This is a genomic window from Haloterrigena sp. H1, assembly GCF_005938085.1.
Classification (GTDB): domain Archaea; phylum Halobacteriota; class Halobacteria; order Halobacteriales; family Natrialbaceae; genus Natrinema.
This window is the reverse complement of record NZ_SMZK01000001.1, coordinates 2,246,881-2,695,820: the sequence shown is the minus strand read 5'-3', so window position 1 is coordinate 2,695,820 and position 448,940 is coordinate 2,246,881. Positions and strand designations below refer to the sequence as shown.

Sequence of the window (448,940 nt, the reverse complement as noted above, 5' to 3'; positions counted from 1 at the left end):
TCGGGGAGGAGGATTCGCCGGAGATCAGGGTGGCCGTCGTACTCGATGCCGACGAGGTCGAACGCTTCGCGCTCGTGCCAGTCGGCGGTGCGAAAGACGGGTTCGGCGGACTCACAGACTGGCTCGTCGATTGGCAGCGGAACGACCAGCGTTACCTCGTGGGTTCGCTGGTCGTATTTCGTCATGTGGATGAGCGACTCGTAGCGGTCCTCGTACTGCTGGGACGTGAGACAGGAGAGGTGATCGAACCCTGCCTCGTCGCGCAACAGACGGACCACCTCCTGGACTTCGTCCGGGCGGATCACGAAGGCAGGCGCATTTTCGTGGTCGTCCCGGCCGATCGCGTAGTCGGAAAGCAGGGCCTCGAGTGCCGTCTCGTCGACGCCCTCCTCGCGCCGATGGTCGTACTCCGGATCGATACGCTCGCGCTCGGGTTCGGGCTCGGTTGTCTCGCTCATTGGGCCGGACACCACGCCGACGGCCGGCGTCCCCGAAGGCTACAGGTGACGCGGAAATGAGGGTTTTCCCGCGTTGCGGTGACTCTCTCTTCTGGTGACCCGATCGCCGGCGTGACCGACACAGGGCACAGCCGGCTCACGGAAACCGTTTATGTACCTCGTCGCCCGTAACCTGAAACATGTCTCGAGGGATCGGCTGGTTCGACTCGTTTCGTTCGGTCGCCCCCGAGTGGAGCGTCGTCCTCCTCGGGCTGGTGACCCAGCTCGGCGACGTATGGTTTCTCGGACTCCTCGTCGGCACCGTCTACTGGGCGGCGACGCCGGCTCGACGGGACGAGGCCGCGGCTGTCTTCGGACTGATGGTGGCCGGTCTCTCGCTGATCACGGGACTGAAAGAAATCTTCGCGCTCTCGCGGCCTGACCGAGTGCTCGCAGCGATCGAGACGCTGCCGGAGACGGTCCACCCGCTGTATCGGGCCACCGCGACGGCGACTGGCTACGGGTTTCCGAGCGGCCACGCCCTGATGTCGACGATCGTCTACCTGAGTCTGGCCGAGTACCTCTCGGTGGGCACGCGCCGACAGCGGTACCTCGCGGCGGCCGGGATCGTCACCGCCGTCAGTTTCTCCCGCGTCGGGCTCGGCGTCCACTACCTCGTCGACGTCGTGGCCGGCGTCGTCGTCGGGCTAGTGTTTCTGGCGCTCGTAGCTGCCCTCTTGGACCGGTATCCGGACCACCGTGGCACGATCGGATTCGCGATCGCGGTCGGCGTCGCTGTGCTCTCGCTCGTCCCGGCCCGGACGGACCCCGACGCAGTCCTGTTGTTCGGGGCGTCACTGGGCGCGTTCGCCGGCTGGCAACTCGCCGTCCTCGTTCGTGACCTCGAGGCGGGTGCCGGCCCGATCCGGGCCAGCCGATCGCTGACCGCCAGAGCCACCGTCGCCACGCTCGTCGTCGTCACGCTCGCTGCCTCCACGATCTCATACTGGACCGCGCCAGTGATCGCCGGGAGCGGCCTTCTCGGACTGGCCGCCGCCGCGTTCGTCACGGCACCGGTCCTGTATCGTTCGGATCACGTCGGCGGTCTTGGCCGGCGGTCCCCCGCCCGATCGCAATAGTTCGGAACCGCTGGCGTTCGCGGTTACTCGTTGTCCTCGGACTCCTCGTCGTCCGCTGTGTCCGTCTCGTCTGCAGCCGACTCTGATTCGTCCGTGTCCGGCGGATCGACTTTCATGTGCGAGGCGTCCTCCGCGGGGCTCTCGTCGGGTTCCGTGTCTTCGGTCTGGGTCGGCTCGGCCTGTCGCGGGTCCGGACCCGTCGCCTCGCTTTCCTCGTCGGCCATCGCCGCGTCGGAGATATCGATCGCGACCTCGTCGTCTTCGGTGTCGCGCCGCGGATCTTGCTCCGCCGCGCCGAGATCGGGTCTGGATCGGGATGGATCGTCGTCCTGCTCCTCGGTGAACTCGACCTCGGACCCCTCGTCCCGCGTCTCGTCGAGTTCGGGTTCGCCCGCGATCTCGCCGTCGGGCTGGACCTCGGACACCCGGCCGGCATCGACGCGGTTGGCGGCGGCGCTGGCCTCGTCCGACGTCTCTTTCCCTGGTGTCCCGCCCTCGACATCCGGGACGCCCTCACCCGGCTCGAACTCGTCGCTCGAGCGGCGAGTCCGGAGCCCGAGCCCGACGAGTGCGCTCCCAGCGATGCCGAGCGGGATCGCCCGTAGTCGGTTCGCGGCCAGCGATCGGATCGCCGCCCCGAGCATGAGTCCGCCGCCGACCAGCGGCAGCGTCCCGCTCTCGAGCGCATCGGCTGTTACCGAGGTAACTCGCCCGATCGGCGTGTCCAGTTGTTCGAGGTTCTCGACCTCGCTCGGCGAGAGATCCGTCGTCGCGTCGTGATCGGTGTCTGTAGTCATTGGAACGCTGTCGGCCGTAGGCGCTACGGCGGGATGAATATTCGACCGGCAGATGACTACCCACTGTGCCGACGGTGGCGAATACCAGAGCACGTGATCCGATGGCGACTGCGGACGGAGCTGCTCGATATCATACACTGCCGAGATCGTCGGTTTCCGCTCCGGTAACGGATGATTTCTTCGGTTTCCGCCCTGCATGCTCCGGGCTGAGGACCTTCCCTGTCTGTCGTGGAGTACTCTCCTATGTCGGAATACAACGGACGTGACGACGAGTCACATAGCACTGTGCGGAACGTCGTTTTCGTCGTTCTCGATACCGCCCGGGCGAAAAGCGTCGATGCACAACTGATGTCGACGCTGACGGACCTGGCCGAGGCGGGAACCGCCTTCGAGAACGCCTTTGCGCCCGCACCCTGGACGCTTCCCTCTCATGCATCGATCTTCACCGGGACGTACCCCTCCGAGCACGGCACCCACGGCGGACACACCTATCTCGACGGCGACCTGCGAACGCTACCTGAGGCGTTCGCCGACGCGGGATTCGAGACGGTCGGCGTCTCGAACAACACCTGGATCACCGAGGAGTTCGGCTTCGATCGCGGGTTCGACGACCTTCGCAAGGGCTGGCAGTACATCCAATCCGACGCGGACATGGGGGCCGTGGTTCGCGGCGAGGACGTTAGGGAGAAGCTCGCGGCGACGCGAAACCGACTTTTCGACGGCAACCCGCTGGTCAACGCCGCCAACGTCCTCTACAGCGAACTCCTGCAGCCAGCCGGCGACGACGGCGCCGACAAGGCGACCGACTGGATCGCCGACTGGCTCGTCGGTCGGGACGACGAGCGGCCGTTTTTCCTTTTCTGTAACCTCATCGAACCTCACGTCGAGTACGACCCCCCAAAGGAGTACGCCGAGCGGTTCCTCCCCGAGGGGACCAGCTACGAGGACGCGACCGCGATCAGGCAGGATCCTCGAGCCTACGACTGCGAGGACTACGACCTCTCGGATCATGAGTTCGCCATGCTTCGGGGCCTCTACCGTGCGGAACTGGCCTACGTCGACCACCAGCTTGGCCGGCTCCGGGACGCGCTCGAGGCCGCCGGCGAGTGGGAAGACACCCTGTTCGTCGTCTGTGGCGACCACGGCGAGCACGTCGGCGAGCACGGCTTCTTCGGTCACCAGTACAATCTCTACGACACGCTGCTTCACGTCCCGCTGGTCGTCCACGGCGGCCCCTTCACTGACGGCGGGCGACGAAACGATCTCGTCCAGTTGCTCGATCTCCCCGCGACGCTGCTCGAGACGGCCGGGATCGACGATCCCGATCTGCGCCAGCAGTGGTCGAGCCGGTCGTTCCACCCTGCCTCGAGCGACGACGCCCGCGACGCAGTCTTCGCGGAGTACGTCGCCCCCCAGCCCTCGATCGACCGGCTCGAGGACCGCTTCGGTGAGGTTCCCGAGCGCGTCCGAACGTTCGATCGGCGCTTGCGGGCGGTCCGCACGGCCGAGTACAAGTACGTCCGTGGTGACGACGGCTTCGAGCGCCTCCACCACGTTCGGACCGACCCGCTCGAGCGGACGGATATCAGCGACGACGAGCCCCAGCGAGTGCAGGCACTTCGGCGGCGACTCGCGGAGCGCTTCGAGCCGCTCGAGGCGACCGACGCGTCAGCAGAGGGTGCATCGGCGGGCGCGGACATCGAGATGCAGGCAGGGACGAAAGAGCGGCTCGCGGATCTGGGCTACCTGTAACGACGGATGCTGTGTTTCGAAAGACTGTCGAGACGAACGGTACGTACGCATACGTGATCATCGCGGTTAGTGGTTCGTTAAGCCTGCCTTTGCGGGTCGAACCGATCGCGGCTATCTGGTTCGACTTGCACGTCGACGCGTGACGGAGTACTAGACCAGTGAGATCAGGAGAACGGTACTCCCGGAGATGCCAGCAAGCATACCGACCACGCGCGCCAGTTTCTCACCCCACGCAACCGACCGTTCGAGCGAGAGTACAACGGCGATGAGCGCCATCCAGACGATATTCATCGAACCCACGACCACCATGAACGCGAACAGCGCCCAACAACAGCCGACGCAGAAGACGCTGAACTGCCAGCTCATTCGAACAGCGCCACGCACCCCTGGCTGGTGATGGCTCAGAAGAAACCCAAGCGGTGACCGGCAATTCCGCAGACACCGATATTTGTACGGTGAGAGCTGGTACACAGATAAGAGCAGCAACGACCCACCCATCAGCAGCCCGCCGTGGGCGTTCGCGAGGCTACCGATCGGCACGAGCGCATTGACGACAAGCGGGACGATTCCTGTCAGCGTCCACACGAGCGCGTACGTCCCGATAAATGCTCCAACTCGCGTTGCTTTCCCCGCCGGCGTCGTCCCCTCGAGTGTCTCGGCGTACAGTCGGAAGAGCGGGACCGACGACGGATACATCATGGCGACCATCATCACCCCCCAGATGAGAAGGTACAGGCTGATGCCAGTCATCCCGTTCGAGAGCGCCATCGCCTCCGGTGCTCCCGGATCAGACATGTGCATCTGCATATCCATCTGTCCACCAGGCATCGGGAACCAGCGACCGATGACCGCCGCCCACGCGAGCAACGCGATCACGTAGGTGACAAGCGCGACAATCGGGAGACGCTGGCGACGGATTCGATCCCGGAACGAGTCCTGTGTCCCCATGGTAGATCGTCTGTATCGCTATTCGTCTCTCTTCAGGAGTTCGCTAGTTCGAAGTCCCCAAGGTAGGCGTTGTTTCCCGAAACATCCCACGTGAATTGGTCGTCGTAGGAGACGGTGGCCGTGGTCGACTTGCCGGTCTGTACCTCGAGACTCTTCGTCAGCGGGTGGGGCGAGACCGTACCGACCTCCTCGTTGAACCCGACCGCGCCGCTCGCGTCCATTTCGATGGCATCTTCGATCTCGACTGAGAAGTCCGCCCCGTCCCGCGAGAACCTGATCGGAACGGTTGCAACGTCGGCGGACCGGACGTGTGTGTCAGCGACGGGCGCCCAGATACCACCGGCGCGGCCGAAGTAGATGTCCTCGATGGCATCGCGCTGGTCGGTGTCGGCTGTCTCGTCGACGAGTAACACGACGTCCCACTCCGTCTCGGGGTCGAACATGACCCCCTCATCGGTCGAAATGAGCATGCCGACGTCTACCCCACTCAGGTCGACGTCGCCGTAGCTGCCCTCCTTGATATGCCACGCCAGCGAGACGGTACAGACGTCCTCGTCTGGTGGTTCCATCCACACGCACTGGCAGGCAACATCGCAGTTGCAGGCTTCGACGTAGTCGCCTTTGATGGACCATTCTTGTGCCATTGCTGAACACCATGTGGTATGGCACCAAGACACGGAATAAAGCTATCTGGTGAAAATAGACCACCCGGTGAAACCGTTGGAGTGACCTCCCTATTCGTCTGTGCGACGATCTACAGGCAGGGCAGGCCCACCGCGGCGCCAGTGTGACACCGCACGTCGAATCTTCGATGTCCAGCAGACGACGATATCAAACGGACACCTGTACATGCGGAGACGTTTCCGACCGTCGTCGGAACCTGGAGCCATGTCCCCCGCTTCGCCTCCCGAAACGACGTCGTTTCCGTTCCCGACACAGGTCGTTTACGACGGCACCGCTGACAGGCTTCGCGTCACCGTCGATGTCGATCCCCTTCCCGCCGACGACGTGACGGTCAGGGCCGGTGCGCGTCGCCTCCGGATCGCGGTCGATCGCGACAACGGCGTCGTGAAACGAACCATCACGCCACTCCCGCCCGGCCTCGTTTTCGGCGACGATCGCGAGGCCGTCTACAACAACGGCGTCCTCACCGTCTCGCTCGAGACCCACGCGCCACCGGTCGCAGGGGACGACCGGTAATCGCCGGTATTCGCCTGCTCCACGTTGATCCTGCGGGTCCGAATCGCGACCACAGCGATGAGCGACGACTACTACACGAAAGACGATTTCGCGGACGACCTCGACATCGACGAGTCGCGCTTCGACCGAGAGCCCGACGAGGAAACGATCACGGCGGTCGTCTCGAACGGTGAGGACCGGAACATCGCGGTCGACGTCGTCGGCAAACTCGTCTCCATGGAGTACGAGCGGATAGACGATCGGACACGGCTCGTGTTGGTCGACGAGCCACACGGCTTCTGATACTGTCAGACAGAACTCAATACGAAGTCGGTCGCGAATTCGTGGCCGTCTCCGGGTGAGACGGCCGCAGTAGCGCGATCGATCGTCACGTCGTTCTGTCGGAAGTATGTCTTTGAAAGGTAGTATCGGCCGCTACACGCGGTTACGGCGTGCCTGCAGCACGCTTTTGCTCGCCGGCCGGATACTGGACGGACGCTGTCGATTCGAATAATGGCTACTCACGATGGTTCGTCCGGCGACGGATTCGTCCCGTTCTTTCGCCGCTACGCGCAGACGTGGGTGCATGCGGTCGCGGCGGCCGGCATGACCGCCTTCGGGACGCTGACGATCGTCCACCGTGGGTTCGCCGTCCTCGCGCTCGCCGCCTACGTCGTGCCGCCGATCGTGCTGTACCTCCGGCGGCCGTCGACCGACCGGGCCGAGAGCGACGCCACTCCCGACAGCGCGGAGCCGGTGGCGACCGGCGACGGTTCGACGGACGCGGAGCCGGCGTCGCTCGAGCGGCCAGCCGACGCGACGAGTCCCGAACCCGAGCGCGCCGGCACCTGGACGCTCGTCGACGCCACGACAGAGGCGACGCTCCGGGACGTCTGTGTCACCGCGGCCGGCGCGGTCCACGCGGTGGGCGAAGACGGGCTGGTTCTCGCTGGAACGGGCCCCGACAGCACGGACCGTGAGTGGTCGATCGCGCTCGCGGACGGGCCGGCCGCCGCGGGCGAGGACCTCCACGGAGTCGACGCCACGGCCGACGGAGCGGCCGTCTGGGTCGCCGGCGACAGCGGCACAGTGGGTCGGCTCGAGGCCGAGACCGGACGCCACACCGATTACACGGCACCCGCGGAGATCACAGACAACTGGCTTGGGGTCGCCGTCGGCGGGCCGGCCGGCGACGAGACGGTCCTGTTGATCAACGGCTCCGGTGCCGTCCTCAGAGGGTGTTATCGCGATGGCGACCTGTCTTGGAACGAGCCCGTCACACCCGGCAGCGGCTCGAGTCTGAGCGGTGTTGCACTGGCCGACGAATCGGTCGGCTACTGCTGTGATACGAACGATGGCGTCTTCGAGACGACCGACGGCGGCGATTCGTTTGCTCGCGTCGGGCCGGTGGGTGCCGACGGGACGCTCGAGAACCTCGCGACGCTGGGGAAGGGCGATTGTTTCGTAAGTGCCGACGATGGTGTCGTCCACCGCTACGACGGGGGAACGTGGACGCCCGAACGGGTCGGTGAGGAAGCGATCTGTGGTATCACACGACGCGAGGGGGAGACGATCGTCTGCGACGCGGATGGGGCGATCCACGAGCGGACAGCGATGGCAGCGTGGACTCGAGCTGACACGTTCGCATCCGAGTCGCTGCTCGCCGTCTCGGTCGCTGGCGACGGCCACCGAGCGGTCGCAGTGGGCGAGGACGGGACTGTCGTCGAACGGTGGTGATGGACTCACCCGTGGACGATAGTTTGGCGGCCGTCGAAATCGGCCACTGTTATTGCCGTCGAACGCACAGCCACTAGCGTGAGCGATCGACGCGCGGGCGACGACCAGTTCGACCGCTGTCGACTGTGTGGGTCGCCGCTTTCGACGAGTGACGAGCGGGCGGCGAGTGGCTTCTGCTCGACGGGCTGTCGTGACATCGCTGCCGAGTTCGACGCGAGCGATGACGGCGACATGCGAGTCGGGAACGGAGTCGACGCCCAACCCGAACCGGGAACCGACAGAGAGCAGGCGGCCACCGGACGTGCGGCCGCGGACGACCCGGACACCGTCCGTACGTTCCTCCGGGTCGACGGGATGCACTCGGCGACTTGTGAGGCGTTCCTCGAGGCCGTCGCGGAAGACCACGACGGCGTCACCGACGCCGAGGCGAGTTACGTCACCGAGACGGTCCGGGTCGACCACGATCCGAATCACGTCTCGGCGGGCGACCTCGAGGACGCGCTGAGCACGGTCGGCTACACAGCCTATCTCCGGGAGGAGGCGACTGCAGACGACGAGACCGGCGGCACGCGGCGCTCGCGGGAGATGACCGGCATCCGGAAACGCCGCGCGGAAGACATGCTCGAGATGCGGTACGTCGTGGGGATCGTCTTCGGCTCGTTCCTGTTGTTACCGTTCGTGGCCGTCTTCTACCCGATGTATCTCACCGAGTTCACGGACTGGGGCGCGATCTCGCACTTCGAGAGTGCCTTCACCGGCTTCAGCGGCCCGCTGTACCTGCCGCTGTTTCTGATCATGACCGGGGCGATCCTCTATCTGACCGGCGGCCCGCTGCTCCGGGGGGCGTACGTCAGTCTGAAGCTCCGGCGGCCGACCACGGACCTGCTCGCAGCGCTGACGATCGTCAGCGCGTACGTCTTTAGCATCATCGTCTCCGGACTCGGGCGCAACGACATCTACTTCGACCTGACGATCGTCGTGGCCTCGATCGTGATGGGCGCGACCTACTACGAGGCGACGGTCAAGCGCCGCGCGACCGACCGGCTGACCGACCTCACCGTCTCGCAGGTCGACACGGCCCGCTTCTACGCCGATGACGGCTCGACGACGGAGATTCCCGTCGCCGACCTCGAGTCCGGCGATCAGGTCCTCGTCCGTGAGGGCGAGCGGATTCCCGTCGACGGGACGCTGGCAGACGGCGAGTGTGCGGTCGACGAGGCCGTGGTCACCGGCGAGTCGCTGCCAGTCACGAAACGCGAGGGCGATCCGGTGGTCGGCGGTTCGATCGTGACGACCGACGCGGCGATCATCGACGTCGGCGAGCGGACGACCAGCAGTATCGACCGGCTCATGCGGGTCGTCTGGAACGTCCAGAGCGCAGACCACGGCGTCACGCGCCGGGCCGACGAACTCGCGGCGCGACTCGCACCGGTCGTCCTCGCGGCCCCGGTTGTCGTCGGCGTGGGGTCGATGCTGCTCGGAGCGAGCGCATTGACGACCGCGCTGGCCGTCCTCATGACACTCATGGTCGTCAGCCCGTGGGCGCTAGGTTTTGCGACGCCGTACTCCGTCGCGACGAGCCTCGAGGAAGCCCTCGAGCGCGGTATCGTCGTCTTCGACGAGACGGTCTTCGAGCGCCTGCGTGCGGTCGACGTCGTCGTCTTCGACAAAACCGGGACGCTGACGACCGGCGAGATGTCCGTCCTCGAGGCCGACGCGCCCGACGAACTCCTGACTGCTGCTGCCGCGCTCGAGCAGCGTGCGGCCCATCCGGCGGCGACGGCGATCGCCGAGACGTTCGATGGCGGCAATGGTGACGCCGATGGAACCGACGCCGACGGCGCGCCTCGCACGGACGGCGGGACGGCGACGGGCGGCGGGCTGACCGTAGAGGAGTTCCATACCCACGCTACTGGTGTCGAGGGTATCGTCGACGGCCAAACGGTGCTGGTCGGTCACCCTGATCTCTTCCGAGAGCGTGGGTGGACGGTTGGCGATGACCTCGCGGCGCAACTCGAGCGGGCACGCGAGGGTGGCCGGCTCCCGGTCGTCGTTGGGCGAGAGGGAACGGCAGAAGGAGTCGTCATCGTCGGCGACGAACCTCGCGAGGCGTGGGGCGAGAGGGTCACGGCATTGGACGATGCAGGGGTCGACGTCGTGGTGCTGACCGGCGACGACGGACCGGCGGTCGACGTCTTCGGCCGGCATTCGGGCGTCGATCACGTCTTCGCCGGCGTCTCGCCCGAGGGGAAAACAGCAGCTATCAGGCGGATGAAAGCCGACAACCGGGTGGCGATGGTCGGCGACGGGACGAACGACGCGCCGGCGCTCGCCGCGGCCGATCTCGGGATCTCACTGGGCAGCGGCACGGCACTCGCCGCAGACGCGGCCGACGTCGCGATCGTCGACAACGATCTGGCCGCCGTCGAGCAGGCGTTCGCGCTGGCACAGGCCGCACGCGATCGGCTCCGGCAGAACCTCGCCCTTGCGTTCGTCTACAACGCGATCGCCATCCCGCCGGCCGTCCTCGGCCTCGTGAACCCGCTCGTAACGACCGTTGCCGTCGTGGTGGGTTCGATTCTTATCGCCGCCAACGCGGAACGATCGCTCATCGACGACTGAGACGGTCCGCTGTCACTATTTACCGGAGTCCGTATGAAACGACGGGTTGCTGTCTCGAGGGACGACGCTATCGAGTCGAATACGCCGGGGCTGGGGCTGTTGGCGTCGGCCGCCCGCGTCGTCGCGGTCGCTGAGGGTGTGTTGCGGTATCGGTACGACGAGACCTAGAGTCACTGACAGTCGTTGCACACCTGCTCGCACGAGGACGTGTGATCTGTGGATCGGCGACACCGACCGCTGCGATCAGCCCTCGGTCGACTCCTGACGTGTCGGCGGCGTCGTCGAGAGATACGTCCCTAATCGATCGCGGTTGTTCGCGGCCCACCGATAGGCACGCTCGCGGTACTGGTCGTAATCCTCGAAGTGCCGGAGGAACGCGATGACCTCGTCGACAGGGCCGACAGCATCGGCGCGGACGAGTGCCTCTTCGATCGACGCCCCACAGGAATAGACCGCATCGTCGGTCACGAGGTGGGCACACTCCTCGTAGTCATCCGGCAAGCGCTCGCGCAGTTCGTCGGTGAGCTCGTGAAAGCCGACGATACGGAGGTCAGACCGCCCATCGAAGAACTCAGCCCACCACGTACAGAAGCCGCAGTCGTCGTCGTAGACGAAGATTTCCTCGGTCATAGTTGTTCGAACGTACTCGAGCTACAAACGCTTGACTCGATGGCTGTTCGGTCGACCTGTCACCAGAACAGTCATGCCACCGCTGGCAAATGATGGGTCATGAGCAGTGCGGCCGACTCGCTCTCGGAACCGCAGGTACTGGCCCACACGAAGCGGCGGCTCTTTCCGGATACCGACGAGTCGACCACGTACGCGGTGGCAGACACGCAGTTTGCGAAAGACGAGTGGCTCCCCGGCCAGCCCGTCGAGCCTGCGATCCGCGAGCGACTGGCCCCGTTCAACCACGTCCGGATCGGCGGCGGGTATCCCGACCTCGTCGGCGTTCGAACCCTCGAGTCCGACCTGCTGGCCGTCGACCGCCTCGGCGACGAGCCGCCGTTGATCGCCATCGAAGCGAAGGGGATGACGAACAGCGGCGTCGATACGCAACGCGGGATCGTGCAGGCCTATGATCGACTCCACGAGGCGAACGCAGCCTATCTCGCCGCGCCGTCAGCTGCCATCTCCGAAACCGACCGGACGCTCGCGCGGGAGTTGAACGTCGGCGTCCTCGGCGTGGATGCGACAGGGACGGTTGCGGCGCTCGAGGTGCCCCGCGTCGTCGGCAACCGGACGACGAGCGAGGCAACGGCGCTGCGGTTTCAGGCGAGCACACAGGGGGTCGCGGACGCATCGTTCGGGTTGAACCATCCGAAGAACTATCTCGGCTATCCACTCGCCCACTACGCCACGGGGGACACTGCGACACTGCTCTCGGAATACAAGGTCGTGAGTGCCGTTACGGATGCCCGGCGTGGAGCGGCGTTTCTGGGCCTGATCAAAGACGGTGTGAGTGCTGAGGGCGTCGAACTAACCTCGCTCGGTGAGGAAGTCATCCGCTTTGCGAAGGCACGCTACGGGTCCGTCGACGCGGCGCTCGCGGCGTTCGAAGACTGGTATCGATCATCAAAGCGGTTCGTCGACCTCGCGCCGGCGTGGGGACGGCTAGCCCGACGAGTCGTCTTCGCCTACCCGGCGACCGAACTGCTGGTCACGGAGTTGCAAACGATGTACGAGGACGGGATCACGGAGCCGTCGCTGGTCGATACGGTCGAGTATCTACACGAACTCCATCCCTCGTTTACCGTCGAACTGTTCGTCCGGGGCGACGACGGGGTTCGACGTGAGGTGTTGACCGACGACGGCGAACTTCGACCCTCGGCGCTCGCGGACGGTTCCGTCTATCACTCGCCGACGGTCTTCCAGTTGAAGGCGATGCTGTACCACACCGGGATTCTCGCCGAGCGGGGGGCAGAGCCGAGCCGGCTCGAGCCACTCGAAGATAGCTGGGCCCTTCGAGAGCCCGTGTGATGCCCAATGTCTATGGTCGAGCCAGAGCCGGTTACGGGGATTCGAACCCATGCCGTTCGCGATGTGCGGCGAGGAATTTCGCGTGCGGCCGATGTTCCGTCTTCGTGGGGAGCGTGAGTGACTCGTTCTCGAGCGGTGCGAACTCTTCGTAGCCCTCGAGATCGGGCCGATCGGCGACCAGGATTCGGTAGTCGTCGGCCACCGCGAGCCAACCGCTGTCGAACGCCCAGTGGTGGAGCCGACAGAGGGCGAGGCCGTTTCGAACGGTATCGCGCCCGTTCTCTCGCTTCGGGTAAATGTGTGCAGCCTCGATGTCGATCGTCCCGTCCGGTGAGTCACGCGATTTTCCACAGATGGCACACTGGGCGTCGTAGGCGGCTTTGACCGTTTTCGGGAACGCGCTCAAGCGGACCCGACGCTGGACTTCGGTGAAGTCGTCTTCGTCGTCGGTCAACGGCGGCTCGTCGTCCTCGCTACTCCCGGCAACCGACTCCGAGAGCGCCTCGAACTGGGCCGGGCCGATCTCGAGGTGCTCCATCGTGAATTGGTAGACGAGCCGGCCTTCCCGGCGGACGTACTCGGCATCGACGACATCGACCAGTCCCTCGTACCGGAGGGAGTCGCTATCCGCTGGTTGATAAAAGAAATACACCGGGACAGTCGAACGCTCGGCCTGCTCGAGAAGGGCGCTGTTGGCACCGGTCAACTGCTGGTCACCTTTCTCGGGCACGCCCTCGCCGATGTAGGTGAAGCGCGCCCCGTCGATCTCGTCGTTGTAGGGGCCGTCTTCGCGGGCTTTGACGATAATATACGACAGTTCTCCCTCGTCGGTCGTTCGAGGATTGATTCCCTTGATGTACGAGCCGAAGCTGGTGTCGAAAGCGTCCTCGAGAGCGGTCTGTGCGTAGTACTCGCCTTGCTCGAGATCCGGGTATCTCGATGTCTGTCGCCGGGCCAGTTCCCGGCCGCTGTCCGTCAGCGAGTTCACCCCATCTGACCGCTTGACGTAGCCAAGGCTTTGCAGCCAACCCCGGTGCTGAGCGGGTCCAGAGGCATCCTTCCAGCCGAACCCGGGATGAGCAGCTGCGATCGACTCACCTAACTCGGCGTCTGTCTTCGGACCATCGAGCAGCGCCTCGAGTATCGTCTCGAAGCCGCGGACGTTCCTCGAAAGCAGATCGTAGAGCACTGCCGGATCGGTCTCCGAGAGCCACGTGAGCCCCTGTTGGGTGAGCCGAACACGCTCCGTGTCGGTCTCGAGCAACTCGATGCCCTCGAGAAATGTCAACCGCCGCCGTATTCCGCCATCACTCGTCGCTCGCGTATTCGATTTGACCCATTCGAGAACTGCTGCTTCGGTCGGATTCTCGGTGAGGATGAACGCACAGAGTCGTTCGAGAACAGCTGTGTAATTCCCTGCACCGCCGAAAAACCGGACTGCGATGTTTCGTTTTTCTTCTCCCATCGATGACAGTCAGTACGACTGTTATTGTGCCGGCGGAGAAATAAAACGAGCGGCAAGCGACCGTTCGACGTGCGACAGCGCGGCCGACCGAGTTGGATTCAGTCTCTCACGATCAACCTGTCTATCTGCACACCATCGCTGCAAGTGAACTGGTCGGCGACACACCACTGTTTCATGTGAACGGGACACACTAACGATCGCTCGAGTTGGATCCGATCCCCACGGACACCACTCTTGCACGTGAACATGTGCCGACTCGAGCCCGGATCGATCGGCCTACCGACTGAACTATCAGTAAACGATGGTCGGTGACGCACCACCGATACAAGTGAAACCGGCGGTGGCATCGGCATCACTACGACTCGAGTCGGGTCGACCGGCGTTCACTCGCAACGGTGGTGTGAGCCGGTCCAGGCTGTCCGACAGTCTCATACGGTCTACTGTAAGTCATTGCCGGTGCAACCGCAGGGCGATCGCGGTTGCACTGGGAAATCGTCACAGCAAACCGTATCAAACGACGCTGTTCATGCGAGCGATGTCACGGATCGTCTCGATCTCCGCATCGAGATACAGCACGTCGGCCATCGCGTCGACAGCACTCGTAAAGGGTACGTCGAGTTCGTAACTGTAGTAGTTGCCCCGAGAGCCGCTGCGGTTTTCCTTCGCCGAGAGGATGCCGAGCATCCGGAGATCGGAGAGGTGGTTGTGGACTGACCGCTGGGCGAGCGAGTCGGTTCCTGCCGACTCACACAGCGCCTCGTACTCCTGATAGAGTTCCCGCGTCCGGCAGGGTGTCGACTCCTTGGCGGCTTTCGAGACGACTGCCAGCAAGGCGAGACGGCCGTGGGTCGTCAGTTCCCGCATCCCCTCTTCGACGCGCTCCTGCTCGAGTTTCGAGCGCGCCTGATCGACGTGGTATTCCTGAATCTCGTCGTCGTCGTTGTTCTCCGCGACCTCCCCGGCCAGCCGGAGTAAATCCAGCGCCTGCCTGGCACTCCCGCTGTCGCGTGCGGCGAGTGCCGCACAGAGATTGAGGACGCCGCCAGCACAGCTGTCGTCTGCGATCGCGACCTCGGCTCGCGACTCGAGGATGTTCGTCAGTTCGGACGCTTCGTAGGGTGGAAACTGGAGTTCACGTTCACAGAGCGTGTCCTGGACCCGGGGATCGAGCTGTTCGCGGAACTTGAAGTCGTTGCTGATGCCGATGAGACCGACTTTCGTCGCCTCGAGATAGCCGTTCGAGCGCGCCCGTGGGAGTTCGTACAGGAGTTCGTCGCGGTCACCGATCGAATCGATCTCGTCGAGAACGATGACGACCGTGCCGCCGAGTGCCTCGAGTTCGCTGTAGAGTTTCTTGAAGACGGTCTGTTGGGGATAGCCGGTCGTGCTGATTTCGGCACCGGCCGGTCGAAGGGTGTTGACCAGTTCGACGGCGACCTGATACGACGAGTTGAGCGTCTTGCAGTTGACGCTGAGCACGGAGAGGTCGACGTCGTCGTATTTGGTGACGTCCTCTTGGAGGACATCGAGGAGGTAGTCCGTGACGGCAGTCTTGCCGACGCCCGTATTTCCGTAGAGAAAGATGTTGTTCGGCTCCCAGCCGTCGATGATGGGCTGGAGCGCGTCCATATACGCCTCGATCTCGTCGTCGCGCTCTTCGATCCGTTCGGGCTGGTACGACTCCCCCAGGGCGTCCTTGTTCCGGAAGATGTTCTGCTTCCGCTCGAACCGAGGCATATCCGTATCAAGCGAGATGTACTATTTAAAGCCACTCTTTCATCTGATGCAAGTGAACTCACACACACCACTCTTTCATGTGAAGACTAGTCTAGTGGAAGTGCTAGAGAGAACAGTCCGCGATTTCGTCTAAAGCGTTGACATATAATGGCAGATCGACCATACGACTCGAGCAGGCGTATCCACGATCGTTCCGGTTAGCGGCCGCTCACGGCCTTTCGTTTGGGGGTGCCGACTCGAGCCAGAACACACGGCGATCACCCCCTTCCCATGTTCTGGGCTTCACTTGCAACGGTGGTGTGTCTCTGTCGATGCCGGTTCCTGACTGTCGCTTGCGATCAATTGCTGACAGTCGCCAGAGGTAATTCAGAGAGCCTGTTGAACCCCTCTGCGAACGATAGGACTGGCCTGCTGACTATAGAGGATGTAGTCAGCAGCGAGGTCGAATACCACACCGAAAATATTGTCATCTCAGCGAAAGAACAACCAACCAATGGGCGACGATACTACCCTTCAGTCCCGACTCGGAGTTTCAGAACTGTCGCTAGCAGGCTTCGGCCTGACGTTGTCAGGGTTCATCGGGTTAATGGGTATCATCACCGCAGAAGTCCTCTACCCGAACTATTCGACGAGACAGGACATCAGCGATCTGGGCTCGACCCGCCCACCCAATCCAGTGATTCACGAACCGTCAGCGACCATCTTCAACACGACGATGCTCGTGACAGGGGCCATGGTCATGATCTCGGGGTACCTCCTCTACCGCGCTGTAGACCGCCGGGGATTCCCGCTTGCGCTCGCCGTCTTCGGATTCGGTGCGTTCGGCGTCGGCGTATTCCCGGGGAACGTGACGCCGTGGCACGGCCTATTCGCGCTGCTCACGTTCTTCACCGGGGGTATCACGGTCGTTCTCTCTTCTCGAGTCGTTTCCAGACCGTTCTCCATTCTCTGTGGTCTCTTCGGCGGCATCTCCCTGCTCGTCCTCGTCAGTGTCTTTTTCTACGGGTTGGTTATCCGTGGCCCTCACCCACTCGAGTTCCTCGGTGGCGGTGGAATCGAACGGTGGGTTGTCTATCCACTTATCCTCTGGTTACCCGCGTTCGGTGGCTACTTAATGGCGACTTCTCGTGATTCGGCTGGCACGATTACCGACTAACGGACGTTCGAGGGCGTTCCAGCCGCGTTTTGACCTGCGATTCCTTATCGGCGGGTGTGGCCGATACGCGCCTGTATTCGGCACGGCCTCACCAAACTGTCAGCAACTGCTGGTTTCAACAGAGCCAGTTCAGAATAGGTTTCGAAGTCGTTTCACGAATCCACTGTCTGTCTTATCGGGCGTTCGACGAAGTCGATCCCGAACGTCCTGTCCGATTTTGGGATGATCTTGCAGATATTCATCGAGAACCCATTGTGAGCCGCTTCGTTGATACTCGAACAGTGCCTCGAGGCCATATTCATCGGCTAAGTGCTTCCCGCGCGCAAGTGCATCGACTTGTGTTTTCTCTGTCCCACCCTGATTCTGCCCCTTATTGGCAGTCACGTAGATTCGATACCCTCCAGAGTTAGGCATTTGTTGTACGATTACCCCACCTTCTCGAATGCTCTCAAAATAACCACGGCAGTCATCACAGTATGGATAGTCTCCCTCTGCAGGATTGTCGGTGAACGCACTACACCGTGCACATTCGACCATGGAGTGAATATTTCGATTATGTGAAAGTAAGCGTTTGGGAGAACCAGTAGTATCCCTGTAGCTTCGATGTACGTGATGTCTCTCGAGAGCGTTGGAAAAGAACTCTCAATCAGCCAGACGCGGGAGGGATTTGAACTCCAGCTGGCACTTCCTGCTCGCTTCGCTGCGCGGGAGGTGCCAGCAACGTCACGCTCGCTGACACTCGCGTGACCCCCCGACATCTTGGTCCGGAACCAAGGACTCTGTCCACTGAGCTACGCGCCCTCGAGCACGTCTATAGTAGCCACAGCGGAGACATAACGGTTCCTCTTTCTGCGACAGTTACGGTCTCGAGCCCTCAGTCGACGATTCGGTGTCAGTGAGCGTGACCGTCGACCCGTCGGCCGACGTGCCGGGGCCCACAACCGAGACTGTCGTCCCGTCGTCGGCTGCCGTGACAGCAACGGTGTAGCCCTGGTAGACAAACTCGAGGCTGGCAAAACCGTCCGCGTCAGGCAACGAATCGAGGAGGTCGGGATCGATCGCGTCGTACAGCGGCTCGAGGGCGACCGGATCGGTGTCCTCGGCTTCGGCGACGCGTTCGACGACGGTCATACTAAGCGGGGCGTCAGTTCTGGAGGTGGGCGGCGGTGGCGATTTCATGACTCTAGATGAGCGACCGAGAGTAAAGAGGATAGCTCAAGATTTCCGCGGCGCGACGGTGGAGAAAACACGAGCCCACCATTGCAGCGTCGGCGCGGCGTCTCGCCCATCTCGGTCGACAGTGTCCCACCCGAACCGAGACACGCCGGTCATGGCCGTCGTGCGATCAGGACCGCTGTAGTCGCGCTGTTCGTCCCGACGGCCACTGACTGGTGGGTCCCGGGGCGATTACTCTCGGCGCGGCACCTCGTGACGGCCGAACCCATAGCGGAGTCGGTTCGCGAGCCGTCGCGAGAACCGGCCGTCGTCGGCCCGCGAGCCGAACCGTTCGGACAGCGCCGTGTAGATCAGCGGCAGGGGAACTTCCTGCTCGAGGCCCTCCTGGACGGTCCACGTGCCGGTCGACCCACCTTCGATGCGATCGGCCACCGTTCCGAGGTCGGTACCCTCCTCGCGGAAGGCTTCCTCACAGAGTTCGAGCAGCCACGAGCGGATCACCGCGCCGTTGTTCCAGACCGAGGCGACGTTCTCGAGGTCGAGGTCGAACCGGCCCTCGTGGAGCAGCTCGAAGCCCTCGCCGTAGGCCTGCATGAGCGCGTACTCGACGCCGTTGTGGATCATCTTGACGTAGTGGCCCGACCCGGTGGGACCCATCCGCTCGTGGCCGTCGGGGCCGGTCGCGACGGCGTCGAAGACCGGCTCGAGTTCGTCGTAGGCCCACTGGGGGCCACCGATCATCAGTGAGAAGCCGAGTTCGGCACCAGCAGGACCGCCGGAGGTGCCACAGTCGAGATAGGCCGCGGGACAGGACTCGGCGCGGCGCACCGAATCCTCGAAGTAGGAGTTGCCGCCGTCGACGACGACGTCGTTGCTGTCGAGGTGCCCCTCGAGTTCCTCGAGCGTGACGTCGACCGCCTCGCCGGCGGGAACCATCAGCCAGATGCGTTTGTCCGATCCGAGCTGGTCGACGAAGTCAGCGAGCGAGTCGGCGGGGTCGGCACCGGCGTCGGCCGCCGTTGCGACGGCGTCGTCATCGAGGTCGAAAGCGACGACGTCGTGGCCCGCTGCGAGGGTTCGGTCGACGACGATCTGTCCCATCCGTCCGAGTCCGATCAGGCCCAGTTGCATGGATAGGCGTCGGGCGGCCGCGGTGGTAGTGGTTGCGATTCGGGGCGGTGGACGGTCGTCGACGGTGCCGAGCGTAGCGCGGCGGCTCGTGACGATCGCCGACTGTCCGAGAACCGAAGCCTGTGACCGACCACCCGGAGCGATCGGTGTCGTTACTGGATCGGCTCCTCGAGCCGGGCCCAGCCGATCGCATCGAGGACGACGATGCGGTCGTTGTACCGGACGTAGACGCCGTTGTAGGCGTCGGTGTCGGACTCGTAGTAGGGCAGCGACTCGCGAATCCGGTCGACGATCGACCAGGCACCGTCGCGCTCGAGCGTGATGTGTTCCCATTCGTCGCGCGCGCCGCTGCGGACTGCTCGATCCAGTGCGCGTCGCGCACCGGGGATTTCGCCGAGCCGTCGTGCGGACGCGTCGACCACTGTCGCGTCGGCCGGCACGTCGGCCGGGCTGACGAGACGGGCACCGAGGTCAGCCTTCGATCGCGACGTGGCGGTCCGTGATCGGTCGGAGCGGAGGACGTAGCCGGCCACGGCAGCCGTTCCCACTGCGAGAAGCGAGAAGACCATCTCTTTACCCCTGATCATTAGCCAGTATCTTACAGTAACTGATTAAGTATCTTTCGTAAGAACGTCCGCAGCCAACTGTCAGCGCCGCGAATTCTACAGCAGCCGTGCGACGTTGGCCGAGAGCAGTCCCGCCACGACCAGCAGTCCGACGGCGGCGACGGCAGCAGCCCAGAACACCGGCATCGCTTCGCGTGCCGGCTCGCGAATCTTCTTCCCGGTGAGGCCGGCCTCGAAGCGCTTCGCGCCGATTTCGACGAGCGCAGTCAGGACCAGCCAGAGTCCGACCATCGCGAGCACCAGCCATCCGTTGACCGTTCCGAAGAGGCGCTCGGCAGTGTAGGTGGTCCCTGCGAGGTGACTTCCCGAGAGGAACAGAACGAGCGAACTCACTCGCGAAACAGTGGTAAGCCTGCCCGAGATGACCTCGAGCGGGCGGGTCGTGTTAAACGCGCCGTCGCGTGCCAGCGGCAGGACGACGGCGGCGACGAAACAGACGCTACCGGCCCAGAGTGCGGCAAATACCAGATGTGTCGTTCTGGCGGCGAGCTGGTCGACCATACTGAGCCGCTCGGCCAGCGCGCGTATCAGCGTTCCGACTTCGGCTCGCGAGACAGTCGTCGCGTCTAACGGGTCACTCGAGCCAGTCGGGCGTCCACGCGACGAGTCGCCGTCGGAGGAGCGCGTAGCACAACGAAACGGCCACGCCGCCGGCGATGACGGGCGTGAGCCAGGCGTCGAAGACGACTAGCGCCGGGATCGCGAGCGCGACGGCGACCACGGCGTCTTCCGGTGCGCCGTCGTAGCGAATCCAGCGCCGCGGACGGATCCACTGGCTGCGGACGTGATTGTACACGGCTCGCTCGGTACGGTCGTTCCAGGGGTCCATTTCTAGACCGCCGCCGATCGCGTCGCTTGCGGCGTGGAGCCAGGCCGTGACGGCGAATGCGGCGACCGCGACGGTCACGCTCGAGGGGGTAATCGCCGCGAGAGCGACGGTCGGACCGGCGACGGCGAGCCCGATGACGGGAAAGTGCAACGTCCGTCGGTGAGCGAAGACGAGATCGAAATCGGGGGCGACGCCGCCGAGGATCGCGCCGACGGCGAGCGCGGTCGCGAACTCGGGGAGGGCGTAAGCGAGCGGCGCGACGATCGCGAGGCCGGTAAACGCGTGGGTAGTCGCCATCATCGGGGCTCGCTTGAGGGTAGGTCGGGGACCGCCAAAACGGTATGCGAACCGGTAGGCGAGATGACGATGTCGTCAGCGCCAGTCGTCGGTCACTCGAGGTTCTCGCCCTGATAACTGCCGTCGTAGACGTCCTCGTGGTCGGCTTCGGCGAAGACCAGCTGGGCGATTCGGGCACCGCGCTCGAGTTCGATGTCGTGGTGGACCTGCAACAGGCCCTCGCCACGACCTTCGTAGCCGGCGTCCCACACCGCCGTGTTGAGCATACAGGAGTTGCGCATGAGCGACGACCGGGGGTAGACGAAGCCGATGTGACCCTCGGGGATCGCGATCCGCTCGCCGTAGCGGACCACGTAGGCTCCCTTCGGTAGGTAGTAGGTGTCGGGATCTTTCTGCTCGAGTTCCTCGAGTGGGCGGGCGATCCGCTCGCCGATTTCTTTACTGTCCGTGCCGATGCGGCCCGGTTCCAGTTGCTCGAAGACGACGTCAGCAGTGAGGTCCACGCCGTTGGGTTGGATCTGCGCGTCGGTCGTCGGCGAGACGTGGTCGGCGACGAACACACCGGAACGGAACATACGTGTGCTAACGCCGCGGCGACGAGAAAAGCATGTCCGTTCACGGCCTCTCGAGGTGTCGGTACCAATCGACACGCCACTCGCGAGGTTGAACGAACTCGTGTTGGGTGATCTCTCACCACACGAGTTAGTTTCATGCTACTCTTTGAGATACTCTCATGATGGTTACGTTTCGTAGAAACACGCTGGTTTTATCAGGGTAGACGGCCCATTTCGGTGTGCTATGGGACAGACACTCACCGAGAAGATTCTCGACGACCATCTCGTCGAGGGCGAACTCGAGACCGGCGAGGAGATCGGGATCGAGATCGACCAGGTTCTCACACAGGACACGACCGGAACCATGGTCTGGCTCCAGTTCGAAGCGATGGGGCTGGACGAGGTCCAGACCGAAATCGCCGCACAGTACTGCGACCACCAGACCTACCAGTTCGACTTCAAAAACACCGACGACCACCGTTTCCTCCGCTCTGCAGCCGGTACCTACGGCGCCTATTTCTCTCGCCCCGGCAACGGCATCTGTCACAACGTCCACCGCGAGAACTTCGCGGCCCCCGGCAAGACCCTGCTGGGTTCGGACAGCCACACGCCAACCCCCGGCGGCCTCGGCGAACTCGCCATCGGCGCTGGCGGAATCGACGTCACCGTCGCCATGGGCGGTGCCCCCTACTACATCGAGATGCCCGAAGTCGTCAACGTCCGCCTCGAGGGCGAACTCCCCGAGTGGGCCACCGCGAAAGACGTCATCCTCGAGCTCCTGCGACGGCTGACCGTCAAAGGCGGCGTCGGCAAGATCCTCGAGTACACCGGCCCCGGTGTCGAGAGTCTGACCGCCCCCGAGCGGATGACTATCACCAACATGGGCACCGAGCTCGGTGCGACCACGTCGATCTTCCCGACCGACGAGCAGACCCAGGATTACCTCGAGCGCGTCAACCGCGGCGACGAGTATGTCGAACTCCAGCCTGACGACGACGCCGAGTACGACGACGAGATCGTCGTCGATCTCTCCGACCTCGAGCCGCTGATCGCTCAGCCCTCGATGCCGGACAAGGTCGTGCCCGTCAGCGAAGTCGCTGGCCAGTCCGTCGAGCAGGTCATCGTCGGTTCCTGTACCAACGGTGGCTACGAGGATATCCTCCCGGCCGCGAAGATGCTCGAGGACCGCGAGGTCAACCCGACGACCGAGATGATCGTCGCGCCCGGCTCCAAGCAGGCCTCCGAGATGCTCGCCCGTGAGGGGTGGGTCGCGGAGATGATGGCCGCTGGCGTCAACTTCTCGGAAGCGACGTGTGGTGCCTGTATCGGCATCGGTCACGTCCCCGCCTCCGATTCGGTCTCGCTGCGGACGTTCAACCGCAACTTCGAGGGCCGCTCGGGCATCGAGGACGACAACGTCTTCCTCTGTTCGCCGGAGGTCGCCGCCGCCGCGGCGATCAAGGGCGAAATCATCGACCCGCGCGACCTCGCCGACGAACTCGGCGACCTCGAGGCACCCGGCATCGAGCTGCCCGACGAGTACGACGGCTCGAAGACCGACCTCATCACGCCCGACGAGGCCCCCGACGACGAGCTCGTCAAGGGCCCGAACATCGGTGACGTCCCGCTGAAAGATCAGTTGGGATCGAACATCGAGGGCGATGCCCTCCTCAAGATGGAGGACAACATCACGACCGACCACATCATCCCTGCGACGCAGGACATCCTGATGTACCGGTCGAACATCGACAAGCTCTCGGAGTTCACCCTTAGCCGCGTCGACGAGACCTTCGCCCAGCGCGCCGCTGACGCTGACGGGGGCTTCCTCGTCGCTGGCGAGAACTATGGCCAGGGCTCCTCGCGTGAGCACGCTGCCATGTGCCCGATGTACCTCGGTATCGAGGGCGTCCTCGCACAGAGCTTCGCGCGCATCCACCGTGCGAACCTCTTCAACTTCGGTATCGTCCCGCTGACGATCGACGAGGACACCTACGAGAACATCGAGCAGGGCGACGAGATCGAGATCGTCGACGACGTCTACGACGCCGTCACCTCCGGTCAGGAAGAGTTCACCGTCCGCGTCAACGGCGAGGACGAGTACACGGCGACGCTCGGCGCCTCCGAACGCGAGCGCGCAATCCTCGCAGCCGGCGGCAAGCTCTCCTGGACCAAAGAGCAGGCCCAGGAAGGCTCCGGCGCTGCACCTGCCGACGACTGATCGGGTCGACTGACGACCAGGCTGCCACTTCCATCTCGAATTCTCCACTTTTTCGCGTCGCCCGAGTGGCAACGCGGTCACTGACTCGAGGCGAACGCACACGCCGTCTCGATCCGCTGTGAGGACCCGACTGCAAAGCGTCGCCACCCACAGCCGTCGAACAACGCCATCGTCATACCGCTTCGCCCGATAGCATGATCGAATGCACTCCGGCGGACACGCAAACGCGGGCTACCGACGCCTGTTCGACCACGACGGCCTGACCTTCGGTGCCGGCTTCCCGCTGACGGGCACGAACCGCTCGCAACCGGATATCAACGCCGAACTGCACCTTGCCGAACATGCCGAGGCGGTCGGTTTCGACGGCCTCTGGGCGCGTGATGTCCCAACCTATTGGCCGAAGTTCGGCGACGCCGGCCAGACGTTCGACACCTGGCCGTGGCTCTCACACGTCGCGGCCCGGACCGACGACATCGCGCTCGGCACCTCGAGTGTCGTCCTCACGCTTCGCCATCCGCTCCACGTTGCCAAATCCGCGGCGACGGTCGATCAGCTCTCGGACGGGCGGCTCGTCCTCGGGATCGCCTCCGGCGACCGCGACCCCGAGTACCCTGCCTTCGACGTCGACCCCGACGACCGCAGCCGGCTGTTCCGCGAGAGCGTCGATGCCATCCGGACGGTCTGGCGCGAGGACTTTCCGGACCTCGAGGGCCAGTGGGGATCGCTCGAGGGCGACCTCGACGTCGTGCCGGAACCGACGACGGAGACGATTCCGCTGCTCCCGACCGGCCACGCCCGCCAGTCCAAGGAGTGGATCGGCGAGCACGGCGACGGCTGGCTATTCTATCACCTACCCGAGCGCACGCTCGAGAGCTACCTCCATGACTGGCGCGACCGCGCCGGCGAGAAACCGTTCGCGATCGCAGTTCGCGTCGAGTTGGCCGACGACCGAACGGCCGAGCCCGAACCGCTGCATCTGGGCTTCCGGGCTGGCGTCGAGTGGTTCCGGGAGTACTTCGGCCGACTCGAGGAACTGAGCCTCGATCACGCTATTATCGGGATCCAGAATGACGACCGAGAGGCGGCGCTGTCGACGTTTGCCGACGAGATCATCGACCAGCTGTAGCGTCTCGGTCCATGACCGACGGAACCGCGGCCGGCTGCAACGCGGCGAACTCGAGTGTTGGATCGAGTAACAAATCCGTCCATTGTAACGATATCCCGCCCCACAACTGACCGTTCGTTTCCTCCGGTTCTCAGAGGTTTATCCGCCTGTCGCCCGCAGGAGTAGTATGAAAGCGATCGAGGTAACAGAATACGGCGACAGCGATCGACTCGCAGTCATCGACACGGACCGTCCAGAGCCGGGCCCGGGCGAGGTCCGCATCGCCGTCGAGGCGGCGGGGATCAACTTCGCGGATATCATGCAGCGTCGTGGCCTCTATCCGGGCGGTCCCGAGCCGCCGTACGCTCCTGGGATGGAAGCCGCAGGGCGGATCGATGCGGTCGGTGACGGCGTCGAGGACGTCTCGGAGGGCGACCGCGTCGTCGCGATGGTCGAAACTGGCGGCTACGCCGAATACGCGGTTGCGAACGCCGAGATGCTCTTTCCCGTGCCGGAAGCGATGAGCTTCGAGGAAGCCGCCGGCTTCCCGATTCAGTTTCTCACCGCGCATAGCTGTCTGTTCGCGTGGGGTGGCCTCGAGGAAGGCGAGTCAGTGCTGATCCAGGCCGCCGCGGGCGGGGTCGGCACGGCTGCGGTTCAGCTGGCGTCGAACGCCGGCGCGGAGGTTTTCGGCACTGCAAGCTCCCAGGAGAAACTCGAGCTTGCGGCCGAATTAGGCTGTGACCATCCGATCGACTACACCGAGACGGACTTCCGCGAGGTCATCGAGGAGGAAACCGACGGTGAGGGCGTCGACCTCGTCTTAGAGAGCGTCGGTGACGACGTCTTCGAGCGCAGCCTCGACGCGATGGCCCACTTCGGCCGGATGGTTACCTACGGCGTCGCCAGCGGCGTCCCCGCCGAGGTCAGCAACCGGCGGTTGCTCTTCGAGAACAAGACCGTCAAAGGCTTCCACCTCGGTCAGGCCGCCACCCACGACCCGAGCAGCGTAATGCAGGCGGTACCCGACCTCACGGAGGGACTCGCGAGTGGCGATCTCGAGGTCGTGGTGGGCGAATCGTTCGCACTCGAAGACGCCGCCGACGCCCACCAGTACATCGAGGACCGGAAGAGTTCGGGCAAGGTCGTGTTGAAACCCTAACTCGACGGCCCCGCCGCTCGAGCACTCACACCGAACCGTCCCACTCGAGGTCGTGCTCGACGAACTCGGCCTCGTCTAGGGGCTCGCCACCTTCGAATCGGAACTCGCCGACGACTGTCCGCCCCTCGAGTACGCCGGGGAGCCACAGGTGATCGTCGTCCCACATCCGGTCGTAGGGCACGTCCTCGATGGGGACCCATTCCGGATGGGCTTCGTCGGACGCGGTCGACTCGCCGGTAAACGAACGCGTCCGGAAGACGTGACAGACCGAGTGTGTGTCGTCGTCGAGCAGGAAGGTGAGTTCACCGGCTTTCTCGAGGTCTGTGACCTCGAGGCCGACTTCCTCGCGCGTTTCACGGACGGCACACTCTCGCGGCGTTTCGCCGGCTTCGCATTTCCCGCCAGGACCGTTGTACCAGCCCTCGCCGAGCCCGCGGCGTTTCTCGATGAGGAGCACTTCTCGCCCCGCGTTGGAATCGCCGTCCCGAAGCGGGAAACACAGCGTCGTCTCGAGCATATCGGTCGGTTCGCGTGCAGCGAAAAAAGCGTGTCCGCTCGCTCGAGTCGAGTGACTCCGTTCGGAGAGTGTCGCTGCCGATAGAGCCATGCTGCTATCGTAATGATTGGGAACCCACACCCTCCCCAACCGATTCACTCACTCGCGTTCGCTCGCTCATCCCTCGCGTGCGTTCGAGCCACAGTTCGCTGCCCGCTCACTGTGGCTCAGCACACGCCACCGCACTACATCGACAAGTGGCTGACGGGCCCGTTTACCCGTTGGCGTTCGAAAAGACGAACTCCCGGACGAGTTTGGCCGCTAAGGCGGCCGCCTGCCCGTCGTCGCGGTCGTTGACTTCGACAACGTCGAAGCCGTCGGCGTGGGGTGCCACCGTGTGGACGATGTCGCGGAGTTCCCGTGGCTCGAGACCGAACGGTTCGGTTGTCCCGGTGCCTGGCGCGAAGCCGGGATCGGCGGCGTCGATGTCGACGCTCAGGTAGACGTCGCGATCGGCGAGTCGGTCGCCAGGGTCCCAGCCTGCGACGTCCTCGGGTGGCACCACGGTCACGTCGTCTGCCGCTGCCCGTTCCCACTCGGCTTCGCTGCCGGTGCGCGCGCCGAGGATAATCGCCTCTTCGACCGCGTCGACGTCCTCGAGAATCCGTCGGGTAACGGCAGCGTGGGAGAGCGGGTTACCGTCGTAGGCCCTGTAGAGGTCGAGGTGGGCGTCGAGGCAGACGAATACGTCAGGTTCGACCGCGCGTGCGCCCGCGAGCGAGACAGTGTGTTCGCCCCCCAGGAGCAGTGGGACGGCGTCGTTCCAGACGGCCTCGCGCAGCGTACTCGTCAGGTACTCGAGGTAGTCCGGAACGTCGTCCCACGCACGGACATCGCCGCGGTCGACGACGCCCAGGTCGGAGAAATGCTGGCCTGTTCGGTGATCGTAATCGTCGAACGGTTCGGCAAAAGTGCGGATCCGCTGGGGCCCGAATCGGGTCCCCGGTTGAAAGGTCGTCGTGGCGTCCAGCGGCGCACCGACGACCACGAAGTTCGCGTCTCCACGGTCGGCATCAGCCGCCGCGTCGGTCCCCTCGCGTTCGTCAGCCGCCCCAGGAAACATTAGACGATCTTTCGCTGGTCTTCCATCTCGAGGTACTCGATGTTCTCGTCGGGGGAGACGTCTATGTCCTCTGGGACGCGCATCGTGATCGTCTCGTAGGTCTCGAGGTCCATGACCTGCATGTCGTTGCCGTCTACCGAGACGACCTGCCCGTTTTTGCGCTCGATGATCGGGACCCAGATCTTCGCGTCGACGGGCTGAGAGAGCGAGCGTTTCTTGCCGTCGAAGACGCCCTCGGCCTCGACGCGAGCCTTGGCGCTGCCGTGTTTACCTGGCTTGGCCGTCGAGTAGGCGTTGATTTTACACGGCGTATCGTCGATCATGACGTAGCTGCCTTCCTGGAGATCGCGAACTTCGGTCTGCTGTTTCGCCATGTCCCGGCGTAATCAACCGACGGCCATAAACCGTTTGGAATGGCCGCTGGAGCCTGTTCGGTGTGCTAACAGGACTATCTCCGCCACTTTGATCTCGAATCCGGCCGACTCGAGCCTACAGCGAGCGTGCCGGCCGGCGGGTGACGAACCCCCAGCTATTTTACAGCGGACTCGAAACCCGTGGAACGTCCGGGAAAAACTCACATCCAGGCTGGACCGCAGCACTCACATCCATCCAGTCCACCCCGGACTTCTCAACCTTGTCACCGTCCCGTAAAGTGTTGGTGGCCGAACAGACGTTCGCCTCTCAGCGAAGCTGCAGCCAGGTGAGGTATTTCTGGATCGAAACCAGTAGACACACCGAACCGATGACGAGGTAGCCGAGCGCACGGCGTCCGAGACGGCGGATAACCGCTGCTTGCTCGCCCGCGGTGACGTGTGTTGCCAGCGATCCGTCGTCGATCACTCGCCCCTCGGCGTCGACGTCGCCGACGACCGTGACGGTGTCGCCGGGCGCGACCACACCCTCGCTGTATCGGTGGTCAGTGCCGCCGACGTCGGTATCCGCCAGTCGCTCGAGGCGGCCAGGTGCTGGGTCATCTGGCGGCTGGATGGTCGAATCCGACCGCGCGATGTCGACGTGTGCACTGTCGGGATCGACCATTACGTCGCTGTATTCGGCGTCTCGTTCGACGCGGAACGGAACGCCGCCCGAGCCCGATCGGGCCATCGTCCACCCGCTATCGCCGCCGAACCGGTCGTTCGCCTCGAGCGTCCAGGCCCAGCAGACGGCCGGCCGCTCGAACACGGGACTCGGCTCTGGCTCGCCGTCAGCGGTCGGGACGGCGCGGCCGGTCGCAACGATTTCGCCCGGCGGTTCGCACTTGCCAGTCCGAAGCCGGTGGACGCGGCGGCCGACGAGGAGGCCGCCGACGATGGCGGCACAGCCGACGGTCGTCCCGCCGACGAGCAACGTTCCGACGAGGCCGACCGCCCGAACCTCGCGCCGTCCCATCGAGGCCTCGAGCGGCAGGTCTCCCACGGCGGCCAGGAGGACACACGCGAGGAGCGCCGCCGTCCACGTAATCGCGAGTGGCCGCATCGGCACGTGAAAGCGCCGGCGAAACGTCCGCCGTCGGTGGTCGACGAAAAGCGGAGCGAGCGCGAACACCACGACGTGAAACGCCACCAGTAGCGCGACGAGGCCTGTGAGTCCGTCCATCGACGTCGCCGAGACGTTCCGCTCGAGTGATTATAATCCTGTTGTCATGACGTGGCTAAACGGGCCAGCCGCTACCAGCGGAATCCGACGGACTCGCCGGCTGGCTCGAGCGGACTCACCGGCAGCCCGTCACCGACTGCGGGCTCGTTGTACGCCCGCGGGGCAACGTCGTTGGGGCTGTCGGGATAGCACAGCGAGGCAAGCGTCTGAATCTGTCCACGACCCACGCCGAGTTCGAACTGCCCGCCGCCGTACAGTCGAATTCCGCGCTCGTTGCAGTAGGTAATCGTCTCGAGCAGCGATTCGAGTGAGCCAAAACGCGACGGTTTGATGTTTACCCAGTCGGGCTCCCATGGCAGCGACTCGACGTCGTCGAGCCCGTGGATCGGGGCGTCCCAGGAGACGCGTGATCGAACGTCGGGGTCCTCGAACAGCGGCCGCGTCTCGTCGGTCAGCGCCGGATCCTCGATGATGGCGTGGGGGAATCCCTCGAGGACGAGGTCGTACAGCTCGGGGTCGGCCGGCACGTCGACCTCGGTGCCCTCGTACTGGCCTTTCAGATCGAGGATGCGGACCGCGTCGGTGCCCACCGGTTCGTCGATCGCCGCGACGAGGTCGGCGTCCCACTCGGGCGTCGGATCGAGCTTGAATTCGAGGTCGGGAACCTGCTCGCGCAGGTCCTCGAGTCGGTCGGTCGTCGGCGGCTCGCCGAGGCGGGTGCTCGCGACGAACCGGACCGGCTCGAGCGAGCGATCGAGCACGCTGGCGAGGTCCGTCTCGGCCTGTCGCAGAGCGAGGTCGAGCGCCGCGCTCTCGATGCCCCACCGCCGGTAGTTGCGAAAGACCTCGCGGTCAGGCTCGCCGCCGGGAAAGAGATCCAGCGTCGCAAGCCGCTCGGAAAACGACCCGAACGTGTACTCGCCGGCGAGTTCCGGCAGGCCGGTCTCCGCCAGCCGGTCGTGATCTTCGGTTTCGTAGGTCACGTCCTCGCCACGTCCCGTAACCGTCCCGTCGCCGTTCGGTGTCGGTCCCGAAAGCGCGAATTCGGTCGTCACGCGGGTAAACTCGCTCGAGGTCTCGCGCTCGCGGCGCTCGCTTGCGACCGACTCGATCGTCAGCGACAGGTCGGCGACTCGATCGTAGTCCATGGTCTGTCTTCGACCCAGCGCGGAAAGAAGGTTGGCCGCCGTCACTCCTCGCCGCGGCGCTGGCGGAGGTTCTGGCGGGTAAACTGCGGTCGCGCGCCGATCGACTTTGGCGAGCGGAACGACCGGTAGAGTTGGATCAACACGATCACGGAGAAAACCGCTGCGACGATCGATCCAGCGGGGGCCTCGAGCGCGTAGAGCACGCCGGTCGAGAACAGCGACATCGTGAGCAGCATGCCGTAGATAATGCGTTTGGCGAACTTTTCGAAGACGCTCTCCGAGTCCTCGACGCCGATGCGGACGTAGAGGTCGTCGCGGTCGAGCCGGTCGAGTACGCGCTCGGTCTTGGGCGCGAGTCGAGTCAGCGACTCGCCACTGCGGCGGAGCTGTTGGCCCGTCTCGTCGATGTAATTGCGGATGGTTTCCTCGCGATATCCTTCCTCGGTCAGGAAGTCGGTCGCCGTCGCGATGAAGTCGAAGTCCTCATCGAGAGTGACACAGACGCCCTCGACGACGGTCGCGACCCGGAGGACGAGCGCGAGGTTTTTGGGGAGTCGGAAGGGGAACTCGTAGATCGAGTCCTCGATCTGGCCGACGATCTGGTTGACCCGGTACTGTTCGACGTCCTCCCCGCGGGCGTCCTGGATGGCGATCTCCATCACTTCGGACATCACGCCGCGGTCGGCGTCGGGGGACAGCGTCCCGATCTCGACCAGTGCGTCGAGGATGCCGTCGATATCTTGGTTGGCGACGGCGACGTAGAAGTCGACGATCTTCTCCTGAATGAACGAATCGACCCGCCCCGACATCCCGAAGTCGTAGAAGACGATCTGCCCTTCGTCGGTCACCGCGAGGTTCCCGGGGTGGGGATCGGCGTGGAAGACTCCGTCGTCGATGATCATCTGGAGATACGACCGCTCCAAGTTCTCCGCGACCTGCGTTCGGTCGATCCCTTTGCGCTCGAGTTCCTCGAGATCGTTGATCTTCGTTCCCTCGATGTACTCCATCGTGAGCACGCGCGGGTCGGAGTGGCTCTCGATCACGTTGGGGATCAGAAAGCGGTCGTCGTCGGCGAAGTTCGAGCGGATCTCGGTGAGCATCTCGGCTTCGCGCTCGTAATCCATCTCCTCGCGGATCGTCTTCGAGAACTCGTCGGCCAGGTTCTCGAGCGAGAACGCGCGCGCTTCGCCGACGAAATACAGCAGGATGGGAAGTGACCACTTGATGACCCGTAGATCGGCTTTGACGAGCGATTCGATGTTCGGACGGCGGATCTTCACGGCGACTTCGCGACTGACTCCGTCGGTCGGTTCGGCCCGCGTCCGCTCGGTCTCGGGATCGAGTCGCGCCCGATACACCTGTCCCAGACTCGCGCCGCTGATCGGCTCGGTGTCGAACTCCGCGAAGCGCTCGTCGACGGGGCCGAGTTCGTCCTCGAGCACCTCTTTTGCCTCGGGCCAGGGGGCCGGCGGCACGTCGTCTTGCAGCGACGCGAGGGTGTCGATGTACGCCGGCGGAAGGACGTCAGGGCGGGTCGACAGCAACTGGCCGAGTTTGATAAACGTCGGCCCCAGCGTCAACAGTGACTCGAGCAACCGCTCGGCCCGGCGACGATGGGTCTCGTGGTCGACCTGCCGGGGGCGGCCAAACAGGAGAAAACGCCGCCGGTCACGGGCGTAGGCGAGCAACAACGGCAGGAACTGCCACGCGACGATGACGAAGCGCTTGTATGCGCGAAGAGAAGCCAGTCTCACTCACCCCGTGTTAGGCGTCCTCGTCGACGATCTCGATCGTCGTCTCGTCGCTGGCGCCTCGTTTCGGCAGGACTAACTCGAGGACGCCTCGATCGACCGTCGCCTCGGCGTTGGCATCGGATGCGTCGTCGGGCAGCGGGAGGTCGACATCGAGAAAGAGCGAGCGGTTCTCCTCGATGTACTGGTAGTCGTCGGTCGGCTCCTTGTCCCGAGTGGCATCGATGGAGATGCGACCGTCCTCGATCGCGAGGTCGAGCGACTCGGCGGAGACTCCGGGGACATCGAGGACGAGCAGGTAGGCGTCCTCGCTCTCGAGCAGATCGAAAAAGATGTCCTCGGAGAGATCCCGCAACGCGTCGCGGAGCGCTGACATGGATACAGGTTCGAACGCCGATACGAAAAACCCCGCGGTCGCGGCGATTTCCTGCCCAAATAGCCCCCCACGCTTTTGCCGTCCGGCGACTCGAGTCACGGTATGGAAGGTGCCGACCGCGAGCGTACGGAGGCCGGGTTCAAGATGCGGACACCGGTCGACGAGGCGCGCCGAATTCTCAGAGAGGCTGTCGCAGACCGTGGGGACGCCGACGTGCCGTGTGGGACCGAAACCGTCGACGTCGCGCGTGCGGACGGTCGGGCCCTCGCTGCGCCCGTTACGGCCGCCCGAAACGTCCCCCACTATCGGCGGGCGGCGATGGACGGCTATGCCGTCCGGGCCGCGGACACGTTCGGGGCCAGTGAGCGCTCGCCCGAAGTGTTGCGACTCGTCGAGCCCGATGACGCGTCCGATGACCAGCACACGACTGCCGACCGTATCGAGCCGGAAACAGCCGCGCGGGTTCACACCGGCAGCGCCCTCCCCGAGGGTGCCGACGCCGTCGTTATGATCGAACGCGTTACCGAACGCGAAGCGCTCGGCGAACTCGAGGTCGAAGACGCTCTCGCGGAGGGCGAAAACGTCGCGCCGATCGGTGAAGACGTCGAGGAAGGTCAGGCACTCTACGAGGCTGGCCACCGGCTTCGGCCGTCGGATCTGGGCCTGCTGCGGTCGGCGGGGTACGGACAGGTCGCAGTCGCCCAGCGACCCACGGTCGGCGTGATTCCGACCGGCGAGGAACTGGTCGAGGCCGAGCCCGATCCCGGCGAGGTGGTCGAGACCAACGGGCTCACCGTCTCGCGGCTGGCCCAGCGCTGGGGCGCTCGCGCCACGTACCGCGACGTGGTCACCGACGACCCCGAGTCACTGCGCGTGGCCATCCAGCGCGACCTGACGAAGGACGTGGTCGTCACGACCGGGGGCTCCTCGGTCGGCGAGCGGGACCTACTACCGGAGGTAATCGACGACGTAGGCGAGGTGCTGGTCCACGGCGTCGGGCTCAAACCCGGCCATCCCGTCTGTCTGGGGATCGTCGAGGACACGCCCGTGCTCGCGCTGCCGGGGTATCCCGTCGCCTGTATCATCAACGCCGTCCAGTTCCTCCGGCCGACGCTGCGCTGGCTCGAGGGCACGACGCCCGATCCCCACCCGACGACGCAGGCTCGACTCGAGCGCAAGATCCCAAGCGAACCCGGCACACGGACGTTCGCACGGGTGCGCCTCGAGGCCCGCGATGAGGACGACCTAGAGCGCGACGAACCCGCGTACACGGCGATTCCGACACGGGCGAGCGGGTCGGGCGTGCTCTCGAGCGTTGCGCTGGCTGACGGCTGGGTCGTCGTCGACGACGACCGCGAGGGGATTCCGGCCGGCGAGACGGTGGCCGTCGAGAACTGGGAAGTCAATCCGTAACACCCCTCGAGAGGGGTTCGTTCTTCCACAACCTTGATATCGACATGTGTTGCCAACCCTCATTGAGGGATCCAAATGACAACGACTGACGACGTACTCGACCACCACCTGACGGCATTCGGCGAGCAAGACCTCGAGGCCGTTATGGAGGACTACACCGACGAGTCGGTAATCGTGACGAACATGGGGACGTTCCGTGGCCTCGAGGAGATCGAGGGGCTCTTCGAGGACCTCTTCGCGGAGTTCGATCACGAGGAGGCCACGATCGACATGCAACAAGAGACCGTCGAGGACGAGTTCGCCTACATCGTCTGGGAAGCCGAAACCCCCGAGAACGTTTACGAGTTCGCCACGGACACGTTCTACGTTCCCGAGGAGACGATCCTGTTCCAGACTTTTGCCGGGCATCTTTCGTCGAAGGCCTGAGACGGTCTGCTGGACCGACGGTCCGGCATTTCTACACGACAGGTCGGTGACTGTGCCGAACGTGATCGACAGAAGTCCGGATACTTACCGCAGCGCAAGCCGAACGGCATCGGCCAGCGCGTTCACCCGGGCGAGGTGTTCGTAGGTGCCGTCGCGGACCCCGTTGGTAACGTACGCAAAGCCGATGTTCTCCTCGGGGTCGGCCCAGCCGACGCTGCTCCCGAGGCCAGCGTGGCCGAAGACGTGCTCGGGGGAGAGCGAGCCGTAGGGTGCGACCGTCGTTCCGCCTTTCCAGAAGCCGAGCGCGAACCGTGCCTCGCGGTCGAGCGTCCCGTCGGATTCCGTCTCGGCTGCGAGCCGGGTCATCCGCTCGACGGTCTCGGACTCGAGGAGTCGGGTTCCTTCGAGTTCGCCGCCGTTGGCCAGACAGGCATAAAAGCGGGCCATGTCCCGCGCGGTGCCGACCCCGTTGGCTGCGGGGACCACCGCCCGGTGGACCTGTTCGGCGTTGAACGGGGCCGCGACCGCGGCGTTGTCGCCGAGTCCTTCACCGGGGTCCCGACAGCGGTCGAACGGCTCGAAGCCGACCACCGTCGCCACGTCGTCGTCCTCCTCGTCCCGGAGGCCGATACCGGTGTGGTCCATCTCGAGTGGCCCGAAGACACGATCGGCGGCAGCACGTTCGATCGGCGTGCCGGAGACGCGGCGGACGAGTTCGCCGACCAGCCAGCCGAACGTCAGCGCGTGATAGGCCGGCACCTCGCCCGGCGGCGAGAGCGGGTCCTGTTCCTCGAGCGTCTCGATGACGGCGTCCCAGTCGCTCCAGGCGGTCGGCCGGCCGTCGATCGTGCTCTTTTGTAGGCCCGCCGTGTGACTGAGCACCTGTCGAACGGAGATCTCGGCCTTGTCGGTGCCTGCGTCGGCGAATTCGGGCCAGTGGTCGACCACCCGATCGTCGTACGCGAGTGCGCCCTCCTCGACTAGCGAGTGCAGCGTCACTGCGGCGTAGGGTTTCGTACACGAAAAGAGAACGTGACGCGTTTCGTGGGTCTCTGCGTCGCCGTCGGGACCAGTCGTGCCGCCCGCGAGGTCGATGACGAGCTCGCCGTCGACGAAGACGGCCAGCTGTGCCCCGTGGTGGAGCCCGACCTCGAGGTGGCGCTCGAAGAGGGCGGCGATGCGCTCGCGGTCGGATTCGGCAAGCCGTGACATACCAGGTGCAACCAGCAGCGGGATTGTAATCGTTCCGCCCGAGACAGCTAGCAGTTAGTCGCCCGCCGACGAATCGGGCCGATACGCACGGCTGATGGTCTTCCAGCGGCCGGTCGTAAACCGGTAGTACGTGACCGCGGCGGGGACGAACGTCTCGAGGAGCAACGCAGCGTAGAGCGCGCCGATTCCGAGCGGCGTCACGGCCTTGAGGTACGGAACTGGAATCGAGACGGCACCGACCAAGGCGACGGGAAGCGCGAAGCCATACAGCCCGAGTACCTGCCCGTAGAACGGCCAGCGGGTGTCGCCGCTGGCGCGGAGCGGCCCGGTCGCGCCGCCGCTGATGCCGCGGAAGACGACGCTGACACACGCGACGGCGATAAAGGCTGTCACGAGCGGCAGAATCGATGGATCGGACACGAACAGGCGACCGACCCGCTCGGCGAAGACGAGGACGAGCGCCCCGCTGACGAGGTAGACGCCGGTACCAAACCAGAGCACCTCGCGGCCGTAGGCGTCGGCGTCCCCTTCGTCACCGGTGCCCAGTTCCTGGCCGACCAGACTGCTCGAGGCAAGCGAGAACCCCCAACCGGGCGTGTCCATCAGGTCTCGGACGCGCCGGGCGACGACGTAGGCGGCGAGGACGTTCGGGCCGAAGAGCGCGACGATCGCGAGCATCGGGAACTGGGCGGCCCGCCGTGCGACGTTGGTAAACACCAGCGGCGTCCCGATGCTGAGTACGTCGCGGATTTCACCGACTGTCGCGAACGGCCACGCGATACTGACCGTGACGGGGAACGTACCGATCAGCGGCAGTCGGCCGAACGTGAAGCCGACCGCGAACGCCGCCAGCACGAGGCCGTTCGCGACGACCGTGCCGATTGCCGCGCCGACGACGCCCAACTCGAGGACGAAGAGCAACACCGCGTTGAGCGCCACGTTGACGACTGCGCCGCCCGCCCGGAGCACCATCGGCGTCCACGCGTCGTCCGCACCGACGAGTGTCCGACTAGCGATGAGGTTCAGCCCCGCGAGCGGGACGCCGACGGCGACGACGCGGAGGTAGTCCGCGCCGAAGGCGATCGCAGTGGGATCGTTGCCGATGACCCCGATCAGTCTCTCAGCGCCCATCCCGTAGACGGCAGCGAGCGGCAGTAAGACCGCGGCGACGATGATGCTACTCGTCGTCACCGCGAGCGAGAGTCCCGCGGCGGTCCCGCCACTGTATCGCTGGGAGACCAGACTGATGGTCGCACCGGCGACACCGCCACCGACTGCAAAGGCAAGCCCCCAGTACGGCGTCGCGAGCCCGACGCCGGCGATCGCTGCCGGGCCGAGGGCGATCCCGACCATCGCGACGTCCGCCGCGGACTTCGACATCCGCGCGATCCCCGTGACGATGCGGGGCCAGGCGAGGTCGGTCGTCCGCTCGGCGCGTCGCCGGTCGATCACACCGGCCCGTGCCAGCAGGTAGCCCACCGCGAGCAACAGCCATCGGACGGGATTCGGGATATCTCTCGAGCGAACAGCCACGAGGGTCCGTTCGTGATTCGGCACTAAAGGCGCTCATATGTCGGGACGGCTCGGTCAGAATGCACCCCTCTCTGACGCAGTAGACCGAATCCGGGTACCATCTTCCGAGCTTCGAGTGTTCCGCCTAGCTCGAGTCGCGATCTGACGCCGATCGCACTCGCGGTCGGTAGGTTCTCCACCGCTCATTGACGCCGACTCTGCGTGCTGCGACGTAGACGAGTGCGGCTCCGAAGAAAGTGAGCGGCGTCAACGTGAGATGCCACAGGAGCGTGCTTCGAATTCCATAGCCTAGCACCTCCAGCGCCTCACCGATCCGCTGCAGCGGGTATAACACCGCGGGGTGGGCGATATAGATACCGACGGCATAGTTTCCCCACGACGGTAACGGCGTCGACCGTCCGAGCTCCGGCCTCGAGAGAAGGAACAGAAATAATGACAAGGTAAACAGTGCGGTTCCGATCGTATAACTCGCCGTGTAGACCCCCTGAGCGAACGTCTCACCCGTGAGAACGTATCCGAGGACGTATCGTTCACCGAGATGGAACACGCCGAACATGACGGTTGCCACAAGATAGTGCGTGCTCCGCTCGGGATCTGGCTGCCAGTCGCGCGAGTAGATTGCGTAGCCGAGGCTCGTGTAAAAGAACCCGAAGAATAGCGCATCTCTGATCTCGAACGGGATGTCCACGAACATCGTATAACTCGCACCCAAAAGTCCGATCACGTGGAATACGAGCGAAATTGGAACCAGATAGTCCGTCTTGTCGATCCGAACGAAGAGTGACACGAACGTGAGCGAGAGAAGGAGGGCCGGGAGAAACCAGAGGATCTCGGATACCGACGTCCCGTAGTATAGTAGCGCGGGCGGAGACACGAATTCGGTTAGTTTGAGCGCACTGCTACGGATGATATCCCTGTTTTCGGCGCCTGCACGCACAGCCGTTCCCGCGAGGAAAACTGGCGCGGAGAGCAACAGCCCGGCCGCGTATAGCGATGTGATCGTGGTCACTCGATCGGTGAAATAGTCGGTCAGTTCACGACGGGCGGTTTTGCGGGCGAAAAAATACCCTGATGTCATGAAGAAGAACGGAACCACGAATCGTGCAACCGAGTCGATCAGAAAATTCACCATGTTCCCGGTCGCTCCGAGCCCCCTGAACGGGTCCGTGTGAATCGCAACGACGAACGCCATTGCGATTATTCGCACCGAATCGATGCTGTAGATGCGATCAGTCATCACTCGAGCATCCCTCGGTTCCGCGATCGACCACCGACTCGCCGCCCACCGCAGGCCATTGTGCTCCCATCGCTCGAGCACGCAAACGTCCAGTCTCGGCCGTTTTCACGGCGCGGAGAGAGGTCCGTCGACCGCGTTTCTCCATACCTCCCCTCCAGCAACCGATGCCGTTACTATACGTACAGTAAGCCCATTTCGGCACCCTTCCCCATCTGACATACGTGTTTCAGCGGTGCTATTGCGCCGTTATCGCCAGCCCTGCGGGTCGATGTACGATGTAGTCGGACTACTGTCTTTGAGTCAACTGTTGCACCATCCAGAACTCCCATTGACGATCCGTTCAGTGTCCAGGAGAAGTGGCGCGCTAGGTACGGTAGCGGACTCCGCACGCAGGTCTCAGACTCGGGAGACCGACGTTTTTACCCCCGGCACGCGAAGTGCCGCTATGAATCGCAAGGAGTTTCGTGATCTCGCCACCCCCGCAGAGGCACGCGAGGCGATCGACTCGCTGGCCCTCGAGGCCGGTATCGAACGCGTCCCGCTCGCGGAGGCGCGAGGCCGGGTGCTGGTGGCGCGACTCGACGCCGAACTCGACGTCCCGGGGTTCGACCGGGCGAGCCTCGACGGCTACGCGCTCCGGGCGCGAGACACGTTCGGCGCGGACGAGGCCGATCCTGCCCGGCTCGAAATCGTCGGCGAGGTCCACGCCGGCGAGGAACCGGACGTCGCGCTCGAGGAGGGGCAAGCCGCCGAGATTTCGACCGGTGCAGTGATGCCCGACGGTGCCGACGCGATGGTCCCGGTCGAGCGCACAGACATGGATCCGGAGGGTGACGATGTGCTGGTCCGGACCGCGGTCGCCCCCGGCGACAACGTCATGTTCGCCGGCGCGGACGTCGCCGCAGGCGAGCGCGCGCTCGGTCCCGGGACACAGATCACGCCCCGTGATATCGGCCTGCTGTCGGCGCTGGGGGTCGACGAGGTGCCAGTCAGAGCCAAGCCACGCGTCGGCATCGTCTCGACCGGCGACGAACTCGTGCGACCGGGCGAGGCCCTCGCGAGCGAGCGCGGGGAGATCTACGACGTCAACAGCTACACGATCGCCGCCGGGGTCGAGGACGCGGGCGGCGAGGCCGTCCTCTATCCCCACGCCGGCGACGAGCAAGACGAAATGGAGCGGATCCTCCGCGAGGCCGCCGCCGAATGTGACCTCGTGCTCTCCTCGGGCTCGACCAGCGCGAGCGCGGTCGACGTCATCTACCGCGTCATCGAGGAGCAAGGCGAGTTGCTGCTCCACGGGGTGAGCGTCAAGCCGGGCAAGCCGATGCTGATCGGCCGGCTAGACGACTCAGCCTACGTCGGCCTTCCGGGCTATCCCGTCTCCGCGATGATGGTCTTCCGAACCTTCGTCGCGCCGGCGATCCGCGAGGCGGCCGGCCTCTCCGAACCCGCATCGGCGACCGTTGCCGGCCGCCTGGCCCGACAGGAACGCTACGAGGAAGGCCGTCATCGGCTCATGCCCGTCGGCCTCGTCACCGACGGCGACGGCGACACGCTCGTCTACCCTGTCGACAAGGGCAGCGGCGCGACGACTAGCCTCGCCGACGCCGACGGCGTCGTCGAAGTCGGTCCCGAAACCGACTACCTCGAGGCGGGCGAACCCGTCACCGCCACGCTGTTCTCGCCGGACGTTCGGCCGCCGACCCTGTTCGGCGTCGGCGAGGACGACCCGACCGTGTCGCGCGTGCTCGACGGGCTCGCAAACCCGCGCTACCTCTCGGTCGGCACTCGGCCCGGCCTGCGACGGCTCCGCGAAGGCGTTCCCGACGTGGCCGTGGCCGCGGGCCCGCTCGAGGCCGACGTCGAGACGACCGAACTCGGCCGCTGGGAGCGCGAGTGGGGGCTGGTCGTCCGCGCCGGCAACCCCGACGAGATCGAGGGCCTGTCCGATCTGATCGATCGCGACCTGCGCGTTATCAATCGGACGACCGACTCGGGGCTGCGCTCGAGTCTCGACGCGGCGATCGCCGATCTCGCGAACGACCGGGGAACGACCAGACGCGAGCTAACCGACGCGATCGATGGCTACGATCTCGGGTTGCGCGCCCACGAGAGCCCCGCCCGGAAGGTCGTCGCGGGCGATGCCGACGCCGGCCTCGGCCTGCGCGAGACGGCCGACCGGCTCGATCTGGGCTTCGTCTCCCTCGGCGAACAGCCGGTGCGGGTGCTGGCGAACCCCGATCGGACGGGCAAGGAGGGGGTTCGCGAACTCGAAGCGGCGCTCGCGGACGTGCAGTGATCGATGCCCTCGCCCGCGGGTGGCCTCGAGTTCCACGGCGACGCGACGAGAGCCGACCGATCGCCCGAACCTACTCTTCGGCGTCGCCGGGCTGAGTCGCTTCCTGCCACGACGAGGCGTCGAAAAACGACTGGAGCGCCATCAGTACGCCGACGTACGTTCCGAACGCGACGATGACGAGCGGGACGAGGACTGCAAGTACCAGTCCGCCGAGGGGGTTCGCACCGAACAGCTGTAAGAGGGCTGCCATACCCTCCACAGGGTGGACGGATATGATATATCGTTCGAACGCGTCCGCGTTCGCGAGCGCCCGTTCGAGCAGAAGTGGTTGCGAGACCGGATCTCCGACGAGGCTGCTTTTGGTCGCCCGCCCCCTACGAGGAGCCATGCGAATCGTCACGACGCTCCCCTCGGCAACCGAGATCGTCGCCGCGCTGGGACTCGAGCCTGTCGGTGTCTCCCACGAGTGCGACTACCCGCGGCGTGCCGCGAGCGCCCCCGCTGTCACTCGGTCGCGAATCGACGCCGACGCGTCGGCCTCGAGCGCCGAGATCGACCGGCAAGTTCTCGACGTCGCTGAGACCGAAGACGGCGTCTACGAGATCGACGTCGAGACGCTCGATGATCTCGAGCCGGACGTGATCGTCACACAGGGAATGTGTGACGTCTGTGCGGTCGACGAGGCCGTCGTCGCCGATGCCGTCGACCGGATTTCGGCCGATCCCGAGGTCGTCCCGACCGATCCCCACAGCGTCGGTGACGTGTTCGACGATCTCGAGCGGATCGGCCGCGCAGTCGGTCGCAAGGGCCGCGCGGCCGAGGTTCGACGCGACCTCGAGTCCCGCATCGACGCCATCCGCGAGCGAACTACCGATATCGACGCGGTCGACCGCCCGCGCGTGGCGATCTTCGACTGGACCGAGCCTGCCATGATCGCGGGCCACTGGACGGCCGAACTCGTCGACTGGGCCGGCGGCGCGTACGGACTGGCCGACGTCGGCGAGCGCTCGCGACCGCGCGAGTGGGACGAGATTCGGGCGTACGATCCAGAACTCGTGGTCGTCGCGCCCTGTGGGTTCGGCCTCGAGCAGATCGCACGGAACACCGCAGATCTCACCGAGCGCGACGGATGGGACGAGCTGACGGCAGTTAAGGAGAGCCGCGTCTGGGCGATGGACGGCGACCACTACCTTAACCGGCCCGGGCCGCGGCTGGTGGACACGCTCGAGGCACTGGCACCGATCGTCCAGCCCGACCGGTTCGACGGCCCCGATCCGGACGTGGCGGTTCCGTTCGATGACCTCGCAGGGCTCGAGCCGACGGCTGCTGGCTCCGAGACGCGTCCCGAGGCCGACTCGTCACCGTGATCGTTCTCCCCGCTGCCCTCCGAGACGCGATCCGCGAGCGCGCCCGCGAGGGACGCCCCGCGGAGATCTGTGGCGTCCTCGGTGGCGCGTACGAGCCTGAGGGGACGAGTCGCGTCCGGTCGCAGTATCCAGCTGACAACGTCGCCGCGAACCCGCGGACGCGGTACGAGATCGACCCCGAACAGCAGCTGGCGATCTTCGACCGCCTCGAGGATCGCGGCGAGGAAATCGTCGGCTTCTATCACTCCCATCCCCGTGGCCCGGCCCATCCCAGCGAAACCGACGCCGAACTGGCGACGTGGCCCGATCGGTCATACGTGATCGTCTCGCTCGAGCCCCGCGAGATCGGGTCGTGGCGCTGGCGGACCGAAGCCGAGCACGGCGACGACGAGAAGGGGACCGCTGGGCAATTCGAGCGCGAACGGCTCGTCGTCGACTGACCTGGCTCATACGGACTCCTGTCAGTCAGTGCCGGTGTAACCGCGACCCGTTCTGCGGGCCCACCGGGACATCGTGACAGCAGACCGTATCAGTCGTCCGCGTCGTCCTCGAGTTCGTCGGCTTTCGCTCGTGCCGCCGCTGCTTTCTCGCGGAACTCTTCGATCCGCTGGTTGAGCTTCTTCCCGGCGGTGTATTTGAACTCGTCGGGCATCATCCCGTACTCGATATCGAGCGTGATCATCGTGTCACAGCCCTCGACGATCTCGGGGGCCCAGCTCCCCTGCGCCAGCTTCGACTCGTCGGTGACGACCGCCTCGCCGTCCTCGACGTCGATGAAGGCGGTCACGATGTTCCAGATGTTCGGGTTGCTCGAGCTGGCCTCGTCGAACAGCCCCTCGAGTCGCGATCCCTTGACCTCCTCGTCGCGGAGTTCCTCGAGGAGGTCCTCGAGGGCGTCGGCTACGTCCTCGTGTTCGGCGGCTTCCTCGCGAAGCTCGGCCGGTGACTCGTCGCCACTGTGTTCTGTCATCGGCTCACCCTCCGTTCGTCGCTGTCCGCGATCATAGACGAGGGTAGCCGCTTCGGAACCGTAAACGTACGCTTCCGTCCCGTGATCGGCTGGTCATCTCGGATCGCAGCTACGACGCGTCCTCGAGGACGCCGGTCACCCAGATACGGTTTGGATCGTCGGTCTCGTGCATCCAGTCGGCCAGTCTGGTTCGCATGGCTCCTCGCACGTCCTCGTATTCGGGGTGGTCGATCAGATTGTGGAGCTCTGCGGGGTCGGCCTTGAGGTCGTACAGTTCGTCGATGTCGGGGCCGTTGTAGACGTACTTGTATTGGTCCGTCCGGACCATCCGCTGGCTGTAGAGGCCGAACTCGTCGCCGTGGTACTGGGAGAACGTCGATGTCGCCCACTCCATCTCGGCCGGCACGTCGCCCCCGTTCTCGAGGATGGGGACGAGACTCCGCGAATCGAAGCGCTCGGGGACGGAGACGTCACCGATCTCGAGGAAGGTCGCCGCGAGATCGTGTAAGTGGACCGGCGCGTCACAGGCTGTGTCTGCATCGACGACGCCGGGCCAGCGCACCTGCAGTGGAATCCGGTAGGTGTCGTCGTACATTATCGGGCCCTTGTTGAACTGACGGTGGCTTCCGGCGAAGTCGCCGTGGTCGGAGGTGTGGACCACGACCGTGTCGTCAGTCAGCCCATGGGCGTCGAGTGCGTCGAGGATGCGCTCGAGTTGGTGTTCGATGAGCGTCATAAAGCCCCAGTACTTCGCGATCGCTTCCGCCCATAGGTCCCAGCCGAAGCCGTCGACGCCACGGTAGGCGAGGTAGTTCTCGTGGACGCGGGGCTTGCCGTCGTAGGTCTCGGCGTAGCTGTCGGGCCGCTCGATGTCGTCGGGGTCGTACAGCGAGGCGTAGGGCTCCGGGACGACGTAGGGGTGGTGCGGGCCGTAGAAGTCCGTCCGGTGGAAGAGGGGGCCGTCCCGGTCGCCGTCGGCGTGGGCCTCGATCGCGTCGATCGTCCGTTCCGCGAGAAAATAGGCCCGCGTCTCCTCGATGTCGATCGGCGTTGTCGCGGCGACGAACGTCCCATCGTCGCCGTCTCGCGGATCGTCGCCCGTATAGATCTGATTTTCGAGTTCAACGTCGTCGACGGGGGTGCCACGCTCCTCGCGATACTCGCGGAACGCCTCGTCGATGTCGTCGTGATGTGTGTCGCTGCCGCCGAGATACGAGAACCCGAAGTCTCCGGGCGTCCGATCCCGGCCGGCGTGCCACTTCCCCGTGTAGCTGAGGTCGTAGCCAGCAGCGACCAGTTCCTCCGAGAACGTCGGCAGATCCGCGGGAAGGTTCGGCTGGATGGCATCCGGCTCGTGGCAGTTGTTCAACATGCCGTGGCCGTGGGGGAACTGCCCGGTCAACAACGACGCGCGCGCGCTCGAGCAGATGCTGATCGGCGTGACGGCGTGGGTAAAGCGGAGCCCCTCGTCCGAGAGCCGATCGCTTCCCGGGGTTTCGACCGGCGGGTCGTCGGGTGCGCTGGCGTCGTATCGCTCCTGATCAGTCAGGATGAGCAAGACGTTCGGGCGACTGTCGGCGTCAGCATCGGCCATCGAGCATCGTACACCCACTCTGTAGTTAATGGTATAACCTGCATGTAGCCACTCGACAGGGCCCATAAGATGACGCCGTATGAACCCAACCGTTGATTTATCAGCCGTTCGATGGGCAAGGCGTGCCGAGTGCGTACTGTGGTGAGTGTGGGTGGCAGTATCGAGCCGATGGGGACGACGCGGCTGCACTCAGCCGCGCGATGATCGACCACTTCGTCGAGACGGGCCACTCGCCGGTCGAGCGGTGTGACGCGACGGATCGCTCGTCGACTGACGACTCGCTCGAGCCATCGGAGCGGACAGCGGCGCGCACGCGCGATCGGTGATCGGCCCGTCTCGCGGTGTCGCTGAACCAGTCAGCCAGCGGCCATCACTGGCTAAATTTCACACAATGTGACCGATTGTCAACCAGTGCCGGTCGACAGCATCCCCTAACTGACTGTTTGTCCACTACAATTCGGAAACATACTTTGGTCTCGAGCAAAAAGGGAATGGCAGCCAGCGATTTGGCGTGCTATCATCCGACACCGACCAAACGATAATACTTTTCCATTAGGGTCCGAAATCCCTGAGTATGTCTGACGACCTCAAGAAAGGGCTCGAGGGTGTGTTAGTCGCTGAATCGGGACTCAGCTCGATCGACGGCGATGCGGGCCGGCTGATCTATCGCGGCTACACGATCGAGGACCTCGCGCGCGGCGCGAGCTACGAGGAGGTTCTGTACCTGCTCTGGAACGGTCACCTCCCGACCGAAGACGAACTCGAGCCGTTTACGGACGCGCTCATGGAAGAACGCGAGGTCAGTGAGGACGTCCTCGCGACGATGGAACGGCTCGCCGCGGCCGACGAAGAGCCGATGGCGGCGCTGCGAACTGCGGTCTCGATGTTCTCGGCCACTGAACCCGAAAAAGACGCCGATCCCGAGGATCTCGAGGCGACGCTTCGGAAGGGGCGTCGCATCACGGCCAAGATCCCGACCGCGCTCGCAGCCTTCGAGCGCTACCGACTCGGCGAGGAGCCGGTCGATCCTCACCCTGACCTCGGGCTTGCGGCGAATTTCCTCTACATGCTGACCGGCGAGGTGCCCGACGACGTCGCCGCCGAGACGTTCGATCAGGCGCTCATCCTCCACGCCGACCACGGCCTGAACGCCTCGACGTTTACCTCGATGGTCATCGGCTCGACGATGGCCGACATCTACAGCGCCGTCACCGGCGGCATCAGCGCCCTCTCCGGACCGCTCCACGGCGGTGCGAACCAGGACGTCATGGAAGTCCTCATCGAGATCGACGAAAGCGATCTCGATCACCGTGCGTGGGTCGAACAGGCAACTGAAGAAGGCCGGCGCATCCCCGGCTTCGGCCACCGCGTCTACAACGTCAAAGACCCCCGCGCGAAGATCCTCCAAGAACGTAGCGAGGAACTCGCGAACAACGGCGAGGACAAGTGGTACAAGTACACCACCACCATCGAACAGTACCTCTCCGAGGAGAAGGGCCTCACCGAGAAGGGCATCGCCCCCAACGTCGACTTCTACTCGGGCTCGGTCTACTACCAGCTCGGCATCCCGATCGACATGTACACGCCCATCTTCGCCATGAGCCGCGCCGGTGGCTGGATCGCCCACGTCCTCGAGTACCAGGACGACAACCGTCTCATCCGCCCGCGCGCCCGCTACACCGGCCCAGAGGACCAGGACTTCGTCCCGATCGAAGAACGGTAACGCCGTTTCCGTCGCGTTTTCTGTCTTCGATTTTCGACCGTTTCATACGGACTCCTATCAGTCAGTTCTGGTTGGACCGCGACCCGCACTGCAGGCCCACAGGGACCTCGTTACAGAGACCGTATCAGTCCGTGTAAGCACCGCCACTCGTTGCAGGCGACACAAACGACAGGACGGTTTGATTCCCGCTCGCAGCCGGTCACTTCAGCTCGCGAACGAGCAGCGAGATGCCGATCAGTGACGTCAGGAGGACGGCGAGGTTGAACGCGGCGCGGATCGGCGGCTGGAACTTGGGATCGACCCAGAGCTCGATGGTGCTGGTAACGCTCCCGTAAAACTGAAACAGGGCCAACACGGCCACCAGCGAGCAGACGGCGAGTGCGCCCCAGGCGAGATAGCGGTGGATCTCGTTGGAGCGTGGATCGAATCCGCTGATGGCGTTCGATTTGGCTGCCGTCTGAGCGCCATCGCGCTGGTGTGTCTGTTGCTCGGTCGGCTGGTCAGCGTCGGTCGTCGGCTGTGTCGATGTATCAGTCATTGGAACCTCCGTGCGAGCGCGATCGTAGCGAGGACTGCAACAGCGGTGACGGCGATCCCGAATCCAGGTGTTCCGTCCCCGCTCGATTCAGCACTTGCGTCCTCACGTTCGCCATCGCTCTCACGCTCGGTGCTGCTGTCGGCTGCCGCGCTGTAGGCGTCGGAACTGCTGGCAAAGTCGCTTACTTCGAGCCCGGTTTCACTGGCTGTTTCGTTGACGGACAGCGACCCGGGGCCGAGGTTGGCAGCCGCGCGGTTCGTCCGGACGATCGTGCCGTCCCGCCAGAGGATCGCATCGAGGTAGTAGTCGTACCCCTGCGGGACATCGAGCCCAACGGTCGGTGATGCGGTTTTCCCGGGCTTGATCGTCGACAGCTCGACGGTCGCGGAGTCAGCGATGACGTTCGACGCTGCCTGGCGGGCGTTCACTTCGAGCTCGAGGTCACGTTCGGCGTCGTCGCCGGTATTGGTGAGATAGCTGCTGACCTCCAGCGTGGCTGTGTCGGGAGTCGTCGAGTCAATCGAGTAGCCGATCGCGGGGATGTCCGCGGGGCTCCCGCCAGCGTCGCCGCCGAAGCGGTGGAACTCGACGTCAGTGGCAGCGTACGTGGGCGTCAGCGCGTCGACGCCGTCGACAGTATGGCTGGTCGACTCGGTACGGGTGCCGTTTCGATAGACGAACGTCTCGATCTCGTAGCTGCTCTTGCGGGGGACCGACACTGTATCCGTGACGACGACTTCGGAGCCGTCAGCTAGCGTCTCGACGTCCCGTTCGGTGGTGCCCTCGACGAGACCGGTCTTGGTGTCGGTCGCGCGATGGACGACGGTGACGTTCGTGACGGGACCGCCACGATGCTCGAGGTACGTATCGACGGCTAGGGTGGCGGTGCCGCCGGTAACCTCGTCAGCGCTGATCGTGATTTCGGCCAGCGACACGTGGCCGGTGTGCTCGACGTCGGCGGCCGTCTCGGGCTCGCTAGGATCGGACACCGCCCCAGTGAGCGCGAGGGTCGTGACCGCCCCGGTCACGACCACGAGTGTCGCAATGGTCAGGAGGGACTCGCGATTCATATCATCGTGCGCACACCAGTTGTATAAGTGCTTTGTGTAGTAATGATAGAATGACTGTTCGCGTGCCGAGACTGGAGCAGTACGAGCAAGGCGCTGGCGCTGAAACCGACCACCGTGTTCGTCTTCGTCTACGGAACGCTGACCGATCCCGAGCAAGTCGCGACCGTCCTCGGTGACAGCAGCCAGTACGAGTTCGCTGGCCGCGCAACCCTCGAGGGGTGTCACCAGGTCGACGGCCGATATCCGACGCTCGCACCCGGGGGCAGCGTCGACGGACGGCTACTCGCGGTCGACGACGCGGGCCTCGAGCGCCTCGACCGATACGAGGGTGTCGACAGCGGACTTTACGTGCGCGTCGCGGTGGCAGCCGGAAGCGGTGTGGAAGACGCGGACGATCGCTGCTGGGTGTACGTCGGCGACCCTGAGAGACTCGCCGTCGACGTGACGTGGCCGGGGGATGGCCCGTTTCGCGACCGCGTCCGACGCGTCGTTTCACGGCGGGTCGTCGTGGTCCGGGAGATCGAATGACGTCTGTCTGTCCTTCGTCTGACGTCTGCTCTAACCCGCCGCTTGCTTGCGGTTTCACTTTCGCCGTGGGTGCATGAGATTTATATACTCTGGGTCCCCTTGTCCATTCGCACGTCACACGCCGTGCATTCCCTGTATTCCCTGTCGTGCTACGTCCTGTAGCACATCCCTGTTGGGGGACGACGGTGGGCCCGGAACGGCTCCCCGCTCTCCGACAGTAATCCTTACACCCCACGCCGAGTAGACAGGTGTATGCTCGAACTCGCGGATATTCTCGAGGCGCGCGAACGGGTCCGGGAGACCTCTCGACAGACGCCCCTCGAGCATTCACATACCTATTCGGCGATGACCGGAGCCGAGATCTATCTCAAACTCGAGAACTTCCAGCGGACGGGGGCGTTCAAGATCCGCGGGGCGACCAACCGGATCGCGACGCTCTCCGAGGAACAAAAGGAAGCCGGTGTCGTCACCGCGAGCGCTGGCAACCACGCACAGGGAGTCGCGCTTGCGGCCACACGGTCGGGCGTCGACTCGAAGATCGTCATGCCCGAATACGCGCCGATCTCGAAGGTCAAAGCGACCAAAAGCTACGGTGCCGAGGTCGTTCTCGCGGGCCGGGACTACAACGAGGCCGCCGACCGCGCCCACGAGATCGAACGCGAGGAGGGGCGGACCTACGTCCACGCCTTCGACGACGAGTACGTGATGGCCGGACAGGGGACGATCGGCCTCGAGATCGTCGAGGACTGCCCCGACGTCGAGACGGTCGTCGTTCCCATCGGCGGCGGCGGGCTGATCAGCGGCATCGCGACCGCGATCAAGGAGCAAAAACCCGACACGCGTGTCATCGGGGTGCAGGCCGAAGGGGCCTCGAGCGCAGCGCCGTCGCTCGAAAAGGGCGAACGCGTCTCGATCGACGCGGTCGATACGATCGCCGACGGGATCGCAACCCGCAGTATCGGCGAGCAGACCTTCCCCCACATTCAGGAGTACGTCGACGAGGTCGTCACCGTCTCCGATCCCGAGATCGCCGTCGCGCTGGTTTACCTGCTCGAGCGCTCGAAAACCCTCGTCGAGGGCGCGGGCGCGGTTCCGCTCGCGGCCGTCCTGTTCGAGACGTTCGACTACGACGAGGACGAGGTCATCGTCCCCGCACTCTGTGGGGGCAACATCGATCTCAACACGCTCACCAACGTTATCGTCCGCGGGCTGGTCGAGACTGGTCGCTACCTGAAGATCCGAACAGTGCTCAAAGACCGGCCAGGCGCGCTTGAGGACCTGCTGGACATCTTCACTGCCCACCGAGCGAACATCTACGCGATCCACCACGATCGGACCTCCCGCGAGGTCGAAATGAGCGACACCGAAGTCGAGATCGAACTCGAGATGCGCGGCCCCGACCACGTCGACGCGTTCCTCGCCGACCTCCGTGAGGCGGGCTACGAAGTCGACGTGCTGGCCTGAGTGCGGTCCCTGTTCCACCCCGTTTTAAGCCGGCGCCGACCGAGACGTGGGATATGAAACGCGTCATCGACACCGACGACGCCCCCGCCGCGGTCGGTGCGTACAGTCAGGCGACCAGCAACGGCTCACTGCTCTTTACCGCCGGCCAGATCCCCCTGACGGCCGACGGCGAACTGCTCGACGACGAGCCGATCGCGGCCCAGACCGAACAGGCCCTCTACAACCTCGACGCCATCCTCGACGAAGCCGGTGCGTCGTCCGACGACATCCTCAAAGTCTCCGTCTTCCTCGCGGACATCGACGACTTCGAGGCGATGAACGAGGCCTACGCCAACTACTTCGACGACGAGCCGCCGGCCAGAAGCGCCGTCGAAGTCGGTGCGCTCCCGAAGGGTGTCGGCGTCGAGATCGAAGCGATCGCGAGCCTCGAGTGAGGCGGTGACTGGTCCGTGACCGGCTCGTTTTCGGCGCTGCTCGGACTCGAGGCCCGCGTCACGTCGGCCCTGCTGTGGGGACTCGTCGGCTGTCTGTCGGTGCTGGTTTGCGTCCAGGGCTACACGCTGCTCGTCGACCCCCTGGTGCCGATCACGCAGGCACTGGCGTTGGCGCTGGTGGTCGGTTCCGTCGCAGCTGGTGGGGCGTACGTGCTCGAGCCACGGCTTGCAGCGTGGGCGGCCAACCGCACGACGAAGTGACCGTATCTCGTAAGGGTTAAACCACGGACGCGGTTAGGATGACGTGAGCCAGGATGGCCGAACGGTAAGGCGCACGCCTGGAAAGCGTGTTCCCTTTGGGATTCAGGGTTCAAATCCCTGTCCTGGCGTTTTTCGAATCTAACACTCGCGAGCGGCGCGTAGCGACGCGAGCGATCCGGATTCGAAAAACGCCACACGCAGGATTTGAACGAGAGACGACGCAGCGATCGAACGGAGTGAGATCGACCGTCTTCGCGTGGTTCAATCCCTGTCCTGGTAATCTTGTGATTCAACACCTGTTGAGCGACGCGTCGCTGGTGTGCCCCAATCTGTGACCGGTGCGACGCAGTGCCAACGCTGGTGTTTGCCGTGCGAAAGGGTAGGGGTACGCGAAGGAGGCGCTGGATTACTGCTCGAGTTCCACGGGGGAATCGGTCGCGATCCAGCAGTGGGGGTCATCCGGATCTCTGAGTTTCAGTCTGCCGCTTTGACACACCACCATTTCGTATCTGTCGTCCATGATGACCCCGACGCCAACTCTACTGTGATGTGATATCGTAACAGGGTCCGTACCACCTCCGTACCTGGTGGTAAGGACTGCCTACCGACCGTTTACCGACCGATGTCGGCCCGACTTGTCTCGAGCGGACGACCTTTGCCGTCACGGCCCGAGAGGTCGGATATGTGTGGTCGCTACACGCTCGTCGTCGAGCAGGACGACCTCGAGGCGCGGTTCGATGCCCGGTTCAGCGAGGACGAGGCCGAGTCGGGTTTCGGCCCGCGCTACAACATGGCACCGGGACAGTCGCTACCGGTGATTACGAACGCCGAGCCGGAGACGATACAGCGCCTCGAGTGGGGCCTGGTGCCGTCGTGGGCCGACGACGACAGCGGCGGGCTCATCAACGCGCGAGCCGAGTCTGTCACCGAGAAGCCGAGCTTTCGGGAGGCGTACGAACGCCGACGGTGTCTCGTTCCCGCGGACGGGTTCTACGAGTGGGTCGAGGCCGAGAACGGGAAACAGCCCTACCGAGTAACCTTCGAGGACGATCGGGTGTTCGCGATGGCTGGTCTCTGGGAACGCTGGGAGCCGGAGACGACCCAGACCGGCCTCGATGCCTTCGGTGGCGGCGTCGCCGACGGGACCGATACCGGACCCCTCGAGACGTTTACCATCATCACTACGGAACCGAACGACCTCGTCGCGGACCTCCACCACCGGATGGCGGTAATCCTCGATCCTGACGCCGAGCAGCGGTGGCTGACGGGCGAGGTCGGCCACGACGTACTCGAGCCGTCCCCGGCCGCCGAGATGCGTGCCGAGCCGGTATCGACGGCAGTGAACGATCCGGCGACGGACGAGCCGTCGCTGATCGAGCCGGTCGAAACGGTCTGATTGACTCCGGCGCGGTCCACGACGGGGGACTCGTCCCGTCGTCGACGACCGTTCCGTTCCAACGAATATATGGTTTAGGCTTACCTAATCTTCGCCAATGAAGCTGACCAGGCGAGACGCGGTTGCCGCGCTGGCCGCACTCGGTGTCGGTGGGACGCTGTCAGGCTGTGTAGCCCCACCCGGATCCGAGCCGGTCGACGTCGATCGGCTCCGTGAGACGCTGGTCGCGGCCGCCGATGTCGTCTATCCGAGCGAGATCTCCGGCACGGCGACGTTCGTCGAGGCGTTCCTCGAGGGCCGACTCGAGGACCCGACACACGTCGCCGGACTGGACGAGACGGTCACGGAGCTGGACGACAATGCGACGTTCTGGTACGACGAGTCGTTTGCGGCGCTGTCGGTTACGGATCGCGAGCAGGTGCTTCGGAATCTCGATGTAGACACCGCTGACGAGGATCCAACCGGAACGACGAGCGAACGAGTCCGCTACTACGTGGTCAACGATCTCTTGCTGGCGCTGTATGCCTCGCCGACGGGCGGGGAGCTGGTCGGCATCGAGAACCCGCAGGGACATCCCGGCGGGCTCGAGAGCTACCAACGGGGGCCGAACGCGTGAGTTGGGATCGGCCGCCCGCCGAGTCGGCGGCGCCAGCGACCGATACAGACGCCGACCGAACCCCCGTCGGGGACGCCGATGTCTGCGTGATTGGCGCGGGGCCCGCGGGCGGACTCGTCGCGGATCGCCTCGCTGAGGCCGGCCGCGAGGTCGTCGTGCTCGAGGCCGGATCGCGGTTCGACTCGGCCGATAGACTCGCCAGACAGGAGCGGGCGATCCGGCCGGCCTACGATCGGCCCGCCGTCTGGGACAGCGATCCGGAGCGCGACGCCTACGAGAACTCGGGGGAGTGGTTCTACCCGCTGAACTACGCCCGTTCGAGGGGTATCGGCGGTTCGACGCTCCACTGGCAGGGGATGGTAATGCGGCTCCACGGGGCCGATTTCAACTCGGCTAGCGTCCGCGGCGTCGGGACCGACTGGCCGATCGACTATCGGGACCTGCGGCCGTACTACGCCGCCGCGGAGCAAGAACTCGGCGTGGCCGGGGCCGACGACAACCCGTTCGCGCCGCCCCGCGAGGAGCCCCATCCGATGCCCGCCTTTCGGCCGTCCTACAGCGACTCGCTGTTCGCCGAGGCCTGCGACGACCTCGAGATCGCGATGCACTCCGTCCCCAATGCCCGCAACTCGGAGGCCTACGACGGCCGCAGCGCCTGTGTCGGCTACGGCACCTGCCAGCCGGTCTGTCCCTCGGGCGCGAAGTACGACGCCACCGTCCACGTCGAGCGTGCCGAGCGCGCGGGCGCAACGGTGATCGACCGCGCGCCAGTCCAGCGCCTCGAGCACGGCCCCGATGCGATCGAGGCGGCCGTCTACGCGACGCCCGGCGGCGAGGAGTATCGGCAGGAAGCCGACGCCTTCGTGATCGCCTGCGGCGGCGTGGAGACGCCACGCCTGCTCTTGCTTTCCGAGTCGAGTCACTATCCCGACGGGCTGGCCAACTCGAGCGGCCTCGTCGGTAACTTCTTCATGGATCACCTGTTCGCCGGCACAGGTGGCGTTCTCGACGAACCCACCCGACAGAACCACGTCGGCTTTCTCACGAGCGAGTCCCACCAGTTCTACGACGAGGCCGATGAGGAATACGCCCCGTTCAAACTCGAGTTTTTCAACTACGCTGGCCCTTCCCCGGTCGGGATGGCGCTGACGGGCGACGACTGGGGCGACGACTTGCTCGCACGGCTCCAGTCGGAGTACGGCAATCACATCGGGATGGGCGGCCTCGTCGAACAACTCCCCCGCGAGGACAGCTACGTCGGGCTCGACGCGTCGACGACAGACGATCACGGCAATCCGGTTCCGGACGTCCACTGGAACGTGGGTGAGCGAGCGTTGCGAACCATCGAGCGCGTCAACGGGATTCAGGAACGGATTCTCGACGAACTCGGCGCGGAGATCACCTGGCAGGTCGGCCCCGAGAACACGGGTCCGGCGTATCACCACATGGGGACGACTCGGATGGGTGACGATCCGACGGAGAGCGTCGTCGGACCCGACCTCCGCACCCACGATCTCGCAAACTGCTGGATCGCCTCGAGCAGCGTCTTCCCGACCGGCGGCGCGATGAACCCGACGCTGACGATCGCGGCGCTGGCGCTGAAGGCTGCGGATCACGTCCTCGAGCGACTGTAGCGTCCATCGCTTGCGACCCATTCTGTTTTAGGCAAACCTAAAACTATAAATGTGGTCGGCGGCGAGTACCGCCAATGAGTACCGGGGAGCAGCCCGAGATGATGGACAGCCACGAGGACGAGTACACCTTCGACGACGTCAGCGTCGTCATGGGAACGTACAACGAAGAGGAAGCGATCGGCAAAGTACTCGCGGACATCGACGAGGTCACCGACGGGAAGGCAGAGGTCGTCTGCGTCGACGGCTCGTCCGATCGCACACCCGAGATCGCTCGCGAGCACGGCGCGACGGTCATCGAGCAACAGCCACAGGGGTACGGCGTCGCCGTCCACGCAGCGATCACGGAACCGGACCGGCCGATCGTCGTCACCACTGACTGTGACGACACCTATCCGATGGAGCAACTGCCGGAGTTCCTCGAGTTGATCAACCAGGGCCACGACGTGGTCAGCGGTGATCGGCTGTACCACGGTGCCGAGGCGATGCCGGCGTTCAACCGCTTTGGCAACCACGCCTTCGCCGCGATCGCGAGCCTGCTGATGGGGACTCGCGTCCACGACACCACCACTGGGATGCGCGCCTACCGGCGCGAGGTGATCGAGTCGATCGAGTGGACCGAAAACACCGGCCTCTCGGCCGAACTGCTGATCCGACCGCTGATGAGAGGGTACGACATCCGCGAACATCCCATCGAGTACCGCGAACGTGCCGGCGAGACGAAGCTGGATCCGTTGCAAGGCGGTGCCGAGATCGCTAGGTCGATCGTCAAAGTCTCGCTCGAGGAACGACTTCGAGAACTCCCCCACGAGCCGACACAGCAGTAGTCGACGATCGTCTTTCGTTTTCGAAGGGTGGCGACAGTTCATCGCGTCCCCGCTGAGCCGCCGATCGAATCTATCCGTTCGCGTCCGGAACGGTGAGTTCGGTCCGGACGAACAAGCCATCCGGGGACTGATCGGGAACGTACCCCGCTTCGCCGCCACAATCCCGAATGGAACTGCACCGTTCGACTCTGGGTGTTAGTGCCCGGACGGTGTCTCCCTCCGTGCGAACCGGCAGCTCGAGTCGGTAGCTGAAACTGCTGCCAGGCCCTTGATCGACGAACACGTCTACGACGATGTCGTCCCGGTCGTCGATGGGGAGCGACTCGTTGCCGTCCCAGGTTGCCCCGTGGACGCGCACGGTGCCGTCGGTGACGGTCAGTCGAACGGGTGTTCGTTCCGAGACGTTCGCAGCGACGGCGGTGGCGCTGTCGTCGTCAGTCGTGACGGTCATCGTAACCCCCCCGGCTGTCGGCGGGACGCCGACTGTGGTGTTCAATTCCACCGCAGAGCCGGCGACGTGGTCGACCCGCTGGAGCCGCGACGCCTGTGGCGAATCGGCATGGGGTGCCCAGGCACCGCGATAGGCGAGGCGGTACAGCGACCGATCGGGATACGCGTCGACGACGGCGAACGGCCGCTCGTCGAGGGCGTACACCCGTTGGCCGTCGATGTCCGGATCGTTACGAAGCGCCTGGAACGGGTGGGCGAGCCAGTCGCCGTACGGCGTCGGGAGGAAGACGACCGATCGCTCGGACGGGCCGTCCTCGAGCGGCGCGTAGACCTCCTCGTAGGTGTCGGTCACGGCCGCGTTCCGATCGAGTTTCTCGTCGAAGCTTGCCGCCGTCACACCGCCGATCGCGAGTCCGCTCACGAGCAGCGCCGCGACGAACACCACGCGTGCGGGCTGCGGTTCCAGCCGCTGGTCGGCCAGTCGGCGAGCCCCGGTGGCCAGCGCCAGCGCGCCGACGGCGGCGAAGGCCGCGACCGGCACCAGCAGATCGAAGTGGTAGTACGGGCCGTGGGTGGCGATCAGGCCATCGCCGGCGCGCTCGAGGTCCCCGAGGATGTTGATGTTGCCCCAGAAGTAGACGTTGCCGACGGGGACGGTGACGAGCAGCCCGGCGAGGATGGCCTCGCGAGGCGAGAGCCCGCGCCGGACGGTGACACCGACCCCGACGGCTGCGACGGCCATGCCGAGGACGCCGCCCGCGATCCACTCGGTGGCGAACTGCGTGAGCACCCGCGCGTTCGCGCGCAGCGCCAACTCGATCGTATAGTCGATCTCGTGGTCGAGGATCCGGCGCTGCCCGAAGCCGAGCCCGTCCAGCGGTGCGAACGCCTCGTAGGGGAACACCAGCGGCGAGCCGGTTACGGTTGCGTTGTAGGCCAATGCAAGCCCGACGCCTGTCAGTCCGAACGCCGCCGTTGCGAGTTGTCTAGGGGGGGCGGCTCGCGACTCCCGAACGAGTGTCCAGCACGCGTGGACGATAAACGGCGTCGCGAACAGCACCGCCGTGTACGGCCGCGCGAAAAAGGCCAGGCCGATCGCTGCGCCAGCCGCCCCGGCAACGCGCCAGTCGCCCGTCCGGTCGGCGCGGAGGTAGCCGTAGGCAAACGCCAGGTTGAGCATCGTCGTCGGCGCGTACGGCAGGAAGACGGCCGAGTCGATCAGGAATAGCGGCGAACAGAGCATGATCACGGCGGCCGCAATGGCGGTCCGCCGATCGAACACCTCGCGAACGACCAAGGCGACGAGCGCGAGCGTCGCAGCGGCGACACCCACGAGCGCGAGTCGAGGGGTGCCGACGAGTTTCCCGAGCGCGAAAATGGCCGCGGGGACGGGCGCGTATTTCGGATAGAGCCGGCCGCCGTCGTCGACGAAGAACCAGGGACGAAAACTCTCCTCGACGGGTGGCCGGATGAACAGTTGCCCCTCGAGCAGCATCGCTGCCTGCTGGAGATAGACGCCCTCGTCGTGATTGAGCGAGTGATACGGAAACGTTCGCGTCGCGAGCAGCCAGACGGCGAGGGCGCCGGCAAGCGCAATGGCGACGACCGCTGCCCGCCACGTTCGTCGTCTCATGGGTCAGTCGTCACAATCATCACCGGCCATCCTGTGCGAGCATGACGGCCATCGACAGGCCCGAGATGGCGACCAAGACGAGCGCTGGAACCGCTGCCTGTCCGTACAGGCCGGCCTCCTCGACCTCCCAGATGTAGGTCACGAGCGTCTCGAAACCGAGCGGGCGCAGCATCAGCGTCGCGGGCAGTTCCTTCATCGTCGTGAGAAAGACGAGCGCGGCCCCCGCTGCCACTCCCGGCAGGATCAGCGGCAGCGTCACCGTTCTGAACGTTCCCAGCCGTGACCGCCCCAGTGTCCGGGACGCTTCGACGAGTTCTTGATCTACCTGCAACGTCGAGGTCTTGATCGAGCCGATCGCCTGGGGCATGAAGCGAACGACGTACGCAAAGACCAGCAACGGCACCGTCTTGTAGACCGCCGGCAGGACGTCGAGGCTGAAGCTGAGCAACGCGATCGCCAGGACGATCCCGGGCGTCGCATAGCCAATATAGGGCGCGCGGTCGGCCAGTTCCGCGAGCCGTGAGTCCGAGGTGGCAGACGCGAGCGCGATCGGCAGCGCCACGAGGATCGAGACGCCAGCAGCGAGCACGGCGACGTACGCCGAATTGAAGCCGTACTCCCAGCTGAACGCCAGTCCGCCGCCCTGATAGCCCGGCCCACCTGCCGTCAGCCACGTCGCGAAGATGGCGATCGGGAGCACGATCGCCAGCAACGCGATAGCGGCCGGCAACAGCAACACCACGTATCGCCACCTCCCGAGATCGAGGTTGGCGTTCCCGCGATGGCCGCTGCTTTCGTACGCTCCCGACTCGTCGACGCCGATCCGTGACTCGAGCGCGAGGACGAGCGCCGTCACCGTCAGCAACTGCAGCGACAGCAACGCCGCGTAGTCACGGGCGAAGGCGTTGTACCGGGCATAGATGAACTGCGTGAACACCTCGACGCGCATGATGTTTGGCGTGCCGAAGTCCGCGAGGGCATACAGTGCAACGAGCAACGCCCCGGCAGTGATTCCCGGGAGGATCTGCGGGAGGGTGATCCGCCGAAACGCCGTCCAGCGGCCGGCGTTGAGCGTCCGCGCTGCCTCCACGAGCGAGCCGTCGAGTGACAGCAGCGACGCTCGCGTCGTCAGAAACACGTACGGATACGTATACAGCGTCAGGACGAACGCCGCGCCAGCGAACCCGTAGACCGACGGGATCGACTCGATGCCAAGCGGCGCGAGGAGATCAGCGAGTTCGCCCTGCGGCCCGAACGCCGACACGAACGCGAACGCACCGAGATAGCTCGGCACCGCAAGCGGCAGCGCCGCGAGGACGGTCCAGAACCGGGGGAAGGGAATCGATCCCTGAACCGTTATCACCGCGAGCGGAACGCCGACGAGGACGCTCGCGCCGGTGACGATCGCGACGAGGGCAACGCTTCTCACCAGTACCTCGAGCGTCTGGGGGGCGACGGCGAGCTCGAGTGCTCGATCGCCGAGTCCGACGGCGTCGATGACCAGCCAGGTCAGCGGCAGTACTAGTACGGCTGCGATGGCCGCAGCGAGCAGGGTGAGTCCGACGTCTGTTGCCCCGCCGTCGTCGCCAGTTGCGCGCCCGATAGTCCGTGCAACCAAGCCGCGGATCGTCATCCTGAGACGCCAGCGTCGTCCATCAGGTCAAGCGTCGGTTCCAGGTTCGAGAGCTCCGCGAGATTGATGTCCGGTGGACTCAGTTCGTCGATCGTTGGGAGTCCACCGACCGGAGCGACGCCGCTGATCATCGGGTAGGCGAAACTGACCGTCGCGAAGAACTCCTGTGCCTCGGCGGAGAGCAGGTGACGGACGAAGTTGTCGGCCAGTTCTCCCCGTTGGGTCCCCTTGACCTTCATCGCACCGGCGACGTTGATAAGCGCGCCGGCGTCGCCTTCGGTAAAGGCCAGATCGATCGGCGCGTCCGGTCGTCCGTTTTTCACACGCATCGCGTAGTAGTGGTTCGCGAACCCGGCCGTCAGCGCCTCGTCGGCGACCGCCTGTGAGACGGCGAATTCGTTCCCGTAGCGCTCGGTGCCGGCCTCTCGCATGTCGACGAGCCACTGGCGGGTCGCATCTTCGCCCTCGATCAGCCGCATGGCCGTCACGAACGATTTGAACGCGCCGTAGGTCGGAGCCCACCCCATCGTTCCCTGCAGGGCACTGGTCTCGGGGAACGCCTGGACGGTAGACGGAATGTCCGACGCACTCAACTCGTTCGTGTTGTACGGGACGGCACGTGCACGCCCGGCGACGCCGGCCCACGCGCTGTCGTCGCCGACGAACTGGCTGTTGCCCACCGGCTCGACCGCTGCATCGGAGAGCGGTTCGTAGGCGTCGTTGTCCGCAACGAACCCGAGCGAGCTGGCGTCGATCGACCAGAACACGTCTGCCTCGGTCGCACCGGCATCGACTTCTTCGACGATCGTCTGGGCCAGCGACGACGACGAGTTGGAGTTGGAGTGGACAGTGAAATCGGGATAGATGTTCTGAAGCATCTCCACGAAGTCGTAGTAGATGCCACCTTCGCCACCGCCGATATAGAGGGCGAGGTCTCCGGAGAGATCCGGAAGCTCCTCGATGGACGTCCCACCCGGTGCGGGACGCCCTTCGACCAGTGTACCCGAGCCCCGAAACTCCGACAGCGACGGAACCTCAGCGTTCTGCTCGTTGTCGAACAGTCCTAAACAGCCCGCAAGCGAGGCGACGCCGAATGCAGACCCTGCTCGCAGTGCGTTCCGGCGTGAAACCACGCTGTTTCCGTTATCGTCTCTATCGTCCATCATAGTGGATTTAGGCCAACCTAAAAACTTATAGCTGACGGTTCAATCGTCGGCGACGACGTGTGCGCGGTCGGCCTCGAGGCCGGCCGCCGACCGGAGCGTCGACAGACACTCGAGCCACTCGAGCATGTATTCGCCGACGTAATTGAAGAACGCACCGTTGTTGTATGCCGACCAGTCACCGTCGGCGAGTTCGTGGGCCATCGCCTCGAAGACGGCGGCGTAGGAGTCGGCGTCTGCACCTGCCTCGTCGATGATCCGCCAGAGGTGTTCGTTGAGCTCGAGGCCGGGCACCTCGTTGTTGAGGTCGTCGAAGGTGCTGCGTGGAGCTTTGTTGTGCTCACACAGCGGCGCGCCGTTGTAGATCCGCGTGCCGAGCACGTCGCAAGCGCGTTTGAGGAAGACGCCCGACCAGATGTCGTCGAACCGGCCCACGTCCCACTCGTTGTCGTCCATCGGAAGCTGGTAGAACGCGGGGATCACTTCGCGCCGGAAGGCGAGGTTCATCGAGCAGACGGTGAGGTAGTTGTCCCGTGCGGCGACGAAGTCGTCCCCGAAGTCGTCGGACGTAGTACGGGTCTGGGCCTGCCCCTCCAAGTCGCCGTCCATCAGAATGCGGACGGCATCCAGGTCGGGGACATTGGTCCACAGCCCCTGCGAGGCGACGACCGTGCCGCCGTCGATCTCGGCCGTGTCGGTCTCGACCGTCTCGTCCATCGCCGAGTAGGGATAGCCACGCGGGTAAAGACCGTGTTCGTCGGCGTTCTGGTAGAGAACGTTGACCCACTGCTCGTCGGAAGAGACTTCCTCGATCTCGCCCGCAAAGGCGAGGTTCTCCATGTGCGTGCCGAAGAAGTCCTCGTCGTCGTGGGGGAGGGTGTCGTCGTCGATGAAGAAGCCGTAGTCGAACTCGTCGTGGACCCACATGTAGAGCAGGCCAAAACTCGTCTCGGCGTGGCTCGCCGCCGGCACGACGTGGCTGTACTCGGCGACGCCGTGGTCCTCGTACCACTCCTCGCGGCGGGAGCCGTCGAAGACCTCGCCGGAGACGCCTTCTTCCTCGAGCATCGCTTCCATCGCGTCGGTCTCACAGAAATCTTCGGTGACGAGCACGACGTGGAGCCGCGAGAGGTCGAAGCCGTGCTCGCGGGCGTTCTCGAAGTACGAGCGCATGCACTCGTACTCCCGGATCGTCGGGACGATCACACAGATATCCTGACTCATTGGTCCTCTATTTTTTAGGCTCGCCTAAAACACTACCGGTTTCTCGCGTCGCCTCCGACCCCGCCGTCGCGTCTGATAGCGATAGCCCGAGCCAGGTACCCGCTGCTGTCCCACCGACCAGCGTCACCCCGTTTTTCAGCGCGTGATCGACGATCGCGGCGGCCAGCGCCACGCTTGCACCGATGGGCGTCAACCCGACCACGAGCGCCGTAAACGCCGCTTCGTAGAGTCCGACGCCGCCCTGAGAGAGCGGCAACACCTTCGCGAGGTTGCCCACGCTGACCGCCAGCGTCCCGACCGAGAGCAACGCTCCGATCGAGAGCCCGCTGTCGAGCGCCGCGAGGACGAGCACTGCCGTGAGCACGTCCAGTGACCACACCAGCAGGCTCCCGGCCCCGATCACAGCCAGCGCACGCGGCTGGCGGACGACGATTTGCACATCACTTGCGAATTGGACTGCGGCCTCGAGGATGCTCTCGAGTCGCGGCCACTCTCGTCCCTGTGCGCGGAGCCACGCGCCGAGTCCGTGATCGGCCCGCGCGGACGTGACGACGACGGCACCGACGCCGACAGTCGCCGTGCTCACGGCTGCCGCGGCCAGCAGGGCGGTCCGCGCGCCGCTGGCCTCGGCGACGAGCTCGAGCGGGCCGGTCTCGCCGCCGATCACGAGCCACGCCGTCGCGAGCACCCCGAGCGTCGCGATCGTCGCCAGGTCGAACAGTCGTTCGACGGTCAACGATGCGAATCCGGCAGCGTAGGGGACGTTCCGCCGGCGGTTCATCACGTATGCACGCACCGCGTCACCTGCCCGGGCCGGAATCGCGAGGTTGGCCGTCTGGCTGACGAAGACGGCGACTGTCGCAATGGTGGTACCACTGCGATGATCCATCGCAGCGAGTACGTCGCCGTACCGTCGCCCACGAAGCGGCCACGAGATGGCGTAGACGACGACTGCAGCCCCGAGGACGACCGGATCGGCGCTCGAGATTTCGGCGGTGATGGTCCGAATATCGAGTTCCCGGACGGCGACGAACAGCCCGGCCAACACGAGAACCGTTCCAGCGATCGTCAGGCGGCGGCGAGTCAGCAATTCGGCAAGTCCGCTGCGTTCCGAGCCACTGGCAGCGGTCCCGAGCGGTGGCTCGTCACCGTTCCGTACGCTCGCCCCGGCGTCGGTATCCTGCGAGCCCGATTGCTCGCCCCCATCGTTCATGCACGAGTCCTTCGAGCCCAGATATTTAAGCCCACCTAAAACACGACCGGACGGGCTCGATGGTTGCTCTCGAGGCCGTTTCTGCAGAAGTAAACCGTCCCCAATCCCTGCGCTCAGCGTAGTTCGTCGATGAGCTCGCGGGTTGAACGGCGCACCGCCTCGTCGCTCGAGCGGCGTGGCTCCCAGCCAAGCGCCGACAGCTTCTCGATCGAGAGGCGCATCTTCGGGACGTCGCCGGTCCAGCCTCGTTCGCCGCCGGTGTACTCGCGTTCGGGGTCGACGCCGAGTTCCTCGGCGACGATGGTCGCGATCCGGTCGACCGAGGTCGTCGTCCGTGTCCCGAGGTTGTAGGTGTTCATCGTGTCGTCGGCGTTGTCGACGACATGGAGCATCGCATCCAGACAGTCCTCGATGTGCAGGTAGGACTTCTCCTGGCGGCCGTTGCCGAGGATTGTCAGCGACTCGGGGTCGTCTTCCAACTTCTCAATGAAGTCGGGGATCACCGCGCCGCGCAGTCGCGGGCCGACGACGTTCGCAAAGCGGAAGTTCCAGACGGTCAGGTCGTGGCTGTGGGCCCGCGCCGAGAGCAGCCCCTCGTCGGCCAGTTTGCTCGCCCCGTAGGCGCTGATCGGCTCGAGCGGCGCGTAATCCTCCGGCGTCGGCCGCGGTGCCTCGCCGTAGACCGTCGAGGAGGAGGTGTAGGCGATCTCGGTCACGTCGGCGTCGGCCATCGCCTCCAGAATGTTGCGCGTCATTCGCGTGTTGTCGTCGAACTGGCCGTGTGGCCGGTCGGTGTCGACGTGTTTCGACGCCGCGAGGTGAAAGACGAGGTCGATATCGTCGAGGTGGCCCGCCAGGGCGTCGGGGTCGGTGAGGTCGGCCTCGAGAAAGTCCGCTCGGTCCGGGATGCGATCGCGGTCGCCGTTCGAGAGGTCGTCGACGACGGTCACGGCCGCGCCGTCGGCGAGCAGGCGCTCGGTCAGGTGCGACCCGATGAATCCGGCACCGCCCGTGACGAGTACGTGTCGGCTCGAGAGAGACATGGTCGATGGTTTGCTGACGGGATGTTAATCCTGTTGAGTTCCGTCAGCGAGCAGCCGGCGCTCGTAAGAACGAAAGAGCGGAGGATGTTGGAGCCGTTTACACGCCGGTCGAGTACCGCAGAATGCCGGCGAAGCCGCCGAAGGCGTTGTAGAGCTGTTCGCCCTTCTCGAAGTCCGTCGAGATGAACTTCGTCTCGGTGCCGCGCTGTTCGGCGATCTCGATGAGGTGGTCGATGGCGTCCTCGCGGTCCTCGTCGGTCGCCTCGACCTCGGTACCACACTCGCTGCAGGTGTGATCGGGCGTCGACTTGCGCCGATCGATCACTTCGCGATCGGTATTGCCACACTCGGGACAGTCGTAGGTGACGACGTCCTTCCGGAGGTCCTCACTGATCAGCAGCCGGTCGACCGCGCCCATCATCAGGTTTCGGCGGGTCTGCTCGAAGCCGTAGGTCGCCAGGTCGCCGGCGTTGAGTTCCTCGAAGAACTCTTCCATCTGCTGTTTGTCCTTCATCACCTCGGCGTCGGCCAGCGCGTCCTCGGCGTTGTCGACGAGGTCTTTCAGGCCGGACTCGTCGGTGTAGGCGACGTCGAACTTCCCGATGACGTTGTCCTGAATCTCGTGGTGGAGGTAATCGCCATCCAAGAACTCGTCTTTCGTTGGCGAGGGACCGCCGACGAGGATCCCGTCGAGTTCGTGGCGCTTGGGAACGAACAGGTCGTTTGCCATCCCCGCGACCTCCTGATAGAAGTTGTCGATCGCCTCGAGGCGCAGGCGAGCGAATCGCTGGGCGGACTGGCCACCTTTGCGCTGCTTGCCGGGGACGAGTGAGGAGGCTGACTTGACCGGTTCGATGCGTTTGCCTTTCAGCCAGCCGACGTTGGCCTCGCGGCGGTCGAGGACGATGAGGCCGTACAGGCCCTTGTCGGCGAGCATCTCCTCGAGCGGCTCGGTGAGAAATTCCGAGTCACAGTGGTACCGGAAGGACTCGACGGGCTGGGGCGGACTCTCCAAGACCTTCGTGACCATGTCAGTGCGACCGCCGCCGGAGTCGACAGCACCCGAAAACAGCACCATCCCGTTGTCCGGCGGGTAGGTGTCGTAGTAGCGCAGTCGATCCTTGATGCTCGTCAGCGCGTCCTGGACGGCCGTTCGCGTCTGTTTTGACTTGATGTTGGCCGCTTCGCTGTGTTCCTGCGTGACGTGCTGGACGACGTCACTGACCTGTCTGTCCTCTGGAACGTAGATCGTCACGAGCTGCGTTCCGGAGCCGTCGTAGTCTTTGAGATCCTCGAGAACCTTCCGGAACTCGTATTTTTTCCGGTCGGATTGCTCCTGCTCACCCTCCTGGCTCATTAGCCGTCTAAAACAGTGCTGTGGGTAAGAATCCTTTGACACACCTGTCGACCGACACCGAGTGGCGGTCGCTGCCCTCACCAGCCACATGTTGGCTCCTTGTCCTGTGGTGGGGGGTGTGGTCACGATTTAAGGGGGTGCCGTTCTAGGATCCGAACAGTATCCGACTATGTCTAATGAGACGGTCTACGCCATCGCGAGTGGAAAGGGCGGCGTCGGGAAGACGACGACGACGGTGAACCTCGGGACGGCCCTCGCGGAGGCCGGCGAGCGCGTCGCCATCGTCGACACCGATCTCGGCATGGCGAACCTCGCCGGGTTCGTCAGCCTCGCCCCCGACTCGACCACCCTCCACGACGTGTTAGCCGGTGCTGCATCGACCGACGACGCTACCTACCGACTGACGGATAACATCGTCGCCGTCCCGAGTGGCACGAGCCTCGACGACTACGCCGAAACGTCGCCCGAAGGGCTGCGCGAGGTCGTCGACGATCTTCGTTCACAGTTCGACTACGTCTTTCTCGACGTCGGAGCGGGCATCAGCCACGAGACGGTCCTCCCGCTTGGCCTTGCCGACGCCGTTGTCCTCGTCTCGACGCCCGAACCCGCTGCCGTCCACGACACGAAGAAGACGATCGAGCTGACCGAACGATCCGGCGGCGACGTCGCTGGGCTGGTTCTGACCCGCACGCGACCGGAGAGCGATATCTCCCACGACGACCTCGCCGACCGCCTCGAGACCCCCCTGCTCGGGACGATTCCCGAAGACGCTGCAGCCCGCGAGAGCGTCTACGCCGGGACGCCACTGGTCGTCTACGATCCCGATGGCCCCGCCGCAGTCGCCTACCGACAGCTCGCGGCGGAGCTGACTGGCGTCGAGATTCCAGCCCCGGACACGGCCGATGGCGAAGCGGCAGCCGACGACCCATCCGCGACACAGACACAGGCCGTCGTCGCCTCGAGCGGCACCGAGTCGGACGACAACGACGACGAGCAGGAGGCAGCACACGACGACGTCTCGAGTGCGATCACGGAAGCCGAGTCCGATCCCTGAGTGTGGCTCCGCCTCGCGCCCCCCGTCGAACAGGGGCCGAACGCAACGGTAAGCAGTGCTTTCCACCGTCGATTCGCCGCTCGACGCAGTCGGTGCTATCGAATGCTGTGATTACCACCGGTTTGTGACCGTCAAGACTGGAAGATAGTCATTTCCAGAATTTAGTCCGGCTCAGGACGAACGACGGCGGTTTGCGATCGGTTTGGCAGTTGTTTCCTGCTCCGTTTCAGTGCTCGTCCCCGGGCGAAGCTATCGACCATGACGACAGAAACAGCAACGAACTGATTACTAATCATGACTGTTCTCGATGGCTCGTCCATGGAGCGACGAAAGATCCTCCTCGGCAGTGGCGCAGCACTCGCAACCGTACTCGCGGGGTGTTCCAGTGACGAGACTGGCTCCGATTCCGAGTCCAATGACGACGAACCGCTCGACGATGACAACGGTGAAAACGGTGATGACACCGACGAATCCGATGTCCCAGGCCTCGACCGCGACAAGCTCGAGCTCGACAGCGAGAAGATCTCGATCAAAGATGTCAACAAAGACGGCGACGAGGTCGACATCGTCGCGACGACGACCACAACCGATCCCGAGATGCTGGCCAGCGAACTCCAGTCACTCGGAGAGACCATCTCCGCGGCGATCACGGACCCCGAGGCATTCAAAGCCGAGATCAACAGCGTCACCTGGGTGCTCGAGAACGACGGTGCGATGGTGATGTCGTTCTACATCGACGTGCAGTGGGCGATCGCGTACATTAACGGCGAGATGAGCGAGGACGAGTTCGTCCAGACCGTCCTCGATACCGCCGACGAGACGCAGTAAGGGCGATTCCGGCGGCGCTGGCAGCGTTGTTCTTTCGGTCACGACGACGAGCAGCCGCGGGACCGGCACGACAAAACCGACCGCGACAGCGATCCCCGACGGCTTACATCGACCGCGGCGCGGCCACGCCCAGAATCGACAGGGCGTTGGCGACCGCGTGTTTCGAGGCCGCAACCAGCGCGAGCCGCGCCTCGCGGACGTCGGCATCGACGTCGTCGGCGAGCACCGGACACTCCCGGTAGAAGGCGTTGAACCGGTCGGCGAACTCGCGCGTGTAGGTCGCGATCCCGTGGGGCTCCAAGTCGTCTGCGGCCTCGTCGACGACCGCCGGGAAGCGCGCGATCGTCTCGAGGAGGTCTCGTTCGGCCTCGGTCTCGAGCAGGTCGGCGTCGACGGTGGTCTCGACGTCGTCCATGCCAGTTTCGGGGTCGATCCCCGCTTCCTCCAGAATCCCACAGCAGCGTGCGTGGACGTACTGGACGTACGGCGCAGACTGGGCCTCGAAGTCGAGCGCGCGGTCCCACTCGAAGGTGATCGCCTTCGTCGGCTGCTTGGAGACGATGTCGTAGCGGACCGCACCGATCCCGACCTGGTGGGCGATGCGCTCGATGTCGTCCTCGTCTAAGTCGTCGTCGCGGATGCGGTCGTCGAGCCGGTCTTCGACCTCGTCGCGAGCGCGATCGATCGCCTCGTCGAGCAGGTCGTCCAGATCGACGCCGGTGCCACGGCGCGTGCTCATCTTCCCTTCGGGGAGGTTGACGTAGGAGTACAGCACCTGCTGGAGGTCGTCGGTCTCGTTGCCCAGTAACTCGAGCGTGGTGCGAAGCTGTTTGGCCTGCAGTTTGTGGTCCTCGCCGAGTACCGTCACGGCGCTGTCGTAGTTGTCGAACTTCCACTCGTGGTGGGCCAGATCGCGGGTCGCGTACAGCGAAGTGCCGTCCGAGCGCAGGAAGACGAGGTTCTTGTCGATCCCGTGGTCGTCGAGCTCGAGCTGCCAGGCGTCTTCCTCGTAGACCGATTCGTCGAGGTCTTTCAGGCGAGCGACGAGGTCGTCGGTGTCGCCGTTGCGCATGAATCGCGTTTCCTTGACGAACTCGTCGAACTCGGCGGGCAGGCGCGCGAGACATTCCGTCATCCCGCCCAGAACCTGATCGACGACCTCGCTGACGCGCTCGTAGGCCTCGTCGTCGCCGGCCTCGAGTCCCTGCATGATCGACTCGATCTCGGCTTCGGCCTGCTCGACCTCGCTCTCGGCGGCGTTCTCGAGGTAGGCGTTGCCCTTGCGGTAGTACCGAACGAGGTCGTACTCGATGCGGTCGCGTTCGCGCTCGCTCTCTAAGTCTTCCTCGTCGAAGGTCTCGTAGGCCCAGGTGAAGACGGCCATCTGCCGGCCGGCGTCGTTGACGTAGTAGTGACGATCGACGTCGTAGCCGGCGAAATCCAGGAGATTGCAGACCGCGTCACCGATGATCGGGTTCCGTGCGCGGCCGACGTGGACTGGTCCTGTCGGGTTCGCGCTCGTATGCTCGACGACGACGGACTCCTCGCGATCCGGCAGAGTGCCGTAGTCGTCGGCGGTCGCGTCGGCGAGGGTGTCGGCGAGATACGCGTCGCTCGGCAGGAAGTTGAGATACGGCCCCTGCGTCTGGATCTCGGAGACGTAGGTCAGCTCGTCGGCGTCGATCTCGTCGGCGATCTGTGCGGCGACCTGCGGCGGCGCTGCGCCGGCCTCACCGGCCAGCCGGAACGCTACGCTCGAGGCCAGCACGCTCTCGACGTCGTCCGGCGGTTCTTCGATTCCGAGATCGTCCGTCGGGAAGTCGAGTTCGGCAAGCGCCCCCTCGAGGGCGTCTTCGACCTCCGCGCGTAGGGAGAGGAACATACCCGCCCGTATTCAGGGCTCGAGTAAAGGAATGTCGGGTTTCGTTTCGGCGGCTCGTGGCCGACTGCAGTCGCGACGCGTCCGTCACTCGAGCAACGCCGCGGCCTCCCGAAACCGCTCGTAATGGACCGGCCGAAAGGTCTCGCCGGAGGCGTCGAACCCCGCTGGCGTCCAGAACCGGGCGGCCGTGGCGTCGCTGCCAGCGATCGGTTCGCCGTCGGCGTCGGCCCAGTCGGCCACGTAGTGGACTGTCACGACGTGTTTACCCGTCCGCGGCGGCATCGCCGACGCGGCCAGGATCTCGAGGTCGGCGGGATCGACGGCAACGCCGGTCTCCTCTGCGAGTTCGCGGGCGGCCGCTTCGGGCGGTTCTTCGCCGGTTTCGATGTGGCCGCCGGGGATCGTCCACTCGCCGACGCCCGGCGGAATCCCGCGTTCGACACAGAGCACGGCCGGGTCGGGCCGGGCGCGGTCGACGACCGCGACGCCGGCACACGGCACGGGATTGTGCCAGACGATCGCCTCACAATGCGAACAGCGCATGCGCTCGCGGTCGTCGGCTACTGTCGACTCGAGGCGGCTTCCACAGTCGGGACAGAACGTCGGCGGTCGGCTGACCATCTATGAACCCGTCAGCACTGACGGATCATAGGGTTTTCAATCCGCTGCCGGTCAGCGGAACGACGACGTCGGCGTCTTCGTCGAGGACGCCACGCTCGCGGTAGCGCTCGAGGGCCGCCGGCGCGACCGCACAGGTCGGCTCGACGTAGAACCCGCTCCGGTGGAGACGATCCAGTGCGGACTCGATCAGGTCACTGTCGAGTGCAATCGCGTCGCCGTCGGTCGCCTCGATCGCCTCGAGGATTTCGGTCCCGCGTGCGGGTTCGGTGACCTGAATCCCGTCGGCGATCGTCGTCCGCTCGCCGTTTTCGGCGGTGGTTTCACCGCCGAGTGCACCGACGATCGGTGCGTAGCCGGCTGCCTGTGCGCCGAGCAGGCGAGGCATCCCGTCGACGATGCTGGCCTCGTTGAGCAGCGAAAAGCCCCGATACGCGCCCAGAAAGAGCGTCCCGTGGCCGATCGGGAGGACGACGGCGTCGGGGACGGTCCAGCCCTGCTGGGCGGCTACCTCGAACGCGAAGGTCATCGTCCCGGCGTAGAAGGCGGGATTCCAGGCGTGGCTTGCGTACCAGCCCTCGCCGGTCTGGAACGGCGCGTCGCGCTCGTTGGCCTCGGCCTCGGTATCGCTCGCATCGCCTTCGACGGCCTCGAGACAGGCCGCCGTCACGTCTTCGCGGGTCCCCTCGATGCGAACTGGCCGGGCGTCGGCTCGCTGGATCGCCATCAGTTTCGACTGGTTGACGTCGGCCGGGACGTAGATGTCCGCCTTGAGCCCGGCCCGGGCCGCGTAGGTCGCGATCGACGCGCCGGCGTTGCCCGACGAGTCCTCGATGACTTTCTCGACGCCGAGTTCGACGGCTCGCGAGAGCGTCGTCGTCGCGCCGCGGTCTTTGAACGAGCCCGTCGGGAACACGTACTCGAGTTTAAACTCCGCGTCCCACTCGGGAGCGTCGACCAGCGGGGTAAACCCCTCGTAGAAGGTGACGTGCTGTTCGATCGGGAGGAACTCGAAGAACGTCCACAGCCCCTCGCTGGTATCGAGGCTGTGCAACGGCAGCGGGTCGCCCTGCGGATGTGGCCGTTCGGTAAACTCCAGCGCGTGGCCACAGCCACAGCGCCACGGCTCGTCCGGTCCGGCCGCGTAGACGGCCCCACAGTCGGGGCAGGTGAGATCGGACGCCATCTCAGTACTGGCCGATGTCGGTGCCGACCGAGCAGACGTACTCGCCGGTCGCGACCTGCGGGAGGCGTCGTGCACGCCAGAAGATCCCGCCGCTGTCGGCCGTTACCTCGGCTTTCGGTTCGCCGAAGGGGGTCGTCACCTCGAAAATCGTCTCGCTGGGGCGGACTCGGTCACCGAGTTCCTTGTGCATCGTCACCAGTCCACCTGCAGGCGCGCCGTACTGTTCGAAGCCGCTGGCGCGAGTCTGGGTCTCGAGGGACTGCTCGCCGCCAAGGAAGCCGTAGTACCGCAGGACGTTGAAGACGCCCTCGACGCCCTTCTGAATGCTCGCTTCGTCCCAGCCGACTGCCCCGCCGAGTTCGGGGTCGATGGTCGGGATTCCTTCGTCGGGGCCTGTCCGGGCGAGTTGGCCGTCCGGTCCCTTCTGATCTAAGACGTAGCCACAGTCGAAGGCCTTCGCCAGTTCGAGACACTGGTCGTGGAGCCGGTGGCGTTTCCCACAGCGGACGCGAACCTCGTCTAGCATCTGGCTGGTCGACCCCTGGTGAAGGTCGAGGATCAGATCCGCCCGGGTGGCGGCGTCGAAGGTCGCGGCTGCGATCCGCTCGCTCGAGGTGCCGGTTTCGTTGCCCGGGTAGGCACGGTTCATCTTCGTATCGTCGATCGGGTTGCGGTGTTCGGCGACCTGAAACGCGTGGTAGTTGACGATCCCAACGATCAGGATCGTCCCGGAGATTTCGGCGGGATCCAGGCGCGGGACGACGCGCTGGATGACCCCGACGCCGTTGAGTTCGTCGCCGTCGCTTGCCGCCTGCATGTAGAGCGTCTTTCCCGAAGAGGCTCCGTTTACCACCGCAACGGGTAGTCCAACCGAACTCCCGTCCCGGGTTTCGCCGACCTCGAGACGGCCCGTATCTATCTCGCCGGGCCTCGCGCTCGCCGTTCCGAGCGTCGTCGTCATATGTCCCAGACGATGAACCCGCTGGCCTTTATACTATCTGTTGTTCTCCACGATTCTATATAGGGGCACGGAGTGAACTGAGCGCCGAGCAACACGAGGGGACACAGCGGAGACACGCCAATCCGCTCGCTGCCCGACCCGGGCTTCATACTGCCGGACAAAACGGTTCATACATCGATCGGACTCGAGACGCTGTCACTGACAGCGACAGCCGTCGAGACGCGATCGAGTATTCACTGACTGTTGTCCGGTAGTATCAACTGCGTGTCGAAGACGTGGACCGAGTCGGTCGTCTCGAACCGACAGGCTACGTCTCCGTCGCCACCTCCTCGAGAACGGACTCGTCATCGGGTTTTGGCTCCTGCTTGCCGATCAGGCTCGGTCTCGGCCACAGGTATCGCCACATGAGACCCGCAGCGATGCCGCCGAACGTCGACGCGATCATGAACATGACGGCATCGAACGGTTGGATTCCGGCGATTCCGGACGTGAAAACGCGAGCGAGAGCAACCTGCGGGTTGAAAAACGCGGTCGAGGCCGTTCCGATAATTCCCATACCGACGGTAAAGCCCACCGCGAGGCCGATCCACTCGCTGTCCTGACGGATCAGCGAGATGATCGCCGATGCGAGCAACATCGTTCCGAGGAACTCGGCCAGCCAGGTGGATGCAGGGCGCTCGACGGCGGAGATCGCGAACACCTCCCACCCGATCGTGCTCACGAAGGTGAGCCCTGCCAATCCGACGCCGACGAGTCCGCCAAGGAACTGGACCGGAACGTACTGCCGTGCGGTCTTCATGTCCGTATCACCGGTCACGAGCAGTGCAACGGTGACTGCCGGGTTGAGGTGGGCCCCGCTGATTGGCCCGAGCATCTGGACGAGGACGAACAGCCAGCCGGCCGTCGCCAGGCCGATGAACAAGACGCCGATACTCGGTGACGCCTCGAGCATCCCGTCGGCGAGCAGCCCCGACGAGACGATGACGAAGACGAGCGTCGCGGAGCCAAAAAACTCCGCGAGAAGTTTCTGTGTGCTGGTGAACTGTTCGGCAGACATTATCTAGCGTAAACGTAGGAGGCGTATATCCTCATGCCCTAACCGCCCGATTGCGATACTGTCTGGCGTTGCGGACCTCGTCGGGGCCTCCACAATCATGTGTCTGCCGGCCCCATTTCAGCTCTGTAGCACGGCCCGCAGCGCGAACCGAAGATTATCCGTCCCCTCGGTCATCCGCCGGTAGAAGTAGGATTTCCACCGCTCGCCGTAGGGGACGTACTGCCAGACCTCGTACTCGTCGGCCAGATCGTACTGGGCGTCCTCGCGCACGCCCATGAGCATCTGGATCTCGAAGTCGGTGCCGTATCGCTCGTGGAGCGCTTTTGCATGTTCGATCATCGCCGGATCGTGACTGCCCACCGCGATGCCACCGTCGTAGTGTTCGAACGCGTACTCGAGCAGGGTCCGGTACTCCTGATCGATCCGCGCACCGTCCGTGTAGGCGATGTCGGGCGGCGGCTCGTAGGCCCCCTTGACGAACCGGACCGTGCCGGGCACGTTCGCGAGCCGTCTGACGTCCGTTCGCGTCCGGCGGAGATTCGCTTGCACGCAGACGCCGACGCCACCGCCGTGCTCGCGGGCGACGGTCTCGAAGGCGTCGAGCGTCGCGTCAGTCGTCGTGTGGTCTTCCATGTCGATCCAGACGAAGACGTCGCGCTCGGCCGCCGCGTCGACGATAGCCGTCAGCTCCGAGCGAAAAACGTCCTCGCCGATGTCCAGCCCCAGTTGCGAGGGTTTGACGGAGATGCAGGCCGCGAGTCCCGAGCCAGCGATGTCATCGACGAGCCGTCGATATTCGGCGGCGTCGGCGGCGACGGCCTCGCGGTCGTCGTAGTGCTCGCCCAGCAAGTTGACGATCCCCTTCACGTCGGTGTCGTTCAGCCGGCGGACGTGCTCGAGCGCTTCCGCCGGCGATTCACCCGCGACGAACCGGTCGGCGATCGGCGGGAGCATAGCAGAGAGACAGGGCGCCACGCGTAAGGCTGTTCCTCCGTTTCTCGCACAGCTAGTCGCGTCTGTGGCAAGCGACAGCGCAAACGGAGGAACAGAGCCTATTCGTCTTTTTTGAGCCCCAGCAGGCGCTCGCGTAGCGTCCGCTTGCGGGCCCGTTCGGCGAGCAACACCGAACACTCGACGTCGTCGAGGACGTCGAGCACCAGCGAGCCGCGGACGAGCCGCGAGAGCAGTCCCGTCTCGGTCGCGCCGATCACCAGCAGCGTCGCGTCCGTCGCCGCGTCTTCGATGGCGGTCTCGACATCGCGGTCGTCGACGCGCAACTCCGCATCGGCCAAGCCGTTCTCGGCGGCCCACTCCTCGAGGAACTGCTCGCCTTCCTCGCGGGACTCGTCCTCGCTGACGGCGTGTAACAGCGTCACGCGGGAGTCGAACTCCTCGCGGAGCAAGCGGACGACGTCCGCGCCGAGGACCGAATCGGGGCCGCCGGCGGTCGGCAGCAGGATGTGTGCGGGATCGAAGCCTCGGTCTTTCAACACCAGGAAGTCACAGGGGAGGTCGTGGGTCAGCTCGTCGAGACGCGACTCGGCGCGGCCGTGGGCGGTTGGCCCCCAGCCCATGACGACCTGATCGGCCTCGAAGGTGCGCGCGGCGTCGAAGATCTCCTCGAACGAACGGTGTGAGAGCACCGTATGGGTCTCGACGGCAGCGCCGAACGTCTCGGCGTCCTCTCGTGCCTGCTCGAGTAACTGCTGTGACTCGGCGTCGATCCGCTCGGTTTGCTCGGCACCGCGCTCGAGCGGCGTCTGGTCGGGCACCTGCACGATGTGGACCGCGTGAACCGTCCCCGCTCGTTGTTTGGCGATCGCGCCGGCGAGCGTGATGAGTTCGGTCTCGGTACGCGGATTCGCGAGCGGCACCATCACGCGGAAGTCACCGCCGTCCGTGCCCGCGACGCCCGTGGCGGCCTCGGGACGAACCGAGTCGGCTGCGGCCACCGCAGCGTCGGGCATCTCCTCGGAGCGCTCGAGGATCCAGTTGACGAACACGCCGGCGCTTTCGACGCGCTGGCGAGCATAGAGCAGGTACCAGACACCAGCGAAGACGACGAGCGCCGCCGACAGCAGGATGACGAACGGCTCGATGTACGCGATCAGCGCGAACGAGGAAATCGCCCCGATGATCGGGACGAACGGATACAGCGGCACCTCGAAGTCGGGATCGTATTCGGCGGGCTCGGCTTCCCGCATGACGATGAGCGCGATGTTCAACAGGCCGTAGACGATCAGGTGCAACACCGAACCAGCCGTCGACAGCAACTTGAGGTTGCCAAACAGCAGAAAGGCGATGATGAGTCCGCCCGTGATCAGGATCGACTTGAACGGCGTCCCGAAGCGCTCGTGGATGTCGTTGACCGACGGCGAGAGGATCTTCTCGCGGCCCATCGCGAAGTTGATCCGCGAGGACGAGAGGATCGACGCGTTCGCACTCGAGGCCGTCGCCAAGAGTCCCCCGAGTAACAACAGCCCCCAACCGAGCCCGCCCAGTCCGATGCCGAAGACGCTGTACTGACCGAACAGCAACTGCGCGGCGTCGACGACCGCCGTGTCGTTGTTCGCCACCAGTTCGTTCGGGACTGCCGCCAGCAAGACGACGAGGAACAGCGCGTAGACGACCGTGACGATGACGACCGAGCCGATGACGGCAAGCGGGAGGTTCCGGCCAGGGTCTTTGATCTCTTCGGCGACGGACGTGATCTGGACGAAGCCGAGATAGGAGACGAAGACGATGGCCGTCACCGGAAGCACCTCACTGGTCGTTCCCTCGGGTGCGAGCGGTCGCAGCGACTCGAGCTCGGCGTTGAACAGGCCGATAACGGTGAACAGGCCGAGAATACCGAGCAGCGTCAACACGATGGCGATCTGGAGGCCGCCGGTCTCCTTGGCACCGACGTAGTTGATGGCGATGAACAGCGCTGCGCCGACGAGTCCGATGGTCTGGGCTGCCGATATCGTCACCGGCCCGAGCGCGAGCGCCGGCGCGCCGACGAGTTGGTTGACGTACTCGCCGAACCCGTACATGTAGAACGCGGAGGCAAACGCCAGTCCGAGCCAGTTGGCCCAGCCGCTGATCGAGCCGAACAGGGGGCCGAGCGCGCGGTTGACGTAGAAGTAGGCACCGCCGGATTTGGGCATCGCCGTCCCCAATTCCGAGGCCGACAGGGCGGTAAACAGCGCGGTCACGCCGCCAATCACGAAGGTCGCGGCAGCGAGCGGCCCCGCTCGCGCCACGGCCGTCCCCGGGAGCACGAAGATCCCCGCGCCGATCATCGTCCCGATCCCGATCGTGATCGCCGAGAGGAGTCCGAGGTCCTTCGCGAGTTCCTCGTCGGCGCTCATGCGGCGTCACCCCATCGACACACCCGCTCAGTCGGCGACCGTGGCGGACAGGTCGCGTTCGCTACCGACCGGACCGGTGGACCGCGTACCCGATGTCGAGCGTTCATTGCGTCGAGATTGTAGCGGTACCGATGATAAATCCCGTGATTATATTGTCGAATCCGTATAATCGTGAGTGTATATTGACGTTCCGCAAAAATAATCATATATGTGACTGGTGGTCGGCCAAGATCGGAACACTGTATGAGGACGGATTCGAGACCTCGAGATATGGAGCATCGGCTCGACGAGATCGATCGGCGGATCATCAATGCGCTGATGGACGACGCGCGGAACATCTCGGCACCGACGATCGCTGAAGAAACGAACGTGTCACCCGGCACGATTCGGAATCGGATTGCACGACTGGAAGACTACGGCGTACTCACTGGCTACCATGCGACCGTCGACTTCGAGCGCGCGGATGGCCGGCTGACGAACCTGTTTATGTGTAACGCGCCGGTCTCCGAGCGGGAAGTGATCGCTCGCCGAGCGCAAACCATTTCGGGCGTGATCAACGTCCGCGAACTGATGACCGGCCGCCGGAACCTCCACGTGCTGGCCGTCGGCGAGGACACCGCCGATCTCCGGCGCATCTCCCGTTCGCTGTCGGACCTCGGCGTCGAGATCGAAGACGAGGTCCTCGTCCAAAACGAGGTCTGGCAGCCGTATGCACCGTACGGCGCCGACGAGAGCGCCCGGTGTGAGTCGATTACCGATTTCGTCAGCCTCTCGGGCGAGGCCGAAGTCGCCGAGGTCACTGTCGATCCCGGCGCACCGATCGCCGAGACGACCCTGGAACGGGCCGTCCGTCAGGACGTTCTCGACGACGACGCGCTCGTGATCGCGATCGAGCGCGACGACACCGTCCTGACGCCACACGGCGACACCGAAATCCGGGCCGACGACATCGTCACCGTCTTCTCGCGCGACGGGATCGACGACGCGATGCTCGAGGCGTTCCGCACCGACGCCGACGGCGTATAATCCCCGCTGTCTCGATTCTCGCTCGAGCCCCTTCTTCGCCGACGATGAACCGTCGTACCAGTGTTACATCCGCGCTCGGCGTCGCTGTCTGTGACGGCCAGTGAAACGACTTCTGTAATCAGTAACTATGTACGCTCCATATGGTTACTGTGGACAAGTTATTTATGGATGTTCCACCTTCCCACACCCATGACGCGAGGACCGCCGATCGACGAACTCCACTTCGCGGACGCACCGTCCGTCGATACCGTTCCGGGTCCGAACACGCAGGCGCTACTCGAGAAACAGCGCGAGATCGACAGTAACGCGGTCGCCTATCCGGAGGACATCCCGATCGCCTTCGAGGAAGGCAAGGGTGCGACGGTCCGGGACGCCGACGGCAACACCTACATCGACCTCTTCGCGGGGATCGGCGTGTTAAACGTCGGCCACTCGAACCCCTACGTGCTCGAGGCCGTCCACGAGCAGGCCGACAAGTTCGTCCATACGGTCGATTTCCCGACCGAGGCGCGCCTTGAGCTGATCGAGAAACTCGACGAGATCGCGCCCGAGGGCCTGCAAGGCCAGAACAAGGTCGTCTTCGGGGGCCCGACCGGCAGCGACGCCATCGAGGCCTCGATCAAGCTGGCCAAGTACAACACCGGCGGCGACGGCCTCATCGCCTTCCGCGGGGCCTACCACGGCGCGACGAGCGGCGCAATGAGCGTCACGTCGAACAAGAAGTTCAAGGGCCACTACACGCCCTTGCTCTCCGATGTCGTCCACGCGCCGTACCCCGATCCGTTCCGGCAGGACAAGACCCCGGAGGCGGCAGTCGACCACGCGCTCGAGGAGGTCCAGGCCATCGTCGAGGACCCCTACGGCGGGCTGGCCAATCCGGCGGGGATCATCGTCGAGCCGATCCAGGGTGAGGGCGGGATCGTCACCCCACCGGAAGGATTCTTACAGGGGCTGCGCGATATCGCCGACGACAACGACGTGGTGCTCGTCTTCGACGAGATCCAGAGCGGTCTCGGCCGCACCGGGCAGTGGTGGGCAAGCGACTGGGACGGTGTCGCACCGGACGCGATGACCTCCGCGAAGGCACTCGGTGGTGTGGGCTTCCCGCTGTCGGCGACGATGTACCACGAGGAACTGGACACGTGGGGCTCGGGCGACCACGCCGGCACTTACCGCGGCCACGTCGTCGGTATGCGCGCCGGCACCCGCGCGATCGAGTACATCCAAGAGCACGACCTGCTGGCCCACGCCCGCGACCTCGGCGAGTACATCCGGGAACGGCTCCGCGACGCTGCCGACGGGAACAACCGGCTGGCCGACGTCCGCGGCAAGGGGCTGTTCATCGGTGCCGAGTTCGTCGATAGCGATGGCCAGCCCGATGGCGACCTCGTCGACGCTATCCAACAGTATTGCTTCGAGCACGGCGTCCTCGTCTGGACCGCCGGCCGCCACGGCAACGTGCTCCGACTCCTGCCGCCGCTGGTGCTCACCCACGACCTGGCCGAGACTGCACTCGACATCGTCGTCGAAGCGATCGAGGACGTGACCGCCGAGGCGAAACAGGCGGCCTGAGATCCACACGTTATGTCCGACATCGATCCCATCGAAACCGACGACGCACCGAGCAACGACAACCCCTACTCGCAGGGCGTCCGCGCCGGCGACACGCTGTACGTCTCCGGCTACGGCCCCGTCGACCCCGAAACGGGCGAGGTCGTCGACGGCGACATTCAGGACCAAACCGAGCAGGTCCTCGAGAACATCGCTGCGGTCGTCGACGAAGCTGGCGGCGACGGGCTTACGGATGTCGTCAACGTGACCGTCTACCTGACCGACCTCGCAGACTACGACCGCCTCAACGACGCCTACGGCGCGCAGTTCGGCGCGGACCCGCCGGCACGCGTCTGCGTCGAGGTCTCGCGGCTTCCGGAGGACGTTCGCGTCGAACTGGACGCGACCGCGTACCTGGGCTAATCGCGGTCGACGGACGCCTCGAGCCCCTGCTCGCAGCTCGCTCGTCTCCGACGCGCCAGTCGCCCAAATCGGAACGGAATCCGGACTCGACGGTGATGTTTTCCACCGAACGTCGGAAACAATATACGATCATTGGCCACGATTAAGTAGCTCCTCGACCTTGTTCCGAGAACCCATGTCATACGAGGTTCGAAACAGGCTCCAGCGACTCCGGCGGGACTTCCATCGGCTTCCCGAACCGGGCTGGCGCGAGTTCCGAACGACCGCTCGAGTGGTCGAGGAACTCGAGCGCCTCGGCGTCGACGAGATCGCCGTCGGCCGCGAAGCGCTGGCGACCGACGAGCGCATGGCCGTCCCCGCCGAAGCCGAACTCGAGCCGTGGCTCGAACGCGCTCGCGAAGCAGGGGTTCGATCGGACATCTTGGAGCGGACCGCCGACGGTCACACGGGCGTGATCGGCGTGCTCGAGTGCGGTGACGGGCCGTGTATCGGACTGCGCGTCGACTTGGATGCGATCTCGATGCGGGAATCCGACGAGGACGACCACCGGCCAGCTTCCGAAGGCTTTCGCTCCGAACACGACGGCTACATGCACGCCTGCGGCCACGACGCGCACCTCGCGATGGCGATCGGGACGCTCGAGGCGGTCAAAGAAAGCGACTTTTCGGGCACGTTGAAGGTGTTTTTCCAGCCCGCCGAGGAGATCTCCGGTGGCGGGAAAGCGATGGCCGAAAGTGGCTATCTCGATGACGTCAACTACCTACTTGCGCTCCACGTCGGCCTCGATCACCCGACCGGCGAGATCGTTGCGGGCATCGAGAAGCCGCTGGCGATGGCTCACCTGACCGCGACGTTCGAGGGGGCGAGCGCTCACGCCGGGAAAGCGCCGAACGAGGGGGCAAATGCCATGCAAGCAGCGGCGGCGGCGATCCAGAACGCCTACGGCATCCCTCGCCACGCCGACGGGATGACCCGGGTCAACGTCGGCCGTATCGAGGGCGGCACCGCGAGCAACGTCATCGCCGAGGAAGTCACGATCGAGGCCGAAGTCCGCGGCGAGACCACTGCGCTGATGGAGTACACGCGCACGGAACTCGAGCGGGTATGCTATGCCGCCGCCGAAATGCACGACTGTGACGTGACGCCGCGGGTGATCAGCGAGTCGCCACGCGTCGACAGCCATCCCGCCCTCCGCGACCTCGTCGGCAACGTCGCGTGGGAGGTCGACGGCGTCGAGCGCGTGATCCCGACCGAGGAGTTCGGCGTCAGCGAAGACGTGACCTACCTCATGCAGCGTGTCCAGGACAACGGTGGGCTCGCCTCGTACGTCCTCATCGGCACCGACCACCCGACGAGTCACCACACGCCGACGTTCGACATCGACGAGGGGAGCCTCGAGATCGGGGTCGCGCTGCTGTCGGAGACGGCCGTCGAACTCTCGAGGCGACGACCGTAGCGTGGCCGAGTGTACTGGTCTGCGTTCGACGGATGGGAAACGTTAATCCGCGCGGTCTCTGTGTATCCCCTATGAGCCAGGACGACGTGCCGGAGTCGCTGCAGGCGGCAGCGGACTCGGACCGCCCGCGCGGAATTTTGACTCCCTCCGACCGCGATTTCCTGCTCGGCCGGAAAACCGACTACACCGACCACTCGAAGAAACAGAAGCGAAACCGGATCCGACGCCGGGTTCGCAACGCGATCCTGGACTTCAGCATTCTCTTCGAGTACATGGAAGAACGCGACCGGGAGACGGTCTTCGACCCCGATGATCAGGACCGTGATGCCTACACCCAGGGCATCACCGACATGCTCGCCTTTCTCCACCTCGGGACGATGGGCTATCACACCCCGTTCAAGGACATGCTCTCGGAAGGCGTCGGCAAGGCCGAACAGCGCCTGGCCGGCTCGAACTACCGGATGGTCAACGTCGAGTTCAACGTCGAACCGGTCGGTCAGATCGATGTCGACGCGGTCGTCGATAAACTCGAGCACGAGGAGTTCGCCCAGCTCACCGACGAGGAACTGCGCGCGTTCGTGCGCCTGCTGACGATGTCCGACGCCTTCTCGCCGGCTGACACCCGCGAGGAGATCAAAGACAGCGTCGACGAGTTCGCCGAGCGGATAGCCGAAAGCGCCGCGGCGCGCGAGCGCACGCTCGAGGAACTGACGAACTGACACGCCCACTGTCACCGAAACTCGGGGTCGTGTGCTCGAGTCCGGCCCGACCCAACTCGACTCCATGCAGATTATTCTCCTGAGACCGGTCTCGAGGCGCACCGCCGACATCGCCGTCGCGTTGACTGCTGTCCGAGTATCGCGGCATTGTCACCCGCACAACAGTCAACCGGCGAGACGACCTGCCGGAACGAACTCATCTTGATGCGCGTAGTCCGGCAGCACGCGGTGAATCGTCTGCTGTGTTTCGACAGCGGCAGTCGACCGGGCATATGCAGCCACTGTGTTCTTGTCTCTCCGAGTAGGGGAAGGGTAAACGCAATCTGTAGATAAAATCGCAGTCTGAGAAACACTTATTGTGTACGCTGTTGATGGTCACGGTATGGCGACACACAGCATGGAGGAAGGGCGGCTGACTCGCATCCAACCATCACGCTGTCGTCCGAGTTCGGAGGTGAGACGAGATGAGTGGCGCTGAGAAGGGGATGGTCGACGAGTTCCGTGAGGAGATCGACACGACGGTCTTCCTGTTCGGCGCGCTGTTGACCGTCGGAGTGATCGCGGCGTTCTTCGTCAGTCCGAGCACTGTCGAGAGCGGCATCTCGGCGCTGAACGATCAGATGCTTGGCGCGTTCAACTGGGCGCTGCTGTTGATCGTATTCCTGATTGTTATCTTCCTGTTGTTCCTGATCGTCGGGCCGTGGGGCAGAATCAAGATGGGAGATGAAGATCCGGAGTACAGCTTCCTGTCGTTTTTCGCGATGCTGTACTCCGCTGGGTTCGCGGCGGGCGTCGTGTTCTGGGGGCCAACCGAGGCGCTGTTCTACTACGATAACCCCTCGCCGCTGTTCAGCGGCGTCGAGGGCGGGTCGGCCGCAGCGATGACTGTCGCTGTCCAGCAGACGCTGTTCCACTGGGCGCTGCCCCAACTGGCGGTGTTTACGATCATGGGGATCGCGATCGGCTACTTCGCGTACAACTACGAGAACGTCCCGCTGCGGGTGTCGTCGGCGCTGACGCCGATCATCGGCGCTGAGAATCTCGATGGTCCGTTCGCGAAGGTCGTCGACATCCTCGCCGTCTTCGCGACAATTGGGGGCGTGGCGACCTCGCTTGGCTTCATCGGCAGCCAGTTCATTACCGGACTGGACTACCAGTTGGGCATCAGCATGGGGAACATTGGCATCCTCCTCGTGGTGACGTTCATGACGTTGCTGTTTACGACCTCGATGGTGCTGGGGGTCGACAAGGGGATCCGCCGGCTCTCGAACTTCAACATGATCCTCTTCGTCGTCCTCATGATGGCAACGTTCATCGTTGGCCCGACGCTGTTCCTGATCCTGCTGGGTACGCAGGCCGTCGGCGGGATGTTCAGTGATTTCGTTTCGATGAGCCTCTTTACCGGTGCTGGTGCCTTCGGAGCGGGGAGTCCAGAAGCCACGAACTGGATGAACGCCTGGACCGTCTTCTACTGGGCGTGGGCACTCTCGTGGTCTCCGTTCGCGGGCCTGTTCATCGCCCGCATCTCCAAGGGACGGACGGTTCGCGAGGTCGCGTTTACTGGGATCGTCGCGACGTCCGCGGCCACTATCCCGTGGTTCACGTTCGTCGGTGGCACCTCCGTCTGGGCCCAGCACAACGGCATCGCCGACTTCAGCGCGGTGATGGCCGGCGAAGCTGGTGCAGAGGTTTCCGGGTTCATCCTCTTCGAGACGTTCCCCATGGGGTCGCTCTTCATGTTGGCGTTTATGATCCTCGTGACGACGTTCTTCGTCACCTCGGCGGACTCCTCGACGCTGGCCGTCTCCATGATGACCACCGGCGGCAAGGCGCGTCCGTCGACCATCAACCGGATCTTCTGGGGTGTCGTCCTCGGCATGACCGCCGCGATCCTGATGATCCTCGGCGGGACCGGCAGCGCGAACACCCTCCAGCAGGCCGCGATCATCACTGGGACCCCCTTCGCGTTCGTCTGCTTCCTCTCGATGCTGGCCCTGATCAAGGACTTCGGATCGAACTACGGCCAGGTGTTGCTCCAAGACGAAACCGTGCTCATCGGCTCGAGCAGCCAAACCGAACCCGAGTCCCCGGCTGGACCAAGCGGGCCCGTCGAGTCGGACGACGACTGAGCCGGGCTGTCGTCGGTCAGTGCTGGCGCACCTCGACAGATCGCGGGTGCGCCGGGAACCAGAAGCCTGTGTGTGATGGCTGCTGGCCGCGATCGGACCGATCGACGATCCGTCTCGACGTCATGCTGTCTCCTTTTCTGCGGTCGGGAAGCCGACCACGCCCCGTTCACCTCGCTAACCCATAACAAGTTTTAATGTATGTTGTACACATAAACTGTGTATGGATAGGGACACGGCGGAACCCGACGCTGACGCGCTTCCGGGTCCGAACGCCCAGCAGTGGGTGAACTTCCACCAAGAGTACTCCGCGCCCAGCGAGTACTCACACGAGTTCGTCTGGGACGTGACCCAGGAGGCCGACGGGCCGTTCGTCACCGACGTCGACAGCAACGTCTTGCTCGATTTCACCTGCCACATCGGTGCGGCCCCACTCGGCTACAACAACGAGAAAATCCTCGGGAAGGTCCGCGAGTTCGACCTCGTCGAACCGCTGAAAATCGCCGGGCAGGACATGTACTTCGGCGCTGGCCCCTCCCCCGAGGAATCGACGGTGCCGGGCTCGAGCCACCTCATGGAGAAACTCACCGATGTCTCGAGCCAGTACGGCATGGACACCGTCTTCCTCTCGAACTCCGGCGCGGAGGCTATGGAGAACGCGATGAAGATCACGAACGACTTCCGCGCGCCCGCGAAGTACGGCGTCGCTTTTTCGGGCAGTTTCCACGGTCGTACCCTCGGGACGCTGTCGATCACCAAGTCCAAACCGGTGTACACGCGCCACTACCCCGAAATAAGCGGGATCGAGACGGTGCCGTTCTGTGCGGATCGCGGCTGTGACGCGGCCAGTTGCGACTGTGGCTTCTTTGCCGACCCTGGCTCCCAGCTTCGCAGCATGCTCGCGCCCGAAGGCGGCCACGTCGACCCCACCGAGATCGCCTTCCTCGCGCTCGAGCCGATCCAGGGCGTCGGCGGCTACCGCTTCCCGAGCGAGGCGTTCATGGGGGAGGTCGCGGACGTCACCAACGAGTACGACATCCCACTGGTCGTCGACGAGATTCAGGCCGGGATCGGTCGTACCGGCGAGATCTGGGCTTCCGATCACTACCCGATCGAGCCGGACGTCATCGCCAGCGCGAAGGCCCTGCGTGTCGGCGCGACGATCTCCCGCTCCGAGGTCTTCCCCGACCAGAAGAACCGGCTCGGATCGACGTTCGGTGGCGGCGACATGCTCGGCTCGATGATGGGCGCGTTTACGCTCGAGGCTATCGACGAGTACGATCTGCTCGACAACGCGACCCGGCGCGGCGAGCAGGCAAAAGAACGCGTTCGCGACGACGCGCCCGACTCCGTCGTGGACGTCCGCGGCAAGGGGCTGATGCTCGCCGTCGAGTTCGACACGGCCGAGCGTCGGGATGCCGTGGTCGAAGCCGCCCTCGAGCGCGGGCTGTTGACGCTCGGCTGTGGGACGAAGACGATCCGGCTGCTTCCGCCACTGGATGCGACCGAGCGCGAGATCGAGTTGGGAATGGGGATTTTTCTCGAGGCGATCGCGGCTGTCAGCCCGAGCGCGACGGTTGCGTAAGGACCTCTCTTGACAATCGATTTTCGTTTCTATACTCGGTTCGGTGGCGGTCGGTGACGTTCGCTCGCCGGTGCGATACACAGATATTGATTCACTGCACCGCGCTACTTCGTCGCCTCGAGTGACGTGGACGCGACACGTAATAAACGCTCCAGCGGCGAGAGCAGCAGTCGCTTACCCCAGAAGTGACAGTACTCCCGCGAGGAAGATGAGAATTGCTGCCACCACAGAGAGCCAGATGGACACAGGATCAAGATCGACGCGGTCGATGTTCCCATTCAGGACGTGGTAGCCGTTTCCGACCAGAATTCCGACACCGCCGACGATCATCAGCACCGAACCAATGGACAACCTGACACCGTCGGGAGTTCCCGACAGAAGATTCGAGACTGCGATCATCGCGAGGCCGCCACCGACGACCATCTGCGAGACGTGATAGAGGAGGGATCGATCCACACACAGATCTGTTGGATAGCCATCTAAATTATTTTGGTGACATCTTCGCTGCGGTAATCGATCACCGATCGCCGGACACGGCCAGCAATCACTCGAGCGACCGCTCGATGACCGACACGCCCTCGAGTCCTGCCAGCGCCTCGAGCACGCCGTTCAGATGCGCAGGGCCACTTCCCTCGAGTCCGATCCTCGCCGGCGTCCGGTTGGGATGATCGTCACCCGTTCGACGCGCGCGCTCGAAGACGTCCAGTTCGGCCCCCTCGGCTTCGACCACCTCGACCACGTCGCCAACTGTGGTCGGCCACCCCTCGAGCGCCAGCCTCACTTCGGTATAGCGCTCGAGTTCGTGCAATCCCGTCCGCACGAGTTCGGCGTGCTCGGTGAGGTTCACGTTCCCGCCTGAGATCACGACGCCGACGTGATCGCCATCGAGACTCAGGTCGTCCGACAGGGCGGCAGCCAGCGGGGCAGCCCCGGCGCTTTCGGCGACGGTCTTCGCGCGCTCGGCCAGCAAAGTCACCGCGGCGGCGATCTCTCGATCGCTCACGCTGACCACGTCATCGACGACCTCGCGAGCGATCGCGAAGGTCGTCTCGAGCATGCGCGTATCCGCGATTCCCTCCGCGACGGTGTCGACGCTCTGGAGTTCGCGGATCTCGCCGCCCTCGAGCGACGGTTTCGCGTGAGCGGCTCCCGCTGGCTGGACCCCGATCACCCGGACGTCCCTCTCGGCAGCCTCCAGGACCGTCCCGATCCCCGAAATCAGTCCGCCGCCGCCGATGGCGACCAGCACAGTGTCGAGGTCGGGGTACTGCTCGAGCAACTCGAGGCCGATCGTCCCCTGGCCGGCGACGATGGCCGCGTCGTCGAAGGGGTGGACGAACGTCTCGTCGGTCTCTGCAGCACGCTCGAGCGCGAACTCGTAGGAGCGCTCGTAGATGTCTCCCTCAACAACTACGTCGGCCCCGTAGCCGCGGGTGGCCTCGATTTTCGCGGCTGGCGTCACCTCGGGGACGACAATCGTCGTCTCGATATCGAGTAAGTCGCCGGCCAGCGCCACGCCCTGCGCGTGGTTGCCTGCGCTCGAGGCAATGACGCCTGCCTCGCGCTCGTCGGGCGAGAGCTGCGCCATTTTGTTGTAGGCCCCGCGGATCTTGAACGACCCCGTCCGCTGGACGTTCTCGAGTTTGAGCCCGACCGAGGCCGCGTTGCTCATGTCGGCGAACGTCCGCGAGGTATCGAGTGGCGTCCGATGGACGACGTCCGCGATGCGTGCCTGGGCGTCTTCGACGTCTGCCAGGGTGACCGGCGGCTCGCTTATCTCGCTGCCCTCGTTCATTCGTCGTCCTCTCGTGGAACTGGATGCCGACGCTCGAGTTCCCGGATCGTCTCGACGAGCACGTCGACGCCATGCTCGAGGCTGCGCTCGTCGACGTCGAACGTGGGGGTGTGGTGGCTCGTCGGGTGGTCGGTGCCGACGATCAAGTATGAGGCGAGGCCGCCGTCGTCCTGGACGCGCTCCATGAGGAACGTCGCGTCCTCGCTCGCGCCGAAGTCGGCGGCGGGCAGGACGCGCTCGGTCCCCGCAACGTCGCCCGCGACCTCGCTGACGAGCGTCTGCAGTTCGGGGTCACTGTCGGCGCGGGGCGACTCGCTGACCACATCGACCTCGGCGCGACAGCCGTGTAGCTCCGCCGCCGATCGGATCGTGCGCTCGAGACGCCGTTTCATGAACTCCATCAGTTCGGTCGTCTCGCCGCGGGCTTCGGCCTCCATGTGAGCGCGCTCGGCGATGACGTTGCTTGCAGTGCCCGCCTCGGCCTTGCCGATGTTCACCCGCGTCATGCCGTCGCTGTGGCGGGGAATCCCGTAGGCGTTCTCGATCGCCGTCCCCATGGCGTGCATGGCGTTTGCCCCCTCGTTCGGTGCTTTGCCCGCGTGCGCGGACGTTCCTTCGATCGTCGCGTCGACGTGGCACATCGCCAGCGGTTTTTCGATGCCCGCCACCACTTCGCCAGTCGGGTGGTCGAGGCCGACGTGGACCGCGAGCAGGTAGTCCAGTCCGTCGGCGTACTCGCTTTTCGCCATCGGACAGCCCCCGCCGCCGGTCTCCTCGGCAGGCTGGAAGAAGACGACCAAGCGTCCCGAAAAGTCGCTCTCGGCGATCGCTTCGAGCGCGGCCAGCCCCCAGGTCATGTGGGCGTCGTGGCCGCAGGCGTGCATCGTGCCGTCGATCTCCGAGCGAAAGCCCTCCGCGGCGGGGACGTGTTCGTCGTCGGTCGATTCCTCGATGAACAGCCCGTCGATGTCGACGCGCAGGCCGATCGCCGGTCCCTCGCCGCGCTCTAAGACGGCGACCGCGCCAGTGGTGCCGCCGGCCAGCTGCTCGAGCAGCTCCTCATTTACACCACGCTCGTGGGCGCGCTCGCGCCATGGCTCGAGGTCGGCGTCGGGAACGGCCATTCGGTCGGCGGGGTCGTAGGCGTCGGGGCCGACGGCGAGTTCGTCGACGCCGATCGCGCGGATTTCGTCGACGAGTCTGGCAGTGGTGGTAAACTCACGCCATGCGGGTTCGGGGTGGCGGTGGAGACGCCGTCGAACGGAAACGAGTCGATTCTGCACTGGTTCACTCATGTGGGCTGATGACGTGGCCCACCATCTTAATTGTACACAGTTGTCGTTTACGACGGGTACACAAAAAGGATAAGTCAACTGCAGACAATCGTCGGACAACGCGTCATTGAGGCGCGAGGACGATCCATATGCACACGAATCCAGACATCGTCGTTCTGCGAGAGGGGACGGAAGGACTGTCGATGGAATCGTACGCCGACACGCTGCGCGAGCGGCTACCCGATCACACCGTCGCGCTCGCGCGGACGCCGAAGGAGGAGCGCGAACTAGTCCCGCAGGCGCGGGTCGCGACCGGCATCACGATCGAGGCGGACCTCCTCGAGGGTGCCGACCGGCTCGAACTCTTCGCGTGTACCTTCGCCGGCACCGACCACGTGCCACTGGACGCGCTGGCCGACCACGGCGTCGCCGTCACGAACGCCGGCGGCATCCACGCACCCGGTATCGCCGAGCAGACGATCGGCAACATGCTCGTCTTCGCACGCCGGCTCCATGAAGGGTGGCGACGCAAGCAAAACGGCGAATGGCGTCACTTCCAGTCCCACGAGTTCACCGACAGCACCGTCACGATCGTCGGTCTCGGCTCGATCGGCCAGGAAGTCGTCAAGCGCCTCGAGGGATTCGAGGTCAAGACGATCGGGGTCCGCTATACGCCCGCAAAGGGTGGCCCGACCGACGAGGTGCTCGGTTTCGACGAGGACGACATTCACGAGGCGTTTTCCCGCAGCGACTACGTCGTCCTCGCCTGTCCGCTGAACGACCTGACCCGCGGACTCGTCGGCGAAGAAGAGTTAGCGACGCTTCCCCCGAACGCGGTCGTCGTCAACGCGGCCCGCGGCGGCATCGTCGATACCGATGCGCTCGTCTCGGCGCTGCAGTTCAACGGCATCCGCGGGGCCGCTCTGGACGTGACCGACCCCGAACCGCTGCCGAACGATCACCCGCTCTGGGACCTCGAGAACTGTCTGATCACCCCACACACTGGCGGTCACACGCCGAAGCACTGGGATCGGCTGGCTGACATCGTCGCGCATAACGTCGAGGCGCTCGAGACCGGCGGCGACCTCGAGAACGCGGTGGTCCGGCCCGACTCGAGCTGAGACCGGTGTGACCGATCACTCCTTGTCGGGCGTCTCGGATCGGTCCGACTGGGTGGCCAGTTGTGGATGCGTCGACTCACCGAACCCGCCGCTCAGGACCCGCGCGAGCACTTCGTCGACGCGCTCGTCCGTTTCAGTAATGCGGTCGTCCTCGGCTTCGACGACGAATCCGGAGGAGATGTTCGGTGCCGTCGGAATGAAAAGCACTGTTCGGCCGTCGCTGGTCGTGTGTCCGGTCTTGAACGCCGGCAGCTCCTTTCCGTCCCAACTCTCGACTCTGACGGGTTCCTGGAGAGCCTGTTCCTCGCCGATCGTGGTTTCGGCGGCGATCTTCGATGCGTTGTAGAGGACCCGGAGTCCCGGGAGGCGGTTCGCGACGCCGTCGACGCCGCGGGCGAAGAGATCACCGACCGTCGTCCGGGTCAGGGTGCCGATTACGATCGTCACCAGCACGAAGACGGTCAGCGAGATCGAAAGTCGAAGGACGTGGGCGACGACCGCTCGACTCGATTCGTGGCCGATGAGACCCTGCAGGGCCTGTGCATCGACCACGGCCGTCGGCGTGAGCCCCGCCACGATCGCGTAGGCCCGATACACGACGTACAGCGTGACGAGTATCGGCCCGATGAGAATGAGCCCGCTCGCGAAGACTCGCTTCCACGACGCCATTGTCCGATCATATAGTCGATGGGACATGAGCCCTTTCCTTTCCTACTGGACAACAGGCCGGAACGACTCGAGTGTATCTCGAGTGCGGTCGGTATCTGCCCGTGTTTCCCGACCGCATGCGCTTTGCAACCGGCGTGACGGCGACCCGCTCGAGGCGAGGTGTTGCAGACGGTTACGGCCAGAGCCCGCGGGTCTCCTTCGCCTCGGCGACCCGGGATAGTGCCACCACGTATGCAGCGTCGCGCCACGTCAGCCCGTCGTCGCCGACCGCCGCGCTGACGTCCGCCCAGGCGTCGAGCATGTGGTCTTCGAGTTCCTCGTTGACGCGTGCGAGCGTCCACTGGCGGCGGTTGATGTCTTGGAGCCACTCGAAGTAGCTCACCGTCACGCCGCCCGCGTTCGCGAAGATGTCCGGAATCACCGGGATGTCGCGTTCCTCCAAAATGGCGTCGGCGGCGAACGTCGTCGGCCCGTTCGCGCCCTCGACGACGATGTCGGCCTGGATCGCATCGGCGTTGTCGGCGGTGATGACGTTGCCGACAGCCGCGGGGATCAGGACGTCGACGTCTAGCTCGAGCAGGTCCGCATTCGAGAGTCGGCGAGCGCTGTCTCCGTCGGCGAGCTCGGTCGCGTAGCTCGTGACGGCTTCCGGCTCCTCGTCGTGGGACGGGATCGCGTCGACATCGATCCCGTCGGGGTCGTAGATCGCGCCGTTGACGTCGCTAACGGCGACGACGGTCGCACCCCAGTCCTCGAGCAGGCGGGCGGCGTTGGCCCCGACGCTGCCGAAGCCCTGGACGGCGACAGTCGTGTTCGACAGTTCTCGGTCGTAGTAGTCGATCGCCTCTCGCGTGGCGATCGCGGTCGATCGGCCGGGGGCTTCCTCGCGGCCGTAGGAGCCGCCGATGACCGGCGGTTTGCCGGTGACGACACCCGGGATGGTCTCGCCCTGTTGCATCGAGTAGGCGTCCATGAACCAGGCCATCGTCTGGGCGTCGGTGCCCATGTCCGGGGCCGGAACGTCTTTGGTCGGCCCGACCATGTTGCGCAGTTCCTCGGCGAACCGGCGGGTGAGCCGTTCGGTCTCGTCGTTGCTCAGTGACTTGGGATCGACGGCGACGCCGCCTTTCCCGCCGCCGAAGGGCAGATCCATCACCGCACACTTCCAGGTCATCCACATCGAGAGGCCGATACACTCCTCGGCGGTCACCTCCGGATGGTAGCGCAGCCCGCCCTTGTAGGGCCCGCGAACGTCGTCGTGTTGGGCCCGATACCCGGTAAACACCTCGACGGAGCCGTCGTCGCGCTCCAAAGGTACCGACACTTGCTGGACTCGCGTCGGATATTTGAGCCGCTCGACGACGCCGGGATCGACGTCGACGTGGGTCGCCGCACGCTCTAACTGCCGGCGAGCGGTGACCAGCGCCGAGTCGAGCTCGTCGTCCGATACTGCCTCGTCCGCAGCTGGTGGCGTGCTCATGTGTATCCCTGACGACGTTACGTCGTAAACAGTTGTCGCGGAAACTCGGCCAGCGTCTCGGCACCAGTGCTGGTGACGTGGAACGTCTCGCTGATCTCGACGCCGAGTTCGTCGGTCCAGATGCCCGGAATCATGTGGAACGTCATATCCTCTTCGAGCACCGTCTCGTCGCCCGGGCGCAGGCTCGCGGTGTGTTCGCCCCAGTCCGGCGGGTAGCCAAGGCCCATCGAGTAGCCGATCCGATCCTCCTTCTCGAGGCCGTACTGGGCGATCGTCTCGCGCCACGCTTTCTCGACGGCCTCGCAGGTAACGCCGGGTTCGGCGGCGTCGAGCGCCGCCTCGAGTCCCTCGACGACGATCTCGGCGGTCTCCGCGAGTTCCGCTGGCGGATCACCGACGAACGTCGTGCGAGCCAGCGGCGAGTGATACCGGTGGCGACAGCCCGAGAGTTCGATGATGACTGGATCGCCGTCTTCGAAGGGCCGATCGGTCCAGGTCAGATGTGGCGTGCCGGTGTGATCGCCGGATGGCATCAGCGGGACGATCGATGGGTAGTCGCCGCCGTACGCCTCGGTGCCGGTAATGAGCGCGTCGTAGATCGCGGCCGCGGCCTCGTACTCCGGGACGCCCTCCTCGATGGCGTCGAGCCCCGCCTGCATCGCGTGCTCGGAGATGCGGGCAGCCTCGCGCATGTACGCGAGTTCCTGTTCTGATTTCTTGATCCGGACCCAGCCGACCAGCAGCGTCGCGTCCTCGAATTCGGCGTCGGGGAGGTTCTGCTGCAGTCGAGTGTAGGACTTCGCCGTGAAGTAGGAGGCGTCCATCTCGAGGCCGATTCGGCCGTCTGCGACTCCGAGGTCCTCTAAGACGCCCGCGACGTAGTCCATCGGATGGAGGTCGTACGGCGAGTGGACGTGGTCGTCGCTGTAGGATCGAATGCTCTCTTCGGAGAGGTGCGTCGTCGCCCGCGCGCCGTTAGCGTCCATCCCACGGCCGATCCAGACTGGTTCGTCGCGCTCAGGCGTGACCACGACGGCTTGGTGAACGTAGAACGACCAGCCGTCATACCCCGTCAGGTAGTTCATGTTCGCCGGATCGGCGACGACGATCGCGTCGAGGTCGTCCTCGCGCAACCGGTCTTTGGTCCGGGCGACCCGTCGCTCGTACTCGGCTTCGTCGAAAATATGCTCTCGTGGCATGTTACCAAGCGCTCTACAAGAGCTATCTCTCAGCAGCGCTAAAAGTTTTTCGTGGACACTAGATACGGATATTGTTTACAGAATTGGGGCGGCTAGCGAGCACGACCACGGTTCGTGCCTGCCGTCCTCCTCGAGTCGTCCTGCCATCGTTCCGCCGAACCACCGCCGGTTAAGACACGTCGGTTCGTCCCGGCGGATATGGCAATACTCGAGACTATCGTGGTCGCGTTCTGGGCGATGTTGCCCGCGTACGTCCCCAACAACGCCGCGGTGTTGGCCGGCGGTGGCCGGCCCATCGACGGCGGTCGGACGTGGGGGGACAGGCGCGTGCTTGGCGACGGAAAGACGTGGCGTGGGACGGCGATGGGAATCGTCGCTGGCGTTGCACTCGCGGCCGTCTTGACCGTCATCGAGCCGACTGTCAGTGATGCTCTCGGCTTCGACGTTCCGCGATTCGAGCCCCTCGCGGCCCTCGGGCTTGCCGGCGGCGCGATGCTCGGCGACATCCTCGCCTCGTTTCTCAAGCGCCGGAGCGGCCGCCAGCGCGGTGCGATGTTTCCCGGCCTCGACCAACTGGATTTCGTCGTCGTCTCTCTGCCACTGACCGCGCTGCTGGCGACCGACTGGTTCCTGGCCTGGTTTACGCTCGAGGTCGTCCTCGTCGTCGTCGTCCTGACGCCGATCCTGCACGTGACGACGAACGTGATCGCCTACAAGCTCGGGCTGAAGAACGAACCCTGGTAAGAGTACTACGCGCGCGTTCGGCGTCCCGTTTCACACCGCTTATTTCAGTTGGGACCGCCTTCTCGAGTAATGACGAACCAAGCGCTCATCGACGCCCTACGTGGGGCCGACGCCGTCCAGTTCGGCGAGTTCGAACTCTCCCACGGCGGCACCAGCGAGTACTACGTCGACAAGTACCTCTTCGAGACCGATCCGGGCTGTCTCGAGTTGATCGCCGAGGCCTTCGCCGAGCGACTCGCCGATGACGACAAACTCGGCGGCGTCGCGCTGGGCGGCGTCCCGCTTGCCGCCGCGACGAGCGTCGCGGCCGACGTTCCCTACGTCATTGCGCGCAAACAGCGCAAGGACTACGGCACCGCGAACCTGGTCGAGGGCCGACTCGAGGAGGGCGAGGAAGTCGTCGTCCTCGAGGATATCGTGACGACGGGGACGAGCCTCGTCGACGCGATCGAGGCACTTCGTGACGCCGGCGCGACCGTCGAGCGCGCGCTGGTCGTCGTCGATCGGCAGGAAGGCGGCCGCGAGAACGTCGAGGACGCAGACGTCGAGATGGAGGCGCTCGTCACCGCCGAGGAGCTGCTGGCCGATCGGGATTAACGACGGAGTCACCGCGTCGTGACTCACGTGCGGGCACTGTACCGACGGTACACCACGACAGCGACGACCAGCGCGAGCCCACCGCCGATCGCGAGCGCGCCGCCGCCGACCCACTGGCTCCGAAATCCGATCAGCATCACGCCGAGGCTCGCGCCGAAGAGCCCGGCATGAACGAGCACCGCGACGACGACGAACGCGAGCAGCGTCGATCGTGAAATCTCGCTGAACGTCCGCTCTAGATCCTCGTTGCCACCGCTCTCGTCTCCGATCGGGTCCTCGAGTGGATCGTTCGCGAACGGATCCTCGAGCGGATCATCTCCGAACGGGTCTTCGAACGGATCGTCGTCCCCCGGCGGATCGAAGCCCACGACGTGACGTAGCCGGCCTGGAGCGAAAACCGTTCTGCCGGTGGCGCCCCATCACAATGCTTTTATCCCGCTCGAGACTACGCGTAGCCACGATGGTAGGTGTCCGCTTTACAGGGGCGTTTGCCCGTTTCTAACTCCCACCTACCGTGTATTGTGTCGGCTCCGGTCGACCAGTGTGCGGGATACGGCGCGGACACGCCACCGGGATTTTCACCACATCCACAGCCATGTCAGAATCAGATTCACAGCAGCAGATAGCGGTCGTACTGCCCGACGGATCGGAACTCGAGGTCGACGCCGATGCGACGGTCGAGGACTGTGCCTACGAGATCGGCCCCGGTCTCGGCAGCGACACGGTCGCCGGCAAACTCGACGGCGACCTCGTCGCCAAAGAGGAACCGGCCTACGACGGCGCGGAACTCGAGATCATCACGGACCAGTCCGACGAATATCTGCGCGTGATGCGCCACTCCGCGGCCCACTGTCTCGCGCAGGCCGTCGAACGGCTATACGACGCCGAGGAGGTCAAACTCGCGATCGGCCCGCCGACGGACGAGGGCTTCTACTACGACTTCGATAACTTAGATGTCGACGAGGAGGATCTCGCCAAGCTCGAGGCCGAGATGGAAGAGATCATCGACGAGGACTACGACATCGAGCGCGAGGAGGTTTCGATCGAGGATGCAGAGCAGCGGCTCGCGGACGAGCCCTACAAGCTCGAACTCCTCGAAGAACTCGCCGAGGAAGACGAGACCGTCACGTTCTACAGCCAGGGCGAGTGGGAAGACCTCTGTGCCGGCCCACACGTCGACTCGACGGGCGAGCTCGGCGCGATCGAACTGCTGGAGATCGCCGGCGCGTACTGGCGCGGCGACGAGGACAACACGATGCAGACCCGGATCTACGGGACGGCCTTCGAGGACGAAAGCGACCTCGCGGACTTCTTAGAGCGCAAGCAGGAAGCCGAGAAACGCGACCACCGCCGGATCGGCAACGAAATGGATCTCTTCTCGATTCAGGACGTCACCGGCCCCGGCCTGCCGCTGTATCACCCCGCCGGAAAGACCGTCCTGAAGGAACTCGAGGACTTCGTCGAGACGCTGAACAAGGAGGCAGGCTACGACTACGTCGAGACGCCCCACGTCTTCAAGACGGATCTCTGGCACCGGTCGGGCCACTACGAGAACTACCAGGACGACATGTTCATCTTCGACGTCGGCGACGACGAGTTCGGCCTGAAGCCGATGAACTGTCCCGGCCATGCCGCCATCTTCCAGGACCACTCCTGGAGCTACCGCGACCTCCCCATTCGGTACGCCGAGAACGGGAAAGTCTACCGCAAAGAGCAGCGCGGTGAACTCTCGGGGCTCTCGCGGGTCTGGGCGTTTACGATCGACGACGGCCACCTGTTCATTCGTCCCGACCAGATCAAACGCGAGGTCGAGGAGATCATGGACATGATCACGGACGTCCTCGAGACGTTCGACCTCGACTACGAGATGGCCCTGGCCACGCGCCCCGAGAAGTCGGTCGGCTCTGACGAGATCTGGGAGCGCGCAGAAGAGCAACTCGAGAACGTCCTCGAGTCCCATGGCCACGAGTACGAGATCGAGGAGGGCGACGGCGCGTTCTACGGGCCGAAGATCGACTTCGCGTTCGAGGACGCCATCGGGCGCTCGTGGGACGGCCCCACGGTGCAACTGGACTTCAACATGCCCGAGCGGTTCGACCTGAACTACGTCGGCGAGGACAACGAGGAACACCGCCCGGTCATGATCCACCGCGCGCTGTATGGCAGCTACGAGCGGTTCTTCATGATGCTCATCGAGCACTACGAGGGCCGGTTCCCGCTGTGGCTCGCGCCCGAGCAGGTCCGTGTGCTGCCGATCTCCGACGACAACCTCGGCTATGCCCACCGCGTGGCAAACGAGTTCGACGACTTCCGCGTCGAGGTCGACGGCCGCGACTCGACCTTAGAGCGCAAGATCCGTGCCGCCCACGACGACCGCGTGCCCTACCAGATCATCGTCGGCGACAACGAGGAAGAAGACGGGAACATCTCGGTGCGCGACCGCTTCGAGGACCAGGAGTACGACGTTGAGATCGACGAGTTCCGCGCACACCTCGAGGCCGAACGCGACGAGCAGCGGACCGAACCCGACTTCCTGCAGGACTGAGCAGTTCCTCGACCCTGTTTTCGCGCTGACCGACGCCTGATTCGGGATCGTCGGTCGTCACGTGGCGGTATTGCTCGAATGTGTGCCATGTTCGTGCTGATTCTGCACTTCAAATCTGATCGTAATATCCATAGTTGCGGAATCGTGCATATCTGTATGAACAGAGCCGAGAAGGCAGCCCTCCAGCTGCGGGCCGTCGACGTGTTGCGGATGTTGAAGGAAACGCGGACCTACGACGAGCTCGCCGAGACGACGGGGCTTCCTGCAGGCGATCTCAACCGGTACGTCAACGGGCACGTCCTCCCCGGCACCGATCGCGCACGCGAGGTCGTTGAAGACCTCGGCCGGGAGGCGTTGGCAGCGGAACTGGACGCACGCATTCGCGTCGATGACGACGGGTATGTCGACAACTCCGCGACTGTCTTCGACCAGCCGTTCCTCGATCTGGCTGCGCCGGTCGTGGCCAATGGGTTCGACTTCGAGCGCCCCGACGTCGTGCTCACTGCCGCGACCGACGGGATCACGCTCGCGGCCGCGCTCGCGAGCTATTACGGCGTCCGCTGTGCCTACGCGAAAAAGCGCAAGGAGACCGCCGTCGAGGAGTTTATCGAGGCTCGCCAGCGCTTGCAATCCGGGATCGAACTCACCTACTATTTGCCTGCCTCCGCAATCGACCACGGTGAGTCAGTGCTGGTCGTCGACGACCTCATCCGGTCGGGCGAGACTCAGGAGCTCCTACTGGACATCGCACACACTGCCGAGGCCGATGTCGCGGGTGTCTTCGCGCTGATCGCGGCTGGCGAGGACGGCATTCGGCGTGCTCGTGACCATACGGACGCGCCGGTTGGCGCGCTTACGACCGTCTAAGCGACTGTCTCCCACTCTCCTCGTACTACGCCTCTTCGAAGAGCGGCTGCACTTGCTATCCGTTCTGTCGTGAGTGTGTTTCGGCCGGACTTCCACTTGGGACCCACGTGAGGAAACCATGTGAATGAGTACCACATTATTAATCATTAGGTTTATAGTGGTGCCCGCAGTTTGTGGTGATACGCACATGACGAAGTCAGTCATCCTCGGCGTGATCGGGTCCGACGCTCACGTTGTCGGGATTACCATCCTGGAACAGGCACTGGAGGCAGCCGGATTCGACGTCGTCAACCTCGGGGTGCAGACTTCCCAGGAAGAGTTCGTCGAAGCCGCGTCCGCCAACGACGCCGAGGCTGTACTCGTCTCATCACTCTACGGCCACGCGAAACAGGACTGCGAGGGCTTCCACCAGCGCATCGCCGATGCCGACCTCGACGTGACGACTTACATCGGCGGTAACCTCGCCGTCGGACAGGACGACTTCGAGGAGACCCGCAAGTTCTTCCGCGAGATCGGCTTCGATCGGGTCTTCGACTCCGAGACCGACCCCGAAGAGGCCATCGAGGCTCTGCGGGCAGATCTGGACATTCATTCGACCGAACAGGAGAGTCAGACCGTCTCGGCGTAATCGCCGTGACGCCACCGTTTTCGCGAGTTTCGATCCGCCAGCGACCGCTGTCCGCAACTAATCTTCTGTGACGAATCTCCCCGTTACCGGACGATCGTCACCGGCACCGGCGAGCGACGAGCGACCGTTTCGGCGACGCTGCCGAGAAGAATCCGGCTCGCTCCGGTCCGGCCGTGGCTGCCGACGACGATGTGATCGACGTCGTTGTCGGCAGCGTAGTCGACGATCGACCGCGAAACACTGCCGACGACGTGGTCCGTTTCGATCTCGAGGCCGTGGTCGGCGGCCTGCTCGCTGGCTTCTTCTAGAATCTGCTCGGCTCGCTCCTCGTGGTGGCGTTGTATCTCGTCATAGTTCGCCATTGCCGTCCCCTCGACCCCGCTTACCGCGTAGAAGTCACCCGGATCGAGGACGTAGAGCGCAGTGATCGTCGCATCCGGATACTCCGAGCAGGCGAACTCGAGCGCGTCCGTCGATTGCGCCGAGTCGTCAACTGCCACGAGAACGTGCCGTGCCATACGCAGCGGTACGTCGGCCCGTGGAATAAGTCCATCTCTTGGCGTAACCACGCGGGAACGCGTCTCCAGGCTGGCAGACGGTGGGTCGTGATCGATGCGCGTCGCGTCGGCTCAGCTGCGGCTGTTGTACGCGCTGTGTTCGACTCGACTCGCAGAAAAACCGACGCGAAATCGGGTGGTCGCGTGTTACTTCGCGCGACCCTGGCCGCCGGTGTTGGACGGGCGGACCTTCTCGGCACCTTTGCCGCGGTTGTTGAGCCCACGGTTTGCCGTGCCGGCGTTGGTGAGCCCGCGGAACGCGCGGTTGGTGTGGTCGTCGCTGCAGATCCAGTTGAGGTCGTCGTCGTTCTCGATCGCGGGGTGGTTCGGATCGACGAGGATCACTTCGAACCACTTCTGCGAGCCGTCTTCACCGACCCAGTAGCTGTTGAGCACGCGCAGGTTGGGGTACTTCCGGGAGACGCGCTCTTCACCGATGCGCTGGATGTTTTTGCGCCGCCCGATGCGGTTGACACCCTGGCGCTTCGTTCGGCGGCCGGCCGTGAATCGCTCCTTCCGGGCGGTCCCTTTGCGGACCGACACGCGGGTCATGACGATGCCCTGTTTGGCCTTGTAGCCGAGTTCGCGCGCTTTGTCGAGTCGCGTCGGGCGGTCGATCCGTTCGATCGCGCCCTGCTTGCGCCACTCCTGTTTGCGCTGCCACTGCAGTTCCCCGAGCTTGCCGTCGTCGGGGTCTTTCCATGCGTCCTTGATGTGGGAATAGAAGCTTTTTGCCATCGTATTCACCCGCGGGCGTTTCCTGGTTCAATCCTGGCCGGGGCACATGCCCCGCGGATCACATCCCGACCTGTGGCACGTCACCGTGCAGGTGCCCGCTGATGCCCGCGAACCAGCGAGTCTACCGGACCTACCCAACTCTCGAGTATAAGGGCTTCGAACTCCGCGAGCGGGCTACCGCACCGGCACGCGCTCGCGGACGCCGTGCGGTGCGATGCCGTTGATCGTCGCGAAGACGGCACCCAGGACCAGCCCGTACACGAGGTGGCCGAGTCCGAACACGAGCGCACTAACGAGCTCTGCCGTGGGCCCTGGACCCGGGACCGGCAGGAACGGCATCGGTAACGCGGCCACGCCGGCCCGCTCCATCGCGATCGGGAACACGACGCCACCGGCGAAGAGCCCGATGATCGCACCGAAGGCGAGGCCTGCGATGACGTAGTCGCTGAAATCGCTCACCTGCTGCTGGATCCAACCCCGCGAGAAGATGGCGGCGAACACCAGCCCGAACGCGATGCTGATCATCAGGTGGATCGCCCACCCGGCACCGACTGCGAGTTCGGGTTCCACTGCGAGACCGCCCAGCAGTTCGATCTGGTCGCCGCCGAAGTGCAGCACCAGCCCCATGGCGATACCGGCGACCAACCCGCCCGTGACGCCGCCGCCCCACACACCGACGCCGTCGAGATCGTGTGTCGTGCTAGCACTCATATATAGGGCTACGGATGCGAGGCAGATTAATTCAAGCATTCACCGATGACAGTGAGTGTGACGTACATCAGTAGTTCCAGCAGTGTGACCGATCGGCGCTCGAGCGGATCGAATACCGGACAAATGCGTGACCTCGACCGTCCGTCGTGGAACGAGTGGCGGAGCCGCCGAGCTATGACTGAAACACCTGTATTGGTAATTCGAACTCTGTACTCGAGCGAGCCTTCGATCCCCAACGAGCCCATTTACGAACTCGTATGACAGTACGAGTATATCTACTTCGAGCGCGTATCTTGTCACATGACCTTTCGCATTACCGACGCGATGTCAGACGGATTTTCCCGTACCACCGAGCGAAACGGACTCACCTTCATCGCCGTGTTCGCCGCCCTCGCACTCCTGAACGCACTCGTGACGTCCGCTGGGTTCGACCCCGCGGCCGGGACAGCGCCTGCATCCGGGGCGGTCGGGCTCGTCACCGGCCTACTCTCGCTGGTGATCGGGGTTGTGACGGTCGCAGCTGCCATCGTTGCGCTCCGGACGTTCGCGTCGGCAGAAACCGAGACGATTCCCCGCGAGTTCCGCCGCCACCGGATCGGAATCGCCACGCTCAACGTTTTCGTCGGCACGATCGTCTATGTGTTGCTCGTCGCCGTCGGTAGCGTCTTCCTGCTCGTGCCGGGGCTGTTCGTGCTCGTCAGCCTCTACTACTGGAGCGTCTTCGTCGCGGTCGATGACCAGAGCTTCATACAGGGCTTTCGCAGCAGCTGGACGCTGACCGGTGGCCGTCGCCTTCGGCTGTTCGGGCTCGGTGTCGCCGTCCTGTTCGTCGGCATCGCCGTCAACGGAGCCGCCGGGATTCCGGCGATTTTCCTCGGCGGTGCCGCCGGGCTCGTGCTCACGCAACTCGTCGCTGCGGTCGTCACGGTCTACACGCTCGCAACCACCGCTCGCGCGTACGACCAGCTTCGGAGCCTCGAGCCACCCGTCGACGCCGACCCCCGACCGGGCTCCGCCGGGATGCCCGCCTGAGCCTGTTCCTCAGCGGTCCACGCTTCTGGGATGTAGAGTGTCTACAAACGAGCTTCGGAGGAATCAAATAAAATCCGAGTGGAACTCTCTCGAATCCTATGTCGCAATTCTTGGTTCGCTAAGCAAGATGTGCTGAGCAGCGTCCAACACGCGATTTAGGAGATAGAACGCGAGTCCTGCGGCTTGCCGCAGGCGAGCCACACCGAGTGCTTTCCGCTTAGCCACCTTGTCGGAGTGATTGACTGACCGCCCGGACGAATGTCCTGGCGGTCACGACCGGCGGCGATCTGATCTCGCGATCTGTTCCGAGCTTCACCAAGTAATCGGTAAGCTTCCAGAGATTGTACAACAATGCTGCGAACGTGAAGCTGAACAACCGAACACGGTAGTCCTTCGAGGACGTCTTGGGAAGAAATGCTTTCACCGACTTGTACTGATTTTCGATATCCCAGCGTCGGCTGTAGCTGTTGGTGACGTGTATGATCTCCTCGGGAGCGACGTGATCACGGTTGGTCACGAACACGGCATAGCTTCCTTCAGCTTCCTCATCAGTCGCTGGTGCGTACAGGAACTCTGCGGTGTGGTGGAGTTCGCCATCAATGGCGAACGGAACATCGTTCTTGACAGCGGCGTCAACTCCTTCTTTGCTCTTGATTTTCCCGATTGCCTCATAATCGTCTTCATACTTCGGCACTGGCGTCATGTACACAAGCCCGCGGTCGTGAATCGTTGCGTACACCTCGTTACTGTAGAATCCCCGGTCTAGGAGCACTTCGTCGAGATCGACGTACTGCTGGGCTGTGTCCAGCAGTACGTCAACCACATCCGCCTTCGAATCGGCTGGCGCATCTTCTGGTTCCCATGCAGAGCGTTCCTTGACTGGCTCGATACCCAGGATGATTGGGACATCGTTCCCGACGATCGTGATCGTCGCGAACGTATACCCGTGCTTGATTTCACCGTCTTCTTTGTACCCGCTGACCATCGGCGGATACTCTGCTTTCGGGATTTTCTCGTCCTTGTCGATCCACGGCCAGACGTGGTAGGGGACGTGTGTGAAGTCGACGGCCGCCACAACGTGGCGGTCGTCGAAGGGATCCTCGTGACGAATCGTCTTGAGAATATTTTCGGTCGCCGCGTTGAACGAGGCCATCACAGCCTCTCGATACAGCTCAGTGAACGCGACGATATCCTCGATCTGCAACTCCTGAACGGAGCGAGTTACTTCCTCGTCGGATGGCGTCGCAAACTGCTTGATTACTCGGAGAAACGTCGAGTCGTCACAGATCTCGTTCTCTTCAAGGAACCACCCAGCTTCTCCCTCTGAATGAGCGCTCCCCTGCGTGAGGCACGCGTTGGAGAACAGATCAAGGATCTGTTCGTCCTCATATACCCTGTTGTCGGCTCTATCGGAGTCGAACTCGGCGAAGCCGTGTCGGCGAGCGAGTTCGACGACCTTACTCCCGTGCTCGCGCACGTGTGCGCGAGACACTGTCGAATCGGATTTATCGTCGTTCGTTTCCTTTTCATCTAGGTTAATTGGAATGAGTGCCTCCGAAATAACGTCGTGATCACGGGCTTCACGAGCTATTCCCTTCGCAGCGGCCTCAAGCGTGGTCTTGGTTTGCTCGCTGAATTGGTTCCAAGCGTATGAGAGATTCTGCTGAGTCGGCACCCTGTTCAAACCTAGCTGTTTCAGCAGTGCTGGACGGTTCTCAAGCCGATCTGCGACCTCGCTTTGGGCGAGGTCGTAGATCGTCTGGTAGATGTAGACTCGTGCCATTGACTCGGTTCCGAACGAGACTTTGTGCTGTTGTCGAGTGTCTGTTAGTCCATCCACGGGAATCGAGACGTCTCCAAGTACACGCCAGAGATGATCAGCTGTTTCACAGACTTTCTTGGCGTGGATGACGATCGCCCCCGCCAAAGCGGGGGCATCGTCATCAACTGCAGGAGTGATGTTAGATGCCATTAACAGTCAGTCCAGATACTGAAACCGAAGGAGAGACTCCCCATTAGGGCACCTCATTTGGACCCACGCCGAACGGTTATTTACGCACCAAGAGCTACTTGGAGTATGGCTCAAGATGGATCCCTTGTTGAATCGCTTCCAGACCGCCCACTCAAGGATACTGAGCGTGACTCACTCGAACGACACGAGAGCATCCAGTCAATAATGCCTCAGACGACGAAATTTGATCCGGAACACGGGATGGTTATGGACACCGCGATGTTCATTGGCTACGACTGGGTGACAGCCGTGACCTACGAAGCAGGTCACGGCTGGAGGGTTGTCTACGAGAGCGGTATGGAAGATAACATCCTCTCAGATGGGTTTCTGCGAAGCGAAGAGCTCTACGAAGAGCATCCGATTCAGCAAGGAATGGACGCTATGAGCGCTGTTGCCTCGGAAGACGAAGAATAGTTTCTTTTTCAAACAGCTTCTCTGAGGGCGATCGTAACGGGTGTCAGCTGTATGGTGGTTTGTAGAATTTGAGATCCCGAAGTTGTGGCGGTCACCTAACCTCGATTTTATATATCGATATATCCTGTATAGTGTGGCGACTGCCGCGCTCCACCTATGGACAGTCTCGAGGCTGGTAGCGTCGAGTCTACCGAGAAACGGTACGGTCGCAGCGAGACTGGTGGGGTTTCATCCGCGATTCGATCCTGTGACGGCCGCATTGCTGGATCGCGATCGAGGGCAGCTTCGAGCGTGGGTGCGACGCAGGGAATACCCATTCGACCTCACGCTGCTCGAACGAGCGTCGATGAAACCTGCTGCGATCAGATGAAGTCGGTAACCGACTCGAACGAGTCGGCGGTGATCGCATCGGCCACCTCGTCAGTGGGGAGGTCGTCGGGCACGTGCTGGGGGTACTTGCGGCGGAAGTAGCCCACGATGTTGGTCAGGTCCCGCCGGAGGAACTCGTCGGCGTTTTCGTGATCCGTCGGGACGGCTTGGGGCCAGTCGAAGATCTTCACGCCCGCCTCGTTGACGAAGACGTTGTACTCGCTCATGTCCGCGTGGACGTATCCGTGCGCGTACGAGCGGTCGATTTCAGAGATCAAGAGATCGAGCACGCCCAGTACCTGGTCGTCCTCGAGTCGGGTTCGTGAGAGCTCGACGCCGTCCATCTTCTCCATGACGATGGCGTGGCGGTTCTGCCCGATCGGCTGGGGAACCGCGACGTCAGGGTAGAGTTCCTCGAGAATGTCGTGCTCGCGTTCGGCGGCTTTTCGGGCGGTGTACATCCAGGAAACGTGCTCGTTGTCGGACGTGTAATCGCGTTCCTTGTGGACTTCCCGGAAGTTCGTATAGCCCTCGCGGTGATATTTCAGCGCGAGCGGTTTGTACGATTTGACCTCGTAGACGTCGCTTTCCTTGCCGACGCCAAGGGGCGAGCCGAACTCCGAGATGGTGTCCTGTTCGACGAGTGCCCGCAACGCGAGGACGTCGTAGCCCTCGAACTGCAGCGTGTAGCCCTCGTACTGGATGGTCTTTTTCTCGATCAACCCGCGTTTGAGACAGCGCTCGAGGCGATAGTCGACCTCCTCTTCGGTCAGATTGGCAAACTTCGGGAGCTTCTCGCGCTGGACCCATTCCGAAAAGCGCATCCCCTGTTCGACCCCCGAGAGGAGATAGAAGTCTTCGTCCTCGAGTTCCGGAAGCAATCCGGCGACGTTTCGCACCATAGCCATCGATAGCCAGTGAGTACGTAAAAACGGCGTGACGGACGGCGGTCGGGTCGCCGTCGCTGTCGGACAACCCGATTCGGTCGCCGATCGTACCGTCCATCGTCGTTGTGGCGACGAGTCGTGGGCCCGATCGAGTACCGGCGACATGCACCGTCGCGACTGCCGTGTGTCGACTCGAGACGCTCGTTCTACCCCTCGTGAACCACATATCGATATACAGAATCGAGTCACTGCCGGAATCGCTTTGCGTCTCGTCCGTGTTGAGTCGTACATGACAACGCTTGCCGATCGGGACTGGCGACTGATCAGGGACGAACCCCGCGCAGGCGCGACGCAGATGGCCCTCGAGGAAGTCGCCGCGCGAACGGCACTCGAAGACGACCTGCGGACCGTCCGCGTCTACTCGTGGGAACCGAGCACGCTCTCGCTTGGGTATCGCCAGGACGTCGAGACCGTCGACTGGGACTTCTGTGACCGCGAGGGAATCGACGTCACACGTCGCCAGACTGGCGGCGGTGGGATCTACCACGACCGCTATGCCGACATCTCGTACACGATCGTCGCGCCAGCCGACGAGGTGCCGGGCGACCTGATGGACTGTTACGAACTGTTCTGCGAGCCGATCCTCGAGGCGTTCGACCGGATGGGCGTCGACGCCGCCTTCGCGTCGGCCGAACAGGACGCGATCTACCAGCCCTCGTGCTATCTACGCGATATCAATCCGGCACACGACATCGTCGCGTCGGCGGATGCGGGCGCGGACGCACAGAAGATCAGCGGGAACGCCCAGTACCGCCAGCGTGACGTCGTCATCCAGCATGGGTCGATCAGTTATGCCCTCGAGCCGCGCAACCATGTTGGCGTCTTCGATACCGACATCGCGGAATCGACGTTCACCGATCGAGTGACGAGCATTCGCGACGAGGCGGGAATCGACCGCGATGTGGCTGTCGACGCAATCGCAGGGGCGCTGGGTGACTGGTCGGACGCCACGGAATCGACGTGGCACGACGACGAACTCGACGCCGCCCGCGAGCTGGCTGCTCGGAAGTTCGGCAGCGATGGGTGGATTCGCGACCGGGAGGTTCTCGCGGCGGACGAGCAGTAATCGAGCGACAGCGAGACCTACTCGAGACGCTCCGAAGTACCTATCACGGCCCGGTACTGACGGGAATCCATGACGATGAAGGTTGGCGCACACGTTTCGATCTCCGGATCACGTGTCTCCTCCGACGAGGAGACGCCGCCGTACGACGACATCCGCAACGCCGTCTGCCGGCAAGTCAACTTCGGCGGGAACTGCGGCCAGATCTTTACGACGTCGCCGCAGGTCTGGGCCCAGCCCGAGATTTCTGACGAGGCCGCCGAAGGCTTTCGTGAGGAAAGCGACGCCAAACTCGAGGGGCCGTGGGTGATCCACTCCTCGTATCTGGTCAACCTCTGTACGCCAAAGGAGGACCTCCGACGCAAGTCGATGGAGAGCATGCAGGCCGAACTCGATGCGGCCGCAAAGCTGGGTGTTCCGTACGTGAACGTCCACCTTGGGGCCCACACCGGCGCTGGCGTCGAGGGTGGACTGGATAACGCCGCGAGCGTCATCGACGACCTCGAGGTGCCCGAGGGCGTACAGATCCTGATCGAATCCGACGCCGGCAGCGGCACGAAACTCGGCGGCGAGTTCGACCACCTCGCGGGGATCATCGACCGCACGGAAACGGACATCGGGATCTGTATCGACACGGCACACACGCTCGTCGCGGGCAACGACCTCACGACGCCCGAGGCGGTCGACGAGACCGTCGGTCGGTTCGACGACGTGGTTGGCCTCGAGTATCTCGAGTACCTCCACCTCAACGACTCGAAACACGACGTGGGGACTCACAAGGACGAACACGCCCACATCGGCGAGGGGTACATCGGCGAGGACGGTATGCAGGCGATCGTCAACCACCCGGATCTGCGGGACCTGCCCTTCGCACTCGAGACGCCGACGGAAGACGGGCGTGGCTTCGCGTGGAACATTCAGACGGTCAAAGAACTGCGCGACGACGAATAGGGGTCTAGATCGACTCGTTTTTACTCGAGACGCCGCTACCGTGGGCCGTGCGCGAGTTCTCCGAAGACTATCTCAGTCGGACCCGCGAGGGGATGTGGGCTGACTCCCGTGACGCCCTCGAGCCGCTTGGCCTCGACTCCCGCGAGCGGATCCTCGACGTGGGCTGTGGCACCGGCGAGTTGAGTCGCGTCCTCGCGGCGGAGTCGCCCGGTGAGGTGATCGGCTGTGATGCCGATCCGGACCTGCTCGCGGCCGCCGCCGAGTACGTCCCTGCCGTCGCTGGTGATGCCTATCAGCTGCCGTTTCCCGACGAAACGTTCGATCTCGTCGTCTGTCAGGCCTTGCTGATCAACCTGCCCGAGCCCGCGGCCGCGCTGGCCGAGTTCGCCCGCGTCTCGAGGGACCTCGTCGCGGCCGTCGAGCCCGACAACGCCGCGGTCGAGATCGACTCGAGCGTCGATGCTGAAGGCCCCCTCGAGCGCCGTGCCCGGCGGGCCTACCTCGACGGTGTCAGTACGGACGTGGCGCTCGGGGCCGACGCCAGCGAGGCGTTCGAGGACGCAGGTCTCGAGGTACTCGCGACCCGACGGTACGACCACGTTCGGACGGTCGAACCGCCGTATAGCGACGCCGCGTTACGGGCTGCTCGTCGGAAGGCGACCGGCGACGGGCTGGCCGACGACCGGGAGACGATGCTCTCGGGTGCGCTGACCGAACGCGAATACGACGATCTCCGGGGGTCGTGGCGTGAGATGGGGCGGGATGTCATCGAGCAGATGCAAGCCCGCGAGTACCGCCGCGAGGAGATCGTTCCGTTCCACGTGACCGTCGGTCGGACTCCGGAGTCGTAGCGCTTGCTGGCGAGACGCTGTGGCCATCCGACAGGCCCACTACAAAATTGACGACCAGTACGTTGTCGAACAGATGATGGGCGTTATGCTGTGAGCGGACACTGACCCCGACGTTTTTCTGACTAATATCTCGCGACGTGGAAGTACTCGTCACACCGATATGTCTTCCCCGTGAATCGAGCGTATGGCCGCGATCGAACTCGAGGGGCTGACAAAAGATTACGGCAACGTCCTCGCAAACGACGACGTTACCTTCGACGTCGAGCGCGGCGAGATCTTCGGCTACCTCGGCCCGAACGGTGCGGGGAAGACGACGACGATCCGGACGCTGCTCGGGTTACTCTCACCGACTGCGGGGACGGCCCGAGTGCTGGGCCAGGAGATCACCGACGAGGGACAACTGCTCGAGGCCAAACAGCGGCTCGGCTACCTCCCCGACAATCCGGCGTTCGACGAGACGGCGACCGGCCGGGAAGTCCTCGAGTTACACGCCTCGATCAAGGGCGACGAGCGAAGCGAGGAGTTACTCGACCTGTTCGATCCACCACTCGACCGCGAGATCCGGGAGTATTCGCGTGGGAACGTCCAGAAGCTCGGGCTCGTCGCGACGTTCATGCACGATCCCGACTTGGTGATCCTCGATGAACCGACCAGCGGCCTCGACCCGCTGTTACAACAGCGATTCAACGAGTTCGTCCGGGCCGAACGCGACGACGGCCTGACGGTGTTTTTCTCCTCGCACATCTTGAGCGAGGTCCGAAAGCTGTGCGACCGCGTCGGGATCATCCGCGACGGTCGGCTCGTCACAGTCGAGCCGGTCGAATCGCTGCTCGATCGAAGCGGGAAGGTCGTTCGCGTACACGCCGCGGAGTCGATCCCCCGACGGGCGCTCGAGCTCGACGGCGTCCACGGGCTCACGGCCGACGCCAGCGCAGGCGCGAGCGACGGAACGGAGTACGTCTTTACGTTCACCGGTGACGTCAACGACCTGCTCGAACGACTGCGGGAGTACCGACTGCTCGATCTGTCGGTCGAGGAAGCGCCGCTCGAGGAGGTCTTCATGCGGTTTTATGATGACGAGGCAGTCGACGGGGACAGCACGTTCGACGGGGCCGATCGCGTGGTTGCCGGGAACACAGGGGGTGATGGCGGTGTTTGAACTGACGCGATACGACGGCCGCCGTCGGATCCGCGGGAGCCTCTATCTCTCGATCGGATTGTCCGCTCTCGCCGCGATGGTCATCTGGGTGTATCCGTCGTTCAAGACCGAGGTCGATCTGGATCAGCTCATCGCGGCGTATCCCGAGCCGATCGTGCAGGTGATGGGGGTGCAGACGATGGCGAGTCTCGGCGGCTTTCTCTCGTTCGAACTCTACACGTTCGGCTGGATCATCCTGCTTGGCCTGTATCTGGCTTACAGCACCGCGGGGACGATCGCCGACGATGTCGACCGCGGCCGGATGGACGTGCTGTTGTCGCTGCCGATCTCCCGCCGGCGGCTGCTCGGTGAACGCTTCGTTGCGATGGCCGTCCCGATCGTCGGTGCGAACGTCATCCCGCCGGTCGTCGTCTACGTCGGCGCACGACTGATCGACGAACCGCTCGCCGCCGCCGACGTACTCGCGGTTCACCTGCTCTCGATCCCCTACCTGTTTGCCTGTGCGGGCATCGGGCTGCTCGCGTCGGTCGTCTTCGACCGGGCGGGCATCGCCCAGCGCGTCGCCCTCGGCGTGACGTTCGCGCTGTTTCTCTCGGAGTCGTTGCTGTCGGGGACCGACGCCGAGGCGGTCGGCGCGATCGCACCGATGCGCTACTACGATCCGAACGAAATCTTGCTCGAGGGGACGTACGAACTCGCCGATGCGGGTATCCTCGTCGCGATGACTGCCGTCTTCTTCGTCGCTGCGCAGTTGTGGTTTACTCGCACTGATATCGCCTGACTGCGAGTGCGCTCACTTACGTCCGGGTGTCGTTCGGGTACACGGTGTTTTCGATGAGGGTTTTGGTGCCGCGACGAAACCGTTCTGACGCCGCGTTCGACGAAATGCCAAACTGCGTCCCGAGCTCGGCAAGCGAACACGAGCGCGGAATGTCGAGATACCCCTCGTCGACGGCGGCGACGAGCACTTCGTGCTGTCGGTCCGTCAGTCCGAATCGAGACTGCGCGCTGTGTTTTGGCCTCCAGTCTTCGTACAGTTGCTTGAGTTCGATATCGAAGCCGTGGCCGCGAAAGAAATCGTGATACTGCTCGAGTGACTCCTCGTCCGGAAGCGCAGCGCGGATGTCCCACCCGTCGGCAGTCGCGATCGCCTTCTGGAGGAGTGCCCCCATCTCGACGACTGTCGGGTAGACGCTGGCTTGACGTCCCTCGGCGGTCAACTCGAGATGGTAGAGCCGTTGGTCGTCGAATTCGATAACCCGAACCGGCGGCTTGAGGGTTGGGTCCGCTTCGATGCCGGTCTCGAACGCACCGAACGCGGGACCGTCCACCCAGACGAGCATTCGATGTGTCCCATTCCCGATGAGGTCTGACCGTTCCCACGTAATCTCGATGTTGGGTGCATGTGATAATGCCTCTCGTAGAATGGGATAGTCGATCCGGAACGTTGTGAGTAGCATACTAATAGTTGGTACCGTTACGGACCCGCTCCCCTTTGCGCGTTTTGGTCCACACCTAATCAATAATCATTATGGACTATATAAATGGCGTGAATACTTACGCCACATCACTATCCGACAGACTAGTCCATTATCGAACAATGTCTGACCGGAACGCGGAGGGGAATCAAGGATCTACTTCGATCGACGCGTGGTTCGACGTTTTGAGCGACCCGCGTCGTCGATTCCTCTGTCGGTATATGTTGCAAACGGAAGCGGATATCGTGACACATGAGGATCTCATCGACTTCGTTATCGAGCGCGATTCGACTCTCTCTGACGAGGTATCCGATCGGCAGAGCGTCGCGATGGAGCTTCGCCACGTTCATCTGCCGAAACTCGACAGCACCGACGCCGCTGATTACGAGCCACGAGAAGAGCAGGTTTTCATTGATTCTGCGACACTTCTGGCGCAACTCGAGACCGTCCAATCGACGGTCGAAGACATACAGCAGGCCGACGGATAACGACCGCGTCAGACGACGTCCCCACGGACGGTCACGCCGTCTTGTCGGTCACGCCAGGCGTGCAGTTCCCGGGCAGCGTCCGTGGCCTCGTCTGCGTCCAGTCCGAGCATCTCGAGTGCGCGCGACAGCGTCGGCAGCGCCAACTCGCTGTCGCGGAGTTTTCGGAACGCGTCGTCGCTTCTGGTGCCGTCGGCCCAGAGACAGACCCCACGGGGATCGAGCAACTGCGTGTAGTCCTCACGCAGTTGTGCGCCACGGAGCCGCTGGGTGACGTTGTCCTCGAACGGCGCGTTACAGACCTCGAGGTGGATGGGTTCGTCGTCCTCGAGGAGGTGCGCGGCGAGACACTTCTCGGGTGCAGCGTGGCCGTTGGCGTTGGCTCGCAGATAGTGGGGGTACTCGCGAGCCCAGTCGGCTCGGACGGTCTTGCCGACGCCCTCGATGCCGTGAGACTCGTGAAACTGGCTGTCCGGGTCCGCGTCGTCATCGCTTGCGTTCGCAGTCGCCGGCGCGCTGTCGTCACGCATGAGGATGTCCTTCGTGAGGTAGACATCCAATCGATCGACGGGGTCGAGCCCCAGCGCCACGTCGCCGACAGCCCACACCTCGCGAACGGGGACCGGTAGCCGCTCGTCTTCGACAGTGTCGACCAGTCGCTCGAGGCGGTCGGCCGCCGCGTCCCGGGCGAATCCACTCATCGTGCGGTGGTGGGCGCTCGAGTCGCAAAACGGTTTCCCGTCTCTCGGCGTCGTGCCCGGGAGTGGGCTGTCAGTGGCGACGAGAGCGTCGTGCCGTCATGATCGATGGCACATCGGCCCCGGGCGTCGCCCCGCTGGCTGCCATCGTGTCACGCATGCAGATTTTTACCACCGCCCGATGTACGGGCCCGTATGCGACACCGGATCTTCAACGACGACGGCGACGAGGACCTCGTCTTCGTCATGGGCTGGGGCAACCGCTGGACCCACGAGAACGTCAGCTGGCTCCTCGGGCAGCTGACCGAGGCCGGCTATCGGGTTCACGCGTTCGAACTCCCCACGGACATCGACGATTTCAAAGCCGACTGGCTCGAGCCGGTCGCCGAGTACGTCCGCGATCTCGAGGGCTACCAGTTGCTCGGCCACAGCGCGGGTGCGCTCATCGCGCAGGCCCTCGATGGCGCGGACAACCACGTCTACCTGAGCCCGTGGTGGGGCTACGGCGATACGTTCCCGGAACCGGTGCTCGAGGCGGTCTCGCTGGTGCCGACCACGTTCCCGTGTCTGCCCGTCGGCGGGATGGACCGCGAGGCACTGGGCGAGCGGGCGACCGACCACCAGCTCGCGACGCTGCCCTCGTGGGTCTCGCCGGCGTTCGTCCGGGAAACCCGCCGCGCACAGCAGGACTTGCTGACGATCGACCACGACGCCGTCGTCTTCTGCTCGCTTCGCGATCCCGTCATCAGCCTCCGGCCGATCGGCGAGCGCGTCCCCGCCGCTCACGTCGTCCTCTACGACGGCGGCCACGAACTGTTCTCCACTGCCGCCCGCGGTCGGTACATCGATCTGGTCCTCGACGCCCTCGAGAACGGGTCCGACGCCGTCGAGGAGCGACCGACGGTTCCCGCCTGACGACCGGCGCTCGGCTCGACCTACCGGCAGTTGCTGGGCTCGGAGAGACGAAACGGACATACGCGTCCGACGGCAACGCTTTCGCGATGGACTGCAACCGGTGCGACGAGGAGGCGATCATGCACGCCGCCTACTCCGGGGCACACCTCTGTGCGGATCACTTCCGCGAGTCGGTCGAAAAGCGGGTTCGCCGCCGCGTGCGCCGGGACGATCTCGTCCCACACGACGTGACACCCGAGAACCCACAGACCTGGGTGATCGGCCTCTCCGGGGGCAAAGACAGCGTCGTCCTCACGCAGATCCTCCACGACACCTTTGCTGAGGATCCCCGCATCGAACTCGTCGGCCTGACGATCCACGAGGGGATCGAGGGCTACCGCGACAAAAGCCTCGAGGCCTGCGTGGACCTCACTGACGACCTCGACATCCGCCACGAAGTCGTCAGCTACGAGGAGGAGTTCGGCGTCCGAATGGACGACGTCGTCGAGGACGACCCCGAAAACATGGCCGCCTGTGCCTACTGTGGGGTCTTTCGCCGAGACTTGCTCTCGAGATACGCCGACGAACTCGAGGCCGACCTTCTGTTGACGGGCCACAATCTGGACGACGAGGCCCAGTCGGCGCTGATGAACTTCCTCGAGGGCGATGTCGAGCAGATGGCGAAACACTTCGACGCCAGCCTTGGCCCGCTCTCCGAACGCGACGAGCAAGACGAGTTCGTCCCGCGTGCGAAACCGCTACGCGACGTTCCGGAAAAGGAAGTCGCGCTCTACGCCCACGTCAATGACCTCCCCGCCCACATCACGGAGTGTCCCCACTCGAGCGAGGCCTACCGCGGCGAGATCCAGCAACTCCTCTACGGACTCGAGGAGAACCACCCCGGCACGCGTCACTCGATTCTCTCGGGGTACGAGGAACTGGCCAACATCCTGTCCGACGAGTTCAGCGGCGACGACGGGGCCGACCTCCAGGAGTGTGTCGAGTGTGGCTCGACGACCACTCGCGAGGTTTGTCGGAAGTGTTCGTTACTCGAGTCGCTCGTTTAACTCATCGGAACGCCAACACTGGGGGTGACGCGCTGTCGGACACACTGCCTTCGTCCTCGAGTATTCTACAGACGGTATGACCGAGTCACGCCTGTATACGTCCGTAAACATGGCTCTCGGCAGGTATCGAAGATGAGTTCATCATCGGCCCGACTGTCGGTGGATCGATACAGCCGCTGCTGATACGGGGAGTCTCGGTATCAGGTCGCGCAAAAAGCGGATCCGACCGGTGAACGGTGGGTCGTCGGAGATCCGATGGTGTGTCAGGTGCCGCGTGCGGCGGTGGTGTGTCAGGTGCCGCGTGCGGGTTACCGGATCACGTCGACGCCGTTCTGTCGCTCGACCTCGCTGCGGCCGCCGTCGCTGTGAGCACCGCGTCGGGAGCCGCCGTCCTCGATATGGTTACTCGCGTCGAAGTCGGTATCGCTGACGCCTTCGATGCTCTGACGGGACTTGTCGGCCTGCTTCTGGGTCGTCGGGCCGAGTACCTGCGCACTCTGGACGCCGGTCATGATCGCCATGACGCGGACCTTGCCCTTGTAGTTGTCCTGAATGCGGGCTCCCCAGATGACGTTCGCGCTAGCCTCGAGACGCTCGGTGATGTTGTCGGCGATGCCCTCGGCCTCTTTTAGCGTGAGGTCGGGGCCGCCGGTGATGTGGACGAGTCCTCCCGACGCGCCGCGGTAGTCGACGTCCAGCAGCGGGTGGTTCATCGCGTCTTTGACGACCTCGTCGGTCTTGTTCTTGTCCTGAGTCTCGCCGACCAGCATGACGGCGACGCCACCCTGGTTCATGATCGTGGACATGTCGGCGTAGTCCAGATTGATCAGCGAGGGCTGGGTGATCGTCTCCGAGATGCCTTTGACGGTTTCGGCGATGATCTGGTCCATCACCGAGAACGCCTTGCCGATCGGGAGATTCGGGACGTAATCGAGCAGCCGGTTGTTGTCGAGGACGATGATCGAGTCTGCCTGCTCGCGCAGTTTCTCCAAGCCCTCTTCGGCTTTGACCGTCCGGGCACGCTCGACGTTAAACGGCGTCGAGACCATGCCGACGACGATCGCACCCTGCTCTTTGGCGATCTTCGAGACGACGGGGGCGGCACCCGTGCCGGTACCACCACCCATCCCGGCGGTCACGAACACGAGGTCCGCGTCGCCGAGGACCTCCTTGATCGTGCCTTGGGCCATCTCGGTCGCACGCTCGCCCATCGACGGGTCGCCGCCAGCGCCGAGTCCGTTCGTGAGCGACTTGCCGACGAGGATCTTCGTGTCGGCCTCGATCATCTTGAGGTGCTGTTTGTTCGTGTTGATCGCGACGGTGTCGGCGCCATCGACGCCGATGTTGTACAGCCGGTTGATGGTGTTGTTGCCAGCACCGCCACAACCGACGATCACGATTCGGGGGTCCCCGAACTCGTCATCGTCCATCGAGGCGTCCATCTCTCGGGCCTCTTCTTCTGCGTTCTCTAGGGCGTCTTGGACAATATCTTGCATTGTTACACCCTCGCCCAGTTACGTTTGCCGGACTGCTCGGTGGGGCCGTCCGCCTGTTCGTTGATCATCTCACGGACGGCCGACCGGATCGCCTCGCTCCGGTTCGGGAACTCGCCCGAGTCGACCAATTGCTCTACTTCCTCGATCTGCTGCTTTGGGATTCGCAGTGTCACACGCTCCATGGTTGTATTCCCCGTTGGGTAAGACGGTGGCGCGCCCCTGTCAGACGCGGCGTGTCTTACGTTCAAACCACCCGTCTTCGGGCGATTTTCCGTCTTGTCGACGAGTGTAAGACAGTCCGTCTTACGCGAATAAGTCGATGTTTGTCTTGGACAATAAAGTTTTCGCCGATCGTGACTTTCAGCGTCTTACATCGATCAGTATTGCGTACTCTCTGACTCGAGAACGTCTGCTGCGGGCGTCCGACGGCCGCAGCAGGGACAGAACGACCAGTCCGATCGGATCTCGTCGCCACACTCACAGAACAATCGCCGCGACGCCTTTTCGCCGCAATTGGGGCAGTAGACGTGATCACCCTCGAGGCGGTCGCCACACTGGTTGCACTGTACACCGCCGTCACGTGGCTGGGACGCTGTCGACTCGTGTGATTGCGCTGGTTGCTGGTCGTCACCCGCGGTCTCACGCGTCCGGTCGACATCGACCGCACCCCGTTCGTCGGACGTGTATGTCGGCCCGTCGAGCGAGATCGAGATAGTGAGGTCCTGTGGCGATATCGATCCGCGCGCCCGCGTGCTCGCGCGATCGAGTCCTAACTCCCGTAATCGCGTATCGAGTCGATCGTCGACGCGATCGCGCACGAGGTCGTCGATCGCACCCGCGTGCTCCCGTTCCGCATCGGAGCGTGCGTCGCTTCCCCGAGTCACCTCGTCCTCGAGGTACGCACGTAGTGCCTCCCGCATGGCTTCGCTCTTGGAGGCCTCGAGAGCCTCGAGTTGCGCGACGAGGTCGTCGTCGGCACGGAACGTGATCTTGCTCATCGGTGAATTGCGCTGGTGTTATCACGCCACCTATATCAATCATGGTGCCACTCACGACAGCTGACACGTTATCACCGTCTCGAATAATAACCCTTATGTGCACTACGGCGGCTACGTTTGACTGCGAAGTGCCCGCCCTTAGCTCAGACTGGTAGAGCAGTCGACTGTAGATCGACTTGCCCCCCGTTCAAATCGGGGAGGGCGGACTACATTTCTTGTCGATTCGCAGCAGACACCGAAGAGCCCGCCGTATTGCGATTTCACCCCGCTCGAGACGGCCGCAAATTCTGATTGGAACCTGTCTCAAAACGCGGCCCCGCGCCCTCTGGCGAATTCCATAGCAGAGACGTGGCACGTGCGTCGTCACTCTCCGGACTGTCGTGGCCGTATGACACGTGTGGTATCGTCTGACGGACACCTCCGTCGCGTTTGTGAGTATGGCTCACACAATCTGTTGGAGGTGTCTCGAGGCCAATGAGCGTCTTCCCAGAACCTACTGCCGGCGGGCCGGTGGATCCTCTCGGAGAACGCGGCGGCGACATCGGGTCGTGGACTCGAGCACGAGGGTACGCGCGACGAGGTCATGAGCGGATTCCTCGGTTCAGTAGCAGGCAGGATAGGACCGTTACCGCAATAGCTACCACCAGCCGGGCGATGAGTCGCTTTATCCAACCCAGTATCGCTTCGCAGGGTTCGTCTGAGGAAGTTTGGACGATCGTGTTGCATTTACGCCATATGATAGCTTTATATCCGTGATTGACGTGCATCTCTTCGATCATGGCAACAGCAGAAGCCCACCAGATCCAAGTCTCTGACATGATGTGCAACGGTTGCGAAGACACGATACAGCACGAGCTGCGCCACGCCGACGGTGTCAAGCGCGTCAGCGCAAACTACATCGAGGGAACAGTCGAAATCGAGGGTGACGATCACCTCGACCCCAAGAAACTGGTCGACACAATCAACGACCTCGGGTTCACCGCCGAATAATCGGCTCACGGTCACTCTCGTCTTTTCGGTCGATGATGCGAGCACCGGAACGTCGCGACTACGGCTGACGAGCCGAGCACAACTCAGAGCGCGAAAATGCGGTCCATCTCCGCGTCGGTCAGTTCGAAATCGAAGATGTCGATGTTCTCGCGGAGGTGCTCGCGGGACGACGCTTTCGGAATCGCCGACACGTTCTCCTGTTGAAGGAGCCAGCGAAGCGCCACCTGTGCTGCCGTCTTCTCGTAGCTCGCACCGATCTGGGCCAGCGTCTCGTCGGTAACGATTTCCCCCTCGGCTAGCGGACTGTAAGCGGTCAGCATGATATCGTTATCGCGGCAGCACTCGAGCAGGACCGACCGATCGCAGTAGGGATGGTACCGCACCTGGTTCGTCACGATCGGCGTCTCGGAGGCGGCTATCGCGTCTTGCAACTGCGCGATCGAGAAGTTGCTCACGCCGATCTGTCGAACCAATCTCTCGTCCTGCAGCTGGTTCATGACCGCGATCGTCTCTTCGATGGGGACGGCCGGGTTCGGCGCGTGGATCAGCAACAGGTCCACGTGATCGGTCCCGAGGCGCTCGAGCGACCGCTGAAACGACCCAAGCGCGTCGTCGCGTCGCAGGTTCTCCCGGCGGAGTTTCGTCGTCACAAAGACATCGTCACGATCGACGCTCGAGTCGGCGATCGCCGCCCCGATCGCGTCCTCGTTGTCGTACATCTGGGCGGTATCGACGTGTCGGTAGCCGAGTTCGAGCGCGGTCGTCATCGCTCGCATGCACGGCTTCCCTTTCATCGGCCACGTACCGAGACCGAGCGCCGGAACGTCGACGTCACGAACTGAAACGTGTTCCATAGAGTGTTTAGCACGACTTCGGTAGAAAAAGATGCAGTCGAAATCGACCAGGTGCGCCGAACGGCTCGCGACCGATGAACAGGACGTGTGCGGATATCGGCGACCAGCGTGCGCCCGGTGACGGCAAGAGACTCGAGCGAAGTACCGGCACCCGAACGCAGCCGAGAGGATGCCGACTGGCGGATGGACTGTCGGCCGTGTGACGCTGGCGAGTCATCGTCTCGATGCTGACTGACTACGCCACTGAATGTGGGAGAGATTCTAGTGAGATGTTCTACGAACTCGACGCTGATCTCCGTCCGACTTTGGAAAATGTACATTGCTATCGTTGGCCACACATAGGACGCGATGCCCAAACACGAAACGCGGCGGCGACTCCTCGCAAAGACCGGCACGCTCGGCCTGGCGCTGATGGCGGGCTGTGCGGGGAGTGGATCGACCGCCACTGACGGAACGGGGGACACAACAGATCCCGCGACCGCCCCGCGGACCAGAATCGACCGCTTCAGCGATGCGGCCGGCACGTTGATGGTCCGATCCGAAGGGAACGAACTCCCCGGACCGAACGAGCCGATCGACTTCGATCAACAGCCGTTCGTGACGGAGGGACTCGGCCCCGATGGCGAGGTGGTTTCCTACTACAATTTCGATGTCCAACCGACCACCCCGGCGCCGATCTACGCGCTCTTCCGTGAGGGCGAAGAGACGCCGGTCGAGGGCCAACGCAACATCATCGACGTGATCCCCGGTGATGAGGGGTACAACGACTTCTGGCACGTCCACGAGGTGACGGTGCCAGCGGACTACGAGGCGAACACGGCGACCAGCGTCCAGGACTTGCAGGACAGTGGGTACGAGATCACGGCGATAGATGTCCTGAAGAACTGCCCGGTCGTCCCCGACGGATCGACCGCGTCGCTGCGCTACGGCGAGGGCGATACGGGTCTCGTCGAAGGCTGGTACGATGGCCAGATCGTGAGCTACTTCCTGTTCGAGGAGACTCCGCTCACGGTGACCGACGGGTCCGTGCCCGTGTCACCCATCTACGTCACGTTCAACGAGAACCCAAGCGAGGACGGGGGCGGGCCGCCATCCGGCTTCGTGACCGAAAGCGGGAGCGATCAGACTCACAACGTGGTCGCCACGGTTCCTGACGACGACGGCTACTCGCCGCTGTGGTCGATCCACATCTACGACAACGCCGACTTCGACAGCGTCTCCGATCTCGAGTCGGCCACGGCGGCGACACTGCTTGAGTCGGACGCGGCGACGGTCAACTGTCCGGTTGTCTCCGTTGGGACGGAGTAGCGACTGTCGAGTGTCATCCAGCATCACCCGTCACGGGCGGCGGTTTCGTGGCGGTGCTCGCTGGGTGCTGGACGCTCCCCGTCAGACGGCAAGTCCCTTAGAGCCGCAATCGTCCACCCGGAGCGACGAGGTGCAGTGTCCGGACTCTCGGTGGGTGACTAGATATATAGCGTCGTTCGATGAAAGCCCGACCACCGTCAGATGGAGAAGGCGCTCTGGTACCTGCTGGTCGGCACGCGCGGCGGCGAAAACCGGGTGCGGATCATCCGCGCGCTCTCCGAGCGCCCTCAGAACGCGAATCAGCTCAGCGAGACACTCGACCTCGAGTACAATACGATTCGGTATCACCTCGAAAAGCTCGTCGAGCACGATATCGCGGAAACCGGTGGGGACGAGTACGGCAAGCTCTACTTCCTTACTGACCGATTCGAACGCCACGAAGCGGAATTCGAACGGATAATCGATCAAATGGAGAACTGACCGATGGTGATGGAACCCACACTCGCGATCGCGACCGTCCTGTCCAGCGTGAGCATCCTGCTGTTACTCGGTCTTACCGCCGTCTGGATACGCAACTATCGGATGTTCGGGTCGTCGATGATCCTCGGATTGCTGGCCTTCGGCGTCGTTCTCTTGGCCGAAAACGTACTCGCTCTGTACTTCTTTTTCAGTACGAACATGCTCTATACGGGCGATCCGTTCGCACAACGGATGCTCCTGGTGCTTCGGACCCTCCAGCTATCCGCCATTGCGTTTCTCGCCTACGTGACGATTAAATGATAGCTACCAACGTGTTGACCGGTTCTTGCGACCCCGAGAGACAGATCGACGATGACGGCGACTCCTCCTGCTGGTGTTCGTCTGCTTGAGCACGGAAGAGCGATCTCATGTCGGCCACATTTCAAGTACGACCGACGATATCGATTTCTGGTGTTAGTGTTCGACATCGATTCGGTCGGATATCGCCTGCAGACTACGAACAACGTTCACGGCATGGAAATGTACTCGATCACTAACGTGTACGTCTCCGTTTCAGGCTCGGGTCGGGTGACAAGGCGTCCCTACCCCTCGTCGACTGCGTCTTCAACTCCTAAACGGCCTGAAACGGGAGCGACAGTGGCTGAGCCGCACGTGTCGGTGCCGACTACGAACGATTGTCTGCAGCGGGACCGCGAGTAACAGCCGTCTTGTATGGTAAACCGGATCGAAACAATGAGTCGGTGTCCCATCGTCCTGTCGTGAGACTCCCGTGAGGATGTTCAATCGATCTGCGCAGGGTTCGGGATGGTCGGCGACCGAGGCGGGCGATCGCGACTCGACGATGGCCGTTCGCCTCGAGGGTGTCACCCACCAGTACGGAGCGAGCGGCGGCCGCTTCCGGTCTGGCGACGAGCGGACGGTGACCGCTCTCCGGAACGTCTCGTTCGATGTGCCGATGGGGTCGATCGTCGGACTCGAGGGGCCAAGCGGGAGCGGGAAGTCGACGATCTTGCACGCGATTGCGGGGCTGTTGGTGCCGACCGACGGCAACGTGACCGTCCGCGAGACCGATCTCACGGCGCTGTCCGATGCGGAACGAACCCGGATGCGGCGGCGCCATATCGGGATCGTCTTCCAGCAGTTTCACCTCCTGCCGTCGCTGTCGGCCCGCGCGAACGTCGCGTTGCCGCTCGTACAGGCCGGCATCTCACGCTCCGATCGGCGAGTGCGTGCGACGGCGCTGCTCGAGGCGGTCGGGCTTGGCGATCGCACCACGCATTTGCCCGGCGAGCTCAGCGGCGGTGAGCGCCAGCGGGTCGCGATCGCCCGGGCGCTGTCGACGGACCCGGACGTGATCGTCGCCGACGAGCCGACGGGCGAACTCGATACGGCGACCGGAAAAGACGTTCTCGAACTGTTGACCGATATCGGCCGCGATCGCGCGGTGGTGGTCGCCTCCCACGACGCGACCACGCTGTCGGTCGCGGATCGCGTTATCACCCTTCGTGATGGACAGGTAGACGATGCCCGATGAGACCGACGAATTGCCCGCGGGCGGCGAGACACGACGACACAGTCGGTGGGCCGGACTCATCGGGCTGACAGTCTCGCGATGGTGGAAGCGGGCGACGGGGACGACGGCGGGCCGGATTGTCTCGACCGTCGCCGCCGTCGCGTTGACGATCGCGTTCCTGCTCGTCGTGACGGGGATCGCGCTGGCGCTGGCCGATGGCGGTGTGACGGCCACTGACGACGCGACGGTCAGTATTACACCGGAAGAACAGAGTACGTTATCGTCCGTCGATGGTGTCGAGGGGCCGCGTCTCGGGGCGACCAACGAACGAGCCAGTGAGATCCGCACCCACGACGGCGTCGCACACGCCTCACCGGTGCTGATCGAGACAGGCAGACTCGAGGCGGCCAACGGTGACCCACAGACCGTTCGGCTCGTCGGTGTCGTCCCCGACGACGAGCCGCGGACCGTCGCGGGGTTGCCGACAGATCGTCTCGAGGCGGGCGATACACACTACGCGAACGGCTCGTACGACGGTCCGCGGGCGGATAGAATCGTGCTCTCTCGGACTGCCGCAGACCGCCTCGGCGCGTCCGCTGGCGACGAGTTGGCGGTCTCGCAGGGGCCAATTGAGTCGACCGAGCCGTCGGTAACGGTGACGGTAACGGCGGTCACCGAGATCGAGGGCGGCGGGTCAGGCGTGCCGGTGGCACTCGTCCACGCCAGCGAACTCCAATCGCTGTCAGGGGCCGCTGATGGGGAACTGGCCGATCGGGTGGTGATCTGGGGCGAGCCCGACGCCGCGCGGTCGGCTGCTACGGACGCCTATCTCGACGCATCGGTCGCAGTCGCCGGCACGACCGATCCGACCGCGCTGTTCGAGGATGGGCTGGCGTTTGCGACCAGCGTGATCGCGCTGGTGGTCGGCGTGACGATCTGTGCGTCGTTCGTCGCAACGACGATGGGGATGACCGTCGACGAGGATCGACGGATGCTCGCCGTCCTCGAGTCAATCGGTATCGCCACTCGTGGCCGACTCGCTGTGATCGCGATCTCGACGGGGATTACCACGCTCGTCGGGTCGGTCGTAGGTGTCGGCCTCGGCGCGGCGGCGATCGCCGGCGTCAACGCGGTCGCCGGCATGACCGTCGCGCCGGGCGCGGTCGCGCAGTTCCATCCGCTGTTCGTCCCCTACGGAATCGCCGTCGCTCTGCTGTCGGGCCTCGTTGCCGTCCCCTACCCGCTTGCCGTGGCCGCACGAACGTCCGTGCTAGCGGAGGTGGGCCGATGAGCGTGAGCCGCACGGTCGTTCGGACACGAGCCGTCATCGGGCTCGCACTCGCACAGCTCCGGCGCTCCCCTGGCCGGACCGCCTTGACCGTGCTCGCGGTCACGCTGGCGGTGCTCTCGGTGACGGTGCTCGCGAGCCTCGGGGTCGGCGTCGTCGAGAAGGGCGAACAGGGACTGGACAACGCCAACCGGGATATCTGGATCTCGCGGTCCCCCGTCGAACCAGGCGCCAGCGGCACGGAGAACCCGATCGTCGGCGCACACGGCGTGGCGGCCGAACTCACTGCGCGGGACGACATCGCGTCGGCGTCCCCGATCGCGATGTACGATGTGTACATTGGCTCGAATCCGTCCGACCTCGAGCGCCGGCCCGCGGTCGGCGTCCAGGAGACCCACGACGGGTTCGACTTCGAGGCAGGGCACGGGTTCGTCACCGACGCAGAAACGGCCGCCAGTCCCCCGCCCGACGATCCGCAGCGCCGCGAGATCGTACTCGATCCGCAGGTCGCTGACGAGCTGGGCGTCTCGGTCGGTGACACGATTTACATCGGGACCAGCCGACACACCGCGGCGACAAACGAGTTCACAGTCATCGGCATCTCGGGGTACTACTCGCAGTATCTGGGCTCGCCGACGGTGACGGTCCCGCTCGGGGACTTGCAGGCCGTCGCTGGAACGTCAGGCACCGACCGAGCGACGTTCATCACCGCCAACGTGGCCGCAGACGCCGACCGCGACGCCGTCGCAGCCGACCTCAGCGAGCAGTATCCCGAATACGACGTCCGGACCAGTGACAATCAGGTGCAGTCGATGCTCGAGGAGCGCTCGATCGTCCTCGCGAGCGGCGCGACGCTGGTCGGGCTGGCCGTTCTCGGCGGGATCGTCCTGACGGCCAACCTGTTTGCGCTCGTGGCCCACCAGCAACGCGAGGAACTCGCGGCGTTGCGGGCGATGGGGCTCTCGCGCGGGCTGCTCGCTGGCACGATCGGCACGCAGGGGCTCGTCATCGGTCTGCTCGGTGGCTTTCTCGCCGTCGCGGCGACGCCACTTGCCGTGCTCGGCTTGAACCGCTTCTCGGCGTCAGTACTCGGCTTCGAGCGACTCCTGCAGACACCACCGGCGGTCTACGCCGGTGGGTTCGCGCTCGCACTCGTCGCCGGTACTATCGTCGCGATCGTCGCCGGCTGGCGGGCCGGCCGCTACGCCCGGATCGAACATCTCGAGGCCTGACACAACCGGTTGGAACCGTCATAGACTCCTGTGCTCGAGCGAGCGAGTCCGCTCGAGTCCTTCCGGTGCTGGCTTTTGCACGCCAAACCGACTTGTCACCGGAGTCCGTATCGGTCGTGATGCGACTTCGACAATCCGATTGCGAGCGATCGAACCCCGCCGAGACGGAGTCGACGGCCGGCACGTCGTCCGTGAGCCAACTCGTCAAACACCTTCTGACTGCTGTTGGCGTGCTCGCGTTCACCTACGCCGTGTTACGCGTGCTCGGCCGGCGGGACGACGTGCCGGCCCAGTCCATCGACGAGGTGCAAGACGAGATCGCAGACACCGTCTCCGACGAGCTCCCGCTCGCGACGATACAGGATCGAACCAGCGACACCGTTCCTGACAGTAGTACGGATGGTCCGCGAAACGAGGCGGCCGAGAGCGGTACCGATCTCGAGCCGTCGACCGACAGCGCGGACGCCGAGCGCGACGACCCCGCCGAACCGGGGGACGAGGGTGGTGGCGACGTGCTCGACGAGTCGGAGACGCGTGCCGACTACACCGACGACCGCTCGGACGCGGAAATCGCAGAACGCGCCGAACCCGACGTACAGGACGAGCCGGCCGAACCGGGCGAGATGGCGGTCGACGAGGACATCGCAACGAATCTCGCCGCCGACGACACCGACGCTGAAACGGAACCGGGCGGCGAGGCCGACGCCGACGACGACTCCGAGGAGTGAGCTGCCCTCGAGTTCACCGGAAACGTGGCCCTTATGCGCCGTTCGTCCCTACCGTGGCTCTATGACTGACGGGGACGTCGCGGCGTTTACCCACCTCGGCGAGACGGTTCGCGGGGCGCTCTCCGAACGCGGCTTCTCGCAGCCGACAGCACCGCAGCGACTGGCGATCCCGCCGCTTGCGGCCGGCGAGAATACGCTCGTGATCGCCCCCACCGGAAGCGGGAAGACCGAGACGGCGATGTTGCCGGTCTTCGATCATCTGGTCGCCGGTGAAGGGGCCCCCGAGGGCTTCGGCGCGCTCTATATCACGCCGCTGCGGGCGCTCAACCGCGATATGCGCGAGCGCCTCGAGTGGTGGGGCGACTATCTCGACCTCGCGGTCGACGTCCGCCACGGTGATACGACCCAGTACCAGCGGGGCAAACAGGCAGAGAACCCGCCGGACGTGCTGATCACGACGCCCGAGACCGTCCAGGCGATGCTTACCGGCGAGCGGCTTCGCGAGGCCCTGGCAGACATCTCTCACGTCGTGATCGACGAGGTCCACGAACTCGCCGCCTCGAAGCGGGGGGCGCAGCTCTCGGTGGGTCTCGAGCGGCTCCGGGACCTCGCGGGGCCGTTCCAGCGGATCGGCCTCTCGGCGACCGTCGGCGACCCCGCCGAAGTCGGTCAGTTTCTGACCGGCGGTCGCCCCTGCGAGATTCGGGAGATCGACGTGGGAAGTAACGTCGACGTAACGGTTCGTCAGCCGGAGATTACCGACGAGGACGAGCGGTTGGCAGGCGAACTGATGACCGAGCCGGATACGGCTAGTCACGTCCGGCTGATCCGCGATCTCGTCGCGACCCACGAGTCGACACTGATCTTCGTCAACACGCGTCAGACGGCGGAAGCGCTCGGCTCGCGATTCAAAGAACTCGAGTTTCCGATCGGCGTCCACCACGGCTCGCTCTCGAAGGAGGCCCGGATCGACGTCGAGGACCGGTTCAAAGCCGGCGAGCTCGACGGCCTGCTGTGTACGTCCTCGATGGAACTGGGCATCGACGTCGGACAGGTCGATCACGTGATCCAGTACAAGAGTCCCCGACAGGTCACGCGGCTCCTCCAGCGGATCGGTCGCGCGGGCCACCGGCAGGACGCGGTCTCGAGCGGAACGATCGTCACGACCCGGCCCGACGACACGCTCGAGGCGCTGGCGATCGCTCGCCGGGCCCGCGACGGCGAGGTCGAACCAGCGGCGATCCACGAGGGGAGTCTGGACGTGGTCGCGAATCAGTTGCCCGCGATCGTCCAGAGTCGCGGTGATACGCCGGTCGATGAAGCCGTCGAGACCGTCACGCGGGCGTATCCGTTTCGGACGGTTCCCGAAGCGACGATCCGCGAAATCATCTCGGAACTGAACCGGAACCGAATCCTATGGTTCGACGAGGGCGACGACCGCATCGAGACCACCGGCGGCACCTGGAAGTACGTCTACGCCAATCTCTCGATGATCCCCGACGAGGAAACCTACGAGGTCCACGACATCGCCTCGGGAGGCCAGATCGGGACCTTGGACGAGCGGTTCGTCGTCAACTTCGCCCAGCCGGGCGAGGTGTTCATCCAGCGCGGCGAGATGTGGCGGATCGCCGAGATCGACGACGAGGAGGCTCGGGTCAAGGTCAGCCCGATCGAGGACCCCGCCGGCGAGGTGCCCTCGTGGATCGGCCAGGAGATCCCCGTCCCCGCCGCGGTCGCCGGCGAGGTCGGCGAGATCCGGGCTGTCGCCGAGCCACAACTCGAGACGGGGGCCGACGCCGCTGCAGTCGGCCGCGAACTCGCTGGCCGGTATCCGTCCGACGAGTACACGCTCACCGAGGCCTGCACGCAACTCGAGCGCCAGGTCGACGCCGACGCACCGATGCCGACGGCCGATCGACTCGTTCTCGAGCGCCAGGGCCGGACCGTCGTCCTCAATGCGCCCTTCGGCCGCATGGCAAACGAGACGCTCGGCCGGCTGCTCTCCGCACTGTTGGGCCAGCAGGCCGGCTCGTCGGTCGGCCTCGAGACCGACCCCTACCGGATCGAACTCGAGGTGCCGACGTCGATCGCGACCAGCGACGTACTCGAGGTGCTCGAGGAGACTGACCCGGATCATGTCGAGGCGATCGTCGAACTCGGGCTCAAGCGCTCGGATGCGCTTGCCTTCCGGCTCGCACAGGTCTCAGCGAAGTTCGGCGCGCTCAAACGCTGGCAAAACAGGGGGTCGGGCCGCATCTCGAACGACCGGCTGCTGGCAGCGCTCGAGGACACCCCGATGTACGAGGAGGCGATCCGGGAGGTGTTCCACGAGGATCTGGACGTCGAGCGTGCGAGTGCGGTGCTCCAGCGGATTCAGTCGGGCGAGCTCGCGGTGGTGACCCATCGCGGTCGCACGCCGGTCGGACAGGGTGGCCGGTCGTCGGGCGGTAAGGAACTGCTTGCGCCCGAAAACGCCGACGCGAGCGTGATCGAGACGGTCAAAGAGCGGATTCGGGACGATCGCGTCATCCTACTGTGCACCCACTGCACGGAGTGGAAAGTGAAGACGAAGGTCAAGCGGGTTCCCGACCAGCCCGAGTGTCCCGAGTGTGGCTCGACTCGGATCGCGTCGCTGAACCCCTGGGCCGACGAGGTCGTCCAGGCGGTGCGCGCCGAGGAAAAGGACGACGAGCAACGCGCGATGACCGAGCGTGCGTTCCGGGCCGCGAGTCTCGTCCAGAGTCACGGCAAGCAGGCCGTCATCGCGATGGCCGCCCGCGGCGTCGGCCCGCACAACGCCGCCCAGATAATCAACAAGTTGCGTGAGGACGAGGCCGAGTTCTACCGCGATATCCTCTCGAAGGAACGTGAGTACGCCCGAACCCAGTCGTTCTGGGATTGATACGGACCCCTCTCAGCCACCACTCATTGGACGACGAACGAGTCTTCCATGTCTTTTGGAGTAATCACCTCGAGATCGCCAGCGGACTCTAACTCGTTGAGGTAGCTGACCGTCTCTCGGAGCACCGACTGGGAACTCCCGTCGAGTCGGGTGAAAGTCAGCGACGTGATGCCGCCCAGCTCGGCGGTGAGGTCGAGCGCCGTCCGCGCCTCCTCGACGCTGAGACCGGTGACTCGCGAGGAGAGCTGTGGGTTCATCGCAGCGCCTTGCGATGGGTAACGACCGGCGAACGCGAGACTGTGGTTTTCCGAGACGGCCTCTAAAACCTCCTCATTGTAGCTGCCGACCGGGTAGGAGAAGTAGCGCGCACCGTCCTCGTAGCCGTTGTCCTCGAGCCACGCTTTCGCGTCGCTGACCTCCGTTGCCGGGTCACGGCCCGAGAGGGTGGTGAGATCGAGGCCGTGCATCGAATGACTGCCGATCGTCCAGCCGGCGTCGGACAGTTCCCCGATCTGGTCGGTGAGAAGGTGGTTGCCCGTCGCACTTTCGTCTTCGCGAACCCGACCCGGGACGATAAACGACACCGCGGGATACCCATACTCGTCGAGAATCGGGAATCCGTGCGTGTAGATGGACTCGTGGCCACCGTCGAAGTGTACCATGACCTTGCCGAGGTCCGGCGTGGGGGCAAACCGGAGGTCGTCCACCCAGACCGATCCCTTGTCGTCGTCGGCGGTCCAGCGGATGATCTGGACCTCGGTGATCGCGCTCAGGTCGGGCTCACCGTCGACGGTATCGACGCCGAAATTGTTGTGGACGAGCGGCGTGTCGCTGTGCATTCGCTGTCTGAAGACCATCCGATTCTCGTCCTCGTCGAGCAACTGGACGACCATATCGGCCTCGTGTTCCGTCGCCATCGCCATGGTCGGTCGCATGCCCGAGAAATCCTGTGGCTCGTCCAGTTCCCGGACGATCCGGAACTGGTTGTCGGGCCCCGACTCGAGTCGTGCGGACTGCGAGCCGGTGTACGAACGCTCTCGATCGGCCGTAAGCGTACCAAGTGGCACGTTCCACGCGTCCAAGTTCTCGAAATCGTCGAACAGTTGGGCCGTTGGCTGGTCAGAGTTGGGGCTGTCGTCCGATTCTTCGGACGTCGAGCAGCCGGCGAGAGTGGCTACGAGGGCGGCGCTGAGATAGGTGCGTCGTTTCATTGTTGGCGACCGCTTGCGCCACGGTGCGATATATTGTTATTCTCGGTTGTCAACAGTATCTTATACGTCATAACGCCGGGAAAACCCGGCTCACATAGCATGCCCGTGGTGAACGCATCGATTCTCGTGATCGACCACCGCCGTCCGACATAGCCTTCCAATACACGAGTCACAGGGCTGCCGTATCGATCGCCGACGCCAGACGGGCTCCGAGCGACCTGCATGCGTTTCGTAACCCACGCCATACGAGACCGGTAGGTCCGGATTGTCGTAGCCCGTGAACGGCGGTGTGATCGACCGAGAGCCACGTCGACGGGTTGTCGATCCGTAACGGCCATACGAGTCGCTCTCGTTTCCCCTGCTATGAAATTCGCGCCGGGGGCCTGGAAGTACGCGATCGTCCCGCTGCTCGCTGCGCCGTTCGCGCTTCTCTATAGCGCTACGGTCGCGCTCGTCGCGCTCGCGCTCGGTGCGAGTACCCTCGCGTTCTTTCGCGATCCGGAGCGCACACCGCCGGCGACCGGTGTCGTCTCGCCGGCCGACGGGACCGTCTCCGTCCTCCGCAAGGAAGGCGATCGAGTCCGGCTCGGCGTCTTCATGAACGTCTGGCACGTCCACGTCGTTCGCGCACCCTTCGCGGGCCACGTCACCGATGTCGAACACGTCCCCGGCGCGAACCGGCCCGCGTTCTCGAAGGAATCCGACAGAAACGAACGCGTCCACGTCCGTCTCGCGTCCGACTCGGCGAACCTGCCGTCGGCACCTGCCGAGGCAGCGACGAGCGTCGACACCTCGAGTGCGGACAGCCCGGACCACGATGCTGCAGTCACGCTGATCGCCGGCGCGTTCGCCCGTCGCATCTATCCCTACGCCGACTCCGGCGACGACCTCGCGCGCGGCGACCGCATCGGCCACATCGCCTTCGGCAGCCGCGTCGATCTGCTCTTTCCGCCGTCGGTCGACCGTGAGGATATCGCCGTCGACATCGGGGACTCGATGACTGCCGGGGAAACCGTCGTGCTCGAGTCGTCACCCCACACGACGGCCGATCGAACCGGCCACGAACCGTGACCTCGAGAGAACGCGACTATCACGTCTTTGCGGGAGACCCGTCTTGCTGACAGCCGACTGTTTCGATCGATAAACGCCTCGTTCAGCACAGCAGATCCCGTTGAATCCGTCGTAACCGATCGAAACTGTCGCATCGCTATTTTGGATAGCGGACGAACGGAATGGCATCCACTGATCCCGATGGCCAGTCCACCTTCCATCCCCGACCAGCGATCCGCTGGCTCGAGTTCGACGAGCGAGGGGAGTGACGACGCCCACGGCATCCTCGAGCGAGTCGCACCGGGGCTCGTCACCTCGATCCGCGCGGTCGGATTCTGGACGGCCATCGCCATGCCGTTTCTGTACCTCCCCCTGCTCGCGACCGGACTGTCGTCCTCGTTCGATGCCGTTCTGTTCGTCTGTCTGGTCGTCGGGAACTGCCTCGCGTTGTACGTCGGCCATCCCCACTACCGATAGGTGCTCCGCATCGACTTCGGGCAGAGTGATCGTTGGCCGATCGAGTCCCTGCTCGTGCTCGACGAGACGTTCGGCGAATTCGCGATCTCGACTGATAGCCCTCAGAAGAGTTCCCGGCGGATCGCCCGACGCTTGACGAGGACGAAGCCGACCGCGATGAGTCCGAACCCGGCCAGCGTCACGACATCGGCGGTCTCGTCGAGATAGAGCCAGCCGACGATCGCGGTCACGATCGGGGCCACGTACGAGACCATGTTGATCTCGACGGCACCCAGTCGCTCGAGCAGGTCGAAGTAGATGAGAAAGCCGACCGCGCTCGCGCCGAACGCGAGGACGGCGAGCGCGCCGATCGCTTCCGGGTGGGTCCACGTGGCTGGCTCGAGCGGTTCATCGAGCGCGAGGCTCACGAGATGGAGGACGACCGCGCCGCCGAGCATCGACCAGGCCTCCATCGTCTCGATCGGGAGGGCGGCATCGAGACGGCGAGTGAGGACGCTACCGAGCGCGAACGCCGCTGCCGCACAGAAAACGAGCCCTTTCGACACGGCGTCCGCTGCGAGCAGATTCGACGGATCCGGCTGGACGATCACCGCGACGCCGGCGAGTCCGACGAGGACGCCGACCATGCCGGCCGGTGAGAGCGCGTCGGCGGGAACGAGCAGCCGAGCGAAGCCGGTACTCAAGACCGGTGAGAGACTCACCAGAATGGCTGCGGTCGCCGCCGGCGTGCGCTGTTGGCCGACGAAGAGAAACGCGTGATAGGCCGCGATCAACAGCACGGCACCGACGGCGACCTGTGCCCACTCGACCAGGTCTCGAGGTCGCCACTGCTCGACGACAACCGCTGCATAGCCGAGCATCAGGAGCCCGGCGATATCGTACCGAAACGCCGCGAACAGGAGCGGCGGAAAGTAGTCAAGTCCCACACTGATCGCGACGAACGCACCACCCCACAGCGTCGCGAGCGCCACGAACAACCCGAGATTTCGATACCGGATCACAGCGGCTCTCTCGGGTGCGAGCCACCCTTGGGGTTTCGATTCTGCCCGATCGGATGTCGACTCAAGGGCGATACGGCTCTGGCAGCGCCAGGCCGGTCAGCACGACTGCCGTCCGGCAGTGGCGACCGCGGCTTGCCGTCTCAGAGCGGCGGCCGTTCGCGAATCTCGGGGTCGTCTTCGGTCGTCCGGAACTGCTCGAGTAGGGGCTTGATGTCGTCGAACCCCTCCGCCAGGACGATGTCACCGCTTCGGAGGTCGTACTCGATGATGCCGTAATCCGCGAGCCGCGGCAGGTGGTTGTGGACGAGCGAGACGTAGACGCGCTGTCTGGTCTCCTTGTCGAGCGCGTGGGCGCTGACGTCCAGTTCTAAGGCCGCGATCTGGGTGACGAGGTCCTCGAGGTTGGCGGTCCGGTTGTCCGCGAGCTCGTAGAGCAGTAACCGCCGCTCGGACTCGGCGAGCAGGGAACAGGCCGCTTCCATCCGGCTGGCGTTCGTCGGGCTCATACCCTTTCCAGACACCCAGTGGTATTACACCTGCTGCCAACACAGATTGGGTCCCGATCGACCGACCTCATCGATCGAATTCGGTATCCGTCGAACGTGGCTGTTTTGGCGCCTGTCGGAGCCAGTGATGCCAACATAGTTAGTACAAACGACTGTTCATGCTGGGGGTCTGTATGACTGTGGTCACTACTGACAGCCACTACACATCCGATCGCCGACGGCCCTGCGATCGGTTGTGAACCGTTTGGTACGAGAGCTCACTCCGGAGTCGACTAGAGGTCTCCCGAGACGTACTGTGTCATGTGTTATCTCGGACGACATAACTAAGTGGCGGACCGACATACTCGTTTGTATGGCCGCTCACGGCCGGTCCGCACTGCGGGACCTGTTCGACGAGTCGCCCACACCTCACATCGCCCATCCCCCGCGGACCCACCACCGTGATTTCTACGTCGCTACCGACGGGTCCTTCCGGGAGTCGGGCGGTGGGCTGGGCGCCGTTATCGAAACGCGCGACGGCACCCGCGTCGCACGCGTCGCGACGACGGACACGCCGCCGGACAACAACGTCGCCGAGTATCGGGCACTGCACCTCGGGCTCGACGTGCTCGCCGCGCGAGCGCCACAGGACGCCGCCGTCGGCGTCCTCATCGACCACGACGCGCTCGCCAGCAACGTCAACAACGCCATCCTCGCGGCCCAACACCCCGACGGGAAATCTCCCCGCCCGATCTCCGTCCCAGCCGCGACCCGGTATCACTGGCGGGGCATTCAGGCCCGCCTCTGTGGGTTCGACGAGGTTCGAGCCGCTCGAATCGACAGCGATCAAAACCCTGCCCACTCCCTTGCAAACGCACCGGAGCAGTACCGACACGTCAACCGGAACGCCGACCGGTGTGTCCTCCCCGAGACGCCCGAGCCGACGGCTCCTGCCGAGTTCCCGCCACCGTCTCGAGCCGACCGCAACGGCACCGGCGGCGGTCGTGCCTCGGACTGAGCACCCGATAGCAGCCGTATTCGGCGACGAGGGCCGGCCCGAACCGTCATCGTTTTCTCACCGCTCGAGCAACTCCTCCCCGATGAGTCTCCGCGTCGCGGTCGCCGCCCCGTTCATCCAGCACGGCACGCGTCGCCTCAAGGAAAACGAGTTCGTCGTCGCACTCTCGCTCGACCGGGACTGGTTTTCTCCCGACCAATCGAAGCGATTGATCGACGTCGCCACCAAAGAAGGGCTGCTCGAGCGAACCGACGCCGGCCTCGACGTGACCTTCGATCCTGCCGAGGTGACGGTGCCCGAGGAGTTCACGCCCGATGAGGATCTCCTCCAGGAGCGGTCGGCGTTCGAACGCGTTCTCGACTCGCTGGTCGCCGAGGGGATGGAAAAACACGAGGCTGTCGGCGCGATCAACTCCCTGCAGGGGGAGCTCGGCCTCACGATCGAGGCTGCGGCGGTCGTCTACGCCCGCCGCGAGGGGTTCGCGGTCGACGACCTCGTTCCGATCGCCCGTACGGCCGTCCGCGACACCGAAGACAGTTAGTCCCGACGGCCTGAGCCACGCGTATGGTCGAGGATCGGATCACCGATGGGAGACGAATCGCCGAACTGCTCTCGAGCGAACTCGACGGCCGCGAGGATGGCGGCCTCGCAGCCGTTGCCGTGACAAATGCCGACCGCGATGTCGAGCCGACGGCCGACGGCGCGCGCGCCTACGACGTCACCCGCGGCGACGACCGCCTCGCGCGCGTACTCGTCCACGACGACCGGGCACACCTCGAGTTCGAAACAGCACAAGACATCGCAGCCGAGACTGCGTCGGACGCTGACCTCCGGGTGCGACCGAAGGCGACGACACCGCCGCGCACGCTCGTCTTCGTCGAGAGCGGCGCGGACGTTAAGCGTGCCACGGACGTGATACAGGCCGTGAGCCGTCGGCTCGAGGACGAAGACACGTAATTACAGTGGGAGCAGGGCGAAACCCCAGCGCTTCAGCGTGAATGAAGCCCGGAAGCGTGATTCGAATCTTGTCCAAAAATTGGATGGCAAGTCCGAGGCAAGCCCACCAACACCGCTGTCTCGGTCAGAGACCGTATTGGCTCGGCCCGAACCCCTGACCGGAGGACCTCTCCACGTGGGATGCCCGGCCGTACCGGGTGCTGGTCCATATCTAGCAGGACCCACGATGTCTGCTGTGGGAGCAGTCGGATCTCTCGAGGACACGGAAATATTGAGTTTCTAAGCATAACTGGCCTCGAGCTGATCATACTTTTGTTACAGTACGCGTGGTACTCACTCTCTTTGAAGTCTCGGTTCGTAGGCCTTAAGTAGCGGTCAGCGATTGTGATTATATACGAAGAAGCAGGCGGCGTGAATGACACGCGCCGTCGGCTCGGACGATTCAGGTCCGAAGGGGTTATGTACCCCTGATGGCCTACGAATACGTCCGACGAAAATGAGGATTCCACCCCTGCGGTCCGCCGTACAGATGGGATCTGATGTTAGCCTTGGTAGTTCGGTGACGCCCGATCGGTCGTTCGATCTGCGTCAGCGAACGTGTGGACCCATGTGTGAGTGTATTTACATTCACCGCCAACTCCCCCAGCTTCGCTGGGGAAGAGCATTACATTCCGGTTGATCCTGCCGGAGGTCATTGCTATTGGAGTCCGATTTAGCCATGCTAGTTGTACGAGTTTAGACTCGTAGCAGATAGCTCAGTAACACGTGGCCAAACTACCCTATGGATCCGGACAACCTCGGGAAACTGAGGCTAATCCGGAATACGACTCTCAGCCTGGAAGTGGCGAGAGTCAGAAACGCCCCGGCGCCATAGGATGTGGCTGCGGCCGATTAGGTAGACGGTGGGGTAACGGCCCACCGTGCCCATAATCGGTACGGGTTGTGAGAGCAAGAGCCCGGAGACGGTATCTGAGACAAGATACCGGGCCCTACGGGGCGCAGCAGGCGCGAAACCTTTACACTGCACGAAAGTGCGATAAGGGGACTCCAGGTGCGAGGGCATATAGTCCTCGCTTTTGTGTACCGTAAGGAGGTACACGAATAAGTGCTGGGCAAGACCGGTGCCAGCCGCCGCGGTAATACCGGCAGCACGAGTGATGACCGCTCTTATTGGGCCTAAAGCGTCCGTAGCTGGCCACGCAAGTCTATCGGGAAATCCGCGCGCTCAACGCGCGGGCGTCCGGTGGAAACTGTATGGCTTGGGACCGGAAGATCCAGAGGGTACGTCCGGGGTAGGAGTGAAATCCCGTAATCCTGGACGGACCACCGGTGGCGAAAGCGCTCTGGAAAGACGGATCCGACGGTGAGGGACGAAAGCTCGGGTCACGAACCGGATTAGATACCCGGGTAGTCCGAGCTGTAAACGATGTCTGCTAGGTATGCCACAGGCTACGAGCCTGTGGTGTGCCGTAGGGAAGCCGTGAAGCAGACCGCCTGGGAAGTACGTCCGCAAGGATGAAACTTAAAGGAATTGGCGGGGGAGCACTACAACCGGAGGAGCCTGCGGTTTAATTGGACTCAACGCCGGACATCTCACCAGCATCGACAATGTGCAGTGAACGTCAGGTTGATGACCTTACTGGAGCCATTGAGAGGAGGTGCATGGCCGCCGTCAGCTCGTACCGTGAGGCGTCCTGTTAAGTCAGGCAACGAGCGAGACCCGCACTCCTAATTGCCAGCAACACCCTTGTGGTGGTTGGGTACATTAGGAGGACTGCCAGTGCCAAACTGGAGGAAGGAACGGGCAACGGTAGGTCAGTATGCCCCGAATGTGCTGGGCGACACGCGGGCTACAATGGCCACGACAGTGGGATGCAACCCCGAAAGGGGGCGCTAATCTCCGAAACGTGGTCGTAGTTCGGATTGAGGGCTGAAACTCGCCCTCATGAAGCTGGATTCGGTAGTAATCGCGCCTCAGAAGGGCGCGGTGAATACGTCCCTGCTCCTTGCACACACCGCCCGTCAAAGCACCCGAGTGGGGTCCGGATGAGGCCTCGATTCCGAGGTCGAATCTGGGCTCCGCAAGGGGGCTTAAGTCGTAACAAGGTAGCCGTAGGGGAATCTGCGGCTGGATCACCTCCACAGACCGGGACCAGGCCGTCGCGCCTGGCCCACCTTAGCGGTTTTCCGCACGTTCGATCGACCACCGAGTGGCCGATCGGGCACCTTAGAACTACCAAGGCTAACACAATCTCTGTCCACCCGATTGTGGGTGGACGTGGGCCCATAGCTCAGTGGGAGAGTGCCTCCTTTGCAAGGAGGATGCCCAGGGTTCGAATCCCTGTGGGTCCATGCTTCGTACTCGATCGACGAAACCGTGCCCTTAAGTGGGAGACGGAACTTCGATTGAGTACGACCGAACCGATGCACCAGCCCGCGCAAGTGTGGCTGGGAAGGGTTAATGCAGGCCAGCTGTCTACTGGCGTGCAGATGAGACCGTGTGTACGTGTAGTCCAGGCGTCCACTGGACCCGTTCCCGGGTCACGATGTTGCGACTTTGTCGCAACGCCGATCCGATGAACGTGGCTACTGTGCCAGCTGGTGGATCGCTCGGCTTGAGAGCTGAAGAAGGACGTGCCAAGCTGCGATAAGCCTGAGGGAGCCGCACGGAGGCGAAGAACTCAGGATTTCCGAATGGGAATCCCCACCGCAATTGCTTCGCGCAATGGGGAACGTCGAGAATTGAAACATCTTAGTATCGACAGGAAAAGAAAGCAAACGCGATGTCGTTAGTAATGGCGAATGAACGCGATACAGTCCAAACCGAAGCCGTCAGGCAATGTGGTGTTCGGACTGACGATCACTTCCCGAACGTCGACACGAAGTCTCTTGGAACAGAGCACGAAACAGGGTGACAGTCCCGTATTGTCGACAAGTACGGAACGAGTCAGCTCCAGAGTATCGGGGGTTGGATATCCCTCGTGAAGATCGCGGGCATCGACCGCGAAGACTAAACACTCCTCAAGACCGATAGCGAACAAGTAGCGTGAGCGAACGCTGAAAAGCACCCCACGAAGGGAGGTGCAATAGGGCGTGAAATCAGTTGGCGATGGAGCGACAGGGCACACAAGGTCCCGGACATAATGAATCAGGTGCGAACCTGTAGTAAGCAGTTTGGGAAGCCGGTGTTCTGTCGTACGTTTTGAAAAACGAACCAGGGAGTGTGCCTGTTTGACGAGTCTAACCCGATCATCGGGGAAGGCGCAGGGAAACCGATATGGTCGCAGTGCTTTGCACCAGGACCACCGTGTTCAAGCGCGGGGAGTCAAACGGGCACGACCCGAAACCGGACGATCTAGGCGTGGACAAGGTGAAGCGTGCCGAAAGGCACGTGGAGGCCTGTTAGAGTTGGTGTCCTACAATACCCTCTCGTGATCTACGTCTAGGGGTGAAAGGCCCATCGAGTCCGGAAACAGCTGGTTCCAACCGAAAGATGTCGAAGCATCACCTCTGCCGAGGTAGTTCGTGGGGTAGAGCGACGGATTGGGGGACCGCACTCCGAGAGGAGTGCGCCCCCCTGTCCAACTCCGAACCTACGAACGCCGTTCGACGCAGGGAGTCCGGTGCACGGGGTAAGCCTGTGTACCGTGAGGGAGACAACCCAGAGCTGGGTTAAGGTCCCCAAGTGTGGATTAAGTGCGATCGAAGGTGGTCTCAAGCCCTAGACAGCCGGGAGGTGAGCTTAGAAGCAGCTACCCTCTAAGAAAAGCGTAACAGCTTACCGGCCGAGGTTTGAGGCGCCCAAAATGATCGGGGCTCAAATCCACCACCGAGACCTAGCGGCGTGTGTCACAACACGATCCCGTAGGTTGGCGTTCTGTTCGGGTGGAAGCACGGAAGAGATTTCGTGTGGACCGTTCAGTAACGAAAATCCTGGTCATAGTAGCAGCGTTAGTCGGGTTAGAACCCCGACGGCCGAACGAGTAAGGGTTCCTCAGCAATGCTGATCAGCTGAGGGTTAGCCGGTCCTAAGTCAGCCCGTAAGTCGAAGCTGACAACAGGGAAATAGGTTAATATTCCTATGCCAGTGTGCACTCAAAGCCGACGCTTTGGGGCCGCCTGAGCCGGGCTTTCGCCCGGTCGAACTGTCGAAGTTCGTGGAAGCCGTAATGGCACGAAGCGACCGAATGGCAGGATAGCGCAAGTCAGGTCAACCTAGAGCCCGTGAAAAGGCAAGCACACTGTCCGTACCGAGATCCGACACAGGTACTCGTGGCGGCGAAAGCCAAGGTCTGTCGGGAGCAACCGACGTTAGGGAATTCGGCAAGTTAGTCCCGTACGTTCGCAATAAGGGATGCCTGCCCCGCAATGGGGCAGGTCGCAGTGACTCGGGCGCTCCGACTGTCTAGTAACAACATAGGTGACCGCAAATCCGCAAGGACTCGTACGGTCACTGAATCCTGCCCAGTGCAGGTATCTGAACACCCCGTACAAGGGGACGAAGGACCTGTTAACGGCGGGGGTAACTATGACCCTCTTAAGGTAGCGTAGTACCTTGCCGCTTCAGTAGCGGCTTGCATGAATGGATCAACGAGAGCGCCACTGTCCCAACGTTGGGCCCGGTGAACTGTACGTTCCAGTGCGGAGTCTGGAGACCCCCAAGGGGAAGCGAAGACCCTATAGAGCTTTACTGCAGGCTGTCACTGAGACGTGGTCGCCATTGTGCAGCATAGGTAGGAGGCGTTACACAGGTACCCGCGCTAGCGGGCCACCGAGCCAGCATTGAAATACTACCCGATGGTGACTGCGACTCTCACTCCTGGCGGAGGACACTGGTAGCCGGGCAGTTTGACTGGGGCGGTACGCGCCTGAAAAGATATCGGGCGCGCCCCAAGATTTCCTCACCCGTGTCAGAGACGCGGGGAAGAGCGCAAGAGCATACGGAAGTCTGACAGTGTCCGGCACAACGACGGACGCTGACGCGAAAGCGTGGTCTAGCGAACCAATTAGGCTGCTTGATGCGGCCAATTGCTGACAGAAAAGCTACCTTAGGGATAACAGAGTCGTCACCCGCAAGAGCACATATCGACCGGGTGGCTTGCTACCTCGATGTCGGTTCCCTCCATCCTGCCCGTGCAGAAGCGGGCAAGGGTGAGGTTGTTCGCCTATTAAAGGAGGTCGTGAGCTGGGTTTAGACCGTCGTGAGACAGGTCGGCTGCTATCTATTGGGGGTGTTACGGTATCTGACGGGAACGTTCGTATAGTACGAGAGGAACTACGAATGGGTGCCACTCGTGTACCGGCTGTCCGAAAGGGCACGTGCCGGGCAGCGACGCACCACGGGGTAAGAGCTGAACGCATCTAAGCTCGAAACCCACCTGAAAAAGAGATACCACCGAGGCCACTCGTAGAAGACGAGATCGATAGACTCGGGATGTACGCACCAAGGCAACGAGGTGTTGAGTCCGCGAGCACTAACCGGCCAAGCCACACACTCATACTACAATCGCATTGGATCCGTGACGCGCGAACGGGTCCGGACGCAAACTGGACTACACGTATACTACGGTCTTGGACACACCACCGATATTGGAATGACGGCGGTTCGATTCCGCTGGTCGGCGTTACGGCGGCCACAGCGGCGGGGTTCCTCCCGTACCCATCCCGAACACGGAAGATAAGCCCGCCTGCGTTACGGTGAGTACTGGAGTGGGCGACCCTCTGGGAAACTCGTTTCGCCGCCTCCACTCATACTCGATACTTTCACCCCCACAGAGCAACTGCGTTTACAGGAGCTGTGTGGGGTTTTCTGAATCTAATACTCGACCACTGCATAGGATAGTGCCGACATGTTCAGCGACCGATCAAGTCGACCAATCAGGATTGCATGGTCGCCCCAAATCAGTACGCTACCCCTATATCAACAGCGAAAGCTGCGTCAGCGCCACGCTCAATCAGAGATCATATCTCACTCGAGGCTCGCGACGAGGTCCGGAATCGCCGTTGCAATCTCGCGCTGTTCGACATGCGCAACAGCACGTGGGTCCGGTTCAGGGCCGTCCTCGAGCAGTACCTGCACTGCGGCCAGCCCAGCCTCGGTCGCGCCCCGGATGTCAGCCTCGATTTCGTCGCCAATGTAGACTGCCTCGGCGGGCGCAACGTTCAGTTCGTCGGTGATCGCCTCGAATGCACGGGGATCAGGTTTCCCAGCCTCGAGTTCGCCGGTGACGAGCGCAGCGTCGAAGGCCCCCTCCCAGCCCAGTGTCTCGATCTTGTCTCGCTGGGCGCGGACGGGGCCGTTCGTCAGGAGTCCGACCTGATAGTCACCGCGCAGGTCGGCGAGCATGGCTTCGACGCCCGGCAGCGGCTCGAGGGCGTCGGCGATCGTCTTGCGGTATGCTGTCGCGACGGCGGCCGGGTCGGCGTCGCTGTCGGTGCCCTCGAGCAGGTCGGCAAAGATCGGTTCGCGCGTCTCAGTGGTGAGGTTCCGTCGATGGGCCGCGAGATATGCCTCGCGCGATAGCGACGGCGCACCGGTAATGGTCGTGGCCTCTTCGAGGATGGTCGCCCGATCGCGCTGGGGAACAGCGAGCGTGTAATCGAGATCGAAGACGACCGCCTGTGGCATAGCCATGAGAGGGGGCTCGAGCCCGTTGAAGCTTTCCGTTCTGCCGGGTCGACGTCAGTCGTCGCTCGTTCGGCTAGTCCGGCTGCGTCCCCGCTCGAGTGCGGAGACAAAGACGGGTTCGAGTCGGCTCGAGTGCTGCATGAGCGACGTCCCGAGGACGCTCATGACGAGGACGTAGCCGACGGCGACGGCGTAGATCGTCTCCGCCGTCTCGGTTGGCAGTCCGCTGCCAGCGCCGGTGAGCGCGACGCTCGCGATGATTAGCGAGAACTCGCCGCGCGTGGCCATGCCGAACCCGACGCGCAGCGAGCGGCGGTCGTCGAGGTCGTAGATCCGCCCGCCGAGGTAGCCACTGACGAGCTTCGGCGGCGTCGTCACGATCACGGCGGCGACGATAATCGCGACGACCGAGAGCGTAAACAGCCCCGGATCGGTGACGAGCCCGATCCAGAAGAAAAAGATCGCCGCGAAGGCGTCCCGGAGGGGCTCAAGCAACCGTTCGAGGTCGTGGACGTGATCGGTCCCGGAGAAAGCCATGCCGACGAAGAAGGCAGCGACGGCCTCGCTGACGCCCAGCGCGAGCGCGATGCCGGCAACGAGGATCGTAACGCCCAGCGCCCGGACGACGACGAACTCGTTGGTGTCGGCATCGAGAAAGCGCTGGAAGAAGTCGGTCCCGTACGTGACGAGCGCGAGCAACGCGAGGATGACGGCGATCGCGATCCCGATCTGGCCCGCCGCCGCACCGAGGTCGCCCCCGCCGAGGACGAGCGCGGAGACGATTGCCAGGTAGACGGCGATAAACAGGTCCTCGTAGACGAGCGTCCCTAGCATCGGTTCGGACTCGGCGTTTGCGATCCACCCCAGGTCGAGCAGCGACTTCGTGATGATGGCGCTCGAGGAGATGTAGACGACGCCGGCGAACAGGACGGCCGCAAGGACATCGCCGAAGACCAAATAGCCGAACAGTAGTCCGATCCCGAAGTTGAGAGCGAGATCTACCGTCCCCGCCTTGCCGATCCGATCCTTGCTCGCGAGCAGCCGTTCCAGATTAAACTCCAGTCCCAGAAAGAACAACAGGAGGACGATCCCGAGTTCCGCGCCGACGACGACGAAGTCCGTATCGCCGAGTGCGACCCCGCCGAGTGTTGCTAGAAGATCGACGCCGCCGACGGCAACCTCGCTGCCGGCGAGGTCAGAGAGTTCGCCGAGGACGTTCGGTCCCAGTACCATTCCGGTGATAATGTACAATGGAATGACGGACTGATTGATTCGATTCGCGACGACGCCAGCGAGTGCGACCGCGGCAAAGAGTATTCCCACGTCGACGAGTGCCGTCTCAGTTGCCACTCGCGGTCACCTCGAACGGAGACATTCGTTCAGATCACTCCTCGAGTCCGTCGCCGAGCAGGTCTTCGAACCGGGCACAGTCCTCGCTGTCGCCGATGACGACTACCGTGTCACCGGTCTCGAGGACCGTCTCCGGCGTCGGCGGTGAGACCAGCTCGTCACCGCGCTGGATGGCGACGATCGAGACGCCTGTTCGATCGCGGATGTTCGCTTCGGCGAGGCTCTGACCGGCGATCTCAGCCGACGCCGTGACGGTGTACCACTCGAGGTAGGTCTCGTCGGAGAGCATCGTCTCGACTGCCTCGGCCTCGACTGGCTGGAAGTATGCCCCCTCCAGAATCGTACCGATCTTTCGGGCGAGCCGATCCGAGACTTCGAACAGCTTGTCACCGTCGGCGTCCGCGTTCGGTTTCAGGAACACCTCTCGTTTCCCCGTGTTGTGGGTCACGATGACGAGCCGGGAGTCGTCCTCGAGTTCGACCTCGAATTTCTTCCCGACACCGGGGAGGTCGCTCTCGTAGATGGTCATACAACAACGAGTGGACCGCGCGCCAATAAATGGCATGACCCGTTCACTCTGTCGGACGTGGCCTTTCCTGGAGGTCAGTCAGTCGCTACTCGGCCAATCCCTCGATGAGAAACGTCGCGGAGGCGAGATTCGTCGCCAGTGCCGTATCTCGCACGTCACAGATCCGCAACAGCGCCGAGATATCCGGCTCGTGGGGCTGGGCTCGCAACGGATCGCGAAGGAAGACGACGCCATCGAGGTCCCCCGCTGCGACTTCGGCGCCGATCATCAGGTCGCCGCCGTGGGGGCCGGACTCCATGCGCTCGACCCCGAGGTCGGTCTCCTCGCGCAGCCGCTTTCCCGTCGTTCCCGTCGCGATCAGGTCGTACTCCCGAAGTTGTGACTCGTGGGTCTGTGCAAACTCGATGAGGTCCGGCTTCTTCCGATCGTGGGCGATCAGCGCGATGCGCGTCATATCGGTCCATCAACCCCGTGGAGAATAAACGAACCGCTGGTTCCAGCGAGAGACACTGGCTCGTTCGGATCAGTTCGAGCGGTCTTTCCCATCGGAGACGGACACTTCGTGGTGGTCAGAACTCCTCGACGTGTGGCCGGAGATCGAGCTCGAGCGTCCACGCCGACCGATCTTGCGTGACCAGCTGCCAGTACGAGTCGGCGATCGCGTCCGGATCGAGGAACTCGGCCCTATCCCGATCCGGCTGTGTCTCACGACGCTGCGGGGGCTCGATCTGGCCGTCGATCACGACATGGGCGACGTGGATCCCCTCGGGACCGAGCTCGCGGGCCATCGATTCGGCCATCCCACGGGCGGCGAACTTGGCCGCGCTGAAGCCGAGCGCGCCGCCGCGACCGCGAACCGCCGAGGTTGCGCCGGTGAAGATGATCGTTCCACCATCGTCGGCGAGCATGTCATCGACGGCCTCCTGTGAGCACAACAACCCTCCCTGTGCTGAGACGCGCAACGTTTGTTCGAACTCGTCCGGCGAGATGTCCTGGAGTCCCTTCCAGGTGCCGCCACTCGCGTTATTGACGAGCACGTCGACGGGGCCGAACGCGTCGCGAACCTCGCGAAACCCCGCTTCGACGGCTTCGGGATCGGTGATATCGGTCGGGACGGCGAGCGCGTCGTCACCGAGGTCTGCTGCGAGTTCCTCGAGGAAGTCCGCCGACCGGGCGAACAGCCCGACCTGACACCCTTCGGTGACGAATTTTTTGGCGATCGATGCGCCGAGTCCGGGACCGACGCCGGCGATGACGGCAGTTCGTGCCATGATGTGGTCGACGGTGGCACAGTACAAAACCGTGGTCGTGACCTTCTCGAATCCGATCGAAGCAGACGGATGAGTGGCGGCAGTCTCGATACTGGACGCCAGCGTGACCGTCAATCTGACGTGACAGTCTCGGAGCGAGCACACCGCATTGGTGTTCAAGACGGGCACTTTTGCTACCCAATCCCGTGAAATTGAGCATGGGTGTTTTTCGCGGCCGTGACGGCAAGCGCCTCGTCTGGACCATACTGGGGCTGATCATCGCGGCGCTGATCGGACTTGCCCTCTTCCGGTACGTCGGGACACTACTCTTTGCGATCTTCGTCTACTACGCAACGCGGCCACTCTACCGCTGGCTCGACCGCTACATCGACCACCCGAACGTGACGACAACGATTACGATCCTGTTCGTCATCATCCCGATGGTGGCCATCATCGGCTATGCAGGCATCGTTGCGCTCAGGGAACTCGATCAGTTTCTCGCCGCGAGCAACCTCGAGGCGTATCGGGCGCGCTTCCAGCCGTACCTTCGATTAGCCCATCAGGGAAACATCGAGCAACTGCTCGAGTCGTTCAGGTCTGGCACTGGTAGCTCGATTACGGAGGTACTCCGCCAGGGCCTCCCGAGTGCCGTCCAGCAGGTGGCGTCGATCGCCGGCTTCGTCTTTTCGGTCCTCGCCCGGCTCTTCCTCATGCTCACGATCCTCTTTTATCTCCTGCGAGACGATCACCGATTACGGCAGTGGTTCTACGACAGCATCGACCACGAGCAGCGGATCGTCGACTACGCAAACGATGTCGATGACGACCTCGAGACGGTCTTCGTCGGTAACCTCGCAGTCATCCTGGTGGCGGCGATCGTCGCCGTCGCCACGTACTACGGTCTCAACTTCCTCGCCTCGGGCGGGCCCGTCGTTGGAACACCAGTGTTGCTTTCCCTGCTTATCGGGATCGGGACGCTGATCCCGGCCGTCGGAATGAAGATCGTCTACGTCCCGTACGGCCTGCTCTTGCTGGGGCTCGCGGTGACGACACCGACGCCGCTTTGGCACCCGATCGCGTTTTTGATCCTTACGTTCGTCGTCGTCGATACCGTCCCCGACTTCTTCGCCCGGTCGCTCCTGTCCGCCCGCAGTGGGATCCACATGGGGTTGGTCCTGCTGGGATACTTCCTCGGAACGCTCGCGTTCGGCTGGTATGGCCTGTTTCTCGGTCCGATCGTCGTCGTTCTCGCGACCCACTTCGCCGACAAGATCTTTCCCGACCTCATGGACGATCTGTTTGCGAACTGACCTCAAAACGTCCGCGGCCGGCGCTCGAACCACAGAGAACACACGGCGTCGTCGCGCAGACGAACGTTTTTCGTCGGTGCAGCGTCGATTCACGACGGATGACCGAACTCAGCGCACACCACGTCGGTATCACTGTCACCGATCTCGAGGAGACACTCGCGTTCTACCGGGACGTGCTCGACCTCCCAGTTGCAACTCGGTTCAGCGTCGGCGGCGAGGCGTTTTCCGACGCGGTCGGGGTTGAGGGTGCAAGCGCCGACTTCGCCCACCTCGAGGCCGACGGCGTCCGGATCGAACTCGTCGAATACGACCCCGAGGCGCGGAGTTCGCCGGCGGCGGGGCTCAATCAGCCGGGTGCGAAACACGTCGGCCTCTCGGTCGACGACCTCGAGTCGTTCGCTGCGTCACTTCCCGACGACGTGCCGACGATTAGTGAACCCCGGACAACAGAGAGCGGGACCACGATCATGTTCCTGCGGGACCCCGAGGGGAACCTGATCGAAATTCTTGAGGCCTGATACGGTCTGCTGTCACAATGTCCCGGTGCACCCGCAGTGCGGGTCGCGGGCGGGCCGGACCTGACTGACAGGAGTCCGTATGAGTCGAGCGAGAACACGTGGTCTGATCGAGCAGACGTGTCACGGCCCTCGACAGGCCAGCGTCGATCGCACTTCTTCGACATCGCCATCACACTGCGAACACCTGCGTTTTTCCGCGGCGATATAGACGATGCGACACCGCGAGCAGTGAAAGAGGTTCCCAGCTGACGTCGAGACGTTGGTTCCCGTTTCGCCGCCGTCTCGAGGTGTCTCGGTCTCCGTTGTATCTCGTTTGTTCAACAGTGCCGATCGGATCTGGTCGTGAAGACGGCGTGTGATCGTCGTCGCGTTCCGTCGGATTCCCATACCGTAGGCAACTAGAACACGAATGAAGTAGTTACTGTCAAAGATATTTGGATGCAGACCTGACGGACCTAGTCTCACTCGCATTGTGGCTGCGTCGCAGCGTCGGCGCGAGCCGATCGACTGGCCCGTGGATAGCAACCTTTTCGACCGTCCCGAGGCCAGTTCCGGCATGAACTTCTTCGACCGCTTGCACGACCGTATCCGAATGGTCGACAGCGTCGTCTCCGTCGGCCTCGATCCCGACCCGTCGCGCATCCCCGACCACCTCAACGAGTACGACCTCCCCCGATGGGCGTTCAACCGACGCATCATCGATGCGACTCACGAACACGCCGCCGTCTACAAACCCAACGCGGCCTTCTACGAAGATCCCGACGGCTGGCGCGCACTCGAGGAGACCATCGCCTACGCCCACGGCAAGGATGTGCCCGTCCTGCTGGACGCCAAGCGAGCCGACATCGGGAACACGACCCGGCAGTACGCCCAGATGCTCGAGAAAGTCGACGCGATCACCGTCAATCCCTACATGGGCCGGGACTCGCTGCAGCCGTTCCTGGCCGACGAGGAGTCCGGCGTCTTCGTCCTCTGCCGGACGTCGAACCCGGGCGGTGCCGACATTCAGGACCTCGAACTCGAGACGGGCGAGCCCGTCTACGAGCGCGTCGCGGCGCTGGCAGACCTCTGGGACGAAAACGACAACGTCGGACTCGTCGTCGGTGCGACCCAGCCCGAAGAACTCGAAGACCTCCGCGAGCAGGTTCCAGATCTCCCCTTCCTCGTCCCCGGCATCGGCGCACAGGGTGGCGATGCTGAGGCAGCCGTCGAGTACGGGCTGGCAGACGGCGTCGGGCTCGTCAACTCCTCGCGCGGGATCATCTTTGCGGGAGAGGATGACGGCGAGGACTTCGCCAGTGCCAGCGGTCAGGCCGCAAAGCGGCTCAAGAAGCGGCTCAATCAGTACCGCGATAGCTAGATCGCCGCTCTTCGCGTTTTCCACCGAGCCGGTCGGCTCGGTCGACGCTCAAAACCGGTTGATATCAACGTCGTCTCGCTGTCCCGGCTGAGCCTGCGCGGCGCAGTCGGCACACAGCCCCAGTTCGTCGTCGTAGTGAACGTCGCAGGCGAGCGTGCCGCAGTTTGGACATCGCTGCTGGGCGGGGCGCGATTCGCAGATCTGACAGAGACCGCTGACGCTCATAGCGTGGGGTACACGCTCGAGGGGCTTGAAAGCGCGCCCGGAACACACGCAATGTCGACTCCCCGCTCGGGAGCCCTACTGTGTCAGACTGTGGCAATCCACGGGAAGCCTTTTGCTGTGTGGGACTCTAACGGGGCACATGAGCCGTGACCGGGCTCTCCTCGAGCGAGCCCTGGACCGTGGCGAACAGGACGGTGGCAACGTCGAATTCAAGGAACGACTGTCACGAGACGTCCACCTCGAGGGTGGACGACGCGAGAGTCTAGCTGCACAGCTTCGACACCGCCTGCTGTCCGGTGATGGCGAAGCGACGTACGTCGTCGGCGTCACCGACGACGGCGGCCTCGCCGGCATCGATCCCGACACCTTCTCCGAGACGATGGACGTCCTCTCCCTGCTGGCCGAGGAAGCGGATGCACACATCGAGGACGTCCAGACGTGGGGCATCGCTGACGGACTGGTCGGCGTCGCACAGGTACGGGAGGGTGGCGTCCTCGAGACCGACGACGAACACGTCGTCGTGGGGACGGCGGGCCACGTCGACCACGGGAAGAGTACGCTCGTGGGCTCGCTCGTGACGGGCAAAGCTGACGACGGCGACGGAGCGACGCGAGCGTTCCTCGACGTCCAACCTCACGAGGTCGAACGCGGCCTCTCGGCCGATCTGTCCTACGCGGTCTACGGCTTCGACGAGGAAGGACCGGTCAGAGTTCGAAATCCGAATCGCAAGGCAGACCGCGCCGAAGTCGTCCAGGAGGCAGACCGACTCGTCTCGTTCGTCGACACCGTCGGCCACGAACCGTGGCTCCGAACGACGATCCGCGGACTCGTCGGCCAAAAACTCGACTACGGCCTGCTGGTCGTCGCCGCCGACGATGGCCCGACGCGGACGACGCGTGAACACCTCGGTGTGTTGCTCGCAACCGAGCTCCCGACGATCGTCGCGATCACGAAAACCGACGCCGTCGATGCCGAACGCGTCGAGGAGGTCGAACGCAAGGTCGAACGACTCCTCCGCGATGTCGATAAGTCGCCGCTGCGGGTCAGCCGTCACGGCGTCGACGCCGCCGTCGAGGAAATCAGCGAACGCGTCGTCCCCATCGTCGAGACCAGCGCGATCACGATGGACGGCCTCGAGACGCTGGACGAACTGTTCGACCGACTTCCCAAGACATCCCAAGATACCGGCGAGTTCCGGATGTACGTCGACCGCAGTTACTCGGTGACCGGCGTCGGCGCGGTCGCCTCGGGCACCGTGATGGCCGGTGAGGTCGAGGCTGGCGACGAACTCCTGATCGGTCCCATGCCCGATGGCCGCTTCCAGGAGGTCGAGGTCCGCTCGATCGAGATGCACTACCACCGGGTCGATCAAGCACAGGCAGGCCGGATCGTCGGCATCGCGCTGAAAGGGATTAAAGAAAGCGCCATCGAGCGCGGTATGGTCCTGTTGCCTCGGGATGCCGACCCCGACCCGGTTCGAGAGTTCGAAGCCGAGGTCATGGTGCTCAACCATCCCACCCGCATCGGCGAGGGCTACGAACCAGTGGTCCACCTCGAGACGATCGGCGAGGCCGCCGTCTTCCACCCGGAGAACGGCCGCCTCCTGCCCGGCGATACGGGCATGACCACCGTCGAGTTCAAGTTCCGGCCGTATCTCGTTGAAGAGGGCCAGAAGTTCGTCTTCCGTGAGGGCCGCAGCAAGGGCGTCGGCACGGTCACCGACGTCTCACCGATGGAGTGACCACCGGTATCGAGTTTGGTCGCCGCCCCTGTGAGCGCGCGTCGATCGATCCCGCCAGATTTTGCTCCGTAAACCGTATACATTAGACGAGGCTAATCCATACCATGGTTGGCGGCATCAGCGAGATTATTGCCTATCCGTCGTTGCGGTTGCTCGATCACTCGAGCGATCGAACAGCGGTCGCTCGGTCCGTCCGACGATGTGAACGACTGCGCGCTCTCGCTGCGCTCGAGCCATGACCGGCTGGCTCGAGATTCTCGTCGTCGCGTTCGTCCTCCAGTTGTCGGTGCTACCTGGCGAGAAGGTGCAGTTCATCATCGCAGGCCTCTCGACACAGTACGACCCGCGGATCGTCGTCGCCGCTGCAGGGAGCGCCTTCGCCGGGTGGACGGCCCTCGAGATTCTCTTCGGTGCGGCGATCAGGGGCACACTGCCGCCGATCTACCTCGATGCGATCACGGCAGGGCTGTTCCTGCTCTTTGCGGTGTTGCTCATCAGGTCGGCACCCGAGACGAGCGCTCAGTCAGTCGCGACCAACGGCGGGACGGTGATGGGCGACGTAATGGATATCTCGATTTTCGGGTACGATATCCCGCCGTATCTCCGCGGGTTCGTTCCGATCTTCGCCCTGATGGCCGTTGGGGAATTCGGTGACAAGACCCAGCTCGTCACGATCGGACTCGCAGTCAAATACGGTGCCAATCCCGCGATCTGGGCCGGCGAGATGCTCGCGATCATCCCCGTGAGTGCAATTAACGCGTACTTCTTCCACCGTTTCTCACACCGCTTCGATGCTCGACTGGCCCACTTCGCTGGCGCGGCGCTGTTTCTCTTCTTCGGGCTCGATACGGTGTTGCAGATCCTGACTGGGTTCTCGATCTGGGAGACGATCGTCGACGGGATCGCGACCGTAATTCTCGGCCTCGTCTAACCCGCGCCGCCGGCAGAGCGAAACCAAAGTTGGTATGTCCGCCTCGGTTCCTGGGCTAGGGTAAGATGGTACAGACGAGCGTTATCGGTTGTGGCAACATGGGGAGCGCCCTGATCAAGGGGCTCCATCGGTCGGGGAATCACACGGTGACCGCGTGTGACCTCGATCCCGACGCACTCGAGGCGGTCGCCGACTACGTCGATCACACCACGACGGACGTTTCCGAGGCGGCCGAAGCTGATGTCGTCGTCGTCGCCGTGAAACCGGATATCGTCGGCGCGGTCCTGGACGATCTCGATCTCTCGCCCGCCCAGACACTGGTCTCTATCGCTGCGGGCGTCTCCACCGACTACGTCGACGCACGAACCGACGCGAACGTCGTCCGGATCATGCCGAACCTCGCGGCCGAAACCGGGGACATGGCTGCGGCGGTCACCGGCGACGACGTCCCCGACGAGGTCCTGGAACTGCTCGACGACGTCGGCGAGTTCGCCGAGATCGAGGAACGCAAGATGGACATCGCGACTGCCGTCAACGGAAGCGGCCCTGCCTTCGTCTTCTATCTCATCCAGGCGATGAAGGAGGCAGGCGTCGAGGGCGGCCTCGAGCCAGACGACGCCGAGACGCTGGCCGCCCAGACGTTCAAGGGCGCTGCCGAGACGGTCCTCCGTTCGGACGAGGACCTCGACGATCTGATCGACGCCGTTTGCTCGCCCAACGGAACGACCATCGAAGGGATGGAAATCCTCTGGGACAGCAACGCCAACGAAGACGTCGCTGCGGCAGTCAAAGCGGCCGAAGACCGCTCTGCGGAACTCGCCGGAGAGGTCACCGATGAGTAAGGGACTCGAGGACGCGGCCGTCGACGAAGCCCGACAGCTCGCAGCCGACGCCGACCGCGTGATCGTCAAGGCCGGAACGAACTCCCTAACCGACGACGAGTCGAACCTCGACGACGAGAAACTCGACAAACTCGTCGACGATCTCGAAGACCTCCTCTCGCGGGACAAACAGGTCATCCTCGTCTCCTCTGGTGCGGTCGGTGCCGGCACGGGCCGGATCGAGCAATCGAGCGGGACCGTCGAGGAAACACAGGCGCTGTCGACTGTCGGCCAGAGCCACCTCATGCACCGCTACACCGAGAGCTTCGCCCGCTACGACCGGAAGGTCGCCCAGCTCCTGTTGACCCAGCACGACCTCGAGAATCCTGAGCGCTTTACGAACCTCCGGAACACGATCGAGACGCTGTTGGACTGGGGTGTTGTCCCGATCATCAACGAGAACGACGCGGTCGCCACCGAGGAGATCCGAATCGGCGACAACGACATGCTCTCGTCGGCGGCAGCGATCGGCGTCGACGCCGACCTGCTGGTCACGCTGACCGACGTCGGCGGCGTCTACACCGGCAACCCGAAACGCGACGACGACGCCGAACGGATCGAGGCCGTCGGGGCCAACTACGACCAGGTCCAGGAGATCATTTCCGAGACCACCTCTGAGGGGTTCGGCGGCATCCAGACCAAAGTCGAGGGCGCACGCGATGTCAGCGAACACGGCACCCCGGCGGTCATCGCGAAATCCACCGAGCCCGATGTCCTCGAGAAGATCGCTACTGCCAAACCCGTGGGAACCATATTCATCCCCATCAACGGTGTGAGCGATGACTGAGACCGATATCGAACGCGACGTCGAGGAGGCACAGACCGCGGCCCTAGAGCTTGCGAAACGCTCCGACGAGGACCGCAGCGCGGCCCTCCACGAGATCGCCGACGCGCTCGAGGCCCGAACCGACGCGATCCTCACGGAAAACGAGAAAGACGTCGAAGAAGGCGAGCGGCTGCTCGAAGAGGGCGAGTACACGCAGGCGCTCGTCGACCGGCTCAAACTCTCCGAATCCAAGATCGAGGACATCGCCGAGATGGTCCGCAGCGTCGCCGGACAGGACGACCCGCTTGGCAAGACGCTCTCTGCACGCGAACTCGACGACGATCTCGAGCTCTACAAGGTCGCCGTGCCGATCGGCGTCGTGGGGACCGTCTTCGAGTCCCGGCCCGACGCGCTCGTCCAGATCGCTGCGCTCGGCCTGAAATCCGGAAACGCCGTCATCCTGAAAGGCGGCAGCGAGGCGCTGCATTCGAATCGCATCCTCTTCGAGATCATCGAGGAGGCCGCTGCCGAGGCGGGCATCCCCGACGGCTGGGCCCAGCACATCGAGGCCCGCGAGGACGTCACCGCCTTGCTCGAGATGGACGACGCGATCGACCTGCTGATGCCCCGCGGCAGCTCCGGGTTCGTCAGCTACATCCAGGACAACACGAGCATCCCGGTGCTCGGCCACACGGAGGGAATCTGCCACGTCTACGTCGACGACGAGGCCGACCTGTCGATGGCTGAGGACATCGCCTACGACGCCAAGGTCCAGTATCCCGCCGTCTGTAACGCCGTCGAGACGCTGCTGGTCCACGAAGACGTCGCCGACGAGTTCCTGCCGGCTATCGCCGACCGCTACGAGACCGCCGGCGTCGAGATGCGCGGCGACGAGGCAACTCGCGAGATCGTCGACGTCGAGGTGGCGACCGACGACGACTGGGACACCGAATACGGCGATTTGATCGTCTCGATCAAGGTCGTTGACTCGCTCGAGACCGCGATCGACCACATCACGGTCCACAGCTCCAAACACACCGAGTCGATCGTGACCGACGACGCCGACCGTGCGAGCACCTTCATGCGCAGCCTCGATTCGGCGAGCGTCTTCCACAACGCCTCGACCCGCTTTGCCGACGGCTACCGGTACGGCCTCGGTGCCGAGGTCGGCATCAGCACGGGCAAGATCCACGCCCGCGGCCCCGTCGGCCTCGAGGGACTGACGACCTACAAGTACCACCTCGAGGGCGACGGCCAGCTCGTGGCCACCTACGCCGGCGAGGACGCGAAACCGTTCACCCACGAGGAGTTCGACGGCGAGTGGACGCCCGGCCGGCTCTCCGACGAGTAGAATTCGTCGTTTTCGTCTCGCTTCTTCTCCGTCTCCGGATTCCGCGCCCACGCGGGCGCGAAGTCACAAATATTCTATACGCGACCTCGAGCCGCTCAGAGATCGAAAGAGTCGACGAGCAGGTCTTCGTCCGTCTCGCCGTAGACGTACGTCGGCCCGCCGAGCACGTCGATCGTCACCGTTGCGGGCGCGAAGAGATCCGACGGGACTTCCTCGAACTCCCAGTCGAGGTCGTCGAAGACGTCGCCGAACGGGCGGCCGTGATCTTCGGCGGCGGTCGACGGCACCGAGTCGAAGAAATCGGCGTCCTCCCGGACGGTGAGGTGGGCCCGCCCGCCGTAGGCGATCGCGTCGTTCGTCCGCGCGATGGCCGTCCGTTCATCGCCTGCCACGGGCGCGACTGGGGCGCGACCGGTCGCCGAGACGATGTCGAGGGGATCGTAGCCCAGTTCGGCGAGCCGGAAGGTGGCGAGTTCGGCTGTCCGGGCGGCGTTCGTGATGCTGCCGACGAGGCTGGCGGTTCGGTACGCGAGCAAGAAGACGCTACTCGTCTCGACTTCGGCGAGGTCAGCGACCTGCTCGGCCGCAGCTTCGGTCGGCTCGAGTTCGGTCTCGACCGCCAGCGCAGTCAGATCGAACGCATCGGTGTAGCCGACGCGGCGAAACTCCTCTTCTTCGGCCACGAGCGCCCGCGCGGGACCACTGCCAAGCCCTTCGAAGTCCTCCGTGGTCAGCTCCCAGCCGGCCTTCTGGGAGCACAACAGCGAGAGCGCGGGCTGGTCGGTCGACAGTTCCACGTAGGGGATCGAGGCGTCGCCGAGTTCGCCCAGTTCGTAGCTCGGCGTCGCCATCCCGGCCGTCTGGATCTCGGTCAACAGCAGCCCGGCCTCGATCCCGCCGTCGAACTCGAGTCCGAAGTCGAGTACCGTCGCGTCGTTCGCAAGGTCGTAGCCGCCGATGTTCAGCTCCTCGGCGTAGTCGAGGGCCTCGTCGACCAGCTCGATCGCCATCCGATTGAGACTTTCCATGCGACGGGTTTCAGCCTCCGTGGTAAAACCGTTTGTCAGTTCGTCTCCGCCCGACTGCCGACGGTGCTGCGCTGTGTCTCGGCTCGCTACTCGTCGACGCTGTATCCCGCATCCTCTATCATCTTCGCTACCGACGCTGTATCGACGGTCGACGCGTCGTGTTCGACTCGCACCACGTTGCGCTCGTGATCCGCGCGGACGGCTGCGACTCCTTCGAGGGACTCGAGGGCGGTCGTCACCGTTCGTTCGCCGTCGGCATCGATCAGCTCCCTGACGGTGAGTGTCGTTTGGTCCATATCCGTCGTAGTCGCTCCGCTGGATCGTGTGTTGAGCCTGCTACTCCAAGCATCCTGACGCGGGTTGCTCGGCCGACGGCTCACGCCTCGCGATTTCGGGCTGGCCGGCCGAGTCGCTCTTCGACGACATCGACTTTCTCGGATGCGTCGATATCCCGCGTCCGCTTGTCGTCGATCTTCAGGACCGTACTCACGCGGTCGGCGTCGACCGCGTCGTGGGCCGCCTGTGCGGCCGCGAAGAGTTCATCTGTCGTCTCGGCTTCGATCACCGTCCCCATCGGGTTCGTCTCGTAGCAGACATCGTAGTCCTCGAGTGCGTCGACCGCCTTCGCGACCTCGCCAGCCATACTGTCTTCGATTACCGGTGCAACGCTCAGGAGCGCGACTACCGTCATACGACCGAGCAACGATCGATGGCTCCCTAAATCCGTGCAATCCGGCGGGTTTCTCTGAGAGAGGGGTGGCGGGTTGGCCGCGGCGCTCACGAGACGGGACGGTTTCGAAAAACGATCAGCGCGGTTGCGTATGGATACCCGACCCGCGGTCAGGCTCTTGTCGGCGTTCGCGGCGTCTCCGCCGGTGGGTAGATGATCACGTCTCCGTTCGCGTAGACGTACACCTCGTGTTCGAGCGCGGTGAACGCGACGTGGCCGCCCGTCCGCTCGGTGCCGTCCGATTTCGTGGCGAAGATGCGCTCGAGCGCGTCCGGGTCGACGCTATCGTACAGGGAGAACTCTCCCTGCGAGACGTCGGTGTCCGCGATCGACGCCAGCGCGTGGACGATCGTCGTGGTGATCGTCGCCGTCCCGTCCGTGTCGTGGTGGAAGACGTAGCGGTCGTTAGGCTGGTCGTACTGGAGGTCCGTCGTGCCGTCTGCAGGTGAGAAGTCCGTCTGCATTGCTAGATCTGATCGTTCAATCGTTCACCGTTCAGTACCCTCTCATAGTATAAAAGTCACTCGCAGCCAGTAACGGCACTCAAATGTGAAATACACTCAGATACGAATTCGTTCTTTGAACTGTGGTGGTCTCCGTTTCGGACCTACCCGAAAGCCGACGTGGAGTCGCCGGACGACTGTCCGAATATGACGGCTCTCGCTCGCTTGCCACGGCCACCCCCGACTTTATCGACGGGGAGGGCTAACCGACGGTATGGCATCCGACACAACAACCGCACTCAGCGAAGACCTCGAGGCACTCGAGGACGACCTCCCCGCCACGGTCGACGATGGGGCGATCGAGCGAATGCGGTTCGTCGCGCACGCACTCGACGAGGGGATTCGAGTCCCGGGAACGGACGCTCGAGTCGGGCTCGATCCGATCCTCGGGATCCTCCCAGGGGCTGGCGACACCGCAGCCGCGGCCGTCTCGCTATACGTCGTCGTCGAAGCCGCGCGCATGGGCGTCTCCAGCTCGACGCTGCTTCGCATGCTTGCAAACGTCGGCGTCGACGCCATCGTCGGCTCCGTCCCCGTCCTCGGCGTCGTCTTCGACGCCTTCTGGAAGGCAAACACGTGGAACCTCGAGCTGGCGCTCGAGGATCTCGCTGCGGAATACGAGTAACCAGAACGCGATGCTCAGAGGACCTCAGTCACATTCACATCCAGAACGAATTTCGCTACATGGACGATTCGCTCGTCGAATTGAATTCAGAGAAATGCGCTGGCTGGGATTTGAACCACGTCCAGACGTGCTCGTTTCACTGCGCGCGTCTGGCCTTATTCAAACCCAGAACGATTCCTCCGAACACGGATACTCGCGTTGCTACGCAACGCTCGTGAATTAGTGTTAGTGTTCGGAGAAATGCGCTGGCTGGGATTTGAACCCAGGTTGTGACCATGGCAAGGTCACGTGATACCACTACACTACCAGCGCCCTCGACTGGCATCGGTTAGCCAGTTCGTCTCGAGTGCAAGTAGACAAATGTGCCATTCCTATTTATAACTGACGAACATCGAAAGTGGAATTTCACCAACAAATTAATCTCGTGGTCCTGTGAGAGTTGAGTGGCGGTGGCTCGGGAACACTTCCAGAGCGCCAGTGTACGAATGAGCTGTCGCCCAAATCGATCGCGGTCGCTTGCAGGACCGAGTTCAGCGAGACGCGCTGGCTGGGATTTGAACCCAGATTGTGACCATGGCAAGGTCACGTGAGACCACTCTGGCGGGAGTGACAGAAAGCGACTCCCCCTTTGCAGCCAAACCCTCGATTCTTGACTCATCACCGCACAATAACCTACGAATATATTAAAACCACCATTTCATCATAATTTTCTTTTGTTTAAGAAAACATATCTAATTGGAATTAAGCATTCGCCGCATCGGGCGAGGTAAGAATAAGGGTATCAACGACAATGAAATCACATCTCACCCATGATCTTTATTGTTCTTTGATATACCTCGAGATAATGGGGAGAAACGACATAGGCAGTGAAATCATTACTATGCTAATCATCGCAGTTGTACTCATGATGGGTGTATACGTAGTATCAAATACTGCTCAACTGACGACAGTCAGCCCCGAACTAAGCAGGGGTGTGTCGAGTTTTCAGCAAGGGTGGGTGAAGGCCTTAGGTATAGTAGCATCCGTACTACTCGGAGTAACCGGTTATCTCATCAGTGCCTTTTCTTCTGATTGACTTCATCAACTCGGATTCCGGCCTTTTACTCGCTAATGTTGACTACGAATGCAAGAGACGACACGAAGCAAGCTGCTGACCGGCGCACATGACCGTGATCGTTCTCCTGCGAGGCTGTTACCGGAAATGACCGACTACATTGTAATCTCGTTAGGACAACTGCTGAGTTCAGACACATTGAGGGGTGTGAATCAGCACTCCTCAAAACACTCGAGAAATTTACATAAGTGCTACGAAGGTGGAAGGTGTAGTGTTACGTATCTCTAATGACAGATATTATACAAGTTGAAATCGGAGGGAGAACGCTCGAAACACCCGTATGCGCTGGCTGGGATTTAAACCACGCCTGAGAACCTGCCCGCTGCGCTCGCAGAACCTCAGTCTATCTCAACTCAGAACGAGTTTTGCTGAACGGGCGGTTCGCTGCGCTTGTCGTCGTTGTTTCAGCGAAAAGTGCGCTGGCTGGGATTTGAACCCAGGTTGTGACCATGGCAAGGTCACGTGATACCACTACACTACCAGCGCCCTGTTGCATTCGTACATACTGCCGTATGGATGTATAAGGGTTGCGAATCGGCCCGCCTTCGGCATGCCCAAGCATGCCGATTTTGCGACCCACCAGTAGCGACACCTTCTCTAATACCAGCAATATCATCTGCATTTACGGTTGGTGTCTGCGACCAGTTGCCGAACGTGAGTGTGTGCCCGTTCGGCACGAATTCGGGGGTGTGAGCGGTTGACAGCCGGGATCGAATCCGCTATTCTTTTAAGACCCTCTCCGCAATACATCGCTACAGTCTAGTGACGCGGCGCCGAAGCGTCTCGGCATGACCATCAGCGTACTCGTCCCGTCGTCACTCACCCGGGAAGCCGAAGACAAACGCGAGGCAACTCGCAAAGTTGGATACGTCGCCCGCGCGGCGACGATCTTCCGGGCCGATCGCCTCATCGTCTATCCCGATCGGGACGGCGAAACGGGGCGATTCGACGGCGGGTTCGTCACAACCGTCTTACGGTACGCCGCAACGCCCCCCTACCTCCGCAACGAGGTCTGGGGGATGCGGGACGAACTAGAGTACGCGGGTGTCTTGCCGCCGCTCCGCGCGGTGTCACAGACCGGCTCCGAATCGAACGGTTCGGGGTCGTCAAGACAAGGGATCGTGACCGAGGTCGGACCTGAAGGGCGCGTCCGGGTCAATTGCGGACTGCAACACCCGATCTCCCTCAATACGCCTCCTGACATGGAGGTCGAGGAGGGAGAGCGCGTAACCGTCAGGATCTCTTCGCGACGACCGGTCCGGGCGAAGCTCGTCGACGAGCCCCTTCCGGGGCTTTCAGTCGAGCGGACGGACCTTTCGACAGCACTCGGCCGTGAGGATGCCGGCGTCTGTATCGCAGCCTCCCGATTCGGTGAAGAACTCACCGTCGGGCGGCTCGAGACGCTGGCCGGCCGCGTCGAGGGCGACGGAATGACTGTCGCCTTCGGGGCGCCCGAACGAGGGCTGCCGGATATCCTCGGAATCGAGGCATCCGCCGTCGGGGCTGTCCAGGAGACAGCCACGGACGGGGATGACGGAGTCGAACCCACTGCCGATCCGGGGTTCGACCTCTGGCTAAACACGGTTCCGAATCAGGGAAGCGAGGTCGTGAGAACGGAGGAGGCTCTGTTCGCGACTCTCGCTCCCCTCTCACTCAGAGAGTGATTGCATGCCACAAGCAAATAGACCACGCAAAGGCTCACTCGGGTTCGGCCCACGAAAGCGTGCGACCAGCGAGGTCCCACGGTTCAATTCGTGGCCGGACGACGACGGACAGCCGACGCTTCAGGGGTTCGCGGGCTACAAGGCCGGCATGACCCACGTCGTCATGGTCGACGATAAATCGAATTCGCCGACCGAAGGGATGGAGCAGACCGTCCCTGTGACGATCGTGGAGACGCCGCCGATGCGCGCCGTATCCCTGCGAGCGTACGAAGACACGCCGTACGGTATGAAGCCACTGACCGAGGTCTGGACCGACGAGTTCGTTCCCGAACTCGATCGCGTCCTGGACCTTCCCGGTGACGATTACGACGCCGACGCAGCCACGGACGAGCTCCGTGGCCTCCACGAGGAGGGCCGCGTCGACGACGTTCGCGTCATCACCCACACGGTACCGTCGGACGTTCCCTCGGTACCGAAGAAGAAACCGGACGTGATGGAAACGCGCGTCGGCGGCGGTTCCGTCGACGAACGCGTCGACTTCGCCCTCGAGCTGCTCGAGGACGGCGGCGAGCACGTCATGAACGACGTGTTCCGCGCCGGCGAGTACCTCGACGCAAGCGGCGTCACGAAAGGGAAAGGGACCCAGGGTCCCGTCAAGCGATGGGGCGTCCAGAAACGCAAGGGCAAACACGCCCGGCAGGGCTGGCGTCGCCGCATCGGCAACCTCGGCCCCTGGAACCCATCCCGCGTCCGCTCGACGGTCCCCCAGCAGGGCCAGACCGGTTACCACCAGCGGACGGAACTGAACAAGCGCCTCGTCGACATCGGCGACGGCGCAGACGCGACGGTCGACGGCGGCTTCGTCAACTACGGCGAAGTCGACGGCCCGCACGCGTTGATCAAGGGCTCGCTCCCCGGGCCACAGCAGCGTCTCGTACGCTTCCGCCCGGCGATCCGACCCGGAGACCAGCCGCGCCTCGATCCCGAGGTGCGCTACGTCTCCACCGCATCCAACCAGGGATAACACATGGACGCAACAGTACGAAACCTGGACGGCTCCGAGGCGGGTACGATCGAGCTCCCGGCGGTCTTCGAGACCACCTACCGCCCGGACTTGATCGGCCGCGCCGTGCGTGCCGCACAGGCAAACCGAAAACAGGACTACGGTGCCGACGAGTTCGCCGGGCTGCGAACGCCGGCCGAATCGTTCGGTAGCGGCCGAGGCATGGCTCACGTCCCACGACAGGAGGGTCGCGGTCGACGCGTTCCCCAGACCATCAAAGGACGCAAGGCCCACCCGCCGAAAGCCGAAAAGGACCAGTCCGAATCGATCAACACGAAAGCAAAGAAACTGGCCGTCCGCAGCGCCATCGCTGCGACGACCGACGCCGAACTCGTCGCCGAACGCGGCCACGAGTTCGACGACGACGCCGAGATTCCGGTCGTCGTCGCCGACGAGTTCGAGGACCTCAAGAAGACCAAGGAGGTCGTCGAGTTCCTCGAGGCCGCCGGCCTCGAAGATGACATCGAACGCGCCGACGAGGGTCGCAGCGTCCGCTCCGGTCAGGGGAAAGCCCGTGGCCGCAAGTACAAGACGCCGACGTCGATCCTCTTTGTCACCTCGAGCGAGACCGGCCCGTCCCGTGCAGCCCGCAACCTCGCGGGTGCCGACGTGACGACGGCCGCCGAGGTCAACGCGGAGGATCTCGCCCCCGGCGCACAGCCTGGACGGCTCACCGTCTGGACCGAGAGCGCACTCGAGGAGGTGGCTGACCGATGAGTTCCATCATCGAACACCCGCTCGTGACCGAGAAGGCGATGGACGACATGGACTTCGAGAACAAGCTCCAGTTCGTCGTCAACCCGGACGCGACCAAGCCCGAAATTCGGGACGTGGTCGAAGAGCGCTTCGAGGTCTCGGTCGAGAAGATCAACACGCAGGTTACGATGAACGGCAAGAAGAAAGCGGTCGTCCGCCTCTCCGAGGACGACGACGCACAGGAAGTCGCTTCGCGAATCGGGGTGTTCTGAGCATGGGACGACGTATTCAAGGACAACGACGCGGTCGCGGGACCTCCACGTTCCGTGCCCCGTCGCACCGGTACAAGGCGAAGCTCGACCACAAGAAAGAGGAAGACAACGACATCGTGCGCGGGACAGTCGTGGACATCGAACACGACCCGGCCCGATCCGCACCGGTCGCCGCCGTCGAGTTCGACGACGGCGATCAGCGACTGATCCTCGCGCCCGAAGGTATCACCGTCGGCGAGGAGCTACAGGTCGGCGTCAGCGCGGAGATCAAGCCCGGCAACACGCTCCCGCTCGCGGAGATCCCCGAAGGGGTTCCGGTCTGCAACGTCGAAGCCAACCCCGGCGACGGCGGTCGATTCGCCCGCGCCTCGGGAACCAACGCAGACCTGATCACCCACGACCGCAACGCTGCGGTCATCCAGCTTCCAAGCGGCGAGGTCAAGCGCCTCGATCCGCAGTGTCGTGCCACGATCGGCGTCGTCGCCGGTGGCGGTCGCACGGAGAAGCCGATGGTCAAGGCAGGGAACAAGTACCACAAGATGAAGGCCCGGGGCACCAAGTGGCCTCGCGTCCGTGGTGTGGCAATGAACGCCGTCGACCACCCGTTCGGTGGCGGTGGCCGCCAGCACCCCGGCAAACCAAAGTCCGTCTCGCGGGACGCCCCGCCGGGACGGAAGGTCGGTGACATCTCGTCCCGACGCACCGGTCGAGGTGGCAACAAATGAGTCAGGAGTACCGAACCGGCCGTGAAGGTGAGTTCACCTACCGCGGCTACACGGTCGAGGAGCTGCAGGACATGGAGCTCGACGAGGTCGTGGAACTGCTGCCCGCACGACAGCGGCGAAGTATCGAACGCGGTCTCTCCGTCGAGAAGCAGAAGCTGCTCGAGGAGGCCCGCGAGAAGGACGAGGAAGAGACGGCGAACGCGCCGATCCGAACGCACCTGCGGGATATGCCGATCCTGCCGGAGTTCGTTGGTCTGACCTTCGAGGTCTACAACGGACAGTCGTTCGAGCGCGTCCGCGTCGAGCCCGAAATGATCGGCCACTACCTCGGCGAGTTCCGGCTCACCCGGACCTCCGTCGAGCACGGTCAGGCCGGTATCGGCGCGACCCGATCGTCGAAGTTCGTCCCACTGAAGTGATCCACGCATGGGAATCAACTACTCAGTCGACGCCGACCCCGACACGACGGCGAAAGCCATGCTTCGGGAGCGTCATATGAGCCACAAGCACAGCAAGGAGGTCGCCCGCGAGATCAAGGGCCGCACCGTTGCGGACGCGCAGGCGTACCTCCAGGACGTCATCGACGAAGTACAGTCGGTTCCGTTCAAGTCCCACAACGCCGGCGCGGGGCATCGCTCCGACGTCGACGGCTGGGACGCCGGCAAATATCCCGAGAAGGTCTCGGGCGAATTCCTCGACCTGCTCGAGAACGTCGAAGCCAACGCGGACAGTCAGGGCTTCGACGGTGCGTCCATGGAGATTGCCCACGTCGCCGCCCACAAGGTCGGCGAGTCCGTGGGCCGCAAGCCCCGCGCGATGGGGCGGGCGTCCTCCTGGAACACGCCGCAGGTCGACGTCGAGATCATCGTCGAGGAAGTCGACGAGGACGAGGAAGGTGATAGCTAATGGCTGACGAACACCAATTCATCGAGAACGGCCTCCAGCGGTCCCAGATCGACGAGTTCTTCCAGGAAGAACTCGGCCGCGCAGGCTACGGTGGTATGGACGTCGCCAAGACGCCGATGGGAACCCAGATCGTCCTCAAGGCCGAAAAGCCCGGGATGGTCATCGGCAAAGGCGGCGAGAACATCCGGAAGGTCACGACGGCCCTCGAGGAGCGGTTCAACCTCGAGGACCCCCAGATCGACGTCCAGGAAGTCGAGGAACCCGACCTCAACGCACGGATCGTCGCGGACCGACTGGCCAACGCACTCGAGCGCGGCTGGTACTTCCGGAAGGCCGGTCACACGACGATCGACCGGATCATGGAAGCCGGCGCACTCGGCGCCGAGATCGTCCTCTCCGGGAAGGTCACCGGTGCGCGATCGCGCGTCGAGAAGTTCAACCGCGGTTACATCAAGCACAACGGCGAGCCCGCCGAAGAGGTCGTCGACCACGGCCAGGGCGTCGCGGTGATGAAACTCGGCACCATCGGTGTCGACGTCAAGATCATCCCGCCGGGAGCCGAACTCCCCGACGACTTCGAAGTCAACGAGGACATGGATCCCGAAGAGCTCGTCCCCGACGCCGTCGAGGCCAACGAGGCCGAGGGTGTCGAGGAACTCCTCGAGGGCGAACCCGAGGAAGCTGAAGCCGCTGCTGCTGCCGCCGACGCCGAGGCCGAGGCCCCGGCGACGGAGGCCGACGAGGAAGCACTCGACGAGGACGTCGTCGAGGAAGTCATCGAAGAGGAAGTCGAGGCCGACGCCGACGCCGACGAGGAGTTCGAAGAGGTCGAAGTCCCCGGCGGCGACGAAGACGTCGAAGAAGAACTCGAGGAACTCGAGGAAGACGTCGAAGCGGAAGCCGAAGAACTCGTCGAGGAGATGGAAGCGGAAGACGACGAAGACGAGGGAGGTGACGCCTGATGGCGATCCTTCACGTCGAAGAGATCCGCGACATGACGCCCGCCGAACGGGCAGAAGAACTCGACGAACTCGAGACCGAACTGCTGAATCAGAAGTCCGTCCTCGCAGCCGGTGGTGCTCCGGAGAACCCGGGCCGCATCGGCGAACTGAGTCGCACCATCGCGCGGATCAAGACGATCCAGCGCGAGGAAGGCGACCTCGAAGACGAAGAATAAGACAACAATGGCACTGACACCCGAGACGCTGCCGCGACACGAACTCAACGGCCTGCCGGTGCGCGTCGTCGAAAGCGACGACGCCTCGCGGGTCGGCCTGAAGGGACGGGTCGTCATCGAGACGACCAATACCCTCTCGATAGAAGTTCGAACGGACGGCGAGTCACGGGTGGTGATGGTGCCAAAGTCGGGCTCGACGTTCGAGTTCGCGATCACAGATGACGCCGCCGACTTCGCGAAGGAGTCGGGGACTGCGTCCAAACTGGCCGACACTCAACCTGCTGGGGTGGAGCAATCCACACCGGTGGACGGCGCTGGCGAGGACGTAGCCTACGTTACGGTCGATGGATCGCGGCTGCTCTCACGACCCGCCCGACGCACGGAAACGAATGGTGACTCACCATGGCAATAGGACTAGACGTTGAAACCCCTCCGGAACCAGAAAACCCGGAGGAATACGACTACGAGAAGTGTCCGTTCTACGGCGACCTCGCCGTTCGAGGCCAGGTCCTCGAAGGTACCGTCGTCTCGACGGACATGGACAAGACCGTAGTCGTCGAGCGAGAGTACGACGTGGCGGTTCCGAAATATGACCGCCAGATGAAACGTCGCTCGCGCATCCCGGCTCACGTGCCGGGCGTGCTCGAGCCGCTCTCGGTCGGTGACACGGTCAAGATCGCAGAGACCCGACCACTGTCGAAGACGAAATCGCACGTGGTCGTCGAAGTAACCGAAGAAGCGACTGCGGCAGACGTCGCCGAGCTGACCGGCCAGGCCGAGCCTGAGCCGGAGCTCTCGGCGGACGATCTCGCTGCAGACGAGGGTGATCAGTGATGGAGGCAATGAAAGCCGACGTCACGCAGGGCCTGAAGAAGGGCTCGCTGGTCACGTGTGCCGACAACACCGGCGCGCGTGAACTGAAGGTCATCAGCGTCTCGGGCTACCACGGCACCAAGAGCCGCCAGCCGAAGGCGGGTATCGGTGACAAAGTGACCGTCTCGGTCACGAAGGGTACCCCCGAGATGCGCCGTCAGGTCCTCGAGGCCGTCGTCGTCCGCCAGCGGAAGTCGATCCGCCGGCCTGACGGCACCCGACTCAAGTTCGAGGACAACGCGGCGGTCATCATCGACGAGAACGAAGAGCCCCGCGGCACGGAGATCAAGGGGCCGATCGCCCGCGAAGTCGCAGAGCGCTTCGGAGCAATCGCCAGCACGGCGACGATGATCGTATAGATATGACTGAACAACCACACAAACAGCGAACGCAGACGCGAAACGCGCCGCTGCACAAGCGACAGAAGCAGCTGCACGCGACGCTGTCCGACGAGCTTCGCGAGGAGTACGACACTCGACGCACCCGCGTCAACGCGGGCGACACCGTCGAGGTCATGCGTGGCGACCACGCCGGCGAGGAAGGCGAGGTCATCCGTGCCATCCTCGAGGACGGCACGATCCACGTCGAAGACGTCACCGTCGAGACGGCCGACGGCGAGGAAGTGCCCCGGCCACTCGACCCGTCGAACGTCCGTATCACGGAGCTCGACCTCGAGGACGAGCGTCGCGAGGCGCGACTCGAAGGTGATAACGAATGACGAAACACCAGAAGCGACTATCGGTACCGAAATCCTGGCCGGTCGAGCGAAAGACCGAGACCTTCACGGTGAAAGCCGGTGCCGGCCCGCACGGTCAAGACGGCGTGCCGCTCGTCGTCCTCCTGCGGGACGTGCTCGGTTACGTGGACTCGCGCAAGGAAGCGCGCTACGCCCTCTCGGAGGATGCGATCCTCGTCAACGGGAACGCGATCAACGACGAACAGCGCCCGATCGGCATGTTCGACATCGTCGCCTTCCCCGCACGTGAGGAGTACTACCGTGTCTTCCCCGACGAGGGTGGTCGACTCGCACTGACCGCGATCGACGAGGACGCAGCCCAAAGCCGTCTCGGCAAGATCGAGGGCAAACAGCAGGTCCCCGGCGGCCAGACGCAGCTGACGCTGCACGACGGGACGAACGTCCTTGTCGAGGACGACGAGTACAACGCACGCGACTCGATCGTCGTCGACAACGACGACAAGTCGATCGTCGCCCACTTCCCCTACGAGGAGGGCGCGCTCGTGACGGCCGTTCGTGGCAACCACGGCGGCAAGATCGGCGAAGTCGACGCGATCGACATCACCCCCGGCAGTGGCTCGAACACCGTCGGCGTCTCGACGGACGACGGCGGCTTCGAGACGGTCGAAGAGTACGTCGTCGTCATCGACGAGAACTTCACGGGTGATGACGAATGAGCGAAGCTGACGCAGGCGAGTTCCACGAGATGCGCGAACCACGCGTCGAGAAAGTCGTCGTCCACATGGGCGTCGGCCAGGGTGGTCGCGAACTCGGCAAGGCTGAGGATATCATCGAGGAGGTCACGGGCCAACAGAGCGTCCGGACTCAGGCGAAAAAGACCGAACCCGACTTCGGCATTCGCCAGGGCGACCCGATCGGCACGAAGGTCACCCTTCGTGACGACGACGCCCACGCGTTCCTCGAGACGGCGCTGCCGCTCGCGGACATCTCCGCGACGCAGTTCGACGACACCGGCAACTTCAGCTTCGGTGTCGAGGAACACACCGACTTCCCGAGCCAGGAGTACGACCCGAACGTCGGGATCTACGGGCTGGACGTCACCGTCAACCTGGTGCGTCCGGGCTACCGTATCGCCAAGCGCGACAAAGCCACCCGCTCGATCCCCTCGAGCCACCGACTGACCCCCGAGGACGCCGTCGCGTTCATCGAGGCGAACTTCGACGTCAGCGTGGAGGCCTCAGACGATGAGTGAAAGCGAAACAGAAAACGACCGTACGGGCGAGCACGCCGCAAAGCGGACGGGACAGATTGAGTCCTGTCAGCGCTGTGGCCGCGAGCAGGGACTGGTCGGCAAGTACGACATCAACCTGTGCCGACAGTGCTTCCGCGAGATCGCCCGCGACATGGGATTCAAGAAGTATCGATAACATGACTGGAAACGATCCACTCAGCAACGCGCTCTCGGGACTCGACAACGCCGAGAGTGTGGGTCATCTCACCCACGAGGTAACGCCCGCCTCGAACGAGATCGGCAGCGTGCTCGAGGTCTTCTACGACCGCGGGTACATCGACGGCTTCGAGTACGTCGACGACGGCAAAGCCGGTCAGTTCGAGGTCGAACTGAAAGGAGCGATCAACGAGTGCGGCCCCATCAAGCCCCGCTATGCCGTTGGCGCTGAAGACTTCGAGAAGTGGGAGAAACGCTATCTCCCCGCTCGAGACTTCGGTGCGCTCGTCGTCACGACGAGCAGTGGCATCATGAGCCACTACGAGGCACGCGAGCAGGGTATTGGGGGCCAGGTGATCGCATACGTCTACTAACCATGCGAGTCGAACTGGAAATCCCCGAAAACGTAACCGTCGAGGTCGATCGATTCGACGTGACCGTCGAAGGTCCCGAAGGCAGCGTCACCCGCCGCCTCTGGTACCCCGACGTGACCGTCGAAGCCGACGACGACCAGGTGGTCATCGAAAGCGACGCCGAGGACGCGAAGACGAACTCGACCGTCGGCACCTTCGAGAGCCACATCACCAACGCCGTCCACGGCGTGACCGAGGGCTGGGAGTACGAGATGGAGGTCTTCTACTCTCACTTCCCGATGCAGGTCCGTGTGGAAGGCGACGAGGTCGTCATCGAGAACTTCCTCGGCGAAAAGGCACCGCGACGCACGACTATCCACGGTGAGACCGATGTCTCTGTCGACGACGAGCAACTCGTCCTGTCCGGCCCCAACAAGGAGGACGTCGGACAGACGGCGGCCGACATCGAGCAGCTGACGAAGGTCAGCGGCAAGGACACCCGTGTCTTCCAGGACGGGGTCTACATCACCAACAAACCCGCCAAAGGAGGTGTCTGATAGATGGCAGACGACCAATCTGAACCACAGGAACTCGAGGACATCAGCGGCGTCGGCGAGAGCAAGGCAGATGCCCTGCGCGAGGCCGGCTTCGAGTCCATCGAGGACGTCAAAGAGGCCGACCAGGACGACCTGGCAGAGGCCAACGGCATCGGCAACGCACTCGCCGCCCGAATCAAAGCCGACGTCGGTGACCTCGAGGTCACCGAGGAGACCGAGGCTGAGATCGAAGACGAAGGCGTCGAGGAAGAAGCCGAGCCGGAAGAAGACGTCGAGACCGAACTGCAACCCCGCGGGCTGACCGAGAAGACGCCCGATCTCTCCGAGGATGAGGAGCGACTCCTCGCCCGCCGGAAGAGCGAAGGGAAGCCGCAGTTCAACCGACAGGACTACCACAAGAAAAAGCGGACGCCGGAATCCTGGCGCCGACCCCGCGGTCAGCTGTCCAAGCAGCGCCGTGGCGTCAAGGGCAAGGGCCCGACGGTCCAGGCTGGCTTCCGCACGCCGAAAGCCGTTCGGGGCAAACACCCAAGCGGCTTCGAGGAAGTCTACGTCGAGAACCTCGACGACCTCGAGGGTGTCGACGGCGATCGCGAAGCGGTTCGGATCGCGTCGGCCGTTGGCGCACGCAAGCGCGAACGGATCGAAGAGGAAGCCGAGGAACAGGGCGTTCGCGTCCTGAACCCGACCTACGAGGAAGTCGAGGTGGAAGCAGATGACTGATCTCTCCGCACAGAAGCGACTGGCAGCCGACGTCTTAGACGTCGGCAAGAACCGCGTCTGGCTCGACCCCGAAGCCCAGGGCGACATCGCCGAAGCGATCACCCGCGACGAGATCCGCGAACTCGTCGACGACGGTCGCATTCAGGCCGACGAACCCTCGGGCAATTCCCGCGGTCGTGCTCGTGAGCGCAATGCAAAGCGTTCCTACGGCCACCAGAAGGGCCACGGCAAGCGCCGCGGCAAGAAGGGCGCACGCCAGAACGAGAAAGACGAATGGCAGAACAAGATCCGCGCACAGCGACGGAAACTACGAGAACTCCGCGACAAGGGCGAGTTGACGCCCACGCAGTACCGCGAGCTTTACAAGAAAGCTGGCGGTGGGGAGTTCCGTAGCGTCCGGTACCTGTTGAACTACATTGACGACAACTACGGTGACCAATAATGGCGACAGGACCACGATACAAAGTGCCGATGCGGCGTCGCCGTGAGGTCCGGACGGACTACCACCAGAGGTTGCGCCTGCTGAAATCGGGTAAGCCCCGCCTCGTCGCTCGCAAGAGCAACAAGCACACTACGGCGCAGCTGATCACTCCCGGACCTCAGGGAGACGAGACGCTCGCAAGCGCACACTCGAGCGATCTGGCGGAGTACGGCTGGGAAGCACCCACGAGCAACATTTCCGCGGCGTACCTGACCGGCCTGCTGGCCGGTACACGAGCCGTCGAGGCAGGTCTCGAGGAGGCAGTCCTCGACATCGGTCTCAACACGGCCACGCCCGGCAACAAGGTGTTCGCGGTACAGGAGGGCGCGATCGACGCCGGCCTCGAGATCCCGCACAACGACAGCGTGCTGGCCGACTGGTCGCGCACTCGTGGCGAGCACATCGCCGAGTACGCCGAACAGCTCGACGAGCCGCTGTACAGCGGTGACTTCGACGCAACCGAGCTTCCAGAACACTTCGACGAGGTACGAGAGGCGATTCTCGAATGAGCGCAAACGACTACAACGACGGCGGTTGGCAGCCCGTCACCCGTCTCGGCCGGATGGTCCAGGAGGGCGAGATCGAGGACATGGAGACCGCCCTCAACTCGGGCCTCCCGCTGAAGGAACCCGAACTCGTCGACCAGCTCCTTCCCGGACTGGAAGACGAGGTACTGGACATCAACATGGTCCAGCGGATGACCGACTCCGGACGACGCGTGAAGTTCCGTTGCGTCGTCGCTGTCGGCAACCGCGACGGCTTCGTCGGCTACGCCGAGGGTCGAGACGACCAGGTCGGGTCTGCCATCCAGAAGGCGATCGGTATCGCGAAACTGAACATGATCAAGGTGCCCCGCGGCTCGGGCTCCTGGGAGGACCGCTCGGACCGGCCTCACTCGCTGACCCGACGGACGACCGGCAAGGCCGGCTCCGTCGAAGTCGAGGTCATTCCCGCCCCCGAAGGGCTGGGACTGGCCGCCAGTGACACCGTCCGTCACGTCCTCGAACTGGCCGGCATTGAAAACGCCTGGACCAAGAGCCACGGCAACACCCGGACGACGGTCAACCTGGCGAAGGCGACGTTCAACGCACTCGAGAACGCCTCGCAGTCGCGCCAGCCACGCCGGAACCGCGGTGAGGAACGCGAGGTGGCCGATCAATGAAAGCGATCGTCCAGGTTCGCGGCGAAGTGAACCGTCAGGAAGACGTCCAGGACACCCTGGAAATGCTCAACATCCACAGCGTCAACCACTGTGCGCTCGTCCCCGAGACCGACGCGTACAACGGGATGGTCGCCAAGGTCAACGACTACGTTGCCCACGGCGAACCCAACGCTGACGTCCTCGAGACGCTGCTTGCAAAACGTGCCGAGCCCCTCGAGGGCAAGCAGGCAGACGTCGACGAGGAGTGGCTCGCCGACAACACCGACTACGACGACTTCGGTGCGCTGGCCGAGGCGCTGCTCGCTGAGGAGACGACGCTCCGTGACGAAGGCCTGTCGCCGACGCTTCGACTCCACCCGCCACGTGGCGGTCACGAAGGTATCAAGAAACCGACGGCCGAGGGCGGCCAACTCGGAAAGCATACAACGGGGGAGATTAACGACCTCCTAGAATCGATGCGATAACCATGACGAGCAAAAAACGACGCCAGCGCGGCTCGCGGACCCACAGCGGCGGCTCCCACAAGAACCGACGTGGTGCGGGCCACCGCGGTGGCCGCGGCCGTGCCGGGCGCAGCAAACACGAGTTCCACAACTACGAACCGAAGGGCAAACACGGCTTCAAGCGACCGCACGACATCCGCGAGGAGGTCCTCGAGATCGACGTGCAGAAACTCGACGAGGACGCCATCCTCTACGTTGCGGACGACCTCGCCGAGGAGACCGGCGACGGTTACGAACTCGACGCACGCGACATCGTCGAGGACGGCCACGAGGCCGACGTCGTCAAGGTCCTCGGCTCGGGCCAGGTCCGCAACCAGCTGACGGTTACCGCGGACGCCTTCTCGGATGCAGCCGAGGAGAAACTCGAGGCCGCCGGCGGCGAGGCGGTTCTCTCCGAGCGCGGCGAAGAACGGGCGTCCGAGGACGCTGACGCCGAGACTGAACAGGACGAGGAATAACTATGGGATGGAAGGAAGCCGCTGAACCGGTCCTGACGAGGATGCCAGCAGTGCGCCGTCCGGAGGGACACGTTCCCTTCAAGGACAAGCTGATGTGGTCTGCCGGGATCCTCATGTTGTATTTCTTCCTGACGAACATCACGCTGCTCGGTGTGCAGACGGGCCAGGGTGGCGACCTCTTCGGGCAGTTCCGAGCGATCCTCGCCGGCTCTCAGGGGTCGGTGCTGCAGGTCGGTATCGGACCGATCGTCACCGCGAGCATCGTCTTACAGTTGCTTGGCGGTGCGAACCTGCTCGGGCTCGATACGGACGACCCGCGAGATCAGGTCCTCTATCAGGGCTTGCAGAAGCTGCTGGTCGTCGTGATGGTTGTGTTGACCGCGCTCCCGATGGTGTTCGCCGGCGGCTTCCTGCCAGCTCAGCGGTCGCTACAGCTCGGCGGACTCTCTCTCGGACAGACGCAGATCCAGCTGCTGATCTTCGCTCAGATCTTCGTTGGCGGGATCCTCATCCTCTACATGGACGAGGTCGTCAGCAAGTGGGGCGTCGGCAGCGGGATCAGTCTGTTCATCATCGCCGGTGTGAGCCAGCGACTGGTCACTGGTCTCGTCCAGCCCGCGACTGGTGGGTTCTTCTTCGACTGGTACCGCATTCTGACCGGACAGGTCGAAGTCGGCTCGCTCATCTCGGGTGCCGGTCTGCAGACGCTGTTGATCAACGAGGGACACATCATTCCCCTCTTGACGACGGTGCTGATCTTCGGGATCGTCGTCTACGCGGAGTCGGTCCGCGTCGAGATCCCGCTGAGCCACGCCCGCGTCAAGGGCGCACGCGGTCGCTTCCCCGTGAAGCTCATCTACGCGAGCGTCCTGCCGATGATCCTCGTTCGCGCAGTGCAGGCGAACGTTCAGTTCATGGGCCAGATCCTCGACAGCCAGTGGGCAGGCATGCCCGGGTGGCTCGGAGTGTATAACTCGGCAGGACAGGCTGTCAGCGGGTTCTTCTACTACGTGTCCCCGATCTACTCGAGACAGGACTGGATGTGGTGGACCGGCCAGGTCACCCAGGAGTGGTGGCAGGTGATGATCCGGATCGGCATCGACGTCACGTTCATGGTCGTCGGTGGCGCGATCTTCGCCATCTTCTGGGTCGAGACCACGGATATGGGTCCCGAAGCGACGGCAAAGCAGATCCAGAACTCCGGGATGCAGATCCCGGGCTTCCGACAGAACGTCGGCGTCATCGAGAAGGTCATGGAGCGGTACATCCCGCAGGTGACCATCATCGGTGGCGCACTGGTCGGCTTGCTTGCCGTCACAGCGAACATGCTCGGCACCATCGGCTCCGTCTCCGGAACTGGACTGCTGCTGGCGGTCTCCATCACGTACAAGCTCTACGAGGAGATCGCTGAAGAGCAGCTCATGGAGATGCATCCGATGATGCGCCAGATGTTCGGCGAGTAATACCCGCTCTCTCGTTTTCTGTTTCGACTGCGTTCGTTTCACTCCCGCCGACGTGAGCGGCTTTGCACCGTTGCTACTGCTTCAGTTTGGTGATCCTGCACTCACTGGCGGAAACGCTCACGGGCGCTCGAGCGTGATGATGCCCACACGGACTGTCGGCATGATTCGCCATCGATCCACGTAGCGACCGACAATACACTGATACGGTCTGCTGTACCGAGTGACCGGTGGGACCGCAGTGCGGGTCGCGGTTGCACCGAAACTGACTGACAGTAGTCCGTATGACTGTTATCTGACAGTATCGCTAGCGTAATCGACAGGCCACCGTTTTACTCCGAAACCAGCCGCGTTCCACCTCGCTCGTGAACGGCTGCGAGTTGGTGGGCGACTTCGAGCGGCGTGTGTTGTGCCACGAGATACCCCTCGAGCGTGCGGTCGGCTATAGTAACAATTGAAACGAGTGGCACACCGCGGAAATCTGGGCTCGAGTCGGCATTGTGTCGACGGTTTACAGCCGGACACCTGTTGGGACGGGGGGTTGTTCGTCACGGCCCGATAAATCCGACAGTATGACGGACAGTGCTCTGGCCGTGAGACAGTGTGGGGTTCCGATCGACGCCCGTCGGCCGGCGAATATCGATCGACGAGGCGAGAAGAGGTCAGTTTGGCAGTCCAGCCGACTACGTTCCGTAGTGCGTTACTGGATCGAGTAGCCTGCTGCGAGCGTAAGCAGGACGACCATAAACGCCGCGACAGCCATCGTGTAGGTGACTGCCCGTGGCTCGTACTTGAGATGCTGGAAGTAACCGGCGATCAGACCGACCTTGATAGCTGCCAGCACCAGCGTGCCGCCTACTGCCATCGTGTAGGTGAAGAAGTCGAAGTGGAAGAAGACGAACTTCCCCGTAGCCAGCAGTACCAGTGCCACGTAAATCAATGCGTAGTTCCGAATACTCGCCATTGGTGGGGAATGTGAGAGACGGATACTTATAGCTTCCTCATACGATCGAACGGGAGTGAGCCAACACGAACGCGAGTCCAGCTGCGGTCACACAGAAGCGACACGTAGATGGAACGCCGGTTCGAAGTGCCGGCAATGAGTGGACGTTCGGCTCTCGTTCGCCGAGCCAGTATCGGCGTCGTGTTCGCGCTCATAACCCTTGTCGCGGGCACCGGTGTCGTCGCTGCGAGTATGACTGCCTCTGGTCTTATGGGGGGCAGTAGCAACGTATCCATCCCAACATGGTTGTACCTCGCAACTGGCGGCGGTACCGTCGGCGCATCAGCACTGTTGACCATGCTCGTTACCGATCGCGACATGATCGGAACCTACCACGACCGTTCGCTCGAAGCGGCTGCTGATCGCCTCCGTGCTGCAGGCTCACGATCGCTCGGGTTGCTCGGGCTGCTCGGACTTGCGATCATCCTCGTTGCTGGGTTCGTCGGCCCAGCTATCGGGCTGGTTAGCGTGACCGTGCTGGCAACGTTCGTCGGTGGGCGGGCGCTGCTAACGATCTTTGCGTACACCGTCGGCAACCCGTGGCCAGCGCTCAACCCGTGGCGACGCATCGCTGCAGCACTTCCCAATGACTTCGAAACGTACCCGCCGGCCTTTGGTTCCTGGCCCGCCGTCGTGGCGCTGTTGACGTTCGTCTGGCTCGAGGTCGTCGCTCCACTGACTACCTCGACGACCATGCTGGCGCTGATGCTCGTCATGTATTCGCTGTTTACGATCTCGAGTGCAGTCATCTTCTCACCGGAAACGTGGTTCCGACGCGGTGATCCGCTTTCGCTGTGGTTTCGACTCTACAGCGCCGTTGCGCCGATCCAGCGGACCCCCGACGGGATCGAGTTCCGCTATCCCGGGTCGAAACTGGGCGAGGAGGACGTGATCACTGACACCTCGCTGGTGGCTTTCGTACTCGCATTAGTCTGGGAGTTGACCTACAGCGGGTTCATCGTCACGCCGGCTGGGGTCAGGACCGTCGAAGCGCTCGTTGGGGTCGGTGTGCCGCCAGTGCTCGTCTATCTGTTCTTGCTCGTTGGTGGCTTCGCCCTGTTTTGGAAGGTGTACTGGATCGCGATCGACCGAACCCGCGAGCGGGCCGAGACGTATCTCTCCCGTGAGTATCTCGGGCTTCGGTTTGCCGCGCCACTGCTTGCGATCGCCGCCGGCTACCACTTTGCACACTACATCGCCTTTGCGATCTCGCTGTGGCCAGCGCTCGTCGGCGCGCTCGCGTCCCCGCTTTCTCCGCCGCCGAATCCGACTCAGTACGTGGTGCCGGGCTGGTTCGGGTACATCGAAATCGCCGGTATTCTGATCGGTCACATCCTCGCGGTGTGGGTCTCGCACACCGTCTCGTTCGACCTCTTTCCGGGGAAGCTGCAGGCGATCAGGAGCCAGTATCCGCTCATCGTCGTGATGATCTTTTTCACGATGGCGAGTCTCTATCTCGTCTCGCAGGGGACGATGAGCCCGCCATACGTGCCGAGCTAACGCAACGGCCGCTTCTTACTGCACCCCTATCCGCGTCTCGGTTAGCGCACCGAACCGGCAAACACTTCCTCGCACTCCTGCAAGTGCCGATCGAATGGCGACTGACCGACCGCTCGAGCGGGAGTACGAGGTGCCACCGGACGAAACGCCCGTCGCAACTTGTCCGTACTGTGGACGACCGTTTCGATCCGAGCGATACGCGACGTTCCACATCGGCGTCGATCACGCTGACGTCTGCTCTGAGGACGAACGCGAGGCATTCGAAGAGGAGATCGGCGACGAGGAGTACGAGCTGTTCACGTTTCACTTCAAAGCTGCTGTCTCCGTGTTTCTGGTCTACTTCCTGTTTACGTTCATGTACGCGCTGATCTGGTCCGGCTAGTTAGTGAGAGCCGACCCGTAATCGAGCCGATCGAACTCGCCGTTCTCTCGTGGTGCTCGTTTCGCCGACAGGCGCTCGCTCGAGCGGACTACAGCGTTGTGGACGAAACCGATGGTCTATGAGTGTCATCAGCAGCGCGAGAACCGTCGAGAGTCGCCGCGACACGATAGGTCTACAACTACACTACATCTCCGGCGACAGCCCGCTGTGGGCCGGCTGGCGGTCGATTCCGTTGCCGTGCTTGGCTCACGTAGTGTAGCGAGCCACCACTACCGGGTGGAGACGACTGCTGCGTACGATTGGTAGTCGGGTCATAGCAACGCTGTCGCTGTCCGGTGTGTGCAGAGCAGAAACGCAGTGAGAAAACGAGACGCAGCCTGTGTAGCGGGGAGCCGCTACATCAGGTAGAACAGTGGGAACAGGAAGACCCACACGATGTCGACGAAGTGCCAGTAGAGGCCGAAGTACTCGACTGGCATGTGATCCTCGAGATAGGCGTCGACGGTCACGACCCGATAGATCATGAACCCGGCGATCAACAGCCCGAGGATGACGTGCAAGGCGTGTAGGCCGGTCGTCACGAAGTAGATCGAGTACTCGAGACTACTGAACCAGTAGTGACCATCAGCAAACTTGCTGGTGTACTCGAAGGCCTTGACGCCCATGAACACGAAGCCAAGCAGGATCGTCGTGGTGAGCGCGCCGAGTAGTCCTTTCTTGTTCCCGCGTTCTGCCATCACGTGTGCGATGACGACCGCGAAACTCGAGGTCAACAGGACGTAGGTGTTGAACAGTCCTGCTTCGGTGATGGAAGCGAGATGCCAGTTGTTCCAGCCCATGTTGATACGCATGAAGACGAAGGCACCGATCGCTGCACCGAAGACGACGACGTCGGATGCCAGGAAGAACCAGACACCCAGCTTCTCGTTGTTGATGCCCTCGAACGGCCAGCGCTCGGCAACCTCCATCTCTGGTGCCTTGAACTGCTCGCGGCCGAACTGGAACAGCGTAATTCCGAGCAGGACGATCCCGAGACCGGTCAGGGCCGGATAGACGACGCTCTTCGGCGGTGCCTCGGACAGGGTCACGAAGTCACCGCTGTGGATGTTAGACTGGACGAAGTCGTAGACGTACGGCGTCAGCCCGCTGAGACCGAGGAAGAACGTGAACGTCGCGACACCGATGCCGAACGGCCAGATGCTGGCGTGATCGGCGTGTTCTTCCTCATGGGTCGCTGTAGCCGTGGCAGTCGCACCCTGTGCGATCCCGCCGTCGGTCGCGGTCGGCGTGTCGTCGACGAACTCGAGGCTGCCACTGGCGTAGCTTGGCCGGTCCGGCCAGTTCTCGAGCGGTGGGGGCGAGGGAATCGCCCATTCGGCGGTTCGCGAGTGGGTCCACGGGTTGTCGGGTGCGTCGGGGCCCGAAATGAAACTCTTTGCGAGCGTCACGAACACGAGCAGGAAGCCGAGCCCGAGGACGAACGCACCGGCGGTCGCAAGTTGGTGGTAGAGCTGTGCGCTTTCGTTGTAGTGGAAGATACGTCGTGGCGTCTCCCAGGTGAGGAACATCGGGAAGTACAGCAGGTTGAAGCCGAAGAAGTACACGGCGAAGCTGAGTTTCCCGAGTCGTTCGGAGTACATCTTGCCGCTGATCTTTGGCCACCAGTAGTAGAGGCCGCCGACCAGTGCGGTGACACCGGAGACCATCACGTAGTGGAAGTGAGCAACGACCCAGTAGGTGCCACGGAACTCGTAGTCGAGCACGACGGCACCCAGGAAGACACCGGTGATCCCGCCGAGGATGAACAACAGGAGTGCACCCAGCGAGAACAGGAACGGCGTCGTAAACCGCACGCGGCCCTTGATCATGGTGTAGATCATCGCGAAGACCATCAGGTCGAAGGGCAGCGAGATCCCGATCGTCGTCGCCATGAACAGCGTCTTGATCGGGAGGTTGATCGTCGACAGGAACATGTGGTGCATCCAGACGAGGAACGACTGGACAGCAACGAGGACCATCGCGATCATGACCCACTTGCGGCCGACCAGTCGGCGTCCGGTGAACGTCTGGAACGTCTCGAAGAGGACACCGAGCGCGGGGAAGTAGACGATGTACACTTCTGGGTGTCCGAAGAACCAGAAGATGTGCGCCCACAAAATGCTCGAGCCCTCGTTGGTTGCGAAGTACTGCGTGAGGAACAGTCGGTCGATCGACTGCAGCATCACCGCAGCCAGCAGTGCGGCGAACGCGAACAGCATCATCCAGGCCGTCAGTAGCCATGACCAGGAGAACATCGGCAGGTTCCACATCCCCATGCCTTCGGCACGGGACCGGTGCATCGTCGTCAGGAAGTTAACCGTCCCGATCGTGACCGAGAAGGTAAACAGGACGACGCCGAGGATCGCGGCGTTACCACCTGCCGTTGCTTCCATCACCGAGGTGTACATGGGCACGTTCAGCGGGGCGTACATCGTCCAGCCGCCGGAGAACGACCCACCCTGGAAGAACGAGATGATGAACAGGATCCCCGAGAACAGGTAGAACCAGTAACTCAGGGCGTTCAGTCGTGGGAATGCGAGGTCTTTCGCCCCGATCTGAAGCGGGACGAAGTAGTTCGCGAAGCCGGATGCGATCGGTGAGAGGAACCAGAAGACCATTATCAGTCCATGGCCCGTCACCGATTGGTAGTACTGATCGTTCGTCAGCAGCGCCTCGCCGCCGAGCATGAGACCACCGGATTGCCACAGGTGGGCTCGGAACAGCAGCGCGAGGACGCCGCCGAAGATCAGGAAGAACAGGGACGTCGCGAGATACAGGATCCCGACGTCCTTGTGGTTGGTCGTTACCAACCACCGCTTGACCGACCGCATTGGCGGAAGATCACTCATCAGGCGTCACCTCCGTCGTTCGTGTCGCTTGCAGTAGCATCACTTTCCGTTGCGTTCATCTCGAGCGTGTAGGTCTCGCTGACCGGGCCGGTCATGTCGAACTGCTTTTCGACAGTTTCGAACTGCCCGTCTGTCGACGTGATCGTCACGTTGTATTTGCCACCGTCTTCGACATCGTTGATCGTGATCGTTCCGTTCTCGTCGAAGTCATCGGCGGTGTACGTTTGCTCGAAGTCTCCCTCCTGGCTTTCGAGCGTCATCTCGTAGCCGTCCGTCACGGGGGACTCGTTGCCGTCGACCATCTCGAACTCCATCGTCAGCTGGTCGTCCATCCATGCCTCGTACTCATCAGGTTCCATGACCTGCAACGTTCCAACCATGTTGGTGTGGAACTCACCACAGAGTTCGAAACATTTGATATTGTGTTGGCCGGGCTCGTCGGCCTCGAACCAACCAGTGTCGGTCTCGCCCGGAATGGCGTCGACTTTCACCCGTTGGTCGGGTATGCCGAACGTATGCCAGACGTCGCCTGAGGTCACCTCAAGGAAGACCCGTTGGTCAGCCGGGACACGAAGCGTCCCCGTCGATTCGACCCCGTTGTCGTACTCGAACGACCACGAGAAGCTATCTCCGATCACATCGACGTTCAGTGCGTCTTCTTGCGGGCTGCTACCGTCGGTGGGATCTTCGACGTATAGCAGCATCGTGTACGTCCAGATCACCAGCGAAATGACGATGACGGCACTGATGCCGAACGAGAGGAATAGTTTTTTTCCGCCCTTTCCGCCTGTCGGTAACTCCCCGAGTGACGGCCGGTCCTTATCGTCGCCGGCTCCGCCGGTATCACGATACTTGTACGCGTTGTACAAGGTGTACGCGACCACGACGATGCCAACGAGCGTGCCGAGTCCGAGGAATACCATGAAGATACTCTCGAACACGTCGACGCGGGTCCGCTGCATCGGGGCAATGAGTGCGCTGTAGATTGTATTCATCTCTTTTGAAGGCCAGTTATATGTCGGACGATGGTTGCTGGGGGCACTTATCTATTTGGAAACCGCCCGGATGAATCCGTGTCGTCTGTCGGACTCTGTCCGACGGCTTGACTGTGACTCATCCGGTTTCGTCTGTCACCCCTCATCAGGTTGCCGTTGTCGTCAATGACCTTTTGTCTATCGTTAGCTTGTCCGGATACTATGTAGGTGCCAATAAATCATGTCATATCGTCCGGTCCTAAACTCTTCTCCCCGCGAAACCGGTGCAATACCGAGCGTGAACAGCGTTGGCAACAGATGGTTGTAATCATGCGGTCGAGCATCGGTTTCCAGCGAATCAGAGCCGCTCTGCTCGCTCGAGTCGATCTATAGCGATACGTCAGGTACAGAGGACAGGCATGGGGGCAAATTTAGTTGCTGTTACGCTCGGCCGCGTACGCGTTATCAAATATAAAACGGATGTCCCGATACTTCTCCTCACTACCCACCTACTCGAACGCACCCCTTCGATCAGTGTGTGACTCGGTTCAGTCAGAACTGTGCCCGGTCGTTCACACGTCGACGACCCAGATGCGAACCGTCGACGGAAGGCCGTACACCTCGAGAAAGATATCGTCGATGAACTGGGCGATCCGATTCGGATCCGCCTTCGCGCTGACCCGGACGTTGATTCCGTCAGCGTCTTCAGGCCGCGTCAGGTCGTCGATTTTGAACGCCGGAAACGCCTCGAGCAATGCTTTCAGTGCCTCGAGTTCTGCGTCGGTGCAGTCGATGTTGATCGTGCCATCGCCGAACTGGACCCATGGCGCGCTCAGCGGCTCTGATTCGTCACGTTCCTCACGGACGGCGCTGTCGGCCTCGAGCGTCAGGAAGGCACTTCCGCGTTCGCGATGTGCGGTAATCGCGTCGACGTACAGTTTCCGTCGTTCGGTGGGTTCGGCGGCGTCAAAGCGGCTCATAGCGGATGGACGTGCTCGATTCTTTAAGCCTTTATGTGATGGGCATGAACGGTGCCATATGGCACAGCCACGAATTCTGATCCTGGGTGCACCCGGGGCAGGAAAGGGGACGCAGAGTGCAAAGATCATCGACGAGTTCGACGTCGATCACATCACCACCGGCGACGCGCTTCGGAATAACAAGGAGATGGACATCTCCGATATGGACACCGAGTACGACACGCCAGGTGAATACATGGACCAGGGTGAACTCGTCCCCGACGAGGTCGTCAACGCCATCGTCGACGAGGCGCTCAGTCAGGCCGACGGCTTCGTTCTCGACGGCTATCCGCGCAACCTCGAACAGGCCGAAGAGCTCGAGGACATGACTGACCTCGATCTCGCACTCTACCTCGAGGTCGGTGAGGAAGAACTCGTCCACCGACTGACCGGCCGTCGGATGGACCCCGAGACTGGCGACATCTACCACGTCGAGTACAACCCGCCGGAGGACCCCGAGGTCGAGGACCGACTCGTCCAGCGCGACGACGACACCGAGGAGACGGTCCGCGAACGGCTCTCTGTCTTCCACGAGAACACCGAACCGGTCATTGAGCACTACGACGAGCAGGGCGACTTAGAGCGTGTCGACGGCGAGCAGGCACCCGACGAGGTCTGGGAGGACGTGAAGGCGACGATCGAAGAAGCTGTATGAATAACTGAACTGTAGTTTTATACTATTTTTGCCTCAGTGGCATTGCCTCCACGCAGAATAGTGTTTTGAAGCATTCTTGATGAGATAAAAACCATCTATTTTGATGAAAGGTTTTGAAGCAGTCGATTTTGAATGTTTAGAGGATATATTCTTTGTATTACATCACATATATAATTATCTTTTCTCCCACATAGGCCGTGTCATCTCAGTTATTTTTCACTTCAATGGTATGTTCAGTAATATGGAGATAGGAAAGATGCGGTGGAAAGACATACCCCTGTGGGTTCATTTGGGGGTTGAAATTCTTGAGACTTGGATCATACATGCCTTTTGGGGCGTTACTCTGAATATGTGCAGATGAGGTGATGATTGAACCGTATATATCAGCATTCGATTGTGTCACCAACTGTCCATTTTTATTAATGTATCTGTTCTCCGGGGAAAATGGCTCTTCCGACGGAGCATAGATCAAGCCCTCAAAACTGGAATCTCCCGTGCCAATGGCTAAATGAGCATCTGATTTTCCGTACACCTGTAGATATTCTGGATCAATATTCCCTGATGTACATGGATCGACACACATTTTACTACCCCCACCATCAATGTGTAATCCTTCTTCGACGTAAATTTGGAGCGTGTGATTTTGATCGGGTTGCTCCCAGTTTTTGACACTGAATGTGCTTCCGTCTATATCCAAATCGCCTTTAACGACGAGTGTTGCATTTCCATCGCTCAGATTAAATGTCAGGTCGTTAGTAAGAGTCTTGTTTTCAGTGAAGTATGTACCACTTGTTGCTGTACTGCCGCTAACATTTTCAATCGAAGTAACGTTCTCGTTCTTGTCAGGGTCCATATCAGTAATCATTTGATCAACTATATCATCTACTACTGGAGGCGAGTAATCCTCTTTCTCAGTTATATCCATATCATCATCGTCTCCTGACACATCATTTGCGACAATCCCGTCTTCAAATGTTCCTTTTGGTAGATCCATCCTTCCGAGCTCAACCCGAACAGTGTCATCGTCTCCCTCACTGCACGATTCTCGAATCGCTTGCCCCTGGGATTTTTCTGTCTGGCGTTTGAAATAATTCTCCCACCCGACGCAGTATTCACTTGTGATATTCATTTTAATAGTACTTTGCTCAACATATGTCATCTCTGGATGAGGTGTAGTGTTTATACGAGTAATTGAGATATCTCCTGAGCTTATGTCATTTTCTTCAGACAACTCAATTATTGGGAAAGAAACTGTAGAATTCCGCTCGTTATAATTAATGGGAGGTACTGACACTACTTGTGTTTCCGACCCTGTTTCACGAAAAACACCCCCAGCCTGATATGCTATTCTGGTACCCTCATCTCCCTCGTATTCAATTGCCCCTACTGGTATCGATTTATTAAACCCATCACTAGATATATTTATATACGCAGTGTCTGTTTTCACGATTGCTCCTTTTTCACCAGCATTGAAAGCCATTGATCGGGATATATCGCCATTCCTCGAAACAGTCCTCATTTGCTGATCTAAGACAGTCGGTAGTTCCCATCGAGTCAGAAGATAGCCACAACTGACAGGGTTAGATTCTCAGGAAGCGTCTGGCTGGGTGTTGATGAAGTTGTTGTACCACCCAGACACTGTCCTTACGGCCGCTGACCTCGAGAAGTTAGCGCTTGATCTCCTCTCTGAGATCCCGATCCCCGGAGTCGAAGGCTGTGGCTTCGACTCCGGGATCATCCGGCAGACACTCCTCCAAGCCGCTGTCGATCAGAAATCCATCAAGGCTGTCACTGACAGCACTCTTGGAACGTACTCCGACGACTACACACTCGCTCAGCTTCATACCGTTCCTGCTGCTGAACTCGAAGCCGTCGTTAACGACCTCCTCGCTCAGCAAGCGGCGATGATCCTCGGCCCCGGCCCGAGGATCATCTGCCTCGACTTCGTCGACATCCACTACCACGGCTGTCCACACCGTGATGCCGGAGAGCTCTGTCATACGATACCCTGCGATGGCACCTCTCAGTGCCATCGCTACCTTGTTGGGTTTGTCCTTTGCCGAGCTAAGCCGCTCGTCGTCGCGGTTACTCCTGTCCGAGGTGATGAACCCAAAAGCGACGCGGTCGAGCGGCTGCTCGACCACGTCGCGGCCCTTCCCTGTCGCTGGCCTCCTCGTTGACCGCGGATTCTACGATGGAACGTCGATCGAGCGACTGGATACAGTCGCACCAGTCGCTCTCCCCGTCATCCGTCGTGGAAAACAGATGGCTGAGAAACTAGACACGTCGGTCTCTTACTGGACGGAGTACGTGATGTACGAAGGAAGCGAGCGGGAACTGCGCTTCCCGCTCGCGGTCTGTGTCTCCTACCAACAGGGAAACCGTGGCAAGCACGGTCTGCTTGTCCGGGCGTATGTGGCGTGCGATCTGGCCGATCGCACGCCGAAGGAAGTCGAAGCTCTCTACCAGAAACGCTCAGCGATCGAGACAGCCTTCCGAACGATGAGAGAAGCACGTGCGCGTACGAGTACAACCGATCCAGTCGTTCGGTTGTTGTTTGTGCTTGTGGGCTTCCTGTTGCGGAACTTGTGGCTGATCGTCCGGTGGGGAGTGCTCGCCACGCCGCGGCGCGGCGGGCGAGCACTGCCGGCCTGGTTCCGCTTCGAACTGTTTCGGGAGTGGATCGACCATACCCTCGACGAATCACTGCTGCGGAAGTGGGAGGCACCAACCAACGGCGCCGGAATTCCCGAGGTCTATAGCCAACTGGACGCGGGCTGATTGAGCCCGCGTCCAGCGGTAGTCCCCGCAGAGAGCGACGGCTTCGAATCGGAGGTTCAGAGACGGCGCTCTCACTGGTGTGAGACCGCCTTCTACGTCGATCTCTTTTCGAACGAGATGAATCCTGTCGCTCACGTTGCCGAAAATCAAGTCAATACGGGGGAACGATGGGAACTACCGACAGTAAATGATTTTTCAATACGATCATTTTCTGCCCGTTGTTCTGTATCGCCCATCATCTCACCGGCAACAAGCAGGATCCCGACGCTGATGGTTGCCACCATCCCGATCAACAGCACGAGGCCGAGTATCGCGGACACACCTCTTTCCGACGGCATTGCTGTGCCGTCAGTACGTCTTAAAGTCATTCTATTGTCTAGTGGCGGTGTTCAGATAAGGATTGAAAGGTGAGGCGGAGCGTTTTCCGAGTGCTCTATGCCCGAAAACGCTCGCCTCGACGGTTGTTTAGACGAGATCAACTTAGACTTTGTCGAACGAGAAGCGACACCGCGATTGCTGATGAAGCTCAGTATTCAGCTGCATCTCGCGGGACTCTCGCTTTCGAATACTGTCTCTATTCTTGAGGTATTCGGTGTCGAACGCGCTCGATCCACCGTTCACAATTGGGTTCACAAGGCCGATCTACAGCCCGAAGAGGGCCAAAGTCCGGATCACGTCGCGGTTGACGAGACGGTGATCCGACTTAATGACGAGCAGTATTGGCTGTACGCTGCGGTCGATCCCGAGACGAACGAATTACTCCATACAAAGCTTGAACCAACGACAACGAAGGTTCTCGCTCATTCGTTTCTGACTGAAATATCCGAGAAACACAACGTCGATGACGCCGTGTTTCTCGTCGATGGATCGCACTCGTTGCAAGATGCGTGTCAGCGCCACGGCTTCGATTTCAGATATGAGAAACATGGAAATCGGAATGCTGTCGAACGTGTCTTTCGAGAGATAAAACGACGAACACTCTGTTTCTCAAACTGTTTTAGCAATGCCGACGCAGAAACTGCCGACGACTGGCTCAGATCGTTCAGCTTCGCATGGAATCAGCTTATCTGAACACTACCTGTCTAGTAGTTCGGATATCTGTCTAATAAAAGGTCCGACCGATCAAACAGTTCATATTGACTGAAAAATGGGAATAGTATATTTACCCGTACTCGAGCGCCCAACAGAATCCTTCTTACTGATCTCCTCGTGGACGACTGTGACTACCGAAGAAAAACACTTGTATACCGGACGACGCCTAGGTTTGGGCAGATGACGCGTACAGCCGAGAAGATCGACGCCCTCGTCCGTGAGGATTCCTCGATGGCGGATGCGCTCGAGGCGATCCGCGAGGCAGCCGACAGGAACGGCGGCGAGGTCCAGTGGGCCGACGTCAGCGACGAGCTGACGAGCGGCCAATGGGGGCGGCTGATCGAGAAAGGCGTATTAGTCGACGGCGACGAGGGGTTCGAGATCGCCGATCGTGAGGCCTACGATCAGGCGCTCGATGGTGACGGCGACAGCACCGTCGCCGGTGCCGACGTCGATATCGACGAGGAGGAATCGAGCTGGTCGCAGTGGGACAAGATAGCTGGTGTCGGTGCGCTCCTGTTGATGCCCGGGTACTGGTTCGATTCGATCCGGAACGTCGTGGGTGGGACGATCGATATCGTCCTCGGACCACTCGACGCGGCGTTGCCCTTCTACGCCGTGATCCTCTCCGTGGCACTGATCACTGGCCTGTACTCGTCGCTGCTCCAGGCGAACCTGATGAACACGGAGGTTATGGGCAAGTATCAAGAACGGATGAAAGCCGTCCAGGAGGAGCAAAAAGACCTCCGCCAGCGTAAGAAAGAGGCCGAAGAACGCGGCGCGAGCGAGGCCGAAATCGAACGCCTCGAGAACGAACTCGAGCGCATCCGCGAAGAGCAGATGGAGGCCATGGCGGACAACCTCGGGATGTTCAAAGAGCAGTTCCGACCGATGGTCTGGATCATGCTATTGACGATCCCGCTGTTCCTCTGGATGTACTGGAAGATCCAGTCGGTCGGCCTCAGCGGCGCGGAAGCGACCGCTATTTTGCCGATCGTCGGCAAGACCGACTGGCAGGCGGGGCTGGTGGGCCCGATGCCAGCCTGGATCGTCTGGTACTTCCTGTGCTCGATGGGCTTTTCCCAGCTGTTGCGCAAGTCACTGAACATCGATATGTCGCCGACCGGCACCTGATCGCGTCGGCTTCCCGTTTCGATCGTTACGACCCGTCGCCGAAGAAGCCACTTGTCGATTATCGTTCGCGGCCGCCATCGACGGCCGTGCTCGTGGATTCAAAACCCATTTTACCCGCCCGCTCGCAGATCGATTATGTTACTCACCGTCTCCGGCCCGCCGGGCAGCGGGAAGAGCACGACTGCCGAGTTGCTCGCCGACGCCTTCGAGCTCGACCACGTCAGCGGCGGTGACATCTTTCGGGAACTGGCCGACGAACGCGGCTACACCCCCCTCGAGTTCAATAAACTCGCCGAGGAAAACGACGAGATCGATCGCGATCTCGACCGCCGGCTGCGCGAAATCGCCGTCGAGGAAGACGATCTGGTCCTCGAGTCCAGACTCGCCGGCTGGCTGGCCGCCGAGCAGGCTGATTTCCGCTTCTGGCTCGACGCCCCACCACAGGTTCGTGGCGAGCGCATCGCCGAACGCGAAGGGAAAGACCCCGCCCGCGCAACCGAGGAAACGACGGCCCGTGAGGCCAGCGAAGCACAGCGCTACGAGGAATACTACGGAATCGACATCCGCGATCTGACGATCTACGACCTGTCGGTGAACACGGCCCGCTGGGAGCCCGATGCGGTCCTCGATATGCTCGTCACCGCGGTCGAGCGCTACGACGCCGGCGGCGACGAAGGGAAAACACCAGTCGACACCGACTACGAGTTCTAATGTCGCTTCGTGGTCCACCCGAGGAACGGTCCCCTGCCGAGTTGCTCACCTTCGGTGTCGTCAACCTCGACAAGCCGCCGGGTCCCTCCTCACACCAGGTCAGCGGCTGGCTGCGCGACGCCGTCGACGAGACGCTCGCCGACCGCGGTGCCGACGTCACCATCGACCGCGCCGCCCACGCGGGGACGCTCGACCCCAAGGTGACCGGTTGTCTCCCGATCATGCTCGGCGACGCGACCCGTCTCGCGCCGGTCTTCCTCGAGGGTGCCAAAGAGTACGTCGCCGTCCTCGAGTGTCACGCACCGGTTCCGGCCGACGCCGAGTCGGTCGTCGCCGAGTTCGAGGGGCCGATCTACCAGAAGCCCCCGCGCAAGAGTGCCGTCTCTCGCCGCCTGCGTGTGCGCGAGATTTACGACCTCGAGGTTATCGAGGCCGAGGAGCGACGCCTCCTCCTGCGGATCCGCTGTGAGAGTGGCACCTACGTCCGCAAACTGTGTCACGATCTGGGACTGGCACTCGGAACCGGCGCGCACATGGGCCACCTCCGCCGGACGATGACGGAGCCGTTCGACGACCGGACGCTCCACAACGCGCACGATTTCCTCGACGCACTGGCGTTCTGGCTCGAGGACGACGACCCCGACCCGCTATACGAGGTCGTCGACCCCGCCGAACGGATTCTCGAGGGAATTCCCAGCGTCGTGATCGCCGACAACGCCGCCCGTGAGGTGGCAGAGGGGGCACCCGTCTACGCGCCGGGTGTTCTCGAGGCCGACGACGGACTCGAGCGCGACTCGCTGGTCGCCTGTTATACGCCAAACGGTGCGGCGGTGTGTCTCGGCACGTTCGTCGGGGACCCCGAAGCTGACAGCGGGCTCGTCGTCGACCTCGAGCGCGTGCTGGTCTGATACGGGATGCTGTACCGACGTACCGGTGCAACCCAGGGCGGTTGCGGTTGCACCGGCAATGACTGACAGCAGTCCGTATGAGTGGCTCGAAACCGGGTGACACACCGGCATTGAAACGACACGCTTAAACGGAAGACGCCCATCGATCCAAGTACGGGACCGTGGGGTAGTGGTATCCTCTGCGGATGGGGTCCGTAGGACCCGAGTTCAATTCTCGGCGGTCCCACTTTTCACGACGCAACGCCCGGAAGAGCGACGCGTCCGCTGTGGTTGTAGAGTCGGTGACTCGAGGCCGGGGTCGCCACCGCGATCGCACCGCAACGCCCCCATGGGGGGTGTCGCCACGGTGACAGCGCCAAAAAATTACAGCGCCCCACCCCACCTCCACACGTAGATCTCCAGTTGAAGCACATGAAACGGATGTTATCCCCAAATTTGTTACTTATAATATGAATATGCGCGATAGAGAGTCGTAATCAAAAATGATATGCCTACAGTATACAGTCCAATACCGACTCCCAAAATTTTATAAATAATTCCCGCGAGTACTCCATAGAAAATCAACTTAATAAAAATAATAGAAATAATACTGCGTTTCTGCTGTTTCTCTCTTGTATAAGCAAATCCTGTTTTGTATCCTACATAAATACCAGATAATGTTGCTAATATTTCACTATATGGGTGTTTTTCAGTTTCATACTCCGCGCGCCACTGAATGAGTTGACGTAATCTCCACATGAGTTTGAGTAATGTCCAGATGGCTAACGTGAGCAGAGAGGAACCTAGTAGGTATATTCCAATAATTAAAACCTGGCTCAGAATGGTGAATAGTTGGTTCAGGCTGAATAAGAGAATATATAAGTCCGATTATAATTAGGAAAGCTAAAAAGATAGTGAGTTGGGCGTATAAAAAACCTGTGATAAGTCCGATGTCCTTACCGTATATATATGAAACAGAGTCATCCAACATTTTGACGAATTCATCGGGGGAGAAATTATCATCTGCTCCACTCATGTGCCAAATGTGGTTAGTCATCCTGTATAAATAATGTCCCCTACAGGGGAAGAGCAATTATGCAGCGCAGAGCGTAGGCTGGTAAAAATGAGTAGATCGACATTGCGCTATAGAATCGCTGTTTCGCTAAGGGGATAGAGTGGTGCTCTAATAATCGGTCTTGTCAGAAACACTTAGGAGGGTCAATACTAACCGTCTCGTTGTTCAATACCGTCTTTCTTATTCTCAGGAATTTCAGAGTAGGCTTCTTCAATCAACTTCTCCTTGGTTATCGTGAATTCAACTATAATATTAACTAGTTCAAATAGTCTAAGCGCTGTATCTCGATCATCTGGGTTATAGATCTCGAGGCCGTGTGTACGAGTCTGCGGAGCAGGACTGTCGGCACCTATGCACACCGACGAGACGCGCTCGAGCGTGCAGGTGACTATTGCTCAACCGCTAAATTTTTGTTTCGAACACGAACAGCGTGGGATATGCAATCCCTCCTCTCAGATATCCTCAAAGCGATCTTCGTTGATCCGTTAATCGAATACTATTATCATGACCTGACGCTCACACGAATCGTCACACGCCTCGTCTTTGGTGTTGCACTCCTTGTTGGGTGCTACCTGGCTTTGCTCGAATCTCCACCCCTCTCTTACGCTGGATGGCTCCTTGTTATTCCAGGTTCTCTCTTCGCCGTCTATGACATGCTCACTGTCAATAGGCACACACGGAGCTAGATCGATTCGATCGGACTCGTCGTTTGCTCGGTTCCACGGTAATCGCCGCCACCGAAGGAACGGACAGTCGCTCGAGAACGGACCCATCACGTATTCCACTGGCCGATCAACAGCCACTGGTGACGACCGAACAGGCCCGAGAACCCGCGAGCGACGACTGCGAGCAGCCGACACAGCGGGACAGTCCGTCCGGGCTGTCAGGGATGGCGATCCGTACACGCGGCGGTCACAGGGGGCCACACGATGACAGCGCCAGCACCTCACTCGAGGTGTGCGCTGTACTCGTATTCGCTGGCGCTGAGCGAGTCGGAGAAATCGATATCGAACTCGAGTTCGTACGTGTTCGAGTCCTCGCCGGCGACCGTGATCTCTCGGTTTTTGGTGTAGGTGTCACCGTCGGAGACGTCGATCTGACCGAACAGGGTGCTGGTCTTTGACGAGCCACCCGTGTTCGAGATCGCAACGGTGAGGACGACGTTTCCGAACGCGGTCGTCTCCGCGGACGTGTCGTCGATGGTTAACCCACCGCCGATCAAGCTGTCACCGCTTCCGGAACAGCCTGCCAGCAGCGCTACTGTTCCCATCGCGACACTTCCCAGCACTGATCTGCGATCTCGCTCCATTGCGTACTCGATGTGATCGAACGCTCATCTTTCCTGTGGTTAGAGACAGCCATCCATCACGATTTCCGCCGATCGCACCTGAACAGTCGCGCTGACGGGACGAGAATCACCGTATCGTATAAGAGTATTGTCACACTGACGACTCCTCGACGTTCCAGTGAGTCATGCTGGCAGCGAGCGCTGCTCGCCCGCGGTTTCGCCTCGTTGTCGGTCGAAAACGGTGCGGCAAGTCCTGGCGTCTCCGCTACCCGTCGACGGTGATGAACGACGTCGCCGGCGTAAACATGTGGTTCTCGAGGGAATCCCAGTCGTCGAAGCTGGTGGGGCCACCGCTCGAGGAAAAGCCGTAGTAGTCCCGTGGGGTGTTGTAGTTCATCACGCTGGTGTACTCCCGGAAACTGTATCGGGTGGAGTCGATGCCGTCGAAGTCAGCCGGGGAGAGTCCGAGCGAGTGGCCGAGTTCGTGCATCACGGTCGTACCGGTGTGGTCGCGACCCGGCTGTGATTCGACCATCATCGTTCCCAGGCTGGCCTTGCCGATGACGTTCCCGCGGTCGGTGTCGCCGGCGACGTCCTCGACGATAACCAGATAGTGATAGCCCTGCCCGGCCCGGTCGAAGTACTGTGATCGGTATTGGGTCAGATTGACGACGTCGGTCGACGACTCCCGCGGGATCGTCTCGTTGGCGACGACGTGCAGGTCCGCACCGGACGATCCGTCGGGGTTTGCAAGCGGTGCGTCGTCGAACTCCGCGACGACGCGCTCGAGTTCGGCGCGTTCGAAGGCGACCCCCTCCATGCGGTCGACCTCGACGTACACGTCGGTACTGAGCGGATCAGCGTCGGGAAAGAGGTCCTGGCGGTAGACCTCTGCGCCGTCCGAGAGCCCGTCGCCGTCCGTATCGGCCACGGTCGGCTCGGTCCGATACTCCTGCACTTCTGGACCGTCGTCGAGTCCATCGTCGTCCGTATCGGCCACGGTCGGCTCGGTACCGTGATCGTCGATTTCCGCACCGTCCGTGAGCCCGTCACCGTCCGTATCCGGGTCGGTGGGATCGGTCTCGTACGTCTCGAGTTCGGCACGGTCGACTATTCCGTCGTCGTCGGAATCCACCGTCAGGGGGTCCGTCCCGTGCTCGTGGACTTCCGTCCCGTCGTCGAGACCGTCGTCGTCGGTGTCGGCCTCGAGTGGATCCGTTCCGTGGTCCGCTTCGTCGCCGTCGTCAAGGGCGTCGCCGTCGGTATCGGCGACGGTCGGATCGGTTCCGTGTCGTGTTTCCGCACCATCGCCCAGCCCGTCGCCATCGGTGTCGGCGTCGAACGGCGCTGTTCCGTCGCGCAATTCTCCCACCACCGGCTCCCCGTCGTCGTCAGGGTCGATGACCGTCGTCCCAGCGAGGATCCCCGCCGTCACCAGCCCGATGGTGAGCACGAGACCGACGAGCAGCCGCGATGATCGCATTTCATGAACGTCAGGGACAGAAGAATAATTAAATTGCTGCTGTCCGCGCTCAGGATCGATCCGTGCTCGTCGGGGCCGTCGAGCGCGGTTTCACTTTCACTGCGCCGTCCAAACGCTCTTACACGCCGGCCCCGGAGACGACGGTAATGGACGGCGACGAGCGCTTCGAGGTGCCGGTCGACGACGATTCCCTGCCGTTCGATCCAGCCACCACGACGATCAGGGATGGCGATGTCTTCGACTCTCTCGAGCCGGCGGTCCAGCAGTGGTGGCTCGAGGAGTTCGGCGAGTTCGTTCCCGAGAACGAGGGCTTTTTCACCCCGCCACAGCGGGGTGCGATCCCGAAGATCGACGCAGGGACGAACACGCTGGTCTGTGCGCCGACGGGCTCGGGGAAGACGATGTCGTCGTTTCTCTCGATCATCAACTCCCTGTACAAGCGCGAGCGGGACGCCGACGATGTCGACGGGCAGAGCCCGTCTGCCCGGGAGACGGAGTCTCCCGCTGGCCTCGAGAACTCGGTGTACTGTCTCTACATCTCGCCGCTGAAATCCCTCGCGAACGACATCCACCGCAATCTCGAGGTGCCACTCGAAGGTATCGAGGAGATCGCGGCCGAGCGCGACGACGCGTCGGTCGGCGAGATCCGCCACGCCATCCGCCACGGCGATACCGACGCCAGCGAGCGCCAGCGGATGCTCGAGGAGACGCCCCACATCCTTAATACGACCCCCGAGACCCTTGCAATCTTGCTGAACGCGCCGAAGTTCCGCGAGAAACTTCGCACCGTCGAGTACGTCATCGTCGACGAGATTCACTCGCTGGCGGCGAGCAAGCGAGGGACCCACCTCGCGGTGAGCCTCGAGCGACTCGCGGCGATGGCTGAGAACGAACTCACCAGAATCGGCTGTTCGGCGACGATCGAACCGCTCTCTCGCGTTGCGGAATTTCTGGTGGGCCGTGAAACGCCTGGTGGAGCGCCGCGTGACTACGAGATCGTCGATGCACGCTTCGCCCGTGAGTTCGACCTGCAACTCGAGTGTCCGACCGCCGATCTGATCAACACGTCCCGCGAGGTGGTCCAGGAGCGGTTCTACCAGCAACTCCACGAGCACGTCCAGGCGCACACGAACACGCTGGTGTTCACCAACACGCGCTCGGGGGCCGAACGCGTCCTCCACAACCTCCGGGAGCGCTTCGACGCCTACGACGAAGCCAACTCAGCCTGTCACCACGGCAGTCTCTCGAAAGAGGTCCGTCAGGATGTCGAGGACCGGCTGAAAGCCGGCGAGCTCGAGGTCGTCACCACCTCGACGAGCCTCGAGCTGGGCATCGACATGCCCCATATCGACCTCGTGGTGCAGGTCGGTTCGCCCAAAAGCGTCGCTTCGCTCCTCCAGCGGGTCGGGCGGGCGGGCCACCGCGTCGGCCAGACCGTGACGGGGCGGGTGATCGCGCTCGACCGGGACGAACTCCTCGAGTGTGCGGTCATGCTCAAGACGGCCACGGAGGGGTTCGTCGACTCGGTGTCGATTCCCGAAAACGCCCAGGACGTTGCCGCCCAGCACGTCTACGGGATGGCGATCGCCGAGATCCGGCCCGAATCCGAACTGAAAGAAATTCTCCGGCGTGCGTACCCCTATCGGAACTACACGGACGAGGAGTACGAATCGCTCATGCGATATCTCACGGCCGAGTACGCCGGTCTCGAGGACAAGAACGTCTACGCGAAAGTCTGGCGTGACGAAAACGATCCGCCCGACGGCGAGCACCACCACGAAGCGTACCCGGTCGGCAAGCCGCTGATCGGCAAGCGCGGCCGGCTCGCGCGAGTTATCTACATGACCAATATCGGAACGATCCCCGACTCGTTTACCTGCGATGTCCATACACGGGCGAGCGACGAGTGGGTCGGCCAGTTAGACGAGGGGTATCTCGATACCCTCGAGAAAGGTGATGTCTTCGTCCTGGGTGGTGATCACTTCGAGTACCGCTATCGGCGCGGTTCGAAGGTCTACGTCGACCGCACGAGCGCTCGCCCGACCGTCCCCTCGTGGTACTCCGAGCGGCTGCCCCTGTCGTACGATCTTGGCCGCGAGATCCTTGCGTTTCAGCGCGACCTCCTCGAGCGCTACGACGCTGGCGGCCCGCCGCGGGTCCGCGCGTGGCTCCGGGACCTGCCCCTCGATGACGACAGCGTTCGCGCGATCGCCCGGCTGTTCGATCATCAAGTGCAGTACGCCGGTATGATAAGTGTGAGTACGCCCGACCGGCTCGCGATCGAAGTCGTCCGCGACCGTGAGGAGTACGAACGCCACTACTACGTTCGCTCGAACTACGGCCGGAAGGTCAACGATGGTCTTTCCCGTCTGCTTGCCTATCGCTGTGCCCAGGAAGCGACGGCGAACGTCCGCGTCGCGGTCGCGGACAACGGCTTCGTCCTCTCGATGCCGCTCAACCGGAAAGTCGATCTCGGGGGGATCGTCGCCGACCTCGAGGCCGACGACGTCCGTGACGATCTCCGAGCGGCGCTGTCGGGGACTGACCTTCTCCAGCGCTATTTCCGGATCAACGCGACTCGCTCGCTGATGATCCTCAAACGCTACAAGGGCTATGAGAAATCCGCCAGCGAACAGCAGGTCTCGAGCGAGATGCTGCTCGGGTTCGCCGAAGAGTTAGAGGACTTCGCTGTCATCGAGGAGACCTACCGCGAGATCGTAGAGGACAAACTGAACGTCAGCGAGATCGAGGACATCGTCGACGCGCTCGATGGGGGCGACCTCGCCCTCTCGCGGCAGCTCCTCGACTCGCCGACGCCGCGGGCGTTCGGGCTCGCGACGCTGTCGGCCAGCGACGTCGTCCTCGCCGAGGACGAAAGCGCCGTACTCCAATCGTTTCACGAACACGTCCTCGCAGAGATCGGCGAAGAGTCGCTTGCGGGGCTCTCGACGACTCGAGACGCCGACTCGGGGAGCCGCTGATCGTCACTACACGCGCGACCGCACGACGGCGGTTCGATCGCGCCAATATCAATCTATATCAGGGCCGCCGCGACAGTTGGACTAGCATGAGCAGCGACCCACCGAACTGGGATTTTAAAGATCGGGATATCGCGATTCTCACTGAGCTCGCCGACGACCCGCAACTCTCCTCGCGGGAACTCACCACGGTACTCGAGGACAAGTACGATATCGAGGTCTCTCACGTCACCGTCAGTGAGTCGATCCGACGGATGCGTGACGAGGGGGTCTTCCGCGAAGCGATCATCCCCAACGAGGAGTACTACATCTTCGCGCTGTTCGAGTTCAAGTTCAACACTGAACACTTCGCCGACCACTGGCGCGCCGCGATGGAGGACATCCGTGCGGACAAGCACACCCTGTTTTTCTTCCTCGCCGATGGGGAGTACCAGTGGAAGACGATCATGATGTTTCGTGACCGGCAGGAGGTTCCCAAGTGGATCCACGACTGCTACTCGAAACACGGGAAGGTCATCGAGAACGTTCGAAACTCGGCGGTCCACAACGTCCTCAAGTTCCAGACCGATCCCCAGATCTACGAGGACCTCGGCAAGGAACGCAGCGAGCGATGACGCCTCCCGGCGCGGCTCTCGGAGTTGGTTTTCTCCTCTCTTCACGTTCGTCACTCTCGAGACCCACGGGACGGACTCGAAGCAGTCCGGTCGCAGTCACTGCGCGTTCGGCCTAGGGCTGGGCTCCTCCTTCTTCGTACGGCTGGATGACGACGAATCCCTCCGAGCCAGTAAATTCCATCTGGATGCTTTCACCGGAGGTTTGCCCGATCTCGATCGTTTTGTTGGTCGCAAACGACGGTGAGAGATTGGTACTCCAGGCGACGGTCGCATCCGGGTCGGTGGTGACTGGCGGCGTCACCACCAGCGGGTCCCCGTGTGTGGAGATCGCAACTGCGCCCGGCCCAGTGAGGTACACGTTCGTCAGGCCTCCCGCGGCGACTTCCGAGAGGCTGCCGATGGTATTGATTTCGTAGTCGACCGTCGACTCGAAGGCGAGGACGTCGTTCCCGTTGACCGAGATCGACTGCTCCGCATCGAGCTCGAGTATCTGGACTTTCTTTCCCTGATCGGCAACGTAGAGGTGGCCACTTCCTTCGGCCTCCATCACCGGCGTTCCCTCGCTCGACACTGCCTCCTTGACGAATCCCGTGAGTCCACCTTCGGCAGACGATTTTCCGGTAAACGTCAGCTCCCCAGTGTAGCCGATCATCGAGCCGGCTTTGACCATCACCGTTCCGTCGACGGGAATGTCGAGAAGCCGTTTGTTCTCCTTTTGAAATCCGCTGTTTCCGTCTTTCGGCGCGTTCGATTGTGTAAATTCTTCTACATTCATGATGACGCCCGAATTACTTGTTGAAGACACATAAACTCTGTTACGCAAATAATATCCGTGTCGGACGGATCGCCATCAGACAACTGACTGCCGGTTGCAACCCGCCACCCGACGGTCGCTCGAGCGTGTCGACAGTGTCGAGTCAGCCACTGTTCGTGAGCGTGCTTGGGTCGCCGATGTGGGGCGGAGGCTGTCTCCGAGTCAGAGCTGACGGTGCGACCTGTTCCCCGCAGACGCTGACCCCGAAATAAACGGTCTACCACCGCTTTTCGGTTCCCATACACCCAAAAGGCCGGGTTCCATCTATGTATGACGATGGTTAACAGAGATATCCACCTTCCCGTCGCCGCACAGCCGACGATCGACTCGATCGTCGACTACACGCGGGCGGCCGAGGACGCCGGCTACGATTGTGCATGGCTCCCCGAGACGTGGGGTCGCGACGCCGTTACCGTCCTCTCGGCGATGGCTGAGCGAACGGAGTCGATCGATATCGGCTCGAGCATCCTCAACACCTACTCGCGGTCGCCGGCGCTGCTGGGTCAGACGGCGGCGACACTCCAGGAACTCGCCGAGGGCCGGTTCCGGCTGGGACTCGGCCCGAGTGGCCCCGTCGTGATCGAAAACTGGCACGGGGTGACGTACGGCAATCCGCTCAAACGGACCCGTGAGACGGTCGAGATCGTCCGACAGGTCCTCTCCGGCGACCCGGTCGACTACGACGGCGACGACTTCGAGGTCTCGGGCTTTCGCCTTCGCTGTGACCCGCCGGCGACGACACCCCCGATCGAGGTCACCGGCATGGGCCCCAAGGCGGTCGAACTCGCGGGCCGATTCGCCGATGGCTGGCACGGCATCATGCTCACGCCCGAGGGAATCGACACCCGACTCGAGGACATCGAGCGCGGTGCCGACCTCGGTGATCGCGACCCCGACGACGTCCACGTCACTGCCGGCGTTACCTGCTGCGTACTGGACGATCCCCGAGAGGCCCGGGCGCTTGCTCGCCAGCACGTTGCGTTCTACATCGGTGGCATGGGCACGTTCTATCGCGATTCCCTCGAGCGCCAGGGCTACGACGAAGCTGCCGAGATCTACGACGCCTGGCAGGACGGCGACCGCGAGCGCGCGCTCGGACTCGTCGACGAGGATATCCTCGACGATCTCTGTGCAGTTGGCGATCCGGAGACAGCCCGCGAGACACTCGCGCGCTACGAGGCAGTCGATGGCCTCGATGCCATCGCGGTCAGTTTCCCGCGCGGTGCCGACGAGGCACAGATTCGACAGACGATGGACGCGGTCGCGCCCGACATCTGAACCGGCCTCGAAGCGCGTCTGGCTTTCCCACGACGAGCGGTCTGCAGCCGGCGACGACGACAGCCCGTCAAACCACGTTCGGGTGGGAATGAAAGGGGCAATGCTGTCGGGGCTTTCTTGATGTTCTCAAAAGCTGCTTCGCCGTATTCTTCGATACAGGGAACGAATTCTTCGACAGCTACAAACCTTACATCGTCCCAGTTCGTGGTATGCCCGGCAAGGTGAGTCCGGACGATCTGCTCACGCACGTCTTCCAGCGAACAGGGGCAGCCGAGACGGACGAGACGGTATTACAGGGCCCGGCCGAGGGCGAGGACGCCGCCGCGATCGACTGGCCCGACGGCGAGGACACGCTCGTGGTCAGTTCCGATCCCATCTCGCTGGCCGCCTCGCAGGTCGGTCAACTCGGCGTCGCCGTCGCGACCAACGACGTCGCCGTCTCGGGGGCCGACCCGCGCTGGCTGACCGCTGTCGTATTGCTCCCGACCGACGTTGATACGAACGTCCTCGAAGAAATCACCCACGACCTCGACGCCGCTGCCCGCGAACTCGGCGCGTCGATCGTCGGCGGCCACTCGGAGTACGTCGACCAACTCGAGCGGCCGCTGCTCTCGCTGACGGCGATGGGGGCGACCGAGCAGTACGTGCCGACTGGCGGCGCACAGCCCGGTGACGCAGTCGTCCTCACCAAAGCGGCGGGCATCGAAGGAACGGCGATTCTCGCGGCAGATTTCGGCGACGAACTCGGCGTCGAGCCAGCCATCAACGAGCGTGCCGCGAGCTATCTCGAGGAGATCAGTGTCGTCCCCGAGGCCCGAATCGTCCGCGAGTACGCGACGGCGATGCACGATCCCACAGAAGGTGGCGTCACGTCGGGCTTGCTCGAGGTGGCCCGCGCCTCGGACGTCCGACTCGAGGTAACCCGCGACGCCGTCCCCGTTCGCGAGGCCACGGCAACGCTGTGTGATGCCGCCGGCGTCGATCCTCTGCAGATATTCGGCTCCGGGGCGTTGCTCGCGACCGTTCCCGAAGACGCGCTCGAGGCGTGTCTGGCAGACTTAGCGGAGGCAGAACTCGAGGCAGCAGTGATTGGTACCGTCGCGCCGCTGACGGCTGACGTTCCTGAACTCGTCCTCGACGGCGAGTCGATCACCGAGCCGATCGAAGATGATCTCTATCCGCTCTGGGAACAGGCAGATCGCGAGACCTAACGTGCTCCGACTTAGTCGAGTCGAACGGCTGTCCCGTACGCGATGACCTCCGAACCGCCGTTTGCGATCTCGGAACTCTCGAGTCGGACGTTGACGATGGCGTCGGCACCCATCGATCTGGCGTCCGCTTCCATGCGCGAGATCGCCTCATCACGTGCATCAGTCAGCAACTCCGAATAGGCCTTGAGTTCGCCACCGGTGATGTTGCGGATGCTCTGGGTAATGTCGCGGCCGATGTTTCGCGCTTTGACCGTGTTTCCGCGTGCGATACCGAGCGATTCCTGCACGTCGCGACCGGGGACCGTTTCAGTGGTGACGATTTCCATGCAGATAGTGTCGTATTTATAACAGTAAAGACTGTCGCTGACCGCGAGAGGTGACCATCAGTGACGCGATCGCTGGCGGCTGGTGACCGACGCCCTCGGCACGAGGCCTACGCTTGCCGCGACTCGAGCGCGTCGATCTCGAGTCGGCCGATGGCGGCCGGTGCGAGGAGGATGCCGGCAACGAGGAGCGCATAGAGGACGACCAGCAGGGGTTCGACCGATTCGACAGCCGATTCGGCGGCTTGCACGACGGCCACGAACCCGCCACCGACGACGAAAAGGGCGACACCCTCGAGTCGGGAGCGCAGCGCCGGCAGCGCCGGCAGCCGTCGCGAGCCAAGCAGGCCACCGATCGACCCGCCGAGACCGAGCAGCGAGTCAGCCGCGCCGCCGGTAATGACGACCGCAGGAACCGAGAGACAGAGTGCAACCGCGAAGCCGATCGTCGGGTCGCCACCCGTGAGCCGATCCATGGCGAGGACGAATCCGACGCCCAGACCTGCACCGACGATCACGTCACCGAGGTAGTGAACGCCGAGGACGACCCGCGAAAGCGAGACGAGCACGACGAGCGTCCCGGCAGCCAGCAGTGCCCGTCGGTCCCGAGTCCGGTCGTACGCGGAGACGAGACCGCCGTAGACGACGGCCGCGGCGAAGGCGTGCCCGCTCGGGAAGCCGTAGCCCGTGCGTTCGGCCTCGAGTGCGACGAGCATGGCGTCTGCCGGCGGCCGCGGCAGCGCGAACAGCGTCTTGAGCGCCAGCATCAGCGCCAGTCCGGCGACCGCATAGCTGATCACGAGCGCGCTTCGGCGACGGCTCGACCACCAGAACAGCACCGCGAGCAGGAGCATGAGTGCGGTCGTTCCGCCAAGTTCGGTGATGAAGACGACGACCTCTGCGTACTCAGCAGTGACGGCATCCCGGACGAATGCACTCTGCTCCTCGAGTCGCATATCATCGGTCGTTACGCTCAGCGGAAGATAAATGTCGGAGGTTCACGCCGTCCAGGCAGGTTACCGGCGTGCCCACTCGAGCAGTCGCTCGTAGACCGGATCGGACGCAAGTGCTTGCGCGTCGCCGACCAACACGAGCGCGCGCTTGGGCCGGGTCAACGCAACGTTGATTCGGCGGTAGTCCTCGAAGATCGGCCCCTCGAGCGTCTCGGTCGCGGTAAAGGAGACGATGATGACTTCCTGGCTCGAGCCCTGGAAGCGGTCGACAGTGTCGACGGCGACATCGTCGGGGACGTGCTTCGAAATCTCCGAGACCTGTGCGCGGAAAGGTGCGATGACGCCGATCTCGGAGCGCTCGAGGCCGGCGGCCTCGTACGATTCGATCAGGTCGGCGATCCGTGCGGCTTCCTCGCTGTCGGTGTACTGACTCCGGTCGCCTGCCACGTCGACGAACGAAACTGGATCCTGCAACTCCGGCGGTAGCGCGCCGCGGGAGACGCCCTCGAGATCGTCGAGCGTCCGCCCCGCGACCGACGGTGTCGCGGGCCGGAGCTGGCCGTCGTAGAACTCCGTGGAGGCGAAGGCCTGAATGCGCTGATTCATCCGGTACTGGCGGTCGAGCATGACACCGGCGTCGGGATACAGGTCGACGAGTCGCTCGAACAGCGACTCGGAGAGATCGTTCTCGGCGCGCACGACGGGCGGGAGCTGCTCGTGATCGCCCACCAAAACGAATCGGTCGGCCAGATTGATCGCCGCACAGGTCCCGGGCTCGGTGAGTTGGGCGGCCTCGTCGACCAGCGCCACGTCGAAGGCCTGCTCTTTCATGACCCGTGAACCACAGGTCGCGGTCGTCGCCGCCACGACCTGTGCGTTCTGCAGTTTCGCGACGCGATCGTCGGGATCGCCCGCCCGCTCGAGCCGGTACGGCTCCATGTCCTCGCGGACGCCGCTTTCGGAGCCGACGCGGACGACCCTGTCATCGTCGATCACGTCGGTCAATTGCTCGAGGGTGGCCTCGAGTGCGTTGTCGACGGCACGATTCGTAAAGGCCGACAGCAGGACGCGATCGCCGCGCTCGACCATCGCGCGGATGGCCTGAGCGATGGTGTAGGTCTTGCCGGTGCCCGGCGGGCCATGGATTAGCGCACAGTCTCGTGCGCCGACGGCTTTCGTCACGGCCTCATTCTGGCGCTCGTTGTTGTTGATGAACGTCTCGTCGACGTTTTCGAACTCAGGTTCCGCACGCCCGAACAGGACATCCTTGCGTCGTGCCTCGCCTTTCAGCAGTGCGTCGTGCATCGCGACGAGCAGCCGATCAGTCGTAAGTTCGGAGGGATAGACGTCGAGCCGCGTGACTTCGACTGGCTCGTCCGCTGTAAGCACGACCTCGTCGTCGAGTCGTTCGATCCGCGCTAACTCGGAATCGCCCCGAACCGGGTGCCCGTCGCTCGCGAGGACGAGGTCGCCCTCGCGGAGCTTCGACGTTGCACCACCCTCGCGGCGCGCTCTGAGTTCCCAGCGGCCGCCTTCGAGCGGCCGTTTCTCGACGAACTCGAGATCGATCAGCGCGCGGTCGTCGTCGGCCCGTTCCTCGGCGCTCTGTTCCCAGAGTTTGGCGTACTCGCGGTGGACCTCGCGCCGCTCCTCCTCGATCGCTCGATAGAAGCGCTCGAAGTATTCGCGTTCCGCCTCGGGCAATGGCTGCCCGATCTGGCCGGCCTTGGATTCCTGATCGAGGCGGCCGGAGACGACCATGCAGGTGTCCTGCTCGAAACAGTATTCACACTTCGCGTCGGCCTCGTAGCCGGTCGGCACCCCATTGCTGACTTCCATCGCTGCAATCTCGTTGCGCAACCGGACGACGTACTTCAGGAGCCCGTCGCCCATCGAGAAGTCCTTTGCAGGGGTGAGATCGCCGGTTTCCTCGTTGCGATCGAGCGCCGAGTTCTTCGTATAGAGTAAGGTTCCGGTGTCGACGTCGCCGCCGTGCTCCTTGAGCAACAGCGCGTAACAGGCGGCCTGGACTTTGTCTTTGAACCGCGGTTCCTTCTTCAGATTTTTCCCCGTCTTGAGTTCGACCGGCGCGCCCCGCCGGACGGCGTCAGCCCGCCCGCGGATGCCGAAGGTTTCGCTGATGAGCAGTTGTTCCGAGCGCCAACTGTCTTCCTCCGTCAGCCGACCCTGCTCGAGCCAGCCCTCGATTGCTTTGGCGTTCTCACGGACGTCCTCAGCGACGGCCTCGGACGTCTCACCCAGCAAGCCAAGTTGCAGGCCCCGTTCCTCGACGCGGGCCTCGATCGACTCCTCGAGGTCGCGGCCCCGCAAGAGGTCGCCGAAGACCTCGTGGACGAGCGTCCCCTTGACAACGGGGTAGTTCAATGGGACGCCCGAGAGCTTGTTCAAGTAGTACAGCCGGGGACACTCGACCCAGTTGCGGATCGACGTCACACTGACCAGAAAGGAGGGTTCGACGACGACGTAGGAGTCGCCCGTCGTCGCGTACTGCGTCTCTCCCTGATATTCATCTTCTTTCGCGTTCGTCACGAGCAGTTCCATCCCCGGCTCGAGCAATTCGGCCGACTCGGTCCACTTGTTCCAGAGCGTCACCGTCGTGGTCTCGTGGCTCTCCGCGACGGTCGCCGTCCCGCCGTCGCCGAGTGTCGGTGTGGCGTCGCCGGACGGTTCGATCTCGTCGTCGGCCAGTCGAAGCGGCACCTCGGCGAGTTCGCTCTCGCCGTAGCTCGTCGACACCGACCGTACGTCGACCTCGTCAGCGACGGTTCCGCGTACGTACACACCGTTCTGTCACGGCCGAGCGATCAAAAACGCTATCGGTCGCTCGGCCGCTGTCCACCGGCCGCGTTTCGGTAGCTGATAGTCGCGTTCGACCGTCAATAAAACGTTCTTACTGTTGGTTTCAATGGGACCCGGAACCGTCTCCGATATCAATCACCTCGTGATCGGAAGAACGGACGCGGACGCTTTTGCGGGCGAGCACCAACCGCCGCCTGCTATGAGCGACCCAAACAGCGACGACCGTCGGTCGGACAGCCGGCTCGAGGACGACACCGACGGCGGGCCATCCAACCGCACCGAAACGGCAGCGGCCAATATCGATTCGGGCACCGGTTTCGGTGATCGAGCGGATACTGGCCGCGACCCACGTGACGAGTCGACTCAGGTCTCAGACGAGGAGCGCCGGCGCAAGATCTCGGTCATCAGCCTGCTCGTTGCCACCCTCGGTGTGTGGGTCGCGCTGTCGACGCTCGTCCTCGAGACCGGGGCAGCGCCGCTCTGGAACAACGTGCTGGTCGGTCTCGTCGTCGGCGCCGCGGCGGGCTACAACTATTATCGCCTGGCAAACGACATTCCGCTTAGCACCGCCATCGCGTCGCTGGTCGCCATCCTCGGCATCTGGCTCATCGTCTCGGCAGCATTGCTCGAGATGACCGGCAGCGTGTTCTGGAACACGGTCGCATCCGGGCTGTTGGTCGCCGGACTTGCGGGATACAACGCCTACGAGGCCCGCGACGCACGGACGGTCGCGACCGAACCCGAGACAGGTGCCTAGATCCGCCTCGGACCGTAGTCGGACTCGAGGCGACGGATGCGGTGTTCAGCAGCGTGGTGGCTCATCGCGACGGCGGAAAACACCAGCATAACGGCGGCAAAGCCGATCGAGACGGCCGGCGAAACGCCGTTGACGTAGCTATTGCCGAGCTGTCCAAGCGCCAGTACGAGCGGGGCAAGCGTCAGCAGTGAACTTTTCGCTGGCGTGGCACGAAACAGTTCGACGAACGAGAGTGAGTGACGGCCGGACATGGGGAAAGCGTCGGTTACGTTCCCTGTGATGGGGGTCGTCGTATCCCTTTTGGTTCCGTCTCACATCCACGCGTTGCGTGGCTCGAATCGGTCATTGTCTCGCGTAACAGTCGTTTCGGGGCGTCTGTCGCGGTCATCGATACGTTCTTTCTGCCGGCGATCCAACCGGCGCGTATGCGGATACGCGAGTGGCAGGACATACTCGAGGACGTCACGGAGCGAGACGTCGATTCGGAGGACTGGCGCGCCGTCGCCGGTGACCGCGCCGGTGGCGTCGGCGAAGACATGTACCTCGCGCATCCTCGGGCCGGCGTCTTCTTCCTGAAAACGTACGCGAAAAACCCCTTCGAGGTGCGCGGCGTCGGGACGCGGGTCGCCCGCAACCTCGACGACGAAATCGGCTCGTTCATGCCCGAACGCGACGCAGGCGGTCGCTTCGCGGTCCAATCCCCGCCCGAGGACGAAGATCAGGCCGAGACCGTCGGCAAGCGCCTCGAGACCGTCCTCGAGACGCATGCGGACGCGCCGACCCGCCCGCAGGATCTGTTCGACGACGTGATGGAGGCCATCGAGAGCCCCGCCTTCGGCCCGATGGCGTACGACCAGTACGACCGCCCCGACGAACTCGAGGGCCTCGCCGAGCGCTTCGAGGAGGCCGACGAGCTGTTGAACAGCGAACTCGACGAGTTGATCGAGACCGACGAAGTCGATCGGGGCTTCATGTGAGACCGCCGGCAAGGCCGGGCCTGCGTTCGCGTCCGGTGGCTCTTTGGGAGCGGGCCTCGAGCAGAGAGCTATGTCACCGAGCGCCGAGGCCGTCGTCCACGACTACTACGACGCACTCCGCAACGGCGACCCCCTCGTTCCGTTTTTCCGAGACGACGTGTCGACCGTCAAATTCGGCATCAGCGAGTCCCTGTTCGGGAGCGACGAGATCGCGAGGGCGCTTGCAGAACAGACCGAAACGACCGACAACTGGACGGTCAGCAGCCGGCATCTCGTCGTCGACGAACGCGATGACTTCGCGACGATGGCCGACGACGTCACGATGGCCTGGACGGATACGACAAGCGGCGATCGACACCGCTTCGATAGCCGCTGGAGCGCCACGCTCGTAAACCAGCCACCGGCCGGCGACGGTGCGCGCGACTGGAGATTTGCCATGATGCACGTCAGCGCGCCACACGACCTATGAGCCGGGGTCGCGACCCCTCACGCTCGAGGACGCAGCCGAACGCGGCCGATCAGCTCAAAATCGTGTTCGTATTGCTGGTCGGGCTTTCAGGCGGCCTGATCGCCGTCCAGAGTGATGCCTCGCTGGTCATGATCGGCGGCGCGATGCTCGGCGGTATCGTCGCCGGTGGCGCGTTGTTGTGGTACCTTGTCTGGATCCTGACCGACTAGGGGTCGCAGAATCGACTTCGAGCGCCCGATCAGCGATCGATGCGTCGAATCCACAGGTCCGGCGCGTCGAGTTCGTCGTGGGTCGGCAGGTTCTCCGGTTGTTCCCAGACGAGCCCCGCCGTCTCGAGGTCGCGGACGGCGACGACGTGTTCGAAGAAGTTCTTCCCGCGCTCGTACTGGCGCTGCTTGAGTCCGAGACCGAGCAGGCGACGGAACAGCCGCTGGAGGGGACCCCGGCCCTGCCGGCGCTCGTCGAGTTTGCGTCGCAGGTCCTCGTACTCCTCGTCGAAGGCGTGGTCCATCAGAAGTTCGGCATAGCCCTCGACGACAGTCATCGCGGCGTCGAGGTCGCGGAACGCCTCGCGGTCGAACGAGCCCTCCGAGAGGGTGGCGATGCCCTCTTCCATGCGGGCCTCGAGGTGGTCCGACAGCCACGGTGCGGCCCCGAATTCGGCGGCGTGGGTCACTTCGTGGAAGGCGATCCAGCGGCGGAAGCGATCGGCGTCGACGCCGAGCGTGTCGGCTGCGTTGAGGATGTTCGGCCGGACGAAATACAGCGCGTGGTCCTCATCGGGCATGTCGGCCAGCAGGAGTGGGTCGTACTGTCCCAGGACGTTCCGTCCGAGGAAGGAAAGGAGAACGGTCATTGTCCCCGTGTTGATCGTTCGGGCGACGCCGGGGAACGCGCCGGTGTGGGTCTCGAGGGCACCCATGACCCGTTCGAAGGTGGCGACGTTGGCGTCGATCCAGTGGTGGCGGTTCTGGATTTCGATCGTCTCGGGCACGTCGAAGTCGGCACCGGAGACCGCCCGCACGGCCGCTCGCGCGTCCCGAACGTCGCGGGCGTAGCCCTCGCGCTCGCCGGCCTCGAGCTCGAGCGTGCCGGGATCGGTCGCCGCCTTGGCGGCGTCGGCGGCCGATCGCCAGTCGATCGCATCGGAACCGGACGCCCCGGCGACGGCCCGGGCGCTACGATAGAGATTCACGGATACGGATAGGGGAAGGAAGCGCAAAAGCGTTCGGCTCATACTGCCGGACAGAACGACGTGACGCCGGTCGCATGCATGCGGCCGGCTTCGTATTGACTGCTGTCCAGTAGTATCAGTCGTGTGCTACGAGCTGGTATTATCGCTCAGGCACTGCCGACCGCCGGCCGGCAATTACGTGACGATGACGTCGGGTTCCTCTTCGGGCTCGAGGTCCGATTCCTCGTCGCCGCCACGGAACTTCTTGGCGGCGACGGCGATTCCGACGAGGACGGCGAGGGCGACTAGCGCGCCGACGGCGCTTTTGCCTTTGCCACCGGACTCCTCGTCTGCAGCCACAGCCTCGTCAGACTCTGTCTCGGGTTCCGTCTCCGCTGTCGATTCCGTGCTGCCGATCGGGAGCGTCTCGCCGATCGTTCCCGGCCCGAACTGTGTATCGCCGTCGAAGTGCAATTCGATGAGAGTGAACTTCTTGTCGCCCATGCGTAGCCGGTCCACGAGCGGACACTTAGCCGTTTGGTTAGGTCCAACCGGTTGACTCGTGGATGAAATATGGCTGGACTGGACTCCGGACCGGTACGATTAAGTGGCCATCTCCTGCGGTGTTGCGTATGAGTGGACGACCGCTGGACGTTCTCGAGGCGTCGCTCGGTGACCGCGTCACGGTACGACTCAAGAGTGGCGACGAACACGTCGGCGAACTCGCCGGCTACGATCAGCACATGAATCTGGTGCTCGAAGACGTAACGATTCCCGTCGAGGGAAGCGTCGAAGAGGATGCCCCGGTCGAAGACACAACCATTATACGCGGCGACAACGTCGTCTCGATCACTCCATGACTGGTGCAGGAACCCCGAGCCAAGGAAAGAAGAACAAGACGACCCACACCAAGTGTCGTCGCTGCGGAGAGAAGTCCTACCACACGAAGAAGAAGGTCTGCTCGTCGTGCGGCTTCGGCAAATCGGCCAAACGCCGCGACTACGAGTGGCAGTCGAAAGCCGGCGACAACTGATCTTTCGGGTCTCTCTTTCGATTCCGCTGATCGCACACTCGATAGCGTAGCTGTCGGTATTCGCAGACCGTATCACAGCCACGGTCGTGCCTCGACCGGTTCGGTGTTCCGGAGGGCCGCCGATGGACAGCCCTTAGTTCGGAGCCGCTAACACTCCCGTATGGAGACGACAGACGCCTTTACTGGGCTCGAGTGTGTCGACTGCGGGGCCACCGTCGACGCCGTCGCGGAGTCTCACCGCTGTCCGGACTGTGGCGGCACGCTCGACCCGACCTACGAGTACGACGCGATCGACCTCGACCGCGAGACGCTTGCCGCCCGGCCGTTCGACGGGCAGTGGCGCTACGCGGAGTTGCTCCCGTTTTCCCGCGAGTCGGCGGTGACGACCGCGGAGGGTGCGACCGCGCTGGTCGACTGTCCCGATCTTGCCGACGAACTCGGCGTCGGACACGTACTCATCAAGGACGACGGGCGGAACCCGACGGGCTCGAGTACGGATCGTGGTGCGTCGGTCGCCGTCACGGCGGCTGCCCACCACGGCGCGACCGACGTCGCGTTGCCCTCGACGGGCAGCGGCGGGCAGGCCGTCGCAGCCTACGCGGCTCGCGCGGGACTCGAGGCGCACGCGTATCTTCCCTCGCGCTCGGGCTTTACGAACAAGGCGATGGTCAACGTCCACGGCGGCGACATGAACGTCGTCGGCGGTCGCTTCGACGACGCCGTCGGGGCCTTCGAGGAGGGACTGGGCGAACACGACGACTGGTACTCCCTGCGACCGTTCGAGACCCCATATCGCCACGAGGGCGCGAAGACGCTGTTCTACGAGGTCATCGAACAACTCGAGTGGGAGGTCCCCGACGCGATCTGTTTCCCTACTGGGGAGGGCGTCGGCCTCGTCGGCGCGGCCAAAGGCGCAGCCGAGTATCGTGACCTCGGGCTGATCGACGAGATGCCCGCACTGTATGCCGCGCAGGCATCGGGCTGTGCGCCGATCGTCGAGGCGTTCGACGACGACCGCGACGCCCACGAGCCGGTCGAACACCCGGACACGATCTGCGGTGAACTCGAGATTCCCGATCCCGCCGCGAGCCCGCGCGTGCTCGAGGCGATCCGCGAGACCGACGGCGGTGCGGTCGCGACCGACGATCCGGATATCCTCGAGGCCGCCGTGCGCGTCGCGCAGGCGACCGGGCTCGAGCCGACGCCGAGTGCCGCGGCGGCCGCAAGCGGTGCGTGGGAACTCGCAGAGCGCGGTGCGTTCGACGGCGACGAAACGATCGTCATCGTCAACACCGGGGCGGGGAACAAGGAAGCCGACGTGTTGCGCAGCCATCTGATGGGGCAGGGAATCTGACCGGCTCCTGGACGAGTACCTAGTACTCGGTGATATCGACTCCGAAATCCGCTCAAAACCGATAGCAGCCGGTCAGATCCCCGTTCTGGATCGGTGGCGACCACCGACAGTGTCTTGACTGCGAGACGAGTAGACGAAACGAGTACCAATGTGTGAACATTCACCAGAGTGTTCGAACGGGGACATGTGCCAGCTCGTTCTCAAGAACGGGCAAACCGGTCTGGAGACCGCCGAATATTACTGCAAGGCCCACCTCGTGCTGCGGATCTGGGAGGTCGAAAACGACAGCTCGCTACAGGCTGTCAGTGCCGAGCAGTTGTGACTCGGGGCGACCACCGCGATGCCGCTCGCGCGCGGCGAGCGGCCCGCTAGGGCTCGAGTGCAGGACTGATCGCGGCAGTCTCGTCGGGTGACACGCGGACGCTCGAGACGGGGGCGTTCCGTAGCGCTTTTGCTGGTTGTCTGGCAACGACGCGGTATGACTACCCCCTGGGACGACTGGAATCACGTTCTCAAGATCGATCCGGACAAGGAGTTACCCGAGGGAGTGACCTACGGCGATCTCTGTGCGACCGGTACTGACGCGATCGAAGTCGGCGGGACGATGGGCATCACCGAGGAGAACATGAGTGCCGTCATCGACGCCTGTGCTGAACACGACGTCCCGCTCTATCAGGAGCCCTCGAACCCGCAGGTCGTCCTCGAGGACGACGCGCTCGACGGCTATCTTATTCCGACGGTGTTCAACGCCGGCTCGCCGTTCTGGATCACCGAGGCCCACAAGGAGTGGGTCCGACTCGACGACGACCTCGACTGGGAGCGGACGACGACGGAGGCCTACATCGTCATGAACCCCGAGGCCGACGTGGCGACGCTGACGGAGGCAAACTGCGACCTCGGCGCCGACGACGTCGCCGCCTACGCAACGGTCGCCGAGCGGATGTTCGGCCAGGAGATCGTCTATCTCGAGTATTCAGGCATGCTCGGCGACGAAGGCGTCGTCGACGCCGCTGCCGAGGCCACCGACGATTCGACGTTGTTCTACGGCGGTGGCATCCACGACTACGACTCCGCATATTCGATGGCCCAGTACGCCGATGTCATCGTCGTCGGTGACCTCGCACACGACGAGGGTATCGAAGCCGTTCAGGAAACGGTCGAAGCGGCAAACGACGTATAAACGCGACTGTCCCTCGTCTCCCCGATTAGGACAACTCTCCCTCCCACATACCGATCCGTTGTGGATTTCACGACCAAGTGATACTACCGGACAACAGTCAGTGAATTCTCGATCGCGTCTCGACGGCTGTCGCCGTCGGCGACAGCGTCTTGGGTGCGATCGAGGTATGAATCGTTTTGTCCGGCAATATGAGTACAGGTCGTGCAGTCACTGCACGTGAGGGGGTAGTGGCGCTGAAGACGGGTCGTCTCGGAGCACTCAAGAGACTCGTTCTCTTAGGAGCGCCTAATGGGTCAGGAGCTTCTTGAGGTATTGTTTGGCGATCCATTTGCGGTGATGAACACGATCGGGTTGATCGCGTTCGCCCTCGTCGGATCGTCGAAGGCGATCCGTGAGGAATTCGACTTGCTCGGCATTACGATCGTTGGGTTGGCAATGGCATTCGGCGGTGGGGCAACACGCGATATTCTTGTGAGACGGGTTCCATTAGCACTGCAGTCCCCGATCGAAATCAGTCTGGGGCTGCTTGGAGTCGGGTTAGCGATCGTACTGAGCGTCGTTCTCTCCTCTCCAGAGACGCACCCTATCACGCTTGTCTCGGATGCGATCGGGCTCGCTGCCTTTACAACAGCTGGTGCGATCGTCGCAACCGAGGCTGGTGTATCAGTATTTGGTGTCGTTACGATCGCAACGATCAACGCCGTCGGTGGCGGTGCGTTCGCGGATATCCTTCTCGACCGCTCCCCGTTCATTCTCTTCGAAGATTTCTATGCCAGTTGTGCCGTCCTCGGTGGGAGTGCATACTGGATCGTGGGAACGGTCGGAGCAAACGGGGGGACGGCTGCTGTGGTGTGTGCTGCCGTGACCGTCGTGACTCGGTTAGCTGCGGTTACGTACGACTGGCATCTCCCAACAGTGCAGAATTTAGAGCTCTTACAGAATTGATCGACGCAACAGTAGGGCAACGTGGCCTACAGCGCTGTTGACGAACTGCTACTGCTGCCCGTTACTCGGTGACGAGTTCCCGTAGCCGCGGTAAGACAGTCGTCACGTCCTCGCGATAGACGACGTCGGCGAGGCTGTCACACGGCGTCGACTCGAGGTTGACGACCCCGACCGTCGCGCCGGTTTCCGCGGCAAGTCGCGGGAGCGAAGCGGCGGGCTGGACGCTCAGCGAGGAGCCGACCGCGAGGAAGACGTCGCTCTCGCGGGCGAGCGATCGCGCGCGCTGGATCGCCGCACCCGGCAGCTGTTCGCCAAAGAGGACGACATCGGGCTTGAAGACGCCGCCACAGTCACAGGTCGGCGGCAAATCGCCGGCGGCTGCACGCTCGATAATCGGCTCGCTGTCCCGGCGGTGCCCACAGTCTTGACAGCGAACTCGTTGGGCGTTGCCGTGGAGTTCGAGGATCGTCGTGTCGTCGTCCGAGTCGTCTCCGGCGCCAGCGACGACTGTATCAGCCGCCGCGCCGTGTAACCCGTCCGTATTCTGGGTACAGATCGCCTCGAGGGTACCCGCACGCCCCATCGCGGCCAGCGCATTGTGGGCCGCGTTCGGCTCGGGGTCGTCGCCGAACAGTTCCTGCTGGAGGGCGACGCGATCGTCCCAGAACCCTGCGGGATCGCGCTGAAGCCGGCCGTAGGCGAACTGTCCTTCGTCGAATCGGTCCCAGATGCCGTCGTCACCGCGGAAGGTTGGGACACCCGACGGGGCCGAGATACCCGCGCCAGTCAGGGCAACGACGGTGTCTGCACGTCGGATGTCGTCGGCGAGTGACTCGAGGTCGTCCATATCGAGAGAGCGACGGCCGATCGATAAAAGCGAGGCGAATCGGCCATTCGATTATCGCATCGTCGACGCGTACCTGGCTGCCAGCGTCGCGTCGATCCGCTGGAGGTGTTCGCTGACGGTTCCCGGCGCAAGATCGAGTTTCGCGGCCAGTTCCCGGTGGGTCGTCTCGCGTGGTACTTCGTAGTACCCCTCGCTGACCGCGAGCTCGAACAGTTCCTGCTGGCGGGCGGTCAGCGTCGGCGCGGAGCTGCCACCGCTGGGGTCGTACTCGCCCAACCGCTGAAGGTCGACGTCGATCCCCTCGGGAAGCGCCGCGGCAGCGCGCTGGAGCGCCCGGCTCGTCCCGAGCGCCGTCACCTCGAGTCCGCGAGCGGCGTCGGTGTCGACGTAGGCCATCGGCCAGTCGAGGACGATTTCGTGCTCGCGGAGGATCGATAGCAGGTCGTCGACGGGCTCGACGATTTGACACTGCACGTAGGCGACGCCGCGGCCGTCCGTGCCGGCGACGTCGTACTCGAGTGCCTCCGGACTGTCGGCGAGCAACGCGCGGGCCTGCTCGAGATCGCCACGAAGCTCGAGGAGCTCGACGTACCGCTGTTCGTGGATCGGATTCAGGTAGCGGATCGTTTCGATTTCGACCGCGTCGCTGCGGCCAAAGTGGTCGTCGATCGCGTTGAGTCGACCGTCGGCCCACGTCAGCACCATTGTGGCGTATCTCATCGCCGATCACCGCCAGCGTCGTCGGTCGGCGCGTTTGAGATCGGAGCGACGAACGAACTCATAGCGGTCCGTATCGGCCCTCAACTTAAAAACACCTAGCGTGCTCGGCCATACAGAAAGGTGGCCGCGGATCCTTTCTCCGGCTACGAATGCGCCACGACACGTCTGCGACCGCTGACCGCTATCCGCCGGGTCCGGACGGACTCCCGCTGCTTGGCAATCAGGTCGCGTTCCTCCGTGATCCGTACGGCTTCATGACGCGAACGGCCCGCGAGTACGGCGATATCGCCTCCTGGAAGGATCCTGAAGGCCGAGTCTACCAGCTGAACCACCCCGACTACATCGAGCACGTCCTCGTCCAGAACAACGAGAACTACGTCAAAGGCGAGCGCTTCCAGAACGTTCTCGGGCCACTGACTGGTAACGGCATCCTCAACAGCGAGGGCGCGGTCTGGCGGCGCAACCGCCACCTGATCCAGCCCGCGTTCCACCCCGACCGGATTCAGGAGTACGCGACGATGATGACCGAGTTCACCGAGCAGGCCCTCGAGTCGTGGGACGACGGCCAGACACGACTCGTCCACGAGGACATGATGGAGGTGACGCTGAAGATCGTCGCCCGGGCGCTGTTCGGGGTCGACGTCGACGATCACGTCGACACCATCGGCTCGGCGCTCGAGCGCTTCATGGAGGCCTCCGAAAGCCTCTCGAACTATGTCCTCCCTCCGAACGTCCCGACGCCGGCCAGACGGCAAATCCAGCGCGCGCGGGCAGACCTTGATGAGGTCGTCTACCGGCTGATCGAGCAACGGCGGACTGATCCGACGGATCACGACGTCATCTCGAAACTGCTCGAGGCGACCGACGAGCGCGACACCGGGATGTCGGACGACCAGATCCGGGACGAGGTGGTCACGCTGTTGCTTGCCGGCCACGAGACGACGGCGCTGTCGCTGACGCTGACGATGTATCTCCTCTCGAGGAACCCGCAGGTCGAGCAACGGCTCGTCACGGAACTCGAGGATGTCCTCGGCGACCGGACGCCGACGATGGACGACCTTTCTGACCTGTCCTACACCGAACGCGTCGTCAAGGAGTCGATGCGACTCTATCCACCCGTGCCGGGGATCGTCCGCGAACCGGTCAAACCTGACATCATCGACGGCTACGAGATCGAACCGGGATCGACCGTCCGGATGCACCAGTGGGTCGTCCACCGCGATCCCCGGTGGTACGACGATCCGCTCGCGTTCCGGCCGGACCGGTGGACCGACGACCTCGAAAGCGACCTCCCGAAACTGGCGTACTTCCCGTTTGCGGCGGGTCCGCGTCGCTGTATCGGCGATCGCTTTGCGATGCTCGAGGCGCGGCTCATCCTCGCGACGGTCTACCGCGACTACCACCTCGAACTCGTTCCCGGGACGGACCTTGACCTGATGGCGACGGTGACTGCGCGGCCGAAACACGAGATTCCGATGACTGTCCACGAGCGGTAACGTGCCGGCGTCGTTCGCGCACTCACGGACACCGGCTGCCGCGAGTCCGAACGACTGTGCTTAAGTTCCGCCTGCGTGAATCGGGTGGTATGCAGGACAGAACCTACACTGCCGACGCCGAGCCGGGCGACGACGTCACCGTCGCCGGCTGGGTCCACGAGATCCGCGATCTCGGTGGCATCGCCTTCCTGATTCTCCGAGACACCTCGGGTAAGATCCAGATCAAGTTCGAGAAAGACGAGATGGACGAGGACTTGGTCGAGACCGGTCTGGGCGTCTCTCGCGAGAGCGTCGTCCAAGTCTCCGGCGCTGTCGAGGAGGAGCCGCGCGCGCCGACGGGCGTCGAGGTCACGCCCGAGTCCGTCGAGGTCGTCGCGCCCGCCGATCCCGAACTGCCGCTCGACCCCTCCGGGAAGGTCGACGCCGACCTCTCGACGCGACTGGACAACCGCACCCTCGACCTGCGCAAGGACGAGGTCCAGGCCATCTTCGAGATCCGCTCGGAGATCCTGCGCGCGGTCCGCGACCAGTTCCGCGAGTTCCGCTGTACGGAGATCACCACGCCGAAGATCGTCGCGACCGGAACAGAAGGCGGCACGGAACTCTTCCCGATCACCTACTTCGGCGAAGAGGCGTTCATGAACCAGTCGCCACAGCTGTTCAAACAGCTCATCGCTGGCTCAAACGTCGAACGCGTCTTCGAGATCGGCCCGATCTTCCGCGCCGAGGAACACAACACGCCCCGACACCTGAACGAGGCGACCTCGATCGACTTCGAGGGCGCGTTCTGCGACCAGAACGACGCCATGGACGTCGTCGAAGGCGTCGTCAAAGCGGCCTACGAGGCCATCGCCGAGAACTGCGCCGACGAACTCGAGGCGCTCGGTCTCGAAGACGAGTTCAGCGCACCCGAGGAATCGTTCCCGCGCATCAGCTACGAGGACGCCATCGAGCGCATCAACGCGACGGGCGAACTCGACGAACAACTCGTCTGGGGCGACGACCTCTCGACGGAAGCCGAGAAGGCGCTCGGCGACGATGTCGGCGGCCACTACTTCATCACGGACTGGCCGAGCGAGATCAAGCCGTTCTACATCAAGGACCACGACGACGATCCCGAACTCTCGACGGGCTTCGACCTGATGCACCCGCGCATGGAACTGGTCTCGGGCGGCCAGCGTGAACACCGCCACGAGAAGCTTATCGAGGGCTTCGAACAGCAGGGGCTCGATCCCGACCAGTTCGAGTACTACACGAAGATGTTCAAATACGGCATGCCGCCCCACGCCGGCTTCGGCCTCGGTGGCGAGCGTCTGATCATGACGATCCTCGGGCTGGACAACATCCGAGAGGCTGTGTTGTTCCCGAGAGACCGACAGCGACTCTCGCCGTAGGCGCGGTCGCTGTTCGTCGATCGGGAGCAGGGAGGTGCTTTGCTCCGACCGTGTTCCCACGCGACCGGCAGCGCCTGTCGCCGTAGGCGGCAAACCTGGGAGTCAGCGAGACGACCGAAGGAAGTCTCGCCGGACCGGCAGCGCCTGTCGCTTACAGCGACCGGTGACGGACCAAACCGATCGCTCCGGTCGATCAGCAGACACTGATCCTCAGTTTTGAGGAACGATCACCGAAAGCTACGAGTCCACGAGCCGTTTCTATCTTTGAACAGCGAGAGAATCCCACCGTTTACGGTGGGCGTGAATCGCGTCACTGGATTATACAAGCCACCGTCGGTGGCAGACTGGATATTCTACGATAATCCACACCATTAAGTTGATTTATTTACATAGCCTATGTGTGGCGATTCAGGTTACTCGTACCTATGTTGGTTCCATCCAGAACCAGCGACAGGTCTGCGATGACCTCGATTCGCTCGGCGATTCCGTCTCGAAACTCTGGAACGTTGCACGCTGGACAGCCGATCGCATCTGGGATGAAACCGGCGAAATCCCCGATGAAGGATCGTTGAAAGCGTACATGAAGAACCAACCGTGCTGGAAAGACCTGAACGCACAATCCAGTCAGAAAGTCATCGAAGAACTTTCCGACGCTTTCCAGTCGTGGTTTGACTTGCGACAGAAGGACAACGAGGCGAATCCGCCCGGCTACCGCAAACACGGTGACGAACGTCCGCGCAGTACAGTCACGTTCAAAGCAGACGGTTTCAAACACGACTCCGAGAACAACCGAGTCAGACTCTCGAAAGGCTCGAATCTGAAAGAACACTGGTCGGACTTTATCCTTTGCGAGTACCAGACCCGGCCAGACGTTGACCTCTCAGAAGTCACCCGAGTACAGAACGTTCGCGCCGTCTGGAACGGCGACGAGTGGGAACTGCACTTCGTCTGCAAAGTCGCACTCGAAACTAGTGACTCGGCAGATGACGGAGTCGCAGGTATCGACCTCGGCATCACGAACATTGCCACGATTGCTTTCCCAGACGAGTACGTCCTGTACCCCGGTAACTCACTCAAACAGGACAAACACTACTTTACACGTGCCGAGTACGACACCGAGGGAGAGAACGGCCCCTCGGAAAAGTCGATGTGGGCGCGTCGAAAACTCACAGAACGGGAGACACACTTCTACCACGCACTCACTGACACCATCATCACCGAATGTGTTGAACGAGGTGTTGGAACGTTGGCAGTGAGTTGGCCTGAAGGCGTGCGTAAGTCTGACTGGGGAAAGACCGGCAACAAGAAATTGCACTCGTGGGCGTTCGACCGCATTTACCAGTATCTCGCGTACAAAGGCCAGATACGTGGTGTTGAGGTACTGAAAGAAAACGAGTGGGTGACGTCGAAGACGTGTTCGGCGTGTGGTGACGTCACGAAGTCGAACCGGGTGGAGCGGGGCTTGTACGTCTGCTCGTCGTGTGAGTTAGTGGCCAATGCGGATTGTAACGGGGCGGAGAATATGCGCCAGAAGATAACTCCGAGTCCTCACGGTGAGGATAGGAGTAACGGCTGTGTGGCACAGCCATCGGTACACCTGTTCGACCGCGAGAGCGGGACGTTCAAAACGAGAGAACAGGTCGTATCGTAGACCGGCAAATATCCCACCTGCGGTACGGGAAGCCTCGCCGTTTACGGCGAGGAGGATGTCACCGATAGACAAGGCCGGCCGCTCGGTTCGCACGTCGACCGAGGGCCATGTGCTCGAGGAACTTTCATGACCCAGAAACGCACTCTCGGTATCGGACTCCTGGCTGTGGTGATCGTCGCCGCACTCCTGATCGGCGGACTCGTCGTGCTCTCCGAGACGCTCGCCGAGGACAGTTATACGAGCGAGTACAGCTACGACGTCGAAATCACGACGAACGGGACGCTGACGAACGCGACGGTGCTCGTCCCGGTGCCGGTCTCGGACGGTGAGGTGTCCGTTACTGGTGCGCTCGAGGATGGCGACTACTACGCCCAGCCCGACGCGTTCTCATCTCGAATCGTCGAGACCGACCGCGGCCCGATGCTCGAGGTGACTGCCGACGAGTTCGTCGTCGACCCCGAGTATTACCGGGTCGTCGAAGAGGGCGAGATGGGGCGGACGGAACCGATCACGGCCGACGAGTACGATCCGGACGACCCCGACATGTTCGTCCGCGACCGCGACCAGTACGAACTGACTCTCCGGATCGAGAGCGACGAGCGAATCGAGACGCGCGAGCCGGTCGGCACGGAGCCAGTACTCGAGCCACGCGTCGACGTCACTGAGACGGCGTGTCTCGACGGAGCGGAACGTTGTCAGGAGTATACCGGCTTCGTCTATGCCGAGTACGACGCCGATCCGTCGACCGACGTTTCGATCCGCGTCTCACACCGCGGCGAGAACTCGTGGTGGGTCGGCGGCTGGAGCGGTAATTGGTACAGCGACGAGGTGACTGTCGCGCTCGGTGGCTCGCAAGCGGACTGGATCGCCGTCGACGGCAGCCTCGAGGCCGGTCAGGGATCGTATCGCTGACGGTCGACGAACGCCGTGTCGAATCTTCACTATTATATCACCTCAGTTGTAAGGGTGCCCAATGCGTGAGGAGGCGACCGCGTTCGTACCAGGGCATATCACGGGCTTTTTCAGCGCGCACCCGGACGAGGATCCGACGAAAGCCGGTTCCCGGGGTGCGGGGCTGACGCTGACCGACGGCGTCGAGGTGACGGTCGAACCGACATCCGGCGAGTCGACGATCGTGCTCGACGGCGAGGAACTCGCGATCGATCCCGTTCGTACCGTCCTCGAGACGCTCAACGTGACCGCACGCGTCGAGGCAGAATCCGACCTGCCGCTCGGTGCCGGATTCGGCATCTCGGGGGCGATGGCACTCGGGACGGCGCTTGCAGCCAACTGCGTGTTCGGACGCAAGCTCTCGACGAACGAACTGGTCACGATCGCCCACGGGGCAGAGGTACAGGCTGGGACCGGCCTCGGCGACGTGGTCGCGCAGGCACACGGCGGCATCCCGATCCGTCTCGAGCCCGGCGGCTCACAGCACAACGTCATCGACGCGATTCCGGCACGGGCACGCGTCGAGTACGTCTCGTTCGGCCAGCTCTCGACGGCCGACGTACTGTCGGACGATACCGATCAGCTAACAGCCGCCGGAAAAGAGGCACTCGCTCGAGTCGTCGACGAGCCGACGTTGCTGTCCTTTCTGTATGCGTCGCGCCGGTTCGCACGCGATGCGGAACTGTTGACGGAGCAGGTCAGAGAGGCAATCGCCGACGTCTCGGCGGTCGAGGGACAGGCTTCGATGGCCATGCTTGGTGAGACCGTCTTCGCACTCGGGACAGGGCTGTCCGATGCGGGCTACGAGCCGTCGGTCTGTGCCACCCATCCGGCCGGTGCCATGCTGCGGTAAGTGTGAAGCGCAGGTGCCGCGCAGTCTGGCGTGGGTTCTTGCGCCATCGAATAAGGAGAAAACACTTATAGGCTGGGTTGAAAGTCGGCGATCAGCCACGCTGGTCACCATGCCTGCCTCTCCTGCTCCATCGCCGACCACGTCTGACGGTGACGAAGCGAGAGCCACGTCGCTTCGGGCGCGTCTCCGGTCCCATTTCGGGATCGATCCTCGAGCGCTGGGCGCGTTTCGAATCGGGGTTGCCCTCGTTGTCATCGCCGATCTCCTCGTTCTTCGGGCCCCGCAACTGGCGATGTTCTACACGGATGAGGGGGTCTTCCCTCGGGCCGCACTCGTGGAGACGTCTCCGACGCTCGCACGGTGTCCTTGCACGCGATGTCCGGGTCCCTGTGGGCACAAGCGCTGTTGCTGGGACTCACGAGTATGCTCGCCGTATGTCTACTCGTTGGCTATCGATCTCGATTCGCGGCAATCGGGTTGGCGTTGCTGCTCGCGTCGTTGCACGCTCGCAATCCATATCTGGTCAACGGAGGCGATACAGTCCTTATTTCAGTGCTGGTCTTCGGAGCGTTTCTGCCGCTCGACACACGGTGGGCACTTCGTGGCCGCCACCGACAGGCCGACGACCGGATCGTTTCGGTGGCAACTGCCACGGTTCTTCTCCATATCGTCGTGATCTATGCGATCAACGCGATCCTCAAGTTCCAGAGCGATGCCTGGACGAGCGGCGTGGCGGTCCAACGAGTCTTTCAGTTGGAAGACTTCGTCTACCTGTTGGGTCCGACCCTCGCGGAGTATCCCGCAGTCCTCACCGGGATCAACTGGCTCTGGACCGCTGTGCTGTCTGCGTCGGTGCTGCTCGTGCTCGCAACCGGCTGGCTCCGGATCGCGACCGTCGTCGCGTTCGTCGGTGCACACCTTTCGATGGCCGCAACGATGCGGCTCGGTGCCTTTCCGTTCATCATGAGCGCGGTCGTGCTGTTGTTCCTCCCGCCCCGACTCTGGGAGCACGTCGACCGACTCGTTACCGAAAGCGGCGTCTCGTCCCGGTTGACGCCACTTCTGAGAGAGCCACCCGAATCTCCACGACTTGGTTTCGTCCGGTCCCCGCTCGTCCGACGCGGCACACGCCTCGCTACAGCAGGGGTACTCGTCTGTCTGTTCGTCATGCTGGTCGGCTGGCAGGTCGCCGCGGCAGGGCTCGTCGAGACGCCATCCTCGGCGGCAGACAGCACACTCGAGAGCGCGAGCTGGGCGTTTTTCGCGCCAGCCCCGCCGGATTCGTACAGCTGGTACGTCGTCGAAGCCGAGTACGAGTCCGGGACGTCGATCGATCTCATCGACGGTGAGACGATGGATTTCGATCGCCCACCAAACGCCATGGAACGGTATTCAACGACGCTCTGGAAACGATATGGGACGAAGTCACAGGGTGCCGACGGCGTCGTCCAGCCAGCCGCAGCGTACGTATGTGAGCAGACGCCGGGCGATATCGAGTCGGTGACGATCTATCGCGTCGAACAACCCGTCGATACGAACGGACCGATCGGCGAGCCGGTTCCACATCAGCGAGCCGCTGCTCCGTGTGGCTGATGCGGGTGAGCCGGGTTCGGAACCAGTGTAACCGGGCTCTCGGCTGCATCACGGTCGCCGCGTACTCCGGTCTCAGGCGGGTATCAGTCGACTTTTTATCGATCGGTGCGAGTCCTCGCTCGTGAGCGACTACGACAGCGTCTCCGCCGATGTCGAGCACGAGGAGGAGATTCCGGAGGACCACCCCAGATATCAGGACCTGCTCACTCGCCACCGGATCGAGCAGGGCGTCGAGAAGGGGATCACACACCTCCAGGGGATGCACGCCGAGGGACGAGGCAGCGCGTTCGACTACCTGCTGGGCGAGGAGACGATCCCGAGCGCCGACGCGGCCGAACGGGCGGCCGCAGCCCACCTGCTGCTGGCCGAGCACCCGGTGCTTTCGATCAACGGCAACGTGGCGGCGCTGGTCCCCGGCGAGATGGTCGACCTCGCCGCCGCCGTCGACGCCGACCTCGAGGTCAATCTCTTTAATCGCACCCCGGAACGGATCGACGCCATCGCCGACCATCTACGCGACCACGGTGCGGAGGACGTGAAGGGACTCGAGGCCGACGCGCGCATTCCGAACTTAGAGCACAAGCGAGCGAAAGTCGACGCCGACGGCATCTACGACGCGGACGTGGTGCTCGTCCCGCTTGAGGACGGCGACCGTGCCGAAGCGTTAGACGAAATGGGTAAGACCGAGATCGTGATCGACCTCAACCCGCTGTCACGCTCGCCGCAGGTAGCTGACGTGCCGATTGTCGATAACATCATCCGCGCGGTGCCGAACATGACCGAGCACGCGCAGGCGTTAGCGGACGCTGACGAGGCTGAACTGCGGGCGATTATCGAAGACTTCGATCGGGAGCGGGCGCTCGAGAACGCGGAAGAACGCATCCGATCGGGCGATCTCTGACCGGTTTCATCGGACCGATATTCAGGGTGCTCCGGGAATTGTCGGTGACACGGAATCGCGCGCACCGTCGCGCTCGATGACTTGTTGTTTCTCGACACCGTCGACGAACGGCAGTTTCGACCTGAGAGATCCAATGCCCTCTTCGACCCGGTAGTACGACAGCCACAGCCGTTCGCTAAGCGACCGCGCGAGCGAGTTGTCGATTTCGTAATTGATTCCCGGCCCGTACTCGAGTTCGTCGCCGTCGATGAGCCAGTATCGGGCCAGCGCGACGCCCGTCTCGGCGTCGTAGCCGCGGGTGAGGTAGTGTCTGTATGGGTGGCGAATCCACGAGCACTCCCAGTGGGCGTAGATGTCGACTCCCGACTGGTTCTCGAGGTCGTGGAGGACGATGTGCAGCTGCTTGTCGGCGAGCAGCGACGGCCGCCACACCCACGACCCTTCGGAGGTGTTGCCGTCCACTCTGACCTTGAGCGCGGCGATCGGATTGCGCGAGAATCCCAGTCGCTCGAGGATGTCCTCGATCGCCTGCTCCGAGCAGTGGGCCGTTAGCACGTACTCGTCGGCGGTCGTGTGACTGATCGCGTAGCCGCCGAACGTGCCTCGAAAGAGGAAGTGAAGCTGTGGTATGAGACTCCGGCGCACGGCGTTGACGATGTCCTCTCGGTAGCTCATTGATTGGCACGGCTATGACGACCGGCCGGAAGAGTATTGGGCTGGCAGTTCACGCTGATCTCGCGTACTCCCTCGAGACGAGCGGTATGGGTCCTGTTATGCAACCGCGGAAGTCAGCTCTCCTGTCTCGGAATCCGATACTGAGTCCTCATGTATCCGTGTGGCGACCCGCTCGAGTCAGGCCAAGTGCCTTTCAGGAAGTATAAATTCCTCCTCCGGTTCCTGCCACACATGGACACTTACGAGTTAGTCACGCGCAACGCCGAGGAGGTCGTCACCGACGAGGAGGTCCGCGACCTCGCCGACGACCCGGCGGGGAAACGCGCCTACGTCGGCTACGAGCCCTCCGGCGTGCTCCACCTCGGCCATCTCTTGACTGCGAACAAGCTCATCGATCTGCAGGAAGCGGGCATGGACATCGTCGTCCTGCTGGCGGACGTCCACGCATACCTCAACGAGAAGGGTACGCTCGAGGAGATCCGCGACACCGCCGAGCAGATGAAAGCCCAGTTCCTCGCCTACGGGCTCGACGAGGACAAGACCGAGTTCGTCTACGGCTCGGAGTTCCAGCTCGACGACGACTACGCGCTCGATCTCCACTACCTCGAGCAGGCGACGACGATGAACCGCGCTCAGCGTGCGATGGCCGAACTGCAGGGTGACGAGACGGCCAAGGTGAGCCACCTCGTCTACCCGCTGATGCAGACCCTGGACATCGAATACCTCGACCTCGATCTCGCGGTCGGTGGACTCGATCAGCGCAAGGTCCACATGCTCGCCCGCGAGAAACTGCCCGAACTCGACTACGAGGTCCGGCCCGCCCTCCATACGCCGATCGTCGCCGACCTCACCAGCGGCGAGGGGAAGATGTCCTCGAGCGAAGGGATCACCATCTCGATGGAGGACTCGACCGAGGAACTCGAGGAGAAAGTCAACTCGGCGTTCTGTCCGCCAACACGGGAGCCAGAGGACGACCTCGAGAATCCCGTGCTCGAACTCTTCGAATACCACGTCTTCCCGCGGTTCGACGAAGTCGTCGTCGAACGTCCCGAGAAGTACGGCGGCGATTTGACCTACGACGACTACGAGCCTCTCGCTGCGGACCTCGAGTCGGGCGAGCTCCACCCCGCCGACGCGAAGGGGACGCTTGCGACCTACCTCGACGAACTGATCGCGCCGGGCCGCGAGAAACTGCGCGAACTGCGCGCGTAAGCGAGCCGACGGCACTGTTTCTTCTCATACGGACTCCTGTCAGTCAGGGTCGGCACATCCGCGACTCGTCATGCGGGTGCGCCAAGACACAGTGACGGCAGACCGTATCACTGCCGTCGGCGGCGACCGGACGAATCCAGCCGATTGAAATACGAGCGGCCCCCTTTCGAGGCCATGAACGAAACGCGACGAGCGGTTCTCGAGGCGCTCGCCGACGGGCCGGTGTCGGGACCGGAACTGGCCGAGTCGCTCGACATCTCGCGGGCGGCGGTCTGGAAACACATCGAGGCGTTACGCGACGCTGACTTCGATATCGAGAGTGGGTCGAACGGCTACGAACTCGGCGAGGTGACGGCGTACAACGCGCCGGCAGTCGAGTTCGGACTCGAGGCCCCGTTTTCGGTCGAGTATCACGACGCCGTGGGGAGCACGAACGATCGGGCCCGCGAACTCGCCGCCGACGGCGCAGCGGACGTTGCTGTCCTCGCGGACGAACAGGTCGGCAGCCGCGGCCGTCTCGAGCGTGAGTGGACCGCACCGTCGGGTGGTGTCTGGGTAAGCGTCATCTCCCGACCCGAGATCACGCCCGCACAGGCACCGCTCTATACGCTCGCGTCGGCGGTCGCAGCGGCGACGGCGGCTCGAGAAGCGGGCGTCGACGCCCAGATCAAGTGGCCAAACGACGTGGTCGTCCCGGTCGGTGACGAGGGCGACTACCGGAAGCTCACGGGCATTCTCACGGAGATGGAAGGCGAGATGGATCGCGTCGAGTGGATCATCGTCGGCGTCGGCGTGAACGCGAATATCGACGCCGACACGCTTCCCGAGGGTGCAACCAGCATCCGCGACGAGGCCGGCGACGTCGATCGGCGGCGCTTCGTCCAGCGGTTCTTAGAGGAGTTCGACCGTTACCGCAACGACCTCGAGGCCATCGTTCCAGCGTGGCGCGACCTGTCGCATACGCTCGGACAGCACGTCCGGGTCGATCGCCCGTCGGGTGAAGTAGTCGGGGACGCAGTCGACGTGACGGAATCGGGTGCGCTCGTGGTCGAGACCGACGAGGGCCGGGAGACGGTCTCGGCAGGTGACTGTGAGCATCTGCGCCCAGTCTGATCGGCGACGAACTGTCTCCTGTCGGGTAGCCCAGTGCTGAGCGTTGTCCCGCTTCGGTTATCCGATTCGCATCGGCGTTCCCGCCGGAAGTGGGTGGGTGGCCACGAGTCGCGCTCACGTCACTTGAGCGCGATCCGCGACCGTTCGGATGAGTCCGCGGCATCGTCCTGTTCGACCTGCACTGTCAGGACAGGGACCGGCGACCGACGGACGACCCGTTCGGTGACGCTGCCGAGCAGCAGTCGATCGATCCCGCCGCGGCCGTGTGTCCCCATCACCACCAGATCACACGCCACTGTGTCAGCCTCATCGACGATGACCTGACTCGGTGCCCCCTTGCGCACTGTTGTTTCGACCGTGACGTTCGCCGGCGCGAGTTGCTCGACGCGATTGACTGCAGCCTCACCTTCGCCGTGTAAGGCGGTGGCAATCCCCTCGAGAGCCGCTTCCATCTGCAGTCCGCCATAGCCGGCTGCATTGATGACGTACAACGCGTGGATCGTCGCATTGTGCGTGGCTGCGAGGTCGAACGCGTGCTCGAGTGCCTGCTCGACCTCCCGAGAGCCATCCGTCGGAACGAGAATGCTATCGTACAGTGTCATGTGCTATCATACAACGGTCGCATATATTAACGTTATTCTGACATGAACGACGGTCAGTTCGGGTGACGGCTTTTCGGCGTCTCGATTGGCGACACGCGGGAGGGAAACGCTGATACAGCCACCAGTCCAATCGGGGGCCATGAGCGACACCCCGTGGACGGATCGGATCGTCGGCGAGCGGATGGCCGTCGATCAGGCGTTCGCCGAGCGGATCCAGCAGTCGCAGTTCTCCAATCAGCAGTGGAGTCTGATCATGACCGCCACGGAGTTCGAGATCGAACACCCCGACGATCCCGAACAGGCGCGGATCGTCGCCAACACGGACAAACTCGAGGGGATCATCCCCGAACTCGAGAACATTCAGTCAGGAATGGGCGCGATGGGCGGTCCGGGTGCCGACCGGGGCGGCTCGGACACCTCGAGCGGCGGGCTCCTCGACTCGATCATGGGCGCACTCGGGGTAGGTGACGACGGGAGCGACGACCAGCGAGAACAGCGGGAGGCAGCCGAACGGCTCACACAGGCCTACGCCGCGGAACTGCAGTCACACCTCGAGTCGAAGGGCCGATGGGAGACGGTTCGACACGCTGCCACCGACGGCCAGTAACGGGTCTACCGGTCAGTCACCGGCGTGGAACATTGTGTACTCGCTCGATTCGTAAATGTTGACGAGTTCCATGACGAGCTCGTCGTAGGATTCGTCCTCGACGCGCAGCCCATCGAGGCGCTCGATCGTCTCCTCGTCGAGTTCGACGGATGGCATAGTCGATCGTTCGTCGCCGAGCAGCAAAAACACCACGGCGGTCTAAGCCACGCCGTTCGGAAGCAGGCAGATCCCGGTGCAAGCCACAGCACCTTTAGGCACGCTTCCCGACCGTAAGGGTATGACAGACGAAGTTCAGACGACGACCTTCTCGATCAGTTCTGACGACGGCGAGACCGACGAGGTCACGGTTCCATCCGGCCTCGTCGACCTCGTCGCCGAGGGCGACCAGACCGACGCCGAAACGGTCGGCGACCTCGTACTCCTCTCGTTTGCCAGCCGCGCCCACCACATCGTCCACCACGGCCACGAGGCAGACGAAGACCTCGAGGCTCAGGAAGCCGAAGTGATGGATCTGTTCGAGGAACGCTTCGGCGTCACGTTCGGCGAAGCGACCGGCCACCAGCACTGAGCGGCTGCCGAATTCCTATCTTTTATCAGCGAGAGAATCCCGGCGAGGATGTCACTCAGCACCGGTCGTCTCGTTTTCACCGCCAATCGTCTCGTCGGCGGCTTCGGCCATCCCACCGGCAGTCGTCTCAGCGGTGCCGCCGTCCGTCGTCTCGGCTTGTCCCGTGTCCGGCGGAGATTCTACAGGTGGCTGCGGTGGTTGCGGCGGTTGTTCGGGTGGCTGCGGTGGCCCTGGCGGCTCCGGTTCAGGCGTCGCACCCCCGTCTGCTGGGACCGCCTCGATCGTTACCGATGCCTGATCGTCATCGGTCGCGATCGTATGCGTCGACGTTCCCGGCGGCAACTGTGACGTAAACGAGATCTCCGTCGTTTCCCCACTCGCGAGCGTCACGGACGACTCATCGACGACCTGCTCGTCGATCGCATAGGCTACCGTCTGGGTTCCCTCGCGGTCACCGACGTTCTCGAGCGTCGCGCTCACCGTCACCTCCTCACCGGACTGACCGGTTTCGGGCGCTGTCACGTCGGCGACAGCGAACGTCGCCGGCTGCTCGACGATCACCGTCTCTTCGGCCGTCTCGTTTTCGGTCGACACTGTAAGCGAGTACTCGCCGGGCTCGAGATTCGCCGTGTCGTAGTTGAGCGTGACCGTCTGTGTCCCACCGGGCTCGAGCGTCACCGCTGTCGACTCGCCGGGCGTGTCGTCAACGGCGATCTCGACGTCCTGTGTCCCCGCGCGATCACCGACGTTCTCGAGGGTGGCCTCGACGGCGAGCGGTTCACCCGGTATGACCGGGCTGTTGGTCTCGTCGATCGAGACGCCGAAGGTTGCAGGCTCGCTCGGCTCCTCGACAGTGATCGTCGTCTCAGCTGTCTCGTTTTCGGTGGCCACCGACAGCGGGTACTCACCGGGCTCGAGGTCGTCGGTGTCCACAGTGAACGAGGCCGTCTGGTTCTCACCGGGCTCGAGCGACACTTCTGTCTCGTTGACAGTCGTCTCGTCAATTGCGAGCGAGACGTTTTGGGTCCCGTTTTCACCGCCGACGTTCTCGATTTCGGCGTCGACCTCGAGCGGAACGCCCTGCTCGACTGGGCTATTCGTTTCCAGGCTCGAGACGTTGAAGGTCGCGGGCTGGGACGGCTCGAGTTCGCCGGCGGGTGGCGTCGCGGCGGTGATCGGTTCCTCGTAGCCGAACGTCGAGAAGTCCGCTTCCCAGACGAGCCGTTCGTCGTCGCTCTCGGGCGTCCACTCGACGGTGAACGTGTGCTGTCCCGGTTCGAACTCTGACGGCGGTTCGTCGGTCGTGGTTCCCTCGACGAACCGGCTGTACGAGCCCAGCGGAGCGTCGTTCGGGTTCTCGTAGCTGAACGTCACGTCGATGCCGTCTTCCGTGGGCGTCGTCTCCGCGACCGCGATCGACGGCTGCTCGGGTCGGGCCGCCTCGTCACACTGCTCTAACGGGTTCGGATAGTCGATACTGCCGACCTCGGCCGGCTCGGGTGAACTGATCCCGGAGATGTACGTCCCGAAGGTGCCGTAATCCGGCACCTCGACGCGCACGTTTTCGTCTTCCACCGTCACGTCTCGCTCGTCACCGATCTCGAAGACGATCGTTCCATCGTACGGTGCCGGGATCTCGTCACCGGCGGTAACCATGTCCTCCACGATGGTGTTGCCGACGCCGCCGGGAGCGTAGAAGATCGTACTGGCTGCGACCCGATCACCCTCCGCAAGCGACGCGGTGACGACCGCGCGCTGACAGCCCGTGAACTCCACGTCGAATCCCGGCGGCGGCCCGTCGACCGTGTACTCGACAGTCGCCGTCTCGATGGGTGTCCCGTCGTCGGCCGCGACGACTGCGACCTCGAGCGTCGCGTTTTCCTCGAGTGGCGGCTCGAGCGTGAACTCCTCGGGACCGATCGTCTCGTTCGCACCGAACGAGTCGCTCGCTGCGAGCTGGGTTCCGTTCTCGTCGGTGACGGTGATGGCGTAGGGCACGGACGCGTTCGCCTGCGTGACCGTCAGCGTTTCGCCGTCACCGACCTGATCGGCCACCGTGAGGTTCGCCGTCGGTTCGCCGGGTTCCAGCTCCTCGACCGCGTACTCGATGGAGTCGGTTGCCAGCACCGCGTCGTCGGCCGCGGTACGCACGGAGACGTCGACGGTGGTGTTCTCCGTTATCGGCGGCTCGAGCGCGAGCGTCTCGTCCGCGACCGTCGTGTTCGCCTCGATCGTCTCGCTGTCGACGCGTTCGCCGTCGTATTCGGCCGAGAGAATGTACGGCACGGACGCGCTCGCCCCGTCGATCGTTAGCGTCTCACCGTCGCCCGTCTGGTTGTCGACCGAGAGCGACGCCTCGGGTTCTGGCTCTTCGGGTGCCGATTCCTCGACTGTGTACTCGAGCGTGTCGTTTGCGAGCGACTCGTTGTCCTCAGTCGCGACGACCGCCACCTCGAGCGTCGAATTCTCCTCGAGCGCCGGTTCTAACTCGAGGGTCTCGTTCGTGAGCGGTTCGGCGGCGGCGAACGCGTCGCTTTCGGCGCGCGTCTCGCCGTCTTCGTCGGTGACGGTGAGCGCGTACTCGACGGAGGCATTGGCCTCGTCGACGGTGAGCGTCGAGCCGTTGCCTTCCTGGTCGGCCACGGAAAGCGTCGCGGTCCGTTCATCGGGCTCTTCTGCGACGGTGTACTCGATAGTCTCGGTCGCAAGCGCCGCCCCGTCTTCGCCGACTACGGAGATGTTGACGGTGGTGGGTTCCTCGACCGGCGGTTCTAACTCGAGTGAGAGATTCGTCACCGCCTCATCGGCCGCGAACGTGTCGCTTGCGACTGTCTCACCGTCGTATGATGCAGTGACGGAGTAGGGGGCGGACGCGTTCGCTTCGTCGACGATGAGTGTCGAGCCGTTCCCCTCCTGATCGGCGACCGATAGCGTCGCGTTGGCCTCGTCGGGTTCGTCCGTGACCGTCACGAACGCGCCGTCGATCACCGGCGCGCCGGCACCGGTGACGTACGGGACGTCCTCCTCGCCGCCCGACTCGGCGTACGCGAACGCCTCGTCGTCGTTCGTGTCGAGATGGGCGGCTGCCACCAGCGGACCGCTGGCCGTGAGCGACTCGTCGAGGTCGATCGTGACGTTCTCGTGGTCGCCGGCCTCGAGATACTCCGAGACACCGACGATGGCAGCCGGGTCGGCGTCGACGGTGACACCGTCGTAAACCGCGACGAACCCGCCTTCCGAGAGCGAGACGTTCGCGATGGTGACCTGCTCGCCGTCCGACTCCTGGTCGGGGAAGTCGATCGAAGCCGTCCCCTCTATCCGGTCGATCGTTTCGATCCGCTGTTCGACGATGACCGTGACGCGCTGGGTGATCTGGGTCACGTCGTCGGTGTCTTCATCGATTGCGTAGGCGATCGCCTCGGCTGCGGCCTCCTGGGTCAGCGTCTGCAGCTGCGTGATGCTGATCCGCTGAGACTGGACCAGCCGGGCCGTCTCCTGACTAGCGGTTCGGGCCGCGGTCTGGATCTGCGTGACCGTCGCCGACTGTGACTGGACCAGGGCACCGCTCGCACTGCCCTGGGCGAGTCGCTGGACCTGCGTCACTTCGACGAGTTGCGTCTGGGTTACTGCGCCCTCGCCGGCACCGAACGCGGCCGCCTGGATCTGCTCGATCGACACCTCCTGGCGCTGGACCGCGGACGTGACCGCTCCCTCGGCAGCCCCGACCGCGGCGGACTGGATCTGCGTGATCGAGACCGTCTGGCGCTGGACGAGCACGCCGCCCGCGCTTCCGTCGGCGGCAGCCTGAATCTGTTCGACGGTCGCCTCTTGACTCTGCGAGATCGCGCCCTTCGCCGCACCGAAGGACGCCTCCTGAACCTGCGTGATCGACACCCGCTGGCGTTGCTCGAGGCGGGTCGACTGAACCTGTTTCAGCGACCCCTGTCCGGCCCCGCGGGCGGCAGCCTGGGTCTGCTCGACCGACACCGACTGCTCCTGGACGAGCGCCCCCTTCGCCGCGCCGGCCGCAGCCTTCTGAATCTGCTTGATCGTCACCCGCTGGCGCTGCTCGACGTCGACGCGCTGGTCCTGTGCGAGCGCCGCGCCCGTACTCCCTGCGAGCGCGCCGGCTGCACCTCCGGCGGCCGCGTGCTGGACGTGCTCGAGTGTGACCTGCTGGCGCTGCGCGGCCGTGACCGACTGGTACTGCGTCAGCGCACCGTAGGCCGCGCCCTGGGCAGCCTCCTGAACGTGTGGTGTCTTGCCGACATCTTTCGTGCCCGCCTCGTATGCGGCACCGGCGGCTGCGCCCCGACTTGCGACCTGAATCTGCTCGGCGCTGACGCGCTGGCTCTGTGCGAGCGCCCCGTGTGCCGCGCCCCACGTCGCGCTCTGGATCTGGGTCACGTTCGCGGACTGGGACTGGGAGAGCGCGCCGTCGGTCGTTCCGCCGACGGCGGACTGGAGCTGGGTCACGTTGGCCGACTGGGACTGGAGCAGCGAGCCGTGGACGGCCCCCGCCGTCGCCGCCTGGACCTGCTCGGCCTCGACGGTCTGATACTGCTGAACTGACGACCGAGCGCCCTCGAGCGCCGCCGCTCGCTGTTCCTGTGTCACTTCGATCCCCTGGGCTTGAGCAAGCTCGACACCTTCCTCGACGCCGGCCTCGACGGCTGCAGTGGTTTCCTGGCCCGTCACTTGCTCGGTCCCACCGTCGGCCGTCGCCTCCTGATCGAAGGTCACCAGCTCGGACTCGGCGGTGGGTTGCGAGTCGTTTTGGACGACGGCCTGCTCGAATATAGCCGGTGACTCGTCGGCCGCCGCGGGGGTCGCCTCGTCACCGACGGCGGCCTGCCCGCTATTTCCACCCAGCAGCGGCAGCGCGACGGCGCTGCCGACCAGCGCGGCCGAAAGCAGTACGACGACGGCGGTCGCGGTCGTCTTAGATCGTCTCATCTGTGGGCACCTCTCACAACGCATCTGCGAACGCCTGCGCTCCCCTTCGGAGTGGCCCCGATTTCGCCCCGTTTCGGCCCTGAACGTAGACTACTCATTTTCCCACCACCGGACCGAACGATTGCATAAGGCCGCCGGTCGTTTCGGTTAGCGAACCGAGACAATCAGCTATTACCGCGGCCTGTTCTGCGTCCGACGGTCGCAGACGGCCGATTGACGCTCGAAGCTACCGTCGCTGACGTGTCGTGGGTCGATCGAAACTGCCAGTGAAGCTGAGAGGAAGCATCCTGTTTCGCGCCGATTCTATGTACTGACAGCGCCGGTGACCGCTTGCAAGGACATGTCGGTCCGATCACACCCCGTCTCGGAAACCGAAGTTTTCATCCTGGTTTACGAGAGAGCGGAGGTATGGCAACGGATCAGCATTCAGTCGAACTCGTCGACGACGACGTCGTCAAGTCCTTCGCACGGGCGGCCGTCCTCGCAGCGCTGATGGCGGCGACCGTCTTTGTCGGGTCAATCCCGATCCCGGTCTCGCCGGTACCGATATCGCTTGGCGTGATCGTCGTCTATCTCGCGGGACTCTACCTCGGCCCGTACTGGGGAGCGTTCTCGCTCCTGTTGTACCTGACCGCCGGCGCGGTCGGACTCCCCGTCTTCGCCGAACGTGCCGCCGGATTCGGGGTCCTCGTCGGCGATAGCGCCGGCTATCTCTGGTCGTATCCGATCGCGGCCCTGTTGATCGGCGCTGTCGTCCACCGGCGGAGCGAGGCCGGCGATCCCGCCGACCTGTCGCGGCCGGTCCTCGTCGTGACGCTACTCGCGGCGCTGACCGTCATCTACCTGCTCGGGGCCGCCTGGCTCGGATACGTCGTTGACCTCAGCATGGTCAAAGCGATCGAGCTCGGCGTTGTGCTGTTTATTCCGGGCGATCTCATCAAGATCGCGGCCGTGGTCGCAATCGTCGAGGCTGAACGCATCGCGACATGACTGTTCCCCAGCCCACGCAGTACCGATGATCGAGTTTCGATCCGTCTCCCACGCGTTCGACGATGTCCCCGTCCTCGAGGACGTCTCGCTGTCGATCGACGCCGGCGAGTTCGTCCTGTTGGCGGGGGCCAACGGCAGCGGGAAGACGACACTGTTGCGCCATTCCAACGGCCTCCTCGAGCCCGACTCCGGCGAGGTACTCGTCGATGGCACGCTGGTCGCCGAGGACCTGATCGCCGCCCGCTCGAGCGTCGGCATGGTCTTCCAGCACCCGCGTGACCAGTTCGTCGCCGCGACCGTCGGCGAGGACATCGCTTTCGGCCCCGAAAACCTCGGGCTCGAGCGCGCAGAGATCGACCGCCGTGTGACGGCCGCACTCGAGGCAGTGAACATGGCCGGCCGCGAGGACGAGCGCATCGACGCCCTCTCGGGCGGTGAGCAGTCTCGCGTGGCGATCGCGGGTGCGCTCGCGATGGAGCCGACCCACCTCGTTCTCGACGAACCCTTTACTGGACTGGACGACCCCGCGCGCCGCTCGGTCCTCGAGCGCCTCGCGTCGCTGTCGGCCGACGGAACCGGCGTCCTGCTCGCCACCCACGATCTTCGGGACGTTTGCGGGCTCGCCGACCGGGTAATCGCCATGCACGATGGCCGCGTCGCCGTCGATGGCCCGCCTGCGGACGCACTGGACGAACTCGACGGGCTCGAGGTACGCGTGCCGGATACCACACGATGCTGACCTACGAACCAGACGAGAGCCTCGCACACCGGCTCGATCCGCGAGCCAAGCTGGCGGTCCAGATCGGGTTCGCCGCCACTGCACTGGCGCATACGACGCCGCGTGCGCTCATCGCCTTCTCGGCCCTGACGGCGGTCGCGATGGCCACAGCGCGGCTGTCGCTCCGTCGAACCCTCGTCTCCTACCGGCTCGCGCTAGTCGTCCTCGCGCTCGCGCCGCTGCTCGCGGGCGTCACCGTCGGCCCGCCCTGGTTCGACCGGTCGGCCGCCACCGCGTCGGGGCTGGCGAGCTATCGGGTGCTGCTCATCCTGCTCGTCAGCGCCGCCTACGTCCGATCGACGCCGGTGCGTGACTCTCGAGCCGCGATCCAGCTGACGATCCCCGGGAAGCCGGGCCAACTCCTCGGCGTCGGTGTTGGACTCGTCTTCCGGTTTCTCCCCGTCCTCCGTGGCGATCTGCGGACGATCCGGGAAGCGATGGCCGCCCGGCTGGGAACCGAACGGGGCGTGGTCGACCGCGCCAGCACGATCGGCATGCTCGGCGTGACGCGTGCGTTCGATCGGGCAGATCGGCTCTCGCTCGCACTGCGGGCGCGGTGTTTCGCGTGGAACCCCACGCTTCCGGCGCTTGCGTTCTCGCGAGTCGACTATCCCGTCCTGGGCCTGGCCGTCGTCCTCGCCGTGTCCGCGTTCTATTAGCGCTCGAGAGGCTGACAGTTCGACCGCGCTCTCCCTCGACGCGCTTATATTCGGGTGGTGTCGACACGACGGTAATGCCTGCGAATAGTTCGGTCGATCTCGTGTGGCTGTTCGGCCCCTTCGCCGTGTATCTGGTGATGCTCGGCGTGTACTACGTCTGGGAAGGACGGCGCGAAAAACGACTGCGAGCACAATACGAGGAGAGCGAGTATGCCAAGTAGCGGACTCGCCGGCTCGGCCGGCGCGTGGGTCCTCGGAACGTTCGCGGCGTATCTCCTCATCCTGCTCGGGATCGGGCTCTACTCCTCTCGGCTTATGGACACCGTCGACGACTACGTCATCGGCGGTCGAAGCGTCGGCCCGGTCGTCACGGGCTTTTCCGAACGAGCCTCCGAGATGAGCGGCTGGCTCACGCTCGGTGTCCCAAGCGACGCCTTCGGGACGGGCGTGATGGCCTTCTACAACGGGCTCGGCATGATTCCGGCTGATCTGTTCGCCTGGGCCGGGCTCGCCAAACGCCTTCGGAAGTACACGGAGATCGTGAAAGCGGTCACGCTGCCGACCTTCTTCGAGACGCGTCTGCAGGACGACACCGGACTCGTCAAAGGCGTCTCCGCGGTCGTATTGATGATCTTCGAAGGTGGATACGTGGGTGCACAGATCGTCGCCGCCGGGACGCTACTCGAGGTGCTCACCGGTGTCGAGCCGCTGGTCGGCATCCTCGGCGGCGGCGTCATCGTCGTCGGTTACACCATGCTCGGTGGCTACTTCGCCGTCGCGTGGTCCGACTACTTTCAGGGCGCGATCATCCTGCTCGCGTTCATCATCCTGCCGATCCTGGCGTTTACCAACTACGGGCTTCCCTTCAACGACCTCGCATCCGTCGGGAGTTCGTACACGAGCATCACGGCCGGAATGACTGGGTGGGCGGCGATTTTCGGTATCATCAGCTACGCCGCTATCGGGCTCGGAATCCCCGGCAACCCACACGTCATGGTGCGCTTCATGGGGATCGACGAGGTCAAGAACATCCGGCTGGCGGCGCTGGTCGCCCAGCTGTTCATGTTCGTCGCCTACATCGGGGCCGGCTTCGTCGGGCTGTACGCGCTGGTCGTCTTCGGGCAAGGCGGCATCGACGATCCGAACAACGTCATGCCGATGCTCACACTCGAGTTCTTCCCCGGTGCCATCGCGGGGATCATCCTGGCGGCGGCTCTCGCCGCGATGATGTCCAGTGCTGACTCGCAGCTGCTCGTCGCGACCAGCGCCATCGTCGAGGACGTCTACCACGGCTACGTCAACCCGAACGCGAGCCAGGCGACACTCGTCCGCTACTCCCAGCTCGTCACGCTTGCACTCGGGGCGGCGAGTATCGCCTTCGCCTACATCGCGAAAGACACCCCCATCTACACGCTCGTCCTCGACTACGCCTGGGGCGGCCTCGGTGCGGCTATCGGCCCGACGCTGATCGCGTCGCTGTGGTGGAAACGCGTCACCGCCAAAGGGTCGGTCGCGAGCATGATCGTCGGCACGGCGACGATGTTCCTGTGGACGCAGCTGTCGGCACTCCTCGGCGTGCTCGGGCTTCAGAGTGCAGTCGACGCGTCGCCGTTCCTCTCGGGACTGGTGGGCGCCTACGGGCTCTTCCCCGCATTTATCCTCTCGACGACGACGTTGGTCGTCGTTTCGCTGCTGACGCGCCCGCCGGAGGGTGTTGACGATCACTTCGACGTCTTCGACAAACCACTCTCGGCGCTCTCGAGCGGCGAGAGTCCGACCGGCGCGCCCGACTACGTCACCGACGGTGGTCGCGACGTCTCCCCGAAAGCCGTCACGGAGACCGACACCATCCGCGCCCACGTCGACGCGACCGACTACTGGGACGAGGAGGACGACTAAATGAGCACGCCACGTCGTCCACCGGCGACGCCGAGCGATGCCGCAGGCGGTCGCCGCGAGCGTACCGAGCTGTCGGTCATCACACCAACGATCACGCGCGAGGACGTCGACTCGAGCGGCCGCGTCGGTGCCGTCGCGTATCCTTATCGTGTCTACGACGGGGTCGCAACGATCGAGCGGCCGGTGATCGCGGATCGCGACCTCGACTATGTCGTCACCGTCGATCGCGCGCGCCGGCTGGCCGTGCAAGCCGACACGTTCCCGGAGACGCAGATGCGATCGGTCGACGACGTGCTCGTGATCCCCTCGGAACTCTCCGACGCACAGACCCTCCGGAAGGCCGAAGACGCCGTGTTCAAATGGACGCTCCGAACGGTCGCAGTCGGCTCCGAGCCGGACGTGACGTTCGATCGGTCAGTCGACGCGTACAAACTCTTCTGGATCGCGTCCCGGCCCGACGGTGATGTCATCGTCGACAGCGTCCGCGGAACCGAGTCGCCGCTGGCGGACTGACGGAATTTTATCCCTCTGCTGATCGATCATTTCCCGTTTTCCGTCTCGTATCGGCGACTCGAGTCGCTCGATCAGTCACTGTCCTGTGACGTCTATAGTAGCCACTGAAAGTCAATGGACACCCGATCGCACGACTGCTGTGCGATCGGTGTGTGAGTCGTTTCAGTTGTTACTATCGCTGCCACTGCTGTCTCACCTGCCGTGTCGCTCCGCGGTGGGAGAGTCAGCCACTCGTGTTTCGGTCCATCTGGTGTACTCTCGCTCCGCACTATCTCGCTAGATTTCATATCGCTATATTTGATTTATTGTTGACGATGGCCGATACGCGAGGATTTCGCTCGAGTCCGAACGGGCCGCCGGATGTCAGTTCTGTACTGGCATATAATGGGCCACTAAATTCGCTGAGAGATGAGATTCGCCGTAATTAACGAATAAGTCGTGGGGGAATTGCGACGGTATGCACCGCCGAGAGATGCTGCTTGCAGGTGTTGCGATCGGGAGTTGTCTCGCAGGGTGTACCGGAATCGAGACGGCAACCAACACACACACCGACTCGAGCGGCAACGAATCGACGACCCATGAGCCGGTCGATGACGATCCCGTCGATACCCGGCCCGGTCAGCCTGAGCGGGCCAGTACGCTCGACGACTTCGAGGATCTCTCGCCGTGGACCAGCTACGGTGGAACGCTGATCGCGGACGAATCGACGTACTACACCGGGTCGCAGGCCGCACGACTCTACATCAGGCCGTCCGACAAGCGCGGAGTGATCAGCAGAACGTTCGACGAGCCGATCGATCTGGCCGGCCAGGCCCTGTCGATGGCACTGCGCACGACCGCGACCGTCTATCCACAGATTCAACTGTTCGACGCCGATCGAAACCGGCTCGATGTTCGTGCCTCCGTTCACGCGAACGTCCCCATCCAGCTGTATCCGTTCGGGATCGAACACGACGGCGGCTGTGATCTCTCGGCCGTCACCGAAATCCGGATCGTCCACTACACCGGTGGCGGCGAATCACTGTCGATCTGGTGTGACGAACTCTCGTCGGTCCCACGGCCCGAAACACCGGTGGTGCTGTTTCAGTTCGACGATGGTAGCATCACGGACTACACGCAGGCCCGTCCGATCCTCGCCGAGCATGGCTATCCCGCATCGTCGTTCGTCAATCCAGCCACCATCGGCGAGTCAAGTGTGCTCAATCTCGAGCAGCTCAGCGAACTCCACGACAATGGCTGGACGATCTGTAGCCACGCGCACCGACACGACTCTCTGGACGAACTCGAGCGCGACGCCCAAAAAGCGCGCATTCGCGATGCAAAGGAGTGGCTCACAGCCCACGGGTTCGCGGACGGGGCCGAGTACTTCGCCTATCCGTACAGCAATTATGACGCCACGACGCTCGAACTCGCCGCCGAGTACCACCGACTCGGATTCGCCGCCGGATGGCCAGCAACAGGTCATGTCCCAAACCGTCTGCTTGCTCCCCGACGTGGGAATCTCGAGCCGGCAGCTGCTAGCCGGCTGCTCGATCTAGCTGTCCGTCACTCCGGTGTCGTCACGTTGCTGTTTCACTCGATGTGGGACCTCGAGGACGCCGGCTACCATGTCGATACGTTCGAGTCGATCGTCGACGAGGTCGCCAAACGGGAACGCAAGGGCGACCTCGAGGTGCTCTCGGTGGCGGAGTTCGACGATCGACTGGTCACGCCGACGCTTCCCGCACCGTACGTCTAATCTTCGTAACGGTGTGAGAGCAACAGTGGTCTTCAATCGCAGAACGGCGTTGGACAGCGTTGCCGCTTACGGATTTGTTCGTCGCAAAAAGAGCCGGTGGAGGGATTTGAACCCTCGACCTAATCCTTACGAAGGATTCGCTCTGCCAGTCTGAGCTACACCGGCGCGATTGCATTCATTCGTAGGGCCGATACCAGCCATAAGGGTTGCGAATCGATCCAGTTGTGACAGAGAGTTACGGACTCCGGTCGCATTAGTGCTCGAGGCGCACGTCCAGACAGACGTTCAGCTCGTGGGGAGCGTACGACCGGACGGTGTGGCGCGTCTCGACGGTCACGTCGTACTCGGGCTCGGCGGCCGCACGGATCGCGCGTTCGCCTGGCCCGAACGGGTCGTCTTCGTGCTGGATGTCGTAGTAGTGGAGGACGCAGTCGTCGCCGGCGAGCGTTACAGCCGACTCGAGGAATGCGTCGGCGCTGTGGGGGAGGTTCATCATGATACGGTCGGCCCAATTCTCGTAGTCGGTGGCGACGTCACGAACGTCGTCGTTGATCGCCGTCACACGGTCTTCGACCCCGTTGCGCCGGGCGTTCTCGCGCAGGTAGTCGATCGCGTCGGCGTTGATATCGACGCCGACACACTCCGCGCCGCGGTTCGCGAACGGGATGATAAAGGGGCCAACACCGGCGAACATATCGAAGGCGTGCTCGCCCTCCGTGACTTGCTCGGCGACCCGGTTGCGCTCGGTCGCGAGCCGCGGGGAGAAGTACACCTCGGCGAGATCTAAGACGAACTCACAGCCGTACTCGCGGTGGACGACCTCGGTGTTCTCGCCTGCGAGCAGCTCCCAGTCGCGGACGCGCGTCTCGCCTTTCACCTTCGAGGCCTTGTTCAGCACCGTCTCGACGGGGAGATCGGACTCGAGGATGGCATCAGCGATCTCGCGTGCGCGCTCGGAATCATCTTCGTCGATGAGCGCGGCCCTGCCGAGCCGTTCGTAGGACGGCTCGAACGAGAGGAGATCGGCAGGCGTCGTCTGCGTGTCGCGTTCGTCGACCGTCCGGGTAACGATCTCACCGTCCTCGAGCACCGCCTGAACGGCGTCGGGATCGGTCACTGGAATATAGAGCCAGCCGTCCTCGACGGCGATCTCATAGTCGTCGTCGATCAGGTCCGCGTCGGCGAGCGTCGTACGCGTCGCTTCGCCGGCTTCACGCGTGACGCGGACGCACGGAACTTCCATACTTGGACTGGCCGGCGAGCCGCTGTAACGCTGACGTTTTCGCTGACTGCTCCCCTACAGCACGGTTGGTAAACCACTACTCGCTATATAGAACCTCCAGCGACTGTGAGAGTGCCTTCATCGATGAATGTCTCAATCACTTGTCCGCTCGAGGCGATGTGCGAGCTGGATTCACAGGGGAGCATCTCGAAAGCGTATTCCGGCCGCTACGACTACGAGCGGCTATGCTCACCTTCATCGGCCTCGGTCTCTACGACGAGCGTTCGATCACCGTCGAGGGGCGGGATGCCCTGCAGGCGGCCGACCGCGTCTATGCCGAGTTCTACACCAGCCAGCTGATCGGGACGACGATCGACGACCTCGAGTCCTCCCACGACCTCGAGATCGACGTCCGGGACCGCGCCGGCGTCGAACAACACCCCGAAGACATGCTCGAGGCGGCCGAAGACGAGGACGTCGCCTTCCTGACTGCGGGCGATACGATGATCTCGACGACCCACGTCGACCTGCGGCTGCGAGCCCACGAGCGCGGTGTCGAAACGCGGGTCATTCACGGCGTCACGGCTCAGACGGCAACCAGCTCGCTGACCGGGCTCCAGAACTACCGGTTCGGCAAGGCGACGACGCTTCCCTTCCCCTACGCCCACGGTGCTGATGGGCTTCCCGCGAGCGTAACCGAGACGATCGACGAGAACCGCGCTGACGGCCTTCACACGGTCGTCTATCTGGACATCAAAGCCGAACGTGAAGAGTACATGACCGCTGACGTCGGCGCGGAACTGCTCGCCGAGGAATACCCCGATCTCGTCGGCGTCGTCGTCGCCCGTGCGGGCAGCCCGGAGCCGCTCGTCGAGGCCGGCACGATGACCGAACTTGCACAACGAGAATTCGGTGATCCACTGCACCTGCTCGTCGTTCCCGGTGAGTGTCACCTGCTCGAGGCCGACGCGCTGGTCGAACTGGCCGGTGCCGATCGGGACACGCTCGATATCGTTTGAAGTAGCGGACAAACATCGGCTCGAGTCGACTCGCGACTATAACTCTTCACTATATCAAAAATCGATCATCACGGCCGTGCTGTTGCTGTAGAGCGGCCAGCAGCGCTACAGTCGGTCGATGACCGCGGCGGTCACGTCCTCGGTCGACGCGTCTCCACCCAGATCGGGCGTGCGCGGCCCTTCGGCGAGCGTGGCTTCGACGGCCGCGTTGACGGCCTCGCTCTCTTCTTCGTAGCCGAGGTACTCGAGCATCATCGCGGCGGAGATGATCTTCGCAGCCGGGTTCGCGACGCTCTCACCGGCGATGTCGGGTGCAGTACCGTGGACCGGCTCGAACAGGGCGCGCTCGGGGCCGATGTTGGCCGACGGCAGCAGGCCGAGCCCGCCGACGAGGCCAGCAGCGAGGTCCGAGAGCACGTCGCCCGCGAGGTTCGGGCAGACGACGACGTCGAACTGCTCGGGGTCGAGACAGACCCGCGTCGCGAAGGCGTCCATCAGCACTTCGTCGGTGTCGACGCCCTGCTCGTCGGCGACCGACTTGACAGTGTCACGGAAGAGTCCGTCCGTCTCACGCATGACGTTGGCCTTGTGGACGATCGTGAAGCTGTCGTGCTTGTCGCTGTCGGCGACGAAGTCACAGGCAAACTCGGCGAGCCGTTCGGAGGCCGACTCCGTGACGACGCGGGTGAGCGTCGAGACGTCGTCGGTCAGACGGTCTTCGTGGCCCGAATAGACGCCCTCGGTGTTCTCCCGGAGGAAGAGCAGATCCGTTTCGGGGCGGACGGCGTCGATCCCCGGATACGCCTTCGCGGGCCGGACGTTGACGAACGAGTCGACCGCTTCGCGCAGCGGCAGGATGACGTCCGCGGCCGTCTCGCCGGCCGCGCCGAACAGCGTCGCGTCGGCCGACGCCGCGAGGTCGTAGGTCTCCTGTGGGAGCGCCTCGCCAGTCTCTTCTTTGACCGCGTCGCCGGCTTCCGCTTCGATGAACTCGAAGTCGATGTCGAGCGTCTCAAGGACTTCGACTGCAGCGGGTGTTACTTCTTTACCGATTCCGTCGCCCGGAATCACGGCGATTTCGTGAGTCATGGCCAACCATCGTCGCGGGGCCGAAAAGAGGGTATCGATTGCCGGACTGGTCGTCGCTTAGGGACTTCCGACGCCAGTGCTGATTCCGACTGCGTTGGCGATCGCACGTCGTTTGAGCAACGTGAACCCGACGACGACCAGTCCGAACCCGGCGACCGTCACCGTACTGATCGACTCCTCGAGAAATACGACGCCTGCAACCGTTGCGACGATCGGAACGGCGTAGCCGACCAGCGCTGCCTCGAACGCACCGTGTTTCTCGAGGATCCGGAAGTAGATCAGGAAGGCGATGGCGGTCGCGAAGACGCCGAGATAGACGAGCGCGCCGACTGCGGTGGGGACGACGAGCGACGGCGATGGTAGCTCACCTGCGGCGAGACTGGCGGCGTGTAAGACGACGCTGCCGATGCCCATCGACCAGCCGACCAGTGCCCCACGCTCGATAGTCGGGCCAGCGCGCTGAATCAGGACCCCGCCAAGCGCGATACTGCACACCTGTCCGACGACGAGCAGTCGGCCGAGGGTATCGCCCGCCAACAGGTTGTTTGGATCGGGCTGGACGACGAGCGCGACGCCGAAAAAGCCGATCGCGGCCCCGACGGCACCGAGCGGCGAGAGTCGCTCACCGAGCAGCACTACTGCCCACAACGCGGTGATGATGGGAACCAGTCCCTGAATGATCGCGGCGACGCCGCTCGGGACGGTCTGCTGGGCCAGAAAGAGCAAGCCGTTGCCGCCGATCAGAAAGATACCGCCGCCCGTAACAGCCGCCAGATCGTTCCGGCGAGTCGGCACCCAGCCATCGACTTGAGTGGCAGCGTAGGCCAGGAGCAAAACCGCCGCGATGTCGTACCGAACGGCTGCGAACAGTAGCGGCGGCAGATGCTCGAGGCCGATCGAAATCGCTGGAAACGAAAGCCCCCAGAGAACGGCGAGGAACACGAAAAGGGGCACGTCGAGGGAGCGAGACATACACGTTGTTCCGGGCTATCGTCCGAAGTATCTCGCGGTTCCGTGGCCTCTCACCGCGTTCGTAACAGCAAGTGGAGAGTGGCGACTCGAGGCGTCGGCGGTTCGACTCGAGTCAGAACGACCGAAGAACGGAGCGACCGGTCGAAACCGAGTCGCGAAATCGGATTCCTTACTCCGCTTCGGGAATCGCCGCGTCGTCGACGTAGGGGAGTTCTTTGGCCTTCTCGCGGACTGCGTCGGCGTTGGACTTCATCAGCGCCGTCGTGTCCCAGACGCCTTCGACGAGGGCCTTGCGCTGGGCCTCGTCGACGGTGACGTCGATCGTGGTGTCACCGTAGGTCACTTCCTCGGCTTCGACATCGATCTCGATCTCGCCGTCAGGGTTTGCATCGACCCAGTCCTGCAGTTCCTGGATCGTCTCGCTGTCCGCCGTGACGGTCGGAATACCGAGCGCCAGACAGTTACCAGCGAAAATCTCGGCGAAGCTCTCGCCGATGATCGCGTCGATGCCCCAGCGCATCAGCGCTTGGGGAGCGTGCTCGCGCGAGGAGCCACAGCCGAAGTTGGCGTTGACGACCATCACCGACGAGTCCTGGAACCGATCCTCGTTCATCGGGTGGTCTTTGGGGTTGTCGTCGTCGTCGAAGCGCAGGTCGAAGAAGGCGAACTCGCCCAGCCCGTCGAAGGTGACGACCTTCATGAACCGCGCGGGGATGATCTGGTCCGTGTCGATGTCGTTTCCTCGGATCGGGATGCCCGACCCCGAGACGTAATCGACTTCCGGAATCTCGACTTCGTCGCTTCCGCTCATGCGACGGTCACCTCCTTGAGGTCGCGCACGTCAGTCACTTCCCCAGTGACTGCCGCCGCAGCGACCATCTGTGGGTTCATCAGTACGGTTCGGCCTTCTTTCGAACCCTGCCGGCCGACGAAGTTTCGGTTCGAGGAGGAGGCGCTTGCCTCATCGCCCTCGAGTTGGTCTTCGTTCATGCCGAGACACATCGAACAGCCGGCATTGCGCCACTCGAAGCCGGCTTCCTCGAACGTGTCCTTGAGACCTTCTTCCTCGGCGGCGTGTTGGACGCGCTGGCTGCCGGGAACGACCATCGCGCGGACGTCGTCGTCGACCTGTCGGCCTTCGATAATGTTCGCGGCGCGTCGCAGGTCCGGCAGGCGGGCGTTCGTACAGGAGCCGAGGAAGGCGACGTCGATGTCGTAGCCCTCCATCGTCTCGCCTGGCTCGACGCGCATGTGTTCCTGTGCGCGCCGGGCTGTGTCCTGTTTCTCCTCGGGCAAGTCCTCGGGTGCCGGAATCGGCTCGGTGACGCCGACGCCCTGGCCGGGCGTGGTGCCCCAGGTGACGACCGGCTCGAGCTCGCTCGCGTCGATGTGGACGACGTCGTCGTACTCGGCGTCCTCGTCCGACGCGATCGACTCCCAGTAGGGTTTGAGCTCGTCGAACTTCTCGGGGTTCTCCTGGAAGTAGTCGGTCTCTTCGAGCCACTCGTAGGTGGTCTCGTCGGGGTTGACGTAGCCCGCACGAGCACCGCCCTCGATGGACATGTTACAGATCGACATCCGGCCTTCCATGCCGAGGTTCTCGATGGCCTTGCCGGCGTACTCGTAGACGTAGCCGACGCCGCCTTCCGTTCCGAGTCGTCGGATGATCTCTAAGATGATGTCTTTGGCTTCGACACCCTCGCCGAGTTCGCCGTCGACCTGGATCTTGCGGACCTTCTGTTTCTCCATGGCGACGCTGCCCGTCGCGAGCACGTCGCGGATCTGGGAGGTCCCGATCCCGAACGCGAGTGCGCCGAAAGCGCCGTGGGTGCTGGTATGCGAGTCGCCACAGACGATCGTCTTGCCGGGCTGAGTCAGGCCCTGCTCTGGGCCGATGACGTGGACAATCCCCTGATCGCCCGTCGTCGGGTCCGAAAACTCGATGCCCGCCTCGCGGGCGTTCTCCTCGAGTTCGGACATCATCTCTTCGGCCGCGTCCTCCTCGTAGGGACGGGACTGGTCGGACGTCGGGACGATGTGGTCGACCGTCGCGTGAGTCAGCTTCGGGAAGGCGACCTCGAGGTCGCGCTCGCGGAGCATCCCGAACGCCTGCGGGCTCGTAACCTCGTGGATGAGGTGCAGCCCGATGAACAGCTGATCCTGTCCAGTCGGAAGCGTGGTGACTTTGTGTCGATCCCAGACCTTGTCGTACAGTGTTCCCTCGCTCATTCCTCGTCCTCTACGACCGTCTCACGGTCGGTGTGCTCGCCGTGTTCGGTCCCGCGCTCGAAGACGCGGTTCGCGTCGTCGGCCTGTTTCGGCGGCGTGTGGTCGACGTCGCGCATCGTCTGTTTCTTGTCGGTACGCCCGTTCCCGTTGGCCTCCGCTTCGCCCCCGTCAGCGGCGACGATCGGCCCGCGGTTGAACAGCCGGCCAGCCGTCTCCCCAGTGTAGGGGTTCGTGTGGCTGACGTCGGCCATCGTGTCTGTTGTGGTGTCGGTTTCGTTCATGGTTGGTCGCTCTCCGTTTTCGGTTAGTCGTCGGCTTGCACCTGGACGGACTCGTCTTCGGTTTCGTCGTCCTCGGCCCAGGCGAACAGGTCGCGCAGTCGCTCGCCGACGTCTTCGATCTCGTGGTTCTGTTCGGCGTTGCGCAGCTGGCCGTAGCTCGGGCGGCCAGCCTGGTTCTCGACGATCCATTCGCGCGTGAACTCGCCGTTCTGGATTTCCTCGAGGATCTCGTCCATGTTCTCACGGACGGAGTCGTCGACAACGCGGTCGCCACGGGTGAGACCGCCGTACTCGGCGGTGTCGGAGACGGAGTTCCACATCTCCATGTTGCCGCCTTCGTACATCAGATCGACGATCAGTTTGAGTTCGTTGAGACACTCGAAGTAGGCAATCTCCGGCGAGTAGCCCGCGTCGACCAGCGTCTCGTAGCCGTGTTTGACCAGCGAGGTGACGCCGCCACAGAGGACGGCCTGCTCGCCGAAGAGGTCCGATTCGACCTCTTCCTGGAACGTCGTCTCGATGACGCCGGCGCGGGTACAGCCGATCCCCTTCGCGTACGCGAGGGCACGCTCCTGTGCGTCGCCAGTGGTGTCCTGATAGACCGCCAGCAGGCCGGGCGTCCCTTCGTCGTTCTCGTAGTTGCGGCGAACGAGGTGGCCCGGGCTCTTGGGCGCGACCATCGTCACGTCGACGTCTTCCGGCGGCTCGATCTGATTGTAGTGGATGTTCAGCCCGTGGGCGAACTGCAACGTGTCACCGGCCTCGAGGTTGGGCGCGATGGCGTTCTCGTAGACCGACGCCTGGACGGTGTCGGGCACGAGGACGGATACGTAGGAGGCCTGTGCGACCGCGTCGGCGGGCGCTTCGACGGTGAGGCCGTCAGCTTCGGCGGCCGATCGCGAGGAGGAGTCCTCGCGCAGGCCGACGACTACGTCGACCCCACTCTCGTGGAGGTTCAGCGCGTGGGCGTGACCCTGGCTCCCGTAGCCCAGTACGGCCACGGTCTCGTCGTCAAGCGTCGATACGTCTGCGTCGTCGTCGTAATAAATATCGGTGGTGAATTCGTCAGTCATCGTCTGCTGGTTGGGTATGGTCGCCATACTTCGCCTCGTCGGCGGGCTGTGCTGTCAGGTCGGCCGCAGCGGTCTGGTCGGTGCCACGAGCCATCGCCGTCAGCCCCGTCCGGGACACCTCTCGGATGCCGAACTGGCTGAACGTCTCGACGGCGGCCTCGATCTTCTGGCGCGAGCCAGTGATCTCGAAGGTCGCCGTCTCCGGACTCGAGTCGACGGCCGTCGCGTCGTACATGTCCGCGACGGCGCTGACCGATGCAGGATCCTCGGCGTCGACTTTCACGAGCGCCAGCTCGCGGCGCATCGCGTCGGGCTCGAGTTCGCGCACGGAGATGACCGGCACGAGCTTTCGCAGCTGTTTTTCGACCTGGTCGATCCCGGGGTCGGGCTCCTCGACGACGATCGTGATCCGCGCGCGATCCTCGTCTTCGGTGGGGCCAACGGTCAGACTCTCGATGTTGAACTGCCGTCTCGAGAACAGTCCCGAGACGTCCGAGAGCACGCCGGGTTCGTGTTCGACCAGCGCCGAGATTACGGTACGCCGGGGATCGTGGGTCGCCTCGACTTCGGGGTCGATGCGAATTCCCTGCTTGTTTCGCCGTCCCGCGGGCGTCGGTCGCTCTTCCGGTGGTGGGCCTTCTAATCCGCGTTTCATAATTGGTCCTCCGTCAGTGCGAACTGACCGTTGTCGCCGCCACTTGGCACCATCGGGTAGACGTTGGCGTCGGGATCAATGTGGACGTCGATCACCGAGGGGCCGTCGTAGGCGAGTGCCTCCTCGATGGTGTCGGCGACGTCGTCGTAGTCGTCGATTCGGAAGCCACAAGCGCCGAAGGCTTCGGCGAGCTTGTCGAACTCGGGCATCCAGTTGTAGTCCGAAGCGGCGTGGCGGCCCTCGAAGAAGGCGTCCTGCCACTGGCGGACCATGCCGATGTACTCGTTGTTGAGCACGGCGACCGTGATGTCCAAGTTCTCGCGGACGGCCACGGAGAGTCCCTGCAGCGTCATCAGGAACGAGCCGTCACCGTCGACACAGACGACCTCCTGGTCGTCGTCAGCTGCCAGCCGCGCGCCGATGGCCGCGGGCAGGCCGTAGCCCATCGTCCCGAGACCGTGACTCGAGACCCAGGTTCGCGGTTCGGTGTAGGTCCAGTACTGGGCGGCCCACATCTGGTGTTGGCCGACGCCGGTGGTGACGATCGCTCGGTCGCTCGTGGCTTCGTCTAAGGCTTCGACGACGAACTCCGGCTGGACCGGCGCGTCCTCGGGTGCCTCGTAGGCCATCGAGTAGTCGGATTTCCACTGCTGGCACTGGGCACGCCACTTCTTGACTTCCGGTGACTCGTCGACCGCCTCGGCGAGTTGCTCGACGACGGTTTCGGCGTCGCCGACTAGCGGGTAGTCCGCGTAGATATTCTTCGAGATCTCGGCGGGGTCGATGTCGACGTGGATGACCTCCGCGTCGGGCGCGAAGGTCTCGATGCCGCCGGTCAGGCGGTCGTCGAATCGGGTCCCGATCCCGATCAGCGTATCACAGTGGGTGATCGCCATGTTGGCATAGCCGGTGCCGTGCATGCCCGCCATTTCGAGGGACAGCTCGTGGTCCTCGGGGAACGCGCCGAGGCCGGGCATCGTGGTGATGACCGGAATCTCGTGTTCGATGGCGAACTCGCGACAGGCCTCGCTGGCCTCACCTTTGATAACGCCGCCGCCGAGCAGCATGACGGGACGATCTGCGTTCTCGATCCGCTCGGCCGCGGCCGCGACGATTTCCGAGTCGGCCCGTTCTTGCACGTGGTAGGTGTCGGGCGTTTTCGGCTCGTCGGGCTCGCGGTCGGTCTCGCCGTTGGTGACGTCTTTGGGGAGGTCGACCAGGGTCGGCCCCGGTCGGCCCTCGCCGGCGAGGGCGAACGCCTCGCTGACGTCGCTGCCGACGTGGTCGGCGTCGCTCGAGAAGGTGTTGTCCTTCGTGATCGGCGTCGTGACGCCGGTGGTGTCGGTCTCCTGGAAGGCGTCGTTGCCGACGAACTCCGTCGGCACCTGTCCCGTCAGCGCGAGCAGCGGGTCCGAGTCCATATCGGCGTCGGCAATGCCGGTGACGAGGTTGGTCGCCCCCGGCCCTGACGTCGCGAGACAGACACCCGGCTCGCCCGAGACGATGCCGTAGGCGTCGGCGGCATGCGCTGCGCCCTGTTCGTGGGCCATCGTCACGTGCCGGATGTCCGAATCGTAGAGGACGTCGTAGACGGGCATGATCGCCCCGCCCTGGACGCCGAAGGCGTACTCGACGCCCGCGTTCTCGAGTGCGCGGACGACTGACTCGGCACCCGACGTGACGGGTTCGGTCGTCGTCTCGGACTCGGCATCGGCTGCCGAGTCGGACTCGGTCGCCGCGTCGGGCGCGGCACTGTCGGCGATCTGCTCCTCGGTCTGTTCGTCGTCTGTTGGCGTGACCTTTGCTGCGCGTTCGCTCATCGATTACCTCCCGCCGGTGTGCGGCGATCGGGTGGTGTACGGTAGTGTGTCATCTGGTGGATTGCTGATCGCTCGGAGAACGATGCGGATGCCGGTCCGAAGCTGCGAAGTACTGAAGATGGGGCTAGGACGCCCCTACAATACGAATCGGAGCGAGCGCGCTGGTGTCGGCTGTGCGGACACGAGCCGACAGGGAAGCGCGAACCGTCATTACTGATTACGTAGCTCTCTCGAGGAGTATAACGCTTACGAGTCGCGCCAGTTCTCGGGATCGAACGCGATAGCCGGTGCTCGCGGCCGGTGGAAAACGGGGAGGACATCCCTCAGACGCGCACCTCCTCTTCCTCGGACTGGCGTTCGACGCCAGCCTCCTTGGCGAAGCGCTCTAAGACGTCGACGGTGACGCGGCGCTTCTCCGCCCCGTAGTCTTTGACCCGCCGGGTGACGGCGCGGACCTGCTCGTCGGTAGGGTCGAAGCCACACTCGACGAGCCGCTCGCGGACCGAGTGGGTACCGGTGTGTTTCCCCATGACGAGCTTGCGCTCGGCACCGATCATTTCGGGGGTCATGACGCCGGGCTCGAAGGTATCGGAGTTTTCGATGACGCCGGCGGCGTGGATGCCGCTCTCGTGGGAGAAGGCGTTGTCGCCGACGACGGGCTTGTTGCCCGGTGTCGGCATCCCGCTTTTCTCCTCGACGATCTCCGAGAGCTCGGTAATTCGCGTCGTGTCGATCCCCGTGTCGGTCTGGTAGAGCGACTCGACGGCCATCACGAACTCCTCGTAGGCGGCGTTGCCGGCCCGCTCACCGATGGAGTTGACCGACACTTGCGCCTGGGACGCGCCCGCTTCGATGCCGGCCAAGGCGTTGGCGGTGGCCAGCCCGAAGTCGTCGTGGGCGTGGACGTCGATCCGGGCGTCGGTGTGGGCCAGGACCTTCTCGATCATGGCCTTGAACCGGGTCGGCGTCGCCACGCCGGTGGTGTCGGGAATGTTGATCCAGTCGGTTCCGGCCTCGGTGACCGCCTCGATGACCTCGATCAGGAACTGTTCGTCGGTTCGCGTCGCATCCATCGGCGAGAACATGCAGGTTGCGCCTGCCTCGGTGATGCGTTCGACCGACTCGACTGCGCGTTCTACGACCTCCTCACGGGTGGCGTGCATCGAATCCTCGATCTGGACGTCGCTGGTGGATACGAACGTATGCACCATCTCGACGCCGGAATCGAGTGCCGCTTCGATGTCCTTGTCGACGACGCGGGCTAAGCCACAGGTCGTCGAACTGGTTGCCGAAGCGATATCACGAACGGCCTCGAACTCCGCGTCCGAGTTAACGGGGAACCCGGCCTCGATGACGTGGGTTCCCATCTCGTCCAAGATGGACGCGATCTGCCGTTTATCGTCGTAAGAGAACGAAGTGCCGGGCGACTGCTCGCCGTCCCGGAGGGTCGTATCGAAGACACGTGCTGACTCTATTTCGTCAGTGGAATCTAACGTGCCCTGGAAGAACTCGACCCCCCTGACTGTTGTCAGAGGATGGGCTGTCTTGTGAAGACATTGTATCTGAATCCCAGGTGCGACGACATATATAAAACTACCGCTGTCTCCGACGGTGATCGTCGATCGATACCATCACAATCGTTTGTTGACTTTCGAAAATCGCCCGACAGCGTCGACCTATTATCCGACCATACTTCCTAATACTGTATAGCACGAGCCCGCCGATCGCCGTTGCTCTCGAGCAGTGATCGCGAATTCTGCCCGCTTGACCCCGATCGAGTTCGCTCGAGCGCTCGCGCGCACTGACGATGGACGTTCGGTCGGAATCGGTTGGCAGCGAACGTCAGTACTGTGACGAACGTCCCATCACAACCGATTGCAGCCACGAACGTTCACCACGCGGCCGCGATTGCTGGCGTGTGACCCTTCTTATGGCTGGACGTGATAGAACTGGCCGCATGACGACCGATGAGATCACCGACCTGCTGACGAAGGCGTATATCGACGAACTCGAGACTGTAATGAACTACCAGACGAACGCGATCGTCCTCGACGGAATCCACGCCGAGGAAGTCAAAGAGAGCCTCGAGGCAGACATTCAGGAGGAACTCGACCACGCGCGAATCCTCGGCGAGCGACTGAAACAGCTCGACGAATCCCCGCCGGGCTCGGAGTCGTTCGAGGCCAACCAGCACAGCCTTCAGCCGCCCGAAGACACGACCGACGTCCAGTCGGTCATCGAGGGCGTCCTCGAGGCCGAGGAGGCCGCCATCGAAACCTATCGGTCGTTGGTCGAGGCGGCCGACGATGCGAACGATCCCGTCACTGAAGACGTGGCGGTGACGATCCTCGCCGACGAGGAGGCCCACCGCACCGAGTTCCGTGGGTTCGAAAAAGAGTTCCCGATGAATTGATCGTCCGGCCTCGAGACCACTGTGAGTGAACAGCGCCGAAGGCGGGGGCGAACGTTTTTCTCATCGCGGTTCGACGCACCCGGTATGAGCGATTTCGACCTCGACCTTCGAACCGTCGAGGAACACATCGACGACGAACTCGAGATCGAAGGCAGCATCGTCCTCGGCGTCCTCGACGGGGAGACGCCGGCTGAGGAGTGGCTCGAGGCAATCTCGAAGGGGAACGTGCTCGTTCTCAACGTCGAGGGGGACGTGAACGAACTGGCCTCGGGATTCGCACGCGATATCAGGGAATCGGGCGGGAATCTCGTTCACTTCCGTGGCTTTCTGCTTGTGACGCCACCGGGTGTGGACGTGAGTACGGATCGGCTGTAAGCGTCGATACCGGGTACAGCCGTGTGAATGCTATTTATCAGGCTCTCTCGAGTTCGTCGAACAGCGAACACACACGGCGCTCGATCTCGTCACGGATCGTCGCGACATCCGCCGGTGATTTTCCGTCCGGGTCCTCGAGATCCCAGTCGCGGTTCTCGCCGGCCCAGCCGGCCGGACAGACGTCGGAGGCCGAACAGCCCATCGTGATGACGTAGTCGCTTCCCTGGAGGTCCTCGAACGTGACCTCTCGTGGCGTTCGGTCGGCGATGTCGATGTTCGTGTCGGCCATCGCGTGGACGACTTCGTCGTGGACGTGGTCGGCCGGTCGTGTGCCGCCGGTGAGGAGGTCGATCTCGTCGGCGAGGTCGCGCGCCTCGAGTTCTTGCTTTGCGAACGCATAGGCCATCTGTGAGCGGCCCGCGTTCTGGACACAGACGAAGGCGATACGAGTCGGATCGGTGGAATCGGTGTGTGAAGTCATTGGTGTGGTCTCAGTCGTCGTCGGGGGTCGATTTTGGAGATGATGGCTCGAGGCGGCCGGTCGTGGCACCGCTCCAGTCGAAGCGCCGCTGGAAGTACAGCGCGACGTTGACCAGCGCGAGCAGGACCGGGACCTCGATCAGTGGGCCGACGACCGTGGTGAAGGCGACGCCGGAGCCTACGCCGAAGACCGCAACTGCGACCGCGATCGCGAGTTCGAAGTTGTTCGAGGCGGCGGTAAAGCCGATCGCGGTCGTCGTCGAGTAGTCCGCGCCGATCCCTCTGCCCATCCCGAAGCTCACGAGGAACATGACGACGAAGTAGATCGTCAGCGGGACGGCGATCAGGAGGACGTCACCGGGCGATGCGACGATAGTCTCGCCCTGGGTCGCGAACATTACGATGACGGTAAACAGGAGTGCGACCAGCGTCAAGGGATCGATTTTCGGAACGAGCTCCTCGTCATACCACGCCTCGCCTTTGATTCGCGTTCCGACGTACCGGGTAAGGAAGCCGCCGGCGAAGGGAATGCCGAGGAAGATGACGATCGCTCTGAACACCTGCGCTGGCGTCACGTTGAACGTCTCGATGCCGGCGACGAGCGTCTCCATGCCAAGGAGCGGCGGGAGAAACAGGCCGAAGAACCAGACGTACACGCCGTAGGTAACGATCTGGAAGAGACTGTTGAAGGCGACCAGCCCGGTGACGTACTCGGTCGAGCCGTCGGCGAGTTCGTTCCAGACGAGCACCATCGCGATACACCGGGCCATGCCGATGAAGACGAGTCCGAGGAAGTACTCCGGGCGCGCGGGAAGTCCGGGAACGAGTCCGCTGAAGAAGACGACCGCGAGCCCGAACATCAGCGTCGGGCCGATGAGCCAGTTTTGAACGAGGCTCAATCCGAGGACGCGCCAGTTGCGAAAGACGGTCGGGAGCCGCGAGTAGTCCGCCTTCGCCAGCGGCGGATACATCATCGCGATCAGGCCGATCTGGACGAGGTGGAAGTCCTGAATCGGCTGCGTGACCGACGGCGCGACGAAACCCAGGCCGATGCCGACGGCCATCGCACCGAAGATCCAGACGGTGAGATACTTGTCGAGGAAGTCCATCGACCGCGGATCGCCACAACTCTCGCAGCCACAGTTCGGGCCGTGTTCGTGCGCGTCGGTATCACTCATTCGTGAACACTCCATCCAACAGCGTCAGGATCGCAATCGCGCCGTTCGAGGCACGATACTTCCGCCAGCGCCCGTCCTTCCGGCGTGTCACCAGCCCGGCCTCGATTAGCTCTGAAAGTGCGTGACTGATCGCGCTCTCGCTCGTATCGATCATCGCATTCAGTTCACAGACACAGAGTTCGCCGTCGGCGGCGACGAGCAGCCGAACGAGCTTGTACCGCGTTTCGTTCGCAAGCGCCGCCAGCACGTCGAGATCCGAGTCGATCCGCTCGGTCGAGAGCACCGCCTCGAGCGTATCGAGTTCGTCGAGTCGTTGATCGACGTCCTCGGGACGACAGTCATCGAGTTCGTCCTCGAGGTATCGCTGGAGTCGTTGTGTCGCTGTTGCCATCATCTTCAATTGAGAGTCTCCTCAATTAATAGTTCCGACCGGAGGCCAGCAGTGTCGATTCGACCGCTGTTTGAGATTGCATAGCAGACTTGCACGTAGTGCCCAACACTCCTATAAGTGAGCAGTTCCTCAATTAGGATGTGCAACAGTCGAACATCAATCAGCAACAGTTGTCGTCTCGTGCAAGCACCTCGAGTCGCAAACAGCGTTCCGGGACGGCGTTTACCGGCGGCTACGGCACGAAGGCTGGGAGTTCCGATCTCCTGTTTCTCGAGGGGCAACTCCCGACCGAGGACGGCGTGGTCGACGGCGATCAGCCAGCGGCGGAACAGATGAACCGCGCGCTCTCGAACCTCGAAACGGCACTCGAAGAACAGGGCCGAACGCTCGAAGACGTGCTCAAGATGACGGTGTATCTCACCGACCTCGAACAGTATGACGCGGTCAACGAGGTCTATCGTGAGGCATTCGGCGAGCAGCTCCCAGCGCGCGCCGTCGTCGGTGTCTCGGAGTTACTTGGCGGTGCCAGCGTTCAGCTCGACGCAGTTGCGGCGATCGAGTAAGGGTTTGTTTCTCGTGGGATAGCTGAATGCTATCCGAAAAACAGTGTATCGAAGTGAGTCGTCCTGTGTAGACTGCATTGATTCTATATCGGAGGTCCTCGATTTATCCGACACTCGACTCGAGTCCAGTCGCACCCGGTCTGAACCCGATCGATTCAGACATGTGCTTGCGTTCACCGGACATATCACCACTTATTCTCTCGAATAAGCCCGATACCCACAATATTTTGTCTTTTCTGAACTGGTAATACACCCCCCTCTCGAGGATCAACTCTGAGCAAGGCCCGCTCGAACAGATCGGGTTTTATCGAAACGTACTAATACCGAACCGGACTTTATCGATATGTATGGCAGATCCAATGGTCGACAAGATCGTGGACGCGCAGGCTGGAACAGGTTTGACGGCAGATGACTCCCGGCGTTGGAGCGTCGAAATCGAAAAAATCGGAGGCGACCGATGAAAATCATCGTTTATGGACCGGGCGATTGCAGCAACTGCTCGCGGCTCAAAGAGAAAGCCCAGAACGTCGTCGACGAAAACGGATTTGATGCGGACGTAGAGAAAGAAGGGGACATGGCGAAACTGGCGGAGAAGGGCATTATGTCCACACCAGGTTTCGAAATCGACGGTGAAATGGTCTTCAGCGGGTCTAATCCGCCTGAAGACCAGTTACAGGAGCTCATCGAGGACCGGTTGTAAGAAACCATGGTTTTTCAACAGATAGCCACGTACGTAGTCGAGGCTCTCGGACTCACGGGCTCGCTGAGAGCGGCGGCTCATTTCTGGATCTACGACACGCTGAAGATCCTCTCGATACTCGTCGTGGTGATTTTCGGCGTGACGTACCTCCGAACGTACTTTCCACCGGAGAAGATCAGGGACTATCTCGAGGGGAAGCGAGCAATAACAGGGTATGCACTCGCCGCGTTGCTCGGAATCGTCTCCCCGTTTTGCTCCTGTTCGACGATCCCGATATTCCTCGGAATGGTTGGTGCGGGAATCCCGTTCGGGATCACGATCACGTTCCTCGCCGTCTCACCGATGATCAACGAGGCTGCGCTCGTCGTGTTACCGGGTGTCGTCGGGTTCAAACTGACAGCCCTGTATGCAGTGAGCGGGATCGTAATCGGGATGTCCAGCGGCTACACCCTCAATAAACTGGGATTCGACAGATACATCGAGGAGTTCAATTTCGGCGACTCGGATGTCGAAATCGATGAACCCTCGAGAAGAGAGCGTGCCAGAGAGGCGTACGTCGAGGCAAAAGACATCATCGTCGAAATCGTGCCATACGTTATCGTCGGCGTTGGAGCGGGTGCAGCTATCCACGGCTACCTGCCCGGCGAACTGGTAACACAGTATCTGTCGGGGCCGCTTGGCGTTTTCGGCGCAGTCGCCGTCGGCGTCCCAATGTATACCGACATCCTCGGCGTCATACCGGTCGTCGAATCGCTGATCGGAAAAGGACTGCCGGTTGGGACGGGCCTGGCGTTCATGATGTCGGTCGCCGCACTCTCGTTCCCGCAGTTCATGATCCTGAATAAAGTGATGAAAAAGGAACTGATCGCGGCATATGCGACCACACTAGCGGCAGGTATCTTGACTATTGGATTGCTCTTCAATCTACTACTCTAGATTCGCAGTCGGCTGTTCACAGTGAACCGCCTCGGGGGTCAAGCCCCGAGGCACTCGGCCTGCCCGCCTGTAGAATAGAGCGATTCATCCGATATTGCATCCGGTAGTTCGTTCCGAGATCGCCATCTCGTATCGGGAATTCCTGAATTGAAAAGACAACGTTCAATACTGGAATGAGAAACATTCGGCCCGTATACTCCTCTCTAATCGAAACCTTTAGTATTAAAACGACCTTTATCGATATGTATGGCTAATTCGTTGTTCGGCAAGATTGCGGCTGCATTCGCCGGCGCAGGATCGACTGACGATGGAGAGCAATAAGCGACAATGAGTGACTCAGTGCCCGAATCGACACGGCAGACGCTGGACCGACTCTACGAGGACCCCGAAAACCGACTGACGTCGCTGTTCGAACTCGCACCGGACGACGAACAGGTGAACGCACAGCTTGGCGTGTTCAAAGCGCTGGCGAACGAACACCGGATCCGGATCCTCGAGGCACTCAAAGAGGGCGAACTGTGTGCGTGTGAGTTACAAGTCGTCCTCGACGCGCCCCAGTCGACGGTGGCGAGTCATCTGCGAGAGCTCAAAGACGCAGGACTGGTCAAGACGCGACGCCAAGGCAAGTGGACCTACTACCGGATCGGCGACACCGCTGCACTGCAGTTACTCGAGATTGCACACGCGCTCGCTGAGGGTGAATAACGCGCTCCCGTCGGACTCGAGGCAGCACTCGTCGGCTCGGAGGACTCATTCTTGCAGCTGGTGTGAGACGGACGGCTATTTCTCTTTGTATACGGGCCACCGAAGCCGGATTCCGCGCGCGCGGAGCGCCCATCTGAGTTCGATGCCCCCCCAGAGCAGCGCCGTCACGAGGCCGACGGTCACCGGTCCGAGAGCCGACGGCCCCAGCCACGACGGGCTGGCGTAGATGACGAACGTGACGATATGTGACGGAACGAGCGACCGGACCCGATCGACGACCGGATCGAAGGGGCCAAAGTCGATGTCCCGCTGGCCGTCACCGTCGGTAGACTGACGCCGTTGTGACTCGAGTCCGAGCGCCGCCGCGCTCTGTCCGCCAGTGCTCTCGTCGCCGGTCTCGAGCCGTTCGGCGTCGTAGGGATGCGGAAGGCCGAGTTGCCAGACGACATCGCCGCTTTGGTTGACCTCGAGGACGCGCTCGCCGCCGGTGTCGGTGACGAGCGTGTTGCCGGTGGGCAGCCGGTCGGCGTCGCGAGGCCACTGCATCCGGTCGTCCGACCAGGTCCAGGTGCGATTCCACGCGCCGTCGTCACGCTGGAACTCTTGGACGCGTCCGTTTTCGGAGTCCGCGACGACGACGGCAGGACCGCCATGCGACTCGGGGATGTAGTCAGGATTGTGTTGCTCGTTCAGAATCGCGTACTCGTCTTCTGCACCGAGCGTCCAGTCGTCCACCAGCCCGGTCTCGGGGTCGATGAAGACGACCTGATCCTGGTTGCGGAGGCTAGCCATCACGCGCCCGTCCTCGAGGACTTCCACGTCGTTGAGGTGCACCCAGTTGCCGGGGTAGGAACCGCCACCCTCGACGGGGAAGTCACTCTGGGCGTCCCAGGTCCACTCGATCATTTCCGTTTCGGTGTCGACCATGAACACCTGATCGACGACGATGTCGGCGACGACGATGTGTCGGTCGTCGATCCGGTCGGCGTCGTGCCACTCGCCAACGGACTCGCGGTAGACGTACTGGGCATAGACCTCGGTCACCTCGCCGGTCGAGAGGTTCGCCCGTTCGATGACGTTGCGGGAACAGGGGGGATCTTGACACCGTGGACTCTCGGCGTACAGCGTGTCCGTCGCGGCGTACTCGACGGTCATCGACTCGTTGGCGACGGGATCGACGTCGTAGTACTTCGTGTGTGTGTCGTTGGCGTAGACGCGGCTTCCGTTGGGCGCGTACGCGAGGATATTACCAGCCCGTCCCGACTGTGTGATGACGGTGTAGTTGTCGGTCGCCGGTGCATCGGCCGGGGCATCCGTGTACTCGGCGACGGATTCACCGCCCGTGTCGTATGCGACTCCCGCAGCACACGCCAGCAGCACCACGAGGAACCCGATTCGAAGGTAATTCCGAGTGAACCGGTCTCTCACTGCCACGACTGTCGATCGAACCATTCGTATCTCGCCGTCTGTCGTCCTTCCACGGGGCCAATAATAGGGATACGGGCACGTTCACGGGGCGACGAACGTCAGGAAGTGCCCGTCCGGGTCGCGAACGATGATCTCGTCGTCCGTCTCCCGCTCGAGCGATCGGATCCGATCGCGAACGGCCGCGAGCGCAGCAGCCGGTTCGTCGGTTTCGAATCCCAGATCGACGTGGACGCCACCGCGAGCGTCGGCGAGCCCCAGGTGGGGCTCCCAGAGCTCCAGCGCCATCGGCCCGTGGAGGCGCACCCGTGTGCGGTCGTCGCCCTCGTCGACGGTCTCGAAGCCAAGGTCTTCGTAGAAGGCTTGCGCGCGGTCGAGATCCTGGACCTCGAGAACGACCTCGAAGATCCCATCGATGCCGGGGCCGGCCACGTCCTGCTGGCCGAGTTCGACGCAGTTGCCGTCTGGATCGTACAGGTACAGCGACCGCGTGGAGCCAAACTGGGCCTCCTCGAGCCCGTAGTCGTCGTCCAGGCGGTCCCACCAGTCGTCGTACTCGGCCGCGGGGATTGAGAACGCGTAGTGAGTATGGAGGCCACCTCGAGGGAGCCCGCTGGGTCGGCGAAGCACGAGATCGGTCTCGCCGGCCGCGGCGACGAGTTCGTCGTTCCCACGCTTGTGAACGGACAGTCCCAGCGTTTCTTCGTAAAACACCCGCGCTGACTCGAGATATTTGACCTCGAGTGCCAGCCAGGAAAGCCCCGTGAGCATGACGCAGGCTACTCGAAGGAGGAATAAAGAATCGTCGGCGACCGAACCGGACGATTCGATGGTTGGACGAACATTCGATCGATGGACGCGAAACGATAGATAAGGCAGTAAGCTATCTTCACTTGTCCATGAGAATCCCAGTTCCGACGAACAGACTCGTTTCGCTTACGCTCGCCGGTGCGGTGCTGACCGGCGTCGTCGCGCTCGCGCTGGCTGCCCCTGGCCTCGGCCTCGTCGACAGTACGATGACTGACGATGGATCGCCGGCGGTTGCGAGCGATGCGCCGACGCCGAACGAGGACTTCACCCCAGCAGTCCAGAGCGGCGGCGACGGCGGTGAACATGAGGACTACGAAGAGGAGTATGAGGAGCACGAAGAGTACGAGGAGCATGAAGAATACGAAGCGGAGGAATACGAGGACGACTGACGATGAGCCTGGGAGACACTCTCAGCGCCGCCCGGACGCGACTCGGTGACGCCAGCCTCGAGTTTCGATGCTGTGACACCGACTTCACGGTTCAGATGACCGGCTACCGCGCCGACGCCGCGGCCGAACGCGCTCGAGAAACCGCGCTATCGCTCGAGGCCGAACTCGACGCGTTCGATACCGAGAGTGCGGTTGCGCGTCTCAATCGGACGGGACACGTTGAAAACGAACACGTCGCCCGACTGGTTCGGCGTGGCCTCGAGTACGACGAGCGCACCGATGGCGTCTTCGACATCCAGCAGGGGGCGGTCGAACACGATCTGAAGGCGTACCTCCGCGGCGACCGCGAGACGGTGTCGGCGACGTTCGAGACCGGGTCGGTACGCGTCGACGGCGACCGCGTCGTCACCGAGACGGAACTCGATTTAAACGGGCTCGCGAAGGGATACATCGTCGATCGTGCGACCGCCGCGGCGGCGGGGCCGGGCCGACACGGCTTCGTCAGCGGCGGTGGCGACATGTCACCGCCGACCGGACCGATCGCCGTCGAAAGCCCCTACGGGGGTTCACGCCCACTCAAAGTCCTCGAGACCGACTGGAACGTCGCCACCTCCGGGAACTATCGTCGGGAGCGCGATGGTGTCGACCATGTCTACGATCCGACGAGCGAGCGACTCGGTGCGCGCCACGAGTCGGTCACCGTGGTCGCAAAGCGCGACTGCATGGAAGCTGACGCACTCGCGACGACGCTGGCTGCACTGCCGCTTGCGGACGCACTCGAGCGTGCGGAAGCGTGGCCGGACCTCGAGGCGTTCGTGGTTCACGACGGCGTCTTTCGGACGACGGAGGGACTCGATGCGCACGTCGCATAGCGGGACGATCACGGTCGTCGCTGTCGTGTTACTTGTCGCTACGGTGCCGGTGCTGTGGGGAATCGCGGACGTTCGCGAGGCGCAGGCGGTCGACCGCAAGCAGACGGACCTCGTCGACTCGACGGTGTCGACGAGACAGGCTCCGAACGACTACGACGGCGACGGGGTTCGGGATACCGCGGATCAGTGCCCGACGCGACCGGAGACGACGAACGGCTTCCAGGACGGCGACGGCTGTCCGGATGTCGTCGAGACGACGGGGGCCTCGTGATGGAGGTCATCTGGTATCTCGACCGTGGTGCGGCGCTGGTCGCCTATCCCGCGCTGTATCTGGCGGTTCTGACGGGGATTCTCTACACCGCGCGGTCGTTCGGCCCGCTCCACCGGTTCGCTCGCAAAACCCACATCGAGGTGTCGGTGTTCGCGATGCTCGTGACGCTCCTCCATGGCGTCCTCGGCGTCCTCGATACCTGGCTCATCGTCTCTGGGTCGGCCCCCCAGCCCGCCTATTCGACGACGTACCTTCTCGCCGGCGTCGTGGTCGGCGTCGGGGCACTTCAGGTGCTCGTCGTCGCGGTCCTGGGATTTCTCGACACACAGCGATTCGACCGTCCCTGGGGTCCGCGCGTCGTCCACGCGTTCGCCTACGGCGGCTTCGTGTTCGCGACGATCCACGCCGTCGCCATCGGGACCGACGTCGCAGGGCTGATCCGCCCCGTCTTCGGCCCGGCGATCGCGTTCCTCGGCTACGTCCTGCTGTTGCGCCTGCTAGTAGCCAGCGGGCGGCTGTCGACGCCCGACCCGACGCGGCAGTAACTCATAGGGATCAGCAGACTAGTTCATAGTTGCTCTCGTTGTGCGGTTTTCCAGTAGGCTGTTTTTCTCGTGAGAATCTCCGAATATCCACGCTGATCCCTATCAGTAGCTGTCCCACAGGTCGAACAGCCGGTCGACGACCCGATCGGTGAACGTCCGCCGGTGGACGGTGTAGAGATACTGCACGCGTTCCGGGTCGCGTAACGCGTATTCGACACTCCGTCCCTGTCGCTCCTTGGTGACGAGATCCGCGTCCTCGAGCTTCGAGAGATGCCACGACACCGTCGAGGGCGACCGCTCGAGGCGGTCGCTCAGATCGGCGGTCGACAGCGCTCCCTCGACGGCGAGATGGGCGATGATTCGGCGGGCATACTCACGTCGCAGCGCGTTCATCACGGCCTGATCGACCTCGTCGAACGCTTCGGCCGGATAGTATCGCGTGTACTTCCCATCGTCAGATTCCTCGAGCAGATCTCTGTCTTCGAGCCAGCGGAGGTGATACTGCAGCGTCCCCTGGGCGTACTCGAGGTCGTCAAGGAGGGCACGAAAGTGAACCCCCGGATTGTCGCGGACGTGCTGATAGATCGTCCGTCGCGAGCGGAGTTCCAGTTCCGGCTCCGCGTCCGAATCAGCGTCCGTCATGGTCAGTCCCGACTCAGCGCGACGAAGAACGCGAGCAGTCCCACGAGGATGAGCGCCGCCACGCTGTGTTCCAGCAACTCGACGGTCCGCATGGAGAGATACGGCAGGAGGTAGTACTCAAGGAAGACGACAAAGCCATAAATCGCGAACATGAGATAGCCGACTGCGACGACGGCCATCCGCTGGTCGCGTTCCCGTCGCCACGCCAGCGCACTGAGCGTCGCCAGCGCCGCGCCGAGCACGAAAATCCCGAAACTGATCGTCTGCTCGAGTTGCTGGGCGAGCGTCAGCGCAACGACTGTCGCGACGATGTCCGGGATCAGTGCTGGCATTCGATATAACTCGACCGAGGTGTCGGCAGAGAAAAAGGATTGTCGTCCAACCGTCGAATCCCATCGGCGAGATGCCCAGCGTCGCGTCGCTGCCGGCCGGCTACCACCCTGCGATGGGATTTTATCATTACTGCGTTCATAGACAATGGTATGGCCTTTCGTGTCGACGAGCGTGCAACCGACTTCCGAGAGATCGACCGCTTCGAGGGCGGCGTCGGCTGGCTCGCCCATCCTGACGAACGAATGCAACGTGCTAGCCACGCCCTCGCGGTCGACGGCGAGGTCTGGGTGATCGATCCGGTCGACGCTGCGGGGATCGACGACCTGTTCGCCGAGTTCGGCGACGTGGCCGGCGTCGTCGTCACGCTGGATCGGCACAAACGCGACGCCGCTGCCATCGCGAGGCGTCATCGCGTCCCCGTCTACCTCCCCGAGTTCTTCGATGGCGTAACCGAGGACATCGATACCGCAGTCGCCCGCTTCGGTGACGAACTCTCGGATACCGGGATCCGTGCGCTCACCGTCGTCGATAGCCGCTTCTGGCAGGAAGTCGCTCTCTACAATCCGGCCGACGGAACGCTCGTCGTCCCCGAAACGGTCGGGACCGTCGACTACTTCCTGGCTGGCGACGAGCGACTCGGCGTGCATCCGATGTTGCGACTGAACCCGCCACGAGCGGCGTTTCGCGACATCAGGCCCAAGCGCGTCCTCGTCGGCCACGGGACCGGCGTGATGGACGGCGCTGCGCGTGGGCTCAAGGATGCATTCGGCAGTTCTCGGAGGCGAGCCCCTCGGCTGTACGTCGAGACGGCTTGGGACATGCTACCGATCTGAGAGCAGTTAGGTCGAGCCGACCTGACCTCTAGAGGGCATAAACATAATTACCTTCCACCCAAAGATGACCTGTGGTCTACGTCACCCGTGCGCTCATTGACGTCTTGCTGGATCTGGCCAGCGACGCGGATCCTAACGACGTGACGACGGGAGTCTCGGTTACCCTGGCCGGCGAACTCGAGGGTGCAGACGGCCTCCCGCCCGAGACGCCAGTCTTTACGGATTTCTTCCTTCCTGATCCCGGCAATCCCGTCAATGCCGTCTTCGGTGTCGATCTCTCGATGCCCGCCCGGCAGGCTCAGGGCCGATTTATCTCTCATCCGGTTGGCGAACTCGAGGTGACTCGGCGAGACGACCTCGCCGAGATCGTCTTCGTCGCCGTTCCACCCTGGCAGACCGACGAGCGGTCGTTCGCCGCGTTCGACCGCAGCGGCGAGCGCCAGCCCCTCGAGATCATCGACGCTTCGCCGCCAAACCAGTCGTTGACGGACTGATGTGAACCGACGAGAGTGTGGGTAGTGCTGAAAAATAGCGTGCACACTCGAAAAGAGTGGGCCCTGTTCACCCGGTCGGGATTGGGACCTCGTCATCGCCGATGATCCGGTCGATGATGCCGCCGGGGCTCCGGTCACGTCCATCGTCATCATCGTCGTCGGCTGGGAAGTCCGGAATATGGGTCATGTCTCTCCCCGTGTGTGGGTATACTCTCGAGGCCGAAAAGCGCTGTTCCCCTTTAATAGCCGGCCGGTGGCTGTCAGTCACGGAGGTGTTCGAGCCGGGGATTTACTCGAGGTATCCAAGGCCGCGGAGCTGTTCGGTGATCTCTTCGAACTGGGCTTCGGTGAGCTCGCCCTCCTTCTGGTGCTGAATGACGATGCTGCGCAGCAGGAATCGGACGAGGTCGCTCGTGCTCTGAAAACTCGTTCCTTCGATGGTCTCCTCGACGCGGTCGGCGAGATCCTTCGGGATCGACACCGTGGTGTAGTCGGTCATACACTAGAGTCCGTCGCGGGACCCAAATGCGTGTCGACAGCGGCGGATCGCGCGTAGGGCGTCGGTGTCGCCGAGACAGCAGTAGCATCCCTGCTGGCGGCGTTCGAACACAGTCCGCAGTCAGTGGCGGTCGTCGACCGTCTCCACAGGCATTTTTGTATTCGGCTCCGTAGCGAGAGGTAAGGCATGGGAGTCCGGCCACCATCGAGCGGAGACGACGAGAAACCCGACAGTATCGAGTTCGGCATCGCTGCCGTCGACGCTCACCTCAAGGACGCTGATCTGTCTTTTCCGGTCACGAAAGACGACATCAGAGCCGAACTCGGCCACGAGCACATCCCCTACGACGTCCACGGGAACGACGTTGCGCTGGGCGAGATACTCGACGACGTCCCGACGGACCGCTTTGACTCCCGGCAGGAGCTGTTGAACGCACTCCACGAGCCGTTCGAGGAGTACCGACGGAACCGTTCGGGTAGTGTCGTTTCGCAGGTTCGATCGCTATTGCCGTTCTGACCGCGCGGCTGCCTCGAGTAGCTGTTTTCACTCGTATTAGCTGCCAAGCCGATTATGGGGCCTAAGAATCGTCCCACTTGTCCCGCTCGTCTCGAGCGATCCGCTCTAAGCGACGGCGTTGTTCGCGGTGGAGCGTCACGAGCATATCCGAGAGGACGCCGAACATGAGTAACTGGACGCCGAGGATGATCGCGGCCGCCGAGACCACTGCCAGGACCTCGTGGCTCTGGGTGTACTGAATCCACTCCCAGAGGACATACATTGCAATGAGGGCACCGGAGGCGATGCCGCCGACGCCGAGGCTCCCGAAGTAGAACAGGGGGTTGTTGGTCTTGGCCAGCGAGTACAGCGCGAGCAGGATCGTGCCGCCGTCTTTGACCGGATGGAGGTTAGTCTCGGACTCGTCGGGTCGAGCCCGGTAACTGACCGGGACGACCGTCGTGTCGATCCCGTGTTTGACACACTCGACGGCGAGTTCGGTCTCGATCGTAAAGCCGTCCGAATCGAGCGAGAGCCGGCGGAACGAGTCGACAGTGAAAGCCCGATACCCTGAGAGGATGTCCTCGTAGTTAGCTCCGTGGACGAACGCGAACGCGCGGTTGATCATCCGGTTGCCGAAGCCGTTCAACGCCCGCATCGCGTCGTCGTCCATATCGGCAAAGCGGTTGCCGATAACGTGTTCGTACCCGCGTGCGAGCGGCTCGATCATCTTATCGGCGTCAGCTGGGTCGTAGGTCCCATCGCCGTCGAGCATCAACACGTAGGGAACCGTCACGTACTCGAGTGCCTCGCGGACGGCCTGTCCTTTCCCGCTGCCCGACTGGACCAGCACCTCTGCACCGTGTTCGCGGGCGATCTCGCGAGTGTCGTCCTCGGAGTCGCCGTCGATGACGACGACGTTCGTATAGCCCTGCTCATAGAAGCCCTCGATCACGTCGCCGATCGTGGCTGCCTCCTCGAGCGTCGGGATGAGCACGCAGACCTCTTCCGGCGAGATTTCGCGCGTTTGCTCGGTTACGGCGACGACGTCGCCGCCGTCCGAGAGAGGGCTCGATGCCGCGCGAACCGCGTCGTCTTCCATTGGGCATTACTCCCCCACCGAACCGCAAAAGGCTACTGATCGACCCCTGATGATTTTACGACGGACCATCGTCGGTGGTCTCGCTATCAGGTCAGTCTAGTGCACACCCGAGGGCGTCTTCGTTGACGTTGATCCGGCGACCGCTAACAAGCACTTTGTGGGCCATGCTGTCGAACGCGAGAAGATCGAATTCCGTCAGATCGACCTTGGTGTGTGGTGATTCAAGGACTATCTTTCGCTATCCGAGCGTTTTGTGGAGCAGTCCGCTACTCGAGAGACGATCTTTGAATGATGGTGGAAGTGGCTATTGGCTATTCCACACTTGTGCACCTGGTGTCCAGCACGAAGAGCAGACGACGGCTTCATGTCCTTTGTATCGATCTCGAACGAGGAGGCCATCGTCACAGAAGGAACACGATGTCGACTCGAGGAGTTCTAATAGTTTCGTGGACTGATCGGTCTGTTCACGGAGAGATTGCATTGTTCGAATGATTTCGTCCGCATAATTAATTATTGTTGCTATCAACGCTATATAGTTCTGCGACGTTCTTATCAAGAGTCTTTGCGCTAAAGCAGAGCATGGGTGCGTGATACGGAGCATCTTACACTCAGCCCAAGAGGAAGAAGTTTATTATCTAACGCTCGCAATGGCCGCGCATGAGTCTCCTTTCGGCGGCTGCTGTCGCTCTTTTCGCGGTGACAGCTGTGCCATACGTCTCCTATCTCGTGCTTTACGCGTTGATTCGACCACAGGGATCGCCCGCTGACAAGGAACCTGCCGAACCCACTGTCAGTATCGTGCTCCCGACGTATAACGAGGCACAGATCGTCGAGACGAAACTCGATGATCTGCTCGCACTCGACTACCCTATGGAGAAAGTCGAGCTTGTGGTCGTCGATTCCTCAAGTGATGATACACGCGAAATCATTCGAGAGTACTTTTCGGACCTCAATGCGCCCGAACTCGTGTTGCTCGAGGAAGACGAGCGACGGGGACTCGCGCCGGCGCTCAACGACGCCTACGCTGCCGCGTCGAACGAGATGGTCGTGAAAACCGATTGTGACTCGAAGCTCTCACCGAACGTCCTTCGCGAAGCCGCCGCTAATCTTGCGGATGACGATATCGCGGCCGTGACGGGTCAAAACGTCGAAGTCCTCGGTGGGAGCGAGGTCGAATCCGGCTATCGTGGCGTCCAAAGCCACATTCAGCAGTTGGAATCTAATCTTGATTCGACGCTAATCTTTCACGGGCCGTTTTCCGCGTTCGAGAAGGATGCACTGCTTCCGATCGATCCGAACTCGCTAGCTGATGATACGGAACTCGCATTAAAGATCCGACGGCAAGGCGGACGCGTGATTTTCGATCCTGCTGTGGAGTATATGGAGGCTTCGCACTCAGAGTTCGTGAAACGCCGGAAGCAAAAGGACAGACGCGGCATGGGCCTCATTCGGTTGTTAGTACAGCATCGGGATGCTCTCGGACGGTATGGGAAATACGGCAGGATCGTATTGCCGTTCAACTGGTGGTTCATGATTGTATCGCCGTGGCTGCTGGCGGTGACGCTCATAGTCGGGACTGGAGCGGCCATCTCGCTATTCGGAGCCAGCGGATTGGTGCTTCCCGGTTTACTTGGTGTGTTCGCGTACTTGGGCCAGAAGGATCACCTTGGACCCGTGCAAGCGCTGTACTCGATATTTGACACGCAGGTGTCGTTGTTACGAGCCAGTGTCGAGCTGTTGGTTGGAGACTCGGACGGCACGTGGGATGTCGATGCTGAATTGCGAGAGGCGTTTGAATGAAGATCCTGCTTGTCACGCATCGATATCCACCGCATACTGGCGGGGTCGAAACTCACGTCCGTGAAATCGCGGTTCGTCTCGATGCCAAGGGACACGACGTGACGGTATTCAGTGCGGACGCGACGGACAACATCAACAGACAGAACGTCGACGATGGAGTTCTCGTTCGGCGGTATAGATCAGCTAGACCCGGGAATGCATTCTACATCGCGCCGCAGTTGGTTAAGGCCGTTCGCCAGTCTGATGCCGATGTCGTGCACGCGCACAACTATCACGCGTTTCCCTTGTTATTTGCCGCGCTCGGCGTTACAGGGCAGCAGTTTGTCGTGACGACGCATTATCACGGAGAAAGCAATAGCGATATTCGAAACGCGTTACTGGAACTCTATCGGCCGCTTGGACGGTGGGCCATTCGACGTGCCGACGATGTTATCGCTGTAAGCGATTGGGAACGTAAGCAATTGCAAGCTGACTTCGGTGTCGATGCGACCGTAATTCCGAACGGTCTAAACAAGGACCGGTTCGCGAACGCCGCTCCTGAACCGAACGCTGAGCCCTACCTGCTATGTGTCGGCCGGTTAGAAGAATACAAGGGTATTCAATACGCGATCCGTGCACTGTCTGAACTCCCTGGATACAAACTTCTGATTGCCGGACGTGGACCGTACATGAAAGCGCTGAAACAGATTGTCAGCGAAGAGGGCGTCGCGGACAGAGTGACGTTTCTCGGTTACGTGGCCGATGATCGATTACCTGGGCTGTACGCTGGAGCCACGGCGTATGTAACTCTCTCAGCAGTTGAATCATACGGAATGACGGTCGCGGAGGCGCTGACGGCTGGAACACCGTGTGTGGTCAGGGAATCTGGCGCCCTTGCGGGCTGGGCCGACCGAGACGGATGTGTCGGAGTCGACTCCATGACACCAGCTGCAATCGCAACAGCCGTTCGCGAGGCGATCAACTGCGATGTTGACGCGGCCACCGTCCCTGACTGGGACGACATCGTCGAACGCATCGTCGACCAATACGATTGACAGCATCTCGAACGTCGAAGCGGAAGGTGCATATTATTTTTACTACCGCCTAACTTCGAGTCCACATGAACGTCCTCTTGGTGACCGTCGACTCGTTGCGTGCCGACCGGGTGTCTTCGACTCTGATGCCCGCAACCCGGTCGTTCGCCGACGACGCCTTAGATTTCACGCAGTGTATCGCCAACGGGCCGTCGACGCCCGCGTCATTCCCAGCTATCCATGCCAGTCGCCACTTCGCCAGTATCGAAGGGTTAGGTATTCCGCCCCGTGACGAGGACAGTGATATCCGAACGCTGGCGGAAGTACTGTCTGCGACAGGATACGCGACTGCGGGGTACACGGACAATCACTTCGCCAGCGGATCGTACCACTATGATCGTGGATTTGATACGATGCACGACGCCAGTGGAACGGCCGAAGCTGGGCGGCTCAAACAGTTCGTTCAATCGAATCTCGACAAGGACAGTATACTGTTCAAAACGATCGAAAGCGTGTACAACCACGCCGACGCGCTCTTCGCCAACGCCACGGGTAATGACAGCGAGTACGAGCGTGCAGCGTCGTTAAACAAGCGTGCACTAAACTGGATCGAGGAGCAGTCTGACGACTGGTTTACTTGGCTCCATTACATGGACGTCCACCACCCTTATGAGGCACCTGACGAGTATCAGCGGCAGTTCCTCGAGGAATCGCTTTCGCTGTCACGCTGTCGCGGACTCGCTCGGAAGGGGACTCACCATCCTGAGGACGTAACCGACGAGGAGTGGGATCTAATTCGTGGACTCTACGATGCCGAGTGTGCCTACGTGGACGATCAGTTCGAGGCGCTGCTGAAGGCGCTTCGCGAACGTGACCTCCTTGATGAGACGGTACTCCTCTTTACCGCTGATCACGGCGAACTTGTCGGTGAACACGGCCACGCCGGCCATCCACCGGAGTTCTGGGAAGGAATCATCCGCGTTCCGTTCATCCTCTACCACCCCGAACGTGGTGATGATACCGTAGACGGACAGATCCGTCTCCTCGACGTGGCACCGACGATCGCTGACGCTATCGGCCACGACGCCTTCGACGGGTGGCAAGGAGCATCAGCGCTCGCAGTTGCCGACGGTGAAGCCGACGCGCGTGAGTACGCCTTCGGTGACGTAGGACGGCAGGTCGAATATGGACGGTGTTGCGCGCGTCGCGCCGATGGTTGGAAATCACTGCGTCACGACGAGGGGGAGTTCTGCTTTGACGTGACCGAGACACCGGCAGAAGATCCTGCAGACGATCGCTCTGGCGACGCGCTGTCCGAGTGCGAGGAGCTATCCCAGGCACTGGAAGAGCACCAGAAGCAGATGCAGCGGTTGCGGGAGGGAGGGTCAGTGGGTGTCGCGGAAGATGATCAAATGGTTGAGGAGCATCTGCGTGATCTCGGCTATATGGAGTAGCTACAGATATCCCAGCGCACCGAGTTTTTCTTCGATCTTACCCTGGTCGACGCCGATTTCTCGCTCGGGAACGTAGCTTTCGGTGTCGTTCGCGGTCGTCTCGTACCATGGCACGTTCCGGATCGGCTTGAGCGGTACCTTTGGATGACCGTATACACCAAACTCGCCCGCTGCGTTCCCATGGTCAGCGCTGATAACGACTGTCTCGGCATCGAGGTTCTCGAGCAGGAGTGTCACATCGTCAAGGACGTAACGAAGGTTCTCGCGGTACGACGACCAGAGAGTTTCCTGATCCAGTTCGCCACGCTGGAGGCGATGCCACGGCGAGTCCCATCCCTCGCCGTCACCGAGCGTTTCAGCGTTCATCCCATCGCTGAGCGGCTCCGGAACTGACGGGAAATGCGGTTGCATATAATGGATTATCAGCCGTTCGCAGTCGTTCTCTCGACCCGCAGTAATCGCTCTGTCAGTGATAGCCCGGGCTGGGATCGTCCCCCGTTTCTCGTCCCATTCGTAGCGCCATACTTCATCGAGGACGAGCAGATCCTCTGTAGAGAGCACCCGCTTGCTGAACGGGTTTCCAGTGATATACGCTGTCTCCCCCATTTCATGCGTGTATTCGTCTACAAACGTGTTCTCTAGCCACTCAATCGACGAGCTTCCGACGGACGTCAACATCTGGGGGTCGTCGAGAAACGAGTACTCGTCTGCAACTTCTTCAAGCAGGTCGACTCGACACGCGTCCAGAAGGACCAGCACGTCCCAGTCGCGTTCGTACACATGCTCTCCACCAGAATATAGTAAGTTTGTACGGCGGAGTCCGCCGAGATAGAGCTCATACAAACTCTCTTTGATGCCGCCGACTGGATCACTCTTGATCCGCCCAGCGGTATCTGAAGCCCAATCAGCGAGCGTCATGCCGTATCACATGGGTCAGGCAACTGCTCTGTACTCGATTCATGCGTAATTCTTTCTCTTACAAGACTAATAGTCTCCGCTATGGCTGATATGGCGAGCCGTGGTCGCAGCTACGGACGAAAGAACAAGATCCCGACTCGTTTCTGCACCAAATGATCGTGTAAGGGTGTTCGCGACTACCGATCAAAAAGATGCACAGACTCGCTTCGGCCTGGCTCAATTTCGATCAGATGGCCGCCAACCGATTGTTATTAGACATATTAGGGAATAATAGTCATCAATGATCGTTCTCGGGATTGACGCGGCCGATTATCGGCTCGTCAAACGGTGGAATCTCGAAAACCTACTGCTAACCAATCACGCTTCTCTCGAGACGTTTTCACACTCACTGGACACTCCGGCAACAATCGAGGTGTGGCCCTCAATCGCGACTGGCCTTCCGCCTGAGGAACATGGCCTCTTAGGTGGTAGTAGAGACAACCTCGAGTGGGAAAACCCAATACTTAGACTCGGTAGTCGACTCACCAGTTACCTGCCAACAGAAGCTAGATATCAGCTCGGCCGACCATTCCGCGGGAATACATCGCTCGAGTCGCCCCAGATCGATGACGCTATCTCGCATCTTTTCGATGCCGGAGCTGTGCGTAACTGGCCGGGAATAACACCTGCCCGCGAGTGGGGTCGAGCGAGCGAGTGGTTCGGCCAGGTTTCTCGAGGTGAACTCTCAGATAAAGAGTATGTCCAGCTAGAGGTGGCAAATGACGGACAGGTTCTCGGGTGGCTCAAAGCACAGGCACTGACAGATGCGTCACTCGCTGGCGCACATATTCATGGCCTTGACCACCTTGGACACGTCTACGCGGAACGGCCAGAGAAACTCCGGGAGGGATACGAAATAATCGATACGTTGGTCGGTCAGCTCCGAGAAGTCGCAGAGGACCTCGTGATAGTCTCTGATCACGGAATGCAACAGACATTGACTGACGATTCGGATCCTGGCGTCCATTCATGGCATGCGATGGTTTCGACAACTATGGACGGAGAACTTCCGGAATCGGTGTTCGATGTCCGGTCATGGGTTGAGCAGCGTCTTGAGCAGGAGGACGGTCCAGCGACCGATCCAGCGACGATCGATGCACCTGAAGATCACCTGAAAGAACTCGGCTATTTGTAACGACGGCAACGGCGACGACGCAGAAGACGGCGAGGGTCACGTCACGTGGGGACTCTATTAGCCAGCGACTCCATCGCTATTCCATATACCCTAGCTCCCGCAGCGTCTCTTCGACTTCTGGACCAACTTCGCGTCTGTCCGTCCCGGTCGCGGTCGGTGGTCCCCGATCGACCGATCGTGCCGCAGGTTTTCCGGTTAACACGTCGAACCGTACGTCTCCGTCGACGTCCTTCGGGACAGGAGCGCCGAAATAATGCAACAGCGTCGGCGCGAGGTCGTATAGTTCGAGATCTGCGGCTTCGTCAGCAATATCGTCGCCCCACGCAGCGAACACACCGGTCCGGCGGTGAGTCGCTAGCCATTCGGTCTCCTCACCGAACACCTCGCCGCCGATCGACTCGGGTGCATCGATGCCCGGCGCATATTCAACGAGGAGGTCAGGACCACGAGGTCGATCTCCGGTATAGACCTCAGTCGGGTCATAGACTGCGGTCACCACAGGGTCACCCGTGGGCGTCTCCTGATTCTCGAGACCGTCGGCAAGGTCTGCTGCGTAGCGGTCGGCAGCGTCGTCGCTCGCGAATGCATCCCGATTGATGTAGATCGGCCCACGCCCGAGCGAAATTACCTTGGTCCGACTCCAGTCGATTTCGGCGTCCTGGATCGCGACTCGTCCGCTCTCGCTCGGAAAGAGCCGCTGGACTGACTCGGGGACCAGCGACTGGGCAAGATTGACCAGGCCCAGTTTACCGACGAGCCGTTTAAGCCGTTCCTCAGTGAGACCTACGCTCGACAGCACGTCTCGGGTCTCAGACTCCTCGATTACGAGGTCGCCGCGATCAAGCAGCCACTGATTGGCGAGGAATATCTCGTCGATCTTCTGGAATCCGTGGTCGCTCAGCAGGACAACCGCCTCCGCGTCGTCGCGCTCAAGTAGGTCCGCGAGCAGGTCGTCGACATGTTCGTAGGCTGCTCGCAGCTTCTGTGGCCGGTCCCAGAGACGGTGTTGAAGTGTGTCGGTCGCGAACAGCGTGGTGTGGACGAGATCGCAATCCTTCTCATCGGCAAGCCACGTAGCAGCGTGAAACCGTTGTTCGAATAACGTCGTCGCCTCATCGACCAGCTCGTCTGGCGTTGCCTCGTCGAGTACGAGATCCGGCTTAACGCGGTAGTCGGGGATCGACTCAAGCAGATCTTCCTTCAAGGAGTCGGGAGCGGTAAACCGCTTGCGTTCACTTGCGGGACTACCGGCGATGATAAAGGTTCGACCGCCGTCTGTGGTCTGTGTCCCGTCGTCCGGTGGATGTGTCGTCGGCATGTTGATGACGCCGGCCCGGTGTCCTCGCTCTGCCAGTACGTCCCAGTACTCCCGCGATCGGAAGTCGCCAGCGTCGTTGGCTGAGATCTCGTCGGTGTCTCGATCGTAAGCGAACCACTCATAGACGCCAAGCTTTCCCGGAGTTTTTCCGGTTGAGTAACACTTCCAGGCAGGGAAAGTGACGGGTGGAAGAGTGCTTTTGAGGTCGCCAGCGACACCTTCGTCCAGTATACGGTCGAAGGTGGGAAGGTGTCCCTCCTCGATCCAAGGCCGTAATAGCGACCAGTCGGCCCCGTCGAGACCAACGACATAAACGGTCATGTGTGACCAGTCGCCTTCTCCCGGCTAAAGTTCTTTGAGTACTGCACGGAATGCCTCGCGAAACGCAGTCATTCTGGACTCGGGATCGAACCGGGCTCCGCGTTTCCGAGCGTGAGTCGAGAGCTCCTGCCGATCGTCGATATCACGCTCGAAATATGCATTGACGCCACGAGCGAGCGAATCCGCGTTCGGATCCACGACGAGTGACGGATCGATCGCGCTGGCCTCAGAGCGGGTTCCAGTCGTCCGCGTGACCAGCGGAACGAGCCCGGCACGCATCGCCTCGAGCGTGCTCACCGGGAACGTGTCCATCCGCGACGGCTGGACGAACAGCGATGCCGGTGTGAACGCGTCGGCAAGCGCCTCGACATATCCCTGGACGCGGACACCTGGCGTCTGAGCATACGCTTCGGGGTGGCCGCTCCCGACGACGTGGAGTTCGGCGTCTGGAATCGTCTCGCGAACCTTGGGCCACGCCTCTACGAGCATGTCTACACCCTTGTACTCCCACGGACGGGCGACGGTCACCGCGACGTTCGACTCGAGGTCAGGAGTCACGTCGCCGAGTGCGTCGTACGTGTCGGGCTGAATGAACGGATGGGCGATCTCGATCGGCGTATCCGGACCGACGATAGGGCGAGTAAACGCCGCAGCGAATTCCGAGACTGCGATGACGCCGTCGATACCGTGTCGCCCGACGGAGCGAACTACAGGCGTCCCAAACCTGCCAATCATCGACTTCAACGCCGAATCGCCCTCGAAATCCGCGTTCCCAAGTCGGTAAAAGCCGTGATCAGCACAGAGATAAACCAGTTTCCCGTCGCGGGCGAACCGACGAGTCAGCGCAGCGTATAACGGCCGCGATCCTTCGACAAGGTAGACATCATAGTCGGGATAGACGAGTCCGTTAAGCGTATCCTCGAGTATCGTTCCCTCGAGCGGGCCGACGTCGAGCCGGTGATAGTCAACAAGGTCCGCACCAATCGCTTCCGCGAAACCGCGGTGGGCCGGGTGCGGATCCTGGTGGAGCATCGCCACGCGGGCGGCGTCAGGATCCATGATTGGGAGAGTGTCTGATAAATAAATAAACCTCTTGCTCGGGAGTGGAACCTTTGGACTTTAATATATCAATTCCACTGCTACGAGTATGGTTGATCAGCCGAACATTCTTCTTTTGATATTTGATACGCTCCGGGCTGACGCGCTCTCGTACGGTGACGGTACATTCCCCGTCGAGACCGAAACGATCGATAAAATAGTCAGGCGAGGAACGGCATTCGATAGCGCCTTTGCTGTCGGACCATGGACGCCACCGTCCCACGGTGCGATGTTCTCCGGTCGCTATCCGAATTCAACCGGTTTCAATGGTGCGTGGCCGACTATGCCGGATTCACTTCCACTTCTCGCGGACTGGTTCGCTGACCGTGGTTACCAGACATATGGAATCCCTGGCCCGGCCAAAATGGGATCGGAAACTGGCCTTGATCGTGGTTTCGATCACTACTATGAAGTATATGAAGAGGTAGCCGAACGTCCGTCACTGGCCTATTTCAAACAGCTTCTAACGGATCCTCTCATCCGTCGAGACTTCGTTCGACTTGTCGGACGCGGTAACGACTACTACACCGAAATCAAGTTCGAGAAACTCAGAAAGTGGCTTGATAACACGAGTGAACCCTTTTTTGCAATGGCGAACCTGACGACGGTCCACGCACCTTACGACCCTCCCCGTCCCTACAAGCAGGAAGCTACGCCAGAACTGTCGCGACCCCGGTACGGACTGAGCGAGGAACTGCTTAACAAACCCTGCGAATACGACAACCCCACGGTCAACGACGACCGGTTATTTGCCGCAGCCGACGGTGCGGACGCACAGAGTATCGCGTTGCGATATCGCGATGACCCATCCTCGCTTTCGATGGCCGAAGTCGAAGTACTTAGACGGTGGTACGCTGCAAGCTTACGATATCTCGACGATCGGCTTTCGACTTTCTTTGATTGGTTCTCCAGCGAATCACTGGCTGATAATACGATTATCGTGCTCACGTCCGACCACGGCGAACTATTCGGTGAGCACGATGCTATGTATCACGGTAACTTCCTCTACGACGAAATCACTCACGTACCACTTATATTCGCTGGCCCGGGCGTTCCGGCAGGCGAACGACGCACTGATCTCGTATCACATATCGATTTGTTCGCTACGCTCTGTGACTTCTGTGGGCTTGAAGCGCCCGTAACCGATGGAATTGAACTATTTGGGAAACGGCGCCGTGAAGCTGTCTTTATGACCGAAGCACCGTCTGATCTTCATGAGACCAGCGCTGCGAGTAACGTTTCAGCAAACACTCTACGGGAGTTTGAGCTCGGTCGGAAGTCAGTACGCACCAGCGACTACCGATTCGAGCTGCGGTCCGACGGCTCCGAGCGTCTCTACCGGCTCCCGGATGAGACACTCATCGACGACCCTGATGAGTCGATCATCGAAGGCCTCCGAGACAGGGTAATCAAGACGCTTGGAGCGGAATTCAATGATTCGAGAGGGGAGGCCGATGTCGATGACGATCTCAGTGCCGGTGTCAGGCGGAACCTCCGTGAACTTGGATATATTGAATAGCTCGACGAAAAGCAGTTTTAAGCCCCACGGACTGCTGAGTCGAGATATGCAGACCCTTTTGGTCGGACTCGACGCTGCCTGCTTTCCGGTGCTCCGGCCCTTATTTGAGGATGGCGAGTTGCCACACCTTGAGACGGTGTTCAAAGACGGGACAGCAGGCCGCCTAGAGTCACAGATTCCGCCTTGGACGGCAAGCGCGTGGCCGTCGCTATACACGGGGGTCAATCCCGGGAAACACGGCGTCTTTGACTTTCTGCGGTTCGACGGCTATGACTGGGACATTGTGAATTCGACCGACGTTCGCCAGCGGACCCTCTGGGAGTACGCCGACGAAGCTGGAATGACAAGCGTCGTAATCAATGCCCCGGTGACGAGTCCACCGCCAGACATCGATGGTGCAGTTATTCCAGGATATCTCGCTTCCGAGAACCCACAGTGTCACCCCACAGGAATCCTCGACGATGTTCGCGATGCGATCGGCGGCTATCGCGTCTACGCTCGTCGAGAGACCGACGAGCGCGCTGGCGCGGAAAAGTTCGACGACTACCTCGAACTCAGTCGGATGCGCGGCGAGGCGTTTCGCTATCTTACCGATAGGTTCGATCCCGAATTCGGATTCATCCAGTTCCAGAAGACCGACGCAGTATTTCATGACTTCCCCGGCGATCACGAGAAAGTTAGACATATCTATCGGGCTGTCGACAAGCAGGTCGGCGCGATTCTCAACGAGTGCGATCCAGACACTGTCATCGTCGCCAGCGATCACGGTATGGGCGAGTACGAGGGTTACGAGTTCCGGGTCAACCGATACCTCAGGGAGGCCGGTATCGTCGAGACAACGACGGAAGGACAGGGTGTCCCCTCATGGTTCCAGATCAAAGACGAGCGGCTGACCGAAAGCGAGACAGACAAGGCTGGTTCTCCAGTTCTTGAGCGCCTCGCCGGTGCTGCGGCAAGTGTGGGATTAACGTACCAGCGGGGCAAGATGATCCTCGAGACACTCGGTCTTGCCGAATTCGTCGGTAAACGTGTCCCCGTCAGTGCCGTCTTTGCTGCGAGCGATGCAGTCGATTTTCGAATGTCACGGGCGTATCTACGCTCACCTTCGGAGCTAGGCCTTAGACTGAACGTCGAAGGTCGCGATCCCGACGGCGTCGTCTCTGCTGACGAGTATGAGATCGTCCGTGATGAGATCATCACGCTTCTGGCCGAAGCCACGACTCCAGACGGAATGCCGGTGTTTGAGGAAGTAGTTGAACGCGAAGAGTATATCCATGGTCCCTACGCCGACGAGGCAGTCGACATCCTTACCATTCCGAACGACTTCCAACACTCCTTATCTGCGGTCGTCGGTCGCCAGTTCGGTGATCCTGAACCGTATAATCACAAACGGAATGGGGTCATCGCGCTCGCCGGTGCAGGCATCGATACCGACGCCGAACTCGTGAACGCGCAGTTGTTCGACGTCGCGCCGACAGTGCTGGCGTCGCTGGGTATTGCTCCTGCTAAGACGATGGATGGGGACGTTCTCGGGATGCTCGACACGCCCGAGCCGACATCCTACCCCGAATACACGGTCCGCGAACAGACCGCAACCGAGGACGATGAGGTCGCCCAGCGACTCTCGGACCTCGGCTATCTGGAGTAGCCGACGTGGAACACATTCCTTTTGCCGGTTGTCTGCATCATGGCGCACATGATCATCCTTGGACTCGACGGAGCTACCTTCACGCTCATCGAGCCGTGGGTGGCCTCTGGCTGCCTCCCAAACTTCGAGCGGCTTCTTGAGGAGAGTGCCCATGGTGAACTCGAAAGCACGATCCCCGAGATTACGGTGCCGGCGTGGCCCGCCTTCGCGACGGGTCGTGATCCGTCGGAGCTGGATATGTATGGGTTCACTCACTTCAATCGAGGAACTCGAGAGAACGACCTGAGCCACGACGAGTTCGTCCCTGGCAAGATGTGGGACGTCGTTGACGATCAAGGTGGCTCGTCGGTCGTATTCAATATCCCTGGTTCGTACCCGTGGCAGGAGATCGACGGTACCATTATCGCGGCCGCCCCCGAGTACAAAGACGAGTACGCGCAGCCGCCGGAACGGTGGGGAGAGTTGACAGACCTCGTCGACGGCTACAAACTCCGTAACGACGAGCCGCCGGGATCGCGCGCCTATGTCGACTTGAGCCTTGAGTTGATCAGCAAGCGCTTCGATGCATTTGAGCACTTCGTTCGGACGGAGTCACCCGACCTAGCTGTCGGTCTGATTCGGGCGACTGATCGCGTCGCCCACCACTACTGGGGCGATGAGGACGTTCCGCCAGCATCGCCGGACAATCCAGTGTTTGAGATCTATCGTCGTGTTGATGAGCGCCTTGGTGCCTTTCTCGACGCACACGCCGACGAAGATATCATTGTAATGAGTGATCACGGCTTCGAGAAAGTCCGTGCAAACTTCGCAGTTAATGTCGTCCTCGAACAGGCCGGCCTCGTTTCACTGACAGACTCTGGTGACACGACTAAGGCGGCACTCGGGTCGGCCCGTGATATTGCAAGTGACGTTCTGGGTCGCGCGGGACTGCTGACGCTGGCCCGGAAGGTGGTCCCTGAAAGTGCACTTACTGACGTACCGACTGGCGATACCCTCGGGCTTGACAATGCTTTGAGCATGGGCCGTATCGATTGGACGGAGACGCAAGCGATCGCGGATGTGGGGCAGAAGACGACGATGGTGTACATTCTCGAAGACGATGCCGACGAGATTGATCACATCCAAAGCCGCGCGGAATCTGCTCTCCGTGAGAGTGCCAAGCAGGCGGGACTTGACGTACGGTTCAAGCGGCTCGAGCGTGCCGGTCCCCACACGCCCGACCTCTGTATGATCATCGAAACACCAGAAGTCCACGCCTCATCCCGGTTTGATGCTCCAGACACATTGTTTGAGGTCGACACGAGTGGACACGCTCGCGAAGGGATCTTCCTGGCCCACGGTCCGTCGTTCCGCGATGGGACTGTCGACGGTGCTAGTCTGGTGGACATCGCACCTACTGTCTTGCACGCGCTCGGGTACCGGTTGCCGGAGTCGATGTCCGGCAACGTACTCTCGATCTTTGCGAACGATGCTGACTCTGCTCAGCGCGACCCTGAGTACTACGACTTTGTCGGATCTGACGCCGTTGCCGCTGGTGGGGTTTCTGGTGATGATGAAAAGGAAGACGAAGTCAAAGATCGACTGCGGGAACTTGGCTACCTTGAGTAATGAAGGTCGGCACGGAGATTTCGAAGCGGTTTGCGACGAACATATTCGGAACTATCGCTGGATTTCTCGGGACAGTCCTCTTCACTCGTGAACTCGGATTCGATGGAATCGGTATCTATGCGATCTTCTTTAGCGTTCAGATGGTGGCAGCGAACCTCGTCAGCTTTGGACTATACCCGACTCTCACAAAACGGGTCAGCGAGAAGAAACACGAAGCGCGTCAATTCACGAGCGGCGGGCTGATCCTTCTCGGCGGTGTCGCCATAGTAACCGTTGTATCGCTGGGATTTCGCGATCAAATAAACAAGTTAGTAGGTGTCGACGCCGCGCTGCTCGTTCCACTCGGTGTTCTGTCGTGGGGCCTGTTTCGACTCTCGGGATCGTTTCTGGAAGGCAAACAGCGGGTCGCTCTCGTTGGCGCGATAGAGAATGGCCGGTACGCGCTTATCGTACCGATTCAAGCCGCACTGATCGCTTTGGGGTTCGGCGTTCTCGGTCTTATTTGGGGGCTGATAGCCGGACAGTTCCTCGTTTTCCTGATTTCATATGTCGGATTCGCACGTGTCGTCCCCGCACGACCCTCGATAGAACTGTTTCGGGATTTTATCCACTATTCCAAATACGCGTACGTTCAGAGCGTTACCAGCCAACTGTTTAAGCAAGCAGATTACATACTACTCGGGCAGTTCGTCGGACCCGGAGCGGCCGGCGTTTACCAGAACGTGTTCCGGATCACTGAAGCGTCAATGTTGTTCTCGTCCGCACTGGCCCAGGTCACGTTCCCGCAATTCTCGGCTCTGACGGAGGAGGGAGATGATAAGCGGATCGCTGATCTATTGACGAGTGTGTTTACGTACGCCGGTTTGTTTGCGGTTCCGATGATCGGTGGGGGAGCCGTGATCGGTAATTCGCTCTTGTTGACGATCTACGCTAATAGCGCAGGGACGTTCTCCCTTCCTGTCATCGGTATCGTCGGTACGGCAAACGCCTTAATTCCGGTACTTGCTGTAGCAAACTTGCTCAATGGCTATCGAGAAGGATTAGAACATTTCTTCCTTGGGACAGACCGACCACGGCTTTATGCAGCTAGTGGTGCCCTTCTCATATTTGTATATGCGCTGTTATCGGTTCCTCTTACACTATTGGCTGGTTCGTGGGGCGTTGCGTGGGCGACCGTCCTCGCGTTTGGTGCGAGTGTCGTCAGTCTACTCGTCTTTCTCGATCAGCAAATCCCGCCATCGGCGCTCAAGGATGTCGGATCACAGTTCGTCTCGATGGTAGTTATGACCACCATCGTATACGGCCTCAAGTTGCGACTTGGCGGTGCATTCGGATGGTTCCGGATCACATTACTGATTGGAATCGGTGCCATGACCTATTTCGTGATTCTGCTGGCACTGAACGAGAGGATTCGCATCGACGCAGTCAATGTAATTCGCGATCTTTGCAGCGAATTCCTATCCAGTTGACATCCTCCCGCGCCTCAAGTCGCGGGAATCCCGACTGGGTCGGGATATTACGGTTCGCGGTTGACGACCTGTTCTCGTGGGGCGAACATCCTCACTCCAGTTGAACAGGTGAACCGCTGGCTGTGCCAACCAGCCGTTATCCCTATCTCCCCCATCAGGTATTGCGCCTGCTCCGCGTATAATCTCAGAACGAATTCAGCTATCATTGACGAGAGTCCCCGTCTGCGCCTATTGCGATACACAACCTCAATGAAAAGCCAGAGTCGATTCCTTTGTCCTTAGCGGGTATCAAAAGAACGCTGTATATGACAAGGCTTATTCTTGACTTGGGTCTGGTGCAACCTAATGAGTACAGACACCGAACACGTTGAGGAAGGAGCCGAAACCACCTTCCTCAAGTCGTGGCGGGACTGGTATCACCTCCCCGTACTCGGGGTCGTGATACTGTTCATGCTCTGGGTACGCACCCAGTCGTACGACCGGTTCGTCACTGACGACGGTACGCCCGCGCTCGCGGGCATCGACTCGTGGTATCACTGGCGGACGATCAACTGGACTGCCGAGAATTATCCACACACGATGCCCTACGAGGTCTGGACGGGGTTCCCAACTGGTACCTACGTCGGTCAGTTTGGCACGCTGTACGACCAGCTCATCGTCACCGCGGCGATGATTATCGGTCTGGGCGATCCGTCACAGCAAACCCTATACACGGTCTCGTTGCTTGCGGTGCCAATCATGGCAGCGCTCGTCGCGATCCCCGTCTTCTATGCGGGGCGGCGACTCGGCGGGACGCTCGGTGGACTTGTTTCTGCCCTCGTTATCGCGCTCTCGACAGGACAGTTCCTCTCTCGCTCGACAGTCGGCCAACTCGACCACCAGGCTGTCGAGCCGCTTTTCATGGCAATCGCGGTTGTCGCGATGATGGTCGCCGTTACCGTGGGCGAGCGCGAGAAACCGATCTACGAACTGATCGTCGAACGGGACTGGACCGCCCTTCGGACACCTGCGATCTATAGCGCCCTTGCCGGAGTTGCGCTGACGCTGTACATCTGGGTCTGGCCGTCGGCGGTTCTGCTCGTTGGTATCTTCGGCGTCTTCTTCGCCGTTCAGCTCTGTCTCGACTACGTCCGCGGTGTGTCACCGGACCATATCGCGTTCGTCGGCGCGGTCAGCCTCGGTGTGACTGCTATCCTGGCAGTATTATTGATTGAACAACCTGGTAGTACGAGCCCGACGAACCTGGGACTCCTCCAGCCGCTGGCAGCCCTCCTCGTCGCCGCTGGCTGTATCTTCATGGCCTGGCTCGCCCGAGAGTGGAACGATCGTGGCCTCGAGCGCCGCTACTACCCTGCTGCGATCGCGGGCATCATCGTCGCCGCAGTGGCCGTCATGTGGCTTGTACTTCCCGGACTCTACAGCACGCTCATCGGAAACCTCACGAGCCGGATGATCCCGCTCAACCCCGGTACGGGGACACTCACCATCGTCGAGGCCCAGCCGCCGGACGACTTCTTAAACCGCGTCTTCACCGAGTTCGGCAGCGCGTTCTACACGATGCTTGCCGGCCTCGCGTTCCTCGCGATCCGCCCACTCTTCGGCCGCAAGTTCCGTGCCGAACATACCCTCGTCATCGTCTGGTCGCTGTTCCTGATCAGCATGGCCGCGACGCAGGTGCGGTTCATGTACTACCTCGTGCTCGCGGTCGCGATCGTCAACGCGGCGTTCATCGCGGAACTCGTGCGCCTCTTTAACCTCGACCTCGAGAGCGGTCTCGACTCCATCAGATCCCTCGAGACCTACCAGGTGATCGCCATCGCGCTCGTGGTCTTGCTCCTCTTTGTCCCAGTCTTGCCGCCACTCGCCCAGGCAACGGCGTGGGAGGTCGGTGAATCGACGGGGCCCAACTCCGACGCCATGACGTGGGAAGCGTCGAACGAATGGCTGCAGGAGAACACGCCCGCGCCGGGGAACTACGGCGGAGCGGACAACGCCGACCAGCTCGACTACTACGGCACGTACAATCCGGGTGACGGAGACTTCGAGTATCCGGAGGGTGCCTACGGCGTCATGTCGTGGTGGGACTACGGCCACCTGATAACGACGCAAGCTGAGCGGATCCCCCACTCGAATCCGTTCCAGCAGAACGCACGCTCGTCGGCGGCGTTCTTGACCGCCGAGTCTGAAGAACGCGGCGAACTGGTCCTCGAGGGGATCGCGGCTGGCGAACCCGTCGCCGATCGCTCGACCGACGAGCTTCGACAGGCGGTCTCGAGCAACGAGTCGGACGAGCAGCTCCGCTACGTGATGATCGATTACGCGATGGCCGGCGGGAAGTTCGGGGCGATCACCCAGTGGACCGGTCCCGACTACGGCCATTACGTGACGCCGGACGACTACAGCGGCCAGCCGATCAGCGCCAACGAGGTCGGCCAAGTCTTTGGCGACCTGCCGTACGACGACACGATGGTCTCGAAGCTGTACTTCGACGACACCAGTGACATGGAACACTACCGGCTCGTTCACGAGAACACCGACGCCGGGACGGCCTTTTTCGTCAGCTATGCACGGGTTAGTGACGGCCAGGTCGTCCACCTCGGCGAAAACGGCCAGCCGGTCCAACCCGGACAGGGACAGCCTGCCGTAGTCGTCAACCGGCGCGTCTCCCAGCAGACACTGCTCCAGCTCCAGAACAGCCCGAACTACCGGGTCTTCGATGCCAAGAGCGCGGCCGCCGTGAAAACGTTCGAACGCGTCGAGGGTGCGACGATCACCGGCACCGCCGGCGACAGCGTGGCGGACACCGAAAACGCCACGGTTGCGGCTACGGTCGAACTCGAGACGAATTCCGGCCGGACGTTCAACTACACGCAACGTGGCGACCTCGCGGCCGACGGCAGCTTCGAACTAACTGTGCCGTATGCGACGAACGACGAACTCGGCGTCGAGGACGGCTACACTAACAGCAGCGTCGAGGCGACTGGTGACTACACCGTCACCGTCGTTTCGAACGGCGACGGCGAGTCGACCTACTACAGCGGCGAGACGGCTGTCCCCGAACCCGCAGTGGTGGACGGCGACAGCGTCGACGTCACACTCGAGGAAGTCGCGACGCCGCCGAGCAACGTGGCGGACGGGAACGAAACTGACGACGGATCGACCGACACAGAAGGCACCGACTCGTCAGGGAACGGAACTGAAACTGAGTCTACTAACGCGCTCGCGCCGGTAGCGGTCGAACCGGCACACTGAATGAGACTGGCCGCGACAGTTCGCGTCGCGGCTCGGCGTTGAGCCTAGTTTGCTGTGCGGCTGTTTTTGATCGGCGCTGACATCGAGACGACGACACGGATGGCGGTATCCGACAGAGCAATCTGACATCCGAGTTCGATCGACAGCGTCTGTCGCAGCGTCCTCGATGTCACAGATCGTTTCGTGATGTGTCTCTGTGATGTGACATAGCCACCGACGCGAGCGAGTAGCCACCGCCTCGTTCTATCCGACAGTATCTCCCCGAGAAACCGCTGTAAGCCGCCAATCACGGTGCCAAGTACGTCTGTTGCTCAATTATGTAAAGTTGTATATGTAAGTATAAGGTAATTTTATTTCGATCGGTGACAACTATTGGAATGCAATGTCCGAAGAAGACAGCATGAAGGACTACCTCGCACAGAACCCCCGAATGATCGGCGCCCTGTTTACCCTGTTCGTCCTGCTTAGTCAGGCGGGCACGGCCGCAGCAGGGAGCATGACTCAGGTTGGACCCTAATATATAGACACACGCACTTCACAACGTTTCCCGCGAACAGACGCTAAAACAGCCGCAATCAAGCAGTACGAGTAACGACGTTTTATTCGCCGAGGACTGACGTCCCGATTCCGTCGTTCCAGTGTAACGCCACATCAAAGGCGACTGGCAACTCTGTCCAAGTCAGATATTCCTGAAGTTCCATTGTCTCTACCGGTAACCATGGCGTCTCTCCCGGGGATAAGTGGGTGTCAGAAATCGAATCAATAGGTGACGCTGTTACACTTCCAAGTTTGAATTCTTTTGTCGAGTACGATTTGACGGCGAAATCGAATTCGTTCTCGCCGCGGGACTCGATCTCCACGAGCATTGGAGCACCTCCATCGGATTGAGCGATGTCCGTCGAGCCGTCGCCGACGATGAGATACTGATCGCCGAGCATCGAATTCTCTTGTGCGATCTCGAGTGCGCCTCGAAGCGGGAAGCCGCGGTTGAGCAGTCTGGCCATGGTCCCGCCGGCTGTCACTGCATGTTCGTTGATGACGTCGGCGTACGTGCTGACGCCGCCGAACGCACCCCGGCGGGTGAGCGCGATCCCCTGTTCGTAGGAGCGACAGGCGTTGAGGAAGAAGACACCCACGTCGACCGACTCGAGGGTTCGGACGTCGAGATCACCATCGGGACAGCGAAGCCCGTTTTCGGTCGCGTGGCCGATGAAGTGGAAGAAGTCGTAGCCGCCATCGGTCAGCAGAGTGGCCAACTGGTCGGTGTCGACGCCGAATCTCGAGTCGATCTCGAAGGGGAGATCCGACCGGTTGCCGTAGCTACCATCGAGCAGGTCGTGTTCGTCTACCATGCGGGCATCGTTACAGACGAGCAAGAGCTCGATCGATTCGACGGGGTCCCGGTGATACAGTTGATTCCGGTAGGCCTCGATCGTCGCTTTCGAGGCCTGCTGGGGAACGCCGTCCCCGAACCAAGCATGTTCGACCGATTCCCCGGTCACGGCCGGAACGACGAACTGCGGCTCGTCGCGTTCGGATGGGGGCGAGCGTGCCGTCGTCGCCGAGCGGACGAACTGGGTGTTCGTTGTCTCCGTGTTCGGAATCGACGCGGGTGTCTGCTGTCGCGTGTCGCGAACGATGCCGAGTTCGTTGACGACGAACGGGAGCACCGGTGCGCTTTCCGGCGTTGACGGAACGTGGACGGTCAGCGGCCACCGCGGGATGTGCGCCTCGAGCACGTCGAAGGGAACGTCGAGGTATCGCTCGAGACGGTCTGCGAGCGCCAGTTCGTATGTGGCAGCGAAGTCGAACGGTAACTCGTCTTCGAGCGCCGATCGCTCGACGAGATCGTACTGGAAGACCCCCTCGGTTCGAACGAGGCAATCAAGGAAGAAAAACCGCTTCAGAAGGCCGGCGACCTCGTCTTCGAACGTGCGTCCGGTCGAGAGCGAATACGTAAACGCCGGTGTCTCGAGTGTCGGATCGTCTCCCGGCTGGATCGTCGCCCCGAGGAGAAACGCGAGCGGCGCGACCTGATACAGCGAGGCGTAGTCCGGTGGAACCGTAACCGTGATGTCGCCGGCCGGCCGGTCGACGATGTCGGGGATCTCGAGTCGGTCGCCGAGTTCGATCAGCGGCGGATGGCCACGCAGCGTCGGCCACGTCCGCTCGGGCGAGGTGGTCTTCAGGGCGGACGGAAGCGCGGAGACGGCGTCCATCATCGAATCGATATCGGGTGGCGTGGTGATCGTTCCCCGCGGCTGGTCGTGCAGTGATCGGGCACCGAGCTCGATCGTCGTCTCGCGATCGGTCGTGATCGTAATCGACGTCAGTCCGATATCTATCGTGCCGGGTGCGTCGATGCGACAGTACAGTTTGATCGGACCGCTCAGTCCGACGAACTGGGGCCGGTCCTCGAGCCGGCCCGTTTCGCTGGCGGCGAAGCTCGCTTCCGTCTGCCCAGCCTCGTCGTGGACGGTGACGGAGTACAGTTGCGTGAACGCGAGCGTGTCGGTCTCGATCCGACAGGTCCGATCGACCGGGAAACAAAACTGTGCTGGCTCGCTGGCGTCGAACGAGACGGAGCCAGGGGTCTCGATCTGCAGGCGGCGTTGCTCGATCGAGTCGGACACCTCGAGCCCGGTCGGGGCGGTCGTTTCCGCGAACGAGATCGTCATAGCTCAGCCGTTACTGACTATCCACACTCACTCCTCAGTGAAAAAGAATTGTATCGGCCGGTCGGACTACCCGCTGTCGTTCCGGTCGGCGGACTGGACCGACGTCGCCGCAAGCGACCGGAACACGACCGTCGGAAACAGTGGCCTGACCGTACTCGGCTGGCGGCCGCTGCCACGGTCGGACGTCGACAGCGGCACCCGTTCGATGACGCCGCGGTCTGCGAGTTCGTAGAGGAATCGTTTGACCGTGCCGGCGGTCAGCGACGATCGACCCGCGATCGCGGTCGCGATCTCGCGGATCGGCCGGTCGGCCGCGTCGAGTTCGATGAGCGACAACAGCACCTGCTGTCGGGTCTCCGACAGCGCCAGCGCCCGGCCGACGTGGACGCCGGTTTCGGGCACGTCGGCCCGTGCGGCCTCGAGATGGTTGCGTTCGATCCGATCCGCGTCCGCCTCGCTCGCGAGCACGGCGGCCCCGAACAGGGCTGCGAGCGCATCGTGTGCGTTTCCGTCGGCCCAGGCGGCCAGGTCGCGCACGGTATCGTGGTCGAGCGTGCCCGCTGCAAGCCCCGTCGAGGCGCGATCGGTGATCACGTCGACGAGTTCGTGATCGCGGTAGGCCGGCACGGAGACGGTCGTCCCCTTCCAGTCGTCGGGTTCGCGCTGGCCGACCGGAACGATCGTGACGTGCTCGTCGACTGGAGCTAAGAGTTCGCGAGCGCGTCCGGCGTCGAGCGTCTCGGGTTCGTCGTGGTGATCGATCGCAACGATCACGCGCCGGTTCGGACGGGCGAGTCGGTCTCGGAGCCGTTTGCGCAGCGCGTCGGTTCCGATGCCACTTTCGGGGACCGGTTCGTTCGAAATCGCCGACAGAACAGCCTGATAGAACGAGAACGGACTCCCCACACGACGCCCGTCGACGGTACCAAACCACGTGACCGGGCCGGTACTGCCGGCCCGCGTCGTTGTGCCGATCGACCGCGTCGAGCCGCTGAACTGATCGTTGAGTGCATCGAACAGGGCGGTCACGATCGCGGACGTGCCCGACCCCGGCGGGCCGACCACCGCAACCGGCGGCGGCAACTCGCCGTCGAAAACTGGCTCGAGCGCGTCGAGCAGTTGCTCCAGGACGGGGCCGCGGCCCACCGGCTCGGGCCGGTGGACGACGGGGCTGAGGTGGTCGCGGTCGACGACGACGCGCCCTCCCTGTCGCGATGACCGTCGGCGAGCGATTCGCTCCGCTAACTCCATTCCTGGGCGTCTGCCTCCGCTGCCGATCCGACGAGCGCTGCCTCGAGCACCTCGAGTGTGTGGGTGATTTCGTAGCCAGTCCCGTGTTCCATCTGCATCGAGCAGGTCGGACACTCCGTGAGCCCAGTGGTCGCCTCGGCGTCTTCCATGTGCTCGAACATTTCTGCCCCGATTTTCATGGAGGTTTCGTAATTCTCCTCCTTCCAACCGTACGTCCCGGAGATCCCCGAACAGGAGTCACCGACGTCGTGGGCGTCGACGCCGTCGATGGCGTCGAGTACTTCGACTGTCTGGCCGTCCAGCCCCTGATTCCGGGCGTGACACGGCGCGTGGTACGCGAAGTCGTCGAACTCGTCTCCGACCGAGGTCCCCTCGAGTTCGCCCTCGAGGTCCTCGTGGACGCGGAGGTACTCGACGGCGTCCCAGGTGTTTGCGGCGACCTCTTCCGTGCCCTCGAAGTCGAACAGTTCGGGGTACTCCTGGCGGATCGACATCGAACACGAACTGCAAGAGGCGATGATGTCAGCACCGTCTTCGAGGGCCCAGGCGAGTTCGCGCACGTTCGTCTCGGCCGACCGGCGTGCGTCCTCGAGCATCCCGTTTGCGAACATCGGCGTCCCCGAGCAGTGCTGGTCCGGGACCATGATCTCGTAACCAAAGTGTTCGTAGACCCGCACCAGTGCCTTCGCGACTTCCGGGGTGTTGTAGTTGGCGTAGCAGCCGTGGAAGTAGGCGATGCGCTTGTCCGCGTTTTCGACCTTTGCACCGCCCCTCGCCGCCCACCATTCACGAAAGGTTTCGGTCGCGAATTCGGGGAACTCCCGTTCGCCCGTGATTCCGAGGAGCTTCTCGCCCATCCACTGCGTCGCCGACAGCCCCATCACGAAGTTCGTCGTCCGTGGGAACATCGATCCGAGCGGCGCGAGTCGGCGGTAGTTCGCGAGCATGCGGTTGCGCCAGTACTCCCGCGAGAGCGTGCTCATGTTCTCCTCGACGTACTCGGCGCGGGCGGTGTTGTGCATCTGCGAGAGCGGCACCTCGGAGGGGCAGGCACTGTCACAGCGCATGCAGTTCGAACACTTCATCACCGAGTCGTCGATGTCGTGATCGTCCTGGCGCTTGAGCCGCCACTGCTCGGGCCCTTGGAACTTCGGGCCAGGGAACTCGTCATCGACCTCGGCAACTGGACAGTTGGTATCGCAGGTCGAGCACTTGTAACAGTTGTCCGCCCCCGGCCGGAGGTCCATCTCTTCGGCCTCCGGAAAGACCTGAATCGGTTCGAAGTCGTCGTCTCCCGGTACGCCATCGTCGGTCGGCTGTTCTGCATCACTCATCGAATCACCTGGGTCAGTCGGTCGCTGTTTGCTGTATCGCTCGCTCGAGTCCGTTCATCCATACTCGGCCGATCACGTTTGCCGCTCGAGTCGCTCGGTTCGTCCGTGCCTGTCATTGTCCCGCCTCCGTCCCGGCGCGCTGGCCCGCGACGTAGCCCGTCGCGAGCGAGACGCCGCTGCCGGATTTCTCCGCTGCGAAGTCGTAGCCGCCAAGCACCGCCCCCGCCGCACGGAGATTCGAGAACTCGGGCGCGTCCCCGGCGTCGAGCGGTCGGAGCTCGCGGTCGACCGGCAGGCCGAATCGCGCGTAGGGCTGGTCGCCGAAGACGTCGTCGACGAACCAGTCGTAGCGGTCTGCCGCGTGTGGGACGTGACAGTCGAAGATCGGTTCGAAGACCCGCTTGCGCTCCGATCGCACGCCCTTACCGACCAGCCCGCCCGTCGCCAGCACGTACTGCTCGGCGCGGTGGGGAATCTCGGTTCCGTTGCGGTCGACGACGACGTGGTCGATCCGCCGGTCAGTGTCGGTCTCGTACTCGACTACCGGCACCCCCGTCGTCACCCGGACGCCGGCGTCTTCGAGCGCGTCGTAGAGCAGGTCCTCGAGTCGTAGCCCGGGCAGACTTGGCGGCCCCATCGGGACCTCGAAAACGTCGACGCCGAGCCGATCCGAGAGGTCGGCCCTGACCACGTTCGCGTGGTCATCTCCGAGGATCGCGGGAAAGCCGACACGACTCTCGTCCTCGATCTGGGACCGAACGATGTCAGCGAGGGCTTCGCGGGCGGTCGTCTCGCCTGCTGCAGTCTCCACGGCTTCGTCCTGATCGAGCAGGTGTGCGTATCGCGTGACCTTCGCGTCGTCCCGGACGATGCCGGGGAACCGAACCGTGACTCCGCGGGCCGCGAAAGGTGCGCCGGCGGCCTCGAGATGAGATGCTGCCAGCGGTGCCTCGAAGTCCGGCAGCGTCTCGAACCCGACGAGCAGGGTATCGCGGTCGTCGCTTGCGAGTCCGGCGGCGGTCGATGTCGGGTACCTGGCGGTCGGCTTGACCGTGCCGCCGTGAGTCGGCACGAGCGCGTTCGCGTCCGTGTGGCCGCCGTCGTACGTATCGCCCGCGATCTCGTCGAAAAACGAGAGGGCCTCGCGGACTGCCTCAAGTCCCACGCGCTCGTAGGGGTGTCCCTCGGGAAGGTCGGCAAGCGCCCCGAATGGATCTACGAGCGGGCCGTCGCCCGTCGGCGTGTAGCCGAGTACGTCGATCAATCCGCTGGCGTGGCGGAGCGTACTCTGTTTGTACGAGACGAGCCGGACCTGCGCTCCTTCGTCTGCCGCAGCGAGTGCAGCGGTTGTGCCCGCGAGTCCGCCGCCGATGACGAGGACGTCGTCTTCGATCGCCATCTAGCGGCCCCCTCGGATCCCGTCGATCCGGTCTCCCTCGGCTCGACCGTCGTCGAACGCCGCGAAATCGACGGTCGACGTCGCGCTCGCGGGATCCTGGTCCCGGTTCATCGTCGTCGCGTGCAGGGCGTAGTTGAGCATCGCTTGCGAGAGCTGTTCGCCCCACAGCGCGTGGCGCTCGCCTTTCCAGCGTTCCTGAAAGAGCTCGTCGAGCGCCTCGCGGACCATCTCTTCGTCGTATTCGGGGTGGAGTTCGTTCGCCATGGGTTGACAGCAAAAGCCACCCTGGCAGTTCCCCATCGAGGCCCGCGTCCGGATGCGAACCGCGTTCAGGTCCGTCCCCGACTGAGAGATTGCATCTTTAATTTCCGCACGCGTTACGCCCTCACACTGGCAGATCACCGGGTTCGGCTCGCCCGTCTCGAGCACCTCGCGCGCCCGGCTGCCCAGCCGCTGTTTGCTCCGTCGGGCCACTGGCGAGCGCAGCCCGAAGTCGTCCATTCCGGCCTCGAGCGTTGCGATGTTCTCGCTGCCGGGCAGTGGCTCGTCGGCGGTCGCACAGGTGGCGGTCACGCCCAGTTTCTCGCAGACGTGATCGGCGATATCTTCGGCCATCATCCGATAGGTGGTGAACTTGCCGCCGACGATACTGGACATCCCCGCGACGCCGTCGCGGTCGGCATGATCGAGCAGGAAGAAGTCCCGGGTGATGTCGGTCGGGTCCTGCGTGCCGGTTCCCGGCGGCTCGTAGAGCGGGCGCACACCCCAGAACGAGCGTATCGTCCGGGCCTCCTCGAGGATCGGCACCAGTTCCGAGAGGGTGTCGATCATCTGATCAACTTCCCACTGCTCCTCGGGGTAGTCATCCGGATCGGCGACCTCCTCGTCGGTCGTTCCCAAGATTGCGGTCGTCTCGTGGGGAACGATAATGTCGGCGTCGCCTTTCGGATGGCAGCGGTTGATCACGGTGTCGACCTGCCGGACGTTCATGATCGTCATCACTCCCTTGGAAGGGCGGACCTCGACTTCGAGGTCGGCCATCGCGCCGATCTGACCGGCCCACGCGCCGGTCGCGTTGACGACGTACTCGGCGGTGATCTCCTCGGTTGTCCCGGGCGTTCCGTGCGTGCGTTTGCCAGGGCCGGAGTCGTGGCGGACCTCGACCCCGTAAATGTCGTCGCCGTCGCGCAGGAGGTCGATCACTTCGGCGTGGGTCTCGATGCGCGCGCCGTGATTCTCGGCGTCGATCGCGTTCGCGACACAGAGCCGGAACGGGTCAACCGCGCCGTCGGGGACCTCGATCGCTCGTTTGACGTCGTCTGCGAGGTAGGGTTCGACCTCGCGGGCTTCCGACCCCGAGAGTACACGGGCGGGGATCCCACACTCCCGACAGCCCTTGAGTTTCTCCCGAAAGTAGTCGTCCGAGTCCTCGGGCCGCTGGACGAACAGCCCGCCGGTCTCCTCGACGCAGTGGCCGGCGATCTCCCGAAGGACCTCGTTTTCCTCGATACACTCCGTCGCACTGGCCTGGTCGGAGACGGCGTAGCGGCCGCCACTATGGAGGAGGCCGTGCATCCGACCAGTCGTGCCGTCTGTCAGATTGCCCCGCTCGACGAGTGTCACCTCGAGGCCGCGCATCGCCAGATCGCGGGCGATACCACAGCCGGTCGAGCCACCGCCGAGTACGAGGACCTCGGTATCCCGTGCCATTCTGTCGTTGGCCTCTACGGACAGCCCCACCTTTATTTTATCGGCGGTAAGAGAACACCCATAACAATTAGCTATTTTCGGGCCCACCAGCCAATGGAACGAAATGTATGTGGCCGATCACTTATCGGCCCTATGCTGAAATCGCCCCTATTAGCGTTCACACTGTTCGAATTTTCACTCGATCTTATGATAGCTATGTTATGGGTTTGGTAACATTTATAATGATTGTAGGAATTGTTTACCAGTAGCACGCGTCCATCGGTAAAGACGTCGCGTGAGAGTGTGGGAGATCACCTATGACAGCCAACACATACGTCGGTGCGGTAGACCAGGGGACGACTGGCACCCGATTCATCGTCTTCGATCACGAGGGGCAGGTCGTCGCGAACGCCTACGAGAAACACGAACAGATCTATCCCGAACCCGGCTGGGTCGAGCACGACCCAGTGGAGATCTGGGAGAACACCAAAGCCGTCATCGGACAGGCCCTCGAGCAGGCCGGCATCGGCCCCGATCAGCTCGAGGCCATCGGCGTGACCAACCAGCGAGAGACGACGCTGCTATGGGATGCAGACACTGGCAAACCTGTCCACAACGCCATCGTCTGGCAGGATCGTCGGACGACCGATCGCGTCGAGGCTCTCGAGGACGAGGGAATGGTCGAGACCATCCGCGACAAGACCGGCCTCGAGGCCGACGCCTACTTCTCGGCGACGAAAGCCGAGTGGCTGCTCGACAACGCCGATCCGATCAAACTCGAGCGTACGCGCCCCGAAGACATCCGCGACCGCGCAGAGAAAGGCGAGGTCCTGTTCGGGACCATCGATACGTGGTTGATCTACAACCTCACGGGCAACCACATCACTGAAGTCACGAACGCCTCGCGGACGATGCTCTACAACATCCACGACCTCGAGTGGGACGACGACCTCCTCTCGGAGTTCGATATCCCCGAGGCGATGCTTCCCGAGGTCCGCCCCTCGAGCGACGACGAGACCTACGGGTCGACCGATCCCGACGGCTTCCTCGAGGCCGAGGTACCGGTCGCGGGTGCACTGGGCGACCAACAGGCGGCCCTGTTCGGCCAGACCTGTTTCGACGCCGGCGACGCGAAGAACACCTACGGAACCGGGTCGTTCTTCCTGATGAACACCGGCAACGAGGCCGTCGAATCCGACCACGGCCTGCTGACGACGATAGGCTTCCAGCGCGCGGGCGAAGACGTCCAGTACGCACTCGAGGGCGCGATCTTCGTCACCGGCGCGGCGATCGAGTGGCTCGAGGACATGACGCTGATCGACGACCCCGCCGAGACGGCGGAACTGGCCCGCAGCGTCGACACGACCGACGGCGTCTACGTCGTCCCCGCGTTTACGGGACTGGGCGCACCCCACTGGGATCAGCGCGCACGCGGCACCATCGTTGGGATGACACGTGGCACCCGCAAGGAACACGTCGTCCGCGCGACCCTCGAGTCGATCGCTTACCAGACCCGTGACGTCGCCGAAGCGATGGAGGCCGACTCGGGCATCGAGATGACGTCGCTGAAAGTCGACGGCGGCGCGGTCAAGAACAACTTCCTCTGTCAACTCCAGTCGGACATCATCGGGTCGGATATCGTCCGCCCGGTGGTCGACGAGACGACGGCGCTGGGGTCGGCCTACGCGGCCGGCCTCGCCGTCGGCTACTGGAGCGATCCCGACGAGTTGCGGAGCAACTGGCAGGTCGACGCCGAGTTCGAACCCGAGATGGATCCGGACGACGCCGATCGGCGATACGACCGCTGGGGAGACGCCATCGACCGAGCGCGCGACTGGGCGCGGGATAGTGAGGAGTGATCTATGGTCCAGATACTCCTTCAGATTCCAGTCATCGGGATGGAGACCGACGCGTTCGTCCTCCTGCTCATCGCCGCCCTCGCCGGCGGTGCGTTCGGTGCAGCACTCGGCGCACTGCCGTCGTTCATTTTCACGGGCTTCGTCGTCTTCCTCGGTGAAGGTGTCTCGATTCTCCAGCGCGAAGTCGGTGCGATCGAGGGCATTCCGGCCAACGAACTCGGGGCTGGCATCACCGGCACGATTGGCTTCGGCGCGGTGACCGGGCCACACATCGCCTTCGCTGGTGGCGTCGCCGCGACGGCCTATGCCGGGCGGCGATATCCCGAGATGGAGCCCGCCGGCTGGGACTACCACTTCGGGAAGGACATCCTGTACGCGTTCGGTACCAAACCCGACATCCTCGCGGTCGGCGCGGTCTTCGGCGCGGTCGGGATGCTCATCACGCAGGTGATGACCGGGCTCGGCTTCCCGACGGACAACATCGCACTCTCGGTCGTGGCGACGGCCTTCCTCGCGCGACTCGCCTTTGGCTACCCGATCGTCGGCAATGTCGGCGGCTCGAGCATCCTCGATATGTCGCCGTTCGAGCGCGAGGAAAAACGCATGGCGGCCGACGGCGGCACTGAAACCGATCGACTGGCAACCGAGCCGTGGCTCCCCCACCAGTACAAGTGGTCCGGCGTGACGGCCATCGGTATCGTCGGAGGGATCCTCGGCGGCTACATCTGGCTCGAGACCGGGAGTATCTTCCTGGGCTATGCGATCTCCGCGATCAGCCTGCTGTTTCTCAACCTCGGGGTCGAGAAGATTCCAGTCACCCACCACATCACGCTCTTGGGCGCGGTGGGTGCGATCATCGCGATGCCGGCCATCGGGAGCGAACCGGTTGCACTGCTCATCGCTGGTATCTTCGGTGCGATCTCCGGCCTACTCGCCGAAGTGAGCCAGCGGATCTTCTACTCTCACTCCGGGACCCACGTCGACCCGCCGGCGATGGCAATCGCGGAGTTCATGTTAGTTCTCGGCGTGCTCTATCTGGCCGGGCTCCTCCCCAACGCGGGCTATCTCGCACTCTGACCGCCGTGTACACGCCATCCGTGGCCCGCTTTTCGGAGGGCCTGTCGGATGGCCCGACACACGGCACTGCTGTCGTCCACAGCAAGTGATCGGTTTGCAGTTGGCAGTCCGACCGCCGCGTCGTCGTCCCACCCTGAGCCACCGTCACTACTAGTTTATCGCACTGTGTGATGTGCTATCTAGGTATGGGTACACAGACAAGTCCAGAAGCGACTCCGACTGTGATGGGCGAGACCGATGGGAAGGCGCTGTGGTCCGTCGGTGTGCTAATGATCTTCAAGGCCGATGCCGAGCGGACAGACGGTGCGTTCACCCTGCTTGAGCACACTGCCCCCGCCGGGTACGAAACGCCGTACCACGTCCACCACGGCGAGGACGAACTGTTCTACGTCCTCGATGGTGCGATCGACTGCTACTACGGCGATGACGGCGAGAACGTAAGCCGAGCAAGTCCGGGAGAGACAGTTTTCCTCCCTCGAGACGTCCCACACGGCTTCCGTGTCGTGAGCGACGATGCCTGTCGCATGCTCATACAGGTGACGCCAGCGGGCCTCGAGGAGCTCTTCAGGGAGGTCGGGACACCGGCAAAACGACTGGAGACGCCGCCGCAAGCCGAACCGGACATCGCGGCACTGACTGAAGCCGCCGCAGAGTATCAACTCGACATCCTTGGGCCGCTCCCTGATTGAACCGACCGCTTTAGGTTATCCAACCCTCGAGTGACAGGTATGACCGCCGATCCGCCGCTCGTGCTCGACGTCGACGGTACCCTGACCCGTCCCGAGGGGTGGGGTATCGATCCCCGCGTCTTCGATCCGCTCCGCGAGTGGGAGGCCCCCGTCATGATCGCCACCGGGAAGGCCTTCCCGTACCCCGTTGCGCTCTGTCACTTCATCGGGATTCCCGAACTCGTCGTCGCCGAGAACGGTGGCGTCGTCTACACCGGCGACGACGTCTTCTTTACCGCCGACCGCGAGGCCGCTCAGGCCGTCACCGAGGAATACCGGGCCGCCGGCTACGACCTCGGCTGGGGCGACGAAGACACGGTCAATCGCTGGCGAGAAACCGAGATCGCAGTCAACTTAGAACAGCCCCTCGAGCCCTTACGCGAGATCGCCACGCGCCACGGCCTCGAGGTGATCGACACCGGCTACGCCTACCACGTCAAGGACGCCGATCCGAACAAAGGAGCGGGGCTCGAGCGGCTCGCCGACCACGTCGGGGTCGACCTCGATGAGTGCGTTGCCGTCGGCGACTCGATCAACGATGTCTCGACGTTCGAGGTGGCCGGCCGCGGGTTCGCCGTCGCCAACGCCGACGAGGCGGCGAAAGCAGCCGCCGACGAAGTTCTCGACGAGATTCACGCCGATGGAACGCTCGCAGTGCTCGAGCGGATTCGCGGGACGCGCTGATCACTTGGACCGTCGAGGGACACCAGTATTGTTCAGAGGCTAGGTGGCGTACTCGGTACAAGAGGTGTGTCGGTTCGATCAGAAACCGAGGTGGTAGTCCCCGACTGACGCGGATTATACGCTGAACAGGCGTAATACCACGGCCTTCAGGCCGTGGATACGCGCCGTCACTCAGTGACCCGTTCCACCGATACCGACAGGGCCGGATATTCCACGTCAAACATAGCCTCTAATATCCTCTGTTCCATAACTGATTATGAGCACAGTACGATGCTGGAGACAACCCGCACCTACGTCGCACGCATCACGAACCACACGCAGGTTCGTGACGACCTCGACCAGTGCGGGTTCGCAGCATCGAAACTGTGGAACGTCGGTCGCTACTACATCCAAGAGCGGTGGGATGAAGACGGTGAGATACCCGATGAAGCCGAACTGAAGTCGGAGTTGAAAGACCATGAATGCTACAGTGACCTCCATTCTCAGTCAAGTCAGCGAGTTCTCGAAGAGCTTGCTGAGGCGTTTACCGGCTGGTACAACTCCAACGACGGCAACAATCCACCGGGCTACCGGAAACGGGGCAACCGACACCCGCGCTCGACCGTCACGTGGAAAAAGCGAGCTATCAAGCACGACGACAAGCACGGCCAACTTCGCCTCTCGAAAGGATTCAACCTGAAAGAGTCACGGTCTGACTTCATCCTCGCGGAGTACGAAACCCGTCCCGACGTAGAAGTCGAGAACATCCAGCAGGTGCGTGCCGTCTGGAACGGCGACGAGTGGGAACTCCATCTCGTCTGCAGGAAAAAGATTCCAGTCGAAGACGCGCCCGGCGACAACACGGCGGGTATTGACCTCGGTATCAGTAACTACCTTGCCATCGACTACGAAGACGGCGCAAGTGAACTATATCCGGGGAACGTGCTGAAAGAGGACAAGCACTACTTCACCCGCGAGGAGTACCAGACCGAAGGCGAAAACGGGCCGTCAAAGCGTGCGCTCAAGGCTCGCCGGAAACTCTCCCGACGCAAAGACCACTTCTTCCACACACTCTCGAAACACATCGTCGAGCGGTGTGTCGAAGAAGGCGTGGCGAAGATAGCAGTTGGCGACCTCAGCGACATTCGAGAAGACGACAACGGCGACTCGCGGAACTGGGGTGCGTCGGGGAACAAGAAACTCCATGGATGGGAGTTTGACCGATTCGCCCGTCTACTTGAATACAAGGCCGAAGAATATGGCATCCTCGTTGACCGCGTAGACGAGGAGAACACCTCGAAGACGTGTTCGTGTTGCGGGCGGATTCGGGATAGCAACCGCGTGGAGCGTGGTCTGTACGTCTGTTCGTCGTGCGAAACGATGATGAACGCAGACGTGAACGGTGCGGTGAACATTCGGAGAAAGATAACTCAGAGTCCCCCGACCAGGGATATGAGTAACGGCTGGTTGGCACAGCCCGGAGTCTTCCTGTTCGACCGCGAGAGCGGACGGTTCACACCGAGAGAACAGGGAGTCTACAAACTCTAATATCCCAACGCTTGGGATTCCTCCGGCTTCAGCCGGTGGAGGATGTCAAAACTTTGAATATGGATAGGGATGTCTCGGGAACTACGATCGACGGGAATCATAACGAAAGCGGACAAACGCGACGGGCGCCGATAGTCACGAAAAGCCGATAGTCGAGTATTCGAGCTTAGCTCCCGTCGGCGCTCGAGTCACCATCCCCTGACGTATCGGTGACCTCATCGGTTTCGTCTTCCGCGGACGACTGGACATCGTCCATGTCAACGGGAGAGCCGAGTTTGTCCTCGTCGACCGCTTGTTCGAGAGTTCCCTTGTCGGTCACCGCGCTCAGGCCCTGCTCTTTGACCGCGGACTGGATCGTCCCGGCGTCGATCGCCGAGTCGATGTTCCCGTCGTTCGTCGACGATTTCAGGGCTCGTCGAACGACCAGATATCCTGCCAGTGCCGCTCCGCCCGAGGCGACCGCACCCGGAATTCCGTAGCGTTTGTAGCCGAATGTGACCGCCTTCTTGCCGATCGTGTACGCTCCAATCATGCCTTGTCGTTAGGCTGGTTCCCGGAAGAGGGCGCGGCTTTCGTACGGAAGGGATAGTCACAATCGGTCTGGTCTATATAGTACCCCGATAAGAACCGGAGGGGTGTCGTGTGAGACAGATGCGGCTTTGGATGGCGTTTCCGTCGCTCCGTTTCCTCGAGTGCTGCTGGCCGACTGGCGCCACTCTATATATTTGCCCACATTTATATTCGCGCGGTCGAACCCCGTCGTATGGAGACGCGCAAGGTCCAGGTGACGGGTGGATCGACCTACACCGTCTCGCTGCCAAAGACGTGGGCGACCGAGAACGACGTCAGCGCCGGCACGACCGTCGAGTTCTACCCCGAAGACGACGCGCTATTGCTGACGCCTCGGAGCGAGACGGAACGACAGGAGGGAACACTCGACATCTCGCATCTCGAGGGCGAGCGCCTGACGCGGGCCGTGATGACGATGTACGTCAGCGGCTTCGACATCATCAGACTCGAGGCGGGACGGATTACGACGCATCAGCGCCGGGCGATCCGCACCGCGACGCAGGGATTGGTCGGCGTCGAGGTCTTAGAGGAGACGACCGACAGCGTGGTCATTCAGGACCTGCTCGATTCCTCGGAACTGTCGATCGTCAACGCCGTCACGCGGATGCGCCTGATCTCTCAATCAATGCTCGAGGACGCCATCCGGGCGTTGATCGAAAACGACGACGACATCGCTCACGACGTGATCGAGCGCGACGACGACATCGACCGGCTCTGGCTGGTCGTCTCGCGGATCTTCCGCGCGACGCTGCGCTCGCCACGGGCAGCCGAGGAACTCGGCGTCCCCCGCGAGGACTGTTTCGACCTGCACTCGAGTGCCCGTCAACTCGAGCGCGTCGCCGACCACGCCGCCAAGATCAGCAACCTCGCGCTCAAACTCGACGAGATCCCCGTGGACGTCGCTGAAGCACTTCAGGAACTTCAGGCGGATTCGTCAACGATTCTCGAGAAATCGATGGACGCGCTGTTCGCCGAGGCGGCCGACGAGGCGAACCGGCTCGGCCACGACGCTCGTGAGGCCGTCCTCGAGATCGACGAACACACGCGCCAGATCGACGATATGCTCCGGGAGCTCGATCCGGTACAGGCCCAGTCGCTGGGCTTGATCGTCGACTCGCTGTCCAGAAGTGCCGACTACGGCGGCAATATCGCCGAGACGGCCCTGCAGAAGGCCGCACCGCGGCCCTGACGTCTACGGCTCGATTACACGTTGCCAGTTGTCGCTGTTCACTTTCACCCTCCTGCGGGAACGCTTTTTAAGCCCCATCTCGAAAGGAAAACGATGGAACTCGACGACCGTGCCGAGGATCTCGCCTCCGACCTCGGTGTCGACAAAGAGGAGGTCAAAGCTGACCTGCAGAACTTGGTAGAGTACAGTGTGCCGATCGACGAGGCAGTCCAGAGCCTCCGGCGCAAGTACGGCGATGGATCCAGTGGCGGTGGTGGGACACCATCGTCGAAAGACATCGCCGAGATCACGCCCGACGATAGCAACGTCACCGTCACCGGCGTCGTTCTGACGGCCGGCAAGCGGTCGATCCGCTATCAGGGCTCCGACCACGTCATCGTCGAAGGCCGACTGGCCGACGAGACCGGCGTTATCGATTACACGGCGTGGGAGGACTTCGGCCTCTCGTCGGGCGAGACGATCACCGCGGGCAACGCGGGCGTCCGCGAGTGGGACGGCGAACCCGAACTCAACCTCGGTGAGAGCACCTCGCTTTCCTTCCTCGAGAAGTCGCTCGAGGTCCCCCACGAGATCGGCGGCGACGCACAGCTGGCCGACTTACAGACGGGCGATCGTGCCGTCACGATCGAAGTCAGCGTCCTCGAGTGTGAACGCAAGACGATCGACGGCCGCGACGGCGAGACGGACATCCTGAGCGGCGTCGTCGGCGACGAGAGCGGCCGGCTTCCGTTTACGAACTGGGACCCAGCACCCGAAATCGAGGAGGGCGGCTCGGTTCGCATCGAGAACGCCTACGTCCAGGAGTTCCGCGGCGTCCCCGAGGTCAACGTCTCCGAGTTCTCGACGGTCACCGCACTCGGGCGCGGGATCGACGTCGGCAGCGACACCGCGACGATGGATATCGGCGAGGCCGTCGCCACCGGCGGGGTCTACGACGTCGAAGTCGTGGGCAACCTGCTTGCGGTCCGTGATGGTTCCGGGCTGATCCAGCGCTGTCCGGAGTGTTACCGGGTTATCCAGAAAGGACAGTGTCGAACCCACGGCGACGTCGACGGCATCGACGACATGCGCGTCAAGGCGATCCTCGACGACGGCACCGGTGCCGTCACGGTCGTCCTCGACGACGAGTTGACCGAGCGGGTCTACGGCGGCACCTTGGAGGACGCCTTAGAACAGGCCCGCGAGGCGATGGACCAGGAGGTCGTCGCCGACCGGATCCGCGAGCGCATCGTCGGCCGCGAGTACCGCGTCCGCGGGCACCTCTCTGTCGACGAGTACGGCGCGAACCTCGATGCCGAGACCTTCGAAGAGAGCGACGACGATCCGGCCGCGCGTGCGACGGCCTTCCTCGAGGAGGTGGACGCATGAGCGCGAACGGGAACGGCGACGAGATCCCAAGCCGCGAAATCGCCTACCGCCTGTTCGCGGCCGAGTACGACGACGCCTCGCTGTCCTATGCCGAAAGCGACGAGGAACGCGCGCCGAACTACGTCATCTCGCCGACCGGCGCGCGGCTCAACCGCGTGTTCGTCGTCGGGACGCTCACGGAGATCACGTCGGTCAACGACGAGATGGTCCGTGCCCGCGTCGTCGACCCGACCGGCGCGTTCGTCGTCTACGCCGGCCAGTACCAACCCGACGAACTGGCCTTCCTCGAGCAAGCATCGCCCCCCGCCTTCGTCGCGGTGACGGGCAAAGCCCGGACCTTCCAGCCCGACGATTCGGATCAGGTCTACACCTCGATCCGTCCCGAGAGCATCGCGGCGGTCGACGCGGATACCCGGGACCGCTGGGTCGTCAGTGCGGCTGAGCGGACCATCGAGCGCGTCGGCACCTACGCCGGGGCGGCCGAGCTGGATGCCGGTGGCGAGGCTCTGACCGACACCCTCCGCGATGCTGGCGTCGAAGCCGGCCTCGCAGCCGGGATTCCGCTCGCACAGGACCACTACGGCACGACGCCGTCGTACCTCGCAGCGCTGCGTGACTGTGCGCTCGAGGCGGTCGAAGTTGTCGCGGGCGAGCGAGATCAGGTGACCGGCCTCGATCTTGCCCCTGACGCGACGAGCCCGGACTACGACGCGACGGCTGCGTCGCTGGCCGCCCTCGACGGTCTCGAACGCGAGGCGCTCGAGGCCAGCGGTGACGCCGAATCTGAGCCCGATGCTGCGCCCGACGAACAGTCGACAGAGCCGGTTGCGGCGACGGCCGGCGGCGACACGGCGGACGCAGGCACCGGGTCCGCAGCCGGCACGGCAACGAGTACTCGCTCGGAGACTGCAGACCTCGACGACGCCCTCGAGACAGAAACTGCCGAGGCCGATCTCGAAACCAAGACAGCCAAAGCGGACACCGAGTCCGAGCCGACAATCAGCGAGTCCACGAGTGACGAATCAGCTGGTGTCGATGCTACTCCCGACGCCGACACGCTCGAGGCCGACAGCGACGACACGACGGACGACCTCGGCGATGTCGACGACGGCATGTACGAGATGGACGAGGCGGAACGCGAACAGCTCGAGGAAGAGTTCGGCGCGGAGTTCACGACCGGCAGCGAGGTCGACGACCCCGGCGAGGCCGATATCGACGTTCCGGACTCGGACGAAGCCATCGACGCCGACCATGACGAAGCGACCGAAGACGAGCCAGGAGCATCCGAGGCCGACGCAAGTGTGGTATCTGACGACCTCGGCGCACCGCCCGAATCCGGACTCGAGGCCGCGGAAACCGACGAAGCGGACGATACGGATGCTGACGCCGACGACACTGCAAGCGGCGACGACCCAGCCGACGACGTCGACCTGGATACGTACGTCATCGAGACCATGGAAACGCTCGACGACGGCGACGGTGCCGATCAGACGGAACTGATCGAAACGGTCGTCGACGAAACCGGGGCCTCGCCTGCCGAGGTCGAAGACGCGATTCAGGACGCGCTGATGGGCGGGCAGTGTTACGAACCCAACGACGAGACGCTGAAAGCGATCTGATCGGTCGCGATGCGAGGTGATCCTCACCGTTCCGCTGCCGGCGGTGCGTCGCCGCCCGCACGCGTCGAGCCCGTTCCCGACGAACCCGCTGCGACCGCCACGATCGCGGGCGAACGCGCATTACTCGTCGCCGACTATCACGCCGGCTACGAGGCCGGGTTGCGATACGAGCGCGGTGTCGACGTCCCGAGTCACGCGCCCGACCGCCGGGAGCGACTGCTGGCACTGTGCGAGCGCACCCGTCCCGATCGACTGGTGATCCTCGGCGACCTCATGCACTCGATCGGCGAGCCAGGCGGGGCCGAACGCGGCGAACTCGAGGTGCTGTTCGAGTCGCTGCCGGCGCCACTCACGATCACGGTCGTCAAAGGCAACCACGACGGCCGCATCGAAACCTGGCTCGACGAGAGCGACGACATCGACGCGACGGTCGACGTCGTTTCCGGTAAGGGGGTCGCCCTCGGTGCGGTCGGTGTCTGTCATGGCCACACGTGGCCTGATCCGGCGGTCCTCGAGCGCGAGGTCGTCTGTCTGGGCCACGAACACCCCTGCGTGCGGCTCACGGACGCGGTCGGTGGGAGCCGCATCGAGCGCGCGTGGCTGCGGGGTCGGCTCGCGCCCATGCCGTTTCGCGAGCGGCCAGAATACGAGGGTGTGTCGTGGCTCGAGCAGCCGGACGAATCGCCGCCACGCGTCGTGGTGGTGCCCGCGTTCAACGACCTCGTCGGCGGGACGTGGCTCAACGTGGCCGGCCAGTCGTTTCTCGCGCCGTTTCTGCCCGCGGGGCTGGCCGACGGCGAGGCCTACCTGCTCGATGGAACGCGACTCGGACCGTACGAGTCGGTCTGATGGCGCACTCGACGAACGGACGTAAAAGCTACCGTCGTACCGTTTCCGACCGAATCTCGTCGCCTTCACGCCACTGGTAATAGTAGTACTCGGTTCCCGCGATCTCCGTCACCGAGACTGTCGCTCGGTCCGGAACGCCGTCGGGATACGTCTCCGGCTCGGCCCCGTCTGACGATGACGCGTCTTCGCCGTCGTCGTGTCGGTCCTTCCACGCGGCCAGCTCCTCGAGGTAGGAACTCATCGCACGAAGTGTCGCACTGTCTTGTGCCATGAGCTCGTCGCGTGTCTCGTCGCTTACGCTGTCCAGTTCCGGCGGCGGAGTCGGTCGCTCGTCCGGAGGCATGTCTCCTGCTGGGAACGGGAGACCCGTAAAACGTCGTTTTTGCGTCGGGACCAGCCTGCTCGCCCCCTCCTGTTACTCGGTGACGTGACCCATATTGGGACCTAATATTCACTAGTACCCCAACTACGTGTAGATTTATATACGAGAACGTGGCCCGTTCTGTCGACAATGACGTCACAAACACACCGTCCTACGACGCAGATCGGTCCGGTTCCCGACGACCTCGAGTCAGCGCGAGCGAAACTCGTGTATATCTATCTCGAGGCAAGTGAGGGTGCCACAGCCGACGAGCTCGGTGAATTCCTGTCGATGAAGCAGATCAACATCCTGAGCGTGCTGAACTCGCTGTCGAGTAACGGTTACGTCGACCAGTCGGGATCGGAGTACGTCGTCGCGAACTAACGGAACGTCGTCGCGCCGAGGGACGAAGGGGTATCGACCATTCTATCGTCGCCACCACGTCTCGTGAGACGTGTCGCCGTCCGAAACATACCGCACAGTGGGAGCAGGAGCAGTTAGAACGTCTCGAGGTAGCGGTCGAGTTCCCACTGGGAGACGTCGACGAGGTACTCCTCGAACTCCTGGCGTTTGGCCTCAACGAACTTGGAGCCAACGTGGTCGCCGAGCGCACTGTAGATGACTTCGTCCTCCTCCAAGGCGTCGACGGCTTCGCCGAGGTTCGTCGGGAGCGTGTCGATGCCGTACTCCTCACGTTTGGCCTCGTCGAACTCGTAGATGTTCTCGCGAACTGGCTCAGGACACTCGAGGTCCTGCTCGATGCCGTCGAGTCCGGCGTGGATCATGGCCGCGAGGGCGAGGTAGGGGTTACACGACGGATCGGGCGAGCGCAGTTCGACGCGCGAGGCAGCGGGGACGCGGGCCGCAGGCTTGCGGATCAGCGCCGAGCGGTTGCGGTCGGACCAGGCGACGTAGACCGGAGCCTCGTAGCCCGGCACCAGCCGCTTGTAGCTGTTCACAGTGGGGTTTGCGACCGCCGTGATCGCGGGCGCGTGCTCCAAGATGCCGGCGATAAAGGAGTGGGCCGTCTCCGAGAGGTCGAACTCGTCGTCGTCGTCGTGGAAGGCGTTCTCGCCGTCCTCGAACAGCGAGAGGTGCGTGTGCATCCCCGAGCCGTTGATCCGCGGGATCGGTTTGGGCATGAACGTCGCGTGCTGGTCGTGCTGGGCGGCGATCGCACGGACGACCGTGCGGAAGGTGCCGACGTTGTCGGCCGTCGTCAGGGCGTCGTCGTACTCGAAGTTGATCTCGTGTTGGCCGCGGGCGACCTCGTGGTGGCTGGCCTCGATCTCGAAGCCCATCTCCTCTAAGCCATAAATGATGTCCCGGCGGACGTCGCTCGCGAGGTCTTTCGGTGCGAGGTCGAAGTAGCCGCCGTAGTCGCCGGTCTCTGTCGTCGCACGGCCTTCCTCGTCTTCTTCGAAGAGGAAGAACTCCGGTTCGGGCGCGGCGTTGACCGTATAGCCCATCTCGTCGGCGCGCTCTAAGGCGTTTTTGAGGACGCGACGCGGATCACCCTCGAAGGGTTCGCCCGTCGAGGTGTTGATAACGTCACAGATCATGCGGGCCGATGCGCCGTCCTCGCGGTTTTGCCATGGGAGGATGGCGAACGTGTCAGGATCAGGCTTGAGCCGCATGTCCGACTCCTGAATGCGAACGAACCCCTCGATCGAGGAGCCGTCGAAGTAGATCCCCTCGGTAAACGCCTTCTCGGCCTGCCGTGCCGGCACGGAGACGTTCTTGACAGTTCCCAGAATGTCGGTGAACTGCAACCGAAGGAAGTCGATGTCTTTCTCCTCGATTTCGTCTAGCACGTCCGTTTCCGCAGCAGTGAGGTTTCCATTCGTCATCTTCTACTCGAGTCAAACAATGGATTCTACTATTAAAGCTCTGCTGTTGTGGGCGAATATACGCAAATCGATTAAAAAGTGATCGCATGTGGTTTATAATATGGTATGGTCGAAGTATGGTTGACAGCGGCTGGAAACTACCGCTGAAACTGGATGATCGTGTAGTGCTCTCTCGGAGCGGTGGTGTATCGGTCACTCACTGCCCCTCGGAGCGATCCGTTGATCGTCCGATCTCGGTGCCGGTCATGAAAGGAACAACTGGAATTCAGCATCTACTATAGCTCTCTGAGCGGAGCCGCGAGCCGGCGGCTGCGAGTTCGGTCAGTGCCGTCAGACTCGAGAGACCGACAGCGACCGACGCCCGCCAGGCGCTCGCCGAGGCATGAAGCGTGTGCTGCCATGCGATGAGCGGCCCCGACACCGCACGGGATTGTGTGGGCTCGGTCGACCGCGGACGCGTGGTAATCGTGGTCTTGCATTCGGGGCAGACGTACGCGAGGGATCGCTTCCGTGGTTGCAACTGCCAGTCACCGTCGACGGGACTCGAATGCTCACATTCCCAGCAAAACAGCGTCGCTTTGCGCCGAATCGACGTTGCGTCATCGTGGTCAGTTGCGGACGGAATCATCGACCGTGGATAGCGCCCCCAGGCATAAAGTTAGGGTCGTTGCGTAGTGCATATAACTGTCGGATGTAATGAATCTCAAGCACGAGATCAGCAGTCGAACCCGTGGAATCTACTAACAGCAGTCACGACGAAGCCGGTCGCGAATTTCCGGCCGTCACCTGCGGGGACGGCCGCATCCATGCGACCGGCGTCACGTCGGTCTGTCCGGCAGTATCACACGACGCTATCCAGAAACCACACCGGACTCGTCACCGTCGCTCGGCGTCACAGGTATCTGTGACGGAACCGTACTCGTCTCTATGACCGCACCCAACAAGCCACGCCAGCTCGAGACCGGCGACGAACTCGACGAGTTCGTCGAGACATATGACGTTGCACTTGTCGAATTTTACACCAGCGGGTGTGCGATGTGTCAGGCGATGGAACCAGTACTGGGGAACGTCGCGCGTGCAACAGACATCGCGATCGGGACGATCAATCCCCGCGATGACGCCGACCTCGTCGGCCGCTTCAACGTCCAGTCGGTGCCGCTGTTGGTCCTGTTCGAGGACGGAACGGAAACCGCACGACTGGCGGACGGATTCCAGGGTGGCGATGCCGTCACTGAGTTCCTCGCAACGAACGTTCCGGACACCGTCGACGCGAGCTGACGTCGCTGTTCGGAAGCGCCACGCTCTCGGTGGTCGTCCTCAGGCGACGCTACCAGCACGACACAGCGGCTCGAACGGCTTCGAAGGCCACTCCGGCGAGGGCAACTACCAGTCGATCGCTCTCGTGTGCGCGTATTGGAAGTTATATTCATACTGTCGAACAGCAGTCAATACGAAGTCGGTCGCGAATTCGCGGCCGTCTCCACTGGCGACGGCCGCAGCAGCGCGATCGATCGTCACGTTGGTCCGTCTGGCAGTATCACTCGTCGGGCTCGAGTTCGCTCGGATCGAGCTCGCCGTCGAGATACTGTTCGCCCAGGTTGGACACCTCGTAGACGCCAGTAATTGGGTTGTTCAGGAGGCCGTACTTGGTCAGCTCCCGACACCGGTAGGCGCCGAAGTTGCCCGGACAGAGTCCGGCCTCGTCGAGTTGGGCGGGTTCGAAGGCGTCTTCGGACTGCAGGAACTCGAGGATCGGTTTGTCCGCGGGCTCCATCCACTCGGCGTCAGTTTCCTCCTCCGCTTCGTTTTCGGTCTCTGCCGCTGGGTCGTCCACAGCGTCGGTCGTCGACTCGTCCATGGCTATATCATCCACCTCCGCAGAGGAATGTGTTTCTGAATCGGCTTCACTCTGGCGTGGCTTACTGCGTCGGTGCAGCGTAATCGACGTGCACGTTCGGGGTTGTCGCCGGTTCTTGTCCCGTGACACCGCGGTCGACGAACGTGACGTCGGTCAGGTCGCCAGTAAACCGGACCGTCACCGTTCCAGTCTCGATCGCCCCTTCGACGGTCGTGCCCGAGCGGACGACCACGTCCGCTGTCCGAGCGTCCTCGGTCAGTTCGATTGTACCATCGACGGTCAGTTCGAAACTTGAGGGCGTCCCCTGTCCGATAATCATCAACACGTTGGGCCACTCGTCTGTGTTAGCGTCCGGCGGCAGTCTCGTCGCTGCGATCGTCGCGGGCGGGTGGGTGCCCGTTGCTGTTTCGTTTCGGGTTCTGAGGTCGGCAGGACCACGACTGTCGCCGCGATCATCGGTTCCGTTCATCTGCGCCATATGGTGGAGACAGTCGGGTATCGGATCATAATCCTTCTTACTGAACCAATGGTATATTCACGTGAAATATAACTGCTCGAGCGAAAGAGCGGCGGAATTTTGCGCGAACGGGCCAGCGGTCTATCGAACGAGCGGGTCGGTTCGCGGACTCACTTGCGGCACGCATCGGCACAGTCCGATGCGTCCAGTGGCTGTGTCGTTATACTGCCGGACAGACCGACGTGACGCCGATCGCATAGATGTGGCCGTCGCCAGTGGAGACGGCCGCGAATTCGCGACCGGTTTCGTCGTGACTCCTGTCCAGTAGTATTAGCCGGCGTCTTCGAGAAGTCCGAGTTCGGTCGCGACGAGATCTGCGATCTGATCGGCGATGTCGGGATCGACCTCGGCGATGTCCTCGCCGTCGTGGAGTTGCTCGTTGTGACGGTCGACTGCGTCGGCCACGTCGGCAAGCGGGATGCGGGAGGTCGTCTCGCAGGCAGGGCAGACGATCGGGACTCGTGGGCCGTTCTCGTCCGCGTCGTTCGTATTCGCCATTTGTCGGGTGTCTCGCGTCGATCGTGAAAATCTAATTGATTCGACGCTCACGCAGCGACCACGGTATCGATGTGTCACTTTCAGACATATATAGTATGACAGATCAGACACTGTTCGAGAGCTCGGTGTTCCATCCGTCTTCATCGCTTTGCGTCCGTTTCGGCCAGCAGTATTATAATGGCCCGAGCGAATCATCAGATAGACGGGGGTACGACAGTCTGTTGGCGGGGTCTCCTGCCTGATCCGTTCGCCCCGTCGCCATATGCGAGAAGCTCCATGGTTCCTGGCTACATCAGTAGCCATTCCCTGTCTTTCGTCCCGACACAGCACTCGAGCGTGAGCCGTTGCAGTGTCTCGAGCCGGGCAAGTCGGCGTTAGCTGCGATAGCGTGCGAGGACGGCAACCGACAGTGCGACGATGGCCGTGAGCACACCGAATCCGGGCATCGTATCGCTGGCAGTGGACGGCTCATCGTTGTCAGTCGTCTGTGAGTCGTTCGACCCGCCAGGGTTCGAGTCGGTGGATTCGAATCGTTCGTCAGCTGGTGCATCGAGTTGCAAGACGACGACGGCCTGTCCGTGGGACGCATCGCTGGTGTAGGTCCAGCCACCGCCCGCTTCGTCGTACGGTTCTGCGGCTTTGACCGGGTCGATGTCCGTATCCCAGCCGTCGCCCTCGGGGACCTGCTGGATGTAGCCGACGACGTCGATCCGGTCGGCGTACTCGCCGCTGATCTCGGCTTCGCCGTACGTGAGCGTCGCATCTTCGGGGTTGCCGTGGAATTCGAGACAGTGCGAGTCCATGTAGCCGTCGCCCTGTGCGACGTCCGGACTCGTTCCGAACTGGTCGCCATCGAGCGGGAACTCGTAGTGGTCGTCCATCGGGAACGTGACGGTCATCGGGTCGGCCTCGGAATGCCACGTCGTCGCGCCGCCGGTCGGGACCGTCACCGTCGTGTTCGGTACCGACTCGCCGATGACCGGTTCGCCGTTCTCATTGAGCAGGGTGACACAGATTTTCCCGGAGCCTTCCCCGAGGTACGGATTTCGGTACTCGTCGCGCGGATTGTCGTAACTGACCCAACTCCCGTCGTCAGCCGCTGCCTCGAAGTACGGATCACCAGACTCCGGTGCGGGTTGGACGTATGCGTCTTCCGACACGGTTTCGTTCGAATCGGGAGGCGCACCGACAGCCCCCGTTACAGCAAGCCCGACGATCACGGCCAGCCCGAGTCCGAGTGCCAAGAGGCGTCTCCCAACGTGCGCCACTCGAGAGTGATCACTGCCTACCATGGTCACGCCTCATCTCCAGTTGCTGGGACGTCGATCACACATCTGTTCGACCGCATTGACTGTCTTGATCGTGTACTCATCATCAGGCTGACGTACCGGCTATCCTGCCCTATATATGAGCAGCCTATACCGAAAGTAGACAGCATCTACGTGCAGTAGACGTCGCTTAAACGGCTGTTCTACCATCGTCAGCGTTCGATACGGATGCTGTTGCGGGTCGCACACGACGGAACGAGCCAGCGTGGCTGGTCCCACGCGAGCGCCGGCCGGCCGCTTTTCCGACAGGTCACGATACCACCACCGATGAGCAACGAGCAACCGGATCGCGACCGCGTCCAGGACCGCGCCGAACAGCGCCAGTCCGAGCGGGCCGACCACACTGAATCGATCTTCGCGGCCGTCGAACGCGACCTCGGCGAACTCGAGTATCCGGTCACCAGCGAGGAACTTGCCACGGAGTACGCTACCGAGCCGATCGACATGCCGAACGAGACGGAGTCGATCGGTAGCGTCTTCGACCGACTGGTGGACGAGCAGTACGACTCGCCGGAGGAAGTCCGCGAGGCTGCCTACGGCGAGCTCACCGGCGAGGCCGGCACTCCAAACGAGGCCAATCTCGAGCGCGACCTCGACGAACTATAGTAACAACTGAAACGATTCACACACCGATCGCACAGCAGTCGTGCGATCGGGTGTCCAGTGACTTTCAGTGGCTACTATAGACGAGGAGAGCGCGGGCTCGGTCACCGAGCACGGGGGCGGAACGGACTAGTCTGACGGGCTCTCGGCCCGGTCTCCGCAGTGCGATCGATCACCACTCCCAGAGGCTGATCGTGATAGCAGAACGGATTTACGTCCCCGTCACCACCTCTCGTGTATGGATTACGAATCGAGTCTCGACCGAGCGATGGAGGACGTCCCCGACATCGGGGGCGACGAAGAGCGACTCCAGATCCCCGATCCGGAGACACAGAAAGACGGCGCATTCACGCGCGTGAAGAACGTAGACGAGATCGCCGACGTGCTCTCGCGGGACACCGAACACCTCCACCGGTTCATCCAGCGCGAGATGGGGACCAGCGGCAAACTCGAGAACGGCCGCGGCCGGTACAACGGGACCTTCTCCCAGAAGGACTTCGACGCGGCGATCGACGCCTACGTCGACGAGTACGTCCTCTGTTCGGAGTGTGGCCTGCCGGACACCCGCCTCGTCCGCGAGGACCGCACGCCAATGTTGCGCTGTGACGCCTGCGGGGCGTTCCGACCGGTCACCAAGCGTTCGACCAGCAGCCAGCAGCAACAACAGCAGGATGCCGTCGAGGAAGGCCAGACCTACACGGTCGAAATTACTGGGACCGGTCGCAAGGGCGACGGTGTTGCCGAGAAAGGCAACTACACGATCTTCGTCCCCGGTGCCGACGAGGGCGACGTCGTCGACATCTACATCAAGAACATCTCGGGCAATCTGGCGTTCGCCCGCCTCGACTGATCCTGTCGCCTGTTCCCGGCTCTGGACGGGAGACCATGCTTCGAATCGGTCTCGCCGACGGCGTGGCGAAGCCGTCGCCCGTGGACCGCGAAATTAAAGTCAGGTTGTGCTAGTCACACTACTGTGGGAGTATCGTTCGACCTCTTCGGGACGCTCGTGACCGCCGACCGGCCAGCGGACCCTGCCGCAGCCGTCGCGACCGAACTCGAGAACCGCGACGTCGCCGTTCCCGACGACTGGGCCGACGCCTATACCGAGGCTCACGTCGACGCACCCGACGGCGCGGAAGTGCCGCTGCCGGCACACGTCTCGCGTGCGCTCGCGAGCCGCGGCGTCGACTACGAGCACAACGCGGCCAGACGCGCGGTCGTCGCGGCGTTCGACCCGACCGTCGAGACCAGACCGGGCGCGCTCGAGGCGGTCGACGCCGCTCGAGAGCACGGGCCGGTCGCGATCTGTTCGAACTGTAGCGTCCCCGAACTGGTCGGCCGGACGCTCGTCCGCTCGGACTTCGAGCGCGACGATTTCGACGCGATCGTCACGAGCGTCGGCTGTGGCTGGCGCAAGCCCGCCACCGAAATCTTCGAACTGACGGCCGAGGAACTCGGCGTCGCCCCTGACGAGTTGATCCACGTCGGCGACGATCCGCAGGCTGACGGCGGAATCGAAGGCGTTGGAGGAACGGCGCTGTTGCTCGAGGAGTGCCCGCTTGCGGACGTGCCGGCGCGACTGGCGACGCTGGCAGCGCAGTCATGAGGGCACGACCGCGGGCTGGCTATGTGGAGGTGTCGCCGGAGTGCTGACGGCGCTTGCAGTCATCGGGCTGGCGGTCAGCCTCGACTTGCTGGTTGGCGAGCCACCGACCCCCGCCCATCCGGTGGCGTGGTTCGGCCGGCTCGTCGGCGCGCTCGACCGGGACTGGAGCGAGAGCGAGCGCGGCCAGCGACTGGCCGGCGTCGGCATCGCCGCCCTCGCACCGCTCGTCGCCGCCGTCGTCGCCGCGGGTGTCGTCTTCGCTGCGACAGCCGTTCACCCAATGGTCGGCGGCGTCGTTGCCGCCGTCGTCCTTTTTTTGACGATCAGCATCCGCTCGCTGCTCGAGCTGACCCAGACCGTCGTCGCGGCCACCGACGGCGATCTCGCGGACGCTCGCACGCAGGTCCGTGGGTTGGTCGGCCGGGACGCATCGACGCTGTCGGCTGCCGAGCTTCGCAGCGCTGCCGTCGAGAGCGCCGCCGAGAACCTTGCCGACGGACTGGTCGCGGCGTTACTCCCGTTTGCCGTCCTCGCGCCAATCTCGCTGCCGGCCGCCGCAGCGGTTGCGGCGTGGGTCAAAGGGGTCAACACGCTCGACTCGATGCTCGGCTACCCCTCCAAGCCCGTCGGCACCGCGAGCGCGCGGTTAGACGACCTCGTGATGTACCTGCCCGCTCGGATCTCGGCGGCCGCGATCGCCATCGCCGCGGTCGATCCGGCCGCGCTCGTCAGCGCTCGAGCGTGGTCACGGGTACCACCCTCGCCCAACTCCGGTTGGCCGATGGCGACAATAGCCTGCGCGCTCGCGAGCCGACTCGAGAAGCCGGACGTCTATACCCTCAACCCCGACGCCGACCTGCCGACGCTTGCCGACGGTGAGCGAGCCGTCTCGCTCGTCGGCCGGGCGGCTGGCGTCTCGATCGTCATCGCTGCCGTCCTCGTCGCGCTCGTGTCGACGGGGCTGGGACTCGAGTCAAGTATGCTTGCGGAGGTGTTTCTGCCATAGCATGATCGGCAACTGGCTCGGCGCTGTCCGCGGGGCGCTCGGCTTTCTCACGCGGCTCCCGATCGGCTACCGCGAGGGTGACTGGGACGCGTTTCGAACGACGCCGGCGGCGTTTCCGATCGTCGGCCTCGTCGCGGGCACGCTGGCGGCGATCCCGCTGCTCGCTGTAGAGACGCTCGCGACCCCAACCGTCGCGCTCGGCTACCTGCTTGCGGTGTACGCCGTGGTGGGGATCCACCACCTCGACGGCATTGCGGACCTAGGCGACGCGCTCGTCGTCCACGGCGACAGGGAGCGCCGCCGCGAGGTGCTCAAGGATACGACGACCGGCGTTGGCGCGCTGCTTGCAGTATCGATCGCCGTCGCCGCGCTGGCGCTCGGTGGCCTCGGACTGGCCGGCCTCCCCGTCCGTGCGGCGGTCGCCGTCGCGATCGGTGCCGAAGTCGGAACCAAACTCGGGATGGCTGCGCTGGCCTGTTTCGGGGACGCGGTCGCCGAGGGCATGGGCAAGCAGTTCACCGACGGGGCCACCGCCAGGTCGTTCCTCGCGCCCGCAGCGATTGCCTTCGCGACGGTTGCTGTCCCGCAGCCGCCGCTCGGTGCGGTCGCGCTCTGTGGAGCCGTCGCCGGCGTCGGCTTCCCCTGGTACTGGGCGACTCGCCATCTCGGGGGGATCAACGGCGACATCTTCGGCGCGGCCAACGAGATCGGCCGCATCGCCGGCATCCATCTGGGGGTGATCGCATGGACGCTCTCGTGATGTGTGGCGGGAAAGGGACCCGCCTCGAGAGCGCCCATGAAAAGCCGCTGCACCCGATCGCCGGGACGCCGATGATCGCCCACGTCCTGTCGGGCCTTTCGGCCAGCCGACTCGAGACGATCTACGCCGCCGTCTCGCCGAACGCACCCGAGACGCGGGCGCATCTCGAGGCAACAGACGGCGTGACGACGATCGAAACGGCCGGTGAGGGCTACGTGGCCGATTTGATGAGTCTCCTCAAGCGCCCTGATCTCTCCCCGCCGATCCTCACCGTCGCCGCGGATCTGCCGCTGCTCGAGGCCCCCGTTATCGATCGCGTGCTCGCGGCCCACGGCGACAGCGACGCCTCGCGGACCGTCTGCGTCCCCGTCGCGCTCAAGCGCCGACTCGGTGTCAGCATCGACACGCAACTCGACTCGAACGACCACCTCGCGCCGACCGGGGTCAACGTCGTCGGCACCGCATCCGATTCCACATCCATGATCGACGTACACGACGACTCGCGACTTGCAGTGAACGTGAACCGGCTCGAAGACGCACGGATCGCAGCCGATCGGCTGTCCCGGTCGGCGGAGGGCCGCTAGATGCGTGTCCTCCTCGCTGCCGGAACGACCGAGACGGCGCTGATCGACGGCATCAGTGCTGCCGGGGCCGCCCCCGAGCTGATGGCGCATACGCCCTCGGCGGACGTCGAAATCCTCACGTACGGCGAGCCGACCGCAGCGCCGGTGACGCCGGTGAGTCCGACCGGCTGTCCGACGCCTGCAGCCGTGACCCGCGCGGTCCGTGAGGTCGTCGGCTTCGACCTGTCCGTGATCGATGCGGGACTTGCCAAGTCGACGGCCGCGCCGACAGTCGACCTCGGCGCTCAGCCGGGCGTCGACGTCCGCGAATCTGCGGCGGTCCCCAACGCAAGCGCTACTTTCGACCGCGCCTACGACTTCGGCGCGAGCCTGCCGGACGACGAGGTCATGATCGGCGAGACGGTCCCCGGCGGGACGACCACGGCACTCGGCGTCCTCACCGCGCTTGGCGAGCCGGGCGGCGTCTCCTCGTCGCTGCCCGAGAACCCGATCGAGCGCAAGCGACGGGTCGTCGACGAGGCGCTGGCCGAAAGCGACCTCGAGGCTGGCGACTGCGACGGCGCGCCGCTCGAGGCCATCGAAGCCGCCGGTGATCCCGTCCAGCCGACGGTGACCGGCGTCGCCGCCGGCGCGCTCGAGAGCGGCACCGACGTGACGCTGGCCGGCGGCACGCAGATGGTGGCCGTCGCGGCCCTGTTGCGCCATGCCGGGATCGACACGGACCTATCGATCGCGACCACCTCGTTCGTCGCCGACGAGCAGGGCGACCGACTCGCCGAGACCTGCGATCGCCTCGGCTGTGACCTCACCGTCACCGATCCCGGCTTCGACGAGAGCGACCACGTCGCCATGGAGCGCTACTGCGCCGGCGAAGCCAAGGAAGGCGTCGGGATGGGCGGCGCGCTCTCGCTGGTCCCCGACGGCCGGATGAGCGAGGTCAGAGACCGACTCGAGACGGTCTGTGACCGACTCGGCATCGAAAACGACGCCGCAGAGGGCAACAGTGGACCCTGACGCGATCCGCGCCGGCTCGCGGGTGCCCCACGGCGGCGAACCCGACCGCGACGTACTGGACTTCTCGGCGAACACCAACCCACGGACGCCGGCCGGGGTCGCGGACGTGTATACGGCTGCACTCGAGGAGTCACGGCGCTATCCGGACGACGACTACCACGGGTACTGTGCGGCGGCAGCGTCGTTCGTCGGCTGCGAGCCCGAGCAGGTGATCCCGACCCCCGGCGGACTCGCCGCGATCCGGCTGGCGATGGAGCAGGCGCTCGAGCCCGGCGACGAGGCGCTGGTGCCCTACCCGAGTTTCGGAGAGTACGCTCGCGAAGTCCGGCTCCAGGGGGCGACGCCGCGATTCGTTCGCTACGACGAACTACACGAACTCGGGCCCTCAGTGCTCGAGCCGTGTGCGCTGGCGGTGGTCTGTACGCCGAACAATCCGACCGGCGATGCGATCGGGGAGGACGCGCTCGAGAGGCTCGTCGACCGGTGTGGGGCCGCCGACACGACCCTGCTGGTCGACGAGGCGTTTCTCGGCTTCACCGACCGGCCGTCAGCGGCCGAACTGGGCCGTGACCACGTCGTTGTCGCCCGTTCGCTGACCAAGCTGTTCGGCCTGCCAGGGCTTCGTGCCGGCTTCGCCGTCGCACGCGGCGAGCGGCGGGACGCGCTCGCGACCGCCCGCCGTGCGTGGTCGCTCGGCACGCCGGCCGCTCGCGTCGGCGCACACTGTCTCCGACAGGACGAGTTCGTCCGCGAGACCCGCGAGCGCGTCGCCAGCGAGCGCGAGCGGATGCATGCGGCGCTCGAGCAACGATTCGACGTCCACGACTCGGACGCACCTTATCTCCTCTGTGATGTCGGCGACCGTGACGTGGCGACGGTGATCAGCGACGCCCGAGCGGCCGGCGTGGCGATCCGGGACGCGACGACGTTCCGCGCGCTCGACTCGCACGTCCGCGTCGCGATCAAGGATCGGCCAGCGAACGACCGACTGCTGGGCGCGCTGGGCGTGGGTGACGCCGAAGACGGGACAGTCGAACCCCACGACGATGACTGACGCTGAGCCAGCCTACCGCGCGATCCGACGAGACGGTGTCCTGCAGGTCAGCCGCCCGGACACCGAGTGGCTGTCGACCGGTTGGAACGGCGGGCGCTGTACGGCTGACTGCGTGTACAACGTCTCCGTTCCCGAGGGGTGGGAGCGAACCGATCTCGGTGCGTACGTCGACGAACGCCTCGAGCGCGCGGGATTCGACCCGACCGCCGCGGACGCAACTGGGCCGGCACTGCTGACTGGCGTCGACATCGACGACGCTCGCGGTGCGCGCTGTGGCCCCGTTACGGCCTACGCGACTGCCGGGGTGTCGAACCCTGCCGCGTTGCCCATGGAGCCCGGGGCCAGCACTGATTCGGATGGGACCGCGGGTGACACCGTCGAGACAGAACTCGACCCCGGCCGTGGAACCGTCAACGTCATTGTCGGGACGACGCGGGCGCTCGCATCCGGCGCGCTGGCGAACCTGATCGCGGTCGCCGCGGAGGCGAAGGCGGCGACGCTGCTGTCCGAAACCGGCTTTCCAGGGACGACCACGGACGCGGTCGTCGTCGGCCACGACCCGGCAGGCCAGTCGGCCGGCTTTTCGGGCAGCGGGACCGCGGTCGGCGCTGCGACCCGTGCCTGCGTCCGGGATGCCGTTCGAGCGTCGCTTCGCGCGCACTACACGGACACTGAGATGACTCCGCCGGCGTCGGTCGCCGACGCGACCTACGGCGTGTCGACCGACGCTTGCGCGGAGGTCTTTCGACTGCCGGTCGAGGACGAAGTCGTCGAACCCGAACATTAAACCACCGCGACTCCTACCAGTTTCCGATGGCAGCAGACGACGATCCGACAGCGATCCGTTCGATCGCGCTGTCGCCAGCAGACGCCGCCGACGCCTACGTCTACAGTCAGGAAAATCCCGGCGAGGCCGTTCTCCGAGCGACGCCGCCGTTTCACGGCCGGATGCGTGCCCGCATCCACGTCTACCACGTCAACGACACCGAGCTAACCGGCGCGATCCACGTCTCACCCGCGAACATCATCGAAGACGACGTCGTTGCCGACTATCCCGATCTCGAGTCGGCGCTCGCCGACGTGGATGACCCGGACGCGGCCGACGAACTCCGCGAGCGCCACGCCGAGGCTGTCGAAGAGTGGCAACAACGCGCTCGCGAGTCGATCGTCGACAGCGTCACGCTCGAGACCTCCGACGGTCCCCACCGCGTCGAAGTCAAGACGCTCGGGTAGGGCTCGAGCCAAACCGGTATCACTAATTCTCCGGACTCGAGAGCGCCGATAATGAAACTCGCGCGGATCGCGACGGACGATGGACCGGTCGCCGGACGGTACGAGGACGGCGTCGTGCACACGGACGACGGCGTCTACGAGGTTGGAACGGACGCGGACTTCCTGCCGCCTTGCGAGCCGTCGGCGCTGTACTGTGTCGGACGGAACTTCGCGGCGACGATCGACCAGATGGAGTACGAACGGCCCGACGAGCCGGACTTCTTCATCAAACCACCGGCGTCGCTCGTCGGTCACGGGGACCCGATTCCGTATCCGTCGTTCAGTGACGAGGTGACCTACGCCGGCGAACTCGCAGCCGTGATCGACGAGCCCTGTCGGAATCTCTCCGAAGACGAGGTGCCGAATGTCGTTCGCGGCTACACGATCATGAACGACATGGACGCGCTCGACCAGGGCGGGCGCACGCCCCGCAAGGCCTTCGACGCCTCCGGCCCGCTCGGCCCGTGGATCGAAACCGCCGTCGATCCGACCGGGATTGACATGTACACCGATGTTGCCGGCGAGCGCCGCCAGGAGGCCAACACCGAACTCATGTTGTTCGACCCCTACGAGATCATCTCGCACCTCTCGCAGCGCGTCACCTTCCGCCCCGGCGATGTGGTTTCGTTCGGCAGTCCCGCCAACCCCGGTCTCGTCGAACCCGGCGACACCGTCGAGATCACCTACGAGGGCGTCGGCACGCTCCGGAATACCGTCGTGGACTCGAGCGAGCGAGAGAACATGGCGCTCGAGGGCGAGACGGTTCGGTCGTAGCGTCTCGATCAGACGACAGTTGGGTACGTTCTGGCTGATTTGCTATTCGCTGTGAATAATACCTGCCCGCTCGTTCGCTTTGCATCGCCTTGCAGGCACCGGGTCTACGACCTGGCTCACGGAGCTCAGTGGTTCGGTTTCTTTCCTTCGATGGTCGCAGAGACGATGTAGTCACTGACATCCCGTTCATCGTCCCAGTCGCGGATGAACGCCTCACTCTCTTCTTGTGGGTCGATCGAGATTGCAGTGAAGCCCACCTCGTCCAGCATCGATTCGAGCTCGGAGATCGGTGACGCGCCTGCGACACACCCGGCTACGGAAGCTGGATCCTGCTGGACCGCTTCCGGGAACTGTGTGGTTTGCACGACGTCAGAGATAGCGAGCCGTCCCCCTGGTCGAAGCACACGAAACGCTTCGCTGAACACTTGTGACTTGTCCGGCGAGAGGTTCACGACACAGTTCGATAGAATCACGTCGACGGATTCATCAGCGACTGGGAGGTGTTCGATCTCACCGAGTCGAAATTCCACGTTCGTCGCGTCGTTCTTTGTGATGTTCTCGCGGGCCGTCTCGACCATCTCCGGCGTCATATCGACCCCGATGACGTGACCGTCCGAACCGACTTCTCGAGCGGCGAGGAAACAATCGAACCCTGCTCCGGAGCCGAGGTCGAGAACGGTCGCTCCGTCTTCGAGACTCGCAATCGCGGTCGGGTTGCCACAGCCGAGGCCCAAGTTTGCACCGGATTCGACGGCATCGAGCTCCTCGTCGGCGTAGCCGAGCAAGCGTGACTGATCATCGTACGCCGCTCTGTCAGAGTTGCTATCGCTACAGCAGGAACTCGCTCCCGTATCGCCACAACAGGACGAGGAACTGGTGGCGATCTCGCCGTATCGGTCTCGCACGATACGCCGCTGTTCCGCTGGGCTCAGCTCGTCGGTGTCGACGTCCGTCGACGATGTCTCGTTAGTCATTGGAGGGGTTTCTCGTTTCATCGAGTACAGTCAGCAGTCGTTCGGCCCGTGCTGTCGCACTGTAGTATCGCCATCGCCCGTCCTTGCGCCGCGTGACAAGTCCTGCGGAATACAACCGTGAGAGGGCCTGACTGACCGCTCCCTGACTGACACCAAGGGCGGGCTCCAATTCACAGCCGCAGGCACCGTCATCAGCCGCCGCGATAAGCTGAAGTGCCTCGTATCTGGTCTCGTTCCCAATCGCAGCGAGCGTCTGGATGTCAGCCGCCAGTTCCTGTTCGGACAGGGAGTGGCCAGCGTCACCACAGCAGGACAGCTGTTGAGACGAAGACTGAGTCGAGTCATCGTTCGATTTCTGTTCCGCCATTTTAGTAGATGCTAATATTAGCACAAGCTAATATACCTGTTGCGGTTGCCCGCTGTTGTATCGATTGCTTACCCGTCTCGAGCGTGACCGCGGAATCGGTTACTCTCGGCTGTGAATCCATACTCGCGATCCCCGTTGATTCGTGCTGAGCGATCCGCTGGAGAGCAGGGTGAGCGTAGAGTTTCGTTCGATAACGGGTTGGTCGGGAGCGCAACCCGAACCGACGGGTAGAAAGGCACTTGACGACGACCACCCACCCACGATACGTGAGCGCTGACGCCCCGCGACGCGTCGAAGTCTACCCCGACCGCGAGGTCGTCGTCGAGTTCGATCCCGACCTCACCTTCGAGTGCGTCGACGACTGCACGTGGTGTTGTCACCACGGCGTGTTGCTGTACGACCGGGACCTCCTCGAGTTGGCCCAGCGAGCCAACCTCGCCGAGACCACGACCGAGTTCCGCGGCGAGAAGTTCGTCACCCGCGAGGGCAAAAATCGCGACGACCACGTCGCCGAGGACGGCTCGGCCTGTGCGTTCCTGCGCGAGGATGGCCTCTGTACGCTCCATCTCGAGGAAGACTGGAAACCGACCCGGTGTTCGGTCTTTCCGCTCGGCGTCTGGCTCGAGGACGGCGACCTCCACGTCGACATCCGGGAGTCAGCCCACGACCACTGCGAGGGGTTGAACGTCAGCGAGCGGTCGGTTATCGACAACCTCGAGTCGTTCTTGCCCGAACTGCTCTGGGACCTCGAGAACCCCGATTCGGATCGCGAACTGTAGATACGTCGCGAGCGGTCAGTACAGAAGGGTTCTTGAGAAAACGGTTCTACACAGCGGTATGGCCAGGAGCGCTGTTGTCGTACGTGTACCGACGGTTGGGCCTTGGAGAGGTCGTGATGACTCGTGACTGACGACATCGAGTTCGGCGTAGATCGCCGGACTGTCCTCGGCACACTCGCCGGCATCGGTGGGTCCGCGCTGGCTGGCTGTTCGGCGTTCGAACGTGAGACCGACGGCCAGACGAGCAACCTAGACGGTGACGCTGCTCGAGAGCTGGCGACGGAGTTCGCTCCGACGCTGTACTTCGACGCGAACGAGCCGTGGTTTCCGACGGACCCACGGCCCTACGCCAGCGAGCGCGATGGCGAGACCGTCGTCACCGGGTTCGATGCCCTCGACGGGTACCACGAGCAATACAGAGACGGCGACCCACCGAAGCCGACGGTGTTCTACAACGCTGTCGAGTACGAGGAGTCGCCACTCGCCGTGGTCCAGTTCTGGTTCTATTCGGTGTTCGACCAGTTCACGACCAACTTCCACTGGCACGATTGGGAAGTGCTGCACGTCTTCGTCGACACGGAGACCGACGAGCCGCAACTGTACGTCGCCAGCTCCCATTCCCGGTCGGTGCCGAACAACGAGTTTCTGGATCCGGACCTGGAACTGGTGCCGCGTATTCTCTCGGAACTCGGCTCACACTCGAGTGCGCTCTCGGTCAACGACGTCCCCGATCGCTTCCAGCGGGTCGCCATCGAGAACTTGCTGGCGGATATCACGAATACGGCGATCGAAGGCATCGCGGATCTTGCGGACCTCGAGATCCCGCTCGCGTACGGACTGCCGCGAGACGAAGGGTCGCGACTTCCCTTCCTCGTCCCGGAGTACGAGGGCGTCCCGATCTACGACCACGAACGCCTGCCAGCTGTCACCCGTGGGTCGCTGATCGACGGCGATTTGACGATCCGATCGTACGACGCGCTGACATCGCCGCCGACGGACCTGCCGACGCGCGAGACCGGACTCGTCTTCCGGCACCGCGAGCGCGAGGCCGACGCCGACATCGAATACAGCTTGGTTCCGAGCAGCGAGCTCGAACATATCGCGGCCTTCACCGGGCCGCAGCTGAGCTTCGAGTTCACCGTCCCTGACGTGGTCGAGGACGCCATTGCCGGTCACATCACGACGACGGGAGTGCCGTGGAGCCAGCCCCGCTACGGTAATCCGGCGGCTGACATCTCCGTTCCCAACCACCGGACAGCACTGGCCGACCGCTACGACGCCATCGGCGAGGCGGCCCCAATAAATAGCGTGATCGCTCGCATCACGGAGACAGTCACAACTGACGACGCGCCGGAGAACGAGGGACTGACCACGACGGAGGCGACGGTCGAATCGGTCGTCCTGCTGGAGAGTGACCCCGAAGCCGTCCCGACGTTCGGGGGCGTCGCGGTCGTACAGGACGTTCCGGCCGGCGAGCACCGACTGACGGTCAACGGTGCGGGCCAAGCGCCACACAGCGAACGCATTGCCGTTGCAGACGACGGCACACCGACGGCGGCCGGCGTCGGCGGCGAGATTCCGCTGGTCGCCCGCGATCGCGCGACGAAGCTCGAGATCGGCGGGGAAAAAGCTGCGACCGATCTTTCGGCGGTCGCGCTCGAAGACGATTTCGCCGGTCGGCTGTACGAATCGCCGGTGGACGGGAACGACGCTGTCTACGTCCACGCCGGCGGGGCCTACACGACCGAAGTTCGAGACAGCGACGACGCCATCGGCGCCTACCGGGTCAACCCGACCCCCGGGGGCGAGTCGACGGTCCGTATCGAGCGCCCCGAAACCGGCAAAGCATCGCTTGCGACGTTCGTGGCGGATATCGCCGACGAGACGCGTGCAGAGATTGCGGCGGTTGGCGATGGCGACGATGCTGACCGAGACGGCGGGTCGTCGAACGCCGTCAACGGACTCGAGCGCGCCCTCGCAGCCGTCGTCGAGGCCGCACGAACGGCTGCCGAGCGGGCACGCGACAGCGAGCGGGACACTGCCAACAAGCAGCTTGCCACCGTTGCCGAACGACTCCAGCGTGTAGAACGTCGGCTCGCTGAGGCCAGTGATGACGTTCCGGAGCCACTCTCGAACGCGGTACAAAACCGGATGGAGCAAGCCGACCGGCGCACGGAACAGGCCCGGAACACCCAGAAGCACTCCGCCGACAATTGAACGATCCAGTACGCGTCACGGTACCACGGCTCTCCAACCATTTAAACGTCTGCCCCGCGTAGGTAAGCTGTGACAGAAGACTCCGGGCGACGGAACCTCCGTATGCCCAACAACGACGAAGTATTCGCTGTCGTCACCGAACACCTCGGTGGCAATCACGTCCAGCTCCGCTGTGAGGACGGCAAGGAGCGACTCGGCCGCATTCCCGGGCGCATGAAATACCGCACCTGGATCGAGCAAGACGACATCGTCGTCGCCGAGCCCTGGGACTGGCAAGACGAAAAGGCCACCATCGAGTGGCGCTACACCGGCCAGGACGCAGATCAACTGCGTCGCGAAGGCCATATCGATTGAACCTCGGTAGCGGCTTCGTTCACTACTAGATTTCTGCGTCGTGACCGATCTCCCGGAGCGACTGCGTTCGCTCGCACGGTTCGATCCCCAACTGTCAGGGCTGCAAAATGCCGCTCGACGCGCTCGAGGACTAACAGAAGTACACCCAGTAGGTATGGTCGTTCGAGCACGTGACCGTGGTGTATTCGCCGAACGCGGCGATCGAGTGCCGTACTTTCAACTCCGTCTCTTCACTGGGGAGCGAAACGCTCGCTTCGTCCCCGCAGTGCGGGCAGGTAACTGCTTCCGTTGCGACTGTTTGCATTTTCGACCACCATGGTATCATACAGCACAGAAACCCATAACCGTTGGTAGCGATCGAGCCGACAGTCACGAACGCGGTCCGAAAACAGTGCGCGGTCGTTACTCCCGACTGCCGAGGCGCGCGTCGAGGCGCATCTCGACGTAGCGGTCCGCCCACGTCTCGTTGTGTGTCCGAAGCGCCTCGAGTACGGTCGCGATGAGTCCGTCCGTCGGGGCGTGGTCGACTGCGTCAGCGCCGTCATCTATCGCAGACTGCTCACCCGGCTTGCGGGGCCCTTCTGGAAAACTCATTGTGATAGTAAATACCATAGCCGACCCTATAAATATTGAGGATACGCCAACTGCGTTGGCCGACCTGCACGCGCCGGCCAGGAGCGTTACTGTCCGCCAGTAGTTGTCCCATATACACCATACGAACGGTTCACAGGGCGGACAGAGACGAAAATACTCTTATTTCACCCCTCCAAAGGCAGCGCTCACGGCTCAATGACAGCCTCATCATCGGCTTCGCGGATTCAGAAGGCGTTCCTGAAGTATCAGCACGTGTTCGTGTTCCTCGCGCCACTGGCGTTCGTCGTCGGCGTTTACTTCTTCGCGCCCACGCCAGCGGACGCCGGAACCGGCTACTGGCTCGAGTACTGGTGGCTGTTCATCGCGTTCGTCACCGGCGCGACGATCGTCAACACCGTTGGGATCAGCGGCTCCGCGCTGTTCGTCCCCTTCCTCATCTTCATTTTCCCACTGGTTGCGTACCCCTTAGAGCCGAACACGCTGGTGAAAATCGGGCTCATCAGTGAGTCCTTCGGGCTCTCGAGTTCCGCGCTCGCCTTCATCCAGTACGGATTGGTCGACCGGCGACTCGGCACGGCGCTCGTTCTCGGCGGCGTTCCGTTCGTCGTCGGCGGAGCACTGCTCTCCTTTGTCATCCCCGAGCCGCTGTTCCACGCGTTACTCGGCCTCGCCCTGCTCGCGGCGGCGTTCCTCCTCTTCAAAGCTGACCTCGGCCACGAGGAACCCGGCGGTGGCTCCGGCGGCGAGGCGGTCGCAGCCGACGGCGGCACCACCGGCGACCTGCCGAACGACGCAGCCAAACTCGGCCCGGCGGGCGTCGAAACGGACGAGAGCGGCACCGTCACCCGAGTCGACCGCGACGGCAACGACTACACGTACTCACGGTCGGGATATCTCGAGCGCTTTGCGAACTACAGTGTCGGCGGCGTCTTCCAGGGGCTGGCCGGCTTCGGGATCGGTGAACTCGGCATCATCTCGATGCTCCGGACGGAGGTGCCCGTCCGTGTCGCCATCGGGACCAACCACATCGTCGTCGCGACGACGGCGGTGCTGGCCTCGCTCGTCCACGTTTTCGGCGGCGGGCTGGTTCCCGGCGGCCACACGATGGATCTCGCGTCGACGCCCTGGAACATGGTCGTCTGGACGGTTCCCGCGACGACGCTGGGCGGTCAGATCGCGCCTTACGTCTCGACCGCGCTGGACACAGGGACGATCAAGAAAGGCGTCGGCTGCCTGTTCGCAATCATTGCCGTCGCGCTGTTCCTGATGGCCTTCGGCGGGTTCTGAGAGCGGAGGCACACGTCAACGCTCGATTCGATATCGAGTCGCCAACCATCGCGACGGCATGACTGCCGTTCAGCGAGTCGCCTTTTTCCACTCGCCCAGTCCAACGACGGTGCCGTCTACCACTGCGGGATCGGCCTCGGTCGCCGCCCAGACGAACATCGGCGCGACGGTCTCCGGATCGCGGCCGTGCCCGCCAGTGAGTTCCGTCGCGACGATGCCGGGGTCCAGACACCCCACGACGTACTCGGTATCGGCTGCGAACCCGCGAACGACCGCCTCGGCGGTCGCCTTCGAAATGGCGTAGGAGCCATAGCCTGCGGTGCCGTCGCTGGCGACCGAGCCCGTCGGGACGAGGACCCGTGCCCCGTCGTTTAGATGGGGAATCGACTCGCTGATCGTCGCGTACACGCCGCGACCATTCGTCCGTACGTGGTCGTCGAACGCGGCATAGGATTCGTCGTCGGTCGGTGTGTGGCCGGCCTCGCCGTGATAGACGCCCGCCGCGGCAACGATGATATCGATGCCGGCCGTCTCACCCGCCCGCGAGGCAGTTCTGGCCAGCCGTTCCACGTCGTACTCGTCGCGGACGTCGGTTCGGCACCCGTCCGCAGTCGCACCCGTCGCCTCGAGTGCGTCGATAGTCGCCGCGACTTCGTCGGCGTCTCGAGCGCCGACGACGACGGTCGCCCCGTCTGCTGCGAACGCGCCGGCGACGGCGCGGCCGATGCCACGTGTCCCGCCAGTCACGAGAGCTGTCGTTCCGTTCATAGACATCGTACGCGCCCAGCCTACAGGAACGCACCGGTCAGGGCTGGTTCGGCGGTCGCGAACGGCGCAGTTCCCATTCGTCTCGCACCCTCACCGATAACTGATCGAATTCCCTACCTATGTATGACACACGCTTAACATCGATCGTCTACTCATGTGAGGTATGGAATCGCTGGCCGGCGTGTCGGTCGTCGTGATCGGAGGCGGAATCGGTGGGCTCTCGACGGCTTGTTATCTCGCCGACGCAGGGGCGGACGTGCGCGTCATCGAGAAGAACGAACAGGTGGGTGGCCGAGCGAGTCGCCTCGAGCGAGATGGCTTTCGGTTCGATATGGGTCCCTCGTGGTATTTGATGCCCGATGTCTTCGAGCGGTTTTTCTCCCATTTCGACCGGACGCCGAGTGACTACTACGAACTCACGCAGCTCGATCCCCACTACCGGATCTTCTTCAAAGACGGCGATCAGGTCGACATCACGCCCGACCTCGAGCGAACGAAAGCCATCTTCGAGGAGTACGAGCCGGGTGCCGGCGAGGCCTTGGAACGGTACCTCGAGAAGTCCAGGGAGAACTATGAGGTGGGGATGAAACACTTCGTCTACGAGGACCGCGAGCGCCTGCGGGACTACATCGATCTCAACGTGGCACGACAGGCACGCGGCCTCTCCTTGCTCGGGTCGATGCAGGGCCACGTTGAGGGCTACTTCGACCATCCGAAGCTTCAGCAGATCATGCAGTACACGCTGGTGTTTCTGGGCGGGTCGCCGACGAACACGCCGGCGCTGTATAATCTGATGAGCCACGTCGATTTCAACCTCGGCGTCTGGTACCCCGACGGCGGGATCGGCGCGGTCGTCGACGGCATCACCGATCTCGGCCGCGAGTTAGGCGTCGAGTACGACACCGACCGGCCGGCAACCGAGATCAAGGGCCGCACTGGTGGGTTCGAAGTCGAAACGCCGGACGGCCCCGTCCGGACGGATCTGGTCGTGAGCAACACTGACTACGCCCACACCGAGCAGGACCTGCTCACGCCCGAACGCCGCGGCTACGATGCCGACTACTGGGACGAACGGACCTACGCCCCCTCCGCGTTCTTGCTCTATCTCGGCGTCGAGGGCGACGTCGACGAGCTCGCCCACCACACGCTCGTGTTGCCGACCGACTGGGACCAGCACTTCGAGCACATCTTCGATGACCCACGCTGGCCCGACGATCCCGCTTACTACCTGTGTGTCACGTCCGAGACCGACGACAGTGTCGCCCCAGACGGTCACAGCGCCCTGTTCGTCCTCGTGCCGATCGCGCCCGGCCTCGAGGACACGCCCCAGCTCCGCGAGCAGTACCGTGATATGATCCTCGAGGATATCGCAACGAACACCGGCACCGACCTGCGCGACCGGATCGTCCTCGAGGAGCGGTTCTGCATCGAAGACTTCGCAAACCGGTACAACAGCCACGAGGGGACGGCGCTGGGGCTCGCCCACACCCTTCGGCAGACGTCGCTCTTTCGACCGCCTCACCGCTCGAAGGAAGTCGACGGACTCTACTTCGTGGGTGCTGATACCACACCCGGAATCGGCGTCCCGATGTGTCTCATCAGCGGCGACCTGACCGCGGAGAAGGTACTCGCGGACCACGGCAGCGGACTCGAGCCGTGACGGCGCCGACGGCAGGCGACCGTGGTGAACGGCCGCGCGCTCGTGATGGGAACACTGCAGACGTGAGACGGAGTGACCACCGATGAGTTCGAACTCGAGGGCGATCGACGACGGCATCGGCGCACACCTCTCGTACCTGCTGGTCCTCTCGCGGCCGCGGTTCTGGCTATATCTTGCGGGGCCGGTGCTCGTCGGAGCGGCCTATGCGGCCGACGCCGTCGGTGATCTGTTCGCACCCGCACCGATCGTCCTGTTCGGGTACTTCCTCCTGCCCGCGAACGTCTTCCTCTATGGGATCAACGACGTCTACGATCGGGAGATCGACGCAGCGAACCCGAAAAAGGACGAGCGCGAGGCGCGCTATCGCGGGCAGGGATACGTCCCCGCCGTCGTCGGGCTCTGTGCAGCCCTGCCGGTGTTGTTCCTCCCAGTGCTCTCGACCGCCGCGATCCCCTGGCTGATCGCCTTCCTCGTCCTCGGGGCGGCCTACAGCGCACCACCGGCCAGATTCAAGACGACGCCGTTCGTGGATTCAGTCTCGAACGGGCTGTATATTACGCCGGGCGCGGCTGCCTACGCCACCGTCGCCGGCACACAACCGCCCATACTCGCCGTCGTCGGCGGCTGGCTGTGGGCGATGGGGATGCATACCTTTTCAGCGGTCCCCGACATCGAACCCGACCGCGAGACGGGGATCCGGACGACAGCGACGGTGTTAGGGAAGCACCACACGTACGTCTACTGTGGCGTCTGCTGGCTCGCGAGCGCGGCCGCATTCGGCGCGCTCGACGTGCGGCTGGGCGCACTCATGCTCGTCTACCCGAGCCTCGTCGTCGCGATCGCCACGGCGAGCGTCGCCGTCGACCGTGCGTACTGGTGGTTCCCGGCGATCAACACCGTCGTCGGCGCCGCACTGACGATGGGCGGGCTCTGGAGGGTGTTCTATGGATAACGGCGAGTCGAATCCGTCGAATCCGTCGGCCTCGAGCGCCGGGACGGACAGCAGTGTCAGCCACCCGCCGTCGGTCCACGACGACACCGCCGACGAGTCGACGCGGGCCGTCGTGCAGCGGCGACTCGAGGCCCTCATCCGCGAGAACCGGTTTACCATCGCGGTCGTCTTCCCCGTCATCGGCGCGGTGACGTTGGTCGCGAGTGCGGAGGGGCTCTTGCCGCCGCTGCTGTCGTACAACCCGCTGTTGATCCTGTTCGGGACGCTGGTGATGCGCTCGCCGCTGGTCGTGGCCTTGCTCCCCGAACTCGACCGTCGGGCGCTCGTCCCGCTGGTGATCCTGACGACATATACGTACGCGATCGAACTCGTCGGCGTGCAGACCGGCTGGCCCTACGGGACCTTCGAGTACGGGATCAGTCTCGGCCCGATGCTGGGTGGCGAGATTCCGCTCGCGCTCCCGCTGTTTTTCGTCCCGCTGGTCCTGAACGGCTACCTGCTGACGCTGCTGGCGCTGGGCGACCGGGCCACCCAGATCGTCCCACGCGTCCTCGCGGCGGTCGCTGCCGTTCTCGCGATCGACCTGGTACTCGACCCCGCGGCCGTCGCCATCGGCTTCTGGTCGTACGTCCCGCCCGGGGGCTACTACGGCGTTCCGGCGTCGAACTACTGGGGCTGGCTCCTGTCGGGAGCCATTGCCGTCGTCCTCGTCGACATCGCATTCGACCGCGCGGCCGTCCGCGAGCGCGTCCGAACCTGTGAGTTCGCGCTTGACGATCTGGTGAGTTTCGTCCTCCTCTGGGGGACGATCAACGCACTCTACGGCCAGTGGCTGGCCGCCGCCGTCGCTGGGCTGTTCTGTCTCGTCCTTTTTCGGACCGGGCGCTACGACCTCTCGATACGTGCAGTCGTACATCCCGGTGGCCGAAACTAATAGCACTGCGCGACCGAGAGCGATGCTGAGAGTTCCAGCAGGAGTCTTTTGATTACTGCTAGTCAGTTATTAGCATGGCAAGGAAACCACCGGTCGAATGTCCGGTCTGTCGCGAACCGACAGACGCCGACGAACAACTCGAGGATCACCTTCTCGCGAACCATACCAAACGAAAGCTGGCGATGTTTATCGTCGCCGAGGCGGCGCTGCTGATCGACGACGACGCCAAGTAGCAGCGACTGCGTCAGCAGGCAGCCGTCAGAGCAGCAGGTTTGCGAGCGGGCCACCAAACAGCAGCAACAGTAGCACAGCAGCAACTGTTATCGCAAGCCATGTACCGAGACTGATCGCGACCGTACGGGCCATCTCTCGCTCCTCGTCGATGATGTCAGAGCGTTGTTTAACGGACATACTGAGTGAATCGTCACTCGACACAACGAAATGAGTGCCACCATATCGGGGGGTTTGATAATCCGCTAGCGAGTCGGAACGCTTTCTCCGTGTTCGGGGCCGCGGTGTTCCGGTTCGCCCGAGGGGATCGCCGACACCCGCTGGAACACGGCCTCGGGGTCGCGGTTCCAGTGCCAGTGCCAGCGCGTCTTTGCGAGACACCACAGCTTTCGCGTCGTCGACAGCGACGGCTCTTCGGTGAGCACGTCGTATCCCTGCGCTCGAATGATAGTGTGGTGTTCCGCATAGAGGACCGCCGCCAGCAAGACCGGGAGCTGACAATCCTCGGGGAGATAGCGGATGCCGGCGACGCCCTCGCGGTAGAGGTCTTCGGTTCGCTGGAGTTCGGCGGCCATCGCCGACGCGAACGATTCGTCGAACTCGAGGCGCTCGATCTGTATCGGATCGACGCCGTGTTCCCGAAGCGTCTCCCGTGGGATGTAGATGCGGTCCCGATCGAGGACGTCCTCGCGGACGTCTCTCAGGAAGTTCGTCATCTGGAAGGCTTCGCCGAGTTTGATCGCGTGTGGCAGCGCGGTTGCCTCGTCGTCGGGTTCCATGATCGCGGTCATCATCACGCCGACCGATGCGGCCGACCCCCGCATGTAGGACTCGAGGTCGGCGTAGGTCTCGTAGCGGTCGGTGTCGATGTCGGTGGCCATCGCGTCGATGAACTCGTTGATCTCCTCGTCGGTGATGCCGTACTCCGCCCGCAGCTCTTGGAAGGCCTCGAGGACCGGATCGTCGGGCGTGCGTTCGCCCAGCGCCTCTGCGCGAAGTTCCTCGAGTCGGGCGCGTTGCTCCTCGGGGGGGACGCCGTTGGCGTCGTCGACGACCTCATCAGCGATCCGGAAGAACGCGTAGAGGACGTGCGTGGCGTGTCGCACGCGCTTGGGGAGAAACCGCGTCGCGAGATAGAACGTTTTCCCGGTTCGTTTCTGTATCGCCTTGCCTGCGTCGATGTGTTCCTGTTGCATCCTCTGCCTCGTTGACCCCGGCCATTAGCGCTCGGATGTATCCGCTACGACATGTACATATAAAGTATCATCCCCTCACTATGTGTACTAACACGAAAACCGACAGGCGTCGGGGTCGTCACTCCAACAGTTCGGCGAGGACTTTCCGCTGGGCAGCCCGCAGGTGCTGGTGGAACGTCGACCGGGAGATGTCCATCGACTCGGCCAGCTCTTCCCCCGAGATATCGCGAGGCCACTCGAAGTAGTTCGCGTAGTAGGCCTTGCGCAGCGCCATCAGTTGCCGGTCGGTCAGCGACGACTCGAGGCGTGCCGTCACGTCGTGTGGCGTCTGAGCGGGTTCGTCCCGCTCGTGGTAGCTGAGGAGTTCGACCCGGTCGTATCGGCGCTCGAGCAGGTCGTACGCCGACCGTGCGGAGCGGCCGTCCGGGAAGTCGACCGCGAGATCGGCGATGCCGTCGGTCGCGACAAGTTCGCGAATCACCGCTCCGTGCTCGCTTAACGCCGTCACGAGCCCGTCGGTGATGGCGACCTCGAGGAGCGTGCCGTCGTCGGTCGTCGAGAGCGGTGTCACGTCGTGTTCGACCCTGGCTGCCTCGAGTTCGTCGTCTGTGAGCGTCCGATCGACGTGGAGGACGACCAGCTGCGTGCCGTCGTCCTCGGTCAGGCCGCGGTAGCTGACCGTAGCGCCGAACGACGCCGACAGCGCCGTGATGAACAGCGATGGGTCCTCGATCGCGACCTCGACGGAGACGACGGCCTCGGTCGTCAGCATCCGCCTGACCTCGAGTGCGTTCATCGCGGTCGCGACCGTTCCGGACAGCGACTCGAGGACGAGCAGTTCTCGCTCGTCGAAGGCATCGGGCTCGTCGGCGAACACGACCAGGACGCCGTAGGTGACGTCGCCGTACGTCAGCGGCAAGGCGACGACCGATCGGAACTGGTCGCCAGCCCCCATCGGCCACAACCGGTCGGCGGCGTCGTGATCCGTTACGTCCGCGATCACCTGCGCATCGTCGCGTTCGAGCGCTTGGACGGCGGGATGTGCGCCGTCGGCGTCGAGGAGGAGTTCGTCGTCCTCGAGGGGGACGTCGTCGCCGCTGGCCCACTCGCGAGGCGAGAGCCGGCGGTTCGTCACGTCGGCGCGGCCGATCCAGGCGAGCACGTAGGAGTCGGTCGCGGCGAGTCGGTGACAGACCTCGCGTTCGATCTCGGCTCGCGTCTCCGCACTGACGGCGGCGTCGGTGACGTCGCGGATGAGCCCGTCGACGCGCTCGAGGACGTGCTCGACGGCCCGTCGCTCCTCGTGGAGTTGCTGGGCGCGTTCCTCGGCGGCGAGTTCGGCCAGCTTTCGCTCGGTGATCTCGAGGTGGACGAGCGACGCCAGCCGCTGGCCGTCGTGGGAAAATCGGGTGACACGCATCAGGAACCAGCGCTTTTCGTCGGGGGTGTGACAGGGGTACTCCATCGAAAACGAGTCCCGATCGCCGTCGAGTACGGCCTCGAGCCCGTCGACTGCCTGCTGGGCGTATTCGTCGTCTGTCGTCACGGCAGCCGCGAGATAGTTCGCCCCGACGTGTCCAGCGTCGGTCTCCGCGCTCGCGAACTCGCTCCACGAACGATTCGTCAGTTGGATCTCTCCCTCATCGTCGATGATTGCGACGGTGATCGGAAGTGTGTCGAGCGCCGTTGCGGCGAGTTCGTGCCCGGGACCCATTACCTCTCGATTCGGCTGGAGTACCCTTAATCCAACTGGAAGACGTAGCGACAGGTCAGACTGGCTGACGGTCCGCCGTGATCGAACTCGAGTAACTGATACGGACTCCGTCAGTGGGTTCCGGTTGGACCGCCACCCGCCCTGCGGTCCAATCGGGAAATCGGGACAGCGGACTGTATGACGGGAACACGGGGCCAGTGGTGTCGTGATCGGTGAATGAAACGTTCGGCAATACTTTTATAATAGTTTGTGGACACTTTCGACGGAGATCGGGTACGGTGGGCGATAGCTCCCGGAGACGACGCGAGCGCTGGACCCGGATGGGTTCGGAAACCCGACGGCACCATCCGAAAACGGGCGTTCGATGGCGGTGGTCGCATCGACGAGACGATCTCCGATCGATCCACGCGAACGGATGGGGTACTTCGGTGACGAGTGTCGTCGGAGCCCAACCCCATCAAGTAGCGCCGTCCACGCTCCACTCCCCTGTCACCCGCGGCCGACGCCGGTTGCCCGTCGGTCGCACGACCCGTCGTAATCGACGAGGGTCACTGTAAACGGAACCAACAACTATGACACCGTCCGACATATGTCGTGACATGGCAAGCGAACTCTCAGCGCACGAACGGTCACGGTGCCGAAATTGTGGGTTCGAAGCGCCCGGCGGAGACGACGCATGGCGACGGATCGAAGTCCCCAAACTGGGCCGCATGACCCAGTGTCCGAGCTGTGGGAGTACGGACATCATCACCAGCCGCTGAGCGGACGGTCTTGGGTGGCTCGAGTGCGCCGTGGCGGCACCTAGCGATCGGCTCGGAGACAGACTCTTGAGCCTCTCGGCCCTATTACTGCCCATGAGTAACGAGGGAGACCACGCGACGAGCGACGAGGAGTGGCGCAGCCAACTGAGCGACGAGGAGTATCGGGTCCTCCGCGAGGCGGGCACCGAACCCCCGTTCAGCGGCGACTACGTCGAGCATACCGACGATGGGACGTACGTCTGTGCCGGCTGTGGAGCGGAACTGTTCGACTCCGAAACGAAGTTCGAATCGGGCTGTGGCTGGCCCAGTTTCTACGATACCGACGACGACCGGATCGAGACGCGACTCGACACGAGCCACGGCATGCGCCGCACCGAGGTCCTGTGTGCCTCCTGTGGCGGCCACCTCGGCCACGTCTTCGAGGACGGCCCTGACCCGACTGGCAAGCGCTACTGCATCAACTCCGTCGCCCTCGAGTTCGACGAGGAGTGACCGAAGTCGGAAGGTCGTGCCGTCGCATCGAGGAGACGGCTCGTATCGCAGTCACGATACTCGCGGCTGAGGCCGCCGATCCGACCGTCGAAACTGCAGGCAGTGTCCTTTTTGGGATACTTGACGCCTCTCCGTCTATGTCAGCCGATCGTTCGACTGCTGACGAGTTGCGGCAGGGAATCACTGTCGAGATCAGACAGGAGAACGCAGACCCTCGGTCTGAGGATACCGAACCGCTTATCGGCGAGATCGCGACGGTCTACGGTGACGACCCCGAAGAGCCACATGTCAGACTGAAAAGCGGCGTGGTCGGGCACGTCCAGTCAGTCGTCGCGGACGAACCCTGACGAACTACATAACAGTTCCGACTGTTACTTGCCTCTGGTTATAACATCTTGGTTTATACGAAATGAAGGTATTTTCTTCGATATTCAACCATAGATTGAGCGAGTTTCGGAACGTTCATCACTGCTGTCGGTATACGATCGAATATGACACCCGAAGCGACGTCAGCTGGACAGCAGGCGGACGCGTCGAGCGACATCGTGGCAGCGATCGACGAAATCGACGGTCGATCACACCTCGTCATCGCTGACATCGCTCGAGACGACGCCTGGGTTGCGATGTCCACGGACGGGACCGTGACCCTGGACGACTGTCGGTGATCCGCTTCGGCCACCGCTTTTGGTGGGACACGCGGCCATACGGTCTGCTGTATCGATCTACCGACGTACCCGCGACCCGTCCTGCGGGTGCGCCGGCACCCACTAACAGGAATCCGTATCAGTCTCGATCGCAACTCGGCTCCAGCATCGACGGGCCGGATTCGTTCTTCTGAACCGACTGTCGACGGTCGCAACTGATTGCCTCGAGCGATGCTTTGTAGCCCCAGGAGTCCCTACGAGCGACGAATGGCTTCCGTACGGACGCTTGACGACGCCCGGCTCCTCGTCGCCGAGCCACCCGACTCGAATCGCGTCCTCTCGAGTACGTTTGCGGACGACGCACGCGCGGTGACTACCGTCTCGACCGTCGACGAGACGCTCGACCGGCTCGAGACCGAGTCCGTCGACTGTCTGGTGACCGCTCAGTCGCTTGCGGACGAGGTGGCCGGAATCGAGCTCTGCGAGCGGGTGCGCGAGCGCACTCGCGACCTGCCGATCGTGTTCGCACCAGCCGATGGCGACCAGTCGCTGGCCAGCGCAGCGGTTGCGGCGGACGTCTCTGCGTACGTTCCCCGCGAGAGCGCGACCGATCCGGCGGCCGCGGACTGCCGGGGGGCTATCGAGCGGGCGCTTGCGGACGGACGCGAGCGCCGTCAGCTGCACAACCGTGCCCGTCAGTTCGACGCGATCTTTGCGGACCCGGAGACGTTCGCGTGGGTGCTCGAGCCGGATGGCTCCGTTCGGCGGGCCAACGAGCCCGCGCTCGCGGCGATCGATGCGACCGCAAGCGACGTTCGCGGCCGGCCGTTGTCGACTCTCCCCTGGTGGCAGTCGACCGCGGACGGCGCGGCTGCGATCGAGGACGCGATCGACCAGGCAGCGGTCGGCACGGTCGCCCACCGCGAACTGACACCCCACGGCGAGCGCGACGCACCCGACGAGGCGACCACGTTCGAGGTGACGATCCGACCGGTCCGCGACAACTCTGGCACCGTCGTCTCGCTGCTCGCGCGGGCGACTGACGTCACCGACCGCGTTCGGCTCGAGCAGGAGTTACGCGAATCCGAGGAACTCCACCGGGTGACGCTCAACAACATGACCGACACCGTCCTCATCACCGACGACGACGGGGCGTTCACCTACGTCTGTCCGAACGTCCACTTTATCTTCGGTTACACCGACGACGAGATCCACGAGATGGGGGCGATCGACGACCTCCTCGGGCCGGACCTCTTCGATCGCGAGGAACTCGCGGCGACAGGCGTGTTGACCAACATCGAGTGTACGGCGACCGATCGAGCAGGCCGCGAGCACACGTTGCTGGTCAACGTCCGCGAGGTCTCGATCCAGGGCGGGACGACCCTCTATAGCTGTCGCGACATCACGACACGCAAGCGCCGCGAGGAGGCGCTGACGGCGTTACATCGGACCACGCGACAGCTCCTGTACGCCGAAACGGACCGCGAAATCGCCGAGATCGTCGTCGACGACGCGACGGACGTGCTCGATCTCGAGGCCAGTGCCGCCTATCTGTTCGATACCGACGAGAACGTATTACGGCCGGCCGCGTCCTCGCCGGGAATGGAACGGGTACACGGCCCGGTCCGCGACCATCGGGCGTCCGAGGACAGCATCCCCGGTCGGGTCTTCGTCGACGGGGAGACGCGATTCTTCGCTGACGTTCACGATTCCCCGTTGCTTTCGAATCCCGAAACGGACCTGCGAAGTGCCGCGTACGTTCCCCTCGGCGACCACGGCGTCTTCGTCGTGGGGTCGAGCGAGCCGGGGCTGTTCGACGACGTCTCACGGGAACTCACTGATTTGTTGGCGGCGACCGCAGAAGCGGCACTCGACCGGCTCGAGCGCGAGCGGACGCTGCGCGAGCGGGATCGCGAACTCAAGCGTCGAAACCGACAGCTCACGCGTTTCAACCACATCAACGAGATAATCCGAGACCTCGATCAGGCGCTGGTCCGTGCGGAAACCCGCGAGGAGATCGAACACGCCGTCTGTGATCGGCTCACGACCGCCGATCGGTTCTCCTTTGCCTGGGTCGGCGCTCCGGAGGCCGGCGGCGAGCACCTCGAGTCACGGGCACAAAGCGGCACCGTAGACGGCCAGGAGTACATCGATACCGTCTCGCTTGCGTGTGCGGACGCGAGCGAGCCGGCCGTCAGGACGGCCACCGACCGCGAAGCGACCGTCGTGTCGAACGTCGCCGACGGGCTTCGTGACGAGCCATGGCGGTCGACTGCCCTCACCTGCGGATACCAGTCCGTTATGAGTGTCCCGCTGGCCTACGACGAGTTCTCGTATGGCGTGTTGACCGTCTATGCGGATCAACCTGAGGCGTTCGACGAGATGATCCAGGCCGTCCTCGCGGAACTCGGCGAGACGATCGCCGCCGCGATCGCTGCGGTCGAGCGCAAACACGCCCTGCTGTCGGACGCGAGCACGCGACTCGAGTTCGACGTGGCCGACGAGACGTTCCTCTTTGCCCGACTCGCCCGACAGGCTGAGTGTACCGTCTCGTTCGACGGGGGCGTTCGCCAACACGACGACGGACCGTCGGTGTTCGCGACGATCGACGGTGCCCCACCCGACGCCGTCGCGGCTGTGGCAGCGGACCTCGTCGGCGTCGAACGCGTACAGGTCCTCAGCAGTGAGGGACGCGCGGGCAGCGACACCGAGGCAGATACCCTCGACGCTGATGGGAACGAAGCCGGCGGGACGATCCGCGTACAGCTCTCACGGCCCGTATTCGCCCATCAACTCGCCGATCACGGCATCGTGTTGCGCGGCGTCGAGGCGACCCCCTCGAACGTTCGGGTCGTCGTCGACGTGCCGAGCGCCGCCGACGTCCGGGAGAGCGCTGACATCGTCTCGAAGACGTTTGCGGACGCCGACCTCCGCTCGAAACGGACCGTCGAGCGACCGTCGCCACGGGACTTCCGATCGACGCTGCGCGAGCGTCTCACCGACCGCCAGCTCGAGGTCGTCCAGGTCGCCTACTACGGCGGCTACTTCGAGTCCCCACGCGACCAGTCGGGCGAAGACGTCGCTGCGGCCCTCGAGATCTCTCCAGCAGCGTTCTACCGGCATATTCGGACCGCCCAGCGGAAGCTCTTCGATGTCGTCTTCAGCGAACTCGGCGTTCCGGCAGTGCCGTCCGATGGTGGTTGAATACTGAACCCTTCGATCCTGCCGACGCTAGATAGTTGACGGATAGGTTCATCCTAATATCCCTATTATTCCTAAATGCGACGACCACCAGAATCCGACTCGTCCATCGTCTCTGTCATGAAAGACATCAAACTCGACCCCAAGACGGAATCGACCTACGAGTGTTTCAACTGTGGAACCGTTGTCCACGCAACTGCGCCTGATTCCTGTCCGAACTGCGGTGCGGAGATGCGGAACCGCCGGATGCCGATCGAATAGTCCCCGGCTCGTTGCGACCGGTCCGTTAGCCGTCTCGATCGAGATACGTGATCGCTTCTTCGTCGGTTACCTGCCCAAAATTCCGGTAGTACTGGCCAACAGCGCGGAAATCCGCCGGCGTCTGCAAGGCGATCACCTCGTCAGTCTCCCGCTCGAGTTCGTCGACCGATCGGGGTGAGCCGACGGGCACGGCCAGCCCGACCCACTCTGCGCCGCTCTCCTGGACCTGTCGGAGGCAGGCGGTTGCGGTCGCACCCGTCGCGACGCCGTCATCGACGACCACGACCCGCTTGCCTTCGAGCTCCGGCAATCCCGCCGTCTCACGGTACCGGTCCGCCTTTTCGCGCGCGTTCTCCGCTTCTTCGGCCCGGACCTCCTCGAGATACTCCTCGGGGATGTCGACTCGGGCGATCAGATCGTCGTTGTACCAGACGCTGCCGTCGCTTGCGACCGCACCCAGGGCGAGTTCGGGGTTCCCCGGGGCACCCAGCTTGCGCGCGACGACGACGTCTAAGTCGGCGTCGAGTGCGTCTGCGACCGGGCGCGCGACGGGTAAGGCCCCGCGGGGAATCCCGAGGACGACGTCGATATCGAGGTCGCGGGCCTCGAGTTCTGCGGCGAGTCGTTCGCCAGCGTCAGTTCTGTCGTCGAACATGGTCTAGCAGCAACCTACGATCGCAGCCCACTATGGGTTTGTGTCGCACACGCCGAGTGGTCGTGTCGATTACTCCTCGTGAACGACGATCACCGTCATCGGTGCACGACGGACGACCGTCTCGGAGACGCTGCCGAGCATCACCCGATCGACGCCGTGGCGACCGTGGCTGCCGATGACGATCTGTTCGAACGCCTCGTCGATGGCATAGTCGACGAGTTCCCGGGACGGCTTGCCGGTTTTGAGGACCGTCTCGAGCGCATGCCCTTCATCAGCCACCGTTTCCGCGACCGATTCCAGTAGTTCTTCGCCGTGTGCCACTGCATCCTCGTAACCCGGCACTTTCGTCGTCGAATCGGAAAACGCCGTCCAGTATCCCTCCGGCACCTGCACGACGTGAACTGCCGTGATTGCCGACTCGGGAAACTCCTCGAGTGCGTACGCAAGCGCTGCCTCGGCCTGCGGGGAGCCGTCGATCGCGACCAGCGTCTTCCGTCCCATGTCGAGACCTACCACAGGCGTAGACTTAACGACGATTCCCCGATTCCGTGTCAGTCAGTTCGGCGTGAGACTCGAGAGAAGCGACCGGTCCGTCGGCTGTCGCCGTCGAAGCCGCCCGCGGACGATCGGCGTCGCCGGAAAGACCCCGACGTTCGCCCGCTCGACCTCAAGGACCTCGAACGCATCGTCGGCGACGAACCGTGCGACCGTCTCGCGGTTCAACTGACAGCCACCGGCTGCACGCGACCACAGCGGCGTCAACGCATCCTGTGCTCGTGCGCGCCAGCCGTCGTTGCGGACGTGCTCGAGAAAGCGCAGTTCTCCGCCTGGGCGCAGGACGCGGGCGACCTCCGCGAGCGCCGCGTCGAAGTCGGGGATGGTACAGAAGACCAGACTCGAGAGCACGGTGTCGAAACTGTCGTCGGCGTAGGGCAACGACTCGCCGCGTCCGTCACGGAGGTGCACCTGCAGGTCGGCCGCCTCCGCCTTACGGGCGGCCCGCCGTCGCATCTTCGGGTCCGGTTCGATCGCGTGATACTCGAGGTCGCCATCGGCGACATCGTCGACGTAGGGAACCATCGCGCCGGTGCCGGCACCGAGATCGAGGACGTTTCCGGCGAGGTCGGTTGCGAGGTACTCGCGGTGGGGGCCAACCAGAAAGCGGTCGGGGAGCCGATCGTACAGCGCCGCGAACAGGTCGCTCTCGGTCGCGTGCCGTGGATCGCAGTCAGCCATGTCAGTACTGGTTGTGGCTACGACGGCTCGAGTGATATACTGTTGGACGACGCCGGGATTCTCTCGCTGATAAAAGATAGTTATCCGGGCGGGGCTCAACTTCTCCAGACGTTATTAGGATTGATTGGCTGACTCTGGAACGTCTCTCGGCCAATATCGCTGTTGGTTTTCAATCAGACCCGCTGTACTCTTCGTCTGCAATCACTGCGAAAGCCAATAACCCATACCCAATAGCGAGTGGGAGTAATCTGATCCTGTAGGGACAGGTAAATGCGCAGGCTCCCGGTTGCGAGTCAACGAGTAGGGTCGGGCCGACCATTCCTATGTCAATAGCGAATTTGATATTTCGCCACTGCTCGTAATTTTCTGGGATTGGACATGCGCCACCGGTACACCCGAGAAATAACGTCATCGCTCCCCAGAGGAGAAACGCCGTTCCAATAGTGGCTCGCCACGGGCGCGTCGAGAGCCACCCCACATAGGAGCCGACGAGAAGGAGCAGTCCCGGCCCGATTACATAGTTGTAAGCGAACCCACTTACTGGCCCAAGAAACTCCACCGGAAGCAAAGCGTTGAGAACCATCGTAGCGATAATGCCCGTGAGGCCGATCCAGAGACCAAGAACCCGGGCGAAATAATCCTGATACGGCCTGCTGTCAGTCATTTCCTGTGCAACGGCGACCTGTCCTGCGGTTGCACCGGTAAATCGTTACAGCAGACCGTATGAAACCTGCGAAGGTTCCGAGTAGCAGTCATATCCGTGGATACCTCTCGAATAGTGATTTTTACTTGCTAAGCTTATAGCTAACTTTGCCGTCATGAAATATGCAGCTGTACTTATGATGCCATTCACCGGAGAAGACGCTGTAATCCACACCAGCGAAGACTTCTATGACACCCTCTCCCCTCCTAACGAGCCCCCGTCACTCTAATCGACGTTCCCACTCGTTGGCGGCCATCGATTCGCCGGTGACGCCGTCGGGCCCCTGCGCGAGCAAGCGCGTGGCCGCGTCGTTCATCACGTCTGGCTCGCGAATCTCGTCCCGTTCCGATTCCGTCAGGTGATCCCAGAAACCGGTTTCGACGCGGCCGCCAGGGTCGATGGCGTTGACAGTGATGCCATCGTCCTCGAGTTCGGCGGCCTGTGTCCGGGTCAGTCCCTCGAGGGCCCACTTCGAGGCGACGTACGGCCCCCATTTCGCCGCACCGCGACGGCCCAAGCCCGACGAAATGTTGACGATGGCTCCGCGACCGTTGTCGATCAGTTCGGGGACGACGTACTTCGAGAACAGGAACACGCCGGTCACGTTCACGTCCAGAATCTGCCGGAAGTCCGCGGTGTCGACCTCGTGGAGCACGCGCTGTTCGCCGTACATGCTCAACAGTCCGATACCGGCGTTGTTCACGAGGCCGGTCACCGTGCCGTACTCCTCGATCGTCGCGTCGACGACCGCGCGTACCGCAGCCTCGTCGGTAACGTCCGCCGGCGCGACGAGCACCTCGCCAGCCGCGTCTGCGACGGCGGCGGCGACCGCCTCGAGATCGGCCTCGTTGCGAGCGGTTACCACGACGTTCGCCCCTTCGCGGGCGAACCGTTTCGCCATCGATGCGCCGAGTCCCCGGCTCGCACCGGTGACGATGACCGTCTCTCCGTCGAGTGTCGTCATAACCGCGGCTACCGTCGCAGAGAACTTAAAAAGGCCCGTCTATCACGGCCAGTTCGGCCCCAATCCGACGGCGGCGGTCCGAGTGCCCACGCGAGACACGGCACCGTCTCGAGTGGTTTTATGCCCGAACGTAGCGGTAGACTCCGTATGACCGACGATCGACTCCGGATGACTCCGGGCCCAACTGCGGTGCCAGCAGCCGTCCGCGAGCGGATGAGCGAGCCGATGCCGAATCCCGACGTCGAACCCGAGTTCTTCGCGTTCTACCGGGACCTGCTCGAGAAACTCGAGGCGATCTACGGCGGCGACGAAATCGCGATTCTGGGTGGCGAGGGCATCCTCGGGCTCGAGGCCGCCATCGCGTCGCTGGTCGAGCCAGGCGACCGGGTGTTGTGTATTTCGAACGGTCTCTACGGTGGGGGCTTCGCCGACTTCGTCGAGATGGCCGGCGGCGAGGCAGTCGTCTGTGACGCGCCGTGGGACGAGCCGCTGGACCTCGAGGCGGTCGAGGATCACCTCGCAGCCGACTCGTTCGACATCGCGACGATGGTTCACTGCGAGACGCCGACGGGCATGCTCAACGACATCGAGCCGGTTCTCGAGGTTCTCGACGACCACGACGTCATCAGCGTCGTCGACGCTGTCTCCTCGCTGGGCGGGACGCCGGTCCCCACCGATCTGATCGACGTCTGTCTCGGTGCCTCCCAGAAGTGTTTCAGCGCGCCCCCAGGCCTGACCGTTTGCTCAATCAGCGACCACGCGTGGGACAAAATCGAGTCCTTCGAGACGCCGAGTCTCTACACCGACCTCGAGCCCTGGCGCGACGCCGCCGAGAAAGAGTGGTTCCCCTACACCCACCTCGTATCGAACCTCTATGGGTTCGATACCGCAATCGATCTGATGCTCGAGGAGGGCCTCGAGAGCGTTTTCGAGCGCCACGAGACGGCCGCAGCACACTGCCGCGACCGGGCTCGCGAACTCGGGCTGTCGCTGTATCCGGACGAGGCGCGGTCGTCACCGACCGTAACGGCGCTCGAGGTTCCGGGACAGGCGGAAGCGATTCAGTCGGCAATGGCCGACGACCACGATATCGTCCTCGCGACCGGGCTCGGCGACCTCGCCGCCGACGTCCTCCGAGTCGGCCACATGGGCCACAACGCGCGTATCGACCGCGTCGACCGGACGATGGACGCGCTTGCCGCTGTTCTCGAGTAGCGCCACACCCGAACGGATACCATCTTCGTGCTGACTGGCACGCAATGAACAATTCGCAGCGAGAAACAGTCGGCCGATCCCTCTGTAGGCGGTACTGAATTTTTCATATACAATGACATATGAGTATCATCTAGGATCGAAACAGACAGCCAACGGGCCCAAATAATAATAACCAACAATTAAGGGTATTCGACCCGCTTCATTTGTGTAGAGATACCATGACACAAGTCATATGGATCATCGCGGCAGTACTGGTGACGTTTACCGCCGGCTACGTGGGGTACTCGCGGTACCTCATACGGTTCGTCGAGCTCGACGAGGAGGCGGAAACACCAGCACACAAATACGAGGACGGACAGGAGTACGTCCCCTCGAAAAAACCGGTGTTGTTGGGCCATCACTACTCGAGTATCGCGGGTGGGGCGCCGATCGTCGGTCCGATCACCGCCGGTGCTATCTGGGGGTGGGTGCCCGCGTTGCTGTGGATCGCCATCGGCAACCCGCTGATGGGTGCGGTTCACGACTTCGTCTCGCTGTCGGGCAGTCTCCGTCACGAGGGGAAGTCGATCGGCTACATGATCGGCGAGTACGTCGGCGAGAGCGGAAAGAACATGTTGCTGTGGTTCGCGTTCCTGACGATCGTCCTCGTGGTGGCAGTGTTCGCACTGGTCGTCGGGATCGTCTTCAATGCGTACCCGCAGGTCGTCACGGCATCGTTGCTCTACATCGGGCTGGCGCTGGTGTTCGGCGTCTACCTTTACCAGTTCAACGGCCCGTTCATTCCCGGGACGGTGCTGTTCGTCGCAGGGGTCTTCGCCGCTGTCTGGGTCGGGCTTCAGTACCCGCTGGCGTTGTTCGCCGGCGACTACCCGGCCGGGACGATCGTGTTGTTCGGTGGGGCCGGCGAGTGGGTGCCCGGCGCGGGTGCTCTCGGCGGGAACACCGCAGCGTGGATTCCCTTCGTCATGGTCTACGCCGCGATCGCGAGCGCGCTGCCCGTGTGGGTGTTGCTCCAGCCGCGTGACTACCTGTCGTCGTTCCTGCTGTACACTGGGGTCGGCGGCGCGACCGTCGCGATCATCGTCGGGACGTTCCTCGGCACGTCGGCCCAGCCGCTCGTCATCGACGAGACCATCGGCGCGTTCGAGGGATTCTGGGGTGTCGAGGCCGCGGGGTTAGCACCGCTGTTCCCGCTGCTGTTTATCACGATCGCCTGCGGGACGATCAGTGGATTCCACTCGCTGGTCTCCTCGGGGACGACCGCCAAACAGCTCGACAAAGAGACCGACGCCCGGCTGATCGGCTATGGTGGTATGCTGGGTGAGGGGCTGCTCGCTGCAGTCGCACTCTCGACGCTCGCTGTGTGGGGCTTTGCCGATCCCGCTGGCGGGATCGGTGCCGCATTGCCGAACTTCGCGTCCGGTGGTGGGCTGATCCTCACCAGTCTCGGTGTGCCCCAGACCGTCGGCGCCGTGTTCATGGCGCTGGTGCTGTGTAGCTTCCTGCTGACCTCGACGGACACGGCCGTCCGTCTTGGCCGGTACATGATGGAAGAGATCGTTGGCACGCCCGCCGGACGGACTGCCACGGGCCTGAGCGCCGATCCCGCGTCGTTCGCGCGTGGCCGGTACACGAATCCGATCATCCAGGTCGTTCCGGCGTACCTGCTGGTCGTCTCCGGTCAGTGGGTCGTCCTCTGGCAGCTCTTCGGCGGGGCAAACCAGCTGCTTGCGGCGCTGGCGCTGCTGACCGCGACCGTGTGGCTGGCAAACTGGGACGACAGCAAACAACTCGTCTCCACCGGCGTCCCGATGGCGATCATGGTGACGATTACCATCCTCGGGCTGTCGATCCTGGTGTTCTACGAGAACTTGTACCTGAACCTGCTGCAGGGTGGCGCGGGCTCGCTCGAGGCGATGCTCTCCTCGGCCGTCCAGATGGTGATCGGGCTCGTGCTCATCGTCCTGGCGCTGGCACTCGTCAGGCTCGGATACAGAAACATTAGCAACGTCCGTCGCGGCCCCGAGACGCCCGCCGCCGAACCGGGCGACGACTAACGCTCGCTGGTCGTTCGTTTTTCGCTCCCAACAGTAGTCGTCAGTTGAACGCTCTATATGCGCAGAGCGACTGTGATGGCCGAACCGCCTACTGTCCTACTGCCAGAATCGTTTCGCGAACCGCGAGAGAAAACCCTCCTCGGGCGTGGTCACATCGTCCCAGAGAGTAAACGCCTCGGCGACGTCAGCAGCCTCGCTGGCGACGTGGGTCTCGTGTACGGGGACGACGACGACCAGATTGACCTCGTAGTGGCCGTGATAGCCGAACTTCAGTAACGTCCGGTCGCGAAAGCCGTCGACGAACTCGCGGACGCCGTCGGGCACCTCGTCGGTAGCGAGGACGAACGTAATGTCCGTCCCGAAGTGTTCCTCGTCGGCGACGACGTGTTCGTCCGCCAGTTCGTGGCCGAGGTCGACGAGGCGCTCGAGTCCTGCCACCGTCGGCGTCGACTCGCGGCGGGCAAAGAGGTACTCCTCGGCCTCGTGATCGGCGTAACTCAACGCTGGATGGAAGAACTGTTTCTGGCTGCGGACGCGCATCTCGCCGTAGAGGTCCCACCGCTGACCGCCGGCGTGACGGTCTTTCTCGAGGTCGTAGTTGTACATCAGCCGGTCGGACACGCGGTCGAGATACTCGTCGTCCCAGTCGGGGACGGCCTCGCGGATCTCCGCCGGTAATTCGTCCGGCGTCGCTCGCTCACTCATCGTGTCTCGGGAGGGTGTGACGATGACTGGCCATCCCTCGAGGCACGTTCCCTGGTCCGAATTCCCATACCACTGGTATCCGTCGAGGTTTCAAATAGCCGTCGGTGACGAGTACTGTCACGTCGGCCGGTTGGCGTCGCGGTGCACGGTCGTCGACCTGGGGCGGCAGCTTTTAGCCGTGGGAGTCGTACCACCGTGTACGTAACTCACATGGATGGAAAGAAAACGGAAGCGTGCGGCCGATGTTCCATGTCGACGGTCGTCGATGTCGCGTCGGCCGACGAGGCGGACGACGAGGAGGGAACCGCCACTCGAGACCCGTTCGGCGACGCCGCCATCGAGGTCGACGACGAGACGCTCCGGCGCATCTCGCTGGGTGCCTGGATGGGACGGGTGACCGAGCGACTCGACGACCTCGGCCGGCGGCTGATCTACGGCCGATAGCCGGTCGCGGCCTTACGACATCGTCACGAGATACGTCATCGCGAACAGCAGTATCGCCGCTGTGGCAACGTTGATGAACCCGAACTCGAGAAACCCCAGATACGACAGCCCCCAGACGATCGTCCACCCAAAGAGCGTCGACAGAACGGCGTTCAGCACGAGCAGGACTCGAGGGTCCCCCTCCGAGGACGCCACACCGGCCTCGAACCCATCTGCGTCGCTATCGCCATCGCTCATACAGGGAGACGATGGCACCGCTACTTAACTGTTCGCCGGCGGCAGTTCGTGGACTACGTCCGAAACCTGAGCGACCACGGTGTAGCTCTTTGCCCCTCGAGCGCGAACGGCTCGTATGCACCTTCGCAATCGTCACGGAACACCCGTCGATCCAGTGCCGTTCGTCGTGGTCGTCGGGCTCACGTTCATGGTCTTGCTGTCGTTCGGCCCGCTGTACGGACGAGAGCTGGGGCTGGCCCTCGAGACGGCGATCGTGCTCTCGGCTGCGCTGTTCGCCGTTGCCGCCGTCGTCGCTTTCTATCGGCAGGTCTGGACGTTTGACCCGGAAATGACCGGCAGTGTCCCATCGGCGGTCCGCGCCGAGCGACTGTTTTATCTCATTCCGATCCTCGCGGCCCTCATCGTCGCGCTTTCGGTACCGTTGATTCTCGGGTAGCTATAGTAGCCACTGACCGTCACTGCACACCCGATCGCACGACGGCTGTGCGGTCGGTATGTCAATCGTTTCAGTTGTCGCTATAGACTGCTTGAGGCAGGCGAATTGTGCGTCGACATCACCGGAGTTTCGACCGCAGGGCGTGCTACATAGTGGCACAGACTTATTATCGTCCCCGGGCAACGATCGACTATGGGGCTCATCGAGTCGGTGAAAACAGCCCTCGCTTCACCCACGCCGAAGAATCGGCCCGACGACGGCTCCGACGGGGCGTACTGGTGTGACGACTGTGGCGTCCGGATCAGGGACGTCGACCTCGAGGGAGAGCCGGTCTGTCCGGACTGCGGTGCCGAGATGCGCTTCGAGCGGTCGACCGGCCGGAGCTGTGCGTGCTGATCAGGGCTCGCGGACGACGACCTCGTCGCCCTGCTCGTCGGGGAAGGGGCCCGCGAGAGCCATCTCTAACTCTTCGTCGGTGACCAGCGCGTCCTCGAGGGCCGCCCGCAGCGCCGATTCGTCGTACTCAGTGCCGATGAAGACGAGTTCGGTGCGTCGATCGCCGTGCTCGTCGTGCCACTCGAGGTCGGGCCGGTTCGACCGGTACATGTCGCGTTCGATCTCGGGAAGGCTCGCGATCCAGGGCCCCTGCGCTGTGGCGCGGATCGACGGCCCGGCCTGGGCGATCGCCACCCGCATGTCGTTGTCGGCGATCCAGGCGGTTCCCTTCGCGCGGACGATCGCCGGCGGGAGGTCCGCGAGAAACGAGGCGAACCGGCCGGGATGGAACGGGCGGCGACGTCGGTAGACGAACGAGGTGACGCCGTACACTTCGTCGGGATGGTGATGGCCGTGGTGGTCGTCGTGATGGGTGTCGCCCCCGTGACTGTGCTCGTCGTGGTTTGTGGTCGTTTCGTGACCGTGATCGTCGCTGGCCGACTCGAGCGCGCGCTTCCAGCCCGGCAGGTCGTTTACTCGACTAGGGTCGAACAGGCCAGCACCGAGTAGTCGATCGGGGTCGACCGCCGCGAATTCGATGGAGATGGTCTCGGCATCGGGCTGCAACGCGTTGACGAGTTCTGTGGCCTCCTCGAGTTCCGCGTCAGTACATAGGTCGGCTTTGTTGAGCAAGACGATATTCGACACTTCGACCTGCTCGACGAGGAGGTCCGACAGCGGACGATCGCCGTCGCTGCCTCGACGCTGTGGCGTTCCCTCTCCCGCGAAGGCCTCGAGAAAGGCGGGCGTGTCGAGGACGGTCACCAGCGTGTCGACGTCGTACAGCGCCGCGACGCGGGATTCGGTCGTGAACAGTCGCGCGACGGGGGCGGGTTCGGAGATACCCGACGACTCGACGACGAGGTGATCGAACGTGCGGTCGCGGGCCAACCGGACCACCGCGGTCTCGAGGTCATCCTGCAGTTCACAGCAGATACAGCCGTTCGAGAGTTCGGCGACGCCGTCGTCGAGTTCGAGTTCTGATCCCTCCGCGACAAGTTCGGCGTCGACGTTGACTTCGCCCATATCGTTGACCAGGACGGCCAGCGTCCGGTCGCCGGCGGTCGACAGCAGGTGGTTAAGCAGCGTCGTTTTGCCAGCACCCAGACTGCCCGAGAGGATTGTTACCGGGATTCCCCCATCCGTATCCGTCTCCATATCTCGCTCCAGGGGCCACAGCGTCTTGAAAGCGAGCCACGGGAGTTTTGAGCGTTCGGCACCCAGAGACAGGCATGGATCTGGCCGACCGGATCGAATCGTTTCGCGAGACCCTCGAGGAGTGGCTGCGAGGGCTCTATCACGGCATGATCTCGCATCCGGCCTACGAGAAAATCGAGAAGGAAGCCGAAGACGCCGAGGACGCGTTCATTCTGGCGTGTTTCCCGGACGCCTTCGGCATTCCGTCGCCGGTTTCCTACTACACCGCCGAACTGCTCCCGTATCTCGAAGACGAGTTCGAGGCCTGGGAACGACGGCTGTGGGATCGTGGCACGTACCTCGAGCGCAAGGGCCAGCAGTACCACTTCTGATGGAGCCATTCGTCTTCTTCGGTGGGAAAGGCGGCGTCGGGAAAACAACCGTCTCGTGTGCCTACGCGTTGCGCTGTGCGCGCGACGGCCAGCGGACGCTCGTCGTCTCGACCGACCCTGCTCACTCCGTCACCGACGTGTTCGACCAGCCGTTCGACGACTCCCCGCAGTCCGTCGATGGCGTCGAGGGACTCGACGCGATGCAGATCGATCCCGAGGACGAAGTCACCCGCCACCTAGACGAGATCCGTCAGGACCTCTCCGAACAGGTGTCGGCGTCGATGGTCAACGAGATCAACCGCCAACTCGAGATGGCCCACGGCACGCCGGGAGCCTACGAATCGGCCCTGTTCGACCGCTTCGTCGACGTGATGCGTAACTCGGAGCCGTACGACCGCGTCGTCTTCGACACCTCGCCGACCGGCAGTACGCTTCGACTGCTCGGCTTGCCGGAACTGCTCGAGGGGTGGATCGACCGGCTGATGTACAAGCGCCGGACGAGTATCGACCTCTTCGAGAAGGCCGCGGTCGGCAACAACGAACCGCGCCGCGTGATGGAGGGCGATCCGGTCCTCGCGCGGCTCGAAGAGCGCAAGGAGTTCTTCGAGTTCGCCGGCGCAGCGTTGCACGACGATGCTGCCTTTTTCCTCGTTGTGAATCCAGACGAACTCTCGCTGAACGAGACCGAGCGTGCGATCGACGACCTGCAGGACAAGGATCTCGAGGTTCGCGGTCTCGTCGCCAACAAACTCACGCCGTCGCCCGACCCCGACGAGAACGGCCGCGGTGCACGCTACCTCCGCGAACGCGTCACGACGGAGGAGGAACGCCTCGAGACGATCCGATCCGAGTTCGAGCCGCCGCTGGTCGCCGAGATCGGCTGGCGGAGTTCGGAGGTCAAAGGCGACCTGCTTGACGACGTCGCCGCGGAACTCGACATCGAGACGGCCGTCGAACCACCGACACACGTCTGAGCTGGTGGTCGTTTGGACTCGCCACGTTTACTCATAGCACGCCGAGAGCGGAACAAAACCCGTTTAGCCCGGCCGCTCCAGGGACGAACAATGAGTACGAGTTACCGGATCGGACTCGTCGGCAAACCCTCCGTCGGCAAGTCCTCTTTCTTCAACGCGGCGACGATGAACGACGTGCCCGAGGGGGCCTACCCGTTCACGACGATCGACCCCAGCGTCGGCGAGGCCTACGTCCGCGTCGACTGTGCGGCACCGGAGTTCGACGAGGAGTGTACGCCCAACGTCGGCTACTGCGACCACGGGACGCGGTTCGTCCCGACGAAACTCGTCGACGTCGCCGGACTGATCCCCGGCGCACACGAGGGCAACGGGCTCGGCAACCAGTTCCTCTCCGATCTCAACGAAACAGACGTGCTCGTTCACGTCGTCGACTTCTCCGGGAAAACGGACGCCGAGGGCGAACCCACCGAGGGCCACGACCCGCGAGATGACATCGCCTTCCTCGAGGAGGAACTCGACCAGTGGTACCTGGGCGTCCTGAAGAAGGGTATCGAACGCTACGAGACGGGCTACACCACCGAGGACGACGCTATCGAGGAAGAGCTAGCCGAACAGATGAGCGCGTTCAAAACCAACGAAGACGAGATCAAACGCCTCATCCGACGCGTCGACATCGGTTTCGAGCCCGACGAGTGGGAGGAAGCGGACAAACTCGAGCTCGCCCGCGAGATCCGCAAGGAGACCAAGCCGATGGTCATCGCGGCGAACAAGATGGACACGCCCGAAGCACAGGATAACTACGAGGAGATCACGAACGATCCCGACTACGATCACCTGACGATCGTCCCCTGCAGCGCCCACGCCGAGAAGGCGCTGAAATCGGCCGACAAGGCTGGCGTCGTCGACTACCGACCCGGCGATAGCGACTTCGAGATCACCGGCGACGTCTCCGGCGACCAGGAACAGGGCTTGGAGCAGATCCGGGAGTTCCTCACCGAGTTCGGCGCGACGGGTGTGCAGGCTGCCCTCGAGACGGCACTGTTCGACGTCCTCGGCGTGACGCCGGTGTTCCCCGGCGGCGCGAACGGGCTGGGCAACGAACGCGGCGAGGTGCTGCCCGACTGTTATCTGATCCCGCCGAACTCAACCGCGGAGGACTTCGCCTACAGCCTTCACTCCGATATCGGCGACGGCTTCCTGCACGCGATCGACTGCCGGACGAACCGGCAACTGGGCAAAGACTACGAAGTCGAGTCCCGAGACGTGATCGAAGTCATCACGACGAACTGATACGGTTTGCTGTAACGATTTCCCGGCGCACCCGCAAGACGAGTCGCGGGTGCGCCGGAAATGACGTACAGTAGACCGTATGAGAGCCGATCGTCATCCCGTTTCGGACGGTTCGATCGAGAACTCGAGTCTCCGATTCGAGAGCCGGCGAGTCCGTACTGCGCCGACAAGTTCTCGTCACGGGCCCACGTTAGGCCGATAATGAGTATGGGGAAGTCCTCCGCCTTTCGGCCGACGAAACCCGACGTCGCGGTGTTCGTCTCCGGCGTCACGAGCATGGGTCTCGAGATTCTCGCCGGTCGGATCATCGCCCCACAGTTCGGGAGCAGCATCTACACCTGGGGGAGCATCATCACCGTCTTTCTCGCCGCGTTGAGTCTGGGCTACTGGCAGGGCGGGAAGAAAGCGGCGACGGCGTCGAATCGGCGCATGAGCTGGCTGCTGTTGGGGACGGCGGCATACGTTGCCGTCGTGATCTACGGGAGCGACCAACTGCTGCTCTCGGCGTCGGCGATCCCGCTGCCGGCCCGCTATGCCTCACTCCCGGCTGTCATCATGCTCTTCGGGCCGCCGACCTACCTGCTGGGCTTTATCAGTCCGTACGCGGCCGAACTGTCCCAGAAGGAGGGGACCGGCGAAGCATCGGGCCACGTCTACGCGCTCGGCACCATCGGCAGCATCGTCGGTGCGGGTGCGACGACGTACGTCCTCGTTCCCGCACTCGGCATCGACATGATCGGCCTCCTGTTCGGGTTCATCCTCGTCGGGACCGCGTTCGCGCTGACACTGCCCAGACTCACCCCGAAGCCGGCGTCGGCCAGCGTCGCGATCGCGATCATGCTCGTCGTCGCGGCCGGCCTCGGCCCGGTGGCGTTCGACCACCGCGGCGATGTCGTCTACCAGACCCAGACGGCCTACCAGGAACTCGAGGTCATCGACGACGGCGACGTCCGGACGCTGTATCTCGATGGGGCACGCCACAGCGCGATGGATCTCGAGGACCCCGACCGGCACGTCTTCGAGTACACGCGATATTTCCACCTCCCCATGCTGATGGTCGACGATCCAGACGAGGTCGAGAACGTGTTGTTCATCGGCGGGGGCGGCTACACCGGGCCAAAGGATTTCGAACGGAAGTACGACGTCGACGTCGACGTCGCCGAACTCGACCCCGAAGTGACGCGGACGGCCAAGGAGTACTTCCGGCTCGAGGAAAGCGAGAACCTGTCCGCCCACACGGAAGACGGGCGGATCTTCCTCCAGGAGACCGACAAGACCTACGACGTGATCGTCCTCGACGCCTATCAGAAGGATCAGGTCCCCATTCACCTCACGCAAGTGGAGTTCATGGAGCTGGCCGAAAGCCATCTAGATGAGGACGGCGTCTTGCTCGCGAACGTCATCGCCGCGCCCAGCGGTTCCGGCTCGGCGTTCTACCGGGCGCAGTACAAGACGATCGACGAGGCCTTCGCGTCGACCTACAGCTTCCGCACCTCGAGCTGGGACTCCGTCCAGAACATCGAAATCGCCGCGACGAAAGCCGAGACGAACTTTACCGAGGCCGGCCTCGAGACACGAAACGACCAGCGCGACCTGGGAATCGACTTGCGTAGCGAGGTCGACGCCTACATGGACGCGCCGAACACCGACGACGTGCCGCTGCTGACCGAGGATCACGCACCCGTCGACAACCTCCAGGCGTCGACGGTGGGCCAAGAGTACGTCATCGAGCAAACTGGGGAGGACGAGACGCAGCCGGAGCCAGCATCTATCGCAGTCGGGCCGGAACTGCCTGCACACGCACGGCCGACGCCGGGACTCGAGTCGATCCCGTCCTGACGCGGCTGCCCCAAGTACGCTGCTGCTACCCGTTACTCCGAAAGCGCGTCGGCCTCGAGCGGTGTCGCCGTCCGCCAGTAGTGATCGAGCGAGTCCTCAGCCCACGCGCGGACGGCGTCGTCGTCGGTGTCGACGGCAGCCCGCAGGATGCCAGTCTCGTCGCGCAAGAGCAGGCAGACATCCTCGTCGACGATCATGATCGCGATCGGGACACCCTCTTCGCGGACCCTGATCTCGGCGTCGTCGGCGTCGAGCAGCGCCTCGAGTTGACGGCGAAGCTCCGACTCGTCGGCCAGCGCGTCGATCGCGTTCCGGCCGAAGACGCCCCTGAAGCGCTGCTCGCCCGCAGTCACACGGTCTCGAACGACGCCCAGCGTCTGTTCGTTGAACGTGTGTGAAAATGTCCGGACCTCTTCGCCAGTCCGGAGAACGTCGAGCAATCGACTCAGCGGCGCGTTCGGCCGCGTCGCGCTGGGGGTCGTGATCGTCGCGTCCGAGAGCCGCCGCAGGTCGAAGTCCATCGCGTGGGTCGGCAGGTAGTCGACGATCTCGCGGAGTTTCGCCTCCGTCTCGAGGATCGCCTGCAAGTCGGTAAACCCCTCCGCGACGAGTCGCCCCGTCGCGGTCGCGACGTACGCGTTGCCGTCGTGTCTGATCCACGATCGATCTTCGAAATCACTGAGAATTCGTCCCAGCGTTGCCTGTGAGGCCCCGGTCGCGTCGGCCAGGTCGGTTCGCGTCTGGCGCCCGTCCGAGAGCAGTCTGAGCACCTCGACGCGGTTCGACGACAGTGCGAGAAACTCGATCTCCTCGAGCGCCGATTCCATACGGACTCTCGTCGGTGCCACGGGATATTGGTTTCGCACCGTGCAAATATTTCAAAGGATGCAGCGATAGCAGGTCTCCGGGCTCTTTCCCGGCTCGCTCGCTTTTCTTGCTATGAAATATTTTCTGAATCAAACTATAAGCCCGGAGTTCGTACGGTGTACTATGATGATCTTCGCGATTCACGCGTCGGCTGCTCTCGAGTCGGCGCAGCCGGTCTCCACGGTGGTGACGGGAGAATGATGTCCCGTCGCAGTGCCGTCTTCTTTGCGCTCTCGAGTCTGCTCTTCGGCGGGACGTTCGTCGCCGCGAAGGCCGGGCTCGCGTACTTTCCGCCGCTGCTGTTCGTGGCGCTTCGCTACGACGTTGCGGCGGTGGTCATGCTGGTGTACGTCGGCCTGACCAGCTCGCGGTCGGAGCTGCTTCCGCAAAACAGCGGCGACGTCGCCAGCATTCTCGCGACCGGCGTCCTCGCGATCGGGCTGACGAACGCCTTGCTGTTCGTCGGCCAGCAGTACGTCTCGAGCGCCGTCGCCTCGATCATCTACAGTCTCAACCCGATCATGACGCCGGTGTTCGCCGCGGCGTTGCTCTCCGACGAACGCCTCTCTCGGCGCGGCGCGGCCGGGATGGGGCTCGGCCTCGTCGGCGTCGGCCTCGTAGTCAGTCCCGACCCTGCGAACCTGCTCGGTGGGGCCGTCGGCAAGGGACTCCTCTTCGCTGGCGCGATCAGTGCGGCGCTCGGTGCCGTGTTGATCCGCCGGGCCGACAGCGGCCTCTCGAGTCCAGTCCGCGTCGCCTGGGGGCTGCCCTTCGCCGCGGCGGTGAGCCACCTGCTGGCCTGGACCAGCGGCGAGTCGGCGGCTGCGATCACGTGGACGACCGAGGCGCTGCTGGCGCTCGGCTACGTGAGTATCTTCGCCGGCGCCGTCGCCTACGTCGCCTACTTCGGACTCATCGATTCGGCCGGCGCGATCCGCGCGAACCTGATCTTCTACGTCGTGCCCGTCGTCTCGACGCTCGGCGGCTGGGCGCTGCTCGATGAGACGATCGACGCGCTCGCGATCGCCGGCTTCCTGACGATCTTCGCCGGCTTCGCGGTGCTCGGCAGCAAGTCGATCGACGTCCGCTCGCTGCTCCCGGATATCGGTGCCGACGTGCCGTCTGCCGACGACGAGTCGGTCGTCAGAGAAGAACCGCGGGGCTACCGCTCGGACTGATTCGCTGCGCTCGAGCGAACCTCGAGGCGCTGATTAGGACCGCCGATCAGAACAGCGACAGTTCGCCAGTCACGCTGTCGACACGGTCGTCAGCCGCCGGGCCGACGGCCAGTGCGGTGACGGTGCCGGGCTCGAGTTGGGTGTGCCCGGCGTCGCGGATAAGCGCATTGGGGATGCCGTTGCTATCGGCGATCTCCGAGAGTTCGTGCAATTGGCGTTCGCTCTCGCCTTTGAGAACGACCTTCTTCTGGCCGCCCTGTTTCCACTGGGATTGCAGCTGGCTGTCTGCCTTCTCGTAGGCCGACAGCGACGCGTGGGCGACCTGGGCGGCGAGTTTGCCTGTCCCCATGCCGATGTCGGTCCGGGCGACGATGGCCTGTTTCATGGCCGACTCGAGGGCGGGGATCCCTTTACTTGTACCTATCCCGACGCCGGAACCGGCAACCGGTCCGGATGGCGGTAGCATTGATGTGCGTGACCACCACATGATCTGTCATGCAGGAGCGCCGGCGGGTCCTCGTCGTGACGTCGATTGCACTCTTCCTCTCTGTGCTGGTGTGGTTCAATTATTCCGCGGTGCTCCCGTTAATCGTCGAGGAGTGGGGTCTCTCGGGGACCGAAGCGGGGATCGTCTTCGGCGCGCTTCAGGCAGGCTATCTCGTCGCGATCGTCCCCGCGGGCTTGCTCGCGGACCGCTACTCGCCGCGGTGGGTGATCGCCGTCGGTGCCACTGGGACCGCTCTCCCGAGTCTCGCGTTCGCCGCGGTCGCCGACGGGCTCCTCGTCGGCACCGTTTTGCGATTCCTGTCGGGGCTCTTCGTCGCTGGCGTCTACGTTCCGGGGATGCGCTTTGTCAGCGATTGGTACCCCGAGGCCACGCGCGGTCGGGCATTGGGGCTCTACATCGCCACCTACGAACTCGGCAGCGGCTTTTCGTTCGTCTTCGCAACGATCGCCGCGGAGGCTGTCGACTGGCGGCTTGCGATCGCCGTCACGAGCGTCGGCGCGCTGTTCGTCGCGCCGGTAATGGTCGGACTGACCCGTGACAGTCCCGAGCGGACGACGTCGTCCACCGGTGGCTTCGATCGCTCGATCTTCCGAAACCGGGAATACCTCGCTGCGGTCAGCATCTACTCGTGGCACAACTGGGAGCTGTTCGGCGTCCGCAACTGGTTGCTTGCCTTTCTCGTGGCGACGCCGGCGTTTGTGGCGACTGACTCGGCGGTCTTGCCAGGACTGGTCGTCGGTGCGATGATCGCCATGAGCGGCGTCGGCAACGCTGCCGGCGGCTGGCTCAGCGACCGCGTCGGCCGGCCACAGACGATCGCCGCCGGCCTCGGTGCCAGTACCGTCCTGAGTGCGACGTTCGGGCTTCTCGGTGGACTGCCGCTGGCGGCGCTCGTGGCCGTGACGCTCGTCTACGGCGTCGTTCTCGCGCTCGATAGCGCGCCCACGTCGACGCTCGTGACCGAGGTCGTCGCCGACGAACACGTCGGCACCGCGCTGTCGATCCAGTCGCTGGCCGGTTTCTCGACGACGGTCGTCTCACCGATCGTCTTCGGGCTGGCACTCGACCGTGGCGGCTATGCTGTGGCGTTTCCCACGCTCGCCGCCGGTGCGCTCCTCGGCGTGCTGTCGGTCGGTGCGCTCGTGTGGATCCGGCGATAGCGGCCCCGATCGAGTCCAGAACTAGTCATCGACCGTCTCTAGTATGCAGGTGGCTTGTCCGCTGGCTCAGAGGACGATGGCCTCGTTGCGAAGGAATTCCCGTTCCGTCCGTTTCGCCTCCGGGCCCGCGTCGACGAGCGTCGGCTCGTCGATCGACTCTGAAAACCGGTTCGGGTCGGGCTCGAGCGGCTCGAGCATCGCGGAGAAGACCGAGCCGCGACGGCCACCGGCCGAGACGATGCCGCCGTACTTGCGGTCTTCAAACGAGGTGTCGTCGGGATCGGGGAACTGCTCGCGGATGATCTGTGCGGTCTCTCTGAGATACGTTGCCGCCTGCTGCTGTGAGTAGCAACTGTCCTTGTAGTATGCCTCGGCATATTCGTCAGCCAGTTCCTCGGTGGAGTGTTCCGGTGACTCGTAACAGATCGACTTCGTCGTTGTGTACCCATCCGTAAAGCGGATGTTCATCGTAAAGCTGTCCGGATACCGGAGGATGACTGGTGAAAACATCATCTCCGTAATCGTGGTTCGCTGTTGGATCCGCCACAGTCCCTCGAAGTAGTAGGCAGCCAGTGCCCCGACCCGGTCGTCACGATCGCCACGGGCATACGCCATCGCGACCTTCTCGTAGTCATCGCCTGCAATCCGCCTGAGCCGCCGCTCAAAACTCTCAGCGATGCGCTCGAGTTCCGCCTCGTAGGCAGCCAGCAGCGGAACCTCGGGATCGGCGAGTAACTCCGCTTTCCGCTCTCGAGCGTCCGCCACGGTCATCATGTTCTCGTGGAAGGCTCGCTCGGCTGCGGTGTCGGGAAGCGGCACCCTCACCGCTCGCTGATGCAAGACTTTCGTATCGCCGTTGAAGCGATCCCGTTCCCCATCCATGGAACGGCGTTCATCGTGTATCATTATAATTTATTAGGCCGTACAGACTATAATTTCATCTTGATAATAAGAGATAGCTATTACCATGCACGATAGAACATGGCGGCCCCGACCGCTCGAGTGCGGACCGAGGAATTTAGGGCCCCGTACTCGCTCCTACTCGGTATGATCCTCTCCGATGCGGACATCCTCGAGCGTCTCGAGGCCGGCGACCTCGTCGTCGAGCCCCTCGACGACCCGGAACTGCAGATCCAGCCCGCCAGTATCGACCTGCGGCTGGGACGGGAGTTTCTCGAGTTCCAGCGGACGAACATTCCCTGCATTCATCCCAACTCTGAACGGGAAGTCGACGAGTACGTCACGGAGACCATCGTCGAAGACGGCGACGACTTCATCCTCCACCCCGGTGACTTCGTGCTCGGGACGACCCACGAGCGCGTCGAGATTCCGGCGGACCTGATCGCCCACGTCGAGGGCCGCTCCTCGCTGGGTCGGCTCGCCGTCGTCGTCCACGCAACGGCCGGCCTCTGTGACCCCGGCTATCGCGGCCAGATTACGCTCGAGCTGTCGAATCTCGGGACGGCACCGGTCGCGCTCACGCCGGGTATGCGCATCTCCCAGCTCACCTTCACCGAACTCAAGACGGAAGCCGAGCGTCCCTACGGCAGCGAGCGCGGCTCCAAGTACCAGGACCAGGACGGCCCACAGGCCTCCCGCATCCAGAGCGACGACGAGTTCGGCGGCGACCAACTCGAGCGCGACCGGTAAGCACGCCGGCACGAAGTTCAGTTCTGATTCGCTCGTAACTGCGGGCATCCCCCGCCTGTGGCGTGACGGCCGAACAACGACTGGCTGTTGCAGGCACCACCGGCTTTCCTCAAGTCATGATAGCTGACAGTATGCGTGCGACGTTTACGGATGGCGATGTCGACAAACCCGTTGAGAACGACAACGGGGAATCGGTCGGAGTCGTCACGGCCGTCAAGGATGATGTCGCCTACGTCAGGCCAGACCCGACGGTCGTCGACTCGATCAAGTCGTCGCTCGGCTGGGAGAAAGGCGCCGAGGCAACGGTCACTCTCGAGCGGGAATCGGTACACGAAATCGCCGACGATGTGATCCGGCTCAAGGGCGACCTGCCGATTCGGGACGGTTCGACGGCCGAGATGAGGTCCGAGCGACGTGAGCCGCCGTAGCAAGCGCTGGAGACGGAGTCAGCCGGTGCAGAGTTCTCAACGAGAGTGAGACCGGCAACGTCGTGACTACAGTGGCAGCCCACGTCACCGCGGTTCGCCGGGCTATCTACTAAGTCTCTCCTTGTGATATGTCGGCCATGGTCTCGACAGACGACAGAGGGAGTCTCGAGGGTGTCGACGTCGCCGGCTCCGTGGACGCACAGTCGATCGTATTCGTACACGGGTCGATGTTCACGCGAAAGATATGGCTACCCCAGCAGCAGGAACTCTCCGGGGAGTTCCACATCGTTGCTCCCGACTTACCGGGACACGGGGCTCGTGCCGACAAACCGTTCCGGATGGAGCCGGCGATCGACGTTCTGGAGGAGACCCTCGAGACGCACGTCGACGGATCGGCGGTGCTCGTCGGGCTCTCATTAGGCGGCTACACGATCACGGAGTACGCCTACCGCTATCCTGACCAGATCGACGCGCTGGTGCTGTCGGGGAGTAGTGCGAACCCAGTAGGGAAGTTGGAACTCGGCACCCGACTGACTGGCGGGCTTGCGCGGCTTCTGACCAAACCCGATCTCGGGGAGCGAGCTGCCGAGAAATTGGCCGCACGCTGGGTTCGAAAGCGGAACCTTCCACCGGATATCGAACGGGAAATCATCGAGGCCGGCTTCTATCCGAAGGGATTCGGCGACGCGGGGCCGGACATCGCGGGCGAGGACTTCCGGGCGAAACTCTCGACCTATCCCGGCTCGACGCTCATCCTCAACGGAATAAACGACACGCTGATGCGCCGGGGTGAGCAGGCCCACGCCGGGGCCGCACAGAATGGCCGCGTGGAAGTACTTACGGACGCTGGTCACATCTGTAATCTCCACCGCCCAACGGCGTACGCGGACCGGGTTCGTCGGTTCGTCAACCGGACCGTCCTGACGCAACACTAGGTCGGCGTCGACACGGCGAAGCGGTCGGCCGGGCCATACGAATCGAAAACGGCCGGGAGAACGACGGTGGGTTCGGGAACGGGATCAGTCGACGACCGCTTAGGAGCGCCGCTCGCCGATCGCATTGCGCAGGCGGCCGGGCACGTCGAGTAGAGAGATGCCGAACCCGAACAGGACCATCAGCACGTAGACGCCGAGCGTCGAGGTCCAGACGACCAACAGCGACAGAATCGCCCATGGGCCTGTGAGGAAGTAAAACGCCGCGATCGACATCGCGGTCCCGTAGAGCAAGACGATGTACGGCCCCCAGTCGCGAGCGTGGCCGCGTCGAACGCGGCGACGGACGTAGCGTTTGAGCTCGCTCTCGAGGGACTCCTTTCTGACGGTGCGGTCCTCGACGTCGTCCTCGAAGGTTTCGACGCGATCGCGCAGCCGCTCGATCTCCTCGCGCAGTACTTCGGGATCGTCCGCGCGGTCGTGTGTCCGGGCGCTGGCGCGGTCGCTGGCCCGGTCCTCGGTCGCCCCCTCGTCGGCACCCGTGGCGTCGTCGGTCATCGCTTCTGTCGAGACCTGTCGTCCGCGGGGACTTTGTAGCTGCCGATCCACTTCACGGTCGGCTAGGGTCGCGTTGAGGACCGCCCCGAAGACGAGGATGATCGCACCGACGTACAGCCAGATGAGCACGAGGAACACAGCTCCGAGTGCGCCGTAGATCGTGTAGCCGGTGGCGAAGTCAGTATAGAGGGAAAACGTCCCGCTGAGCGCGACCCAGCCGACGGCTGCGATGACCGTTCCCGGAAGCGCCTCCCGGATCCCGACGTTGGCGTCCGGAAAGATGACGTACAGCGGCAGGAACGTCGCGATCAACCCCATGACGACGAACAGTTGGCCGACGATTGGCAGCCCGAACCCCGGCACGAACCGGATCAGGAACTCGAGGACGCCGACAGCGACGAGCCCCAGCGAGCTACCGATCGCGACGATCGTCGCGTCCCAAAACGTATCGAGCAGCGATTTCGCTCCTACCGTCCCGTACACGCGCGAGAAGGCCCGATCGAGACCGCGGAGCACTCGGCTCGAGCCCCACAGCAAGCCGAGGATGCCGACGACGGTCGCACTTTGCCGACCGGTCTCGTCGATGATCGTCTCGGCGAGCACCTCTCGGGCCGCTGGCGTGAGGATGTCGGTGGCTGCGACCGAGAGTTGCATCGCAAGCGCCTCACCGCCGATCGACGCCGCGATCCCAAGCGCCAGTAGCGTGAGCGGCACGAGCGAGAGAAAGCCGTAGAACGCGACGCCGGCAGCGAGCAGCGTTATCTGCTCGTCTCTCGCGAGCCGAAAGGCCCGCCCCACGAGCTCGAGTCCCCATCCGTGGTCGGTCACGCTCCCCGTTTCAGGTTCCCCCACAATATGTAATCACACGGCACAGGCACCGGGCAGACCGGTATGTGAACCCATACGCACCGCAGTGACGGGCGAGTGAGGAGAAGTGCGCTGTAACCGCTCGCTTCGCCGGGTGCCGAGACCCAGCTACTCGAGACTGTCTTCGGTCGCCGCGCGGATCTCTCCGACGTCGGCGTCCGTTTTGAACGTCGTCCCCCCGTAGTGGGCTCTCGAGGCCTGGTAGCCGGCGTCGCGGAGGTCAGCGAGGAAGTCGTCCATCGCGTTGGCGGGCAGCCCCCAGTTCCGACAGAGCTTGTGCTGGTCGTAGTGGGTCGGTTCGTCGAGTTCCGCCGCGAGCGTATCACAGAGTTCGCGCGCCTGTGGCGCGGTGTTGAAGGTGTAGGGGATTTCGTCCCGGACGGCGGCGATGAAGTCCGGGTCCTGAACGGGGCCGAGCCAGACCGGCCCGGCAGTGAGCATGCGATTCCCGTCGCAGTGGGGGCAAGTCTCGAGTGGGTCGGCGATCAGCCCGGGATCGGCCTCGCGGTAGAGGCAGTCTTCACAGTGGTAGAGATGGCCTAACTCGTCGATCGCTGCGTCGGCCGACGTGGCCTTGTGCTCGAGCTCGAGATACGTCCGCACATAGTGGCTGGTCGCGTGGGTCAGGATCGGCTCGACGCCCACGTCGAAGCGGGCAGCGCTGCGGGCGAGCGCAGAAATGAGCACGCGCACGCCCATCTCGGCGTGGTAGTCCGTGTTTCGCGGCACCGCAGAATACGAGCGAACGCCGCTGTTGAAGTGGGCACCACACAGCGGTGCGGTGTCGGTCGCGGTGACACAGACCAGATCACGACAGTTCGCGAAGGCCGCGTCCGCGAAGGGCATCGGCGTCCCGTAGGGGTCGAGATCGATCACGTCGAACGGCCCCTCGTGCATCAAGGCGTTGACGTTGCGATGTTCGACCGTCGCCTCGCAGTCGTTTCGCTCGAGGTTCTCCCGCGCCAGGTCGACGGCCTCCTCGTCGACGTCACAGCAGGTGACGTCCCAGCCATCGGCGGCGGCCCGCACGCCACGGACCCCGCTTGCGGTCATCGCATCGAGATACGACGTGGCACGCTCCTCGCGCTCGCGGTAGGCCCGCAGCGTCGCGATCGTTAGGTCCCGGTTCAACTCCTGTCGCGGGTTGTAGAAAACAGCCTCCTCGATGCCCTCGGTCTGTTCGCCGGGCACCTCGAGTTCGACCCCGCCCTCGGTGACGCGCATACCACGTCTCGTCGGTAGCGGGCGAAAAACGGTGTGGTCTCAGGCGGCCACGCTGGACGGACAACCAAACCGATTTTACAGTCGGGCGCACAGTTCCGGACGTGTCGAAGGCTGATCCCGTCGAGCGATGGCAAGCCGCTCTCGAGGAAGCTGGCGAACTCACGCCCGAGATCGTCGGCCAGATCACGCAGATTCACGGTGATCGTGGGGCGCAGGCGATCGAGGCCGTCGGCGAAAACCGGGTGAAAGCCTACCGCGATTTCACCATCGTCGTCGGCTACGACGACGAATACATCGTCGAGGACGGGAACTGTACCTGCAAGGACAGCGAGTACAACTTGGATGGGGACGACCCGACCGAACGCTGCTGGCACTCGCTTGCCGTCGCGATCGCACGCCGGGTGGGCCACGTCGACTACCACGACATGTGGTACTCAGACGTGCGCGAATTCCTGTGATGGCAGCTCCCCGGCGATCGAACCGCTGACCGCTGCTACTCGGACTCGTTACAGGCGGCGATGATTACCTCTGGATCGTCGATCAGCCGATTCTCCATGTAATTCCCTTTTCCCCGTCCGGCCCACTTTCGTTCTTGTTCGATGATCGAGAGGAACTCGAGTTCCGAGAGAATGTCGCGGACACGCCGGAGCTTCAGGTGGTCAGACTCGTCGCGCTCACAGAGTCGCTTGTAGAGATCGTAGGCCTCGTTCGTCGTTACCGGCGCGTTGTCGCCTTCCTTCTGCTGGGAGAGCAGTGCCATCGCCTCAAGGACCAGTTTCGCGTGACTTGGGCTCTTGGAAATAAGTTCGGCGAGTCGACTCGTCTCCTCGCGTTCGTGGGCGTGATCGACGCAGTCCTCCGTGACAGACTCAAGGTCGCTTTCCTCAGCGATTTCGCCGGCAAAGCGGAGAATGTCGATGGCCTTCCGAGCGTCACCGTGTTCGCGGGCAGCGAGAGCAGCCACACGGGGGATAACACCGTCCTCAAGGACGCCCTCGTGGAACGCGTCCGAACGCGATCGCAGGATCTCACGGATCTGGGTCGCGTCGTACGGCGAGAAGACGTACTCCCGTTCGCAGAGGCTGGATTTAATCCGCTCGTCCAGCGAGTCCTTGTAACGAACCTTATTCGAGATACCGATGACGCCGATCGTACTCTCGGTGAGTTTGCCGGACTCGACTGCCCGCGAGAGCTGCATCAGGATATCGTCGTCCTCGATCTTGTCCACCTCGTCTAGAATAATTAGCGCGACGTCATACCGGCTATCGACGATCCGCCAGAGCCGTCGATAGTACTCCGAGGTACTCAACCCCGAGTGGGGAATAGAGATGTCCGTTGCCGTCTGGTCGTTGAGTTGGTGGCCAGCCGACTGGACAGCCTGTGTCTCTGTCGACTCCTGTAGACAGTCGACGTAGGCGACGCCGATCGAGACATCATTGCCCTTCGCACGCTCGATGGCTTGGTTGGTAATAAACTTCGAACAGAGAGACTTGCCGGTGCCCGTCTTCCCGTAGACGAGGACGTTGTTTGGCGTGTTCCCGCGCGTGGCCGGTTTGATCGCGTTCGCGAGGTTCGTCAGTTCGTCTTCGCGACCGATGATCCGGTCACCGTCGGGGAGGTGCGAGACCTGTAGGAGTTCCTTGTTCCGGAAGATCTCGTTTTCGCTGCCGAAGTAATCCATCGAATTAGGCATTCAGTTGCCGGAGACATTCCGCGGAGAGCACTTAATGTGTTCGAACCACGATGCCGCTGTATGAGTGTGTTTTTGTGCTTTCAGGCCCTAATAAGCAGGAAAGCCACCCCTCAGTTCCGCTGTATTCGTGAAACAGGACCCCGGAGTTCCGCTGTAACCAACTCGGAGAGTCTCCCGATGCTCACCCCACAGTGCCGCTGTATGTGGAGACACACACCCCGCGGTGCCGCTGTAAGTGCCTGGCAGTGTCGGATTACGAGAAACGGGGGTTGGGAAGTGCTGATCCAGCGAGTGATGGTTTCAGCGACCTGATCAGGCGAACGACCAAAACGGACTGCAACCGACTTCATCAACTCAAGCGACGGTTCTGCGTTCGAAACCGATCGAACACGTCTGCGTTCAAAACACTCAATGGACGATAACACACTAATCATATTTAGCGATAACGTCTTTCGATCGAGTATCGGAGTGATGGGAGTCACCGTGTTTCCACTCGATCAACCGTGTCACGAAAAGCATCGGATAGCAGCCGCTATCCTGCCTCTTTACAGCGGCACCGTGGGGTGTGTCTCTTCATTCGGCTTCCCCGTCGCTCAATTTGGTGGTCGCCACTGCTCGGTTTGCTAGTCTCAGTACTTCACAAAGCTGGTTAGTTGAAAAGTCTGCTTGCATGAAGTGTGCCTAGTACCCAGCAAGCAGACAATTCAATCCACGAGGACCAACTTCTTAACTTCCTCGTCAACACGATTGACGAGGAAGTCGATCTTGACTTCGCTCCAAACGCCGAAGCAACGTCTGAAGACATTTACGAGGTCCTCGTCGGCGCATGCGCCGACGGGACCTCGGTCTCGACACTCTGCGAGAAGAGCGAAGATTCACTTCACCAAAACACAGTTCTGTACCACCTCCGCAAGAAGTTCGATCTAGAATCGGTTGAACAAGCCGGCAATAACTGCTTCAGAAGGACGTTCTCGACATTCTGCCTGAGCAGGTGGAGGTCGTAGCTGACCTCCACCTGCGACCCTACTATGGTGACGAAGACGAGACGAACGGCCTCTATCACTCGGAAGCAAAACGTGGAACGACTGCCTTCCACGCCTATGCCACACTCTACGCGCGTGTGAAGAACAAGCGATTCACGCTGGCAGTGTCGCCGTCTCGAAGACGGCGACACTGCCAGCAGCATCCTTGCAGCGTTTCTTGGTGTTCTCGACGGCCTTGACGCTGAAGTCAAGGCCGTCTATCTTGATCGCGAATTCTACGACAGCAAGTGTCTCAGGTTGCTTCAGGCACACAATCACGCCTACGTCATGTCGATCGTCCGGTGGGGAAAGACGATCAAGCAGGAACTCTCGACTGGATGGAGCCGAATAATCCAGCACAATCTGACGGGGAAACTCGACGGTCACAGCTAGACCGTCGAGTTTCCCGTCTACATCGACTGTACCTACCAGAACGGACGATACGACGAACATGGCGTGGCGCGTCACGGCTACGCCGCTGACGCGCCGTTCATTGAGACGCCACGAGACGCTCGATACCACTACGCGAAACGCTTCGGTATCGAGGCCAGCTACCGCCTCTCTGAACAGAGTATTGCGACAACGTCGACACAAGATCCGGTAGTTCGGCTGTTGTACGTCGTGGTGAGTCTGCTGTTGCAGAACGTCTGGCGGTATCTGCACTGGGAATATGTGGCGACGCCCCGCCGTGGCGGGCGTCGCCTCTGGTCCTGGTCGTTCAAGGAATTCATCAACATGATTCGACGGGCAGCGTGGACGGCCCTCGCAGTGCGTCGGGCCGTCCCCGCAAACCGACCACCGGACGACCGGTTCCACCGCTAACCACCGACCGAGTATGCCCTCTCCCAAGTGGCAACGCTGTCGCGTCGGCGGCTGATCGCCGCCGACAGCGACAGCTCCTCACCGATCGTCGAGGAGATTCAAACTGATCACTGAGACCGACAACGGAACTCAGACTTCAGACCGGCTCAGCGGAAGATGCCTTGTGAGGTACTGAGTCTAATCGGAACTCCTCAAGTCAGAACAATTCGACGAACAAATCGAATACGCAGTAGCGTTATTCCTCGGCGCAGATCTCCACGAAGTTCTGCAAAATCCGTAGTCCGGTCTCGCCGCTTTTCTCGGGGTGGAACTGCGTCCCGAAGACGGTACCGTCCTCGTTCGCGACAATCGAGGGGAACTCCCGTCCGTAGTCCGTCGTTGCGACGATTGCGTTCTCGTCGTCAGGAGCCGCGTAGTACGAGTGGACGAAGTAGGCGTAGTTTCCGTCGACGCCCTCGACGAGCGGGTGCTCGCGTTCGACCTCGAGTTCGTTCCAGCCCATGTGCGGAACTTTCTGGCCTTCATCGAATCGGACGTTCGTGCCGGGGATCAGATCGAGTCCCTGGACGGCCGATTCGCCGTCGGTTTCACCCTCCTCACTCGTCGTGAGCAGCATCTGCATGCCGAGACAGATACCGAACAGCGGCGTGCCGCTTTCGGCGACCTCGAGGAGGTCCTCTCGAAGCGGATCAGCGTTCTCAACGCCCTCTCGGAACGCGCCGACACCTGGGAGGACGACGCCATCGGCGTCGTGGAAGGCCACAGGATCGTCAGTGATCTCGACGTCGGCACCCGCACGCTCTAAGCCACGAGTGACGCTACGGAGGTTTCCAAGCCCGTAGTCGACTATGACGACGGAGGCGAGCGTCTCCTCCGGTGGGGACGAAACGGTGCTCATACGTCAACTCGGTGTGGCCCGTTGAAGTGAATTACCATTCGGGCAATCGTCTCTCACGCAGCGGATTCGCTCTACTGATCCGGCGAGTTCGATGGCTCGTGACGACAAGACGTAATCTACCGATTCTGGACCACGCTGTCACACACTATTGTGCATATATGGGATTATATAGAACCAATTGTCGGGGCTGACCAGTATTACCCTTGGAGGTGTCAGCTTACGATAGTCCAGTTCTTGCTCATAGATCGTGTACAAAACGCCGAATTCTGGCAGATTGGCATCATACGCGTCGATCTCGGGGAAGGAACTCGTCTCCGGTATCGAAGGCCTATTAACAACCACTGTCCAAATAATAATTGCGCGAGAAGAACAAGACTAATGCGACTCAGACACACGATACGCGATCGCTTCGCCGCTCGAGGGATCCCGGCAGCAGACCAGCGGCTCGTCGGGTACACGACGGGTGCGCACGCACTTGATCACCTCGTGATCCTGTCGATTCCACTTTTCGTCCCGATCTGGCTCGAGGAGTTTCAGGTGACGACCTACGAACTGGGGCTGCTCGTGACAGTGATGACTGGACTGTACGGCGTCATGGCGCTTCCCTCGGGGATTCTGAGCGACCGCTTTGGGGCCGATACGGTTATCACTGGATTCTTGCTCTCGACCGGCGCGGTCTTCCTGGCCGTTCCCTTCGTCAACTCATTTGCGACGCTGACAGCTGTCGTTGCCCTCGCGGGTGCTGGTGCCGGCTTTTACCATCCGCCGGCGCTCGCCTTTATCAGCCGTGAGGCGGAGGCACCGAGCAAGGGCTTTGCCTACCACGGCATCGGCGCGAATCTCGGAATCGGTATCGGGCCCCTGATCATCACGGCCGGCCTGGCGGTCAGCGACTGGCGAACCGTACTGTCGCTCCTCGCCGTTCCGCTGCTTGGATTCGGCGTCCTCTTTGCGTTCCGGGGACCCGCGGACTCGAACGACCACACGGCCTCGGAGCACTCACTCGGTGACGTCCTCACCCAGCTCCGTGCGCTCGTCACTCCCGTCTTCCTCGGGATCATCGCCGTCTACGTGTTCGCGGGGATTTACTACCGCGGTACACTGACCTTCCTCCCGCAGTTCATCGACACGCTGTCGTCACTGCCGAGTCTAGATCTCGCAGGGGAATCCGTCGGTGCCGGGCAGTGGCTCTACTCGCTGATCCTGCTGACCGGCTCGGTCGGCCAAATCGTCGGCGGCCACCTCGGCGAACGCTTCGAGATCGAGCGTGTCTTGCTCGGCGTCTTCGTCGCGACGAGTCTCGCACTGCTCGCTCTCGGCGGGCTCTCCGGCACCGCCGTCATCGGGGTCGGACTCATCTTCGGTGCCCTCCTCTTTACGCTCGCGCCGCTCCAATCGTCGCTCGTCGCGAAACACACGCCTGACGCGGGACAGGGCATCGGCTTCGGGCTCGTCTTTACCGTCAACTTCGGGATCGGCGCGCTCGGTGCTTCACTGGCCGGCTGGCTCCTCTCGAGCAGTTCCTACTCGCTGCTGTTCGGCGTGCTCGCGGTGTTCCCGCTCGTCGCGGCCGCCGCGGTGCTTTCGGTCTCGAAGGCAGGGACACCCCACTGAATCGCACGGACACTAACCCACTTCGGATCACAGACACACGACACCCATGACCATCACGTTCACCTCAATCGGACACGTTTGCTCACCGTACGACACTCCCGCAGACGTCGACCATGACGCGGTCGACGAGACGACCGGTGAAATCGTCCTCGAGGATGACTACGAGGACGGCCTCGAGGGCATCGACGACTTCTCACACATCGTCGTTTTCGCCCACTTGGACGAGATCGACGAGTACCGGTCCATCGCTCGACCGCCACACGCCGACGACCTCGAGGTCGGCACCTTCGCGACGCGGAGCCCCCACCGACCGAACCCGCTCGCCCAGACGACCGTCGAGTTGCTCGAGCGCGATGGGACGACACTTCACGTCAAGGGGCTCGACCTCGTCGATGGAACGCCCGTCATCGACGTGAAACCCTACGTCGGCTCGATCGACGACGAAGACGTGTCCTTCGGGTGGCTCGAGGACCTCTGAGACCGACTGAACCGAGTCTCGACTGAAACGCGATCGCTGATCCCCTTCGGTTGACCTGCCACCACCGAATGGGGCTCCACGCCAGCTTCTGATTGATGATATCCGTTGGCTCTCGACAGTGCTTCTCAACGAGGCCGTTCGTACAGCAGCCACCCAAAAACCGTAGCGACTGCTGTCGAAGGCGTTGGCCTCGCACTTTTGTAACTTGGGTACTTAAGTGGTGATCGTGACCGCGCGAGAAAACGAGCGGCAGCCGAACGGTGAGCCCGTCGATCACCTTCTCGGTGACAGATCGGTCGTGAGCGCCGCCGATCGGCTGTCGCTCGACGAAGGGACCTGCAGTGAGGGAAACGATCCGCTGTCGGACCGCTCTTCCCGCGTTGACACACCGTCGACGGAGGGCAGCGGCATCGCTGTTTCCGTTACTGGTCTGCGAAAGCGCTTCGGCGACGGAACGGAGTCCGTTATCGCCGTCGACGACGTTTCCTTCGACATCGAAACCGGCTCGATTGTCGGTCTGTTGGGACCGAACGGCGCCGGAAAAACGACGCTCATCAAGTCGATTCTGGGCATGGTGCTTCCAGACGAGGGGTCCGTTCGGATCGGCGGCGTCGATGTCTATGAACGCCCTCGAGACGCGTACGCGCACGTTGATGCGATGCTCGAGGGAGCCCGGAACGACTACTGGCGGTTGACCGTCAAGGAGAACCTGCGGTACTTCGCGACGATCAGCGGCGTCGACCCGGATTCGGTTCGCGGGCGCCACGAGCGGCTGCTGACACAGTTGGGACTTGCGGAGAAAGCAGACGTTCCCGTTCGTGAGTTGTCGCGAGGGATGAAACAAAAAGTCTCATTGGCCAGCGTCCTCGCTGGCGGTGCCGAGGTCGTGTTCCTCGACGAGCCGACCCTGGGACTGGATATTGAGAGTTCGCGAACGCTCCAGCGAGAACTGCGACGCCTCGTCGAGGAAGAAGCTCTCACCGTCGTGCTCAGCAGCCACGACATGGATGTCGTCGAGACGGTGTGTGACCGCGTCCTCATTATGTCCAACGGCGGGATCATCGCGGACGACACCGTCGACGCGCTGCTGTCAGGCTCCGATTTGCACTCCATCGAGATTACGAGTCGCGATCTCGATTCGGCCATCGTCTCGACCCTCGTAGAGCGCTTCGAGACGATCACTGTCGAACCGCGCGAGCGAGGGCACCGGGTCACCGTGACGACGGACAGTGATGGGCTGTACGCGCTGTTTGCCCATCTCCGCGCCGAAGACGTCTCCCTCGAGCGCGTCCGGACGATCGAACCGGATCTCGAGGACGTCTTCGTCGACTTGACGGCCGGGAGGGACCGATAATGGCCAGCCAGCAGGGGACGGATGAAACGCCGCGTCCGGCCGGTTACTATCACCTCGCGCGGGCAGTGCTCTACCGCGAATTTCTGATCTTCGTCCGCTATCCCGCCAACGCGATCGGCGGCATCGTCATCTCGGTGTTCTTCTTCGGCGTCCTCTTCTATGGCGGACAGATGATCGCCGGACAAGCGCTGACCGACTCGATCGAGGGGATCATCGTCGGCTACTTCCTGTGGACGCTGTCGGTGGGCGCGTACTCCTCGATCTCGAACGACATCGCGAGCGAGGTCCAGTGGGGAACCCTCGAGCGCCACGTGATGACGCCGTTCGGGTTCGCACCCGTGGCGCTGTTGAAAGGCGTCGCGAAGATCGTCCGGACGTTCATTACCTCGACGGTCATTCTGGTCGTGATGATTCTTCTCACCGGCACGACGCTCCAACTGAACCTGCTCACGATTGTCGTCGTGGCGACGCTCAGCATCGTCTCGGTGCTCGGACTCGGGCTCGCAGCCGGTGGGGTGACGGTGCTCTACAAACAGATCGGCAACTGGCTGAACCTCCTCCAGTTCGGGTTCATCGTTCTCATTTCCGCTCCCGCGTTCGACCTCGGGTGGATGCAGGTGCTCCCGCTTGCCCACGGCAGCGCCCTCCTTCAGCGAACGATGGTCGACGGTATCCGTCTCTGGGAGTTCACAGCGTTCGATCTCACGCTGTTGTTCGTCACTGCGGCCGGCTATTTGGCGCTTGGGTACGTCGTCTTCCAGTATGCGACCCGTCGGGCGCGACGCCTCGGTGTGCTTGGCGACTACTGATCGACACGGATCGGTCACCACACTACGCGCTCGAGTCGACCACGACGCTCAACGGATCGCCACCCGTCCATACGACCATGACTCACGACCGAATCCACGCCCGGAAACCGACACACGACCTCGAGCGCTGGTCCGTCGGCACAATCGAGTCGATCACCGACCGGGACGGCCACTGCGTCTTCGAGGTCCGAACCGCCGCCGGCGAGACGATCGAACTCGTCGTCACGACTGCGATCGGAGAGCTGGTGTTGCGACGGCTCGACCTCGCGGACGACGAGTCACCGATCGGGTCCCGCGTCTGGTATCGACAACACGGCGGCTGACTGGTGCTAATCGGCCGTGAACGCACGGCCACGGGCGACGAGCCGCCAGGTCTGTCCTGCAGTAATCGTCCAGATGACCAGCAACAGCGCCGTCACCCCGATCAGAACGTGGCCGAAGACGGCGACGCCGAGGAAGGTCGCGAGCACGTCGGCCGAGACGGCGAACGCGCCGATCGGGAACGTGTAGGCCCACCACGTGAAGAAGAACGAGTGAGTCCGACGCGTGACGTAGTAGGCGACGAGCACGCCCGTCAGGACGAACCACCAGGCCGAAAAGCCCCACAGCAACAGCGCCAGCAGCTTTAACAGTGGCACCAGTGGGGCGACCGCGATGTCGAAGCCGACGCCAGCCTGTAACGCCTGAGTCAGTCGTGCGACGTCGACGACAAGGACAGCCGTCGGCGCAAGCCCGATGGTGAACGTCGGGGCGAGTTTCTCGTGGGGCAGCGTCTCGTAGGCGTACCGGGAGAGGACGATCGAGCCGAAAAACAGGAACATGAACGTCCCGACGCCGAGTGCAATCACAGAGACGGCGAAAAGTATCTGTCCGGCGAGCGTGCCGGCGTAGTACTCACTTACGAGCAGAAAGCCGAGGAGCGGAATCACGAGATGGGACACCGGCGGGATATACCACGCAAAGACGCTATCATCGGGACCGATCCGGTCGTTGGTGAACATGAGCGAGACCAGCAGCAGGCCGAACCCGAAGATCCCGGCGCTCCCGGCGGCGAACAGGGCCGTCAGGAGCGGTCGCAGCGTCGCCTCAGGCAAGGCGTCGCCCATCGTCTGGGCGATACCGACGCCGAGCACGATCAGCGTGATCGGCATCGTTGGAAAGAACTGGCTCCGGATCGGGTGGGTCAGATCGGCCCACACCCGGTCGGGATAGAGGACGAGCCGCAAGCACCACGGGATCAGGTACGCGACCGTCGCGACCACCGTAAGGCCGACGAACGCCACGGCAAGCGTCGCGACAGGAGCGAGATCGGCCCGTGCTGCGACCAGCGCGAGTGCGACACCGAGAACGCCAGTCCCCATCGTCGACCCGAACCACTGTGGCCCGAAGAACTCGATCGTGGTCGCGATCCGTGACCACGTGTCGTCTGTGGTCCGTTCTACATTACTCATACACGCCCAATATAGTAGCAAGTAGGCATAACTACATTTGAAGGTGTCGACTACGCTCTGTGATGGAATCCATCATAGTCAGTTTCAACCCTCGGATACGACGTATCTCGCCCTCGCTTCGATAGTCGATTCGAAAGGTATTTTGCCATATAGTGTTCATCACACAATACAACGATGGACGACGTTTCCCTGACGACGATCAGTGACGACGGATTCGACACGCAGAGTCTCATCGGCGACTTCGAACTCGAGATCGATCCGATGCAAAAGACGGGACCGAACCCGAACGAAGTACTTGTCGCCGACTACGCGTCGTGTTTCCTGCCTGCCGTCCGTCTCGGCGCACGGAAGGCCGGCGAGAGCGATCTCGGCCGCATGGAAATCGACGCGACGGCGACGCTCGACGACGACGATCACCTCGAGTCGATCGAGTTCACCCTGTCCGTCGAAGCTGACGTCGACGATCCGGACGAACTAGTCGCCCGCGGTGAAGAGATCTGTCACGTTCACGCAGCGCTTCGCGAGGGGCTGCACGCCAACGTCACCGTCGAAACCGACGCGTTCTAGCTTCCTTCGTCGACACACCTGTTTCTCGGTGAGTGCAGCGCGGGTCAGACTGTGGATATCAGTCGATTCATATCGATCGCATCTCGCGGCGGTCGGTGGGTGGATCGCCTTGGTGTCAAAAGCCGTCGAGACGCGTTTGCCCACCATCGCTGTCATCGACGCCCGCAAGCTCCGCCGCTCGCTGGAGTGCGTTCTCGAACGTCTCCTCTTGACTCCGGTCGTACAGCGTCGCTGCCGGGTGGACACAAATCAGCAGTCGCCGCGGCGTCCCGCCGATCCGGACCTCCTCGAGCGAGCCGGCCTCTTTGGTGACCGCGACCGACCGCTCCAACAGGTGTTCGCTCGGGACCTTTCCTAGCGTGACGATCACCTCGGGATCGAGCCGGTCGATCTCGCGCTCGAGGTAGCCCCGGCAGTGCTCGAGTTCCTCGGTCGTCGGGTCACGGTTTTCGGGCGGGCGACAACGCACGCAGTTGGTAATCCGAACGTCGGCGCGTGCGAGACCGACGGTTCTGAGACCGTCGTCGAGGACCGAGCCGCTGCGGCCGACAAACGGCTCACCCTGCTCGTCTTCGTTGGCTCCGGGCCCTTCGCCGACGAACAGCAGGTCGGCGTCGTCGGGGCCGACACCGTTGACGATCTGACTTCGAGACTCGACTAACGCCGGACAACGCGTACACTCCGTGACACAGAGGTCTTCCATCTCGCCCATACTGGTGGCTCAGGCGGTCACCTCCTACCTCTTTCGGGACGCACGTGCCGGTCACTCCGAGTGGTCAAACGAACGAGCGTATGAATCAGCCGCTCGAGCCGCCAGCCGCGCGACGCGGATCGGCTCCGGACGGCCACCTTCGGGCGTAAACGCCCGGATGATGTCGTCCGTCTCGGTGGACTCGAGGCCAATAGCTCTGACGTACACGGTGTCGCCGTCGAGCGACAGTTCCCGTCGCTCGGGTAGTGCCCGGTAGGTTTCGAGGCGCGTCTCGAGTTCGGAACCCGAAAAGGCATCGCGAAGGCCAGCCGCGAGCCCGTCGCTTGCCTCGAAGGTGACGGCGATCACGGGACGGTCGGCTGTCTCGTGAATCCGTGATAGATCGAGAAGGTTGTACCACGCGGGGGCGATAGCGCCAAGCAGGACGTACCGGACGTCCGGCCGGCCGAGCTCGTCGAGCAGTTCGATCACGGCGTCGGTCGCGTCGGTGCCGCCGACACGACAGGAGCTGTACGCGAGTCCGTCACAGACTCGGTCGGCACGAACGACAGCACCGGCGAGCGTGCTTCGGCCCCGATCGCCGCGGTACGATTCGGCGATACCCAGCGCTCTCACCCCGGACTTCATCAGGTCTCGTCTTCGTCTTTGATCTCCTTGAGCCGGTCGAGGAGCTCGTCGCTCGATGCACCGTTTTCGAACTCGATGGTTCCATTGTGGCTGTTCGATCCCGACTTGACTGCGTCATCGTCGTCAAAATCAGCGTCTACCTCCTGCTGCTCGGATTCGTCGTAGCTCCCGAATCCCATACAGTGTCCACTACGCGGTTCGGATTGAAAAATTCAGTGGTCACTGGTTTATTAGGGGTCACCAAGTCCACGGAATCGTCCGGAGGCGGCCCAACACGACCCGTCCCAACAGGGAATATAAGACGCTCGTCATATGATGGGCTGATTGGATCGCCGCCCGACGGCGGAGAACAGTCATCGATGAGACCGTTTTTGCCCTCGGCCGTCGACGACCCGTGTATGGAAGTTCACCACGTCACCGAGGACGCGGAGACGTTCACCTGCAACGCCTACCTGGCCGTCGGCGACCATCCCACGCTGGTCGACGCCGGGGCGATGGACGGCATCGTCGATGCGATTCGCGAGTACACCGACGAACTCGAGGCCGTCGTCATGACCCACCAGCACGGCGACCACGTCGCCCAGCTCGAGGCCGTCGTGGAGGCGTTCGACCCTGACGTGTACGCCTACGCCGACCATCCGACGCGCACCCACGCGATCGACGACGGCGACACGGTGGCGATCGGCGACGAGGAGTTCGAGGTCGTCTACACGCCGGGCCACGCCGACGACCACGTCTCCCTGGTCTCCGCATCGTCGCTGTTCTCCGGCGACGTGGTCGTCCACGACGACGGCGCGTTCGACTACGGCAGCTTCGGCCGCACCGACATGGCCGGCCAGTCGCGCGAACGGCTCATCGAGAGCATTCAGGACCTCCTCGAGCGCATGCCAGACGGCGTCGAGCACATGTACGCGGGCCACGGCGGCGTCTTCCACGGCGACGTGCGCGATGTGGTCGAGACGGGACTCGAGCGGGCCGAAAAGCGAGCGCCGAAGTATCCCGACGAGTAGCACCGCGAGCACTGCGCGTACCGGGTGCTGTGGCTATGATCGCTGAGAATCGGTAAGAAAAACGCCCGATTATGCCGCGCGCGCTTCCTTCGCCTTGGGGCGAAGCTTCTTGTAGCCGCACTTGCGGCAGCGCTTGGCGTCTTTGGAGTTGCGAGCGTTACAGCGCATGCAGATCATCTTCTCGAGCATCCGTTTCTCGGCGGCGTCGAAACTGGCCATACCCGGCTTTTGACTGTGGCGCATTTAATCTCTGTGATCCGACTGGGGCGTTCGCGTCTCGACAGACTAGTTCGAGAACCAACAGTTAGGTGTAGGCGAGACGTAGCGGTCGATAATGGCGACCGATCCGGTTCGATGGACGTTCGACCCGCGTGAAAGCTGGCTTGCGCGGCTCGTGACGTACGCGCCGTACGGTCTCCTCGGCGGGGTCGCCCTCCTGGCCCTGATCGGCGGCGTGGCGCTCATCGCCTTTGGGGCGGTTGACGCATCGGTGCTGGCGGTGCTCGTAGTTCTCGCACTCGTCGGCGGGCCGATGTCGCTGCTGTATCTGTGGCTCCTCGTGACCTACGGCTCGAACGGGTCGAAGTGGCTGGGACAGCACACAGGGGCCCAGATCACGAACCGTGGCGTCGCCCTCTCGGCGGTCGTCGGTGGGCTCCTCATCGTAGCCGCGATAACCGTCGCAGCCGAGTTACTAGCCGTCTTCGTCACCGCTGTGCTGGTCGCGGTCGTGGTCGGTAGTCTGTTCACGACGCCGGTCGCACTCGAGCCACGGGCGCGACGACTGACACTCGGCGACGACGAGGGATTCGGCAGCCCGACCGTCGTAGGCCTCGAGAACGTCACCGACGTCTGGCGGGTTCCGCTTGGGCCACTGTCGCGCTGGCGGTTCGTCGTGCTCCGGCGAGTGCGGGGGAACCCGGTGGTCGTTCCAGTTCCGGATCGACACGTCGAGACGGTCGAGCGCACGCTCGAGGCGGGACTTGCCGCGACCCCGACCGCAGAGCCGAAGACGGCCGGAACGACGCGCCCGATGCGAATCGTGCTGGCCGCGATCGGGGTCGGATTCCTCGCGACAGCGATCGGCTTCGCCACGCTAGCCAAGCAAGCCGAAAGAGCAGCCGGCGGACGAGCGTTCGTTGCCGTCGGCTACCTCGTTCTCTTCGCTGTGATCGCGCTCGGCTACGCCGGTTACGAGTCGTGGCTCGCACGCCGTACGACGCCGTCGTCGGACGAGTAAGACGACCGCGACAATCAGTTCCGGTGGGACGCTGCTCCGTCTTCCGTCACTCCTCGTCGGCCAGATAATCGTCCTGCACCGCGACGACCTCGCTCGAGTCGGTACACTCGCTGTATCGGCGCAGCGGCTCCTCATTGAGCGTCAGGAAGGTCTCGCCCCAGCGAAACGGCTCGAGGATGTCCTCGGCTAACTCCCATTCGCCGAGGATACAGGCCGCACCAGCGAGCGCTTCGACGGTCGTCAGCTGGAACGGGCGGCCGTAGTTGATCGGGTTAGCGGCGACGAGAAAGGGAAGTGCCCGATGAATCCCGCGCATTTTGAACGACGCGGCTTCGGCGGACTCCCACGAGCAATCGAGCGCAACGAGTGTCCCCAGCCCGTCGTCGGCGTCGGCCGGCGAGAGCGCCTGCTCGGCGTGGGGGTTGAGCACGATCCCGTAGGGCACCTGCCCCATCGACCGATAGAGGGTCGCCTTGTCGAACTTCTCGAGGCGACGCGCGGTGCACTTATCGGGGTCGTCGTCGCCCTCGTAGTAGACGTGACACTCCACGTGAGGAGGTACGAACGGCCGCGAGAAAAGCACACGGTTCGGGACCGGGGTCGTACGCTTTTGTCGGTGGCGACGAATGCGGTGATATGGATCCGGAGTCGGACGTGACGGATACCGCGCCAGACGACGGTCGTGCTCTCGTCCGTCGGTACTACGCCGCGCTCGACGAGCACGACTACGCTGCCCTCGAGGCGGTGCTCTTACCGACGTTCTCGCAGCGCCGTCCCGACCGCACGTTCGAGGACCGTGAGACGTTCGTCGCGTTCATGCGCGAGAAGCGGCCGAACCCCGACACCAGCCACGATATCGAGTCGGTGGTCGTCGGGGACGACCGCGTCGCGGTCCGCGGCCGCGTAATCGACGACGGGCGGACGCTGTTTGAGTTCGCGGACTTCTTCGAACTCGAGGACGGGCGGATCAGCCGGCTCGAGACCTATTCACGGTGATCAGGCCGAACAGTTGTTCGGCCCGAGCTCGAGTTCGACCCGATCTTCCGGCGGAATCGCAGTGACGCCGCGATTGAACTCGATGATCTCTTCGTAGTTCGACGGCTTCTCACCGGCGTCGGCCATCCGCTCGACGAACGCGTCTTCGTCGAGTCCGAGCAGGTCGATGCCTGTCCGCGCATCGCGGATCGTCGTCCGAATCGGCTCACCGGGTGCGCCGTGTTCGAACTCGCCGTCCGCGGTGACCGTTACGTGTCCCGGAAGGACGACGAGACCCTCGGGTTCGGACAGAATCGTCCGGTGGAGAGTCTCGTAGAGCATCCTGGCTCCTTTCTCCCCTTCGTCCTCGCTGAACTCGAGTTCCGTCCGGCCGGTCGAGTCGACGTGGAGCGTGTCGGCGGTCAGCAGCGCCTTCCCGTCGACCAGCAGGGTGATCATCTCGCTGGTATGCCCCGGCGTGTAGATGGCTTTGAGGTCGCGCTCGCCGACGGTGAGGACTTCATTGTGCTCGAGCGGCGTGTACTCGCGTTCGACGTCGCGCTCGCTGGCGTGCTCGCCGAGATAGTAGGGCACTCCGAGGTCGTCGGCCAACTGGTGACCGCCGGAGATGTGGTCGGCGTGGACGTGCGTGTCGATCACGCCCGTAATCGAGAGATCAGCCTCCTCGGCGGCTGCTTCGTACTCGTCGGTGTCCGCGGTCGGATCGACGACGACGGCCTCGCCTGTCTCGGCACAGCCGACGAGATAGCCCAGACAGCCCTTCGCGCGCCGCTGAAGCTGGACGATCGTCAGCTCCTCGCCGACATCGATCTCAACGCGGTCGTAGACACCGCTCCACCCCTTCATGCCACCGTCGACGGCCACGACGTCGAACTCGTCGGTCGCCGACTCCAGCCGTGTCGCCAGATTGCTCGAGGAGATCCCCTTCGCACAGATAGCGATCACGCGGTCGGTGTCTCCGACGACATCTCGCAGGTCCGCGAGTTTGCCGTCGAGTTCCTCCTCGGGACCGAACGGGAAGTTGACCGCACCCGAGACGTGCCATGACTCGTAGTTGTCTTCCGGGCGAGTATCGACGAGGACGTACTCCCCGTCCTCATCCTGTAGTTCTGCGAGCCGTTCGGGTGAAATTGTGTTAACCATACACGATTGTATCGCCTCGAGCGACGTAAACGACGAGGCGTCAGCTGCCGGGGTCGCCACTGGCTGGTAGGTCGACGAGACCAGTCGTTTAACTGATATGCGATCCAAGGGCCGGTATGGCCCTGTCAGATTTCGTCGCCGCGGTTGTCGCCGTCCTCCGCCGTCGACCGGGCGATCTCCTGCCGCTGTACCTCCTTGGCGTCGCGGTTCCCGCGATCGTCCGTGTCGTCCCGTTTCTCGCGCTCGGCGTTGCCTACCTGCAGCTCGCGGCGACCGGTCGACTCGAGACGATCCAAACCCAGCTAGCAGACCTCGAATCGCCGCCCGACCCTAACGCCGATCCCGAAGCGTTCGAGACGTGGGCCAGCGGCCTCGAGCCGCTCGTCGACCAGCTCGTGACGCCGCCGCTGCTCGCACTCGCCGCTGTCTCGGTCATTGCGAGCGTGTTGGTGTTCGCGGTGCTGTCGGCCGCCGTCGCTGCGGGCCAGGTGTCGGCCTGTTACGGCCGGCTCCGTGGGACTCGCGGGCTCCGTACCGGAATCGACGGCGCGGTTCGCTTCTGGCTCCGGTTTCTCGGGCTGTTCGTCCTCGAGTTGGTGTGCTGGGCGGTCGTCCTCGGGACTGTCGGTATCGCCACGGCGCTGTTCGCCGGCGGCATCTCGCTTGCGGCCGGTTCGGGGGCCGTCGCGATCCCCGTCGTCCTGCTGGGCGCGTTCGTCGCATTCCTCGGTGTGCTCGTCGTTCGTGCGCTCTTCGCGCTCGCGCCGGTCGCGATCGTCGTCGACGACGCGGGCGTGGTCACCTCGCTGCGGAACGTTCTCGGATTCGTTCGCTCGCAGCCGGTCGCGGCGGCCTTTTATTATGTAATCGCGATCGGTGTGCTCGTCGGGCTCTCGACGATCACGGGCCTGTTCTCGGTGGCTGACATCGTCACCGTCGGCTCGCTGCTCTCCGCGCTGGTCGTCATGCCGGCGCTGGACCTGCTGAAGACTGCCATCTACTGTGGCTATCGTGGGCGACTACGCCCACCGGAGCCACCGGCACGATCGCTTCGCGACGGGGTCCAAGCCGGACTCCGTCGTGGCTGGCACGAACTGATCGCGTTCGTCCGGGCACACCCAGGAGCCCACGTGGTCGCCGCCGGCCTCGGCCTCCTCGGGTTCTGGATGGGGTGGGTTGCCGCCGGTCCCTTCGTCGGCACGTTCGAGGCGTCGATTACGGCTCGCCTCGAGGGGGAGTTCCCGCCGACGATGGCGGCGAACCTGTTTGGCAACAACTGGCTGGTCGCGTTCACGACGGCCTACGCGGGCGTCGCGTTCGCGATCCCGGCGATCGTGTCGCTGCTGTTCAACGGTGTCAGTATCGGTGTCCTTGCCCGCCTCGAGGTCGATCCGTTCGAACTCGCCGCGTTCGTCCTCCCACACGGCATCCTCGAGATTCCGGTGATCCTGATCGCCGGCGCGCTGGGGATTTCTGTCGGCGTCACCGCCTGGCAGACGTGGCGGGGGCGTGTCGAGCGGCCCGAACTCGCAGCCGCGCTCGAGCGTGCGTTCTGGGTCCTAATCGGGATCGGAATCGTGCTTGCGGTCGCGGCGATCATCGAGGGGTTCGTCAGCCCGTATTACTACCGGCTGTTCCTCTAGTGGTGGCTACCGATAGGCTTCGAACTCCTCGCCGAACAGCAGGAAGTACGCGGTGCCGACGAGGCCGATTCCCGTCGCGATGGAGAAGGCGACGACTGGATCGCCGGCAAACACCTGCGTGCCGGTCAGCGGGTTCGAGACGCCGTCCCAGAGCAAGCCGCCGAGTGCGGCGCTCGGGATGACGACCACGTTTCGCAGGAGATAGTACGCGCCAGTCACCCGACCGCCAGCACCCTGTTCGGCGGGGCCGACGATCAGCGCCTTGTGGGCCGGCAAGCCCGCGAACCGAAGCCCCGAGAACGCAAAGAGGGCCGCGAGGACGGCGGGGTCAGCGGGCGCGTTGATCAACAGGACCGGAAAGACTGCATAGACCACGAACCCGAGCGCGACGACCGGCTTCAGTCCGACTCGTTCGGCGGCCTTTGCGACCGGAATCATCGTCAACAGAGCGACGACCATCTCGAGCCCGAGTAGCAGCCCGAAATACGACTGCGGCGAGAGGGCGATCGCGCCGACGATCGGCAGGGAGACGGCCAGGCCGACCTCGAGAAACCGGGTGACGACGATGACGAAGAAGACGTAGACCATCCCGTTGGCGAAGCGAACGAGCGTATCACCGATCAGCAGGGGCCGAAGTTCGGCGGGCATCGCACGAAGGTCGGCCAGCAACTGGGAGACGCCCTCGAATTCCTTGCCGATGCCGTCCGTGTCGGGCCTGTAACGAACGTGCTGGACGACCGTCCCAAAGACGCCGAAGGCAACGGACACGAGCAAGAGCAACTGGAAGGCGATGACGATCTCCCCGTCGCTCGAGCCGAACGGGAAAAAGAGTGCGGCGGCGACCAGCGGGCCGACGAGGAAGGCGCTTCGGCGAAACGTCTCGGTGCTCGCGAAGCCGGCGGCCAGCTGCGAGGGCGGCACCGCCTGTTTGACGATGGCGAAGGTCGCCCCGAGCCCGAACGATTTCCACGCCTGCGCGAGCAGCAAGCCGAGAAAGATCACGACGATCGCAAGCGATGTCGGGCCGACGGTCACGTCCGCGAGTGCGGGCGCAACGAGCCAGACCCCGAATCCGAGCGTCGAGCAGAGCCCAAACGCCGTCAGGGCGTACCGCGAGCCGATCCGATCCGAGATCGCGCCGCCGGGATAGGGGTAGACGGCGCTGATGACGTTCCCGAACGTGCCGAAGAGTCCGATGACGAACACGGAGGCCCCGAGCGCCGACATGTACTCGGCCATATATCGGCTCGTCATCTGGAAGCCGAGGCTAAAGGCGAACATCGCTACCGAGAGAACGAGCACGTCCCGCTCGAGCGCGAAAAACTGACGGAACGCGTCCAGCGGATCGGCCCGCCCGTCTGCGGATTCCTCCGTGGGACTCATAGTCGCTGCTTTACAGGCTGGCGGCTTGAACTATCCGTGTCGGGCGTCACCGAGGACCACTATCAACGGGAAAAATACGAGAAAGGGAAGGGCTCATTAGCCAGTAGTGTGAGTTTCAGCACATGGCATCGTGGAAACGGGACTTCGCGAGCGGGCTCGTCGTCCTGGGTCCCATTCTCGTCACGCTCTACGCTATCTATTGGCTCTATGGACTGGTTGCCGGTCTGACACCGGGGCTGATTCTCAACGCCGATGCGCTCGAGCCACTCATTTCGGGCTCGAGCGCACAGGCCGAGCAGACGCGCGAGCAGGTGGCCCAGTTTCTCCGCGTGATCGTCGCGCTGACCGTCTTCGTAATTCTGACGTTTTCGGTCGGCTATCTCATGCGGACGACCATCGGCGGGCTGGTCGAACGGCTCGTCGACAATCTTGCGAATCGGGTGCCCGTGATCCGGGTCGTCTACAACGCCTCGAAGATGGCCGCCGAGACGGCCTTCGGGGAACAGGAATCGCTCCAGAAACCGGTCAAGATCGAAACCTGGGAAGGGCTGCGGATGACGGCGTTCAAGACCGGCAAGGTGACCAACGACGGCCGCGAAGTCCTGTTTCTCCCGACCTCGCCGAACATCACGACAGGATACGTCGTCGAAGTCGAACCGGACGAAATTACGGAGCTCGAGGAGGACGTCGAGGACGCGCTGACGCGCGTGCTCAGTGCCGGGTTCGGCGACGCAAACCACCGTGGCATGGACGCTGGCATCTCGATCGACGTCATCGACGAAGCGAAGGCGGGCAGGACCGACGACGATTAAACAACGAAATTTTACGCTGCGGTCGCGGCGAAGCCGCTCCCTCGGGAAAATTTCGATTAAAAGCACTCCTCCTTCCCCGCCAGCCGCGCGTTGCGCGGCCTCTCGATCAGTCGTCGGCCCGCTCGGTCACTGACTCACGGCTACGCCGTTCGTCTTTCCGCGGCGCTTTGCGCCGCGTACCCGTTCGCTCGCGGTGAGTATCGGTAATCGCCTGCCCTCCCCCGCTGAGCGGAAGCTTCGCTTCCGCGATGCTCGGAAGAGCGTGCTCTTCCGTAGAGTCGCGTGGCTCTCGCAGCTGCTCGAGCCGCGCTCCCGCCACAGCGATCACACGTTCGAAGACAAGTGCAGAAATCGACTTACAGCGAGCCCGATAGCCAGTTCTATTGCGAGGAATCGATTATTCGATGTCGACGAACTCGAACCACTCGGCGTACTCGTCGGGGGCTTCTTCGACGATCTCGAAGAACTGCTGCTGGATCTCTTCGGTCACGGGGCCGCGCGAGCCGTCGCCGACGACGACGTTGTCGACCTTTCGGATGGGCGTGACCTCGGCCGCGGAGCCGGTAAAGAACAGCTCGTCGGCGGTGTTGAGTTCGCCACGCGAGATGGAGACGTCGTCGTGGACGGTGTAGCCAAGCTCTTCCGCGATTTCGATTACGGAGTCACGAGTGATACCGTCGAGAATCGACTCCGAGAGGGCGGGCGTGTAGATCTCGTCGTCGCGCACGAGGAAGACGTTCTCGCCGGGGCCTTCGGCGACGTTGCCCTCCTTGTTGAGGACGAGCGCTTCGGCGTAGCCGTTGCGGCGGGCCTCCTCGCCCGCGAGCATGCTGTTGACGTAGAGGCCGGTCGTCTTGGCGTTGGTCGGAATCTGACTCGAGGCGTGTTTCCGCCACGAGGAGATCATCACGTCGATGCCGTTCTCGAGGGCCTCCTCGCCGAGGTAGGCACCCCACGGCCAGACCGCGATGGCGGTGCGAGTCGGGCAGTCCTTTGGGCTGACGCCGAGCGAATTGTAGCCGTAGTAGGCGATCGGGCGAACGTAACAGGAGGGGAGCCCCTGGCGCCGAATGAGTTCCTTGGTCGCCTCGGTGAGTTCCTCCTTCGTGAACCCGATGTCCATTTCGTAGGGCTTTGCGGACTGGAACAGCCGCTCTAGGTGTTCCTCCCAGCGGAACAGTGCCGGGCCCTTGTCGGTTTCATAACAGCGCGCACCCTCGAAGACGCCCGACCCATAGTGGAGGCCGTGCGTGAGAACGTGGACCTGCGCCTCGTCCCAGTCGACGAATTCGCCGTCCATCCAGATCGTATCGACGTCCATCTCGTCGAATCCCATGATCAGAACTGTTGAAAGCCCCCGTACTAAGTGTTCGCGATTTGTGGCTGGACGCCGGCTGACGGGTCAATTCGGCGCGACTCGAGCGGCTCGTCCGGACGGGCGTTATTGCCGCGCGCCATCCCCGAGCCGCGCGAGGACGTCTCGGCCCTCGAGGTAGGCAAAGCCGTGCCGATCGGCGTAGGCGCGGGCGTCGGCAGGCGAGAGTGCTTCGCCGGTGTCGTCGTCGAGCATCTCGCAGACGACGACGGCGGGCGAGCGATCGGCGGCGTTGGCCAAGGCGAGGCCGAGTTCGGTGTGGCCCTCGCGCTGAGCGAGCAGGTCAGGGGCACCTTTCAGCAGATGAACGTGGCCGGGGACCCGAAACTCCGCAGCGAAGTCCGTCGCAGCGGGCGCAGCGGCAGCCTCGCCGAGCGCCTGAATGGTCGTCGACCGGTCCTCGTCGGTGATGCCGGTGTAGGTATCGCGGTGGTTGACCGTCAGTGAGAACGACGAGCGGTCGTCGTAGCCGAGTTCGTGGTTGGCCGTCGCGGGGTGGTCGATCACTTCCGAGTAGAAGGGGAGATCGAACGCCTCCGCGACGTCGTGGCCCAGTGCGACGCAGACGAGCCCGCCCGCGTCGTTGCGCAGGCGAGCGACGGCCTCGGGCGTGACGGCGTCGGCGTGATAGATCAGGTCAGTCTCACCTTCGCGGTCGGCCGCGTCGTGGACGAGGATCGGCTCGCCCGCTCGCAGCGACTCGAGCGCGTCGTCGAACGCGCTCGAGGCCACATCTGTCGGCGTTTGCGATCCATCGTCGGCCGATTGTGGACCGGCCTGGCCAGTCATTCGCGATCACCCACCGAGACGGTGACGTGATCGCCGTCCTCGAGTTCGAGTTCCTCCCGGAGCTTGTCGGGAGCGATCACCTCGAGTTGGTCGTCGTCGTGGTGGGTGCGTTCGGGTGCGATGGTGTGGGCGTCGTCGTAGACCTCGCCGTCGCCGGTTTCGATCGTCGCGGGATAACAGACGGCGGGACCGTAGGTCCGATCCTCGGACTCCCAGCCATCGATTGGGACCGGCTCGAGCGAGGCCATGGCGCTGCGTCGGCGGACGCTGTCCTCGCGGAGATCGACGTTCAACGTGCCGGGGAACGGCTCGTAGCCCAGGCGCTCCTCGAACTGACGCTGGTAGCCGGGCAAGGAGATGTAGTGGCGGCCCTCACCCATGCCGCTGGTGACGGTGCCCTCGAGTGCAACCTGCGCGTCCGTCTCGAAGATACGCCGGTAATCCTCGTATTCGGCACGTAACGTGCGCTCGCCGGTCTCCGTAATCTGGACCCACTGGCCGTCGCTGACGGTATCGCGCTCGAGTAAGTCGGCACTCTCGAGGCGCTGAAGCCGACGGGAGGCGGTCTGACTCGATGCGTCGAGTCGATCGGCGAGATGCGAACAGGAGATTTTGACGTCGCCCTCGAGTCCACCCTCGAGTGCAAGGAGTTTGAGCACGGCGAGTTCGTCGTGCCCGACGGCGGACTCAGCTAGCACAGACATACACGCATCTATACCGTAGTCCCCTAAAAGCATATCGAATGTGGAATGCGTAACGGAAGTGTGATGGGTTCCAAGCGGGGAATCGCGTACGTGGATCTCTCGAGGCGAGGAGAAAAAAGCCACCGGTCGGTGTGTCTCGTTCACAGCTGGTCTACGGCCGGCCCGGTCTATTTGGCAGTTTGTCACGAAGGGGCTCTATGGCGATCGCGTCCCCACTCGTCGCTGTGGTGGCGTTCCTCGTCGGGGTCGGACTGATCGTATACAGCGCCGAGGAACTCGTCGAAAGCATTACGAAAGCGGCAGTGGTGACGGGGCTGTCGACGTTCGTCCTCGCGATCTTCTTTGCGGGTCTGGACCTCGAAAACTGGGCGTTCGGCGTCGCGTCAATACTCAGTGACCTACCGGGCGTTGCGATCGGCTCCGCATTGGGGTCCGGGCTCTTCCTCGTCGGGGTTGCAGTCGCGGTCGGCGGCTTCCTCACGCCGTTCGAACCGACGATCGACCGCGACTATCTGTTCTTATTGCTCGTCTCGCCGCTCGTGTTGCTCGCGTTCATCGTCGACGGGACCGTCTCTCGTCTGGACGGAATCACTCTCCTCGTAATCTTCGGACTCATTCTCGGGTACATCTATCGCGAAGAGCACCGCGGGCGAGAGACCTTTCGGGACGAAGAAGCCGAAGAGGCGCTCGAGGACGTCGACACCGACGGGCGCGGGTCGCTGTACTACCTCGGGCTATCGGCGCTGTTCGTCGTCGGCATCGTTGTCGGCTCCGAACTTGCCGTCCGGGGTGCACGCGGGATCGTCACCGCGTTCGGCCTAAATCAAACGGTGTTCGGGATGACGGTCGTCGGGGCTGCGATGTCACTCGAGGAGGTGACGCTGGTCGTGGCCCCGATCCGCGAGGGACGGCCGAGCATCGCCGTCGGCAACATCGTCGGCAGCCTGATCTTTTTCGCCACCGGAAACGTCGGCCTCCTCGCTGTCACGCGCGGATTCGCGCTCGAGCCCTCCGTCCTGACGTTCTACTGGCCGGCGTTTTTCGTGTCGACGGTCGCCATCGGTCTGTTTCTCCGTCGCGGCCGGATCAAACGCCTCGAGGCGGTCATCCTCGCGCTCCTCTATGCGGGCTACTGGATCGGTAGTTATCTTGTCCTGTGAGACGGACCACTGTCAGCCAGCGTTAGCGGGCCCGCGACCCGACATGTGGGTATGCGGAACCCAGCAGACCGTATGAATGAGGCTTATCCCGATCCGATATCGGTCCGATCGACATCCGACGGCGGGGCTTTCTCGCGCTCGGGGACGCGCTCGGTGAACTCGTCGAGCGTGTGTTCGGGTTCGACGGCGACGCGCTCACGGTCTGGATTGGCCAGAACCGGGAGGATCAGCCGGACGAACATCACGATGAACAGCATCAGGAACGGGCCGAGGAAGATCCCGTACCAGCCGAATAGCGGTGGGCCGAACAGGTACGCGAACATGACCAGCCCGGTGTTGAGCGTTCGCCCGGAGAGGTACGGCCGGATGTAGGTCCGGACGAGGTTGTCGAAGGCGACGATCATGACCGCAAGGAAGACGAGCGGGAACCAGAGGAGTCGCGGATCGCTCAACGCTGCCTGCACTGCAAGCGTCCCAGCGATCGCAAAATAGACGACCGATCGCCCCACGAGCGGCACGAGCGTGAAGAGGCCGGTGACGACGGCGAACAGCACCGCCGAGGGAATCGCCAGGTCGGCAGGCGCAAAGAAATTAAACACCGTGTAGATGATCGCCGAGAGGATGATCACCGCGAAGATCGTCATCGTGTAGCCGAAGTAGACCGAACTCAGCCCGCGATCGACAGCCGAGAGATAGTCCGTCGCCAGACTCTCCTCGCCGAACACGTTCGATTCGAACCAGGTGGCGATGTTGCGGTCGCTGATCAGCAGGAAGAACGCGATCAGCAGCGAGATGAACATGTTAAACAGCACTGCACCGACCGCTCCGATCACCTGCCCGACGGAGCCAACCACGGTTTGCACTGACGGGTCCTGGATCAGTACGACCGTCGTGTCGTACACCTCCGAGGGCGTGTTTGGGAGGTCCGTGACCTGGACTGGCAACTGCGCGAGGATTCTGTCGACCGGCAGATCAGCGACCATCGTCACCAGTTGCCCGAGCGCGACGAGCAACACCGCGCCGATCATCACGACGATCGGGACAACGATCAGCAGCAACGTCAGTGCGGCAACGAGTGTCGGCGAGGCGATCCGCCGCTCAAGCCGTCGGGTGATCGGCCGTGCGACGTAGTAGATGAACAACCCGAAGACGAGCCAGGGGAGGTACTGGTCGACGACGAGTCCCAGCACGGCCAACAACACGGCTCCCAGCACCCACCAGCCGAGGTGGCCGTGTGCTGCCCAGACGCGGACGTTGCGGACTGATGAGTCGGTTTCAGCCATGGGTAGTGATATCATGGCAACAGTATTAACGGAAGTGCGTCTTCGAACTGAATGACTCGAAAACGGGTGGTTCGGCGCTGATCCGGTCAGGCACAGTACGGTCTATGGTCACTGGGTCCCAGCGCACTCGCGATCCGCCATTCGGGTGCGCCGGCACTGATACGGACTACTGTCAGTCAGTTCCGGTGCAACCGCGACCTGCACTGCGGTTGCACCGGTACATCGGTACAGCAGACCGTATGACAGGAGTCCGTAGAATCACTCGAACGAGACGGACTCGTCTGGTGACCACCGGATATCGTTGGCCGCGATTGGGGGAAGACGACCACCCCCTGCACTATGCAAGCCGTCGTGCTTTGCCGCAACCCGTTGAGCGTTCAGGCGTACTCGCATGAAGCGGTTCCTCGAGGCGCTATTCGGGCTGATCGCACTGACTGGACTTCCGTATTTGATCTACCTCGGCGTCTACTACCTCCGACGGCCATCGGGAACGCCCGCCACCACGTGGCCGCGAGAGCCGTCGGTGAGCATCGTCCTGCCGACGTACAACGAGGCAGCCATCGTCGAGTCGAAACTCGAGGAACTGGTCGAACTCGACTACCCGATGGAGAAAGTCGAAATCGTCGTCGTCGACTCGAGCGACGATGGAACGGCCGAGCTGGTCGAGACGTTCTTCGCCGGCCGAGACGAACCCCAGTTGACGCTCATCCGCGAAGACGAACGCCGGGGGCTTGCAGTCGCGCTGAACGAGGCCTACGCGGCCGCGGCCAACGAGGTCGTCATCAAGACCGACTGCGACTCCCGGATCGCACCCGATGCCGTCCGGCGAGCCGTGGCGAACCTCGCCGATCCCGAGGTCGCGGGGGTGACTGGCCGCAACGCCGAGATCCTCGGCGACAGCGAAGTCGAGCGGGGCTATCGCGACATCCAGACGATGATTCAGGTGCTCGAGTCCCATATCGACTCGACGCTGATCTTCCACGGGCCGTTTTCAGCGTTCGAACGCGACGCGATCGTCCCGATCGACGAGGATTCGATCGCCGACGACACCGAACTCGCGCTCAAGATTCGACGCAACGGCGGCCGGGTCGTCTTCGATCCGGCCATCCACTACAAGGAAGCCGCCCACTCGTCGTTCGGCAAGCGCCGCGAACAGAAAGACCGGCGCGCGATGGGGCTGTTGCGACTCCTCTGGCGACAGCGCGACGCCCTCGGCCGCCACGGCGCCTACGGCCGGGTCGTCCTCCCCTTCAACTGGTGGTTTATGATCGTCTCACCGTGGCTCGTTGCGGCGGGACTCGCGCTGGCCACGGTCGGTTCGCTGGCGCTGCTTGGCCCGTTCGGACTGGTGACACCGGCCGGCATCCTCGCGTTCACGGCGCTTGGCTCCCGCGACGCACTTGGGCCGCTCCAGCCGCTCTATTCGCTGTTCGACACCCAGATCTCGCTGTTTCGTGCGAGCGTTACCCTCCTACGCGCTCGAGCCGACAGCGACGACGAGACCCACGACGGCACGTGGATGCCCGACGAAGAACTCCGGGAGGTGTTACAGTGACCGACGTGGCGATCCTCCACGACCGCTTCCCCGGAATCGGGGGTGGCGAGGAGTTCGCCATCGAGGCCGCACGCGTCCTCGACGCACCGATCTACACGGCCTACGTCACTGGGGGAACCGACATTCCCACCGACGTCACCGTGGTCCCGTTCCGACAGGAAAAGTACACCTCGCTGCCCTGGCAGCCGTTTCTCGAGTGGCAAAACGAGGGAATGAACCCCCTCGAGACGCTCAACGTGGCGCTCGATATGACAGATGCGCATCCGGCGCTTGCAGAGTACGACGTGATCCTAGAGAGTGCGCCGCTGTCGAAATCCTACGTACCCGAAGTCGGCCAGCGGATCGTCCACTACCCGCACAGTCCGCCGCGGTGGCTCTACGACCTCTACCGGGACCGGCTCTCGTCGTTTCGCAAACCGATCGTCGAGGCCGGCGTCAAGGCCTACGCGAAGGGATGGCGGGCACTCGACAAGGAGGCAAACGACTACGTCGATCAGTTCGTCGCGAACAGCGAACTGGTCCGCGATCGGATCCGCCGATACTACGACCGGGACGCGACGGTCGTCTACCCGCCGGTCACTGGCGACTGGCGAAACGAGGGCGACGACGGCTACTTCGTCACCTGGTCGCGACTCGCCCCGGAAAAGCGGATCGACCTGATCGCGAAGGCCTTCGCGGGGCTGGACGAACGGCTCGTGATCGCCGGCGATGGCCACCAACGCGAGCGACTCGAGGCGTTCGCGGCGACCCACGACAACATCGAGGTCCGGGGCTACGTCGACGACATCGAGTCGCTGGTCGCGCGGGCCACCGCCGTCGTCTACGCGCCGAAACAGGAGGACTTCGGTCTCGTCGGCGCGGAAACGATGATGGCCGGCAAACCCCTGCTCGGGGTCGACGAGGGGTTCACGCGGTATCAGGTACAAGGAGGGCGGACGGGGCTGTGCTTCGAGCCGACCGTCTCGTCGATCCGGGAGACGGTACGGCGGTTCGATCCCGACGACTTCGACCCCGTCGAGATCCGCCAGGCCGCTAGACGCTACGAGTACGACCGCTTCGCGGAGGATCTTCGTGCGGTCGTCGCGGAGACGGCGGCCGCTGACGTGGGCCCCAGTACCGACGAACTGGAGCGGCTCGAACCGGGCCAACGACGCCGCCCCACCGAGGCTATCCGCGCCCTCGATGAGGACCGTGACGCGTCGCTTGAGGGGGTGACCGACGAATGACGGAACCCACAGACGGCTCGCTGCTGCATCCGATCGACCATCCAGACCCGACCATCTCCGTGGTCATCCCAACAATTCCTGCAAACAGTCACGACGCCGTCGTCGAGTCCCTCCGCGAGCAGACGGCCGACGCATACGAGGTAATCGTCGTCGACGATGCGACGCTCGACATCTGCGAGGCACGAAACGAAGGGATTCGCGCTTCCCACGGCGAGATCGTCGCACTGACTGACGACGACTGTCTGCCGCCTCGAGACTGGCTTTCGAAGATCGTGTCCGCGTTCGACCGCGATCCGGAGCTCGTCTGTCTCGAGGGGGCCGTCTTCGGCGGGCGGACATACGGCGGGGAGCGTCGCTACGTCGGCTGCAACCTCGCGTTCGACCGTGACGTAGCGCTCAGCGTCGGCGGCTTTCGATCGACGTTCGCCGGCTGGCGCGACGACACCGAGTTCGGCTGGCGGATGGAGCGCGACGCCGACGGCCACTGTGCGTATCACGACGAAGTCCGGATGCACCATCCCGATCCGCCGCGGGCGACACTCGACGAAATGCTCGAGGCACGCCTGAAACGGGAGTATCCCGACCGTTACGAGAGCGTGCTCGTCCCTGATACACTCCCGGGACGGGTCAACGACTGGCTGTGGCGAAAGGGGGTCTGGAACGTCGTCGACACGCTCCGATATGACCTGCCGAACGCCATTCGATCAAACAGATAACCCTCCATACGAATCAATGACGAACGTTGCACTCATCGTTCTCGATACGCTTCGATACGATTCCTTCGAGAAGCACTTCGACTGGCTGCCCGGCCGGCGATTTGAGCATGCCTGGAGTACGAGCCACTGGACGGTTCCGGCCCACGCATCGCTGTTTACGGGACGGTACGCCAGCGAGGTCGGCATCTACGCCGGCGCACAGACGTTCGACTGCCCCGAACCGCTGCTCGCCGAGCGGCTGCAGGGTGCTGGCTACACGACCCGGGCGTTCAGCGCGAATCCCAACATCTCGCCGGTGTTCGACGCCGATCGCGGCTTCGAGGAGTTCGAGAAGAGCTGGCGGCTCAAACACCATGGTGAGGACCTCTTCGACTGGGATGGGTTTATCGCACAGACACGCGACAGCGGCCCCGAGCGGTACGCGCTCGCGCTCAAGGAAGTAGTGCTTGGGGACAACCAAACGATCCCGTCGCTGAAACACGGCGCAAAACTAAAATTGCGTGACTCCCGCTTCGGTCGCCACACCGAGGTCGTCGACGACGGTGTGAGCACGGCGCTCGAGCTCGCCCGCGAGACGGCGTTCGGCGACGACGAGTTCCTGTTCATGAACCTGATGGAGGCTCACTCGCCGTACGATCCTCCCCCGGATTGGAAGACCGTCGACGTCGATATCGAGGGGCTGGCCGCCTCACTTGGCGAGCCGAAAGACGACCCCGCGGACATCGAACGGGCCTACGACGATAGCGTCCGCTACCTCTCGCATATGTACGAGCGGATCTTCGCGACCCTGCGCGACTCCTTTGACCTGATTATCACGGTCAGCGACCACGGCGAACTCCTCGGCGAACACGGCGGCTGGGAACACCTCTCAGGCATCTATCCCGAACTCGCCCGGGTGCCGCTGTCGGTCTACGACGCACGCGACGGCCACGTCGAGGGGACCACAACCGATAGCCGGTCGGTGAATCTCATGGACGTCCACGAGACGGTTCTCGCCGGGGCCGACCTCGAGTCCGATTCTGCTACTCGAGGCCGCGATCTCACTGCGCTCCCGGAACGCGACGCCGAGACCGCTGTCGAGTCTGATGATGCACCCGACAAGTTTCGCGAGGGTGAAACCCTCGTCGAGTATCACGGCCTCCCCGACCGACACCTCGACGCCATGCGCCGGAAGGGTTTCGAGGATGTCTCGTACCGAACCCGGTGGCTCGAGGGGGTCGCGCTCGGCGGGTACTTCGGCTACGAAACATTCGATAGATTCGCGGAGTGGGGCGATGCGCCCTACGAGGACCCGCAGGCGCGGCTGTACGCTCTCGTCGACTCGCTCGAGCGTCGCGAGGACGTCGAGGAAGACGGCGAACTCGATGAGTCGGTGATGCAACAACTCGAGGATCTGGGATACGCATGACCGGGCGTCGGATCCTCACGTCGTACTCGGAGGAGGTGGTCAGCTGATGGGGATCAACCGGTTCGTCCAGAACCTCCCTGACCGTGGCGTTCGCCGGTCGCTCGAGAACGCCTATGAGCCGCGAGAGTACGGCCTGTGTATAAGTAACTTCCTCAACGTGACGGTCTTCGAGCGTGAGGGTGTCGACAGGGGGATCAGGCAACGTCTAGTGTCCTTCAGTTATACCGACCGAAAGGGAGTAGGGCAATTTCGCGAACTGAACGTCAACCAAGACACGTTCGACGGATCGAGCCAAGCGGAGGTGCACAACGGATGAGCGACACGTCGATGGCGATGAGCGTCAAGGTCTTCAACCGAACTGAGAAGCTCGAGACGCTGCTTGAGTCCGTTCCCACCGATGAGTACGAGACAGTCTATGTCGCCGACGACGGACGTACAGAGGAGCGAGCCCACCTCTACGAGCGGGAGTGGCAGTTCGACCTTGAGGTACTTGACCTCCCCTACGACGCGGGGGTGGGAGTCGGCCGGAACGCCATCCTCGACGCACTAGAGGAGGAGTTCCTCACAGCCGTCGATAGCGACCACGAGGTAGCGCCGAACGCCGACGTGCTTGCGAGGCAGCTAAAGGAGCGCCCGGAGTTTGGCGGCGTTAGTGGTCTACTCCTAGAGCACGGACGGATCCAGGGTCTATGCCACGACTTTTACGAGGAGGACGACGTGCTCGTCCGCGACACGGGACCCAAGACGACGGAGACGGTGGCGGAGTACCCACTCGTTGAATTCGACTTCGTCCCGAACGTGGTGACGTTCCGGCGGGAGTGTCTTGAGGAGCTGGCTTGGGACGAGAACTACGTCATCGGCCGTGATCACCTCGATTTCTTCGTGGGCCACTGGCGTGAGACCGACTGGCAGTTCGGTACCTGTCCGTCCGTGCTCTTCCCCCACTACCCCGGCGGCGGTAGCGAGTACGACGCCAACCGCCTGAATCCGGAGAAGTTGCTGGCGGGCAAGTCGTACTTCTTAGACAAGTGGGGATACGAGGGGATAGTCGCGCGTGGGTTCTGGCTCGGCAACCAGTCAGTCGACAAGCCGTTTGCGACCCTCGATGGCGACTTTCCGGTCTGCCTGCCTGCTCGCCTCGGCGCGAAGGTGGTCGACGTACGCGATGCGCGGTTACGACTCGAGGCCGCGAAGCGAAAGGGGCCTATCGAAGCGCTCAAAGCGATCGGAGGGCTGCTGCGATGATACCGGACGGCCTCGAGGAACGTCACAGCTGGAAGACGACACGAACGCTACTGGTCACTGTCGACTCGCTACGGGCCGATCACTTCGATGAGATGGACCGGACGCAAGAGTTCCTTGAGCAGATGCACCCGCGGGCGTTTTCGACATCGACGGCGACCCTCGGGAGTTTCCCCGCGATCGTCGGCGGTGAGTACGCGGCCGGTGGCGGCCTCGGAGACGGAACGAGCGTCGCTCGCGCGTTCGACCGTCACTGCGTCGGCGTGACGACGAATCACCTCCTGTCGGCCGAATACGGCTACGACGACGGCTTCGACTCGTTTACCTCTCCGAAAGGAGGCGGCGAGACACTCAAAGAGAGGGGGGCGGTATTGCTGGATCGCGGGACCCTTGCCTATCGTGTCGCGAGTTGGGGCTGGAACCGGTATCAGGCGCTCCGGAGTCGCGTGACCGACATCGAGAAGTCGTTTCGACCCGCCGACGACGTGATTAATCAGTTCCTCACGGAATGCGAGGGACACGACGAGTGGTTCGGCTGGCTCCATTTCATGGAACCACACCATCCGTACGATCCAGATAGCGCGGACGTAAGCCGGGCCGAAGCCCAGCGGGTGACCCGCCGTGTGCTCTCGGGTCGCGGCTCGGCGGGCGACGAAGACCTCGTTCGCGATCTGTACCGCCGGGAGGTCGTTGAACTCGACCGAAAACTCGCGCGCCTTTGGGAGCGGATTCCCGATGAGACGCGCGTCGTCTTCTGTGCGGACCACGGCGAACTGTTGGGCGAGGACGGTCTGTGGGGTCATCCCGGCGAGATGCGGCCGGAACTGTTACGCGTGCCCTTTGGCATCCGAAACGCGCCCGACCTCGGTGACGTTGTCTCGCTGATCGACGTTCCGACGATCTTAACCGAGCGCGAACACGGCGTCGGAACCCTCGAGCGCGAGGCTGCCTTCGCTGCCTACGGCGAACAAAAGGCGGCGATGAACAACGAGCACCTCGCGACAAACGATGGAACCGTTCGACTCTCAGACGGCGACCCGGCGACCGACCCTGCGCTCGAACGACAGCTCGAGCGGTTCGATCCCGAGTACGTGGTCAAAGAGGATGCGCTGCAGGAGGACCTGGAGGACCTAGGATATGCATGATCGGTGAGCAACGACCGACTGACGGAGGGTGCGGCGAATGACGGTGATTGTCTTAGCACTGGACGCTCTCGACGCTGGACTGGTCGAGTACTTCGACCTCGACGCGTTCCGTCTCACCTCGAGCGGTGACCTCGAGACGTTCGCGAACACACAGGAGCTACCGTACACACCGGAGGTGTGGGCGACGGTCGCGACCGGTCTGTCACCCGAGGAGCACGGCGTGACCGGCGGTGGCACGAGCGAGTGGGACAATCCCGTCCTCGAGGGACTCTCCCGCATCTCCGGGCGGCTCGACGAGTCGACCCGCGGGACGCTTGGAAAGTTCATCCGGTCGCAAACGGGCGAACGCGAGCGGATCGGCCGGACCGACGCCGCGTCGATCTTCGATGCCGAGGACGCAGCCGTCCACAACTGGCCGGGCGTCGCCGACGGCCGGCCGCTCCAGCGGGCGTGGGATCTGATGAACGCCGTTGCCGAGGGGATGCCACGCAGCACGTTCGAGCGCGAACTGTTCGGCCAGTGTGCCCAGCAGTTCGCTTGGGCGCGCGAGATGCTTCGCCACCCCGTCTCGATCGCCGGCGTCCACGTTCATGCCCTCGACGCCGCCGGCCACGCCTACGCCGACGACGAGGACGCCCTTCGACACGTCTATGTCCGCGTTGGCGAGTTCGTTGAGGAGGTCGCCGACGCACTCGAAGACGGCGACGACCTTCTGCTACTTAGCGACCACGGCATGCGCACTGAATTCTACCCGCCCGACGCCGGCGAGAACTCAGCGACACATTCTTGGCGGGCGTACACGAGTGCAACGACCGACACTCGTCCAGAATCAGTGTTCGACGTCAGAGCATGGGTCGATGCGCACGTCAGCGACACGCGTGTCGAACGCGAGAACGACGGGAGCAGGGAGGCTATCAACGTCCCAGAAGACCATCTGCGTGAACTCGGCTACCTCGAGTGAGCGGCACCGTCCCGTGCCGGTCATTCGAGATAGCCCAGATCCCGAAGCTGTTTTTCTGTCGTGTCCATGACTGCTGGTTGCCGCTCAGCCCGCCTGTCGTCGCTGTCGGCTGCGTGTTCGTCGACCCAGTCGCGAACGTCGAACACGCTTTTTGGCGGGTCGGCGGCGAGCGTCGTCGATGCGAGCGCCCGCCAACTGTGAAAGCCGGGTTCGGAATCGCCGTCGATCCACTCGACTTGCATCCCGTGATCCGACAGCACCAGTAGTTCGTCGACGTGCTCGCGGACGGACCCAAGCAAGCGATCGACCCGTTCGTACACCTCCTGTAGGCGGTCCGGATGCGTCGCGAAGGCGTGGCCGGCGGCATCGAGGACATGCATGTGGACGCCGGCGACGGCTACGTCCGTCTGTCCCATCCCCTGCAGCCAGCCGGCCTCGAGCCCGGCATTCCCGTACAGCCGCCGCCAGAGGTCGTCGTCGGAGATATCACCGTTCGAGGCGAGGTTGAGCCAGTGCCAGGTCTCGCTCAAGTGCTCGCCGGGAGTGACTCCGGGCCACCACCGGACGGCGCGATTCTCCGGCTCGAAGAGGTGTGAGTGGTTGGTCTGCCGGAGTGTCATTCCGACGCCTCCGTTTCCACCACCGTTTCGGGTCGTATCGCCACCGTCGCTGCGCAGCCACGTGCCGATCCTGACGCGTGCCTCTTTCGGCAGGAGATAGGGTGCCACCGCGCTCGCGTACTCGAGGACCGGATTGTGCCACTGCTGTTGCTCGCCGGTCGAGGCGAGGTCGTGCTCCTCGGGTCCGACGCCGGTCGCAGTCGACGTCCAGACCTCGAGTGTGTTCGGGTTCTCGCCGGAGTAGGCGAACGTGTCGAGTTGCTGGTGGGTCTCGAGCAGCATGTTCTCACAGCCCCAGTCGCGGGCGAGGTCGTAGTCGGCGGCGTCGAGAGCGACGATCCCCAGCGTCATAGACGTGTGAACCACGAACGTGCTATTCAATGTCCGGCCGGCAGCGCGATCGGCAGTTGTGGCAGGCGGTACACTGATACCGCCGGATGATGCAGTCGTCTCTAACTCGTCCACTGACATCGATGGTGACGATCCACGCTATTCCAAATTCACGTCGATCGAACGTCGTCGCCCGAACGCCGGCGCGGGTGATCGTCCGCGCGCCGCTCGATCGCCGGACCGGACCCGCCGGTCTGAGCCATCGGTCGCCACGTTCTGCTCGAGACGGATGACGGACGCGACGTCGGTCAGCCTCGGCGGCGAGACGGTGAAGGCGACGGCTGCGAAGTTCGCGATGGCCGCGATCGGCTTTGCCGGGACCGTCGTCTTCGCGCGGATGCTCGGTCCGACCGGGTTCGGCGGCTACTATCTTCTCTTCTCGCTGGTCAAGCTCGGCGACCGGGCGGTCAACGGGTGGGGGACGGCGATTATGAAGCGGTTCTCGGAAGCCGACGCCCCCGAACGGGAGCTGGTCGGCGGCCAACTGGTGTTCACACTGGCGTGGGTCGTGCTCACGGGCGTGGTCAGCATGCTCGCGTCGCAGTGGCTCGTCTCCTACACTGGGATCCCCGCGGCGCCGGTGCTATTTGTCGTCCTGATGGGGGCCGTCACGCTGTACGAGCCCACAGACCGCGTCGTCCAGGCCCGGGGGCTCGCCGGCGCATCGATGTGGATCGATACGTTTCGGTCGCTGCTGACCTTCCCGCTGCAGCTCGGGCTCGTCCTTCTCGGCCTCGGCGCTGCGGGGATGGCCTACGGGCTCGCCGCAGCGACGTTCCTCTCGCTGCCCGCACTCTGGTATTTCGTCCGGACGACACCGACGGTCCCGTCACGTGACACGCTCGAGAGCCTCTGGTCGTACGCGAAGTACAGCATCCCAAACTCGTTTCTCGGGCAGGCCTACGATCGATTCGACATTATCCTGCTCGGCTACCTGCTGGCACCCGCCGCGGCCGGCCAGTACGAAGTCGCACTGAAGCTCACCGTCCCGGCGACGTTCGTGATGCTGGCCGCCCAGAGCGTGCTGATGGCCCGCGTCAGCCGGCTCCACAGCCAGGGCGAGGACGTCAGCGATGACATCTCGAACACGCTCGCGTTCTCGAGCATCGTCGCGATTCCGATGTTCTTCGGCGCCGCCGCGATGCCCGAAACGCTCGTCGTAACCGCGTTCGGGGCCGAGTACGCCGACGCCGCCTCGTTGCTGATCGGGCTCGCGCTGTTCCAGATCGTGAGTACACAAAGCGGGCCACTCACGAGCGCGATCGGTGGGATCGATCGGCCGGACGTCAATACATGGATCTCGGCGACGACGCTCGGGCTGAACGTCGTCCTCGGCGTCGCGCTGACGCTCGCATACGGCGCGATCGGAGTCGTGATCGCAACGGTCGTCGCCGAGGCGCTCCGGTATCTCCTCTCCGCATACGTCGTCAGGCAGGAACTGCCGGCGGTCGAGTTGGTCCCCCGGACGCTGCTCGAGCAGGTCGTGGCATCGGTGCTGATGTTCGTCGTCGTCCTTCTACTCCTCCGAACCGTCCCCGTCGATCGGTGGTACCACCTGCTCGCCGTCGTCTCGGTCGGTGCGGCTGTGTACTCGGCGGCACTGGTCGCGATCAGTCAGAAACTCCGCGTGACGATCGAAGGGGTCGTCCAAAGTTCCCGCCTCGAATTATAGGCTGCTCGAAGGAGACCGGCGTCGCGGGTGAGACGCGCCGCGCTACAGTGCCCGCGCGATGTAGTCGTCGATCGCGGCGACGCGCTCTTGATCGCTCGTCCAGAAGCCGTCCCAGACACGCGGCTCGGTCTCGAGACAGACGAGCGCGATCCCGTCCGTGTCGGGCGATGTGCGCTCGTCCGGGGTGAACACGACGAACCAGCCGTCCCGGTACTCCGCGTCCGGTCCCGTATGGGGTGTCACGGGCAGGTCGGTCGAGCCACCGCCGTCGGCCCCGTAGGCGTGGACATCGACGGCGGTCTCCGCGATCGCCGCGTAGGTCTCGTAGGTACCGATCTCGTCGTCGATACGCGAGAGGCGCTGGAATGCACTGCGGAGCGTGCCGCTACCGGCTGTCCAGGCACGCTGTTCGATGTACCGCGAGACGATGATCAACAGCAGCTTCTCCTTGTGTGCGAGCGGGTACCCCCGTAGCTGGAAGCGGGTCCCTCCGAGTCCCGCCAGCACGTCGGGAAACTCGATCTCGCCGACGCTGCGTGCGCCGGTGACGAACAGATCGGAGTTGATCGCGAGGATCGACTCGTAGAGTTCGTGCATTGGGGAGGCCGCGACCGGCTCCCCGTCCTCGAGAAGAACGGCGGTATCCTCGCTTGTCTCGAGCGTCGCGGCGATTTCGGGCGCGAGCTGTCCCTCGGACGGGACGGCCGCGTTCGGCGCGACGCTGATCGACTGGCCGTCGAACGTGTCGGCGAGCATCCCCTCGAGGGGGCCGGCCGCGTCGTCGTTGACGACTGCGATCGTCCGATCGGGGGAGCCGGTATCGTCGATGAACGATCGAAGTGACACTAGCGCACGTTCGGACGTGCGACACGTAAATATGCTTGCCAACTATGCGGCCCTCGAGATCGCGGGCCGTTGGCTGCTGGGTCGTCCGGAGTCCTGTCAGCTAGTGCCGGCGCACTCACGACCCGCCATGGGGTGTACCGGGATACAGTGACAACAGTCCGTATCAGTCCCCAGTGACGGGATCGCTCTCCCAGAACTCGCTCCCCTTCTTCAGTTTCGGCACCCACGTGTCGGTCGTCTTCGAGAGCAACGCGACGCGGGATGCTGGGACGCCCATGACCTCGTCGAACTCGGGCATGTGTTCAGCCACTGATTCCGTGAACTCGACAACGTCCTCGTGGTCGGGCATCGACGAGCGGTCGAGGCGGCCCCGCGAGTGGCCGACGTGCATGTACGCTTTCAGTTCGATGAAGTCGGGATCGGCCTGCTGGTAGAAGCCGGCGTACCAGTCGGGATGGTGCATGTTCTCTCCGTCGACCAGCGTCGTCCGGATGACCGTGCGAGTCTCGTCTTTGTCGGCGAGGACGGCCATCGTCTCGAGCAGCTTCTCCCAGGCGTCGTCTTCCATCGCGCCGACGACCTGATCGAAGGTGTGGCGCTCGGGGGCGTCGACGCTGACGTACAGCTGGGTGGGGTCGCACTCGGCGAGCACCTCGGGGCGGGTGCCATTGGAAACGAGGAACGTCGTGATGTCCCGATCGTGGAAGGCCTCGATGAGTTCGGGCAAGTAGGGATACAGCGTCGGCTCGCCGTCGAGGCTGATGGCGACGTGGCGCGGTTCCATCGCCTGGTCGAAGACCTCACGGGGGACCTCTTCGTTGCCGCCGAAACCCGAGAGCAATTTCTTCTGGAGGTCGATCGAGGCGTCGACCACCGCTTCGGGGTCGTCCCACTCGACGTCGTCCAGTTCGTAGGCGTGGCCGTTGTGATCGCGCCAGCAGAAGACACACCGCTCGTTACACCGGACGACCGGCGTCATCTGAATGCACCGATGGGATTCGATGCCGTAGAAGATGTTCTTGTAACACTTGCCTTCGCCGCGGAGGGCGTTTGCCGTCCAGCCGCAGGTCTGGGCGGCCGTGTGGTTCTCGCTGTGGTAGTCCGGGCTCGAGACCTGTGCCGCTCCGCCGTCGTCGGCGTCGGTGTCGGCCCCAGAAGGTGCGGAGTCGCTCATGTTGGCGGCCGTTAGACGGGCGGGGGCAAAAGACGTGTGGTGTATGCGGCAGTCGGCCGGTTGTTCGTCACTCGTCGTGACGACTGTCGCTCGCGGAGTCATCGCTGGGACCGTTCGGCAGCGAGAACGGATCGGCGGGTTCGTCGTCATGTGTCGCGTCGTCGCGCTCGAACAGGTACAGCGCCGGCCCCCCGACGACCATCACGAGCAAGCCGGGAATCGGCACAGCCAGGGATGAGAGATAGAGCCCCAGCGCGCTACCCCAGGCGACGCCCACGACGCCCGCCCAGAGTGGGGGTCTCGAGACCTCGTTTCGTGTCGCGTCCCGATAGACGACGGCGGCACAGCCGAGCACGAGCGCGATCCCAAGGAGTACGACTGTGCCCACCTGCAGGGAACTCATACGCCGAGTTATACTGCTAGCTGTAAGTCAGTGTCGCGATTCGTTGACTCCGACCCGGGTACGAGTAGCGATACCGTCACGCGGAGCCGAGCGCTTTGTAGTCGCCACCCGTCGCGTTGGTTGCCGCCGGCGTAGAGCTATATAGAGCTATGTCGCCACTGATCGGTATATATGGTTCATAGCATCGTATTTTTATAGCCCGTCGGATTTCTCAGGTGATGGCAGACAACCAGTTCGAGCGCTCTGTGGATTCGGTTTCGCGACGGAAGTTCATCGCAGCGACCGGCGCACTCGGGACGATGGCGGCCGCCGGCTGTCTGGGCAATGCAAGCAGCGACGGTAGCACTAGCCCACTGACGGCCGACGGTTCCTCGACAGTGTACCCGATCACGTCCGACGGCGCGTCGGTCTGGAACTCCAACCCGCCGGCCGACGACGAGGAGTACTGGGGCCCCGGCCAGTACGACATCGACACCGACAAGCCGATGGCCGACTACTGGGCCGGCCTCTACGGCTTCGAGGCCAACGACGACGGCACTCCGCCGTTCCAGGTCAACGTCGGTCTCAGCCACTCGGGAACCGGCATCGAGAAGGTCGCGAACGGGCAGGTCGACATCGGCGACGCCAGTTCCGGCGTCGCGGACGAGCTGCCCGACGCCAGCCAGGAGGAACTCGACAAGTACGTCGACCACGTCGTCGGCCGCGACGGCCAGCCGGTCGTCGTCAGCAAGGAGATCTACGACGCGGGCGTGACCGAACTCAACGGCGACCAGGTCCGCGGGATCTACACCGGCGAGATCACGAACTGGTCCGAGATCGACAAGTACTCCGGCCCCGACAAGGAGATCCAGGCTGTCGGCCGCGCAGTCGGCTCCGGTACCGACACCGCGTTCCGCGCCAACATGCTCGGCGACCCCGAGGCGGAAATGAGCGTTGACGTCCGCCAGGGCCAGAACCAGCAGGTCCAGACGACGGTCGCGAACTCCGACAACGCCATCGCGTACATGGCGCTGGCGTTCGTCGACGAGAACCGCGTCCCCGCCATCTCGCTGACGCTCGACGGCACGACCTACACCCTCGGCGAGAACCTCGGCTCGAAGGACTACCCGCTCTCCCGGGACCTCCACTGCTACACCTACGAGGACACCAGCGAGAAGGAGGCCGCGTTCATCCGCATGCTGCTGAGCGAGTTCGGCCAGCAGAACTTCGTCGCGCCGAACAACTACTTCATGATTCCGCCGGAGGAGCGCGAAGAGCAGCTCTCGAAGCTTCCCGAGCCGTCTAACTAAGCCGCGTCGCCGTTCAACCACGGTATTTTATGTCAACGACAGAACTACACCAACAACTGAAGGACCGATTCGGGGTCGAGGCGTCAGACGACCGCGTCGTCACCGCGGGGGCAGCGGGCGCGCTGTGTCTCGTCGCGACCACGATCCTGTTCCTGCTCGGCTCGCAGTTCACGGCGATCCCCCTGGCGGGATTCCTATTCACCGTCGGGTACGGACTGTGGAACCATCAGGCGACGACGGCGAAGGCGCTGACCTTCCTCGCGACGATCGCGACGGGAGCGATCCTCGCGCTGATTACCGTCTACCTTATCATCGAGGCGCTTCCGGCGATGCGGGAGATGGGCCTCGCGATGTTCACCGAGACGTCCGCGCCGATGTGGCGAACCCGCGGCGAGGAAGTGTACTCGCTGGTCCCGATGATGTGGGGCACGCTCGTCACGACGATCCTGGCGATGCTGATCGCCGGGCCGCTCGGCGTCGCGGGCGCGCTGTTCATCAGCGAGATCGCGCCCGACGCGGTCCGCGAGATCGTCAAGCCCGCCGTCGAGACGCTCGCGGGAATTCCCTCGATCGTCTACGGCTTCATCGGCTTCACCATTCTGAACGACTACATGATGGAGAACCTGGAACTGCCGACATCCGGCAGCCTCGTTATCGTGGGACTGGTCGTCGGTCTGATGTCGCTGCCGACGGTCGTCTCCGTCGCCGAGGACGCCATCGCGAGCGTCCCTGAATCGATGAAAAGCGGCTCGCTCGCGCTTGGAACGACCGACTGGCAGACGATCAAGAGCATCACCATCCCCGCCGCGTTCTCGGGAGTCTCGGCTGCCGTGCTACTCGGCGTCGGGCGTGCCGTCGGCGAAACGATGGCGGCGACGGTGATCCTGGGCCACGCCCAGCGGCTGCCCGACCCACTATACGACGTCTTCGGGAATACGGAGACGCTGACCAGCCTCATCGCGAGCCAGTACGGGGTCGCCAGCGGAACGCACATGAGCGCGCTGTTCGCCGCGGGCGTCGTGCTGTTCGTCAGCGTCACCGTGCTGTCGATCGGCTCGCAGTATATTGAACGACGGATGAAACATCAGCTACAGGGTGAATCATGAGCGGAGAGACTTCCTCCCGGACGGCTGCGCCGGGGATCGACATGTTCGATCGCGTCGCGCTGGGGATCGTTGGGATCTCTATCGTCACGTTCTTGCTCGGCTGGACGACGCTGTTCGATCGCACGAGCCCAGACACCGCAGTCGCGGGCCTCTCCCTGTTCGCGCTGTTCGGCGTCGTGTTCCTGCTCGCTGGCGCCGGTTTGATCACCGCTGGGATCGCGTCGAACGTCGGCCTCTTCGAGACCACCGCCGACCAGTACACCGGACTCGGCACCGGTGTTGCGTTCGGCGTCGTCGGCTTCGCAACCGGCGGTCTCGTGACGACGATCCTGTTTGGCGTCGGCGCGACCGGCAGCGTCCTCGTGGGGCTGGTCGTCGCGCTCATCGCGACGCTCGGCGTCGCAGTGCTCCCGGAAGACATCGGGACAACGCTCCCAGTCGGCCTCCTCGCGCTGGCTTGGGGCGTCTTGCTCGTCGCTGGATTCGTCGACGTCGGCTGGGTCTGGGATCCGCCGTCGATCAAGGCCACGTTCCACGCGCCGATCGTCGTGCCGCTGGTGACGATCGCGCTCAGCCTGCTGGTCGCCTGGAGCGGAGCGATCGTCGCCGAGGAGTTCGGCAGCCAGGGCCGACAGAACGGCGCGTATCTGATGATCGGGCTGAACGCATTCGGCATGATCGCCGTACTCCTGTTGCTGATTCTGTTCGTCGTCCGCAAGGGGCTGCCGAAGCTCCTCGAGGGCGCACAGTTCGGTCCAGGGCTGAACATCTCCGTTCCCTTCCTCACGAAGGGCGTCATGCTCGGCCAGCAGCACAACGGCATCTTCCCGGCTATCGTCGGCACGGTCTGGCTCGTGGTCGGCGCGGTGGTACTCGCGATCCCGATGGGGATCGGCGCCGCCGTCTTCCTCACCGAGTACGCCGAACAGGGCCGATTCACCGCGGTCATCGAGACCGCGACCAACGCGCTGTGGAGTACGCCCAGTATCGTCTACGGCCTGTTCGGCTACGCGTTCCTCGTGCCGCGGTTCGGCAACGCGAACTCGCTGCTGGCAGGGATGATGGTGCTTGGGTTCATGCTGCTACCTCTGGTCGTCATCACCAGTCGGGAGTCGATCAAGAGCGTTCCCGACGAGTACCGCGACGCCAGTGCCGCGCTGGGCGTCAACCAGTGGCAGACGATCCGGAGCGTCGTGCTGCCGGCCGCGATGCCCGGCGTCGTGACGGGCGTAATCCTCGGCGTCGGTCGGATCGCTGGCGAGACGGCGCCGATCCTGCTGGTCACCAGCGGGACACCGTTCCCGGCGCGCGCGCCAAGTATCCTTGGCTCGTTCCGGTTCACCGCGGCGCCGCCGTTCGTCCAGAACGAGGCGCTGCTACAGGCCTCGAGCGCGCTCCCCTACCAGCTGTACGCCGTCATCACCGCCGGCGTCGGCCAGGAGGAGGCGTTCGGATGGGGGACCGCCCTCGTACTGCTGATGGTGGTACTGGGCTTCTACGCCATCGGTATCACCTCGCGGATCTACTTCAGGAAGAAGCTAAACCAATGAGCGACCAAACAGTGACACGAACGAACGAGGAACAGCAATCCAAGAGCCTCACGGAACAGCAATCCAACAGCCTCACGGTCGACGCCGAGACCGACGAGCGACTCGTCGACTCGTGGACTGACTACGAGTTCGAGGACGAGGCCGCGATCACGGTCGAGGACCTCGACGTGTACTACGGCGACGACCACGCCATCGACAGCGTCTCGATGGACATTCCCGAGCAGAGCGTGACGGCTCTGATCGGCCCGAGCGGCTGCGGGAAGTCGACGTTCCTTCGATGTCTCAACCGGATGAACGATCGGATCGACAGTGCCCGAGTTGAGGGGACCGTCGAGATCGATGGCGAGAACATCTACGAGGGCGACACCGACCTGGTGAAGCTCCGGAAGAAGGTCGGGATGGTGTTCCAGAGCCCGAACCCGTTCCCGAAGTCGATCCGCGAGAACGTCTCCTACGGGCCGCGCAAGCACGGCGACGTGAACGTCGGCCTGCTGGGCAAGCTGCTCGGCGGCGACGACAGCGAGGCAGAAATACAGATCGTCGAGCGTTCGCTCAAGCAGGCCGCGCTGTGGGACGAAGTGTCCGATCGCCTCGACGACAACGCACTCGGGCTCTCGGGCGGCCAGCAACAGCGTCTGTGCATCGCGCGCTGTCTCGCCGTCGACCCCGACGTGATTCTGATGGACGAGCCCGCGAGCGCGCTGGACCCGGTCGCAACCGCCAAGATCGAGGACCTCATCGAGCAGCTTGCCGAGGAGTACACCGTCGTGGTCGTCACCCACAACATGCAGCAGGCCGCGCGGATCAGCGACCAGACCGCTGTGTTCCTCACCGGCGGCAAGCTCGTCGAGTACGATAACACCGACAAGATCTTCGAGAACCCTGAGAGCGAACGGGTTGAGGACTACGTCACCGGCAAGTTCGGGTGATGACACGCGGGGACTATCAGGACCGCCTCGAGCGCCTTCGCGAGACGGTCATCGCACTGGGCGATCTCGTCCGCGACCAGCTCGCAGATGGATTCAGCGCGCTGTTCGCCGGTGATCGTGCGCTCGCGCGCGAAGTAATCGCGAGCGATCAGGCCGTCAATCGCCGCTCCCTCGAGATCGAGAGCGAATGTCTCGACCTGCTGGCGCTGTACCAGCCGGTCGCTAGCGACCTTCGGAGCGTCATCGCGACGTTCAAGATCGTCACCGATCTCGAGCGGGTGGGCGATCTCGCGACCAACTTGGCAGAGTATACACTGGCGTCGACTGGGTCTGCACCGACGCTTCCCGATGTCGATTTCGAGCGGATCGCCGCGCTCGCACTCGAGTTCGTCGAGGACGCGATCGAGGCGTTCGTCACGGACGACGTGGACGCCTGTTTTGCGGTCGCCGATCGTGACGACGAACTCGATGCCCGCTGTGAGGCCGTGACCGAGCGCATCGTCCGCACGCTCATCGACCTCCGCGTCGACGGCGATGCAGTCAACAGTCCACAGGCGTTCCCGAACGGGTCAGACGAGTGGCCACTCGAAAACGTCCTTTCGGACGTCTCTCGGACGCTTGTGATCGTCCGCGACATAGAGCGAGTTGGTGACCACGCAGTGAACGTGGCCGCTCGGACGCTCTATGCACTCGAGAACAGCGAGGAGTTGCTCGCCTGAGCGATCGGGGCCTACGGCGTGGCGAACGGATCTATATACGAACTGAATACTATTGATAGATATACAGTCCTCATAGCATCGTATTTTTATAGGCTTCCGTGTCGTTCACATGATGAGACGCGACCAGTTCGGACGGTCTTTCGAGGGGGTGTCGCGGCGGAACGTCTTGACAGCGACCAGCGGGGTAACGGCGGCTGCGTTCGCCGGCTGTCTCGGAAGCGAAACTAGCAGTGACGACGAACCCGCTGGCAACGGCCAGGATGAAACCGAGGGCAGCGACGGCCTCTCCGGGGAGATCACGATCACGGGCTCGAGTACGGTGTATCCGATCTCCGAGGAGATGAAAACCCGATTTATGGAAAAACATCCGGATGTCACCGTCACGGTCGATTCGACCGGCAGCGGCGGCGGGTTCGAGAACCACTTTTGCCCCGGCGATTCGGACATCAACGCAGCGTCACGCCCGGTCAAGGATGCGGAGAAAACTCATTGTAGCAAAAACGACGTGACGCCGGTCGAGATGCGGATCGCAGGCGACGCGCTCACGATGGCCGTCAGCACGGAAAACACGTGGGCTAACTGCCTCTCCTTTGACCAGCTCGCCCAGATCTAGAGCGGCGGCGCAGAAACGTGGGCTGACCTGAACGCCGACTGGCCCGATGAGCCGTTCGAACTCTACGGCCCCGACACGACATCGGGGACCTACGACTGGTTCTCCCAGCACGTCGTCAGTCGCGCTGGCACCCACCGCTCCGACTACGTCAGTACGGAGGACGACGAGACCATCGTCCAGGGGCTCGAGAGTAGTCCGTACGCGATCGGCTACTTCGGGTATTCCTACTACGCACAGAACCAAGACCGTATCACGGCGCTGGCGATCAAAGCAGACGCGAGCGACGCGTGTGGCGATCCGAGCCTGCAGGCAGCCCGAACAGGTACTTACCCGATGGCTCGGCCGCTATTTATATACCCCTCCGAGGAGGCACTCCAGCGTGAGGAAGTCGCCGCTTTCGTGCGATTCTATCTCGAGAATTCGACGGCCGACTGGATCGCAAACGAGATCAACTACGTCCCCTCGAGCAACGAACAGGCCGCGACGAATCTCCAGACGCTCGAGGGGATCGCCGGGGAGTAACGGGATTGCGGTCGGTTTCGATCCGAACAGGGACCGAATCGACCGGTGTCGTTATTGCGGATCTTGAGTTCACGGTGTCGCCGTACCGGAACGGTTTTTTGAGAGTGGCGACGATATCTCGTCTGGCAGGTCTCCCCACTATAGTTTTGCGAAATCTATAGTCTCACACAGCTATAGTCGGCTATGTAATATGTGGTGAATGTGCGCATAGTACCTAATGCCGTCAGTAACGCGTTAAACCGTTCAGTGTCGTGGAATTGGTCTTCGCCGAGTAAGCTATTCGGAGCTATGGCGATCTATATAGCAATACATAGCTAACATAGCATCGTATTTCTATATACAGTCGAACGTTCACCTGATGACCGATACCCAGATGGATCGTTCGGGTCGCTCGTTTTCTCGACGAAAGTTCCTGGCCGCGACGGGCGCAGTGGGTGCCGCTGCGATCGCTGGCTGTACCGAAAACACGGGTAATGGTGGGAACGAGCGTGTCGTCGTCACGGGAAGTAGTACGGTGTTCCCGGTGTCCGACAGGCTCGCCGAAGAGTTCATGGAGCAAAATGACGGTATAAGCGTCACCACCGACTCGACTGGAACCGGTGGCGGCTTCAACAACAATTTCTGTCCAGGCGACTCCGATATCAACGGTGCTTCGCGACCGATCAAGGATGCTGAGGTCCAAGACTGCAGCGACAGCGGCGTCGACCCCATCGAGTTCCAGGTTGGGAAAGACGCGGTCACGATGGCCGTCCACAACGATTCGCCGATCGACTGTGTGACTTACGACGAACTCGCCCAGATTTGGAGCGAGGGCGGCGCAGAAACGTGGGCCGACGTCAACTCCGACTGGCCCGATGAGGAGATCGTACGTTTCGGCCCGCCATCGACGTCTGGAACCTTCGACTGGTTCAATACCAACGTCATCGGCGACGCCGGGAGCCACGTCACGCAGTACGAGAAGACCGAAAACGACAACGAGCTCGTGCAGGGCATCTCGTCGACTCAAAACGCGATCGGCTACTTCGGCTACGCGTACTATCGGGAAAACCAGGACGCACTCAAAGCACTCGAGATCCGCGAGACCGAGGACGACGAGTGCACCGCACCGAGCATCGACGAGGCCCAGTCGGGCACGTATCCGATGGCACGACCGCTGTATATCTACGTTAACAAGGACGCGCTCCAGCAGGATGCGGTCTACGACTTCGTCGAGTTCTACATCGAGCAGTCTTCGACCGACGTCATCTCCGATGTCGGCTACGTCCCCGTAAGCGAAGAGCAGGCCCAGTCAAACCTCGACAAACTCGAGAGCGAAGCGAACTGACGCGGCGAATCGAACGATTCACCATGGTAAGTCAACTACGCCCCACAAATGAGTGAACGATCGATAGATGTCGACTTGACACGATCATCGTCGGGTCGAGTCGTCAAAGAGCGCATCTACAAGTGGCTGCTGTTCGCTTGTGCTGCGCTGACCGTGTTCGTTACAGCGGCGATCATCTACACGCTGGCTACCGACGCGATTGCGTTCTTCATGACAGAAGACGCCAGTGTAGCTGGGTTCTTTACCGGAACGGAGTGGATTGCCCGCTCCGACGGCGGGACCTTCGGCGTCTGGCCGCTTGTGACTGCGACGCTGACAATCACCTTCGTCTCGGCGCTCGTCGCGGTGCCAACCGGCGTCGCAGCTGCCGTCTATCTCAGTGAGTACGCCAGCGACCGGATGCGCTCGATCCTGAAACCGTCACTCGAGATCCTTGCCGGGATTCCGACGGTCGTCTACGGCTACCTGGCGCTCGTCTACCTGACGCCGGCGCTCCAGTGGATCGGCATCCCCGTCAGCACGTTCAATCTGCTGTCCGCGTCTATCATGGTCGGGATCATGATTATCCCGATGGTCTCGTCGCTGTCGGAAGACGCGATGAGTTCCGTCCCGGATGCGCTCCGGCAGGCGGGCTACGGGATGGGGGCGACGAAATACGAAGTGTCGACCGGGGTCGTGATTCCGGCTGCCATTTCGGGGATCTTCTCGTCGTTTATCCTCGCACTCTCGCGAGCGATCGGTGAGACGATGATCGTCGTCATGGCTGCCGGCTTGCGACCGCGGATGTTCAACTTCGCGAACCCACTCGACAACCTGCTCAGTTCGGGACAGCCGATGACCGCCGGTATGGTTAGCGCCGTCACCAGTGACGCGACCGGCGGCTCGGCAACGTATTTGAGTATGTTCGCACTCGGCCTGACGCTGTTCGTCATCACGTTCGTGATGAACCTCGCGAGCGATTACGTCGCATCACGCTATCAGGAGGAGTACCAATGAGTGACACCGACGAAACGATGGAGGTGGATCGATAATGGCGACTGACCAACAGACCGCGACGTGGTATGGAACGGGCGAGGCAGTCAGCCGCGTCCGTGGCAAAGCGTTCAAGACGCTCTGTCTCAGCGCGACCCTTCTGGCCCTGTTGTCCGTCTTCGTGCTCCTCCTGTACGTCGCGAACGACGCTTTCCAGCCCCTTTCGGCGGACATGGGGTGGCTGCTCGTCACCATCGGGACGGTCGTCGTCCCTGCTCTGGGGGCGATCGGCTACTACTATACGCGCGATACGAGGGCGGGTGAGACGGCGACCATCGCGCTCGGCTTACCGGTCGTCTCGCTGCTGCTCACCGGCGGGGTGTTCATCACGTTCGAACACGTCGTCAGCGTCTATCAGTGGCTCTCGATCCTCGTCTCGCTCGTCGTCGCCGGCGGGATCGTGTACGCCCACAGCCGCGTTCGAACGGAGGCCGACCTCGAGCGACTCGTTGTCGTCGTAGCTGTGCCAGCGCTCGTGCTCTGGTTCATTCCGGGGCTCATCCTCTCGCTGCCGATGTTGCCGACGCAGTCGCTTGCGCTGCTGGGATCGTTCGTCGTGCCGGTCGCAGTCGTCGTCGGCCTGTTCGTCCGCAGACAGCGCGAAAACGACCGTGACGGTGCGATCGCTGCGGTACTGACGCTCGTCGGGGCGGCAGCAGGATTCGGCGTTGCGCCCGTCGTCGGCATCACCCCGTTCGTCTGGATGCTGCTCGTTACGGTCACCGCCGTCCCCGTCGCTCTCTACGTCGAGAGCGTCATCCGCCGTGGAGTCGGCGTGTCAGGGCTCGCGTTCCCGCTGATCGTCGTCGGTGGGATCGTCGCAAGCGTCGCCCTTACGGACGCACTCGGGGTCGCCGGCCCGACGCCGTGGCTCGACTGGGGATTCCTGACGAACGTCCCCTCGCGGACGCCCGAAGACGCTGGCTTCTATCCGCCGCTGGTCGGCTCGGTGATGATGTTGCTCATCATCGTCGTCTCCGCGTTCCCGGTCGGCGTCGGCGCCGCACTCTATCTCGAGGAGTACGCCCCGAAACGAGGTCGCTGGGGCCGGCTCGTTGACCTGATCGAAGTCAACATCGGGAACCTCGCCGGCGTGCCATCGGTCGTCTACGGGGTCCTCGGGCTCGCACTGTTCATCCGAGCGGGTGGGTTCGGGTCAGGAACTGCCCTCGTCGGCGGCTTCACGGTCGGCCTGTTGATTCTCCCGATCGTCATTATCTCCTCGCAAGAGGCGATCAGTGCCGTCCCTGACTCGATGCGCCAGGCATCGTACGGCATGGGTGCAACCAAGTGGCAGACGACCCGCAACGTCGTCCTTCCGGAGGCACTGCCGGGGATCATGACCGGCAACATCCTCGCGATGGGACGAGCGATCGGTGAGACGGCACCGCTGCTCATCATCGGCGCACCAGCTGTCGTCCGAATCGCACCGAACTCGTTTACGAACAAGTTCAGCGCGATGCCACGCCAGATCTACACCTGGTCGGGCGAGATCGATGCCGCGTTCCGACACGGGGTGTTGGCAGCTGGCGTTGTCACGCTACTGGTCGTTCTCCTGCTCATGAACGGCGCTGCCATCCTGATTCGTAACAAGTATCAACGCCGAGAGTAACCTATGACACAAGATTCAATGACTGACCCGGACAGCCGTACTGGTAGCCAATCGACCGACTTCGAGGGATCGAATCAAACGAGCGATCCGCTCGTCGATTCGTCGATCAACACCGGCCAGTCGGGCAGCCCCGGGGGAGAAACGAGGACAGTAATCGAATCCCGGGACCTCGACGTGTTCTACGACGAGACGCAGGCGCTGCAGAGCGTCGACATCGAGATCCCGGCCGAAAAGGTCACGGCGATCATCGGTCCGTCCGGTTGTGGGAAATCGACGTTCCTCCGGTGTATCAACCGGATGAACGACCTCGTCGACGCTGCACGAATCGAGGGCGAGTTGAACTTCGAAGGGAAAAACGTCTACGACGATAACGTCGATCCAGTCGTCCTTCGGCGCAAGATCGGGATGGTCTTCCAGTCGCCGAATCCATTCCCCAAGAGCATCTACGACAACGTCGCCTACGGCCTGAACGTCCAGGGGATCGAGGGCGATTACGACGCGATCGTCGAGAAGGCACTCCGCCGCGCTGCGCTCTGGGACGAGGTCAAAGACCAACTCGACTCGAGCGGACTGGACCTCTCCGGTGGACAACAACAGCGCCTCTGTATCGCGCGTGCGATCGCACCCGATCCGGACGTACTCCTGATGGACGAGCCGGCGTCGGCGCTGGACCCGGTCGCGACCTCGAAGATCGAGGATCTGATCGAAGAGCTGTCCGAGGAGTATACGGTCGTCATCGTCACGCACAACATGCAACAGGCTGCCCGAATCTCGGATAAGACGGCGGTCTTCCTGACCGGTGGCGAACTCGCCGAGTTCGACGACACCGACAAGATCTTCGAGAACCCCGAGAGTCAACGCGTCGAGGACTACATCACCGGCAAGTTCGGGTAATCAAACCGTCGCGCTATTGCCGTGCGGTTCGCGGTTTCAGTCGAGCCGTCGGTTGCGATCGGTTGCGTTTTTCTCAGAGTCGAATGTCGTCTGTGCGGAGACAGTCGAGCGACCGATTGTGTGTTGAGTGCTAACTATGCAATTTATTAGCTGATATCGCATCCGTCGGAAACGGATGGTCGCCACTGGGGTTCACATCCTGGTCGGGCTGGCACTGGTCATGCTGATGGGTCGGTCCAGACAGCCCGAGCCGTACCTCGTTGCGGCGCTCGCCGCTACCGTTCCCGACAGCGATACGTTCGTCTTTCGGCCGCTGGTCGAACTCGGATACGTAACCGGCGCCCTGTGGAGTCACCGGGGACTCACACACTCGCTTCTTGGAGGCATCATCGTGGTCGCTCTCTTCTCGTATTTCGGCCCCCGGCAGGCTGCTGCGATCGGATTCGGGTCACATATCGTCCTTGATTCCCTGTCGGGTGGTGTCCGGCTGTTCGCGCCCGTCGACCAGACGCTGTATGGCCTGTCGGTCGATTGGTTGCTGCTCAACTCGCTCACATCAGCCGTTGCAGTCCCCATGATTCTCGGCGGGTTGCTCGCACTGAAACACGACGGCGAGTACCGGCCACCCTCGTTTAGGTCGAAACCGGTTCTCGAGTGGTTCCGGTAGTACGTCCTCCGCAATCGCTCGAGGCCCCGGAATGGGCTCTAGTAACAACTGAAACGATTTAACACCGATCGCACAGTAGTCGTGCGATCGGGTGTGCAGTGACGTTCAGTGGCTACTATAGGGGTCGACGAGCGATAGGGGAGGTCTCACGTCGGAGTCGTCGCTAGAATTGGTACTGCACGCAGCCTTTATCAGGAACGGACACCGTGAAAACGGTATGGCCAGACAATCGTATCAGGACAAACTCACGGAACTCCGTGAGGACGTCCTCTACATGAGCGAAGTCGTCATGGAACGGCTTCGCATGGGACTTGACGCCTTGGAACAGAAAGACGAGGACCTCGCCCGCGAAGTGATCGAAGGCGACGGCGAGATCAACCGGATGTACCTCGATCTCGAGCAGGACTGTATCGACCTGCTCGCCCTCCAGCAGCCGGTGGCGAGCGATCTACGGTTTATTGCCGCCTCGTTCAAGATTATCACCGACTTAGAGCGAATCGGCGACCTCGCGACCAACCTCGGCGAGTACACGCTCGACGCCGAGCGCGATCTGTTCCCCGACGTCGACGTCCAAGAAATGGGCGAGTTGACCCTCGACATGCTCGAGGACGCGATGCTCGCCTACGACACCGAGAACACCGACGCCTGTCGCGAACTAGCTGCCCGTGACGATGAACTCGATCACTTCGCCGAGCGGGCCAGCGAGATCGTCGTCCGCGATCTCATCGAGCGCGAACTCGAGTCGCCCAACGAGGTCGAACAGCTGCTTCAGGACGTTTCACGGCTTCTGTTGACGATTCGGGACCTCGAGCGCGTCGGCGACCACACGGTTAACATCGCCGCGCGCACGCTGTACATGGTCGAAAACGACGACGATCTCATCTACTGAGACCCTACATAAACCGAGTTACGCACCGATCGCACGTGAAACGCGATCGGGTGTTCACGGACGGTTGGTGATCAGTATCGTCGCTGCGTCTCGCTCTTCGAAACGGGTTCCGGCGTAACTCAGCGTCTAGCTGCTTTCGTTGCCGCTTTCGTTGCCAGTTTCGTTGCCAGTTTCATTTCCGGTTTCGTTCCCGCCACCACCGCCGCCACCGCCACCACCGCTGCCACCCATTTGAATATCGCCGATCATCGTCGTCGGGTGGATCTGGCAGATGTACGTGGTCATCTCGGGGCTGGCAGTGAACTCGAGCCACTGGTCTTGGGGTTCGGTGACGACTTCCGTCGCCAGGTCGTCGATGACTTCGTCGTTTTCGTTATGGATTTCGATGTTGTGCCGGGCACCGTCACCAGTTGTCCAGCCGATTTCGTACGTTTCTCCTTCTTGGAGGATGAGCGTCGGGTTCGACGTGCCCTCGATCGAGGAGGGTGCGAGTCCTTCCCAGCCGGCCGTCTGCCCGTCAAACTCGATTTGCGTGCCGGGATCGATCTCCACGCCGCCACCGCCACCGCCGTTTCCGTTCCCGTTCCCGTTTCCGTTGCCACCACCGCCACAGCCTGCGACAACTGCCGTCGACGCAGCAACGCCTGTCAACTGAAGCATTCGTCGTCGGGATAACCGATCGTCTCGTGCCATCAGGCTACCTTTGCGCTCGACCGGAATAGCCGAATACCCGTCTCCTGCGTGGGAGTCAAGTGCAGGCTGGCACAGGACAGTGACGACTCCGTTTACCGATCCGAACGTCCCTGACCCGCTTTAGGTCACCGCGCCGATAGCTGATGGGCGCGTCGCTCCGGAACGCGGGTCAACAACTGTGCCGTGTCGACGATGTTTCGCGTTTCGAGCAACATTTCCGCCGCCTCGCGGATCGTAAACTCGGCCTCGAGGGCGACGCCGTGACAGCGCGTGTAACACTCGAGCCAGCGGTTCATCGCGGTCTCGAGGGCATCGAATTCGGCCGCTGAAAACGGCACGAGCCGCCCGCCGGTTCGGGCCTCGACGTAGAGCCAGATGGCCTGGCCTGCGCCCTCCCGGAGGAAGTCGGTGGCATCGTCGGGACTCGTCGGACCGTCCGGCATCGGATCGTCGGTCGAGCGCGTCTCGACTCCGTCGAACGCTGCCCGCTCGCGTTCGGCGCGGCGTGCGAGTGCAGCGATCCGTGGCCCGTACCGGCTCATCTTATCCCTCGCGGAACTCGATGCCCTTGCCGCCGCGGGGGTGTTCCCACGCCGTGTCGGCGACGATCGCACAGGTCCCACACTCGACGCAGGGCTGGGTGTCGAGGCTCACCAGCGTCTCTGCGGTGCCGTTGGTCTTGACCGTCTCCGATCGGTAACAGCCGCCGCCGAAGTCCTCGGCGCTGACTGGGCAGGCGGTGACGGCTGCGCCGCTTGCCTCGGCGGACTCGTCAAGCAGTTCGATGTGTGGATTGCCGACGTCCGTATCGTAGGTCAACTCGCCAATGCGCTCCTCGAGACTCGGCGGCTCGATGTCGCTGTCCCAGTAGATCGTCTTGCCGTGTTCCTCGGCGATCAGCGTCGGCAGGGAGACGTAGCCGGTCTTCGTATCGGGCAGCATCGACACCAAAAACGGCGAGTTGTACGCCCGCTCGAGCAGCCGATCGGCGATGGGATTGCCGACCGCCAGCGAGCCGATCGGCGAGTCAAGCACTCGTTCGACCGCGTTCGTCACGGCGTCGTGTTCGCTGACGCTCTGACTGAGTTCGTACCGCCGAGGCCGGAGCTTGTCCATCGTTCCGGAGTCCTCGAGCAGTTTCGTGTAGCGCCGACCGGCGGCTTCCGGATCGCGGTTGCCGCGGGTGATGGCGAAGGCGTCAGCCGCGAGCGCGCCCGCGGTGACGGCGTGGTTCATGCCTTTGATGATCGGTCCCTGGGCCTGCATCTGGCCGGCGGCGTCGCCGACGAGGACGAGCCGGTCGCGGTAGGGACGGCGGTGGGCGACCTTCTTCGAGTCGGGGACGAGTTTCGCCGCGTACTCTCGCTCGTGGTACTCGTTTTGGAACCAGCCCGCCAGTACCGGATGCGTCAGCAGCGCGTCGAGCAGTTCGTGGGGTTCGGCCTCCTGCTCGACGAGGCTATCGAGGTGGAAGACGGTCCCGATCGACAGCGAGTCCTCGTTGGTATAGAGGAAGCCGCCGCCGCGGACATCGCTGAAGAGATCTCCGGAGAACAGGTGGGCGGCTCCTTCGTCGGGCCCTATGTCGAACCGATCGTCGATCGCGTCGGGGTCCATGTCGACGACGGCTTTGACCCCTTGGAACCACTCGTCGGGTTCCTCCCAGTCCATCAGTCCTGCCTCGCGGGCGAGTTCGGAGTTGACGCCGTCGGCCGCGACGATCAGATCCGCCTTGATCGGATCGAGTTCGTCGCAGGTGATGCCGACGATCTCCCCGTCTTCACGAAGGAGGCCGTCGACACGGACGTTCGTCAGGACGCCGCCGCCGGTTTCGCTGGTCTTCTCGTGGACCCGTTGCTCGAGCCACGAGTCCATCTCCCGGCGGAGGACGGCGTCACACCAGTCGGTGTCGTGTTCGTGGAGATCGGTCAGGTCGTAGGTCTTGACCGCGTTGCCGGCGATGTTGTGGATGTAGTAGTCCGTAACCGGCCGCTCGGACGCGCGCTCGCGGAAGCCGTCGAAGAGGTCGTCGATGGTGTAGGGGGCCGAGTCTTCGGCGTAGATCAGCCCGCCGGAGACGTTCTTTGCGCCCGCCTCCGTTCCGCGTTCGAGAACGAGCGTCTCGATATCGTGGTCTGCCAGTCGCGAAGCCGCTGCGGCTCCACCGGGCCCACAGCCGACGACGACGGCCTCGTAGTGTTCGTAGACGTCCGTTCCGGCCGCCATCACTCGTCACCTCCGTCGGCGACGGCCTCGGGCTCGAGGCCCCGCTCACCCGATTCCACGGCCGCGGTGAGCCGTGGCAGGACCTCGAAGAGGTCGCCCTTGATGAAGTAATCGCTGAAGTCCCGAATGCGGGCGTCAGGATCGGTGTTGATCGCGACGATCGTGTCGGATTCGTCCATACCGACTTTGTGCTGGACCGCCCCGGAGACACCCGCCGCGATGTAGACATCGGGTGCGACGACCTGGCCGGTCTCGCCGATCTGACGTTCCTCGTTCGAGTAGTTCTCGACGTGACCTTCGAACTGATACGAGGAGGTGACGATCCCCCGCGTGATGCCGAGTTCAGCGTTCTCGAAGGCGTCGACCAGCTCGAGGCCGAGTTCCATCCCCTCGGTGGGGTCGTCAGCGATCCCGCGGCCGAGACAGACGATCACGTCGTGGCCGGTGAGGTCGATCCCGGCCTCGAGACGGTCGTGGTCGGTGATTTCGACGCGGAACCAGTCCTCGTCCAATTCCATATCGTGTTCGACGACCAGTCCCTCGTGATCGGGATCGCGCTCTATCGGCTCGAAGCTGCCCGGAATGACTGAACAGCCCTGTGGATGGAACTCTCGGCCCGGATTGTCGAGACACAGGATCGTCGAGTACTCGAAGCCCGAGAAGTCCGGCCGCTTCATGTGCAGGACTTTCTCGAAGGTCTTCTTGACGCCGGGCTCGCCGGTCTTGACCGGGTTTGACACCTCTTCGGCCTCGATAAACAGATCAGAACAGTCCGACGCCAGCCCGGAGTCGAGTTCAGCCTGGACCTTCGCCGAGAGGTCCCGCCCGTTGTTCGTCGCCGGGAACAGGATATACCGTGGTTCGTCGTAGTCGCGCCAGTCGGTGCTCTCGACGGTTCCCTTCCCGCGTGCCATGTGGGCCGCGATTTCGGTGTAGGGTTTGTGCAGGAACCGCTCGAGGCGCTCGTCGTCGTGGTAGACGGCGACGTCGGCCCCGTAGGCGATACACTCCTCGGCCAGCCCCTCACAATCGTCGCCCATCAGGAAGGCGACGACGTCTTCGTCGTCTCCGTAGTCCTCCTCGAAGCCGTCCATGAGCTCGCGAGCCTTGCCGAGCATCTCCTTCGAGACGTCGAGCAACTCACCGCCCTGCGTCTCACAGAAGACCCACATGTCTGCGTACGCGCCGTCTGCGAGCGCCCGGACGTGTTTTTTGTCGCGGGTCGGGTGGGTGAGGTCGTCATCCTCTTCTGGTTCGGCCTCGGCGTCCGACTCGTCGGCCCCCTCATCGTCGACGGTGTCGCCCGCTGCCTCGTCGCCGGTATCACCTTCGGTCTCTTCGTACTCGCCTTCCGTCTCTGTGTCCTCCTCGACACCCTCGTGATCGACGCCGAGTTCCTCGAGCCGGTCTTGGATCGCCTCGCGGGCCGTCGTCCGATCTTGGCCGGTCCGCTCGGCCTCGAGAACCGCCTGGAGGTCATCCGCGTCGTCGATCGTCTCGAGTTCGTCGGTCAGTTCGTCGACGGTGTAGTCGTCGGGATCGATGGCTGTCATTTCAATCACCTGCCTCCGCGGCGTGGGGCTGCAGTTCCTCGAGAACCGGTACCATCTCGTTTTCGGCGGGGTCGATCATCGTGGCCTCTCGCTCGGACGGCGCTTTGGGGATCGGGTCGACCGACGAAACGATCGTCGGCGAGCCGTCAAGTCCAATGTAGTCGGGGTCGAGATTGAGATCGGCGTGATCCCACGTCGTCAGATAGTCGTCGTGGTTCGCGGCTCGCTGTTCGGTCTCGGCTCGCAACTCCTTGTGTGTCAGTCGATGTGAGGCCTTCCGGTAGGTCGGCTCGAACTCGGGATCGGTGATGACGAAACAGGGCAAGGGCGCTTCCACGGTTTCGACCTCGTCGATATCGCCCTCAACGAGCCGTTTCGCACGCAGCATCCGCTCGTCGGGATCGATGTCGAGTGCAATGACGTGGGTAACGATCGGCCAGTCCATCGCCCAGCAGGTCTGGGGACCGGTCTGGCCGGTTTCTCCGTCCGCCGTCTTGAACCCGGCAAAGACCAGATCGACGTCCGCGATTTCGTCCTGATATTTCTCGAGGCCGGCGCTCAACGTGATCGCCGTCGCCCACGTGTCGGAGGCAGCTAACTCGCGATCCGAGAGCAGATAGCTGTCGTCGGTGTAGACCGTCTCCATCGCCCCTTGCAAGACCTCGGCGTACCCTGGCGGCCCCATGCTCATACCGGTGACGTGGCCGCCATGGCGGACTTTCGTCTGCAGCGCAGCCTGCAGCGCGAACTCGTCGTTGGGGTTCATCACGGTCGGCGTCTTCCCCCGTTCTAAGTGGCCGTCCTCGTCGAACGAGACGGCCCCCTCCGAGAAGTCCGGGACGCCTTTCGTGAGTACGATCGATCTCATCGTCCCCTCCGCGACTGTGTGGTTACTATTCGCATGTCTGTGACCCCCTATCATAGTATCAGTATTAAGAATAGGGGAGGAAATCGCTGGTCGGAAATGGCCACAAAGCGGGTTTCTCTCGAGTGATATCTGGAAGATCGTGTTAGCAGGGCCCGGCATGACCCGCGTGCGATCGGGATATGATCCCGCGTTGGCTGGCCGGATGAGCGGTCGTGTTATTCCTGCTCGCGTTCGGTCGTCCCCATCGTGATCTCGCCAGCGGCACGGATCGTGCCGTCGACTTCGGCGTCGGGACCGAGCTCGAGATCGCCACAGGAGACGTCTCCGAGGATGCGCGTCTCGCTGCCGAGCTCGACGTCGCCGTTGCGGGTGGTGACGTCGCCGTGAATGCGCGTGTCGTCGCCGACGGTGATGTCGCCGCGTGCCCGGAGGCTTCCAAAGATATTGCAGGCCGTCCCGACGTCGATCGTCTCCGCGCGGACGTTCCCGTGGAGTCGGCAGTCGTCGCCGATCGTCGCGGGCGTCGAGACGCGCCAGGCGTCGTCGCCGACGGTCGCGTTCTGTGGGATCACCAGCGGCTCGGCCTCGGCGTCTTCGTCGTCCTCGAGGAGTTCGGAAACGAGTTGCTGGGCCGTGTCGTCCTCGCCGATCAACAGGAGGTGTTTAAGATAGACGAACAGGAAGACGATCGTCGGCATCGGGTTGCGAATGACGATCCAGCCGTTTGCCTCGAATCCATCCTCGATCTCGACGTCGTCGCCGATGTCGAGATCGCCCGCGACTTTCAACCTGCCGCCGACGTGGACGCGTTCACCGATGTAGGCGTCCTGGCCGACGAGGACGTTGTCGGCAACGTCACACCACATGTCGAGTCGACAGTCGCCGTCGGCTTCGATCGCGCCGCCGAACTCGGCCCCTTCGCCGGCCAAGACGTTCCGGCCGCGGACCCCGAACTCGACGGTCGAGCGCCCACCGACGAGGACGTCCCCGTCGGTAACGACGTCGCGCTCTTGCGTTTCCGTTCCGTCTGGAACGATGAGTTCGTCGAGCGGATCCCTACTGAAGGCCACATTCACGTCACAAGGACATATCACCTAATAAATCTCGCGCGTCGTCGGCCGTTCGTCTGACGTGCGTCTGCCGGTTCGGTGAGCCAACTGCCGCGGACAGTCGCCCCGTTTTTACACTCCCGTTGCGTACGGCCAGTCATGACTACACTCGCGTTCGACGACGACGGCGTCGATGTCGTCTACGAAGGCACCGAGTTCCGCCTCGAGAAGGACCTGATCGAGGAAGCCACCGAGAAATCCTATTACGACGTGACTGACCACGAAGTCCTGAAAATCGTTGCCGAACAGCCGAACCTGCAGGGCGAGCCCCGTCGGATCGGCGATATTCTCGACTGACCTCTTTCTCGAGTACGTCTTCCGGAGACGTACTCACCGAATCGATAGCTGCTCGCCGAGCGCAGTCAGTAGATGACGTGGAGGATCACGAACACGACGATCCCGAGTGTAAACGAGATCAGCCACAGCGTCGCCGCGATCCGGCCCACGCGGGCGTGACTTGTCCGGGCGAGTTCCGCGGCCGGCCGGGAGAACGCGAGCATGAGGACGTAGTAGAGCAACGGAATACAGACGACCGCCAGCAGGATGTGGATCGCCAGCAACGGCAGATAGACGAACTGGTAGACGGTCTCTGGGCCAGGGAACGGCTGCGGCCCGCCCGTCACGGTCAATCGGTACAGATAGAGGACGAGAAAGCCCACGAAGAGGCCGAACGACGCCATCATCGCGACCCGGTGGCGGTCGACGTTCCCGCGACGGATCTCCCGCCACCCCATCGTGATCGTCCCGATCGCGGCCGCGCTGAGCACGGCGTTGACGAGCGGAATCGTTTCGATGACCCACTCTGGCGCTGCGGGCACGCTCGAGGACGGAATTCGGCCGCCCGCGGCCGCGAAGACGACCGCCAGCGATACCACGCTCAACACGCCGGTGAGAAGCCGCACGCGCTCTCTGGGGACGTATTCCATGTGTGGTCGTTCGAGCGCAGCGGGAAAGTGGTTACTCTCTGGGGTGCTGTCGCTGTGCGAGTCGGTATGCCGCGCTCGAGACGGCTATCGCTCGTCGGAAGTAGTGTCGGAAAGGATTATGCGTGGGTGATGTCCACGAAGGGAGATCACCTGCATCGATTGTGGTGGATGTGTTCCACCGATGCGATGCGTGGGACCGGATTCGAACCGGCGGACCCCTACGGGACAGCGCCCTCAACGCTGCGCCGTTGGCCTGGCTTGGCTACCCACGCTCGCTGTCTTTGTCTGCACTCAATCGTATCCAGTGTGATTATAAAAGCCCTTTCCTTTGCGTCCGCGACTGCGGTCGAATCACACACTGCTAGTTCTACCTGAATGATGGATACCCGGCTGATTCCCGTCGCCATCGGTCGATCGACCGCTGCTTGTCGCGATACTTGCCGCTATCTTCACTGCGGCCGGGACAGTCACAAAGGCTTCAACGCTCGAGCGATAGATTCGACCGATGTCTGTGCCGTCGAATCGGTCGCGCGCGATCGCCGGCGCGCTCGTCGCTGTCGGGATGGTCGCCGCCGGCGTCCTCGTCTCGCCGACGACGGTGCTCGAGACCGTCGACGCGGTGGCCGCGGATCCACTCGCGTTTGGGGTCGTCGTCGCGGGGCTCTATCTCGTGCGACCAGCGCTGGCCTGGCCGACCACGCCACTTGCGGCCGTCGTCGGGTACGGTTTCGGCGTCACCGCTGGGATTCCGATCGCGCTCGCCGGCGTCGTCACGACGGTGCTCCCGATTTTCGTCGCGGTCCGGTGGCTTACCGGCGACGACACAGCCGCCGCGGCTGACAGCAGCGGTAGCCTACTCGAGCAAGCCGGCGAAACCGTCGCGCGCTATTACGATACTGCAGGGCCGCTGCGGGGTGTCACCGCCTCGCGGCTGGCACCAATCCCCTCGGACGTCGCGACGTGTGCGGCCGCCGTCAGCGACGTCGATCTCCGGCATCTGATCGTCGGGACGGCGATCGGTGAGCTGCCGTGGACAGTCGCCGCGGTCGTCGTCGGTGCCTCCGCAGCAACGGTCTCGACGAACGGGCTCGGTGATCTCGGGCTCGCACTCTCGCTTAGCTGTGCGCTCGCTGCTGTCCTCTTGCTCGCCGGTCCGCTCTATCGTGCGCTGCGTGCGCGGACTCAGCAGTGAGCCGACGGCTCGAGACGATCGACGGACGGCTAACTGGCCCCTTCGGTTTCGAGAAGTGCTCAGCGGAAGGGATCGCTGCAATCGATGATGACGCCGTGGTGTGGACAGACGTACTTGCAGTGGCGTTTGTACATCGGTGCCTCACAGTGTGGACAGCGCGGGCCGCCAGCCGCGCGGTCGCTCGGGTCGTCCACGGGAGCGCCACCAGCGGTGCCATCCCCACTGTCGGCAGTCATAGGACACTATTCTCGCTGGTCAGTGCTAAGTGTGGTGTTTCCGGTGGTTCAGCGACGGAAAATGAGAGATAAAACGAAGATACCGCTCGAAACGGCCTCAGTCAGCGCTTAGCACTCGCTCCAGCCACAGGACTCGCAGGTCTTGCAGCCTTCGGAGAAGTACAGCGACATCGACCCACAGTCGGGACACTCCGGCGACTCGCCGGCGTCGATGAGGTCCTGGGTGGTATCGTCGTCGGTCTCTGCGGCCGCACCGCCCTGTGCGGCGGCTGCACCGCCGTCGGTCTTGTGACCGGGGGATTCGACGCGATCCGCGTCAGCCGACTCCTCGAGCGTCTGCTGTTTCGGATACGGCTTGTCGATTTCGCCCTCGAGATAGCGACGCATCGCGGTACCGATCGCGTCGGGGATCGACTGAATCTGTTCGCCCTTGTCCCAGGCGACTTTCGGGCTGCGGGTGCCACAGAGTTCGTCGACGATCTCCTCGGGGTCGACACCCGAGCGCAGCGAGGTCGAGATGACCTTCGCCAGCGCCTCGGTAAAGGAGTTGGTGAAGCCACCGGAGTGGCCGATGTTCGCGAACAGCTCGAAGGGCTGGCCGGTCTCGGGATCTTCGTTGATCGTGACGTAGATCTTCCCGTAGCCGGTGTCGATGCGCTGGCTGACGCCCTGGAGGGCGTCGGGCCGTTCGCGCTTCTCGGTGAAGTCGACCTGCATCGGCTCGGCGTCGCCCAACAGCGCGTCGACGTCTTCCTCGAGGATGTCCTGGACCTCTTTGCTCTCGAGGAACTGCTCGAGTCCGCCGAAGATCTCGTCGATCTGCTCGACCAGCGCCTCGGCGGCCTCGGTTTCGTCGGCGAAGTCGGCGTTGTCGGCGCGCGTGGTCAGCACCTGCTTGCTGCGAGTCCCGTCGCGGTAGTAGGTAACACCCTTGCCGCCGTGCTCGTAGATGTACTCGAACACGTCCTTGGCGTCCTCGAGCGTGGAGTCGTTGGGCGCGTTGACAGTCTTCGAGATCGCGGAGTCGACGCCTTCCTGGCAGGCGACCTGCACGCCGGCGTGCTCTTTCGCCGAGAGATCACCGGTCGTGACGAACAGTTCGCCGATGGCGTCGGGCACCGTCGAGAGTCCCTCGACGCCGTTGAACTGATTGGTCGCCATCTGCTCTTTGGCCTCTTCCTTGACCGCGTCGACGTCGATGTCGTTGTCCTTCAGGACGCGGAGGAAGTAGTCGTCGAACTCGACGAGCATCTCGTCGCCCTGAACGTCGTCGGAGACGTTCTTGTAGTAGGCAACGTTGTAGATGGGTTCACAGCCGCCGGTGGTGTTGCCGACCATGCTCGTGGTGCCCGTGGGGGCGATGGTCGTCGTGTTGTGGTTCCGGATCGGGAACCCGTCCTCCCAGTCGTCGGCGTCGAGGCCGGTCTGGTGCTCGAACCACTCGCGGTACTCGGTCGGGTTCGCGTACTTGGACTTGTCCCACTCGTCGAAGCTCCCGCGCTCCTCGGCGAGTTCGTGGGACGTCCACTTCGAGGTGTGGTTGATGTGGGTCATCAGCTGGCGCGCGACCTCGTTGGAGGCCTCGCTGCCGTACTCCATGCCGAGCTGGATGTACAGCTGCGCCAGGCCCATGATTCCCAGCCCGATCTTGCGCATCTCTCGGACCTTCTGTTCGATCTTTTCGACCGGGAAGTCCGACATCGTGACGACGTTCTCGAGGAACCGGGTGCCCATCTCGATGCGGCGGTCGAACTCCTCGAAGTCGACGGCGTCTTCGAGGAAGGCGTCCACGGCGTCCGCGAGTGTGTCGTACTCGTCACCGTGCTCGTCGTACCAGACGCGCCAGTCAGGAGCCTCGAGGTCCGCGAGCGTCGAGAGGTTGATGTGGCCGAGGTTACAGGCCTCGTACTCCTCGAGGGGCTGCTCGCCACAGGGGTTCGTCGCGAGGATGCGGTGGTCGGGGTGTTTCTCGATGTCGAAGGAGTGTTGCTTGTTCACCCGCTCGAGGTAGATAACGCCGGGTTCGCCGTTCTCGTGAGCGCCCTCGACGATGTCGTCCCAGAGTTCCTCGGCTGGGATCGACAGCTCCGCGCCGACCTCGACGTACTCGCCGAGGCCGAACATGTCGTACAGCTCCTTCGTCTCCTCGGTGGCGACGTGGGGCTCGCCCGTTCGCGGGTTCGTGAAGGTAAACTCCTCGCCGTTCTGTAGGGCTTCCATGAAGCCGTCGGTGATGCCCACGGAGATGTTGAAGTTCGAGAGGTGCCCCTCGACGGCGTTCCGGAGATGCTTGGGGACCCGCCCCTCATCGTCGATGAGTTCGCGGGCTTCGTCCAAGGCTTCCTGGAAGGAGGTGTGGGTGTAGTCGTCGGGGTCGTTCAGGCGCAGCGTCTCGGCCAGCGAGACGTCCTTGTTCTTGGCGTGGATGAACTGGATGACGTCGGGGTGGGAGACGCGCATGACGCCCATCTGCGCGCCGCGGCGAGCGCCGCCCTGGGCGATCGTCTCGCACATCTGGTCGTACGTGCGCATGAACGTGATCGGTCCCGACGCGATGCCGCCGGTCGAGCCGACCGCGTCGCCGTAGGGACGGAGCCGCCAGAAGGCATAGCCCATGCCGCCGCCGCTCTGGAAGACCTGCGCGGCCTCCTTGGCGGTCTGGTGGATGTCGTCGATATCGTCATCGGGAGAGTCGACGAAACACGCCGAGAGCTGTTGGAGTTCGTCGCCCGCGTTCATCAGGGTCGGCGAGTTCGGCATGAAGTCGAGGTTCGCCATCATCTCTTGGAACTCGTCGGCGACGTCCACGACGTGCTCGCGGATCTCGTCGGGGAGTTCGGGGACGATAGTGTCGTAGGCGAACTTGTTGACGTTGTAGATAGAAAGCGTGGTTTCAGTCTCGTCGTCCGTAGTGGTACCGGCGCCGAAGACCTCCGCAGCGAGTTCGTCCCGCCGCGGGTGGTCGGGCTTAAGCTGGTCGGGCGTGACCGTGATCTCGAGGTCCTGTTTCTCGGCCTCGTAGACGGCTTCCGCGAGTGCGATGTTCTTTCCGACGCGGTCGAAGAGGTCTTCCTGCTCTTCGATGAGATCGCCGTCGGCGTTTTTCCGCAGATAGCGCGCTGGCAGAATGTTGTGGTAGGCGTTGTCGGTCAGTCGCTCCTCGAGGGTGTCGCCCTCGGTGCGCTTGATCGGGAGCGTCAACTCCGCCGCGGAGAGGTCGGCGTCGCTCATGCGCGAGCCACCTCGTCGCTACACCGCTGCAACGCGTCGATTCTGGCGTGGGTCCGGGTCCTGACTCTAATCATTCGTGACGAAGGTTCAGTATTCACGTATTCATCTTAAGCGTGGTGTTTTCTCCTACTCTACTTGTAATAGTACAAATATAGTTGTATAGATGCCTCTGTAGCCTATCGTGTCTAGGTCTCCCGCGGCCGCCGAAACGGCCGCCTGTGCGGTCATTCGATACTACGTTGCCGACCGACTTAACGATTTTCAGACCGAACTGAAAGTGATTGTAAGCGACGGTATCCCGTCTCTTTCGTGTGATTTTCTCTTTCACTTACCTATGGCTGGACCGTCTAGACAGTGTCGCTCGAGTTACTCACTGTCGGTGATCAGTCATGATATCCAGAAAGATTACGTCCCTGCGGCATCGGGAGGTACATATGATCGATGCACTCACGTCGGTACCACCGATCTTGCTGGTACTGACCGCGCTTGCCGCCTTCGCCGTCGCAGCCGTCGCGATCAAGATTGCGGTCAAACTGGCCGTCAGAATCGGGATCGCCGCCGCGGTTATCCTCGCAGCGCTCTATGCCGTCGGTCTGACTGATCTCGCGTTTCTGCCCTTTTTCTGAGCGTTGCCGTCCCGGTTCGCTGCCACAAAACAGCACAGTACGTGTCGGACTCAGACCAGCGCGAGGAAGTTTTCGATCACGTCGTGTCCAGCCGCCGTGAGCACGCTTTCGGGATGGAACTGCACGCACTCGAGTGGATACTCGCGGTGGCGCACGCCCATGACAAGCGTCTCCGCGTCGTGTTCTGCGGTCGCAGAGACCTCGAAGCAGTCCGGCACGTCGGTCGCGACGAGCGAGTGATACCGACCGGCCCGAAACCCCTGCTCGAGTCCAGCGAAGACGCCCTCGCCGTCGTGGTCGACCGCGGATGCCTTTCCGTGGATCGGTTCGGGCGCGCGGCCGACGGTGCCACCGTACTCGTAGACGGCGGCTTCCAGACCCAGACAGACCCCGAGCGTCGGCACCTCCGGTGAGAGTTCTCGGAGGACGGCCATCGAGACACCGACGTCGCGGTCGTGTTTCGGGTGGCCAGGGCCGGGGCTGATGACGATCGCGTCGGGATCGACGGCGCGCACGTCCGCGAGCGAGGCCGTGTTCTTCAGCACCTCGGTTTCGGTGCCGGGCAGTTGGCTGACGTACTCGACGAGGTTGTATGTAAAGGAGTCGTAGTTGTCGATGAACAGGACCGTCATCGACTCAGCCGACCCATCGGCCGGTCCGTTCGCGTCCGCCTCGTCCGTCGTCGCGCTCATCGGCTCACCTCCGGCGTCGCTTCGGCGTCACTTACGTCCGACTCGATAGCTGGCCGTTCGATCTCTTCGAGCGCTGCCAAGACGCCGCCCATCTTCTTTTCCGTCTCCTCGTACTCGGCGGTCGGATCGCTGTCTGCGACCAGTCCTGCGCCGGCCTGCACCGTGATCCGATCCCGGTCGCCCTCGTCTTCGACCGTCGCGGTTCGAATCACGATCGCGAAGTCCGCGTCGCCGGTCCAGGAATAGTATCCGACGCCGCCGCCGTAGAGGCCGCGTGGCTCGGTCTCGAGGTCGTCGATGATCTCCATCGCGCGGATCTTCGGCGCGCCCGAGAGCGTCCCGGCGGGGAATGACGCTCGCGTCGCGTCGAACGCATCCGAATCGTCGGCCAGTCGGCCGGTCACCGTCGACTCGATGTGTTGGACGTGGCTGTATTTGAGGACGTTCATGAACTCATCGACGCGGACCGACCCCGGCTCCGAGACACGACGCACGTCGTTGCGCGCCAGATCGACCAGCATCGTGTGCTCGGCCCGTTCCTTGCCGTCGGCGAGCATCTCGCCGGCGAGTCGGCGGTCTTCGACGGGACTCGAGCCCCGGTCGCAGGTCCCCGCGATCGGGTTCGACATGACCTCGCGGCCGCGCACCGAAATGAGCGTTTCAGGGCTGGCGCCGACGACGGTTAGATCGTCGTGGTCGAGCAGATACATGTACGGCGACGGGTTCACGTCGCGCATCGCCTCGTAGAACCCGAGCGGATCGATGTCGCCGTAGAGCTCCCGGGTGCGGGAGATCACGCCCTGATAGATGTCGCCATCGAGGACGTGTTCTTTGGCCTGCCGAACGCTGTCTTCGTACTCCGCTTTCGGCCCCGCGACTTCGTTCTCGCGGACGAACCCGCCGGTCTCGGGGTGGTCGGCGTCGGCAAGCGTCGCCGCGGCGTCGGCGGCTTCCGCCTGCAGGGTGTCGTAGACCGCCTCGGGGTCGTCGTCGCCCTCGAGCACCGGCGTAAAGACCAGCGAGACCGTTCCATCGCGCTCGTCGAACGCCAGCGTCTTCGTCGTCAGGAGGAACTGCGCGTCCGGGAACCGCGAATCGGGCCGCTCGAGCCCGACTTCCTCGAGCCAGAGGTCGTAGACGGCGTCGTAGGCCAGAAAGCCGACCAACCCGCCCTCGAGATGCTGGCGGTCGTGGTCTGGCACGTTCTCGAGGCGCACGTCGGGCATCGCGGCTCGCAGCGCGTCGACGGTATCGCCGTCGGCGTCCGTCTCGATCGCTGCAATCGGTGCGTCATCTGACAGCACCTCGACGGTCGCATCGCCGGATTCAACCGTCACGACGGCTTCGGGATCGTAGCCCACGTAGGAGTAGCGCGCGTGGCGCGCGGCACCCGTGGTACTCGGCCGGAAGGCACCGTCCGGATCGCTCGAGGCTGTCTTCTCGGCGCTCTCGAGCAGGAAGGCGTACGGTGAGCGCTCGCGGTCGCTCGCCGCGGAACGGCCGGTCAGCGCGGCGTAGGCTGCAAGCGGCGTCGTGTCGACCTCGAGGGTCGCGACGGCACGGACGACGGCCGGCTGGTCCGCTCGCTCGTCGCTCGTGCCCGCGTGGTCGCAAAACGTCTCTCGATCGATGTCGAACGTCGGCGACTCGGTGGTATCGGTGTCGGTCATGGTGGTCACGGTTCCGGCTCCGCCCGTCGGCGGGCAGTCGTCGCTCGCTCGACAAAGGAGCGGACGGCGTCGACGTCCTTGACGCCGCCGCGTTGCTCGACGCCGCTTGCCACGTCGACGGCGAAGGGCTCGACGGTTCGAACCGCATCGGCGACGTTCGCGGGCGTGAGTCCGCCCGCGAGGATCACCGGCGACTCGAGGGTCGACGCGGCGTCGCGGGTCCGATCCCAGTCGTGGGTCCGACCGGTTCCGCCACCGCCATCTTCGCCTGCCGTGTCGACGATGAGGCCGTCGACGATATCATCGTAGGCTTCGGCGGACGGGACGTCGTCGGCGTCGATCGCGAGCAAGAGATCGGCGTCGACCGCCGACTGCAGGGCGTCGAGGTCGTCGGGACGGCCGCCACCGTGGAGCTGGAGCGCGTCGGGCTCGACCCTCTCGACCAGTTCGACTGCGTCGACGGGATCGTCGACCATCGTCACGAGTACGCTCGTCACGAACGGCGGCGTAGCAGCCGCCAGTTCCGTGGCCTGCTCGACGGATACCTCACGCGGCGTCTCGACCGGCACGTCACAGATGATGCCGACCGCGTCCGCGCCTGCGTCGACGGCCGTCCCGAGGTCGGCTTCGCTGGTGAGTCCACAGACCTTGACCCGCGTCATCGTCCCTCCGGCTGTGGCGTCACGCTGCAGAGCTGCTCGAGTTTTCGCGCCGCCGCGCCCGAATCGATCGCCTCGTGGGCGGCGTCGGCACCGGCTGCGAGCGAGTCAGCCTCGCCGGCGACGTAGATCGCTGCCCCGGCGTTGGCCAGGATGACGTCGCGTTTCGCGCCGGTCACATCGCCCTCGACGATGCCGCGCATATCGGCGGCGTTCTCTTCGGGCGCGCCGCCCGCGATGTCGTCGATCGCGTGCTCGTCGAGGCCCAGATCCGCGGGCTCAAGGGAGTACTGCTCGACGGAGCTGCCCTCGACTTCCGCGGCGACGGTCTCGCCGTGGATGGCGATCTCGTCGGTGCCCGCACCGTGGACGACCAGCGCGCGATCGATGTCCATCCGCGAGAGGGCGTCCGCGAGCGTCGAGACGAGATCGGCGTCGTAAACGCCGACGACCTGTGCGTCGGCCCCTGCGGGGTTGGTCAGCGGTCCGAGGACGTTGAAGATCGTCCGCATCCCGAGTTCCTTGCGCGGCCCGATGACGGCTTTCATCGCCGGGTGGAACACCGGTGCAAGCATGAAGCCGATGCCGTCGTCCTCGATGGCTTCCTCGACCGCCGGCGGTTCGGCTTCGACGTTGACGCCGACTTCTTCCAAGACGTCCGCGCTGCCCGACGACGATGAAACCGAGTAGTTGCCGTGCTTGGCGATCGGAACGCCAGCACCCGCGGCGACGATCGCGCTCGTCGTCGAGACGTTGATCGTGTTGTAGTCGTCACCGCCGGTGCCGCAGGTGTCGACGAGTGGCTCGCGATCCGGCGAGATCGTTCTGGCCGCATCGCGCATCCCTTCGGCGAAGCCCGCGATCTCGGCTTCCGTCTCCCCTTTCGCGCGCAACGCCGTCAGCAATGCGCCGATCTGCGCCTCCGTTGCGCCCTCGAAGACGGCCGTCGACGCCGCTCGAGCCTCTTCCTGTGTCAGATCCTGTCCCTCCGTCACTCGTTCGACGTACTCCTGCATAGTGAACACCAATGTACGTTGTTGTCTTGTAATGCCCAAATCCGTACATCACCTTAAGCGTGTCGACCGGGTGCGTGAGGGGGACTCCCGTACGGCGTTCGATTCGAAACCTTCAATTACGGTGGCGAGCAACGATTGAATGCAGTCAGGAAGCGTGGCAGCGAGGTCACGCAGACCGAAGCCAGGCGGGTTGGTGGTCTAGTCTGGTTATGACACCTCCTTGACATGGAGGAGGCCGGCAGTTCAAATCTGCCCCAACCCACTACTTTTCCCGCGATCACTACGCGACCGGCAAGTTTTGGTCAGTCCTTCACGATCGTTTCAGAGGTCTCTGGTGTTGCATCCGGGGATGATTCGGACTGGTTAGTTCCGGCGTCGTCGCCCGGTATCTGCCGTGGCAAGAACGTCGATGCGAGAAGCAGGAGCAACACGAACAGCACGAGAAGCAGCAGCGTCGCCCGCTGGGCGTCGAACATCGCTGCCTCGAAGATGCTCTCGAGCAACTGTCGTTGCGCTGGAGTGAGTTGGTCCAGGAACTGTTGCTGGGTGGCGTCGGTCGCTGTCTCTACGGCATCTTCGAGCGCGATCACCAGATCAGTTCGTTGGGCCGCTGAAACGGTCTCGCCCTCTGCTTGGAGCACTCTATCGACGACACCACCATAGAAGTGTCCGAGAAAGTACGAGCCAACGACTGCTGTCCCCAGGGAAAATCCGATCGAATAGCTGACGTTCAGGACGCCGGATGCCTCGGCGGAGTACGCAGTCGGGACAGCCGACATCGTCATATTGGTGATCTGTGCTAGGATGAGCCCGACACCGGCTCCATAAAGCGCCACTGGCAGAGCCATCTTGAGGATCGTCTGACCGGGACCTGTCTGCTCGTACAACAGCACCAGTGCAACGGCCATACACACGATCCCGATCTGGATAAGCGTCTTTGGCGAGATGTGCTTCCGCCAGTTGGGCGTAACCGTCGAAAAAGCGACCGACGCGAGTGAATACGGCAACAACGCAAGCCCTGTTTCGAAGGCGGTGTATCCGAGTACGGCCTGAAGATAGACCGGGAAGATAAAAAAGAAGCCAGCTGAGACGATCGAGCGCATGTTGTATGTGAGAACGCCGGCTAAAAACGGGCGGTTCGTCAGTACATGCAGCGGAACGAGCGGCGACTTCCCAGCACGTTCCAGTCGGCGTTCGTACTGAACGAACGCGGCGAACGCGAGCAGTCCGACCCCGAGAAGCCAGATTGCCGGCGATGTTCCAAGCGGATTGAACTGTATTCCGTCGACAACAAACGGCCGCCGTTCGACTACCCATCCATACTTCCCGCTCAGAACGAACCCAGTGACGAGCGATGTCGAACTGACGATGGACAGCGCTGTCCCACCTTTATCCAGTGAACGGGGCGTTTCCGACAGTGGGTTCGGACTCACGTACTGAGCGAAGAAGAGAACAACCCCCACACCGATGAGTTGCAGCGTAAATCCCCACCGCCAACTGGCGTACGTGGTCAGTGCGCCACCGATAATCGGTCCAATAGTTGATCCAACCCCGCTCACGCCAGCCAACAGTCCGAACGCCTTCGCCCGGTCATCATCTTCGTAACTGATGATCAAGACAGTGAATGTCAGGGGAAATATCACGGCAGCCGCAGACCCCTGGATGAGCGACCAGCCGAGGTAGAGGACCGTCGTATTCCAGCTAATCGACGCCACCACCGTCCCACCAGCATAGACCATCAATGCGACTGCCAGTACACGCCGAATACTATGCCGAGACGGCAGTGTACCGGCCGGGAGAACCAGCGCAGCTGTCACCAGCGAGTAGAGTGCAACCGCCCCCTGAATCACGGTGACCGTAGTACCGAAGTCGTCGACCATCGTGGGGATCGCCACGTTCATCAGGGATGCATTGAGGACCACGATGAACGTCGTCAGACTCACGGCGATTGCTGGTGCCCAGTATTGTACTCTCGTCTTTTCGTCCGTAGAGAGACGAGAACTCCCGTTGGAAGGAGGGCCATCTGGGGACATACAGTTGTCTAACACGGCTGACACACAAATAGCATGAGCCGTGACGATGATCTGCCTCTCCGTTTGCGTCGAACGACCTCGTTGTAGGTGCAGCGTTCAAACCTGCTTCGGCCCTACTTTCAGTGATACAAGGCATCGAGACGAGATCCCGAACGGAACATGACTCAGCGGCCCCGAAAACGCGAGGTGCTGGACTTCTGAATCAGTCCGGATCGGTCAACAGCTCGAGTCGACTGTCCCTTTCCCCAACACGAGAACGTCCCACCGAAACACTTGACCGAAAAATTGTCTTTGTTTTCCACGATATTAGTTTATGTTATCACTCGGTGTAATATAGGACATGAGTTCGCACTCAAAACACTCTGGTGAGAGTCACGTCCACGAACACCACCCCAGCGCGGTGGGATACGAGACGCCACAGGCCGCCATCGAGGAGGCGACTCGAGAGACCGTCGCCTACGTGCCAGCCCTCTACGTCGGCACGGATGTCGACGCGCCCGACATGCTGACCGTCGTCGACGTCGACCCCGACTCGTCGACCTACTGTGAGATCATCGATCGGATCGAGATGCCGACCGTCGGTGACGAGTTACACCACTTCGGCTGGAACGCCTGTTCGTCGTCCTGCCACGTCGAGGGGGCAGAGCGACGATATCTCGTCGTTCCCGGCAACCGCTCGTCGCGCATCCACATTATCGACACGAAAGATCGGGAAAATCCCGAACTCGTCAACGTGATCGAACCCGAGGCGGTCTTCGAACACGACCTTTCGGCCCCGCACACGGTCCACTGCATTCCGGAGGGGAAGATCATGATCAGCATGCTGGGCAACGCCGACGGCGACCTCCCGGGCGGGTTCCTCCTCCTCAACGAGGACTTCGAGATCGAAGGGCGCTGGGACACGCCAGGCGACATCGAGATGAACTACGACTACTGGTACCAGCCGCGCCGGAACGTGATGGTCTCGAGCGAGTGGGCTGCGCCGAAAACCTACTATCCGGGGTTCGACCTCGAGGACGTCGAAGCCGGGAAATACGGCCAGAAGCTGCACTTCTGGAACTGGGAGGACCGAACGGTTGAGCAGACGATCGACCTCGGCGAAGAGGGGATGATCCCGCTCGAGGTGCGCTTCCTGCACACCCCCGAATCTGACCACGCCTATGTCGGGGCCGCGCTCTCGTCGAACATGTTCCACCTGTACCGGGAGAACGGCGAGTGGCGCGCGGACAACGTCATCGACGTGGAGGCACGCGAACACGAGGACTGGGACATGCCGGTGCCGGGCCTCATCACGGACCTCCTGGTCTCGATGGACGACCGCTACCTGTTCTTCGCGAACTGGCTCCACGGCGAGGTCCGCATGTACGACATCTCCGATCCGTCGACCCCACGGCTGGCCGACACGATCTCCGTGGGCGGGCTGTTCAGTGACCGCCAGGAGGTTCAGGGCCGGCCGATCAATGCCGGGCCGCAGATGCTCCAGCTTTCGCTCGACGGCGAGCGCCTGTACTTCACGACGTCGCTGTACTCGACGTGGGACGACCAGTTCTTCCCCGAGGAAGGCAAGCAGGGCTCCGTGATGCTGAAAGCCGACGTGAATCCGCGCAAGGGGACGATGACTCTCGACGAGGAGTTCCTCGTCGACTTCGGAACGCTGCCCGAGGGACCGGCCCGCGCCCACGAGATCCGCTGGCCCGACGGCGACTGCACGAGCGACGTCTGGATGTAGGCGAGATGAACGAAGCCGCCCTCTCGAGACGACAACCGCTCGCGGGGGTGGACGCGGCCCGCTGACGGAACGTGGGCCGGTCGAAACGGTGACAATACAATGACCGTCCAGTCAACGAAAACCGGTGAGCGACGATGCGGGTAAGTCGAGCGGCCGCAACCGCGCTCGTCGCGCTCGCGAGCTGGCCCGCAGCTGTCAGCGCCCACGGGACCGGCGCAGAGACTACAGCGACCGGAGCCCACGGCCCGTCGATTCCGTTTGTCGTCGCGATCGGGTTCTCGGCATTGCTCGGCGTCGCAGTCGGCCTCGGGTCCGTCTCGCATTATCGAGCAAACCCTGCCGTTGCGGACGCCCACAGCGCGACGACGCGACGTGAGGTGACGGTGCTGGTGATCGTGCTTGGTCTCGTAGCGTTGCTGTCGGGGGTTACCCAGCAGTGGCTTCTGGCGATCGGTGGCGGACTGCTCGGCGGGGGACTCGCATGGGTCGGCCGAACACACGGCGTCTCGCCCCACGCCGGCTGTGCAGATGCCGCATTCGGCGCGATACTGACCCATCGCGTTGTCGAGGGGATCCTCGTTGCGGGTATCTACACGGCGAACGCCTCGTTCGGACTGCTCGCTCTTGTCTTCCTGACGGTGCACGCGATCGCCGAGACGGTCGCTGTCGGCGGACTGTACGCCCCAGTCAGCCGCCGCTGGGGCGTCGCGAGCGTCGTCGCGGTCCAGTTTGGCTTCGTCGCCGGCGCTGTCGGCGGGATCGTCCTCGTCGCCGGCCTCACACCGCCGGTCACCACGCTCCTGCTCGCGGGTGTCGGAGGTGCCCTCCTCGTCACGGGAACGACCGAGTTCCGCATGGCAGCGATGGGGCGACGGCACCGTCTCGAGGCGTAACCCCGAACACGGCGTGAGCGTCAGTTAATCGATTCCCAGGTTGCAGAGGCAGTTACGCGACCGTCTCCGACGTCGACCGAGCGCTCAGTGGCCGACGAGCCGAGCGACTCCTCGAGCGCGCTCGCGTCCGCGTCGCCGAGGATTGCCGCGAACTCACCGGTCGCCTTCGATCCAGCGTTGTCGAACGTGAGCGAACTGACGCTGCCGTCGACGCCCTCGAGTTCGGTGTACCCCATGTCCAAGTCGTCCTGGGTTCCGCTTCCGGTGTCGGAGACGTCATCACCGCTGTCGTCGTCGCTTTCGGAGGCGGGCTCGAACGACTCGCCGTAGCCGCCAAACACGAGGTGACCGTGCCCCGCAGTCGAGACGAGCCACGCGAGGTCGTCGCTTGCCTCGGTCGCCCGTTCCGTCTCGCCCGCGGCGGCCTCGATCGGGGTCCGAATCGCGTCGACCGGATCCGCAACATCGTCACGGCTGGTGACTTCCTCCCCACCCTACTCGCTCACCGCTGACGCGGTTCGCTCCTTGAGGGTGGGGCTTCCTGTTTCCACGACGTTGTCAGACTTCGTCTGACAGCCTGTCGAGGTTCCCTCGACAAACGCGCTTTGCAGGAACCGAAGTGGTTCCCGTAGGAGCGCAGTCTCCACAGGCGGTGATTCGGGACAGCCCGTCCCTACTTTGTCGAGACCGCGAGAAAGAATGTTCCACGACGCATTCGCGTCTCTGTCCGCCTCGAACCCACACGACGCACACTCTTTCGTCGTTCCTCGCGGGTCTACGGCGACGAAATACGTCCCCTCACGCTTGCACTTGTATTCGAGTATTCGGAGGAACGTTCCCCACGAGGCCCCGGCTCGGTTCCGCGAGTTGCCCGGAAGTTCGACCAGTCCCTTCGCGTCCAAGTCCTCGACCGCTACAAGGTTGTACTCACGGGCGTAGTATGCCGAGAGTTTGTGGAGGAAATCCCGCCGCTTTCGCTTCAAATCGGCGTGTCGGCGGGCAACTGTCTTGCGCTGTTCCTCCCAATTGTTCGACCCATGCTCTTTCCGCGAGAGGTTGCGTTGGGCACGTTCCAACCGCTCGCGTTCATCCGAAAGGTCCGGCGACTCGACGGCGAGATCATCGCTGTCATGGACGTATTTTAGGATACCTACATCGATACCAACTGCGTCGGTCACTTCATCGGGTTTCTCGGGTGGGTCGTCGAGAGTTTCGACGCCGAGAATGGCGTACCACTTGCCGGTGGGTTCGCGTTTGACCGTGACGGTCTTGATGATGGCGTCGTCGGGAAGGTCACGGTGGAACGTGAGGGGAATGTCACCAATCTTCGAGAGCCACAGTTGAGTCCGGCCACTCGTGTTTTTGAGTTTGAAGCCGGACTGACTGTAGGTGAACGACTGGTACTCTCCCGGTGCTTTCCACTTCAACTTCCCAACGTTGTAGCCGTTCTCTTTGCGAGCGTTGAGCGTTGAGAGGTTGTCGTATAACCGCTGAACGACTTTCTGAAGCACCTTCGAGTGAACGTCTCGCAGGTCACTCCACCACTTCTTGAGATCCGGTAGGCGTTTCTGTTCGGAGTATGCCGACGTGTCGTCGTGTCTGTTGAGGCGGTGGAGAAAATGATTGTAGACCTGTCTACAGGTATCGACAGTCCACGCTAACCGCTTGCGGAGGTCGTCGAACGGGTTCAGCCGATACCTGTAGTTGTAGTTCATCTATTCGTCATCGGGGTCAGAAGTACGGACGACTTTCACGTCTGCGCCACGCCAGCGTTTCGGGACGTAGACGTGAGCGCCGTTGCCGGTAGCTTTTACGTCGCCATCCACGACTTCGTGGCCGTTGATTGTGAACTGTCCCATGTACGATGTAGATACATTGTCTCGACAAGCAAACGCTTCGGTTGGCCTGTGGGCCGGTCGTTGTGGAGCGTATGTGAGACGACGACGGCGCTGTATCCCCGCCCTACTGCGCTACTCGGCCTTCGGCCTGCGTTGCTCCTTGAGGACGGGGCATTAGCGCCTGAATTTTAGGTAATACATGATGAGCGTTTCTGAATCGCTGCCACGCCGCAAGGACGGGAGACAGCCCATTGCCAGCCGATCGAATGGGACCGTTACCGTTGATACCGATCGTCGAACTCACTCACGACTGGGCGTTCGCCACCGGATTGGAGAACTGGCTGAGCGAAAGTGGTGTGCAACTACTCCACATGGCCGTACGCGACCGAACGGTACAAACCCGCGAGTCGACTTGACCGGGATATGGAAGTCGTCGGCCGGCTGCTGGCGCTGCTCGCGGTGTTGCTGGTCGGTGCTGGACTGCGGACGACCGGCATCCTCGATCGCCGTCGGACCGAACTGCTGAATGCCTTCGCGTACTACGTCGCGCTGCCGGCGCTGATCTTCGTCTCCACTTACGACCAGGCGATCGGTGAACTGCTCTCACCGGCACTGCTCGGTGGTCTCCTCTTCGTACTGTTTGCGACCGTGGGACTCGCCGCGCTCGTTCATCGGAATCGTGACTCGAGCGCGCGCCGCAGTGTCGCGATCGTCCAGTCGTATCACTCGAATCTGGGCTATCTTGGCTTGCCGCTGGTCGCGGCGACGTTCGACGCGTCGGTGACGGCGATCGCGAGCGTCGTCTTAGGCGTCGTGACGCTGACGCAGATGCCGCTGACGATTCTCGTCCTCTCGACGCTGAACGGGGCCGACGTCTCGCTCGCGCGTGAACTCCGCGGGCTCGTGACCAATCCCGTGTTGGTGACGCTGGTCGGCGGACTCGCCGTTGGCTCGCTCGGAATCGCGATTCCGTCGGCTGCCGCGAGCGGGCTCGACACCGTCGGCTCGCTGGCGTTGCCGATCGCGTTGCTCTGTGTGGGTGCCTCCCTGCAGATCGATTCCACGAACATCGATCTTGAGGCGACTGCCGCCGTCGTCGCGCTCAAAATCGGGCTGATGCCGGTGATCGCGTGGGCCGTCTTCTCAACGCTGGCCGTCGATTCGGCGACGTTCACCGCTAGCGTGGTGATGTTCGGGACGCCGACGGCCGTCTCGACGTTCGTCTTCGCGAACGAACTTGGCGGCGACCGGGAGTTCGCATCGCTAAACGTGTTCCTCACGACGCTGCTCTCGATCGCGACACTGTTCGTGCTCATCACGCTGGTCGGCTAAGCGGGAGCCCCTCTCTGCATTGGGCGACGAGCCTCGAGCAATGCGGCCTCGAAACGGAGCCGTGCTATCGCGAGAAGAGATTTTTGAGGCGACCGAGCAGTCCCGGACTATCGTCGCTGTCACCGTCGTCGTTGCTTGCTTCGGGGACTGCGTTGCGGTCGATCGAGCCGGCCAGTGGGCCGGCATCGTCGGGCACGTCGGCATCGCCATCGGTGCCGCCAGCACCTGTCCCCGACGTCTCGAGGTCGTCCAGCGAGAGATCCACCTCGTCGATCTCGGGGGTCGACTCTCGGCCCTCGCCGGCCTCGGCAGCCCGGACGTCCGCGCCGGTGACGGTCCCCTCTTCGACGCGAGCAGCCAGGTCCTCGAGCGAGGCGTTGTCGGGCAGACTCGAGGCGGTGGCATCGACCGTCGCCGTGTCGGCCGCGGCCGAGTCGGTTCCGGACTGGGCATCGGTGTCGTCGGCTGGGTCCGCATCCGGCTCGCTTTCGGTAGTCGTGCGCTCGGCCGTCGGAGTCGCGGTCGCGGCTCCTGTGTCTGACTGACTGTCGTCAGTCGTCTCGTCGGCTGCCGGAACGTCGTCCTCGTCGAACGTGGTCGTGACGGCGTCGTCCTCGTCGAACGTGGTCGTGACGGCGTCGTCCGATTCGCTCGTCGTGACAGTCGCGTCGTCTGAGCCCGCAGACTCGGCTGTCGTTTCGTCGAGCGACGCGAGAATGTCGTCGACGCTTTCCTCTGAGACGACACGCTGGGGACCACCACTTGGCTCGAGACTGTCGCCCGACTCGGCGTCGTCGGCCGTGTCCGGATCGGCTGCATGCTCGTCGCTCATGGTGGCAGTCTGGCGCTGCCGAGGACATAACTGTTCCCCTGTCACGACAGTCCGGAATTCGAGACAGAACGCGGCTCGAGCAGAGGCTACTCCGCAAGCGGAGGCCGCGACTGGACGACGTTGAGGACGGCACCGACGAGGATGATGATCCCGGCGAAGTAGAGCCAGGTGACGAACAGGAGGACGACCCCGACGGCACCGTAGGCCTCGTACTGGGAAGCGTTCGCGGCATAGAGCTGGAACCCTGCCTGCAGGAGCGTCCAGCCGACAGCGGCGAAGACAGCGCCGGGAAGGATCTCGCGGACATCGACCGGAATCGGCGGCAAGACGTAGTAGATCGGCAGGAAAACGAAGACGAGCCCGACCAGCAGCGAAAGCCAGCCCAGAGCACCGACGAACGGGACGGTGTCGGCAACGATCGCAAGCAGCATCCCGATTCCGATCATCAATACGAGCGCGCCCGCGCCGGCGAGGATAACTGTGAGCCCGTCTTTGATTTGGTCGGCTATCGAGTCCTCGGCCACCTCGTCGTAGACCTTGTCGAACGCCAGACTTAGTCCGCGAAAGACCTTGAGCGCACCCCACGCGGCGACGACGAGCGCGATGATGGTCGCTTCAGCGCGCCCGGATTCGGTCGTCAGTGCATCAGTCACGAGTTCTTCGCCTGCCGCCGGGAGAAAGTCGCCGGCGGCGGTGATCAGCTGCTCGGCCGCCTGCTCACCGCCGATCAGCGAGCCAACGACGAGCGCGAGCAAGACCAGCGGGATAAGCGACACGAACGCGTAATACGCGAAGCCGGCTGCGAGGAAGGTCAGATCGCGGTCGCTCGCCGTCCGATAGATCGCGGTGAGCGTCTCGGGAACCTCCATAGGGAACGTACGACGGTGATGCCCAAGAACCTGTAAGTCGTTCGCACTCCCTGTACCGCAAGCGGTATCGGCGTTTTCGCCGCGGCTGTCAGCGATCGTGACTGCCGATTCGCAGATCAGAACTCACGATATCTCACCATTCCTGGCAGAAGTTCTGCCCCGCGTAGACCGCACCGTCGTCGGTGATGTAAACGCCGACACCGGCGCGGTCCCAACTGGGCGTACGCCCCTCCTCGAGAATGGCCTGCCGGTGGGACGTGGAGTTCATCCACTGATTGACTAGCCCGGTCGCGAGTCCCTCGGCGGTTTGGTGTCGAACGATGCCGTCACCGCTGGCCCGGCTGACACGGCGGTCGAGCCACGTTTGGGCGATGTTCTCGCCGTATCCTCGGCAGTAATCGCCGACGTCCTGAAACCGATCGGCTGGCGCTTGCCCGTCCGGATTCCGGTGAGCGAAGTAGTCACGCCGGGCCATATCCACGGTGTGTGCGCGCGAGACGGATGCGACCGTCCCGTCCCACTCGAGGGGCTCGAGGCCGTGGGCGGCCCGTCGCTCGTTGATCTTCGCGTGGACGAAGCTCTCGACGGCTGCGGAGCGTACAACCTCGACGTCGGTCTCGTAACTCGAGTTCCCCGGATCGTCGGGGTCGACGACGGCGGGGGTTCGATCGCCAGCCGGTGGCGGCTCGGGGCTGGGGGAGGGTCCGTCTTCGACGCCGAGGCCATCGAGGAGTTGGGGTGCAAACAGGGCCGTTCCGAGCGCGAGCGAACAGACGAGGACGACGGCGACGAGGAGGTTCACCAGTCCCCGCACCAGTGCGCGGTCGGTGTTCCCGTCCGGGTCGCTCCTCGCCGTTGCAGGCCGCCGGCGATCCATCGCGTCGACAGTTGGCCCGTGGCTACAAGAGAGCCGTGACCGCTCACAGCGGCTGAGACACCCACAGGGGTTGATATAACACCCGCTTATCTCCTGAAATCCGGATTTCGAGGGCTATACCAGATGATGCTTTACGCTGAGACTGCAACGATCGATATCGATGCGCAAACGGACACTGCTTGCGTCAGTTGGCTCCGGTGTCGCACTGAGCCTGAGCGGCTGTATGGGTATGCTGGGCAACGGGAGCGACGGCGGGTCGAATACGTATCTCGACGCCCAAGAGTGGGATGGGGTCGATGACCCGTCCAAACTCCCATTCCCGACACATGGCCAGGAACTCCCGTCAGCGACCCTGCCGGCACCGTTGCGGGACGGCGCCGAGGTCTCGATGCCTGACGACTTCGAGACGGATCTGCTGGTGACGTTCATTTACACGACCTGCATGACGATGTGTCCGCGCCTGACCAGTCTTATGGCGCATACGCAGGACTACGCACGCGAGGAAAGTTACAGTGACCAGGTGTCATTCGTCGAGACAACGTTCGACCCCGAACGGGACGACGCCGACGCCTTCAGCCAGTGGGCGGACAAACACCGGGTCGAAATGGACGACGATAACTGGTACTTCCTGCGGCCCGAGACCAAGGACCGCGCCAAGGAGGTCGTCCAGGACGGGTACGGCGTGTATTTCACCAAAACGGAGCCGGAGGACATGGACGCCTACATGTTCTCGCACACAGGCGTGATCCTCCTCGCGAACAGGGACGGATACGTCGAACGCGCCTACAAACTCCAGGCCCAACGGAATCCCGAGTCGCCGCGAGTGACCAGGCAGGAGATCAACGACGATCTGGCGACGCTGCGCGAACGAGAAGGCTGATCCAGTCAGCACGCGGTTATTGCTGCCTGAACCATGCGCACGCTCACCCGGAGGGGCTGTTCTCTGTCCTGTCGCCGAAGATTGTCTCATGGACCCCGACGACGAGCCCGGGGACGACCGCCATGAACAGGTGTTCCTCGAGCGGGATGCCGGCGATGTCGATGCCGGTCCGGAGTTTGATGTCGAAGACGCCGACAGCGAGCGTGTATCGGTCCCAGACGTAGGCGATGGGGTACAACGCGAGGATCGTGACCGCTGCCTTCCGGAGCGCGTTCGCGCGACGTAACAGGATGGCGGCGACGGTACCCCACACGATCTCGGTGACGAGGTAGGTGTACCGGCCGAAGACGCTGATGTCGAGCATCGGCTGCAATTCAACGGCAGCTATAAAAACCCCTGGGCTGGAGCCACCCGGACAAAACGGGCAGTATCTTAAATACCTGGGGGCAGTACATCAGGACAGACAGATGAATATCGCTGATATCGCCACTACGGAGTTTATCGAAGTCGACGCTGGCACGCGCATGGGGAAAGTCCGTTCACAGTTCGAGAACGGCAACCCCAAGGGAATTATCGTCACCAACGATGGGGACTACGAGGGCGTCATCAGCGAGCGGGAGATCCTCCAGTCCCACGTCGAGGACGACGCCAAGGTGTCGGCACTCACCAAACCAAGCCGAAGCACGCCATCGCCCAAGGTCGACCGCCAAGAGGACGTCCGGGAGACCGCACGCGTCCTCGTCGAGAGCAACGCGAAGGTCGCACCCGTCTTCGAACACGGCGAGCTCTGGGGAGTCATCAGCAACGACGACATCCTCGAGGCGGTCCTGGACAACCTCGATGCGCTCACCGTCGAGGACATCTACACCGACGATCCGGTCACGCTCCGCGAGGACGATGGGGTCGGCAAGGCGATCAATCTCCTCCGCGAGCACGGTATCTCTCGACTGCCGATTCTCAACGAGAACGGCTACCTCTCGGGTGTCGTAACCACCCACGACATCGCGGACTTCGTCATCCGCAAAAGCGACACGACGACGACCGGTGACCGGGTCGGCGACAGCCAGCGGATGCTCGACGTCCCCGTCTACGACATCATGAACAGCCCCGTCGAGACGACGACGCTCGATGCCACCGCCAAGGAAGCCGCCGAGGCGATGCTCAAGGACGATTACGCGGGCCTGATGGTCACGCCGGCGGACGACGACCGCGTCGTCATCGGCATTATCACCAAGACGGACATCCTGCGCGCGCTGACGTTTACCGAGGAAGAGCACATGGACGTCCAGATCACCAACATCTCGATGCTCGATACCATCACCCGGGAGTCGATCGTCCAGAGCATCGAGGACGTCTCGGACAAGTACGCCGACATGCAGGTGATGCACGCCCACGTCCGCTTCCACGAACACAACGAGAAACTCCGTGGCACCCCGCTCGTCCAGTCGCAGATCCGCCTGCGTACCAACAAGGGCCAGGTCGCCGGCACCGGCGAAGGCTACGGCGCCGAGAACGCATTCCGGGTCGCACTGGATAAACTCGAGCGCAACGTCTTAGAACTCAAAGGCGTCACCAGCGACGAGGAGTACCGCGGCCAGCTCCTGCGGAAGCTCAACGAGATCTAGGTCAGTCTCGCTTGGACGACGGCGGTCGCATTTTTTGCGCGTGGATGGTGACGGACAGCGGATGCCACAGAATGAAAGCACTCGTAGGTGATCGAACGCCCGCCGCTCAGGGACGGCTCATTTCGTCGACGCCCTCGAGCCCGGCTGCCGTAATCCGGAACTGGACCGATTCCCCGGCGGGTTTCGAGCGGTGTTTCTCGAGCGTCGCCCGTCGGTTGCCACCACGGAAGCGCTCGAGGCGGACGACGGCACCGGTCCAGTGTTCCAAGGTATTGCCGCCAAGCCCGCGGGTACGATCCGAGTCCGGATCGGAAAAGACCTGATTCGTCAGAACGACCGCAAGATCGTGTTTCCGCGCCAGTGAGAGGAGGTGTGTCACCTGCCGGGTGACGCTGCGCAACGCCTCGCCCTCGTCGCCGTCGGCGGTGCGCTCGAGTCGGTAGAAGCCGGTCGCGCTGTCTAACACGATCAGGTCGGCACGTTCGGCGAACTCCTCGGCGTCGCGGACGGCCTCGGCTTGCTCTTCGAAGTCCAGGACGTCTTCGATGACGATCCGTGAAGCGACCGCCTCGATGTCGTCGCCAGCGTCGGCGCGCGATCGAACCGGTCCGTCGTCGACGGCGGCTTCGAGCAACTGCTGGAAGCGGTCGACGGAGATGCCTTCGGTGTCGATATAGACGACCGTCCCGCCGTCGACGGCCGTTTCGACGGCTGCTGACAGCGCGAGGTTGGTCTTCCCGGCAGCCGGTGGACCGTACAACTGCGTGACAGTCCCGCGTTCGAACCCCTCACCGAGCAACTCGTCGACCGGGTCACAGCCGGTCGAAATCGCCTCGTCGGTCACGGTTCGAGTTGGCCGGCTGTGAGGAAAAAGGCCCCGGAACCGGCCGACGATCGGTATCGACTGTCGTCTGCGATCGGTATTCGACAGGCTACTCTCGTATATCGGCCTGCGAACGGTCGTGGGATGATCCCACTCACGACGAGTGAGTGAAAAAATGCCGCGGCGTGTAGACGACGATTAGCAGAAGTTCTGCGTAGCGTACACTTTGCCGTCGTCAGTGACGTAGACGCCGATACCCTCGTTTTCCCACTGGGGTGCGAGGATGTTCTCTCGGTGACCCGGCGAGTTCATCCACTGGGTGACGATTGCGTTCGCGAGTTCGGTTTCGGAGGTGTACGTGTCGGTTCCGCCGTCAGTTCGCACGGGCGTGTCGTACCACGTCTGCGCGATGTTCTCGCCGCCAGTGTAGTACGTGTTGCCGCTGCCATCGACACGGCACGTGTATCCCGCGTCGGCGTACCGATCGGCGAAATTATCGCCTTCAGGGCTCGTGTGCGAGAAGTAGCCTCGCTCGGCCATGTCTCGGCTGTGATCTCGTGCGATGTCACGGAGTTCCGTGTCGAACGCCAATTCGTTCAGGCCACGCGCGGTTCGCTCGTCGTTGACGGCCTCGTGAATCCCACGCTCGACAGCGGCGCGATCGAAGCCGCCGTCGGTCTCCTCCTCAGTCGCGGGTTCGGTCTGATCGCCGTCACGGTCTTCTGTTGTCGTGTCGGCGTCAGTCTCCTCGTCGGTCTCGAGCTCATCGAACCAACTCGAGTCGGTCGTATCGTCGGTCGACTGTTCGTTCGTCTCGTTCGCATCCTCAGCATCGGAGCTGGAGTCAGTGTCAACCGATTCGTCGGAATCCTCGGTCTTCGTCTCGTCACTGTCGGACGAGTCATCGGTCGTGTCACTCGTCTCTTCAGCCGGCTCCTCGACCTCGTCGGCTTCGTCGCTGTCGCTCTCGTCCGCGGTCTGGTCAGTGTCGTCGTCCGTAGTCGTCTCGGTGTCACTGTCGCCCGAGCCGGGCGAATCCGGTCCTGTCTCCGACGGCTCGTCGCTATCGACAGTATCCGAGTCGTGATCAGTACAGTCGGAGAGGCTGTCAGGGACTGTGTATCCGTACGCACTGAAAATACTGGCTAGACGTGTCTCGAGCGGAGAACAGGAGTTGGCCTGTTCCTGCTGGAATTGTGACGTTACAGTCTTACTATTCGTCGTCGTGATCTGGTTCGAATTTGTAACGGCGGTGTCGGCCATGTCCGTTCCCGTGGCGGATGGCGCGGCCGCTGCAACGCCCGGCCCGACCATACTCACCAAGAGAACCGCAACCATCGTGAGGGATATCCCTCGTCTCGATATTCGGCTCATCAACACGTATATTCAGAAAATCACCGATCATGAACTGTCTCCTGTATCTATTCAGTCTTTATGAGTGAACTCAGAGCACGGTATACAACGACCGCTACTGCGGTTTCTCCCGGTTTTGAACATCGATAGTCAACGAGTGGAGTAGTGCTCCGTGACACCCTCGAGGCCGGTGATTCCGTGGGGTTCCTCTGTCGACTCTGCGGTCAGGACACGCCATCCGTGTACATTTATATCAGGTAGCAATGCAAATACCCTGGCCCACCGTGGCTGGGGATGAAGCTGACACCCGGTGATACAAACCAATAAATGTATGTATAGTTAATTGATAGATAGCGATAGAACACAGTCACCGCTACCGTGCCTACCCGACAAAAGATGTAGCGGAAGGACTGGACCATCAGGTAGACGTTCATCGCCAACTTTACAACCACGTCCGCTGGGACTACGAAAACAGTCCCGAGGACGACAAGCCAAGCGAGTACGACCAGAACAACAAACTCCCTGAGTGGAAACGTAAGTGGCTGCTGTTCGCGGAAACGCACTCGAAGGCTGCCCAAGCCACGGTTGCCCGCTTCCACCGCAACCTCTCGAACCTTCGGAAGAAGAAAGAGAAGGGGTACAACGTTGGTCGGCTCAAACGACAACCTCCCGCCGACTACCGGAGTGTTACGTACAATCAGTCTGGCTTTGACCTCGATGACAAGAGGGGCCGGGACGGATATGCATACGTGCGCTTCAGCAAAGTCGGCTGGATAAAAATCCGCTACCACCGCCCGCTCCCAGAACACACCACGACGAAAGAAGCTACGTTCAAGAAAGAACGGACAGGCGAATGGTATGTGACATTCAGTCTCGAAACCGACGACACTGATTTGCCCGAGAAACCCGCGTTGGAGTCGCTCGACACGAGCAACAGTGTGGGTATTGACCTTGGCATACAGAACTACATCCATACTAGCGACGGGAAGACCGTGGATTGGCTTGATCTCGATGACGAGTACGAACGACTCCGGCGCGAGCAACGCAAGTTGTCGCGGAAGGAACACGGCAGTCAGAACTATAAAAAGCAACGGCGAACGGTCGCCAAAGCGAAGCGGAAGATTCGTCGGACGGTGCTGGACTACCAGCACAAGCTTACAACGTGGCTCGCCAAAGAGTACGACGCCATATTCGTGGAAGACCTCAACGTAGCCGGAATGCTTCAGGACGACAGGAACGCTCGGAACAAGCAGGACGCGGCGTGGCGACAGTTCATCACGCTTCTCGAATACAAAGGGAATTTGTACGGCACGCATGTCGTGCAGGTCGAACCCGAGGGGACAACGAAAGAGTGTGCGAAGTGTGGTGGTGAAACGCTGAAACGCATCTGGATGCGCGAGCATTCGTGCCCTGCGTGTGGGTTCGAGACAGACAGGGACGCGAACGCGGCGATGAACGTTCTTCAACGCGGCTTTTTTGAATTAGGGCAGGGATGGCCCGAATCCACGCCTGTGGAGACTGTGACCGCTACGGACACGGCACAATTTGAGTCCATGTCTGCAAGTCACGTCATCGAAACAGGAACACCGAACCCGTGAGGAACGGATGCCCCGCGCCACCGTGCGCGGGGTAACATTCACTCATCGTGAGACCGAACTCCACAGTGTGATCGTCGTCGCCACGTCAGATTTCGAAGTGTACCACGGCGTCGTCAATGAGCTCCGCGAGCGCGGGACGACGTTTACGACCGTTGAGCCCGACGAGGAGCTCCCGGATCACACCGACGTCGTCGTCACCGGGCCCGATCATGTCGACGATTTCGGTGCCGTCCCAACGATTGTCGCCGATCCGGACGCGCCCCGGCGTGCGGTCGATCAGGCGCTGGCCGCAGTTCGTGGCGACGGCGGCCGGACGATCATCGGCGTCGATCCAGGACGCAACCCTGGCATCGCCGTCCTCACCGGCGAAACGGTCGTCGCGGCGTTTCAGGTTCCGCTCGGCGACGCCGTTGACTTGATTCGGCGCGAGGCCGACGAGGCACCATCCCCCATCGTCCGAATCGGCAACGGCTCCCGCCTCGAGAGCGCGAAACTGGTCAACGAACTCGATACTGTGCGAGTTGAACTCGTCGACGAGACGGGGACAACCCCCTATCTCGGAACGGGCACGCGAGGTATGGGTGACGTCCTCGCGGCCGTCAATATCGCACGCCGCGAGGGCGATGTCGTCGACGCGCGCGAGATCGAGCCGACAGAAGGCGAGTTACAGGTGATCAAGGACCGCTCGCGCGAGCAAAGCGAGGAAAACCGGGCGATCGACGAACTGCTGGCCCGACGCGTTGCCGCCGGCGAGTTGACGATCGATGAAGCACTCGCGGAGCACCGTGACGACGAGTCGGAGTCGGATCTCGAACCGTCGGACGCCGATGACGGAAGAGACTGAATAACGAGCGTTCGATCACCCGGCTCGTCGATAGCCGACCATACGCGAACGGCCGAGCGGGCGAAAACCGGCCGGCCAGTTCGGGCCGGAATTGCTACGTTAGCGATACTGGTCAGCGTTCTTTGCGTATCGCGAGCAGTGCAGCAGCGAGCAACGCAATGAGGGTAACGGCGACGCCGAACCCAGGGATCGAATTGTCCGTCTCGTCGGACGGAGCGGTGGTCGGCTCATCGGTGGCCACTTCGTCAGCCGTCTCGTCACCAGCGTCGGTGTCAGTCCGCATGGCCTCGTCGTCAGTCACGTTGCCGTTCGTCTCGTCACCAGTCGTGTCGGATTTCTTGCCAGCTTTCTTCTTGGTCGTCCCGTTGGCGGTATCGCCTCCGGACCCGTTTTCGACCGTTTCACTGCCGGTCCCATCGTCGCTCTCTGCAGTGTCGCCGCTCGTATCGACAGTCGCCTCGACGTCGGCGAACCGTACATTTCTGTTCCGTTGAACCGTTATGTGAGACGCGTTCGCACTCGCGTTGCGCTCGGCGACGGCGATCGCAGCCCGTTGTTGATTCCTGTTTTCTTGGGTGATGAACTGGATCTGTTCGAACCGGGCGCTCGAGTACTGTTCGTCGCTGGTCCGCTGGTCGTTCTCGGCGTTCTTGCCGTCGCTCCCGAGCGTGATCGGTGCCGTCCCGCGAATGGCGTCTCCGCCGATCGTCAGCGTCGTTTCGTTGGTAATCACGGTTCCGGCGTTAGCAGTGACGTTTTCATAGATGGACGCTGCAGTCGTCACGCCGATCTGTTCGTTGTAATTGCGCTGTTCGGCCAGCTGGATCGCAGTCGCATTGCTTCCGTCGAGCGCGATCGCGACTGCCGCACTCTGCAAATTAATGTTCACCTGTTCTGAGTGTTGGTACTGCGTCACACTGACGTCGGCTGCTTCGCTTTCGTCTTCATCATCGTGGAAAATCTCGCTCCCCGTCGTCAGCATGCTCTTGTCGGTTCCGTCCGCCGTGGCGATGTTCATCCCTGCCATCGACTCGAGATGGGAAAGCGTTTCGACGGACGCGTACTGTTCGTTGAGATTCGTTTGATCGGTGAGCTGGACGGCCGTCGCAACGGAGTTGTTTCCGACCGCGATCGCGACTGCCGTCCCCTGCTGGTTCTGGTTGATCTGTGAGAGGGTCTGTGACTGATCGATGGTTGCCTGTGCGGACTGGCCGGCAGCCCCGGCGGCAGCGCCAGTCTCGCGGAGGGTCGTCGATCCCTGCTGTCGATTCTTGTTGGTCTGTGTGGAGCGTTGATACGCCAGTGCGGTGCTCTCGTTCTCGGCGAGTGCGACGGCGATGCTTTGGTCGTTGAAATTAACCTGACTAACGTTTTGCTGTTGGGTGGTTGAGGCCTCAGTCGGCAGTCCGCTGTCCCGACCGCTGCTATTGGTCTCGTCACGGACGCTCCACCCATCGAACCCTCGATCGTCACTATTACCGAAGACGATGTGCACGTCGCCGACGTTTTCGAAGCTGAGATCTTGGGATGGGGCTATGGTGCTCTCGGCAGTCGCCTCACCAACCTGGCTGTTCGTGTTCTGTTGTGTCTCCTCCTGGATGGCGGTTGCCTCCCCGCCGTCGATCGCGATGGAGACTGCCCCTCCCTGCTGATTGAGATTTACCTTTTCGACGTTCTGGTACTGCACGATGTCGGCAATCGACTCCTGATTGGCCTCGACGCTTGGGTCGGTCGGGGTCGCCACCTGGGACTCGAGAAACTCATCAAGCGACCGATTCCCCAGATCCGCACCGAAGACGAAGTAGAGTTCGTCGTCGTTCTCGAGTGTCTGTACGGCCTCAGCCGTCGAACCCGGTTCGGCTGACGTCTCGGTTGTCTCTGCGGCAACAGCGGTCCCGGCTCCAGCTCCGGCCATCGAGAGGACGACCAGCGCAGCGACAAACAGTGCTGTCGGACTCGAGAGTCTCGTCATAAGCTCTTGTTGTCCTGTCCAGACACCTGTGCTGAGAGTCTGTTCGTATTGACTGTCATCGGTATAAACTGCTAACAGCCGGACACAGTCTTTGTTATCTAGCAGTTATAAGAACGCAGCAGCCAACTACCAGCGGGACAAGAGTTTCACTGAATAAAACTCACAAAGTCATCAAACAGCGTTCGAAGAAATGGCTGACTATATGCCTGAAACCACAAGACACGGGTGAGACAGAACAAGCGTAAGCGGGTGCCGATCACCACACTGTATACATCAATAACATTTCATATTGTGCATATTCATTATAAGGATGTGTATCGAAAATAACGGATTGATTTGATCGTGAAAGGTGACTATATTTCGGAGTTAAGTCTCTGTATTTATTTGTTGATGATTTGATATCGAACTCGTACAGAGGATAGTCAGAGATGCAAGAATGCTGTTTTCTGGGCCTTAGATTGGCCAATTCGGCGTTTTAGGCGAAACTGTTCCTGGGGTTCATATTCATCTCCAAGGTGATTCTCACCTGGGCAACGTGCCATAGCGGTGAACAATCGAGTCCACTGATGAGGGGTTGGCGACGAGTCGAGTCAGATGATCCGACACGTATGCCCGACACGCAAAAACTATGAAACGCGCACTCACGCTCGCACTGACGGTAGCATTGATCGGCAGCCTCACGTTCATGGGGTTCGCTGGAACAGCGGCCGCGGCTGACTTCCAGAACGACGCTGGCGTCGACCAAGATACGGATGCGGCGACTGATCAGGCCCAAGACACCGATCAGTCGTCCGAGCAAGACGGCGAGAACGAACAGGACCAGGAGGCTGAGCAGGAGAACGAGCTTGACCAGGGTGACAACATCGCACTGGCTGGCAGCGGTGGTGCGTATGCATTCAACAACGCTGACCAGACGAACAAGCTCCACCAGGATCAGAAGGCCAAGAACGACCTGGAGAACAAGCCAGATGCTGACCAGAAGCAGAAAGGGAAGACTGGTGCAGGTAGCATCGCTGTCCCGATCACCAACCTGACCGACTTCGTCAACGCCGCACTGTAACGCTGCGGTAAAACCATATCCGATTTTCGTTCCGCGTTTTTTCCGTCACTGTTCTTGAATTCGGAGACGAGTCTCTCACGAGAACAGCTACTCACACTACCACACATCAAGCAGCTGATTACTGAATCAGTGGCAAAGATAACTCAGCGATCGTCGCCGTTCTCGAGATCGTGCTACTTCATCCGTCATATTCGGTTCGGCTAGCGACCCAGCTGTCTCTGCAGCAACAGCGATCCCGACTCTGTTCCGGCTATTGATCCGGGGTGCTGTCTCGAG

At 63.0% G+C, this 448,940-nt stretch carries 454 protein-coding genes, 9 tRNA genes, 3 rRNA genes and 5 pseudogenes (1 of these 471 running past the window's edge); 271 read left to right on the top strand and 200 right to left on the bottom strand.

All coding sequences use genetic code 11. From position 1 onward, the window contains the following. Positions 1-458, bottom strand: the 5' portion of a protein-coding gene (locus E2L06_RS13495) for an NADH-quinone oxidoreductase subunit D (protein WP_138782135.1). The gene continues 1,234 nt to the left of window position 1, outside the view; only the first 458 of its 1,692 coding nucleotides appear in the window; it begins with the start codon at positions 456-458; its stop codon lies beyond the left edge, outside the window. Between the two features lie 179 nt (positions 459-637). Here E2L06_RS13495 and E2L06_RS13490 point away from each other — a divergent pair, with 179 nt between their 5' ends. Beyond that, positions 638-1,576 (top strand): phosphatase PAP2 family protein, encoded by a 939-nt coding sequence (locus E2L06_RS13490; protein ID WP_138782134.1) that lies wholly within the window; start codon positions 638-640, stop codon positions 1,574-1,576. 23 nt (positions 1,577-1,599) lie between these two features. Here E2L06_RS13490 and E2L06_RS13485 read toward each other — a convergent pair whose 3' ends face one another. After that, positions 1,600-2,373, bottom strand: a complete 774-nt coding sequence (locus E2L06_RS13485; protein WP_138782133.1) for a hypothetical protein — start codon at positions 2,371-2,373, stop codon at positions 1,600-1,602. 243 nt (positions 2,374-2,616) lie between these two features. On the opposite strand from E2L06_RS13485, the gene E2L06_RS13480 reads away from it, so the two are divergent. After that, a complete protein-coding gene (locus tag E2L06_RS13480) occupies positions 2,617-4,125 on the top strand; it encodes a sulfatase (RefSeq protein WP_138782132.1) in 1,509 nt (502 codons plus the stop codon). Positions 4,126-4,275: 150 nt separating this feature from the next. On the opposite strand, the gene E2L06_RS13475 is transcribed toward E2L06_RS13480, so the two are convergent. Both E2L06_RS13475 and E2L06_RS13470 read right to left on the bottom strand, forming a co-directional pair. Next, entirely contained in the window at positions 4,276-5,073 is a 798-nt protein-coding gene (locus E2L06_RS13475; RefSeq protein WP_138782131.1) for a DUF2182 domain-containing protein, read from the bottom strand. Between the two features lie 32 nt (positions 5,074-5,105). Beyond that, positions 5,106-5,717: a DUF1326 domain-containing protein gene (locus E2L06_RS13470; protein WP_138782130.1), complete on the bottom strand. Its 612-nt coding sequence runs from the start codon at positions 5,715-5,717 to the stop codon at positions 5,106-5,108. A gap of 244 nt (positions 5,718-5,961) precedes the next feature. Here E2L06_RS13470 and E2L06_RS13465 point away from each other — a divergent pair, with 244 nt between their 5' ends. The 5 genes from E2L06_RS13465 to E2L06_RS22795 all read left to right on the top strand — a co-directional run bounded on the left by E2L06_RS13465 (position 5,962) and on the right by E2L06_RS22795 (position 10,779). Next, positions 5,962-6,273, top strand: a complete 312-nt coding sequence (locus E2L06_RS13465) for an Hsp20/alpha crystallin family protein (protein WP_138782129.1) — start codon at positions 5,962-5,964, stop codon at positions 6,271-6,273. Positions 6,274-6,330: 57 nt separating this feature from the next. After that, positions 6,331-6,555: a hypothetical protein gene (locus tag E2L06_RS13460; protein WP_138782128.1), complete on the top strand. Its 225-nt coding sequence runs from the start codon at positions 6,331-6,333 to the stop codon at positions 6,553-6,555. 210 nt (positions 6,556-6,765) lie between these two features. Continuing rightward, complete coding sequence (locus E2L06_RS13455) at positions 6,766-7,989, top strand: hypothetical protein (protein ID WP_138782127.1); 1,224 nt, start codon at positions 6,766-6,768, stop codon at positions 7,987-7,989. Positions 7,990-8,067: 78 nt separating this feature from the next. Continuing rightward, positions 8,068-10,611, top strand: a complete 2,544-nt coding sequence (locus tag E2L06_RS13450; RefSeq protein ID WP_138782126.1) for a cation-translocating P-type ATPase — start codon at positions 8,068-8,070, stop codon at positions 10,609-10,611. A 33-nt stretch (positions 10,612-10,644) separates the two neighbouring features. After that, on the top strand, positions 10,645-10,779 hold the full coding sequence (locus E2L06_RS22795) for a hypothetical protein (protein WP_283241361.1): 135 nt from the start codon (positions 10,645-10,647) through the stop codon (positions 10,777-10,779). Positions 10,780-10,854: 75 nt separating this feature from the next. On the opposite strand, the gene E2L06_RS13445 is transcribed toward E2L06_RS22795, so the two are convergent. Further along, positions 10,855-11,241 carry a DCC1-like thiol-disulfide oxidoreductase family protein gene (locus tag E2L06_RS13445; RefSeq protein ID WP_138782125.1) on the bottom strand — a complete coding sequence of 129 codons (387 nt, stop codon included), beginning with the start codon at positions 11,239-11,241 and terminating at the stop codon, positions 10,855-10,857. Between the two features lie 99 nt (positions 11,242-11,340). Here E2L06_RS13445 and E2L06_RS13440 point away from each other — a divergent pair, with 99 nt between their 5' ends. After that, positions 11,341-12,591: a hypothetical protein gene (locus tag E2L06_RS13440; protein WP_138782124.1), complete on the top strand. Its 1,251-nt coding sequence runs from the start codon at positions 11,341-11,343 to the stop codon at positions 12,589-12,591. 31 nt (positions 12,592-12,622) lie between these two features. On the opposite strand, the gene E2L06_RS13435 is transcribed toward E2L06_RS13440, so the two are convergent. Both E2L06_RS13435 and E2L06_RS13430 read right to left on the bottom strand, forming a co-directional pair. Next, positions 12,623-14,056 carry an HNH endonuclease gene (locus tag E2L06_RS13435; RefSeq protein WP_138782123.1) on the bottom strand — a complete coding sequence of 478 codons (1,434 nt, stop codon included), beginning with the start codon at positions 14,054-14,056 and terminating at the stop codon, positions 12,623-12,625. Between the two features lie 510 nt (positions 14,057-14,566). Then, complete coding sequence (locus E2L06_RS13430) at positions 14,567-15,793, bottom strand: orc1/cdc6 family replication initiation protein (protein WP_138782122.1); 1,227 nt, start codon at positions 15,791-15,793, stop codon at positions 14,567-14,569. A 493-nt stretch (positions 15,794-16,286) separates the two neighbouring features. Between E2L06_RS13430 and E2L06_RS13425 the strand changes: the two genes are divergently transcribed. Both E2L06_RS13425 and E2L06_RS22790 read left to right on the top strand, forming a co-directional pair. Further along, positions 16,287-16,949 carry a DUF998 domain-containing protein gene (locus tag E2L06_RS13425; RefSeq protein ID WP_171052369.1) on the top strand — a complete coding sequence of 221 codons (663 nt, stop codon included), beginning with the start codon at positions 16,287-16,289 and terminating at the stop codon, positions 16,947-16,949. 612 nt (positions 16,950-17,561) lie between these two features. Beyond that, a complete protein-coding gene (locus E2L06_RS22790) occupies positions 17,562-17,696 on the top strand; it encodes a hypothetical protein (protein WP_283241360.1) in 135 nt (44 codons plus the stop codon). A gap of 111 nt (positions 17,697-17,807) precedes the next feature. Here the strand turns inward: E2L06_RS22790 and E2L06_RS13420 are convergent, their stop codons facing one another. From E2L06_RS13420 to E2L06_RS13395, 6 genes are all read right to left on the bottom strand, one after another. Continuing rightward, positions 17,808-18,128 carry a HalOD1 output domain-containing protein gene (locus E2L06_RS13420; protein WP_138782121.1) on the bottom strand — a complete coding sequence of 107 codons (321 nt, stop codon included), beginning with the start codon at positions 18,126-18,128 and terminating at the stop codon, positions 17,808-17,810. Between the two features lie 228 nt (positions 18,129-18,356). Next, the gene (gene gnd / locus E2L06_RS13415) at positions 18,357-19,256 is read right to left on the bottom strand and encodes a phosphogluconate dehydrogenase (NAD(+)-dependent, decarboxylating) (RefSeq protein WP_138782120.1); all 900 of its coding nucleotides are present in this window, start codon (positions 19,254-19,256) and stop codon (positions 18,357-18,359) included. 152 nt (positions 19,257-19,408) lie between these two features. After that, the gene (locus E2L06_RS13410; RefSeq protein WP_138782119.1) at positions 19,409-19,843 is read right to left on the bottom strand and encodes a hypothetical protein; all 435 of its coding nucleotides are present in this window, start codon (positions 19,841-19,843) and stop codon (positions 19,409-19,411) included. Positions 19,844-19,918: 75 nt separating this feature from the next. Then, positions 19,919-20,383 carry a copper resistance protein CopD gene (locus E2L06_RS13405; RefSeq protein WP_138782118.1) on the bottom strand — a complete coding sequence of 155 codons (465 nt, stop codon included), beginning with the start codon at positions 20,381-20,383 and terminating at the stop codon, positions 19,919-19,921. 73 nt (positions 20,384-20,456) lie between these two features. Next, positions 20,457-21,008 carry a metal-dependent hydrolase gene (locus tag E2L06_RS13400; protein ID WP_249361436.1) on the bottom strand — a complete coding sequence of 184 codons (552 nt, stop codon included), beginning with the start codon at positions 21,006-21,008 and terminating at the stop codon, positions 20,457-20,459. A 92-nt stretch (positions 21,009-21,100) separates the two neighbouring features. Then, on the bottom strand, positions 21,101-21,583 hold the full coding sequence (locus tag E2L06_RS13395) for a deoxyuridine 5'-triphosphate nucleotidohydrolase (protein WP_138782116.1): 483 nt from the start codon (positions 21,581-21,583) through the stop codon (positions 21,101-21,103). 223 nt (positions 21,584-21,806) lie between these two features. Here E2L06_RS13395 and E2L06_RS13390 point away from each other — a divergent pair, with 223 nt between their 5' ends. The 3 genes from E2L06_RS13390 (at position 21,807) to E2L06_RS13380 (ending at position 26,047) form a co-directional block, all read left to right on the top strand. Further along, complete coding sequence (locus E2L06_RS13390; RefSeq protein ID WP_138782115.1) at positions 21,807-23,780, top strand: aconitate hydratase; 1,974 nt, start codon at positions 21,807-21,809, stop codon at positions 23,778-23,780. Positions 23,781-23,982: 202 nt separating this feature from the next. Continuing rightward, positions 23,983-24,906: a TIGR03571 family LLM class oxidoreductase gene (locus E2L06_RS13385; protein ID WP_138782114.1), complete on the top strand. Its 924-nt coding sequence runs from the start codon at positions 23,983-23,985 to the stop codon at positions 24,904-24,906. 166 nt (positions 24,907-25,072) lie between these two features. Further along, a complete protein-coding gene (locus E2L06_RS13380) occupies positions 25,073-26,047 on the top strand; it encodes an NADPH:quinone oxidoreductase family protein (protein WP_138782113.1) in 975 nt (324 codons plus the stop codon). Between the two features lie 25 nt (positions 26,048-26,072). On the opposite strand, the gene E2L06_RS13375 is transcribed toward E2L06_RS13380, so the two are convergent. The 7 genes from E2L06_RS13375 to E2L06_RS13345 form a co-directional block, all read right to left on the bottom strand. Continuing rightward, complete coding sequence (locus E2L06_RS13375; protein ID WP_138782112.1) at positions 26,073-26,564, bottom strand: 8-oxo-dGTP diphosphatase; 492 nt, start codon at positions 26,562-26,564, stop codon at positions 26,073-26,075. Positions 26,565-26,817: 253 nt separating this feature from the next. Further along, positions 26,818-27,666: an agmatinase gene (speB, locus tag E2L06_RS13370; protein WP_138782111.1), complete on the bottom strand. Its 849-nt coding sequence runs from the start codon at positions 27,664-27,666 to the stop codon at positions 26,818-26,820. After that, positions 27,666-28,040, bottom strand: a complete 375-nt coding sequence (locus E2L06_RS13365; protein WP_138782110.1) for a translation initiation factor IF-5A — start codon at positions 28,038-28,040, stop codon at positions 27,666-27,668. Before E2L06_RS13365 ends, speB begins: the two co-directional genes overlap by 1 nt. A 307-nt stretch (positions 28,041-28,347) precedes the next feature. After that, entirely contained in the window at positions 28,348-29,262 is a 915-nt protein-coding gene (locus E2L06_RS13360; RefSeq protein ID WP_138782109.1) for a hypothetical protein, read from the bottom strand. A 71-nt stretch (positions 29,263-29,333) separates the two neighbouring features. Continuing rightward, a complete protein-coding gene (locus E2L06_RS13355) occupies positions 29,334-30,410 on the bottom strand; it encodes a hypothetical protein (protein ID WP_138782108.1) in 1,077 nt (358 codons plus the stop codon). Positions 30,411-30,451: 41 nt separating this feature from the next. Continuing rightward, entirely contained in the window at positions 30,452-32,098 is a 1,647-nt protein-coding gene (locus tag E2L06_RS13350; RefSeq protein ID WP_138782559.1) for an AarF/ABC1/UbiB kinase family protein, read from the bottom strand. A 76-nt stretch (positions 32,099-32,174) separates the two neighbouring features. Next, on the bottom strand, positions 32,175-32,537 hold the full coding sequence (locus E2L06_RS13345) for an Hsp20/alpha crystallin family protein (protein ID WP_138782107.1): 363 nt from the start codon (positions 32,535-32,537) through the stop codon (positions 32,175-32,177). Positions 32,538-32,639: 102 nt separating this feature from the next. On the opposite strand from E2L06_RS13345, the gene glp reads away from it, so the two are divergent. After that, positions 32,640-33,950, top strand: a complete 1,311-nt coding sequence (glp, locus tag E2L06_RS13340) for a gephyrin-like molybdotransferase Glp (RefSeq protein ID WP_138782106.1) — start codon at positions 32,640-32,642, stop codon at positions 33,948-33,950. 75 nt (positions 33,951-34,025) lie between these two features. Further along, a complete protein-coding gene (locus E2L06_RS13335) occupies positions 34,026-34,376 on the top strand; it encodes a nuclear transport factor 2 family protein (protein ID WP_138782105.1) in 351 nt (116 codons plus the stop codon). A gap of 84 nt (positions 34,377-34,460) precedes the next feature. Here the strand turns inward: E2L06_RS13335 and E2L06_RS13330 are convergent, their stop codons facing one another. The 3 genes from E2L06_RS13330 to E2L06_RS13320 all read right to left on the bottom strand — a co-directional run bounded on the left by E2L06_RS13330 (position 34,461) and on the right by E2L06_RS13320 (position 38,358). Next, positions 34,461-35,588 (bottom strand): serine hydrolase, encoded by a 1,128-nt coding sequence (locus E2L06_RS13330; RefSeq protein ID WP_138782104.1) that lies wholly within the window; start codon positions 35,586-35,588, stop codon positions 34,461-34,463. 54 nt (positions 35,589-35,642) lie between these two features. Further along, positions 35,643-37,121, bottom strand: a complete 1,479-nt coding sequence (locus tag E2L06_RS13325) for an MATE family efflux transporter (RefSeq protein WP_171052367.1) — start codon at positions 37,119-37,121, stop codon at positions 35,643-35,645. A 124-nt stretch (positions 37,122-37,245) separates the two neighbouring features. Next, positions 37,246-38,358, bottom strand: coding sequence for an acyltransferase (locus tag E2L06_RS13320; RefSeq protein ID WP_138782103.1), 1,113 nt, complete (start codon positions 38,356-38,358; stop codon positions 37,246-37,248). Between the two features lie 445 nt (positions 38,359-38,803). Between E2L06_RS13320 and E2L06_RS13315 the strand changes: the two genes are divergently transcribed. Continuing rightward, positions 38,804-40,657 (top strand): molybdopterin biosynthesis protein, encoded by a 1,854-nt coding sequence (locus E2L06_RS13315; RefSeq protein ID WP_138782102.1) that lies wholly within the window; start codon positions 38,804-38,806, stop codon positions 40,655-40,657. A 70-nt stretch (positions 40,658-40,727) separates the two neighbouring features. Here the strand turns inward: E2L06_RS13315 and E2L06_RS13310 are convergent, their stop codons facing one another. Further along, positions 40,728-40,907 (bottom strand): hypothetical protein, encoded by a 180-nt coding sequence (locus tag E2L06_RS13310; protein WP_138782101.1) that lies wholly within the window; start codon positions 40,905-40,907, stop codon positions 40,728-40,730. A gap of 136 nt (positions 40,908-41,043) precedes the next feature. On the opposite strand from E2L06_RS13310, the gene E2L06_RS13305 reads away from it, so the two are divergent. Next, positions 41,044-42,024: an ABC transporter substrate-binding protein gene (locus tag E2L06_RS13305; protein WP_138782100.1), complete on the top strand. Its 981-nt coding sequence runs from the start codon at positions 41,044-41,046 to the stop codon at positions 42,022-42,024. After that, entirely contained in the window at positions 42,021-42,464 is a 444-nt protein-coding gene (locus E2L06_RS13300; protein WP_138782099.1) for a desampylase, read from the top strand. The genes E2L06_RS13305 and E2L06_RS13300 overlap by 4 nt, the downstream gene beginning before the upstream one ends. An 89-nt stretch (positions 42,465-42,553) precedes the next feature. Here the strand turns inward: E2L06_RS13300 and E2L06_RS13295 are convergent, their stop codons facing one another. Next, complete coding sequence (locus E2L06_RS13295) at positions 42,554-42,994, bottom strand: hypothetical protein (protein ID WP_138782098.1); 441 nt, start codon at positions 42,992-42,994, stop codon at positions 42,554-42,556. 109 nt (positions 42,995-43,103) lie between these two features. Then, entirely contained in the window at positions 43,104-44,588 is a 1,485-nt protein-coding gene (locus E2L06_RS13290; RefSeq protein ID WP_138782097.1) for a sulfatase-like hydrolase/transferase, read from the bottom strand. A gap of 122 nt (positions 44,589-44,710) precedes the next feature. Here E2L06_RS13290 and E2L06_RS13285 point away from each other — a divergent pair, with 122 nt between their 5' ends. After that, the gene (locus tag E2L06_RS13285) at positions 44,711-44,914 is read left to right on the top strand and encodes a hypothetical protein (RefSeq protein WP_138782096.1); all 204 of its coding nucleotides are present in this window, start codon (positions 44,711-44,713) and stop codon (positions 44,912-44,914) included. Positions 44,915-45,162: 248 nt separating this feature from the next. Beyond that, positions 45,163-46,311, top strand: a complete 1,149-nt coding sequence (gene citZ, locus E2L06_RS13280; RefSeq protein WP_138782095.1) for a citrate synthase — start codon at positions 45,163-45,165, stop codon at positions 46,309-46,311. A 199-nt stretch (positions 46,312-46,510) separates the two neighbouring features. Here the strand turns inward: citZ and E2L06_RS13275 are convergent, their stop codons facing one another. Together E2L06_RS13275 and E2L06_RS13270 are read right to left on the bottom strand one after the other, a co-directional pair. Then, a complete protein-coding gene (locus E2L06_RS13275) occupies positions 46,511-46,849 on the bottom strand; it encodes a hypothetical protein (RefSeq protein WP_138782094.1) in 339 nt (112 codons plus the stop codon). Next, on the bottom strand, positions 46,846-47,919 hold the full coding sequence (locus E2L06_RS13270) for a PGF-CTERM sorting domain-containing protein (protein WP_138782093.1): 1,074 nt from the start codon (positions 47,917-47,919) through the stop codon (positions 46,846-46,848). Before E2L06_RS13270 ends, E2L06_RS13275 begins: the two co-directional genes overlap by 4 nt. A gap of 114 nt (positions 47,920-48,033) precedes the next feature. On the opposite strand from E2L06_RS13270, the gene E2L06_RS13265 reads away from it, so the two are divergent. From E2L06_RS13265 to E2L06_RS13225, 9 genes are all read left to right on the top strand, one after another. After that, complete coding sequence (locus E2L06_RS13265; protein WP_138782092.1) at positions 48,034-48,447, top strand: gamma-glutamylcyclotransferase; 414 nt, start codon at positions 48,034-48,036, stop codon at positions 48,445-48,447. A 252-nt stretch (positions 48,448-48,699) separates the two neighbouring features. After that, the gene (gene ilvA / locus E2L06_RS13260) at positions 48,700-49,911 is read left to right on the top strand and encodes a threonine ammonia-lyase (RefSeq protein WP_138782091.1); all 1,212 of its coding nucleotides are present in this window, start codon (positions 48,700-48,702) and stop codon (positions 49,909-49,911) included. Between the two features lie 53 nt (positions 49,912-49,964). Further along, entirely contained in the window at positions 49,965-50,345 is a 381-nt protein-coding gene (locus tag E2L06_RS13255; protein WP_138782090.1) for a Rid family detoxifying hydrolase, read from the top strand. 15 nt (positions 50,346-50,360) lie between these two features. Then, the gene (locus tag E2L06_RS13250; protein WP_138782089.1) at positions 50,361-50,606 is read left to right on the top strand and encodes a hypothetical protein; all 246 of its coding nucleotides are present in this window, start codon (positions 50,361-50,363) and stop codon (positions 50,604-50,606) included. A gap of 47 nt (positions 50,607-50,653) precedes the next feature. Further along, positions 50,654-50,734, top strand: a tRNA-Ser gene (locus E2L06_RS13245). 554 nt (positions 50,735-51,288) lie between these two features. Further along, the gene (locus E2L06_RS13240; RefSeq protein ID WP_138782088.1) at positions 51,289-52,002 is read left to right on the top strand and encodes an SOS response-associated peptidase; all 714 of its coding nucleotides are present in this window, start codon (positions 51,289-51,291) and stop codon (positions 52,000-52,002) included. Positions 52,003-52,099: 97 nt separating this feature from the next. After that, positions 52,100-52,618, top strand: coding sequence for a gluconate 2-dehydrogenase subunit 3 family protein (locus tag E2L06_RS13235; RefSeq protein ID WP_138782087.1), 519 nt, complete (start codon positions 52,100-52,102; stop codon positions 52,616-52,618). After that, on the top strand, positions 52,615-54,252 hold the full coding sequence (locus E2L06_RS13230) for a GMC family oxidoreductase (RefSeq protein WP_138782086.1): 1,638 nt from the start codon (positions 52,615-52,617) through the stop codon (positions 54,250-54,252). Before E2L06_RS13235 ends, E2L06_RS13230 begins: the two co-directional genes overlap by 4 nt. 74 nt (positions 54,253-54,326) lie before the next feature. Then, positions 54,327-55,076, top strand: a complete 750-nt coding sequence (locus tag E2L06_RS13225; RefSeq protein ID WP_138782085.1) for a dolichyl-phosphate hexose transferase — start codon at positions 54,327-54,329, stop codon at positions 55,074-55,076. 70 nt (positions 55,077-55,146) lie between these two features. Here the strand turns inward: E2L06_RS13225 and E2L06_RS13220 are convergent, their stop codons facing one another. From E2L06_RS13220 to prf1, 7 genes are all read right to left on the bottom strand, one after another. Next, entirely contained in the window at positions 55,147-57,159 is a 2,013-nt protein-coding gene (locus E2L06_RS13220) for a glycosyltransferase family 39 protein (protein ID WP_138782084.1), read from the bottom strand. Positions 57,160-57,178: 19 nt separating this feature from the next. Next, the gene (locus E2L06_RS13215; RefSeq protein ID WP_138782083.1) at positions 57,179-58,792 is read right to left on the bottom strand and encodes an iron ABC transporter permease; all 1,614 of its coding nucleotides are present in this window, start codon (positions 58,790-58,792) and stop codon (positions 57,179-57,181) included. Continuing rightward, positions 58,789-59,958 carry an extracellular solute-binding protein gene (locus E2L06_RS13210; protein ID WP_138782082.1) on the bottom strand — a complete coding sequence of 390 codons (1,170 nt, stop codon included), beginning with the start codon at positions 59,956-59,958 and terminating at the stop codon, positions 58,789-58,791. Before E2L06_RS13210 ends, E2L06_RS13215 begins: the two co-directional genes overlap by 4 nt. Before the next feature lie 39 nt (positions 59,959-59,997). After that, positions 59,998-61,179, bottom strand: coding sequence for an alpha-1 4-glucan-protein synthase (locus E2L06_RS13205; RefSeq protein ID WP_138782081.1), 1,182 nt, complete (start codon positions 61,177-61,179; stop codon positions 59,998-60,000). 7 nt (positions 61,180-61,186) lie between these two features. After that, complete coding sequence (locus tag E2L06_RS13200; protein WP_138782080.1) at positions 61,187-62,392, bottom strand: lysylphosphatidylglycerol synthase transmembrane domain-containing protein; 1,206 nt, start codon at positions 62,390-62,392, stop codon at positions 61,187-61,189. 113 nt (positions 62,393-62,505) lie between these two features. Next, positions 62,506-63,435, bottom strand: coding sequence for an NAD-dependent epimerase/dehydratase family protein (locus E2L06_RS13195; RefSeq protein ID WP_138782079.1), 930 nt, complete (start codon positions 63,433-63,435; stop codon positions 62,506-62,508). 97 nt (positions 63,436-63,532) lie between these two features. Further along, positions 63,533-64,792 (bottom strand): peptide chain release factor aRF-1, encoded by a 1,260-nt coding sequence (gene prf1, locus E2L06_RS13190; protein ID WP_138782078.1) that lies wholly within the window; start codon positions 64,790-64,792, stop codon positions 63,533-63,535. 169 nt (positions 64,793-64,961) lie between these two features. Here prf1 and minD point away from each other — a divergent pair, with 169 nt between their 5' ends. Beyond that, positions 64,962-65,846, top strand: a complete 885-nt coding sequence (gene minD / locus E2L06_RS13185) for a cell division ATPase MinD (RefSeq protein WP_138782077.1) — start codon at positions 64,962-64,964, stop codon at positions 65,844-65,846. 318 nt (positions 65,847-66,164) lie between these two features. Further along, entirely contained in the window at positions 66,165-66,674 is a 510-nt protein-coding gene (locus E2L06_RS13180; RefSeq protein ID WP_138782076.1) for a hypothetical protein, read from the top strand. Between the two features lie 103 nt (positions 66,675-66,777). Here the strand turns inward: E2L06_RS13180 and argS are convergent, their stop codons facing one another. The 7 genes from argS to E2L06_RS13145 all read right to left on the bottom strand — a co-directional run bounded on the left by argS (position 66,778) and on the right by E2L06_RS13145 (position 75,731). Further along, positions 66,778-68,556 carry an arginine--tRNA ligase gene (gene argS / locus E2L06_RS13175; RefSeq protein ID WP_138782075.1) on the bottom strand — a complete coding sequence of 593 codons (1,779 nt, stop codon included), beginning with the start codon at positions 68,554-68,556 and terminating at the stop codon, positions 66,778-66,780. 84 nt (positions 68,557-68,640) lie between these two features. Next, positions 68,641-69,177, bottom strand: coding sequence for an NUDIX domain-containing protein (locus E2L06_RS13170; RefSeq protein WP_138782074.1), 537 nt, complete (start codon positions 69,175-69,177; stop codon positions 68,641-68,643). Between the two features lie 25 nt (positions 69,178-69,202). Beyond that, positions 69,203-70,360, bottom strand: coding sequence for a threonine synthase (locus E2L06_RS13165; RefSeq protein WP_138782073.1), 1,158 nt, complete (start codon positions 70,358-70,360; stop codon positions 69,203-69,205). Position 70,361: 1 nt separating this feature from the next. Further along, positions 70,362-71,321, bottom strand: a complete 960-nt coding sequence (locus E2L06_RS13160) for a succinylglutamate desuccinylase/aspartoacylase family protein (protein WP_138782072.1) — start codon at positions 71,319-71,321, stop codon at positions 70,362-70,364. 307 nt (positions 71,322-71,628) lie between these two features. Continuing rightward, positions 71,629-72,378 (bottom strand): aquaporin, encoded by a 750-nt coding sequence (locus E2L06_RS13155; RefSeq protein WP_138782071.1) that lies wholly within the window; start codon positions 72,376-72,378, stop codon positions 71,629-71,631. A 117-nt stretch (positions 72,379-72,495) separates the two neighbouring features. Beyond that, on the bottom strand, positions 72,496-73,332 hold the full coding sequence (locus E2L06_RS13150) for a proline dehydrogenase family protein (protein WP_138782070.1): 837 nt from the start codon (positions 73,330-73,332) through the stop codon (positions 72,496-72,498). A gap of 98 nt (positions 73,333-73,430) precedes the next feature. After that, positions 73,431-75,731 carry an amino acid permease gene (locus E2L06_RS13145; RefSeq protein ID WP_138782069.1) on the bottom strand — a complete coding sequence of 767 codons (2,301 nt, stop codon included), beginning with the start codon at positions 75,729-75,731 and terminating at the stop codon, positions 73,431-73,433. Between the two features lie 270 nt (positions 75,732-76,001). Between E2L06_RS13145 and E2L06_RS13140 the strand changes: the two genes are divergently transcribed. The 7 genes from E2L06_RS13140 to E2L06_RS13110 all read left to right on the top strand — a co-directional run bounded on the left by E2L06_RS13140 (position 76,002) and on the right by E2L06_RS13110 (position 84,617). Beyond that, positions 76,002-76,757: an Lrp/AsnC family transcriptional regulator gene (locus E2L06_RS13140; protein ID WP_138782068.1), complete on the top strand. Its 756-nt coding sequence runs from the start codon at positions 76,002-76,004 to the stop codon at positions 76,755-76,757. Positions 76,758-76,946: 189 nt separating this feature from the next. Next, positions 76,947-78,329: an aspartate aminotransferase family protein gene (locus tag E2L06_RS13135; protein ID WP_138782067.1), complete on the top strand. Its 1,383-nt coding sequence runs from the start codon at positions 76,947-76,949 to the stop codon at positions 78,327-78,329. 12 nt (positions 78,330-78,341) lie between these two features. After that, complete coding sequence (locus E2L06_RS13130) at positions 78,342-78,731, top strand: Rid family detoxifying hydrolase (RefSeq protein WP_138782066.1); 390 nt, start codon at positions 78,342-78,344, stop codon at positions 78,729-78,731. Positions 78,732-78,906: 175 nt separating this feature from the next. Beyond that, positions 78,907-80,187 (top strand): amidohydrolase, encoded by a 1,281-nt coding sequence (locus E2L06_RS13125; protein ID WP_138782065.1) that lies wholly within the window; start codon positions 78,907-78,909, stop codon positions 80,185-80,187. A 71-nt stretch (positions 80,188-80,258) separates the two neighbouring features. Then, complete coding sequence (locus tag E2L06_RS13120) at positions 80,259-80,906, top strand: hypothetical protein (RefSeq protein WP_138782064.1); 648 nt, start codon at positions 80,259-80,261, stop codon at positions 80,904-80,906. A 464-nt stretch (positions 80,907-81,370) separates the two neighbouring features. Further along, entirely contained in the window at positions 81,371-83,035 is a 1,665-nt protein-coding gene (locus E2L06_RS13115; RefSeq protein WP_171052366.1) for a BCCT family transporter, read from the top strand. A 220-nt stretch (positions 83,036-83,255) separates the two neighbouring features. Beyond that, the gene (locus tag E2L06_RS13110; protein WP_138782063.1) at positions 83,256-84,617 is read left to right on the top strand and encodes an aminotransferase class III-fold pyridoxal phosphate-dependent enzyme; all 1,362 of its coding nucleotides are present in this window, start codon (positions 83,256-83,258) and stop codon (positions 84,615-84,617) included. Between the two features lie 174 nt (positions 84,618-84,791). Here E2L06_RS13110 and E2L06_RS13105 read toward each other — a convergent pair whose 3' ends face one another. The 3 genes from E2L06_RS13105 to E2L06_RS13095 form a co-directional block, all read right to left on the bottom strand. After that, the gene (locus tag E2L06_RS13105) at positions 84,792-85,073 is read right to left on the bottom strand and encodes a hypothetical protein (protein ID WP_138782062.1); all 282 of its coding nucleotides are present in this window, start codon (positions 85,071-85,073) and stop codon (positions 84,792-84,794) included. A gap of 88 nt (positions 85,074-85,161) precedes the next feature. Continuing rightward, complete coding sequence (ilvA, locus tag E2L06_RS13100) at positions 85,162-86,412, bottom strand: threonine ammonia-lyase (protein ID WP_138782061.1); 1,251 nt, start codon at positions 86,410-86,412, stop codon at positions 85,162-85,164. Continuing rightward, the gene (locus E2L06_RS13095; protein WP_138782060.1) at positions 86,409-87,707 is read right to left on the bottom strand and encodes an amidohydrolase; all 1,299 of its coding nucleotides are present in this window, start codon (positions 87,705-87,707) and stop codon (positions 86,409-86,411) included. The genes ilvA (E2L06_RS13100) and E2L06_RS13095 overlap by 4 nt, the downstream gene beginning before the upstream one ends. Before the next feature lie 128 nt (positions 87,708-87,835). On the opposite strand from E2L06_RS13095, the gene E2L06_RS13090 reads away from it, so the two are divergent. Continuing rightward, positions 87,836-88,807, top strand: a complete 972-nt coding sequence (locus E2L06_RS13090; RefSeq protein WP_138782059.1) for a D-isomer specific 2-hydroxyacid dehydrogenase family protein — start codon at positions 87,836-87,838, stop codon at positions 88,805-88,807. Between the two features lie 15 nt (positions 88,808-88,822). Here the strand turns inward: E2L06_RS13090 and E2L06_RS13085 are convergent, their stop codons facing one another. From E2L06_RS13085 to E2L06_RS13075, 3 genes are all read right to left on the bottom strand, one after another. Next, positions 88,823-89,476, bottom strand: coding sequence for a DUF502 domain-containing protein (locus tag E2L06_RS13085; protein ID WP_138782058.1), 654 nt, complete (start codon positions 89,474-89,476; stop codon positions 88,823-88,825). A gap of 172 nt (positions 89,477-89,648) precedes the next feature. After that, the gene (gdhB, locus tag E2L06_RS13080; protein WP_138782057.1) at positions 89,649-90,956 is read right to left on the bottom strand and encodes a glutamate dehydrogenase GdhB; all 1,308 of its coding nucleotides are present in this window, start codon (positions 90,954-90,956) and stop codon (positions 89,649-89,651) included. Between the two features lie 17 nt (positions 90,957-90,973). Next, entirely contained in the window at positions 90,974-92,155 is a 1,182-nt protein-coding gene (locus E2L06_RS13075) for a M24 family metallopeptidase (protein ID WP_138782056.1), read from the bottom strand. A 198-nt stretch (positions 92,156-92,353) separates the two neighbouring features. Between E2L06_RS13075 and E2L06_RS13070 the strand changes: the two genes are divergently transcribed. Both E2L06_RS13070 and pyrE read left to right on the top strand, forming a co-directional pair. Further along, positions 92,354-92,899, top strand: coding sequence for a CDP-2,3-bis-(O-geranylgeranyl)-sn-glycerol synthase (locus E2L06_RS13070; RefSeq protein WP_138782055.1), 546 nt, complete (start codon positions 92,354-92,356; stop codon positions 92,897-92,899). Positions 92,900-92,968: 69 nt separating this feature from the next. Next, positions 92,969-93,496, top strand: a complete 528-nt coding sequence (gene pyrE / locus E2L06_RS13065; RefSeq protein ID WP_092929806.1) for an orotate phosphoribosyltransferase — start codon at positions 92,969-92,971, stop codon at positions 93,494-93,496. Between the two features lie 23 nt (positions 93,497-93,519). On the opposite strand, the gene E2L06_RS13060 is transcribed toward pyrE, so the two are convergent. Then, a complete protein-coding gene (locus tag E2L06_RS13060) occupies positions 93,520-93,864 on the bottom strand; it encodes a hypothetical protein (RefSeq protein ID WP_138782054.1) in 345 nt (114 codons plus the stop codon). Between the two features lie 227 nt (positions 93,865-94,091). Between E2L06_RS13060 and thrS the strand changes: the two genes are divergently transcribed. The 3 genes from thrS (at position 94,092) to glmS (ending at position 97,536) form a co-directional block, all read left to right on the top strand. Next, on the top strand, positions 94,092-96,041 hold the full coding sequence (gene thrS / locus E2L06_RS13055) for a threonine--tRNA ligase (protein ID WP_138782053.1): 1,950 nt from the start codon (positions 94,092-94,094) through the stop codon (positions 96,039-96,041). Between the two features lie 156 nt (positions 96,042-96,197). After that, entirely contained in the window at positions 96,198-96,908 is a 711-nt protein-coding gene (locus E2L06_RS13050) for a phosphoribosyltransferase family protein (RefSeq protein ID WP_138782052.1), read from the top strand. 187 nt (positions 96,909-97,095) lie between these two features. Beyond that, positions 97,096-97,536, top strand: a complete 441-nt coding sequence (gene glmS / locus E2L06_RS13045; RefSeq protein ID WP_138782051.1) for a methylaspartate mutase subunit S — start codon at positions 97,096-97,098, stop codon at positions 97,534-97,536. 83 nt (positions 97,537-97,619) lie between these two features. On the opposite strand, the gene E2L06_RS13040 is transcribed toward glmS, so the two are convergent. The 3 genes from E2L06_RS13040 to E2L06_RS13030 all read right to left on the bottom strand — a co-directional run bounded on the left by E2L06_RS13040 (position 97,620) and on the right by E2L06_RS13030 (position 99,542). Then, positions 97,620-98,054, bottom strand: a complete 435-nt coding sequence (locus E2L06_RS13040; protein WP_138782050.1) for a universal stress protein — start codon at positions 98,052-98,054, stop codon at positions 97,620-97,622. A 186-nt stretch (positions 98,055-98,240) separates the two neighbouring features. Further along, positions 98,241-98,831, bottom strand: coding sequence for a 50S ribosomal protein L15e (locus E2L06_RS13035; RefSeq protein ID WP_138782049.1), 591 nt, complete (start codon positions 98,829-98,831; stop codon positions 98,241-98,243). Between the two features lie 174 nt (positions 98,832-99,005). Continuing rightward, positions 99,006-99,542: a hypothetical protein gene (locus E2L06_RS13030; protein WP_138782048.1), complete on the bottom strand. Its 537-nt coding sequence runs from the start codon at positions 99,540-99,542 to the stop codon at positions 99,006-99,008. 300 nt (positions 99,543-99,842) lie between these two features. Here E2L06_RS13030 and E2L06_RS13025 point away from each other — a divergent pair, with 300 nt between their 5' ends. Beyond that, positions 99,843-100,574, top strand: coding sequence for a hypothetical protein (locus tag E2L06_RS13025; protein WP_138782047.1), 732 nt, complete (start codon positions 99,843-99,845; stop codon positions 100,572-100,574). A 217-nt stretch (positions 100,575-100,791) separates the two neighbouring features. Here E2L06_RS13025 and E2L06_RS13020 read toward each other — a convergent pair whose 3' ends face one another. Continuing rightward, positions 100,792-102,546: a transposase gene (locus E2L06_RS13020; RefSeq protein ID WP_138782046.1), complete on the bottom strand. Its 1,755-nt coding sequence runs from the start codon at positions 102,544-102,546 to the stop codon at positions 100,792-100,794. Positions 102,547-102,651: 105 nt separating this feature from the next. On the opposite strand from E2L06_RS13020, the gene E2L06_RS13015 reads away from it, so the two are divergent. After that, positions 102,652-102,999, top strand: a complete 348-nt coding sequence (locus E2L06_RS13015) for a hypothetical protein (protein WP_226778710.1) — start codon at positions 102,652-102,654, stop codon at positions 102,997-102,999. 362 nt (positions 103,000-103,361) lie between these two features. On the opposite strand, the gene E2L06_RS13010 is transcribed toward E2L06_RS13015, so the two are convergent. After that, a complete protein-coding gene (locus tag E2L06_RS13010; RefSeq protein WP_138782045.1) occupies positions 103,362-104,270 on the bottom strand; it encodes a serine/threonine-protein kinase RIO2 in 909 nt (302 codons plus the stop codon). 274 nt (positions 104,271-104,544) lie between these two features. Here E2L06_RS13010 and E2L06_RS13005 point away from each other — a divergent pair, with 274 nt between their 5' ends. From E2L06_RS13005 to E2L06_RS12985, 5 genes are all read left to right on the top strand, one after another. Beyond that, a complete protein-coding gene (locus E2L06_RS13005; protein WP_138782044.1) occupies positions 104,545-105,381 on the top strand; it encodes a biotin/lipoate A/B protein ligase family protein in 837 nt (278 codons plus the stop codon). 75 nt (positions 105,382-105,456) lie between these two features. Continuing rightward, entirely contained in the window at positions 105,457-106,329 is an 873-nt protein-coding gene (locus E2L06_RS13000) for a deoxyribonuclease IV (protein WP_138782556.1), read from the top strand. 47 nt (positions 106,330-106,376) lie between these two features. Then, entirely contained in the window at positions 106,377-107,180 is an 804-nt protein-coding gene (locus E2L06_RS12995; protein ID WP_138782043.1) for a class I SAM-dependent methyltransferase, read from the top strand. 184 nt (positions 107,181-107,364) lie between these two features. After that, positions 107,365-108,339 carry an ABC transporter ATP-binding protein gene (locus E2L06_RS12990; protein WP_138782042.1) on the top strand — a complete coding sequence of 325 codons (975 nt, stop codon included), beginning with the start codon at positions 107,365-107,367 and terminating at the stop codon, positions 108,337-108,339. Beyond that, on the top strand, positions 108,332-109,120 hold the full coding sequence (locus tag E2L06_RS12985) for an ABC transporter permease (RefSeq protein ID WP_138782555.1): 789 nt from the start codon (positions 108,332-108,334) through the stop codon (positions 109,118-109,120). Before E2L06_RS12990 ends, E2L06_RS12985 begins: the two co-directional genes overlap by 8 nt. Before the next feature lie 16 nt (positions 109,121-109,136). Here the strand turns inward: E2L06_RS12985 and E2L06_RS12980 are convergent, their stop codons facing one another. Further along, entirely contained in the window at positions 109,137-109,799 is a 663-nt protein-coding gene (locus E2L06_RS12980) for a helix-turn-helix domain-containing protein (protein ID WP_138782041.1), read from the bottom strand. A 140-nt stretch (positions 109,800-109,939) separates the two neighbouring features. On the opposite strand from E2L06_RS12980, the gene E2L06_RS12975 reads away from it, so the two are divergent. After that, positions 109,940-110,305 (top strand): hypothetical protein, encoded by a 366-nt coding sequence (locus E2L06_RS12975; RefSeq protein ID WP_138782040.1) that lies wholly within the window; start codon positions 109,940-109,942, stop codon positions 110,303-110,305. Between the two features lie 8 nt (positions 110,306-110,313). On the opposite strand, the gene E2L06_RS12970 is transcribed toward E2L06_RS12975, so the two are convergent. Further along, positions 110,314-111,003, bottom strand: coding sequence for a hypothetical protein (locus tag E2L06_RS12970; protein ID WP_138782039.1), 690 nt, complete (start codon positions 111,001-111,003; stop codon positions 110,314-110,316). A 192-nt stretch (positions 111,004-111,195) separates the two neighbouring features. Between E2L06_RS12970 and E2L06_RS12965 the strand changes: the two genes are divergently transcribed. Together E2L06_RS12965 and E2L06_RS12960 are read left to right on the top strand one after the other, a co-directional pair. After that, entirely contained in the window at positions 111,196-111,915 is a 720-nt protein-coding gene (locus tag E2L06_RS12965; protein ID WP_138782038.1) for an alpha/beta fold hydrolase, read from the top strand. 86 nt (positions 111,916-112,001) lie between these two features. Beyond that, positions 112,002-112,961, top strand: a complete 960-nt coding sequence (locus E2L06_RS12960) for a TIGR00269 family protein (protein WP_138782037.1) — start codon at positions 112,002-112,004, stop codon at positions 112,959-112,961. Between the two features lie 308 nt (positions 112,962-113,269). Here the strand turns inward: E2L06_RS12960 and ftsZ are convergent, their stop codons facing one another. From ftsZ to E2L06_RS12945, 3 genes are all read right to left on the bottom strand, one after another. Continuing rightward, positions 113,270-114,457 (bottom strand): cell division protein FtsZ, encoded by a 1,188-nt coding sequence (ftsZ, locus tag E2L06_RS12955; RefSeq protein ID WP_138782036.1) that lies wholly within the window; start codon positions 114,455-114,457, stop codon positions 113,270-113,272. A 2-nt stretch (positions 114,458-114,459) separates the two neighbouring features. Further along, complete coding sequence (locus E2L06_RS12950; RefSeq protein WP_138782035.1) at positions 114,460-114,639, bottom strand: ribbon-helix-helix domain-containing protein; 180 nt, start codon at positions 114,637-114,639, stop codon at positions 114,460-114,462. Between the two features lie 195 nt (positions 114,640-114,834). After that, positions 114,835-115,455 (bottom strand): ribbon-helix-helix protein, CopG family, encoded by a 621-nt coding sequence (locus E2L06_RS12945; RefSeq protein WP_138782034.1) that lies wholly within the window; start codon positions 115,453-115,455, stop codon positions 114,835-114,837. Between the two features lie 132 nt (positions 115,456-115,587). Between E2L06_RS12945 and E2L06_RS12940 the strand changes: the two genes are divergently transcribed. Beyond that, positions 115,588-115,661 (top strand) — tRNA-Tyr (locus E2L06_RS12940). Between the two features lie 571 nt (positions 115,662-116,232). Next, complete coding sequence (locus E2L06_RS12935; RefSeq protein ID WP_138782033.1) at positions 116,233-116,445, top strand: heavy metal-associated domain-containing protein; 213 nt, start codon at positions 116,233-116,235, stop codon at positions 116,443-116,445. An 83-nt stretch (positions 116,446-116,528) separates the two neighbouring features. On the opposite strand, the gene E2L06_RS12930 is transcribed toward E2L06_RS12935, so the two are convergent. Beyond that, positions 116,529-117,299, bottom strand: coding sequence for an aldo/keto reductase (locus E2L06_RS12930; protein ID WP_138782032.1), 771 nt, complete (start codon positions 117,297-117,299; stop codon positions 116,529-116,531). Between the two features lie 348 nt (positions 117,300-117,647). On the opposite strand from E2L06_RS12930, the gene E2L06_RS12925 reads away from it, so the two are divergent. The 8 genes from E2L06_RS12925 to E2L06_RS12890 all read left to right on the top strand — a co-directional run bounded on the left by E2L06_RS12925 (position 117,648) and on the right by E2L06_RS12890 (position 126,750). After that, positions 117,648-118,607, top strand: a complete 960-nt coding sequence (locus tag E2L06_RS12925; protein WP_138782031.1) for a hypothetical protein — start codon at positions 117,648-117,650, stop codon at positions 118,605-118,607. Positions 118,608-118,808: 201 nt separating this feature from the next. Then, complete coding sequence (locus E2L06_RS12920) at positions 118,809-119,087, top strand: winged helix-turn-helix domain-containing protein (protein WP_138782030.1); 279 nt, start codon at positions 118,809-118,811, stop codon at positions 119,085-119,087. 3 nt (positions 119,088-119,090) lie between these two features. Next, entirely contained in the window at positions 119,091-119,387 is a 297-nt protein-coding gene (locus E2L06_RS12915; protein WP_138782029.1) for a hypothetical protein, read from the top strand. 475 nt (positions 119,388-119,862) lie between these two features. After that, positions 119,863-120,621: an ABC transporter ATP-binding protein gene (locus E2L06_RS12910; RefSeq protein WP_138782028.1), complete on the top strand. Its 759-nt coding sequence runs from the start codon at positions 119,863-119,865 to the stop codon at positions 120,619-120,621. Continuing rightward, positions 120,611-121,891 carry an FtsX-like permease family protein gene (locus tag E2L06_RS12905; RefSeq protein ID WP_138782027.1) on the top strand — a complete coding sequence of 427 codons (1,281 nt, stop codon included), beginning with the start codon at positions 120,611-120,613 and terminating at the stop codon, positions 121,889-121,891. Before E2L06_RS12910 ends, E2L06_RS12905 begins: the two co-directional genes overlap by 11 nt. Further along, positions 121,888-123,120, top strand: a complete 1,233-nt coding sequence (locus tag E2L06_RS12900; protein WP_138782026.1) for an ABC transporter permease — start codon at positions 121,888-121,890, stop codon at positions 123,118-123,120. The genes E2L06_RS12905 and E2L06_RS12900 overlap by 4 nt, the downstream gene beginning before the upstream one ends. A gap of 119 nt (positions 123,121-123,239) precedes the next feature. After that, positions 123,240-123,848: a hypothetical protein gene (locus E2L06_RS12895; protein WP_138782025.1), complete on the top strand. Its 609-nt coding sequence runs from the start codon at positions 123,240-123,242 to the stop codon at positions 123,846-123,848. A 61-nt stretch (positions 123,849-123,909) separates the two neighbouring features. Further along, a complete protein-coding gene (locus tag E2L06_RS12890) occupies positions 123,910-126,750 on the top strand; it encodes a DEAD/DEAH box helicase (protein WP_138782024.1) in 2,841 nt (946 codons plus the stop codon). 23 nt (positions 126,751-126,773) lie between these two features. Here the strand turns inward: E2L06_RS12890 and E2L06_RS12885 are convergent, their stop codons facing one another. Continuing rightward, a complete protein-coding gene (locus E2L06_RS12885; protein WP_138782023.1) occupies positions 126,774-127,961 on the bottom strand; it encodes a polysaccharide deacetylase family protein in 1,188 nt (395 codons plus the stop codon). Positions 127,962-128,324: 363 nt separating this feature from the next. Here E2L06_RS12885 and E2L06_RS12880 point away from each other — a divergent pair, with 363 nt between their 5' ends. Together E2L06_RS12880 and E2L06_RS12875 are read left to right on the top strand one after the other, a co-directional pair. After that, positions 128,325-129,032: a protein sorting system archaetidylserine decarboxylase gene (locus E2L06_RS12880; RefSeq protein ID WP_138782022.1), complete on the top strand. Its 708-nt coding sequence runs from the start codon at positions 128,325-128,327 to the stop codon at positions 129,030-129,032. Between the two features lie 180 nt (positions 129,033-129,212). Further along, positions 129,213-129,488 carry a hypothetical protein gene (locus tag E2L06_RS12875; protein WP_138782021.1) on the top strand — a complete coding sequence of 92 codons (276 nt, stop codon included), beginning with the start codon at positions 129,213-129,215 and terminating at the stop codon, positions 129,486-129,488. Positions 129,489-129,589: 101 nt separating this feature from the next. Here the strand turns inward: E2L06_RS12875 and E2L06_RS12870 are convergent, their stop codons facing one another. Next, on the bottom strand, positions 129,590-130,489 hold the full coding sequence (locus E2L06_RS12870) for a DMT family transporter (RefSeq protein WP_138782020.1): 900 nt from the start codon (positions 130,487-130,489) through the stop codon (positions 129,590-129,592). Between the two features lie 140 nt (positions 130,490-130,629). Beyond that, positions 130,630-130,995: a hypothetical protein gene (locus E2L06_RS12865; RefSeq protein WP_138782019.1), complete on the bottom strand. Its 366-nt coding sequence runs from the start codon at positions 130,993-130,995 to the stop codon at positions 130,630-130,632. A 352-nt stretch (positions 130,996-131,347) separates the two neighbouring features. Here E2L06_RS12865 and E2L06_RS12860 point away from each other — a divergent pair, with 352 nt between their 5' ends. The 7 genes from E2L06_RS12860 (at position 131,348) to rrf (ending at position 138,696) form a co-directional block, all read left to right on the top strand. Continuing rightward, a complete protein-coding gene (locus E2L06_RS12860; protein ID WP_138782018.1) occupies positions 131,348-131,992 on the top strand; it encodes a ribonuclease H in 645 nt (214 codons plus the stop codon). 82 nt (positions 131,993-132,074) lie between these two features. Further along, positions 132,075-132,533, top strand: a complete 459-nt coding sequence (locus E2L06_RS12855) for a DUF2240 family protein (RefSeq protein WP_138782017.1) — start codon at positions 132,075-132,077, stop codon at positions 132,531-132,533. Positions 132,534-132,556: 23 nt separating this feature from the next. After that, positions 132,557-132,949 carry a hypothetical protein gene (locus tag E2L06_RS12850; protein ID WP_138782016.1) on the top strand — a complete coding sequence of 131 codons (393 nt, stop codon included), beginning with the start codon at positions 132,557-132,559 and terminating at the stop codon, positions 132,947-132,949. A gap of 668 nt (positions 132,950-133,617) precedes the next feature. Next, positions 133,618-135,091, top strand: a 16S ribosomal RNA gene (locus E2L06_RS12845). Positions 135,092-135,229: 138 nt separating this feature from the next. Next, positions 135,230-135,301: transfer RNA gene (locus E2L06_RS12840), tRNA-Ala, on the top strand. Positions 135,302-135,526: 225 nt separating this feature from the next. Then, positions 135,527-138,445, top strand: a 23S ribosomal RNA gene (locus E2L06_RS12835). Positions 138,446-138,574: 129 nt separating this feature from the next. Then, positions 138,575-138,696 (top strand): 5S ribosomal RNA (gene rrf / locus E2L06_RS12830). Together the 16S, 23S and 5S rRNA genes with 1 tRNA gene alongside form the textbook arrangement of a ribosomal RNA operon. Before the next feature lie 221 nt (positions 138,697-138,917). Here the strand turns inward: rrf and E2L06_RS12825 are convergent. From E2L06_RS12825 to E2L06_RS12805, 5 genes are all read right to left on the bottom strand, one after another. Beyond that, positions 138,918-139,577 (bottom strand): HAD family hydrolase, encoded by a 660-nt coding sequence (locus E2L06_RS12825; protein ID WP_138782015.1) that lies wholly within the window; start codon positions 139,575-139,577, stop codon positions 138,918-138,920. A 54-nt stretch (positions 139,578-139,631) separates the two neighbouring features. Then, positions 139,632-140,927 (bottom strand): cation:proton antiporter, encoded by a 1,296-nt coding sequence (locus E2L06_RS12820; RefSeq protein ID WP_138782014.1) that lies wholly within the window; start codon positions 140,925-140,927, stop codon positions 139,632-139,634. Between the two features lie 34 nt (positions 140,928-140,961). Next, positions 140,962-141,456 (bottom strand): cation:proton antiporter regulatory subunit, encoded by a 495-nt coding sequence (locus E2L06_RS12815; RefSeq protein ID WP_138782013.1) that lies wholly within the window; start codon positions 141,454-141,456, stop codon positions 140,962-140,964. 85 nt (positions 141,457-141,541) lie between these two features. Continuing rightward, complete coding sequence (locus tag E2L06_RS12810) at positions 141,542-141,910, bottom strand: methylglyoxal synthase (RefSeq protein ID WP_138782012.1); 369 nt, start codon at positions 141,908-141,910, stop codon at positions 141,542-141,544. Between the two features lie 115 nt (positions 141,911-142,025). Then, entirely contained in the window at positions 142,026-142,727 is a 702-nt protein-coding gene (locus tag E2L06_RS12805; protein ID WP_138782010.1) for an SDR family NAD(P)-dependent oxidoreductase, read from the bottom strand. A gap of 197 nt (positions 142,728-142,924) precedes the next feature. Here E2L06_RS12805 and E2L06_RS12800 point away from each other — a divergent pair, with 197 nt between their 5' ends. Both E2L06_RS12800 and E2L06_RS12795 read left to right on the top strand, forming a co-directional pair. Next, positions 142,925-144,016 (top strand): AI-2E family transporter, encoded by a 1,092-nt coding sequence (locus E2L06_RS12800; RefSeq protein WP_138782008.1) that lies wholly within the window; start codon positions 142,925-142,927, stop codon positions 144,014-144,016. 98 nt (positions 144,017-144,114) lie between these two features. Next, positions 144,115-144,534 (top strand): VOC family protein, encoded by a 420-nt coding sequence (locus tag E2L06_RS12795; RefSeq protein WP_138782006.1) that lies wholly within the window; start codon positions 144,115-144,117, stop codon positions 144,532-144,534. Positions 144,535-144,654: 120 nt separating this feature from the next. On the opposite strand, the gene E2L06_RS12790 is transcribed toward E2L06_RS12795, so the two are convergent. Next, positions 144,655-144,921: a hypothetical protein gene (locus E2L06_RS12790; protein ID WP_138782005.1), complete on the bottom strand. Its 267-nt coding sequence runs from the start codon at positions 144,919-144,921 to the stop codon at positions 144,655-144,657. A gap of 169 nt (positions 144,922-145,090) precedes the next feature. Between E2L06_RS12790 and pyrF the strand changes: the two genes are divergently transcribed. After that, positions 145,091-145,894 (top strand): orotidine-5'-phosphate decarboxylase, encoded by an 804-nt coding sequence (gene pyrF, locus E2L06_RS12785; RefSeq protein ID WP_138782003.1) that lies wholly within the window; start codon positions 145,091-145,093, stop codon positions 145,892-145,894. Positions 145,895-145,942: 48 nt separating this feature from the next. On the opposite strand, the gene E2L06_RS21935 is transcribed toward pyrF, so the two are convergent. Continuing rightward, complete coding sequence (locus E2L06_RS21935) at positions 145,943-146,119, bottom strand: hypothetical protein (protein ID WP_171052365.1); 177 nt, start codon at positions 146,117-146,119, stop codon at positions 145,943-145,945. Between the two features lie 139 nt (positions 146,120-146,258). Here E2L06_RS21935 and E2L06_RS12780 point away from each other — a divergent pair, with 139 nt between their 5' ends. The 5 genes from E2L06_RS12780 (at position 146,259) to E2L06_RS12760 (ending at position 151,789) form a co-directional block, all read left to right on the top strand. After that, positions 146,259-147,860, top strand: coding sequence for a GTPBP1 family GTP-binding protein (locus tag E2L06_RS12780; RefSeq protein WP_138782001.1), 1,602 nt, complete (start codon positions 146,259-146,261; stop codon positions 147,858-147,860). Between the two features lie 235 nt (positions 147,861-148,095). Beyond that, positions 148,096-148,791 carry a TMEM165/GDT1 family protein gene (locus E2L06_RS12775; protein WP_138781999.1) on the top strand — a complete coding sequence of 232 codons (696 nt, stop codon included), beginning with the start codon at positions 148,096-148,098 and terminating at the stop codon, positions 148,789-148,791. Between the two features lie 65 nt (positions 148,792-148,856). Continuing rightward, positions 148,857-149,633, top strand: a complete 777-nt coding sequence (gene proC, locus E2L06_RS12770; protein WP_138781997.1) for a pyrroline-5-carboxylate reductase — start codon at positions 148,857-148,859, stop codon at positions 149,631-149,633. Then, entirely contained in the window at positions 149,626-150,459 is an 834-nt protein-coding gene (proB, locus tag E2L06_RS12765) for a glutamate 5-kinase (protein ID WP_138781995.1), read from the top strand. The genes proC and proB overlap by 8 nt, the downstream gene beginning before the upstream one ends. Continuing rightward, the gene (locus E2L06_RS12760; RefSeq protein ID WP_138781994.1) at positions 150,452-151,789 is read left to right on the top strand and encodes a glutamate-5-semialdehyde dehydrogenase; all 1,338 of its coding nucleotides are present in this window, start codon (positions 150,452-150,454) and stop codon (positions 151,787-151,789) included. The genes proB and E2L06_RS12760 overlap by 8 nt, the downstream gene beginning before the upstream one ends. A 95-nt stretch (positions 151,790-151,884) precedes the next feature. Here E2L06_RS12760 and mch read toward each other — a convergent pair whose 3' ends face one another. From mch to E2L06_RS12740, 4 genes are all read right to left on the bottom strand, one after another. Then, positions 151,885-152,817: a methenyltetrahydromethanopterin cyclohydrolase gene (mch, locus tag E2L06_RS12755; RefSeq protein ID WP_138781992.1), complete on the bottom strand. Its 933-nt coding sequence runs from the start codon at positions 152,815-152,817 to the stop codon at positions 151,885-151,887. An 86-nt stretch (positions 152,818-152,903) separates the two neighbouring features. Then, the gene (locus E2L06_RS12750) at positions 152,904-153,113 is read right to left on the bottom strand and encodes a heavy-metal-associated domain-containing protein (RefSeq protein ID WP_138781990.1); all 210 of its coding nucleotides are present in this window, start codon (positions 153,111-153,113) and stop codon (positions 152,904-152,906) included. An 80-nt stretch (positions 153,114-153,193) separates the two neighbouring features. After that, positions 153,194-153,508, bottom strand: coding sequence for an MTH1187 family thiamine-binding protein (locus E2L06_RS12745; protein ID WP_138781988.1), 315 nt, complete (start codon positions 153,506-153,508; stop codon positions 153,194-153,196). A 149-nt stretch (positions 153,509-153,657) separates the two neighbouring features. After that, positions 153,658-154,011 (bottom strand): HalOD1 output domain-containing protein, encoded by a 354-nt coding sequence (locus E2L06_RS12740; protein WP_138781986.1) that lies wholly within the window; start codon positions 154,009-154,011, stop codon positions 153,658-153,660. A 253-nt stretch (positions 154,012-154,264) separates the two neighbouring features. Here E2L06_RS12740 and E2L06_RS12735 point away from each other — a divergent pair, with 253 nt between their 5' ends. After that, a complete protein-coding gene (locus E2L06_RS12735; RefSeq protein WP_138781984.1) occupies positions 154,265-154,675 on the top strand; it encodes a DUF4112 domain-containing protein in 411 nt (136 codons plus the stop codon). A 241-nt stretch (positions 154,676-154,916) separates the two neighbouring features. Here the strand turns inward: E2L06_RS12735 and E2L06_RS12730 are convergent. Together E2L06_RS12730 and E2L06_RS12725 are read right to left on the bottom strand one after the other, a co-directional pair. Further along, positions 154,917-154,987: transfer RNA gene (locus E2L06_RS12730), tRNA-Gly, on the bottom strand. Between the two features lie 1,217 nt (positions 154,988-156,204). Further along, positions 156,205-156,275, bottom strand: a tRNA-Gly gene (locus E2L06_RS12725). Between the two features lie 302 nt (positions 156,276-156,577). On the opposite strand from E2L06_RS12725, the gene E2L06_RS12720 reads away from it, so the two are divergent. The 25 genes from E2L06_RS12720 to secY are packed head-to-tail and all read left to right on the top strand — an operon-like array spanning position 156,578 to position 171,009. After that, entirely contained in the window at positions 156,578-157,453 is an 876-nt protein-coding gene (locus E2L06_RS12720; protein ID WP_138781982.1) for a putative RNA uridine N3 methyltransferase, read from the top strand. Between the two features lie 4 nt (positions 157,454-157,457). After that, complete coding sequence (locus tag E2L06_RS12715; protein WP_138781980.1) at positions 157,458-158,477, top strand: 50S ribosomal protein L3; 1,020 nt, start codon at positions 157,458-157,460, stop codon at positions 158,475-158,477. 3 nt (positions 158,478-158,480) lie between these two features. Next, complete coding sequence (gene rpl4p, locus E2L06_RS12710; RefSeq protein ID WP_138781978.1) at positions 158,481-159,233, top strand: 50S ribosomal protein L4; 753 nt, start codon at positions 158,481-158,483, stop codon at positions 159,231-159,233. After that, positions 159,230-159,484 (top strand): 50S ribosomal protein L23, encoded by a 255-nt coding sequence (locus E2L06_RS12705; protein ID WP_138781976.1) that lies wholly within the window; start codon positions 159,230-159,232, stop codon positions 159,482-159,484. Before rpl4p ends, E2L06_RS12705 begins: the two co-directional genes overlap by 4 nt. Before the next feature lie 2 nt (positions 159,485-159,486). After that, positions 159,487-160,209, top strand: coding sequence for a 50S ribosomal protein L2 (locus E2L06_RS12700; protein WP_138781974.1), 723 nt, complete (start codon positions 159,487-159,489; stop codon positions 160,207-160,209). Then, complete coding sequence (locus E2L06_RS12695) at positions 160,206-160,628, top strand: 30S ribosomal protein S19 (protein WP_138781972.1); 423 nt, start codon at positions 160,206-160,208, stop codon at positions 160,626-160,628. Before E2L06_RS12700 ends, E2L06_RS12695 begins: the two co-directional genes overlap by 4 nt. A gap of 7 nt (positions 160,629-160,635) precedes the next feature. Then, positions 160,636-161,115, top strand: coding sequence for a 50S ribosomal protein L22 (locus tag E2L06_RS12690; RefSeq protein ID WP_138781970.1), 480 nt, complete (start codon positions 160,636-160,638; stop codon positions 161,113-161,115). Further along, a complete protein-coding gene (locus E2L06_RS12685) occupies positions 161,115-162,077 on the top strand; it encodes a 30S ribosomal protein S3 (protein WP_138781968.1) in 963 nt (320 codons plus the stop codon). The genes E2L06_RS12690 and E2L06_RS12685 overlap by 1 nt, the downstream gene beginning before the upstream one ends. Next, positions 162,077-162,292 carry a 50S ribosomal protein L29 gene (rpmC, locus tag E2L06_RS12680; protein WP_130498716.1) on the top strand — a complete coding sequence of 72 codons (216 nt, stop codon included), beginning with the start codon at positions 162,077-162,079 and terminating at the stop codon, positions 162,290-162,292. The genes E2L06_RS12685 and rpmC overlap by 1 nt, the downstream gene beginning before the upstream one ends. Positions 162,293-162,299: 7 nt before the next feature. Further along, positions 162,300-162,704 carry a ribonuclease P protein component 1 gene (locus E2L06_RS12675; RefSeq protein WP_138781966.1) on the top strand — a complete coding sequence of 135 codons (405 nt, stop codon included), beginning with the start codon at positions 162,300-162,302 and terminating at the stop codon, positions 162,702-162,704. Continuing rightward, a complete protein-coding gene (locus E2L06_RS12670; RefSeq protein ID WP_138781964.1) occupies positions 162,695-163,126 on the top strand; it encodes a 30S ribosomal protein S17 in 432 nt (143 codons plus the stop codon). The genes E2L06_RS12675 and E2L06_RS12670 overlap by 10 nt, the downstream gene beginning before the upstream one ends. Beyond that, positions 163,126-163,524: a 50S ribosomal protein L14 gene (locus E2L06_RS12665; protein ID WP_092929682.1), complete on the top strand. Its 399-nt coding sequence runs from the start codon at positions 163,126-163,128 to the stop codon at positions 163,522-163,524. The genes E2L06_RS12670 and E2L06_RS12665 overlap by 1 nt, the downstream gene beginning before the upstream one ends. Before the next feature lie 2 nt (positions 163,525-163,526). Further along, positions 163,527-163,883: a 50S ribosomal protein L24 gene (gene rplX / locus E2L06_RS12660; RefSeq protein ID WP_138781962.1), complete on the top strand. Its 357-nt coding sequence runs from the start codon at positions 163,527-163,529 to the stop codon at positions 163,881-163,883. Continuing rightward, on the top strand, positions 163,880-164,578 hold the full coding sequence (locus tag E2L06_RS12655) for a 30S ribosomal protein S4e (RefSeq protein WP_138781960.1): 699 nt from the start codon (positions 163,880-163,882) through the stop codon (positions 164,576-164,578). The genes rplX and E2L06_RS12655 overlap by 4 nt, the downstream gene beginning before the upstream one ends. Next, positions 164,575-165,114, top strand: coding sequence for a 50S ribosomal protein L5 (locus tag E2L06_RS12650; RefSeq protein ID WP_138781958.1), 540 nt, complete (start codon positions 164,575-164,577; stop codon positions 165,112-165,114). The genes E2L06_RS12655 and E2L06_RS12650 overlap by 4 nt, the downstream gene beginning before the upstream one ends. After that, positions 165,107-165,289: a 30S ribosomal protein S14 gene (locus tag E2L06_RS12645; RefSeq protein WP_130498710.1), complete on the top strand. Its 183-nt coding sequence runs from the start codon at positions 165,107-165,109 to the stop codon at positions 165,287-165,289. Before E2L06_RS12650 ends, E2L06_RS12645 begins: the two co-directional genes overlap by 8 nt. Before the next feature lies 1 nt (position 165,290). Then, positions 165,291-165,683, top strand: a complete 393-nt coding sequence (locus tag E2L06_RS12640) for a 30S ribosomal protein S8 (RefSeq protein WP_006180007.1) — start codon at positions 165,291-165,293, stop codon at positions 165,681-165,683. A 2-nt stretch (positions 165,684-165,685) separates the two neighbouring features. Further along, positions 165,686-166,219 (top strand): 50S ribosomal protein L6, encoded by a 534-nt coding sequence (locus E2L06_RS12635; RefSeq protein ID WP_138781956.1) that lies wholly within the window; start codon positions 165,686-165,688, stop codon positions 166,217-166,219. 3 nt (positions 166,220-166,222) lie between these two features. Next, a complete protein-coding gene (locus E2L06_RS12630; protein ID WP_138781954.1) occupies positions 166,223-166,942 on the top strand; it encodes a 50S ribosomal protein L32e in 720 nt (239 codons plus the stop codon). Further along, positions 166,935-167,384, top strand: a complete 450-nt coding sequence (locus tag E2L06_RS12625; protein ID WP_138781952.1) for a 50S ribosomal protein L19e — start codon at positions 166,935-166,937, stop codon at positions 167,382-167,384. The genes E2L06_RS12630 and E2L06_RS12625 overlap by 8 nt, the downstream gene beginning before the upstream one ends. Next, positions 167,384-167,932, top strand: a complete 549-nt coding sequence (locus E2L06_RS12620; protein WP_008011529.1) for a 50S ribosomal protein L18 — start codon at positions 167,384-167,386, stop codon at positions 167,930-167,932. Before E2L06_RS12625 ends, E2L06_RS12620 begins: the two co-directional genes overlap by 1 nt. Further along, positions 167,929-168,585, top strand: coding sequence for a 30S ribosomal protein S5 (locus tag E2L06_RS12615; RefSeq protein WP_138781950.1), 657 nt, complete (start codon positions 167,929-167,931; stop codon positions 168,583-168,585). Before E2L06_RS12620 ends, E2L06_RS12615 begins: the two co-directional genes overlap by 4 nt. Then, positions 168,582-169,049, top strand: coding sequence for a 50S ribosomal protein L30 (locus tag E2L06_RS12610; protein ID WP_138781948.1), 468 nt, complete (start codon positions 168,582-168,584; stop codon positions 169,047-169,049). The genes E2L06_RS12615 and E2L06_RS12610 overlap by 4 nt, the downstream gene beginning before the upstream one ends. A 2-nt stretch (positions 169,050-169,051) precedes the next feature. After that, a complete protein-coding gene (locus tag E2L06_RS12605; protein WP_138781946.1) occupies positions 169,052-169,546 on the top strand; it encodes an uL15m family ribosomal protein in 495 nt (164 codons plus the stop codon). A gap of 2 nt (positions 169,547-169,548) precedes the next feature. Beyond that, positions 169,549-171,009 carry a preprotein translocase subunit SecY gene (gene secY, locus E2L06_RS12600; RefSeq protein WP_138781944.1) on the top strand — a complete coding sequence of 487 codons (1,461 nt, stop codon included), beginning with the start codon at positions 169,549-169,551 and terminating at the stop codon, positions 171,007-171,009. 329 nt (positions 171,010-171,338) lie between these two features. Here secY and E2L06_RS21930 read toward each other — a convergent pair whose 3' ends face one another. Next, complete coding sequence (locus E2L06_RS21930) at positions 171,339-171,476, bottom strand: hypothetical protein (protein ID WP_171052278.1); 138 nt, start codon at positions 171,474-171,476, stop codon at positions 171,339-171,341. Between the two features lie 230 nt (positions 171,477-171,706). Then, entirely contained in the window at positions 171,707-171,970 is a 264-nt protein-coding gene (locus E2L06_RS12595) for a cytochrome C oxidase subunit IV family protein (RefSeq protein WP_138781942.1), read from the bottom strand. 135 nt (positions 171,971-172,105) lie between these two features. On the opposite strand from E2L06_RS12595, the gene E2L06_RS12590 reads away from it, so the two are divergent. Both E2L06_RS12590 and E2L06_RS12585 read left to right on the top strand, forming a co-directional pair. After that, positions 172,106-173,509 carry a hypothetical protein gene (locus E2L06_RS12590; RefSeq protein ID WP_138781939.1) on the top strand — a complete coding sequence of 468 codons (1,404 nt, stop codon included), beginning with the start codon at positions 172,106-172,108 and terminating at the stop codon, positions 173,507-173,509. A 94-nt stretch (positions 173,510-173,603) separates the two neighbouring features. Beyond that, a complete protein-coding gene (locus E2L06_RS12585) occupies positions 173,604-173,891 on the top strand; it encodes a hypothetical protein (RefSeq protein WP_138781936.1) in 288 nt (95 codons plus the stop codon). A gap of 395 nt (positions 173,892-174,286) precedes the next feature. Here the strand turns inward: E2L06_RS12585 and E2L06_RS12580 are convergent, their stop codons facing one another. The 3 genes from E2L06_RS12580 to E2L06_RS12570 all read right to left on the bottom strand — a co-directional run bounded on the left by E2L06_RS12580 (position 174,287) and on the right by E2L06_RS12570 (position 178,733). Beyond that, on the bottom strand, positions 174,287-176,779 hold the full coding sequence (locus E2L06_RS12580; RefSeq protein ID WP_138781934.1) for a cbb3-type cytochrome c oxidase subunit I: 2,493 nt from the start codon (positions 176,777-176,779) through the stop codon (positions 174,287-174,289). After that, complete coding sequence (gene coxB / locus E2L06_RS12575) at positions 176,779-177,774, bottom strand: cytochrome c oxidase subunit II (RefSeq protein WP_138781932.1); 996 nt, start codon at positions 177,772-177,774, stop codon at positions 176,779-176,781. The genes E2L06_RS12580 and coxB overlap by 1 nt, the downstream gene beginning before the upstream one ends. 551 nt (positions 177,775-178,325) lie before the next feature. After that, positions 178,326-178,733, bottom strand: coding sequence for a hypothetical protein (locus E2L06_RS12570; RefSeq protein WP_138781930.1), 408 nt, complete (start codon positions 178,731-178,733; stop codon positions 178,326-178,328). A 58-nt stretch (positions 178,734-178,791) separates the two neighbouring features. Here E2L06_RS12570 and E2L06_RS12565 point away from each other — a divergent pair, with 58 nt between their 5' ends. Next, on the top strand, positions 178,792-179,427 hold the full coding sequence (locus E2L06_RS12565; RefSeq protein ID WP_138781928.1) for an adenylate kinase: 636 nt from the start codon (positions 178,792-178,794) through the stop codon (positions 179,425-179,427). A gap of 205 nt (positions 179,428-179,632) precedes the next feature. On the opposite strand, the gene E2L06_RS12560 is transcribed toward E2L06_RS12565, so the two are convergent. Beyond that, complete coding sequence (locus tag E2L06_RS12560) at positions 179,633-180,907, bottom strand: hypothetical protein (protein ID WP_138781926.1); 1,275 nt, start codon at positions 180,905-180,907, stop codon at positions 179,633-179,635. Positions 180,908-181,040: 133 nt separating this feature from the next. Here E2L06_RS12560 and E2L06_RS12555 point away from each other — a divergent pair. Next, positions 181,041-182,208 (top strand): annotated as a pseudogene (locus E2L06_RS12555) (ISH3 family transposase). 146 nt (positions 182,209-182,354) lie between these two features. Here the strand turns inward: E2L06_RS12555 and E2L06_RS12550 are convergent. Further along, complete coding sequence (locus E2L06_RS12550; RefSeq protein ID WP_249361433.1) at positions 182,355-182,576, bottom strand: hypothetical protein; 222 nt, start codon at positions 182,574-182,576, stop codon at positions 182,355-182,357. A gap of 67 nt (positions 182,577-182,643) precedes the next feature. On the opposite strand from E2L06_RS12550, the gene E2L06_RS12545 reads away from it, so the two are divergent. The 5 genes from E2L06_RS12545 to E2L06_RS12525 all read left to right on the top strand — a co-directional run bounded on the left by E2L06_RS12545 (position 182,644) and on the right by E2L06_RS12525 (position 186,279). Beyond that, positions 182,644-183,279: an IS6 family transposase gene (locus tag E2L06_RS12545; RefSeq protein ID WP_138781924.1), complete on the top strand. Its 636-nt coding sequence runs from the start codon at positions 182,644-182,646 to the stop codon at positions 183,277-183,279. 201 nt (positions 183,280-183,480) lie between these two features. Next, entirely contained in the window at positions 183,481-184,434 is a 954-nt protein-coding gene (locus E2L06_RS12540; RefSeq protein WP_138781922.1) for a DUF106 domain-containing protein, read from the top strand. A 135-nt stretch (positions 184,435-184,569) separates the two neighbouring features. After that, the gene (gene cmk / locus E2L06_RS12535; RefSeq protein ID WP_138781920.1) at positions 184,570-185,145 is read left to right on the top strand and encodes a (d)CMP kinase; all 576 of its coding nucleotides are present in this window, start codon (positions 184,570-184,572) and stop codon (positions 185,143-185,145) included. Beyond that, positions 185,145-186,053 (top strand): RNA-guided pseudouridylation complex pseudouridine synthase subunit Cbf5, encoded by a 909-nt coding sequence (locus tag E2L06_RS12530; RefSeq protein WP_138781918.1) that lies wholly within the window; start codon positions 185,145-185,147, stop codon positions 186,051-186,053. The genes cmk and E2L06_RS12530 overlap by 1 nt, the downstream gene beginning before the upstream one ends. A 155-nt stretch (positions 186,054-186,208) precedes the next feature. Continuing rightward, positions 186,209-186,279, top strand: a tRNA-Pro gene (locus E2L06_RS12525). Positions 186,280-186,747: 468 nt separating this feature from the next. Here the strand turns inward: E2L06_RS12525 and E2L06_RS12520 are convergent. After that, positions 186,748-187,068 (bottom strand): hypothetical protein, encoded by a 321-nt coding sequence (locus E2L06_RS12520; protein ID WP_138781916.1) that lies wholly within the window; start codon positions 187,066-187,068, stop codon positions 186,748-186,750. Between the two features lie 476 nt (positions 187,069-187,544). Between E2L06_RS12520 and E2L06_RS12510 the strand changes: the two genes are divergently transcribed. Then, positions 187,545-187,793 carry a hypothetical protein gene (locus E2L06_RS12510; RefSeq protein ID WP_138781912.1) on the top strand — a complete coding sequence of 83 codons (249 nt, stop codon included), beginning with the start codon at positions 187,545-187,547 and terminating at the stop codon, positions 187,791-187,793. Between the two features lie 260 nt (positions 187,794-188,053). Here the strand turns inward: E2L06_RS12510 and E2L06_RS12505 are convergent, their stop codons facing one another. Next, complete coding sequence (locus E2L06_RS12505; RefSeq protein WP_138781910.1) at positions 188,054-188,377, bottom strand: hypothetical protein; 324 nt, start codon at positions 188,375-188,377, stop codon at positions 188,054-188,056. Between the two features lie 283 nt (positions 188,378-188,660). Continuing rightward, positions 188,661-189,878, bottom strand: coding sequence for a hypothetical protein (locus E2L06_RS12500; RefSeq protein ID WP_138781908.1), 1,218 nt, complete (start codon positions 189,876-189,878; stop codon positions 188,661-188,663). 146 nt (positions 189,879-190,024) lie between these two features. Here E2L06_RS12500 and E2L06_RS12495 point away from each other — a divergent pair, with 146 nt between their 5' ends. Together E2L06_RS12495 and E2L06_RS12490 are read left to right on the top strand one after the other, a co-directional pair. Then, a complete protein-coding gene (locus E2L06_RS12495) occupies positions 190,025-192,859 on the top strand; it encodes an ATP-dependent helicase (RefSeq protein ID WP_138781906.1) in 2,835 nt (944 codons plus the stop codon). 86 nt (positions 192,860-192,945) lie between these two features. Further along, positions 192,946-193,470, top strand: a complete 525-nt coding sequence (locus E2L06_RS12490) for a winged helix-turn-helix domain-containing protein (protein WP_138781904.1) — start codon at positions 192,946-192,948, stop codon at positions 193,468-193,470. Between the two features lie 112 nt (positions 193,471-193,582). On the opposite strand, the gene E2L06_RS12485 is transcribed toward E2L06_RS12490, so the two are convergent. After that, the gene (locus E2L06_RS12485; RefSeq protein WP_138781903.1) at positions 193,583-194,245 is read right to left on the bottom strand and encodes an AIM24 family protein; all 663 of its coding nucleotides are present in this window, start codon (positions 194,243-194,245) and stop codon (positions 193,583-193,585) included. Between the two features lie 315 nt (positions 194,246-194,560). Here E2L06_RS12485 and E2L06_RS12480 point away from each other — a divergent pair, with 315 nt between their 5' ends. Together E2L06_RS12480 and E2L06_RS12475 are read left to right on the top strand one after the other, a co-directional pair. Continuing rightward, positions 194,561-195,562, top strand: a complete 1,002-nt coding sequence (locus tag E2L06_RS12480; protein ID WP_138781901.1) for a TIGR04024 family LLM class F420-dependent oxidoreductase — start codon at positions 194,561-194,563, stop codon at positions 195,560-195,562. 209 nt (positions 195,563-195,771) lie between these two features. Next, positions 195,772-196,773, top strand: a complete 1,002-nt coding sequence (locus E2L06_RS12475; protein ID WP_138781899.1) for an AIR synthase family protein — start codon at positions 195,772-195,774, stop codon at positions 196,771-196,773. 11 nt (positions 196,774-196,784) lie between these two features. Here the strand turns inward: E2L06_RS12475 and E2L06_RS12470 are convergent, their stop codons facing one another. The 3 genes from E2L06_RS12470 to E2L06_RS12460 form a co-directional block, all read right to left on the bottom strand. Further along, complete coding sequence (locus E2L06_RS12470; RefSeq protein WP_138781897.1) at positions 196,785-197,099, bottom strand: YbjQ family protein; 315 nt, start codon at positions 197,097-197,099, stop codon at positions 196,785-196,787. 107 nt (positions 197,100-197,206) lie between these two features. Then, positions 197,207-198,052 (bottom strand): phosphatase PAP2 family protein, encoded by an 846-nt coding sequence (locus E2L06_RS12465; protein WP_171052363.1) that lies wholly within the window; start codon positions 198,050-198,052, stop codon positions 197,207-197,209. 60 nt (positions 198,053-198,112) lie between these two features. Further along, positions 198,113-200,851 carry an AAA domain-containing protein gene (locus E2L06_RS12460; RefSeq protein WP_138781895.1) on the bottom strand — a complete coding sequence of 913 codons (2,739 nt, stop codon included), beginning with the start codon at positions 200,849-200,851 and terminating at the stop codon, positions 198,113-198,115. 217 nt (positions 200,852-201,068) lie between these two features. On the opposite strand from E2L06_RS12460, the gene E2L06_RS12455 reads away from it, so the two are divergent. Next, positions 201,069-201,626, top strand: a complete 558-nt coding sequence (locus tag E2L06_RS12455; protein WP_138781893.1) for a hypothetical protein — start codon at positions 201,069-201,071, stop codon at positions 201,624-201,626. On the opposite strand, the gene E2L06_RS12450 is transcribed toward E2L06_RS12455, so the two are convergent. Continuing rightward, positions 201,623-201,877, bottom strand: coding sequence for a hypothetical protein (locus E2L06_RS12450; RefSeq protein WP_138781891.1), 255 nt, complete (start codon positions 201,875-201,877; stop codon positions 201,623-201,625). The two genes, E2L06_RS12455 and E2L06_RS12450, sit on opposite strands and share 4 nt — an antisense overlap. 174 nt (positions 201,878-202,051) lie before the next feature. On the opposite strand from E2L06_RS12450, the gene E2L06_RS12445 reads away from it, so the two are divergent. The 3 genes from E2L06_RS12445 (at position 202,052) to E2L06_RS12435 (ending at position 203,281) form a co-directional block, all read left to right on the top strand. Then, complete coding sequence (locus tag E2L06_RS12445; protein WP_138781889.1) at positions 202,052-202,603, top strand: hypothetical protein; 552 nt, start codon at positions 202,052-202,054, stop codon at positions 202,601-202,603. A 70-nt stretch (positions 202,604-202,673) separates the two neighbouring features. After that, entirely contained in the window at positions 202,674-203,072 is a 399-nt protein-coding gene (locus E2L06_RS12440; protein ID WP_138781887.1) for a nuclear transport factor 2 family protein, read from the top strand. Next, a complete protein-coding gene (locus E2L06_RS12435; RefSeq protein WP_138781885.1) occupies positions 203,069-203,281 on the top strand; it encodes a hypothetical protein in 213 nt (70 codons plus the stop codon). The genes E2L06_RS12440 and E2L06_RS12435 overlap by 4 nt, the downstream gene beginning before the upstream one ends. Positions 203,282-203,310: 29 nt before the next feature. On the opposite strand, the gene E2L06_RS12430 is transcribed toward E2L06_RS12435, so the two are convergent. Then, complete coding sequence (locus tag E2L06_RS12430; RefSeq protein WP_138781882.1) at positions 203,311-204,267, bottom strand: zinc-dependent metalloprotease; 957 nt, start codon at positions 204,265-204,267, stop codon at positions 203,311-203,313. A gap of 174 nt (positions 204,268-204,441) precedes the next feature. Beyond that, positions 204,442-204,750 (bottom strand): hypothetical protein, encoded by a 309-nt coding sequence (locus tag E2L06_RS12425; RefSeq protein ID WP_138781880.1) that lies wholly within the window; start codon positions 204,748-204,750, stop codon positions 204,442-204,444. Positions 204,751-204,878: 128 nt separating this feature from the next. Between E2L06_RS12425 and E2L06_RS12420 the strand changes: the two genes are divergently transcribed. The 6 genes from E2L06_RS12420 (at position 204,879) to E2L06_RS12400 (ending at position 208,758) form a co-directional block, all read left to right on the top strand. Next, positions 204,879-205,106, top strand: a complete 228-nt coding sequence (locus E2L06_RS12420) for an LSM domain-containing protein (RefSeq protein WP_008011591.1) — start codon at positions 204,879-204,881, stop codon at positions 205,104-205,106. Next, the gene (locus tag E2L06_RS12415) at positions 205,103-205,279 is read left to right on the top strand and encodes a 50S ribosomal protein L37e (protein WP_138781879.1); all 177 of its coding nucleotides are present in this window, start codon (positions 205,103-205,105) and stop codon (positions 205,277-205,279) included. Before E2L06_RS12420 ends, E2L06_RS12415 begins: the two co-directional genes overlap by 4 nt. A gap of 160 nt (positions 205,280-205,439) precedes the next feature. Next, positions 205,440-206,633, top strand: a complete 1,194-nt coding sequence (locus E2L06_RS12410) for a threonine synthase (RefSeq protein ID WP_138781877.1) — start codon at positions 205,440-205,442, stop codon at positions 206,631-206,633. 148 nt (positions 206,634-206,781) lie between these two features. Continuing rightward, positions 206,782-206,955 carry a hypothetical protein gene (locus E2L06_RS21925; protein ID WP_171052362.1) on the top strand — a complete coding sequence of 58 codons (174 nt, stop codon included), beginning with the start codon at positions 206,782-206,784 and terminating at the stop codon, positions 206,953-206,955. Between the two features lie 156 nt (positions 206,956-207,111). Next, positions 207,112-207,813 carry a phosphoglycerol geranylgeranyltransferase gene (locus E2L06_RS12405; protein WP_138781875.1) on the top strand — a complete coding sequence of 234 codons (702 nt, stop codon included), beginning with the start codon at positions 207,112-207,114 and terminating at the stop codon, positions 207,811-207,813. Positions 207,814-208,101: 288 nt separating this feature from the next. Next, entirely contained in the window at positions 208,102-208,758 is a 657-nt protein-coding gene (locus tag E2L06_RS12400; protein WP_138781873.1) for a trimeric intracellular cation channel family protein, read from the top strand. Between the two features lie 61 nt (positions 208,759-208,819). Here E2L06_RS12400 and E2L06_RS12395 read toward each other — a convergent pair whose 3' ends face one another. Then, positions 208,820-209,605: a Sir2 family NAD-dependent protein deacetylase gene (locus E2L06_RS12395; RefSeq protein WP_138781871.1), complete on the bottom strand. Its 786-nt coding sequence runs from the start codon at positions 209,603-209,605 to the stop codon at positions 208,820-208,822. A 51-nt stretch (positions 209,606-209,656) separates the two neighbouring features. Next, positions 209,657-210,325, bottom strand: coding sequence for a helix-turn-helix domain-containing protein (locus tag E2L06_RS12390; RefSeq protein WP_138781869.1), 669 nt, complete (start codon positions 210,323-210,325; stop codon positions 209,657-209,659). Between the two features lie 149 nt (positions 210,326-210,474). Between E2L06_RS12390 and E2L06_RS12385 the strand changes: the two genes are divergently transcribed. The 7 genes and pseudogenes from E2L06_RS12385 to E2L06_RS12355 all read left to right on the top strand — a co-directional run bounded on the left by E2L06_RS12385 (position 210,475) and on the right by E2L06_RS12355 (position 219,164). Next, positions 210,475-211,821 (top strand): cytochrome P450, encoded by a 1,347-nt coding sequence (locus tag E2L06_RS12385; protein ID WP_138781867.1) that lies wholly within the window; start codon positions 210,475-210,477, stop codon positions 211,819-211,821. An 89-nt stretch (positions 211,822-211,910) separates the two neighbouring features. Continuing rightward, positions 211,911-213,215: an aspartate--tRNA(Asn) ligase gene (gene aspS / locus E2L06_RS12380; RefSeq protein WP_138781865.1), complete on the top strand. Its 1,305-nt coding sequence runs from the start codon at positions 211,911-211,913 to the stop codon at positions 213,213-213,215. A gap of 400 nt (positions 213,216-213,615) precedes the next feature. Continuing rightward, complete coding sequence (locus E2L06_RS12375; protein WP_138781862.1) at positions 213,616-214,866, top strand: RNA-guided endonuclease TnpB family protein; 1,251 nt, start codon at positions 213,616-213,618, stop codon at positions 214,864-214,866. 126 nt (positions 214,867-214,992) lie between these two features. Further along, on the top strand, positions 214,993-215,778 hold the full coding sequence (locus tag E2L06_RS12370) for a hypothetical protein (protein ID WP_138781860.1): 786 nt from the start codon (positions 214,993-214,995) through the stop codon (positions 215,776-215,778). Between the two features lie 61 nt (positions 215,779-215,839). After that, entirely contained in the window at positions 215,840-216,670 is an 831-nt protein-coding gene (locus E2L06_RS12365) for a pantoate kinase (RefSeq protein WP_138781858.1), read from the top strand. 109 nt (positions 216,671-216,779) lie between these two features. After that, positions 216,780-218,263: pseudogene (locus E2L06_RS12360) on the top strand (HTTM domain-containing protein). A gap of 121 nt (positions 218,264-218,384) precedes the next feature. After that, a complete protein-coding gene (locus E2L06_RS12355; protein ID WP_138781856.1) occupies positions 218,385-219,164 on the top strand; it encodes a 4-phosphopantoate--beta-alanine ligase in 780 nt (259 codons plus the stop codon). A gap of 21 nt (positions 219,165-219,185) precedes the next feature. On the opposite strand, the gene E2L06_RS12350 is transcribed toward E2L06_RS12355, so the two are convergent. Next, positions 219,186-219,839: a hypothetical protein gene (locus E2L06_RS12350; RefSeq protein ID WP_138781854.1), complete on the bottom strand. Its 654-nt coding sequence runs from the start codon at positions 219,837-219,839 to the stop codon at positions 219,186-219,188. A 231-nt stretch (positions 219,840-220,070) separates the two neighbouring features. Between E2L06_RS12350 and E2L06_RS12345 the strand changes: the two genes are divergently transcribed. Together E2L06_RS12345 and E2L06_RS12340 are read left to right on the top strand one after the other, a co-directional pair. Continuing rightward, positions 220,071-221,051, top strand: coding sequence for a tyrosine--tRNA ligase (locus E2L06_RS12345; RefSeq protein ID WP_138781851.1), 981 nt, complete (start codon positions 220,071-220,073; stop codon positions 221,049-221,051). A gap of 174 nt (positions 221,052-221,225) precedes the next feature. Next, a complete protein-coding gene (locus E2L06_RS12340) occupies positions 221,226-222,164 on the top strand; it encodes a biotin--[acetyl-CoA-carboxylase] ligase (RefSeq protein ID WP_138781849.1) in 939 nt (312 codons plus the stop codon). A 119-nt stretch (positions 222,165-222,283) separates the two neighbouring features. Here E2L06_RS12340 and E2L06_RS12335 read toward each other — a convergent pair whose 3' ends face one another. Continuing rightward, positions 222,284-222,760, bottom strand: a complete 477-nt coding sequence (locus E2L06_RS12335) for a universal stress protein (RefSeq protein ID WP_138782553.1) — start codon at positions 222,758-222,760, stop codon at positions 222,284-222,286. Positions 222,761-222,905: 145 nt separating this feature from the next. On the opposite strand from E2L06_RS12335, the gene E2L06_RS12330 reads away from it, so the two are divergent. Then, positions 222,906-223,373 (top strand): DUF5799 family protein, encoded by a 468-nt coding sequence (locus tag E2L06_RS12330; RefSeq protein WP_138781847.1) that lies wholly within the window; start codon positions 222,906-222,908, stop codon positions 223,371-223,373. A 12-nt stretch (positions 223,374-223,385) separates the two neighbouring features. Here E2L06_RS12330 and E2L06_RS21920 read toward each other — a convergent pair whose 3' ends face one another. After that, positions 223,386-223,529, bottom strand: coding sequence for a hypothetical protein (locus E2L06_RS21920; RefSeq protein ID WP_171052361.1), 144 nt, complete (start codon positions 223,527-223,529; stop codon positions 223,386-223,388). A gap of 121 nt (positions 223,530-223,650) precedes the next feature. On the opposite strand from E2L06_RS21920, the gene E2L06_RS12325 reads away from it, so the two are divergent. Further along, positions 223,651-223,941 carry a hypothetical protein gene (locus tag E2L06_RS12325; RefSeq protein WP_008011628.1) on the top strand — a complete coding sequence of 97 codons (291 nt, stop codon included), beginning with the start codon at positions 223,651-223,653 and terminating at the stop codon, positions 223,939-223,941. A gap of 51 nt (positions 223,942-223,992) precedes the next feature. Here E2L06_RS12325 and E2L06_RS12320 read toward each other — a convergent pair whose 3' ends face one another. Further along, a complete protein-coding gene (locus E2L06_RS12320; RefSeq protein ID WP_249361431.1) occupies positions 223,993-228,897 on the bottom strand; it encodes a hypothetical protein in 4,905 nt (1,634 codons plus the stop codon). Positions 228,898-229,305: 408 nt separating this feature from the next. Between E2L06_RS12320 and E2L06_RS12315 the strand changes: the two genes are divergently transcribed. The 7 genes from E2L06_RS12315 (at position 229,306) to E2L06_RS12285 (ending at position 235,474) form a co-directional block, all read left to right on the top strand. Next, positions 229,306-229,887, top strand: coding sequence for a biotin transporter BioY (locus tag E2L06_RS12315; protein ID WP_138781845.1), 582 nt, complete (start codon positions 229,306-229,308; stop codon positions 229,885-229,887). Between the two features lie 25 nt (positions 229,888-229,912). Beyond that, the gene (locus tag E2L06_RS12310) at positions 229,913-230,626 is read left to right on the top strand and encodes an energy-coupling factor ABC transporter ATP-binding protein (RefSeq protein WP_138781843.1); all 714 of its coding nucleotides are present in this window, start codon (positions 229,913-229,915) and stop codon (positions 230,624-230,626) included. Beyond that, positions 230,620-231,324: an energy-coupling factor transporter transmembrane protein EcfT gene (locus tag E2L06_RS12305; protein WP_138781841.1), complete on the top strand. Its 705-nt coding sequence runs from the start codon at positions 230,620-230,622 to the stop codon at positions 231,322-231,324. The genes E2L06_RS12310 and E2L06_RS12305 overlap by 7 nt, the downstream gene beginning before the upstream one ends. Before the next feature lie 74 nt (positions 231,325-231,398). After that, positions 231,399-231,545 carry a hypothetical protein gene (locus E2L06_RS21915; RefSeq protein ID WP_171052360.1) on the top strand — a complete coding sequence of 49 codons (147 nt, stop codon included), beginning with the start codon at positions 231,399-231,401 and terminating at the stop codon, positions 231,543-231,545. Beyond that, positions 231,535-233,223 carry a sodium/proline symporter gene (locus tag E2L06_RS12300; protein WP_138781839.1) on the top strand — a complete coding sequence of 563 codons (1,689 nt, stop codon included), beginning with the start codon at positions 231,535-231,537 and terminating at the stop codon, positions 233,221-233,223. Before E2L06_RS21915 ends, E2L06_RS12300 begins: the two co-directional genes overlap by 11 nt. Then, positions 233,224-233,736, top strand: a complete 513-nt coding sequence (locus E2L06_RS12295; protein WP_138781837.1) for a hypothetical protein — start codon at positions 233,224-233,226, stop codon at positions 233,734-233,736. Positions 233,737-234,193: 457 nt separating this feature from the next. After that, positions 234,194-235,474 (top strand): polysaccharide deacetylase family protein, encoded by a 1,281-nt coding sequence (locus E2L06_RS12285; RefSeq protein ID WP_138781833.1) that lies wholly within the window; start codon positions 234,194-234,196, stop codon positions 235,472-235,474. A 91-nt stretch (positions 235,475-235,565) separates the two neighbouring features. Here the strand turns inward: E2L06_RS12285 and E2L06_RS12280 are convergent. Continuing rightward, a tRNA-Thr gene (locus tag E2L06_RS12280) sits at positions 235,566-235,639 on the bottom strand. 88 nt (positions 235,640-235,727) lie between these two features. Further along, complete coding sequence (locus tag E2L06_RS12275; RefSeq protein WP_138781831.1) at positions 235,728-236,717, bottom strand: class I SAM-dependent methyltransferase family protein; 990 nt, start codon at positions 236,715-236,717, stop codon at positions 235,728-235,730. 224 nt (positions 236,718-236,941) lie between these two features. Between E2L06_RS12275 and dph5 the strand changes: the two genes are divergently transcribed. After that, positions 236,942-237,715: a diphthine synthase gene (dph5, locus tag E2L06_RS12270; protein ID WP_138781829.1), complete on the top strand. Its 774-nt coding sequence runs from the start codon at positions 236,942-236,944 to the stop codon at positions 237,713-237,715. Positions 237,716-237,820: 105 nt separating this feature from the next. On the opposite strand, the gene E2L06_RS12265 is transcribed toward dph5, so the two are convergent. The 9 genes from E2L06_RS12265 to E2L06_RS12225 all read right to left on the bottom strand — a co-directional run bounded on the left by E2L06_RS12265 (position 237,821) and on the right by E2L06_RS12225 (position 247,366). Further along, complete coding sequence (locus E2L06_RS12265) at positions 237,821-238,804, bottom strand: isocitrate/isopropylmalate dehydrogenase family protein (protein ID WP_138781827.1); 984 nt, start codon at positions 238,802-238,804, stop codon at positions 237,821-237,823. A gap of 57 nt (positions 238,805-238,861) precedes the next feature. Beyond that, the gene (locus E2L06_RS12260) at positions 238,862-239,776 is read right to left on the bottom strand and encodes a DMT family transporter (RefSeq protein ID WP_138781825.1); all 915 of its coding nucleotides are present in this window, start codon (positions 239,774-239,776) and stop codon (positions 238,862-238,864) included. 169 nt (positions 239,777-239,945) lie between these two features. Next, on the bottom strand, positions 239,946-240,587 hold the full coding sequence (gene leuD / locus E2L06_RS12255) for a 3-isopropylmalate dehydratase small subunit (RefSeq protein ID WP_138781823.1): 642 nt from the start codon (positions 240,585-240,587) through the stop codon (positions 239,946-239,948). Then, on the bottom strand, positions 240,584-242,005 hold the full coding sequence (gene leuC, locus E2L06_RS12250) for a 3-isopropylmalate dehydratase large subunit (protein ID WP_138781821.1): 1,422 nt from the start codon (positions 242,003-242,005) through the stop codon (positions 240,584-240,586). The genes leuD and leuC overlap by 4 nt, the downstream gene beginning before the upstream one ends. Then, the gene (locus tag E2L06_RS12245; protein WP_138781819.1) at positions 242,002-242,286 is read right to left on the bottom strand and encodes a hypothetical protein; all 285 of its coding nucleotides are present in this window, start codon (positions 242,284-242,286) and stop codon (positions 242,002-242,004) included. Before E2L06_RS12245 ends, leuC begins: the two co-directional genes overlap by 4 nt. Before the next feature lie 23 nt (positions 242,287-242,309). Beyond that, the gene (ilvC, locus tag E2L06_RS12240; protein WP_138782552.1) at positions 242,310-243,359 is read right to left on the bottom strand and encodes a ketol-acid reductoisomerase; all 1,050 of its coding nucleotides are present in this window, start codon (positions 243,357-243,359) and stop codon (positions 242,310-242,312) included. Beyond that, on the bottom strand, positions 243,352-244,014 hold the full coding sequence (gene ilvN / locus E2L06_RS12235; protein WP_138781817.1) for an acetolactate synthase small subunit: 663 nt from the start codon (positions 244,012-244,014) through the stop codon (positions 243,352-243,354). The genes ilvC and ilvN overlap by 8 nt, the downstream gene beginning before the upstream one ends. Next, entirely contained in the window at positions 244,011-245,834 is a 1,824-nt protein-coding gene (gene ilvB, locus E2L06_RS12230; RefSeq protein ID WP_138781815.1) for a biosynthetic-type acetolactate synthase large subunit, read from the bottom strand. The genes ilvN and ilvB overlap by 4 nt, the downstream gene beginning before the upstream one ends. A 323-nt stretch (positions 245,835-246,157) precedes the next feature. Continuing rightward, the gene (locus tag E2L06_RS12225; RefSeq protein ID WP_249361455.1) at positions 246,158-247,366 is read right to left on the bottom strand and encodes a LeuA family protein; all 1,209 of its coding nucleotides are present in this window, start codon (positions 247,364-247,366) and stop codon (positions 246,158-246,160) included. A 425-nt stretch (positions 247,367-247,791) separates the two neighbouring features. Here E2L06_RS12225 and E2L06_RS12220 point away from each other — a divergent pair, with 425 nt between their 5' ends. Further along, entirely contained in the window at positions 247,792-248,247 is a 456-nt protein-coding gene (locus E2L06_RS12220) for a ferritin-like domain-containing protein (RefSeq protein WP_138781810.1), read from the top strand. An 84-nt stretch (positions 248,248-248,331) separates the two neighbouring features. Then, positions 248,332-248,622: a DUF5779 family protein gene (locus E2L06_RS12215; RefSeq protein WP_138781808.1), complete on the top strand. Its 291-nt coding sequence runs from the start codon at positions 248,332-248,334 to the stop codon at positions 248,620-248,622. Between the two features lie 37 nt (positions 248,623-248,659). Here the strand turns inward: E2L06_RS12215 and E2L06_RS12210 are convergent, their stop codons facing one another. The 3 genes from E2L06_RS12210 to E2L06_RS12200 are packed head-to-tail and all read right to left on the bottom strand — an operon-like array spanning position 248,660 to position 250,671. Further along, positions 248,660-249,103 (bottom strand): low molecular weight phosphatase family protein, encoded by a 444-nt coding sequence (locus E2L06_RS12210; protein ID WP_138781806.1) that lies wholly within the window; start codon positions 249,101-249,103, stop codon positions 248,660-248,662. Positions 249,104-249,113: 10 nt separating this feature from the next. Next, the gene (gene arsB / locus E2L06_RS12205; protein ID WP_138781804.1) at positions 249,114-250,280 is read right to left on the bottom strand and encodes an ACR3 family arsenite efflux transporter; all 1,167 of its coding nucleotides are present in this window, start codon (positions 250,278-250,280) and stop codon (positions 249,114-249,116) included. After that, positions 250,273-250,671, bottom strand: a complete 399-nt coding sequence (locus E2L06_RS12200; RefSeq protein ID WP_138781802.1) for a metalloregulator ArsR/SmtB family transcription factor — start codon at positions 250,669-250,671, stop codon at positions 250,273-250,275. The genes arsB and E2L06_RS12200 overlap by 8 nt, the downstream gene beginning before the upstream one ends. A gap of 140 nt (positions 250,672-250,811) precedes the next feature. On the opposite strand from E2L06_RS12200, the gene E2L06_RS12195 reads away from it, so the two are divergent. The 4 genes from E2L06_RS12195 to E2L06_RS12180 all read left to right on the top strand — a co-directional run bounded on the left by E2L06_RS12195 (position 250,812) and on the right by E2L06_RS12180 (position 253,575). Beyond that, on the top strand, positions 250,812-251,234 hold the full coding sequence (locus E2L06_RS12195) for a RidA family protein (protein ID WP_138781800.1): 423 nt from the start codon (positions 250,812-250,814) through the stop codon (positions 251,232-251,234). A 457-nt stretch (positions 251,235-251,691) separates the two neighbouring features. Continuing rightward, a complete protein-coding gene (locus tag E2L06_RS12190) occupies positions 251,692-251,934 on the top strand; it encodes a thioredoxin family protein (protein ID WP_138781798.1) in 243 nt (80 codons plus the stop codon). 6 nt (positions 251,935-251,940) lie between these two features. Continuing rightward, positions 251,941-252,870, top strand: coding sequence for a permease (locus E2L06_RS12185; protein WP_138781796.1), 930 nt, complete (start codon positions 251,941-251,943; stop codon positions 252,868-252,870). A 327-nt stretch (positions 252,871-253,197) separates the two neighbouring features. Further along, complete coding sequence (locus tag E2L06_RS12180; protein ID WP_138781794.1) at positions 253,198-253,575, top strand: helix-turn-helix transcriptional regulator; 378 nt, start codon at positions 253,198-253,200, stop codon at positions 253,573-253,575. Between the two features lie 75 nt (positions 253,576-253,650). On the opposite strand, the gene E2L06_RS12175 is transcribed toward E2L06_RS12180, so the two are convergent. Both E2L06_RS12175 and E2L06_RS12170 read right to left on the bottom strand, forming a co-directional pair. Further along, positions 253,651-255,027, bottom strand: coding sequence for an arylsulfotransferase family protein (locus tag E2L06_RS12175; RefSeq protein WP_138781792.1), 1,377 nt, complete (start codon positions 255,025-255,027; stop codon positions 253,651-253,653). 57 nt (positions 255,028-255,084) lie between these two features. Continuing rightward, entirely contained in the window at positions 255,085-255,771 is a 687-nt protein-coding gene (locus E2L06_RS12170) for a VOC family protein (protein WP_138781790.1), read from the bottom strand. A 128-nt stretch (positions 255,772-255,899) separates the two neighbouring features. Between E2L06_RS12170 and E2L06_RS12165 the strand changes: the two genes are divergently transcribed. The 4 genes from E2L06_RS12165 to E2L06_RS12150 are packed head-to-tail and all read left to right on the top strand — an operon-like array spanning position 255,900 to position 257,887. Continuing rightward, entirely contained in the window at positions 255,900-256,199 is a 300-nt protein-coding gene (locus E2L06_RS12165; protein WP_138781788.1) for a hypothetical protein, read from the top strand. 2 nt (positions 256,200-256,201) lie between these two features. Continuing rightward, positions 256,202-257,071, top strand: a complete 870-nt coding sequence (locus E2L06_RS12160) for an FAD:protein FMN transferase (RefSeq protein WP_138781786.1) — start codon at positions 256,202-256,204, stop codon at positions 257,069-257,071. Further along, positions 257,055-257,342, top strand: a complete 288-nt coding sequence (locus tag E2L06_RS12155; protein ID WP_138781784.1) for a thrombospondin type 3 repeat-containing protein — start codon at positions 257,055-257,057, stop codon at positions 257,340-257,342. Before E2L06_RS12160 ends, E2L06_RS12155 begins: the two co-directional genes overlap by 17 nt. Next, the gene (locus tag E2L06_RS12150; protein WP_138781782.1) at positions 257,342-257,887 is read left to right on the top strand and encodes a hypothetical protein; all 546 of its coding nucleotides are present in this window, start codon (positions 257,342-257,344) and stop codon (positions 257,885-257,887) included. Before E2L06_RS12155 ends, E2L06_RS12150 begins: the two co-directional genes overlap by 1 nt. Positions 257,888-257,989: 102 nt before the next feature. Here E2L06_RS12150 and E2L06_RS12145 read toward each other — a convergent pair whose 3' ends face one another. Together E2L06_RS12145 and E2L06_RS12140 are read right to left on the bottom strand one after the other, a co-directional pair. Further along, positions 257,990-258,529, bottom strand: coding sequence for a metalloregulator ArsR/SmtB family transcription factor (locus E2L06_RS12145; RefSeq protein ID WP_138781780.1), 540 nt, complete (start codon positions 258,527-258,529; stop codon positions 257,990-257,992). A 2-nt stretch (positions 258,530-258,531) separates the two neighbouring features. Further along, the gene (locus E2L06_RS12140; RefSeq protein ID WP_138781779.1) at positions 258,532-258,861 is read right to left on the bottom strand and encodes a hypothetical protein; all 330 of its coding nucleotides are present in this window, start codon (positions 258,859-258,861) and stop codon (positions 258,532-258,534) included. A 150-nt stretch (positions 258,862-259,011) separates the two neighbouring features. On the opposite strand from E2L06_RS12140, the gene E2L06_RS12135 reads away from it, so the two are divergent. Both E2L06_RS12135 and E2L06_RS12130 read left to right on the top strand, forming a co-directional pair. Then, positions 259,012-259,695, top strand: a complete 684-nt coding sequence (locus E2L06_RS12135) for a hypothetical protein (protein WP_138781777.1) — start codon at positions 259,012-259,014, stop codon at positions 259,693-259,695. Positions 259,696-259,766: 71 nt separating this feature from the next. Next, on the top strand, positions 259,767-260,189 hold the full coding sequence (locus E2L06_RS12130) for a hypothetical protein (RefSeq protein ID WP_138781775.1): 423 nt from the start codon (positions 259,767-259,769) through the stop codon (positions 260,187-260,189). 289 nt (positions 260,190-260,478) lie between these two features. Here the strand turns inward: E2L06_RS12130 and E2L06_RS12125 are convergent, their stop codons facing one another. Continuing rightward, positions 260,479-260,688: a ribbon-helix-helix domain-containing protein gene (locus tag E2L06_RS12125; RefSeq protein ID WP_092929497.1), complete on the bottom strand. Its 210-nt coding sequence runs from the start codon at positions 260,686-260,688 to the stop codon at positions 260,479-260,481. A 186-nt stretch (positions 260,689-260,874) separates the two neighbouring features. On the opposite strand from E2L06_RS12125, the gene E2L06_RS12120 reads away from it, so the two are divergent. Further along, positions 260,875-261,204 (top strand): hypothetical protein, encoded by a 330-nt coding sequence (locus tag E2L06_RS12120; protein ID WP_138781773.1) that lies wholly within the window; start codon positions 260,875-260,877, stop codon positions 261,202-261,204. Between the two features lie 61 nt (positions 261,205-261,265). On the opposite strand, the gene aglJ is transcribed toward E2L06_RS12120, so the two are convergent. After that, positions 261,266-262,285: an S-layer glycoprotein N-glycosyltransferase AglJ gene (gene aglJ / locus E2L06_RS12115; protein WP_138781771.1), complete on the bottom strand. Its 1,020-nt coding sequence runs from the start codon at positions 262,283-262,285 to the stop codon at positions 261,266-261,268. A 304-nt stretch (positions 262,286-262,589) separates the two neighbouring features. Next, entirely contained in the window at positions 262,590-262,766 is a 177-nt protein-coding gene (locus tag E2L06_RS22895) for an HVO_A0556 family zinc finger protein (RefSeq protein ID WP_343192868.1), read from the bottom strand. Between the two features lie 176 nt (positions 262,767-262,942). Between E2L06_RS22895 and E2L06_RS12110 the strand changes: the two genes are divergently transcribed. The 3 genes from E2L06_RS12110 to E2L06_RS12100 all read left to right on the top strand — a co-directional run bounded on the left by E2L06_RS12110 (position 262,943) and on the right by E2L06_RS12100 (position 266,552). Then, positions 262,943-264,085, top strand: a complete 1,143-nt coding sequence (locus E2L06_RS12110; RefSeq protein ID WP_138781769.1) for a glycosyltransferase — start codon at positions 262,943-262,945, stop codon at positions 264,083-264,085. Beyond that, positions 264,082-265,119 (top strand): glycosyltransferase family 4 protein, encoded by a 1,038-nt coding sequence (locus E2L06_RS12105; protein WP_138781767.1) that lies wholly within the window; start codon positions 264,082-264,084, stop codon positions 265,117-265,119. Before E2L06_RS12110 ends, E2L06_RS12105 begins: the two co-directional genes overlap by 4 nt. A 65-nt stretch (positions 265,120-265,184) precedes the next feature. Next, the gene (locus E2L06_RS12100; protein WP_138781765.1) at positions 265,185-266,552 is read left to right on the top strand and encodes a sulfatase-like hydrolase/transferase; all 1,368 of its coding nucleotides are present in this window, start codon (positions 265,185-265,187) and stop codon (positions 266,550-266,552) included. Here the strand turns inward: E2L06_RS12100 and E2L06_RS12095 are convergent, their stop codons facing one another. Beyond that, positions 266,553-267,332: a hydrolase gene (locus E2L06_RS12095; RefSeq protein ID WP_212750775.1), complete on the bottom strand. Its 780-nt coding sequence runs from the start codon at positions 267,330-267,332 to the stop codon at positions 266,553-266,555. Positions 267,333-267,750: 418 nt separating this feature from the next. On the opposite strand from E2L06_RS12095, the gene E2L06_RS12090 reads away from it, so the two are divergent. Beyond that, positions 267,751-268,644 (top strand): alkaline phosphatase family protein, encoded by an 894-nt coding sequence (locus E2L06_RS12090; RefSeq protein WP_138781761.1) that lies wholly within the window; start codon positions 267,751-267,753, stop codon positions 268,642-268,644. A gap of 76 nt (positions 268,645-268,720) precedes the next feature. Here E2L06_RS12090 and E2L06_RS12085 read toward each other — a convergent pair whose 3' ends face one another. Next, positions 268,721-270,283 (bottom strand): alkaline phosphatase family protein, encoded by a 1,563-nt coding sequence (locus tag E2L06_RS12085; protein ID WP_138781759.1) that lies wholly within the window; start codon positions 270,281-270,283, stop codon positions 268,721-268,723. Positions 270,284-270,307: 24 nt separating this feature from the next. Next, on the bottom strand, positions 270,308-271,342 hold the full coding sequence (locus E2L06_RS12080) for a glycosyltransferase family 4 protein (protein ID WP_138781757.1): 1,035 nt from the start codon (positions 271,340-271,342) through the stop codon (positions 270,308-270,310). A gap of 88 nt (positions 271,343-271,430) precedes the next feature. On the opposite strand from E2L06_RS12080, the gene E2L06_RS12075 reads away from it, so the two are divergent. Genes E2L06_RS12075 through E2L06_RS12060 form a run of 4 tightly spaced genes read left to right on the top strand, consistent with a single transcriptional unit; the run spans position 271,431 to position 277,625 of the window. Then, on the top strand, positions 271,431-272,900 hold the full coding sequence (locus tag E2L06_RS12075; protein WP_138781755.1) for a sulfatase: 1,470 nt from the start codon (positions 271,431-271,433) through the stop codon (positions 272,898-272,900). A gap of 46 nt (positions 272,901-272,946) precedes the next feature. Continuing rightward, a complete protein-coding gene (locus tag E2L06_RS12070) occupies positions 272,947-274,548 on the top strand; it encodes an alkaline phosphatase family protein (protein ID WP_138781753.1) in 1,602 nt (533 codons plus the stop codon). 48 nt (positions 274,549-274,596) lie between these two features. After that, the gene (locus tag E2L06_RS12065) at positions 274,597-276,156 is read left to right on the top strand and encodes an alkaline phosphatase family protein (protein ID WP_138781751.1); all 1,560 of its coding nucleotides are present in this window, start codon (positions 274,597-274,599) and stop codon (positions 276,154-276,156) included. Beyond that, the gene (locus tag E2L06_RS12060) at positions 276,156-277,625 is read left to right on the top strand and encodes an oligosaccharide flippase family protein (RefSeq protein ID WP_138781749.1); all 1,470 of its coding nucleotides are present in this window, start codon (positions 276,156-276,158) and stop codon (positions 277,623-277,625) included. The genes E2L06_RS12065 and E2L06_RS12060 overlap by 1 nt, the downstream gene beginning before the upstream one ends. 47 nt (positions 277,626-277,672) lie before the next feature. Here the strand turns inward: E2L06_RS12060 and E2L06_RS22985 are convergent. Further along, positions 277,673-277,781: pseudogene (locus E2L06_RS22985) on the bottom strand (transposase); the annotation flags it as partial. Between the two features lie 189 nt (positions 277,782-277,970). On the opposite strand from E2L06_RS22985, the gene E2L06_RS12050 reads away from it, so the two are divergent. Next, the gene (locus tag E2L06_RS12050) at positions 277,971-280,877 is read left to right on the top strand and encodes an oligosaccharyl transferase, archaeosortase A system-associated (protein ID WP_138781747.1); all 2,907 of its coding nucleotides are present in this window, start codon (positions 277,971-277,973) and stop codon (positions 280,875-280,877) included. A gap of 382 nt (positions 280,878-281,259) precedes the next feature. Then, on the top strand, positions 281,260-281,394 hold the full coding sequence (locus tag E2L06_RS22785) for a hypothetical protein (protein ID WP_283241359.1): 135 nt from the start codon (positions 281,260-281,262) through the stop codon (positions 281,392-281,394). 82 nt (positions 281,395-281,476) lie between these two features. Here E2L06_RS22785 and E2L06_RS12045 read toward each other — a convergent pair whose 3' ends face one another. The 5 genes from E2L06_RS12045 to glpA form a co-directional block, all read right to left on the bottom strand. Then, on the bottom strand, positions 281,477-283,555 hold the full coding sequence (locus tag E2L06_RS12045; protein ID WP_138781745.1) for a hypothetical protein: 2,079 nt from the start codon (positions 283,553-283,555) through the stop codon (positions 281,477-281,479). 66 nt (positions 283,556-283,621) lie between these two features. After that, complete coding sequence (locus E2L06_RS12040; RefSeq protein ID WP_138781743.1) at positions 283,622-284,806, bottom strand: Cdc6/Cdc18 family protein; 1,185 nt, start codon at positions 284,804-284,806, stop codon at positions 283,622-283,624. Further along, the gene (locus E2L06_RS12035) at positions 284,797-286,140 is read right to left on the bottom strand and encodes an anaerobic glycerol-3-phosphate dehydrogenase subunit C (protein WP_138781733.1); all 1,344 of its coding nucleotides are present in this window, start codon (positions 286,138-286,140) and stop codon (positions 284,797-284,799) included. Before E2L06_RS12035 ends, E2L06_RS12040 begins: the two co-directional genes overlap by 10 nt. Positions 286,141-286,252: 112 nt before the next feature. Continuing rightward, complete coding sequence (glpB, locus tag E2L06_RS12030) at positions 286,253-287,539, bottom strand: glycerol-3-phosphate dehydrogenase subunit GlpB (protein ID WP_138781731.1); 1,287 nt, start codon at positions 287,537-287,539, stop codon at positions 286,253-286,255. Continuing rightward, on the bottom strand, positions 287,540-289,249 hold the full coding sequence (gene glpA, locus E2L06_RS12025; RefSeq protein WP_138782551.1) for an anaerobic glycerol-3-phosphate dehydrogenase subunit GlpA: 1,710 nt from the start codon (positions 289,247-289,249) through the stop codon (positions 287,540-287,542). A gap of 296 nt (positions 289,250-289,545) precedes the next feature. Here glpA and glpK point away from each other — a divergent pair, with 296 nt between their 5' ends. From glpK to E2L06_RS12000, 5 genes are all read left to right on the top strand, one after another. Then, on the top strand, positions 289,546-291,087 hold the full coding sequence (glpK, locus tag E2L06_RS12020; RefSeq protein ID WP_138781729.1) for a glycerol kinase GlpK: 1,542 nt from the start codon (positions 289,546-289,548) through the stop codon (positions 291,085-291,087). Between the two features lie 3 nt (positions 291,088-291,090). Continuing rightward, complete coding sequence (locus tag E2L06_RS12015; RefSeq protein WP_138781727.1) at positions 291,091-292,164, top strand: hypothetical protein; 1,074 nt, start codon at positions 291,091-291,093, stop codon at positions 292,162-292,164. 185 nt (positions 292,165-292,349) lie between these two features. Next, positions 292,350-292,853, top strand: coding sequence for a cupin domain-containing protein (locus E2L06_RS12010; protein WP_171052359.1), 504 nt, complete (start codon positions 292,350-292,352; stop codon positions 292,851-292,853). Positions 292,854-292,892: 39 nt separating this feature from the next. Further along, on the top strand, positions 292,893-293,576 hold the full coding sequence (locus E2L06_RS12005; RefSeq protein WP_138781723.1) for a phosphoglycolate phosphatase: 684 nt from the start codon (positions 292,893-292,895) through the stop codon (positions 293,574-293,576). Positions 293,577-293,846: 270 nt separating this feature from the next. After that, a complete protein-coding gene (locus E2L06_RS12000) occupies positions 293,847-295,103 on the top strand; it encodes an RNA-guided endonuclease TnpB family protein (protein WP_138781721.1) in 1,257 nt (418 codons plus the stop codon). Positions 295,104-295,269: 166 nt separating this feature from the next. Here E2L06_RS12000 and E2L06_RS11995 read toward each other — a convergent pair whose 3' ends face one another. Next, positions 295,270-295,635, bottom strand: a complete 366-nt coding sequence (locus E2L06_RS11995; protein WP_138781719.1) for a hypothetical protein — start codon at positions 295,633-295,635, stop codon at positions 295,270-295,272. Between the two features lie 231 nt (positions 295,636-295,866). On the opposite strand from E2L06_RS11995, the gene E2L06_RS11990 reads away from it, so the two are divergent. The 4 genes from E2L06_RS11990 to E2L06_RS11975 all read left to right on the top strand — a co-directional run bounded on the left by E2L06_RS11990 (position 295,867) and on the right by E2L06_RS11975 (position 300,698). Next, positions 295,867-296,862 (top strand): phosphate uptake regulator PhoU, encoded by a 996-nt coding sequence (locus tag E2L06_RS11990; RefSeq protein WP_138781717.1) that lies wholly within the window; start codon positions 295,867-295,869, stop codon positions 296,860-296,862. 93 nt (positions 296,863-296,955) lie between these two features. Continuing rightward, entirely contained in the window at positions 296,956-298,230 is a 1,275-nt protein-coding gene (locus tag E2L06_RS11985; RefSeq protein ID WP_138781715.1) for a Single-stranded DNA binding protein, read from the top strand. Next, positions 298,227-299,849, top strand: a complete 1,623-nt coding sequence (locus tag E2L06_RS11980) for a hypothetical protein (protein ID WP_138781713.1) — start codon at positions 298,227-298,229, stop codon at positions 299,847-299,849. Before E2L06_RS11985 ends, E2L06_RS11980 begins: the two co-directional genes overlap by 4 nt. A gap of 9 nt (positions 299,850-299,858) precedes the next feature. Continuing rightward, positions 299,859-300,698, top strand: a complete 840-nt coding sequence (locus E2L06_RS11975; protein ID WP_138781711.1) for a metallophosphoesterase — start codon at positions 299,859-299,861, stop codon at positions 300,696-300,698. Between the two features lie 28 nt (positions 300,699-300,726). Here the strand turns inward: E2L06_RS11975 and E2L06_RS11970 are convergent, their stop codons facing one another. Continuing rightward, complete coding sequence (locus tag E2L06_RS11970; RefSeq protein ID WP_138781709.1) at positions 300,727-301,041, bottom strand: hypothetical protein; 315 nt, start codon at positions 301,039-301,041, stop codon at positions 300,727-300,729. A 168-nt stretch (positions 301,042-301,209) separates the two neighbouring features. On the opposite strand from E2L06_RS11970, the gene E2L06_RS11965 reads away from it, so the two are divergent. Further along, positions 301,210-301,443 carry a MarR family transcriptional regulator gene (locus E2L06_RS11965; RefSeq protein WP_138781707.1) on the top strand — a complete coding sequence of 78 codons (234 nt, stop codon included), beginning with the start codon at positions 301,210-301,212 and terminating at the stop codon, positions 301,441-301,443. Between the two features lie 113 nt (positions 301,444-301,556). Here the strand turns inward: E2L06_RS11965 and glnA are convergent, their stop codons facing one another. After that, positions 301,557-302,909 carry a type I glutamate--ammonia ligase gene (glnA, locus tag E2L06_RS11960; RefSeq protein WP_138781705.1) on the bottom strand — a complete coding sequence of 451 codons (1,353 nt, stop codon included), beginning with the start codon at positions 302,907-302,909 and terminating at the stop codon, positions 301,557-301,559. 265 nt (positions 302,910-303,174) lie between these two features. Continuing rightward, the gene (locus tag E2L06_RS11955) at positions 303,175-303,537 is read right to left on the bottom strand and encodes a hypothetical protein (RefSeq protein ID WP_138781703.1); all 363 of its coding nucleotides are present in this window, start codon (positions 303,535-303,537) and stop codon (positions 303,175-303,177) included. Positions 303,538-303,836: 299 nt separating this feature from the next. Between E2L06_RS11955 and E2L06_RS11950 the strand changes: the two genes are divergently transcribed. Further along, positions 303,837-304,187, top strand: a complete 351-nt coding sequence (locus tag E2L06_RS11950) for a co-chaperone YbbN (RefSeq protein ID WP_138781700.1) — start codon at positions 303,837-303,839, stop codon at positions 304,185-304,187. A 259-nt stretch (positions 304,188-304,446) separates the two neighbouring features. Here the strand turns inward: E2L06_RS11950 and E2L06_RS11940 are convergent, their stop codons facing one another. From E2L06_RS11940 to E2L06_RS11925, 4 genes are all read right to left on the bottom strand, one after another. Further along, on the bottom strand, positions 304,447-304,767 hold the full coding sequence (locus tag E2L06_RS11940) for a hypothetical protein (RefSeq protein WP_138781698.1): 321 nt from the start codon (positions 304,765-304,767) through the stop codon (positions 304,447-304,449). Positions 304,768-304,828: 61 nt separating this feature from the next. After that, positions 304,829-305,245, bottom strand: coding sequence for a hypothetical protein (locus tag E2L06_RS11935; protein ID WP_138781696.1), 417 nt, complete (start codon positions 305,243-305,245; stop codon positions 304,829-304,831). Between the two features lie 309 nt (positions 305,246-305,554). Next, on the bottom strand, positions 305,555-305,782 hold the full coding sequence (locus E2L06_RS11930) for a hypothetical protein (RefSeq protein ID WP_138781694.1): 228 nt from the start codon (positions 305,780-305,782) through the stop codon (positions 305,555-305,557). A 374-nt stretch (positions 305,783-306,156) separates the two neighbouring features. Beyond that, positions 306,157-307,074, bottom strand: a complete 918-nt coding sequence (locus E2L06_RS11925; protein ID WP_138781692.1) for a PGF-CTERM sorting domain-containing protein — start codon at positions 307,072-307,074, stop codon at positions 306,157-306,159. A gap of 303 nt (positions 307,075-307,377) precedes the next feature. Here E2L06_RS11925 and E2L06_RS11920 point away from each other — a divergent pair, with 303 nt between their 5' ends. From E2L06_RS11920 to E2L06_RS11870, 11 genes are all read left to right on the top strand, one after another. Next, positions 307,378-307,716 (top strand): hypothetical protein, encoded by a 339-nt coding sequence (locus tag E2L06_RS11920; protein ID WP_138781690.1) that lies wholly within the window; start codon positions 307,378-307,380, stop codon positions 307,714-307,716. A 235-nt stretch (positions 307,717-307,951) separates the two neighbouring features. After that, a complete protein-coding gene (locus E2L06_RS11915; protein ID WP_138781688.1) occupies positions 307,952-308,563 on the top strand; it encodes a translation initiation factor IF-2 subunit beta in 612 nt (203 codons plus the stop codon). Positions 308,564-308,686: 123 nt separating this feature from the next. Continuing rightward, positions 308,687-309,319 carry an HAD family hydrolase gene (locus E2L06_RS11910; protein WP_138781686.1) on the top strand — a complete coding sequence of 211 codons (633 nt, stop codon included), beginning with the start codon at positions 308,687-308,689 and terminating at the stop codon, positions 309,317-309,319. Positions 309,320-309,359: 40 nt separating this feature from the next. Then, a complete protein-coding gene (cbiB, locus tag E2L06_RS11905; protein WP_138781684.1) occupies positions 309,360-310,325 on the top strand; it encodes an adenosylcobinamide-phosphate synthase CbiB in 966 nt (321 codons plus the stop codon). A gap of 1 nt (position 310,326) precedes the next feature. Then, positions 310,327-311,085 (top strand): adenosylcobinamide-GDP ribazoletransferase, encoded by a 759-nt coding sequence (cobS, locus tag E2L06_RS11900; RefSeq protein ID WP_138781682.1) that lies wholly within the window; start codon positions 310,327-310,329, stop codon positions 311,083-311,085. Continuing rightward, the gene (locus tag E2L06_RS11895) at positions 311,085-311,669 is read left to right on the top strand and encodes an NTP transferase domain-containing protein (protein ID WP_138782549.1); all 585 of its coding nucleotides are present in this window, start codon (positions 311,085-311,087) and stop codon (positions 311,667-311,669) included. Before cobS ends, E2L06_RS11895 begins: the two co-directional genes overlap by 1 nt. Then, the gene (cobT, locus tag E2L06_RS11890) at positions 311,670-312,683 is read left to right on the top strand and encodes a nicotinate mononucleotide-dependent phosphoribosyltransferase CobT (RefSeq protein ID WP_138781680.1); all 1,014 of its coding nucleotides are present in this window, start codon (positions 311,670-311,672) and stop codon (positions 312,681-312,683) included. Next, a complete protein-coding gene (locus E2L06_RS11885; protein ID WP_138781678.1) occupies positions 312,673-313,737 on the top strand; it encodes a histidinol-phosphate transaminase in 1,065 nt (354 codons plus the stop codon). The genes cobT and E2L06_RS11885 overlap by 11 nt, the downstream gene beginning before the upstream one ends. Further along, entirely contained in the window at positions 313,730-314,524 is a 795-nt protein-coding gene (locus E2L06_RS11880) for an adenosylcobinamide amidohydrolase (protein ID WP_138781676.1), read from the top strand. The genes E2L06_RS11885 and E2L06_RS11880 overlap by 8 nt, the downstream gene beginning before the upstream one ends. Positions 314,525-314,550: 26 nt before the next feature. Continuing rightward, a complete protein-coding gene (locus tag E2L06_RS11875; RefSeq protein WP_138781674.1) occupies positions 314,551-314,970 on the top strand; it encodes a hypothetical protein in 420 nt (139 codons plus the stop codon). A gap of 51 nt (positions 314,971-315,021) precedes the next feature. Further along, the gene (locus E2L06_RS11870) at positions 315,022-315,783 is read left to right on the top strand and encodes a fumarylacetoacetate hydrolase family protein (RefSeq protein WP_138781672.1); all 762 of its coding nucleotides are present in this window, start codon (positions 315,022-315,024) and stop codon (positions 315,781-315,783) included. 125 nt (positions 315,784-315,908) lie between these two features. On the opposite strand, the gene E2L06_RS11865 is transcribed toward E2L06_RS11870, so the two are convergent. Beyond that, positions 315,909-316,757 (bottom strand): arsenite methyltransferase, encoded by an 849-nt coding sequence (locus E2L06_RS11865; RefSeq protein WP_138781670.1) that lies wholly within the window; start codon positions 316,755-316,757, stop codon positions 315,909-315,911. Further along, entirely contained in the window at positions 316,750-317,124 is a 375-nt protein-coding gene (locus E2L06_RS11860) for a helix-turn-helix transcriptional regulator (RefSeq protein WP_138781668.1), read from the bottom strand. The genes E2L06_RS11865 and E2L06_RS11860 overlap by 8 nt, the downstream gene beginning before the upstream one ends. A 266-nt stretch (positions 317,125-317,390) precedes the next feature. Between E2L06_RS11860 and E2L06_RS11855 the strand changes: the two genes are divergently transcribed. From E2L06_RS11855 to E2L06_RS11845, 3 genes are all read left to right on the top strand, one after another. Continuing rightward, positions 317,391-317,903: a YkgJ family cysteine cluster protein gene (locus E2L06_RS11855; RefSeq protein ID WP_138781666.1), complete on the top strand. Its 513-nt coding sequence runs from the start codon at positions 317,391-317,393 to the stop codon at positions 317,901-317,903. A 123-nt stretch (positions 317,904-318,026) separates the two neighbouring features. Further along, positions 318,027-320,120 (top strand): hypothetical protein, encoded by a 2,094-nt coding sequence (locus E2L06_RS11850; protein WP_138781664.1) that lies wholly within the window; start codon positions 318,027-318,029, stop codon positions 320,118-320,120. A 69-nt stretch (positions 320,121-320,189) separates the two neighbouring features. Next, positions 320,190-320,474 carry a translation initiation factor eIF-1A gene (locus E2L06_RS11845; protein ID WP_074854731.1) on the top strand — a complete coding sequence of 95 codons (285 nt, stop codon included), beginning with the start codon at positions 320,190-320,192 and terminating at the stop codon, positions 320,472-320,474. Positions 320,475-320,876: 402 nt separating this feature from the next. On the opposite strand, the gene E2L06_RS11840 is transcribed toward E2L06_RS11845, so the two are convergent. After that, positions 320,877-321,068 carry a hypothetical protein gene (locus tag E2L06_RS11840; protein WP_138781662.1) on the bottom strand — a complete coding sequence of 64 codons (192 nt, stop codon included), beginning with the start codon at positions 321,066-321,068 and terminating at the stop codon, positions 320,877-320,879. Between the two features lie 195 nt (positions 321,069-321,263). Between E2L06_RS11840 and E2L06_RS11835 the strand changes: the two genes are divergently transcribed. Next, the gene (locus tag E2L06_RS11835) at positions 321,264-322,355 is read left to right on the top strand and encodes a sulfite exporter TauE/SafE family protein (protein WP_138781660.1); all 1,092 of its coding nucleotides are present in this window, start codon (positions 321,264-321,266) and stop codon (positions 322,353-322,355) included. 69 nt (positions 322,356-322,424) lie between these two features. On the opposite strand, the gene E2L06_RS11830 is transcribed toward E2L06_RS11835, so the two are convergent. After that, on the bottom strand, positions 322,425-323,123 hold the full coding sequence (locus tag E2L06_RS11830; RefSeq protein ID WP_138781659.1) for an SDR family NAD(P)-dependent oxidoreductase: 699 nt from the start codon (positions 323,121-323,123) through the stop codon (positions 322,425-322,427). Between the two features lie 163 nt (positions 323,124-323,286). Between E2L06_RS11830 and E2L06_RS11825 the strand changes: the two genes are divergently transcribed. From E2L06_RS11825 to E2L06_RS21910, 4 genes are all read left to right on the top strand, one after another. Continuing rightward, positions 323,287-324,783, top strand: a complete 1,497-nt coding sequence (locus tag E2L06_RS11825) for an NAD(P)/FAD-dependent oxidoreductase (protein WP_138781657.1) — start codon at positions 323,287-323,289, stop codon at positions 324,781-324,783. An 82-nt stretch (positions 324,784-324,865) separates the two neighbouring features. Beyond that, positions 324,866-325,735 carry a prenyltransferase gene (locus tag E2L06_RS11820; RefSeq protein ID WP_138781655.1) on the top strand — a complete coding sequence of 290 codons (870 nt, stop codon included), beginning with the start codon at positions 324,866-324,868 and terminating at the stop codon, positions 325,733-325,735. Next, positions 325,728-326,669: a bisanhydrobacterioruberin hydratase gene (cruF, locus tag E2L06_RS11815; RefSeq protein WP_138781653.1), complete on the top strand. Its 942-nt coding sequence runs from the start codon at positions 325,728-325,730 to the stop codon at positions 326,667-326,669. The genes E2L06_RS11820 and cruF overlap by 8 nt, the downstream gene beginning before the upstream one ends. Positions 326,670-326,743: 74 nt before the next feature. Next, complete coding sequence (locus E2L06_RS21910) at positions 326,744-326,902, top strand: hypothetical protein (protein WP_171052358.1); 159 nt, start codon at positions 326,744-326,746, stop codon at positions 326,900-326,902. A 25-nt stretch (positions 326,903-326,927) separates the two neighbouring features. Here E2L06_RS21910 and E2L06_RS21905 read toward each other — a convergent pair whose 3' ends face one another. From E2L06_RS21905 to E2L06_RS11805, 3 genes are all read right to left on the bottom strand, one after another. Further along, entirely contained in the window at positions 326,928-327,080 is a 153-nt protein-coding gene (locus E2L06_RS21905; protein ID WP_171052357.1) for a hypothetical protein, read from the bottom strand. 65 nt (positions 327,081-327,145) lie between these two features. Next, entirely contained in the window at positions 327,146-328,096 is a 951-nt protein-coding gene (locus E2L06_RS11810) for a phytoene/squalene synthase family protein (RefSeq protein ID WP_138781651.1), read from the bottom strand. A 118-nt stretch (positions 328,097-328,214) separates the two neighbouring features. Continuing rightward, complete coding sequence (locus E2L06_RS11805) at positions 328,215-329,810, bottom strand: bacterio-opsin activator domain-containing protein (RefSeq protein ID WP_138781649.1); 1,596 nt, start codon at positions 329,808-329,810, stop codon at positions 328,215-328,217. 599 nt (positions 329,811-330,409) lie between these two features. On the opposite strand from E2L06_RS11805, the gene E2L06_RS21900 reads away from it, so the two are divergent. The 6 genes from E2L06_RS21900 to E2L06_RS11785 all read left to right on the top strand — a co-directional run bounded on the left by E2L06_RS21900 (position 330,410) and on the right by E2L06_RS11785 (position 335,169). Next, the gene (locus tag E2L06_RS21900) at positions 330,410-330,571 is read left to right on the top strand and encodes a hypothetical protein (protein ID WP_171052356.1); all 162 of its coding nucleotides are present in this window, start codon (positions 330,410-330,412) and stop codon (positions 330,569-330,571) included. Positions 330,572-330,664: 93 nt separating this feature from the next. Continuing rightward, a complete protein-coding gene (gene msrB / locus E2L06_RS11800; RefSeq protein WP_138781647.1) occupies positions 330,665-331,063 on the top strand; it encodes a peptide-methionine (R)-S-oxide reductase MsrB in 399 nt (132 codons plus the stop codon). A gap of 137 nt (positions 331,064-331,200) precedes the next feature. After that, positions 331,201-331,410 (top strand): DUF2196 domain-containing protein, encoded by a 210-nt coding sequence (locus E2L06_RS11795; protein WP_138781645.1) that lies wholly within the window; start codon positions 331,201-331,203, stop codon positions 331,408-331,410. 144 nt (positions 331,411-331,554) lie between these two features. Next, a complete protein-coding gene (locus tag E2L06_RS21895; protein WP_171052355.1) occupies positions 331,555-331,728 on the top strand; it encodes a hypothetical protein in 174 nt (57 codons plus the stop codon). A 246-nt stretch (positions 331,729-331,974) separates the two neighbouring features. Next, on the top strand, positions 331,975-334,911 hold the full coding sequence (locus tag E2L06_RS11790; RefSeq protein ID WP_138781643.1) for a bacterio-opsin activator domain-containing protein: 2,937 nt from the start codon (positions 331,975-331,977) through the stop codon (positions 334,909-334,911). Positions 334,912-335,028: 117 nt separating this feature from the next. Continuing rightward, positions 335,029-335,169, top strand: a complete 141-nt coding sequence (locus E2L06_RS11785; protein WP_138782548.1) for a rubrerythrin-like domain-containing protein — start codon at positions 335,029-335,031, stop codon at positions 335,167-335,169. A 25-nt stretch (positions 335,170-335,194) separates the two neighbouring features. Here E2L06_RS11785 and E2L06_RS11780 read toward each other — a convergent pair whose 3' ends face one another. From E2L06_RS11780 to E2L06_RS11760, 5 genes are all read right to left on the bottom strand, one after another. Continuing rightward, a complete protein-coding gene (locus tag E2L06_RS11780; RefSeq protein ID WP_138781641.1) occupies positions 335,195-335,824 on the bottom strand; it encodes a phosphoribosyltransferase in 630 nt (209 codons plus the stop codon). Between the two features lie 69 nt (positions 335,825-335,893). Next, the gene (locus E2L06_RS11775) at positions 335,894-336,325 is read right to left on the bottom strand and encodes a universal stress protein (protein WP_138781638.1); all 432 of its coding nucleotides are present in this window, start codon (positions 336,323-336,325) and stop codon (positions 335,894-335,896) included. A 54-nt stretch (positions 336,326-336,379) separates the two neighbouring features. After that, the gene (locus E2L06_RS11770) at positions 336,380-337,060 is read right to left on the bottom strand and encodes a class I SAM-dependent methyltransferase (protein WP_138781636.1); all 681 of its coding nucleotides are present in this window, start codon (positions 337,058-337,060) and stop codon (positions 336,380-336,382) included. Between the two features lie 169 nt (positions 337,061-337,229). Further along, positions 337,230-337,724: a hypothetical protein gene (locus tag E2L06_RS11765; RefSeq protein ID WP_138781634.1), complete on the bottom strand. Its 495-nt coding sequence runs from the start codon at positions 337,722-337,724 to the stop codon at positions 337,230-337,232. Between the two features lie 259 nt (positions 337,725-337,983). Continuing rightward, positions 337,984-338,727, bottom strand: a complete 744-nt coding sequence (locus E2L06_RS11760) for an SDR family NAD(P)-dependent oxidoreductase (protein ID WP_138781631.1) — start codon at positions 338,725-338,727, stop codon at positions 337,984-337,986. A gap of 147 nt (positions 338,728-338,874) precedes the next feature. Here E2L06_RS11760 and E2L06_RS11755 point away from each other — a divergent pair, with 147 nt between their 5' ends. Together E2L06_RS11755 and E2L06_RS11750 are read left to right on the top strand one after the other, a co-directional pair. Beyond that, positions 338,875-339,942 (top strand): alanine--glyoxylate aminotransferase family protein, encoded by a 1,068-nt coding sequence (locus E2L06_RS11755; protein ID WP_138781630.1) that lies wholly within the window; start codon positions 338,875-338,877, stop codon positions 339,940-339,942. Between the two features lie 218 nt (positions 339,943-340,160). Further along, positions 340,161-341,999 carry a carbon starvation protein A gene (locus E2L06_RS11750; RefSeq protein WP_138781628.1) on the top strand — a complete coding sequence of 613 codons (1,839 nt, stop codon included), beginning with the start codon at positions 340,161-340,163 and terminating at the stop codon, positions 341,997-341,999. Positions 342,000-342,095: 96 nt separating this feature from the next. Here the strand turns inward: E2L06_RS11750 and E2L06_RS11745 are convergent, their stop codons facing one another. After that, a complete protein-coding gene (locus E2L06_RS11745) occupies positions 342,096-342,704 on the bottom strand; it encodes a hypothetical protein (RefSeq protein WP_138781625.1) in 609 nt (202 codons plus the stop codon). A 249-nt stretch (positions 342,705-342,953) separates the two neighbouring features. Here E2L06_RS11745 and E2L06_RS11740 point away from each other — a divergent pair, with 249 nt between their 5' ends. Further along, positions 342,954-343,148, top strand: a complete 195-nt coding sequence (locus tag E2L06_RS11740; RefSeq protein ID WP_171052354.1) for a hypothetical protein — start codon at positions 342,954-342,956, stop codon at positions 343,146-343,148. A gap of 12 nt (positions 343,149-343,160) precedes the next feature. Here E2L06_RS11740 and E2L06_RS11735 read toward each other — a convergent pair whose 3' ends face one another. Continuing rightward, positions 343,161-343,385 (bottom strand): hypothetical protein, encoded by a 225-nt coding sequence (locus E2L06_RS11735; protein ID WP_138781621.1) that lies wholly within the window; start codon positions 343,383-343,385, stop codon positions 343,161-343,163. Positions 343,386-343,500: 115 nt separating this feature from the next. Between E2L06_RS11735 and E2L06_RS11730 the strand changes: the two genes are divergently transcribed. Beyond that, positions 343,501-343,821, top strand: coding sequence for a hypothetical protein (locus tag E2L06_RS11730; protein ID WP_138781619.1), 321 nt, complete (start codon positions 343,501-343,503; stop codon positions 343,819-343,821). Positions 343,822-344,013: 192 nt separating this feature from the next. Continuing rightward, the gene (locus E2L06_RS11725) at positions 344,014-344,217 is read left to right on the top strand and encodes a hypothetical protein (RefSeq protein WP_138781617.1); all 204 of its coding nucleotides are present in this window, start codon (positions 344,014-344,016) and stop codon (positions 344,215-344,217) included. Here E2L06_RS11725 and E2L06_RS11720 read toward each other — a convergent pair whose 3' ends face one another. Beyond that, positions 344,218-345,474 (bottom strand): GTP-binding protein, encoded by a 1,257-nt coding sequence (locus tag E2L06_RS11720; protein WP_138781615.1) that lies wholly within the window; start codon positions 345,472-345,474, stop codon positions 344,218-344,220. 74 nt (positions 345,475-345,548) lie between these two features. On the opposite strand from E2L06_RS11720, the gene E2L06_RS11715 reads away from it, so the two are divergent. The 4 genes from E2L06_RS11715 to E2L06_RS11700 all read left to right on the top strand — a co-directional run bounded on the left by E2L06_RS11715 (position 345,549) and on the right by E2L06_RS11700 (position 349,948). Beyond that, positions 345,549-345,845, top strand: a complete 297-nt coding sequence (locus tag E2L06_RS11715; RefSeq protein ID WP_138781613.1) for a hypothetical protein — start codon at positions 345,549-345,551, stop codon at positions 345,843-345,845. Continuing rightward, positions 345,845-346,819 (top strand): TRC40/GET3/ArsA family transport-energizing ATPase, encoded by a 975-nt coding sequence (locus E2L06_RS11710; RefSeq protein ID WP_138781611.1) that lies wholly within the window; start codon positions 345,845-345,847, stop codon positions 346,817-346,819. Before E2L06_RS11715 ends, E2L06_RS11710 begins: the two co-directional genes overlap by 1 nt. Before the next feature lie 90 nt (positions 346,820-346,909). Then, the gene (locus tag E2L06_RS11705) at positions 346,910-348,109 is read left to right on the top strand and encodes a redox-regulated ATPase YchF (protein WP_138781609.1); all 1,200 of its coding nucleotides are present in this window, start codon (positions 346,910-346,912) and stop codon (positions 348,107-348,109) included. Between the two features lie 201 nt (positions 348,110-348,310). Beyond that, on the top strand, positions 348,311-349,948 hold the full coding sequence (locus E2L06_RS11700; protein WP_138781607.1) for a spermidine synthase: 1,638 nt from the start codon (positions 348,311-348,313) through the stop codon (positions 349,946-349,948). A 32-nt stretch (positions 349,949-349,980) separates the two neighbouring features. Here E2L06_RS11700 and E2L06_RS11695 read toward each other — a convergent pair whose 3' ends face one another. Further along, positions 349,981-350,775 carry a winged helix-turn-helix domain-containing protein gene (locus E2L06_RS11695; RefSeq protein WP_138781605.1) on the bottom strand — a complete coding sequence of 265 codons (795 nt, stop codon included), beginning with the start codon at positions 350,773-350,775 and terminating at the stop codon, positions 349,981-349,983. 237 nt (positions 350,776-351,012) lie between these two features. Here E2L06_RS11695 and E2L06_RS11690 point away from each other — a divergent pair, with 237 nt between their 5' ends. Next, positions 351,013-351,993 carry a DMT family transporter gene (locus E2L06_RS11690; RefSeq protein ID WP_138781603.1) on the top strand — a complete coding sequence of 327 codons (981 nt, stop codon included), beginning with the start codon at positions 351,013-351,015 and terminating at the stop codon, positions 351,991-351,993. A gap of 46 nt (positions 351,994-352,039) precedes the next feature. Here the strand turns inward: E2L06_RS11690 and pth2 are convergent, their stop codons facing one another. Next, positions 352,040-352,378, bottom strand: coding sequence for a peptidyl-tRNA hydrolase Pth2 (gene pth2 / locus E2L06_RS11685; protein WP_138781601.1), 339 nt, complete (start codon positions 352,376-352,378; stop codon positions 352,040-352,042). A gap of 110 nt (positions 352,379-352,488) precedes the next feature. Here pth2 and E2L06_RS11680 point away from each other — a divergent pair, with 110 nt between their 5' ends. Continuing rightward, positions 352,489-353,661: an MFS transporter gene (locus E2L06_RS11680; RefSeq protein ID WP_138781599.1), complete on the top strand. Its 1,173-nt coding sequence runs from the start codon at positions 352,489-352,491 to the stop codon at positions 353,659-353,661. A 66-nt stretch (positions 353,662-353,727) separates the two neighbouring features. On the opposite strand, the gene E2L06_RS11675 is transcribed toward E2L06_RS11680, so the two are convergent. Beyond that, positions 353,728-354,543 carry a hypothetical protein gene (locus E2L06_RS11675; RefSeq protein WP_138781597.1) on the bottom strand — a complete coding sequence of 272 codons (816 nt, stop codon included), beginning with the start codon at positions 354,541-354,543 and terminating at the stop codon, positions 353,728-353,730. Positions 354,544-354,708: 165 nt separating this feature from the next. On the opposite strand from E2L06_RS11675, the gene dcd reads away from it, so the two are divergent. From dcd to E2L06_RS11660, 3 genes are all read left to right on the top strand, one after another. Beyond that, positions 354,709-355,311: a dCTP deaminase gene (dcd, locus tag E2L06_RS11670; protein ID WP_138781595.1), complete on the top strand. Its 603-nt coding sequence runs from the start codon at positions 354,709-354,711 to the stop codon at positions 355,309-355,311. Positions 355,312-355,427: 116 nt separating this feature from the next. Then, entirely contained in the window at positions 355,428-355,739 is a 312-nt protein-coding gene (locus E2L06_RS11665) for a hypothetical protein (RefSeq protein ID WP_249361427.1), read from the top strand. Positions 355,740-355,876: 137 nt separating this feature from the next. Next, positions 355,877-356,674, top strand: coding sequence for an alpha/beta fold hydrolase (locus tag E2L06_RS11660; protein ID WP_138781591.1), 798 nt, complete (start codon positions 355,877-355,879; stop codon positions 356,672-356,674). 99 nt (positions 356,675-356,773) lie between these two features. Here the strand turns inward: E2L06_RS11660 and E2L06_RS11655 are convergent, their stop codons facing one another. Together E2L06_RS11655 and E2L06_RS11650 are read right to left on the bottom strand one after the other, a co-directional pair. Next, a complete protein-coding gene (locus E2L06_RS11655) occupies positions 356,774-358,057 on the bottom strand; it encodes a YihY/virulence factor BrkB family protein (protein ID WP_138781589.1) in 1,284 nt (427 codons plus the stop codon). A gap of 147 nt (positions 358,058-358,204) precedes the next feature. Further along, positions 358,205-359,320: a tRNA (guanine(26)-N(2))-dimethyltransferase gene (locus E2L06_RS11650; protein ID WP_138781587.1), complete on the bottom strand. Its 1,116-nt coding sequence runs from the start codon at positions 359,318-359,320 to the stop codon at positions 358,205-358,207. 101 nt (positions 359,321-359,421) lie between these two features. Here E2L06_RS11650 and E2L06_RS11645 point away from each other — a divergent pair, with 101 nt between their 5' ends. After that, positions 359,422-359,778 (top strand): hypothetical protein, encoded by a 357-nt coding sequence (locus tag E2L06_RS11645; protein WP_138781586.1) that lies wholly within the window; start codon positions 359,422-359,424, stop codon positions 359,776-359,778. 35 nt (positions 359,779-359,813) lie between these two features. Here the strand turns inward: E2L06_RS11645 and E2L06_RS11640 are convergent, their stop codons facing one another. Further along, positions 359,814-361,013, bottom strand: a complete 1,200-nt coding sequence (locus E2L06_RS11640) for a Cdc6/Cdc18 family protein (RefSeq protein WP_138781584.1) — start codon at positions 361,011-361,013, stop codon at positions 359,814-359,816. Between the two features lie 677 nt (positions 361,014-361,690). Here E2L06_RS11640 and E2L06_RS11635 point away from each other — a divergent pair. Further along, positions 361,691-362,857, top strand: a pseudogene (locus tag E2L06_RS11635) (ISH3 family transposase). A gap of 235 nt (positions 362,858-363,092) precedes the next feature. Here the strand turns inward: E2L06_RS11635 and hisH are convergent. Further along, positions 363,093-363,755, bottom strand: coding sequence for an imidazole glycerol phosphate synthase subunit HisH (gene hisH, locus E2L06_RS11630; RefSeq protein WP_138781582.1), 663 nt, complete (start codon positions 363,753-363,755; stop codon positions 363,093-363,095). Between the two features lie 378 nt (positions 363,756-364,133). On the opposite strand from hisH, the gene E2L06_RS11625 reads away from it, so the two are divergent. The 5 genes from E2L06_RS11625 (at position 364,134) to E2L06_RS11605 (ending at position 368,333) form a co-directional block, all read left to right on the top strand. Next, the gene (locus E2L06_RS11625; RefSeq protein WP_138781580.1) at positions 364,134-365,369 is read left to right on the top strand and encodes an MFS transporter; all 1,236 of its coding nucleotides are present in this window, start codon (positions 364,134-364,136) and stop codon (positions 365,367-365,369) included. Between the two features lie 46 nt (positions 365,370-365,415). After that, complete coding sequence (tsaA, locus tag E2L06_RS11620; RefSeq protein WP_138781578.1) at positions 365,416-365,847, top strand: tRNA (N6-threonylcarbamoyladenosine(37)-N6)-methyltransferase TrmO; 432 nt, start codon at positions 365,416-365,418, stop codon at positions 365,845-365,847. Between the two features lie 358 nt (positions 365,848-366,205). Continuing rightward, positions 366,206-367,201 carry an ABC transporter ATP-binding protein gene (locus E2L06_RS11615; RefSeq protein ID WP_249361453.1) on the top strand — a complete coding sequence of 332 codons (996 nt, stop codon included), beginning with the start codon at positions 366,206-366,208 and terminating at the stop codon, positions 367,199-367,201. Continuing rightward, entirely contained in the window at positions 367,201-368,010 is an 810-nt protein-coding gene (locus tag E2L06_RS11610) for an ABC transporter permease (RefSeq protein WP_138781573.1), read from the top strand. The genes E2L06_RS11615 and E2L06_RS11610 overlap by 1 nt, the downstream gene beginning before the upstream one ends. Before the next feature lie 77 nt (positions 368,011-368,087). After that, a complete protein-coding gene (locus E2L06_RS11605; protein ID WP_138781571.1) occupies positions 368,088-368,333 on the top strand; it encodes a hypothetical protein in 246 nt (81 codons plus the stop codon). Positions 368,334-368,339: 6 nt separating this feature from the next. On the opposite strand, the gene E2L06_RS11600 is transcribed toward E2L06_RS11605, so the two are convergent. Beyond that, positions 368,340-369,461 carry a C4-dicarboxylate transporter gene (locus E2L06_RS11600; protein ID WP_138781569.1) on the bottom strand — a complete coding sequence of 374 codons (1,122 nt, stop codon included), beginning with the start codon at positions 369,459-369,461 and terminating at the stop codon, positions 368,340-368,342. 174 nt (positions 369,462-369,635) lie between these two features. Between E2L06_RS11600 and E2L06_RS11595 the strand changes: the two genes are divergently transcribed. Then, a complete protein-coding gene (locus tag E2L06_RS11595; protein ID WP_138781567.1) occupies positions 369,636-370,028 on the top strand; it encodes an OsmC family protein in 393 nt (130 codons plus the stop codon). A 115-nt stretch (positions 370,029-370,143) separates the two neighbouring features. On the opposite strand, the gene E2L06_RS11590 is transcribed toward E2L06_RS11595, so the two are convergent. From E2L06_RS11590 to E2L06_RS11580, 3 genes are read right to left on the bottom strand one after another with little or no spacing between them, the layout of a single operon-like run. Further along, positions 370,144-370,740: a uracil-DNA glycosylase family protein gene (locus E2L06_RS11590; protein ID WP_138781565.1), complete on the bottom strand. Its 597-nt coding sequence runs from the start codon at positions 370,738-370,740 to the stop codon at positions 370,144-370,146. 51 nt (positions 370,741-370,791) lie between these two features. Next, positions 370,792-371,367, bottom strand: a complete 576-nt coding sequence (locus E2L06_RS11585) for a DUF99 family protein (RefSeq protein ID WP_138781563.1) — start codon at positions 371,365-371,367, stop codon at positions 370,792-370,794. Then, the gene (locus tag E2L06_RS11580; RefSeq protein ID WP_130500444.1) at positions 371,367-371,546 is read right to left on the bottom strand and encodes a DUF5786 family protein; all 180 of its coding nucleotides are present in this window, start codon (positions 371,544-371,546) and stop codon (positions 371,367-371,369) included. The genes E2L06_RS11585 and E2L06_RS11580 overlap by 1 nt, the downstream gene beginning before the upstream one ends. 219 nt (positions 371,547-371,765) lie before the next feature. Between E2L06_RS11580 and E2L06_RS11575 the strand changes: the two genes are divergently transcribed. Next, the gene (locus E2L06_RS11575; RefSeq protein ID WP_138781561.1) at positions 371,766-372,377 is read left to right on the top strand and encodes an MBL fold metallo-hydrolase; all 612 of its coding nucleotides are present in this window, start codon (positions 371,766-371,768) and stop codon (positions 372,375-372,377) included. Between the two features lie 69 nt (positions 372,378-372,446). Here E2L06_RS11575 and E2L06_RS11570 read toward each other — a convergent pair whose 3' ends face one another. Then, complete coding sequence (locus tag E2L06_RS11570; RefSeq protein ID WP_138781559.1) at positions 372,447-372,596, bottom strand: 50S ribosomal protein L40e; 150 nt, start codon at positions 372,594-372,596, stop codon at positions 372,447-372,449. A gap of 115 nt (positions 372,597-372,711) precedes the next feature. Here E2L06_RS11570 and E2L06_RS11565 point away from each other — a divergent pair, with 115 nt between their 5' ends. Then, a complete protein-coding gene (locus E2L06_RS11565) occupies positions 372,712-373,617 on the top strand; it encodes a hypothetical protein (RefSeq protein WP_138781557.1) in 906 nt (301 codons plus the stop codon). A 46-nt stretch (positions 373,618-373,663) separates the two neighbouring features. Here the strand turns inward: E2L06_RS11565 and E2L06_RS11560 are convergent, their stop codons facing one another. Further along, a complete protein-coding gene (locus E2L06_RS11560) occupies positions 373,664-374,167 on the bottom strand; it encodes a DUF367 family protein (protein WP_138781555.1) in 504 nt (167 codons plus the stop codon). An 86-nt stretch (positions 374,168-374,253) separates the two neighbouring features. Between E2L06_RS11560 and E2L06_RS11555 the strand changes: the two genes are divergently transcribed. Next, complete coding sequence (locus E2L06_RS11555) at positions 374,254-374,613, top strand: nuclear transport factor 2 family protein (RefSeq protein WP_138781553.1); 360 nt, start codon at positions 374,254-374,256, stop codon at positions 374,611-374,613. On the opposite strand, the gene E2L06_RS11550 is transcribed toward E2L06_RS11555, so the two are convergent. Further along, a complete protein-coding gene (locus E2L06_RS11550) occupies positions 374,614-375,756 on the bottom strand; it encodes a rhodanese-like domain-containing protein (RefSeq protein ID WP_138781551.1) in 1,143 nt (380 codons plus the stop codon). A gap of 116 nt (positions 375,757-375,872) precedes the next feature. Here E2L06_RS11550 and E2L06_RS11545 point away from each other — a divergent pair, with 116 nt between their 5' ends. Beyond that, positions 375,873-377,399 carry a stage II sporulation protein M gene (locus E2L06_RS11545; protein ID WP_138781548.1) on the top strand — a complete coding sequence of 509 codons (1,527 nt, stop codon included), beginning with the start codon at positions 375,873-375,875 and terminating at the stop codon, positions 377,397-377,399. 6 nt (positions 377,400-377,405) lie between these two features. On the opposite strand, the gene E2L06_RS11540 is transcribed toward E2L06_RS11545, so the two are convergent. Further along, on the bottom strand, positions 377,406-378,782 hold the full coding sequence (locus E2L06_RS11540) for an MFS transporter (RefSeq protein ID WP_138781546.1): 1,377 nt from the start codon (positions 378,780-378,782) through the stop codon (positions 377,406-377,408). A 122-nt stretch (positions 378,783-378,904) separates the two neighbouring features. On the opposite strand from E2L06_RS11540, the gene E2L06_RS11535 reads away from it, so the two are divergent. After that, positions 378,905-379,594 (top strand): DUF502 domain-containing protein, encoded by a 690-nt coding sequence (locus E2L06_RS11535; protein WP_138781544.1) that lies wholly within the window; start codon positions 378,905-378,907, stop codon positions 379,592-379,594. Positions 379,595-379,991: 397 nt separating this feature from the next. Here E2L06_RS11535 and E2L06_RS11530 read toward each other — a convergent pair whose 3' ends face one another. The 3 genes from E2L06_RS11530 to E2L06_RS11520 form a co-directional block, all read right to left on the bottom strand. After that, positions 379,992-380,930, bottom strand: coding sequence for a branched-chain amino acid transaminase (locus E2L06_RS11530; RefSeq protein WP_138781542.1), 939 nt, complete (start codon positions 380,928-380,930; stop codon positions 379,992-379,994). Between the two features lie 105 nt (positions 380,931-381,035). Further along, complete coding sequence (gene ribB / locus E2L06_RS11525) at positions 381,036-381,758, bottom strand: 3,4-dihydroxy-2-butanone-4-phosphate synthase (RefSeq protein WP_138781540.1); 723 nt, start codon at positions 381,756-381,758, stop codon at positions 381,036-381,038. Further along, complete coding sequence (locus tag E2L06_RS11520) at positions 381,755-382,462, bottom strand: DUF120 domain-containing protein (RefSeq protein WP_138781538.1); 708 nt, start codon at positions 382,460-382,462, stop codon at positions 381,755-381,757. The genes ribB and E2L06_RS11520 overlap by 4 nt, the downstream gene beginning before the upstream one ends. Positions 382,463-382,659: 197 nt before the next feature. Between E2L06_RS11520 and E2L06_RS11515 the strand changes: the two genes are divergently transcribed. Continuing rightward, on the top strand, positions 382,660-383,622 hold the full coding sequence (locus E2L06_RS11515; protein WP_138781536.1) for a sodium:calcium antiporter: 963 nt from the start codon (positions 382,660-382,662) through the stop codon (positions 383,620-383,622). An 83-nt stretch (positions 383,623-383,705) separates the two neighbouring features. Here the strand turns inward: E2L06_RS11515 and E2L06_RS11510 are convergent, their stop codons facing one another. Next, positions 383,706-384,905 carry an AI-2E family transporter gene (locus tag E2L06_RS11510; protein ID WP_138781534.1) on the bottom strand — a complete coding sequence of 400 codons (1,200 nt, stop codon included), beginning with the start codon at positions 384,903-384,905 and terminating at the stop codon, positions 383,706-383,708. A gap of 391 nt (positions 384,906-385,296) precedes the next feature. Between E2L06_RS11510 and E2L06_RS11505 the strand changes: the two genes are divergently transcribed. The 8 genes from E2L06_RS11505 to E2L06_RS11470 are packed head-to-tail and all read left to right on the top strand — an operon-like array spanning position 385,297 to position 393,158. Continuing rightward, complete coding sequence (locus tag E2L06_RS11505) at positions 385,297-386,460, top strand: glycosyltransferase (protein ID WP_138781532.1); 1,164 nt, start codon at positions 385,297-385,299, stop codon at positions 386,458-386,460. Beyond that, positions 386,457-387,686 carry a glycosyltransferase gene (locus E2L06_RS11500; protein WP_138781530.1) on the top strand — a complete coding sequence of 410 codons (1,230 nt, stop codon included), beginning with the start codon at positions 386,457-386,459 and terminating at the stop codon, positions 387,684-387,686. The genes E2L06_RS11505 and E2L06_RS11500 overlap by 4 nt, the downstream gene beginning before the upstream one ends. Continuing rightward, positions 387,683-388,402: a glycosyltransferase family 2 protein gene (locus E2L06_RS11495; RefSeq protein WP_171052353.1), complete on the top strand. Its 720-nt coding sequence runs from the start codon at positions 387,683-387,685 to the stop codon at positions 388,400-388,402. Before E2L06_RS11500 ends, E2L06_RS11495 begins: the two co-directional genes overlap by 4 nt. 16 nt (positions 388,403-388,418) lie before the next feature. Further along, complete coding sequence (locus E2L06_RS11490; protein ID WP_138781528.1) at positions 388,419-389,810, top strand: sulfatase-like hydrolase/transferase; 1,392 nt, start codon at positions 388,419-388,421, stop codon at positions 389,808-389,810. 46 nt (positions 389,811-389,856) lie between these two features. Continuing rightward, positions 389,857-390,126 (top strand): hypothetical protein, encoded by a 270-nt coding sequence (locus tag E2L06_RS11485; RefSeq protein WP_138781526.1) that lies wholly within the window; start codon positions 389,857-389,859, stop codon positions 390,124-390,126. Continuing rightward, complete coding sequence (locus tag E2L06_RS11480) at positions 390,123-391,055, top strand: glycosyltransferase family A protein (protein WP_138781524.1); 933 nt, start codon at positions 390,123-390,125, stop codon at positions 391,053-391,055. Before E2L06_RS11485 ends, E2L06_RS11480 begins: the two co-directional genes overlap by 4 nt. Further along, positions 391,052-392,197 (top strand): sulfatase-like hydrolase/transferase, encoded by a 1,146-nt coding sequence (locus tag E2L06_RS11475; protein ID WP_138781522.1) that lies wholly within the window; start codon positions 391,052-391,054, stop codon positions 392,195-392,197. The genes E2L06_RS11480 and E2L06_RS11475 overlap by 4 nt, the downstream gene beginning before the upstream one ends. A 37-nt stretch (positions 392,198-392,234) precedes the next feature. Beyond that, entirely contained in the window at positions 392,235-393,158 is a 924-nt protein-coding gene (locus E2L06_RS11470) for an alkaline phosphatase family protein (protein ID WP_138781520.1), read from the top strand. 20 nt (positions 393,159-393,178) lie between these two features. Here the strand turns inward: E2L06_RS11470 and E2L06_RS11465 are convergent, their stop codons facing one another. Beyond that, positions 393,179-394,129 (bottom strand): alkaline phosphatase family protein, encoded by a 951-nt coding sequence (locus E2L06_RS11465; RefSeq protein ID WP_171052352.1) that lies wholly within the window; start codon positions 394,127-394,129, stop codon positions 393,179-393,181. Between the two features lie 268 nt (positions 394,130-394,397). On the opposite strand from E2L06_RS11465, the gene E2L06_RS11460 reads away from it, so the two are divergent. Then, positions 394,398-395,840, top strand: a complete 1,443-nt coding sequence (locus E2L06_RS11460) for a lipopolysaccharide biosynthesis protein (RefSeq protein WP_138781516.1) — start codon at positions 394,398-394,400, stop codon at positions 395,838-395,840. Positions 395,841-395,882: 42 nt separating this feature from the next. On the opposite strand, the gene E2L06_RS11455 is transcribed toward E2L06_RS11460, so the two are convergent. The 3 genes from E2L06_RS11455 to E2L06_RS11445 all read right to left on the bottom strand — a co-directional run bounded on the left by E2L06_RS11455 (position 395,883) and on the right by E2L06_RS11445 (position 398,263). After that, complete coding sequence (locus E2L06_RS11455; protein ID WP_138781514.1) at positions 395,883-396,686, bottom strand: histidine kinase; 804 nt, start codon at positions 396,684-396,686, stop codon at positions 395,883-395,885. Positions 396,687-396,849: 163 nt separating this feature from the next. After that, positions 396,850-397,860: a 4-demethylwyosine synthase TYW1 gene (twy1, locus tag E2L06_RS11450; RefSeq protein ID WP_138781512.1), complete on the bottom strand. Its 1,011-nt coding sequence runs from the start codon at positions 397,858-397,860 to the stop codon at positions 396,850-396,852. Between the two features lie 67 nt (positions 397,861-397,927). Beyond that, the gene (locus E2L06_RS11445) at positions 397,928-398,263 is read right to left on the bottom strand and encodes a hypothetical protein (RefSeq protein ID WP_138781510.1); all 336 of its coding nucleotides are present in this window, start codon (positions 398,261-398,263) and stop codon (positions 397,928-397,930) included. A gap of 218 nt (positions 398,264-398,481) precedes the next feature. Between E2L06_RS11445 and E2L06_RS11440 the strand changes: the two genes are divergently transcribed. The 12 genes and pseudogenes from E2L06_RS11440 to phoU (E2L06_RS11385) all read left to right on the top strand — a co-directional run bounded on the left by E2L06_RS11440 (position 398,482) and on the right by phoU (E2L06_RS11385) (position 411,409). After that, entirely contained in the window at positions 398,482-399,552 is a 1,071-nt protein-coding gene (locus E2L06_RS11440) for a PstS family phosphate ABC transporter substrate-binding protein (RefSeq protein WP_138781508.1), read from the top strand. A gap of 29 nt (positions 399,553-399,581) precedes the next feature. Further along, positions 399,582-400,658 (top strand): phosphate ABC transporter permease subunit PstC, encoded by a 1,077-nt coding sequence (pstC, locus tag E2L06_RS11435; protein WP_138781505.1) that lies wholly within the window; start codon positions 399,582-399,584, stop codon positions 400,656-400,658. Then, positions 400,655-402,208 (top strand): phosphate ABC transporter permease PstA, encoded by a 1,554-nt coding sequence (pstA, locus tag E2L06_RS11430; RefSeq protein ID WP_138781503.1) that lies wholly within the window; start codon positions 400,655-400,657, stop codon positions 402,206-402,208. Before pstC (E2L06_RS11435) ends, pstA (E2L06_RS11430) begins: the two co-directional genes overlap by 4 nt. Next, complete coding sequence (gene pstB, locus E2L06_RS11425) at positions 402,205-403,137, top strand: phosphate ABC transporter ATP-binding protein PstB (protein WP_138781500.1); 933 nt, start codon at positions 402,205-402,207, stop codon at positions 403,135-403,137. Before pstA (E2L06_RS11430) ends, pstB (E2L06_RS11425) begins: the two co-directional genes overlap by 4 nt. Further along, positions 403,137-403,856: a phosphate signaling complex protein PhoU gene (phoU, locus tag E2L06_RS11420; protein ID WP_138781498.1), complete on the top strand. Its 720-nt coding sequence runs from the start codon at positions 403,137-403,139 to the stop codon at positions 403,854-403,856. Before pstB (E2L06_RS11425) ends, phoU (E2L06_RS11420) begins: the two co-directional genes overlap by 1 nt. A gap of 112 nt (positions 403,857-403,968) precedes the next feature. Further along, a pseudogene (locus tag E2L06_RS11415) lies at positions 403,969-404,991 on the top strand (phosphate ABC transporter substrate-binding protein PstS family protein). Between the two features lie 358 nt (positions 404,992-405,349). Next, on the top strand, positions 405,350-406,315 hold the full coding sequence (locus E2L06_RS11410; protein WP_138781496.1) for a phosphate ABC transporter substrate-binding protein PstS family protein: 966 nt from the start codon (positions 405,350-405,352) through the stop codon (positions 406,313-406,315). 48 nt (positions 406,316-406,363) lie between these two features. Next, positions 406,364-407,311, top strand: a complete 948-nt coding sequence (gene pstC, locus E2L06_RS11405) for a phosphate ABC transporter permease subunit PstC (protein WP_138781494.1) — start codon at positions 406,364-406,366, stop codon at positions 407,309-407,311. Between the two features lie 34 nt (positions 407,312-407,345). Beyond that, the gene (gene pstA, locus E2L06_RS11400) at positions 407,346-408,959 is read left to right on the top strand and encodes a phosphate ABC transporter permease PstA (RefSeq protein WP_138781492.1); all 1,614 of its coding nucleotides are present in this window, start codon (positions 407,346-407,348) and stop codon (positions 408,957-408,959) included. 3 nt (positions 408,960-408,962) lie between these two features. Beyond that, positions 408,963-409,853, top strand: a complete 891-nt coding sequence (gene pstB, locus E2L06_RS11395; protein ID WP_138781490.1) for a phosphate ABC transporter ATP-binding protein PstB — start codon at positions 408,963-408,965, stop codon at positions 409,851-409,853. Between the two features lie 175 nt (positions 409,854-410,028). After that, positions 410,029-410,520, top strand: a complete 492-nt coding sequence (locus E2L06_RS11390; protein ID WP_138781488.1) for a metal-dependent hydrolase — start codon at positions 410,029-410,031, stop codon at positions 410,518-410,520. Between the two features lie 217 nt (positions 410,521-410,737). After that, entirely contained in the window at positions 410,738-411,409 is a 672-nt protein-coding gene (phoU, locus tag E2L06_RS11385; protein ID WP_138781486.1) for a phosphate signaling complex protein PhoU, read from the top strand. A gap of 126 nt (positions 411,410-411,535) precedes the next feature. Here phoU (E2L06_RS11385) and E2L06_RS11380 read toward each other — a convergent pair whose 3' ends face one another. The 6 genes from E2L06_RS11380 to E2L06_RS11355 form a co-directional block, all read right to left on the bottom strand. Continuing rightward, positions 411,536-412,069, bottom strand: a complete 534-nt coding sequence (locus tag E2L06_RS11380) for a hypothetical protein (RefSeq protein WP_138781484.1) — start codon at positions 412,067-412,069, stop codon at positions 411,536-411,538. A 158-nt stretch (positions 412,070-412,227) separates the two neighbouring features. Next, entirely contained in the window at positions 412,228-412,644 is a 417-nt protein-coding gene (locus E2L06_RS11375) for a hypothetical protein (RefSeq protein ID WP_138781482.1), read from the bottom strand. A gap of 1 nt (position 412,645) precedes the next feature. Next, positions 412,646-414,328, bottom strand: coding sequence for an FAD-dependent monooxygenase (locus E2L06_RS11370; RefSeq protein WP_138781480.1), 1,683 nt, complete (start codon positions 414,326-414,328; stop codon positions 412,646-412,648). Next, positions 414,328-415,881: an electron transfer flavoprotein subunit alpha/FixB family protein gene (locus E2L06_RS11365; protein ID WP_138781478.1), complete on the bottom strand. Its 1,554-nt coding sequence runs from the start codon at positions 415,879-415,881 to the stop codon at positions 414,328-414,330. The genes E2L06_RS11370 and E2L06_RS11365 overlap by 1 nt, the downstream gene beginning before the upstream one ends. A 1-nt stretch (position 415,882) precedes the next feature. Beyond that, a complete protein-coding gene (locus E2L06_RS11360) occupies positions 415,883-416,749 on the bottom strand; it encodes an electron transfer flavoprotein subunit beta/FixA family protein (protein WP_138781476.1) in 867 nt (288 codons plus the stop codon). A gap of 215 nt (positions 416,750-416,964) precedes the next feature. After that, positions 416,965-417,819, bottom strand: coding sequence for a polymer-forming cytoskeletal protein (locus E2L06_RS11355; protein ID WP_138781474.1), 855 nt, complete (start codon positions 417,817-417,819; stop codon positions 416,965-416,967). A 138-nt stretch (positions 417,820-417,957) separates the two neighbouring features. Here E2L06_RS11355 and E2L06_RS11350 point away from each other — a divergent pair, with 138 nt between their 5' ends. After that, positions 417,958-418,155, top strand: a complete 198-nt coding sequence (locus E2L06_RS11350) for a DUF5800 family protein (protein ID WP_138781472.1) — start codon at positions 417,958-417,960, stop codon at positions 418,153-418,155. A 65-nt stretch (positions 418,156-418,220) separates the two neighbouring features. Here the strand turns inward: E2L06_RS11350 and E2L06_RS11345 are convergent, their stop codons facing one another. Together E2L06_RS11345 and E2L06_RS11340 are read right to left on the bottom strand one after the other, a co-directional pair. Then, on the bottom strand, positions 418,221-418,784 hold the full coding sequence (locus E2L06_RS11345; protein ID WP_138781470.1) for a DUF420 domain-containing protein: 564 nt from the start codon (positions 418,782-418,784) through the stop codon (positions 418,221-418,223). A 187-nt stretch (positions 418,785-418,971) separates the two neighbouring features. Beyond that, a tRNA-Leu gene (locus E2L06_RS11340) sits at positions 418,972-419,056 on the bottom strand. A 233-nt stretch (positions 419,057-419,289) separates the two neighbouring features. On the opposite strand from E2L06_RS11340, the gene E2L06_RS11335 reads away from it, so the two are divergent. After that, a complete protein-coding gene (locus tag E2L06_RS11335; RefSeq protein ID WP_138781468.1) occupies positions 419,290-419,976 on the top strand; it encodes a TVP38/TMEM64 family protein in 687 nt (228 codons plus the stop codon). A gap of 59 nt (positions 419,977-420,035) precedes the next feature. Here E2L06_RS11335 and E2L06_RS21890 read toward each other — a convergent pair whose 3' ends face one another. Both E2L06_RS21890 and E2L06_RS11330 read right to left on the bottom strand, forming a co-directional pair. Continuing rightward, positions 420,036-420,212 (bottom strand): HVO_2523 family zinc finger protein, encoded by a 177-nt coding sequence (locus E2L06_RS21890; protein WP_171052351.1) that lies wholly within the window; start codon positions 420,210-420,212, stop codon positions 420,036-420,038. 108 nt (positions 420,213-420,320) lie between these two features. Then, positions 420,321-423,443, bottom strand: a complete 3,123-nt coding sequence (locus E2L06_RS11330) for an adenosylcobalamin-dependent ribonucleoside-diphosphate reductase (RefSeq protein ID WP_138781466.1) — start codon at positions 423,441-423,443, stop codon at positions 420,321-420,323. Positions 423,444-423,877: 434 nt separating this feature from the next. Here E2L06_RS11330 and E2L06_RS11325 point away from each other — a divergent pair, with 434 nt between their 5' ends. Next, entirely contained in the window at positions 423,878-424,069 is a 192-nt protein-coding gene (locus E2L06_RS11325) for a hypothetical protein (RefSeq protein ID WP_138781464.1), read from the top strand. Positions 424,070-424,119: 50 nt separating this feature from the next. On the opposite strand, the gene trpG is transcribed toward E2L06_RS11325, so the two are convergent. Genes trpG through trpD form a run of 4 tightly spaced genes read right to left on the bottom strand, consistent with a single transcriptional unit; the run spans position 424,120 to position 428,106 of the window. After that, complete coding sequence (gene trpG / locus E2L06_RS11320) at positions 424,120-424,701, bottom strand: anthranilate synthase component II (protein ID WP_394348743.1); 582 nt, start codon at positions 424,699-424,701, stop codon at positions 424,120-424,122. A gap of 56 nt (positions 424,702-424,757) precedes the next feature. Continuing rightward, entirely contained in the window at positions 424,758-426,431 is a 1,674-nt protein-coding gene (gene trpE, locus E2L06_RS11315) for an anthranilate synthase component I (protein ID WP_138782546.1), read from the bottom strand. A gap of 5 nt (positions 426,432-426,436) precedes the next feature. Beyond that, the gene (locus E2L06_RS11310; protein WP_138781460.1) at positions 426,437-427,093 is read right to left on the bottom strand and encodes a phosphoribosylanthranilate isomerase; all 657 of its coding nucleotides are present in this window, start codon (positions 427,091-427,093) and stop codon (positions 426,437-426,439) included. Beyond that, positions 427,090-428,106, bottom strand: a complete 1,017-nt coding sequence (gene trpD, locus E2L06_RS11305) for an anthranilate phosphoribosyltransferase (protein WP_138781458.1) — start codon at positions 428,104-428,106, stop codon at positions 427,090-427,092. Before trpD ends, E2L06_RS11310 begins: the two co-directional genes overlap by 4 nt. A gap of 187 nt (positions 428,107-428,293) precedes the next feature. Here trpD and E2L06_RS11300 point away from each other — a divergent pair. Continuing rightward, positions 428,294-428,368 (top strand) — tRNA-Val (locus tag E2L06_RS11300). Positions 428,369-428,408: 40 nt separating this feature from the next. Here the strand turns inward: E2L06_RS11300 and E2L06_RS11295 are convergent. Then, on the bottom strand, positions 428,409-430,049 hold the full coding sequence (locus tag E2L06_RS11295) for an MFS transporter (protein ID WP_138781457.1): 1,641 nt from the start codon (positions 430,047-430,049) through the stop codon (positions 428,409-428,411). Positions 430,050-430,479: 430 nt separating this feature from the next. Here E2L06_RS11295 and E2L06_RS11290 point away from each other — a divergent pair, with 430 nt between their 5' ends. Together E2L06_RS11290 and E2L06_RS11285 are read left to right on the top strand one after the other, a co-directional pair. Continuing rightward, the gene (locus E2L06_RS11290) at positions 430,480-431,868 is read left to right on the top strand and encodes a selenium-binding protein SBP56-related protein (protein ID WP_138781455.1); all 1,389 of its coding nucleotides are present in this window, start codon (positions 430,480-430,482) and stop codon (positions 431,866-431,868) included. A 134-nt stretch (positions 431,869-432,002) separates the two neighbouring features. Beyond that, positions 432,003-432,761: a hypothetical protein gene (locus tag E2L06_RS11285; protein ID WP_138781453.1), complete on the top strand. Its 759-nt coding sequence runs from the start codon at positions 432,003-432,005 to the stop codon at positions 432,759-432,761. 20 nt (positions 432,762-432,781) lie between these two features. Here the strand turns inward: E2L06_RS11285 and E2L06_RS11280 are convergent, their stop codons facing one another. After that, positions 432,782-433,102: a hypothetical protein gene (locus tag E2L06_RS11280; RefSeq protein ID WP_138781450.1), complete on the bottom strand. Its 321-nt coding sequence runs from the start codon at positions 433,100-433,102 to the stop codon at positions 432,782-432,784. Between the two features lie 9 nt (positions 433,103-433,111). On the opposite strand from E2L06_RS11280, the gene E2L06_RS21885 reads away from it, so the two are divergent. After that, entirely contained in the window at positions 433,112-433,273 is a 162-nt protein-coding gene (locus tag E2L06_RS21885; protein WP_171052350.1) for a hypothetical protein, read from the top strand. Here E2L06_RS21885 and E2L06_RS11275 read toward each other — a convergent pair. Beyond that, on the bottom strand, positions 433,256-434,476 hold the full coding sequence (locus tag E2L06_RS11275) for an RNA-guided endonuclease TnpB family protein (protein ID WP_138781448.1): 1,221 nt from the start codon (positions 434,474-434,476) through the stop codon (positions 433,256-433,258). The two genes, E2L06_RS21885 and E2L06_RS11275, sit on opposite strands and share 18 nt — an antisense overlap. Beyond that, a complete protein-coding gene (locus tag E2L06_RS11270) occupies positions 434,477-434,620 on the bottom strand; it encodes a DUF2080 family transposase-associated protein (RefSeq protein ID WP_138781446.1) in 144 nt (47 codons plus the stop codon). Between the two features lie 402 nt (positions 434,621-435,022). On the opposite strand from E2L06_RS11270, the gene E2L06_RS11265 reads away from it, so the two are divergent. Next, on the top strand, positions 435,023-435,931 hold the full coding sequence (locus tag E2L06_RS11265) for an AEC family transporter (protein WP_138781444.1): 909 nt from the start codon (positions 435,023-435,025) through the stop codon (positions 435,929-435,931). 64 nt (positions 435,932-435,995) lie between these two features. Here E2L06_RS11265 and E2L06_RS11260 read toward each other — a convergent pair whose 3' ends face one another. From E2L06_RS11260 to E2L06_RS11250, 3 genes are all read right to left on the bottom strand, one after another. Further along, positions 435,996-436,763, bottom strand: coding sequence for a hypothetical protein (locus E2L06_RS11260; protein WP_138781442.1), 768 nt, complete (start codon positions 436,761-436,763; stop codon positions 435,996-435,998). 86 nt (positions 436,764-436,849) lie between these two features. Further along, positions 436,850-437,632 carry a YihY/virulence factor BrkB family protein gene (locus E2L06_RS11255; protein WP_138781440.1) on the bottom strand — a complete coding sequence of 261 codons (783 nt, stop codon included), beginning with the start codon at positions 437,630-437,632 and terminating at the stop codon, positions 436,850-436,852. Positions 437,633-437,765: 133 nt separating this feature from the next. Then, the gene (locus E2L06_RS11250) at positions 437,766-438,509 is read right to left on the bottom strand and encodes a CAP domain-containing protein (RefSeq protein WP_138781438.1); all 744 of its coding nucleotides are present in this window, start codon (positions 438,507-438,509) and stop codon (positions 437,766-437,768) included. A 160-nt stretch (positions 438,510-438,669) separates the two neighbouring features. Between E2L06_RS11250 and E2L06_RS11245 the strand changes: the two genes are divergently transcribed. Next, on the top strand, positions 438,670-439,389 hold the full coding sequence (locus E2L06_RS11245; RefSeq protein WP_138781436.1) for an SCO family protein: 720 nt from the start codon (positions 438,670-438,672) through the stop codon (positions 439,387-439,389). A 43-nt stretch (positions 439,390-439,432) separates the two neighbouring features. On the opposite strand, the gene E2L06_RS11240 is transcribed toward E2L06_RS11245, so the two are convergent. Next, complete coding sequence (locus E2L06_RS11240; protein ID WP_138781434.1) at positions 439,433-439,753, bottom strand: lycopene cyclase domain-containing protein; 321 nt, start codon at positions 439,751-439,753, stop codon at positions 439,433-439,435. Between the two features lie 103 nt (positions 439,754-439,856). On the opposite strand from E2L06_RS11240, the gene E2L06_RS11235 reads away from it, so the two are divergent. Further along, a complete protein-coding gene (locus tag E2L06_RS11235; protein WP_138781432.1) occupies positions 439,857-441,014 on the top strand; it encodes a CBS domain-containing protein in 1,158 nt (385 codons plus the stop codon). A 106-nt stretch (positions 441,015-441,120) separates the two neighbouring features. Here the strand turns inward: E2L06_RS11235 and radB are convergent, their stop codons facing one another. Both radB and E2L06_RS11225 read right to left on the bottom strand, forming a co-directional pair. Next, positions 441,121-441,858 carry a DNA repair and recombination protein RadB gene (gene radB, locus E2L06_RS11230; RefSeq protein ID WP_138781430.1) on the bottom strand — a complete coding sequence of 246 codons (738 nt, stop codon included), beginning with the start codon at positions 441,856-441,858 and terminating at the stop codon, positions 441,121-441,123. Positions 441,859-442,035: 177 nt separating this feature from the next. After that, a complete protein-coding gene (locus tag E2L06_RS11225) occupies positions 442,036-443,175 on the bottom strand; it encodes a CAP domain-containing protein (RefSeq protein ID WP_171052349.1) in 1,140 nt (379 codons plus the stop codon). Positions 443,176-443,546: 371 nt separating this feature from the next. Here E2L06_RS11225 and E2L06_RS11220 point away from each other — a divergent pair, with 371 nt between their 5' ends. Further along, complete coding sequence (locus E2L06_RS11220) at positions 443,547-444,788, top strand: RNA-guided endonuclease TnpB family protein (RefSeq protein WP_138781426.1); 1,242 nt, start codon at positions 443,547-443,549, stop codon at positions 444,786-444,788. A gap of 67 nt (positions 444,789-444,855) precedes the next feature. Beyond that, positions 444,856-445,632, top strand: coding sequence for a hypothetical protein (locus tag E2L06_RS11215; RefSeq protein WP_138781424.1), 777 nt, complete (start codon positions 444,856-444,858; stop codon positions 445,630-445,632). Between the two features lie 112 nt (positions 445,633-445,744). Here E2L06_RS11215 and E2L06_RS11210 read toward each other — a convergent pair whose 3' ends face one another. Further along, on the bottom strand, positions 445,745-447,604 hold the full coding sequence (locus tag E2L06_RS11210; protein WP_138781422.1) for a PGF-CTERM sorting domain-containing protein: 1,860 nt from the start codon (positions 447,602-447,604) through the stop codon (positions 445,745-445,747). Positions 447,605-448,232: 628 nt separating this feature from the next. Here E2L06_RS11210 and E2L06_RS11205 point away from each other — a divergent pair. Further along, the gene (locus E2L06_RS11205; protein WP_138781420.1) at positions 448,233-448,664 is read left to right on the top strand and encodes a toxin transporter; all 432 of its coding nucleotides are present in this window, start codon (positions 448,233-448,235) and stop codon (positions 448,662-448,664) included. The last annotated feature ends 276 nt before the right edge of the window (positions 448,665-448,940 follow it).

Excerpts from the sequence above, each read along its gene's own strand:
- E2L06_RS11330 (WP_138781466.1), bottom strand. The coding sequence starts at position 423,443 with ATGAGCGACGCCGACCTCTCCGCGGCGGAGTTGACGCTCCCGATCAAG.
- E2L06_RS11490 (WP_138781528.1), top strand. The coding sequence starts at position 388,419 with ATGACGAACGTTGCACTCATCGTTCTCGATACGCTTCGATACGATTCC.
- E2L06_RS12760 (WP_138781994.1), top strand. The coding sequence starts at position 150,452 with ATGACTGAGACCGATATCGAACGCGACGTCGAGGAGGCACAGACCGCG.
- ilvN (WP_138781817.1), bottom strand. The coding sequence starts at position 244,014 with ATGAAACGCGGATTAGAAGGCCCACCACCGGAAGAGCGACCGACGCCC.
- argS (WP_138782075.1), bottom strand. The coding sequence starts at position 68,556 with ATGTTCCTCTCCCTACGCGCGGAGGTCGAAGACGCCCTCGAGGGGGCG.
- E2L06_RS12155 (WP_138781784.1), top strand. The coding sequence starts at position 257,055 with ATGCGCACGTCGCATAGCGGGACGATCACGGTCGTCGCTGTCGTGTTA.
- E2L06_RS12090 (WP_138781761.1), top strand. The coding sequence starts at position 267,751 with ATGATCGTTCTCGGGATTGACGCGGCCGATTATCGGCTCGTCAAACGG.
- E2L06_RS12620 (WP_008011529.1), top strand. The coding sequence starts at position 167,384 with ATGGCGACAGGACCACGATACAAAGTGCCGATGCGGCGTCGCCGTGAG.
- E2L06_RS12860 (WP_138782018.1), top strand. The coding sequence starts at position 131,348 with ATGGCCGCTCACGGCCGGTCCGCACTGCGGGACCTGTTCGACGAGTCG.
- hisH (WP_138781582.1), bottom strand. The coding sequence starts at position 363,755 with ATGAGCACCGTTTCGTCCCCACCGGAGGAGACGCTCGCCTCCGTCGTC.
- E2L06_RS12060 (WP_138781749.1), top strand. The coding sequence starts at position 276,156 with ATGAAGGTCGGCACGGAGATTTCGAAGCGGTTTGCGACGAACATATTC.
- E2L06_RS12165 (WP_138781788.1), top strand. The coding sequence starts at position 255,900 with ATGAGAATCCCAGTTCCGACGAACAGACTCGTTTCGCTTACGCTCGCC.
- E2L06_RS12475 (WP_138781899.1), top strand. The coding sequence starts at position 195,772 with ATGCCCGGCAAGGTGAGTCCGGACGATCTGCTCACGCACGTCTTCCAG.
- gdhB (WP_138782057.1), bottom strand. The coding sequence starts at position 90,956 with ATGAGCACGCCACCAGCTGCGGACGAGGCAGTATCGGACGACGAGCTC.
- E2L06_RS13140 (WP_138782068.1), top strand. The coding sequence starts at position 76,002 with ATGGAGCATCGGCTCGACGAGATCGATCGGCGGATCATCAATGCGCTG.
- E2L06_RS11880 (WP_138781676.1), top strand. The coding sequence starts at position 313,730 with ATGACTGACGCTGAGCCAGCCTACCGCGCGATCCGACGAGACGGTGTC.
- E2L06_RS11480 (WP_138781524.1), top strand. The coding sequence starts at position 390,123 with ATGAGCGACACGTCGATGGCGATGAGCGTCAAGGTCTTCAACCGAACT.
- trpD (WP_138781458.1), bottom strand. The coding sequence starts at position 428,106 with ATGCAGGAGTACGTCGAACGAGTGACGGAGGGACAGGATCTGACACAG.
- E2L06_RS12735 (WP_138781984.1), top strand. The coding sequence starts at position 154,265 with ATGGCATCCGACACAACAACCGCACTCAGCGAAGACCTCGAGGCACTC.
- E2L06_RS13210 (WP_138782082.1), bottom strand. The coding sequence starts at position 59,958 with ATGATGGACGATAGAGACGATAACGGAAACAGCGTGGTTTCACGCCGG.
- E2L06_RS11375 (WP_138781482.1), bottom strand. The coding sequence starts at position 412,644 with ATGAGCCGGTACGGGCCACGGATCGCTGCACTCGCACGCCGCGCCGAA.
- E2L06_RS12275 (WP_138781831.1), bottom strand. The coding sequence starts at position 236,717 with ATGGAAGTTCCGTGCGTCCGCGTCACGCGTGAAGCCGGCGAAGCGACG.
- E2L06_RS11760 (WP_138781631.1), bottom strand. The coding sequence starts at position 338,727 with ATGACGACACTCGACGGAGAGACGGTCATCGTCACCGGTGCGAGCCGG.
- E2L06_RS12745 (WP_138781988.1), bottom strand. The coding sequence starts at position 153,508 with ATGACGGTAGTCGCGCTCCTGAGCGTTGCACCGGTAATCGAAGACAGT.
- glmS (WP_138782051.1), top strand. The coding sequence starts at position 97,096 with ATGACGAAGTCAGTCATCCTCGGCGTGATCGGGTCCGACGCTCACGTT.
- E2L06_RS12185 (WP_138781796.1), top strand. The coding sequence starts at position 251,941 with ATGGTTTTTCAACAGATAGCCACGTACGTAGTCGAGGCTCTCGGACTC.
- E2L06_RS11965 (WP_138781707.1), top strand. The coding sequence starts at position 301,210 with ATGACGTCACAAACACACCGTCCTACGACGCAGATCGGTCCGGTTCCC.
- E2L06_RS12550 (WP_249361433.1), bottom strand. The coding sequence starts at position 182,576 with ATGACTTTAAGACGTACTGACGGCACAGCAATGCCGTCGGAAAGAGGT.
- E2L06_RS11985 (WP_138781715.1), top strand. The coding sequence starts at position 296,956 with ATGGAACTCGACGACCGTGCCGAGGATCTCGCCTCCGACCTCGGTGTC.
- E2L06_RS11995 (WP_138781719.1), bottom strand. The coding sequence starts at position 295,635 with ATGATTGGAGCGTACACGATCGGCAAGAAGGCGGTCACATTCGGCTAC.
- E2L06_RS22790 (WP_283241360.1), top strand. The coding sequence starts at position 17,562 with ATGTCTCTCGAGAGCGTTGGAAAAGAACTCTCAATCAGCCAGACGCGG.
- E2L06_RS12715 (WP_138781980.1), top strand. The coding sequence starts at position 157,458 with ATGCCACAAGCAAATAGACCACGCAAAGGCTCACTCGGGTTCGGCCCA.
- E2L06_RS11465 (WP_171052352.1), bottom strand. The coding sequence starts at position 394,129 with ATGACGCTGGGGATCGTCGCTCTCGACGCCGCCGACTACGACCTCGCC.
- E2L06_RS11745 (WP_138781625.1), bottom strand. The coding sequence starts at position 342,704 with ATGAGTGAGCGAGCGACGCCGGACGAATTACCGGCGGAGATCCGCGAG.
- E2L06_RS11660 (WP_138781591.1), top strand. The coding sequence starts at position 355,877 with ATGGTCTCGACAGACGACAGAGGGAGTCTCGAGGGTGTCGACGTCGCC.
- thrS (WP_138782053.1), top strand. The coding sequence starts at position 94,092 with ATGTCAGAATCAGATTCACAGCAGCAGATAGCGGTCGTACTGCCCGAC.
- E2L06_RS11310 (WP_138781460.1), bottom strand. The coding sequence starts at position 427,093 with ATGACGCGGGTCAAGGTCTGTGGACTCACCAGCGAAGCCGACCTCGGG.
- E2L06_RS11225 (WP_171052349.1), bottom strand. The coding sequence starts at position 443,175 with ATGGTTGCGGTTCTCTTGGTGAGTATGGTCGGGCCGGGCGTTGCAGCG.
- E2L06_RS13410 (WP_138782119.1), bottom strand. The coding sequence starts at position 19,843 with ATGATCAGGGGTAAAGAGATGGTCTTCTCGCTTCTCGCAGTGGGAACG.
- E2L06_RS13015 (WP_226778710.1), top strand. The coding sequence starts at position 102,652 with ATGGCTCAAGATGGATCCCTTGTTGAATCGCTTCCAGACCGCCCACTC.
- E2L06_RS11840 (WP_138781662.1), bottom strand. The coding sequence starts at position 321,068 with ATGAGTTTTCCAGAAGGGCCCCGCAAGCCGGGTGAGCAGTCTGCGATA.
- E2L06_RS11240 (WP_138781434.1), bottom strand. The coding sequence starts at position 439,753 with ATGCTCGACATCAGCGTCTTCGGCCGGTACACCTACCTCGTCACCGAG.
- glpK (WP_138781729.1), top strand. The coding sequence starts at position 289,546 with ATGACAGCCAACACATACGTCGGTGCGGTAGACCAGGGGACGACTGGC.
- E2L06_RS12740 (WP_138781986.1), bottom strand. The coding sequence starts at position 154,011 with ATGCAGACGGACTTCTCACCTGCAGACGGCACGACGGACCTCCAGTAC.
- E2L06_RS12965 (WP_138782038.1), top strand. The coding sequence starts at position 111,196 with ATGCGACACCGGATCTTCAACGACGACGGCGACGAGGACCTCGTCTTC.
- E2L06_RS11360 (WP_138781476.1), bottom strand. The coding sequence starts at position 416,749 with ATGAGATCGATCGTACTCACGAAAGGCGTCCCGGACTTCTCGGAGGGG.
- E2L06_RS12365 (WP_138781858.1), top strand. The coding sequence starts at position 215,840 with ATGCGTGAGGAGGCGACCGCGTTCGTACCAGGGCATATCACGGGCTTT.
- E2L06_RS12920 (WP_138782030.1), top strand. The coding sequence starts at position 118,809 with ATGGAGAAGGCGCTCTGGTACCTGCTGGTCGGCACGCGCGGCGGCGAA.
- E2L06_RS13145 (WP_138782069.1), bottom strand. The coding sequence starts at position 75,731 with ATGAGCGCCGACGAGGAACTCGCGAAGGACCTCGGACTCCTCTCGGCG.
- E2L06_RS13485 (WP_138782133.1), bottom strand. The coding sequence starts at position 2,373 with ATGACTACAGACACCGATCACGACGCGACGACGGATCTCTCGCCGAGC.
- E2L06_RS12750 (WP_138781990.1), bottom strand. The coding sequence starts at position 153,113 with ATGGACCAAACGACACTCACCGTCAGGGAGCTGATCGATGCCGACGGC.
- E2L06_RS12455 (WP_138781893.1), top strand. The coding sequence starts at position 201,069 with ATGAGCGACCCAAACAGCGACGACCGTCGGTCGGACAGCCGGCTCGAG.
- E2L06_RS13225 (WP_138782085.1), top strand. The coding sequence starts at position 54,327 with ATGAGTACCGGGGAGCAGCCCGAGATGATGGACAGCCACGAGGACGAG.
- E2L06_RS12180 (WP_138781794.1), top strand. The coding sequence starts at position 253,198 with ATGAGTGACTCAGTGCCCGAATCGACACGGCAGACGCTGGACCGACTC.
- rpl4p (WP_138781978.1), top strand. The coding sequence starts at position 158,481 with ATGGACGCAACAGTACGAAACCTGGACGGCTCCGAGGCGGGTACGATC.
- E2L06_RS11860 (WP_138781668.1), bottom strand. The coding sequence starts at position 317,124 with ATGGCGGAACAGAAATCGAACGATGACTCGACTCAGTCTTCGTCTCAA.
- E2L06_RS11915 (WP_138781688.1), top strand. The coding sequence starts at position 307,952 with ATGGATTACGAATCGAGTCTCGACCGAGCGATGGAGGACGTCCCCGAC.
- pyrF (WP_138782003.1), top strand. The coding sequence starts at position 145,091 with ATGAACTTCTTCGACCGCTTGCACGACCGTATCCGAATGGTCGACAGC.
- E2L06_RS11445 (WP_138781510.1), bottom strand. The coding sequence starts at position 398,263 with ATGAGTTCCCTGCAGGTGGGCACAGTCGTACTCCTTGGGATCGCGCTC.
- E2L06_RS11990 (WP_138781717.1), top strand. The coding sequence starts at position 295,867 with ATGGAGACGCGCAAGGTCCAGGTGACGGGTGGATCGACCTACACCGTC.
- E2L06_RS11510 (WP_138781534.1), bottom strand. The coding sequence starts at position 384,905 with ATGGCTGAAACCGACTCATCAGTCCGCAACGTCCGCGTCTGGGCAGCA.
- E2L06_RS11875 (WP_138781674.1), top strand. The coding sequence starts at position 314,551 with ATGGCAGCAGACGACGATCCGACAGCGATCCGTTCGATCGCGCTGTCG.
- E2L06_RS11575 (WP_138781561.1), top strand. The coding sequence starts at position 371,766 with ATGGAAGTTCACCACGTCACCGAGGACGCGGAGACGTTCACCTGCAAC.
- rplX (WP_138781962.1), top strand. The coding sequence starts at position 163,527 with ATGACTGAACAACCACACAAACAGCGAACGCAGACGCGAAACGCGCCG.
- glpA (WP_138782551.1), bottom strand. The coding sequence starts at position 289,249 with ATGGCACGGGATACCGAGGTCCTCGTACTCGGCGGTGGCTCGACCGGC.
- E2L06_RS12580 (WP_138781934.1), bottom strand. The coding sequence starts at position 176,779 with ATGAGTGATCTTCCGCCAATGCGGTCGGTCAAGCGGTGGTTGGTAACG.
- E2L06_RS11625 (WP_138781580.1), top strand. The coding sequence starts at position 364,134 with ATGCGACTCAGACACACGATACGCGATCGCTTCGCCGCTCGAGGGATC.
- E2L06_RS11365 (WP_138781478.1), bottom strand. The coding sequence starts at position 415,881 with ATGACAGCCATCGATCCCGACGACTACACCGTCGACGAACTGACCGAC.
- E2L06_RS12465 (WP_171052363.1), bottom strand. The coding sequence starts at position 198,052 with ATGCGACTCGAGGAGCAGAGTGCATTCGTCCGGGATGCCGTCACTGCT.
- E2L06_RS11950 (WP_138781700.1), top strand. The coding sequence starts at position 303,837 with ATGACCGCACCCAACAAGCCACGCCAGCTCGAGACCGGCGACGAACTC.
- E2L06_RS13120 (WP_138782064.1), top strand. The coding sequence starts at position 80,259 with ATGAGCCAGGACGACGTGCCGGAGTCGCTGCAGGCGGCAGCGGACTCG.
- E2L06_RS12925 (WP_138782031.1), top strand. The coding sequence starts at position 117,648 with ATGCCCAAACACGAAACGCGGCGGCGACTCCTCGCAAAGACCGGCACG.
- E2L06_RS11870 (WP_138781672.1), top strand. The coding sequence starts at position 315,022 with ATGAAACTCGCGCGGATCGCGACGGACGATGGACCGGTCGCCGGACGG.
- E2L06_RS12720 (WP_138781982.1), top strand. The coding sequence starts at position 156,578 with ATGACCATCAGCGTACTCGTCCCGTCGTCACTCACCCGGGAAGCCGAA.
- E2L06_RS11545 (WP_138781548.1), top strand. The coding sequence starts at position 375,873 with ATGGCCCTGTCAGATTTCGTCGCCGCGGTTGTCGCCGTCCTCCGCCGT.
- dph5 (WP_138781829.1), top strand. The coding sequence starts at position 236,942 with ATGCTCACCTTCATCGGCCTCGGTCTCTACGACGAGCGTTCGATCACC.
- E2L06_RS22895 (WP_343192868.1), bottom strand. The coding sequence starts at position 262,766 with ATGCAATCTCTCCGTGAACAGACCGATCAGTCCACGAAACTATTAGAA.
- E2L06_RS13050 (WP_138782052.1), top strand. The coding sequence starts at position 96,198 with ATGAACAGAGCCGAGAAGGCAGCCCTCCAGCTGCGGGCCGTCGACGTG.
- E2L06_RS13430 (WP_138782122.1), bottom strand. The coding sequence starts at position 15,793 with ATGCCTCGGTTCGAGCGGAAGCAGAACATCTTCCGGAACAAGGACGCC.
- E2L06_RS12805 (WP_138782010.1), bottom strand. The coding sequence starts at position 142,727 with ATGGCACGAACTGCCGTCATCGCCGGCGTCGGTCCCGGACTCGGCGCA.
- E2L06_RS12220 (WP_138781810.1), top strand. The coding sequence starts at position 247,792 with ATGACGACCGATGAGATCACCGACCTGCTGACGAAGGCGTATATCGAC.
- E2L06_RS12900 (WP_138782026.1), top strand. The coding sequence starts at position 121,888 with ATGAGCGTGAGCCGCACGGTCGTTCGGACACGAGCCGTCATCGGGCTC.
- E2L06_RS21900 (WP_171052356.1), top strand. The coding sequence starts at position 330,410 with ATGGCAAGCGAACTCTCAGCGCACGAACGGTCACGGTGCCGAAATTGT.
- E2L06_RS12875 (WP_138782021.1), top strand. The coding sequence starts at position 129,213 with ATGGCCAGTCCACCTTCCATCCCCGACCAGCGATCCGCTGGCTCGAGT.
- E2L06_RS13025 (WP_138782047.1), top strand. The coding sequence starts at position 99,843 with ATGACCTTTCGCATTACCGACGCGATGTCAGACGGATTTTCCCGTACC.
- cmk (WP_138781920.1), top strand. The coding sequence starts at position 184,570 with ATGTTACTCACCGTCTCCGGCCCGCCGGGCAGCGGGAAGAGCACGACT.
- E2L06_RS11585 (WP_138781563.1), bottom strand. The coding sequence starts at position 371,367 with ATGAAGTCCGGGGTGAGAGCGCTGGGTATCGCCGAATCGTACCGCGGC.
- E2L06_RS12885 (WP_138782023.1), bottom strand. The coding sequence starts at position 127,961 with ATGAAACGACGCACCTATCTCAGCGCCGCCCTCGTAGCCACTCTCGCC.
- E2L06_RS11350 (WP_138781472.1), top strand. The coding sequence starts at position 417,958 with ATGACTACACTCGCGTTCGACGACGACGGCGTCGATGTCGTCTACGAA.
- ilvB (WP_138781815.1), bottom strand. The coding sequence starts at position 245,834 with ATGAGCGAACGCGCAGCAAAGGTCACGCCAACAGACGACGAACAGACC.
- E2L06_RS13475 (WP_138782131.1), bottom strand. The coding sequence starts at position 5,073 with ATGGGGACACAGGACTCGTTCCGGGATCGAATCCGTCGCCAGCGTCTC.
- E2L06_RS12080 (WP_138781757.1), bottom strand. The coding sequence starts at position 271,342 with ATGGATCCTGACGCCGCCCGCGTGGCGATGCTCCACCAGGATCCGCAC.
- E2L06_RS12100 (WP_138781765.1), top strand. The coding sequence starts at position 265,185 with ATGAACGTCCTCTTGGTGACCGTCGACTCGTTGCGTGCCGACCGGGTG.
- E2L06_RS13030 (WP_138782048.1), bottom strand. The coding sequence starts at position 99,542 with ATGAGTGCTAGCACGACACACGATCTCGACGGCGTCGGTGTGTGGGGC.
- E2L06_RS13400 (WP_249361436.1), bottom strand. The coding sequence starts at position 21,008 with ATGGCGACTACCCACGCGTTTACCGGCCTCGCGATCGTCGCGCCGCTC.
- cobT (WP_138781680.1), top strand. The coding sequence starts at position 311,670 with ATGCGTGTCCTCCTCGCTGCCGGAACGACCGAGACGGCGCTGATCGAC.
- E2L06_RS13160 (WP_138782072.1), bottom strand. The coding sequence starts at position 71,321 with ATGACGACGACGCTCGGAACGGCGAGCGCGAGGCCCGGCGAGATAGAT.
- E2L06_RS12815 (WP_138782013.1), bottom strand. The coding sequence starts at position 141,456 with ATGACCATCTACGAGAGCGACCTCCCCGGTGTCGGGAAGAAATTCGAG.
- E2L06_RS21905 (WP_171052357.1), bottom strand. The coding sequence starts at position 327,080 with ATGTCCGTTAAACAACGCTCTGACATCATCGACGAGGAGCGAGAGATG.
- E2L06_RS12980 (WP_138782041.1), bottom strand. The coding sequence starts at position 109,799 with ATGCTACTCACAACGTTCCGGATCGACTATCCCATTCTACGAGAGGCA.
- citZ (WP_138782095.1), top strand. The coding sequence starts at position 45,163 with ATGTCTGACGACCTCAAGAAAGGGCTCGAGGGTGTGTTAGTCGCTGAA.
- E2L06_RS11475 (WP_138781522.1), top strand. The coding sequence starts at position 391,052 with ATGATACCGGACGGCCTCGAGGAACGTCACAGCTGGAAGACGACACGA.
- E2L06_RS13075 (WP_138782056.1), bottom strand. The coding sequence starts at position 92,155 with ATGCCACGAGAGCATATTTTCGACGAAGCCGAGTACGAGCGACGGGTC.
- E2L06_RS11690 (WP_138781603.1), top strand. The coding sequence starts at position 351,013 with ATGATGTCCCGTCGCAGTGCCGTCTTCTTTGCGCTCTCGAGTCTGCTC.
- E2L06_RS12905 (WP_138782027.1), top strand. The coding sequence starts at position 120,611 with ATGCCCGATGAGACCGACGAATTGCCCGCGGGCGGCGAGACACGACGA.
- pth2 (WP_138781601.1), bottom strand. The coding sequence starts at position 352,378 with ATGAAACAGGCCATCGTCGCCCGGACCGACATCGGCATGGGGACAGGC.
- E2L06_RS12825 (WP_138782015.1), bottom strand. The coding sequence starts at position 139,577 with ATGCCACAGGCGGTCGTCTTCGATCTCGATTACACGCTCGCTGTTCCC.
- E2L06_RS11325 (WP_138781464.1), top strand. The coding sequence starts at position 423,878 with ATGATCGATGCACTCACGTCGGTACCACCGATCTTGCTGGTACTGACC.
- E2L06_RS12315 (WP_138781845.1), top strand. The coding sequence starts at position 229,306 with ATGGCAACGGATCAGCATTCAGTCGAACTCGTCGACGACGACGTCGTC.
- E2L06_RS12485 (WP_138781903.1), bottom strand. The coding sequence starts at position 194,245 with ATGAATGTAGAAGAATTTACACAATCGAACGCGCCGAAAGACGGAAAC.
- pyrE (WP_092929806.1), top strand. The coding sequence starts at position 92,969 with ATGACGAACCAAGCGCTCATCGACGCCCTACGTGGGGCCGACGCCGTC.
- E2L06_RS12000 (WP_138781721.1), top strand. The coding sequence starts at position 293,847 with ATGCTGGAGACAACCCGCACCTACGTCGCACGCATCACGAACCACACG.
- E2L06_RS11975 (WP_138781711.1), top strand. The coding sequence starts at position 299,859 with ATGCGAGGTGATCCTCACCGTTCCGCTGCCGGCGGTGCGTCGCCGCCC.
- E2L06_RS12610 (WP_138781948.1), top strand. The coding sequence starts at position 168,582 with ATGAAAGCGATCGTCCAGGTTCGCGGCGAAGTGAACCGTCAGGAAGAC.
- E2L06_RS13135 (WP_138782067.1), top strand. The coding sequence starts at position 76,947 with ATGACGCGAGGACCGCCGATCGACGAACTCCACTTCGCGGACGCACCG.
- twy1 (WP_138781512.1), bottom strand. The coding sequence starts at position 397,860 with ATGAGCGACTCCGCACCTTCTGGGGCCGACACCGACGCCGACGACGGC.
- E2L06_RS13110 (WP_138782063.1), top strand. The coding sequence starts at position 83,256 with ATGGATAGGGACACGGCGGAACCCGACGCTGACGCGCTTCCGGGTCCG.
- arsB (WP_138781804.1), bottom strand. The coding sequence starts at position 250,280 with ATGAGTGATACCGACGCGCACGAACACGGCCCGAACTGTGGCTGCGAG.
- E2L06_RS11540 (WP_138781546.1), bottom strand. The coding sequence starts at position 378,782 with ATGAGTCCCACGGAGGAATCCGCAGACGGGCGGGCCGATCCGCTGGAC.
- trpG (WP_394348743.1), bottom strand. The coding sequence starts at position 424,701 with ATGACGGTCCTGTTCATCGACAACTACGACTCCTTTACATACAACCTC.
- E2L06_RS13215 (WP_138782083.1), bottom strand. The coding sequence starts at position 58,792 with ATGACGATCCGCGGCTTGGTTGCACGGACTATCGGGCGCGCAACTGGC.
- dcd (WP_138781595.1), top strand. The coding sequence starts at position 354,709 with ATGATCCTCTCCGATGCGGACATCCTCGAGCGTCTCGAGGCCGGCGAC.
- E2L06_RS12435 (WP_138781885.1), top strand. The coding sequence starts at position 203,069 with ATGAGCCGGGGTCGCGACCCCTCACGCTCGAGGACGCAGCCGAACGCG.
- phoU (WP_138781486.1), top strand. The coding sequence starts at position 410,738 with ATGGCCAGACAATCGTATCAGGACAAACTCACGGAACTCCGTGAGGAC.
- E2L06_RS11835 (WP_138781660.1), top strand. The coding sequence starts at position 321,264 with ATGACAGCCTCATCATCGGCTTCGCGGATTCAGAAGGCGTTCCTGAAG.
- ftsZ (WP_138782036.1), bottom strand. The coding sequence starts at position 114,457 with ATGCAAGATATTGTCCAAGACGCCCTAGAGAACGCAGAAGAAGAGGCC.
- E2L06_RS11610 (WP_138781573.1), top strand. The coding sequence starts at position 367,201 with ATGGCCAGCCAGCAGGGGACGGATGAAACGCCGCGTCCGGCCGGTTAC.
- E2L06_RS11980 (WP_138781713.1), top strand. The coding sequence starts at position 298,227 with ATGAGCGCGAACGGGAACGGCGACGAGATCCCAAGCCGCGAAATCGCC.
- E2L06_RS11335 (WP_138781468.1), top strand. The coding sequence starts at position 419,290 with ATGTCTGTGCCGTCGAATCGGTCGCGCGCGATCGCCGGCGCGCTCGTC.
- E2L06_RS12420 (WP_008011591.1), top strand. The coding sequence starts at position 204,879 with ATGAGTGGACGACCGCTGGACGTTCTCGAGGCGTCGCTCGGTGACCGC.
- E2L06_RS11390 (WP_138781488.1), top strand. The coding sequence starts at position 410,029 with ATGGTCGCCACTGGGGTTCACATCCTGGTCGGGCTGGCACTGGTCATG.
- E2L06_RS12930 (WP_138782032.1), bottom strand. The coding sequence starts at position 117,299 with ATGGAACACGTTTCAGTTCGTGACGTCGACGTTCCGGCGCTCGGTCTC.
- E2L06_RS13020 (WP_138782046.1), bottom strand. The coding sequence starts at position 102,546 with ATGGCATCTAACATCACTCCTGCAGTTGATGACGATGCCCCCGCTTTG.
- E2L06_RS12695 (WP_138781972.1), top strand. The coding sequence starts at position 160,206 with ATGAGTCAGGAGTACCGAACCGGCCGTGAAGGTGAGTTCACCTACCGC.
- E2L06_RS12405 (WP_138781875.1), top strand. The coding sequence starts at position 207,112 with ATGACTACCCCCTGGGACGACTGGAATCACGTTCTCAAGATCGATCCG.
- E2L06_RS13420 (WP_138782121.1), bottom strand. The coding sequence starts at position 18,128 with ATGAAATCGCCACCGCCGCCCACCTCCAGAACTGACGCCCCGCTTAGT.
- E2L06_RS11495 (WP_171052353.1), top strand. The coding sequence starts at position 387,683 with ATGACGGAACCCACAGACGGCTCGCTGCTGCATCCGATCGACCATCCA.
- pstC (WP_138781494.1), top strand. The coding sequence starts at position 406,364 with ATGAGTGAACGATCGATAGATGTCGACTTGACACGATCATCGTCGGGT.
- E2L06_RS11565 (WP_138781557.1), top strand. The coding sequence starts at position 372,712 with ATGGCGACCGATCCGGTTCGATGGACGTTCGACCCGCGTGAAAGCTGG.
- E2L06_RS13295 (WP_138782098.1), bottom strand. The coding sequence starts at position 42,994 with ATGACAGAACACAGTGGCGACGAGTCACCGGCCGAGCTTCGCGAGGAA.
- E2L06_RS12625 (WP_138781952.1), top strand. The coding sequence starts at position 166,935 with ATGACTGATCTCTCCGCACAGAAGCGACTGGCAGCCGACGTCTTAGAC.
- E2L06_RS12640 (WP_006180007.1), top strand. The coding sequence starts at position 165,291 with ATGACTGGAAACGATCCACTCAGCAACGCGCTCTCGGGACTCGACAAC.
- E2L06_RS12145 (WP_138781780.1), bottom strand. The coding sequence starts at position 258,529 with ATGACGGACGCTGATTCGGACGCGGAGCCGGAACTGGAACTCCGCTCG.
- E2L06_RS21935 (WP_171052365.1), bottom strand. The coding sequence starts at position 146,119 with ATGAGCGTCAGCGGTCTCTGTCAGATCTGCGAATCGCGCCCCGCCCAG.
- E2L06_RS12650 (WP_138781958.1), top strand. The coding sequence starts at position 164,575 with ATGAGCGAAGCTGACGCAGGCGAGTTCCACGAGATGCGCGAACCACGC.
- cobS (WP_138781682.1), top strand. The coding sequence starts at position 310,327 with ATGATCGGCAACTGGCTCGGCGCTGTCCGCGGGGCGCTCGGCTTTCTC.
- E2L06_RS12370 (WP_138781860.1), top strand. The coding sequence starts at position 214,993 with ATGACCCAGAAACGCACTCTCGGTATCGGACTCCTGGCTGTGGTGATC.
- E2L06_RS11290 (WP_138781455.1), top strand. The coding sequence starts at position 430,480 with ATGAGTTCGCACTCAAAACACTCTGGTGAGAGTCACGTCCACGAACAC.
- E2L06_RS12495 (WP_138781906.1), top strand. The coding sequence starts at position 190,025 with ATGGACGGCGACGAGCGCTTCGAGGTGCCGGTCGACGACGATTCCCTG.
- E2L06_RS12285 (WP_138781833.1), top strand. The coding sequence starts at position 234,194 with ATGCACCGCCGAGAGATGCTGCTTGCAGGTGTTGCGATCGGGAGTTGT.
- E2L06_RS12850 (WP_138782016.1), top strand. The coding sequence starts at position 132,557 with ATGGTCGAGGATCGGATCACCGATGGGAGACGAATCGCCGAACTGCTC.
- E2L06_RS13235 (WP_138782087.1), top strand. The coding sequence starts at position 52,100 with ATGAAGCTGACCAGGCGAGACGCGGTTGCCGCGCTGGCCGCACTCGGT.
- E2L06_RS12015 (WP_138781727.1), top strand. The coding sequence starts at position 291,091 with ATGGTCCAGATACTCCTTCAGATTCCAGTCATCGGGATGGAGACCGAC.
- E2L06_RS11830 (WP_138781659.1), bottom strand. The coding sequence starts at position 323,123 with ATGAACGGAACGACAGCTCTCGTGACTGGCGGGACACGTGGCATCGGC.
- E2L06_RS12780 (WP_138782001.1), top strand. The coding sequence starts at position 146,259 with ATGAGCCGTGACCGGGCTCTCCTCGAGCGAGCCCTGGACCGTGGCGAA.
- E2L06_RS12565 (WP_138781928.1), top strand. The coding sequence starts at position 178,792 with ATGGCACAGCCACGAATTCTGATCCTGGGTGCACCCGGGGCAGGAAAG.
- E2L06_RS11600 (WP_138781569.1), bottom strand. The coding sequence starts at position 369,461 with ATGAGTAATGTAGAACGGACCACAGACGACACGTGGTCACGGATCGCG.
- E2L06_RS12085 (WP_138781759.1), bottom strand. The coding sequence starts at position 270,283 with ATGACCGTTTATGTCGTTGGTCTCGACGGGGCCGACTGGTCGCTATTA.
- E2L06_RS13005 (WP_138782044.1), top strand. The coding sequence starts at position 104,545 with ATGACAACGCTTGCCGATCGGGACTGGCGACTGATCAGGGACGAACCC.
- E2L06_RS12120 (WP_138781773.1), top strand. The coding sequence starts at position 260,875 with ATGGGAGTCCGGCCACCATCGAGCGGAGACGACGAGAAACCCGACAGT.
- E2L06_RS11930 (WP_138781694.1), bottom strand. The coding sequence starts at position 305,782 with ATGGCGAATACGAACGACGCGGACGAGAACGGCCCACGAGTCCCGATC.
- glpB (WP_138781731.1), bottom strand. The coding sequence starts at position 287,539 with ATGGCGATCGAAGACGACGTCCTCGTCATCGGCGGCGGACTCGCGGGC.
- E2L06_RS12970 (WP_138782039.1), bottom strand. The coding sequence starts at position 111,003 with ATGAGTGGATTCGCCCGGGACGCGGCGGCCGACCGCCTCGAGCGACTG.
- gnd (WP_138782120.1), bottom strand. The coding sequence starts at position 19,256 with ATGCAACTGGGCCTGATCGGACTCGGACGGATGGGACAGATCGTCGTC.
- speB (WP_138782111.1), bottom strand. The coding sequence starts at position 27,666 with ATGTTTCCTGGGGCGGCTGACGAACGCGAGGGGACCGACGCGGCGGCT.
- E2L06_RS12585 (WP_138781936.1), top strand. The coding sequence starts at position 173,604 with ATGGCGACTGACCGACCGCTCGAGCGGGAGTACGAGGTGCCACCGGAC.
- E2L06_RS13480 (WP_138782132.1), top strand. The coding sequence starts at position 2,617 with ATGTCGGAATACAACGGACGTGACGACGAGTCACATAGCACTGTGCGG.
- E2L06_RS13395 (WP_138782116.1), bottom strand. The coding sequence starts at position 21,583 with ATGTTCCGTTCCGGTGTGTTCGTCGCCGACCACGTCTCGCCGACGACC.
- E2L06_RS13090 (WP_138782059.1), top strand. The coding sequence starts at position 87,836 with ATGCACACGAATCCAGACATCGTCGTTCTGCGAGAGGGGACGGAAGGA.
- E2L06_RS12075 (WP_138781755.1), top strand. The coding sequence starts at position 271,431 with ATGGTTGATCAGCCGAACATTCTTCTTTTGATATTTGATACGCTCCGG.
- E2L06_RS11940 (WP_138781698.1), bottom strand. The coding sequence starts at position 304,767 with ATGGACGAGTCGACGACCGACGCTGTGGACGACCCAGCGGCAGAGACC.
- E2L06_RS11755 (WP_138781630.1), top strand. The coding sequence starts at position 338,875 with ATGACCGACGATCGACTCCGGATGACTCCGGGCCCAACTGCGGTGCCA.
- E2L06_RS13310 (WP_138782101.1), bottom strand. The coding sequence starts at position 40,907 with ATGGCAGCCCTCTTACAGCTGTTCGGTGCGAACCCCCTCGGCGGACTG.
- E2L06_RS12855 (WP_138782017.1), top strand. The coding sequence starts at position 132,075 with ATGAGTCTCCGCGTCGCGGTCGCCGCCCCGTTCATCCAGCACGGCACG.
- E2L06_RS11955 (WP_138781703.1), bottom strand. The coding sequence starts at position 303,537 with ATGATTCCGTCCGCAACTGACCACGATGACGCAACGTCGATTCGGCGC.
- E2L06_RS12675 (WP_138781966.1), top strand. The coding sequence starts at position 162,300 with ATGGCACTGACACCCGAGACGCTGCCGCGACACGAACTCAACGGCCTG.
- E2L06_RS12510 (WP_138781912.1), top strand. The coding sequence starts at position 187,545 with ATGCAATCCCTCCTCTCAGATATCCTCAAAGCGATCTTCGTTGATCCG.
- phoU (WP_138781498.1), top strand. The coding sequence starts at position 403,137 with ATGACACGCGGGGACTATCAGGACCGCCTCGAGCGCCTTCGCGAGACG.
- E2L06_RS13070 (WP_138782055.1), top strand. The coding sequence starts at position 92,354 with ATGGCAATACTCGAGACTATCGTGGTCGCGTTCTGGGCGATGTTGCCC.
- E2L06_RS11345 (WP_138781470.1), bottom strand. The coding sequence starts at position 418,784 with ATGGAATACGTCCCCAGAGAGCGCGTGCGGCTTCTCACCGGCGTGTTG.
- E2L06_RS12505 (WP_138781910.1), bottom strand. The coding sequence starts at position 188,377 with ATGGGAACAGTAGCGCTGCTGGCAGGCTGTTCCGGAAGCGGTGACAGC.
- E2L06_RS12265 (WP_138781827.1), bottom strand. The coding sequence starts at position 238,804 with ATGACTCACGAAATCGCCGTGATTCCGGGCGACGGAATCGGTAAAGAA.
- E2L06_RS11895 (WP_138782549.1), top strand. The coding sequence starts at position 311,085 with ATGTGTGGCGGGAAAGGGACCCGCCTCGAGAGCGCCCATGAAAAGCCG.
- E2L06_RS13275 (WP_138782094.1), bottom strand. The coding sequence starts at position 46,849 with ATGACTGATACATCGACACAGCCGACGACCGACGCTGACCAGCCGACC.
- ilvC (WP_138782552.1), bottom strand. The coding sequence starts at position 243,359 with ATGACTGACGAATTCACCACCGATATTTATTACGACGACGACGCAGAC.
- E2L06_RS11250 (WP_138781438.1), bottom strand. The coding sequence starts at position 438,509 with ATGGATCGCCGGCGGCCTGCAACGGCGAGGAGCGACCCGGACGGGAAC.
- E2L06_RS13085 (WP_138782058.1), bottom strand. The coding sequence starts at position 89,476 with ATGGCGTCGTGGAAGCGAGTCTTCGCGAGCGGGCTCATTCTCATCGGG.
- E2L06_RS11460 (WP_138781516.1), top strand. The coding sequence starts at position 394,398 with ATGACGGACGCGACGTCGGTCAGCCTCGGCGGCGAGACGGTGAAGGCG.
- glp (WP_138782106.1), top strand. The coding sequence starts at position 32,640 with ATGGAAGGTGCCGACCGCGAGCGTACGGAGGCCGGGTTCAAGATGCGG.
- E2L06_RS12410 (WP_138781877.1), top strand. The coding sequence starts at position 205,440 with ATGGAGACGACAGACGCCTTTACTGGGCTCGAGTGTGTCGACTGCGGG.
- E2L06_RS12595 (WP_138781942.1), bottom strand. The coding sequence starts at position 171,970 with ATGGCGAGTATTCGGAACTACGCATTGATTTACGTGGCACTGGTACTG.
- proC (WP_138781997.1), top strand. The coding sequence starts at position 148,857 with ATGGTACAGACGAGCGTTATCGGTTGTGGCAACATGGGGAGCGCCCTG.
- E2L06_RS12065 (WP_138781751.1), top strand. The coding sequence starts at position 274,597 with ATGATCATCCTTGGACTCGACGGAGCTACCTTCACGCTCATCGAGCCG.
- E2L06_RS11750 (WP_138781628.1), top strand. The coding sequence starts at position 340,161 with ATGACACAAGTCATATGGATCATCGCGGCAGTACTGGTGACGTTTACC.
- E2L06_RS13355 (WP_138782108.1), bottom strand. The coding sequence starts at position 30,410 with ATGGACTACGATCGAGTCGCCGACCTGTCGCTGACGATCGAGTCGGTC.
- E2L06_RS12395 (WP_138781871.1), bottom strand. The coding sequence starts at position 209,605 with ATGGACGACCTCGAGTCACTCGCCGACGACATCCGACGTGCAGACACC.
- E2L06_RS21915 (WP_171052360.1), top strand. The coding sequence starts at position 231,399 with ATGCCTGCGAATAGTTCGGTCGATCTCGTGTGGCTGTTCGGCCCCTTC.
- E2L06_RS11695 (WP_138781605.1), bottom strand. The coding sequence starts at position 350,775 with ATGGAATCGGCGCTCGAGGAGATCGAGTTTCTCGCACTGTCGTCGAAC.
- E2L06_RS12325 (WP_008011628.1), top strand. The coding sequence starts at position 223,651 with ATGACAGACGAAGTTCAGACGACGACCTTCTCGATCAGTTCTGACGAC.
- E2L06_RS11205 (WP_138781420.1), top strand. The coding sequence starts at position 448,233 with ATGAAACGCGCACTCACGCTCGCACTGACGGTAGCATTGATCGGCAGC.
- E2L06_RS12950 (WP_138782035.1), bottom strand. The coding sequence starts at position 114,639 with ATGGAGCGTGTGACACTGCGAATCCCAAAGCAGCAGATCGAGGAAGTA.
- E2L06_RS11650 (WP_138781587.1), bottom strand. The coding sequence starts at position 359,320 with ATGCGCGTCACCGAGGGCGGGGTCGAACTCGAGGTGCCCGGCGAACAG.
- E2L06_RS12700 (WP_138781974.1), top strand. The coding sequence starts at position 159,487 with ATGGGACGACGTATTCAAGGACAACGACGCGGTCGCGGGACCTCCACG.
- E2L06_RS11935 (WP_138781696.1), bottom strand. The coding sequence starts at position 305,245 with ATGGCGCAGATGAACGGAACCGATGATCGCGGCGACAGTCGTGGTCCT.
- E2L06_RS12545 (WP_138781924.1), top strand. The coding sequence starts at position 182,644 with ATGCCCGAAAACGCTCGCCTCGACGGTTGTTTAGACGAGATCAACTTA.
- E2L06_RS12670 (WP_138781964.1), top strand. The coding sequence starts at position 162,695 with ATGGCAATAGGACTAGACGTTGAAACCCCTCCGGAACCAGAAAACCCG.
- E2L06_RS12175 (WP_138781792.1), bottom strand. The coding sequence starts at position 255,027 with ATGGTTCGATCGACAGTCGTGGCAGTGAGAGACCGGTTCACTCGGAAT.
- E2L06_RS13365 (WP_138782110.1), bottom strand. The coding sequence starts at position 28,040 with ATGGCGAAACAGCAGACCGAAGTTCGCGATCTCCAGGAAGGCAGCTAC.
- pstC (WP_138781505.1), top strand. The coding sequence starts at position 399,582 with ATGTCAACGACAGAACTACACCAACAACTGAAGGACCGATTCGGGGTC.
- E2L06_RS22795 (WP_283241361.1), top strand. The coding sequence starts at position 10,645 with ATGAAACGACGGGTTGCTGTCTCGAGGGACGACGCTATCGAGTCGAAT.
- E2L06_RS13390 (WP_138782115.1), top strand. The coding sequence starts at position 21,807 with ATGGGACAGACACTCACCGAGAAGATTCTCGACGACCATCTCGTCGAG.
- E2L06_RS12470 (WP_138781897.1), bottom strand. The coding sequence starts at position 197,099 with ATGGAAATCGTCACCACTGAAACGGTCCCCGGTCGCGACGTGCAGGAA.
- E2L06_RS11805 (WP_138781649.1), bottom strand. The coding sequence starts at position 329,810 with ATGGGTCCCGGGCACGAACTCGCCGCAACGGCGCTCGACACACTTCCG.
- E2L06_RS13320 (WP_138782103.1), bottom strand. The coding sequence starts at position 38,358 with ATGACTGATCGCATCTACAGCATCGATTCGGTGCGAATAATCGCAATG.
- E2L06_RS12425 (WP_138781880.1), bottom strand. The coding sequence starts at position 204,750 with ATGGGCGACAAGAAGTTCACTCTCATCGAATTGCACTTCGACGGCGAT.
- E2L06_RS12865 (WP_138782019.1), bottom strand. The coding sequence starts at position 130,995 with ATGAGCCCGACGAACGCCAGCCGGATGGAAGCGGCCTGTTCCCTGCTC.
- E2L06_RS21920 (WP_171052361.1), bottom strand. The coding sequence starts at position 223,529 with ATGCCATCCGTCGAACTCGACGAGGAGACGATCGAGCGCCTCGATGGG.
- E2L06_RS11740 (WP_171052354.1), top strand. The coding sequence starts at position 342,954 with ATGTCGACGGTCGTCGATGTCGCGTCGGCCGACGAGGCGGACGACGAG.
- E2L06_RS11470 (WP_138781520.1), top strand. The coding sequence starts at position 392,235 with ATGACGGTGATTGTCTTAGCACTGGACGCTCTCGACGCTGGACTGGTC.
- E2L06_RS12530 (WP_138781918.1), top strand. The coding sequence starts at position 185,145 with ATGTCGCTTCGTGGTCCACCCGAGGAACGGTCCCCTGCCGAGTTGCTC.
- E2L06_RS13460 (WP_138782128.1), top strand. The coding sequence starts at position 6,331 with ATGAGCGACGACTACTACACGAAAGACGATTTCGCGGACGACCTCGAC.
- E2L06_RS11765 (WP_138781634.1), bottom strand. The coding sequence starts at position 337,724 with ATGACTGACAGCAGGCCGTATCAGGATTATTTCGCCCGGGTTCTTGGT.
- E2L06_RS11535 (WP_138781544.1), top strand. The coding sequence starts at position 378,905 with ATGGCATCGTGGAAACGGGACTTCGCGAGCGGGCTCGTCGTCCTGGGT.
- E2L06_RS12200 (WP_138781802.1), bottom strand. The coding sequence starts at position 250,671 with ATGGCAACAGCGACACAACGACTCCAGCGATACCTCGAGGACGAACTC.
- E2L06_RS12975 (WP_138782040.1), top strand. The coding sequence starts at position 109,940 with ATGTCTGACCGGAACGCGGAGGGGAATCAAGGATCTACTTCGATCGAC.
- E2L06_RS11770 (WP_138781636.1), bottom strand. The coding sequence starts at position 337,060 with ATGGCTGACTGCGATCCACGGCACGCGACCGAGAGCGACCTGTTCGCG.
- E2L06_RS11515 (WP_138781536.1), top strand. The coding sequence starts at position 382,660 with ATGGCGATCGCGTCCCCACTCGTCGCTGTGGTGGCGTTCCTCGTCGGG.
- E2L06_RS11505 (WP_138781532.1), top strand. The coding sequence starts at position 385,297 with ATGAAGCGGTTCCTCGAGGCGCTATTCGGGCTGATCGCACTGACTGGA.
- E2L06_RS12040 (WP_138781743.1), bottom strand. The coding sequence starts at position 284,806 with ATGGAGTTAGCGGAGCGAATCGCTCGCCGACGGTCATCGCGACAGGGA.
- E2L06_RS11665 (WP_249361427.1), top strand. The coding sequence starts at position 355,428 with ATGATAGCTGACAGTATGCGTGCGACGTTTACGGATGGCGATGTCGAC.
- E2L06_RS11715 (WP_138781613.1), top strand. The coding sequence starts at position 345,549 with ATGGATCTGGCCGACCGGATCGAATCGTTTCGCGAGACCCTCGAGGAG.
- E2L06_RS11725 (WP_138781617.1), top strand. The coding sequence starts at position 344,014 with ATGGGGCTCATCGAGTCGGTGAAAACAGCCCTCGCTTCACCCACGCCG.
- E2L06_RS13435 (WP_138782123.1), bottom strand. The coding sequence starts at position 14,056 with ATGGGAGAAGAAAAACGAAACATCGCAGTCCGGTTTTTCGGCGGTGCA.
- E2L06_RS12210 (WP_138781806.1), bottom strand. The coding sequence starts at position 249,103 with ATGACTTCACACACCGATTCCACCGATCCGACTCGTATCGCCTTCGTC.
- E2L06_RS21925 (WP_171052362.1), top strand. The coding sequence starts at position 206,782 with ATGTGTGAACATTCACCAGAGTGTTCGAACGGGGACATGTGCCAGCTC.
- E2L06_RS12630 (WP_138781954.1), top strand. The coding sequence starts at position 166,223 with ATGGCAGACGACCAATCTGAACCACAGGAACTCGAGGACATCAGCGGC.
- E2L06_RS11520 (WP_138781538.1), bottom strand. The coding sequence starts at position 382,462 with ATGTCTGTGCTAGCTGAGTCCGCCGTCGGGCACGACGAACTCGCCGTG.
- E2L06_RS13490 (WP_138782134.1), top strand. The coding sequence starts at position 638 with ATGTCTCGAGGGATCGGCTGGTTCGACTCGTTTCGTTCGGTCGCCCCC.
- E2L06_RS13305 (WP_138782100.1), top strand. The coding sequence starts at position 41,044 with ATGCGAATCGTCACGACGCTCCCCTCGGCAACCGAGATCGTCGCCGCG.
- E2L06_RS12450 (WP_138781891.1), bottom strand. The coding sequence starts at position 201,877 with ATGTCCGGCCGTCACTCACTCTCGTTCGTCGAACTGTTTCGTGCCACG.
- E2L06_RS12440 (WP_138781887.1), top strand. The coding sequence starts at position 202,674 with ATGTCACCGAGCGCCGAGGCCGTCGTCCACGACTACTACGACGCACTC.
- E2L06_RS11820 (WP_138781655.1), top strand. The coding sequence starts at position 324,866 with ATGAGTTCGAACTCGAGGGCGATCGACGACGGCATCGGCGCACACCTC.
- E2L06_RS11590 (WP_138781565.1), bottom strand. The coding sequence starts at position 370,740 with ATGGGCGAGATGGAAGACCTCTGTGTCACGGAGTGTACGCGTTGTCCG.
- E2L06_RS12320 (WP_249361431.1), bottom strand. The coding sequence starts at position 228,897 with ATGAGACGATCTAAGACGACCGCGACCGCCGTCGTCGTACTGCTTTCG.
- E2L06_RS11730 (WP_138781619.1), top strand. The coding sequence starts at position 343,501 with ATGCACCTTCGCAATCGTCACGGAACACCCGTCGATCCAGTGCCGTTC.
- E2L06_RS13155 (WP_138782071.1), bottom strand. The coding sequence starts at position 72,378 with ATGTCTGCCGAACAGTTCACCAGCACACAGAAACTTCTCGCGGAGTTT.
- E2L06_RS21895 (WP_171052355.1), top strand. The coding sequence starts at position 331,555 with ATGACACCCGAAGCGACGTCAGCTGGACAGCAGGCGGACGCGTCGAGC.
- E2L06_RS12540 (WP_138781922.1), top strand. The coding sequence starts at position 183,481 with ATGACGCGTACAGCCGAGAAGATCGACGCCCTCGTCCGTGAGGATTCC.
- E2L06_RS12560 (WP_138781926.1), bottom strand. The coding sequence starts at position 180,907 with ATGGCTTTCAATGCTGGTGAAAAAGGAGCAATCGTGAAAACAGACACT.
- E2L06_RS12035 (WP_138781733.1), bottom strand. The coding sequence starts at position 286,140 with ATGAGTGATGCAGAACAGCCGACCGACGATGGCGTACCGGGAGACGAC.
- E2L06_RS12690 (WP_138781970.1), top strand. The coding sequence starts at position 160,636 with ATGGGAATCAACTACTCAGTCGACGCCGACCCCGACACGACGGCGAAA.
- E2L06_RS11555 (WP_138781553.1), top strand. The coding sequence starts at position 374,254 with ATGGATCCGGAGTCGGACGTGACGGATACCGCGCCAGACGACGGTCGT.
- E2L06_RS12645 (WP_130498710.1), top strand. The coding sequence starts at position 165,107 with ATGAGTGAAAGCGAAACAGAAAACGACCGTACGGGCGAGCACGCCGCA.
- E2L06_RS12170 (WP_138781790.1), bottom strand. The coding sequence starts at position 255,771 with ATGCTCACGGGGCTTTCCTGGCTGGCACTCGAGGTCAAATATCTCGAG.
- E2L06_RS13380 (WP_138782113.1), top strand. The coding sequence starts at position 25,073 with ATGAAAGCGATCGAGGTAACAGAATACGGCGACAGCGATCGACTCGCA.
- pstA (WP_138781503.1), top strand. The coding sequence starts at position 400,655 with ATGAGCGGAGAGACTTCCTCCCGGACGGCTGCGCCGGGGATCGACATG.
- secY (WP_138781944.1), top strand. The coding sequence starts at position 169,549 with ATGGGATGGAAGGAAGCCGCTGAACCGGTCCTGACGAGGATGCCAGCA.
- E2L06_RS13425 (WP_171052369.1), top strand. The coding sequence starts at position 16,287 with ATGGGCGACGATACTACCCTTCAGTCCCGACTCGGAGTTTCAGAACTG.
- E2L06_RS12140 (WP_138781779.1), bottom strand. The coding sequence starts at position 258,861 with ATGCCAGCACTGATCCCGGACATCGTCGCGACAGTCGTTGCGCTGACG.
- E2L06_RS12385 (WP_138781867.1), top strand. The coding sequence starts at position 210,475 with ATGCGCCACGACACGTCTGCGACCGCTGACCGCTATCCGCCGGGTCCG.
- rpmC (WP_130498716.1), top strand. The coding sequence starts at position 162,077 with ATGGCGATCCTTCACGTCGAAGAGATCCGCGACATGACGCCCGCCGAA.
- E2L06_RS12045 (WP_138781745.1), bottom strand. The coding sequence starts at position 283,555 with ATGACGATCTCGTTCGCGGAAACGACCGCCCCGACCGGGCTCGAGGTG.
- E2L06_RS13345 (WP_138782107.1), bottom strand. The coding sequence starts at position 32,537 with ATGTCAGCGCTCCGCGACGCGTTGCGGGATCTCTCCGAGGACATCTTT.
- E2L06_RS11440 (WP_138781508.1), top strand. The coding sequence starts at position 398,482 with ATGGCAGACAACCAGTTCGAGCGCTCTGTGGATTCGGTTTCGCGACGG.
- pstB (WP_138781490.1), top strand. The coding sequence starts at position 408,963 with ATGACACAAGATTCAATGACTGACCCGGACAGCCGTACTGGTAGCCAA.
- aglJ (WP_138781771.1), bottom strand. The coding sequence starts at position 262,285 with ATGGAAGACGACGCGGTTCGCGCGGCATCGAGCCCTCTCTCGGACGGC.
- proB (WP_138781995.1), top strand. The coding sequence starts at position 149,626 with ATGAGTAAGGGACTCGAGGACGCGGCCGTCGACGAAGCCCGACAGCTC.
- E2L06_RS11790 (WP_138781643.1), top strand. The coding sequence starts at position 331,975 with ATGGCTTCCGTACGGACGCTTGACGACGCCCGGCTCCTCGTCGCCGAG.
- E2L06_RS11700 (WP_138781607.1), top strand. The coding sequence starts at position 348,311 with ATGAGTATGGGGAAGTCCTCCGCCTTTCGGCCGACGAAACCCGACGTC.
- minD (WP_138782077.1), top strand. The coding sequence starts at position 64,962 with ATGTCTAATGAGACGGTCTACGCCATCGCGAGTGGAAAGGGCGGCGTC.
- E2L06_RS12990 (WP_138782042.1), top strand. The coding sequence starts at position 107,365 with ATGGCCGCGATCGAACTCGAGGGGCTGACAAAAGATTACGGCAACGTC.
- aspS (WP_138781865.1), top strand. The coding sequence starts at position 211,911 with ATGCAGGACAGAACCTACACTGCCGACGCCGAGCCGGGCGACGACGTC.
- E2L06_RS12340 (WP_138781849.1), top strand. The coding sequence starts at position 221,226 with ATGAACGAAACGCGACGAGCGGTTCTCGAGGCGCTCGCCGACGGGCCG.
- E2L06_RS12890 (WP_138782024.1), top strand. The coding sequence starts at position 123,910 with ATGACTGACGGGGACGTCGCGGCGTTTACCCACCTCGGCGAGACGGTT.
- E2L06_RS11380 (WP_138781484.1), bottom strand. The coding sequence starts at position 412,069 with ATGCTTCAGTTGACAGGCGTTGCTGCGTCGACGGCAGTTGTCGCAGGC.
- E2L06_RS13115 (WP_171052366.1), top strand. The coding sequence starts at position 81,371 with ATGAGTGGCGCTGAGAAGGGGATGGTCGACGAGTTCCGTGAGGAGATC.
- E2L06_RS13040 (WP_138782050.1), bottom strand. The coding sequence starts at position 98,054 with ATGGCACGGCACGTTCTCGTGGCAGTTGACGACTCGGCGCAATCGACG.
- E2L06_RS13270 (WP_138782093.1), bottom strand. The coding sequence starts at position 47,919 with ATGAATCGCGAGTCCCTCCTGACCATTGCGACACTCGTGGTCGTGACC.
- E2L06_RS13385 (WP_138782114.1), top strand. The coding sequence starts at position 23,983 with ATGCACTCCGGCGGACACGCAAACGCGGGCTACCGACGCCTGTTCGAC.
- ilvA (WP_138782061.1), bottom strand. The coding sequence starts at position 86,412 with ATGAACGAGGGCAGCGAGATAAGCGAGCCGCCGGTCACCCTGGCAGAC.
- E2L06_RS11270 (WP_138781446.1), bottom strand. The coding sequence starts at position 434,620 with ATGGGACAGTTCACAATCAACGGCCACGAAGTCGTGGATGGCGACGTA.
- E2L06_RS12960 (WP_138782037.1), top strand. The coding sequence starts at position 112,002 with ATGGACTGCAACCGGTGCGACGAGGAGGCGATCATGCACGCCGCCTAC.
- E2L06_RS13360 (WP_138782109.1), bottom strand. The coding sequence starts at position 29,262 with ATGGACGGACTCACAGGCCTCGTCGCGCTACTGGTGGCGTTTCACGTC.
- E2L06_RS12665 (WP_092929682.1), top strand. The coding sequence starts at position 163,126 with ATGGAGGCAATGAAAGCCGACGTCACGCAGGGCCTGAAGAAGGGCTCG.
- E2L06_RS13130 (WP_138782066.1), top strand. The coding sequence starts at position 78,342 with ATGTCCGACATCGATCCCATCGAAACCGACGACGCACCGAGCAACGAC.
- E2L06_RS12295 (WP_138781837.1), top strand. The coding sequence starts at position 233,224 with ATGAGCACGCCACGTCGTCCACCGGCGACGCCGAGCGATGCCGCAGGC.
- E2L06_RS11920 (WP_138781690.1), top strand. The coding sequence starts at position 307,378 with ATGAGCAACGAGCAACCGGATCGCGACCGCGTCCAGGACCGCGCCGAA.
- E2L06_RS12105 (WP_138781767.1), top strand. The coding sequence starts at position 264,082 with ATGAAGATCCTGCTTGTCACGCATCGATATCCACCGCATACTGGCGGG.
- pstB (WP_138781500.1), top strand. The coding sequence starts at position 402,205 with ATGAGCGACCAAACAGTGACACGAACGAACGAGGAACAGCAATCCAAG.
- E2L06_RS13315 (WP_138782102.1), top strand. The coding sequence starts at position 38,804 with ATGAATCGCAAGGAGTTTCGTGATCTCGCCACCCCCGCAGAGGCACGC.
- E2L06_RS11570 (WP_138781559.1), bottom strand. The coding sequence starts at position 372,596 with ATGGCCAGTTTCGACGCCGCCGAGAAACGGATGCTCGAGAAGATGATC.
- E2L06_RS11485 (WP_138781526.1), top strand. The coding sequence starts at position 389,857 with ATGGGGATCAACCGGTTCGTCCAGAACCTCCCTGACCGTGGCGTTCGC.
- E2L06_RS13445 (WP_138782125.1), bottom strand. The coding sequence starts at position 11,241 with ATGACCGAGGAAATCTTCGTCTACGACGACGACTGCGGCTTCTGTACG.
- E2L06_RS13150 (WP_138782070.1), bottom strand. The coding sequence starts at position 73,332 with ATGCTCCCGCCGATCGCCGACCGGTTCGTCGCGGGTGAATCGCCGGCG.
- E2L06_RS13125 (WP_138782065.1), top strand. The coding sequence starts at position 78,907 with ATGTCATACGAGGTTCGAAACAGGCTCCAGCGACTCCGGCGGGACTTC.
- E2L06_RS12635 (WP_138781956.1), top strand. The coding sequence starts at position 165,686 with ATGCGAGTCGAACTGGAAATCCCCGAAAACGTAACCGTCGAGGTCGAT.
- E2L06_RS12070 (WP_138781753.1), top strand. The coding sequence starts at position 272,947 with ATGCAGACCCTTTTGGTCGGACTCGACGCTGCCTGCTTTCCGGTGCTC.
- E2L06_RS12345 (WP_138781851.1), top strand. The coding sequence starts at position 220,071 with ATGGACACTTACGAGTTAGTCACGCGCAACGCCGAGGAGGTCGTCACC.
- E2L06_RS11370 (WP_138781480.1), bottom strand. The coding sequence starts at position 414,328 with ATGGCGGCCGGAACGGACGTCTACGAACACTACGAGGCCGTCGTCGTC.
- E2L06_RS11775 (WP_138781638.1), bottom strand. The coding sequence starts at position 336,325 with ATGGGACGGAAGACGCTGGTCGCGATCGACGGCTCCCCGCAGGCCGAG.
- ribB (WP_138781540.1), bottom strand. The coding sequence starts at position 381,758 with ATGACTGGCCAGGCCGGTCCACAATCGGCCGACGATGGATCGCAAACG.
- E2L06_RS12010 (WP_171052359.1), top strand. The coding sequence starts at position 292,350 with ATGGGTACACAGACAAGTCCAGAAGCGACTCCGACTGTGATGGGCGAG.
- coxB (WP_138781932.1), bottom strand. The coding sequence starts at position 177,774 with ATGAATACAATCTACAGCGCACTCATTGCCCCGATGCAGCGGACCCGC.
- E2L06_RS11825 (WP_138781657.1), top strand. The coding sequence starts at position 323,287 with ATGGAATCGCTGGCCGGCGTGTCGGTCGTCGTGATCGGAGGCGGAATC.
- E2L06_RS11550 (WP_138781551.1), bottom strand. The coding sequence starts at position 375,756 with ATGGTTAACACAATTTCACCCGAACGGCTCGCAGAACTACAGGATGAG.
- glnA (WP_138781705.1), bottom strand. The coding sequence starts at position 302,909 with ATGACGAATGGAAACCTCACTGCTGCGGAAACGGACGTGCTAGACGAA.
- E2L06_RS12895 (WP_138782025.1), top strand. The coding sequence starts at position 123,240 with ATGCGACTTCGACAATCCGATTGCGAGCGATCGAACCCCGCCGAGACG.
- E2L06_RS13290 (WP_138782097.1), bottom strand. The coding sequence starts at position 44,588 with ATGGCCGATGCTGACGCCGACAGTCGCCCGAACGTCTTGCTCATCCTG.
- E2L06_RS11210 (WP_138781422.1), bottom strand. The coding sequence starts at position 447,604 with ATGACGAGACTCTCGAGTCCGACAGCACTGTTTGTCGCTGCGCTGGTC.
- E2L06_RS12190 (WP_138781798.1), top strand. The coding sequence starts at position 251,692 with ATGAAAATCATCGTTTATGGACCGGGCGATTGCAGCAACTGCTCGCGG.
- E2L06_RS12160 (WP_138781786.1), top strand. The coding sequence starts at position 256,202 with ATGAGCCTGGGAGACACTCTCAGCGCCGCCCGGACGCGACTCGGTGAC.
- E2L06_RS12245 (WP_138781819.1), bottom strand. The coding sequence starts at position 242,286 with ATGAACGAAACCGACACCACAACAGACACGATGGCCGACGTCAGCCAC.
- E2L06_RS11705 (WP_138781609.1), top strand. The coding sequence starts at position 346,910 with ATGAGTACGAGTTACCGGATCGGACTCGTCGGCAAACCCTCCGTCGGC.
- E2L06_RS12800 (WP_138782008.1), top strand. The coding sequence starts at position 142,925 with ATGGGTGTTTTTCGCGGCCGTGACGGCAAGCGCCTCGTCTGGACCATA.
- E2L06_RS11680 (WP_138781599.1), top strand. The coding sequence starts at position 352,489 with ATGCAGGAGCGCCGGCGGGTCCTCGTCGTGACGTCGATTGCACTCTTC.
- E2L06_RS13470 (WP_138782130.1), bottom strand. The coding sequence starts at position 5,717 with ATGGCACAAGAATGGTCCATCAAAGGCGACTACGTCGAAGCCTGCAAC.
- E2L06_RS13240 (WP_138782088.1), top strand. The coding sequence starts at position 51,289 with ATGTGTGGTCGCTACACGCTCGTCGTCGAGCAGGACGACCTCGAGGCG.
- E2L06_RS11640 (WP_138781584.1), bottom strand. The coding sequence starts at position 361,013 with ATGCCTAATTCGATGGATTACTTCGGCAGCGAAAACGAGATCTTCCGG.
- E2L06_RS11795 (WP_138781645.1), top strand. The coding sequence starts at position 331,201 with ATGTCAGCCGATCGTTCGACTGCTGACGAGTTGCGGCAGGGAATCACT.
- E2L06_RS12605 (WP_138781946.1), top strand. The coding sequence starts at position 169,052 with ATGACGAGCAAAAAACGACGCCAGCGCGGCTCGCGGACCCACAGCGGC.
- E2L06_RS11865 (WP_138781670.1), bottom strand. The coding sequence starts at position 316,757 with ATGACTAACGAGACATCGTCGACGGACGTCGACACCGACGAGCTGAGC.
- E2L06_RS12915 (WP_138782029.1), top strand. The coding sequence starts at position 119,091 with ATGGTGATGGAACCCACACTCGCGATCGCGACCGTCCTGTCCAGCGTG.
- E2L06_RS21890 (WP_171052351.1), bottom strand. The coding sequence starts at position 420,212 with ATGACTGCCGACAGTGGGGATGGCACCGCTGGTGGCGCTCCCGTGGAC.
- E2L06_RS12215 (WP_138781808.1), top strand. The coding sequence starts at position 248,332 with ATGAGCGATTTCGACCTCGACCTTCGAACCGTCGAGGAACACATCGAC.
- E2L06_RS13205 (WP_138782081.1), bottom strand. The coding sequence starts at position 61,179 with ATGAGTCAGGATATCTGTGTGATCGTCCCGACGATCCGGGAGTACGAG.
- E2L06_RS12415 (WP_138781879.1), top strand. The coding sequence starts at position 205,103 with ATGACTGGTGCAGGAACCCCGAGCCAAGGAAAGAAGAACAAGACGACC.
- E2L06_RS13010 (WP_138782045.1), bottom strand. The coding sequence starts at position 104,270 with ATGGTGCGAAACGTCGCCGGATTGCTTCCGGAACTCGAGGACGAAGAC.
- E2L06_RS13035 (WP_138782049.1), bottom strand. The coding sequence starts at position 98,831 with ATGGCAAAAAGCTTCTATTCCCACATCAAGGACGCATGGAAAGACCCC.
- E2L06_RS12935 (WP_138782033.1), top strand. The coding sequence starts at position 116,233 with ATGGCAACAGCAGAAGCCCACCAGATCCAAGTCTCTGACATGATGTGC.
- E2L06_RS12570 (WP_138781930.1), bottom strand. The coding sequence starts at position 178,733 with ATGAGCCGCTTTGACGCCGCCGAACCCACCGAACGACGGAAACTGTAC.
- E2L06_RS11605 (WP_138781571.1), top strand. The coding sequence starts at position 368,088 with ATGACTCACGACCGAATCCACGCCCGGAAACCGACACACGACCTCGAG.
- E2L06_RS13170 (WP_138782074.1), bottom strand. The coding sequence starts at position 69,177 with ATGGTCAGCCGACCGCCGACGTTCTGTCCCGACTGTGGAAGCCGCCTC.
- E2L06_RS12705 (WP_138781976.1), top strand. The coding sequence starts at position 159,230 with ATGAGTTCCATCATCGAACACCCGCTCGTGACCGAGAAGGCGATGGAC.
- E2L06_RS11275 (WP_138781448.1), bottom strand. The coding sequence starts at position 434,476 with ATGAACTACAACTACAGGTATCGGCTGAACCCGTTCGACGACCTCCGC.
- E2L06_RS11260 (WP_138781442.1), bottom strand. The coding sequence starts at position 436,763 with ATGAGCGACGAGCATGCAGCCGATCCGGACACGGCCGACGACGCCGAG.
- E2L06_RS13095 (WP_138782060.1), bottom strand. The coding sequence starts at position 87,707 with ATGAGTGAACCAGTGCAGAATCGACTCGTTTCCGTTCGACGGCGTCTC.
- E2L06_RS12305 (WP_138781841.1), top strand. The coding sequence starts at position 230,620 with ATGCTGACCTACGAACCAGACGAGAGCCTCGCACACCGGCTCGATCCG.
- E2L06_RS13375 (WP_138782112.1), bottom strand. The coding sequence starts at position 26,564 with ATGCTCGAGACGACGCTGTGTTTCCCGCTTCGGGACGGCGATTCCAAC.
- prf1 (WP_138782078.1), bottom strand. The coding sequence starts at position 64,792 with ATGAGCCAGGAGGGTGAGCAGGAGCAATCCGACCGGAAAAAATACGAG.
- E2L06_RS12310 (WP_138781843.1), top strand. The coding sequence starts at position 229,913 with ATGATCGAGTTTCGATCCGTCTCCCACGCGTTCGACGATGTCCCCGTC.
- E2L06_RS12110 (WP_138781769.1), top strand. The coding sequence starts at position 262,943 with ATGAGTCTCCTTTCGGCGGCTGCTGTCGCTCTTTTCGCGGTGACAGCT.
- E2L06_RS12795 (WP_138782006.1), top strand. The coding sequence starts at position 144,115 with ATGACCGAACTCAGCGCACACCACGTCGGTATCACTGTCACCGATCTC.
- E2L06_RS11785 (WP_138782548.1), top strand. The coding sequence starts at position 335,029 with ATGAAAGACATCAAACTCGACCCCAAGACGGAATCGACCTACGAGTGT.
- E2L06_RS13200 (WP_138782080.1), bottom strand. The coding sequence starts at position 62,392 with ATGAACGATGGGGGCGAGCAATCGGGCTCGCAGGATACCGACGCCGGG.
- E2L06_RS12150 (WP_138781782.1), top strand. The coding sequence starts at position 257,342 with ATGGAGGTCATCTGGTATCTCGACCGTGGTGCGGCGCTGGTCGCCTAT.
- E2L06_RS12910 (WP_138782028.1), top strand. The coding sequence starts at position 119,863 with ATGTTCAATCGATCTGCGCAGGGTTCGGGATGGTCGGCGACCGAGGCG.
- E2L06_RS13000 (WP_138782556.1), top strand. The coding sequence starts at position 105,457 with ATGAAGGTTGGCGCACACGTTTCGATCTCCGGATCACGTGTCTCCTCC.
- E2L06_RS22785 (WP_283241359.1), top strand. The coding sequence starts at position 281,260 with ATGTCCGAAGAAGACAGCATGAAGGACTACCTCGCACAGAACCCCCGA.
- E2L06_RS11235 (WP_138781432.1), top strand. The coding sequence starts at position 439,857 with ATGAATATCGCTGATATCGCCACTACGGAGTTTATCGAAGTCGACGCT.
- E2L06_RS12125 (WP_092929497.1), bottom strand. The coding sequence starts at position 260,688 with ATGACCGACTACACCACGGTGTCGATCCCGAAGGATCTCGCCGACCGC.
- E2L06_RS13195 (WP_138782079.1), bottom strand. The coding sequence starts at position 63,435 with ATGTCTCTCTCGAGCCGACACGTACTCGTCACGGGCGGTGCCGGATTC.
- E2L06_RS12350 (WP_138781854.1), bottom strand. The coding sequence starts at position 219,839 with ATGAGCTACCGAGAGGACATCGTCAACGCCGTGCGCCGGAGTCTCATA.
- E2L06_RS13255 (WP_138782090.1), top strand. The coding sequence starts at position 49,965 with ATGAAACGCGTCATCGACACCGACGACGCCCCCGCCGCGGTCGGTGCG.
- msrB (WP_138781647.1), top strand. The coding sequence starts at position 330,665 with ATGAGTAACGAGGGAGACCACGCGACGAGCGACGAGGAGTGGCGCAGC.
- leuD (WP_138781823.1), bottom strand. The coding sequence starts at position 240,587 with ATGAGCGGAAGCGACGAAGTCGAGATTCCGGAAGTCGATTACGTCTCG.
- tsaA (WP_138781578.1), top strand. The coding sequence starts at position 365,416 with ATGACCATCACGTTCACCTCAATCGGACACGTTTGCTCACCGTACGAC.
- E2L06_RS12330 (WP_138781847.1), top strand. The coding sequence starts at position 222,906 with ATGAGCGACACCCCGTGGACGGATCGGATCGTCGGCGAGCGGATGGCC.
- E2L06_RS12500 (WP_138781908.1), bottom strand. The coding sequence starts at position 189,878 with ATGCGATCATCGCGGCTGCTCGTCGGTCTCGTGCTCACCATCGGGCTG.
- E2L06_RS21910 (WP_171052358.1), top strand. The coding sequence starts at position 326,744 with ATGGCAAGGAAACCACCGGTCGAATGTCCGGTCTGTCGCGAACCGACA.
- E2L06_RS13220 (WP_138782084.1), bottom strand. The coding sequence starts at position 57,159 with ATGAGACGACGAACGTGGCGGGCAGCGGTCGTCGCCATTGCGCTTGCC.
- E2L06_RS12390 (WP_138781869.1), bottom strand. The coding sequence starts at position 210,325 with ATGAGATACGCCACAATGGTGCTGACGTGGGCCGACGGTCGACTCAAC.
- E2L06_RS11675 (WP_138781597.1), bottom strand. The coding sequence starts at position 354,543 with ATGGATGGGGAACGGGATCGCTTCAACGGCGATACGAAAGTCTTGCAT.
- E2L06_RS13455 (WP_138782127.1), top strand. The coding sequence starts at position 6,766 with ATGGCTACTCACGATGGTTCGTCCGGCGACGGATTCGTCCCGTTCTTT.
- E2L06_RS13335 (WP_138782105.1), top strand. The coding sequence starts at position 34,026 with ATGACAACGACTGACGACGTACTCGACCACCACCTGACGGCATTCGGC.
- E2L06_RS12050 (WP_138781747.1), top strand. The coding sequence starts at position 277,971 with ATGAGTACAGACACCGAACACGTTGAGGAAGGAGCCGAAACCACCTTC.
- E2L06_RS12655 (WP_138781960.1), top strand. The coding sequence starts at position 163,880 with ATGACGAAACACCAGAAGCGACTATCGGTACCGAAATCCTGGCCGGTC.
- E2L06_RS12615 (WP_138781950.1), top strand. The coding sequence starts at position 167,929 with ATGAGCGCAAACGACTACAACGACGGCGGTTGGCAGCCCGTCACCCGT.
- E2L06_RS12400 (WP_138781873.1), top strand. The coding sequence starts at position 208,102 with ATGGGTCAGGAGCTTCTTGAGGTATTGTTTGGCGATCCATTTGCGGTG.
- E2L06_RS11265 (WP_138781444.1), top strand. The coding sequence starts at position 435,023 with ATGGAAGTCGTCGGCCGGCTGCTGGCGCTGCTCGCGGTGTTGCTGGTC.
- E2L06_RS11255 (WP_138781440.1), bottom strand. The coding sequence starts at position 437,632 with ATGGAGGTTCCCGAGACGCTCACCGCGATCTATCGGACGGCGAGCGAC.
- E2L06_RS11810 (WP_138781651.1), bottom strand. The coding sequence starts at position 328,096 with ATGCAACAGGAACACATCGACGCAGGCAAGGCGATACAGAAACGAACC.
- E2L06_RS11925 (WP_138781692.1), bottom strand. The coding sequence starts at position 307,074 with ATGGTAGGCAGTGATCACTCTCGAGTGGCGCACGTTGGGAGACGCCTC.
- E2L06_RS12880 (WP_138782022.1), top strand. The coding sequence starts at position 128,325 with ATGAAATTCGCGCCGGGGGCCTGGAAGTACGCGATCGTCCCGCTGCTC.
- E2L06_RS11735 (WP_138781621.1), bottom strand. The coding sequence starts at position 343,385 with ATGAGCGATGGCGATAGCGACGCAGATGGGTTCGAGGCCGGTGTGGCG.
- E2L06_RS12260 (WP_138781825.1), bottom strand. The coding sequence starts at position 239,776 with ATGTCTCGCTCCCTCGACGTGCCCCTTTTCGTGTTCCTCGCCGTTCTC.
- E2L06_RS11780 (WP_138781641.1), bottom strand. The coding sequence starts at position 335,824 with ATGTTCGACGACAGAACTGACGCTGGCGAACGACTCGCCGCAGAACTC.
- E2L06_RS11710 (WP_138781611.1), top strand. The coding sequence starts at position 345,845 with ATGGAGCCATTCGTCTTCTTCGGTGGGAAAGGCGGCGTCGGGAAAACA.
- E2L06_RS12135 (WP_138781777.1), top strand. The coding sequence starts at position 259,012 with ATGGCCTTTCGTGTCGACGAGCGTGCAACCGACTTCCGAGAGATCGAC.
- E2L06_RS11580 (WP_130500444.1), bottom strand. The coding sequence starts at position 371,546 with ATGGGATTCGGGAGCTACGACGAATCCGAGCAGCAGGAGGTAGACGCT.
- E2L06_RS12590 (WP_138781939.1), top strand. The coding sequence starts at position 172,106 with ATGAGTGGACGTTCGGCTCTCGTTCGCCGAGCCAGTATCGGCGTCGTG.
- E2L06_RS12775 (WP_138781999.1), top strand. The coding sequence starts at position 148,096 with ATGACCGGCTGGCTCGAGATTCTCGTCGTCGCGTTCGTCCTCCAGTTG.
- E2L06_RS11285 (WP_138781453.1), top strand. The coding sequence starts at position 432,003 with ATGCGGGTAAGTCGAGCGGCCGCAACCGCGCTCGTCGCGCTCGCGAGC.
- E2L06_RS13405 (WP_138782118.1), bottom strand. The coding sequence starts at position 20,383 with ATGGTCGACCAGCTCGCCGCCAGAACGACACATCTGGTATTTGCCGCA.
- E2L06_RS11245 (WP_138781436.1), top strand. The coding sequence starts at position 438,670 with ATGCGCAAACGGACACTGCTTGCGTCAGTTGGCTCCGGTGTCGCACTG.
- E2L06_RS13180 (WP_138782076.1), top strand. The coding sequence starts at position 66,165 with ATGGAGCGACGAAAGATCCTCCTCGGCAGTGGCGCAGCACTCGCAACC.
- E2L06_RS12490 (WP_138781904.1), top strand. The coding sequence starts at position 192,946 with ATGAGCAGCGACCCACCGAACTGGGATTTTAAAGATCGGGATATCGCG.
- E2L06_RS12790 (WP_138782005.1), bottom strand. The coding sequence starts at position 144,921 with ATGGGAATCCGACGGAACGCGACGACGATCACACGCCGTCTTCACGAC.
- E2L06_RS13440 (WP_138782124.1), top strand. The coding sequence starts at position 11,341 with ATGAGCAGTGCGGCCGACTCGCTCTCGGAACCGCAGGTACTGGCCCAC.
- E2L06_RS13330 (WP_138782104.1), bottom strand. The coding sequence starts at position 35,588 with ATGTCACGGCTTGCCGAATCCGACCGCGAGCGCATCGCCGCCCTCTTC.
- E2L06_RS11530 (WP_138781542.1), bottom strand. The coding sequence starts at position 380,930 with ATGGGATTCGACGAGATGGACGTCGATACGATCTGGATGGACGGCGAA.
- E2L06_RS11970 (WP_138781709.1), bottom strand. The coding sequence starts at position 301,041 with ATGCCTCCGGACGAGCGACCGACTCCGCCGCCGGAACTGGACAGCGTA.
- E2L06_RS13465 (WP_138782129.1), top strand. The coding sequence starts at position 5,962 with ATGTCCCCCGCTTCGCCTCCCGAAACGACGTCGTTTCCGTTCCCGACA.
- E2L06_RS12685 (WP_138781968.1), top strand. The coding sequence starts at position 161,115 with ATGGCTGACGAACACCAATTCATCGAGAACGGCCTCCAGCGGTCCCAG.
- E2L06_RS12005 (WP_138781723.1), top strand. The coding sequence starts at position 292,893 with ATGACCGCCGATCCGCCGCTCGTGCTCGACGTCGACGGTACCCTGACC.
- E2L06_RS11410 (WP_138781496.1), top strand. The coding sequence starts at position 405,350 with ATGACCGATACCCAGATGGATCGTTCGGGTCGCTCGTTTTCTCGACGA.
- E2L06_RS12520 (WP_138781916.1), bottom strand. The coding sequence starts at position 187,068 with ATGAGTGGAGCAGATGATAATTTCTCCCCCGATGAATTCGTCAAAATG.
- pstA (WP_138781492.1), top strand. The coding sequence starts at position 407,346 with ATGGCGACTGACCAACAGACCGCGACGTGGTATGGAACGGGCGAGGCA.
- ilvA (WP_138782091.1), top strand. The coding sequence starts at position 48,700 with ATGCTCGAACTCGCGGATATTCTCGAGGCGCGCGAACGGGTCCGGGAG.
- trpE (WP_138782546.1), bottom strand. The coding sequence starts at position 426,431 with ATGACCGACACCGATACCACCGAGTCGCCGACGTTCGACATCGATCGA.
- mch (WP_138781992.1), bottom strand. The coding sequence starts at position 152,817 with ATGGAAAGTCTCAATCGGATGGCGATCGAGCTGGTCGACGAGGCCCTC.
- E2L06_RS12445 (WP_138781889.1), top strand. The coding sequence starts at position 202,052 with ATGCGGATACGCGAGTGGCAGGACATACTCGAGGACGTCACGGAGCGA.
- E2L06_RS11720 (WP_138781615.1), bottom strand. The coding sequence starts at position 345,474 with ATGGAGACGGATACGGATGGGGGAATCCCGGTAACAATCCTCTCGGGC.
- leuC (WP_138781821.1), bottom strand. The coding sequence starts at position 242,005 with ATGAGCGAGGGAACACTGTACGACAAGGTCTGGGATCGACACAAAGTC.
- E2L06_RS12810 (WP_138782012.1), bottom strand. The coding sequence starts at position 141,910 with ATGACGCGCATCGCGCTGATCGCCCACGATCGGAAGAAGCCGGACCTC.
- E2L06_RS12480 (WP_138781901.1), top strand. The coding sequence starts at position 194,561 with ATGGTTAACAGAGATATCCACCTTCCCGTCGCCGCACAGCCGACGATC.
- E2L06_RS13165 (WP_138782073.1), bottom strand. The coding sequence starts at position 70,360 with ATGGCGTCCGATCTCACCTGCCCCGACTGTGGGGCCGTCTACGCGGCC.
- E2L06_RS11595 (WP_138781567.1), top strand. The coding sequence starts at position 369,636 with ATGGACGACGTTTCCCTGACGACGATCAGTGACGACGGATTCGACACG.
- E2L06_RS12945 (WP_138782034.1), bottom strand. The coding sequence starts at position 115,455 with ATGAGCAAGATCACGTTCCGTGCCGACGACGACCTCGTCGCGCAACTC.
- cruF (WP_138781653.1), top strand. The coding sequence starts at position 325,728 with ATGGATAACGGCGAGTCGAATCCGTCGAATCCGTCGGCCTCGAGCGCC.
- E2L06_RS12300 (WP_138781839.1), top strand. The coding sequence starts at position 231,535 with ATGCCAAGTAGCGGACTCGCCGGCTCGGCCGGCGCGTGGGTCCTCGGA.